The sequence below is a fragment of the Xanthomonas euroxanthea genome, from assembly GCF_900476395.1.
GTDB lineage: Bacteria > Pseudomonadota > Gammaproteobacteria > Xanthomonadales > Xanthomonadaceae > Xanthomonas > Xanthomonas euroxanthea.
The window spans coordinates 287,240-748,612 of the sequence record NZ_UIHB01000001.1 but is presented as its reverse complement, the minus strand read 5'-3'; the positions used below and the strand labels follow the sequence as shown (position 1 = coordinate 748,612).

General features: G+C 66.0%; 383 protein-coding genes, 3 tRNA genes, 2 other RNA genes and 8 pseudogenes (2 of these 396 only partly in view). 188 read left to right on the top strand and 208 right to left on the bottom strand.

The features are described 5' to 3' along the window. Together CPBF1521_RS03240 and CPBF1521_RS03235 are read right to left on the bottom strand one after the other, a co-directional pair. Positions 1-262, bottom strand: the beginning of a protein-coding gene (locus CPBF1521_RS03240) for an XVIPCD domain-containing protein (RefSeq protein ID WP_370659369.1). 635 nt of this gene lie to the left of the window's left edge; 262 of the gene's 897 nt are visible here — the first part of the coding sequence; the start codon lies at positions 260-262; its stop codon lies beyond the left edge, outside the window. A gap of 93 nt (positions 263-355) precedes the next feature. Next, positions 356-1,000: a hypothetical protein gene (locus tag CPBF1521_RS03235; protein ID WP_147295418.1), complete on the bottom strand. Its 645-nt coding sequence runs from the start codon at positions 998-1,000 to the stop codon at positions 356-358. Positions 1,001-1,391: 391 nt separating this feature from the next. On the opposite strand from CPBF1521_RS03235, the gene CPBF1521_RS03230 reads away from it, so the two are divergent. The 7 genes from CPBF1521_RS03230 to CPBF1521_RS03200 all read left to right on the top strand — a co-directional run bounded on the left by CPBF1521_RS03230 (position 1,392) and on the right by CPBF1521_RS03200 (position 8,358). Further along, complete coding sequence (locus CPBF1521_RS03230) at positions 1,392-2,978, top strand: SDR family NAD(P)-dependent oxidoreductase (RefSeq protein WP_115675934.1); 1,587 nt, start codon at positions 1,392-1,394, stop codon at positions 2,976-2,978. A gap of 192 nt (positions 2,979-3,170) precedes the next feature. After that, complete coding sequence (locus tag CPBF1521_RS03225) at positions 3,171-4,196, top strand: alpha/beta hydrolase (protein WP_115675932.1); 1,026 nt, start codon at positions 3,171-3,173, stop codon at positions 4,194-4,196. A gap of 286 nt (positions 4,197-4,482) precedes the next feature. Further along, positions 4,483-5,109 (top strand): GntR family transcriptional regulator, encoded by a 627-nt coding sequence (locus tag CPBF1521_RS03220; protein WP_181901089.1) that lies wholly within the window; start codon positions 4,483-4,485, stop codon positions 5,107-5,109. Positions 5,110-5,504: 395 nt separating this feature from the next. Beyond that, positions 5,505-5,645 (top strand): lasso peptide xanthomonin 1, encoded by a 141-nt coding sequence (locus CPBF1521_RS03215; protein ID WP_115675928.1) that lies wholly within the window; start codon positions 5,505-5,507, stop codon positions 5,643-5,645. A gap of 48 nt (positions 5,646-5,693) precedes the next feature. After that, positions 5,694-5,840 (top strand): benenodin family lasso peptide, encoded by a 147-nt coding sequence (locus CPBF1521_RS03210; RefSeq protein WP_104573314.1) that lies wholly within the window; start codon positions 5,694-5,696, stop codon positions 5,838-5,840. Positions 5,841-5,950: 110 nt separating this feature from the next. Continuing rightward, positions 5,951-6,625 carry a lasso peptide biosynthesis B2 protein gene (locus CPBF1521_RS03205; protein WP_115676501.1) on the top strand — a complete coding sequence of 225 codons (675 nt, stop codon included), beginning with the start codon at positions 5,951-5,953 and terminating at the stop codon, positions 6,623-6,625. Beyond that, positions 6,625-8,358 (top strand): lasso peptide isopeptide bond-forming cyclase, encoded by a 1,734-nt coding sequence (locus tag CPBF1521_RS03200; protein ID WP_115675926.1) that lies wholly within the window; start codon positions 6,625-6,627, stop codon positions 8,356-8,358. The genes CPBF1521_RS03205 and CPBF1521_RS03200 overlap by 1 nt, the downstream gene beginning before the upstream one ends. Before the next feature lie 70 nt (positions 8,359-8,428). Here CPBF1521_RS03200 and CPBF1521_RS03195 read toward each other — a convergent pair whose 3' ends face one another. From CPBF1521_RS03195 to CPBF1521_RS03160, 8 genes are all read right to left on the bottom strand, one after another. Next, positions 8,429-10,510, bottom strand: a complete 2,082-nt coding sequence (locus CPBF1521_RS03195) for an Atxe2 family lasso peptide isopeptidase (RefSeq protein ID WP_235858392.1) — start codon at positions 10,508-10,510, stop codon at positions 8,429-8,431. 68 nt (positions 10,511-10,578) lie between these two features. Then, entirely contained in the window at positions 10,579-13,026 is a 2,448-nt protein-coding gene (locus tag CPBF1521_RS03190; protein WP_115675923.1) for a TonB-dependent receptor plug domain-containing protein, read from the bottom strand. Positions 13,027-13,726: 700 nt separating this feature from the next. After that, positions 13,727-14,050: a DUF4880 domain-containing protein gene (locus CPBF1521_RS03185; protein ID WP_115675921.1), complete on the bottom strand. Its 324-nt coding sequence runs from the start codon at positions 14,048-14,050 to the stop codon at positions 13,727-13,729. A gap of 94 nt (positions 14,051-14,144) precedes the next feature. Beyond that, positions 14,145-14,717: an RNA polymerase sigma factor gene (locus CPBF1521_RS03180; RefSeq protein ID WP_235858391.1), complete on the bottom strand. Its 573-nt coding sequence runs from the start codon at positions 14,715-14,717 to the stop codon at positions 14,145-14,147. A 622-nt stretch (positions 14,718-15,339) separates the two neighbouring features. Then, entirely contained in the window at positions 15,340-15,867 is a 528-nt protein-coding gene (locus CPBF1521_RS03175) for a hypothetical protein (RefSeq protein ID WP_181901088.1), read from the bottom strand. A 238-nt stretch (positions 15,868-16,105) separates the two neighbouring features. Next, positions 16,106-17,812, bottom strand: coding sequence for an XVIPCD domain-containing protein (locus tag CPBF1521_RS21620; protein WP_235858390.1), 1,707 nt, complete (start codon positions 17,810-17,812; stop codon positions 16,106-16,108). A 29-nt stretch (positions 17,813-17,841) separates the two neighbouring features. Continuing rightward, positions 17,842-18,654, bottom strand: a complete 813-nt coding sequence (locus CPBF1521_RS03165) for a hypothetical protein (RefSeq protein ID WP_147295416.1) — start codon at positions 18,652-18,654, stop codon at positions 17,842-17,844. Positions 18,655-18,859: 205 nt separating this feature from the next. Beyond that, positions 18,860-19,276: a SymE family type I addiction module toxin gene (locus CPBF1521_RS03160; protein ID WP_115675911.1), complete on the bottom strand. Its 417-nt coding sequence runs from the start codon at positions 19,274-19,276 to the stop codon at positions 18,860-18,862. Between the two features lie 643 nt (positions 19,277-19,919). Between CPBF1521_RS03160 and CPBF1521_RS03145 the strand changes: the two genes are divergently transcribed. The 3 genes from CPBF1521_RS03145 (at position 19,920) to CPBF1521_RS03135 (ending at position 22,114) form a co-directional block, all read left to right on the top strand. Next, the gene (locus tag CPBF1521_RS03145; protein WP_181901087.1) at positions 19,920-20,645 is read left to right on the top strand and encodes a hypothetical protein; all 726 of its coding nucleotides are present in this window, start codon (positions 19,920-19,922) and stop codon (positions 20,643-20,645) included. A gap of 176 nt (positions 20,646-20,821) precedes the next feature. Continuing rightward, complete coding sequence (locus CPBF1521_RS03140; RefSeq protein WP_235858389.1) at positions 20,822-21,220, top strand: hypothetical protein; 399 nt, start codon at positions 20,822-20,824, stop codon at positions 21,218-21,220. 21 nt (positions 21,221-21,241) lie between these two features. Beyond that, positions 21,242-22,114, top strand: coding sequence for a hypothetical protein (locus CPBF1521_RS03135; protein ID WP_115675907.1), 873 nt, complete (start codon positions 21,242-21,244; stop codon positions 22,112-22,114). Between the two features lie 440 nt (positions 22,115-22,554). Here CPBF1521_RS03135 and CPBF1521_RS03125 read toward each other — a convergent pair whose 3' ends face one another. The 3 genes from CPBF1521_RS03125 to CPBF1521_RS03115 all read right to left on the bottom strand — a co-directional run bounded on the left by CPBF1521_RS03125 (position 22,555) and on the right by CPBF1521_RS03115 (position 23,666). Further along, entirely contained in the window at positions 22,555-22,887 is a 333-nt protein-coding gene (locus CPBF1521_RS03125; protein ID WP_147295415.1) for a hypothetical protein, read from the bottom strand. 77 nt (positions 22,888-22,964) lie between these two features. Beyond that, positions 22,965-23,177: a hypothetical protein gene (locus CPBF1521_RS03120; protein WP_181901086.1), complete on the bottom strand. Its 213-nt coding sequence runs from the start codon at positions 23,175-23,177 to the stop codon at positions 22,965-22,967. Between the two features lie 9 nt (positions 23,178-23,186). After that, the gene (locus CPBF1521_RS03115) at positions 23,187-23,666 is read right to left on the bottom strand and encodes a hypothetical protein (RefSeq protein ID WP_235858388.1); all 480 of its coding nucleotides are present in this window, start codon (positions 23,664-23,666) and stop codon (positions 23,187-23,189) included. Between the two features lie 354 nt (positions 23,667-24,020). On the opposite strand from CPBF1521_RS03115, the gene CPBF1521_RS21615 reads away from it, so the two are divergent. The 3 genes from CPBF1521_RS21615 to CPBF1521_RS03105 all read left to right on the top strand — a co-directional run bounded on the left by CPBF1521_RS21615 (position 24,021) and on the right by CPBF1521_RS03105 (position 25,649). Then, positions 24,021-24,410: a transposase gene (locus CPBF1521_RS21615; RefSeq protein WP_328589257.1), complete on the top strand. Its 390-nt coding sequence runs from the start codon at positions 24,021-24,023 to the stop codon at positions 24,408-24,410. Then, complete coding sequence (locus CPBF1521_RS21610) at positions 24,310-24,741, top strand: transposase (protein ID WP_235858386.1); 432 nt, start codon at positions 24,310-24,312, stop codon at positions 24,739-24,741. Before CPBF1521_RS21615 ends, CPBF1521_RS21610 begins: the two co-directional genes overlap by 101 nt. A gap of 287 nt (positions 24,742-25,028) precedes the next feature. Then, complete coding sequence (locus tag CPBF1521_RS03105) at positions 25,029-25,649, top strand: hypothetical protein (RefSeq protein ID WP_147295414.1); 621 nt, start codon at positions 25,029-25,031, stop codon at positions 25,647-25,649. Between the two features lie 261 nt (positions 25,650-25,910). Here CPBF1521_RS03105 and CPBF1521_RS03100 read toward each other — a convergent pair whose 3' ends face one another. Beyond that, complete coding sequence (locus CPBF1521_RS03100; RefSeq protein ID WP_115675901.1) at positions 25,911-26,204, bottom strand: transposase; 294 nt, start codon at positions 26,202-26,204, stop codon at positions 25,911-25,913. 280 nt (positions 26,205-26,484) lie between these two features. Here CPBF1521_RS03100 and CPBF1521_RS03095 point away from each other — a divergent pair, with 280 nt between their 5' ends. After that, complete coding sequence (locus tag CPBF1521_RS03095; RefSeq protein WP_115675900.1) at positions 26,485-26,826, top strand: hypothetical protein; 342 nt, start codon at positions 26,485-26,487, stop codon at positions 26,824-26,826. 662 nt (positions 26,827-27,488) lie between these two features. Here CPBF1521_RS03095 and CPBF1521_RS03090 read toward each other — a convergent pair. From CPBF1521_RS03090 to CPBF1521_RS03060, 7 genes are all read right to left on the bottom strand, one after another. Next, positions 27,489-28,988: an ATP-binding protein gene (locus CPBF1521_RS03090; protein ID WP_147295413.1), complete on the bottom strand. Its 1,500-nt coding sequence runs from the start codon at positions 28,986-28,988 to the stop codon at positions 27,489-27,491. Further along, entirely contained in the window at positions 28,985-29,560 is a 576-nt protein-coding gene (locus tag CPBF1521_RS03085; protein ID WP_147295412.1) for a hypothetical protein, read from the bottom strand. The genes CPBF1521_RS03090 and CPBF1521_RS03085 overlap by 4 nt, the downstream gene beginning before the upstream one ends. Before the next feature lie 278 nt (positions 29,561-29,838). Beyond that, positions 29,839-32,526, bottom strand: coding sequence for a pyruvate dehydrogenase (acetyl-transferring), homodimeric type (gene aceE, locus CPBF1521_RS03080; RefSeq protein ID WP_104585704.1), 2,688 nt, complete (start codon positions 32,524-32,526; stop codon positions 29,839-29,841). A gap of 524 nt (positions 32,527-33,050) precedes the next feature. Continuing rightward, a complete protein-coding gene (locus CPBF1521_RS03075) occupies positions 33,051-34,052 on the bottom strand; it encodes an arabinogalactan endo-1,4-beta-galactosidase (protein ID WP_115675898.1) in 1,002 nt (333 codons plus the stop codon). Positions 34,053-34,212: 160 nt separating this feature from the next. After that, a complete protein-coding gene (locus tag CPBF1521_RS03070) occupies positions 34,213-34,581 on the bottom strand; it encodes a hypothetical protein (RefSeq protein WP_147295411.1) in 369 nt (122 codons plus the stop codon). A gap of 497 nt (positions 34,582-35,078) precedes the next feature. Further along, positions 35,079-36,401: an XVIPCD domain-containing protein gene (locus CPBF1521_RS03065; RefSeq protein WP_115675896.1), complete on the bottom strand. Its 1,323-nt coding sequence runs from the start codon at positions 36,399-36,401 to the stop codon at positions 35,079-35,081. Beyond that, positions 36,398-36,997 carry a hypothetical protein gene (locus CPBF1521_RS03060; protein WP_181901085.1) on the bottom strand — a complete coding sequence of 200 codons (600 nt, stop codon included), beginning with the start codon at positions 36,995-36,997 and terminating at the stop codon, positions 36,398-36,400. Before CPBF1521_RS03060 ends, CPBF1521_RS03065 begins: the two co-directional genes overlap by 4 nt. A gap of 295 nt (positions 36,998-37,292) precedes the next feature. Here CPBF1521_RS03060 and CPBF1521_RS03055 point away from each other — a divergent pair, with 295 nt between their 5' ends. The 4 genes and pseudogenes from CPBF1521_RS03055 to CPBF1521_RS03040 form a co-directional block, all read left to right on the top strand. Continuing rightward, positions 37,293-39,245 (top strand): SpoIIE family protein phosphatase, encoded by a 1,953-nt coding sequence (locus CPBF1521_RS03055; RefSeq protein ID WP_208415359.1) that lies wholly within the window; start codon positions 37,293-37,295, stop codon positions 39,243-39,245. Next, a complete protein-coding gene (locus tag CPBF1521_RS03050; RefSeq protein ID WP_104585696.1) occupies positions 39,242-39,673 on the top strand; it encodes an ATP-binding protein in 432 nt (143 codons plus the stop codon). Before CPBF1521_RS03055 ends, CPBF1521_RS03050 begins: the two co-directional genes overlap by 4 nt. Then, on the top strand, positions 39,670-40,089 hold the full coding sequence (locus tag CPBF1521_RS03045) for an STAS domain-containing protein (protein ID WP_005923815.1): 420 nt from the start codon (positions 39,670-39,672) through the stop codon (positions 40,087-40,089). Before CPBF1521_RS03050 ends, CPBF1521_RS03045 begins: the two co-directional genes overlap by 4 nt. 253 nt (positions 40,090-40,342) lie before the next feature. After that, positions 40,343-40,576, top strand: a pseudogene (locus tag CPBF1521_RS03040) (HAD hydrolase-like protein); the annotation flags it as partial. Between the two features lie 173 nt (positions 40,577-40,749). Here CPBF1521_RS03040 and CPBF1521_RS03035 read toward each other — a convergent pair. From CPBF1521_RS03035 to mdcA, 9 genes are all read right to left on the bottom strand, one after another. Beyond that, positions 40,750-41,469, bottom strand: a complete 720-nt coding sequence (locus CPBF1521_RS03035; RefSeq protein ID WP_115675892.1) for a GntR family transcriptional regulator — start codon at positions 41,467-41,469, stop codon at positions 40,750-40,752. A 79-nt stretch (positions 41,470-41,548) separates the two neighbouring features. Further along, positions 41,549-42,904, bottom strand: a complete 1,356-nt coding sequence (locus CPBF1521_RS03030; protein WP_115675890.1) for an SLC13 family permease — start codon at positions 42,902-42,904, stop codon at positions 41,549-41,551. Positions 42,905-43,058: 154 nt separating this feature from the next. Beyond that, positions 43,059-43,979 (bottom strand): malonate decarboxylase subunit epsilon, encoded by a 921-nt coding sequence (mdcH, locus tag CPBF1521_RS03025; protein WP_115675888.1) that lies wholly within the window; start codon positions 43,977-43,979, stop codon positions 43,059-43,061. 178 nt (positions 43,980-44,157) lie between these two features. After that, entirely contained in the window at positions 44,158-45,030 is an 873-nt protein-coding gene (gene mdcB / locus CPBF1521_RS03020; protein ID WP_115675886.1) for a triphosphoribosyl-dephospho-CoA synthase MdcB, read from the bottom strand. A 284-nt stretch (positions 45,031-45,314) separates the two neighbouring features. After that, complete coding sequence (gene mdcG / locus CPBF1521_RS03015) at positions 45,315-45,956, bottom strand: malonate decarboxylase holo-[acyl-carrier-protein] synthase (protein WP_115675885.1); 642 nt, start codon at positions 45,954-45,956, stop codon at positions 45,315-45,317. Between the two features lie 2 nt (positions 45,957-45,958). Continuing rightward, positions 45,959-46,663 carry a biotin-independent malonate decarboxylase subunit gamma gene (gene mdcE, locus CPBF1521_RS03010; protein ID WP_115675883.1) on the bottom strand — a complete coding sequence of 235 codons (705 nt, stop codon included), beginning with the start codon at positions 46,661-46,663 and terminating at the stop codon, positions 45,959-45,961. Continuing rightward, positions 46,654-47,574 (bottom strand): biotin-independent malonate decarboxylase subunit beta, encoded by a 921-nt coding sequence (locus tag CPBF1521_RS03005; protein WP_115675882.1) that lies wholly within the window; start codon positions 47,572-47,574, stop codon positions 46,654-46,656. Before CPBF1521_RS03005 ends, mdcE begins: the two co-directional genes overlap by 10 nt. A 106-nt stretch (positions 47,575-47,680) precedes the next feature. Further along, a complete protein-coding gene (gene mdcC / locus CPBF1521_RS03000; protein WP_115675880.1) occupies positions 47,681-47,998 on the bottom strand; it encodes a malonate decarboxylase acyl carrier protein in 318 nt (105 codons plus the stop codon). A 9-nt stretch (positions 47,999-48,007) separates the two neighbouring features. Further along, positions 48,008-49,654 carry a malonate decarboxylase subunit alpha gene (gene mdcA, locus CPBF1521_RS02995; protein WP_115675878.1) on the bottom strand — a complete coding sequence of 549 codons (1,647 nt, stop codon included), beginning with the start codon at positions 49,652-49,654 and terminating at the stop codon, positions 48,008-48,010. A 192-nt stretch (positions 49,655-49,846) separates the two neighbouring features. On the opposite strand from mdcA, the gene CPBF1521_RS02990 reads away from it, so the two are divergent. Together CPBF1521_RS02990 and CPBF1521_RS02985 are read left to right on the top strand one after the other, a co-directional pair. Then, positions 49,847-50,389, top strand: coding sequence for a PadR family transcriptional regulator (locus tag CPBF1521_RS02990; RefSeq protein ID WP_115675876.1), 543 nt, complete (start codon positions 49,847-49,849; stop codon positions 50,387-50,389). A gap of 358 nt (positions 50,390-50,747) precedes the next feature. Beyond that, the gene (locus tag CPBF1521_RS02985; RefSeq protein ID WP_115675874.1) at positions 50,748-51,536 is read left to right on the top strand and encodes a siderophore-interacting protein; all 789 of its coding nucleotides are present in this window, start codon (positions 50,748-50,750) and stop codon (positions 51,534-51,536) included. Between the two features lie 403 nt (positions 51,537-51,939). Here CPBF1521_RS02985 and CPBF1521_RS02975 read toward each other — a convergent pair whose 3' ends face one another. Both CPBF1521_RS02975 and CPBF1521_RS02970 read right to left on the bottom strand, forming a co-directional pair. After that, positions 51,940-52,668, bottom strand: coding sequence for a YceI family protein (locus CPBF1521_RS02975; RefSeq protein WP_104583572.1), 729 nt, complete (start codon positions 52,666-52,668; stop codon positions 51,940-51,942). Positions 52,669-52,898: 230 nt separating this feature from the next. Continuing rightward, positions 52,899-53,489 carry a malonic semialdehyde reductase gene (locus CPBF1521_RS02970; protein WP_115675872.1) on the bottom strand — a complete coding sequence of 197 codons (591 nt, stop codon included), beginning with the start codon at positions 53,487-53,489 and terminating at the stop codon, positions 52,899-52,901. 136 nt (positions 53,490-53,625) lie between these two features. Between CPBF1521_RS02970 and CPBF1521_RS02965 the strand changes: the two genes are divergently transcribed. The 5 genes from CPBF1521_RS02965 to CPBF1521_RS02945 all read left to right on the top strand — a co-directional run bounded on the left by CPBF1521_RS02965 (position 53,626) and on the right by CPBF1521_RS02945 (position 57,073). After that, positions 53,626-54,573, top strand: a complete 948-nt coding sequence (locus CPBF1521_RS02965; RefSeq protein WP_115675870.1) for a mitochondrial fission ELM1 family protein — start codon at positions 53,626-53,628, stop codon at positions 54,571-54,573. A 49-nt stretch (positions 54,574-54,622) separates the two neighbouring features. Next, a complete protein-coding gene (locus CPBF1521_RS02960; RefSeq protein ID WP_115675868.1) occupies positions 54,623-55,486 on the top strand; it encodes a DUF2145 domain-containing protein in 864 nt (287 codons plus the stop codon). Further along, on the top strand, positions 55,483-55,986 hold the full coding sequence (locus CPBF1521_RS02955; protein ID WP_115675866.1) for a hypothetical protein: 504 nt from the start codon (positions 55,483-55,485) through the stop codon (positions 55,984-55,986). Before CPBF1521_RS02960 ends, CPBF1521_RS02955 begins: the two co-directional genes overlap by 4 nt. A 134-nt stretch (positions 55,987-56,120) precedes the next feature. Continuing rightward, positions 56,121-56,396 carry a hypothetical protein gene (locus tag CPBF1521_RS02950; protein WP_147295410.1) on the top strand — a complete coding sequence of 92 codons (276 nt, stop codon included), beginning with the start codon at positions 56,121-56,123 and terminating at the stop codon, positions 56,394-56,396. Positions 56,397-56,515: 119 nt separating this feature from the next. Continuing rightward, positions 56,516-57,073: a VUT family protein gene (locus CPBF1521_RS02945; RefSeq protein WP_115675863.1), complete on the top strand. Its 558-nt coding sequence runs from the start codon at positions 56,516-56,518 to the stop codon at positions 57,071-57,073. A 140-nt stretch (positions 57,074-57,213) separates the two neighbouring features. On the opposite strand, the gene glnE is transcribed toward CPBF1521_RS02945, so the two are convergent. From glnE to CPBF1521_RS02900, 10 genes and pseudogenes are all read right to left on the bottom strand, one after another. Beyond that, on the bottom strand, positions 57,214-60,045 hold the full coding sequence (glnE, locus tag CPBF1521_RS02940) for a bifunctional [glutamate--ammonia ligase]-adenylyl-L-tyrosine phosphorylase/[glutamate--ammonia-ligase] adenylyltransferase (protein WP_115675861.1): 2,832 nt from the start codon (positions 60,043-60,045) through the stop codon (positions 57,214-57,216). 407 nt (positions 60,046-60,452) lie between these two features. Further along, positions 60,453-60,818 carry a DUF3325 domain-containing protein gene (locus tag CPBF1521_RS02935; protein WP_115675860.1) on the bottom strand — a complete coding sequence of 122 codons (366 nt, stop codon included), beginning with the start codon at positions 60,816-60,818 and terminating at the stop codon, positions 60,453-60,455. Beyond that, positions 60,806-61,129: a hypothetical protein gene (locus CPBF1521_RS02930; RefSeq protein WP_115675858.1), complete on the bottom strand. Its 324-nt coding sequence runs from the start codon at positions 61,127-61,129 to the stop codon at positions 60,806-60,808. Before CPBF1521_RS02930 ends, CPBF1521_RS02935 begins: the two co-directional genes overlap by 13 nt. Beyond that, positions 61,126-62,724 carry a PepSY-associated TM helix domain-containing protein gene (locus CPBF1521_RS02925; RefSeq protein WP_115676496.1) on the bottom strand — a complete coding sequence of 533 codons (1,599 nt, stop codon included), beginning with the start codon at positions 62,722-62,724 and terminating at the stop codon, positions 61,126-61,128. Before CPBF1521_RS02925 ends, CPBF1521_RS02930 begins: the two co-directional genes overlap by 4 nt. 64 nt (positions 62,725-62,788) lie before the next feature. Next, a complete protein-coding gene (locus CPBF1521_RS02920; RefSeq protein WP_181901083.1) occupies positions 62,789-65,320 on the bottom strand; it encodes a TonB-dependent siderophore receptor in 2,532 nt (843 codons plus the stop codon). Between the two features lie 119 nt (positions 65,321-65,439). Next, positions 65,440-66,489 (bottom strand): FecR domain-containing protein, encoded by a 1,050-nt coding sequence (locus tag CPBF1521_RS02915; RefSeq protein ID WP_115675855.1) that lies wholly within the window; start codon positions 66,487-66,489, stop codon positions 65,440-65,442. Positions 66,490-66,498: 9 nt separating this feature from the next. Continuing rightward, the gene (locus CPBF1521_RS02910; protein ID WP_104534532.1) at positions 66,499-67,008 is read right to left on the bottom strand and encodes a sigma-70 family RNA polymerase sigma factor; all 510 of its coding nucleotides are present in this window, start codon (positions 67,006-67,008) and stop codon (positions 66,499-66,501) included. 419 nt (positions 67,009-67,427) lie between these two features. Continuing rightward, positions 67,428-69,218, bottom strand: a pseudogene (locus tag CPBF1521_RS02905) (hypothetical protein); the annotation flags it as partial. Positions 69,219-69,430: 212 nt separating this feature from the next. Further along, positions 69,431-69,842, bottom strand: a pseudogene (locus CPBF1521_RS21855) (hypothetical protein); the annotation flags it as partial. Between the two features lie 205 nt (positions 69,843-70,047). Beyond that, positions 70,048-72,225, bottom strand: coding sequence for a translocation/assembly module TamB domain-containing protein (locus tag CPBF1521_RS02900; RefSeq protein ID WP_115675851.1), 2,178 nt, complete (start codon positions 72,223-72,225; stop codon positions 70,048-70,050). A gap of 356 nt (positions 72,226-72,581) precedes the next feature. Here CPBF1521_RS02900 and CPBF1521_RS02895 point away from each other — a divergent pair, with 356 nt between their 5' ends. Then, positions 72,582-74,096 carry an acetyl-CoA hydrolase/transferase family protein gene (locus CPBF1521_RS02895; RefSeq protein WP_115675849.1) on the top strand — a complete coding sequence of 505 codons (1,515 nt, stop codon included), beginning with the start codon at positions 72,582-72,584 and terminating at the stop codon, positions 74,094-74,096. A gap of 837 nt (positions 74,097-74,933) precedes the next feature. On the opposite strand, the gene CPBF1521_RS02890 is transcribed toward CPBF1521_RS02895, so the two are convergent. The 4 genes from CPBF1521_RS02890 to CPBF1521_RS02875 all read right to left on the bottom strand — a co-directional run bounded on the left by CPBF1521_RS02890 (position 74,934) and on the right by CPBF1521_RS02875 (position 82,390). Continuing rightward, the gene (locus tag CPBF1521_RS02890) at positions 74,934-76,007 is read right to left on the bottom strand and encodes a 3-deoxy-7-phosphoheptulonate synthase (RefSeq protein ID WP_115675847.1); all 1,074 of its coding nucleotides are present in this window, start codon (positions 76,005-76,007) and stop codon (positions 74,934-74,936) included. 734 nt (positions 76,008-76,741) lie between these two features. Further along, entirely contained in the window at positions 76,742-79,633 is a 2,892-nt protein-coding gene (locus CPBF1521_RS02885; RefSeq protein ID WP_115675845.1) for a TonB-dependent receptor plug domain-containing protein, read from the bottom strand. Positions 79,634-80,314: 681 nt separating this feature from the next. Further along, a complete protein-coding gene (gene groL / locus CPBF1521_RS02880) occupies positions 80,315-81,955 on the bottom strand; it encodes a chaperonin GroEL (protein WP_011035771.1) in 1,641 nt (546 codons plus the stop codon). Between the two features lie 147 nt (positions 81,956-82,102). Continuing rightward, entirely contained in the window at positions 82,103-82,390 is a 288-nt protein-coding gene (locus CPBF1521_RS02875; RefSeq protein ID WP_003483210.1) for a co-chaperone GroES, read from the bottom strand. Between the two features lie 458 nt (positions 82,391-82,848). Here CPBF1521_RS02875 and CPBF1521_RS02870 point away from each other — a divergent pair, with 458 nt between their 5' ends. The 7 genes from CPBF1521_RS02870 (at position 82,849) to accC (ending at position 90,911) form a co-directional block, all read left to right on the top strand. Beyond that, positions 82,849-84,660 (top strand): endonuclease, encoded by a 1,812-nt coding sequence (locus tag CPBF1521_RS02870; RefSeq protein WP_115675843.1) that lies wholly within the window; start codon positions 82,849-82,851, stop codon positions 84,658-84,660. A gap of 270 nt (positions 84,661-84,930) precedes the next feature. Continuing rightward, complete coding sequence (cutA, locus tag CPBF1521_RS02865; RefSeq protein WP_104583552.1) at positions 84,931-85,263, top strand: divalent-cation tolerance protein CutA; 333 nt, start codon at positions 84,931-84,933, stop codon at positions 85,261-85,263. A gap of 5 nt (positions 85,264-85,268) precedes the next feature. Then, positions 85,269-87,602 carry a protein-disulfide reductase DsbD family protein gene (locus CPBF1521_RS02860; protein ID WP_115675839.1) on the top strand — a complete coding sequence of 778 codons (2,334 nt, stop codon included), beginning with the start codon at positions 85,269-85,271 and terminating at the stop codon, positions 87,600-87,602. A gap of 463 nt (positions 87,603-88,065) precedes the next feature. Then, complete coding sequence (aroQ, locus tag CPBF1521_RS02855; protein ID WP_104583549.1) at positions 88,066-88,512, top strand: type II 3-dehydroquinate dehydratase; 447 nt, start codon at positions 88,066-88,068, stop codon at positions 88,510-88,512. A 92-nt stretch (positions 88,513-88,604) separates the two neighbouring features. Further along, positions 88,605-89,093, top strand: coding sequence for an acetyl-CoA carboxylase biotin carboxyl carrier protein (gene accB / locus CPBF1521_RS02850; RefSeq protein WP_104649183.1), 489 nt, complete (start codon positions 88,605-88,607; stop codon positions 89,091-89,093). A 78-nt stretch (positions 89,094-89,171) separates the two neighbouring features. Then, complete coding sequence (locus tag CPBF1521_RS02845; RefSeq protein ID WP_221202722.1) at positions 89,172-89,501, top strand: four helix bundle protein; 330 nt, start codon at positions 89,172-89,174, stop codon at positions 89,499-89,501. A 42-nt stretch (positions 89,502-89,543) separates the two neighbouring features. Continuing rightward, positions 89,544-90,911, top strand: a complete 1,368-nt coding sequence (gene accC / locus CPBF1521_RS02840; protein WP_104583546.1) for an acetyl-CoA carboxylase biotin carboxylase subunit — start codon at positions 89,544-89,546, stop codon at positions 90,909-90,911. Positions 90,912-91,188: 277 nt separating this feature from the next. Here accC and CPBF1521_RS02835 read toward each other — a convergent pair whose 3' ends face one another. Both CPBF1521_RS02835 and CPBF1521_RS02830 read right to left on the bottom strand, forming a co-directional pair. Next, positions 91,189-91,551, bottom strand: coding sequence for a hypothetical protein (locus CPBF1521_RS02835; protein WP_104534522.1), 363 nt, complete (start codon positions 91,549-91,551; stop codon positions 91,189-91,191). Beyond that, the gene (locus CPBF1521_RS02830; protein WP_115675837.1) at positions 91,548-92,471 is read right to left on the bottom strand and encodes a hypothetical protein; all 924 of its coding nucleotides are present in this window, start codon (positions 92,469-92,471) and stop codon (positions 91,548-91,550) included. Before CPBF1521_RS02830 ends, CPBF1521_RS02835 begins: the two co-directional genes overlap by 4 nt. Positions 92,472-92,838: 367 nt before the next feature. Here CPBF1521_RS02830 and prmA point away from each other — a divergent pair, with 367 nt between their 5' ends. Beyond that, entirely contained in the window at positions 92,839-93,759 is a 921-nt protein-coding gene (prmA, locus tag CPBF1521_RS02825) for a 50S ribosomal protein L11 methyltransferase (protein WP_039509979.1), read from the top strand. Positions 93,760-93,771: 12 nt separating this feature from the next. On the opposite strand, the gene CPBF1521_RS02820 is transcribed toward prmA, so the two are convergent. Continuing rightward, positions 93,772-94,293: a hypothetical protein gene (locus CPBF1521_RS02820; RefSeq protein WP_115675835.1), complete on the bottom strand. Its 522-nt coding sequence runs from the start codon at positions 94,291-94,293 to the stop codon at positions 93,772-93,774. Positions 94,294-94,433: 140 nt separating this feature from the next. Between CPBF1521_RS02820 and CPBF1521_RS02815 the strand changes: the two genes are divergently transcribed. The 3 genes from CPBF1521_RS02815 to fis all read left to right on the top strand — a co-directional run bounded on the left by CPBF1521_RS02815 (position 94,434) and on the right by fis (position 96,801). Beyond that, entirely contained in the window at positions 94,434-94,811 is a 378-nt protein-coding gene (locus CPBF1521_RS02815) for a helix-turn-helix transcriptional regulator (RefSeq protein WP_104583543.1), read from the top strand. Between the two features lie 455 nt (positions 94,812-95,266). After that, complete coding sequence (locus CPBF1521_RS02810; RefSeq protein ID WP_115675830.1) at positions 95,267-96,412, top strand: DUF3426 domain-containing protein; 1,146 nt, start codon at positions 95,267-95,269, stop codon at positions 96,410-96,412. A 116-nt stretch (positions 96,413-96,528) separates the two neighbouring features. Next, the gene (gene fis, locus CPBF1521_RS02805; protein ID WP_002804983.1) at positions 96,529-96,801 is read left to right on the top strand and encodes a DNA-binding transcriptional regulator Fis; all 273 of its coding nucleotides are present in this window, start codon (positions 96,529-96,531) and stop codon (positions 96,799-96,801) included. Between the two features lie 324 nt (positions 96,802-97,125). Here fis and CPBF1521_RS02800 read toward each other — a convergent pair whose 3' ends face one another. Continuing rightward, a complete protein-coding gene (locus tag CPBF1521_RS02800) occupies positions 97,126-100,842 on the bottom strand; it encodes an Ice nucleation protein (RefSeq protein WP_115675829.1) in 3,717 nt (1,238 codons plus the stop codon). Positions 100,843-101,672: 830 nt separating this feature from the next. Next, positions 101,673-102,014, bottom strand: a complete 342-nt coding sequence (locus tag CPBF1521_RS21850) for a hypothetical protein (RefSeq protein ID WP_115675828.1) — start codon at positions 102,012-102,014, stop codon at positions 101,673-101,675. 74 nt (positions 102,015-102,088) lie between these two features. Here CPBF1521_RS21850 and purH point away from each other — a divergent pair, with 74 nt between their 5' ends. The 3 genes from purH (at position 102,089) to yccS (ending at position 107,562) form a co-directional block, all read left to right on the top strand. Beyond that, complete coding sequence (gene purH / locus CPBF1521_RS02790; protein ID WP_115675827.1) at positions 102,089-103,672, top strand: bifunctional phosphoribosylaminoimidazolecarboxamide formyltransferase/IMP cyclohydrolase; 1,584 nt, start codon at positions 102,089-102,091, stop codon at positions 103,670-103,672. Between the two features lie 138 nt (positions 103,673-103,810). Beyond that, complete coding sequence (gene purD / locus CPBF1521_RS02785) at positions 103,811-105,106, top strand: phosphoribosylamine--glycine ligase (RefSeq protein ID WP_115675826.1); 1,296 nt, start codon at positions 103,811-103,813, stop codon at positions 105,104-105,106. A 242-nt stretch (positions 105,107-105,348) separates the two neighbouring features. Then, a complete protein-coding gene (yccS, locus tag CPBF1521_RS02780) occupies positions 105,349-107,562 on the top strand; it encodes a YccS family putative transporter (protein WP_115675825.1) in 2,214 nt (737 codons plus the stop codon). Positions 107,563-107,706: 144 nt separating this feature from the next. Here the strand turns inward: yccS and CPBF1521_RS02775 are convergent, their stop codons facing one another. After that, on the bottom strand, positions 107,707-108,897 hold the full coding sequence (locus CPBF1521_RS02775; protein ID WP_115675824.1) for an MFS transporter: 1,191 nt from the start codon (positions 108,895-108,897) through the stop codon (positions 107,707-107,709). Between the two features lie 97 nt (positions 108,898-108,994). On the opposite strand from CPBF1521_RS02775, the gene CPBF1521_RS02770 reads away from it, so the two are divergent. From CPBF1521_RS02770 to CPBF1521_RS02755, 4 genes are all read left to right on the top strand, one after another. Further along, complete coding sequence (locus CPBF1521_RS02770; protein WP_115675823.1) at positions 108,995-109,903, top strand: LysR family transcriptional regulator; 909 nt, start codon at positions 108,995-108,997, stop codon at positions 109,901-109,903. Between the two features lie 61 nt (positions 109,904-109,964). After that, positions 109,965-111,887, top strand: a complete 1,923-nt coding sequence (locus CPBF1521_RS02765) for an MFS transporter (RefSeq protein WP_115675822.1) — start codon at positions 109,965-109,967, stop codon at positions 111,885-111,887. Between the two features lie 242 nt (positions 111,888-112,129). Beyond that, the gene (locus CPBF1521_RS02760; RefSeq protein WP_104583533.1) at positions 112,130-112,474 is read left to right on the top strand and encodes a CD225/dispanin family protein; all 345 of its coding nucleotides are present in this window, start codon (positions 112,130-112,132) and stop codon (positions 112,472-112,474) included. Then, a complete protein-coding gene (locus tag CPBF1521_RS02755; protein ID WP_115675821.1) occupies positions 112,474-112,884 on the top strand; it encodes a DUF2752 domain-containing protein in 411 nt (136 codons plus the stop codon). The genes CPBF1521_RS02760 and CPBF1521_RS02755 overlap by 1 nt, the downstream gene beginning before the upstream one ends. 220 nt (positions 112,885-113,104) lie before the next feature. On the opposite strand, the gene CPBF1521_RS02745 is transcribed toward CPBF1521_RS02755, so the two are convergent. From CPBF1521_RS02745 to CPBF1521_RS02720, 6 genes are all read right to left on the bottom strand, one after another. Next, positions 113,105-113,998 carry a hypothetical protein gene (locus CPBF1521_RS02745; protein WP_115675820.1) on the bottom strand — a complete coding sequence of 298 codons (894 nt, stop codon included), beginning with the start codon at positions 113,996-113,998 and terminating at the stop codon, positions 113,105-113,107. A 79-nt stretch (positions 113,999-114,077) separates the two neighbouring features. Next, positions 114,078-114,968 (bottom strand): NAD(+) diphosphatase, encoded by an 891-nt coding sequence (gene nudC / locus CPBF1521_RS02740; protein WP_115676495.1) that lies wholly within the window; start codon positions 114,966-114,968, stop codon positions 114,078-114,080. Positions 114,969-115,279: 311 nt separating this feature from the next. After that, the gene (locus tag CPBF1521_RS02735) at positions 115,280-116,542 is read right to left on the bottom strand and encodes a lipase family protein (protein ID WP_115675819.1); all 1,263 of its coding nucleotides are present in this window, start codon (positions 116,540-116,542) and stop codon (positions 115,280-115,282) included. Positions 116,543-117,190: 648 nt separating this feature from the next. Then, positions 117,191-117,577, bottom strand: a complete 387-nt coding sequence (erpA, locus tag CPBF1521_RS02730) for an iron-sulfur cluster insertion protein ErpA (protein WP_024938186.1) — start codon at positions 117,575-117,577, stop codon at positions 117,191-117,193. 83 nt (positions 117,578-117,660) lie between these two features. Next, on the bottom strand, positions 117,661-118,110 hold the full coding sequence (locus CPBF1521_RS02725; protein ID WP_104583528.1) for a bactofilin family protein: 450 nt from the start codon (positions 118,108-118,110) through the stop codon (positions 117,661-117,663). 3 nt (positions 118,111-118,113) lie between these two features. Further along, a complete protein-coding gene (locus tag CPBF1521_RS02720) occupies positions 118,114-118,851 on the bottom strand; it encodes a DUF6776 family protein (RefSeq protein WP_104583527.1) in 738 nt (245 codons plus the stop codon). A 128-nt stretch (positions 118,852-118,979) separates the two neighbouring features. Here CPBF1521_RS02720 and CPBF1521_RS02715 point away from each other — a divergent pair, with 128 nt between their 5' ends. From CPBF1521_RS02715 to CPBF1521_RS02705, 3 genes are read left to right on the top strand one after another with little or no spacing between them, the layout of a single operon-like run. Continuing rightward, entirely contained in the window at positions 118,980-119,606 is a 627-nt protein-coding gene (locus tag CPBF1521_RS02715; RefSeq protein ID WP_115675818.1) for a DUF4126 domain-containing protein, read from the top strand. Between the two features lie 38 nt (positions 119,607-119,644). After that, positions 119,645-121,597 carry an EAL domain-containing protein gene (locus tag CPBF1521_RS02710; protein ID WP_181901081.1) on the top strand — a complete coding sequence of 651 codons (1,953 nt, stop codon included), beginning with the start codon at positions 119,645-119,647 and terminating at the stop codon, positions 121,595-121,597. Between the two features lie 39 nt (positions 121,598-121,636). Next, positions 121,637-123,904, top strand: coding sequence for an ATP-binding protein (locus tag CPBF1521_RS02705; protein WP_181901131.1), 2,268 nt, complete (start codon positions 121,637-121,639; stop codon positions 123,902-123,904). A gap of 255 nt (positions 123,905-124,159) precedes the next feature. Here the strand turns inward: CPBF1521_RS02705 and bfr are convergent, their stop codons facing one another. From bfr to CPBF1521_RS02690, 3 genes are all read right to left on the bottom strand, one after another. Beyond that, positions 124,160-124,630: a bacterioferritin gene (gene bfr, locus CPBF1521_RS02700; RefSeq protein WP_005990707.1), complete on the bottom strand. Its 471-nt coding sequence runs from the start codon at positions 124,628-124,630 to the stop codon at positions 124,160-124,162. 352 nt (positions 124,631-124,982) lie between these two features. Then, entirely contained in the window at positions 124,983-125,192 is a 210-nt protein-coding gene (locus CPBF1521_RS02695; RefSeq protein WP_024938191.1) for a (2Fe-2S)-binding protein, read from the bottom strand. 80 nt (positions 125,193-125,272) lie between these two features. After that, entirely contained in the window at positions 125,273-125,890 is a 618-nt protein-coding gene (locus CPBF1521_RS02690; protein WP_024938192.1) for an RNA pyrophosphohydrolase, read from the bottom strand. Between the two features lie 118 nt (positions 125,891-126,008). Here CPBF1521_RS02690 and CPBF1521_RS02685 point away from each other — a divergent pair. Next, a tRNA-Met gene (locus tag CPBF1521_RS02685) sits at positions 126,009-126,085 on the top strand. Between the two features lie 52 nt (positions 126,086-126,137). Next, positions 126,138-126,211, top strand: a tRNA-Gln gene (locus CPBF1521_RS02680). A gap of 455 nt (positions 126,212-126,666) precedes the next feature. On the opposite strand, the gene rpsI is transcribed toward CPBF1521_RS02680, so the two are convergent. Together rpsI and rplM are read right to left on the bottom strand one after the other, a co-directional pair. Continuing rightward, positions 126,667-127,059: a 30S ribosomal protein S9 gene (gene rpsI / locus CPBF1521_RS02675; protein WP_016902423.1), complete on the bottom strand. Its 393-nt coding sequence runs from the start codon at positions 127,057-127,059 to the stop codon at positions 126,667-126,669. 2 nt (positions 127,060-127,061) lie between these two features. After that, positions 127,062-127,490 carry a 50S ribosomal protein L13 gene (rplM, locus tag CPBF1521_RS02670; RefSeq protein WP_016902424.1) on the bottom strand — a complete coding sequence of 143 codons (429 nt, stop codon included), beginning with the start codon at positions 127,488-127,490 and terminating at the stop codon, positions 127,062-127,064. A 181-nt stretch (positions 127,491-127,671) separates the two neighbouring features. Between rplM and coq7 the strand changes: the two genes are divergently transcribed. Then, complete coding sequence (coq7, locus tag CPBF1521_RS02665; protein ID WP_115675816.1) at positions 127,672-128,325, top strand: 2-polyprenyl-3-methyl-6-methoxy-1,4-benzoquinone monooxygenase; 654 nt, start codon at positions 127,672-127,674, stop codon at positions 128,323-128,325. A gap of 255 nt (positions 128,326-128,580) precedes the next feature. Here coq7 and CPBF1521_RS02660 read toward each other — a convergent pair whose 3' ends face one another. Together CPBF1521_RS02660 and speD are read right to left on the bottom strand one after the other, a co-directional pair. Continuing rightward, positions 128,581-128,895, bottom strand: coding sequence for a DMT family transporter (locus CPBF1521_RS02660; RefSeq protein WP_003483069.1), 315 nt, complete (start codon positions 128,893-128,895; stop codon positions 128,581-128,583). Between the two features lie 163 nt (positions 128,896-129,058). Further along, positions 129,059-129,853 (bottom strand): adenosylmethionine decarboxylase, encoded by a 795-nt coding sequence (gene speD / locus CPBF1521_RS02655; protein ID WP_005990692.1) that lies wholly within the window; start codon positions 129,851-129,853, stop codon positions 129,059-129,061. Between the two features lie 137 nt (positions 129,854-129,990). Here speD and crp point away from each other — a divergent pair, with 137 nt between their 5' ends. Then, entirely contained in the window at positions 129,991-130,683 is a 693-nt protein-coding gene (gene crp / locus CPBF1521_RS02650; RefSeq protein WP_024938194.1) for a cAMP-activated global transcriptional regulator CRP, read from the top strand. A 215-nt stretch (positions 130,684-130,898) separates the two neighbouring features. On the opposite strand, the gene CPBF1521_RS02645 is transcribed toward crp, so the two are convergent. From CPBF1521_RS02645 to CPBF1521_RS02620, 6 genes are all read right to left on the bottom strand, one after another. Beyond that, the gene (locus tag CPBF1521_RS02645) at positions 130,899-131,615 is read right to left on the bottom strand and encodes a haloacid dehalogenase-like hydrolase (RefSeq protein ID WP_104583522.1); all 717 of its coding nucleotides are present in this window, start codon (positions 131,613-131,615) and stop codon (positions 130,899-130,901) included. Next, positions 131,608-132,483 (bottom strand): indole-3-glycerol phosphate synthase TrpC, encoded by an 876-nt coding sequence (gene trpC / locus CPBF1521_RS02640; RefSeq protein WP_370659360.1) that lies wholly within the window; start codon positions 132,481-132,483, stop codon positions 131,608-131,610. Before trpC ends, CPBF1521_RS02645 begins: the two co-directional genes overlap by 8 nt. 53 nt (positions 132,484-132,536) lie before the next feature. Continuing rightward, positions 132,537-133,574, bottom strand: a complete 1,038-nt coding sequence (trpD, locus tag CPBF1521_RS02635; protein WP_115675815.1) for an anthranilate phosphoribosyltransferase — start codon at positions 133,572-133,574, stop codon at positions 132,537-132,539. Positions 133,575-133,690: 116 nt separating this feature from the next. Then, a complete protein-coding gene (locus CPBF1521_RS02630; protein ID WP_115675814.1) occupies positions 133,691-134,323 on the bottom strand; it encodes a flavin reductase family protein in 633 nt (210 codons plus the stop codon). 178 nt (positions 134,324-134,501) lie between these two features. Beyond that, positions 134,502-135,080, bottom strand: coding sequence for an anthranilate synthase component II (locus CPBF1521_RS02625; RefSeq protein ID WP_104583518.1), 579 nt, complete (start codon positions 135,078-135,080; stop codon positions 134,502-134,504). Positions 135,081-135,867: 787 nt separating this feature from the next. Next, positions 135,868-137,007: a lipocalin family protein gene (locus CPBF1521_RS02620; RefSeq protein ID WP_115675813.1), complete on the bottom strand. Its 1,140-nt coding sequence runs from the start codon at positions 137,005-137,007 to the stop codon at positions 135,868-135,870. 164 nt (positions 137,008-137,171) lie between these two features. Here CPBF1521_RS02620 and CPBF1521_RS02615 point away from each other — a divergent pair, with 164 nt between their 5' ends. Further along, the gene (locus CPBF1521_RS02615; protein ID WP_180708011.1) at positions 137,172-137,882 is read left to right on the top strand and encodes a TetR/AcrR family transcriptional regulator; all 711 of its coding nucleotides are present in this window, start codon (positions 137,172-137,174) and stop codon (positions 137,880-137,882) included. Positions 137,883-137,976: 94 nt separating this feature from the next. Here the strand turns inward: CPBF1521_RS02615 and CPBF1521_RS02610 are convergent, their stop codons facing one another. Together CPBF1521_RS02610 and CPBF1521_RS21750 are read right to left on the bottom strand one after the other, a co-directional pair. Then, positions 137,977-138,168, bottom strand: a complete 192-nt coding sequence (locus tag CPBF1521_RS02610; protein ID WP_181901080.1) for a hypothetical protein — start codon at positions 138,166-138,168, stop codon at positions 137,977-137,979. A 254-nt stretch (positions 138,169-138,422) separates the two neighbouring features. After that, a complete protein-coding gene (locus CPBF1521_RS21750) occupies positions 138,423-141,044 on the bottom strand; it encodes a methyl-accepting chemotaxis protein (protein WP_115675811.1) in 2,622 nt (873 codons plus the stop codon). A gap of 157 nt (positions 141,045-141,201) precedes the next feature. Here CPBF1521_RS21750 and CPBF1521_RS02600 point away from each other — a divergent pair, with 157 nt between their 5' ends. Beyond that, on the top strand, positions 141,202-142,299 hold the full coding sequence (locus tag CPBF1521_RS02600; RefSeq protein ID WP_115675810.1) for a hypothetical protein: 1,098 nt from the start codon (positions 141,202-141,204) through the stop codon (positions 142,297-142,299). Positions 142,300-142,490: 191 nt separating this feature from the next. Here CPBF1521_RS02600 and CPBF1521_RS02595 read toward each other — a convergent pair whose 3' ends face one another. After that, positions 142,491-143,117, bottom strand: coding sequence for a TetR/AcrR family transcriptional regulator (locus tag CPBF1521_RS02595; RefSeq protein WP_180708010.1), 627 nt, complete (start codon positions 143,115-143,117; stop codon positions 142,491-142,493). Positions 143,118-143,254: 137 nt separating this feature from the next. Here CPBF1521_RS02595 and CPBF1521_RS02590 point away from each other — a divergent pair, with 137 nt between their 5' ends. Together CPBF1521_RS02590 and CPBF1521_RS02585 are read left to right on the top strand one after the other, a co-directional pair. Next, complete coding sequence (locus CPBF1521_RS02590; RefSeq protein ID WP_181901079.1) at positions 143,255-144,082, top strand: universal stress protein; 828 nt, start codon at positions 143,255-143,257, stop codon at positions 144,080-144,082. 441 nt (positions 144,083-144,523) lie between these two features. After that, a complete protein-coding gene (locus CPBF1521_RS02585; protein WP_232087911.1) occupies positions 144,524-145,915 on the top strand; it encodes an NAD(P)/FAD-dependent oxidoreductase in 1,392 nt (463 codons plus the stop codon). Positions 145,916-146,068: 153 nt separating this feature from the next. Here the strand turns inward: CPBF1521_RS02585 and CPBF1521_RS02580 are convergent, their stop codons facing one another. Continuing rightward, positions 146,069-147,148: an alcohol dehydrogenase catalytic domain-containing protein gene (locus CPBF1521_RS02580; RefSeq protein WP_115675808.1), complete on the bottom strand. Its 1,080-nt coding sequence runs from the start codon at positions 147,146-147,148 to the stop codon at positions 146,069-146,071. A gap of 26 nt (positions 147,149-147,174) precedes the next feature. Beyond that, entirely contained in the window at positions 147,175-147,945 is a 771-nt protein-coding gene (locus CPBF1521_RS02575) for an SDR family NAD(P)-dependent oxidoreductase (protein ID WP_232087910.1), read from the bottom strand. Between the two features lie 731 nt (positions 147,946-148,676). Here CPBF1521_RS02575 and CPBF1521_RS02565 point away from each other — a divergent pair. Together CPBF1521_RS02565 and CPBF1521_RS02560 are read left to right on the top strand one after the other, a co-directional pair. Beyond that, positions 148,677-150,923, top strand: a complete 2,247-nt coding sequence (locus tag CPBF1521_RS02565) for a methyl-accepting chemotaxis protein (RefSeq protein ID WP_115675806.1) — start codon at positions 148,677-148,679, stop codon at positions 150,921-150,923. Between the two features lie 509 nt (positions 150,924-151,432). After that, positions 151,433-153,016, top strand: coding sequence for a thioredoxin family protein (locus tag CPBF1521_RS02560; RefSeq protein ID WP_115675805.1), 1,584 nt, complete (start codon positions 151,433-151,435; stop codon positions 153,014-153,016). A 224-nt stretch (positions 153,017-153,240) separates the two neighbouring features. On the opposite strand, the gene CPBF1521_RS02555 is transcribed toward CPBF1521_RS02560, so the two are convergent. Next, the gene (locus CPBF1521_RS02555) at positions 153,241-155,526 is read right to left on the bottom strand and encodes a glycoside hydrolase family 3 N-terminal domain-containing protein (RefSeq protein WP_115675804.1); all 2,286 of its coding nucleotides are present in this window, start codon (positions 155,524-155,526) and stop codon (positions 153,241-153,243) included. 1,255 nt (positions 155,527-156,781) lie between these two features. On the opposite strand from CPBF1521_RS02555, the gene CPBF1521_RS21445 reads away from it, so the two are divergent. Next, entirely contained in the window at positions 156,782-157,924 is a 1,143-nt protein-coding gene (locus tag CPBF1521_RS21445; RefSeq protein WP_235858385.1) for a hypothetical protein, read from the top strand. A 126-nt stretch (positions 157,925-158,050) separates the two neighbouring features. On the opposite strand, the gene CPBF1521_RS02535 is transcribed toward CPBF1521_RS21445, so the two are convergent. After that, positions 158,051-158,623, bottom strand: coding sequence for a lytic transglycosylase domain-containing protein (locus CPBF1521_RS02535; protein WP_235858384.1), 573 nt, complete (start codon positions 158,621-158,623; stop codon positions 158,051-158,053). A gap of 377 nt (positions 158,624-159,000) precedes the next feature. Between CPBF1521_RS02535 and xopA the strand changes: the two genes are divergently transcribed. Then, a complete protein-coding gene (gene xopA / locus CPBF1521_RS02530) occupies positions 159,001-159,393 on the top strand; it encodes a XopA/Hpa1 family type III secretion system protein (RefSeq protein ID WP_104583507.1) in 393 nt (130 codons plus the stop codon). A 78-nt stretch (positions 159,394-159,471) separates the two neighbouring features. Here the strand turns inward: xopA and sctC are convergent, their stop codons facing one another. The 9 genes from sctC to CPBF1521_RS02485 all read right to left on the bottom strand — a co-directional run bounded on the left by sctC (position 159,472) and on the right by CPBF1521_RS02485 (position 167,088). Beyond that, positions 159,472-161,295 (bottom strand): type III secretion system outer membrane ring subunit SctC, encoded by a 1,824-nt coding sequence (gene sctC, locus CPBF1521_RS02525; RefSeq protein WP_115675800.1) that lies wholly within the window; start codon positions 161,293-161,295, stop codon positions 159,472-159,474. 175 nt (positions 161,296-161,470) lie between these two features. Further along, entirely contained in the window at positions 161,471-162,301 is an 831-nt protein-coding gene (gene sctT, locus CPBF1521_RS02520; protein ID WP_115675799.1) for a type III secretion system export apparatus subunit SctT, read from the bottom strand. Then, positions 162,298-162,807 carry a type III secretion protein HrpB7 gene (locus tag CPBF1521_RS02515; RefSeq protein WP_115675798.1) on the bottom strand — a complete coding sequence of 170 codons (510 nt, stop codon included), beginning with the start codon at positions 162,805-162,807 and terminating at the stop codon, positions 162,298-162,300. The genes sctT and CPBF1521_RS02515 overlap by 4 nt, the downstream gene beginning before the upstream one ends. Next, positions 162,800-164,128, bottom strand: coding sequence for a type III secretion system ATPase SctN (gene sctN / locus CPBF1521_RS02510; protein WP_115675797.1), 1,329 nt, complete (start codon positions 164,126-164,128; stop codon positions 162,800-162,802). Before sctN ends, CPBF1521_RS02515 begins: the two co-directional genes overlap by 8 nt. Next, entirely contained in the window at positions 164,118-164,819 is a 702-nt protein-coding gene (gene sctL / locus CPBF1521_RS02505; protein WP_115675796.1) for a type III secretion system stator protein SctL, read from the bottom strand. Before sctL ends, sctN begins: the two co-directional genes overlap by 11 nt. Beyond that, positions 164,804-165,433 (bottom strand): type III secretion protein HrpB4, encoded by a 630-nt coding sequence (locus CPBF1521_RS02500; RefSeq protein WP_115675795.1) that lies wholly within the window; start codon positions 165,431-165,433, stop codon positions 164,804-164,806. The genes sctL and CPBF1521_RS02500 overlap by 16 nt, the downstream gene beginning before the upstream one ends. Before the next feature lie 9 nt (positions 165,434-165,442). After that, entirely contained in the window at positions 165,443-166,207 is a 765-nt protein-coding gene (sctJ, locus tag CPBF1521_RS02495; RefSeq protein ID WP_115675794.1) for a type III secretion system inner membrane ring lipoprotein SctJ, read from the bottom strand. Between the two features lies 1 nt (position 166,208). Then, entirely contained in the window at positions 166,209-166,601 is a 393-nt protein-coding gene (locus CPBF1521_RS02490; RefSeq protein WP_115675793.1) for a type III secretion protein HrpB2, read from the bottom strand. 31 nt (positions 166,602-166,632) lie between these two features. Beyond that, a complete protein-coding gene (locus CPBF1521_RS02485) occupies positions 166,633-167,088 on the bottom strand; it encodes an HrpB1 family type III secretion system apparatus protein (protein ID WP_115675792.1) in 456 nt (151 codons plus the stop codon). 212 nt (positions 167,089-167,300) lie between these two features. On the opposite strand from CPBF1521_RS02485, the gene sctU reads away from it, so the two are divergent. The 13 genes from sctU to xopZ all read left to right on the top strand — a co-directional run bounded on the left by sctU (position 167,301) and on the right by xopZ (position 181,150). Then, positions 167,301-168,374 carry a type III secretion system export apparatus subunit SctU gene (sctU, locus tag CPBF1521_RS02480; protein WP_115676491.1) on the top strand — a complete coding sequence of 358 codons (1,074 nt, stop codon included), beginning with the start codon at positions 167,301-167,303 and terminating at the stop codon, positions 168,372-168,374. Positions 168,375-168,382: 8 nt separating this feature from the next. Then, entirely contained in the window at positions 168,383-170,305 is a 1,923-nt protein-coding gene (locus CPBF1521_RS02475; protein ID WP_115675791.1) for an FHIPEP family type III secretion protein, read from the top strand. Then, a complete protein-coding gene (sctP, locus tag CPBF1521_RS02470) occupies positions 170,305-170,940 on the top strand; it encodes a type III secretion system protein SctP (RefSeq protein WP_181901077.1) in 636 nt (211 codons plus the stop codon). Before CPBF1521_RS02475 ends, sctP begins: the two co-directional genes overlap by 1 nt. A 90-nt stretch (positions 170,941-171,030) precedes the next feature. Beyond that, positions 171,031-171,984, top strand: coding sequence for a type III secretion system cytoplasmic ring protein SctQ (gene sctQ / locus CPBF1521_RS02465; protein WP_181901130.1), 954 nt, complete (start codon positions 171,031-171,033; stop codon positions 171,982-171,984). Then, positions 171,971-172,615: a type III secretion system export apparatus subunit SctR gene (sctR, locus tag CPBF1521_RS02460; RefSeq protein WP_104583496.1), complete on the top strand. Its 645-nt coding sequence runs from the start codon at positions 171,971-171,973 to the stop codon at positions 172,613-172,615. Before sctQ ends, sctR begins: the two co-directional genes overlap by 14 nt. Positions 172,616-172,619: 4 nt before the next feature. Next, a complete protein-coding gene (gene sctS / locus CPBF1521_RS02455; protein ID WP_002802878.1) occupies positions 172,620-172,880 on the top strand; it encodes a type III secretion system export apparatus subunit SctS in 261 nt (86 codons plus the stop codon). After that, positions 172,877-173,692, top strand: a complete 816-nt coding sequence (locus CPBF1521_RS02450; protein WP_115675790.1) for a 4-hydroxyphenylacetate catabolism regulator HpaA — start codon at positions 172,877-172,879, stop codon at positions 173,690-173,692. Before sctS ends, CPBF1521_RS02450 begins: the two co-directional genes overlap by 4 nt. After that, positions 173,689-174,636, top strand: coding sequence for an HrpD5 family protein (gene hrpD5 / locus CPBF1521_RS02445; protein ID WP_115675789.1), 948 nt, complete (start codon positions 173,689-173,691; stop codon positions 174,634-174,636). Before CPBF1521_RS02450 ends, hrpD5 begins: the two co-directional genes overlap by 4 nt. Before the next feature lie 10 nt (positions 174,637-174,646). Next, entirely contained in the window at positions 174,647-174,889 is a 243-nt protein-coding gene (hrpD6, locus tag CPBF1521_RS02440; protein ID WP_104583493.1) for an Hrp regulator HrpD6, read from the top strand. An 86-nt stretch (positions 174,890-174,975) separates the two neighbouring features. Continuing rightward, positions 174,976-175,248: an HrpE family protein gene (gene hrpE, locus CPBF1521_RS02435; protein WP_104583492.1), complete on the top strand. Its 273-nt coding sequence runs from the start codon at positions 174,976-174,978 to the stop codon at positions 175,246-175,248. A 55-nt stretch (positions 175,249-175,303) separates the two neighbouring features. Then, positions 175,304-175,786 carry a CesT family type III secretion system chaperone gene (locus CPBF1521_RS02430; RefSeq protein WP_115675788.1) on the top strand — a complete coding sequence of 161 codons (483 nt, stop codon included), beginning with the start codon at positions 175,304-175,306 and terminating at the stop codon, positions 175,784-175,786. Positions 175,787-175,960: 174 nt separating this feature from the next. Continuing rightward, positions 175,961-177,073 carry a pectate lyase gene (locus tag CPBF1521_RS02425; RefSeq protein ID WP_181901076.1) on the top strand — a complete coding sequence of 371 codons (1,113 nt, stop codon included), beginning with the start codon at positions 175,961-175,963 and terminating at the stop codon, positions 177,071-177,073. A gap of 114 nt (positions 177,074-177,187) precedes the next feature. After that, complete coding sequence (gene xopZ, locus CPBF1521_RS02420; protein WP_115675787.1) at positions 177,188-181,150, top strand: XopZ family type III secretion system effector; 3,963 nt, start codon at positions 177,188-177,190, stop codon at positions 181,148-181,150. Positions 181,151-181,260: 110 nt separating this feature from the next. Here the strand turns inward: xopZ and xopF1 are convergent, their stop codons facing one another. Then, the gene (xopF1, locus tag CPBF1521_RS21440; protein WP_181901075.1) at positions 181,261-183,282 is read right to left on the bottom strand and encodes a type III secretion system effector XopF1; all 2,022 of its coding nucleotides are present in this window, start codon (positions 183,280-183,282) and stop codon (positions 181,261-181,263) included. Continuing rightward, positions 183,279-183,722 carry an Hpa3 family type III secretion system protein gene (gene hap3 / locus CPBF1521_RS02410; RefSeq protein ID WP_115675786.1) on the bottom strand — a complete coding sequence of 148 codons (444 nt, stop codon included), beginning with the start codon at positions 183,720-183,722 and terminating at the stop codon, positions 183,279-183,281. The genes xopF1 and hap3 overlap by 4 nt, the downstream gene beginning before the upstream one ends. A 191-nt stretch (positions 183,723-183,913) precedes the next feature. Between hap3 and CPBF1521_RS02405 the strand changes: the two genes are divergently transcribed. Next, entirely contained in the window at positions 183,914-184,774 is an 861-nt protein-coding gene (locus CPBF1521_RS02405; protein WP_147295409.1) for a hypothetical protein, read from the top strand. Positions 184,775-185,425: 651 nt separating this feature from the next. Here CPBF1521_RS02405 and CPBF1521_RS21940 read toward each other — a convergent pair. The 9 genes and pseudogenes from CPBF1521_RS21940 to rpe form a co-directional block, all read right to left on the bottom strand. Continuing rightward, a pseudogene (locus tag CPBF1521_RS21940) lies at positions 185,426-185,755 on the bottom strand (HrpF/NolX family T3SS translocon protein); the annotation flags it as partial. Between the two features lie 27 nt (positions 185,756-185,782). After that, a pseudogene (locus CPBF1521_RS02400) lies at positions 185,783-188,293 on the bottom strand (HrpF/NolX family T3SS translocon protein); the annotation flags it as partial. Positions 188,294-188,426: 133 nt separating this feature from the next. Beyond that, entirely contained in the window at positions 188,427-188,735 is a 309-nt protein-coding gene (locus CPBF1521_RS21590; RefSeq protein WP_235858382.1) for a molybdopterin cofactor-binding domain-containing protein, read from the bottom strand. A gap of 63 nt (positions 188,736-188,798) precedes the next feature. Beyond that, a complete protein-coding gene (locus CPBF1521_RS02390) occupies positions 188,799-189,581 on the bottom strand; it encodes an SIMPL domain-containing protein (protein WP_115675784.1) in 783 nt (260 codons plus the stop codon). A gap of 30 nt (positions 189,582-189,611) precedes the next feature. After that, on the bottom strand, positions 189,612-190,676 hold the full coding sequence (locus CPBF1521_RS02385; protein ID WP_115675783.1) for a threonine aldolase family protein: 1,065 nt from the start codon (positions 190,674-190,676) through the stop codon (positions 189,612-189,614). Beyond that, on the bottom strand, positions 190,676-192,151 hold the full coding sequence (gene trpE, locus CPBF1521_RS02380) for an anthranilate synthase component I (RefSeq protein WP_115675782.1): 1,476 nt from the start codon (positions 192,149-192,151) through the stop codon (positions 190,676-190,678). Before trpE ends, CPBF1521_RS02385 begins: the two co-directional genes overlap by 1 nt. Before the next feature lie 284 nt (positions 192,152-192,435). Then, positions 192,436-193,365 carry a lipid kinase YegS gene (gene yegS, locus CPBF1521_RS02375; protein ID WP_115675781.1) on the bottom strand — a complete coding sequence of 310 codons (930 nt, stop codon included), beginning with the start codon at positions 193,363-193,365 and terminating at the stop codon, positions 192,436-192,438. A gap of 233 nt (positions 193,366-193,598) precedes the next feature. Further along, positions 193,599-194,090 (bottom strand): GNAT family N-acetyltransferase, encoded by a 492-nt coding sequence (locus CPBF1521_RS02370; RefSeq protein ID WP_115675780.1) that lies wholly within the window; start codon positions 194,088-194,090, stop codon positions 193,599-193,601. Beyond that, positions 194,087-194,758 (bottom strand): ribulose-phosphate 3-epimerase, encoded by a 672-nt coding sequence (rpe, locus tag CPBF1521_RS02365; RefSeq protein WP_115676486.1) that lies wholly within the window; start codon positions 194,756-194,758, stop codon positions 194,087-194,089. The genes CPBF1521_RS02370 and rpe overlap by 4 nt, the downstream gene beginning before the upstream one ends. 122 nt (positions 194,759-194,880) lie before the next feature. Between rpe and CPBF1521_RS02360 the strand changes: the two genes are divergently transcribed. Further along, complete coding sequence (locus tag CPBF1521_RS02360) at positions 194,881-195,720, top strand: outer membrane protein (RefSeq protein ID WP_104583586.1); 840 nt, start codon at positions 194,881-194,883, stop codon at positions 195,718-195,720. 92 nt (positions 195,721-195,812) lie between these two features. Here CPBF1521_RS02360 and CPBF1521_RS02355 read toward each other — a convergent pair whose 3' ends face one another. Beyond that, positions 195,813-196,142, bottom strand: a complete 330-nt coding sequence (locus CPBF1521_RS02355; protein WP_047126203.1) for a J domain-containing protein — start codon at positions 196,140-196,142, stop codon at positions 195,813-195,815. A 208-nt stretch (positions 196,143-196,350) separates the two neighbouring features. On the opposite strand from CPBF1521_RS02355, the gene CPBF1521_RS02350 reads away from it, so the two are divergent. From CPBF1521_RS02350 to CPBF1521_RS02320, 7 genes are all read left to right on the top strand, one after another. Continuing rightward, the gene (locus tag CPBF1521_RS02350) at positions 196,351-197,277 is read left to right on the top strand and encodes a phosphoribosylaminoimidazolesuccinocarboxamide synthase (RefSeq protein ID WP_164741009.1); all 927 of its coding nucleotides are present in this window, start codon (positions 196,351-196,353) and stop codon (positions 197,275-197,277) included. Between the two features lie 118 nt (positions 197,278-197,395). Next, positions 197,396-198,094, top strand: a complete 699-nt coding sequence (locus tag CPBF1521_RS02345; protein WP_181901129.1) for a hypothetical protein — start codon at positions 197,396-197,398, stop codon at positions 198,092-198,094. A 273-nt stretch (positions 198,095-198,367) separates the two neighbouring features. Continuing rightward, complete coding sequence (locus CPBF1521_RS02340) at positions 198,368-198,874, top strand: hypothetical protein (protein ID WP_115675778.1); 507 nt, start codon at positions 198,368-198,370, stop codon at positions 198,872-198,874. A gap of 233 nt (positions 198,875-199,107) precedes the next feature. After that, positions 199,108-199,644 (top strand): hypothetical protein, encoded by a 537-nt coding sequence (locus tag CPBF1521_RS02335; RefSeq protein ID WP_115675777.1) that lies wholly within the window; start codon positions 199,108-199,110, stop codon positions 199,642-199,644. Between the two features lie 74 nt (positions 199,645-199,718). Next, positions 199,719-201,470, top strand: a complete 1,752-nt coding sequence (locus tag CPBF1521_RS02330) for a peptidoglycan-binding protein (protein ID WP_115675776.1) — start codon at positions 199,719-199,721, stop codon at positions 201,468-201,470. Positions 201,471-201,896: 426 nt separating this feature from the next. Continuing rightward, positions 201,897-203,492, top strand: coding sequence for a M4 family metallopeptidase (locus CPBF1521_RS02325; protein ID WP_115675775.1), 1,596 nt, complete (start codon positions 201,897-201,899; stop codon positions 203,490-203,492). Between the two features lie 97 nt (positions 203,493-203,589). Then, entirely contained in the window at positions 203,590-204,075 is a 486-nt protein-coding gene (locus CPBF1521_RS02320) for an Mpo1 family 2-hydroxy fatty acid dioxygenase (RefSeq protein ID WP_104583477.1), read from the top strand. A 175-nt stretch (positions 204,076-204,250) separates the two neighbouring features. Here the strand turns inward: CPBF1521_RS02320 and CPBF1521_RS02315 are convergent, their stop codons facing one another. After that, positions 204,251-205,153, bottom strand: a complete 903-nt coding sequence (locus CPBF1521_RS02315; RefSeq protein ID WP_164738982.1) for an NAD-dependent epimerase/dehydratase family protein — start codon at positions 205,151-205,153, stop codon at positions 204,251-204,253. A 164-nt stretch (positions 205,154-205,317) separates the two neighbouring features. Here CPBF1521_RS02315 and CPBF1521_RS02310 point away from each other — a divergent pair, with 164 nt between their 5' ends. From CPBF1521_RS02310 to CPBF1521_RS02280, 7 genes are all read left to right on the top strand, one after another. After that, positions 205,318-208,146: a monovalent cation/H+ antiporter subunit A gene (locus CPBF1521_RS02310; protein ID WP_104583476.1), complete on the top strand. Its 2,829-nt coding sequence runs from the start codon at positions 205,318-205,320 to the stop codon at positions 208,144-208,146. After that, a complete protein-coding gene (locus CPBF1521_RS02305) occupies positions 208,146-208,520 on the top strand; it encodes a Na+/H+ antiporter subunit C (protein WP_016901335.1) in 375 nt (124 codons plus the stop codon). The genes CPBF1521_RS02310 and CPBF1521_RS02305 overlap by 1 nt, the downstream gene beginning before the upstream one ends. Next, on the top strand, positions 208,517-210,061 hold the full coding sequence (locus CPBF1521_RS02300) for a monovalent cation/H+ antiporter subunit D (RefSeq protein ID WP_104649140.1): 1,545 nt from the start codon (positions 208,517-208,519) through the stop codon (positions 210,059-210,061). Before CPBF1521_RS02305 ends, CPBF1521_RS02300 begins: the two co-directional genes overlap by 4 nt. Beyond that, positions 210,058-210,564 (top strand): Na+/H+ antiporter subunit E, encoded by a 507-nt coding sequence (locus tag CPBF1521_RS02295; RefSeq protein ID WP_104649139.1) that lies wholly within the window; start codon positions 210,058-210,060, stop codon positions 210,562-210,564. Before CPBF1521_RS02300 ends, CPBF1521_RS02295 begins: the two co-directional genes overlap by 4 nt. Beyond that, complete coding sequence (locus CPBF1521_RS02290; RefSeq protein ID WP_016901330.1) at positions 210,561-210,845, top strand: K+/H+ antiporter subunit F; 285 nt, start codon at positions 210,561-210,563, stop codon at positions 210,843-210,845. Before CPBF1521_RS02295 ends, CPBF1521_RS02290 begins: the two co-directional genes overlap by 4 nt. After that, complete coding sequence (locus tag CPBF1521_RS02285; RefSeq protein ID WP_115675773.1) at positions 210,842-211,267, top strand: Na+/H+ antiporter subunit G; 426 nt, start codon at positions 210,842-210,844, stop codon at positions 211,265-211,267. The genes CPBF1521_RS02290 and CPBF1521_RS02285 overlap by 4 nt, the downstream gene beginning before the upstream one ends. 247 nt (positions 211,268-211,514) lie before the next feature. Next, positions 211,515-212,066, top strand: coding sequence for a hypothetical protein (locus CPBF1521_RS02280; RefSeq protein ID WP_115675772.1), 552 nt, complete (start codon positions 211,515-211,517; stop codon positions 212,064-212,066). A 210-nt stretch (positions 212,067-212,276) separates the two neighbouring features. Here CPBF1521_RS02280 and hmgA read toward each other — a convergent pair whose 3' ends face one another. Further along, on the bottom strand, positions 212,277-213,590 hold the full coding sequence (hmgA, locus tag CPBF1521_RS02275; protein ID WP_115675771.1) for a homogentisate 1,2-dioxygenase: 1,314 nt from the start codon (positions 213,588-213,590) through the stop codon (positions 212,277-212,279). A 366-nt stretch (positions 213,591-213,956) separates the two neighbouring features. Continuing rightward, positions 213,957-215,072, bottom strand: coding sequence for a 4-hydroxyphenylpyruvate dioxygenase (gene hppD, locus CPBF1521_RS02270; RefSeq protein WP_046345445.1), 1,116 nt, complete (start codon positions 215,070-215,072; stop codon positions 213,957-213,959). A 122-nt stretch (positions 215,073-215,194) separates the two neighbouring features. Here hppD and CPBF1521_RS02265 point away from each other — a divergent pair, with 122 nt between their 5' ends. Further along, positions 215,195-215,683: a MarR family winged helix-turn-helix transcriptional regulator gene (locus tag CPBF1521_RS02265; protein WP_024938218.1), complete on the top strand. Its 489-nt coding sequence runs from the start codon at positions 215,195-215,197 to the stop codon at positions 215,681-215,683. 51 nt (positions 215,684-215,734) lie between these two features. Here the strand turns inward: CPBF1521_RS02265 and CPBF1521_RS02260 are convergent, their stop codons facing one another. The 3 genes from CPBF1521_RS02260 to CPBF1521_RS02250 form a co-directional block, all read right to left on the bottom strand. Further along, positions 215,735-216,325, bottom strand: coding sequence for a thioredoxin family protein (locus CPBF1521_RS02260; protein ID WP_054592411.1), 591 nt, complete (start codon positions 216,323-216,325; stop codon positions 215,735-215,737). Between the two features lie 11 nt (positions 216,326-216,336). Next, positions 216,337-217,854 (bottom strand): peptide MFS transporter, encoded by a 1,518-nt coding sequence (locus tag CPBF1521_RS02255; RefSeq protein ID WP_115675770.1) that lies wholly within the window; start codon positions 217,852-217,854, stop codon positions 216,337-216,339. A gap of 155 nt (positions 217,855-218,009) precedes the next feature. Continuing rightward, positions 218,010-218,912 carry a tryptophan 2,3-dioxygenase gene (locus CPBF1521_RS02250; RefSeq protein WP_102583221.1) on the bottom strand — a complete coding sequence of 301 codons (903 nt, stop codon included), beginning with the start codon at positions 218,910-218,912 and terminating at the stop codon, positions 218,010-218,012. A 382-nt stretch (positions 218,913-219,294) separates the two neighbouring features. Here CPBF1521_RS02250 and CPBF1521_RS02245 point away from each other — a divergent pair, with 382 nt between their 5' ends. From CPBF1521_RS02245 to CPBF1521_RS02215, 6 genes are all read left to right on the top strand, one after another. After that, a complete protein-coding gene (locus CPBF1521_RS02245) occupies positions 219,295-222,882 on the top strand; it encodes a lamin tail domain-containing protein (protein WP_115675769.1) in 3,588 nt (1,195 codons plus the stop codon). Between the two features lie 177 nt (positions 222,883-223,059). Continuing rightward, complete coding sequence (gene pdhA, locus CPBF1521_RS02240; protein WP_104649134.1) at positions 223,060-224,148, top strand: pyruvate dehydrogenase (acetyl-transferring) E1 component subunit alpha; 1,089 nt, start codon at positions 223,060-223,062, stop codon at positions 224,146-224,148. After that, the gene (locus CPBF1521_RS02235; protein WP_166766449.1) at positions 224,141-225,211 is read left to right on the top strand and encodes an alpha-ketoacid dehydrogenase subunit beta; all 1,071 of its coding nucleotides are present in this window, start codon (positions 224,141-224,143) and stop codon (positions 225,209-225,211) included. The genes pdhA and CPBF1521_RS02235 overlap by 8 nt, the downstream gene beginning before the upstream one ends. Before the next feature lies 1 nt (position 225,212). Further along, on the top strand, positions 225,213-225,596 hold the full coding sequence (locus tag CPBF1521_RS02230; protein ID WP_104649133.1) for an SH3 domain-containing protein: 384 nt from the start codon (positions 225,213-225,215) through the stop codon (positions 225,594-225,596). Beyond that, entirely contained in the window at positions 225,593-227,131 is a 1,539-nt protein-coding gene (locus CPBF1521_RS02225) for a dihydrolipoamide acetyltransferase family protein (protein WP_115675768.1), read from the top strand. The genes CPBF1521_RS02230 and CPBF1521_RS02225 overlap by 4 nt, the downstream gene beginning before the upstream one ends. Positions 227,132-228,127: 996 nt before the next feature. Next, positions 228,128-229,420, top strand: coding sequence for a DEAD/DEAH box helicase (locus CPBF1521_RS02215; protein ID WP_115675767.1), 1,293 nt, complete (start codon positions 228,128-228,130; stop codon positions 229,418-229,420). A gap of 60 nt (positions 229,421-229,480) precedes the next feature. Here the strand turns inward: CPBF1521_RS02215 and CPBF1521_RS02210 are convergent, their stop codons facing one another. Next, a complete protein-coding gene (locus CPBF1521_RS02210; protein ID WP_104649192.1) occupies positions 229,481-229,813 on the bottom strand; it encodes a DUF6172 family protein in 333 nt (110 codons plus the stop codon). Between the two features lie 220 nt (positions 229,814-230,033). Continuing rightward, positions 230,034-230,438: a winged helix-turn-helix transcriptional regulator gene (locus CPBF1521_RS02205; protein ID WP_104649130.1), complete on the bottom strand. Its 405-nt coding sequence runs from the start codon at positions 230,436-230,438 to the stop codon at positions 230,034-230,036. A gap of 129 nt (positions 230,439-230,567) precedes the next feature. Between CPBF1521_RS02205 and CPBF1521_RS02200 the strand changes: the two genes are divergently transcribed. Continuing rightward, positions 230,568-231,323 (top strand): SDR family oxidoreductase, encoded by a 756-nt coding sequence (locus CPBF1521_RS02200; protein WP_164739272.1) that lies wholly within the window; start codon positions 230,568-230,570, stop codon positions 231,321-231,323. 331 nt (positions 231,324-231,654) lie between these two features. On the opposite strand, the gene CPBF1521_RS02195 is transcribed toward CPBF1521_RS02200, so the two are convergent. The 4 genes from CPBF1521_RS02195 to CPBF1521_RS02180 form a co-directional block, all read right to left on the bottom strand. Continuing rightward, entirely contained in the window at positions 231,655-232,461 is an 807-nt protein-coding gene (locus tag CPBF1521_RS02195; protein WP_104586297.1) for an oxidoreductase, read from the bottom strand. 134 nt (positions 232,462-232,595) lie between these two features. Continuing rightward, positions 232,596-235,703: an efflux RND transporter permease subunit gene (locus tag CPBF1521_RS02190; protein ID WP_115675766.1), complete on the bottom strand. Its 3,108-nt coding sequence runs from the start codon at positions 235,701-235,703 to the stop codon at positions 232,596-232,598. Beyond that, on the bottom strand, positions 235,700-236,848 hold the full coding sequence (locus CPBF1521_RS02185; protein WP_115675765.1) for an efflux RND transporter periplasmic adaptor subunit: 1,149 nt from the start codon (positions 236,846-236,848) through the stop codon (positions 235,700-235,702). Before CPBF1521_RS02185 ends, CPBF1521_RS02190 begins: the two co-directional genes overlap by 4 nt. Positions 236,849-236,923: 75 nt before the next feature. Then, positions 236,924-237,541 carry a TetR/AcrR family transcriptional regulator gene (locus CPBF1521_RS02180; RefSeq protein WP_115675764.1) on the bottom strand — a complete coding sequence of 206 codons (618 nt, stop codon included), beginning with the start codon at positions 237,539-237,541 and terminating at the stop codon, positions 236,924-236,926. A gap of 88 nt (positions 237,542-237,629) precedes the next feature. Between CPBF1521_RS02180 and CPBF1521_RS02175 the strand changes: the two genes are divergently transcribed. Then, entirely contained in the window at positions 237,630-239,102 is a 1,473-nt protein-coding gene (locus CPBF1521_RS02175; RefSeq protein ID WP_115675763.1) for an efflux transporter outer membrane subunit, read from the top strand. Positions 239,103-239,241: 139 nt separating this feature from the next. On the opposite strand, the gene CPBF1521_RS02170 is transcribed toward CPBF1521_RS02175, so the two are convergent. From CPBF1521_RS02170 to CPBF1521_RS02160, 3 genes are all read right to left on the bottom strand, one after another. Continuing rightward, positions 239,242-239,673: a VirK family protein gene (locus CPBF1521_RS02170; protein ID WP_115675762.1), complete on the bottom strand. Its 432-nt coding sequence runs from the start codon at positions 239,671-239,673 to the stop codon at positions 239,242-239,244. A gap of 505 nt (positions 239,674-240,178) precedes the next feature. Beyond that, positions 240,179-241,588, bottom strand: a complete 1,410-nt coding sequence (locus tag CPBF1521_RS02165; protein WP_181901074.1) for an FAD/NAD(P)-binding protein — start codon at positions 241,586-241,588, stop codon at positions 240,179-240,181. A gap of 242 nt (positions 241,589-241,830) precedes the next feature. Then, a non-coding RNA gene (locus CPBF1521_RS02160) (sX9 sRNA) lies at positions 241,831-241,906 on the bottom strand. Positions 241,907-242,119: 213 nt separating this feature from the next. On the opposite strand from CPBF1521_RS02160, the gene CPBF1521_RS02155 reads away from it, so the two are divergent. Next, positions 242,120-242,896, top strand: coding sequence for an SDR family NAD(P)-dependent oxidoreductase (locus tag CPBF1521_RS02155; RefSeq protein WP_115675760.1), 777 nt, complete (start codon positions 242,120-242,122; stop codon positions 242,894-242,896). 298 nt (positions 242,897-243,194) lie between these two features. Here CPBF1521_RS02155 and CPBF1521_RS02150 read toward each other — a convergent pair whose 3' ends face one another. The 8 genes from CPBF1521_RS02150 to glgA form a co-directional block, all read right to left on the bottom strand. Beyond that, entirely contained in the window at positions 243,195-243,827 is a 633-nt protein-coding gene (locus CPBF1521_RS02150; RefSeq protein WP_115675759.1) for an NAD(P)H-binding protein, read from the bottom strand. A gap of 16 nt (positions 243,828-243,843) precedes the next feature. Continuing rightward, positions 243,844-246,006, bottom strand: a complete 2,163-nt coding sequence (glgX, locus tag CPBF1521_RS02145) for a glycogen debranching protein GlgX (protein WP_115675758.1) — start codon at positions 246,004-246,006, stop codon at positions 243,844-243,846. Positions 246,007-246,130: 124 nt separating this feature from the next. After that, positions 246,131-246,304, bottom strand: a complete 174-nt coding sequence (locus tag CPBF1521_RS02140; RefSeq protein ID WP_104649120.1) for a DUF2934 domain-containing protein — start codon at positions 246,302-246,304, stop codon at positions 246,131-246,133. Positions 246,305-246,317: 13 nt separating this feature from the next. Continuing rightward, the gene (gene treY / locus CPBF1521_RS02135; protein ID WP_115675757.1) at positions 246,318-248,921 is read right to left on the bottom strand and encodes a malto-oligosyltrehalose synthase; all 2,604 of its coding nucleotides are present in this window, start codon (positions 248,919-248,921) and stop codon (positions 246,318-246,320) included. Continuing rightward, entirely contained in the window at positions 248,918-250,867 is a 1,950-nt protein-coding gene (gene malQ, locus CPBF1521_RS02130) for a 4-alpha-glucanotransferase (protein WP_181901073.1), read from the bottom strand. Before malQ ends, treY begins: the two co-directional genes overlap by 4 nt. After that, a complete protein-coding gene (treZ, locus tag CPBF1521_RS02125; RefSeq protein WP_115675756.1) occupies positions 250,864-252,621 on the bottom strand; it encodes a malto-oligosyltrehalose trehalohydrolase in 1,758 nt (585 codons plus the stop codon). The genes malQ and treZ overlap by 4 nt, the downstream gene beginning before the upstream one ends. A gap of 2 nt (positions 252,622-252,623) precedes the next feature. Next, on the bottom strand, positions 252,624-254,855 hold the full coding sequence (locus CPBF1521_RS02120; RefSeq protein WP_115675755.1) for a 1,4-alpha-glucan branching enzyme: 2,232 nt from the start codon (positions 254,853-254,855) through the stop codon (positions 252,624-252,626). Continuing rightward, positions 254,852-256,435 carry a glycogen synthase GlgA gene (gene glgA / locus CPBF1521_RS02115; RefSeq protein WP_115675754.1) on the bottom strand — a complete coding sequence of 528 codons (1,584 nt, stop codon included), beginning with the start codon at positions 256,433-256,435 and terminating at the stop codon, positions 254,852-254,854. The genes CPBF1521_RS02120 and glgA overlap by 4 nt, the downstream gene beginning before the upstream one ends. 485 nt (positions 256,436-256,920) lie before the next feature. Here glgA and CPBF1521_RS02110 point away from each other — a divergent pair, with 485 nt between their 5' ends. Beyond that, the gene (locus tag CPBF1521_RS02110) at positions 256,921-258,549 is read left to right on the top strand and encodes a GGDEF domain-containing protein (protein ID WP_104585683.1); all 1,629 of its coding nucleotides are present in this window, start codon (positions 256,921-256,923) and stop codon (positions 258,547-258,549) included. Between the two features lie 247 nt (positions 258,550-258,796). Here the strand turns inward: CPBF1521_RS02110 and CPBF1521_RS02105 are convergent, their stop codons facing one another. Then, positions 258,797-259,738: a DUF808 domain-containing protein gene (locus tag CPBF1521_RS02105; RefSeq protein ID WP_115675753.1), complete on the bottom strand. Its 942-nt coding sequence runs from the start codon at positions 259,736-259,738 to the stop codon at positions 258,797-258,799. 240 nt (positions 259,739-259,978) lie between these two features. On the opposite strand from CPBF1521_RS02105, the gene CPBF1521_RS02100 reads away from it, so the two are divergent. Both CPBF1521_RS02100 and CPBF1521_RS02090 read left to right on the top strand, forming a co-directional pair. Next, positions 259,979-261,703 carry an ABC1 kinase family protein gene (locus CPBF1521_RS02100; RefSeq protein WP_104585679.1) on the top strand — a complete coding sequence of 575 codons (1,725 nt, stop codon included), beginning with the start codon at positions 259,979-259,981 and terminating at the stop codon, positions 261,701-261,703. Between the two features lie 376 nt (positions 261,704-262,079). Then, a complete protein-coding gene (locus CPBF1521_RS02090; RefSeq protein WP_115675751.1) occupies positions 262,080-264,188 on the top strand; it encodes a phosphoglycerol transferase I in 2,109 nt (702 codons plus the stop codon). Positions 264,189-264,696: 508 nt separating this feature from the next. On the opposite strand, the gene CPBF1521_RS02080 is transcribed toward CPBF1521_RS02090, so the two are convergent. Beyond that, complete coding sequence (locus CPBF1521_RS02080) at positions 264,697-267,120, bottom strand: DUF3772 domain-containing protein (RefSeq protein WP_181901128.1); 2,424 nt, start codon at positions 267,118-267,120, stop codon at positions 264,697-264,699. 352 nt (positions 267,121-267,472) lie between these two features. Here CPBF1521_RS02080 and CPBF1521_RS02075 point away from each other — a divergent pair, with 352 nt between their 5' ends. The 5 genes from CPBF1521_RS02075 to CPBF1521_RS02050 all read left to right on the top strand — a co-directional run bounded on the left by CPBF1521_RS02075 (position 267,473) and on the right by CPBF1521_RS02050 (position 271,002). Next, positions 267,473-267,814, top strand: coding sequence for an HPF/RaiA family ribosome-associated protein (locus CPBF1521_RS02075; RefSeq protein WP_104585671.1), 342 nt, complete (start codon positions 267,473-267,475; stop codon positions 267,812-267,814). Between the two features lie 372 nt (positions 267,815-268,186). Continuing rightward, positions 268,187-268,933, top strand: coding sequence for an SDR family NAD(P)-dependent oxidoreductase (locus tag CPBF1521_RS02070; RefSeq protein ID WP_115675749.1), 747 nt, complete (start codon positions 268,187-268,189; stop codon positions 268,931-268,933). Positions 268,934-269,301: 368 nt separating this feature from the next. Continuing rightward, a complete protein-coding gene (locus CPBF1521_RS02060) occupies positions 269,302-269,664 on the top strand; it encodes a hypothetical protein (protein ID WP_115675747.1) in 363 nt (120 codons plus the stop codon). A gap of 308 nt (positions 269,665-269,972) precedes the next feature. Continuing rightward, positions 269,973-270,245, top strand: a complete 273-nt coding sequence (locus tag CPBF1521_RS02055; RefSeq protein ID WP_126945059.1) for a hypothetical protein — start codon at positions 269,973-269,975, stop codon at positions 270,243-270,245. A gap of 274 nt (positions 270,246-270,519) precedes the next feature. Beyond that, entirely contained in the window at positions 270,520-271,002 is a 483-nt protein-coding gene (locus tag CPBF1521_RS02050) for a MarR family winged helix-turn-helix transcriptional regulator (RefSeq protein WP_115675745.1), read from the top strand. Positions 271,003-271,761: 759 nt separating this feature from the next. Here the strand turns inward: CPBF1521_RS02050 and CPBF1521_RS02045 are convergent. From CPBF1521_RS02045 to CPBF1521_RS02020, 6 genes and pseudogenes are all read right to left on the bottom strand, one after another. Continuing rightward, positions 271,762-271,981 (bottom strand): annotated as a pseudogene (locus CPBF1521_RS02045) (hypothetical protein); the annotation flags it as partial. Between the two features lie 40 nt (positions 271,982-272,021). Then, positions 272,022-272,229: pseudogene (locus tag CPBF1521_RS21745) on the bottom strand (hypothetical protein); the annotation flags it as partial. A gap of 85 nt (positions 272,230-272,314) precedes the next feature. Then, positions 272,315-280,714: a putative Ig domain-containing protein gene (locus tag CPBF1521_RS02035; RefSeq protein WP_115675744.1), complete on the bottom strand. Its 8,400-nt coding sequence runs from the start codon at positions 280,712-280,714 to the stop codon at positions 272,315-272,317. 12 nt (positions 280,715-280,726) lie between these two features. After that, complete coding sequence (locus tag CPBF1521_RS02030; protein ID WP_147295408.1) at positions 280,727-281,578, bottom strand: hypothetical protein; 852 nt, start codon at positions 281,576-281,578, stop codon at positions 280,727-280,729. Positions 281,579-281,736: 158 nt separating this feature from the next. Continuing rightward, a complete protein-coding gene (locus CPBF1521_RS02025) occupies positions 281,737-283,158 on the bottom strand; it encodes an HlyD family type I secretion periplasmic adaptor subunit (RefSeq protein WP_115675742.1) in 1,422 nt (473 codons plus the stop codon). After that, on the bottom strand, positions 283,155-285,320 hold the full coding sequence (locus CPBF1521_RS02020; protein ID WP_115675741.1) for a type I secretion system permease/ATPase: 2,166 nt from the start codon (positions 285,318-285,320) through the stop codon (positions 283,155-283,157). Before CPBF1521_RS02020 ends, CPBF1521_RS02025 begins: the two co-directional genes overlap by 4 nt. Positions 285,321-285,485: 165 nt before the next feature. On the opposite strand from CPBF1521_RS02020, the gene CPBF1521_RS02015 reads away from it, so the two are divergent. Then, positions 285,486-285,728 (top strand): hypothetical protein, encoded by a 243-nt coding sequence (locus tag CPBF1521_RS02015; protein WP_115675740.1) that lies wholly within the window; start codon positions 285,486-285,488, stop codon positions 285,726-285,728. Between the two features lie 383 nt (positions 285,729-286,111). Here the strand turns inward: CPBF1521_RS02015 and CPBF1521_RS02010 are convergent, their stop codons facing one another. Next, positions 286,112-287,296 (bottom strand): tyrosine-type recombinase/integrase, encoded by a 1,185-nt coding sequence (locus CPBF1521_RS02010; protein ID WP_115675739.1) that lies wholly within the window; start codon positions 287,294-287,296, stop codon positions 286,112-286,114. A gap of 162 nt (positions 287,297-287,458) precedes the next feature. Beyond that, positions 287,459-287,535 (bottom strand) — tRNA-Arg (locus CPBF1521_RS02005). Between the two features lie 229 nt (positions 287,536-287,764). Here CPBF1521_RS02005 and ubiA point away from each other — a divergent pair. After that, a complete protein-coding gene (gene ubiA, locus CPBF1521_RS02000; RefSeq protein WP_104649108.1) occupies positions 287,765-288,670 on the top strand; it encodes a 4-hydroxybenzoate octaprenyltransferase in 906 nt (301 codons plus the stop codon). 111 nt (positions 288,671-288,781) lie between these two features. Here ubiA and CPBF1521_RS01995 read toward each other — a convergent pair whose 3' ends face one another. Beyond that, positions 288,782-289,507, bottom strand: a complete 726-nt coding sequence (locus tag CPBF1521_RS01995; RefSeq protein WP_181901072.1) for a ComF family protein — start codon at positions 289,505-289,507, stop codon at positions 288,782-288,784. Positions 289,508-289,556: 49 nt separating this feature from the next. On the opposite strand from CPBF1521_RS01995, the gene bioB reads away from it, so the two are divergent. From bioB to bioC, 5 genes are all read left to right on the top strand, one after another. Then, positions 289,557-290,591 carry a biotin synthase BioB gene (gene bioB / locus CPBF1521_RS01990; RefSeq protein ID WP_115675737.1) on the top strand — a complete coding sequence of 345 codons (1,035 nt, stop codon included), beginning with the start codon at positions 289,557-289,559 and terminating at the stop codon, positions 290,589-290,591. A gap of 97 nt (positions 290,592-290,688) precedes the next feature. After that, positions 290,689-291,894: an 8-amino-7-oxononanoate synthase gene (gene bioF, locus CPBF1521_RS01985; protein ID WP_115675736.1), complete on the top strand. Its 1,206-nt coding sequence runs from the start codon at positions 290,689-290,691 to the stop codon at positions 291,892-291,894. Positions 291,895-292,169: 275 nt separating this feature from the next. After that, the gene (bioH, locus tag CPBF1521_RS01980; RefSeq protein WP_115675735.1) at positions 292,170-292,931 is read left to right on the top strand and encodes a pimeloyl-ACP methyl ester esterase BioH; all 762 of its coding nucleotides are present in this window, start codon (positions 292,170-292,172) and stop codon (positions 292,929-292,931) included. A gap of 43 nt (positions 292,932-292,974) precedes the next feature. Further along, complete coding sequence (locus tag CPBF1521_RS01975) at positions 292,975-293,757, top strand: SDR family oxidoreductase (RefSeq protein ID WP_115676484.1); 783 nt, start codon at positions 292,975-292,977, stop codon at positions 293,755-293,757. Positions 293,758-294,024: 267 nt separating this feature from the next. Beyond that, positions 294,025-294,909: a malonyl-ACP O-methyltransferase BioC gene (gene bioC, locus CPBF1521_RS01970; RefSeq protein ID WP_115675734.1), complete on the top strand. Its 885-nt coding sequence runs from the start codon at positions 294,025-294,027 to the stop codon at positions 294,907-294,909. Positions 294,910-295,079: 170 nt separating this feature from the next. On the opposite strand, the gene CPBF1521_RS01965 is transcribed toward bioC, so the two are convergent. Continuing rightward, positions 295,080-295,155, bottom strand: a non-coding RNA gene (locus tag CPBF1521_RS01965) — sX9 sRNA. Between the two features lie 95 nt (positions 295,156-295,250). Between CPBF1521_RS01965 and lpxO the strand changes: the two genes are divergently transcribed. Then, complete coding sequence (gene lpxO, locus CPBF1521_RS01960) at positions 295,251-296,156, top strand: lipid A hydroxylase LpxO (protein ID WP_016903250.1); 906 nt, start codon at positions 295,251-295,253, stop codon at positions 296,154-296,156. Positions 296,157-296,426: 270 nt separating this feature from the next. Here lpxO and CPBF1521_RS01955 read toward each other — a convergent pair whose 3' ends face one another. From CPBF1521_RS01955 to CPBF1521_RS01945, 3 genes are all read right to left on the bottom strand, one after another. Then, positions 296,427-296,846: a nuclear transport factor 2 family protein gene (locus CPBF1521_RS01955; RefSeq protein WP_115675733.1), complete on the bottom strand. Its 420-nt coding sequence runs from the start codon at positions 296,844-296,846 to the stop codon at positions 296,427-296,429. 80 nt (positions 296,847-296,926) lie between these two features. Beyond that, the gene (locus tag CPBF1521_RS01950; RefSeq protein ID WP_104649188.1) at positions 296,927-297,544 is read right to left on the bottom strand and encodes a YdcF family protein; all 618 of its coding nucleotides are present in this window, start codon (positions 297,542-297,544) and stop codon (positions 296,927-296,929) included. Beyond that, entirely contained in the window at positions 297,529-298,488 is a 960-nt protein-coding gene (locus tag CPBF1521_RS01945) for a pyridoxal-phosphate dependent enzyme (protein WP_104649102.1), read from the bottom strand. Before CPBF1521_RS01945 ends, CPBF1521_RS01950 begins: the two co-directional genes overlap by 16 nt. Positions 298,489-298,645: 157 nt before the next feature. Here CPBF1521_RS01945 and CPBF1521_RS01940 point away from each other — a divergent pair, with 157 nt between their 5' ends. From CPBF1521_RS01940 to CPBF1521_RS01930, 3 genes are all read left to right on the top strand, one after another. Then, entirely contained in the window at positions 298,646-299,125 is a 480-nt protein-coding gene (locus CPBF1521_RS01940; protein WP_047124571.1) for a hypothetical protein, read from the top strand. A 578-nt stretch (positions 299,126-299,703) separates the two neighbouring features. Further along, entirely contained in the window at positions 299,704-301,608 is a 1,905-nt protein-coding gene (gene mnmG / locus CPBF1521_RS01935) for a tRNA uridine-5-carboxymethylaminomethyl(34) synthesis enzyme MnmG (RefSeq protein WP_115675732.1), read from the top strand. A 219-nt stretch (positions 301,609-301,827) separates the two neighbouring features. Further along, on the top strand, positions 301,828-302,538 hold the full coding sequence (locus CPBF1521_RS01930) for a DUF2490 domain-containing protein (protein ID WP_115676483.1): 711 nt from the start codon (positions 301,828-301,830) through the stop codon (positions 302,536-302,538). A gap of 131 nt (positions 302,539-302,669) precedes the next feature. Here CPBF1521_RS01930 and CPBF1521_RS01925 read toward each other — a convergent pair whose 3' ends face one another. Together CPBF1521_RS01925 and CPBF1521_RS01920 are read right to left on the bottom strand one after the other, a co-directional pair. After that, positions 302,670-303,638 (bottom strand): alpha/beta hydrolase, encoded by a 969-nt coding sequence (locus tag CPBF1521_RS01925; RefSeq protein ID WP_115675731.1) that lies wholly within the window; start codon positions 303,636-303,638, stop codon positions 302,670-302,672. A 311-nt stretch (positions 303,639-303,949) separates the two neighbouring features. Next, positions 303,950-304,810 carry a PA4780 family RIO1-like protein kinase gene (locus CPBF1521_RS01920; protein ID WP_115675730.1) on the bottom strand — a complete coding sequence of 287 codons (861 nt, stop codon included), beginning with the start codon at positions 304,808-304,810 and terminating at the stop codon, positions 303,950-303,952. Positions 304,811-304,957: 147 nt separating this feature from the next. Between CPBF1521_RS01920 and CPBF1521_RS01915 the strand changes: the two genes are divergently transcribed. Continuing rightward, entirely contained in the window at positions 304,958-305,815 is an 858-nt protein-coding gene (locus CPBF1521_RS01915; protein ID WP_115675729.1) for an IclR family transcriptional regulator domain-containing protein, read from the top strand. Positions 305,816-305,831: 16 nt separating this feature from the next. On the opposite strand, the gene CPBF1521_RS01910 is transcribed toward CPBF1521_RS01915, so the two are convergent. From CPBF1521_RS01910 to CPBF1521_RS01870, 9 genes are all read right to left on the bottom strand, one after another. After that, positions 305,832-306,758 (bottom strand): alpha/beta hydrolase, encoded by a 927-nt coding sequence (locus tag CPBF1521_RS01910; RefSeq protein WP_181901071.1) that lies wholly within the window; start codon positions 306,756-306,758, stop codon positions 305,832-305,834. Between the two features lie 265 nt (positions 306,759-307,023). After that, on the bottom strand, positions 307,024-307,428 hold the full coding sequence (pcaC, locus tag CPBF1521_RS01905) for a 4-carboxymuconolactone decarboxylase (protein ID WP_104583844.1): 405 nt from the start codon (positions 307,426-307,428) through the stop codon (positions 307,024-307,026). Between the two features lie 271 nt (positions 307,429-307,699). Further along, entirely contained in the window at positions 307,700-308,488 is a 789-nt protein-coding gene (gene pcaD, locus CPBF1521_RS01900) for a 3-oxoadipate enol-lactonase (protein ID WP_115675728.1), read from the bottom strand. 10 nt (positions 308,489-308,498) lie between these two features. After that, positions 308,499-309,851, bottom strand: coding sequence for a 3-carboxy-cis,cis-muconate cycloisomerase (locus CPBF1521_RS01895; RefSeq protein WP_115675727.1), 1,353 nt, complete (start codon positions 309,849-309,851; stop codon positions 308,499-308,501). 342 nt (positions 309,852-310,193) lie between these two features. Continuing rightward, on the bottom strand, positions 310,194-310,757 hold the full coding sequence (pcaG, locus tag CPBF1521_RS01890) for a protocatechuate 3,4-dioxygenase subunit alpha (protein ID WP_115675726.1): 564 nt from the start codon (positions 310,755-310,757) through the stop codon (positions 310,194-310,196). A gap of 4 nt (positions 310,758-310,761) precedes the next feature. Then, positions 310,762-311,490, bottom strand: coding sequence for a protocatechuate 3,4-dioxygenase subunit beta (gene pcaH / locus CPBF1521_RS01885; protein WP_115675725.1), 729 nt, complete (start codon positions 311,488-311,490; stop codon positions 310,762-310,764). 80 nt (positions 311,491-311,570) lie between these two features. Next, the gene (pcaF, locus tag CPBF1521_RS01880; protein ID WP_115675724.1) at positions 311,571-312,779 is read right to left on the bottom strand and encodes a 3-oxoadipyl-CoA thiolase; all 1,209 of its coding nucleotides are present in this window, start codon (positions 312,777-312,779) and stop codon (positions 311,571-311,573) included. After that, positions 312,776-313,564: a CoA-transferase subunit beta gene (locus CPBF1521_RS01875; protein WP_115675723.1), complete on the bottom strand. Its 789-nt coding sequence runs from the start codon at positions 313,562-313,564 to the stop codon at positions 312,776-312,778. The genes pcaF and CPBF1521_RS01875 overlap by 4 nt, the downstream gene beginning before the upstream one ends. Further along, positions 313,561-314,424: a CoA transferase subunit A gene (locus tag CPBF1521_RS01870; protein WP_115675722.1), complete on the bottom strand. Its 864-nt coding sequence runs from the start codon at positions 314,422-314,424 to the stop codon at positions 313,561-313,563. The genes CPBF1521_RS01875 and CPBF1521_RS01870 overlap by 4 nt, the downstream gene beginning before the upstream one ends. 256 nt (positions 314,425-314,680) lie before the next feature. On the opposite strand from CPBF1521_RS01870, the gene CPBF1521_RS01865 reads away from it, so the two are divergent. The 7 genes from CPBF1521_RS01865 to glpK all read left to right on the top strand — a co-directional run bounded on the left by CPBF1521_RS01865 (position 314,681) and on the right by glpK (position 322,814). Beyond that, positions 314,681-315,757 (top strand): aromatic ring-hydroxylating dioxygenase subunit alpha, encoded by a 1,077-nt coding sequence (locus CPBF1521_RS01865; protein ID WP_115675721.1) that lies wholly within the window; start codon positions 314,681-314,683, stop codon positions 315,755-315,757. A gap of 22 nt (positions 315,758-315,779) precedes the next feature. Then, positions 315,780-316,583 carry a GntR family transcriptional regulator gene (locus CPBF1521_RS01860; RefSeq protein ID WP_115675720.1) on the top strand — a complete coding sequence of 268 codons (804 nt, stop codon included), beginning with the start codon at positions 315,780-315,782 and terminating at the stop codon, positions 316,581-316,583. Next, complete coding sequence (locus CPBF1521_RS01855; protein ID WP_115675719.1) at positions 316,576-317,559, top strand: PDR/VanB family oxidoreductase; 984 nt, start codon at positions 316,576-316,578, stop codon at positions 317,557-317,559. The genes CPBF1521_RS01860 and CPBF1521_RS01855 overlap by 8 nt, the downstream gene beginning before the upstream one ends. Positions 317,560-317,614: 55 nt before the next feature. Continuing rightward, a complete protein-coding gene (locus CPBF1521_RS01850; RefSeq protein WP_104650580.1) occupies positions 317,615-318,442 on the top strand; it encodes a DeoR/GlpR family DNA-binding transcription regulator in 828 nt (275 codons plus the stop codon). A gap of 223 nt (positions 318,443-318,665) precedes the next feature. Beyond that, a complete protein-coding gene (gene glpD / locus CPBF1521_RS01845; RefSeq protein WP_115676481.1) occupies positions 318,666-320,180 on the top strand; it encodes a glycerol-3-phosphate dehydrogenase in 1,515 nt (504 codons plus the stop codon). Between the two features lie 179 nt (positions 320,181-320,359). Continuing rightward, positions 320,360-321,181 (top strand): MIP/aquaporin family protein, encoded by an 822-nt coding sequence (locus tag CPBF1521_RS01840; protein ID WP_104650579.1) that lies wholly within the window; start codon positions 320,360-320,362, stop codon positions 321,179-321,181. Positions 321,182-321,314: 133 nt separating this feature from the next. Continuing rightward, entirely contained in the window at positions 321,315-322,814 is a 1,500-nt protein-coding gene (gene glpK, locus CPBF1521_RS01835) for a glycerol kinase GlpK (RefSeq protein WP_104583856.1), read from the top strand. A 135-nt stretch (positions 322,815-322,949) separates the two neighbouring features. On the opposite strand, the gene CPBF1521_RS01830 is transcribed toward glpK, so the two are convergent. Together CPBF1521_RS01830 and pobA are read right to left on the bottom strand one after the other, a co-directional pair. Then, positions 322,950-323,462, bottom strand: coding sequence for a nuclear transport factor 2 family protein (locus tag CPBF1521_RS01830; RefSeq protein ID WP_104583857.1), 513 nt, complete (start codon positions 323,460-323,462; stop codon positions 322,950-322,952). Positions 323,463-323,719: 257 nt separating this feature from the next. Then, positions 323,720-324,904, bottom strand: a complete 1,185-nt coding sequence (gene pobA / locus CPBF1521_RS01825; RefSeq protein WP_115675718.1) for a 4-hydroxybenzoate 3-monooxygenase — start codon at positions 324,902-324,904, stop codon at positions 323,720-323,722. A gap of 98 nt (positions 324,905-325,002) precedes the next feature. Here pobA and CPBF1521_RS01820 point away from each other — a divergent pair, with 98 nt between their 5' ends. Beyond that, positions 325,003-325,899: a helix-turn-helix domain-containing protein gene (locus CPBF1521_RS01820; protein ID WP_115675717.1), complete on the top strand. Its 897-nt coding sequence runs from the start codon at positions 325,003-325,005 to the stop codon at positions 325,897-325,899. A 585-nt stretch (positions 325,900-326,484) separates the two neighbouring features. Here CPBF1521_RS01820 and CPBF1521_RS01815 read toward each other — a convergent pair. The 6 genes from CPBF1521_RS01815 to CPBF1521_RS01790 form a co-directional block, all read right to left on the bottom strand. Further along, complete coding sequence (locus CPBF1521_RS01815; RefSeq protein WP_115675716.1) at positions 326,485-327,966, bottom strand: benzaldehyde dehydrogenase; 1,482 nt, start codon at positions 327,964-327,966, stop codon at positions 326,485-326,487. 28 nt (positions 327,967-327,994) lie between these two features. Beyond that, positions 327,995-328,762: a coniferyl-alcohol dehydrogenase gene (locus tag CPBF1521_RS01810; protein ID WP_115675715.1), complete on the bottom strand. Its 768-nt coding sequence runs from the start codon at positions 328,760-328,762 to the stop codon at positions 327,995-327,997. Positions 328,763-328,795: 33 nt separating this feature from the next. Further along, positions 328,796-329,824: a SphA family protein gene (locus CPBF1521_RS01805; protein WP_370659359.1), complete on the bottom strand. Its 1,029-nt coding sequence runs from the start codon at positions 329,822-329,824 to the stop codon at positions 328,796-328,798. A gap of 121 nt (positions 329,825-329,945) precedes the next feature. Continuing rightward, positions 329,946-330,422 carry a MarR family winged helix-turn-helix transcriptional regulator gene (locus CPBF1521_RS01800; RefSeq protein WP_104583863.1) on the bottom strand — a complete coding sequence of 159 codons (477 nt, stop codon included), beginning with the start codon at positions 330,420-330,422 and terminating at the stop codon, positions 329,946-329,948. 585 nt (positions 330,423-331,007) lie between these two features. Beyond that, positions 331,008-332,252, bottom strand: a complete 1,245-nt coding sequence (locus tag CPBF1521_RS01795; RefSeq protein WP_115676480.1) for an HD-GYP domain-containing protein — start codon at positions 332,250-332,252, stop codon at positions 331,008-331,010. Between the two features lie 137 nt (positions 332,253-332,389). Beyond that, on the bottom strand, positions 332,390-333,697 hold the full coding sequence (locus tag CPBF1521_RS01790) for an MFS transporter (RefSeq protein WP_115675713.1): 1,308 nt from the start codon (positions 333,695-333,697) through the stop codon (positions 332,390-332,392). Positions 333,698-334,424: 727 nt separating this feature from the next. On the opposite strand from CPBF1521_RS01790, the gene CPBF1521_RS01785 reads away from it, so the two are divergent. Then, the gene (locus CPBF1521_RS01785; RefSeq protein WP_181901126.1) at positions 334,425-334,970 is read left to right on the top strand and encodes a gamma carbonic anhydrase family protein; all 546 of its coding nucleotides are present in this window, start codon (positions 334,425-334,427) and stop codon (positions 334,968-334,970) included. Between the two features lie 256 nt (positions 334,971-335,226). Here the strand turns inward: CPBF1521_RS01785 and CPBF1521_RS01780 are convergent, their stop codons facing one another. Both CPBF1521_RS01780 and CPBF1521_RS01775 read right to left on the bottom strand, forming a co-directional pair. Further along, a complete protein-coding gene (locus CPBF1521_RS01780; protein WP_370659358.1) occupies positions 335,227-335,487 on the bottom strand; it encodes a YkgJ family cysteine cluster protein in 261 nt (86 codons plus the stop codon). 54 nt (positions 335,488-335,541) lie between these two features. Further along, positions 335,542-336,909, bottom strand: a complete 1,368-nt coding sequence (locus CPBF1521_RS01775; protein WP_115675711.1) for a glycoside hydrolase family 5 protein — start codon at positions 336,907-336,909, stop codon at positions 335,542-335,544. A gap of 408 nt (positions 336,910-337,317) precedes the next feature. Here CPBF1521_RS01775 and ilvD point away from each other — a divergent pair, with 408 nt between their 5' ends. After that, positions 337,318-339,156 (top strand): dihydroxy-acid dehydratase, encoded by a 1,839-nt coding sequence (gene ilvD / locus CPBF1521_RS01770; protein WP_104650571.1) that lies wholly within the window; start codon positions 337,318-337,320, stop codon positions 339,154-339,156. A 254-nt stretch (positions 339,157-339,410) separates the two neighbouring features. On the opposite strand, the pseudogene CPBF1521_RS01760 reads toward ilvD, so the two are convergent. After that, positions 339,411-339,708: pseudogene (locus tag CPBF1521_RS01760) on the bottom strand (phage integrase N-terminal SAM-like domain-containing protein); the annotation flags it as partial. A gap of 1,921 nt (positions 339,709-341,629) precedes the next feature. Here CPBF1521_RS01760 and CPBF1521_RS01745 point away from each other — a divergent pair. The 7 genes from CPBF1521_RS01745 (at position 341,630) to CPBF1521_RS01715 (ending at position 345,683) form a co-directional block, all read left to right on the top strand. Continuing rightward, positions 341,630-341,983: a SymE family type I addiction module toxin gene (locus CPBF1521_RS01745; protein WP_115675707.1), complete on the top strand. Its 354-nt coding sequence runs from the start codon at positions 341,630-341,632 to the stop codon at positions 341,981-341,983. Between the two features lie 18 nt (positions 341,984-342,001). Beyond that, on the top strand, positions 342,002-342,595 hold the full coding sequence (locus tag CPBF1521_RS01740) for a hypothetical protein (RefSeq protein ID WP_147295407.1): 594 nt from the start codon (positions 342,002-342,004) through the stop codon (positions 342,593-342,595). 93 nt (positions 342,596-342,688) lie between these two features. Further along, positions 342,689-343,018, top strand: coding sequence for a hypothetical protein (locus CPBF1521_RS01735; RefSeq protein WP_115675706.1), 330 nt, complete (start codon positions 342,689-342,691; stop codon positions 343,016-343,018). Positions 343,019-343,074: 56 nt separating this feature from the next. Next, positions 343,075-343,467, top strand: coding sequence for a hypothetical protein (locus tag CPBF1521_RS01730; RefSeq protein WP_147295406.1), 393 nt, complete (start codon positions 343,075-343,077; stop codon positions 343,465-343,467). 402 nt (positions 343,468-343,869) lie between these two features. After that, positions 343,870-344,661 (top strand): hypothetical protein, encoded by a 792-nt coding sequence (locus tag CPBF1521_RS01725; RefSeq protein ID WP_115675704.1) that lies wholly within the window; start codon positions 343,870-343,872, stop codon positions 344,659-344,661. A 299-nt stretch (positions 344,662-344,960) separates the two neighbouring features. Continuing rightward, positions 344,961-345,143: a hypothetical protein gene (locus CPBF1521_RS01720; RefSeq protein WP_180496860.1), complete on the top strand. Its 183-nt coding sequence runs from the start codon at positions 344,961-344,963 to the stop codon at positions 345,141-345,143. 201 nt (positions 345,144-345,344) lie between these two features. Next, positions 345,345-345,683 (top strand): YfeK family protein, encoded by a 339-nt coding sequence (locus CPBF1521_RS01715; protein WP_235858381.1) that lies wholly within the window; start codon positions 345,345-345,347, stop codon positions 345,681-345,683. 210 nt (positions 345,684-345,893) lie between these two features. On the opposite strand, the gene CPBF1521_RS01710 is transcribed toward CPBF1521_RS01715, so the two are convergent. The 3 genes from CPBF1521_RS01710 to CPBF1521_RS01700 all read right to left on the bottom strand — a co-directional run bounded on the left by CPBF1521_RS01710 (position 345,894) and on the right by CPBF1521_RS01700 (position 349,485). Further along, positions 345,894-347,993, bottom strand: coding sequence for a methyl-accepting chemotaxis protein (locus CPBF1521_RS01710; RefSeq protein WP_235858380.1), 2,100 nt, complete (start codon positions 347,991-347,993; stop codon positions 345,894-345,896). Next, complete coding sequence (locus CPBF1521_RS01705; RefSeq protein ID WP_115675703.1) at positions 347,990-348,487, bottom strand: hypothetical protein; 498 nt, start codon at positions 348,485-348,487, stop codon at positions 347,990-347,992. The genes CPBF1521_RS01710 and CPBF1521_RS01705 overlap by 4 nt, the downstream gene beginning before the upstream one ends. 563 nt (positions 348,488-349,050) lie before the next feature. Then, positions 349,051-349,485: a winged helix-turn-helix transcriptional regulator gene (locus CPBF1521_RS01700; protein WP_104583885.1), complete on the bottom strand. Its 435-nt coding sequence runs from the start codon at positions 349,483-349,485 to the stop codon at positions 349,051-349,053. A gap of 134 nt (positions 349,486-349,619) precedes the next feature. Between CPBF1521_RS01700 and CPBF1521_RS01695 the strand changes: the two genes are divergently transcribed. Together CPBF1521_RS01695 and CPBF1521_RS01690 are read left to right on the top strand one after the other, a co-directional pair. Next, positions 349,620-350,507 carry an SDR family oxidoreductase gene (locus CPBF1521_RS01695; RefSeq protein ID WP_115675702.1) on the top strand — a complete coding sequence of 296 codons (888 nt, stop codon included), beginning with the start codon at positions 349,620-349,622 and terminating at the stop codon, positions 350,505-350,507. A 533-nt stretch (positions 350,508-351,040) separates the two neighbouring features. Beyond that, positions 351,041-352,486, top strand: a complete 1,446-nt coding sequence (locus tag CPBF1521_RS01690) for an OprO/OprP family phosphate-selective porin (RefSeq protein ID WP_115675701.1) — start codon at positions 351,041-351,043, stop codon at positions 352,484-352,486. Between the two features lie 152 nt (positions 352,487-352,638). Here CPBF1521_RS01690 and CPBF1521_RS01685 read toward each other — a convergent pair whose 3' ends face one another. From CPBF1521_RS01685 to msuE, 3 genes are all read right to left on the bottom strand, one after another. Next, positions 352,639-353,670, bottom strand: a complete 1,032-nt coding sequence (locus tag CPBF1521_RS01685) for a methionine synthase (RefSeq protein WP_104583888.1) — start codon at positions 353,668-353,670, stop codon at positions 352,639-352,641. Between the two features lie 28 nt (positions 353,671-353,698). Continuing rightward, on the bottom strand, positions 353,699-354,682 hold the full coding sequence (locus tag CPBF1521_RS01680; protein ID WP_115675700.1) for a DUF1852 domain-containing protein: 984 nt from the start codon (positions 354,680-354,682) through the stop codon (positions 353,699-353,701). Between the two features lie 168 nt (positions 354,683-354,850). Continuing rightward, positions 354,851-355,444 (bottom strand): FMN reductase, encoded by a 594-nt coding sequence (gene msuE, locus CPBF1521_RS01675; protein ID WP_164739280.1) that lies wholly within the window; start codon positions 355,442-355,444, stop codon positions 354,851-354,853. Positions 355,445-355,542: 98 nt separating this feature from the next. On the opposite strand from msuE, the gene CPBF1521_RS01670 reads away from it, so the two are divergent. The 4 genes from CPBF1521_RS01670 (at position 355,543) to CPBF1521_RS01655 (ending at position 360,368) form a co-directional block, all read left to right on the top strand. Beyond that, positions 355,543-356,481, top strand: a complete 939-nt coding sequence (locus tag CPBF1521_RS01670) for a LysR family transcriptional regulator (RefSeq protein ID WP_104649551.1) — start codon at positions 355,543-355,545, stop codon at positions 356,479-356,481. After that, positions 356,481-357,146, top strand: coding sequence for an epoxyqueuosine reductase QueH (locus tag CPBF1521_RS01665; RefSeq protein WP_115675699.1), 666 nt, complete (start codon positions 356,481-356,483; stop codon positions 357,144-357,146). The genes CPBF1521_RS01670 and CPBF1521_RS01665 overlap by 1 nt, the downstream gene beginning before the upstream one ends. 113 nt (positions 357,147-357,259) lie before the next feature. Next, complete coding sequence (locus tag CPBF1521_RS01660; protein ID WP_181901069.1) at positions 357,260-358,135, top strand: methylenetetrahydrofolate reductase; 876 nt, start codon at positions 357,260-357,262, stop codon at positions 358,133-358,135. Between the two features lie 274 nt (positions 358,136-358,409). Continuing rightward, complete coding sequence (locus tag CPBF1521_RS01655; protein WP_181901068.1) at positions 358,410-360,368, top strand: choice-of-anchor X domain-containing protein; 1,959 nt, start codon at positions 358,410-358,412, stop codon at positions 360,366-360,368. Between the two features lie 301 nt (positions 360,369-360,669). Here CPBF1521_RS01655 and CPBF1521_RS01650 read toward each other — a convergent pair whose 3' ends face one another. From CPBF1521_RS01650 to CPBF1521_RS01620, 7 genes are all read right to left on the bottom strand, one after another. Beyond that, on the bottom strand, positions 360,670-361,809 hold the full coding sequence (locus CPBF1521_RS01650; protein WP_115675698.1) for an MFS transporter: 1,140 nt from the start codon (positions 361,807-361,809) through the stop codon (positions 360,670-360,672). A 133-nt stretch (positions 361,810-361,942) separates the two neighbouring features. After that, positions 361,943-362,794: a formyltetrahydrofolate deformylase gene (gene purU / locus CPBF1521_RS01645; RefSeq protein ID WP_164739953.1), complete on the bottom strand. Its 852-nt coding sequence runs from the start codon at positions 362,792-362,794 to the stop codon at positions 361,943-361,945. A gap of 68 nt (positions 362,795-362,862) precedes the next feature. Next, a complete protein-coding gene (locus tag CPBF1521_RS01640; RefSeq protein ID WP_104583895.1) occupies positions 362,863-363,255 on the bottom strand; it encodes an XVIPCD domain-containing protein in 393 nt (130 codons plus the stop codon). A 382-nt stretch (positions 363,256-363,637) separates the two neighbouring features. Beyond that, on the bottom strand, positions 363,638-364,513 hold the full coding sequence (locus CPBF1521_RS01635) for an NAD(P)-dependent oxidoreductase (protein ID WP_104583896.1): 876 nt from the start codon (positions 364,511-364,513) through the stop codon (positions 363,638-363,640). A gap of 81 nt (positions 364,514-364,594) precedes the next feature. Further along, complete coding sequence (locus tag CPBF1521_RS01630; RefSeq protein WP_181901067.1) at positions 364,595-365,713, bottom strand: NADH:flavin oxidoreductase/NADH oxidase; 1,119 nt, start codon at positions 365,711-365,713, stop codon at positions 364,595-364,597. 60 nt (positions 365,714-365,773) lie between these two features. Next, positions 365,774-366,655: an NAD-dependent protein deacetylase gene (locus CPBF1521_RS01625; RefSeq protein ID WP_115675696.1), complete on the bottom strand. Its 882-nt coding sequence runs from the start codon at positions 366,653-366,655 to the stop codon at positions 365,774-365,776. After that, a complete protein-coding gene (locus CPBF1521_RS01620) occupies positions 366,652-367,272 on the bottom strand; it encodes a TetR/AcrR family transcriptional regulator (protein ID WP_115676474.1) in 621 nt (206 codons plus the stop codon). Before CPBF1521_RS01620 ends, CPBF1521_RS01625 begins: the two co-directional genes overlap by 4 nt. Positions 367,273-367,615: 343 nt before the next feature. On the opposite strand from CPBF1521_RS01620, the gene CPBF1521_RS01615 reads away from it, so the two are divergent. Together CPBF1521_RS01615 and CPBF1521_RS01610 are read left to right on the top strand one after the other, a co-directional pair. Then, positions 367,616-370,099, top strand: a complete 2,484-nt coding sequence (locus tag CPBF1521_RS01615; protein ID WP_235858378.1) for a TonB-dependent receptor — start codon at positions 367,616-367,618, stop codon at positions 370,097-370,099. Between the two features lie 101 nt (positions 370,100-370,200). Further along, positions 370,201-371,211 (top strand): phospholipase C/P1 nuclease family protein, encoded by a 1,011-nt coding sequence (locus CPBF1521_RS01610; protein ID WP_115675695.1) that lies wholly within the window; start codon positions 370,201-370,203, stop codon positions 371,209-371,211. A 113-nt stretch (positions 371,212-371,324) separates the two neighbouring features. Here CPBF1521_RS01610 and CPBF1521_RS01605 read toward each other — a convergent pair whose 3' ends face one another. Beyond that, positions 371,325-372,260 (bottom strand): alpha/beta fold hydrolase, encoded by a 936-nt coding sequence (locus CPBF1521_RS01605; protein WP_115675694.1) that lies wholly within the window; start codon positions 372,258-372,260, stop codon positions 371,325-371,327. An 89-nt stretch (positions 372,261-372,349) separates the two neighbouring features. On the opposite strand from CPBF1521_RS01605, the gene CPBF1521_RS01600 reads away from it, so the two are divergent. Beyond that, positions 372,350-372,778, top strand: a complete 429-nt coding sequence (locus CPBF1521_RS01600) for a MerR family transcriptional regulator (RefSeq protein ID WP_115675693.1) — start codon at positions 372,350-372,352, stop codon at positions 372,776-372,778. Between the two features lie 259 nt (positions 372,779-373,037). On the opposite strand, the gene CPBF1521_RS01595 is transcribed toward CPBF1521_RS01600, so the two are convergent. Continuing rightward, positions 373,038-374,324, bottom strand: a complete 1,287-nt coding sequence (locus CPBF1521_RS01595; RefSeq protein WP_201798616.1) for an MFS transporter — start codon at positions 374,322-374,324, stop codon at positions 373,038-373,040. 96 nt (positions 374,325-374,420) lie between these two features. Between CPBF1521_RS01595 and CPBF1521_RS01590 the strand changes: the two genes are divergently transcribed. Beyond that, complete coding sequence (locus tag CPBF1521_RS01590) at positions 374,421-375,308, top strand: LysR family transcriptional regulator (RefSeq protein ID WP_115675692.1); 888 nt, start codon at positions 374,421-374,423, stop codon at positions 375,306-375,308. A 411-nt stretch (positions 375,309-375,719) separates the two neighbouring features. Further along, positions 375,720-376,388 (top strand): VOC family protein, encoded by a 669-nt coding sequence (locus tag CPBF1521_RS01585; RefSeq protein WP_104649560.1) that lies wholly within the window; start codon positions 375,720-375,722, stop codon positions 376,386-376,388. A gap of 18 nt (positions 376,389-376,406) precedes the next feature. Here CPBF1521_RS01585 and CPBF1521_RS01580 read toward each other — a convergent pair whose 3' ends face one another. After that, the gene (locus tag CPBF1521_RS01580) at positions 376,407-377,213 is read right to left on the bottom strand and encodes a TatD family hydrolase (protein WP_115675691.1); all 807 of its coding nucleotides are present in this window, start codon (positions 377,211-377,213) and stop codon (positions 376,407-376,409) included. A gap of 554 nt (positions 377,214-377,767) precedes the next feature. After that, complete coding sequence (locus tag CPBF1521_RS01575; protein ID WP_115675690.1) at positions 377,768-378,685, bottom strand: LysR family transcriptional regulator; 918 nt, start codon at positions 378,683-378,685, stop codon at positions 377,768-377,770. Positions 378,686-378,812: 127 nt separating this feature from the next. On the opposite strand from CPBF1521_RS01575, the gene CPBF1521_RS01570 reads away from it, so the two are divergent. The 7 genes from CPBF1521_RS01570 (at position 378,813) to gvpU (ending at position 388,226) form a co-directional block, all read left to right on the top strand. Further along, a complete protein-coding gene (locus tag CPBF1521_RS01570; protein ID WP_115675689.1) occupies positions 378,813-379,865 on the top strand; it encodes an aromatic ring-hydroxylating oxygenase subunit alpha in 1,053 nt (350 codons plus the stop codon). 17 nt (positions 379,866-379,882) lie between these two features. After that, on the top strand, positions 379,883-380,842 hold the full coding sequence (locus tag CPBF1521_RS01565) for a PDR/VanB family oxidoreductase (protein ID WP_115675688.1): 960 nt from the start codon (positions 379,883-379,885) through the stop codon (positions 380,840-380,842). Positions 380,843-381,405: 563 nt separating this feature from the next. Next, positions 381,406-382,977, top strand: a complete 1,572-nt coding sequence (locus CPBF1521_RS01560) for an adenosine deaminase family protein (RefSeq protein ID WP_181901065.1) — start codon at positions 381,406-381,408, stop codon at positions 382,975-382,977. Positions 382,978-383,066: 89 nt separating this feature from the next. Beyond that, on the top strand, positions 383,067-384,218 hold the full coding sequence (locus CPBF1521_RS01555) for a nucleoside hydrolase (RefSeq protein WP_115676471.1): 1,152 nt from the start codon (positions 383,067-383,069) through the stop codon (positions 384,216-384,218). A gap of 201 nt (positions 384,219-384,419) precedes the next feature. Further along, entirely contained in the window at positions 384,420-385,880 is a 1,461-nt protein-coding gene (locus CPBF1521_RS01550) for an AtzE family amidohydrolase (RefSeq protein ID WP_115675687.1), read from the top strand. Further along, the gene (ggt, locus tag CPBF1521_RS01545) at positions 385,880-387,460 is read left to right on the top strand and encodes a gamma-glutamyltransferase (protein ID WP_115675686.1); all 1,581 of its coding nucleotides are present in this window, start codon (positions 385,880-385,882) and stop codon (positions 387,458-387,460) included. Before CPBF1521_RS01550 ends, ggt begins: the two co-directional genes overlap by 1 nt. A gap of 307 nt (positions 387,461-387,767) precedes the next feature. Beyond that, positions 387,768-388,226: a gas vesicle accessory protein GvpU gene (gvpU, locus tag CPBF1521_RS01540; protein WP_104583975.1), complete on the top strand. Its 459-nt coding sequence runs from the start codon at positions 387,768-387,770 to the stop codon at positions 388,224-388,226. A 384-nt stretch (positions 388,227-388,610) separates the two neighbouring features. On the opposite strand, the gene CPBF1521_RS01535 is transcribed toward gvpU, so the two are convergent. After that, the gene (locus CPBF1521_RS01535) at positions 388,611-389,807 is read right to left on the bottom strand and encodes an MFS transporter (RefSeq protein WP_115675685.1); all 1,197 of its coding nucleotides are present in this window, start codon (positions 389,805-389,807) and stop codon (positions 388,611-388,613) included. A gap of 450 nt (positions 389,808-390,257) precedes the next feature. Further along, on the bottom strand, positions 390,258-391,151 hold the full coding sequence (locus CPBF1521_RS01530; RefSeq protein WP_115675684.1) for a LysR family transcriptional regulator: 894 nt from the start codon (positions 391,149-391,151) through the stop codon (positions 390,258-390,260). Between the two features lie 47 nt (positions 391,152-391,198). On the opposite strand from CPBF1521_RS01530, the gene CPBF1521_RS01525 reads away from it, so the two are divergent. The 10 genes from CPBF1521_RS01525 (at position 391,199) to CPBF1521_RS01480 (ending at position 399,479) form a co-directional block, all read left to right on the top strand. Next, positions 391,199-391,456, top strand: coding sequence for a hypothetical protein (locus CPBF1521_RS01525; RefSeq protein ID WP_115675683.1), 258 nt, complete (start codon positions 391,199-391,201; stop codon positions 391,454-391,456). Between the two features lie 332 nt (positions 391,457-391,788). After that, positions 391,789-393,060, top strand: a complete 1,272-nt coding sequence (locus tag CPBF1521_RS01520) for an allantoate amidohydrolase (protein ID WP_115675682.1) — start codon at positions 391,789-391,791, stop codon at positions 393,058-393,060. Beyond that, on the top strand, positions 393,050-394,306 hold the full coding sequence (locus tag CPBF1521_RS01515) for a pyridoxal-phosphate-dependent aminotransferase family protein (protein ID WP_115675681.1): 1,257 nt from the start codon (positions 393,050-393,052) through the stop codon (positions 394,304-394,306). The genes CPBF1521_RS01520 and CPBF1521_RS01515 overlap by 11 nt, the downstream gene beginning before the upstream one ends. Then, the gene (gene puuE, locus CPBF1521_RS01510; protein WP_115675680.1) at positions 394,303-395,193 is read left to right on the top strand and encodes an allantoinase PuuE; all 891 of its coding nucleotides are present in this window, start codon (positions 394,303-394,305) and stop codon (positions 395,191-395,193) included. The genes CPBF1521_RS01515 and puuE overlap by 4 nt, the downstream gene beginning before the upstream one ends. Then, a complete protein-coding gene (gene hpxZ / locus CPBF1521_RS01505) occupies positions 395,190-395,585 on the top strand; it encodes an oxalurate catabolism protein HpxZ (protein WP_115675679.1) in 396 nt (131 codons plus the stop codon). The genes puuE and hpxZ overlap by 4 nt, the downstream gene beginning before the upstream one ends. Further along, positions 395,582-396,073 (top strand): 2-oxo-4-hydroxy-4-carboxy-5-ureidoimidazoline decarboxylase, encoded by a 492-nt coding sequence (gene uraD, locus CPBF1521_RS01500; protein ID WP_115675678.1) that lies wholly within the window; start codon positions 395,582-395,584, stop codon positions 396,071-396,073. The genes hpxZ and uraD overlap by 4 nt, the downstream gene beginning before the upstream one ends. Continuing rightward, the gene (hpyO, locus tag CPBF1521_RS01495; protein WP_115675677.1) at positions 396,070-397,491 is read left to right on the top strand and encodes an FAD-dependent urate hydroxylase HpyO; all 1,422 of its coding nucleotides are present in this window, start codon (positions 396,070-396,072) and stop codon (positions 397,489-397,491) included. The genes uraD and hpyO overlap by 4 nt, the downstream gene beginning before the upstream one ends. Then, positions 397,461-397,820, top strand: a complete 360-nt coding sequence (gene uraH / locus CPBF1521_RS01490) for a hydroxyisourate hydrolase (RefSeq protein WP_115675676.1) — start codon at positions 397,461-397,463, stop codon at positions 397,818-397,820. Before hpyO ends, uraH begins: the two co-directional genes overlap by 31 nt. A gap of 104 nt (positions 397,821-397,924) precedes the next feature. Next, positions 397,925-398,398: a YehS family protein gene (locus tag CPBF1521_RS01485; RefSeq protein WP_016901421.1), complete on the top strand. Its 474-nt coding sequence runs from the start codon at positions 397,925-397,927 to the stop codon at positions 398,396-398,398. A 568-nt stretch (positions 398,399-398,966) separates the two neighbouring features. After that, complete coding sequence (locus tag CPBF1521_RS01480) at positions 398,967-399,479, top strand: hypothetical protein (protein ID WP_147295405.1); 513 nt, start codon at positions 398,967-398,969, stop codon at positions 399,477-399,479. 311 nt (positions 399,480-399,790) lie between these two features. Here the strand turns inward: CPBF1521_RS01480 and CPBF1521_RS01475 are convergent, their stop codons facing one another. Beyond that, on the bottom strand, positions 399,791-401,908 hold the full coding sequence (locus CPBF1521_RS01475) for a methyl-accepting chemotaxis protein (RefSeq protein ID WP_164740025.1): 2,118 nt from the start codon (positions 401,906-401,908) through the stop codon (positions 399,791-399,793). Positions 401,909-402,090: 182 nt separating this feature from the next. On the opposite strand from CPBF1521_RS01475, the gene hrpB reads away from it, so the two are divergent. Further along, complete coding sequence (gene hrpB, locus CPBF1521_RS01470) at positions 402,091-404,592, top strand: ATP-dependent helicase HrpB (protein ID WP_115675674.1); 2,502 nt, start codon at positions 402,091-402,093, stop codon at positions 404,590-404,592. A 300-nt stretch (positions 404,593-404,892) separates the two neighbouring features. Then, a complete protein-coding gene (locus CPBF1521_RS01465) occupies positions 404,893-405,324 on the top strand; it encodes a hypothetical protein (protein ID WP_104649576.1) in 432 nt (143 codons plus the stop codon). A 401-nt stretch (positions 405,325-405,725) separates the two neighbouring features. Here the strand turns inward: CPBF1521_RS01465 and CPBF1521_RS01460 are convergent, their stop codons facing one another. Beyond that, a complete protein-coding gene (locus tag CPBF1521_RS01460; RefSeq protein ID WP_115675673.1) occupies positions 405,726-406,298 on the bottom strand; it encodes a pseudouridine synthase in 573 nt (190 codons plus the stop codon). Between the two features lie 356 nt (positions 406,299-406,654). Continuing rightward, positions 406,655-407,509, bottom strand: a complete 855-nt coding sequence (locus CPBF1521_RS01455) for a class I SAM-dependent methyltransferase (protein WP_053046057.1) — start codon at positions 407,507-407,509, stop codon at positions 406,655-406,657. A 232-nt stretch (positions 407,510-407,741) separates the two neighbouring features. On the opposite strand from CPBF1521_RS01455, the gene CPBF1521_RS01450 reads away from it, so the two are divergent. From CPBF1521_RS01450 to CPBF1521_RS01435, 4 genes are all read left to right on the top strand, one after another. Continuing rightward, a complete protein-coding gene (locus tag CPBF1521_RS01450; RefSeq protein WP_115675672.1) occupies positions 407,742-408,713 on the top strand; it encodes an aldo/keto reductase in 972 nt (323 codons plus the stop codon). Between the two features lie 119 nt (positions 408,714-408,832). Next, positions 408,833-409,861 carry an NADP-dependent oxidoreductase gene (locus tag CPBF1521_RS01445; protein ID WP_115675671.1) on the top strand — a complete coding sequence of 343 codons (1,029 nt, stop codon included), beginning with the start codon at positions 408,833-408,835 and terminating at the stop codon, positions 409,859-409,861. Between the two features lie 69 nt (positions 409,862-409,930). Beyond that, positions 409,931-410,734, top strand: a complete 804-nt coding sequence (gene dkgB, locus CPBF1521_RS01440) for a 2,5-didehydrogluconate reductase DkgB (protein ID WP_115675670.1) — start codon at positions 409,931-409,933, stop codon at positions 410,732-410,734. Positions 410,735-410,878: 144 nt separating this feature from the next. Continuing rightward, positions 410,879-411,181, top strand: a complete 303-nt coding sequence (locus tag CPBF1521_RS01435) for a hypothetical protein (protein WP_115675669.1) — start codon at positions 410,879-410,881, stop codon at positions 411,179-411,181. Positions 411,182-411,251: 70 nt separating this feature from the next. Here CPBF1521_RS01435 and CPBF1521_RS01430 read toward each other — a convergent pair whose 3' ends face one another. Beyond that, the gene (locus CPBF1521_RS01430; RefSeq protein WP_164739289.1) at positions 411,252-411,662 is read right to left on the bottom strand and encodes a hypothetical protein; all 411 of its coding nucleotides are present in this window, start codon (positions 411,660-411,662) and stop codon (positions 411,252-411,254) included. Between the two features lie 160 nt (positions 411,663-411,822). Here CPBF1521_RS01430 and CPBF1521_RS01425 point away from each other — a divergent pair, with 160 nt between their 5' ends. Then, positions 411,823-412,689: a DUF2884 family protein gene (locus CPBF1521_RS01425; RefSeq protein ID WP_115675667.1), complete on the top strand. Its 867-nt coding sequence runs from the start codon at positions 411,823-411,825 to the stop codon at positions 412,687-412,689. A 256-nt stretch (positions 412,690-412,945) separates the two neighbouring features. On the opposite strand, the gene CPBF1521_RS01420 is transcribed toward CPBF1521_RS01425, so the two are convergent. The 6 genes from CPBF1521_RS01420 to CPBF1521_RS01395 all read right to left on the bottom strand — a co-directional run bounded on the left by CPBF1521_RS01420 (position 412,946) and on the right by CPBF1521_RS01395 (position 417,541). Next, positions 412,946-413,647, bottom strand: a complete 702-nt coding sequence (locus tag CPBF1521_RS01420) for an alpha/beta fold hydrolase (protein WP_115675666.1) — start codon at positions 413,645-413,647, stop codon at positions 412,946-412,948. A 274-nt stretch (positions 413,648-413,921) separates the two neighbouring features. Continuing rightward, positions 413,922-414,350, bottom strand: coding sequence for an organic hydroperoxide resistance protein (locus CPBF1521_RS01415; RefSeq protein WP_104583929.1), 429 nt, complete (start codon positions 414,348-414,350; stop codon positions 413,922-413,924). Positions 414,351-414,454: 104 nt separating this feature from the next. Then, positions 414,455-414,916 carry a MarR family winged helix-turn-helix transcriptional regulator gene (locus CPBF1521_RS01410; RefSeq protein ID WP_104583930.1) on the bottom strand — a complete coding sequence of 154 codons (462 nt, stop codon included), beginning with the start codon at positions 414,914-414,916 and terminating at the stop codon, positions 414,455-414,457. A gap of 106 nt (positions 414,917-415,022) precedes the next feature. Continuing rightward, entirely contained in the window at positions 415,023-415,703 is a 681-nt protein-coding gene (locus CPBF1521_RS01405) for a hypothetical protein (RefSeq protein ID WP_235858377.1), read from the bottom strand. A gap of 2 nt (positions 415,704-415,705) precedes the next feature. After that, positions 415,706-416,800: a cell division protein ZapE gene (zapE, locus tag CPBF1521_RS01400; protein WP_104649585.1), complete on the bottom strand. Its 1,095-nt coding sequence runs from the start codon at positions 416,798-416,800 to the stop codon at positions 415,706-415,708. 78 nt (positions 416,801-416,878) lie between these two features. After that, positions 416,879-417,541, bottom strand: a complete 663-nt coding sequence (locus CPBF1521_RS01395) for an alpha/beta hydrolase (protein WP_115676469.1) — start codon at positions 417,539-417,541, stop codon at positions 416,879-416,881. A 66-nt stretch (positions 417,542-417,607) separates the two neighbouring features. Between CPBF1521_RS01395 and CPBF1521_RS01390 the strand changes: the two genes are divergently transcribed. Then, positions 417,608-418,483: an EamA family transporter gene (locus tag CPBF1521_RS01390; protein ID WP_181901064.1), complete on the top strand. Its 876-nt coding sequence runs from the start codon at positions 417,608-417,610 to the stop codon at positions 418,481-418,483. Between the two features lie 67 nt (positions 418,484-418,550). Next, a complete protein-coding gene (gene xopR / locus CPBF1521_RS21740; RefSeq protein WP_328589246.1) occupies positions 418,551-419,813 on the top strand; it encodes a type III secretion system effector protein XopR in 1,263 nt (420 codons plus the stop codon). A gap of 171 nt (positions 419,814-419,984) precedes the next feature. Here the strand turns inward: xopR and CPBF1521_RS01380 are convergent, their stop codons facing one another. After that, positions 419,985-421,310, bottom strand: a complete 1,326-nt coding sequence (locus tag CPBF1521_RS01380) for a GTP-binding protein (RefSeq protein ID WP_115675663.1) — start codon at positions 421,308-421,310, stop codon at positions 419,985-419,987. Positions 421,311-421,371: 61 nt separating this feature from the next. Here CPBF1521_RS01380 and CPBF1521_RS01375 point away from each other — a divergent pair, with 61 nt between their 5' ends. Further along, the gene (locus CPBF1521_RS01375) at positions 421,372-421,758 is read left to right on the top strand and encodes a MerC family mercury resistance protein (RefSeq protein ID WP_115675662.1); all 387 of its coding nucleotides are present in this window, start codon (positions 421,372-421,374) and stop codon (positions 421,756-421,758) included. A gap of 23 nt (positions 421,759-421,781) precedes the next feature. Here CPBF1521_RS01375 and CPBF1521_RS01370 read toward each other — a convergent pair whose 3' ends face one another. Both CPBF1521_RS01370 and CPBF1521_RS01365 read right to left on the bottom strand, forming a co-directional pair. Beyond that, on the bottom strand, positions 421,782-423,500 hold the full coding sequence (locus CPBF1521_RS01370; protein WP_115675661.1) for an ExeM/NucH family extracellular endonuclease: 1,719 nt from the start codon (positions 423,498-423,500) through the stop codon (positions 421,782-421,784). 386 nt (positions 423,501-423,886) lie between these two features. Then, positions 423,887-424,405: a c-type cytochrome gene (locus CPBF1521_RS01365; protein ID WP_016902056.1), complete on the bottom strand. Its 519-nt coding sequence runs from the start codon at positions 424,403-424,405 to the stop codon at positions 423,887-423,889. Positions 424,406-424,686: 281 nt separating this feature from the next. Here CPBF1521_RS01365 and CPBF1521_RS01360 point away from each other — a divergent pair, with 281 nt between their 5' ends. The 4 genes from CPBF1521_RS01360 to CPBF1521_RS01345 are packed head-to-tail and all read left to right on the top strand — an operon-like array spanning position 424,687 to position 427,613. Continuing rightward, positions 424,687-425,331 carry a DUF4198 domain-containing protein gene (locus tag CPBF1521_RS01360; protein WP_115675660.1) on the top strand — a complete coding sequence of 215 codons (645 nt, stop codon included), beginning with the start codon at positions 424,687-424,689 and terminating at the stop codon, positions 425,329-425,331. Positions 425,332-425,356: 25 nt separating this feature from the next. Beyond that, positions 425,357-425,668 carry a DUF3649 domain-containing protein gene (locus CPBF1521_RS01355; protein WP_104649592.1) on the top strand — a complete coding sequence of 104 codons (312 nt, stop codon included), beginning with the start codon at positions 425,357-425,359 and terminating at the stop codon, positions 425,666-425,668. Continuing rightward, entirely contained in the window at positions 425,665-427,281 is a 1,617-nt protein-coding gene (locus CPBF1521_RS01350) for a PepSY-associated TM helix domain-containing protein (RefSeq protein WP_115675659.1), read from the top strand. The genes CPBF1521_RS01355 and CPBF1521_RS01350 overlap by 4 nt, the downstream gene beginning before the upstream one ends. Then, positions 427,278-427,613 (top strand): DUF3325 domain-containing protein, encoded by a 336-nt coding sequence (locus tag CPBF1521_RS01345; RefSeq protein WP_115675658.1) that lies wholly within the window; start codon positions 427,278-427,280, stop codon positions 427,611-427,613. Before CPBF1521_RS01350 ends, CPBF1521_RS01345 begins: the two co-directional genes overlap by 4 nt. A gap of 13 nt (positions 427,614-427,626) precedes the next feature. Here CPBF1521_RS01345 and CPBF1521_RS01340 read toward each other — a convergent pair whose 3' ends face one another. From CPBF1521_RS01340 to CPBF1521_RS01330, 3 genes are all read right to left on the bottom strand, one after another. Then, positions 427,627-428,154 carry an RES family NAD+ phosphorylase gene (locus tag CPBF1521_RS01340; RefSeq protein ID WP_115675657.1) on the bottom strand — a complete coding sequence of 176 codons (528 nt, stop codon included), beginning with the start codon at positions 428,152-428,154 and terminating at the stop codon, positions 427,627-427,629. Next, a complete protein-coding gene (locus CPBF1521_RS01335) occupies positions 428,151-428,525 on the bottom strand; it encodes a hypothetical protein (RefSeq protein ID WP_010370465.1) in 375 nt (124 codons plus the stop codon). Before CPBF1521_RS01335 ends, CPBF1521_RS01340 begins: the two co-directional genes overlap by 4 nt. An 86-nt stretch (positions 428,526-428,611) precedes the next feature. Beyond that, complete coding sequence (locus CPBF1521_RS01330; protein WP_104649595.1) at positions 428,612-429,232, bottom strand: TetR/AcrR family transcriptional regulator; 621 nt, start codon at positions 429,230-429,232, stop codon at positions 428,612-428,614. Positions 429,233-429,360: 128 nt separating this feature from the next. Between CPBF1521_RS01330 and CPBF1521_RS01325 the strand changes: the two genes are divergently transcribed. The 4 genes from CPBF1521_RS01325 (at position 429,361) to CPBF1521_RS01310 (ending at position 436,602) form a co-directional block, all read left to right on the top strand. After that, positions 429,361-430,524 (top strand): isovaleryl-CoA dehydrogenase, encoded by a 1,164-nt coding sequence (locus tag CPBF1521_RS01325; RefSeq protein WP_115675656.1) that lies wholly within the window; start codon positions 429,361-429,363, stop codon positions 430,522-430,524. Between the two features lie 10 nt (positions 430,525-430,534). Then, entirely contained in the window at positions 430,535-432,145 is a 1,611-nt protein-coding gene (locus tag CPBF1521_RS01320; RefSeq protein ID WP_115675655.1) for a carboxyl transferase domain-containing protein, read from the top strand. A gap of 239 nt (positions 432,146-432,384) precedes the next feature. Beyond that, positions 432,385-434,412, top strand: a complete 2,028-nt coding sequence (locus CPBF1521_RS01315) for an acetyl/propionyl/methylcrotonyl-CoA carboxylase subunit alpha (protein ID WP_115675654.1) — start codon at positions 432,385-432,387, stop codon at positions 434,410-434,412. A gap of 102 nt (positions 434,413-434,514) precedes the next feature. Then, on the top strand, positions 434,515-436,602 hold the full coding sequence (locus CPBF1521_RS01310) for a S9 family peptidase (RefSeq protein WP_115675653.1): 2,088 nt from the start codon (positions 434,515-434,517) through the stop codon (positions 436,600-436,602). Between the two features lie 160 nt (positions 436,603-436,762). Here CPBF1521_RS01310 and CPBF1521_RS01305 read toward each other — a convergent pair whose 3' ends face one another. After that, a complete protein-coding gene (locus tag CPBF1521_RS01305; protein WP_115676467.1) occupies positions 436,763-437,947 on the bottom strand; it encodes a putative peptide maturation dehydrogenase in 1,185 nt (394 codons plus the stop codon). 158 nt (positions 437,948-438,105) lie between these two features. Between CPBF1521_RS01305 and CPBF1521_RS01300 the strand changes: the two genes are divergently transcribed. Next, positions 438,106-438,411, top strand: coding sequence for an NHLP-related RiPP peptide (locus CPBF1521_RS01300; RefSeq protein ID WP_104649602.1), 306 nt, complete (start codon positions 438,106-438,108; stop codon positions 438,409-438,411). A 30-nt stretch (positions 438,412-438,441) separates the two neighbouring features. Here the strand turns inward: CPBF1521_RS01300 and CPBF1521_RS01295 are convergent, their stop codons facing one another. From CPBF1521_RS01295 to aceB, 4 genes are all read right to left on the bottom strand, one after another. After that, a complete protein-coding gene (locus tag CPBF1521_RS01295; RefSeq protein ID WP_115675652.1) occupies positions 438,442-440,955 on the bottom strand; it encodes a putative peptide modification system cyclase in 2,514 nt (837 codons plus the stop codon). A gap of 3 nt (positions 440,956-440,958) precedes the next feature. Then, a complete protein-coding gene (locus tag CPBF1521_RS01290) occupies positions 440,959-442,035 on the bottom strand; it encodes a GGDEF domain-containing protein (protein ID WP_115675651.1) in 1,077 nt (358 codons plus the stop codon). Positions 442,036-442,342: 307 nt separating this feature from the next. After that, the gene (gene aceA, locus CPBF1521_RS01285) at positions 442,343-443,638 is read right to left on the bottom strand and encodes an isocitrate lyase (protein WP_104649604.1); all 1,296 of its coding nucleotides are present in this window, start codon (positions 443,636-443,638) and stop codon (positions 442,343-442,345) included. A 174-nt stretch (positions 443,639-443,812) separates the two neighbouring features. After that, positions 443,813-445,429: a malate synthase A gene (aceB, locus tag CPBF1521_RS01280; RefSeq protein ID WP_115675650.1), complete on the bottom strand. Its 1,617-nt coding sequence runs from the start codon at positions 445,427-445,429 to the stop codon at positions 443,813-443,815. A 118-nt stretch (positions 445,430-445,547) separates the two neighbouring features. Between aceB and CPBF1521_RS01275 the strand changes: the two genes are divergently transcribed. Next, positions 445,548-446,504 (top strand): LysR family transcriptional regulator, encoded by a 957-nt coding sequence (locus CPBF1521_RS01275; protein ID WP_104583950.1) that lies wholly within the window; start codon positions 445,548-445,550, stop codon positions 446,502-446,504. A 375-nt stretch (positions 446,505-446,879) separates the two neighbouring features. Further along, a complete protein-coding gene (locus CPBF1521_RS01270) occupies positions 446,880-448,142 on the top strand; it encodes a cation:proton antiporter (protein WP_115675649.1) in 1,263 nt (420 codons plus the stop codon). A 75-nt stretch (positions 448,143-448,217) separates the two neighbouring features. Here the strand turns inward: CPBF1521_RS01270 and CPBF1521_RS01265 are convergent, their stop codons facing one another. Then, positions 448,218-448,850 carry a TetR/AcrR family transcriptional regulator gene (locus CPBF1521_RS01265; RefSeq protein ID WP_115675648.1) on the bottom strand — a complete coding sequence of 211 codons (633 nt, stop codon included), beginning with the start codon at positions 448,848-448,850 and terminating at the stop codon, positions 448,218-448,220. Positions 448,851-448,952: 102 nt separating this feature from the next. Between CPBF1521_RS01265 and CPBF1521_RS01260 the strand changes: the two genes are divergently transcribed. Continuing rightward, positions 448,953-450,008 carry an MBL fold metallo-hydrolase gene (locus CPBF1521_RS01260; RefSeq protein ID WP_115675647.1) on the top strand — a complete coding sequence of 352 codons (1,056 nt, stop codon included), beginning with the start codon at positions 448,953-448,955 and terminating at the stop codon, positions 450,006-450,008. A 328-nt stretch (positions 450,009-450,336) separates the two neighbouring features. On the opposite strand, the gene dcp is transcribed toward CPBF1521_RS01260, so the two are convergent. The 4 genes from dcp to arfB form a co-directional block, all read right to left on the bottom strand. After that, positions 450,337-452,505: a peptidyl-dipeptidase Dcp gene (gene dcp / locus CPBF1521_RS01255; protein ID WP_181901063.1), complete on the bottom strand. Its 2,169-nt coding sequence runs from the start codon at positions 452,503-452,505 to the stop codon at positions 450,337-450,339. Positions 452,506-452,611: 106 nt separating this feature from the next. After that, entirely contained in the window at positions 452,612-453,628 is a 1,017-nt protein-coding gene (locus CPBF1521_RS01250) for an isoaspartyl peptidase/L-asparaginase family protein (RefSeq protein WP_181901062.1), read from the bottom strand. A gap of 239 nt (positions 453,629-453,867) precedes the next feature. Next, on the bottom strand, positions 453,868-454,497 hold the full coding sequence (locus tag CPBF1521_RS01245) for a lysophosphatidylcholine acyltransferase (RefSeq protein ID WP_104583954.1): 630 nt from the start codon (positions 454,495-454,497) through the stop codon (positions 453,868-453,870). Between the two features lie 2 nt (positions 454,498-454,499). Next, a complete protein-coding gene (gene arfB / locus CPBF1521_RS01240) occupies positions 454,500-454,931 on the bottom strand; it encodes an alternative ribosome rescue aminoacyl-tRNA hydrolase ArfB (protein ID WP_104583955.1) in 432 nt (143 codons plus the stop codon). Between the two features lie 93 nt (positions 454,932-455,024). On the opposite strand from arfB, the gene CPBF1521_RS01235 reads away from it, so the two are divergent. After that, a complete protein-coding gene (locus tag CPBF1521_RS01235) occupies positions 455,025-455,570 on the top strand; it encodes a DUF2059 domain-containing protein (RefSeq protein ID WP_115675646.1) in 546 nt (181 codons plus the stop codon). A gap of 391 nt (positions 455,571-455,961) precedes the next feature. Here the strand turns inward: CPBF1521_RS01235 and CPBF1521_RS01230 are convergent, their stop codons facing one another. From CPBF1521_RS01230 to CPBF1521_RS01215, 4 genes are all read right to left on the bottom strand, one after another. Beyond that, positions 455,962-456,696: a pseudouridine synthase gene (locus CPBF1521_RS01230; RefSeq protein WP_115675645.1), complete on the bottom strand. Its 735-nt coding sequence runs from the start codon at positions 456,694-456,696 to the stop codon at positions 455,962-455,964. A gap of 146 nt (positions 456,697-456,842) precedes the next feature. Then, on the bottom strand, positions 456,843-457,430 hold the full coding sequence (locus CPBF1521_RS01225; RefSeq protein ID WP_115675644.1) for an O-methyltransferase: 588 nt from the start codon (positions 457,428-457,430) through the stop codon (positions 456,843-456,845). 104 nt (positions 457,431-457,534) lie between these two features. After that, positions 457,535-459,208: a ubiquinone biosynthesis regulatory protein kinase UbiB gene (ubiB, locus tag CPBF1521_RS01220; protein ID WP_104583959.1), complete on the bottom strand. Its 1,674-nt coding sequence runs from the start codon at positions 459,206-459,208 to the stop codon at positions 457,535-457,537. Then, on the bottom strand, positions 459,205-459,849 hold the full coding sequence (locus CPBF1521_RS01215) for a ubiquinone biosynthesis accessory factor UbiJ (RefSeq protein ID WP_104649612.1): 645 nt from the start codon (positions 459,847-459,849) through the stop codon (positions 459,205-459,207). The genes ubiB and CPBF1521_RS01215 overlap by 4 nt, the downstream gene beginning before the upstream one ends. A gap of 269 nt (positions 459,850-460,118) precedes the next feature. On the opposite strand from CPBF1521_RS01215, the gene ddlA reads away from it, so the two are divergent. Both ddlA and CPBF1521_RS01205 read left to right on the top strand, forming a co-directional pair. Further along, positions 460,119-461,225: a D-alanine--D-alanine ligase gene (ddlA, locus tag CPBF1521_RS01210; RefSeq protein ID WP_115675643.1), complete on the top strand. Its 1,107-nt coding sequence runs from the start codon at positions 460,119-460,121 to the stop codon at positions 461,223-461,225. Continuing rightward, positions 461,222-461,373: the 5' portion of a GNAT family N-acetyltransferase gene (locus CPBF1521_RS01205; protein WP_115675642.1), read on the top strand. The gene runs 331 nt beyond the window's last position; 152 of the gene's 483 nt are visible here — the first part of the coding sequence; the start codon lies at positions 461,222-461,224; its stop codon lies off the right edge, out of view. Before ddlA ends, CPBF1521_RS01205 begins: the two co-directional genes overlap by 4 nt.

The window sequence follows — 461,373 nt, the reverse complement described above, 5'->3', positions numbered from 1 at the left end:
CGACACACGAGTTGGAAAACGTGTCGTATCTCATGTCGAAGCCGTGCTTTGCAGGGTCGGCTGCAAACTCTCGGATTCTGTCGTACTGATCCTTGCTGATTTCCATCGTTCTTGCGTACTGAGGGTCCCTGTAATTTTCTACATCTTTTCCGGACACTTCCCCCGGGATGTCATCCGAATCACTCCGCTGCGCTCTGGGCCTTGCGCTTGGTGCAAAGCCGAAGCTTTCATGGACATCGCCGTGGGAGGTTCCCAGATACATGTGTCCGGTGAAGGATGTTCCCCCTTCTTTCAGCGGCGTACCGGGGGATGCAAGATAAATTGTGAGAAGGTAAGGGTCTTCCTTGGCCATGACTTATTTCCCTTTATTGAAGTAAGCAACAATCAGCTCAACATTTTTTTCATTCAAATCCGGCCGGTCACCGCGGAGCTCAACAACAAGGCGATATCTCCCGGGCACAGCCCTTTGCACCTGGGCCAGACTGAGCACGCCATACACCGAGCGCTGGTCGAGAAGTCCGGCATCCTTGAGCATTGCACTGTCTACGCTGGTCGATGTGGTAGCAGACACTTCACCACTTTCGGCAACGGGAAGTCGATGGCTCAAGTCCTTGCTTATACGCGTCAGTGCAATCTGCACAGGGGCTGCGCCATCCACGCGCGTCAGATGCAATCTCGCATGGAACTCTCCATGGTTGATCGAATCCTTGATCTTGTACATGGAAGTCGCATCCGCCGCCCACACGCGCAGGCCCAGCATCAAATCAGCAGATGCACCAGGGCGAGGCGGCGGAAGATCAAACTCCAGATCCGCGATCGTGCCGGCCTTGTCCAGGGCAACGGGGCGCGTTAGTGGGACCACAGTTCGCTTCGCGGCCGCTTCGCGGCTGATCGGGGGCGCCGGATTCGACTGCTCTGGAGCAGCACCGCACGCAGCCAATCCCGTCATCGCCGCGACAAGGGCTAACCGACGAAAATACTGAAGCGCAAATGCTGGCATGGCGGGTCCTTCCTGTCTGGACGTGGTGTGGGTCTCCCACAGAACCATGTTGCCGGCCCCATGTACGGCCGATTCTAAAGGGTGCCAGCGCGCTGATGAGGGAAACCAGGCACCCGCATGCGGCATCAGTACACCTGGTTGGCAGCAACAGCCGGCCCCTGCACCTTCGGGGCTATCGTAGCCACCAGTTGCGCGGGCGTCGCGGCGGCAACTCGGCCCCTACACCCCCATCGATTGGCGCCACGGCCCCACAATCGGCGAAAATGCCTGCGCTGCGGCCGATCGCTTGCCCCCAGCCGGCAGCCTGCCGCCGTTCTTGCCGGCCCCTTCCCGCCTTCTGGCAGCCGGCCGCCCCCGCCACGCCCCTGTACCGCTTCTTTCCGGATCCATCTTGAACACCAACGTCCCGCCCGTGCCCGCCGACGACCTGCCCCTGACCGACCGCCTGCGCGCGGCGCTGGACCTACTGGAGGCCATCGAGGCCGACCGCAGCGTGCTCGACACCCTGCCCGAGGCCGACCGCGTGCGCCTGCACCAGGTGGTGGCCCGGGTCTATCACCCCGAGCCCAAGGCGCGGCGGCAGCTGCTCAAGCAGCGCGAGCGCGAGCGGCACCAGGAGAAGGTGCGCAAGGCCGAGGCGCTGCTGGAGCAGCGCGGCATCCGCGCACTGCGGCGCAAACCGGTATTCAGCACGCCGAACTTCTTCCCGCCGCATGCCGCCGGCCTGCACGATGCGCACAACGGCGAAAACGCCACCGCCGCACCGGAGCCCACGCATTCGCCGGAGTTGCGCCACTGCTACGTGTGCAAGCAGAAGTTCACCCAGCTGCATCACTTCTACGACCAGATGTGCCCGACCTGCGCCGAGCTGAACTACTTCAAGCGCACCGAAACCGCCGACCTGCGCGGACGCGTGGCGCTGCTGACCGGCGGCCGGGTCAAGATCGGCTACCAGGCCGGCCTGAAACTGCTGCGCGCCGGTGCGGAACTGATCGTGACCACGCGTTTCCCGCGCGATTCGGCCGCCCGCTATGCGCAGGAGCCGGACTTCAACGAGTGGGGCCATCGCCTGCAGGTGTTCGGCCTGGATCTGCGCCACACCCCCAGCGTGGAAGCGTTCTGCAGCCAGCTGCTGGCCACCCGCGACAGGCTGGACTTCATCATCAACAATGCCTGCCAGACCGTGCGCCGCCCGCCGCAGTTCTACGCGCACATGATGGCCGGCGAAACCGCCGCGCTGCATGAGTTGCCGGACACCGTGCGCAACCTGGTCGGCCATTACGAAGGCCTGCGCACGCCCGAACCACTGCGCGATGCCTCGGCGATGGCGCTGCCGGCGGTGCATGGCCGCGGCCTGGACGGCGCCGACGGCCTCACCCGCGCCGCCGAGCTGTCGCAGGTGGCGTTGCTGGACGACGAACTGGTTGGCCAGCAGCACCTGTTCCCGGAAGGACGGCTGGACCAGGACCTGCAGCAGGTGGACCTGCGCGGGCGCAACTCCTGGCGCCTGCTGATGGACGAAGTGCCCTCGGTGGAGCTGCTGGAAACCCAACTGGTCAATGCCATCGCGCCCTTCATCATCAACGCGCGGCTGAAGCCGCTGATGCTGCGCACGCCCGAGCGCGACAAGCACATCGTCAACGTCTCGGCGATGGAAGGGCAGTTCTACCGCAACTTCAAGACCACCCGGCATCCGCATACCAACATGGCCAAGGCCGCGTTGAACATGATGACGCGCACCTCGGCGGCCGATTACCAGAACGACGGCATCCACATGAACAGCGTCGACACCGGCTGGGTCACCGACGAGGATCCGGCCGACATCGCCGCGCTCAAGGTCCAGCAGGAACGCTTTCACCCGCCGCTGGACATCGTCGACGGCGCCGCCCGCATCGTCGACCCGATCATCCACGGCGCCAACACCGGCGAGCATGTGTGGGGGCAGTTCCTCAAGGACTATGCGCCCACCGATTGGTGAGCGCTGCCTGCAGCCGGGGCTTCGCGTGATGCCGCCAGCGGCACGAAGCGCGCGCCGCTGCGATCATGCAACAGCAATCGCAACCGGCGCCCGCCGCAGATGTTGCGGCCATGTGCATAACGGCCGAGCTCCCTTTTCGCCCCATTGACTGTGCTACCGCTAGCGTCAGGGTCAACCAACCGAGACGCACACATGACAGAGCACGGCAAGCCCAACCCGATCATCGACACCCTTTCCAACGTCATCGGCGCCATCCGTGCCGACGACGACATGCACGACCTGGCCCAGGCCCACGATGCGCTCGAACCCAAGGCCATCGAAAAGCTCACGCCGGCCGAAGCCCGGCAGCAGCCAACCATCGCCGATGCGGTCAAGAAGCTGCTGCAGGACCAGGGCAAGACCGCCGATCCCGAGGTGCTGGTACCCGGCGTCAAGCGCACCTCCCACACGCTGGAAACGCCTGCCGGCAATCTTCCTGCCTTCGTCTACACCCCGCAGGGCGGCACCGCACTGCCGGTCATCGTCTATTTCCACGGTGGTGGCTGGGTGATCGCCAATGCCGAGGTCTATGACGGCGGCGCGCGCGGGCTGGCCAAGGAAACCGGCGCCATTGTGGTCTCGGTCGACTATCGCCAGGCGCCCGAACACAAGTTCCCCGCCGCCTGGGACGACGCACTCGCCGCCTACGAATGGGTGCTGGCAAACGCGGCCAGCATCGGCGGCAATCCGCAGCGCGTTGCCCTTGCAGGCGAAAGCGCCGGCGGCAACCTGGCCATCGCCACGGCAGTGGCCGCACGTGACAAGGGGCTGCAGGCACCGACGCATATCCTGGCGGTGTACCCGGTTGGCCAGACCGGCAGCCTGCACACCGAGTCCTACATCGAAAACGCCATCGCCAAGCCCTTGAACAAGGCCATGATCGAGTGGTTCGTGGGGCACCTGATCCGTAGCGACGCGGACAAGGCAGATACGCGCCTGGACCTGGTCAACGCCAACCTGCGCGGCCTGGCACCGGTGACGATCATCAACGCCACCATCGACCCGCTGCGCAGCGACGGCGCCAAGCTGGAAGACGCCCTCAAGGAGGCCAACGTGCCGGTCGAGCGTGAGGTCTACACCGGCGTGACGCACGAGTTCTTCGGTTGTGCGGCAGTCGTTGCCAAGGCAAAGGCTGCGCAGGAGTATGCGGGCAAGCGGCTGCGTGAGTCGTTTCGCTAAGCAAGCCACGGCGTGTGGCACGCCGGTCGTGCCACGCGACAGCAGGAACAGATAATGTTCAAACGAGGGCCGCCCTGGCAAACCAGGCGGCCCTCTTTTAGTGGCCTCAGTTTGGGCGTTATAAAAACTCTTACTGTCGGGGCAGCGTATTGGCTCGCAGCCTGCCTCGTACGCGGCACGATGTGACAAGCCCGGGACCAAAAGGACTACCGCAGCAACTCCTGCCGCAGCCATTGCATGTACGATCCAGCCAGGGGAGGCGTCGCGGTCAGACAAGGAGTTCGTCATGAGTGAAATCCACTCCAAACGTGCAGTTGCCTATGCGCAGGTCAGGCGCGCACTGCAGTCCGGGCGGTATCCGCCCGGTCAGCGCATCGACCCGGCAAAGCTGGCCACCGAGTTGAAGATCAGCTCCACGCCAGTTCGCTTTGCGCTGTATCGCCTGGTCGGCGAAGGCCTGCTCATCGATCACGCACGCTATGGCTTTCAGGTGCCGCTGCTCACCGAGGTCGCGTTGCGGGATCTGTACGACTGGATGGAGCGCCTGTTGCGGATGGCCTGCGATATGGGCGTTGCATTGGTGCCGCATGCCACTGGCGAGCCGGAATCCACCAGTGCAGCGACAGACGTGGTCAAGCAGACCTGGAAGCTCTTCGACGCCATCGCCCGTGCCACCGCGCACTGGTCGCTGCACCACGCGGTCAGGCAGACCAATGACAGGTTGGCCCCAGTGCGACGTGCCAAACACGGCCTGCTCGACGGGCTTGAAGAAGAACTGGCAGAGCTCACGCTGCACTGGCAGCAGCGCGACCTTGCGGCGCTGCAAACAGCGTTGCATGCCTATCACGTACGCCGCATCCAGGCCGTGCCGCGCATCGTGGCGATCATGCATGAGCGCAGCCGTCAGGTTTGACAGCGCGGCCACGCTGCTGCCAGTGCAGCGTGACCCTGCGGCGCTAAGTGCTGCGCTGCATGCCTACATGCGCGTCGCATCCAGGCCGTGCCGCGCATCGTGGCGATCATGCATGAGCGCGGCCGTCAGGTTTGACAGCGCGGCACTGACTGTCGCCAGCGCTACGCCTCGCAAGATCCACATTCTGTGCTGGCGCACCGCCGGCAGCGTGCGCCTGATGTGGCATGAATGGCGCGATGCGACACCACTGGCCAGGCTTGCACGGTCATCTTCGATGGCGGTCACACAGTGCATTTAATCATGACGGTGTTACGACTTAATCATTTGAAAATCAATACACACGTTCTCTAACGTGTCTGCGTCATGGATCCCCATGGCACAACCAGGAGACAGCGATGAACATCAATGACACCACCCACAGCGATGCATCCAGCGAGATCACGGTGCTTGGCATTGCCAGCACCGACACCAAGGGCGGCCCGCTCGCTGGCGAAGAAATCGGCGGTTTCAATGTGCCTGGCATTTCCGAAGAGTGAACCCGAGGCGTGCCTGAGCGCACGCCTCTTCCACCAGGAGTAGAGACCATGGATACCAGCAACAACGACGCGCATACCACGACGTCTGGCCAGGATCTCATCGTGCTTGGCATCGCAAGCCTGGACACACAAGGCGGGCCATTGGCAGGCGAAGAAATGGGCGGCATCACCACGCTGGGCATCAGCCAAGACTAGGCACTGCCAACGCGCGGCAGTCGCCACTCGGCCGTACATGCCGGCGGGCAACTTCCCAGGCCACGGGGCGCACTGCAACGGTGCGCCCCTTCTCTCTCAAGGACAGCGCCATGCAACGCTACACATTGCGCGACGACCTAGCGTTCTGCCGCATTGGCGAGCGCCTGGTGTTCCTGGATGTCGGTAACGACCGCTACTTCCGTCTGCCCGAGGCACTGGAGCACTCCCTGCTCACCTATCTGGCGCAAGACCCGGTGTCAGACCTGGAGATCAACGACCTTGTCGAACGGGGACTGCTGGTGGAACGGTCGCAAGCGACCGTAGGCCCGCAGCCTTCCGTCATACCTGTTGCGCGTAGCGCGATGGAAATGCCCGTGCCGGCGCGACGACCACAGCTGCTTGAAAAACTCGAAGTGCTGGCACTTGTGCTGTCCACGCGCCTGGCATTGAAGCGCAACCCGCTTGGCAGGGTCCTTGGCAGCCTCTCCGCTGGAGCACAGCGTCGGGGGATGCAGCAACGCCCGCTCGCCGAACTCGAGCAACGGCTCACCGATGCGGCATCCGTCTTCCGGCGCGCACGAGTGTGGGTGCCGGTCGAGATGCGCTGCCTGCTCGATTCAGTCGCACTGGCAAGATTCCTGCGTCGGCGCCAGCTCGACGCCCAGGTTGTCTTCGGCGTCGCACTCGATCCGTTTTCGGCCCATTGCTGGGTCCAGACAGGCGATCTCGTCCTGAACGACACGGTCGGCAACGTCCACGCGCATACCCCCATCCGGGTGGTGTGATGTACCGCTACATCGCCTTGTTCAACCATGCGCAGGCACACCGCGATGGCGACCGCGCCGCTGCCGATGCGTCGTTGCGACAGATCGGGTTACAGCTACGGCAACGCGCTGGGCACATCGACCTGTATGCATCAGACGACACGCCCGTGCTCGACCTGCCTGGTGGCGGCGCACTGATCGGCCATGTCTTTTCGCAGCGCAACAATGCCCCCTTGCTGGACGGCGCATCGCTGCATGCGTTGTCCGCAGCACAGCGGACGCGGCACCTGATCGAGACGCACTGGGGCGAGTACCTGCTGTTGCATGCACCGCACGCGGACCCGAGCGCCATCACCGTCATGCGCGAGCCTTCCGGCGGCGTGGCATGCGTTTACGCGCTACAGCATGGCTTCATCACTTCAGATATCTCGATCGCCACGCATGCGGGTGTGTACACGCGTGAGATCGACTGGGACGCCATCGCCCATCATCTGCACTACCCACACCTCAAGACCGAGCGCACAGGGCTTGTCGGCGTACGCGAATTGCTGCCGGGCAGCCAGCTATGTCTGCAGCCCAACCGCAGCAGTGTCGAACACGTCTGGAACCCCTGGGATTTCGTCGCTGCCTCTCGGCGCCGGCACGACCCACTCGACGCACAGGCGCAGGTGCGTCAGGCGGTGGCCTCCAGCGTCACCTGTTGGGCGCGGACCGATGCGTCCGTGCTGCTGGAACTCTCTGGCGGCCTGGACTCTTCCATCCTCGCCGCGTGCCTGAAAGACACCACCGCGCGCGTGGCGTGCTGCAATCTGGTCACGCCGGTGCCTGGCGCCGACGAGCGGCACTATGCCCGGCAGATGAGCGATCTGTTGGGCACTGAGCTGATCGTGCGCACGCTGGGGTTTGACGCTGCACCGGTCGATTTCGCACCGCCGGCACACGCGGTCGCGCCCAGTACCTGGTTTCTGCAGCATGCCTCCAATGCGCTGAAAGAAGCGATCGGCACGCAGCTGGCCATCACCAGTTTCTTTTCCGGCGGCGGTGGCGACACCGTGTTCTGCAACACCAGAACCGCCGCACCCGCCGCAGATGCCTTCCGTGCAGGCGGCCTGCGCGCCGGCGTCAGCGCAGTCCATGCGCTTGCCGAACTGCACCAGTGCACGCTCTGGAAAGCAGGCAGGTTGACGATCAGGAAACTCCGCGCCAAGGCCGGACCGCCGCGCACGCCGGAGCGATCGTTCCTGCCAGGCACGCAGGCTGCGGTTCCATTGCAATCGCATCCCTGGTTCGATGCCCCACCCGACAGCCTGCCCGGCGACCGCGAACGTATCTTTGATCTTGCCGGCACCCAGGTGTTCCGCGATGGACTGGCGCGCAGTGCGTCGTGGCACCTGCGCATGCCGCTGCTGTCGCAACCGGTGGTGGAAGCCTGCCTGACAGTGCCGAGCTGGATGTGGATCGCTGGCGGCCGCAATCGCGCCGTGGCACGCGATGCGTTTGCGGATGTGCTGCCTGCACAGATCCTGCACCGCCGCAGCAAAGGCACCTTCATGAACTACTCCGGCGCGGTCTATCGTCGGGGCAGGCAGCAGATCCGCGATTATCTGCTGCAGGGTCGGCTTGCAGGCCAGGGGCTGCTGGACGCCGATGCCCTGCGCCACCATTTCGACCACACAGTGGCCGACGGCGACCACAGCGTCATGCGCATCTTCGACCTGTGTGCGGTCGAGAACTGGGTCCGTCATCAGCGCTGACATTGCCTGCGCTGCATAGATGCGTGTCGCCCGCATGCCAACGTGCCACGTGTCAGCCGCACCACGCACGCTAGTTGCCACGCGCCGGCAGTGCCGCCTTGATTGCACGCCAGCGCGCGTACTGGGCGGCCTTTTCCGGTGCAGCGTCCTGGTAGTCCTGCAACCAGAAGCGGAACCAGTCGACGTTGCGCGCATACACGGCCAACTTGTGCTGCGGCTGGAACTTCTGATGCGGCTCGTTTGCAAACACGTACAACTCGGCGCGTTGCGCACGCAGTAGGGGAATCAGGTAGTCCAGCGCGTACAGATACTCCTGCTCGGAATGCTGGAACAGGATGGGCGCGCGAATCCGCTCCAGCTTGAACGCCGGCGACAGCGCCTTCCATCGCTCGGGTGTCTGCTCCGGTGCACCCAGGCCCCACATCTCGCGCAGCCCCTTGAGGAAGGGCTCGCCCTTCATGCTGCCGAACAGGTAGTACGACGGCGACACCACCGGGTTGGCCACCGAAGCGGCAGCCAGCAGGTTCGATTCGGTCGCCGTCCACAGGGTCACCGCACCGCCGAAGCTCAGCCCGCCCATGCCCACCCGCGTGCGATCGATGCCCGCCTGCGACGACAGCAAGGCCACCGCGCTTTCCACCGCCGCCAGTCCTTCGCCGTGGCGTTCCACCGCATCCAGGGTGTAGCCGGGCAATTGATTGATGCACAGCGCTGCGATGCCAACCTGCGCCAACGCGGCCAGCGGCCACTCATCGCCCACGCCACCGCGCACGAAGCCGGGGCAGCTGTAGTAGGTGACGAACAACGGCACCTGGCCGTCGCCGTGGCCGCGTGCCGCAAAGAACTGCCCGCTGTAGTGCCGTCCGCGGGTATCGGTCCACTGCAACAGGCGCGCGGGCGTCGCGTTTGCCATGTCCACCGCCAACGCCGCATTGGGGTCGAACAGGACGCCGCGCGTGCCGCCGTCCAGCACGATGCGTTCCAGACGTGGCGGGCGGTCGGCATCGGCCGTCACACAGACCAGTGCCGTGGCCGATGCGCCACAGTGTGCCGATGGATCGCGCCCACCGTTGATCAACCCGCCGCCCTGCACCACCAGCTGCACCTGCCCGCTGGCCGGATCCCAGCGGTGGATGGATTGCGCAAGCCCCAAGGCAGGATCGGTGATGGTGAACAACACCTCCGTGCTCCCGGGGCGCCACTGGACGCCACTGATCGCCTTGCCCACGCAGGCCGCCGCCGTACAGCGCACGGCCTTGCGCGCATGTGCACCGGGCAAGACTGACAGCGCCACGTCCGGCCGGGACAGCTGCCCACTGCCGTCACCCACGCGCGACAACACCGCTACCGCACCGCCTTGTGGCGCGCGCGCAGATTTCCACACATCGCCGACCAGGCCGCGCAGCGCGCTGACGTCGGGCTCTGCGTCAGGTCGCTGCGCATCGGCGAGCACCTGTGTGGCCCCAGTCGCCAGATCCAGTGCCATCCACCGCGCCGGCACCCCGGCCAACAGCCCGGTACGATCGAACCACACCGAGCCGAAGCGCTGCGTGGCCAGGCGCCCGTCGACATTGCCCGAACGGAACAGGCCCTGCCCGAGCGGCACCGTCTCGTCGATCCGGATGCCCTGCGCATACTCGTCCTGCTCTGCCGACAGCACCTGCTCGCGTGTCGCACCGATGCGGTAACGCAGAACGCGCCCGTCCGCAGCCAGCGCGAACTCCTGCACATCCGCCGCATCGTGCGTCACCGGCTCCGCGCCGGAACCGTCCGCCGCCGCGCGCCACACCGCGATGACGCCATCGATCAACGCGCGGTAGTACAGCCAACGGCCATCCGGCGACCACAGCACCTTTGCAGGCAAGGACCCGCCAGCCGAATCGCGCAACGGCACGCCGCCATCGGCAACGCGTCTGGGTGCAGCGTCCTGCAGGCCCTGCACATACCAGACGCTGTCGTAGGTGTTGCGTTGCACCGCTGCCTGCTCGGTGCGAAAGGCCACACTGCGGCCATCCGGCGACAGCGTGGGGCTGCCGATATCCACCACCTCCAGCAAGCGCTGGGGCGATACCGTTTGGGCGTTGCACACGCACGCACCTGCCGTCATCAGCACGCCTGCAAGCAGCAGGCGCCATGGTTTGTGATTCCTCACGCACACACTCCTCTCAACAACGCTCAAGAGCCATGCCTGTACCTCGGCTGCAGCAGGCAGCCGACGCATCACCAGCGCTTGGACACCGACACGCTCACGAAGCGGCCGATCGCCGAATAGTTGGTGGAGTCGTACGGGGCCACGTACAGCGGCGAGGTCACCCGGTACAACGGCGGATTGCGATCGAAGGCGTTGTCCACCGATACCCCGAACTCCAGCCCCGCCCATGCATCGCGGCGTGCGCCGGTGGCGTAGCGCAACGCCATATCGAATGTGGTGAACGATGCCGACTCCACCCCATCGGCGCGGTTGCGCACCGCGCCGCGGTAGTTGCCGAACAGCGAGGCAGTGAGCCCGCCCTGCTTCCATACCGCACCCACGCGGCTGCTCAGCCTGGGTGGGTTGAACAGCGTGCCGGCCAGATCGAACGCCGGTTGCGCGGGCAACGTCTGCTGCGTGCTGTCCAGCCAGCTCGCCGCCCCGCGCAAGGTCAGCGTGCCGCGCGCCAACGCCACCTGGTAGCTACCGCTCAGGTCCAGACCCTCGATGTCCTGCTGCGCCACGTTGGCGTATTGCGTGTAGATGATTGCCGCTACCCGGCTCGGGTCGTAGGCGACGCCGGCAAAGTTGGAGAACCGGCTGGCGAGCGCAATCACATCGGCCTGCGCCTGCGGCGTCGGCGTACGGTCCACGAAAGGCGCGTAGATCGGATTGCGCAAGGCCTGGCTGGCATTGGCGATCGGCTGAAGCACGCGGTTGCTGTAGTCCACCCCGAACCAGGTCAGCTCCGCCTCCAGGCCATCCAGCGCATCGGGGTGCCAGGCCAGCGAGACCGAACGGGTGATGGCGCGCTCCGGCTGCAGATCCTGGTTGCCGCCATCGGCCACCAGCACCGTCGTCCCGGCGGGAAAGCCCACCCCGCCGAACGCGCCCGGCTGGAACAGCCACGCCTCCTGCGCGTAGTTGCGCTCGAACAGCGTCGGCGCCTTGAACGACTTGCCCCACGAGGCCTTGAGCGTTACATCGCTGCCAGGCGCATACAGCACACCGAACTTGGGCGTTGTCACCCCGCCAAAGCTGCTGTAGTCCTCCCCGCGCACCGCCGCGGTCAGCGTCAGTCGCTGCACACCGGGCACGCCCTGCGCCGGGTCCACCACTGGCAGGCTCACCTCCGCATAGGCAAAGCGCGCGCTTTCGCTGCCGTCGATCGTCTCCTCGCCATTGACGTGGTTGACGTTGCGGAACGTATTGCTGCGATACCCCACCCCGGCGGCAAGGCGCGCATCGCCTGCAGGCAATGCGAACAGCGGCCCTTCGGCGCCCAGCTCGTAACTACGGCTGTCGTTGCAGTAGCACAGGTCGGTCACGCTCACCGCCCCGCTGGCCAGCGCCGTTTCCTGGCGGTATTGATCGTGCTTGCTGTTGCCGTCGGTGGCGCCCAGCGTCAGCGTCCAGTCGTTGGGCAACCACACCGCAAGGCTCGGCGACAGCAGCAGGCTGGTGGTGGTCGGCGTGACCCGGCTGTTGCGGCCACTGACAGCGTAAAAGTGCAGCTGGTCGCGTTCAGTGCGTAACGCATCCAGGCGCAGCTCGGCGTTGTCGCCCAGCGCCTGGTAGGCACTCAGCAGCCCGCTGCGCAGGTCGCTGCCCGGATACAGCGTGGACGGGTCCACCAGCTGTGTGGTGTAACTGCGCTGACGGCTGTAGATGGGGTCTGCCGAGACGTCCTGGTAGGTTGCAATCACGCCACCGCTGCGCCAGGTGGTGCCGGCGGTGACGCTGTATTGCCGCGAGGTGAGCCCGCCCTGCGTTGCCCGCCCGAAGCGCGTACCGACGTTCACTCCGTCGTAGTCGCGCTTGAGGATCACGTTGCCCACGCCACCCACCGCGTCCGACCCATAGATTGCCGACGCACCGTCGGCCACGATCTCCAGCCGCTCCACTGCCTCCACCGGGATCGCGCTGAGGTCCACCGCCTGGGTGAATCCGCCATAGGCAAGCCGGCGCCCATTGAGCAGGGTGAGCGTGGCATCGGCGCCCAGGCCGCGCAGGTTGAGGCTCGCGCCACCGGTCATGTTCTGGTTCGCATTGCCGGCCCCGGCCAGATTGCCGCTCAGCACGCCGGGGTTCTGCCCACCGGAGAAGTTCTGCGGCACGCTGCGGATCACCTCGCCCAGATCGCTGAAATCCTCTTCCTGGATCCGCGCAGCGCTGATCGAAATCACCGGCGACGGAACTGCACCGCCCTTGATGCGCGTGCCGGTGACTTCGATGGACTCCAACTCGGTCGCGGCGGTTTGCGCCGGCGGTGCCGCCGCAATCGCAGGCCCCGGCGAGCCGGGCCCGGGCGGCTCGCCCGCGTTCGGTGCCACGGCTGCCGGCGTTTTCTGCGCCGCTGCCTGAGCTTCCGTCGCCACCTGCGCCGTCGCCGCCTGTGCCCCCACCACATCTGCCGCCCCGCTCGCCATGGCGAACAGGGCGATGGAAATGGCGTCGCGTAACGTACGTGTCTTCATGCTGCGTCCTTTGGCTTGCCTGGGTTGGCCCGCCGACGGCGCACTCCGGTCGGCCCGGTGCGCACCGCCAGCTGAGCAAGATGGGTCCTGCACCTGACTGCTGAAACACGGTCACCGCAACGCGGCGAACAGTGATCAGAATCGCTAACTGTTTTGCTTGCGAGCAAGCATCGCGCACGCAAGTGCCTCGGCACCCATCCGGGCCCCGACACGTCAATCGCTGTGTGCGCTATTGCCCTCCCCCACCACCTGCTGCGCGTTCGACGCGCTATGTACGCATCGCCATCGCCAGTGCACGCCTTGCGACGGCTACGTTGGCAGGCGCCTCAACGCGCTGCGTGTCGGCTTCTACTGCAGGTACCGGCACGCGTTGCGCGGCAGCGTGTTGCTGCGCCCCATGGCCGTGCAGCGACAGCAGTGCCATCCCCGCCACTGCCAGCCTGCTGCGTGCATGATCAAAACCGACACCGCTCCCCGTTACTGCCCGTCGTGCGTGCATGTGCATCCTTCGCGTCCTGGGCGCGGCACCATCGCCATTGCGTCCCCCGACAACAAGTGATGTTGCGCAAGCGCAATGCCCTACCAGCAATCTGTGCAAGACGCAGGCAGCGGTGCAGCAAAGCGCACATTCAACGGTCTATGCGACACGCAGTGCAGAGTGCTGTGTGCTGTGTGCTACGTGCTGAGTGCCGAGTGCGCGCTACTGCCTCAGCAGGTGATGCACCGCATAGCCGATCGCGGCAATCAGCATCGCTGTCAGTACCAGCCAGGGCCAGCGACGACGCCGGCCAGAGGGCCGGGTCAGCAGCTCCAGGTCGTGTGCAGTGGCGGCCTGCAACTCGGGATCATCCAGCACCGCCGACGCGTGTGCGTCCACCTCGAGCAACTGCTGGTAGGCCGCATGGTGGCGCGGGTCGGCAGCCAGCCATGCCTCACGTGCGGCGCGCTCGGCCGCGTTCTCGCGCCCGTGTCGCACGAGATAGGCGGCCGCCTGCGCATGGATGCGCTCGGACTCTGCACGCATGGCTGGTGACTCCTGGCGGGCGGTCTCCCTGCGCCCTCGCGCACGATGCTACCAGCAACTTCCGGCGGCGCCAGCCAGCGGCCTCGCAGGCCGGTTACTGCGGCAACTCCCCCACGGCCGCACGACACGCCAGCAGCGCACGGCTGATGTGCTTCTCCACCATCTTGATGGAGATGCCCATCTTCGCGGCAATCTGCGGATAGGTAAGCCCGTCGAACCGACTCAGCTTGAACGCAAGCCGGCACTTCGGAGGCAGCTCGAGCAAGGTGCGCTTGAGCAGCACATCGAGCGTCTGGCGCGCCTCGGCAATCTCGTCCACGCCGGCCTCGTCGGCCCTGATCGGCGCCACCTGATCCAGCGACACGTGCTGCGCCGCCAGCCGCCGCTGACGCGAGCGCCGCAGCTCGATCACCAGATTGTGCGCAATGCGATACATCAGGAGCCGGCGGTCGCCGATGTTGGGCGCATCGCGGTACACCATCATCCGCGAGAAGGTCTCCTGCGCCAGGTCTGCAGCGGTTTCGGCATCGCGCGTACGGCGGCGCAGGTACGCCAACAGCTCAGGATGCAGTGCGGCCAGCGCCTGGTCGAACTCGGCACGCAGGCGCTCCCTTTCCCCAAGCGACGGCTGGCCGCGCGCCGCAGGCGGCCCGTCACGCGAGCTCATCGTGATCGCCGCGCCTTCGGCCGAGTGCCGCTGCCCACCAACGCCCCCACGCATCTTGCGACACAACACACCAGCGCCATGCGCGCGCAAGGGCCGTGCAAGTGGATCTGAACATGAGCAGTGCAGCCAAAAGGTGGAGAGTGGGTGGTGGGCACCGCACCCCGAACCGCAGCCCCACCTCTTCCTCTATGACGGCAAGCGATGCTAACCCCCTACGTTTTGCGCGCTAGTCAGCCTGGAGCATGACCACCACGCGCTCGACACTAGATCGCTGCACGCGCAGCGGAGCGCGGCATCGCCCGGTTGCCACGCTTTTTCCGCGCGCTCTATGCAAACAGCGAGGCGGCACGCTTTAGCAGTTGCAGATAACGGCTACGCCGCTTGCTACGAAGCGTGAACTAGACCAATGCGTGTGCTCACCTCACGAATGCGCATGCGTCTCTGCAATGTCGACCACTACTCAGCTTCTGTGTGCCGCCTTTTGAAACTCGACGGGCCCGTAAGCGCCCGGATACTTCTTCTTGATCAAGATGCGATCGGACGGCGTGACGCAGCTGTCCTCCCGTGAATTGACCACATACGCCTCATCCATCCTGCAGACAACCTGACTGCACCGGTTGAATCAAGTCTTGCTGACGGTGATGTAACTCACGTGCAGCTGGTCTCCGGTTAGACCAATGACAACTCGCGTCGTACCGACCTGCAGCAGCCTGTAAGCCCTGGAGCCGGGCGCATCTGGGTGAGGCGGATACGGGAGGGCGTCTGACCAGGCCGCATCATCGAAAAGAACGCGGGACGGCCAGACCTCTATCACCAGAGTTGTTCGTGATCGATCTTCTTGCGCACCCCGAAGCTCGATATTACGCACGGCGATGCCTGCCAACAGACCATTGCTACCGACGCGTACAGCCATCCCATCTCGTGACTGGATGGGGCCGAGTCTTGTCGTCAGTAAAGAATCAAGCGCCGCAATATCCTTGAAGTCCGTGATGACCAAGCGGTCGACGTCTTGCCTAAGTCGCCTCATTACATCAGGCGCTTCCGGCTGCGCTCTGCTTCCGGATGCTACAACAGCTTGCTGAAAGACCGGAGTGCCGGAAACAGGCGCCGCAAGAATCAGACAGGCCGCCATCGACACTAACAGGCTCACCGCGCATCCCCTACCGCATGCTGTGCCGCTCGCCGGGCCAGTCACATGCGCCGAGAAAAAGATCATGTCCCCGTCCTTCAGTCTGGATGTACCCCTACAACCGGCAACCTGATCGAAATGCATATGACCAGAACGGTGGTTAAGGCAGCGACCACTTTCGCCCTGCCAATCATGCGAGATGCCCACCACAAATCCGACTACCCGAAAGGAACATCCCAGACCACCAGACCCGTAGTCCTTACACCATCCGGTGCTGCGGAGCGATCGATTGCTCGCGCTGCTGCTCCTGCTGCTGGGAGTGCTGCTGACGCTGCGTCTCGTTCAAGGCCTGCAACTGCGCCAGAGACTGCTCGACCGGCTGTGCAATCGCGTCGTTGGTCTTCATGTGCGCCATCTTGTGGGCGGGGTCGTTCAACGCGCCTTCCACCACGAAGACGTTCTCACCCTGTCGCACGGACTTGGTGTTCTCGCTCAGCACGACATGATCGATCCGCGACAGCCCGTTTTCCTTGGCTAGATACGCGCTGCTTGCTGCAAGGCGGGCGCTGTTGTCGTCGTATTCCCTGCCGAGGCCTTGCTCCAGGCGGCGCACGGCATCTTCGGCCTGGCGATGTAAGGGATCTTGCGATGGACTGAGCGAGCCATGCGTCGGCCCTACAGGCTGCGCTTCATGCCGCTCAGGGTGCCCGACCTCACCTCGTACACGCAATGGACTTGCATGCGGATCAACATGGAGCAGGCGTTCGTGTGAGCCATCCGAGTTAACGCGATTGATATCAGTCGTTCCGTCCTGGTGCCGCTCACGGTTCAGACTACCGCGTAAAGCATCCGACCACACACCACCAATAACTGCATGGCCCTGACCGTCACGATTCCATACGACAACATCGTTGCCAGAAGAGTAAAGGCCTGCGGTTGGACCGCTCTTTCCCTCAGCTTGTGGGCGCCCCCATGCGTGACTTGCGCCTTGATCCACTGACTGGATAAAGGCTGGGGCTTCGCCGTTTTGCAAGAAGAGTGTTTTAACCACACCGTAGTGATGAGATACATCAGCAGCGCCATGGCCATTACGTGCATCAGTTGGATTGATGAGTGGATCGGCCACCACGCTACCGTACGCAGTAGAGAGTGGGCTTGCTTGGTTTGCCTCACGCAACGCGTTGAAGACAGCGGTACCCTTAAGTGCATGCTCTACACCGCTTTCGATGTAGTCCGCCTGCTCGTGACCTTTGACGATCTTGTTGGGAAGCATGCCGTCGATTCTCGTCTTTACATCGTCGACACTCTGCAACGTCCCGTCGTTGATACCCTGTAGCACGCCAGGGTAGCGACCACGTCCAGCCTGGTTTTCGAGCTTCATGATCATCGTTGCCAACTTTGCTTGATCATTCAGACCTGAATCTGCATATAGATCCGTCTTGCGTAGCTGCTGCACTGCGCTGCCCAAATCTTTTGCGCCATCGCCCGGTCGCATCAGCTGCTCGACCTGAGTTCGGTCGTGCTCATGTACAAAAGCGACTCCCGCGTCAGAAGCAAGAAATCGATCAATGTTTGATTTGACCGTCCCATCAAGTGCTCTTCCATTCTCCGCCTTGATGGCATGACCATCCCGCTGTAAGTCGTGGATGGTTTGCGTGCGCTGCTGCTCTGAAAGAGCTACGGCCGGTGTTTGTTGCCTAGCCCATCCCTGATAGGCGTCAACTAGACCAGTTGCGACATCTGGATGTTGCCCGAGATCGGTTTGCAGTGTCCCGATTGAAAATCCACTATTGCCGATAGGAGTCATCACACCATCATTGATGGACCCCGCAAATGAAAGCTGGTAGGCAACGTTTTTACCTGCCATGCTTCCCTCTGACGCGACGCCGATCGCAAAATAAGCAAGTGTTTTGAGTTCGTTGTCACTCAGCTGCGGCCGCGCTGGTTGTCCTGTTTCTTGTGGCATTTCCTTCTCCTTGGCTGACAATCAATCAACTAACGGCTGCAAAGCGCTATGTTCGTGCGGGCAGCGTGGATGACGGTCAAATACTCATCAACGACCGCTGGCGCCATCCCTTCGGAAATCTGGTCATCCGTGCGAGCAGCATCTTGCTTGTATTTGGATAAAGCCGACAGGCAACCTGGCTTGTCTTTCAACTTGTAGAGCGTGAGCGCGTAATCGTTCCGTAGTGCGCCCTCATCGGCAAAACTCATAGTCGGAACGCAGCTTTGATAAATGGGCGCAAGCACACCCTTGGCTTCGACATATTTCTTTTTATCGTAGAAGGATTTGAAGTCGTGACGCGCCTTCTCAATCGCATCGGTGGCACAGCTTGAAGACACACGCTTATAGATTCCCTCGAAGCTGCCGTTGCTTCCGCAATAGGCCTGGCACTGCTCTTTGGTTGAAGTGCTAATGGCTACACCATTCGCCTCCATCTTTAGAACAAGCGAGCATTGACTTGCCTCTGCACCTTCATAAACAACCGCGTTGCCGCTTTTATCCAACTGACCAGAAAGCGTACACCCGCTGTCGACATTCTCTGTGTCCAACGAGAACTTCGAAAGTTCTTGGCCCTTGGGTGCATCAATGATCAGGCGCCCCCACCCACCTTCGGTGACATAGGTGCCGATCCCAACCTGGGGAGGTCGCGGTGGATCGACATCTGTGATTGGAGTAGAAGCAGGTGTCGCAGCGGTGGCCGCCGCTTGCTGGCTACCAGGTTCCGGCTGTGCTTGACCGCACCCAGGCAGCAGAAGGACTCCGGCAAAGATTAGTGCATAACAACTATTCCCAATGCCTTTCATGGCCGTGTACCTTTAAATGTGTCCAGGCTGGACAAGTTACATCACGCAACCAGTTCGGGCACGTTCCGGCCAATACAGTGGCCGCGGATCTTTTCGCTTCATAGGCTAGCAACGGAATACGCTGGGGAACAAAACTCACGTAGGTGAAGGGTTTTCCCGCGCCTCTGGCCAAGTCTGGTGCCAGCTCAGGCCGTCGGCCCCCAGCCTAGCGCCGCGCCCTGCTTGTCGCTACCGGCAACTCCACCGGCGGCAACACCTCCATCAGCAGCTGCCCTTCGCTGGCGGTGATGCGCAGCTTGGTGCCGATGGCAAAACCCAGTTGTTCCAGCCATAGGCCGCTGAGGCGGACGTGGGGCACGTGCTGGTCGCCGGCGTGGTCGTGGGCGCCGGGGTAATGGGTGTAGCTGACGGTGCATTGGCGCGGGCGGCGGGCGCGGCGGGGTGCGCGTAGCGTGCCGGGGCCTTGCGGGGAGGCGTCCGGGTCGGGCGGCAGCATCGGTGGCAGCTTGGTGCGGTCGGGTTCCACAACGACCCACTGCACCCGTTTGGGCGGCGCGGGGCGCGCACGCGTGCGGGTGGGCGGTGCGCTGGCAGATGCCGTGGGTGGGCGGCGGCGTGTCATGGCGCCTCCGGGTGGTGGTTGGTGGATGCGTCAACGCGCTGCTGCAACGCCACGGCCTTGCGTGCGAACCGGCGGCGCAAGGTGTGCGGCAACACAGCGGGCTGACAACTCAGCGGATGCGCGGAATGGGCGCTCGCCTGCTCAACAGCTGCGCGTGCGGCGCGCCGGCGTAGCACCTCACGCACATACCAATGCAGGCGATGAGCGAAGGTTGGCAACAGATCAACCGGCACAGCTGCCGGCATGGATGGTGCGGTAGACATGGCAACGCCCTCCTGGAACAACCCAAGAACCGCCGCCAACGGCGACGGGATGTCGGGAGGTTCGAAACCGTACATAGTCGGCGGGCATATTCCCCTTGCGGGTGTTGTATTAGCCGCCCTCCCGACGCAGGCATTGCGTCGGCTTGTACCTGCACAGGATGCAGGCACAAAAAACCCACCGGTTTGACGGAGGTGGGTACCGCTATGTACGGAGTTTCGACGCTCCTTTGGCCTAGATTGCGAGTGCAGCGTGTGCGTGTCAATAGCAACTGAGGAGGATGTTCGACGCGTCTGTGTAGCGTGCTGGCGCACCACCGGCAGCTGAGGAATACTGACGATCACAGCCATTCGTTGGCTGCGCGATCCCCGAGGGAAGCCAGGTGAGTTCAATAGATGAAGTAGCAACGGAACAGAGCGCCGACATCGATGGAGAAGCAATCAAGCTCACAGACACGAGCTTTCCATCGCTCTCTTTAGCAATGGCCCATTACGCACAGGTGACCGAGCAGAGCCGCGCCGGCCCGATCGAGCGCTGGAGCTTGACGATTGGCCTGATCGGTGCTGGCATCGGAATCTTGTCCGGTGCTCTGTTGGACGGCAAAGCTGGCAGTTATTTAGCTGTCTTCGGACTTGTGACTGAGCTGACAGGCTTCCTGATTTCGGCAGCGCTCACCGTCAAGCGCGAATGGCCGGGGTTCCGTCGCCCCTATGCGGATCACGCAGATCTGATGGAGCGGGAGTTCCATCAGTATCAATCGATCGTCGCGGCGCTTCGCAGGTTTCCGCTGGAACAACGGCGTCGACGCGAGGCATTCATGCGTGATCGTCGCACCAACATGCACGACCGCCTGGGCCTGTTCACCGGTGGCATGGAGAAGCTTGGCTTCATGCCTGTCCTGCTTGCCCTCTACTTGCAGCTGAAAGACTGGCGTTTGGGCGACTGGACGGTACTGAGCAAGATCACCCTAATCCAGAGCGTGCTGGCCTTCACGCTACTGTTTGCCTTTGCGATGTCATGGCACCTCATTCGCCTACGGATACGCGTGCAGTCTTACGAGCAATTGTTGGCTGAGGCTAATCGTCAAGACAGCGCCCCCAACAAGTAGATGGCCGTCAAGCGCTGCAGCTCGAGCCGTGGCGTAGTAATGAGCCCAAACTGCCATGGAGACATTGCATATCTACTGGCTTATTGTTAACACCCAAGCGGGGCTGCGAGCGAGTTTTAATATCCTGACTTCTAGCTTGCCGAGGTAGCAGGTGCTAACGTACCTCGTCAGATCCCATGCTGGGCATGAACGTGGATATGAAAAGTAGACTGATGTTTGCTACGGGGCTACTCGCACTCTCAACCTTGGCTGCTTGTGCAGGAGGAAACATGCGCTCTGATTACAAGAAGAATGATGTTCAGCCGGTCAAGATCGAAAAATCAGGCGATTCACTTCAAATCACGTACCACATGCCTGCAGAAAGCCTGTTTTATTCTCCCGGTATTGATTTCGTAAATGAGGGCGGCGTATTGCGTATCGCCATCCGCAGATGTGGCATCAAAGAGAAGTGTAATGCCATGGCGAAGGCTGCCTTGCCACCCGCTGAGCCTTGGACACCGAAGGTCACCGTACCGTACAGGGGCGAGAAGGTCGTACTGGTCTACGCAGACACCGAAGAGACGTTGACTCCATAATTCCAGTCAAGGAGCGATGCAATGGGCACAGAACCGGCTAATGAGCGCGTTGTGCTTGGAATACACAGCAATGGTGGACAGGGCGGCCTGACTGACGGCCATGCCTGGATTACGGTCAAACGAGGCGATTCGCCTACGGAATACTATGGATTGTGGCCCGACAACCATCCGATGGTGAAGGATAACGGGGCTGGCACCGACATCCGTTCCGGAATGGAAAAGGGACAGCGTTCTGATGCCGACCGCTACTACGAACTCTCACCGGCTCAAACCAAAGCCCTCGATCAAGCGCTTCGCGAGAATGTCACTTGGGAACTAAATAACAACTGTTCGTCGTGGGCTAGCGAAACGGTGTCTCGCGTCACCGGAAAGCAGATTGATGCAGGTACATGGTTGCCCACCGTGGAAACGCCCAATGCGTTGATCGACACCATTCGCGAGCTGGAGTCTCGGCATCCTACGTCCCCGTCCACGCCTGAAGCGAATGAGCCTGCGCGCGAGGGACGATCAAGTAACTCCCTTGGGAAGGTCGAGCCAGCGGAAGAACGTAACAGTCTTTCGGCTAGGGCAATGACTGATCCAGAGCATGCTGGAAATCGTCTTTTCGCTGGACTACGCGAAGGATTGCCTCTGCACATCTCCGATGAACGGGTCGCCTTCGCTGCTCAGCGTGCGCACGAAGCCGGAATCAATGACATGTCGAAGGTGGGACGGGTCATTGAGCGGGAAGGCGACGTGTTCGTCGTAGGAACGACTCCTGGATTCCGCGCATCGGTACTTGCGGGCGAGCAACCTCCCACCCTCGAACATTCCAGTACAGTGCTAGCCCAACATGCTGCCGCACAGCCTTCAATGGAACCCAATGCTCAGGCCGTTAGTCCCCGAATGGTTTAGCGAATTTCTAGAACCAACCAGGTGCGTGCACGCTTGGACGACGACCCGGCGGCGGGTCCCTGGTCCGATTATCCAGCCAATCTTGGCCAGCGTGTGCACTCTGCACTGACGCCCCATACCTGTTGACTTGCTTGGCAATGGACCGATTGAGCGATTCAACGCCTACTGCGCCTTGGTCGATGAACCCCTGTCGGACGAATTGCTCGCCAGCATCCGCCTTCATCTACAGCAGCAGCGAGCTCTGGACCAGGCAGCCTTCCGCACGACTGTCGTTGCCAAAACCCGCCCATTTGCGGGTGTCAGGCCCGCTCATCGGCCACGCAAACCGAACACCGCCGACTGATAAGTTAACCTGACCCTGTTATTTCCTATTTATTTCTTGACCCCAATTGCAGCGACACCAAAGGTAAGGACTACCAGCGCAACGCCAGCTAAGATCATCAAGGACGCAGCAGCAGAAAATTTGATAACCCCCCCTTTTTCCTAAAGTTGCTCTCGAAGTACTTAAAATAGCGCATCCCCGATAGGATCAACCAAAATAAGGACATTGAAAGCAAGAAAATAGCCATCACAGCCTGAACAGATAGTGCTACAGCCAACGAAACAAAGGGCTGAAGCACAGCACCTATTTCATCGCCCATAACTTTCGCACTTGCTGCGGCCATCACGGCCGTAGTTACAAGATTTCGTCCCAACTCAAGCGTTGCTTCTACAAAACTACCTTGTTTTACAAGCTGATCATCTTTCGCAATTTCAACAGAAACCCTGCTCATCGCCACCTCCATCACTTTAAGCTAGTGCCCCATAATAATTAAAGGACTGGACATATGGACGCCATCAATCAAGTAAGTCAACCTGACCCCGTTACTCCATCGGCGTCATTGTTGTAGACCTTTCCAGGCCCTGACATCACGCCGTGCTCAATGGGCGCAAACCCGAAGCTGGTTTGTTCCTTCCCGTGCGTGACTGTGTAGTACATGTGCCCTGCCACTGATGTTCCACCGTCAAGAAGCGGTGTCCCCGGCGCGGCAACGTAGAGAGTGACAGCGTATTTATCGTCCATGAGGTGTTCCTAATTTGATTTGTGCCGGTAAGCGACCAGCAACTCGGATTCGATCGATGCCAACCGCGGCGGCTGGCCAAACACCCTAATGCTCAGCTGATACCTGCCAGGCTGAATTCCTTGCGCCCATGCGAAGGCAAGCTGCGTGTAGCGACGCTTTGGAGATTCCAGACCCACAGATTGAAGGGACGAGACATCCACCTCGTCCAGCCAAACGCCTGGAACACGCCCGTCTGCACTCACAGCGATGGTCCGAGCGGGGACGCCTGCCTGCGATTCAACACGCACCAATGGCATGTTGATTGCACCGCTTGGTTCAAGCCGTTTCAGAACAAGCTCAGCGTGCAGACCCGATCTGCGGAGCGCTTGAGCAGCTTCAAGTGACTTCAGAGCATCATCGTCACCGACGCGGATACCCAGGAACAGTGTGCCAGTCGCGCTCTTGCCAGGAGGCTGCACGTTGAATTCGACCACCATCGGACTGGTCATCGCCGCCAACTGCAGCGGTCGTACGATGGGAACCTGCCCATCCGCCGCAACGCGCGTTGGCACGTCCTGCGTTTGGGTTGTCTGTGCCTGGCAACCTGTCAGCACCAAGATGCCTAAGCAGGCCAGAACCCATAGCAGTAGTTGCCCATATCGTTGCATGTGTATCCCTTCACTTTAAGCAAGACTAGCAAGCCGCACGTCTATGGCTCTGCTTATTTATACACCGCTAACAGCGGTCAGGTTTAGTTGCTACACGGCGCTAACGGGGTGGCGCTAACGGGATCAGGTTCACTTCCTACGCAAATTTCAGGCTACGTCGTCAGCTCTCGAGAGGTTTCCTCGCTATCAGCACCAATGCCTGGCTGCGAGTCTTGTGCCATGGCCAGACTTCCACGCATCGACCTTCCCGGCATCCCGCAGCACATCGTGCAACGCGGGAACAACCGCTTGCCCTGCTTTCTGGATGATGGCGATCGATTGCGCTATCTGCACCTGATGCATGAGGCCCTGCACGCCACAGGCTGCCAGTTGCACGCTTACGTCTTGATGGACAACCATGTGCACTTGCTAGTCACGCCGTCTGCTGCGGGACGAATCGGTCAACTGATGCAGCGGCTTGGACGAAACTACGTCGCATTGTTCAATGGCCGCCACGGGCGCACTGGTACGCTATGGGAAGGGCGGTACAAAGCGTGTCTTGTGGGACAGTGCAGACTACGTCCTTCGCTGCTATCGCTACATTGAGCTCAATCCGGTGCGTGCTCGCCTGACCGACAACCCAGCGGCGTACCGCTGGTCCAGTTGCCCAGCCAACCTAGGCCAGCGCAAACACTCCGCGCTGACACCACATCCCTGCTGGCTTGCGCTTGGCAGCGACCCGATTGAGCGATCCAACGCCTGCCGTGCTCAGCTCGATGAAGCCCTCTCCGACGAACTGCTTAGCAGCATTCGTCTTCATCTACAGCAGCAAGCCCTGGGCCACGACGCCTTCCGCGCAATGGTCGAAGCCAAGACCCACCGCTTTGCGGGCGTCAGGCCCGCTCATCGGCCACGCAAACCGAACACCGCCGACTGATAATTCAACCTGACCCCCGTTATTGCAACCCCGTTATTGCACTCACCAAAGAGGCGACCAAGGAAAAGGTGCTATTGGGGAACGGATCGCTGCGTTGCTTGACGAGTCGCGCGTGCCATATGCTGCTGTGTACCGGGCAAACGAGATTTTCGCCCCACTCTTCGCAGACGAGATCAAACGATCGGATTCTTCAGGCATACTCATCGATCGCACAAACCGAACACAGCAGACTAATAAGTCAATCCAATCTGTCGGTCGAAATAAAAATCAAAATTTTGTAGGTCAAAATGACACAGCTTAGCTTTTTAAGCGATATTATAAATGCAGCAAAAAACCATCCCCTAGTCAGTGTTGGCAGCGCTGCGATCGGTGTATTTTATCTCGGCATTTGCGCAGCCCCAACATACAATAAAATCACTGGAAATCAAACCTTCACAGCCAGCGAAATAAAGGAAAATTTCATTGACAGAGAAGATGTGGCAACCAATTACATTGGCCGGAACGATTTACTTGCAAAGTATGTCTCAAAAGATAGTTTCGATGAATTAAATTTAAAAATATCTAAAATCCAAGAAGAAAACAATGAACTTCTAAAAAATCACAATATTCTCACCAGCACTCTTTCAGATGAACGCCAGCAGAGAATGTTGGCTGAGAGCAAAAGTACAGAGCGTTCTGCCGCATGCTCAAATATATGGAATCAGATCCAAGCTACAAAATTGAGTGAAGAACAAATTGCGTCACAGATAGAAGCTAACATGAGGGCATTTGCTTGGATCACCGACGCTAATGGCACTCGAATTTATCCACAACAAAAGCTTGAACGCGACGAATTGCTGAGAAGGTCTGAACAGACACAGAGCAAGTTATCCCAACTTCACGCGCAATATACCAACTGTGTTAACTAATAACCCGCTAATAAAAGCCTGACCCGCTGCTCATAGTGTCCGACCTCATATTCATGCCCTGCCCAAGTTTGCTGGGCTTACACACAGGCACCCCGCTCGGCGCGCCTTGGAGAGTCCCCGCTTGTGGTTCAGCTCGACCTCCTCCGTTCAGTCTCAAGAAAACGGAGGAAAAGTTCACTACAACCAGAAGTGAACCTGACCCCGTTTATTGGCAGAGCCAGCGCACCCGGTAACCCCGCTGGTCTCGGATCCAGGCGTACTTCACGGTAGCTCCCGCGCAAAGTACGCCGCCGCTTTTTTTAGGATCTCGTTCTCTTGGCGCAGCCGCTCGTTCTCGCGCTGCAGCTTGGCCAGTTCATCCGGGTTGGCCTTGGCCCGGCCACTGCCGCCAAAGGCGCCAGCGCCCTTCGCATCGAGATCTGTGGCCCACTTGTAGAGACGGTTGCGCGGGATGCCTAACTCCCGCGCGATCACAGCCGCTGGCCGATCTCCCGCCTTGAGCAACCGCACTGCTTCCCGCTTGAACTCCGCCGTGAACCGCTGCCGCTTCTGCATCGAACACCTCCGTGCGAGGATTGTCCTCGCTTTCAGGTGTCCGAGTTATCAGGGGTGGCTCAACCTGACCCCGTTATTCCGCCGTCCCCTTGTGCCCTGCCTTGTCGGCCGGGCCCGGCTCGGGGTTCGGGCGGTTTGACCGCCGCCGCATTGAGACTCAGCGCCTCCCTTCATTTTGTTAAAAGTGTCCGATGTGCGCGGCGAAGAAGCGATATGCTCTCTGAGCTACTGACTTGAAAGTTAGTAGCCTCATCAATTCCGCCACACATGAGGTCTTGTCATGGGAACGTTGCTGGACGCAATCAAAGAAGCTATCGAAGAGGAAGTTCGCAGCGGCGAATGGAATGGGGTCAAGATCGAAAGAGGCGAGGGCGCACTGATTGACATTGACATCACCGAGTCTGAGTTCGACCTTGATGATGTGGACTTGGGAAATGACCGCTATGTGGTGAAGGCCAAGGGTGACGGCACGATCTTCAGCATCGAGGATGAGGAGGAGCGGAAGGAGGTTGCTGACGTCCTTGTCACCGCAACTGTCGAAGTATCTATTGGACCGAAGAAGAACGGCATACGTGAGATTGAAGTTGTTGTCGAGTCTGTAAACGTTGACTTGGATAAATGACGTACCCCCCGATCGAACAAGGAAGGCCTCCTTGGCCTTCCTCTTCGCAATGCCATCCACCATATGCATGGTGCAAGGATTTATAGAGTCAGGCTTAGCTTAAAGGACCGGAGGCAATTAAACCTACTGAATCTTCCCGCAGGACGGCCACCCGAGCGGCACGTCGCTGGTCTGCCCAACAACGCCTCACCATTGCTTGGAAGCGCAAGTCACCCTCGGGCGCTTTTGCATGAGGTGGAAGCAGATTGCATGTTCGTCATGACCCATATGAAGTTCACGTATCTCTGCATGGCATGCATCGGAATACCGGGCAGTTTCAGACGCGGCTGACGCGGCATGGCCTGGTCTCCTGCTCAAGAAGAAGACCTCAGCCTGACGGCGGCGACACAGGCCCGCTATGGCATCGCCGCGCGGGCCTGTACGACCGGTTCGCTTAATTACCTCGGTTCCTTTTGCCCTAACTGCTCGTCAGCATCTGCCTTCATCTACGACAGCAGCGAGCGCTCGGCGACCACACGTTCCCCGCACTTGTCAAAGCCAAGACCCGCCGCTTTGCGGGGGCCAGGCCGCTCATCGGCCACACAAGCCAAGTACCGAAGATCGATGAGTGGGCCCGACCCGATTTTTTCGCCTTCTGCGCTTTTTTGTTCGCGGTTACGGAATTACATCCAAATTGCTTGACCCACCACATTTCTAACCCGTGTGATAGAAACCTCTCCAAAATATGGGATGGAATCCAACTCGTCATCAGTAGCCATAGCCAAATCCCCTACACTGATAAATCCGCTATCCTTGAGAGCATCAATTCGCTGCTGGCTTAATCCATAAGGGTAAAGCTTAGATTTGAGAAGGGTTTCCAACGGTTCATTTAGTATCGCCAAATCTTCCGTATCAGGTGTTGCTGGAACCTTTATATTCCCAAGAAGACTGGACCTCCCGAACTGAACCGCCTCCTCACGAGAACGCTGACACCATTTATCGAAAAGCTCTCGTGTTAATCGTGAGCCTGAGGTTTGCTCTAGTAACGAACATAAATTGAGTGCATAGCGTGCACCCCGCCCTCCTGACTTCATTGCGCGAGACGCCTCTCTCTTGGATAAAAATCCTGCGTACTCGAGTATTTGCAGAGGCTTAGCCAAGCGTTCATCTATGTCTCTATGAACAATCATGTCTCTAGGATTTGCTGTTTTTTCTCCGACCTCGGAGAACAATATCTCTGCAACATCTTGCGCAACAGAGACCATTGGCTCGTACATACCAAGCTTCGGCTTAATCTCTTGAAGTAGCGGCCAATAGTAGTTAGCAGCCAAGTCAATTAGCGTCTCATTAAGCTCAGAAAGACCTACTTTAGAGGAACCGGCGGCTCTTTCTTTTAACTTATTGCATGCAAAAACAAAACCCCGCATGTTACCAAGCACTGACTGCGCGAGAAATCCAGCAACCAACTTTTTGTCTAATCCACCGCTAAATACACCATCAAAATCGCTGGGATAGCGAGCATCCATAACACCCAAAAAAGTCTCATTGAACTCCGGGAACTCTTCGCTTCTCAGAAGATCAATGACGGTGGCATCATTATAAACGTCAAACCTGACACCGAATTTAGTAACACCTGGATAGATAGCAGCCTTGCAAGAAACGGCGCTCCCAGACAACGTTCTATATATATCAAAAAAATCTTCTAAAGATGCTTCACGACCAAGATGAGCAGCGTCATCAAAGAACAATACTAGGCGTTTGCCAAGGCGTTCAGCCAAGTTTGAAAGCTCATACTGTAAGGAACCCACATCCTTTGATGGTGAAAAGTCACCTACAACCGTACCAAGTGCATCTTTGACAGATCTGATAATTATTTCACACAATATTTTTTCGTATGCATCGCCACTACTTTTAAGAAGTGGCGCATGCCTTAAACTCATATATATACCGATGGCCGGCGCGTCAGCAGCTCCCAATGAAAGCCTCTTTGCAGCAGCAATCATGAATGCGCTTTTTCCAGAGCCCCGCCCACCTCGAAGAAGCACTGGGCCATGAGCTAGGAGTGTTCTTATGATTCTTTGATCATTTTGAGATGGAAATTTATGCAGGCTATCAAAAGCACTTGGCTCACAGTCTTCAGCCGCGAGAATTAAGCTAGCTTCTTGCAACACCTGGCCACTCATGCAATTACCTCAGTATTTTCAAAATCGCTAAACGCGCTAAGCGCCCTGTCAACATCCAATTTACCAACCGGGTGCTCCATAAAAGCCATTACTAGAGCAAGCTCTGATATCTCACGAACGCACTTATTTATACGCTCAACGATGGTAACTCGATCCAAAACGGCCAATGGGATTACCGCCTCGTAATGGACAGCTTTTGAAAGCTCAGAGTACAGCGAATTTAATGACCCCCTTTTTTCGCTACAAAATCCATTAGCGGATTTAGCTAGAATCTCGGGAATCCACCTTCCGTTGACCCCATTTTCGCAATGATCTGATAGCCTTTTCAGAGCAGGCTGCCAAAGCAAGATGTCATAGAAATCCCCAAGTGCTGCCCGCGACATCTCTTTAGGGTCCATTTTTTCTGTCCATGCGTTAGCTAGCTTGTCTGCTACCACATCCCCCTTCCAGCGCATAGCAGCTTTCCATGGCACCTGCCGATCGTAGTCGCGTGATTTCTGTATCCTCCGTATAGAAAGTAAACGAAAAGGATCTAACCGCCCAGTTAATGCAGTCAAGGAAACTTCCAGCAACGACCTAGCCAAGAAGGGACCGTAAGTTAGCATATCCATCGCCCCCCTCGAGCTCAGCCGATTTAGCTCAGTGAGAATATGGCATAAATTTCCATCTAAGAACTCAAGCGAGCCTCTGAGATCGCCCTCCGGATGCAACGTGGATACATCGCCTGAAATTAGCCAAGTCTGGTTTCTAGTTAAATCCATACCCCCCCCTTCTCGTTCTATCCTTTCTGACAATAACAAAAAAGGGCGACCTTGCGGCCGCCCTTTTGATTGACTCACCTCTGGGAAGATCAAACCCCAACCGGATTCGCCTTCTCAGGATCAATCTTGTACTGCTTGATCGCCCGGGCCACATCCTTGCCCGTCATCTTGCCATCCTTCGCCAGCGCGGCAATGGCCGCGTGCGCGATGTAGTAACGATCAACCTCAAAGAACCGGCGCAGGTTGGCACGCGTATCCGAGCGACCGAACCCATCCGTGCCGAGCACGGTGTAGGTCATCGGGACGAAGGCGCGGATCTGGTCGGCAAAGGCGCGCACGTAGTCGGTGGCGGCGATGGCCGGGCCCTGGCGGCCTTCCAGCAGCTGGGTGACGTAGGGCTTGCGCTGTTCGGCCTCCGGGTGCAGGCGGTTCCAGCGTTCCACGGCGTAGCCGTCGCGGCGCACTTCGTTGAGGCTGGGGCAGGACCAGATGTCGGCGGTGACGCCGAAGTCCTTGTCCAGCAGCTCGGCCGCGGCAATGGCTTCGCGCAGGATGGTGCCGCTGCCCAGCAGCTGCACGCGCAGCTCGCCCTTCTTGGGCTTGCCGGCGTCCTTGAGCAGGTACATGCCCTTGATGATGCCCTCGGCTGCGCCGTCCGGCATGCCGGGGTGGGCGTAGTTCTCGTTCATCAGGGTGATGTAGTAGTACTCGTCGATCTGGTCTTCCATCATCGCCTTCATGCCGTGCTGCATGATGACGGTGACTTCGAACCCGAAGGTCGGGTCGTAGCTACGCACGTTCGGGATGGAGCCGGCGATGACCTGGCTGAAGCCGTCTTCGTGCTGCAGGCCTTCGCCATTGAGCGTGGTGCGGCCGGCGGTGCCGCCGAGCAGGAAGCCACGCGTGCGCATGTCCGCTGCCTGCCAGGCGATGTCGCCCACGCGCTGGAAGCCGAACATGGAGTAGTAGATGTAGAACGGCAGCATCGGCACGTCGGACACCGAGTAGCTGGTGCCGGCGGCCATCCAGGAGGCAATCGCGCCCGGCTCGCTGATGCCCTGCTGCAGCACCTGGCCGGTCTGGTCTTCGCGGTAGTACATCAGCTGGTCGGCATCGACCGGCTTGTACTTCTGGCCGAACGGGGCATAGATGCCGATCTGGCGGAACATGCCTTCCATACCGAAGGTGCGCGCCTCATCGGCCACGATCGGCACGATGCGCGGGCCCAGTTCCTTGTCGCGCAGGGCGATGTTGAGGCTCTGCACGAAGGACATGGTGGTGGAATAGCTGCGCTCGCCGCTATCCTTGAGCAGGCGCTCGAACTTGTCGAGCGTGGGCGCGACGAACGACTTGCTGGCCTTGGGACGGCGCGAGGGCAGGAAGCCGCCCAGCACGTTGCGGCGTTCTTTCAGGTACTGCACTTCCGGGGAATCTTCTCCGGGGTGGTAGAACGGCACCTGGCCGTCTTCCAGCTGGGCGTCGGTCACCGGGATGTTGAAGCGGTCGCGGAAGTGCTTGACCGCCGCGTCGTCCAGCTTCTTGGTCTGGTGGGTGGGATTGAGCGCCTCACCGGCCGACCCCATGCCGTAGCCCTTGACCGTCTTGGCCAGGATCACGGTGGGCATGCCGGTGGTGTTCACGGCCTGGTGGTAGGCGGCGTACACCTTGTGCGGGTCGTGGCCACCACGGTTCAGGCGCCAGATGTCGTCGTCGGACAGGCCGGCGACCATGGCCGCGGTCTCCGGGTACTTGCCGAAGAAGTTGGCGCGCGTGTAGGCGCCACCGAAGGCCTTGCAGTTCTGGTATTCGCCGTCGACGGTTTCCATCATCAGCTTGCGCAGCACACCGTCGGTGTCCTTGGCCAGCAGCGCGTCCCAGTAGCCGCCCCAGAGCAGCTTGATGACGTTCCAGCCGCCGCCACGGAACACGCCTTCCAGCTCCTGGATGATCTTGCCGTTGCCGCGCACCGGGCCGTCCAGGCGCTGCAGGTTGCAGTTGACCACGAAGATCAGGTTGTCCAGGCCTTCGCGGCCGGCCAGCGCGATGGCGCCGAGGGTTTCCGGCTCGTCGCTCTCGCCGTCGCCGATGAAGCACCATACCTTGCGGTCGGACTTCTCGATCAGGCCGCGGTTTTCCAGGTAGCGCATGAACTGCGCCTGGTAGATGGCGGCCAGCGGGCCCAGGCCCATCGACACGGTGGGGGTCTGCCAGAACTCGGGCATCAGCCACGGGTGCGGGTAGGAGGAGATGCCCTGGCCGTCCACTTCCATGCGGAAGTTGTCCAGCTGGGCTTCGCTGATGCGGCCTTCCAGGAAGGCGCGGGCGTAGATGCCCGGGGCGCTGTGGCCCTGGATGAACAGCAGATCGCCCGGGTGCTGGTCACTGGGCGCGCGCCAGAAGTGGTTGAAGCCCACGTCGTACAGCGTGGCGCTGGAGGCGAACGAGGCGATGTGGCCGCCCAGGTCGCCCGGCTTGCGGTTGGCCCGCACGACGGTGGCCATGGCGTTCCAGCGGATGATCGAGCGGATCTTCCACTCCAGCGCGGAGTCGCCGGGGTTCTTGGCCTCGTTGGCCGGTGCGATGGTGTTGACGTACTCGGTGGTGGGCGAGAACGGCAGGTAAGCGCCGGCGCGGCGGGTCTGTTCGACCATGCCTTCCAGCAGCTGATGGGCGCGCTCCGGGCCTTCGACGTCGATGACGGCCTTGATCGATTCGAGCCACTCCTGCGTCTCAAGCGGGTTCGGATCGTTGTGCAGCACTTCGTTCAACCAGTTCATTAGCGCTCCCGGGGGGACACACCCCGCGGGTGTGTCGACATCGTGAATTCGTGAACCCCCAAGTGTACCGCACGCACCTGTTGCCATTCCTCGCTACGGGGGCGTATGGAATGGGACGGTGTCGTGCGTGGGTGAGGTATCGATGCCGGCGGGGGCGAGGATCCGGCGCAGCGGGCGCTGCCGGTGTACGACCAAAGGATAAGGGCCAGCGGCCGGCGGTGGCCGCCGGGCCCGGCGCGGAACGGACCAACGTAGGAGCGCACCTGGGCGCGACGGGGCTTTCCCGGTAACGCCCGTCGCGCCCGGGTGCGCTCCTACGAGGGGCGTGAGGTCTGTGGGTACAGCCGGCGGTCTCTGGCAGAACATCCGGCCATCCGCGCTGGCGAGCAGGTGCCGTCGAGGTAGCGATTGCGCGGCCAGTTGGCGTTTCTGCACGCCCAACCGTAGGAGCGCACCTGGGCGCGACGGGCTTTCCCGGTAACGCCCGTCGCGCCCAGGTGCGCTCCTACGAGTTGGCGGGTTGGTTAGAACGCTTGTAGCGCTTCGGTCAGCTGGCCGTTGGTGTTGACTGCGCCCATGGTGTAGCCCTGCCAGCCGGGGTAGGCGTTGGGCTCCCAATAGAACACGCCGAGCACGCGCGAGCCGATGGCATTGCTGCGGCTGAGCAGGTTGGTGAGCATGGCGCGGGTGGTGGCGGCCTGCTGCCAGTCCATGCCGACCTCGGCCACGATCACGTCGCTGCCGTAGCGGGAGATCATGTCGCGCATGTTGGTGTCCAGGCGGGTGTTGTAGTCCTGCCAGCTGCCCACCGGCGGGTAATGCGACATGCCGATGACATCCCACTTGCCGCCGGCCGAGCGCAGGTTGTCGAAGAACCAGCGGAAGTTGGCGTTGTCGTAGCCGTTGGCCAGGTGCACGATGACCTTGGCGTTGGGGTACACCGCCTTGGTGGCGTTGTAGCCGCTATTGATGAACTGGCCCAGCGTGGCGAAGTTGGGCGTCTTGCCCTCGTTCCACAGCATGCCGCTGTTGATCTCGTTGCCCACCTGCACCCAGCTGACGGTGATGCCGTTGTCCTTGAGGTATTTGAGGATGCCCTGGGTGTGGCTGTAGACATCGGTATTGAGCTGGGCGACGGAGTGGCCCGCCCAGGCCGCCGGCTTGGTCTGCTTGCCCGGGTCGGCCCAGCTGTCGCTGTAGTGGAAGTCGATCATGATGCGCATGCCCTGCGCGGCGGCGCGCTTGGCCTTGTCCAGGGTGTCACGGCCATCGTTCCAGCCGCCGGACGGGTTGACCCACACGCGCAGGCGGATGGCGTTGCCGCCCACATCCTTGAACAGCTTGATGAAGTCGGTGGTGTTGCCGGCCGCATCGCGAAACACCTGCGGCGGGTTGGCCGCAGCCTGCTGGTTGAGCCAGCTGACATCGGCGCCCTTGGCGATGCCCTGCGCGCCTGCGCTGGCGCTGAGGCCACCCAGCAGCAGCACCAGCAGCAAACGGTGGTATCCCTTGCGAAAAACGTGCATGAACCCTCTCCCTTGATCGATGGATGTCGCGCCACGTGGCGCCCTGCCCCCCCCCTGGATCTCACTGCGCGTGGCGCGGCGATGCGGGCCGTGCCGCGATGCCACGCACGCTGCAAGAAGGTGGCGATTCCAGCACGGCAGCGCAGTGCGGTCGCGCTCGCTATAGCTGCTGCGTGATTGCGGCATATCTCGCGCCGGCCGACGCCTTGCGCCAGCGCACTGGCGGTATTTTCACCAGTGCGTTGTTGTGCGGCTGCAACAGAGAAACGGCGCGGTAGTGCGCGATGCGCCTGCTACATGCGAACCGTTGCCACAGCGAAGACGCGTGGCCGGCTGGCCGCGACAGCACGTGGATATGGGCCCATGGCGTCGGGCCCGACATGCCACGGCGATGCGCGGCGGGCGTCCTGGCACTGGGCGCACTGCTGGAAAGACACCCACCACCGCATGCGCGCTGCCCACAGCGCACAGCGACCGCGATCGACGCGGTGGTGTTGTCGGCATTGGCATCGGCATCGCTATCGGCCAACAGTCGACACGGGACCGCAGCAACACCGACTCGACCAAGGCTGCGGCGCTGCACGGCACGCTGGGCTGGCTCGGCTCGGCTCGGCTCGGCGGCATCAGCCTGACGCAGGAAGACCCCCTCCTTCCTGATGCCCTGCCCGCTCGGCGCATTCGACAGGCTGGCCTTCTAGGATCATCAACGATGGAACTAAAAAACGCCGGGCAAGCCGGCGTTTCCTGTGCAACGTTCGATGGCGGCAGTTGGCCGTTTGGAGCGGCGCCACGTCAGGCGTGCTGGTCAGGCGCATGCACCGCATTGAGCATGCACCGCATCGAGAGTGGGTAACGGAACTTCGCAAACTCACATCGACTGAGTGCGGACGGCGCGCCCAGAACCGGCGCATGCGATTTGGCACGAGGCGCTTCCGGGCACCGGCCGCAGCGGCCGCAGCGGCCGCGCCTGCCTGGCGGCTGCGCAGTGGTTGTCAGCCGCTCCAAGCCACGCATGCCTGCGCGCACTCAGCCCAGCGCGCGTGCGCCCTGCTGTTGTTGCTGGGCCTGGGTTTGCTGCTGCTCCAGCGCCACCGACTGGCGGGCGGCGCTGTCGGCCACACGCTGGCTGCTCTGTTCCAGCGGGGTGTTCATCGCGGTCATGGTCTCCACGCTGACCCGCAGCTGCGCGGGGTCGTCCACGCGGCCCTGCACGGCGAAGGTGCGGGCGGCATCGGGGCTCATCATCACCGCGTCGATGCGCTGGCCGCCGGCGGCGTGCATTTCCGAGGCGAGCGAGCCGGACAACTGGGCACTCTGGTGGTCGGGTGTGCGCCCTGCACGTGCATCCTGTGCGTGCACGCCGCGCTGCGCGTCCTGGAACAAGGCATTGCCTACATGCCCCGGCTGATCGATGCGCAGCGAGGTGTGCTCGTTGCCATGTTCGCGCGCGTCGCGCTTGGCCGGCTCGCCCGGGGCGAGCGGGCCGCGGATGGCGTCGATGGCGTCCTGGCCGAGTCCGCGACCGCTGCGGCTGATGACGGTGATGCCGGCGCGGATCTGATCCAGATCGGTGCGGTACTCGTTGATCATGCGCTTGTTCGTTTCCGCAAGCGTGCGCGCACTTGGATCGCTGAGGACGGAACCTTCCTTCAAGAAATTGTCGAGTTTGTGCGCGCCTAACGAGGTTCCTGCAGCGAGCACCGGAGAATCCGGAATCAGAAAGTTCGCTCTGCTATTGCTGTAACCGGCGTGACCGAGCGTACTGATCTCATCCGGCTTTGCGTAGATGCGCACCTGGCCGAAATGCGGCGACGCTGCACTCACCGGGTCGGATGCCATCACATGGTTCACCATGTTGTTACCACCCTCCGGGATCCGATAGGACAGGCTGGCCGCACCATACGAATTGAAGGTCTCGCCCTTGAGGTCGTAGTGGTGTGCAGAGATCTGCGCGAGCGCACCACCGAGCGAATGACCCGTCATCGTCACTTCCGGTTGGTGCCCGGTCCGGTTGCCGTAGTCCTTTGCGTAGTCGAGTGCATGCTTGGTCAGCGCCAGCGCATCGTCGGCTTGCGGGTTGTGACGGCTGCGCACCATTGATGCATCGGTCAGGATGTCATCGATCTTGCCTTCGGTGCCGCGATGCGCGACAACGATCTCACCAGTGCTTTCACGGCGATAGATCGTGCCCTGATAGCCGGTGGCCTTGTTGTCGACATGCTCCAGGATGGCGTACTTCTCGTTTCCGACCGGAACCAATTCCTCATGACCCGGCGCACGCCGTCCAACCGCGTGATTCTTATACGTATCCTCGGACAAGTCGGCGTAGTGCTGCGATGGGACGGTCATGGCGCAACTTCCTTGGCAGCCAATGTGATGGTGAAGAGATTGTCGCGGATCTCGGGCTTGAACTTCTCCGGGCTCAGCTCACCGGTATCCGGGAAGCTCTTGGACTCCGAGCGCGGATACCCTTCCTTCCAGTAGTACTTCGTCTGCGGCTGCTGTGCAGTCACCGTCTTGCCTTCGATAAACGACAGGAAGCGGGTCTCTTCCTCTGCACCGGTGGCCTTCAGCAGCACGCTGGCGCCGCTGAATTCCCAGTGGCAGACGCCGCGACCGTAATAATCCTCGTCCTGCATCAGATCCAGATAGACGGTGCCGCGGTACTCGGTGTCGGAGATCTTCTTGAGCGCGAAGTCTTCCTGGCTGGTGATGCGCCCGGCGGTGCCGGTTTCGGGCTGGATCTTGCCGCATTCGGCTTCGTTGCTGACGTCGTACTGCGCCGCGCCCTGCACCAGGCCGAAGGCGCCGGGCGCCTTGTCCAGGGTCAGGGTGACCTCATACGCCTTGCGCGGGCTGGGATTCAACTTGGCAAGGCCGCGACCGCCCGCCTCCACGTCGGCTTCTGCGGCGGCCTCGGTTGCGGGGGATTGGGTCTGGGTCATGCTGGTCTCCGGGGCGTTACAGGCCGTAAGCAAAAGGGCCAGCAGGCTCGGGGTCAGAATCTGGCGCAAGGCCGGCCTCCATGGCGATAGGGGGAGTCAATCTAGTTCGCTGACCCGCCGGGGTCAATTTACGGCAGCTGAGGATGAGGCCCCCGTGAGCCAGTTGCCGGGCGGCGGAAAACTGCCATGATCGGGGCCATCCGCCGCCAGGAAGCGCGTCATCGCCACCGGTCCCACATCGCCAGCCGACGGCGTGGCCGTCACCCCGCGGGTGCACTGGCGGCACAGCCTGCGCATGCGGGTGTTGCTGGCCGCCACCGCGGTGCTGGTGGTGTTGCTGGCGGTGCTGGGCACGGTGTTCTACCTGGGCGCGCGCGCCGAGCTGGTGGAGGCGGCGCGCACCGAGGTGGATGGCCTGACCGAGCAGACCGCGCGCAGCCTGGCGGCGATGCTGGATTCGGTGCAGGTGAGCGGCCGCACGCTGGCCGCCAGCAGCAGTGCGGTGGGGCTGCAGCCGTTCAATCTGCGTGCCCTGCTGCTGGCCACGCTCAGCGGCGACCCGGATATCGGCGCGGCGCGCCTGATCATCGAGCCGCGCACGCAGAAGGCCCGCGACACCGGGTTTGTCTGGTACGTGCATCGCGACGGCACGCGCGTACTGGAAAAATCGGTGCAGGAGCTGGGATACGACTACCGCGCGATGCCGTGGTACCTGCGCACCCAGCGCGAAGGGCGTGCGTGGTGGTCCGAGCCGTATCTCAACCCCAATGGCGGCAGCGCGCTGTACACCAGCTACAACCTGCCGTTGCGCCGCCCGGGCGATGCGGTGGATGCCGCGCCGGTGGGCATGGTCAGCGTGGACCTGCCGCTACAGCACCTGCGCGAGATCATCGACCAGCTGCCGCGCGACATCAGCATCCAGCCGATGCTGCTCTCGCCCGAAGGCATGCTGGTGTTCAGCCCCGACCCGGCGCTCAACCTGCGCTACACGCTGGAGCGGTACGTGGCGCATGCGCGGCCGGACCTGCTGCCGCTGCAGCGCGCGGTGGCGGCCGGCCAGCCGATCTCGTTCGCGCACACCGCTCCCGACGGCGAGCGCTTTCTGACCCATAGCGCGGCGGTGGGGCGCAGCGGCTGGACCTTTGTGCTGTCTGCCTCGGAAGGCTATGTGCTGGCGGGGCTGAACTGGCTGGCCGCGTGGGTGGCGCTGGCGGCAGTGCTGGGCGCGGTGGTGTGGTGGTGGCTGATGGGGCGGATCACCCGCAAGCTGACGCGGCCGATCGAGGAATTGACCGACACCGCCGAGCACTTTCGCCGCGGCGAATTCGACTACCCGCTGCCGCACATCGAACGCCGCGACGAGGTGGGCGTGATGGCGCGTGCGTTCGACAGCGCGCGCGATGCGATCCGCGACCACATCGCGCAGATCGGCGAGATGACCGCCGCGCGCGAGCGCATGCACAGCGAGCTGCAGATCGCGCGCGAGATCCAGCAGGCGATGCTCCCCTCCGGGCGCACCTTCGACCGCGCCAATTCGCACCTGGAAACCTGCGCCTGGCTGGAGCCGGCCAAGGCGGTGGGTGGCGACTTCTATCACTTCGTGGAGACCGAGCCGGGGCTGCTGTGGTTCGTGGTGGGCGATGTGTCCGACAAGGGCGTGCCGGCGGCCCTGTTCATGGCGCGCGCGGTGAGCGTGCTGGAAATCGCCGCGCGCCGGCATACGCGCCCGGACAGCATCCTGATCGCCGCCTCCACGCGGCTGGCCGACAACAACGACACCTGCATGTTCGCCACGGTGCTGTGCGGGGTGATCAACGTGGTCAGCGGCGACTACTGGCTGGCCAGCGCCGGCCACGAGCCGCCGGTGCTGATCGACATCGACGGCACCGCGCGGCCGTTGCCGCTGGAGACCGGCGCACCGCTGGGGATCGAGCCGCAGGTCGCCTACCCGGTGCTGCAGGGCCGCATGAGCGCCGGGCAGACGCTGCTGGGATACACCGACGGGGTGACCGAGGCGATGGACGAGCGTGGCGCCAGCTACGGGCTGGAGCGCCTGCTCGGCGCACTGCGGCCACGCCGCAGCGCGGCGGCGCAATGCAAGGCGGTGATCGCCAACATCGCCCACTTCACCGGCCAGGCCGACCCGTACGACGACATCACCCTGCTGGCGATCCGGCTGCGCCAGGAGCATGCTGGACGGGTCGCAGACGCTGGCCGGGACGCACCCGGAAAGGCAACGACCCGATGAAGCTCGATCTGGCCATCGCGCCCTCGCTGGCCCAGCTGGCCGGCGCCAACGACGCGCTGGAACACTCGCTCACGCTGGAAGGCCTGCATGCCGAGCGCATCGGCCAGGTGCGGCTGATCGTGGAAGAGCTCGGCTGCAATGCGCTCACCCACGGCCAGTGCGCCGAACAGCCGCTGCGCCTGCAACTGCAGCTGGACCCGCAGGCGCTGGTGCTGGAGATGCACGACCCCGGCAGCGCGTTCGACCCCAGCGCCGCAGCGACACCGGACCTGACTGCCGAGCTCGACGATCGCGAGATCGGCGGGCTGGGGCTGTTTCTGGTGCATCAGTTCGCCGATCACATCGACTACCGCCGCGATGGTGCATACAACGTGGTGCGCGTCACCCTGCTCCATCCGTACGCCCCTGTCCCCGAGGCACTGTCATGACCACGCTCGCCATCCAGATCGACCCGCCGCAGGACACCCGTCAACGCGTCATCCTGACCGGGCGCCTGGACACCCACACCTACCAGGACCTGGACGCGGCGCTGTCGCCGCTGCTGGGCACGCTGATCACCACGCTGGTGCTGGACCTGACCGCGCTGGAATACATCTCCAGCGCCGGCATCCGCTGCATCTTCAAGGCGCGCAAGGCGCTGGCCACGCGCCAGGGCAAGGTGCTGGTGACCAACCCGCAGCCGCAGATCCGCAAGGTCTTCGACATGGTCAAGGCAGTGCCGCTGAGCGATGTGTTCGCCTCCACCGAAGAACTGGATGCCTACCTGGCGGCGATGCAGCGCAAGGTCATCGAACAGCATGCGCAAGGCGATACGCCGATCGTGCCGCATTTTGCCGAGGCATGAGGGTCCCTGACGACGAGTAGCCAACGGGCGTGGGGTGGATGCGCGTGCACCTGGTAGAAGTGCACGTGTGGTACGTGCCGATTCCCGGCATCGGACGCGCGCCACCTGGCGATGATTGCAGTGGGTGTGCCGATCGCCTTGCGGTGTCGCCTCGCCTGCGCGCACACATGTGGGTGTGCCTGCGCGCGGCATGTGCACGGCATGTGCACGGCAGTGGTTAGGCTATGCCGCCCTGATCCCTGCGTTGCAATGCGCGCATCTGCTGGGCAAACAGCGCGCCTTGCGCCGCGTGCTGCGCGCGACCGGGCATACCGCAGCGCAGGCGGTCTACGTGGGCGACCAGGTCGCCGACTGGGAAGCGGCGCAGACGGTGGGCTTGCCGTTTGCCGCGGTGGCCTGGGGCTATGCGCATCCGGAGGTATTTGCGGGATTGGCGGGGACGCAGCTGATCGAACGCGTGGACGCGTTGCTCGGGTTGGCGGAGTAGGCCGTTTTTTTCCGGCTGGGATTGGGGATTGGGGATTGGGGATTCGCCAGAGCGAGAAGCTTGCCGGTGCTGCGTGCGCGTGCCCTCATCCGCCCTTCGGGCACCTTCTCCCGGAGGGAGAAGGGAAGCGTATGGCGTGCACTGAATGGTCGCCGGGAGCCACGCGCCGACGTCTAGACCCCGCCCACGCGCGGTAATGGCGCAGGCACATTCAACATGCCCCCGGCCGCCACATACGCCGCCAGGGCCTGGCCCTGGCTCAGCAGATGCCCGTGCATCGTGCGCTCGGCGCCTTCGGCGTCGCGGCGGCGTACGCATGCCATCAGCTCGCGGTGCTCGGCCAGCGACTGCGCCATGCGCCCGGGCGTCAACAACTGCCGGCCGCGGTGCATCTTGAGGATGCGGTGCAGATCGTGGGTGACGCGGATCAACCACGGGTTGCCGGCGTATTGCTGCACGGTTTCGTGGATCAGGTAATTGTTGCGGTAGTACTCGGCCAGGTCGCCAGCGGTGGCGGCGGCTTCCATCGCCGCGTGCAGCTCATCCAGGCGCTGCACGCCGGCCGCGTCGATGCGCTTGACCGCATCGTGCGCGCAGCGGCCTTCCAGCATGGCCATCACCGGGAACAACTGGTTGAGGTCTTCCAGCGTCAGCCGCGTTACCCGGCTGCCACGGCCGGCGTCCAGTTGCACCAGGCCTTCAGCAGCGAGCAGCTTGAGGCTTTCGCGCAGCGGGGTGCGGCTGATGCCGAGCTCCTCGGCCAGCGCCGGTTCGTCGATCCATTCGCCCGGCGGCAGTGCGTAGTCGTAGATCTTCTGGCGCAGGCGCTCGGCCACTTCCTCGTACAGCGGTACGCGCTTCTTGGCGTTGCGCGAATCAGGGGCGAGGGTCATGGCAGGCGTGTCATCGATGCGGGCGTGGGGGCGCCCATTCTACGGGGGCGCCCCGATACCCTGCCGAACGCGGGCCGGATCACAGCCAGCCCGGCACCACGAACAGCAGCCAGGCCACCAACGGCCCCAGCAGCACCACCAGCCCGCTGTAGACCAGAAAGCGACGGAACAGCGCGTCGCGCTCTTCCTTGGCGGCCGAGGCCACCACCAGCGCACCGTTGGTGGAGAACGGGCTGACATCGACGATGGTGGACGACACCGCCAGCGCGCAGATCACCCCTGCAGCGCCGAGCTGGCCCTGCATCAGGAACGGCACCGCCAGCGGAATGGTGGCGCCCAGCACCGCCGCCGACGAGGCGAACGCGGACACGATGCCGCCGACATAGCAGACCAGCAGCGCGCCCAGCAACGGCATGCCGATATGCGACACGCCGGTGCCGATGTAGTCCACCGCGCCGGCCTTTTCCAGCACCGCCACGTAGGTCACCACGCCGCTGATCAACAGCACCGTGGACCAGCTGATGCCGTCCACCGCGCCCTTCTGCGCGCTGGGCGAGATCAGCGCCAGCGCCACCGCCACGGTGATCGAGACCAGCCCGACATTGAGGTTGTAGACCAGCGCGGCGACGCCCAGGCCGAGCAGGCCGACCAGCGTGATCACCCGATCGCGCGTGATGGCCACCGCCTCCAGCGCCAGCGGATTGGTCGACAAGGTGCCGCCACCGGCCGCCACCAGGGAGCCATGCCCTTCGATCGCGAACGGGCGCTTGGAGGCCTGGTCGTCGGCCACCGCTACATACTGCGCATCGGCCAGCGACACCTCCTGCCGCCGCACCAGCTTGAGCCCACCGAAGGCGCAGAAGCAGATGATCGCCATCATCAGGTTGAAGCCCAGGCTGGTGAGGAACACCGCCATCTCGGTGACGTCCAGCCCGGCCTTTTCCACCACCTTGTTGGTGATGCCGCCATACACGCTGATCGGCGAAAACCCGCCGCCCTGCGCGCCATGGATCACCAGCAGGCCCATCATCAGGGGATTGATGCGGTATTGCTTGGCAAAGCGCAGCGCCACCGGGCCGATGATGGCCACCGCCGCCGGCCCCAGCGCGCCGAACGCGGTGAGCAGGCCGGTGATGACGAACATCACCCAGGGAATGGCCACGATGCGCCCGCGTACCGCGCGCACCGCCCAGTGCACCAGCAGATCGATGGTGCCGTTCTTCTGTGCGATGGCGAACAGATAGGTGATGCCGACCAGGGTGAGGAACAGGTCGCCGGGAAAGCCGGCCAGCACCTCCTTGCCGTCCAGCCCCACCCAGACGCCGCCGATGATGAAGGCCAGCGCGAAGGCCACCGCACCCATGTTGATGGGCAATGCGGTGGCGACGATGAACATGATCACCAAGCCAAGAATCGTTGCAATTTGCGGGGTCATGCGCCCTCCCAGACACCTGATACGCGTACAGCACGGATGGCCACCCGCCACCCAAGGGTCACACCTCGTCAGACGCAGGGCGGCTGACAGAAATAAGGGGCAGCTGCCGGGCGGTTGCCTGCGCCACGCCCACATCGCCGCTCCTGGCGTTACTTCATGCCGCGCGCTCGCACGCGGCGTGGACCCACTCAACCACGCCCTGCGTGCTGTGGAAGTCCTCCACCGATCGCGCTTCGCAGCCCGGCACGATGTCGCGTGCCATGCGCGCCAATGCGCTGCCTGGCCCCAGTTCGAGAAACACGCGCGCGCCGCGTTCGGCGGCCTGCACCAGCACGTCGTACCAGCGCACCGTCTGCGCGATCTGTGCGGCCAGCGTGTCCACCACCAGGGCCTGCGTGGTGACGGCACGTGCATCGATGCCGGCCAGCACGCGCAGCCTGGGCGCGTGCACGGCCGCGTTGTTCAATTCAACCGCGAAGGCATCGGCCGCCGCACGCAGCCAGGGCGTATGTGCCGGCACGCTCACCGGCAACTGCGTGACGCGTGCGCCCTGCGCCTGCACTGCATCGCCCAGTGCCTGCAGCGCAGCGTGCGGGCCACCGAGCACGGCATGGTCGTCGCCGTTGACGATGGCGATGGCCGCGCCATGCGTCTGGCACAGCGCTTCGAGCACACGCAGCGGCAGGCCGGCCACCGCCATCAATCCGGCGTGGTCCGGGCTGGCCGCGTCCATCAGGCGTGCGCGGGTGGCGGCCAGCTGCAGGCAGGTGTCGATCTCCATGCTGCCGGCTACCGCATGCGCGGCCAGCTCGCCGACGCTGTAGCCGAGCACCAGCACCGGCGTGGGCAGCTGCGCACGCAGCAGCTGCCAGTGCGCCAGGGTGCCGGCGCAGACCAGCGGCTGCGCAATGGCATTGGTGTAGCGGGCGTTGTCTGCGGCAAGCGTGTGTGCCGAGGCGCCGAGCACCTTGCGCGCGGCAGCGAGCACGCTGGCCGCGGCCGGCGCATCGGCAACACGCGCGAACATTGCCGCATGCTGCCCACCCTGGCCGGGACAGAGCACGGCCAGGCTCATGCGGTGGCCTGCTGGCAGGTAACGCCGTGCGCCGTGCGAGTGGAGTCCTGATCCGCCCTGCAGGCCACGTCTCCAGGGACAGCGAGAAGGATGCCGTGTCCTGCTGCACTGAAACGGGCAGCGCGACTGCACGCGCGTGCGCGCACTGCCTTCGCGGCTGCCAGTGGCCAGTGTGTGCTCATGCGCTCTCCTGACACTGCAGGAACCAGGCACAAGCCAGCAGGTCGGCGCTGCCGCCCGGGCTCAGACGCCGCGCGACGAACTGCCTGCCAATGGCGTTCAAGCGCGCGCGCCACTGCGGTTGTGCGATGCCGCCTTCGGCGAGAAATCCACGCGCCTGCGTCTTTGCGTAAGCCAGCCCTTCCTGCCCGCCGCGATGCAACAGGTTGAGGTCATCGACCTCGGCAACCAGGTGCATCAAGGTCTGCGCCAGTGCCGCCTCGCGCGTGGCGCCGTTGTGCATTGCGCTGCGCAGAGACGGCAACGCGATCTCGCGCAGCAAGGGATAACCGTCCGCGGCCTGCTCGCGCACGCCGCCGATCCGAAACCGTGCACGCGCACGCTGGCCATTGCTGCGTGGATCCAGCGGCGCGGCGCGCAAGACCTCGCGCCACGCCTGCACCGCGTTGCAGACTGCTTCACCGGTAGGGGCATGCCCATGCACGGCACGCAAGCGCGCCGCCTGTGCAGTGAGCACGCCGAGGCTGAAGATCGCACCGCGGTGGGTATTGATGCCACCGGTGGCGCGCAGCATCGCCGCTTCGGCCGCGATGCCGAGCTGGCGCACATGCTCGAACGGCGCGTTATCGATGCCCGCCTGTGCAATCGCGACGAAATAGCCGCGCAGGGCAAACAGGCTGCGCAGGAATGTCGTGGCATCCATATCGGCATGGCTGCCGCTGTCGAACGGCGTGACCAGGCCGGGCTTGGGCGCGCAGCCAAGTTCCGCGTGCAGGGCGGCGACCGCGAGCCGCCCCAGACGGTGCGCCAGCGCGCTGGCGGTGCCGGCTTCGGCATGCCATGTGGCTTGTAGCGCGACGTTGTCTTGCACATCGCCATGCGTGCGTGCAGCACGCGACGGCGCGTAAACGAGATCCGAACCATCGCCTGGTGGAGCAAGGCGCAGTCTTGGCTGCTGGGATGCTTCTGGCGGTACTGCCTGTGCCAGTGCCGAGGGGATGTCCGCAGCAACCAAGCGCGTCGATGGGCTGTCTGCATCAGGCCGGGACGGCGCGATGCCCGTTTCTTTTGATGTTGTCGCTCGCGGCTGCCGCTCGGCCGCAGTGCACTGCATCCCCGCGGGCCTGGCATCAGCAACGCGTTCGACCAATGCACTCATGCCGCGCTCCACACCGGAAACAGCGCGCTGCGCGGCAGCAGGCGGCAGCCATTGGTGGACTTCACCAACACCTGCTGCGCGCTGCCGGCGTACTCGCGCCAGTTCACCGCGGTGTCGTCGGGCAGCAACAGCTCGCCGTCTGCGCGCAATCCGTGGGGGTGTTCCCAGCGCTGCAGCAGCGTCACCACTGCCTGCGCCTGTTCGGGCGTGGCGATGGACCACAACAGATCCAGGTCCGATTGCGCATGCACATACGCAAGCCCGGTCAGGGCCTGCCATGCGAAGCTGCCAAAGACGCGCGGCTGCAGGGCGCTGGCATTGGCCTGCGCTCGCAAGGCCTGCAGTGCAGGCTGCAGCGTGGCGGGTGCGGCTGCGATCACCGCGTCCAGCGCCAGCGGCGCAGTGCTGCGCACGATAGCGTCCAGGCCGGCACTCAACGCCAGCCGCTGTTTGCCTTCGTTTGGCGGCAATGGCACGCCGAGCGGCACGCGGCCGGGCGCCTGGCTGCCATCGCCACGCGCCACCACCGCCGGCCACCCCGCGGCGAACCACTGCTGCAGCCGTGGCTGCGCACCTGGCGTCAGCGCTTGCCAGCGCGCGTCCGGATGCAGCCACACCAGTGCGTGGCGGGCGGGCATGCTCAGGCCTCGCCTGCGGCCACGGCGGCGGCGACATCGCGCGCCAGGGTGCGCCCGCCACGTTGCGCGCCAAGTGCCCGGCGTTGATCGTCATTGCCGGGCGCAGCCAGGGCGTCGAGCAGCGCCTGCGCCAGGTCGCCGTCCCAGAGCGACTCCACCGCGCCCATGCGCACGTAGTTCTCCACGCCCGGCGCGAACACCGGCGAGCTCTTGCTCAGCGCCTGCAAGGTGTCCACGCTCTGCTTGGTCACGCGCGCCATCGCGCGCAGATCCATCACCCGGATCTGCGCGTCCGGCAACGCGTGGATATGGTCGGCCATCAGGCCGAACGACAGGAAGCCGCCGCTGACCGATTCGCCATACACCAGTGTGACCAGCCGCGCGCCGCGCTTGCGCGCCAGATCCAGCGTGCGTGCCAGATGCGCGAAGTAGCCGTTGATGCCGAGCAGTTCGTCGCGGCGTGCAAGCCGTTGCCCGGCGGTGTCGGCCAGCATCACGATCGGCCGCTGCGGATGTGCGCGCGTGCTCGCCAGCACGGTCGCCGCCAATGCCAGCGCATGGTCCACGCCGACTTCCAGCTTGTTGGCGGTGCCGATCACCGTGACGGCGCCCGCGGCCGTGGTGGCGCTGCCGGTGAGCACATCGTCGTTGCAAGCGATGGCGTGGCCGAGCGGAAACAGCTGGTCCAGCAGTTGGCTCAGTTCCATGGCGTGCTCCGGTCGGCGGTGGCGGCAAGGAAGGCGTCGGTGTCCAGCAGCGGCAGCCGCTGCGCATCGACGATGCCCTGGCGTTGCCAGATCTCCAGCCCATCGCGGCAATCGCCATAGGCGTCAATGCGCTTGGACAATTGTTGATGCGCCACTTCCAATGCCTGCAATGCGGCCTCGCCCGCCGGCTCGGACAGGGTGTCCAGCGTCTGCGCGGCGGCATCGGCGAATGCAGCGATGCGGTCGGCCACCAGCGTCTGTGCCTCGCCCAGCAGATAGCGGTGCTTGCCGCCGGTGACGCGCCACACCAGGGCGCGGTCGCGGGCGTCGAACTCTTCCACGCCGCGTACGGTTTCGATCACGTCCGGGCCGGACAACGACAGGCGACCTTCTTCGGACATGATCACCGCGCTGCAGCAGCGCGCCACGATGCCCATGCCGCCGAAGGCGCCGTTGCCGCTGCCGATCAAGGCCAGCACCGGCACGCCGGCGGCGCGTGTGTCCAAGGTGGCACGCATGATTTCGGAGATCGCGACCAGGCCGGCATTGGCCTCGTGCAGACGCACGCCGCCGGTGTCGAGCAGCAGCAGCACTGCGTCCGGCTGGGTGGCGGTGGCGCGTTCGAGCAGGCCGGTGAGCTTGGCACCGTGTACTTCGCCGACGCCGCCGCCCATGAAGGCGCCTTGCTGCGCGGCGATCAGCACGGTGCGCTCACGCAGCGTGCCTTCGCCGACGACGATGCCGTCATCGAAGGCGCCGGGCGTGTCCAGTTGGGCCAAATGCGGGCTGATCAGGCGGCGACGTGGGCCGACGAATTCGCGAAAGCTGCCGGCATCCAGCACGCCGTCGATGCGCTCGCGCGCGTCGGCCTCGTAATAGCTGCGCTCGGCCACGGGAATGGTGGTGCTCATACAAGTCTCCCGACGACATGCGTAGGAGCGCACCTGGGCGCTACCGGGGCGTGACCGTGAAAGCCCGTCGCGCCCGGGTGCGCTCCTACGGGGTGAGAGGGGTAGCTCATGCGGCGGCTCCCTGCAGGACGTCCACCGCCTGCTCCAGGCGCAGGCTCACCACCGCCGGCGTGGCGCCGACATCGTTGATGCTGATGCGCACATCGCGCAGCGGATGGCGCGCGGCAAAATCATCCAGCACGGCCTGCCAGATCGCGCCGAAACCGCGCGCGGCGGTGAGGATCTCGATCTCCATCGCGCCGTCCAGCGGCACGCGCTCGACCAGCACTTCCAGGTTGCCGGAGGCGACCACGCCGACCAGCGCATGGTCCAGCCCGGCGCGCGCGCCGTGCTGGCCATCGAAGCGATACCGCAGGGTTTCCATGCCGTGCCCCTACCAGTTGCGAAAACGTTTCGGCGGGTCGTACAACCCACCGGACCAGCGCACCAGGTCCTTGACCGTGCGCGCGGCGAGCAGGTCGCGCGTGGCATCGCGCGGCCGGATGCCCAGATCTTCGGGCCGCCTGATGACACCGCGATCGCGCAGGTTCTCGACCGCGCGTTTGTCGCGGCCCAGGCCGACGGCGGTATACCCGGACACGCCACGGATGGCCTGTTCGCGTTCTTCGGCGCTGCGGCACAGCAACAGGTTGGCGATGCCTTCTTCGGTGAGCACATGGCTGACGTCGTCGCCGTAGATCATCACCGGCGGCAGCGGCATGTTGGCGCGCTCGGCCAGCTCCCAGGCATCGAGCCTGTCGACGAAGGCCGGCGCCATGTGTTCGCGGAAGGTTTCCACCATCTGCACCACCAGCTTGCGTCCGCGCGGCATCTCGCCGGGGCGCGCCGCCTCGCGCCCGGCCTTGAGCCAGGCGTCGCTGGCGTGCCGGCGGCCGCGCGCATCCGACCCCATGTTGGGCGCGCCGCCGAAGCCGGCGATGCGGTCGCGCGTGGCGGTGGAGCTGTTGCCCTGCAGATCGATCTGCAGGGTGGAGCCGATGAACATGTCGCAGGCGTACAACCCGGCGGTCTGCGACAAGGCCCGATTGGAGCGCATGCTGCCGTCGGCACCGGTAAAGAAGATGTCCGGGCGCGCGGCGATGTAGGCCTCCATGCCCAGTTCCGAGCCGAACGAATGCACCGAGTGCACGAAGCCCGATTCGATCGCAGGAATCAGCGCAGGATGCGGGTTGAGCGCCCAGTGCCGGCAGATCTTGCCCTTGAGCCCCAGCGACTCGGCGTAGGTAGGCAGCAGCAATTCGATCGCTGCGGTGTCGAAACCGATGCCGTGATTGAGCCGGTCCACGCCGTATTCGGCGTAGATGCCCTTGATCGCCATCATCGCCATCAGCACCTGGATCTCGGAGATCTGCGCCGGGTCGCGGGTGAACAGCGGTTCGATGTAGTTGGGCTTGGGCGCCTGGGTAACGAAGTCCACCCAGTCGGCCGGGATGTCCACGCGCGGCAGGGTATCGACGATCTCGTTGACCTGCGCGATGACGATGCCGCCCTTGAACGCCGTGGCCTCCACGATCACCGGGGTGTCCTCGGTGTTGGGGCCGGTGTAGAGATTGCCGTGGCGGTCGGCGGCCTGCGCGGTGACCAGCGCGATGCGCGGGGGCAGGTCGATGAAATAGCGGCCGAACAATTCCAGGTAGGTGTGGATGGCACCGATCTCGATGCGGCCCTCGCCGACCAGCCCGGCCAGGCGCGCGGCTTGCGGGCCGGAGAACGAGAAATCCAGCCGCTTGGCGATGCCGCGCTCGAACACGTCCAGATGCGCCGGCAGCGACAACACCGATTGCACCATGTGCAGGTCATGCACGCGCGCGGGATCTACCTCGGTCAGGCAGCGCGCCAGGAAGTCGGCCTGCTTCTGGTTGTTGCCTTCCAGGCAGACGCGGTCGCCCGGCTCGATCACCGCCTCCAGCAGCGCCACCACGTCGTCGGCAGCCACCACGCGCCCCTGTGGCGCCAGCGCGGCGGCCCGCTGCAGGCGCTGGCGCCGGCTTTCGGCCTGGGTGTCCCACTGTCGACTCATGCGTCTGCCTCACCGGGCCAGGCCCGTAATGTCGAAGTAATTACATCGTAATTATGGAGGCCAGTTGTGTCTAGCCGCGTTGCAGCATGAGCCGCGGGGATAGCCATGTCGGTCAGCCGGGCGACAGGCCGTGCTTGCAGGCCGCCATACTTCGATATATCTTTTCAGCATGCTTCGATATATCGAATGACAATGCGCTCCCACCGCGACGACCTGCCGAGCGAGCTCGATCCATCCGTGGCGCCCAGTGCCACGCACCGTGGTGGCGCCGGGCGCGCGCGGCCGCTGGAACATGGCGACCTGCGCCTGCTGCTGCTGGCGCTGATCGAGCAACAGCCACGCCATGGCTACGAGTTGATGCGGCAGATCACCGCACTGTTCAAAGGCCTCTACACGCCCAGCGCAGGCGCCATCTATCCGGCACTGGCGCAGCTCGAAGCCGATGGCTGGGTGCAGACCGCGCTGGACGAGGGCCGCAAGCGCTACCAGGTCACCGCCTCCGGCCGTACGCATGCGGCGCAGCACCGCGATGCACTCGATGCCGCATTGGCCCGCACCCATCGCCGCGCGCGCGAGCTGATCAAGGCACAGACACCGGCGCCGATTCGCGAAGCCATCCACCGCATCAAGCACGGCCTGTTTGCGCGGCATGGGCAATGGACGGATGCAGAAACCACACGCATTGCCGCGCTACTCAACGCCGCCGCTGACGGCATGGAGCGCGACGACGGCTGAGTGCGTCCATCGCTGTGGTCCGAAGCCAACCGATGCCGGTTTGAATGCGCCTTGCGGCAGTGACGCGTCATCGCGGTGGTTGCGTTGCGCGGCGTCAGTGGCATGCATGAATTGCTGTACCTGCGCTGCTCCGTGATTTGATCAGCGTGTCGCTGCAAGACATCGACCTCGCTTGTTTGGCAGATGCACGCGGCTTCGCCCGTACCCGCATCCGCCCCTGCGGGGCACCTTCTTCCGAAGGGAGAAGGGTGAGCAACAACCGCTGTTCTTTTTCAGCTCGCTGGCTAGATCGTCACATCACCGTATGCAGTCACTCCCCCGCCGCGCAGCTGCGCGCCACCTCCAGGAATCGCACCACATGGCCATCCACACCCACACCCAACTCCGCCGCGACCCGCGCCTGCGCTCCGTGCAGGTGCTGCGTTGCGAATCGCTGACGCCGCAGATGCGCCGCATCGTGTTCGGCGGCAGCGAGCTTGCCGGCTTTCAGAGCGAGGCACCGGACGACCACGTCAAGCTGTTCTTCCCCAATGCCGATGGCGCCTTCGTGCTGCCGACGATGACACCGGACGGCCCACGCTATGCCGAAGGCGCCCTGCCCTCGCCCGGCCGCGATTACACGCCGCGCTATTTCGACCCGCAGAGTGGCGAGCTGAGCATCGACTTCGTGCTGCACGGCGACGGCGTGGCCTCCAGCTGGGCGGCGCAGGCACAGCCCGGCGACACGCTGACGATCGGCGGCCCGCGCGGCTCGTTCCTGGTTGCCGACGACTACGACCACTACGTGCTGATCGGCGATGAAACCGCCTTGCCGGCAATCGGCCGCTGGCTGGAAGCCATGCCCGCCGACATGCATGCAGAGGTCTTTATCGAAATTGCCGATGCGGCCGAGCGCCAGGAGCTGCTCAGCGCCGCCGAGGTGGACGTGTACTGGCTGGAACGCAACGGCTTCGATGCCGCCAGCAGCACGTTGCTGGAAGACAGCCTGCGCGATTACGAGCCGCACGACGGCGACACGTTCTACTGGATCGGTACCGAATCCATGCGCGCGCGTGCGATGCGCAAGTTTCTGGAAGAGCACATGGGCGTGGACAAGGACTCGGTGCGCGCGAAGGGCTACTGGAAGGCTGAATCAGCTCCGCACTAACGGACAGAATGGCGGCGCTGGGTACAGGGTTGCACGCAAACGGCAGTTGATCTGTCGGTTTTCCGCAGGGCCCTTGGCCGCCCACCATCGCGGGGCACGCCGCAAGTACGTCCGTGTAGGCTCTTACGCGGCATCCATGCCGCGTAAGGCCCCGCGACGGTAGACGGCCAAGGGCCAGTCGAATTGATCGGTCTGCATGGCTTTCAATCAAACGAGCCGCAAACCATCTGCTGCAGTGTCCTCGCCGCTCGCGGACGCGATCGCAACGCAAAAAAAACGGCGCCTCCCACCGAAGTGGAGAGGCGCCGCTTTCTTCAGTGAACAGCATCAAGCCAATCCGCGGGCTCTTGCGTTCCGCACATCGGTGCGATCGCTCGCACCGATGCATCCACTGCGCTGCGACTTACTTGGCAGCAGCAGCGTCACCGGCCTTGGCCTGCAGGGCTTCGGTGGTGATGCGGATCTTCACTTCGTCGCTGACGTTCGGGGCGTACTGGCCCACGCCGAAGTCGGTGCGCTTGATGGTGGTGGTGGCGTCGAAACCGGCCGCCGGCACCTTCTTCATCGGGTGCTCGCCGGCACCGTTGAGGGTGACGTCCAGCACGACCGGCTTGGTCTGATCCTTGATGGTCAGATCGCCAGTGACGGTCAGCTTGTTGGGGCCGGCCGCTTCGACCTTGGTGCTCTTGAAGGTGGCGGTCGGGAACTTGGCCGCGTCGAAGAAGTCACCGCTCTTCAGGTGCTCGTCGAACTTGGCGGTGAAGCTGTTCAGACCCGACAGCGGCAGGGTGACCTGCACGGTGGACTTGGTCACGTCGGCCGCGTCGTACACCAGGGTGCCGTCGACATTGCCGAAGTGGGCGGTCGGGTTGGAGAAGCCGAAGTGGCTCCACTGCGCCAGCACGTCGGTGTGGCTCGGGTCCAGAGTGTAGGTGCCCGAGGCCACTTCCACGGCCGGCGCGGTCGAGGCGGCCGGTTCGGCGGCGGCAGGTGCCGTTGCAGCGGCATCGGCCGGGGCGGTGGCGGCCGGGGTTTCGGCAGCAGGCGCGGCGGCGTTGTCGGCCGGCTTGGAGCAGGCGGCGATGGCCAGGGTCAGGGCGAGCGGCAGCAGCAGTTTGTGGGTGGTCTTCATTGAAACTCCTTGAGGATGAGGGACCGCATTGGATCAACGCGGATGGAACGGACGCAGACGGACGAGGACTGCAGGAAAGCGGAAAACATGCGCCTGTGGCGATGGCACAGGGCGCACGCTCGTCGGGTGGTGCGGGGGGCGCTCCGAAGCCGGAGTGTACGTCGCTCCCCGCCTGGCGGCGCGGCGGCTGCGCCCGCCTGACGGTGTGCGCAGCCGGTGTCTCGCCGCCGTTATTCGATGCGTGCGGCTTCTTCGAAGCTCAGGCGCGGCAGCCGCGGGAACAGCCCGGCCGGATCGCCGTAGCCAAGATTGATCAGAAAGTTGGACTTGATCGGCGTGCCGGCAAAGAACGCCGCATCCACCTTGGCGTTGTCGAAGCCGGACATCGGGCCGGCATCCAGACCCAGCGCACGTGCGGCCAGGATCAGGTAGGCGCCCTGCAGCGAGCTGTTACGGAACGCGCCGGTTGCGCGCATCTCGCGCGAGCCTTCGAACCAGCTCTTGGCGTCGGCATGCGGGAACAGGTACGGCAGCTTTTCGTGGAACTCCTCGTCGGAGCCGACGATCACCGTGACCGGCGCGGCCAGCGTCTTGGCGGCATTGGCCTCGGACAGCGCCGGCTTGAGCTTCTGCTTGCCCTCGGGCGTGGTCACGAACACGAAACGCGCCGGCGACCCGTTGGCCGCGGTCGGGCCCCACTTCAGCAGATCGTAAAGCTCGCGCAGCTGCGCTTCGCTGACCGGCTTGTCGAGAAAGGCGTTTTGCGTGCGGGCGGTACGAAACAGCTGATCCAGCGCGGCAGCGTCGAGCAAGTCGGACATGGAGACTCCGGGAAGCAAGGGAATGGGCGACAGTAGGGTGCAGCACCGGCGCCAGCGTGAAGACCCGCAGTGTAGAGTGGCGCGATTGCTGCAACACACGCTCAATCTGAAACAAATCTATGTCGGATCTGAAACGATGGCGCTGACCTGGGCCGTGAGCGACGGCCGCGCCGGCAATGCACGCCAGGCCGAGGCCTTGGCACAGGCGCTGCACTCCACACCGGTCACCGCACTGCATCTGCAGGCCCGCGCGCCGTGGCGTTGGGCCGCACCGCGCCTGTTGCCGGGGGCGCAGGCCGCATTTGGCGCGGAATTCGCGCGGCAATTGCAACAGCCGCCGACGCTGGCGATCGGCTGCGGGCGCCAGGCCGCCCTGGCCACCCGGCTGCTGCGCGCGCGCGGCAGCCAGGCAGTGCAGATCCTGGACCCGCGGCTGGACCCGCGCCACTGGGATCTGCTGATCGTGCCCGAGCACGACGCGCTGCGTGGCGCGAACGTGATCACATTACTCGGCAGCTTGAACCCGGTGGACGATGCCTGGCTGGCCGCCGGGCGCGCCGCCTTCGCCCCGCTCGGCGCGCTGCCCGGCCCACGCGTGGCGCTGTTGATCGGCGGCCCGACCGCGCAGGTGCCCTGGACCACCCAGGCGCTTGCGGCACTGTGCATGCAGCTCCGCGCGCAGGTGCTTGCGGCCGGCGGCAGCCTGCTGGTCACCACCTCCCGGCGCACCCCGCCCGAGGCGATCGCGACGCTGCGCAATGCGCGTGCAGGCCTGCCAGGCCTGCTGTGGTGCGACGAGCGCGATGGGCCCAACCCGTACGCCGGCCTGCTGGGCTGGGCCGATGCGATCGTGGCCAGCGCCGACTCGGTCAACCTGCTCTCCGAAGCCTGCGCCACGCCGGTGCCGGTAGTAGCGGCGTTTGCCGAACAGGCGCAGGGACGGGTGGCGACGTATTGGCGGGCACTGCAAGCGCATGGCCGTCTAGCCGATGCACGGGATGTCTTCGCAGCCCCGTCGCAGCTGCAACCACTGCGCGAAACCCAGCGCATCGCCGCACTGGTGCGCGAGCGCCTGCACGTATGATGGTGCCGCCGTGGATGCCACGGGGCAGCCACACGGACGATCAATCCCCATGCAATGCGAACACACACGGCGCAGCTGGCCTGCAACAACGGCGTTGCTCATCGCCCTGACCTGCGCACTGCCTGCCATTGCCGCGCCGGTGTGCACGCCGCACTATCCGACACCCGCCACGCTGGCGGCGATGTTCGACATGGCCAGGTCCACCCAGCAGGCGCTGGACGCAGTGGACGGTGCGCAGGTGGTGCTGCTGGCACGCGGCGGCCAGGATCTGAGCCGCTATGGCTTGAAACACAGCCACCTGGCCTTCGCGCTGCGCGAGGACGACGGCACCTGGCGGGTCAAGCACCTGCTCAATCACTGCAAGTCGGACACCTCGGCGCTGTATCACGAAGGTCTGAGCAACTTCATCGGCGAAACTGCCCTCACTGCCGATCTGCGCGTCGGCGTGCCGGCACCGGCGCTGCAGCAGCAACTGCGCACGTTGCTGCAGGATCCGGCCACGCTGGCACATGCGCTGCACGAGGCGCGCTACAGCATGATCGCCTACCCGTTCTCCACCGATTATCAGAATTCCAACCAGTGGGTGCTCGAAGTGCTGGCGGCGGCATTGGCGGCGACCCACGCAGCAGATACGGCAGCTGCGCCGGTGAGCGATCGTCGCAGCGCACAGGCCTGGCTCAAGCGCAACGGTTACCAACCCACCCGCCTGCATCTGGATCTGAGCAAGCGCATCGGCGCCCGTTTCTTCGTCGCCAATGCCGCAGTGACCGACCATCCCGCCAGCGAGCGCATCTCCGGCAATTATTCGGTGATCACGGTCGAGTCGGTGTTCGATTTCCTGCAGCAGCAACAGATGCTGCTGCAGGATGATTCCATCCCCCACAGCGTCGCCACGCACGGAGCATCTCCATGAACATCTCTCTTCGATCTGCCGGTCTCGGGCTGCTGCTCGCCATCGCGTTCGGCCAGCCGCTGCCGGCCACTGCAGGCTTGACCACGATCACCCGCGGCGATGCCTCGGCGATGTCAGCGATCCTGGTGATCTCCGCGCCGTACTTCGTGTCGTTGGCGCTGGGCCACAGTGCGGTGGCAGGTTCGGAAGCCCTCGGCGACGCATCGCACAAGGCCTCCGCAGGGCCATTGCCGCCGATGCGGGTCAAGTCGGTCGAGAAAGCCACCGACGGCGGCTGCGAAGTGCAGTTGCAGGATCCGGCAAACGCCGACAACACCGCCTTGCTGCGCTGGCCGGCACGCCAGGACGACCCGACTGCGGGCTTTCGTGTTGGCGAGACGGTGACCTTCCAGCCGAGCCCGGCCGGTGCCGGCTGGACGGTGCAGTCGCCCCAGGGCCAGGCGCTGGCGTTCGTGCCGACCGCAGAATCCGCTGCGCAGAACAGCAGCAAGATTTGGTGACGCCGGCAAGCTCCTGACCGACGCACCAGGTCGGGATGGGGCTGTGCTGACACACTGTTTGCGGGCACGGCGGGACGCGCGGGACGCGCAGAGGCATTTTCCGCAGCCTGTCGAACTGCCTGCGCGACGGTTTGTTGATCGTCACCGACGCGCACAGCCGCGTGCAGTTGCAGAGCCTTTGCGCACCGATGCCTGGCACGCACGCAATTGCCCGCGTGCTCCTGGTCGCGCCGCCCGTGGCAACGGTGTACATGCGGGTTGGCGATGTCTTCGGAGGCATGTGCGTGCTGCACGCCGGCATGCGCTCAAACGGCAGCGCAGCAGCACGCTGGATCGATAAGGCACCGCGGCCACGCGAACACAAGCAATCCGCACGGCGTCACTCCACCATGCCTGTCGCCATCCGTTGACCAAGACACTGTTTCCACCGGCAACGCGCCGCCGTGTTGGCCATGCGTGGCCGATGCACACTGGCCCGCATGCGCCAACGCGCGGATAATCCGCGCTGCCCTGTCACTGCCGCACCGTCATGTCCAGCCGCTCGCCGACGCCGTTCACCCCGCTCACTGCGCGCGCAATGGCATGGGCGGTCTCGGCCATGGGCGCGGTGGTGCTGTTGTCCAACATCCTGGTGCAATATCCAATCAACGACTGGCTGACCTGGGGCGCGTTCTCGTATCCGCTGGCGTTCCTGGTGAGCAACCTGATCAATCGCCGCTTCGGCCCACGCGCGGCGCGCAAGGTCGCCTGGTGCGGCTTTGCGCTCGCGGTGGCGTTGTCGCTGTGGCTGGCCACCCCGCGCATCGCAGCGGCCTCCTGCACCGCCTTCATCGCCGCGCAGTTGCTGGATATCAGCGTGTTCGACCGGCTGCGCAGTGGCAATTGGTGGCGCGCGCCGATCGTGGCCACCACCTGCAGTGCCACGCTGGATACGGCGATCTTCTGGAGCATCGCCTTTGCCGGTGTCGGCCTGCCGTGGATCAGCTGGGCGGCCGGCGATCTGGCGGTGAAGCTGGGCATGGGCGTGTTCCTGCTCGGCCCGTTCCGTGCGCTGCTGTGGCGCAGTGCGCCGCGGCCGCAGGGCTGACCGCAGCCCCTACGTACGGGCAATCAGGCAAACAACAGACGCGGTGGTTGGATGCGATTCCAACCCACTGCGCTTTGCAACCCGGTCTGCATACCACTCGCCTCATAGCGCAAGCAACGCAACGCCCGGATACCGGCCGATCAAGGCGATGGCGCTGCCACATCCCTGCCGACCGGAAACGCCAGTCCTTGTGCGTGCGCGGTGGTGAAGATGCTGTGCCGTGCCTGCTGGATGGCCGGGGTCGGTGCGATCAGCCGCGGCCGGCGATCCAGCGTGCAACTCAGGCCCGCTTCCACCAGCGTGGCATGGGCCTGGTGCAGCGCTGCTGCGCTCTCGGTCGGCAGCCACTGCACCTGCACCAGCGCATCGATCAAGGCGGGCGTGGCGCAGGCCAACAGCAACGTGGGATGGTGTGCGGCCTGGCCGAGCACACCGGCCTGCAGGACGAATTCCAGATCGACCAGGCCGCCGGCGCCCTGCTTGAGATCCAGCCGCCCCGCATCGCTGCGATCCAGCTCGCTGCGCATGCGCGCGCGCATCTTGCGCACGTCCTCGTGCAGCGCTGCGGTGTCGCGCACGCGTGTCAGCGTGTCGCCACGCACCTGCGCGAACGCTTCGCAGAGCGCCGCATCGCCGGCCACCGCACGCGCGCGCACCAGCGCCTGATGTTCCCAGGTCCAGGCGCGCTCGCGCTGGTAGTCGCGGTAACTGGCCAGCGATGACACCAACGCGCCCTTGCCGCCGTCCGGGCGCAGCCGCACGTCGATCTCGTAGAGACGGCCGGCGCCGGTTTCGGCAGCCAGCAAGGTCATCACCTTCTGCGCCAGCCGCGCAAACCAGCGCCCGGCGTCCAACGGTCGCTTGCCATCGGATGCCTCCACCTGCCGCGGGTGGTCGTAGAGAAACACCAGATCCAGGTCCGAGCCGAAGCCCAGCTCCAGGCCACCCAGGCTGCCGTAGCCGATGATGGCGAACGCCCCGCCCGGCACCTGCCCGTGCGCGGCGATCAGTTCGCGGCGCGCCAGCTGCAGCACCGTCTGCACCACTGCTTCGGCCAGCCAGGCCAGCTGCTGGGTGCTGTCCACGGCCTGCTGGCGGCCATCGAGCGTGGCCAATGCAATGCGGAAGCTCAACGCAAGGCGGCGCTCGTTGAGTTCGCGCAGCGCCGCTTCGGTGTCCTCGATCTGCAAGGTGTCCAGGCACGCAGCCTGCAACGCATCGCGGTCGGGCAACGGGCCGCTGATGCGGGTGTCGAGCAGTTCGTCCAGCAACAGCGGATGCGCAGCAAGACGTTCGGCCAGCAGGGCACTGCGCGAGAGCACATCGACCAGGCGTGCAAGTGCGCTGGGCTGTTCGTCCAGCAGGGCCAGGTAGCTGGTGCGGCGCAAGGTGGATTGCAACAGGCCGAGCATGCGGCGCACGGCGGCATCGGGCTGGCTGGCGCGGGTGGCCGCATGCAGCAGCGCCGGCATGACACGGTCCAGGCGCGCGCTTGCGGTATCGGAGAGCGCACGCACGCCGGAGGACTGCGCAAAATCGGCCAGCACCTGATGCGCGCCGCCTGGGTCGTGCAAGCCGAGGCCGGCCAACGGCGCGGCATCGCCTTCGGGCAAGGCGCGCCAGTAATCGGCCAGCGCATCGGGTGCGCTGGTGCGGACACGTGGTGCCAGCAGCTCGGCAAATTCGGCGGCAACGCGCGCGCGCTGCGGCGTGATTGCCTGCAACAAGGCCGGCCAATCCGCGTGGCCCAGGCCCAGCGCGATGCGTTCGCGATCCAGCGGCGCCTGCGGCAAGGCATGCGTCTGTGCGTCGCGCAACATCTGCAGACGATTCTCCAGCCGGCGCAGGAAGCGATACGCCTCGGTCAATGCGCGCCCGTTGTCCGCATCGATCTGCCCTGCGTCCACCAACGCCTGCAAGGCCGGCAGCAGGCGACGCTCGCGCAGGCTCGGTTCGCGTCCGCCGCGAATCAGCTGCAGCGATTGCGCCAGGAACTCGATCTCGCGAATGCCGCCCGGCCCGCGCTTGATGTCGTCCAGGCGATCGTGCCGGGCGACTTCGGCAGTGATCGCCGCCTTCATCTCGCGCAAGCCGTCCAGCGCGGTGAAGTCCAGGTAACGCCGGTAGACGAAGGGGCGTAGCGTCTCCAGCCAGGCTTCGCCGGCATCGATATCGCCGGCCACCGCGCGGGCCTTGAGCCAGGCATAGCGCTCCCAGTCGCGCCCTTCGCGCTGGAAGTACTGGTCCATGCCGGTGAACGACAAGGCCACCCGCCCGGCCGTGCCGAACGGACGCAGGCGCAGGTCCACACGATGGCTGAATCCATCGGCGGTGGTTTCGTCGAGCAGCTTGGCCAGCTGCTGACCCAGGCGCGCAAAGTATTCTTCCGCTGCCAGCGGACGGGCACCATCGGATTGGCCGCCCTGCGGATACGCGTAGACCAGATCCACATCCGAGGAAAAATTCAGCTCGCCCCCACCAAGCTTGCCCAGCCCGAACACCACCAGCCGCTGCACACTGCCGTCTTCGGCAATCACCTGGCCGTGGCGGTCGCGGAATTGCTGCTCCAAAGCCTGCAGCCCACATTGCAGGCAGGTTTCGGCCAGGCGGGTGGCACCGGCCAGGGTGGCGTCGACGCTATCGAGACCGAGCACATCGCGCCAGACCAGGCGCGTGGATTCGGCGCTGCGATAACGCCGCAGCTGCGCTGGCCAGGTCTGGGGCTGTGCGGGGTCCAGCACCGGCAGCGGCAACGGCGGTGGATCCGGCTGCGCTAGGTGCTGCAGCAACGCCGGCTGGCGCGCCAGGGTATCGAGCGCAAACTCGCTGGCGAGCGCAACCTGTGCGAGCTGCCGATCGACGTCATCGCCCGGCCAGGGCTGGTCGGCCGGCACGGCATGACGAACACGCGCCACGGCCCGCTCGATCAGGGCGGTGAGCGCAGGAGACACGGACATGATGGGCGGCGACATGCGCCGATTCTGGCATCCCTGCGCGGTGACGGCATATGTCTACGGTTGATCCAGCGGTGTCGAGGGTCAGCAATGCAACTACCGGGTCTACCGCCGCGTTGCGTGTAGTCCCATCAGCACGCGGCCATGTCGGCGGGCGTGATGTCCTCACTGGTTGCGGGCTCCTTGGCGGCTTGTTCGACGTCTCGATTTTTTTGGGCGTTGTGTCTGAAGGGGACTCAGCAGTGCGGATAGATCAGTTGCAGAGCGATTGATCTGTGACTTGGCTGCAGGGCCCTTGCCCGCCCACCATCGCAGGACACGCCGCAAGTACGTCCTTGTAGGCTCTTACGCGGCATCCATGCCGCGTAAGGTCCCGCGACGGTGGGCGGACAAGGACCAGTCAAACTGGTCGGTATGTGTGGCCTTCAAACAACAGCAAACCACAGCACGTGCCAACCCACCACCCCGCATGCGACGCAGCCCAGCAGCACTGCCAGCCACGCACTCCAGCGCGGCGCGTACGCCAGGCCCAGCGCTACCCACAGCGCGGCCACGCTGACAAACCCCAGCCACAACAAGGTGCCCACCGCTCCGCCCCAAGCGAGCACGCACAGCACCAGCGCGGCGATCAACAGACAGACAGCCATCGCACGCAGCAACCAACGCTGCATGACCGGCGCAGTGCGGCGGCCGGTGAGCTGCTCGTAATGGCGATGCATCGCCACGGCCAGGGCCATCATTGCGGCATGGCAGAGCGCGGTGCCCAGCAGCGCGGTGATCAGCCCATCCATGGCGGATGTCCCAGCAACCAGCTCGCACCGCCCAGCGCAGCGATACCCACGCCCAGCCAGCCCCACATGCGCAATGCACTGCGCGCACGAAACATCCACAGCACGACGACCGTGTAGATGGCGAAACTCAGCAAGGTCGTGCTCAGCACCGAGACCGCAGGCGACACGCCGGCAAACCGCGACAGCAGCTGCGCCAGCACGCTGCAGCCGGTGGAGGTCAGCGCATAGCCGCCGACGCTGGCAGCGAGTACGCGACCGGCAACCGACCAGCGGTAGCAAGTCACCGACGCGGCGCTCGAAGAACGCTTCACAACACATCCATCACAGCAGCGGCGCCGCGCCTGGCGCGTGTCGGCAGCGGTCGCACGGCGCTGCGGTGCACCCGATACGCCGCATAGGCGAAAGCAACACCGAAGGCGAGCGAGACCAACTCGACCCCGGCGCGCTGCAGGTCGTCGGCAGCCAGATACACACCCAGGTGCTGTCCGGTGGTGACCGCATTGAGCAGCGGCAAGCCCAGGCACAGCAACGCGGTCATCGCCAGTTGTTCCACCCAGGCACGGGCGGGCCGGCGCAGCAGCGCATGCAGCAGCGTGGCCGCCCACGCCCACAGGAATGCGTGGATTTCGATCTGGCTGCGCGCGGCCTGCGCAGCCGGCACCAGGCGGTTGGCATAGAAATACGCAATGCTGGCCAACGCGGTTCCCGCGAGCGCGGCGACATTGAGCGCTTCCACCACACGATAGATGCCGGCCGTGGCCGCGCCGAACTCCTGCTCGCTACGCCGACGCCGCTTGATCGAAAACAGCACCGTGCCGGTGGCCATCATCAAGGTGCCGGCCAGGCCGCAGATGAAGTACAGCCACTTGCTGGTCCAGCCGCCGAACCCGGCCACGTGCAGGGTCTTGATGACCTCTTCCACGTCCTGTGCGTGCATGTCCGTCCGTGCGGCATCCGCATGCTGCTCCAGCACCACGCCGCTGTTCGCATCGAACACCACGCTGTTGGCAGGATTGAGCAGGCGCCGCGAGCGGCCGGTATCGGCCACGCGCGCGATCACACGCAGCCTGCCGTCAGGGCGATCGGGCCGCTCGATCACCAGTGTCTGCGCAGGCGCACCATTGCGCACCGCTGCACGCTGCACCAGTTCCGGCAGATAGGCGGGCACGCTGTTGGCCGCGATTTCACCTGCGCCGGCCGCAGGCGCTGCCGGCGTCAGCGCATCGGCATACCGCGTGTACGCGGCCTCGTCGCTGCCATACAGCGCCTGCAATGGCCCGGGCATGTAGCTGGTGGCGAAATACGCCAGGCCGGTGTAGACGATCATCAGCAGGAACGGCAGCGTCAGCACCGCCGTGGCGTTGTGCGCGTCCAGCCACGAGCGCTGGCCCTTGCCCGGGCGGAAGGTGAAGACATCCAGAAAGATCCGCTTGTGCACGATCACCCCGGACACCAGCGCGATCAGCCCGCACATGGACACCCAACCCACCAGCCAATAGCCGGGAATGCCGCCGTGCAAGGTGTAGTGGAAGCTCATGAAATGCCGGCCGCCTTCGGTCTGCCGGCCCCATGGCGATGGCAGCAGCTCGCCGCTGCCGGGATCCAGCGCTGCCTGGCCCTGGCCATCGGATGTCCGCCAGACCAGCGTGAGCGCCTCGCCCGGATGCGTGGGCAGGCCGATCCGCCACAGGCGCGCCTGCGGCGCAAGCTGGCGCAGTTGCGCCAGTGCACGCGGCACCAGCGCGTCTTCCGACAGGACCGTGTGCATGCGCGCGCTCGGCAGGGCCGGTGTGGCCTGCATCCAGCTGGTGATCGGATCGCGAAACACGCTGAGCGTGCCGGTCAGGAAGATCGCGCACAGCAGCCAGCCGCAGCTCAGGCCGCACCAGGTGTGCAGCCAGGCCATGCTTTGACGAAAGCCATCTTTCATCCGGCACGCACCCGGTACCACCGCAGCACGCGTGCACGCATCACAGCGCGCCGCGCAGGGTCACCATCACATTGCGCGGTTCGCCGTAATAGCGCCCGTTAACGAAGCTCGACAAGGTGGTGTAGTAGTGCTTGTCGAACACGTTGTTGAGATTGACCGCCACCGACCACTGCCGGTTGAACTGATACCGCGCCAATGCGTTCCAGACCGCGCGCCCCTGGATCGGCGCGGTGGCGGTGCCGATCTGCCGGTACGCCGCGCTCTGCGCGCTGACACCGCCGCCGACGGTGACATCCTGCAGCACGCCCGGCAGCCGGTACGTGGTCCATACCCGCAGCAAGTGCTTGGGCGTGTAGCTGTTGAAGGTCTGGCCCTGGCTGCTGACATCCTGCAGGTAGGTGGTGCGGTTGAAGGTGTAGCCGGCGAACACGTTCCAGTCGTGCAGCACCTCGCCGCTGACTTCGGCATCGAAGCCACGGCTGCGCGCCTTGCCGCTGTCGATGTAGCAGAAATCGTTGTTGCGGCAGGTGGGGCTGGTGCTCAGGTCGGCCTGGGCGCGGTTTTTCTGCTCGATCTGGAACAGCGCAAACGCGCTATTGATGCGCCCGTCCAGCCACTCGCCCTTGAGGCCCAGCTCGTAGTTGGCCCCGGTCATCGGCTTGAGCATCTCGCCGGCTTCGGTCTGCGCGTTCTGCGGCTGGAAGATGTCCGCGTAACTGGCATAGGCCGACCAGTTCGGACTCAAGGCGTACAACAGGCCGGCGTACGGAGTGACCTGCCCGGTCTCGCGGGTGTGCTCGATCGATTGCGATGGCGACAGCCCGGTGGTGGTGGTGTTCCAGCGGGTGTCGTGCCAGCTCACGCGGGTGCCGACGATGGCCCTCAACGGATCGGTCAGCTGCCAGCGCAATGCGCCATACATGCCGAATTCGCGCGAGGTGCCATGCCGGGCCTCGCGCGCATTGGCGAAGATTTCTTCGTCGCTGATCGCCCGCACATTGCGCTGCAGAGCGAACACATTGAAGGTCTGGAAGTTGTTCTTGTTGCCGTAAACGGTATCGACCGTGTTCTCGGCAAAGTTACTGCCCAGTACCACCTCATGCCTGCGCCCGAGTGCATTGAAATGCCCGATCACATTGGCGTCGAAGCCGAACGCATCCGCATCGGAAATGGTGCGCGCCGCCAACAAGGCGCCGGTGCCGTTGGCCGGATTGATCGCGCGGCTGGAGCTGGCGTATTTCAGATCGTGCAGCTCGCGCACCTGCACCGCACTGAGCTTGAACACCCAATCGGCCGTGAAGCGATGGTCCAGGTCCAGATACAGCCCGCGATTGGACGAGGACTGCCGGTTCCATGCCGCACCCAGATTGGTCTGGCGCGGCAGGCCGATATCGCGGCCATCGCTGAAACTGGGCAGACCACCGAAGAACGGCCGGCCTTCCACCTGTTCGTAGCTCACGCCCAGGCTGAGCTGGGTCTGCGGCGAAAACGCGTAGTCGAGCGTGCCGTAATAGGTAGGCGTGCGGCGCGTGACCCCATCGACGAATGAGCGCTGGTCCTGGTAATCGATCACCCCGCGCGCGCGCAAGGCGCCATCGGCGCTCAGGTTGGCGCTGGCATCGATCAGCGCGCCGTAGCGATCCCAGCTGCCGCCCTGCACCATCACGCTCACGCCCGGCACATCCAGCGGGCGCTTGCGCACCAGGTTCACCGCGCCACCGGGATTACCCGCGCCCTGCAGCAGGCCGGCGGCACCGCGCAGCACTTCGGCGCGATCGTAGATGCCCATGTTGGCGCTGTAGTTGCTCGCCCGGCCGTACATGCCGCGATTGAGCGGCACGCCGTCGTATTGCACCGTGGTGATGTCGAAGCCACGCGAATAAATGTACTTGCCGCCCTGCGGGCTCTGCACGATGGTGATGCCGGTGGTGCTGGCCAGCGCGTCGTAGACCGAGGTGATGTTCTGCTCGTCCATCAACTGGCGGGTGACCACGCTGATCGACTGCGGAATGTCCTTGAGCGACTGCTCGCCGCGGCCGATGCTGACCGCCCGCGCGGTATAGCTGCCGGTGCCGCTGGTGGTCGCACTGCGGTTGGCCTGCGCGGTCACCTTGACGGTGGGCAGCAGCCACGCATCCACCTCGCTCCTGGTCGCGCTGGGCTGCGGCGCGGCGCGCAGCACGTAGCCGCCGGTCTGCAACGGCACGGCCTGCAGGCCGCTGCCTGCCAGCAGCGCAGCCAGGGCGGCCGGTGCGGTATAGCGGCCCTCCAGCCCGGCAGTGGTCTTGCCGTCGGTCTGCGTGGCAGTGAAGCTCAGCAACAGGTTGGCCGAACCGGCCAGTTCACGCAGTGCAGGTGCCAACGGGCCGGCGGGGATGCGATAGGCCTGGCGGGCATCCTGTGCGGCAGGCGCGGTCTGGGCGATTGCCTCGGGCATGCCCGCACACAAAGCCAGGCTGCACAGCGCAAGCGCCACGGCCGTGCCGAGTGGGCGCTGCACGGCCTGCACCACGGCGTTGCGCTGAGACGAGGAAGAAGAAAGTTGGCCGCGGCGGCGGGCAGTGATCGACATGCTGTTCCCACAAAGGTTTGGTGTCGCACTGACACCGTCATTGGGGAGGTGCCACAACGGCGGCGATCGGGCAGCCCGGATGCATCTTATTTTTTGGCGACGTGCCGGCTGGCGGCGCCTCAGCCCTGCCCGGCCGCCTGCACCGTCACCCAGTAACGGCTGCGCCGGCTCACCCGCACCGGCAGCACGCTGGGCAGCATCGCCAGGATGCGGTCGGTGTCGTCCAGCGGGAACACGCCGGAGACGCGCAGGCCGCCTACCAGCGGGTCGCAGCGCAACAGCCCGGAGCGATAACGGCCCAGTTCGGCGACAAACGCATCCAGGCGCCACTCGTCGGCAATCAGCTGCCCGCGCACCCAGGCGGAGTCCTGTACATCGGCCGGCGCGATGGCGCCGAGCGTGTCGGCGGTAAAACGGCACTGTTCCCCCGCCTGCACGCGCCCGACGGCCTGCGCGGCCCCACGCGGACGCACCTCCACCGCGCTTTCCAGCACGCTCAGCCGGGTGTCGTGCTCGTCCTGGCGCACGCAAAAGCGCGTGCCCAATGCGCGGATATCGCCCTGCGCGGTGCGCACCAGCAACGGCCGCGCATCGTGGCCCGCGCCCAGCGCCTGCGCGGTGGTCACCATGATCTCGCCGGCCAGCAACTGCAGCAGCCGTTGCTGCGCGTCGAACCGCACATCGATGGCGCTGCGGGTGTTGAGGGTGATGCGGCTGCCATCCTGCAACTGCACCTCGCGGCGCTGCCCCGTCGCAGTGGCGTAATCGGCGGTGGCGCGCTGCCAGCGTTCGGTGCGCGAGGCCAGCACGCCGGTGGCTCCGGCCACCCCACCCCACAGCAGCAGATTCAGCGCCTTGCGCCGGCCCGGCGATGCCTGGCCGTTGCTGCCGGCATACGGCGACAGGCTGCGATAGGCCGCCTGCGGGGTCAGCGTCTTCAGCCGCCCGGTCACCGCCTCGATATGCGCCCACGCCCGCGCATGGTCCGGATGCGCATCGCGCCATTGTTGCCAGCGCTGCAGCTGCGCCTGGCTCGCGGTGCCGGACATCAGCACCGTCAGCCACTCGGCAGCCTGATCGGCGACCTGCGCACTGATCGGTTGCCCGCCGGCCAGCGGTGCTCGCTGGGCATCGGCGGCGCGCGCGCGGCGTGAGGCGGCATCAGCCATCCGTGCGGCTCACGCCGACAGGGCGAACAGGCAATGCCGGTTGGCACGCGTGAGATATTGCTTGACCGAGCTGCTGGACACGCCCAGCCGCTGCGCGATCTGCGCGTAGCTCAGCTCCTGCAGATGCGCCAGCAGAAAGGCTTCCTTCACCTTGGGCGGCAGCCCATCCAGCGCCTGGTCCACCTGCTGCACCGCTTCCAGCGCCAGCAATTGCAGCTCCGGCGACGGCGCCAGTTCTTCCGGCAGCGCAGCCAGCAGTTCCAGGTAACTGGTTTCCAGCAACTTGCGCCGCTGCCGGTGCGCCATCAAGCGGCGCGCGATGGTGGCCAGGAACGGGCGCGGTTCGCGGATCTGGTCGGCCGCCCCTGCGCTGATCACGCTGATGAAGGTGTCCTGCGCCAGGTCGGCAGCCACGAACGCATCGCCCAGCTTGCGGCGCAGCCAGCCCTGCAGCCAGCCGTGGTGGTCGGTGTACAGGCGCTCCACCTGTTGATGAAGCGCGCCTTGCGTGACCGACACGATGACCTCCTGAACGGCTGGTCCGGACGGCAAGGCGCCCGGCGACAAATGAGAATTGATCTCATTCTAGCGGAAGCCGGCCGAGCCTGCAGCCGCAGCCACCGGTTGATCCGTCACGCGGGTTGGGCGACGTGTGGGCAATTGGCGCCCCTGCCTGAGCCGGCAGTGGCCTGGCCAGCCCTTCGACAGCTGGGCGTCTGGCAGGCGTGCGGCGGTGCGGTGGCTTGACTCGCCAGGCGTCGGGCAATAAAAAAGCCCGCTTGCAGCGAACTGCCAGCGGGCTTTGCTCCCTCCCCCACGTCGGGATGCAGGATCATAGTGCGCGCCCCGAACGCCACTTGCACGCTGCACTGCAAAACAACACCAGGCAGTACAGAACTGGCGCTTTCTTCTTCACGTCGCGTTGGCGCGCGGCAGCCTCAACGCAGCAGATCGGGCTGGGCCTGATACCACTCCGGCGCACGCAGCAGATGCCATTGCGGGGTCTGGCCGCGCAGCCCCACCGCTGCGCTCAACATGCCCCAGCGCGCGAGCAGGCTGCCGCTGCGCTGGCTGCCCTGCAAGCGCAGGCGTGCATCCACCTGGAAGCGTTCGTTGCGTGCCTGCAGCCGGTCGACGATGACGGTGTCGCCCTGCCAATGCACACGCCCGGTCACCTGCGCCTGGCCTGCATCCACCAGCCGCAGCATCCAGTTCGGAATCGAACGATCGCGCGCGTATAGCGACATCAGGAATGCCAGGTCACGCACCTGGATGCGCACGCGTCCATCCACACCGACCGGCTGGCGCCATTGCATGCGGGTGTCTTCCAGCACGATGCGCGCCCACCAGCCATCGCGGCGCTGGCCATCGGGCCCGGTGAATCCGACATTGCGCAGCTGGATGGCGCTGGCATCGAGGCGGAAGTTTTCTGCACGCAGATCGCCGCGCTGCAGGCGCAAGTCCGCATCCACGTCGCCACGTAGTGCCAGGCCGGCAAACTGCAGCCGCGCCGCACGTGCGCCGATCCGCAGGCCACCCTTGCCGATGCGGCCGCCGGGTTCGATCTGCAGATCGCCGCTCAATACACCGTTGCCACCATCGAAGCGCAACTGCTGCTGCGGCAGATAGCGGTTGTAGGCCCGCAGATCCGGCACGCGCGCATTGGCGAACCGCAGGTGCGCGCGCGTGGCGTCGCGCAACGTGGCCAGGTTGCGCGCGTCGGCGCGCGTCTGCAGCTCCAGATGCAGGTCGCGGCCCTGCACGAATGGACGCGTGGGCGCCTCGTCGTGCGCAATCGAGAACTGCTGCATCTGCAAGGCAAGTGCCGGCAGCAGCTGTCCGCGCGCATCGGCGCTCACACGCAGATCGGCACTGGCCTGGCCATCGATCGCATGCCCCATCACGCCGACATGCGCCTGCACGTGCGGCACCTGCAGGCGGCTGCCGGCGCCGAGCTGGCCGCGATCGATGCGCAGATCCGCATCCACCAGGCCCTCGCCTTCCAGCGTCAGCCAGTCCACATCGGGAAACAGCGCCGGAATCCAGCTCAGCGAAGACAGTTGCCAATGCAGGCGCGCATGCCCGGAGGTGCGCGGCAGCAGGCTGCGCATCGATTGCAACGGCAGTTGCCGGCCTTGCACGCGCAGATCCGCATCCAGGGTCAGCCCGGCATCGGCCGGCTCGGGCATGCTGACTTGCAGACGCATGTCCTGATCCACCTGCAGTTGCGCTGCAAGCTCGCCCAGCAGGGCAGCCGGCGTGCGCGTGCCATCGTGCAGCGGTGCGCGCCATTGCAGCTGGCTGCCGGGCTGCAGGCTGCCACGCGTCCAGCGCAACTGCCCATCCGCACGCCCCTTGCCGGCACGTGTGGCGAGCGTATGGCGTCCTTGCGCATTGCGTGTGACATCCAGTGCTGCGGTGTCGCCATGCACGGTCAGCTGCGCATCGGCAAGCTGCAGCATCGCCAGCCCGCGCGCCTGCTCCGGCGCATGCCGCGCGATGCTGGCGTCGATGCGCAGCTGCCCGTTGCGCAGCACCTCGCTACCACCCCAGCGCATCCGTGCATTGTCGAAGCGTGCCCGCGAGGGAAACAGTTCCATCGGCCCGCCGCGCAATTGCTTGAACAGGCCCAGCTCCAACTGACCATCGCCTTCGATCTGCAGCTGCCGCAGCGTCACTGCCTGCACCTGGTCGGCGACGATGCGGTCGAACTGCAGGGTCCAGGCCGGAGCGGTGGATGCGGGATGTGCGGGTGCGCCAGCGGTCTTGGCCCCCCCGGCGGATTGCGGCACACCGGTGGATGCGCCGGTCGTGCGTGCGGGCGGCGGCGTGCTCGCCGCGACGTCTGGGGTGCGTGTGGGTGGCTTGTCCTGCGCGGTCGTTGGCGTCGTCGTACTGGCTGCGTCAGCCGATGGCGCGGCAGCCACCTGCGTGTTCGGCGCTGTCGCCGGTGCTGGCATCGCCACGGTACCGGCTGTGGGTACAGCCGCCTGCATGCCGCCGCGCACCCCGTGCGCATGCACCTCCGGCACCAGCAACTGCCGGTGCAGCAACGGCAGCAGCTGTACCTGCCCGCTCATGCGCTGCGCGCTGACGTTCCAGCGGGTACGTGCCGAGCGGCCTTGCAACTCCACCCTCCACAGCGTCAGCCGGCCTGGCCACCAGGTCACTGCCGGGCCCCAGTGCATGGTGAACCTGTCCGGCTTGCGATTGAGCGCGGCCGGCCCGAGTGGCGTGTTGAGCAACAGGTTGCCGAGCAGCAGATAGCTTGCGTACACCACCAGTAACGCCAGCAACGGCCAACGCACCAGGCGGGGCAATCTTTGCCAGCGGGCGCGAACAGGCATCGTCATGACGGCAGGCTCCTGAAGACCGCGCACGCGGCATGACGCAGTGTGCCAAGGAAACCGTGAGCGCGGTGCGCAGCGGCGATTGCGGCGGGGCACCGGCAGGTCGCCCGGTGTGCAGTCGATGTCCTGCACGCGCGGCAATGCGCGCACTACCTCTTCGAAGACGGCAAAGCTGGCCGCGTTAACCAAGCCTCAAACAAGGAACCGCTTACTTCGCCTTCGACACCGCCGGCAGCAATCCCGGCTGCGCGTCGTACCATTCGCGTGCACCGGCCAGGTGCCACTGGCGTTGCTTGCCATCGAGTTCGATCCCGGCGCCCAGCACGCCCCAGCGCAGATACAGGTCGCCGCGCCGCTGCTCGTCGTTCAAGGCCAGCCGCGCACGCAGCGACAGGCGTGCATTCTCCGCATGCAGGTCGTCGACCAGCAGTTGCTGCTTGCGCCAACGCACCCTGCCGGTGGCGTCGAGTTCGCCCGAATCCAGCAAGCCCAATACCCAACGCGGGTAGTCGGCGCGTTGCGCAAACACCGACAGCAGCGGCGCGATATCGCGTATGCGGATCGCCGCGTCGGCATCCACCTGGAACGGCGCGCTGGCCTGGATGGTGCCGGCACCGACCTGCATCTGCCCCCACCAGTTGGCATCGGCGCTGTCCTCGCCCACCCGCATATTGCGCAGGCGCACGCGCGTGCCGCTGAGGTCGAAGAACTTGTTCTTGAAATCGGCGCGCTGCAACTGCGCCTGCAATTCGGCATCGCCGCGCATCTGCACGCCGGCCAGCGCCAGATGCGCGCCCTGCCCGCGCAGGTTGGCGTGGCCGCTGCCCACATCGCCGGCGGCATTGAGCGCCACATCGCCGGTCAGGCTGCCGCTGCCGCCGAGCAGGCGCACGTTGTTACCCGGCAGGTAACGGTTGTAGACGGTGAGATCGGGCACGCGGGCATCGCTGAAACGCAGCTGCGCCTTGAGCGTGTCGCGCAGGCGCGCCAGTTCGGCGTCGCCATGCATGGCCAGCTGCAGATCGCGGCCGTCCAGCAGGATCTGTTTGGGTGCAGCGCGCGGCGCGGCCTTGAAGATGGGGATGCTCACGTCCAGATGCGCCTGCGGCGTGGCGGCATCGTCGATGCGTCCATGCGCCTTGGCGACACCGGCCAGCCGCGTATCGAACACCTGCGCCACTGCCTCCACCCGCGGAATCTCCAGGCTGCTGCCGCTGGCGAGCCGGCCTTGCGCCAGGCGCAGATCGGCCTCGACCAGGCCACCGCCTGCGAGCTGGAACCACGGCTTGCGCACGAACAGCTCGGCAATCCAGTTCAGCGATTCGAACTGCCAGCGCCCACGCACCTGCCCGGACAGGCGCGGCAGCACCTGCGCAGGATCCTGGAAGGGGATGCTGCGTCCGGCAACGCGCAGATCGGCCTGCAGCTCGCTGCCCGTCTTTGCGTCGCGTGGCAGCCGTGCCTGCACGCGGATGTCGCGCGCCACGTCCAGCTGCAGCGCCAGCATGCCGCGGTCGGTCGCCCCGACGCCGGCCATCAACGGCAGGCGCCAGACCGCATGGCTGCCTTCCTGCAGCGTGCCGCGGTCCAGCGTGATGTCGGCCTCCACCCGCGCCGCCGACGGCCCGCTTCGGATGTCCACATGCGGCGCACCGGTGTCGATCTTCAACGCCACCGTAGCGGCCTTCAGCTGCAGCCGCGCGTGGGTGATGCCGAGCTTGCGCAGGCCCGGCGCTTCATCGCGGTAGTGGCGCGGAAACTGGAATTGCGCATCCAGCTGCGCGCCATTGAACACCTGCACCCCGTCATAGCTGACCACCGCATCGCTGAAGCCTGCCTGCGAGGGAAACAGCTCCGACGGGCCACCCTTGAGCTGCTTGAGGAAGCCGACGCTGCCATGGCCCTGCCCGGCGATCAGCAGCTTGCCCAGGCGCGCGCTGCGGATGCTGTTGCTGGTGATCGCATCGAAGCGCAGCGTCCAGCCCTGGTCGCCGCGTGGCGGTGGCGGAATCGGGGTGTCGGAGGTTTCCACCTCCGCGCTCAGGCCGGTGGCGTGCAACCACGGCAGGCGTACCTCGCGTCGCAACAGTGCCAGCAAGGCCACGCGTGCATTGGCGCGATCGGCATGAAACACGTACACGGTACGGTTAGCCTGCCCGCGCATGCGCACGTTCCAGGCCATCACCTGCCCCGGAAACACCGTCAATGCCGGGCCGGTCTGCATGGTGAATTTATGCGGCTGCCGATTGGTGACGGCATCGAACAACGGCGTGTTGAGAAACAGGTTGCCGGCCAGCAGATACAGCGCATACAGCGCCACCAGCACGACCACTGCGATGCGCCATGGCCGGGGCCAGCGCTGGAAGCGGTCGCGAAGAGAGGGCATGGGCGCAGGCACAAGTCGAGTCTGCCGCCACTATCACGGTTGCGCTGGCGGCGAGGCGTGAACGTGGCCGGTGGCCCGTTACCGCACACCCTGCACGCCAGCTGGAGCTGCATGGCGGCCGGCTGTAGCGCGGGTGGTGCGCGAGACGGCCGGCCAGCGACGCCAACGCCACATATGGCAGTGTCCCAGATGCGCAACGGGAGTGGATGAAGCCTCGCCCGTGCCGTGCTCCTGCCACGCAACAGGTCGCTTCGCACGCGGCCGACGCGGCCCGCGAGGCGCATTGCACCATGGTCGCAGCGCGGCCGACGCACGCAGCGGCGATAATGGGACGTCTCCTGCCTGCTGTGCCGCCCATGTCCGACGAACGCATCCTGTACGCGCCGCTGCGCGAGCGCCTGGTTTCTGCCGAGGCCGCTGCCGCATTGATCCAGCCCGGCGAGACCGTGGCGATGAGCGGCTTCACCGGCTCCGGTTACCCCAAGGCGGTGCCGATGGCGCTGGCGCAGCGCATCGAAGCGGCGCATCTGCAGGGCCAGCCGTTCCAGATCAAGTTGATGACCGGCGCGTCCACCGCGCCGGAACTGGACGGCGCACTGGCCAAGGCCGACGGCATCGCCATGCGCATGCCGTTCCAGTCCGACCCGGACGCGCGCCAACGCATCAACGCCGGCACGCTGGACTATATCGACATCCATCTCAGCCACGTCGCCCAGCATGTCTGGTTCGGTTTCTACGGGCAGATCGACACCGCCGTGGTAGAAGTCTCGGCGATCCGCGCCGACGGCAGCCTGGTGCCGTCCACCTCGATCGGCAACAACAAGACCTGGCTGGACCTGGCCAGCAAGGTGATCATCGAGGTCAACGACTGGCAGCCGGCCGGCCTGGATGGCATGCACGATGTCTACTACGGCACCGCGCTGCCGCCGCAGCGCAAGCCGATTCCGCTGATCCACGGCGACGACCGCATCGGCGAGCCCAGCCTGCGCTGCGATCCGGACAAGATCGTGGCAGTGGTGCGCACGCATGGCCCGGACCGCAACAGCCCGTTCGCCGCTGCCGACGACAGCAGCGAACGCATCGCCGAACACTTGATCGCGTTCCTGCGCCATGAAGTAAGCAAGGGCCGGCTACCGGCCAGCCTGCTGCCGCTGCAATCGGGCGTGGGCAATATTCCCAATGCGGTGCTGGCCGGGCTTGCACGCAGCGGCTTCCGCGATCTGGAGGCCTTCACCGAGGTGATCCAGGACGGCATGCTCGCGCTGCTGCGCGATGGCGTGCTGCGCTACGCCTCGTGTACCGGTTTTGCGCTCAGCCCGGAGGGCAACGAGGAATTCAAGCGCAATATCGATTTCTACCGGCAGCGCATCATCATGCGCACGCAGGAGATTTCCAATCACCCGGAACTGGTGCGCCGGCTCGGCTGCATCGGCATGAACGGCATGATCGAGGCCGACCTGTACGGCAACGTCAATTCCACCCACGTGATGGGCAGCCGCATCATGAACGGCATCGGCGGCTCCGGCGACTTCGCGCGCAACGGCTTCCTGTCGATCTTCCTGAGTCCCAGCATCGCCAAGGCTGGCAGCATCTCGTCGATCGTGCCGATGGTCAGCCATGTCGACCACACCGAACACGACGTCTCGGTGATCGTCACCGAACAAGGCCTGGCCGATCTGCGCGGCCTCACGCCCAAGCAACGCGCACGCCAGTTGCTCGATCACTGCGTGCACCCGCGCTACCGCGATGCATTGGAAGAGTATGTGGCGCGCGCCAATCGCGACAGCTATGGCAAGCACACCCCGCATCTGCTGACCGAGGCGCTGTCGTGGCATCAGCGCTGGTTGGAGACCGGGGATATGTTGGGGTGAGTGGGGAATCGGGAATCGGGAATCGGCGGTTGTAGCCCAGCGTGGCGGCGCGATAGGTGTAGTGGAAGAACGTCGACGCCCGATGGTGCTTTGCCTTGGGCAACTTGCAACGCTGCTGCCATGGGAGGGAAGTCATGGTGCAGTTGTCATGCTGGCGTTTGACGCTGGCCGAACTGCATTGCCGGTGCCGACCTGCGTGACATCGCCACGTCATGCAGGTGGCGGATAACGTTCCTGCCCGCTCGCATTCGGCGGCAGGACGGCTCTCTCCCCCTCCTGCCGCTGGGCGCGACGGGTCATTACCGGGTGGTGCCAAATCCGCCAGGCGGCTCCTTGCAGCGGCCCGGCGTTCGTGTTCTGGAGCGGCCATCAACACGACTGTGTGCATCGCCAGGCTGCTCGACCGGCGTGTTGACCGCTTGCCGCCCAAGCGCGCGCTGTTTGGGATGTGCGGCGTGCTGGACGCTTTGCACTTGGGTATGCGAAGCACCGGATGGAATCTGCGGCGCGTCAAGGTGCTGCGCGTTGAGATACTGCAGTCCGGATGAGATGGGCTTTGTATTTATGCCCTTGCGCGCCGGCGAGTGCGCCGCATCGTTTGTGGGCATGCAGTCTCAGATCGCTGTCATCCGCCGTACGCGCATCCCCCCGCTCCGCGACCCGGCCCGTGCTGGCAGCGCGCGCGTGCCAAGACACGCGCGCCAGTGACGCGCACGCTGTACCTTGGCGCGCCGCAGGGAGCAGGGCTTATCCCTTCTCCCTGCCGGAGAAGGTGGCGCGCAGCGCCGGATGAGGGTGCGGGCGAAGCCGCGTCCCCTCACCCGGCTGCCCCGACGATCACGCCGCTTCGGCAACCCGCCTGGCACGCCGCGCACGCACGGCCGTCGCCAGGCGCTCCAGCACCTGCACCGAGGCGTCCCAGCCCAGGCAGCCGTCGGTGATGCTCTGGCCGTAGGTCAGCTCGCAGCCGCGCACCAGCTCCTGGCGTCCGCCGACCAGGTGGCTCTCCACCATGACGCCGACGATGCGCGTCTCGCCGCCTTCCAGCTGCGTGGCGATGTCGTCGATGACCTTGGGCTGGTTCTCGGGGTTCTTGCCGCTGTTGGCATGGCTGGCATCGATCATCAGGCGCGCCGGCAACCCGGATTTGTTGAGCACCTGGCTGGCCGCTTCCACATTGGCCGCATCGAAGTTGGGCTGCTTGCCGCCGCGCAGGATCACATGGCAATCCGGATTGCCTGCGGTTGCGGCCACCGCGGTGTGGCCGTCCTTGGTCACGGCCAGGAAATGATGCGGGTGCGAGGCCGCGCCCACCGCATCCACCGCGATCTTGACGTCGCCACCGGTGCCGTTCTTGAAGCCCACCGGGCACGACAGGCCCGAGGCCATTTCGCGGTGCACCTGGCTTTCGGTGGTGCGCGCGCCGATCGCGCCCCAGGCCACCAGGTCGGCGATGTACTGCGGCGAGATGATGTCGAGAAATTCCACGCCGGCCGGCAGACCGAGGTTGTTGATGTCGCGCAGCAGACCGCGCGCCACCCGCAGGCCCTTGTTGATCTGAAAGCTGCCATCCAGATCCGGGTCGTTAATCAGGCCCTTCCAGCCGATGGTGGTGCGCGGCTTTTCGAAGTACACCCGCATCACGATCTCCAGCGCATCACCGAATTGCTCGCGCAGCGGGCGCAGGCGGTGCGCATAGTCCATCGCCGCGACCGGATCGTGGATCGAGCAGGGCCCGATCACCACCGCCAGGCGGTCGTCGTGGCCATGCAGGATGGCGTGCAGCGCGGCGCGCGAGTTGGTCACGGTCTCGGAAGCGCGCTCGTCGCAGGGCAGCAGCGACAGCAGCTGCGAAGGCGGGGCAAGGGCTTCGATCTTGCGGATACGCAGGTCATCGGTCACAGGCGGCATAACAGTGTCTCGGTGGGCGGTGTTGCATCAGGGGGCCAGGCGCGGCGGCAACAAAAAAAGCCGCCAGTGTGCGCTGGCGGCTTTTCGGGAATGCTGCTGAAGATTTCTTCAGGGTGAGCGCAATCCGTCCTCCGCCAGCGGCATCGGAAAACCGTAGTACCAAAAGTAAAACTGGCTGCGGGGTGCGTTCATTGAGTGCATTGATACCACGCACGTTTCGGCCATGCCACTGTTTCATCGGCAACGGAACATTGCAGCGCGCAGCCGGCGCCAGCCGGGTCGATGGCCTGACCCGCACTTCATCGTGTCGAAACCCCTGCAATTGCAGCGTCTCAAACGCAACCTGCGCAGGGATGCAACGCCGATACGCCGCGGGCATAAGCACGGCCGATCATGACGATGCGAACAATCGATCACCAACTCCGCGGACTTCGGGACTGGGCGCGGTACACCCGACCAGCCCTCTCTCCCCTACATGGCTTCAACCAGCGCCGGCTTCGATGTTGGGTCACTGCGCTGCGCACTTGGACAACGCACCCAGCGACAAGTAGCGGTGACTCCCGCGCTGCCAAGATCCAGTCAGGCCCTGCAGCAGAAACGTTTCGTGTCGACCATCGTCGGTGACCACGCAACCCCACCTGCTGCAGGGTGGATGACAAACGGCGCGCCCGTTTTTTCCTGCACCACACGCCACGGCGCTATGCCGTGACGTGTGGTGCGGCCGCCACGCTCAATCAGAAGGTGAACACATATTCCGCCGCCACTTCGCGGCCGATCGGATTGAACAGCGTGGTGTTGTAGAAGCCGTAGCCGTAGAAGCGCTCCTTGTTCTCGTAGCCCACTTCGTTGAACACGTTGTTGACGTAGAAGTTGACCTTGGCGTGGTCGGTGATCTTGTAGCCGGTGCTGAGGTTCCAGTAGATCGCCGGGCCCACGCGGCCGAAATAACGCTTGCTGCTCTCGCCCAGATGCACGTTGGCGGTGTCGGTGACCACGCATTCGTCGGCGGCACTGGGTTGGTAGCCATCGTCGAAACGCGCGCAGGTGCCCCAGTTGACGGCGCGCATGGAGCCGAGCCTGCGGAAGTACACCGTCCAGTCCCAGGCGCCGCCGTTATCCCAGTGCACGCTGCCACGTACACGGCTGCGCACGCGTTCGTCGCGGCGGTTTTCATCGCTGTCGGTGCGGTAGATCTGCTCGCGGTAGGCCAGCAGGTTGTTGTAGTCCAGCGACAGCTGGAAGTTGCCCCAGCCCGCGGTGGCAAGCCGGTATTTCAGCGAGGCGTCGATGCCGGAGGTTTCCATCTGCGCCAGGTTGATCGGGCCGCGCTCGATGCTGGCGATGGTGCCGTCGGCGTTGCGCGTCACCCGCGAGGTGATGGTGTCGCAATAGCCGGCACCGCCGGGATTGTTCCAGGCGCCGCCGCTGATGGTGGTGCCGGTGCGGCAGCCGGCTTCGGCCGACAGGATCTCGTCGCGGTCCAGATCCTTGATCATTTCCTCCAGCTCGATGCGGTAGTAATCCACGCTCAGCGACAGGCCCTGCACGATGTCCCACACCACCCCGCCGGTGAACGAGCGGCCGGTTTCCGAACGCAGATCCGGGGTGCCGCGACGGTTCACATCCACGGTGTAGTAGATGTTGCTGTTCTCGTCGTTGCAGCCGCCGGTCTGATACGCGCCAGAGGCGATGCAGCGGTACTGGTCGATCACGGTCTGGTTGGTGGAGCTGGGTTCGCCGAGCACGTAGTGCATGTCAGGCGCGCGGAAGCTGGTGGCCAGCGTGCTGCGCAACAACAGGCTCTCGACCGGGCGCCATTCCAGACCCGCGCTCCAGGTGGTGTCGCTCTGGGTGCCGACATCGGTCGCAATCGCAGCCGAGGAACGGTAATTGCCATAGCGATCGTAGCGACCGGCGATGTTGGCGCTCAACGTCGACAGCAGCGGGATCTGGAATTCCAGCCCGGCCGAACTGCGCAGGCGTTCGCCACCACCACTGTCCACCACGTCCACCGGATAGCATTCGTTGGCGCAAGGGTCGGGCGACAGCTGGTAGCCCTGCTTGGCGACTTCGGCCACGGTGGCGAAGCGGATCGGCCCGGCCCAGCCCTGCACCAGATCGCCGCTGAGGCTGAAACTGGCCTGGTTCACCCACGAATAGGCCGAGTTATGCGATTTGGCGACCAGGTCGTCGTACTCGCTCGAGGACAGCGGCGCATACAGGCGCGCCTGGTTGATCGCATGGATCGGCGTGCCATCGACAGCGGTGCCGATGGGGCTGCCGAGGAAATACGCGGTGGCGCGCGCGGTACCCACGGTGCGCACGTATTCGTCCACCGTGTAGCGCGAGCGGCCCACGCTCAGTTCCCAGTCGAAGCGGTCCGCCCACGCCCCGCGCAAGCCGGCACTCAGGTCCCAGGACTGCTCCTTGTTGTAGTTGGCCAGCCGGTCCCAGCCGCCGGCTTCGCGCCGGGTGAGCTGACGGATCAGGTTCAACGAGCGCCCGGTGTCGGCGTCCTGGAACGGGCCCAGATACGCGTACGGCGGGTCGTAGGTCCAGCGGCCGATGCTGCGGTTGGCCGACAGCGTGGCCCAGGCTTCGGTGTGCTCGCCGAATTTCCAGGTGCCGTAGAGATAGGCCGAATAATCCTCGCTGCCGGTGACCAGCCCCCAGTCGCCGTAGTCGCGCGCCACGCCGCAGTAATCGCCGGCATTGGTGACCACCCCGGTGTTCTGGTCGTAGCTCAGCCGTTGCCCGTCGATGAACTCGCCGCCGAAGCGCGCGCAGGTGCCGGCAGGTGGCGCCAGGCGTTCGCTGGTGTTGGCATCGACCAGGCTCAGGCCGGTGAACGGATTGAAGCCGTAGCGGCGGTTCTGGCCGGTCCAGTTGGAATAGGACATGTCGTCGGAGTCGTCCATCTGCGGGCGATCGCGCCCGTTCAGCGGGTCGCGGCGGGTGGCCTGCAGCGCGTAGGTCAGGCTCCAGTTCTCGCCGGTGCGCCCGCCCGCCCATGACACGTCGAAACTGTCACGGCCGCCTTCGGTCGCAGTGCCGCCGCGCAGGCGCACCTGGTCGCCCTGGTAGTCGCGCTTGAGGATCACGTTGACCACGCCGGCCACCGCGTCCGAGCCGTAGATCGCCGAGGCGCCGCCGGTCAGGATGTCGATGCGCTCCACCGCCGCGGAGGGGATGTTGCTGTAGTTGGAAAAGTTGCTTTCGCCGCCGTACGGCAGCGGGTAATCGGCCACGCGGTGGCCGTTGACCAGCAGCAGCGTGCGGCCTGGCCCCAGGTCGCGCAGGTTGATCGGCGAGGCATTGGGCGTGTGCGAGCCCCATTGCGTATCGGCCTCCACCGAGCCCTGCTGGTTCATGCTGTTGAGCACGTCGTAGACGGTGGCAAAGCCCTCCTGCTGGATCTGCTGCGCGGAGATGGTGACCACCGGCTGCGCGCCTTCGACCTGCGCGCGCTTGATGCGCGAGCCGGTGACGCTGACCGCGTCCAGCGTGGAGGTGGCACGCGGTTGATCCGGCTCGGCCTGCTGGGCAGTAGCCGACGGTGCGACGGCGGCGGTCAGGGCAAGGGACAAGGAAATCGACAAGGCAAGGCGATGACTGCGGCAGTTCATAAGATCCCCGGGAGAGGCCGGCATGACCGGCGTGGCATTCCACTGCAACGACGCCTGCGAGCGATGCACCGCATCGCCGCCCCCTGTCCGATGGCCCCCCGACCGTTCGGCGCAAGCGCCTGCCCAGCGACGCTAGGGTTGCGATGACATCGGTGTCAACACCTTGTCATGCAAGTGTGATTGACGTCGCGATCTGCGCGGTTTTGCGATGGTGCACACGGTTGGGGCCGCGAGCCGGTTGCGCGAGCCGGTGGTGCATCGGCGCGGCGTAGGAGCGCACCCGGGCGCGATTGGGGCGTTACCGGTGAAGCCTCGTCGCGCCCAGGTGCGCTCCTACGGGTCATGGGGTCATGGGGTCATGGGGTCATGGGGTCACGGGGTCACGGGGTCACGGGGTCACGGGGTCACGGGGTCACGGGGTCACGGGGTCACGGGGTCACGGGGTCATGGGGTCATGGGGTCATGGGGTCATGGGGTCATGGGGTCATGGGGTCATGGGGTCGTGGGGTCGTGGGGTCATGGGGTCATGGGGTCGTGGGGTCGTGGGGTCGTGGCTCATGGGGTTGCGTGGACCAGGCACGACCAATCGACGATCGCCTCTTGCGGCATCCACGACCGGACACAAAAAAACCCCGCCTTTCGGCGGGGTCCTTTTTTGCTGCAACAACCGATAGGGCTGGATCAGAAATCCATGCCGCCCATGCCGCCCATGCCACCGCCGGCCGGCATCGCCGGCTCGTCCTTCTTCGGTGCATCGGCCACCATGGCTTCGGTGGTGATCATCAGGCCGGCGATCGAGGCTGCGTTCTGCAGCGCCGAACGGGTGACCTTGGTCGGATCCAGGATGCCGAACTCGACCATGTCGCCGAACTCGCCGTTGGCGGCGTTGTAACCGTAGTTGCCGGTGCCTTCCTTGACCTTGTTCAGGATCACGGACGGCTCTTCGCCGGCATTGGCCACGATCTCGCGCAGCGGGGCTTCCATCGCGCGCAGGGCGATCTGGATGCCGTGGGTCTGGTCTTCGTTGGCACCGGTCAGGTTACCGACGGCCACCAGCGCACGCACCAGGGCCACACCGCCGCCCGGGACCACGCCTTCTTCGACGGCTGCACGGGTGGCGTGCAGGGCATCTTCGACGCGGGCCTTCTTTTCCTTCATTTCGATTTCGGTCGAGGCGCCGACCTTGATCACTGCAACGCCACCGGCCAGCTTGGCCACGCGCTCCTGCAGCTTCTCGCGGTCGTAATCGGACGAGGTGTCCTCGATCTGGGTCTTGATCTGGCCAACGCGGGCTTCGATCGTGGCCGAGTCGCCGGCGCCGTCGATGATGGTGGTGTTCTCCTTGGAGACCTGCACCTTCTTCGCACGGCCGAGATCCTTGATCGTGGCCTTCTCCAGCGCCAGGCCCACTTCCTCGGAGATCACGGTGCCGCCGGTCAGCACGGCCATGTCTTCCAGCATCGCCTTGCGACGGTCGCCGAAGCCCGGTGCCTTGACGGCCACGACCTTGACGATGCCACGGATGGTGTTGACCACCAGGGTCGCCAGCGCTTCGCCTTCGACTTCTTCAGCGACGATCAGCAGCGGCTTGCCGGCCTTGGCCACGCCTTCCAGCACGGGCAGCAGGTCACGCACGTTGGAGATCTTCTTGTCGTGCAGCAGGATGAACGGGTCGTCCAGGTCGGCCGACTGGCTCTGCTGGTTGTTGATGAAGTACGGGGACAGGTAGCCGCGATCGAACTGCATGCCCTCGACCACGTCCAGCTCGTTTTCCAGGCCCGAGCCTTCTTCAACGGTGATCACGCCTTCCTTGCCGACCTTCTGCATCGCTTCGGCAATGATGTTGCCGATCGACTCGTCCGAGTTGGCCGAGATGGTGCCGACCTGGGCAATCGCCTTGTCGTCGGTGGTGGGCTTGGAGATGTTCTTCAGCTCGATGACGGCGGCCTTGACGGCCTGGTCGATACCGCGCTTGAGGTCCATCGGGTTCATGCCGGCGGCCACGGCCTTGGCGCCTTCGCGGATCAGGGCCTGGGCCAGCACGGTGGCGGTGGTGGTGCCGTCGCCGGCGTTGTCGTTGGTCTTGGAAGCGACTTCCTTGACCATCTGCGCGCCCATGTTCTCGAACTTGTCAGCCAGTTCGATTTCCTTGGCGACGGACACGCCGTCCTTGGTGATGGTCGGCGCGCCGAAGCTCTTCTCGAGCACGACGTTGCGGCCCTTCGGACCCAGGGTGGCCTTGACGGCATTGGCAAGCACGTTGACGCCACGGACCATGCGGGTACGTGCGTCTTCACCGAAACGAATGTCTTTAGCAGCCATTGGTATGTAACTCCGGAAATGGGGAATTGGGAATGGGGAATCGGTAGATCAACAGCGTGAATCGGGCCTGGGTGGGATGGCGAAGGGCGCTAGCGGCTTTGCCTATTCCCGATTCCCAACTCCCGATTCCCGGCGCATAGCGCCTGATCAGCCGATGACCGCCAGGATGTCGTCTTCGCGCAGCACCTTGTACTCGACGCCTTCGGACTTGTAGCTGCTGCCGGCGTACTGGCCGTAGATGACCTTGTCGCCGACCTTGACCACCGGCGCGCGCAGGCTGCCGTTGTCCAGGGGCTTGCCGGCGCCGATGGCGACGACTTCACCCTTGGTGGACTTTTCCTTGGCGGAGTCCGGGATCACGATGCCGCCGGCGGAAACTTCGTCGGCTTCGATCGGCTTGACTACAACGCGGTCGTGAAGCGGCTTGATGCTCATAGAGAAAGACCCTCTTAAGTGATTGATTGGTCTGGAAATTATCGGCGATGTTAGCACTCGCATGTGACGACTGCCAGCACAGCGCGCGGAAAAAACCCGACAGAGCGGGTGCGGGCCAGAGATTGTGCTGTGTGGGCAGCTTTCAAGGGCTGGGGGCAAAAATTTTTTTCGCCGGGCAGTCCCGGTCCACAGGTGGCAGGGCCGCTGGAGGGAGCCGGCGGGCAGTTCACCAGGTGGCTGCGACCGGGCGGGTTTGCAACCGGACTGCGCAACCGGCTGCGGCGCCTGGCGGCGCCTGGCGGCACTGGGCACTGGGCACTAAGGCACTAGGCACTAGGCGGTGGGCGGGTTAGCCGAGTCACCGGGCCAACCGCACTAAAAATGGAACCAGGTTCCACCGATTGTCATGCGCACGACTTACAGTCGGCAACGCATTCCCCGATCACAAGGAGCTGTCGATGAGGTTGCCGTCCCGTGCCCGTGTTTCCCCCTTGCGCTGGTCCCTGCGCTGCGCGCTTCCCCTGGCCTGTGCCTTCGCGCTGACCGCCCCTGCCGCCCACGCGGCGGTGTTCATCAACGAACTGCATTACGACGACGCGGGCGCCTCCGGCGACAGCGGCGAAGGCGTGGAGGTGGTGGCCACCGCCGGCGAATCGCTGAGCGGCTACCGCATCTATCTGTACAACGGCAGCACGCCGGGTGCGGCCACGGTCTACGCCAACACCGCGGTGCCGGCCGGCAGCCTGGTCAGCTGCGGCAGCCAGGTGCGCGTGGCCACGGTCGGCTACGCCAGCAACGGCGTGCAGAACGGGCCCAACGACGGGGTGGCGCTGGTCGATCCCAACGGGCAGCTGGTGCAGTTCCTCAGCTACGAAGGCGCCATCACCGGCAGTGGCGGCCCCGCCGCCGGCGTGACCAGCCAGACCCTGCCGGTCAGCGAGAGCAACAGCAGCGCGGTCGGCAGCTCGCTGCAACTGACCGGCACCGGCAGCAGCGCGGCCAACTTCAGCTGGGCCGGCTCGTCGGCGCAGACCTTCGGCGCGTGCAACCGCGGCCAGAGCTTCAACGGCAGCGGCGGTGGCGGCGAGACCGGCGGCGCACCGACGATCACCAGCACCACCCCGACCCAGGGCGCGACCGGCTTCCCCGCCGCGGGCGACCTGAGCGTGGGCTTCAGCGAGGCGGTGACGCTGGGCAGCGGCGCCTTCGCGCTCAGCTGCGCCAGTTCCGGCACGGTGGCGCTGAGCTACCCGACCAGCGGCACCCGCTTCAGCCTGTCCACCAACACCGCGCTGGTGGGTGGCGAGCGCTGCACCCTGGCGATCACCGCCAGCGGCATCCGCGATGCCAGCGGGCTGAGCCCGGCCGCCAACCAGTCCATCGCCTTCACCGTGGCCACCGCCAGCGGCGGCGGTACCGGCTATTACGCGCGGGTCAACACCGCCAATGCCAGCCAGTTGCGCTGCTCGCTGCACACCGTGATCAAGGGCCACACGGTCTATCCGTACAGCGGCTCGGGCACCAGCACCTGGACCATCCTGGAAATGGCCGACGAGGATCCCAACAACAGCGGCCGGATCCTGGACGCCTACCGCAACCGCAGCTACGCCAAGGGCAGCGACCGTGCCGGCACCGGCAGCGGGCTGACCTACAACCGCGAGCACACCTGGCCCAACTCGCTGGGCTTTGGCAGTGCCAGCGGCGACAAGGGCCTGCCGTATGCGCCCTACACCGACACCCACATGCTGTATCTGACCGACACCGCCTTCAACGCCGACCGCGGCAACAAGCCCTACGCGGCCTGCACCGGCAGCTGCGGTGAGCGGGTCACCGAGGTCAACGACGGCAGTGGCGGCGGCAGCGGGCGCTATCCGGGCAATTCCAACTGGGTGCGCACCCCCGACGGTAACGGCGGCACCTTCGAGGTGTGGGGCAAGCGCAAGGGCGACATGGCGCGTGCGGTGATGTACATGGCGATCCGCTATGAAGGTGGCACCGACGCGGCCACCGGGCAGTCCGAGCCGGACCTGGAGCTCACCGACGACCGCAGCAAGATCGTGCAGACCTCGGCCTCGCCGGCCTACATGGGCCTGCTGTCCACGCTGCTGGCCTGGCACCAGGCCGACCCGCCGGACGATGCCGAGCGCGCCCGCAACCAGGTGATCTTCAGCTTCCAGGGCAACCGCAATCCGTTCGTGGACCACCCCGAATGGGCGACGTCGAGCCTGTTCACCTCGGCCAAGCCGGCCAGCTGCCAGCTGGCCGAGTGATCCAGCCCGGCCCGGCGCGCAAGGCGTCGGGCCGGGCGTCGGCCTGCGGCGGCAATCCACACCATCGCCCACGCGGCGAACGCGCGCGGCCGCCGGCCCGCGAGTCCGACGTTGTGCCCTTCATCCGGCACATCGCCATCGCGTCCCTGCATGCGCGAGCCGCCGGCGCGCGGGCACCGCCGCCCGGCCGCGAGGCCTGGCGAAGTTGACGCCCTGTTCCGGAATCTGCGGTCGATCCCCTGCAGACAGGGGATTACACTGCGCGGTCACATGAGCGCCGCTTCCCTCCATCTATTGTTCAGCACCTGCCCGGACGCCGACAGCGCCGAGCGCATTGCGCGCGCGCTGCTGGACGAACGCCTGGCCGCCTGCGTCACCCAGTTGCCCGGCGTGCAGTCGCTGTATCGCTGGAACGGGGCGATCGAGCGCAGCCAGGAAGTGCAGCTGTTGATCAAGACCTGGGAAGACCGCGTGCCGGACGCCATCGCGCGGCTGCGGGCGCTGCATCCGTATGAACTGCCGGAGGCGATCGCGGTCCAAGCCAGCGCCGGGCTGCCGGCGTATCTCGATTGGGTCCGGGCCGAAACCCGCAAGGAATCCTGACGTCCATGAAGTCTCTGTCCCGCTGGATCGCCCGCTGCGCACTGCTGGCCGTACCGTTGCTCGCCGCACCGCTGGCGCTGGTGGCGCCCCTGCCCGCGCAGGCCGCGGTCAGCGAGGCCGACCTGCTGCCGGTGGACCAGGCCTTCACGCTTAGCGCCACCGCCGACAGCCGCGACAGCATCGCGCTGCGCTGGAAGATCGCGCCGGGCTACTACCTGTATCGCCACCGCATCAGCGTCAAATCCGGGCAAGGCTTTGCCGCCGGCGAGCTGGCGCTGCCGGAAGGCCAGAGCAAGCACGACGAGTTCTTCGGCCAGGTGCAGACCTACCGCAAGCAACTGCAGGCCAGGCTGGCCGGCAAGGCCGATGCCGGGCTGCGGACCGCGGTGCTGCAGGTGCAATACCAGGGCTGCGCCGATGCCGGCGTGTGCTACCCGCCGCAACGTCGCGAACTGCGCGTGAGCTTGCCCGAGGCCGCGACGGCCTCGGCGCCCGCCGCCACCGCCACCACCCAGCGCGAGAACCTGGGCGCACTGGTGCCGCGCGCACCGGCGGGCCCGCGCCTGTTCGGCAGCACCGGCCAGGCCGCCGGCGTGGATGCCCTGCCATTGCCGGCCGAGCAGGCCTTCCGCTTCGAGGCGATCGTTGGCGACGGCAACAGCCTGCTGCTGCGCTTCACCCCGGCGCCCGGCTACTACATCTATCGTGACCGCACCTCGCTGGCGCTGGAAGGCGCCGGCGGCGTGCGTCCCGGGCTGCCGCGCTGGCCGCAGGGCAGCGCGCACCGCGACGAGCATTTCGGCGACGTGGTGGTGTATTTCGACCAGGCCGAAGTCACCTTGCCGTTGCTGCGCGAGCACGCCGACCCGGTCAGGACGACGCTGGTGGCGACCTTCCAGGGCTGCCAGACCGACGGCATCTGCTACCCGCCGATGACCCGCCGCGTGGCGCTGGAGCTGCCCACCGGCACCGTGTCGCCGCAGAACCAGGCGCAGGCGGCACCGCTGATGATTTCGCCGCTGCCCGCCGGGCAACTGCCTGCCGAGCCGGCGCCGGCACCGACGCCCGCGGCGACTGCGGCACCGGCCGCAGATGCCTCGGCCGACAATCCGCAACGCACCCAGCCGCCGCATACCGACAAGGGCCTGCTGGCGATGCTGGTGCTGGCCCTGCTCGGCGGGCTGGTGCTGAACCTGATGCCCTGCGTGCTGCCGATCCTGTCGCTGAAGGTGCTGGGCCTGGCCCACAGCGGCGAGAGCCGCAGCCACGCGCGCAGCCATGCGATCTGGTACTCGCTGGGCGTGCTGGTGTCGTTCGCGGCGATCGGCGCGCTGGTGATCGGCCTGCGTGCGGCCGGGCAGGCGGCCGGCTGGGGCTTCCAGCTGCAGCAGCCGTGGTTCGTCGCGGCGCTGGCGTATCTGATGTTTGCGGTGGGCCTGAGCCTGTCGGGCGTGTTCACGCTGGGCGGCAACCTGGGCGGCATCGGCCAGTCGCTGGCGTCGCGCAATGGTCCGCTGGGCGACTTCTTCACCGGCGTGCTGGCCTGCGTGGTGGCCAGCCCGTGCATCGCCCCGTTCATGGGCACCGCACTGGCATATGCGTTCACCGCCCCGGCGCTGCTGGCGATGCTGGTGTTCCTGGCGCTGGGCCTGGGCCTGGCGCTGCCGTTCCTGCTGATCGGCTTCATCCCCTCGCTGGCGCGGCGCCTGCCCACGCCCGGCGCGTGGATGGAGACCCTCAAGCAGGTGCTGGCGTTCCCGATGTATCTCACTGCGATCTGGCTGCTGTGGGTGCTGGGCAAGCAGCGCGGCGTGGACGCGCTGGCGCTGATGCTGGTCGGTGCCACCCTGCTGGCGCTGGGCCTGTTCTGCTTCGAGCGCAGCCGCTGGAAAAGCCACCGCATCGGCATGGGCCTGGCGGCGGTGATGCTGGTGCTGGCGATCGTGCCGGTGGTCGGGGTCACCCGCCTGCGCCTGCCGGCGGCCACCGCCGCCGAGGGTGTGGTGGCGTACTCACCGCAGCTGCTGGACCGCCTGCGCGCCGACAACCGCGTGGTGTTCGTCAACATGACCGCGGACTGGTGCGTGACCTGCAAGGCCAACGAAAAGAACGTGCTGAGCAGCGCCGACTTCCGCGACGCGCTGCGCCGCGTCGACGCGGTCTACATGAAAGGCGACTGGACCAACGTCGATCCCAGGATCAGCGCCTTCCTGGACCAGCATCAGGCCGTCGGCGTGCCGCTGTACGTGGTCTATGGCCCCGGTGCCCCGCCGGCGGTGCTACCGACCGTGCTGACCAGTGCCATCACCGAGGATGCGTTGCTGCGCGCGGCGCGCTGAACCGGCCGGCCTGCCACGTCGGCCGTCGCCCCGGCGAGCATCGCGGCCTGATCCGGCAACGGCGCGGGCTGATGACATGGCAGCGCCAGCGCTGACACCGCTGGATATCGGTATTCAAGGGCAGGACGTCGCTGCCGGCCATGTTGATCGGCAGCGTGGCGAACACCAGGCGTGGATCGACATAACGCCCTCATCGTTGCGCCGGCAATCAGCCCCACTGCCGCGCGAGCGGACACGGCAAACGCCCCGGCGGCAATTCAGCGCGTGGTCGGCCTGCGATCGACCGACCGGCCGCGCCAGGGGCCGGCCGCGAAACGGCGGCCCCGCAAGGCTCCACGCAACAGCACGACTGCCCGCCACGCCCAAATTTAAAACAATCGTTTAAAACAAGCCTAACTTCGCCTATCTGGACAGCATCGGCCACATCGCGCAGACTTCCGGCCTTTCCGCTTTCCCGGATGTCATGGCCCACCTGCTGCTGTTGCATGGCCCCAACCTCAACCTGCTCGGTACCCGCGAGCCGGATGTCTACGGGCGCACCACGCTGGCGCAGATCGATGCGGCCCTGGTGGACCGCGCGCAGGCGGCCGGGCATACGCTGGCCTGCCTGCAGTCCAATGCCGAGCACGTGCTGGTGGAGCGTATCCACGCCGCGCGCGAGGACGGCACCGTCTACATCCTGATCAACCCGGCCGCCTTCACCCACACCTCGGTGGCGCTGCGCGACGCGCTGCTGGGCGTGGGGTTGCCGTTCGTGGAAATCCATCTGTCCAATCCGCATGCGCGCGAGCCGTTTCGCCACCACAGCCATCTCAGCGACAAGGCCGATGGCGTGATCTGCGGCTTTGGCGCCGACAGCTACCGGCTGGCGCTGGAAGCGGTGATCGCGCGGCTGGAGCGCGACGCATGACACCCGTATCGCCGGCGCCTGCGCCGACCGCCTGAACCCCATTCCGCCGGCAACCGCCGGCAACCTCCACCGATTCACCTCATGAGGCCCGTATGGATCTCCGCAAAATCAAGAAACTGATCGACCTGCTCGAAGAATCCAATCTCGCCGAAATCGAGATCAAGGAAGGCGAGGAAAGCGTGCGTCTGGCGCGCGTACCCAAGGGCACGACCGTGATGAGCGCGCCGGTGCAGCAGTACGCACCCGCCCCGCTCGCGCAGGCCCCGGCAGCGGCGCCCAGCATGCCGATGCAGTCGCCCACCGAGGCCTCCACCGGCGGCGCCAAGCAGGCTGCCGCCTTGCCGGACGGCCACGTGCTACGCGCACCGATGGTCGGCACGTTCTACACCTCGCCCTCGCCGGACAAGCCGGCCTTCGTCACCGTCGGCCAGCAGGTCAAGGCCGGCGAAACGCTGGCGATCATCGAGGCGATGAAGATGTTCAACCCGATCGAAGCCGACGTCTCCGGCACCATCGTGGCCATCCTCGGCGAAACCGGCCAGCCAGTGGAATTCGATCAGCCGCTGTTTGTGATTGGCTGAAGCGCCGGGGAATCGGGAGTGGAGAATCGGGAATCGGCAAAGCGGCCTCATGAACGCCTGGAGGCGTGGCGCGATTCCATGGAGCTTGTGGAAATGATCTATCGGTTCACCGAACTCTTTCCCGAGCAGGAACGCTACGGCCTGACGGCGCAATTGCGCCGTGCAGCCGTCAGCGTCCCGTCGAACATCGCCGAAGGTGCGGCGCGGCGCTCAACTCCCGATTACGCGCGGTTTCTCTCGATTGCGCGCGGATCGCTCTCCGAACTGGATACACAGGTCCAGATCGCCGTCCGACTGGGCTATAGCAACACCGAAGACGAAGACATCGTCAGCCAGCAGGTCGACCAGGTCTTCGCCAAGCTCACCGCATTGATGAATGCCTTACGCAGACGTGGAGCCGCACCATGATGCCCGCATCTACCCATTCCCCATTCCCGACTCCCTATTCCCATGCTCGATAAAGTCGTCATCGCCAACCGAGGTGAAATCGCGCTGCGCATCCTGCGCGCGTGCCACACGCTCGGCATCCGCACGGTCGCGGTGCATTCCACGGTCGACCGCAACCTCAAGCACGTGGCCATGGCCGACGAGTCGGTGTGTATCGGCCCGGCCGCCTCCAGCGACAGTTACCTCAACATCCCGGCGTTGATCGCCGCGGCCGAGGTGACCGATGCGCAGGCCATCCATCCCGGCTACGGCTTTTTGTCGGAAAACGCCGACTTTGCCGAGCGCGTGGAAGAATCCGGCTTCATCTTCATCGGTCCCAGGGCCGACACCATCCGCCTGATGGGCGACAAGGTCGAGGCGATCCGCGCGATGAAGGCCGCCGGCGTGCCGTGCGTGCCCGGTTCGGGCGGCCCGCTGGGCGATGACATCGTCGCCAACACCAAGGTGGCGCGCGAGATCGGCTACCCGGTGATCATCAAGGCCGCCGGCGGCGGCGGTGGACGCGGCATGCGCGTGGTGCATTCGGAGGCGGCGCTGAAGGCCGCCATCGAAACCACCAAGTCCGAAGCCAAGGCCGCTTTCAGCAACGACCAGGTCTACATGGAGAAGTTCCTGGAGAATCCGCGCCACGTGGAGATCCAGGTGCTGGCCGACGGCCAGGGCGGTGCGATCCATCTGGGCGAACGCGATTGCTCGATGCAGCGCCGCCACCAGAAGGTGGTGGAAGAAGCGCCGGCGCCGGGCATCACCGAAGAGCTGCGCAACGAGATCGGCAAGGTCTGCGTGGATGCCTGCATCCGCATCGGCTACCGCGGCGCCGGCACCTTCGAGTTCCTGTTCGAAAACGGGCGCTTCTACTTCATCGAAATGAACACGCGCATCCAGGTGGAGCATCCGGTCACCGAGCGCATCACCGGCATCGACCTGGTCTGCGAGCAGCTACGCATCGCCGCCGGCCGCAAGCTGACCATCAAGCAGAGCGACATCGTGCTGCGCGGGCATGCGATCGAGTGCCGCATCAACGCCGAGGACCCGGAAACCTTCATGCCCAATCCGGGCCTGATCACCGCCTTCCATCCGCCCGGCGGCCCCGGCGTGCGGGTGGATACGCACATCTATGCCGGCTACAAGGTGCCGCCGAACTACGACTCGATGATCGGCAAGCTGATCGTGCACGGCCCCGATCGCGAGACCGCGATCGCGCGCATGCGCGTGGCGCTGAGCGAGATGGTGGTGGACGGCATCAAGACCAACATCCCGCTGCAGCAGCGCATCATGCGCGACAAGGGCTTCCAGGCCGGTGGGCAGAACATCCACTACCTGGAAAAGCGCCTGGCCGAGCGCAAGAACAAGTCGATCGCGCTGACCTGATCGCAGCAGGCAGAACACAAAAAAGCCCGGGAAACCGGGCTTTTTTGCATTGTTCCCCGGTGCATCGCGCCGGCAGTGCCTCACGCAGGCCAGGCACGCGGCCAGCCGACCCATGCGTAGGAGCGCACCCGGGCGCGACCGCGCCTTATCGGTGGAACCTCGTCGCGCCCAGGTGCGCTCCTACAGGATCCGGGGTGCGACCGGATCCGCTGCGCAGATCTTGTCGTCCGCGCGGATGCGCATCGCACCCGCATCGGAGCGCGATGCGCTGCATCGCTCAGCGCCGCGGCGCAGGCTGCTGGCTGCCCGGCACCGGCACGATGCCGCTGGAGGAGGCCGGGTCGACCACGGTCATGGTTTCGGTGGAACCATCGGGCCATACCACCTGGAACGTGGAGCCGGCCGGCAAGGTCGAAAACGGCATCGCGCTGCTGGCGCGGTACACCGCGGCCACCTGGCTGGCGCCATGCCGTCGCTGCTGCTCGTCGGCGGTGACCGTGGTGGACTTGACCGACAGCGGCTGGTAGCGGTGATCGGCGGTGTCGATCATCACGATGCCCACGGCCGCGGCCGAATACGCCACGAACAACGCGACCCAGAACCAGAACTTGGCGCCGTGCGCCAGGCGACGGTAATTCATGACTGCGCTCCCGGCTCGGAGACCAAGGCATCGACCATCTCATCCACTCTGTCTGCTCCCTGCCGCGGCACCGCGGCATCGAATACGAACGACACGAAATCCTGTGCGCTGTCGCGCGAGCAGATGCCCGCGTTGGCGCAATAACTGGTGACCAGGGTGCTGTCTGCGCTGCAGTCCAGCCCCAGCCGGCACGCGGCCACCTGCCAGGCCAGCTCGGCGAACTGATCGCCGGCCACATAGCCGGCCAGGCTGTCATCGCCACTGGCGCGCGCGCCCATCGCCGGCGCCAGCGCCAGGTAGGCCTCCGGATCACGCGAGGCCAGCACGCGCTGCACCAGCGCGCGCCTGTAGCTGGGCGCGCGCTGCAGCGGCTCGCCCAGCGCCAGCAATGCCGCCTCGGCCGCCAGGTTGCCCGCACGCGCGGCTGCCTGGCGTTGCTGCGCCACCAGCCGTGGGCTCAGGCCATCGCTGGGCGCAAAGCCGGCGCAGCGTTGCGCCACGCGCGTGCGCGCGGCGTGCATCGCCACCACCCCCGGCGTGTGTTGGGCGGCGATCCATGCGCTGTCGGCGGCATAGCCGGCCGGGCTGGACGCATACGGCGCGCAGTAATCGTAGACACGGCTCAGGCGCCACCCCGCCTGCGCATCACCGGCGCGCACCTGCTGCTGCAATTGCTGTGCATAGCGGTACAGGTCCGGCTGCGCGTCCACCGCATCGCGGTAGGGCAGCTGCAGGGCAGTGCCGCGTTCGGCAGGCGCGTGCGCCGTCGATACAAGCGCGCCTGCGCGGGCAGTGACTGCCGCCGCTGACGGCGCCGCAGCTGGCAGATCGTCCGGTTGCGCGCGCACATGCCACCACGCCGCCGCGAGCGCGACGGGAGCCAGCAACAGCCACAGATGGCGGGAACGAGCAAACGGCATGGACGGCGGCGACCCTGCTGCGGAAAGCCCCGCAGCGACGGCGCGGAGTCTAGCACCCGCATTCGCACGCGCTAGCGCGCAAGCGGACGCTGCCGGTGCAGACAGCGGAAGGTGGACTGCATGAGGAGGGGGATCTGCGCGCGTGTGGTGTGAGTGGCGCACGGCAGGCGTTTGGTTGCCGCCACGTCCACGTCAAGCGCCAGCAGTTGCCGGCGGCACCGCACTGCAGCCGCAGATTGCACCGCTCAGGCGACGGAATCCGCCGTATCACGCACGCGATGCGTCTGCTTATTCAGCCCCCGTCGCGCAGGAGTCCACCTGCATGAATGGTCTACGATGCACGCTTTCGAATTGCCCGACCGCCACGATGCCGTTTCTTGAACTGACCCTGCCCTGCTCCGATGCCACCCAGCCCCGTTACCAGAATGCGCTGGACGATATCGGCGCGCTGGCGGTGACGCTGCTCGACGCCAATGCCGACACCAGCAACGAGCGCGCCATTCTCGAACCCGGCGTTGGCGAAACGCCGCTGTGGAACACGATGGTGCTGAATGCGCTGTTCGACGGCGACAGCGATGCGCTGGTGCTGCTCGCCGCGCTGGAGGCGTTCGATCCCGGGCTGGACTGGAGCCAGGTCGCGTTCCGCACGGTCGACGACAGCGACTGGGAACGCGCCTGGATGGATCAGTTCAAGCCGATGCAGTTCGGCGCGCGCACCTTCATCGTGCCGTGGAATCACGCGCTGCCCGAGGCCGCGCAAGCGCCCGACGCGGCGGTGATCCGCCTGGATCCGGGCCTGGCGTTCGGCTCGGGCACGCATCAGACCACCGCGCTGTGCCTGCGCTGGCTGGACAGCCTGGCCGGCAGTGGCGAGCTGCAGGGCCGCAGCGTGCTGGATTTCGGCTGCGGCTCGGGCATTCTCGCCGTCGCCGCGCTGAAGCTGGGCGCCGCCAGCGCGGTGGGCGTGGACAACGACCCGCAGGCGTTGCTGGCCACCGCCGATAATGCCGAGCGCAACGCCCTGCAGGCGCAGCTGGCGGTGTACCTGCCGCAGGACGAGCCGGTGCAGACCTATCCGGTGGTGGTTGCCAACATCCTGGCGTCGGCACTGGATGCGCTGGCCGACACCTTGTCCGCACGCGTGGCGCCGGGCGGGCGGATCGCCTTGTCGGGCATCCTGCACGGCCAGGAAGAGGAGCTGCTGCAACGCTACGCGCCCTGGTTCGAGCAACTGCGCTGCGAACGCGACGAAGACTGGATGCGCATCGACGGCGTGCGCCGCCACTGACGCCGCCTCGCGTCAGCGCGGCGGCCGGCCGGCGCGGATCTGCGCGGTGGTCACTGCATCGGCCACGCTGATGGCGCGCAGCCGGGTCACCGGCTGCCAGCCGGCGCGCTGCAGCGCCGCGCTGCGCCACGGCCCGGCCTGCCTAGCCACACGGACACGCAAGCCCAGCTCGGCCAGCAGCACCGCCGCCCAGGCCGGGAGCGACCACGCCTGCAGGCCCAGGCTCGCCACGCCGCCGGCCAGCGCCAGCAAGCCCATCCCCGTCGCCAGCAGCCGCCAGTGCCGCTGGCGCAGCGCCCACCACCGTGGCGCCAGCCCGGCCGACCACTGCGTGCCGTCGGCGACGGCGGTCCACGCGTCATGGCGCCGCCAGACCTGGTAGCACGGTGCACCACGAAAGTGGTTGATCGCCGGATCCAGTGGCGAGTGTGCCGGCCATGCGGCAGTTGGCGGAGCGGCTGGCGGCCTGGCTGGCGGCGTTGCCGGCGTGCTGGGGCGGGCGGTGTCGGGAGCGGCTGGCTCGACCATGGACATCCTCCTTGAGTTCGCTGTGATCCCGTCATCATTGACGTGCCGACAGTATCGCAAACATATCGACATATGAAAGTTATACGAACTATCCCTGTTTGCTGCTAGGGCTATATCTCCCGGCCCGTTCCCACTCACGGTGCCGTGTGAGCAAGTTGTACGAACGCGTCCGCGAAGCCCGCGCGCTGACCAAGCTGACCCAGGAAGCCCTGGCCGGCGAACTGGGCGTGACCCGCAGCGCAGTGGCGCAGTGGGAGATGGCCGAAGGCACCGCGCCCTCGGTGGAAAACCTGATCGGCCTGGCCAGGCGCAGCGGCATGGCCTTCGAATACCTGGCCACCGGCCGCGGCGAGCGGACCTTCGGCCCGCCGGTGCCGGCGATCGCCGAAGAGCCGGCGCAGTACCGCCACCTGGACGACCAGCAACGCGTGCTGCTGAACCGCTTCGACACGCTGGCCCCGCGCCAGCGCAGCGGCCTGCTCGATCTGCTGCTGGCCGAGGGCAAGACGCGGCGCAGGCGTTGAGTCGGGAATCGGGAATCGGGAATCGGGAATCGGGAATCGGGGGCAGGCTGCTCGGGCGTCATTCGGAAGGCAAGCTCGGAGTTGGCAGCTAGCCCAATCGGATGCGGATGATGTGGCGCCGGGACTTCCGCTTGTGGGCTGGAACACGGCCTTTGGCCGCAACTGCGCGGGCGCGCTCTGAGTTGGCAGCTAACCCAAGCGGATTCGGATGACGTGGCGCCGGCAATTCGGTTTGCATATTGGCTGGAATGCGGACGTTGCTGGAATGCGGCCCTTGGCCGGGACAGGGCGCTGACAGTGGCACGACGGTCGGCCAGCCGGTGAATGCATGCCCGCAGTCGATAGAAAGCGGTATCGGCGCCTGTGGTGCGTGTCGCACGCACGCATGACGCACCCGGGTTCGCCCGCTGGCGTGCGCGTGGTTGAATAGAGCCCTTCCCGCTGCACGCCTGCCGATGTCCGAGACTCCGCCACCGCGCCGCCCCCTGGCCACGTTCCTGCGTGCGACGCCGGCGGCTCCATCGCTGCTGCCGACCCCGGTGGTGCCTGCTGCCGAACCGCCGCTGCCCGCGCCGCCGGTGCCGGCCAGCGAACTGGCGCCGGCGCCGTCAACCGAGCCGGTGGCCGCACCGGCGGCACCGGGCGTGTCGCCGCCCTTCGAGCCGCTGGTGACCGCGCCGCGCAGCGAGCCTGCGCCGGTGGACATCCCCCTGCCAGGCAGCGATGCCGGCCAGGCCGCAGCGGATGCCACCGCGCCGGACCGGCCTGCCTGGACCACGGCAACTGCGCGCCCGCTGCCCGGCGATCCTGCCGAAGGCTCAGCGGCCGGCCCCAGCGACACCCGCACCGCGATCGCCGGCACTCCCGCTGCACAGCAGACCTCCGCACATCCGGATGGCGTGGCGGCCGGCGGCATTGCCGGCGCAGACCAGCAGCGCGCGCACTCCGCTGCGTCCGGCTCTGCATCCGTGCCGGACGCCACGCCAGCGTCCGGCAGCGATCCTGACACGGACGCCGAGCCAAGCGGCAGCGACGCAGACGCTGCCAAGGCAGCGGCACCCGCCCAGTTCCAGCCGCTGCCGGCCCAGGCCGCGCCTGCATTCGCACGCCGCGGGCTGAGCCGGCCACGGCTGCGCGCCAGCGGCCGCCAGTGGGCGTTGCTGCTCGGGCTGGTCGGCCTGCTGGCCTTGCAGATCGTCATCGCCGACCGCGCGCAGCTGGCCGCCGATGCGCGCTGGCGCCCGCTGGTCAGCGCCGCCTGCACGGTGGCGCGCTGCACCCTGCCGGCCTGGCGCGAGCCGGCCGCACTGACCTTGCTCAATCGCGAGGTGCGCCCGCTGCCCGGGGTGCCGGGCGTGCTGCAGATCCAGGCCAGCTTCCGCAACGAGGCACGCTGGGCGCAGGCCTGGCCGTGGCTGCAGCTGTCGTTGTCCGACGCCGACGGGCGGGTGATCGGCACGCGTGTGCTGGCGCCGCAGGAGTATCTGGGTCAACCGCCAGCCGCGCAGGACACGCTTGCGCCGGGCCAGGCGGTGCAGGTGGCGTTTGCCGTACGCGAACCGGCCGCGAGCACCGCCGCCTTCAGTTTCGACTTCCGCTGAGCGGACGCGACCTGCACCGATGGCCACACGGGCGTGGCGAGCGGTGAGGTCACGCGCTAGACTCACTCCCCCTCGCCGGCCACGCGTCCCGGCTTCGTGACACTGGGAACCCTCCTTTGAACGCAGCCCCCTCTCGCCCTGACACCAGTCGTGGCGCCCCGAAGTCGCCGCTGCGCGAACACGTGGCCCAGTCCGTCCGCCGTTATCTGCGCGACCTGGACGGCAGCGACGCCGACGATGTGTACGAAATCGTGCTGCGCGAGATGGAGATCCCGTTGTTCGTGGAAGTGCTCAACCATTGCGAAGGCAACCAGAGCCGCGCGGCGGCGATGCTGGGCATTCACCGTGCCACGCTGCGCAAGAAGCTCAAAGAGTACGGGTTGACGTAGGACGGGAATCGGGAATTGGGAGTGGGGAATCGTTAGAGCGTTGGGGTGTGCTGCGGGCTGGCAGTGCGCTGCGCTGGCACGCTTGGTGATGACGCGGCCGATGGACGATCTCGTTGCGTGTTGTGGAATGCGCAGCGTGTTGATGTCGGGTCGGGCTGCCCAAAGTGTTCGCTCTTGATCCCACGCCTTGGCGCAGGACTTCCGTCGCGCCCAGCGTGCCGCGCATGGCGCGCCTTCTTCATCTGATTGGGCCAACCGCCGCGTCTTCGGCGGTTGGCCGCAGTGCTGGATCGGCAACGCCGATCGCCCGGACGAGGGGATTGCTCAGTTCGGCAAGTGCGTCACCGCTGCATGGTCGCCTGCGGACGCCGGCCCGCTGCCCTGTTCCAGCACGATGGTGGCGATGGTGTCGAACGGATCGTCGAACTTCTCGACCACGTTCTTGTCTTCGTCCACCTGGTAGGCGGTGTCGGCCTCGACGCCCTCTTCTCCGGTCTTGGCGATGATGTTGGTATAGCGCTTGCCGTCCCAGCAGCGGAAGATCAGCACCGAGTCTTCGCCACCTGTCAGGGTGGAGCCCAGGCTGCCGATCAATCTGCTGTTGGCGCCGGCCGTCAGGATGCTGTTCTTTCCCGCGGTCAACTTGCTGCGGTCGCCCGCCATCAGCGTGCAGTCGTCGCCTGCGGTGAGCCTGCTGCGGTCCCCGGCGGTGAGGAAGCTGTTGCTGCCGGCCAGCAACTTGCTGCGGTCGCCGGCGATCTGGGTGCTGTCGGCGCCAGCGATCAGCTTGCTGCGGTCGCCCGCCGTCTGCACGCTGCCCATGCCGGCGATCAGCGTGCTGCGCGAACCGGCCGTCTGCGAGCTCAGCTTGCCGGCGATCAGCATGCTGCGATGGCCGGCAATCTGGGTGCTTTCGTGCCCTGCGATCAACGAGCTGCCATAGCTGGCGATCTGGTTGCTGCCGTAGCCGGCCGTCAGATAGCTGCGCACGCCGCTGGTCAAGCTGCTGCCATAGCCGGCAATCAGCGAACTGTCCTGCCCTGCGGTCTCGGTGCTGCCGTAGCCTGCAGTCAGGGAGCTGTTGTCCTGCGCGATCAACGTGCTGCCGTAGCCGGCGGTCAGCGTGCTGTCGCCACCGGCGGTCTGGCTGCTGCCGTAGCCGGCGATCAAGGTGCTGGAAAAGCCGGCGATTTCGGTACTGCCGTAGCCGGCAGTGAGCGAGCTGTTTTCCAGCGCGGTCAGCGTGCTGCCGTAACCGGCGGTCAGGGTGCTTTCGTAACCGGCGGTCTGGGTGCTGCCGTAGCCCGCGATCAGGGTACTTTCGTAACCTGCCGTGGAATTGCTGCCGTAACCGGCGGTCAGGATGCTGCCATGCCCCGCCGTTTGCGTGCTGCCGTAGCCGGTGGTGAGCCAGCTGATTTCCTGCGCGGTCTGGGTGCTGCCGTAGCCGGCGGTCAAGGTACTTTCGTAACCGGCCGTCTGGGTGCTGCCATAGCCGGCAATCAACGAGCTCTGGAAGCTGGCGGTGGACGTGCTTCCGTAACCGGTGATCAACCAGCTGCTGCTCTGCGCGGTCTGGGTACTGCCGTAACCGGCCGTCAGGAAGCTGTCGTAACCGGCGGTCTGGGTACTGCCATAGCCGGCGATCAGCGAGCTGTCCGGGCCGGCCATGGAGGAACTGCCGTAGCCGGCAATCAGCGAACTGCTTTCCTGCGCGGTCTGGGTACTGCCATAGCCAGTGGTGAGAATGCTCTTGTAGCCGGCGGTCTGCGTACTGCCATAGCCGGCAATCAGCGTACTGTCATGCCCTGCGGTCGATGTGCTGCCGTAACCGGTCGTGAGCGAGCTGCGCTCCTGCGCGGTCTGCGTGCTGCCGTAGCCGGCAGTGAGGATGCTCTTGAAACCGGCGGTCTGCGTGCTGCCGTAGCCGGCAATCAACGAACTGTCCGAGCCGGCGGTGGAAGAACTGCCATAGCCGGCAGTGAGCATGCTGCCCTCTTGCGCGGTCTGGGTGCTGCCATAGCCGGTGGTCAGGATGCTTTTGAAGCCGGCGGTCTGCGTGCTGCCATAGCCGGCGATCAGTGAACTGTCCGAACCGGCAGTGGAAGTGCTCCCGTAACCGGCGGTGAGGTCACTGCCCTTGCGTGCGGTTTGCGTACTGCCATAGCCGGCAGTGAGCGAGCTGTCGCCACCGGAGGTCTGCGTGCTGCCATAACCGGCGATCAGCGTGCTGTCGGCACCGGCAGTGGAGGTGCTGCCATAGCCGGTGGTCAGGTCGCTGCCTTTGCGTGCGGTCTGCGTGCTGCCATAGCCGGCAGTGAGTGAACTGTCGCCGCCTGACGTCTGCGTGCTGCCGTACCCGGCAATCAAGGTGCTGTCGGCACCGGCGGTGGAGGTGCTGCCGTAGCCGGTGGTGAGGTCGCTGCCNTTGCGTGCGGTCTGCGTGCTGCCATAGCCGGCAGTGAGTGAACTGTCGCCGCCGGACGTTTGCGTGCTGCCATAGCCTGCAATCAGCGTGCTGTCGGCACCGGCGGTGGAGGTGCTGCCGTATCCGGTGGTCAGGTCGCTGCCGCTGCGTGCGGTCTGCGTACTGCCGTAGCCGGCAGTGAGCGAACTTTCCCCACCTGACGTTTGCGTGCTGCCATACCCGGCGATCAAGGTGCTGTCCGCGCCCGCGGTGGAAGTACTGCCGTAACCGGTGGTCAGGTCGCTGCCCTTGCGCGCGGTCTGCGTGCTGCCATAGCCGGCAGTGAGCGAACTGTCCCCGCCCGAGGTCTGGGTGCTGCCATAGCCTGCGATCAAGGTGCTGTCTGCACCGGCGGTTGCGGTGCTGCCATAGCCGGCAGTCAGGTCGCTGCCCTTGCGCGCGGTCTGGGTACTTCCGTAGCCCGCGGTCAGCGAGCTGTCGTTGCCGGAGGTCTGTGTACTGCCATAACCGGCAATCAGGGAGCTGTCGGCACCTGCGGTACCGGTGCTGCCATAGCCGGCGGTGAGGTCACTGCCGTCCTGCGCGGTCTGCGTGCTGCCGTAGCCGGCCGTCAGCGAGCTTTCCCCGCCGGAGGTCTGGGTGCTGCCGTAGCCGGCGATCAGCGAGCTGTCGGTGCCCGCCGTGCTGGTGCTGCCGTAGCCTGCAGTGAGGTCGCTGCCGTTCTGCGCGGTCTGGGTGCTGCCGTAACCGGCCGTCAACGAGCTGTCGCCGCCGGAGGTTTGCGTACTGCCATAGCCTGCGATCAGCGAGCTGTCTGCCCCCGCGGTTTCCGTGCTGCCGTAACCGGCGGTCAGGTCGCTGCCATGCCGCGCGGTCTGGGTGCTGCCATAGCCGGCCGTCAGCGTGCTGCCCCCGCCTGCGGTCTGGGAACTGCCGTAGCCGGCAACGATGGTGCTGTCGGATCCGGCCACGCCGGTGCTGCCGTAGCCTGCGATCAACTCGCTGCCGTCACCGGCAGTCTCGGTACTTCCATAGCCGGCGATCAGCTGGCTCTGATCGGCGCCCGTGAGCGTGCTGCCATAGGTGGCGATTTCGCGGGTGCGCAAGATCGCATTCGAAGGCTGTGCGGCCTGTGGATCGATGCCGCTGGCCGCCACTGGATGTGGCGCGGTGGAAGGCGCACCGCTGTCGACGGCCGGCGCAGTGAACTGCGCCTGCGCTGCCTTGGGAATGAAGTCCGCGGCAACGACTGCAGGCGGCTCCGGCTGGGGCGGGGTGTGCTGCGCAATGCCCGCGGCAATGCACTGCATCGCGCCGGCACGGTTGCCGGCGTAGACCACCTCGGCGCGGGGAAACTTGATCATTCCCTCCTCGCCCAACCAGATGATGTCGGCGGTATCCACCATGCAGACCACCCAATGCGCATCGGCATGCATGTTCAGATGCGCATTGGTGCCCTGCCCCCACAACAGGCCGGTCAAGCCGTTTTCCTGCTTGATGGTGGGTTGCCAATGCCGGCATTCGACACTGCCGGACTGCGGCCAGATCAGTCCGCAATGATCGGACATGTTGTTCGTGCAGGTGCGTAAGGCCAGGACTTTTTCGCGATTCATAGGCTTGCTCTCATAAGGATGTTCCGGGCAGCTGCGCAAACCGGCGTGCATGCCCTGGCCAATCGAGGGATGCGGGTCATCCCGCCGTCATGGCGAGACGGATCCGCCCATTGGCAAGGGCAGTCGCGGTACTGCGGCGGTTGGTCATCGACGAGCGCCACCAGGCGCACGCGCGCTGCGGTGTCTTGCTTGAATCGCAGGGTCATGGACGGCCGTGACGGCAAGACGCAGCGGGGAGTGACGGCAAGGCTGGCTCCTGCGCGACAGCCGTTGCAGCAATTAGCGACGGGACGCCTCGCCGAGAGCGTCGTTGCTGGTGAACCGGTTGAGCGAATCGGTCAGCGAGCACAGATCGTCGGTCAGCCCGGCGTGGCCACTGTCGCCGCAGCGGAAGACAGGTGCGCATTCCCGAAGAACAGCTGGGTGCGCCACGCACAGGGACCGGTTTTTTTGATCAATCTGCGACCGGCTCCGGATTGTGTTCGTCAGTGCACAAGCCGAATCAAGGAACGTGTCGCGCACTCACCGCATCGCGTCGCGAACGCATGCCGGCATCAGATGAAGCGCCATCGCCCGCGAAAACAGCCCCCCGCGTCGCGTGGCAATGCCAAGCGAAGCTGCAACTGAGATGCAGTGTATTCAAGGTGCGTGATCCATTCGCGCCTGCAGGCGATGCACGGTTGGCAGTTTCATCGTGGCGATGACTGCCCGCAGCGGTGACTGGCGTCAGGCAACACGCGCAGCAATGCGCGCAGCAGACACTGTTGCAACCGTCTGCCTGGCCGATGCAACGTTCGCGCAGCGTCGAACGTATCGCCCGTTGCGACGCATCACCTGATGATCGAAGCCTGGCACGCCTGTGGCCGGAGCGCGTCGTCTGCGTCATCGGGTGCCCGGCATCGCTGCAAGCCGGGCACCGAGGTGCGCCACGCACTCGCGCCCCGCTGTCGCAGATCACAGGGAACGCCACCTTTGGCAGCGACGCAGACCGAGGCCAGCTGGTCGCGCACGCCGCCATGGCCCGCGCGACCGACCAGCGCGGCCACCAGCAACGACGCTGCAGCCGCAGCGGGCATCACCTGGCTGGCGCCGATGCCGCCGCGAGACAGCGTGCCCGGCATCGGCCGCAGCAGCGCCCGGAAGTGTCCTGCCCGCGCATGGATCGACGCCATCACGGGCAGTCGAGCCCATTCGAGCGCCGGTGCGGCCTACAATATCGGCTGCCCCGCCTTGATAGCCCCCACCAATGGCCTCTGATTTCCTGCCCGTGCGCCGGGCCCTGCTCTCCGTTTCCGACAAGACCGGCCTGGTCGATCTGGCCCGCGCGCTGGCAGCGCGCAACGTCGCGCTGCTGTCCACCGGCGGCACCGCCAAGGCGCTGCGCGAGGCGGGCCTGCCGGTCACCGACGTCGCCGAGCTGACCGGGTTTCCGGAGATGATGGACGGCCGCGTCAAGACCCTGCACCCGCTGGTGCACGGCGGCCTGCTCGGCCGCGCCGGCGTCGATGAAGCAGTGATGGCCGAACACGGCATCGTGCCGATCGACCTGCTGGTGCTGAACCTGTATCCGTTCGAATCGGTGACCGCCAAGGCCGACTGCACGCTGGCCGATGCGGTGGAGAACATCGACATCGGCGGCCCGGCGATGCTGCGCTCGGCGGCGAAGAACTTCGCCCGCGTGGCGGTGGCCACCGACCCGGCGCAGTACGCCGAGCTGCTGGCCGAACTCGATGCCAACGACGGCCAGCTGTCGGCGGCCAAGCGCTTTGCGCTGTCGGTGGCCGCGTTCAACCGCGTGGCGCAGTACGACGCGGCGATCAGCAACTACCTGTCGGCCGTGGCCGACAGCGCCGAAGCGGTGCCCACGCGCAGCCCGTTCCCGGCGCAGATCAATTCCAACTTCGTCAAGGTGATGGACCTGCGCTACGGCGAGAACCCGCACCAGGCCGGCGCGTTTTACCGCGACCTGTATCCGGTGCCGGGCACGCTGGCCACCTTCCAGCAGTTGCAGGGCAAGGAGCTGAGCTACAACAACCTGGCCGATGCGGATGCGGCATGGGAATGCGTGCGCCAGTTCGATGCGCCCGCCTGCGTGATCGTCAAGCATGCCAACCCCTGCGGCGTGGCGGTGGGCGCGGCCTGCGGCGATGCCTACGAGCTGGCCTACGCCACCGACCCGACCAGCGCCTTCGGCGGCATCCTGGCCTTCAACAAGACCCTCGATGCGGCAACGGCGAAAGCCATCCTGGACCGCCAGTTCGTCGAAGTGCTGATCGCCCCGGACTACGAGCCCGGCGCGCTCGACTACGCGACCAAGAAGGCCAACGTGCGCGTGCTCAAGATCCCGCACGGCAACGGCCTCAACAACTACGACACCAAGCGGATCGGCTCGGGCCTGCTGATGCAGTCGTCCGACAACCGCGGCATGTCGCTGGGCGAGCTGAGCGTGGTCACCCAGCGCGCGCCCAGCGAGGCCGAGCTGGGCGATCTGCTGTTCGCCTGGCGCGTGGCCAAGTACGTCAAATCCAACGCGATCGTCTACGCCAAGGACAGCCGCACGATTGGTGTCGGCGCCGGGCAGATGAGCCGCGTGGTCAGCGCCAAGATCGCCGCGCTCAAGGCCGAGGAGGCCAAGCTCACGGTGGCCGGCTCGGTAATGGCGTCGGACGCGTTCTTCCCGTTCCGCGACGGCATCGATGCCGCCGCCGCTGCCGGCATCCAGGCAGTGATCCAGCCTGGCGGCTCGATGCGCGACGGCGAAGTGATCGCCGCCGCCGACGAACACGGCATCGCGATGGTGTTCACCGGCGTGCGGCATTTCAGGCACTGACGTGCCGGGAATGGGGAGTTGGGAATCGGGAATCGGCAGAGCGGTTCCCTAGATACCACTCCACACCGTACGGCCCGCAGAACCAGAGACTTTGCTTTTCCCATTCCCCATTCCCCATTCCCCATTCCCGGCACTCACATGAAAATCCTCGTCATCGGCTCCGGCGGCCGTGAACATGCCCTGGCCTGGAAGATCGCGCAGTCCGCACGCGTGAGCGAAGTGCTGGTGGCACCCGGCAATGCCGGCACCGCGACCGAAACCAAATGCCGCAATGTGGCAATCAAGGTCGATGATCTGGATGGCCTGCTCGCCCTGGCGCAGCGCGAAACCGTGGCGCTGACCGTGGTCGGCCCGGAAGTGCCGCTGGTGCTGGGCGTGGTCGACCGCTTTCACGCCGCCGGCCTGCGCATCTTCGGGCCCACTGCCAAGGCCGCGCAGCTGGAAGGCAGCAAGGCGTTCGCGAAAGATTTTCTCGCCCGTCATGGCATTCCTACCGCGTATTACGCCGTGCACACCGAGGTGGACGCAGCGCTGGCCTATGTGCGCGAGAAAGGCGCGCCGATCGTGGTCAAGGCCGATGGCCTGGCCGCCGGCAAGGGCGTGATCGTGGCGATGACGCTGGGCGAGGCCGAAGACGCGGTGCGCGACATGCTCTCGGGCAATGCGTTCGGCGATGCCGGCGCGCGCGTGGTGGTCGAGGAATTCCTCGATGGCGAAGAAGCCAGCTTCATCTCCATGGTCGACGGCACCCACGCCTTGCCGATGGCCACCAGCCAGGACCACAAGCGCGTCGGCGACGGCGACACCGGCCCCAATACCGGCGGCATGGGCGCGTATTCGCCGGCCCCGGTGGTCACGCCCGAGGTGCACGCGCGGGTGATGCGCGAGGTGGTCGAGCCGACCGTGCAGGGCATGATCGCCGACGGCGTGCCGTTCACCGGCTTCCTGTACGCCGGGCTGATGATCGATGCGCAGGGCGCGCCCAAGGTGATCGAGTTCAACGTGCGCTTCGGCGACCCGGAGACCCAGCCGGTGATGCTGCGCCTGCAATCGGACCTGGTGGACCTGCTCGACGCCGCCATCGACGGCAAGCTCGACCAGGCGCAGGCGCACTGGGACCCGCGTCCATCGCTGGGCGTGGTCATCGCGGCCAAGCCCTACCCGGAGGCGCCGGTCACCGGCGAGGTCATCACCGGCCTGGACGCCGTGCCCGCCACCGCCAAGGTGTTCCATGCCGGCACTGCACTAAATGCCAACGGTGAGGTCGTCAGCGCCGGTGGCCGCGTGCTGTGCGTTGCCGCGCTGGGCCACACGGTGCGCGATGCGCAGCGCAACGCCTATGCCGGCCTGCAGCCGATCCACTGGGCCAGCGCCTTCCAGCGCAGCGACATCGGCTGGCGTGCGATCGCCCGCGAGCGCGACGCACAGGGCTGAGCACTCGCAACCACACGTTGCAAGGTCGTCAAGCGCGATACATGCCCGTGCAGTTGGCCGGAGGCGCAGCTCACGCGGCTGCGCGCAGGCACGTGCAGCTGGGCTGCGGCGCAGGCACCGTCGTCGCGCAATCGGCTCCAATCCGCACAAACGCTGCCCTACTGACAAAGAATTAGCCGCCCTCCACCCCGGCGGCGCGTGCCTGCGGCAATAATGCCCGGGCACCTTGCCTTGCAGAGACCGTGGCCACTCCCTCCTTCGAAACCCGCCTGAGCCGCCTGTGGGCCCATGAAAAGGCCAGCTATGGCCTGCGCGTGTTCATCGCGCTGGCAGTGGCGATGGGCGTGTGCTGGCACTGGCAGCAGCTCACCGCGGTGCCGGCGCTGTTCCTGGGCGCCATCGCCAGCGCCATCGCCGAGACCGACGACAACTGGCTGGGCCGCATCAAGTCGGTGCTGCTGTCGCTACTGTGTTTCGCCGCCGCCGCCGCGTCGGTGGTGCTGCTGTTTCCGTATCCGCTGGCGTTCGTGACCGGCATGGCGGTGGCGACCTTCTCGCTGACCTTGCTCGGCGCGCTGGGCGAGCGCTACGCCTCGATCGCGCAGGCCACCGTGGCCTTGTCGATCTACGCCATGATCGGCATGGACCAGCACGGCAGCCACGATCCGTTGATCGCCTGGCACGGCGCGGCGCTGCTGCTGATCGGCGCCACCTGGTACGGCGTGCTGTCGATCCTGTGGACGCTGCTGTTTGCCAACCGCCCGGTGCGCGAGCGGCTGTCGCGGCTGTTCTTCGAGCTGGGCCGTTATCTCAGGCTCAAGGCCGACCTGTTCGAACCGGTGCGGCAGAGCGACCTGCATGCACGCCGGCTGGCGCTGGCCGAGCAGAACGCCAAGGTGGTCGGCGCGCTCAACGCCGCCAAGACCGCGATCATGAGCCGCTTCGGCCGCTCGGGGCGGCCGGGCGTGCAATCGGGCCTGTATTTCCGCCTGTACTACATGGCGCAGGAATTTCACGAGCGCGCCAGTTCCTCGCACTATCCCTACGAAGCGCTGACCGACGCGTTCTTCCACAGCGACGTGCTGTACCGCTGCCAGCGCCTGCTCGCGCTGCAGGGCAAGGCCTGCGCGGCCCTGGGCGAGGCGATCCTCCTGCGCCAGCCGTTCGACTACGGCGACAGCAGTCGCCTGGCCACCGAAGACCTGCGCCAGTCGCTGGACTACCTGCACGCGCGTGCCGACCCCGCCCTCGCACGTCTGCTCGGCGCGCTGGAATTGCTGGTGACCAACCTGCAGAGCATCGAACGCAAGCTGTCGGAAGCGGCGCAATCCGACTCCACCAGCGACAACCTCGACACCCGCCTGCGCGATTCCTCGCCGCATACCTTGCGCGAAATGGGCGCGCGCCTGATGCAGCAACTCACGCCCGGCTCGGTGCTGTTCCGCCACGGCCTGCGCATGGCCATCGCGCTGGTGGTCGGCTACGCCATCATGCAGTCCATCCATGCCGACAACGGCTACTGGATCCTGCTCACCACCGCCTTCGTGTGCCGGCCCAATTACGGCGCCACCCGCCTGCGGCTGGTGCAGCGCATCGCCGGCACCCTGATCGGCCTGGTCGCCACCTGGGCGTTGATGCAGCTGTTTCCCGGCACCGAAGTGCAGCTGCTGCTGGCACTGGCCGCCGCACTGGTCTTCTTCATCACCCGCACCGATCGCTACATGCTGGCCACCGCCGGCATCACCGTGATGGCGCTGTTCTGCTTCAACCTGCTCGGCGATGGCTTCGTGCTGATCTGGCCGCGCCTGATCGACACGCTGATCGGTTGCGCGATCGCCGCGGCCGCCTCGTTCCTGATCCTGCCGGACTGGCAGGGCCGCCGCCTCAACCAGGTGATGGCCACGGTGCTGGCCAGCTGCGCGCGCTACTTGGCCCAGGTGCTGGAGCAATACGCCAGCGGCATGCGCGACGACCTGCCCTACCGCATCGCCCGGCGCGACATGCACAACGCCGATGCCGCGTTGTCGGTGGCCTTGTCCAACATGCTGCGCGAACCGGGCCGCTATCGGCGCAACCTGGACGCCGGCTTCCGCTTCCTGGCGCTGTCCAACACCCTGCTCGGCTATCTGTCCGCGCTTGGCGCGCATCGCGCCGCGCTCGATGGCGAACACGATCCCGCCATCGCGCAGGCCGGCGACTACCTGCAGCGCGCGCTGGGTGAAATCGCCACCGCCCTGCGCGAACGCCAGCCGCTGCCGGTGCACGACGAAAGCCAGGAAATCGCCACCGCCGAAGCGCTGGAACAGCACGCCGTGCAATTGCCGCCCAAGCAGCGCCTGGTGCGCGACCAGCTGGCACTGACGCTGCGGCTGTTGCCCAAGCTGCGTGCCGCGGCCCTGGCGGTCACCACCGCGCCGGCAGAGGGCGCACCGCGCCTGGCGAGCAGCAAGGCCTAGTGCGTCGTCGGCGGTGCGCGTGCACGGTGCGCATGCGCGCCGCCCAGCCACTGCCGCATCGATGTGAGCGGCGATGCCGACGCACCGCGATGCGCGCGCAGGCCACTTGATCCGGTGGCCGCGGCGCCGTTCCGGCAGCCGCACCTACTTCCACTGCTTGCGCGTCACGCTCAGCCCCACCCAGCCCAGCGCTGCCACCGCCAGTACCGCCCCACCGATCACCACACCGTTCCAGCCGGCCTGCGCATAGGCCGCCGTGCCCAGCGTGGAACCCACCGCACCGCCGATGAAGTAGCAGGTGATGTAGGCCGAGGTGATGCGATTGCGTGCGTTCGGATTGCGCTGGTAGATCACGCTTTGGTTGGCGATATGCACGCCTTGCACCGCGATATCCAGCAGCAGCACGCCGACGATCAGCAGCGCGATCGACTGCGGCGCAAACGCCAGCAATCCCCATGACAGCAGCAGCATCACCAGCCCGCCCCAGCTGACACGGTCGCCATGGCCGTGATCGGACCAGTGACCGGAACGGTTGGCCGCCAGCGCGCCGGCCGCACCGATCAGGCCGAACAGCCCGATCACCGCCGTGCCATAGCCATAGGCGGGCCCGGACAACAGGAACGCCAGCGTGGTCCAGAACATGCTGAAGCCGGCAAAGATCAACCCGCCCAGCACCGCGCGCGCGCGCAGCACCGCATCGTCGCGCAGCAGCGTCAGCACCGAGCCCACCAGCTGCGGATACGACAGCTGCGCATTGCCCGGGTGCCGCGGCAGCCCGCGCCACAGCAGCCAGGCGGTGACCAGCAACAGGCCGGAGGCGATCCAGTACACCGTATGCCAGCCACCAACACCGGCCAGCACCCCGGCCGCGGTGCGCGCCAGCAGGATGCCCAGCAACAGGCCGCTCATCACCGTGCCGATCACCCGCCCGCGCTCGTGCGGGGCGGCCAGGGTCGCGGCGAATGGCACCAGGATCTGCGCCGCCACCGAACTGGCACCGGTGACGATCGTGCCGGCCAGCAACATGCCGAAGCTGTGAGAGACGGCGCTCACCAGCAGGCCCAGCGCACTGAGCACGAACAGGCCGACGATCAGCCCGCGCCGCTCCAGCCGGTCGCCCAGCGGCACCAGCAACAGCAGCCCCGCCGCGTAGGCCAGCTGCGCGGCAGTCACCACCGCGCCGGCACTGCGCACCTGGATCCCGAACGCCTGCGCCAGCGTCTCCAGCAAGGGCTGCGCGTAGTAATTGCTCGCCACCGCCAGCCCGGTGGCGGCGGCCATCAGCAACACCAGCCGGCGCGGCAATGGCGGGTGGGCAATCGGTTCGACGGTCATGGCAGGTGCCTGCTGAAGGAGTGGGCGCAGTGTGCGCAGCGATGCGGCATCTTTCCAATGTATTGTTTTCACTGTGTCCATCGCGTTTTGAGATCGCATGCTGACCCTGCGCCAACTGGAGTTCGCCGTGGCCGTGGCCGAGGAAGGCGGCTTCACCGCCGCCGCGCGCCGTTGCAACACCGTGCAATCGGCGCTCAGCCACCAGGTCGCCAAGATCGAGCAGACCCTTGGCGCACGCCTGTTCGAGCGCGGCACCCGTCAGGTGCGGCCCACCGCCGCCGGCGAGGTATTCCTGCACAACGCCCGCGCCACCTTGCGCGCGGCCGAGCGCCTGCACGAGGAAATGGCCCAGGCCCTGGGCACGGTGCGTGGCCAGCTCACGCTGGGGCAGATTTCCTCGCTCACCACCGTGCAGCTGCCGGCGCTGCTGCGCGCGTTTCGCAACGCGCATGCGCGGGTGGACGTGCACCTGCGCACCGCCATGAGCGAGGCCCTGCTGCACGACCTGGGCGAAGGCCGGCTGGACGTGGCGCTGGTCGGTGTCGGCCCGCAGGTCGCGGTGCCCGACCAGCGGCTGCTGCTGCACGAGGAGGCCCTGGCCCTGATCGTGGCGCCCGGCCATCGCTTTGCCACGCGCAAGCGGGTGGTGCTGGCCGAGCTGGACGACGAACCGATGGCCGGGCTGATCGCCGGCGCTGGCGTGCGCGGCATCGTCGATGCGGCCTTCGCGCAGGCCGGCCTGCGGCAACGCCAGCAATACGAGGTCACCCACGCCGATCTGATGCGCGAACTGGTCGCCGCCGACCTGGGCGTGGGTATCGTGCCGCAGACCATGGCCGCGGCCATGCGCGGGGTGGTGACGGTCGCACTGAAGGAGCGCTTCGGCTTTTCGACCTATGCGGTGTGGCGGCCCGACCCCACCCCGGCCGCACGCGCCTTCGTGGCGCTGCTGCGCGCCCAGGCCGCGCGGCGCGCGCCATCGGCACGCACGCCGCGCCGCGCGTAGCGGCATGCACCAGCCCGCCGTGGAAGCCTGCTAGGCTGCGCGCGTTCGCAAAGGAAACTGCATGTCCGGTCACAGTCAGTTCGCCCTGCTCAGGCAGCGCCGCTTCTTGCCGTTCTTCGCCGTGCAGGCGTTGGGCGCCTTCAACGACAACGTCTATCGGCAGGCCATCATCGGCCTGTTGTTCTACCTGGGCATCGATGCGGCGCAGCGCACGCTGTACACCAATCTGGCGCCGGCACTGTTCATCCTGCCGTACTTCCTGTTCTCCGCGCTGGCCGGGCAGATCGCCGAAAAGCTTGAGAAGCAGAAGCTCATCGTGATCACCACCACGATGGAGATCGCGATCATGTCGCTGGCGGCGGTGGGCTTTCTCACCGAGAACATGGTGATCCTGCTGATTGCGCTGTTCTGCACCGGCCTGCAGTCCACGCTGTTCGGGCCGGTGAAGTATTCCATCCTGCCTTCGGTGCTCAAGCCCGAGGAACTCACCGGCGGCAACGGCCTGGTCGAGATGGGCACCTCGATCTCGATCCTGTGCGGCATGATCTTCGGCGGGCTGATCTTCCAGATCGCCGGCAGCCACGGCCCGGAGGCCGCAGCCACCGCGGTGATTGCCATTGCCGTCACCGGCAACCTGGTCGCGCGGCTGGTGCCCAAGGTCGATGCCGGCGCGCCAGAGCTAAAGATCAACTGGAACCCGATCCCCGAATCGCGCGCCATCATGCGCCTGACCCGGCGCACGCCGGCGGTACGCAACGCCGTGCTCGGGGTGTCGTGGTTCTGGTTCGTCGGCACCGTGCTGACCGCGCAGCTGCCCACCTACGCGCAGGTCAATCTTGGCGGGCAGCAGGATCTGTACGTGTTCGCGCTGGCGCTGTTTTCGATCGGCACCGGTGTCGGTTCGCTGCTGTGCGAGCGGCTGTCCGGGCGCACCGTCGAAATCGGCCTGGTACCGCTGGGCGCGTTCGGCATCAGCGCCTTCCTGCTGGACCTGTATTTCGCACGCCCCGGCGCTGCGCCCGCCACCGATCTGTCGATCGGCCAGTTCGTGCAGCAGGCCGGCAGCGTGCGCCTGATCGTGGATCTGGTCGGCATCGGCCTGTTCACCGGTCTGTTCGTGGTGCCGTTGTTCGCGTTGATCCAGAGCCGCACGCCCAAGGCCGAACTCTCGCGCGTGATCGCCGGGCTCAACATCCAGAATTCGCTGTTCATCGTCACCGCCGCCATCATCGGCATCGCGCTGCAGTTGCCGCAGCTGGTGCTGTTGGGCGTGCGCATTCCGCTGCCGGGCCTGAGCATTCCGCAGGTGTTCCTGGCGTTGGCGCTGGCCAATACGCTGGTGGCGCTGTGGATCTTCACCCTGGTGCCCGAGTTCCTGATGCGCTTTCTCAGCTGGGTGCTGGTGAGCGTGCTGTACCGGCTGCGCGCGCGCGAGATCGACCGCCATGTGCCCGAGGAAGGCGCCGCGCTGCTGGTGTGCAACCACGTCAGCTACATGGACGCGCTGATCCTGTCGGCGGTGATCCCGCGCCCGGTGCGCTTTGTCATGTACTACAAGATCTTCCGCATCCCGGTGATGCGCTGGATATTCCGCACCGCCAAGGCGATCCCGATCGCCGGCGCGCGTGAAGATCCCGCGCTGATGCAGCAGGCCTTCGACCGTATCGACGCGGCGCTGGCCGACGGCGAACTGGTGTGCATCTTCCCCGAAGGCGCCTTGACCCGGGATGGCGAGATCGCAGCGTTCAAATCGGGCGTGGAAAAGATCCTGCAGCGCCGCCAGGTGCCGGTGATTCCGATGGCGCTGCGTGGCATGTGGTCGAGCATGTGGAGCCGCCGCGACACCCGCCTGGGCCGCATGCGCGTGCCGCGCCGGATCCGCGCGCATATCGAAGTGGCCGCCGGCCCAGCGGTTCCCGGCGACGCGGCGACCGCCGCGCTGCTCGAGCAGCAGGTCCGTGCACTGCGCCAGGATCAGCCATGAGTGCGGCCGGCACGGGCTTTGCGTCCGTCGCGCGCCGCGAGTAGCCTGTGCGCCATTACACGTATTGCCGCCGCGCTCGCCTAGCGGGCGCGACAAGAAGGACCGGGGGGAAGTCGCCGTACGCCACATCACCGTGTCAGACGCGTTCGCCGTGACCGGTGGACGCTGCCTGCGCGGCCAATCGCTGCCTTCCCCACGCGCTGCAACATCTCGCTGTTGTTTACCACCCAAGGAGCTTCACCATGAGTGCCATCCCACCGCCGATCCATCCCTCGTCCAGCGCCGCACCCGGCCCGGTCCCCAATCACCTGATCTGGGCGATCGTCTCCACCGTGCTCGGTTTCTGCCTGTGCTGCCCGGCCCTGATCACCGGCATCGTGGCGATCGTGTTCTCCAGCAAGGTCAACGGCCTGCTCAACCAGGGCGACATCGACGGCGCACGGCGTGCCTCCAACACCGCCAAGACCTGGTGCATCGTGACCAGCGTGCTGGCCGTGATCGGCCTGCTGATCAACATCGGCGTGGTCGCCACCGGCGGCATGCAGGGCTACATGGACTACATGCAGCAGTTACAGCACATGCAGTAATGGAATTGCGTCCACGCCATTGGCTTGGACTCGGGGCGGCCACCAGCGTGGCCGCTCTCGGCGTGTCGTTGCTGTATCGCTTCGATCCGAACGCGAGCAACAGCCCGTTCCCGCCCTGCGTGTTCCGTGCCGTGACCGGCTGCTATTGCCCCGGTTGCGGCATGACCCGCGCGCTGTATGCGCTGGTGCACTTCGATCTGCCCGGCGCCTTCGCCATGAACCCGGCCGCCGTGCTCGGCCTGTGCACCCTGCCCGGCCTGGTCGCCTGGAAGGCCGGCTGGCGCGCGCGCTGGTTCGCACCCGTGGTGGCCGTCATGTCCGAGCCGAAGTTCTGGTTATGGGCATTGCCGATGTATTGGATTGCCAGAAACTTGCCGTGGTACCCGTTTACCTTGCTGGCGCCGGGTTAGACCGCAAGGATCAAATCTGTGAACTTAGAGCAAGAATCCGAGCACGCCACTGAGCTACTAGTCGGAAAGATTGTTAAGTCTGTTAGACGTCACCGACCTGGCGAAGTCGTCATCCAGTTCGAAGATGGAAGCCGGCTCTTCGTGGACGTCAATGGCGATGCTCTTGAGCTTTCTATCACCGATTGCACAGGTGATTAACTGCCTCTAATCGGGCCTGGTGTTAACGCACCCACCCGGCGATCACCAGCAACGCCAGCACCACCATCCACAGCAGCAGCACGCGCCAGACCAGGCTCATCGCATCGCGCACTTCCGGCAGGCGGCGCCACACCGGCACCAGCCCTGCATCGGTGTAGTCGTGCGCTTCCTCGCGCAATTCGGCGCTGACGCTGGCACGCGCCACCGCACCGAGAAAATGCGGCTCCAGGGACCAGCGGTTGCCATGTGCCTGCCGCCAGGCGCGAAACACCGTGTCGAAATTGCCCACCAGCGCCATCGACACCGTGATCAGCTGCGCCACCGGCCATTCCAGCGCGGCCAGCAGCCAGCGCGCGCCGGCCAGGTTGCGCGGCGGCAGCAGCACCGACAGCGGGCTTTCCACCGCCAGTGCCGTGAGCCGGTACAGCACCGCACCGAACGGCCCCAGCAGCAAGAACCACCACAGCACCGCGAACCAGCGCCGCAGCCCGTTGACCACCACCGCTTCCACCAGCGACGGCGCATCTTCGTGCACGCTGCCGCCGGCGGCCTGCAGGTGCGAGATGGCCTCACGCCGCAACGCCGGCGCGTCGGCATCGATCACCGCTTCCACATCGCGGTCCAGATCGCGCGGCCCCCAGGTCCAGGCCAGCACCGCCACGCCGAACAGCAATGCCCAGAACCCGCGCCACACATCGTCCAGCAGCCATTGCAGCAGCACCACCACCAGCAGGGCCGGCAACAGTGCCAGCAGCACGCCATAACGCCCCTGCCACGCACCGCGCCCGGCCGCATGGCTGTCCAGCCGGCGTAGCCACTGGCCGAACCATTCGAAACGCCGCAGCCGCGCCACCTGGGCGGGCGCCAGGTGGCCCAGCGCAAGTGCGACGACGACAGCAACCAGGGTGGTGAACATGGGTGGGCCTCCTCAGCCGAGTCTAGCCGAGCCGCTGCACGCGCACCCGATCTGCGTGCGCTGCGCCGCTCGCCCCGGCTCAGCCATGGACGCGATGCCAATGCTCGATCAGCGCGCGCGCGATGGAAATACGCGGCGGCAACCCGATCTCGCCGTCGCCGGCCAGTGCCGCGGTGACCTCGGCATGGCTGACCCAGCGCGCGTCTTCCAGCTCGCCGGTGACCTGCGGCACTTCGCTTGCCGCAGCGCGCGCGCTGAAGCCCAGCATCAACGCGCCCGGGAACGGCCACGGCTGCGCGCCCAGGTAGCGGCAGTCCTGCACCTGCACACGGGTTTCCTCGAACACCTCGCGCGCCACGGTCTGCTCCAGCGACTCGCCGGGTTCGACAAAGCCGGCAATCACCGAGTAGCGCCCCTGCGCCCAACTCGCCTGCCGCCCCAGCAGCAAGCGCGCGCCATCGCTGACCGCCACGATGATGGCCGGATCCACGCGCGGGTAATGCTCGGTCTGGCATTGCGTGCAATGGGCGATGAAGCCGGCCCGCCGGAACGCGATCGCCCCGCCGCAGACACCGCAAAAGCGCGTGCGCGACTGCCAGTGCAGCATCGCGCGTGCGTAGGCGAACGCGGTGGAGACGTCTGCCGGCCAGTCGGCGGCGGCCTGGCGCAGGTCGATGCGCTGCGGCGCTTCCACACCCGGCACATCGGACGGCAGGCAGAACCAGCCGACCCCATCGCGCAGCCCCAGAAAGATCGCTCCGTCCGGCGCTTCGCCAAGCGCAGCACCGTCCATCAGCAGCGGCTGGCCATCGGCATCGGCCAGCGCGGTGCCCTTGGCATCGAGCAGCAGCACGCGGCCTTGCGGCCACAGACGCGCCAGCGCAGCAGCATCGTCACGCAGCAGATCGCCGCGATCCAGTGGCGCGTGGGTGAAGGCAAAACCGGAGGAGGAAAAGGAAGGCTCTGACATCGGCGCAAGCCTGCCGATAATCGGCATCGCCTGCAACCGGCGCGCCACGGATGCAGGCCCGGCCGGCGGCGCGCGTTCAGACGTTGCCATGGGCCCGCGCTCGCCGGCGGTGCTGACTGCGTCACATTGCGCGCTGCGCCGCACGGCAGGCCACGCGCGATCGGCACGGCGTTGCGGCAACCAGGTCGAATCCGGGCATGCTCAGCCTTGTCGCCTGCAACAGCGACAAGGCCTCGATCGGATCGTGACGCGTCCAGGCGGACCCGGTACGCGACGATCATCGGCGCTGGCGGCGCCCCGCCATCCAGGCCTCAGCGCTGCTTGTCCAGCAGCTGATGCCGTACGGCGACGATGCACGGCTCATTGGTGGTCAGATGCACGAAAGCCGAGTTGTCGTTGGGGTCGCCACTGCCGATGTCCACCAGCGCTGCCTGGGTGCTGCCGCGACGCTTGAAACCGGCAATGGCGGTCACCGCATTCTTCAGCGGGATGGTCGCGTCGTTGGACGAACCGCACAGCAGCGTCGGCGTCTGCGGCGCCCAGTCCAGCACGTCGTTGCGTGCCAGATCCTTGCGGAACGGATTGTCCGGGTTGCTGGCGAAGTCACGGTAGAAGCCGGGCTGGAAATACACCTTGAGCTGATCGATCCCGGGCAGCGTATCGCCCAGCACCAGATCGGTCAGGCCCAGCTTGCCGGGGAACAGCCCCTCGACCCTGGCCGCCCACGGATCCTGAAACACCTGCCCGGCCGCCAGATAGAGATTGCGATACGTGTGCTGCATCGCGACGATCGCGTAGCTGCCCAGAATGATGCCGAAGCTGCTTTCACCGACGGCGTTGCTCCCGCTCCAGCTGTCCACGAAGGTCTGCTCCAGCGCGTAGGGCCCGGAGATCGGCGCGCTGGCCACCAGATGGAACTCGCTGGACAGATGCGCCTCGATTTCCCGCTGGGTTGCCAGTGCGGCATGGCCGCCTTGCGAATACCCCGACAGCATCACCTTGCCGGACAACGGCGTCTTCAGCCGCTGCAACACGCTGCGTGCCGCGCGTAGCGCATCGATCGTCGCACTGGCCTCGGATGCGCTATGCAGGTAGGGATGGAAACCGTAGCTGGATTTGCCCAGCCCCAGGTAATCGCTGCTGACCACCACATAGCCCTGGCTGGCCAAACGGGTGACCAGCGGGTCGTTCCCCTTGGCATCACGGATGTCCTTGGCCTGTTCCTCGTTGCGGAGCGTCGCGGTCGACCGCCCCCAGCCCAGCAACGGATACGGACCGGTGCAACGCTCGCCACCCGGAATCAGCACCACGCCCGACGCCGTGGCCGGCTCGCCATCGACGCCGACGGTGGCATAGGTGAACTCGGCCACGCGCACGTTGCATCTGGGCTGTTCGGTCGCCGGCTCGGCGGTGAGCAATGCGGCAATCGCATCGCGGGTGTAGCTGGTTAGGAAATTGCTGCTGAGCAAGCTGCCGCGCGCGGGTGACGCCTGCGCACCGGGTGCAAGCACTGCGCTGGCGATGCCAAGCATGGCCAGCAGGCCAAACGCCGATCGGGTTCTGATCTGCAACATGGTGAGACGTTCTCTCATGGATGGATGCAAGGGGCGGGGAGCTGGCGCGACAAAGGAGCGGGATCAGCTGCCCGATCCACGTACGCACGCGTGGCGATGCGCTTACTGCGCCATGGTGTGGAAGTGGCATCGCGCGCGGCACGCTCGCTCAGCGCAGTGGCGAGGCCTGCGTGTGTCAGGCAAGACAAGACGCGATGCATGAATGAAGCGAGCATGTCCGGGCACCGGCGCTGAGCGTGCGTGCAGTATGTCCATCGCCGCACGCGCTGCAGCTCACGCGCACGAAGCTTGCGCGCGCACGGCGAAACCCCGCAGCACGCAAATGTTTACAGCGCGTTAGACATGCACATCGATAGCGCTTGGCGCCATGCCACCCCGTGGCATTCGTCCCGGTGGCGATCGTTTGAGCGGTACGTGGCGCACATCGCCCGGCGTTTTTTTGACTGCGCCCGGCGAACGGTATCGGTATCGGTGTTGGTGTCGCGCGACATGCATCGCGTCCAAGAGATCCGCAATGCACAAGCGACGTACCGCATGCGGCCCTGTCGCCGCACTTATGCCGCTACCGCACTCACCACGTCGCGCTGAACATGGAAACGCTGCACACAGCAGATCGCCCGCGCCTCAAACACCGGCAACCGCGCCGATTCAGACGCTGAAGCTGCTGCCGCACCCGCAGGTGGTCTTGGCATTCGGATTGCGAATCACGAACTGCGCCCCGGTCAGGCTTTCGGTGTAGTCCACTTCCGCGCCCATCAGGTATTGCAGGCTCAGCGGGTCGACCAGCAGCGTCACCCCGTCGGTGGCCACGGCCAGGTCGTCCTCGGCGCGGTTCTCGTCGAACTCGAAGCCGTACTGGAAGCCGGAACAGCCACCCCCCTGGATATAGACGCGCAACGCCAGCTCGGCGTTGCCTTCTTCCTGGATCAGCTCGCGCACCTTGCTGGCGGCGGCCACGGAAAAGTTCAGCGGCCGGTCGATGGACTGGTAGTCCGGGGCCGGGGCGGCGGTGGGAAGCGAAACGAGCGTGCTCATGGCGTCAGCATGGGGGCCAGGCGGCCCCACTTCAAGCGCTGCCTGCCAAACCCGACACCCCGCTTCAGCCGCAGGCCACGCACTCAGGCCTCGGCTGTCTCGGCCTGCAAGGCCTTGGCGGGCTCGGCGCGGCCGGCGTCCGGCGCCGGCAACGCGGCGGTCGCGCCGGCGGTGGCGGCATGGATCAGGCGCCCGGTGAGCTGCGCACCGGCGCTCATCTCCACCACCTGGTAATGCACATTGCCCTGCACCCGCGCGTTGGCGGCCAGTTCGACCCGCTCGGCCGCATGCACATCGCCGGTCAGCTGGCCGTTGATGATCACCACCGGCGCGCGCACCTCGCCCTCGATGCTGCCCTGCTCGGCCACCGTCAAGATGGCGCCGGCGCCGTCTTCGGCGATCACCTTGCCCAGGATGCGGCCTTCCACATACAGCCCGCCGCTGAACACCAGGTCGCCGCGGATGACCACCTGCGGCCCGATCAAGGTATCGACCACGGTCTGCGCACCACGGTTGGATTTGTTTCCGAACATGAGCTACTCCCCCGCGCCACTCCCGGCGACTTTCCAGTCGAATGTCTGATTGACCGGCGCCCCGTCGCCGCTCAGGGTGATTTTGACACGTTGCGGAGTGAAATCCTTCGGCAGGATCACGCTGCCGTCCAATTGCTGGAAATAGCGGAACGAGTAGGCCTGCCCGGCTGCATCCGGCTTCTGGTGCAGCTCGTTCCAGTTCACCGTGACCAGCTTGCCGGCGCGCACGCCTTCCACCGTAAAGCGCAGCTGGCCCTGGCTGATTGCGCCGCGGTTGAGGTTCTGGGTCAGCACCACGCTGTAGTTCCAGGTGCCGCCGGCCTCTGCGCTGAATTGCACCGAGTGTGCGTTGAGCCCCTTGCGTTGCGCGGTGGAGCCCACCAGGCGCTCGTAGAACGCCACATCCGCACGCAGTGCGGCGATCTGCTCGTCACGCTCGGCCAGCGAGGCCTGCACTTCGGTGTTGGCGGCGCGACTGATCTTGTCGGACATCTCCAGATTGACCTGGCGCTGCTGCAACTGCGCAATCTGCCGACGCTGCTGGGCCTGACTGCGTTGCGCCTGCTGCAACGCCGCCTCGGCCTCGACCAGGCGCGGCGCGGCGGTACGGCTGGCCATCCACCATGCCCCGCCCAGCGATGCCAGCCACACCAGCGCGATCACCAGCCACCGCCAGCGGCCGCCGGAACGGCCACCGCCGGAGTCACGTTGGACGATCTGAACGCGTGCGGCTGGTCGCATGGGCATCGGGTCCGGACGGGCCGGCGCAGTCATGGGCGGCGTAGTGTGCCAGAGCGTCGGCAACCATCGCGCTGGCGCTGGACCGGCGGTTATCCGATAGTTCCGTATTGTTCGCAGGAAGCAACGCCATGAGCGAAGCCCATCTGTTCGTGATCGGCATCCTGCTGGCCTGGCTGGCCGGCATCCGTGTCTATCTCACCGTCTTCGGTGTCGGCCTGGCCGGCCTGCTCGGCTGGATCGAGTTGCCGCCGGCCCTGCATCCGGCGCAGTCGTGGTGGGTGCTCGGCACCTCCGGTGCACTGGCAGTGGCCGAGTTCTTCGCCGACAAGATCCCCGGCGTGGATTCGGGCTGGGACCTGCTGCAGACGCTGGCACGGGTGCCCGCCGGCGCCTTCCTGGCAGCGGCCACGCTGTCGCCGGACGGTGACCTGAGCACCGGCGTGCTGGCCGCAGGCGCCGGCGTGGCGCTGACCAGCCACACCCTCAAGGCCGGCACCCGCGCCTTGCTCAACACCTCGCCCGAACCGGCCAGCAACTGGGTCGCCTCGCTGGCCGAGGACACCATCGCCACCACTGCCCTGGCGCTGGCACTGGCGCACCCATGGCTGGCACTCAGTGTTGCGGTGGGCTCCAGCGTGCTCGCTACGCTGGTGGTCTGGTGGGTGTGGCGATTGCTGTGGCGGGGCATGCGGCGGCTGATTGCGCCGATGCGCCCTGCCACCACGCCGGCTGCACGTCGCTCCCCGCTATCGTGAAGTTCATCGCATAATCATCGCGACTGCAGGGAGTATTGATGGCCGCCCGAGATCCGGTTCCTTTCACCCGTGACGACACCGCCACGCGTAATCGTCCACTGCGCGCCGAGACACCGCCGGCCGACTACTGGCGCCGCTGGGCCGACGAGGCCGCGGCGGCATCCAACCCGGCAGAGCCGGTGAGTGCCGCCATCATTCCCGCGCCCGCTGCCGCACCCGCATCGATCCTGCCGATGGCACCAGCCCAGGCCGTCGCGCCAGGCGGCAGTGCGCACGCGACGGCTGCAGCGTCGACGCTGGCGACTGTCTCGGCGTCGCGCGAGGGCGACGACACCATGGCCGCCGATGCGCCGTACCGCGTGCTGATCGTCGAGGACGACCGCTCGCAGGCGCTGTTCGCGCAGAGCGTGCTGCACGGTGCCGGCATGCATGCGCAGGTGGAAATGACCGCCGCCAGCGTGCCGCAGGCGATCCAGGACTACCACCCGGATCTGATTTTGATGGATCTGCACATGCCCGAGCTGGACGGCATCCGCCTGACCACCCTGATCCGCCAGCAGCCCGGCCAGCAGCTGCTGCCGATCGTCTTCCTCACTGGCGACCCGGATCCGGAGCGTCAGTTCGAAGTGCTCGACAGCGGGGCCGACGACTTCCTGACCAAGCCGATCCGCCCGCGTCACCTGATCGCCGCGGTGTCCAACCGCATCCGCCGCGCACGCCAGCAGGCGCTGCAGCAGGCCGGTGAACAGGTCAGCGTGCGCAGCAATCCGGAGACCGGCCTGCCGACACGCGCCCATGTGATGGAACTGCTCGCCGATGCGCTGGCGCGCAAGCAGACCGGCGGATTGTTCTTCATTGAAATCGCCAGCGCGCTCGGCTTGCGCGAGCGCTATGGCTATGCCGCCTATGAGCGCCTGATGACCCAGGCCGGGCATCGCCTGGCCAGTGCCGCGCAGCCGTATCCGCTGGCGCGCCTGAACGACAACAGCTTCCTGCTGCTGGGCGTGGACATGCCCGAATCCAGCCTGGAACAGCAGGCGCTGGAAATCCGCCAGCGGCTGTCGGCCCATGCCTTCCCGGTGCGCGAGGAAGAATCGGTGCACGTGCGCTGCGCCATCGGCGTGGCACCGTTGGGCCTGGGCTTCGACGATACCGGCAGCGCACTGGAAGCGGTCGAGCGCACCGCGCTGCAGGCACGCCTGCGCAGCGACGGCGTGCAGGCCTACCTGGCCCCCAGCCAGGCCGAACAGCAGGAGCAGCTGCGCCTGGTCGAAGGCCAGCTCGAACTGGCGTATCAACCGATCGTGGCGGTGGCCGGTGGCGACACGGCGCAATACCAGGTGCTGCTGCGGCTGCGCCAGGCCGACGGCACGCTGCTGTCGGCCGGCCAGGTGATTCCCGCCGCCGAAGCGGCCGGACGCATCGCCGATCTCGACCAGCAGGTCATGGACCACGCGCTCGGCCTGCTGCATCTGTACCAGCACGCCCACCCGCCGCTGCGGTTGTTCGTGTCGCAGTCGCCGCGCACGCTGGCGCGCGATGCCTTCGCCGACTGGTTGCTCAAGGCGCTGGTCGAGCGCGGCGTGGCCGGGCAATCGCTGATCGTCGACCTGCGCCTGGACGATGCCTTGATCCACGCAGTCACCGTGCAGCAGTTCTGCGCCAGATTGATGCAGGCGGGCGTGCAGTTCTGCCTGAGCCAGTTCGAGCCCGGCGACGAAGCCAACGCGCTGCTGAGCCAGCTGCCGCTGAGCTTCGTGCGCATGGCCAACCGCTTCGCCGATGCCCATGGCAATGCGGCAGTCCGCGATGAACTGCGCGGCGTGATCGATATCGCCCATCAGCGTGGCTTGCTGATCATCGGCCAACGCATCGAGGACCCGCAGTCGGCCGCGGCGATGTGGATGAGTGGCGTGGACTTCATCCAGGGCAACCTGGTGCAGACGGTCGGCAAGGAACTGGACTTCGACTTCACGAACGCGGTGCTCTGAGTGACAGCGCGGGCAGGAGGCCTCCGCGCCTGGAGCGGCCTGGCCGTGTTGGCTGCGCTGGTCGCAGCGCTGGGTGCAGGCCTGCAGTGGTCGGCCATCGACGGGCCGTGGCGCACGGTGACGGCCGCCTCTGCAGCGCTGGCAGTGGTGTTCGGCCTGTGTGCCGCAGCTGCCGGCTACCGCAGCGCGCGCGCCCAGCACGCCCTGACGCAACGCCTGGAAGAGGCCGACGTCGCCCGTGAGCGCCTGCAGCAGGAGCTGCAGCGCCACGGCGAGCTTGAACAGGAACTGCTGCGCGCCAAGCAGGCCGCCGAGGCCGCCACGCTGGCCAAGGGCGAATTCCTGGCCACCATGAGCCACGAGATCCGCACCCCGCTCAACGGCATCATCCCGATGCTGGAGCTCATTTCCAGCGGCCAGCTCAGCCTGGACCAGCGCGACATGCTGCAGACCGCCACCGGCAGCTCGCTGCAGTTGCTGCGCATCGTCGACGACATCCTCGACTACTCCAAACTCGAAGCCAACAAGCTCGAACTGGAGATCACCACCTTCAACCTGCGCGAGTTGCTCGACGGCGTCGTGCAGCTGTTGCAGCGTACCGCCGAAGGCAAGCAGCTGCGCCTGGCGCTGGATATCGAGCCATCGGTGCGCCTGCTGGTGCGCGGCGACCCGATCCGCCTGCGCCAGGTGCTGGGCAACCTGATCGGCAATGCGATCAAGTTCACCGAGCGCGGCAGCGTCGACATCCAGTTGCGCCGCCTGGGCGAAACCCGCGCCCAGCACCTGCTGCGCTTCCAGGTGCGCGATACCGGCATCGGCATCGCCCCGGATCAGCAGGCGCGCCTGTTCCGCTCCTTCGCCCAGGCCGACGCCTCCACCACGCGCCTGTATGGCGGCACCGGCCTGGGACTGGCGATCTGCAAACGCATCATCGACCTGATGGGCGGCCGCATCGGCGTGGAGTCCGAGCCCGGGCGCGGCGCAACGTTCTGGTTCGAGATTCCGCTGCTCAAGGTCATCGGCGACCTGCAGCAGAACAGCGGCGCCGATGCCGCCCGGGTGATGGTGATCAGCTCGGACACACGCCTGTCGCAACGTCTCAAGCGCCTGCTCGACGGCTGGGGGGTGTCGCATGTGCTGATGGAGACCACCCAGGAAGCGCTGGAACGGGTGCGTCGCCACAGCGACGGCGAAGGCTTCCGCTGCGTCATTGCCGACCACGACACGCTGCGCTACAGCGCGCGCGCCGTGCATCGCGCACTTGCGCGCCCGGACGACCTCGGTGGCGCGCGCCTGATCTGGTTGTATGGCGACGAGCCGGTGCCTGCCGAGCTGCAGGACCATGCCACCCTGGTGCCGCGCCAGAGCCCGGACGAGACCCTGCGCTCGCTGGTGCTGCCGCCCGATCCAACGCCGGCCCCCGCCACCACGCTGGCCGCGGCGATGATTCCCGAGCCGATGGCACCGGCGCTGGCCAATACGCGCGAAGTGCGCATCCTGCTGGTGGAAGACAACCCGGTGAACCTGCTGGTCGCGCAGAAGCTGCTGGCCGTGCTCGGCTTCGACGCCGACACCGCCACCGATGGCGACGCCGCGCTGAGCAGCATGGAGTCCACCCGCTACGACATGGTCTTCATGGATTGCCAGATGCCGGTGCTGGACGGCTATGCCGCCACCCGCCGCTGGCGCGCGATGGAGACCGAGAGCGGCGGCCGTCCGGTCCCGATCGTGGCGATGACCGCCAACGCCATGGCCGGCGATCGCGAGCGCTGCCTGGCTGCCGGCATGGACGACTACCTGTCCAAACCGGTGGCCCGCGAGCAGCTCGACGCCTGCCTGCAACGCTGGCTGCCGCGTCAACCGCTGCCAGCCGGCACGCCCCATGGCAGCCAGGCCGCAGCCGCCCCCGAAAGCGCCAGCAGCGCCGCGCAGGCGCGCGCCTTGCCGATCCTGGACAACAGCGTGATCGATGAGCTGTACGAGGTGGCGGGCGCGGACACCATCACCATCCTGCAGCTGTTCCTGGAAGATGCGCCGGGCATGATCGAACGCCTGGAAACCGCGGCCACCAACCGCGACAGCATGCAGCTGCGCGATCTGGCGCATACGCTCAAATCCTCCAGCGCCAACGTCGGCGCCCAGGCGCTGGCCAATGCCGCGCGCCGGATCGAACTGGCCGCGCGTACCGGCACCATTGAGCGCCCCTCGGTGATGGTGGCCCTGGTCATCGCCGAATACGCACGCGCCCGCCTGGCATTGCTCGGCCAGGTCGCCCGCCTGCAGACCAAGGCCCGCGCCGCCAACTGAGGGCGGCCAACAAACCGTGGCAGCGGCTGTCAGTCGGGTGCCAAGGACGCGCTCGCAGCAAGAGCGTGCGCGTGGTACATGCAGTTTCCGGGCAGCGACAGCCACGCCGACCGCTCATGACCTCATGCGCGCCGGCATTGTTCTCGCGATGGAAGAGGCCGAAGGCCCGGCGGCAGAAAGAGCCAGGATGCAGTGAGCCGAAGCCACTCATCAACGCGCCGCCTGCCGGCAGCGCTGCAGCCCGGTCAGCGGCCCTCAGTCGTCCAGCTTGGTCAGCAGGTAGTTCGGCTCGCCGATGCGCGCCACCAGATCCAGCTGGGTTTCCAGCCAGTCGATGTGCTCTTCTTCCGACTCCAGGATGTCCACCAGCAGCTGGCGGCTCACGTAGTCGTTGACGGTCTCCGCATAGGCCACGGCCTCGCGCAGCACGGCAACCGCCTCACGCTCCAGCGCCAGATCGCAGCGGAACATCTCGGTGGGGTTCTCGCCGATGCGCAGCTTGCCCAGCGCCTGGAAATTGGGAAGTCCTTCGAGAAACAGGATGCGGTCGGACAGCTTGTCCGCATGCTTCATCTCGTCGATGGATTCCTTGTACTCATGCTCGGCCAGTTCCTTCAGGCCCCAGTTCTTCAGCATCTTGGCGTGCAGGAAGTACTGGTTGATCGCAGTGAGTTCGTTGTAGAGCACCTTGTTGAGGTACTCGATGACCTTGGTATCGCCCTTCATGCGACGTCTCCGAGACAGTGAGCCGGCCGCACTGTAGCGCGTTGCCGCGGCGCATGAAGGAACGCGAATCGTGATCAGTTGCGGGACGCTTGCCCGCTTCCGGCTGGATCGTCGTACGGTCTATGTGGGAGCGGAGCTCCCGTCGATCTGCGTCGAGCAGTCACTGCGGACTGTGGAGGGAACCAGCGGTGAACTGACCGATGACCGCAACGGTTCCGGAGCGAGCGCATGGCCGGAGGCCAGCAAGGCGACCTGTCGACGCCAGGGGCGCGGGTGGCACCAGGAAGGCGTCAATGCGCCCACCAGCCCCGTCAACCTGTCATCGACGACGCGCGGACGCGCCGGAGAATGCTCAGGCAGCGCTGGCAAGCCCCAGCATGGGCAAGGGCAGCGCGCGGCTCGCATGGGCCTGGCTCAACACATCGCCCGCCATCTCCAGGCACGACCCACAGTTTGAACCACAGCCGGTGCGCATGGTCAGCTCGGCCAGGCTGGCACAGCCATTCTCGGCCGCTTCGCGGATCTGGTGGTCGGTGACCCCATTACAGATGCAGACGTACACGGTATCGGTCGGGTGCTGGCGATCCGGAGAGGACCGGCACTGATTCCACCGCAAACGAGAATAGGTGTCAATTCCAAACGTTAATCATTATTAATCCGGACCGCACGAGGCCCGCCCCGCTTGCGTGGACGCTTGCGCGGGCTGTCGTGCCCGGCCGCGCTGCTGCCCGGCAACCAGGCCTCCAGCGCACGCTCGGGCATCACCCCGACCGCCGCCGAGCCGGCGATGGTCTGCGCCAGTGGAGCCAGATGACGCAGCGCGCGCGCATAGACCCCGCGCTTGAACATCACCACATGCTCGACCGGATACCAGAAATCCACCCAGCGCCAGTGATCGAACTCGGGCGTGTCGGTGTGGTCGAGCTTGAGATGGGATTCGTGGCCGGTGAACTGCAGCAGGAACCACACCTGCTTCTGGCCGATGCAGACCTGGCGCTCATTGCGCCGTACTGCCCGGCTCGGCAGGCGATAGCGCAGCCACCCAGGGGTGGCACCGAGCAATTCGACATGCTCGGGCAACAACCCGGTTTCTTCGCGCAACTCGCGGTACATGGCTTCCACGGGTGTCTCGTCGGTATTCATGCCACCTTGCGGGAACTGCCAGCCGTCCCTGCGCACACGTCGTGCCCAGAACACCTGACCATCCTCTCGCATCAGCACGATGCCGACGTTTGGCCGGAAACCGTCCGGATCGATCACGATGCGGACTCCTGAAAATCTACTGTCACCGACTCTGCCACGGCGACGGCCGGCTCACAAGCTGAAAACGAAATGCTTGACAACACGCGAGCGCTTGGTAAGAATTGCCGGCTCCCTAGGCTATGTAGCTCAGCCGGTTAGAGCACAGCACTCATAATGCTGGGGTCGGTGGTTCGAGTCCACCCATAGCCACCAAGGTGTTCATGCGCTCACAGGCATGCAATAATCTTGGCCCAACACGTTTTATTGCCCCGTCGCCAAGCGGTAAGGCACCTGACTCTGACTCAGGCATCGGTGGTTCGAATCCATCCGGGGCAGCCAAACACAGAAGGTCCGATCTGACGATCGGGCCTTTTTTGTTGCCCGATGATCCGACCCGGCAGCCACCGGGAATGGTCCGCACCAACCACTGCCGCACCAAGGGCGCACAGGGATCGGCCGCAGGTGCCCCACCCTGCCGGAATGGGCGTGCTGCGTCGGCCAGGCAGACAGGCAGACAGGCGCCACTGCCGGAACCTGGCCACCCCGCATGGCATCACCCCGGGCGGCCGTGCACAGACGCAGCGGCCGCCGCCAGGTTGTTGGCACGAAAAGAGGGCCATGCCGCCCCTGCGAAGCTGCCAGACCCGCCCCCGGAAAGACCTGCCCTGCGACCCAGCACGCCCAGGCCACTAGCGCAGAGTCACGATGCGCACCCCCGAAACGACAAAAGCCCGGCATGGCCGGGCTTTTGTCGTGGGCGCCCCGGCGAACCGGGACGCAGCAAACGCGATGGATCAGCGCTTGGAGAACTGGGTTGCGCGACGGGCCTTGTGCAGACCGACCTTCTTACGCTCGACTTCGCGGGCGTCACGGGTCATGAAGCCAGCCTTGCGCAGCTCGGACTTCAGGGTTTCGTCGTACTCGACCAGTGCACGGGCGATGCCCAGACGGATCGCACCGGCCTGACCGGTGGTGCCGCCGCCGGAGGCGGTGACCAGGATGTCGAAGCTTTCGGTGTTCTTGGTGAGTTCCAGCGGCTGACGCACGATCATGCGTGCAGTCTCACGGCCAAAGAACTCGTCCAGCGGACGGTCGTTGACGGTGATGTTGCCGGTACCCTTGCGCAGGAACACGCGAGCGGTGGAGGACTTGCGGCGGCCAGTGCCGTAGTTTTGCGTGATAGCCATGATTAGATATCCAGAACTTGCGGCTGCTGGGCGGCGTGCGGATGCTCGGCACCCGAATAGACCTTGAGCTTGCGGTACATGGTGCGGCCCAGGGGGCCCTTCGGCAGCATGCCCTTGACGGCGATTTCGATCACGCGCTCCGGGTGGCGCTCCAGCGCCTGCTCCAGGCTCTCGGTCTTCAGGTTACCGATGTAGCCGGTGAAGCGGTGATACTTCTTGTCTTTCAGCTTGTTGCCCGTGACCACGATCTTCTCGGCATTGATCACCACGAGGTAATCGCCGGTATCGACGTGCGGGGTATAAACCGGCTTGTGCTTGCCGCGCAGGCGGCGGGCCAGTTCGGTGGACAGACGGCCGAGCGTCTTGCCGGCGGCGTCAACGAGATACCAGTCGCGCTGGACGGTCTCGGACTTGGCGGTGAACGTAGTCATGAGAAAACTCTTGAGTGGTCGGGCGGATTGCAGCGGCAATGGCCGCTGGAACTTTGCCACGCGTTGTGAAGGCGAAACAGAAGAGGCGGGATTGTACGGGACGATACAAGGCCACGCAAGTCGCCGGCTGGCTGGAGCTCAGGCGGTTGGCAGCGGCTCGGTCGGGGGCCAGAATCGACGCATGACCCAGACCTCCTCTTTCCGACTGCATGGCCCGCTCGACCGGCTGCTGGTCGAAGCCCAGCGCGCGCTGGACACGGTATTCGGCAATCCGCCCGCCGAGCGGCCCAACCCGGCCGCCGACACCCCTGACGTGGCGCTGGAACCGGACCAGCGTCGCCACGCCGCCGGCTTGATGCGGATCAACCACGTCGGCGAGGTCTGCGCGCAAGGCCTGTATTTCGGCCAGGCCGCCGTCGCCCGCGACGCCCACACCCAGCAGCACCTGCTGGAGGCGGCGCAGGAAGAAACCGACCATCTGGCCTGGTGTGCCGACCGCCTGCACGAGCTGGACAGCCGCCCCAGCCTGTTCAACCCGCTCTGGTACGCCGGCAGCTACGCGCTCGGCGCCCTGGCCGGCTTGCGCGGCGACGACTGGAGCCTGGGCTTCGTGGTCGAGACCGAGCGCCAGGTCGAAGCCCATCTGGACGAACACCTGGAAACCCTGCCGGAGGTCGACCAGCGCAGCCGCGCGATCCTGCGCGTGATGAAGATCGACGAGGCACGCCACGCCGACCAGGCCGAACAGGCCGGCGCCCGCCCCCTCCCGCCACCGATCCCCAGCGCCATGGCCCTGGCCTCCAGACTCATGAAAGCCGTGGCGTACCGGCTGTAGCCGGCGGGATTAGGGATTGGGGATTGGCGGCTGGTGGCGCCCAGCAGACCAACTGGAGCAGAGCCCCCTTTGTTAAGGGGGCGCGCCGAAGGCGCGGGGATAGGATGCTACGGAGTGGGGCCCGAGGTTTGCGTAGCAAACCTTGGGGGCAGGCCCACGCAGTGGGACTGACTACGCGTGGGGCCCGAGGTTTGCGTAGCAAACCTTGGGGGGGCAGACCCACGCAGTGGGACTGACCACCGGGGCTGACCACGCCTACCCCACCAACTTCAATCCGATCACCCCGGCCACGATCAGGCCGATGCAGGCCAGACGCGACCATGAGGCGCTGTCGCCGAACAGCGCGATGCCGGCGATGGTCACGCCCAGCGCGCCGATCCCGGTCCAGATCGCATAACCGGTGCCTACCGGGATGGTCTTCAGCGCCTGGGTCAGAAACCACAGGCTGATGCCTGCCAGACCGATGGTCAGCACCGTCGGCCACAAGCGCGTGAAGCCGTCGCTGTACTTCAGGCCCATGGCAAAGCCGATTTCGAACAGGCCGGCCAGCAGCAGGTAGATCCAGGGCATCGCAGTACTCCTCAGTTGAAAAACGCACAAAAAAAAAGCGACCCAGTGTTTGCACACTGGGCCGCCGTCGGCTGTGGAACGCGAGGTCATCGCGTGGCGGGCCGTCCCGCCTTGGTTCTTTCGCGCGCCTGCAGGCAGCCGCGCACCAGCTCGCTCGCTGCGCTTACTCGCTCAGGTTGCGCCCGTGGAACAGTTCTTCGATCTCGCGCTTGAGCAGCGTTTCGATCTTCATGCGCTCCTTGAACGAGAGGTTCTTGGCGCGTTCCTCGAACAGGTACTGGTCCAGGTCGAAGTCCTTCAGGTGCATCTTGGTGTGGAAGATGTTTTCCTGATAGACGTTCACGTCGAACATCTCGTAGCGCGACTTCACGTTCTTGGCAAGGAAGTGCTGGATCGAGTTGATCTTGTGATCGATGTAATGCTTCTTGCCCTTCACATCGCGGGTGAAGCCACGGACGCGGTAGTCCATGATCACGATGTCCGATTCCAGACTCTCGATCAGGTAGTTCAGCGCCTTCAGCGGCGAGATCACGCCACAGGTGGCCACGTCGATATCGGCACGGAACGTGGCGATACCCTCCTGCGGATGCGTCTCGGGGTATGTATGGACAGTGATATGACTCTTGTCCATATGAGCGACCACCGCATCGGAGATCAGCTCCTTGCCGGCCTGCTTCTTGTCGATGACGGGCTCTTCCGAGATCAGGATCGTGACCGATGCGCCCTGCGGATCGTAGTCCTGACGTGCGATATTGAGGATGTTGGCGCCAATGATCTCGGCAACATCGGTCAGGATCTGCGTCAGACGATCGGCGTCGTACTGCTCATCGATATATTCGATGTAGCGCTGACGCTCCTCTTCGGTACGCGCATAACAGACGTCGTAGATGTTGAAGCTCAACGCCTTGGTGAGGTTGTTGAACCCCTGTAGCCTCAGGCGAGGCAACGGCTTGACCACGTCGGTCTGTCCTTATGGAAGGCGGGAAAGGAAACAATTATGAGCCAAAGATCCCAGCAACGAAATGCCGACGTTAAGAATGGTTTACCTTGCATGACTCATGCCGTTAAGCTTCAGGAATTACACGCGGAACTACCATGAGCCCAGGAAACACGACGGTTGTGACTACGACGGTACGTAACGCTACCCCTTCTCTGGCGCTGGACGCGGGCACGATCGAGCGTTTCCTGGCGCACAGCCATCGCAGACGCTATCCGACCCGGACCGATGTGTTCCGGCCAGGAGACCCGGCTGGCACGCTCTACTATGTGATCAGTGGCTCGGTAAGCATCATTGCCGAGGAAGATGACGATCGTGAGTTGGTGCTGGGCTACTTCGGTAGCGGCGAGTTCGTCGGCGAGATGGGGTTGTTCATCGAATCCGATACCCGCGAGGTGATCTTGCGCACCCGCACCCAGTGCGAGCTGGCCGAGATCAGCTACGAGCGGCTGCAGCAGCTGTTCCAGACCAGTCTGTCGCCGGATGCGCCGCGCATCCTGTATGCGATTGGCGTCCAGCTGTCCAAGCGGTTGCTCGACACCACAAGGAAAGCCAGCCGCCTGGCGTTCCTGGACGTGACCGACCGCATCGTGCGCACCCTGCACGACCTGTCCAAGGAGCCGGAAGCGATGAGTCATCCGCAGGGCACCCAGCTGCGCGTGTCGCGGCAGGAACTGGCACGGCTGGTGGGCTGTTCGCGTGAAATGGCCGGGCGCGTGCTCAAGAAACTGCAGGCCGACGGCCTGTTGCATGCACGCGGCAAGACCGTCGTGCTCTACGGCACCCGCTAAGCGGTAGCGGTTGGTGCAGCCCTGCACCAACCGCAGCTCGAACCGCATGTCGCACGGCATGCGGGCTGATGTGGCCGGGTGCGCTCGGTCACCGACTGCCGGCCGTGTGCCGTGCATCGCCGACTGCTTGCCCGCCGACTCGATGGGCAAGGCCTGACCTCGTCGCAGCCGTGACCTGGCCGGAGCCGCTTACGGTACGCTTTCGGCACCAGGCGCTACAGCGCCTTGCCACCGCGATCGCGACATCCCCAGTTGAGGATCGGCGTGCCCGCCGGCAGCACCTGCCGGAACAGCGCTTCGCGATTGGCCTTCGGATTGACTACCACCGGCGCGCGCGCCGCCTTCAGCAGCGGCAGATCCGCGGTGCTGTCCGAGTAGGCAATGGCGATGTCGGCGTAGCCGCGCTCGCGCAGCATGCGCATCTTCTCTTCATTGTGGCAGTGGCGTCGCGCGGTGACCGCGCCCAGGCGTGGACCGACCAGGCTGCCGATCACCGGCACGTCCTGATGCGCGACAAAGCCAAGAATCGCGCGGGCAAGTTCCGGCGGCGCGCCGGTGGCCACCACCACACGGTCGCCGGCGGCGCGGTGGTCGGTGAACACCTTCAAGGCGTGCGGCAACAAGCGCTGCCGGATCTGCGCTTCATGCTTGAGCACGTACGCATCGATGAAGCGATTGAACTCGCGCGCGCGGTGCAGGCCGAAGGTGGCGATCCACACATAACCGGACACGCCGCGGCGGCGGGTCGGCAGCATCGCCACCATCGGGCCGAGGATCGGCGAGGCCAACAGCGCCACCAGCAGACGCAACGGGTTGCGCTTGATCAGCCAGGCGAACAGGTGGCTGCCGGAGTCACCGTCATACAGCGTGTGGTCGAAATCGAAGACCACCAGCGGTGCGTCGTCGCGCGGTACGGGATACGCCTCAGTCATGCGCGAAGAATAGCTGACGCAGCGACTCGCCGGGTTCGGGCGCGCGCATGAAGGTCTCGCCGACCAGAAACGCGTTCACGCCGTGGCCGCGCATCAACTGCACATCGGCCGGCGTCACGATGCCGCTTTCGGTCACCAGGATGCGGTCACGCGGCACGGCGGCGCGCATGTCCAGGGTGGTCTGCAGCGTCACTTCGAAGGTGCGCAGATTGCGGTTGTTGATGCCCACCAGCGGCACCGGCACCTGCACCGCGCGCTCGAGCTCGTCGATGTCATGCACTTCCACCAGCACGTCCAGGCCCAGCTGCATGGCCAGGCCGGAGAGCTCGGCCAGCTGCGCGTCCTCCAGTGCCGAGACGATCAGCAGGATGCAATCGGCGCCGAGCACGCGCGCTTCGTAGACCTGGTAGGGGTCGACGGTGAAATCCTTGCGCAGCACCGGCAGCGTGCAGGCCTCGCGCGCCTGGCGCAGATAGGCATCGGCGCCCTGGAAGAAGTCCACATCGGTCAGCACCGACAGGCAGCTGGCGCCGCCAAATTCGTAGCTCACCGCAATGTCGGCCGGGTGGAAGTCGGGGCGGATCACGCCCTTGGAGGGGCTGGCCTTCTTCACTTCGGCGATCACTGCCGGCTCGCCGGCGGCGATGCTGGCCTGCATGGCGGCGGCAAACCCACGCGTGAGCGGCAGGTCGGCGCTGCGCGCGATCAGCTCGGCCAGCGGCACGCGCGCACTGCGCTCGGCGATTTCTTCGGCCTTGCGGGCAAGGATGGTGTTGAGGATGTCGCTCATCGTATCGGGTCCTGGCGGGCGGGCATTATCGGTCAAGACGGCCGCAACTGGCCGCGGCCACGCGCCGGCGCGCAGCATGCCAGCGGTGGCATGAGGGTGCCGACGCGTGCCTGCCGGTGCAGTGGCGGGGGTCAGCGCTGCGCGGCAGTCTGCCGGGTGAAGGCAACATAGGCATCCAGTCTTGCACGCGCCGAGCCATCGGCCAGGACCGCACGCGCACGCACGACGCCGTCGGCGATGCTGTCGGACACCCCTGCCACGTAAAGGGCCGCACCGGCATTGAGGGCGACGATGTCCAGCGCCGGGCCGGGCACGTTGTCCAGCACCTGCAGCAGCATCGTGCGCGACTGCGCGGCATCGGCCACCTTGAGGTTGCGGCTGGCCGACATGGCGATGCCGAAATCCTCCGGATGCACCTCGTACTCGCGCACCTGGCCATCGCGCAGCTCGCCGACCAGGGTGCCGGCACCGAGCGAGAGTTCGTCCATGCCATCGCGTCCCCACACCACCAGCGCGCGCTCGGCACCGAGTTCCTGCAGTACGCGCGCCTGGATGCCGACCAGATCCGGATGGAACACGCCCATCAGGATGTTCGGCGAGCCGGCCGGGTTGGTCAGCGGGCCGAGGATGTTGAAGATGGTGCGCACGCCCATTTCGCGGCGCACCGGCGCCACCACCTTCATGGCCGGATGATGCACCGGCGCATACATGAAGCCGATACCGGTCTGCGCCAGCGAGGCGGCGACCTGCTCGGGCTGCAACTCGATCGCCGCGCCCAGTGCCTCCAGCGCGTCGGCACTGCCGGACTTGGACGAGACGCTGCGGTTGCCGTGCTTGGCGACCTTGGCGCCGCCGGCGGCCGCCACGAACATCGCGCAGGTGGAGATGTTGAAGGTATGCGAACCATCGCCACCGGTGCCGACGATGTCGACCATGTGCCGGCGGTCGCCCACTTCCACGCGGCGCGAGAACTCGCGCATCACCGTGGCTGCGCCGGCGATCTCGCCGATGGTTTCCTTCTTGACCCGCAAACCGGTGAGGATGGCCGCGACCATCATGTCCGAGACCTCGCCACGCATGATCTGGCGCATCAGCTCGACCATTTCGTCGTGGAAGATTTCGCGGTGTTCGATGGTGCGCTGCAGGGCTTCTTGCGGGGTGATGGGCATGGACAAGGACCGTGGCAAAACGTGGGAAAGATATGCGGCAGTGAGCGTGATCGATCAATCCTGGCGATGCAGTCGCGCCTGGCGGCAACGCCACGCAGCACTGCGATGCGCAGCGCTCATTGGCCCGGACGCCGCATGCGGAAGCGCGCCTGCGCCTGCACTTCGAAATAATCGGCGGCGCCGCCCGCACGCAGAATCGTCTGTACGGCAGCAGGATCGTAGATACCGTCCTGCAGCGCCGCGTGCGCCAGATGCACACCGACCACCTCGCCCAGGACCAGCCAGGTTTCGATGGCCTGCCCGCTTGCGCTCTGCAGCGGCAGCAGCTGGCTGAGCCGGCATTCGAAACTGACCGGGCTGGCCGCCACGCGCGGGGCAGCGATCAGCCGCGACGGCGCCATTTCCAGGTCGGCCAATGCGAACTCGTCGACCTCCGCCGGCACTATCGCGGCGCTGGCATTCATCGCCTCGGCCAAGGGGCGCGTGGCCAGGTTCCAGGTGAATTCGCCGGTGGCTTCGATGTTGCGCAGGCTGTCCTTGCGGCCGATGCTGGCAAAGCCGACGATCGGCGGCACGTAGTTGAACGCGTTGAAGAAGCTGTAAGGCGCCAGGTTGGCGATGCCCCCGGCGCTGCGCGAGCCGATCCAGCCGATCGGTCGCGGACCGACGATGGCATTGAACGGATCGTGCGGCAGCCCGTGGCCCTGGCCTGGTTCGTAGAAGTGGAAACTGTCGCTGGCGGTGCTCATCGGGATCCGGATGCAGGTGTGGACGAAGCGAGGCGGGAAACCCGCTGCACGCTGGCGGCGCGCAGCCGATTGCGGGCAGTGCGCGCATGGGTCGCCGATGCATCGATGGTGCCGAAGACTGCATCACGACTGACGCAGGTTGCAGCGGCCCTTGCGACGCACGCGGTACGCATTGCGATCAACGCTGCAGGAAGTTCTTCAGCAGGGCGTGACCATGCTGGGTCAGGATCGACTCGGGATGGAACTGCACGCCTTCGACCGGGAACTGGCGATGACGCAGGCCCATGATCTCTTCGATCGAGCCATCCGGATGCTCGGTCCAGGCAGTGACTTCCAGCGCGTCGGGCAAGGTGGCCTTGTCCACCACCAGCGAGTGGTAGCGGGTGGCCTCGTAGCTGTCCGGCAGGCCGGCGAACACGCCCTTGCCCTGGTGGCGGATCGGCGAGGTCTTGCCATGCATGATGTTGTCGGCGCGGATCACATCGCCGCCGTAGACCTGACCGATGCTTTGATGCCCAAGACACACGCCCAGGATCGGCGTGGTCTGACCCAGCTGTTCGATCAGCTGCAGCGAGATGCCGGCCTCGTTCGGGGTGCACGGGCCGGGCGAGATCACGATGCGCTCGGGCCTGAGCGCGGCGATCTGATCCACGCTCATCGCGTCGTTGCGCACCACCGTGACCTCGGCGCCCAGCGCCTGCAGGTACTGCACGAGGTTGTAGGTGAAGCTGTCGTAGTTATCGAGCATCAGCAACATAGTTGGCCTATCTATCTGTTTTTAAAAGGGCCATGTGCCCGATGAGACTGCTGATACCCGCTCCGATACCCGCTTGTTTGGTTGATGCACCAGGTGCCGGGGTCGACAGGGACCACGCATGGCATATCTTCGCACGGGCTTGCCCTCGGCTTCCCGAACGGATCATTCCGCACATCGGCCTGGGGCTGGCGAGTCCGGTGCACGGTGGCCCGGTGGCGACCCGGCGCTGGAACGACGTCGCCGTCAACAAGGGCGGTGCCAGGCAAGGTTGGACGCGGCAGATTCCCTATCGGCTGATGATCCGCTCTGCAGACCATTGGACCCCCGCCTGCGTCCCGGTCGATATCCGTCCACCAGCCTGCCGCCGTTCGCCAGGGCGCACAAAAAGCATGGAAGCGATCTTGAGGGTTGCGCAGCTTAAAGATGAGCCTCGGCAGGCCCGGAGCGCGCAGCAGATGCCGATGCGCCCAGGCTCGGGCAGGCTGGCGAAATGCCGGGTGTGCAGCTGCTCCGCTGCGCACCAGATGCTGCGCAGCATGCTGAACATGGGCCACCGGCCCGGCCCCAGCAGATCGCTCACGCTTCTCGCCGATGCGTGCGAATCCAATTGGTGCGCAGTGACCCCAGCCGTGTCGATGTATGCGGGGGCCATGGTGCGTATCCAGGTCCAGTGGCCGCCGATGGATGCGGATGACCTGCACAGCCCGAGAGCACCGGGCCGGCGCGGGCGCGTCCGTCGCTACCTAGCGCCATGCAGTAATTCCGCCATGGCGCTGGGCATCTGCGGTCAGGCCAAAGGCTCGAACGTTGGCCCCTGGCTGCTCTCGCTCGCGGTCAGGATGGTGCGACAGAACGAATTGACGGTCAGGTGTTCCTTCAGTTGCACCGAACGCCCGTCCGGTAGCCGGATCTGGCCGGTCATCGTCGACAGCAGATAACAATAGATGCGCGTGCCGCTGGCAACCGGCCAGTGGCTATATGCGCGGCCATGCGCGGCGATGTGCACGTCGACCACCGTGTCACCGTTGGTCATCTTCAGCCGCCATTTGACGGGCAGGTTGATGCCGGTGCGCGGGTCCTCCCACTTTTCCAGAACCTCGAACTCGATGTCTCCGTCACCGCTGGCGGCGTTGATGTTGACCTGCTTGTTGTCACCGTACTTGACGAAGCCCAGCTGCATTCCGTCCCGGGGCTGGAAGAAGTTGATCTTGACGTCATCCTGGATTGTGTACAGCCACCACATCCAGTTGGGCGCAGGTAGGTTCTTGATCGGATCGTTCGACTGACCGGTGATGATGTGCTCACGCACGCCATAGCCGTCGCTGAGTTCGAGCTGGTACGCCGGGGTTTTGATGGTGCCCTCCACACCAACGAACACGTCGTAACCCGCGCGGTCGTTCTCGCTCGCCTTATCGAAGGGGCCCCAGTTCCAGAGCGGTGCGCCCTTCTGTGCATAGCGTAGGTCGAACTGCGCATCGCCTGCGTGGCCCTCCAGCCGCCATTGAGGCGGCTGGGCGACAAAGCGCAGGCCATCGAAATCCCAGGTCACCGCATCTTCGCTCCTGGTCACCTTGAACTTGTCTCCCTTGAGCCGTTCGCTTGGCGTCCAGCCCACGCGCACGAAATCGTTGTCGGACATCGACCCACGCTGGGACTTGGGGACCACGATCAACTGGATTTCACGCTCGGCAGAGGCGCCTTCACCCCATAGGCCCTTGCCGTTGCCGAACAGCGCATAGCCAGCGGCCCAGAGCAGTACGTCGTACTCGCCGGCCTCGGCGACCACTCCCAGTGCAGTCTCTTCCCAGATGTCCGTTTGGCTGGACGGAAGCGCCAGCGCCTCGAAGTGGGTCGCCTCATCTGCGAGCGTGACCGGCGCCTCCGAGTGCTTGATCGCGTTGTATTTGGCGCTGTAGTCGTCGTTCATGAATAGCGTTCTCCATGTTCCAGTGGATGGCGGATTGCCCAGGCGCGTGGCGAAGGCCTGCAGCCGAGCCGCAATGCCTGCCTCAAAAAACTATACCACGCAGTTTCGTTTTTTCAGCTGGCGCGAAACCGGCACAATGGGAAGCCCTTTCGTTCAGTCCGTCCATGTCCAATTCCCATCTCCGCCCCGACAAGCTCATCCCACCGCGCGCCAGTCAAGGTGGCCGCCCCACACGCGACGTGGCGGCCAAGATGAACGGACACATTCTGGAGGTCGCACTGGCACAGTTAGTCGAGCATGGAGAGGAGCACGTGACCATGGATGGCATAGCGCTTGCTGCCCAGGCCTCCAAACGGACGCTGTACGCCCGCTTCGGATCGCGCGACGCTCTCGTGGTAGCGGCGATCGAGCACGGTGCGGCACGCTTGCTGCAGCCGATTGCCTTGTCGGTTCCAGATGGACTGTTGAAGGACCGGCTGCTGTATGTGGCGCAGCGCATGCTTGATGCCTCACTCAGCGCCGAGGTCGTGGCCATGGAAGCGCTGGTGGCAAGAATTTCCGAGCGCAGACCAGGGCTCCATTCGCAACTTGCTGCCTGGCTTCATCGCACCCCGGCGTTGCTGATCCAGTCGCTGCTGGAGCAGGCGGCCTCCAAGGGCCAGCCCATCACCCCGCTTGCTGCGGAGATGGCGCCGTTCATCTACGACGCGCTGGTTGCTCACCCGAGACGCCTGGTCCTGATTGGGACGCTACCCAGCGCAAGGCCTGCTGCCATTCGCAAATACCTGGGAAAGGTGCTCGACATCATCCTGCATGGCGTCTTGGAAAGGCCTTCGCAACCAGATACCCGCGCCGTACGCGCAAGCGATGCGTGAGCAACCGGCAGCGCCGCAGGTCGTTTCTTCAACGGGGTTGACGATTCGGCGAAAACACAACTTTGCAGTCGGGAGCAAGCCGCCGCATCCCGACTCACTCGCTTGCGGGATGCCCCAACGCTTCCAGCGTATGACGAAGGTTGTCCAAGCCCGCTTCGTCCAGCTGGCAAGCGGCTCTGATCTGGCCGTTAACGGCGCGGACCTTGGTTCCGATGGCATGGCTCGCATCAGTCAAGTCGACAAACACGCGGCGCTCGTCGGTCACATCGCGCGTGCGGGTCACCATGTCCGCAGCTTGTTATGCAATCCGAATGTAACGCCCACGTTCCAGGCAGGCATTGACTGCCAGCAGGTCAGCTGCCCGGCAGGTACCTGGGTGTGGCGACGGCGCAAGCGCACAAGGCCCGGACGATGCCGGGCCTTGTGCGACGTATCAACGAACACTGGACGATCGGCTGCCGCGTACTGGCTGCGATGTTCTGGCGGCCGCCACTGCTGCAGCGCCTGAACACCTTCCAGGCGGTGTCCAGACCACCGACACTAGAATTGTTGCCACCTACCGTCACTGGTCGACGTGCTCTTCACCAGCCGAGGCTTTGCTGCACCGACCTTCCCGCTCTTATTCGCAAGGTGCTGGGCCACCGGAGCGGGCGTACGTTGCCGGGCAGCTATGACGGTGCTCCCTTCAATCTTGAACACGGCAACCGCATCGGTGAGCTGCACCGCCTGATCTTCGAGCGAGCGTGCAGCCGCCGTGGCTTCTTCCACCAGCGCTGCGTTTTGCTGAGTCGCCTCATCCATCTGGGTGACGGTCTGGTTGACCTGTTCGATGCCGGCCGATTGTTCCTGCGAGGCGGCGGAAATCTCGCCCATGATGTCGGTCACGCGCTGTACGCTCGCAACCACTTCACTCATGGTCTTGCCGGCGTTGTGCACCAGAATGGAGCCTTCGCCGACGCGCTGCACCGAGTCGTCGATGAGATGCTTGATCTCCCTGGCCGCGCCGGAGGAGCGCTGTGCGAGGGTACGCACCTCGGAGGCGACAACCGCAAAGCCACGGCCTTGTTCGCCCGCGCGTGCCGCCTCCACTGCAGCATTCAATGCCAGGATGTTGGTCTGGAATGCTATTCCGTCAATGACGGAGATGATGTCGGCAATCTTTCTGGAAGAAGCCTCGATACCGCTCATCGTCTCGACCACCTGGTTCACGACCTGCCCACCCTGGGCAGCGACGCTGGCGGCGCCGATGGCGAGCTGGTTCGCCTGGCGCGCGCCCTCGGCATTCTGCCTGACGGTGGACGTCAGCTCCTCCATCGATGCAGCTGTCTCTTCAAGGTTGGCGGCCTGCTGCTCGGTTCGTTGCGACAGATCCTGATTGCCCGCAGCGATTTCGCTGGCGGCGCCCTTGATGGAAACCGCCGAGGTCTGGATGCTGCTCACAATCATCGCCAACTGGCTGGCAGTGGCATTGGCATCGTCGCGCATTTGAGCAAAGACGCCGCGGAAGTCGCCGGTCATCCGCGCGGTAAGGTCGCCGGCGGCAATCGACTGCAGCAGGCGGGAGAGTTCCGCAAGGTTGATATCGGTGGTCTGCATCAGATTGTTCAGCCCCTCCACCATGCCGCGGAAATCGTGATCGAACGCAGCGGCATCGCCTCGCGTCGAGAAGTCTCCGGACTCGGCAGCCTGCGCCAACGCGAGAATCTGGCGGTTGATCGCCTGGAGATTGCGCTTGGTCGCTGCCATCGCGTCGCTCAGCGCCGCCTTCTCACCCGGCAGTTGCGGCATATCCGCCTGCATGTCCCCTACGGCGTAACGGGACATGACCGTGACGAGTTGCCGCTGGACCTGTACATGCGCATCCACCAGGTCGTTGGTGCCAGCCACCATACGGCCGTACTCGCCTGGAAAGCGCTCTGCATTCATGCGGTAGCTCATCTCTCCGGCATCATGCCGCGTCGCCATGTCGTCCTGGGCCTCGATGACCGCGCGTAGCTGCGCCTGCATCGTGCCCATCGACAGCAACAGCTGGCCCATCTCATCCTGACGGCGGGGTGCGATCCGGCTATTGAGTTCGCCGGACGATACTGCGGCAGATACACGCACCGCCTCGGCCAGGGGCGCCAACACCTGGCGGCGCAACAAGACGTAGAGTGCGGTGCTGAGCAAGGCAGCCGAGAGCAGGCCCACGACGATGATCACCCAAAGCAAGGAGCGGGCCTGCGCCATGACGTGGTGCTTGGGAACCATGATGCCGAGCGCAAAGACCTCTGGCGCATCCCCCAGACGCAACGGCACGAACACCCGCAGCCAATCAGCTCCAGCCAGCTGTGTCTCGTCACTACTCACTTTCCCCGAGCGCACCTGAGCGAGCATGGCTTGCGTATGAGCATCGGTCATCTTCTTGCCGACCTGCTTTGTGTCGGCGCTCGCCATCACCGCGCCAGTCGGCGACAGCAGGATCGCCTGCCCGACGTTCAGCGGGCGAAGCCTCGCAACCCGTTTCTGCAACGCATCCAGGGAGATGGTGATGTTGACCGTGCCGAGGAAATGGCCATCCTCCATGATCGGCGTGCTCAAGGTGGTCATGAGCGTGTCCACGCCGGCCACCGGATAGTAATACGGCTCAAGTACCACCGGCGCATGGCTCTTGCGGGCGGCCAGGTACCAGTCCCCTTCTCCCGGCTTGTCATAGCTATGCAAGGCCTCCCGCACCAACGCGTCCTTCTGGTACGACCAATACACCATGAAGCGTCCGGTCGCGTCATGAAATGGCGCGTTGATATTGGCAGAGTCGCGGCCATCGAACGCCTCGGGCTCCCAGAGCGTGCTGATGCCCAGCCAGTTCTTTTGCAGTCGCAATTGCTCGCGCAACACCGACGCGGCCGACGCGCGGCTCACGCCATCGGCCCTGCGCTCGATGCGGAACGTATTGGCCAGGGTCGCGCCCGTGTTGAAGGCGGACCCAACGTCCGATGAGATTTCGCTGGCCTCATGACGCGCCACCTCGCGCAGCATCTCCCGGGATGACCCGAGTAACGCCTCGCTACTGCGCCAATAGCTGATAGCGGCCGTCAAGCCGAAGCACAGCAATGCCAAGATCCCCGTTCCAATCATCAAGCGACTGGCCACACTGTTGCGACGAATCAACCGCCTGCTCATCGATGCTCCCGAAATGAAGTTGGCGCGCCGCGCTCGGGCACCTCTGCTCCGCTGGATATCGACATGCAACACCCGAACTTGAGCGCCACGCGGTCCTCAGGCCGCAGAGCTTACGGCCGATATAGGACTGCCCAACAATGTCCGCCACACACACCCGATGAAACGACTATCCAAGCTATTGCTATTGCTTGCGCCTATCGCAGCATCCAGCAATGCGGCCGCCCAGGATGCACCGGCTAACGAAACCTATGCCAAGCTCGGGGGCGCTGTGCGCTTCAACTACGGGTGGCTGGACTACGCGCCGTCCCAACCGCTGGACCTTGAATTGCTCAGGGTGGATCTGAACGCAGGCACCGGACCGGTCTTCGTGTCGATCCAGCATCGCTGGTACGACGGGTTCGATGCCGTGCACCACGCATTTGTCGGCTGGAACGTGAGCGACCGTATCACCGTCAAGGCGGGAATCCAGCAGGTGCCATTCGGCTTGCTACCGACCGCCTCGAACAGCTTCTGGTTCGGATCGGGTTATTACCTCGGCATTGAGGATGACTACGATCCGGGTGTTGTTGTGACACGGACAGACGAAAGCAATACGCTGCACATCGGATGGTTCCTGGGCGATGAATATGGAGACGGCGCCCGTTACGATCGCTACTCGTTCGACGTCGCTGATACAGATGCGCATCCATATCGCGAACGCCATCGCATCAATCTGCGCTATGAACATCGCTATGCGATGACCCATGGAACCGCAGCCCTCGGTGTATCGGCGTTCTACGGCCACATCCTGAACAACACGGACCGCAATCGTCACGGATATGGAAGTGCAGCAGTCCATGCGCAATGGACCGCCGGCCGCTGGACTACCCAGCTGCAGTGGGCGCGTTACCGCTATGACGTGCCTGGAGACCGGATCGCGATGTCGGCCTTCCTGTTCCCGTTCGAGATCGCCTCCGAGGCGGACGTGCCCACCGCGAACATTGCCTATTCCTTCGGCAAGACAGGGTGGCTCGAAGACGTCACTTGCTACAACAATCTCAGCAAGACGATGCCCTACAGCGGTGGACCTGGCGTGCGCTCGTCCGTGCAGAACGTCACCGGCTGCAGTGTAAAGAAGGGAGCGATGCTGACCTATCTGGACTGGATTGCGGGCAAGAACATGTGGTTTGCAGGTGGAAACGGCATAGGGATCGATGATGGCGAGCGGTCGCGCTGGCACTCGCGCTTCAACCTCAATATCGGCTTCTATTTCTGACGGCGCATTCGCGGCCCCTCGACCTGCCTGCATACGCCTCCCGTGGCGCCTTTGCCGTTGCATGGCAAAGCAACAGGCCGAGGCGTTGACGATGCAGAGACGACATGGAAGGGCATGACACCAGGCCGTTGGCGTAGCGCTACAGCGCGCCAGAGCGCCGCCCACATCTGATCCGCTGGACTCACTCGCCCCTACGGCGGGGCATGCGCAGGCTCCAGCAGTGCGTTGATAAGCTGCTTCACGAATTTGGCAATCGCCTGCCTATCGGCCTGCTGACCGGTTGCCGCACGCACCATGAAGCCATTGAAGGCTGCCGTGATCATCATCATCGCAGTCGTCAGCTGCGTACGATCCATTCCCGGCGGAAGGCCGCATCGTTCCGCCGCATCGATGAATTGCTTCAGGACGATGGCGTCGGACTGGGCGAGGATGCGATGGATAGCCGTGTTGCGCGCTCCTTCGGCTGCAAGTTCGAGACGCAGCTGCACGTGCTCCGGCTCAAGCACCTTGGCCAGGGATGCATCGACCAGGCGCGTGAGTCGCTCTGCGACCGACCCGCCCAGGGGGTCGAGCTCCACCTCGCGGGCCAGTTGTGCCATGTCGTGCTCCTCTCGCCTGGCGATGGCTTCGACGATGGAGTCCTTGTTGGCGAAGTAGTGGTAGATGTGCCCGGGGCTCATGCCGGCTTCGCTGCAGATCCGCGCAATGCTGGTGCCATGAAAGCCATGCCGACGAAAGCAGATGGCGGCGGCATCAAGCACCTGCTGGCGACGCATCTCTCCCTTTTGAGCATCCAGGGGGTCGGAGACAACTGACATCATCGGGGGGACTCTCACAGCTTGGCGAGACTATGTCGCTGACTCGATTGTAGTACGATGCAAAGAATAGAATGATCGTTCTAAATGCACAGACGTGGTCTGCCACGGCGCACGTACAAAGGGTCTGCTTGTCTACCTTGAAGAACATCGCGGTGCTGTTCGATGCCAGCGTGCAGGGGCTGCACGTGCTGGAGACCGCTGCGCGGATGGCAGGTCGGCAGGCAAGCCACCTGATCGGGATAACCGCGATGGATCGGGCTCCACGCCCCGTGCACGATCGCCACGCGATCAACGGTGCGGTGGCCGAGGTGCTGGCTCACAGCCAAGCGACCATTGCCTCACGTCTGCTTGCCTTGGGCCAGCGCCTGAGCAGCGCCGTGCAGCGGCATGCCAACAGTGGCGAGCTTCGCATCATCTCCTTCGCCGAGTCGAGCAGCGAATCCTCCCTGCATGCCCTGGGCTGCGATCTTCTGATCTTGTCCAGCCCTGCGCTTTCGGGCAGCCCGCGGAGCTGGGCGACACAGTCGATCCTTTTTGAGTCAGGGCTGTCGCTGCTGGTGGTCCCATGGACATGGGCGGATAAGCCCGTCGCGACAAGTATCCTTGTCGTATGGAACGGCAGTCGGCAATCAGGACGTGCGATTACCAATGCACTGCCTCTGCTTGCGGCCGCAGACGTGGTCAAGATTGTCGTGGTCGACCCGGAGAAGGCGTCCGAACGCCACGGTCATCCGCCCGGCGTGGATATGGTCGCGTTTCTGGCAGAGCATCGGGTTGCCGTCGACGTCGCCGCCATCTCCTCCGGTGGCAGGTCCGTTGCTGAAACCATTCAGGCCTATGCAGCCTCGATCGACGCCGACATGCTGGTGATCGGCGCCCACACCCACATCGCCGAGGGTCCGGCCGAGGAAGTGACGAAGACTCTGCTCTCGGCTGTTGCCCTGCCGATGTTCGTGTCGCCCTAGGACCGGCACGTGACCCGGACTCGCTATCTCATGCGTACCCGTCCTGCTCCATGACACCGCGCGTGCGACGGCACCAATTTCCTGCGCTGGGCCAAGCCATTGGCCACGGCCGAACGTTGCTTCCCAGACAGCCGGCCCATCCAGTACCACCCGTAAGCGACATCTGCCCGACGGCCTGGACAAACGGTCGCACGCAGCACCGCAGCGGTTCGGTGGGTGGCTCAACGGTTCCATGCCGAAGGCGCCCTGAGGATGTGCGCGAGCATGACCGCTCGGCACGCCAGTGCTGCAGCCGTATCAGCAACGCACCTCTCCGGATCTGCGTTGGTGGTGTCGAGAGTTACACCCGGCCGCCTGGCTCGAGACGCCTGGGCCTGCCTGTGCCGGTCCGCGCCGCCGCTCCGCACGTGTGGTGAATTCCACCAACCAAAGGACAATGCATTGACTCAGAGCAACCCACTGGAGCAGGCCCCCGGTCCGGACAATCCGGCGATGAAAGCACCAGCGCCTGGCGCTCCGGGCAGGTCAACGCCTGTGCAGGGCAGAGCGCATCTGGTCGTTGTCGGCGGCGGCGTGGCCGGGCTGGAGGTGGCCACGCGGCTGGCCAGGAAGTGGCAACGAAAGAACAATGCTCCTCGCATTACGCTGGTGGATCACGACAGTGCACATGTCTGGAAACCCATGCTGCACACGATTGCCGCGGGCACCCGCGATATCTCGCAGCAGCAAACCCCCTACGTGGCACAGGCGCATAACGCGGGGTTTGTCTACCAGCCAGGTGCGTTGCGCGGATTGGACCGTGCGGCTCGCACGATTTCCATTGCGCCGGTGTTGGCCTCCGACGGCCGGGAGCTGATTCCGGCGCGCACGCTTGCCTACGATCGACTGGTGCTGGCGGTGGGAAGCCGTGCCAATGACTTCGGAACGCCCGGCGTCGCCGAGCATTGCTTCATGATCGACTCGCGTCCTCAGGCCGTGCACTTCAATGCCGAGGTCCGCGTCCGCCTCTTTCAGGCACTCGCATCCAGGCACGATGTCACCATCGCGATCGTGGGAGGTGGCGCGACCGGCGTAGAACTCGCTGCCGAGCTGGTTCAACTCGTGCAGACCTCGGTGGCATATGGCGCAGACGAGCTCGAAAGTCGCGTCAGCGTATTGCTGATCCAAAGCGGCGAACGGCTATTGCCTGCGCTGCCGGCAGATGTGGCAGCTGCCGTGCAACAACGCCTGGAGTCGCTGGGAGTGACCGTCAAGCTGCATGCCACCGTGACCTCGGTCGATGCAGCGGGCTTGATGCTGGACGATGGAAGCCACATCCCTGCCTCCCCGGTGGTCTGGGCTGCCGGCGTGATGGCGCCGGCGTTCCTGAAGCAACTGGACGGCCTCGAGACGACGCGGTCCAATCAGTTGGTCGTGAACGCTGGCCTGCAGACGACGCGTGACCCGGCCATCTTTGCGCTGGGCGATTGTTCCAGCCTGCTCATGGAAGGTGCCGAGCGCCCCTTGCCACCGACTGCTCAGGTGGCTCACCAGCAGGCCGACCACTTCGTCCGCCACATCGACGCCATCATGACGCAGGGCGCGGCCCTGCCGGCCTTTCGTTATCGGGACATGGGTTCGCTGGTGTCGTTGGGCGACTACGATGCCTACGGTTCGTTGGGAAAGGCCGGGCTCTTCAAGGGAGTCACGATTCGTGGCCGCATCGCCCAGCTTGGCCACGTACTGCTCTACCGGGAGCATCAATCGCGGCTGCACGGGTTCTGGAAAGGAAGCCTGATGTGGTTCGTGGACGTGCTCAACTCCCGTCTGCACCCGAGAATTCGGCTCGACTGATGCGCGCTGGCCCGGGCGGCATTCCGGCATTGATCGGTCTGCCGCCTGGACTTCATCCACGAGGTGCGCAACGTCGGTTGTGCCGACAGAGAAGTCACCCCGGCAATCCACATGAGGTAGCCATCTCCTGCCATACCTGGGGCGATGGCGACTTCAACCTTGCGCGTTGGCCAACCTTTCCGCGCCGCCGTCGTTCATGACCAGCACCGCGCGACCGCGTACCCTGCCCGCCTCCAGTTCGTCGAGCGCATCGAGCGCCCGCGCGAAATCGTAGCGTTGGATCACCGGGCTGATGCGCCCGGATCGGGCCAGGTCGACGATCTGGTGCAGGTCGTCATAGGTGCCGCTGTAGGGCCTGACCAGCGACGCGCCCCAAGGGAGGATCGTCGAGGTCTGCGCGGTTTCGAACGGCAGAACCCCGCAGCCGAGTCCCGGCACACGTATGGCGCCATACCGGGCGATGACACCACTTGCCAGGCGCAAGGTTGCGTCGTTGCCCACGAAATCCAGTACGACGTCGGCACCGTAGCCGGAAGTGAAGGCGAGGATCTGCTCGGCGACGTCTTCTGCGTCTGACTTCAACGCAAGGTCGACATGGTCGCGTACGGCGTCCAGTGCGCCCGCATTTACATCGAGCGCAACGATCCGCGTGGCCGTCAGGGCACGCAGCATCTGGATGGCCAGGTGGCCAAGGCCACCCAGACCGATGACCACCGCCGTCGAACCTGGACGCAGCTGCTCTTCGACGGCCCGGATGGAGTGATAGGGAACAAGCGCCGCATCTGGAAGGATCGCCGCGACTGCCGGGTCTATGCCGTCTGCGCGCACCAGCGCGGACGCGGGCACGGCGACGTAGTCCGCCATGCCGCCCGCAACCGTGACACCGGGCGTGGGCGGCGATTGCAGCCTTCCACCCGTCTGGCGACACGCGTTCTGCCGTCCCGCGACGCATTCGCGACAGGCGCCGCATGACCAGCAGGGATAGACGATGACATCCTCCCCGGCTTGCCAACCGTGTACTCCCGCACCCAACCGCTCGATACGGCCGGCGATCTCGTGGCCCAGCACAAGGCCTGGCGGATAGGCGTCGCTCTGCTCATGCCGGATGCTGACGTCGGTATGACAAACCCCGGCCGCAGTGACGCGCAGCAGTACCTCGTGCGAGCGGGGTTCGGGGACGGGAAGCTCGGCGATGACGAGTTTGGTCGGCTGGACAAGCTGGACGGCTTTCATGGGGGTCTTCTCTTGCAGAGGCAGGGTTATTGCGCTGTATATCCGCCGTCCACGGCCAGGACGGCGCCGGTAACGAACGAAGCGAGATCGGACAACAGGAAAGCCGCCGCATTGGCGATCTCTTCGGGCGTTCCCAGGCGACCGATCGGATGGAGCGAGACGATCCTGTCGAAGTCCTCCTGGCTCACGACGCTGCGCACGAGCGGCGTGTCGATATAGCCTGGCGCGATCGCATTCACGCGAACGCCGCGATCCGAATAATCCATCGCTGCGGATCTCGTCGCGCCGACGATGGCGTGCTTGGAGGCGATGTAGGCCGCGTTGTTGCGTTGACCGACGAGCCCCAGGGCAGAGGCCATGTTGACGATGGCACCGCCGCCGGACGCGATCATCGCCGGAATCTGGTACTTCATGCAGCCGAACATGGCGTCGAGATTGACGGCCTGTACCCGGCGCCACACCTCTGGGTCGTACTCAACCACGCCCTTTGAATCGCCGCCGATCCCGGCATTGTTCACGGCCAGGTCGAGCCGGCCGAACGTGGTAACGGTCCAGGTGACCATCTGCTCGATGGCGTTGAAGTCACCAAGATCGATCTGGTAGGCACGGGTGTCTGCACCGATCTCGGCGGCGATGGCTTCGGCCGCGTCATGGTTGAAGTCCGCCACCACAACCGCTGCGCCCAGGGACGCGAGCCTGCGGACGGTCGCCGCGCCTATCCCCGAGGCGCCACCGGTGATGAGTGCGACCTTGCCTGCGAAATCCAGGTCCATGTTGCTGCTTCCGCGCTTGTCCATCCTGCTCTCCATGACGGTCGCGCCACAGACGCGCGACGCATTGGGTGACGGGTAGGAGGAGGAGGATAGGATTTAATTGACGCGTCAACAATAGCGGCGACAGGGTTGGCTCACCGTTTCGGCCTCTCGTTACAGATGAGGTTAAGGTGGCGCGGAAAACAGGCCACACCCGGACGCTGCCTCGACCAACTTGCCGCCGCCGGGCCGAGGGCCGAACCGGGCTGCATCCAGGCCGCACGCCGTGGCTCGGGATGCCCTTCATGGGCATGCATCCATCGTCCCAGCGCATCCACCCTGCGATCCAGCGCCGGAGTTGCATCGGCTCTGTGCTGAGCGCTGCCCGCGTCGCAAGCAGCTCCTCGTCGTGCTGGCCCAGCAGCAGTGCAGCCAGCTCCCTGGCGTCGGCCTCGAACGTATTGGCATTGCTGCCTGGTTGGGCAGGCGCTCGGCCTGGCGGCTGTGGGCTGTATGGCGACCCTGCTCGACCAGCGCGCGCGCCTTCTCGTTGGCATCCAGCAATAGCCGGCGGGCGGTAGCGATCACCCGGGCATCGCCTGCTGCGGCGTTGGTTGCATCAAGGATGTGTGATGGCTGCCGCTAAGGAAGGGCAGGGCAAGCAATCTCTACCGCTCTGATCAACCCCGCTGCCGAGGCGTCGCGTCAGGCCGCCTTGCCGTGCCTTGCTCCCCAATTGGCTCTTCCGCCCCCTCAGCTGCATCACCAGGCCCGTCATGCTAACCACGATCAAGAGCAAATTTTTATTGGCATTGTTGGGAACGCTGATCCCGAGCATCCTGCTCTGCCTGTTCCTACTGAACAGCCTGCACACCTCCAAGAACAATGTCGGCACGCTCTACAACCGGGACTTCATCGGCTCTGCACTTGCCAGCAGCATCGACGGCCAGCTGACGCGCGTCGACATCAACATCTTGCGCATGATTGCCATCGGCACGCCGGAGCTGATTACGCAGTGGAAACAGGAAAACGAGAAGCGATTCACCCAGGCGGCCGCCAGCATCGTGGAACTGGAGCAGATGCTGCACAACGAAAAGCAGCACGCGGCCCAGTTGCAGAAGATCAAGACGAGCTACGCGGCCATGCAGGCCGGCATGCAGCGCCAGATCGAGTTGATCGAGGCAGGAGATATCGCGGGCGGCGCGGAAGTCAACCGCACCCAGGTCAAGGACAACGCGAACGCCACGTTCGCCGGGCTGGCCACCTTGCGCGATGAGCTGGCCAGCTCCGCCAAGCTGCGTTACCAGCAGCAGCAAGCCACCAACACGCGCGCGATGACCCTGTCGGCGATCGCCCTGGGCCTGATTGCACTGGCCGGCGTCAGCCTCGCACTGATCCTGGGCAACGCGATCTCCGCCTCGATTCGGCGGGCGGTGGCCGCCGTTGAGCAGCTGTCGCGCGGCGTGCTGGATGTCGATATCAAGGTCAGCGGCAAGGACGAAACCGTACAACTTGCCAGCGCGGTCTACCGCATCCGCGATCGTCTGCAGGGAGTCATCGCGGCGCAGCTGGAAATGGCGCGTCGACACGACGCTGGCGAAATGAGCTACCGCATGGACGAGGGCGCATTTCCCGGAGAGTATGGCCACATGGTGCGCGATGCCAACGCGCTGGTGAGTTCGCACATCGCGGTGACGATGCGCCTGACCCAGATCATCGGGCGCTACGCCATTGGTGATCTCTCCGACGAGATGGACCGCCTGCCGGGCGAAAAGGCTGTGCTTACCCGGACCATGGACGAGGTCAGGGCCAATCTGACCGCGATGAATGACCAGATCAAGCAGCTCGCGCAGGCCGCTGCCAGTGGCGATTTCACCGCGCGCGGCGACGCCGACCGTTTCCAGTACGATTTCCACGTGATGGTCGACAGCCTGAACCAGCTGATGGCCACCGCCGATGGCAACCTGCAGTCGCTGTCGTCGCTGCTGCAATCCATCGCCGCCGGCGACCTGACCGCGCGCATGCGCGGCGACTTCAATGGCGTGTTCGCGCAGATGCGCGACGATGCCAACACCACCGCCGCGCAGCTTGCAGACATCGTCGGACGCATCCAGCACTCGGCGATCTCCATCAACTCGGCCGCCAGCGAGATCGCCGCCGGCAACCAGGACCTGTCGCAGCGCACCGAACAGCAGGCCGCCAACCTGGAAGAAACCGCCGCCTCGATGGAAGAGCTGACCTCCACGGTCAGGCAGAATGCCGAGCACGCGCGTCAGGCCAATCAACTGGCGATCGGCGCGGCAAGCGTGGCATCGCAGGGCGGGGAGATCGTCAGCAAGGTCGTCGGCACCATGGCCGGCATCGAAGCCTCGTCCAGGAAGATCGCCGACATCATTTCGGTCATCGACGGCATCTCGTTCCAGACCAATATCCTGGCGCTCAATGCCGCCGTGGAAGCGGCGCGTGCCGGCGAACAGGGCCGTGGCTTCGCGGTGGTCGCCTCGGAAGTGCGCACCCTGGCCCAGCGCTCCACCGCGGCGGCCAAGGAGATCAAGGGATTGATCGACGACTCGGTGCAGCGCGTTGCCGAAGGCTCGACGCTGGTGCATACCGCAGGCTCCACGATGGCCGAGATCGTGGCCAGCGTGCAGCGCGTGACCGACATCATGGGCGAGATCTCGGCCGCCTCGCAGGAACAGTCCGCAGGCATCGAGCAGGTCAACCTCACCGTGACCCAGATGGACGAAACCACCCAGCAGAACGCGGCACTGGTGGAAGAAGCCACCGCCGCGGCGCGTTCGATGGAAGAACAGGCCGGGCAACTCACGCAGGCGGTCGCGGTGTTCAAGATAGAAGAGGCCAAGGTCCGCACCGCGCACGCCCCGGCGCGGGCAACAGCAGTCCGTAACGTCGCCCAGGAGAAAAACCCGGCACCTGGCAAGACGCCGACACGCCCGGCGGTTGCGCCACAAAAGCCGACTGCTCCCACCGCCATGGACGCAGCCAACTGGCGGGAATTTTAGGCCTCAGGCAACCGGAGGCCCGGCGATCCGGGCTCTCTTGCGAGTGAGGCTGCTGGCTGAAGCAACAAGCGCTGCCGCCGGGCCGGCGATGCCATGCGCATCGCTGACGCGTTGACCGTCCATGACTGGATGGTGTCACCCAGATCGCGGCTATCCGGAGACGGTCAACACACCTGCAGCACCGGGCCTATCGATGGATCCCCGGCCCTCCACGCAGGCGATGCCGAGCACTGGGATGCACCGGCAACTGCCGGCGAACGAGCGCGCAATGCTGGGCGATCGCTTCCATTCCTATTTCCGTTGAGCGGACCTTCGCGCACGACGGGCGCCATGCACCGTGCGTCGTCGAGACTTTGACTCGCATCGCTGCGCTGGCGCCAACGCCACTTCGCATCCAGTGACGCTGCCGGATTGCCGGCGGCGCTAAATAGGGCGTGACGTCATCGAGCGCAGGCGCAATGCCGCGCGCTCAGTCATTCGATCCTCCCCGCTCTCACTGGTGATTTCTCATGCTGCTGTCATTCCAGCGCCCTTGGCCCTTATCGATCGCGCTGTTGGCGGTGCTGGCAAGCCTGACCGGCTGCGGCAAGCCGGACACACCAGCACCGCCGGCGCAGACCCGGACCGCTGCCCCAGCTGCCGCCAGCGCCGGCATCGCCTGGCGCGAAGGGGACGTCGAGGGTGCCTTTGCCGAGGCCAGGCAGAGCGGCAAGCCACTGATGCTTTATTGGGGCGCCATCTGGTGCCCACCGTGCAACCGGCTGCAGGCCACCTTGTTCAAGGATCCTGCCTTCATCGCATTGACGCACAAATTCGTGGTGGTGCATCTGAACGCGGACCTTGCAGATGCCCAGAAGTGGGGCGATCACTTTAGCGTCAAGGCATATCCAACCATCATCGTGCTGCGCCCGGATCGCAGCCAGATCACGCGCCTGGCCGGTTATAGCGACAATGCCCGCCTGACCGACGCGCTGCGGGTGGCTGCCACACGGACCACGACCTCGGAGCAGCTGCTCGAGCGGGCATTGCAGACGCCGAAGGAACTGAGCGCCGACGACTGGACCCTGCTGGCCGGCTACGAGTGGTGGGGCATGGCGCGCGAGCCGGCAAGAACGCACAGTGCAAGCGAGGTGCTTGAGCATTTGGCCGCCTCCGCGCCGCAGCCCGCATTGCAGCGCAGGTTCGCGCTGCTGGCGCTGTCCATTGCACCAACGCCGCCGGTGACCAGCCCGGCGCATCTGGCGTTGTTGAAGACGGTGCTGGCCGACCCGGCGGAAGTGCGCGCCAATCGCAGTGAGCTGAGCCGCTTTGCGCCGCGCCTGGTGGTGGCATCCACCAACGACCCTGGCGAGCGCGCCGCCCTCTCCCTGGCGCTGAATCAGGCGCTGGACACGGTCTACGCCGACGCCACGCTTCCGATCGCGGACAGGATGATCACGGCCTCCACACAGGTCGATCTCGCTCGCCTGGCACAAGGTCAAACATCCGACAGCGCGCCAACGAAGCCGCAACCACCGCTACCGGCAGCGGTGCTCGACACCGTTCGCCAGCGCGTGCAATGGGCTGTGCAGGCGGCAAAGACCGACGAAGAACGTGAGTCCGTCATCGCCGGAGCCGCGGAGCTGCTGGACGCAACAGGCGACAACGCCGGTGCAGAACAACTGCTGCTGGGCGAACTGACGCGTAGCAAGACGCCTTATCACTACATGCAGTTCCTGGCCTATCTCGCCGAGGAACGCAACGATCCGAAGACGGCGGTGACGTGGTTGAAAAAGTCCTACGAAGGATCTCAGGGCCCTGCAACGCGTGTGGAGTCGGCGTTGCGGTATGCCGATGGAGTGCTCCGGCTCACCCCGCAGGACACCGCTGCCGTCGAATCCGCCGGCGCGCAGGTGATCGCCGAAGTGGCAGGCCAGCCGGATCGCTACGGTCGGCGTAACCGGCAGGGCATCCAGGCGCTGGGCAGCGCGCTCAAGACCTGGAGCAGGCAGCATCGCCAGCAAGGCGACGCGGTGCTGGCGCGCCTGCAGCAGAAGATGCAGGCCAGCTGCGACGGCAAGACCACCAGCACCTGCAGCAGCTGGCTGAGCTGAGCGGGGACGCACCGGCAGGCAGCTGCAGGGCGGCGATGGCGCTGTCTCCGGTGCCTGCGGCCGCCCTCACCGCCCGCGCACCCGATTCCGGCGCCATCATTCGGTAGGGATCCTCCTGCGCCAACCATGGAACGTGGCCCGGCGACATCATGCTCCGGCAGATATCCCCGGCCGCGCTCCTCGACCACGTCTGCCCGGGTGCGCAGGCAACACCGCACGCCGGTTCACTCCACCAATTCGAAGCTCGCCGTCACGCCTGCAGCTTCAGCCGATGGCGCAACCCACACATCGAACACCCCCGGCTCCACCGTCGGTTTCAACGCCTGGCCGATGAACAACAGGTCCGCACGCCGCAGCACGAACTCCACCGGCGCACTGCCGCCTGCAGGCACCGTGAGCTTGCGGAAATCCTTCAGCTCGCGCACCGGCCGGGTGACGCTGGCGCTGCGGTCGCGGACATACAGTTGCACCACTTCGTCCGCATCGCGCGTGCCGTGGTTGTAGATGCGTGCGCTGATGCGCAGGCTGCCGTCGGCTGGCAGGCGCGCATCGCTCAAGCTCAGCTCGGCATAGGCGATGCGCCCATAGGTGAGCCCGTGGCCAAACGGAAACAGCGCCGCATTGGGCGCCGTCCGGTAATGCGTGGTGTAAGGCTCCAGGTCGTCCGGCTGCGGAGTGGGACGGCCGGTGGGTGGGTGGGCATAGGTGTACGGCACCTGCCCGAGCGCATGCGGGAAACTCACCGGCAAACGGCCGGACGGTGCCTGTGCACCAAACAGGATGTCGGCCACTGCAACGCCGGCGGCAGAGCCCAGAAACCAGGTCACCAGGATCGCCGCGCAGCCAAGCACCGGCCCCTCCAGCGCAAGCGCGCGACCGGTGCTCAGCAGGACCACGACAGGCGTGCCGGTGGCGACGACTGCCGCCAGCAACTGTCGCTGCGGCTCGGGGATGCAGATCTCACTGCGCGATTGCGCTTCGCCCGAGTAGCTCAACGGTTCGCCGATCGCCAGCAGCGCGACATCGGCACCGCTGGCGGCCGCCACCGCGGCCTGCACGCCGCCCGGCAGTGCCTGGTCAAAGTCGCAGCCGTCCACCACCTGCAGTAACTGCGGATCCTGCAACGCATTCGCCAGTGCGGCGGCCAGCGTGTTGCGCCTGTCCTCCTCGTCGAACAGGCTCCATGGCCCGGCGTGGTTGATCCAGTCGCGCGCCATCGGCCCGATCAAGGCAATGCGCTGCCCGCTGCGGCGCAATGGCAGCAGCTCGCCATCGTTCTTGAGCAATACCACCGATTTGCAGGCGGCTTCGCGGGCCAGTGCCAAGGTGTCGGTGGTGCGCTGCGATGACTGCGCCCGTGCGGGCCGGATGCGCCGGAACGGGTCGTCGAACAGCCCCAGCGCCGCCTTGAATTCCAGCACGCGTCTTACCGACGCATCCAGCCGTGCCATCGGCACATCACCTGCGGCAACCAGGGCCGGCAGGTGCTGCAGATACAGGCCGCTTTCCATGCTGATATCCACCCCGGCCAGGAAGGCCAGCCTTGCCGCGTCACGCCCATCGACCGCAACGCCGTGCGCAATCAGTTCCTGGTCGGCCTGGAAGTCGGACACCACCAGGCCGGGATAGCCCCATTCCTGGCGCAACGTCGTATCCAGCAGCCACGCATTGGCCGTGGCGGGAATGCCCGACAGTTCGTTGAAGGCGGCCATGGTCGTGACCGCGCCGGCGGCAAACGCTGCCTGGAACGGCGGGAAATACACCTCGCGCAGGGTCCGTTCGGACACATCCACGCGGTTATAATCCAGCCCACCCTCGGCCGCACCATAGGCGGCGAAGTGTTTGGGGCAGGCAGCCATCGCCTCGGGATGGGCCAGCCCCGCATCGCCCTGAAAGCCACGTACCCGTGCCTGCGCAAACAGCCGTGCCAGCAGCACGTCTTCGCCGGCGCCTTCCACGCCACGGCCCCAACGTGCATCGCGGGCGATATCCACCATGGGCGCGAAGGTCCAGTCCAGACCGACCGCACTGGCCTCCCTCGCCGCGGCACGCGCAGTGCGCTGTGCCAGCGCCGGCTCGAAGCTGGCTGCTTCGGCCAACGGCACCGGGAACACGGTGGTGTAGCCGTGGATCACATCGGCGGCGAACAACAGCGGAATCCGCAACCGGCTCTGCAGCGCGGCCTGCTGAAGTTGCTGATGCCAGCGTACGTTGGAACCGTTGAACACTCCGGTCAGCCGTCCGGCGCGGGCGGCAGCCAGTTGCGCGCTCCCATCGGCAGTGCGCGTGAGTGGATTGGCGACGATCGCCTTGCCATCCTGCTGCGCCGAACTGAACAGGCTGAGCTGGCCCGCTTTTTCCTCCACGCTCATGCGTGCGATCAATGCATCGATGAAGCCGGGCGGCCGTGCCGGACCGGCCGGCAATGCCCAGCCGGCGGGAATGCGCGCGAGCAAGGCAAGTGTGCCCGCGCCACGCAGCAGCTGGCGTCGAGTGGTGCATACGGACATAAGGATGGAGCTCGGCGGCGTCAGCCAACGCTACAGGAGCGGCAAGCCCGGGCGCAGATCCCACGTTCGCATTTGCGGCGCGTCCTTCGGGATATCTCCATCCTGCTGATTTGAATAACCAACTGGAGAACATGCAGGAGCAACCCCATCAGTCGCCGCACTCCTGCAGTGAGCATTCAAGATATCTGCCGCACTACCGAGCCATCCGCACCGATGGGTATGGGCGCGAAGGCCCATCATTGGCGCCCTGCCAACATGCGTGACACTGCAGCAGCGGCGATCCAAATCACGCTGGCCTTTTTTTTGGAGAATTCAATTCGACGGTGGTCGTCGCTGCGAGCACAACGGTGTGCTCGGGTAGGCGAAGGCACGGCCAATGGCAGACACATTTCATCGGCACAAGGAATGCTTTATTCCGTTGCGGAATGATCATTTCGCAGTTGAAGCGTCCCCGATCTTCGGTGTGATGTCATTTTCGAATCACTGACGACGATGACGCATGCCACACACGGTGGCCGTGGATGCCGGGGCGCGTCCAAGCACTGCGACTGCACGCTGGAAAGTTCGCACTGTCGTTGACCGGATCGTTGATGACGGCACGTGCGCCAGACCGTGTCTGCGTGCCGCGTCGGCCGGGCGACGCCTCGATCGACGCGTCGCCGGCCACCGGCGCCGCCTGCGCTGCAACCGAGGCTGGCACCGCCATGCGTCCGTCGAATGATGTGCTGGCTGTCAACGCCGCACGTCGGCAGCCCAGCAAGCCCGGCGGCAGCGCGCCGCCCTTCCCCCCCCACAGCGAGGACATGCCGTGATGAAGATCCCCTCAGCCAGTGCTTCCCAGCCATCGCAATCGACGCATAAAGACGTTGTGATTGACATGCCGCCGCTGCAACAGCGCAACCAGACGCCAGCAACGACGGCAGACCCTGCACTGGCGGGCCTGCCTCGCAGGCCGTCTGGACGACGCAGCAACTCGCAACGCAGCACCGGATCTGGCAGCGCTGCGGACGGAGCCCAGCACACCGGCAAGAGCCCGCTGCTGCATGCCGCTAGCGCGTCGATACTGCATGGCGAAGAAAGCACCAGCGAGCACTTCTTCGACGCCGACGACTCCTTTGCACCACCAGACCCGTCTTCCATCCCCCACCAACAGGCTGCACCACACGATCCGCCGGAGCACACATCAGCAGCCACCGCCGCAACGACACGTAGCGAGCGCCTGGGTGCGCTGGCTGCATCGATCGGGACCGGTGCAGTGCGTGGCGCAAGCACCGTCCTTGGACCGACCGCCACCGCGGTGGCGGCGGCAGCGCGCGGCATACTCCCGATCAAATTCGACGGACAGTACCTGGGTGCTGCGCTGGGGCATCTGGTGCACCAGGCCAGCTCCGTGGGACCGACCACATTTGCGCGTGAGTTGCTGGGCGAGGGATTGTTTGCCGCTCTTCGCCAGCTTCCACCCGAGGCGGTGGTCGCCATGCAGGCCGTCGCCGGCACGCTGCAGATGGCGCTGCATACGCTGCGGAGCAACCGCGAGAAACGCAATCCTGACGCGGCTGCGCGAGGCTTCCACAATCTCAGTCTCGAACAGTGGGATGCCTTATCCAGCGACGAACAGGAGAACAAGAGAACCGAGCAGCAACATTACTCGGATCTGGTCACCCGGCTCGCGCTGGGCGGCATCCTGAGCAACATCGCCGTGGGTGCGGCCGGCAAGGCATCCGGCCAACCGGAGATGGCGGCCAGGCTGCTGGCCAGCGACCTGAAGATCGCCGCGTATGCCGCAGCCCGCGACACCATCCAGGCCACCTTCAAGATGGTGGGAATGCAGCACCCGGCCCGCTCCAATGGTGGCATCAGCGATCCGCACATCACCAGCGCCGGCAGGTTCTACGGCATGGCCAACGTGCTGGCCAACCTGGCATCGAACGAGCTGGCGTCGCCGGACTTTGCAGCGGCCCGGCAACGCTGGGCCGGCCTGAACTCGCCTTTCACCCAAGGCGAGGCGACCAGCATCATCTTGCGTCAATCGGCGATGACGGCGGCCTTGAATGTCGGCCTGGAAACGGCGGACTGGATCAATGTCACCCAGCACGAAGCCGACCAGGCCGGGACGAAGCAGATCTGGGAGCCCGAATGGAAAGGCAAGCGCGAGGATTACGAGCGGGTCATGGATCACTCGGTCGCACGCACGGCCGCCATCAATTCCAATATCGCGCTTGGTACCGCCATCAACATGATCGGCGCCTGGGTCGGGCTGTCGCCCGCACGCAGCGGGCTGCTCTCCAATACGGTGTCCGGCGTGGCAGCCGGCATGCAGTACAAGACCATCGGCGCTACCTGGCAGGCCGATGGGGCCGTTCGCGCAGCCGAGGCGATTCGCTCGCAGGCCGGGTAAGCACGGCGATCAAACCACCGCGCTCGCCATCCGGCGGGCGTGGTGTGTATGCCCACGGCACTTCCTTTTGGGCACGCGATGCGGGCAGACCAGCAACGCAGTGCGCCACCGCCGCGTGCAATAGCGTTACTCGGCAACCACCCCGCGCCTGGTCAGAATCGCGTGAATGGCATGCGCATACTTGTCGCGCTCGGCGGGCGTTTCGGAATGATAGGCGCCGACGGCAGCCCAGGTATTTCCATATTTATTGGTCATCTCTCGCAGCCGCCAGGCCGCCACATACACGCTGACGCACGGCTGCATCAACGCATCCCTGGAGATGCCGTAGCTGGAAAGACGTCGCAGGTGGATCGAATTGATCTGCATTTTTCCATAATCAATGGTGCCGTTGTTGTTGCGGTGGATCGCGTCGGCACGGCCCCGGGATTCCTGCCACGCAATGGCGCGTAATACCCAGGGATTGACGTGTTGATAACCGGCGGCTTCTTCAAAACAGTCTGCGTGTGCGAGCGGCGCGGCACACAGCAACGCCGCCGCAAGCCACGCGCGTCGCCGAGGCGCGACAGCATGGCTGGCCTGGAGCGCGCACCATCGCTCGTCTGCGGGCATGTTGCTGGAGAGCGTGGCCCAATGCTGTGGATGCCACGTCCCCGTGCCGTGCGCAGACGCACACGTGGTCGGCGTATCGGTCTCTGTCATCTCTGTCACCTGATCGTCGTTGATTCCAGCAACGCGGCGGAGTGGACACGCATCCCCGGTTGATCCAACGTCCCCCGCTCGATCGCGCCACCATAACGGTGCTGTGCATACGTCGGCACATGCTGGACGAAGCGTCTATGACATAAGCGAAAGCACCGCGTGCAGCGTTGCAACGCAGCTGTTTTCCAGTGCTTTCCCGAGATTTCGCCATCCTCACGTTCGCAAGCAAAAGCGCACTTTCGCGTCCTGGCAGATGCATCGCGCTTGCCTCTTCTACCTTGCCGACGGGGCAACACAGCGTCCCTGTTGCGAGCTTGCCGTTGCAGCTTTCCGGCAACCGCGATGTACCCAGTCAACCACATGAGACGGGAACCACCATGGACTCATCTATCGGAACCAACTTTTCGAATTTCAGCAACGTGCAGACGATGGGCGTCGGGCCCCAGCAAACGCAGAACTCAGGTCAGCGCGCGTCCTCGGCTGGCTCCGAGCAGCAGCTGGATCAATTGCTCGCCATGTTCATCATGATGATGCTTCAACAGAGCCAGGGCAGCGATGCCAATCAGGAATGCGGAAACGACCAGCCGCAGGACGGTCAGCAGGGCCTGAGTCCGTTGACGCAGATGCTGATGCAGATCGTGATGCAGCTGATGCAGAACCAGGGCGGCGCCGGCATGGGCGGTGGCGGTTCGCTAGGCAGCAGCCTGGGCGGCAACAGTCTGGGTGGCGGTTTCAATGCCAACCTGTCGAGCATTACCGGCCAGGCCTGATGGGCAATGCGTGCAGGCTGCCGGTCCACGCGGCAGCCTGCACGTTTCAACAGCATCGGCAGCCCCTCGAGGCGCTGCTCAGGGCGAGACGATATGCGGGGTCAGCAGGAACAAGCGCTGCAGCCGCGACCCGCTCTGCTGGCGATGCTTGAACAGGTTGCCGACCAGTGGAATCTTGGACAACCCGGGCACCTTGTTCAGATCGGTCTGGTCGCTATCGGAAGCATAACCGGCGATCAGCAGGCTCTGCCCCTCGTTGACGAATGCCTGCGTGGTGATCTCGCTGGAGGTGATGACGGGGATGCCATCGACGGTGTTGGCGCCCAGCTGCCCGTCTTCGATGCGCACATCCAGGCGCATCTGTCCGTTGGCCGAGCCCGGCACCACACTTGGCAGAACGCGTAGCGACACACCGGCGGACAGGTTGTAGAGGTCCGCGGATGCGTAGCCGCTGACACGCACGAATGCCTGCTGCTTGTGATCCATCACCGCTTCCACGTTGTCCAGCGTCGCCACCTGCGGGGTGGAGACGATCTTGGCCTTGTTGGTCTGCTCCAGCGCCGACACACGCGTCATCAGGTAACGTCCCGCATCTCCCAGGACCGCCGTCAAGGTGCCGCCCAACGGAGCGCTGGCACCTGCCGCCGCTGCACCGCTCAGGGTGCCATCGTAGCCAAGCTGGCCGCCACGCCCGTCGCCGGTCTGCACGTCGACACGCCGGCTGTGAAAACGCCAGTCCACGCCCAGATCCTGCATGGCGCCATCGCGGATCTCGATGATGGTGGCATCGATCTGCAGCAGCTTGGGGCGGTTGTCGAGCTGCTGGATCAACGTGCCATAGGCCGCCATCCGCTCGGGGCGGTCGCGAATCAGAATGGCGTTGGTGCGCGGGTCGGCCTCGATCACCGGCGCGTCGGAGGCCAGCTCGCCGCCGCTGCCTGCATCCACCGCCAGCGGCGTGTCGCGCCGGGCCTGGCTCATCTCCGGCCAGACGCTGGCCGGCGCACTGGTGCCAGTGCCCGGCAACGGCGGGCTGACCGGCACCCGATCGGACGGCGAGCCACCGCCGAACCACGACGCAGGCAAACCGAGAATGCCGTTGTTACCACTGCCGCCGCCGTTCTGGCCCTGAGCACTGTTGCCGAACGTATTGGACGAGCCGCCGCCGATCGGTTGCACCCGCCCGAAATTGGCGCCCGGCCCGGGCAGCGCCGCGGTAGGAGCGCCACGCACGCCGTACATGCTGCGCAACAGGCTGGCCATGCCCGGCACCTGGACGTCCTGCCCACCGATGCGGGTGCTGTGATCGGCGGCCTGCGCATAATGCAGCTGGAACACCTGCACCTCCGTGGCGTCGCGTTGGCGTGCGCCCTGCTCGACCTGTCTGGCGATCGCGGCGACGGTATCCACATACCCCGGCGGGCCGGACACCACCGCCACGTGCGCCGCCTCGTCGTAACGGACCGGAAAGCGCGGATCGTCCAGGCGCATGCGCGCAAGCGCATCGCGCAAGGCAGTCGTCGACGCAGCGCCCAGATTCAAGGTTGCATTCTTGGTTTCATTGGCGCCCCAGATCCTGAGCACCGCACCGTCGTAATACCAGACGAAGCCGAATGTCGCAGACAAATCGTCGAGGAATTTCTGCGGGCTGGCCTCGAACTTGCCACTGAGCGTGCCGGTCACTTCCGGTGAAATCCAGGTGGTGATGGATTGGCTGGCGGACAGGTCGCGCAGCACTTCCTTGAGATCCTTGTGGTCGGCGACGTATTTGAAGCTGCGCGAATGCCACGGCACCTGCGCGGCATCGGCACGCGGCGGCAGCAGCGGCAGCAGGCTGAGCAACAACGCGGCGGCCAATGGCGCACGTCGATTGCGGTGAACTGGAGGACAGGCATATGCCATGGCGTTCCCTCTGCGAGGCAAGTGAAAGAAGTCGATGGGGTGGCGCCCGGCAGGCAGGCGTCGGCCGGGATTGCGTGCCGCGTGCAGCCGGGCTGCAGACACGGCGTCGGGCAGTGCATCGGTGGCGCGTGCGGTCAGTGTAGGCAGCGCACGGCAGTGGATGTCTCAACAATGATCAATTCGCGGCGCCCCCTTTGCCGCCGATGTTGGCGGCATCGTGCAACTGCTGCTGGAAATGGAGGAAGCCGAGTGCGTCACCGGATTGCGTAATGAACACGCTGGTCAGCAATGCGAGCAGCAGCAATGCCAGTACCCCACGGATCGGCTGGCTCAGGTTCGATGGTTCCAGCTTGTCGGCGGCGCGGGCCACAAAGCCGATGGCCAGATCCACCAGCACCAGCACCAACATCACCGGCGCAGACAGCTTGACCATTGCGGTCATCATGTCGTCGGTCTGCTGGATGACGAAGGACTCGGCGACCGCTCCCATGTCCGGCGTGAGCTGGCTCAGCGGCCACCAACGGAACGATTCGAACAGCGCACCGAGCAGCATCAGCATGCCGCCCAGCGCGTAGAAGGACACGATCGCCAGCTGCATCAACACCGTGGACACCGGCGTACTCTGCTCGCCGCTCAGCGGGTTGGTCATCTGGACGTTGTTGTAGCCGGACACATCGTCGATGAGCAGGCCCACGCTCTCGGCAACCCAGAACACCGTGGATGCGGCAAACCCGATCAGCAGGCCGATGAAGGCTTCCTTGAATACCAGGCCCACCAGGCCGGTCGCTTCGATCCTGGCCAGCGCATCGGCCGGCTGTCCGTAGGCGATGAAGGAACTGAGCACATAGATCACGCCGTTGCGCGCCATCCCCGGAAGGCTGTCCTGCGCCGTGGCCGGCAGCACGAAGAACATCACGAACACGCGCACTCCGCACAACGCCAGCAGGGTCAGCAGCGACACGCCCTGGGATGACAGCGCCAGCAGCGCGTTGGCGGTGTCGTTCATTGCCCCACTCCGCGCGCGGCACGATGCCGGCGCAGCCCGACCAACGCCTCGATCGCGTCTTCCTCCTCGGCCGCTTCGCGTTGGGCTTGCCAGGCACGCTGCGCGCTGGCGGCGTTTTCCGCATACATCTGCGCCTGCGCCTGCAGCTTGCTCACGGCCTGTTGCACCGCTGCGGCCTCGTCGCGTGCGTTCTGTAACGCCTGCGTCGCTGCGACCAGCGCCTGCTCTGCGGCGCGGCAGCGCTCTTCCAGCACGGCGCGGAAGCGCTGGTGCTGCAGGATCGTCTCGATGCCGATCGGCTCACCCGCGCCGGCCCTGTCGGCCAGCGTGGCATCGAATGCGGCCAGACGCGCGGTGCAGGCGCTGGCCTCCTGACTGCAACTGGCGCATTCGCGGTCGCACTGCGCCAGCGCGCGCCTGCAGTCGCCCAGACGGTCCTGCATCCGTTCATGACGGCGCGTCTTCAGCTGCTGCAACGTGGTCCAGATGCTGGCTCGCTCACGCATCGTCGATCACGCCGGCAAGCTGCTCCAGGGTGGTGTCGTAGTCGCTGAGCTGGTCGGTGGGCTGGCTGAGGAAGTCGCGAATGGCATCGATCCTGGCGATCGCCTCGTCGGCGACCGCATCGCTGCCCTGGCGGTATTCGCCGACCTGCAACAAGGTTTCCACTTCGTTGTACTTGGCCAGCAGACGCCGCAGCTGTCCTGCGTACTGGCGTTGCTCGGCAGACACGATCTGGCTCATCACCCGGCTCAGGCTTCCCAGCACATCGATGGCCGGGTACTGGTTCTTGGCGGCGATCTCACGCGACAGAATCAGATGGCCATCCAGGATGCCGCGCACTTCTTCGGCGATCGGATCGCTGCCGGTATCGTCCTCGGCCAGCACGGTGTAAAACGCGGTGATCGAGCCGGTCTCGCCCATGCCGGCACGTTCGAGCAGGCGGGGCAGCTCGGCGAACACCGATGGCGGAAATCCACGACGCGTGGGCGGCTCGCCGGCGGCCAGACCGATCTCGCGTTGCGCGCGGGCAAAGCGCGTCAGCGAGTCCATCATCAGCAGAACGCGCATGCCCTGATCGCGAAAATATTCGGCGATGGCGGTGCCGACATAGGCGGCCTTGGCGCGCTCGATGGAGGAACGATCGGAGGTGGCGCACACCACCACGCTGCGCGCCAGACCGTCCTGGCCAAGAATCATCTCGATGAACTCACGCACTTCGCGTCCGCGTTCGCCGATCAGCACGATCACATTGACATCGCACTGCGTGCCGCGCGCGAACATGCCCATCAAGGTGCTCTTGCCGACGCCTGCCGCGGCGAAAATGCCCATGCGCTGGCCTTCGCCCAGCGTCATCAGGCCATCGACGATGCGCACACCGGTCGGCATCGGTTGTTCGATCAGGCGCCGGCGCATCGGATCCGGCGCCTGCGCCTGGATCCGGACCCAGCCGTCGCCGGCGAGCGGCCCCTGGCCGTCCGCCGGCTCGCCCAGGCCATCGAGCACGCGTCCCAGCAACGCCGACCCGACCGGCACCGCCAATGGGTGGCCCGATCCGATCACGCGTGTCTCGCGCGACAAGCCCACCAGTTCGCCAAACGGCGCCAGCAAGGCAAGATTGCGGCTGAAGCCCACCACCTCGGCACGCTGCAGCAGCCTGCCGTCGCGCTGGCGCAACTCGCACACCTCGCCCAGGCTGACCTGCACCCCGGCGACCTTGAGCATGGTGCCGATCACCTCGACCACCTTGCCGTAGCGACGACCGAAGGCCAGCGCAGCCAGTTCGCGCTCGAGCGTTTCCTCCAGCAGCGGCATCTCAACCGTCATCTTGCACCGCCTGCGGCGCGGCCAGGACGCGGCGGATCACCCGCTGGATGCTGCGGAGCTGATCGTGCAGATCGGCCTCGAACACGCCGGTATCCCATTCGCACACACAGGCGCCCAGGGCCAGACCCGCATCACCGCACAGTTCCACCGGCATGGGCCAGCCTGCGGCCGCCGCGGCCGCATCGAAGGCGCGCCGCGCGTCGTCCAGCGCATCCGGATGCACGCTCACCCTTAAGGCCCTGGCCTCGTCCAGGGCGCCGTCCAGCGCCTGGGCGGCGCGTGCGTACAGCGCAGCGGGATCGTGACCGTGCAGGACCTGTGCGCAGGCATGCGCGACGATCCCGGCCAGACGCTCGCGTGCGCGCCGTGCGGCGTCCTCGGCCGCGAAGGCATGCCGCACGCCGCGCTCGTTCCACGTGTCGAGCTGACGGCGCAGGCCGGCGGCATAGCCCAACCGTGCGCTGCGCTCGGCCTTGTCCCGGGCATCGTTGAGGATCGCCTCGGCCTGCTGCCGGGCGTCGTCGATCAGCGCCTGCGCACGCGTCTGGGCGTCCGCCAGCGTCTGCGCGCAACGCGCGTGCACCTGTGCAGCCGCGGCGTCCAGTTCCAGCACACGGGCCAATGCCTCACGGGGGATGACGTCGCCGTCCAGGCCGACCGCCTCCGGCGTGGACCTCAGCCACAGGCGCATGGCAGCTCCGGCAACAAGGTGGGAAGCGCCTGCAGGAATGCATCGCTCGCGCCATCTGCAGCGATGGGCGCCACCTGGGCAGCGCCTAGCGGCAAGGACAGCGCGATCACGTTGGCGATGCACGGGTCGGGCCAGGCCCCATCGGCCGCCAACCGACGCCAGCCATCGCCGACCCATGCCGCCTGGTCGGCATCGCGCGGCAACAGTGGCGCTGTCATGCCGGTGACCGCGCGATGGCGCACATGCTCAAGTACCGCCGGCCCCACCCGCTGCTCGAACCAGCTCAGGCGCTCGCGCTCGATGCAGCGGCGCAGCGCCAGTGCGCGCGAAAACAACGCGCGGCTCATCAATACCTTGGCGAGCAGGTCGGGCGCCAGCACCACCAGCTGGTTGGCCGGCGAATCCAGCGCAGAGACCTGCATGCACAAGCATCCCGACCAGGCCTGGATCACGCGCACACGGCGCTGCGCAGGCGCGCGTTCCCAGCCCGACGCAGCGACCGGACCCAGCCAGTGCGCCACCCGCTCTGCCTCCAGCGATTGCGCCAGGGCGGACACCACCGCCGTCCATCGTTGAAGCCACCGTGCCGCGTTGTCGATGCGTGCCTTGTCCATCGGCCGGCCTCACCCAGCAGGTTTTCTGGACAACGCGCGCAGGCGCTGCCAGCCGCCCCAGCGGCGTGCATCGGCGCTCGGCCACCAATACAGCGCTGCTGCACCGACCGCCACGCACAGCGCCAGCGCGCATCCGGCCAGCCATGGCCACGCCCAGGCACGTGGAGGCGCCGATGCGGAGAGCTGCGCATCGCTTTCCGCCCCGCCTGGCACCAGCGTGACGCTGACGTTCTCGTAGGTCAGTCCTTCCACGCTGTGCATCACCAGCGTCTTGATGCTGGGCACCAGGCTGGTCAGATCGCTACCGACGCGAAACTTGATGAACACCGCGGCGCTGGAGGGTTTGACCGAGGTGGACAGCGGGTCGTTGTTGGGAAGCACGATCTCCACATCGGCCGCGATCACGCCATCGATATTCGACAGGGTCTGCGACAGCTGCTGCGACACGCCGTAGATGAAGCGCACGCGTTCTTCGGTGGGTGTGGAGATCAGGCCGTCCTTCTTGAACATCTCGCCGAGATTGGCGTGCCGCGCGTGCGGCATGCCATGCGCGCGCAGCACCTGCAACGCGTACGCCACCTGGTCATGCGGCGCGTTGATCGCCCAGGTCTTGCCGTCGTCGGGCGTGCGCTTTTCCGCATCCACATCGGCGGTCAGCAGCACGGCGAGCATCTCGTTGGCGTCGTTCTCGGTCAGCCCGGAATACAGCTGCTGGTCGCAGCCAGACAGCAGCAGTGCCAGCAGCAACACCACCAGATATCTGAGCGTTCGCATGCTATTGGTTCTTGAACAAAGTCTGCACGGCGTTCTTGCCCGACTGCGCCACCCCGACGCTGACATTGAGGTTGAAGCCGACCATGGTCAGCTCGTGCATCAGCTTCATTTGTTGCGAGGCCATTTCCTGCAGGCCCATGGTCGGCGCCCGCATGCTGAAGGCATCGATATGCTCGGCGATGGTGCGCACGCCATCGTTCTGCACGTCGACCATCCGGCTCACCATGCTGGGCTCTCCCACGCGCTGCATGGCAGGCGGCAGCGGGCTGGAGGATTGCATCAGCGCCTGGAAGCGGTTGACGAGCGCCTGGTTCGGCGCTGCCGTCGGCGATATCGCGGGCGTGGACAGGCCGGAACTGGCAGTGATCGGGGCAACAGGAGGAATGAGCGTCATGGCATGTTCCGCAGGCTGGGTAACGTCCGGGTCAGGCGCGCAGATACTGCGCGTTGGGAACTTCCATCGGCGCGGCGGATTCGGTCGCCGATTCCGCCTGCATGGGTGCCGGCGTGTAGCGTCCTGACAGCGCCTTGACCAGGCCAACTGCGTCGGCATCGGTGTCCTCTTCGATCAGGCTGTCTGCAATGCCATGCCACGAAGCGTCGCCCACCGCAAACAGGCAGCACGCGTACAAGGCCTTGCACAGTGGCTTGGAGCCGGCATCGGCCTCCAGCTCACGCAACAGGCGCGCACCCTCCAGATAACTGCCGCGCTTGATCGCGATCCAGGCATCGAAGGTATCCAGCGCCTTCAGCTCCGGCCGCAGCACCCGCACGGCGGCCAGTACCGCTGCGGCCTCTTCGAGTTTCTCGTGCGTCAGCCCCACCGTGATCAGTTCGATCAGCCCACTCACGACCGAACCGGGACATTCCATCTTTTCCATACCGCACCTCGTCATTCAATGGCTGTGGACAGCATGCGTGCGTAACGTACGCGTCGGCGCCAACCAAGGCTCTTCAGAAGCGAACATCGGAATACCATCGCGAACAAACACATCGTGCTTCGTCCACCCACGCACACGTTCGCCCTGGAAGCGGATCGCCTGGCGATGGCTCAACCAGAATCGGCGTGCAGCAACCGCGGCCGGAGATCGCCATGTCGGATGAGAAGACCGAGAAGCCGACAGAAAAAAAACTGCAGGATGCGCGCAGGGATGGGGAAGTGCCGGTCAGCCCGGACGTCACTGCCGCCGCCGTGCTGCTGGCCGCGTTGTTGGTGATGAAACTGGCGGGCAGTTATTTCGTCGAACACCTGCGCGCCTTGATGTCGATCGGCTTCGATTTCAGCGCCAATACACGCGATGCCACCGCCTTGCACCGCGCACTCGGTCGCATCGGCGTCCAGGGCGTGTGGCTGACGCTGCCCTTCGTGGTCGCATGCCTGGCCGCAGGATTGATCGGCAGCTTTCTGCAGACCGGGCTCAATGCCTCGCTCAAACCGGTCACGCCCAAGTTCGATTCGCTCAATCCCGTGAACGGGGTCAAAAAACTCTTTTCGTTGCGAAGTCTCATCAACCTGCTGAAATTGGGCATCAAGGCCGCGGTGATCGGCGTGGTGCTGTGGTACGGCCTGCGCGCACTGATGCCGACGATCATCGGGCTCGCCTACCAGCCAACGGCCGACATCGCCCAGATCGGCTGGCGTGCGCTGGGCATCCTGTGCGCCCTGGCGGTGCTGGTATTCGTGCTGGTCGGCGCGGCGGACTGGAGCGTGCAGCACTGGCTGTTCATTCGCGACAAACGCATGAGCAAGGACGAGCAGAAACGCGAACACAAGGATAGCGAAGGCGATCCGGAATTGAAGGGAAAGCGCAAGGAATTCGCCAAGGAACTGGTCTTCGGCGACCCGCGCGAGCGCCTCGCCAAGGCCAAGGTGATGGTGGTCAACCCGACCCATTACGCCGTCGCGCTGGCCTACGAACCGGACGGCTTCGGTCTGCCGCAAGTGGTGGCCAAGGGAGTGGACGACGGTGCGCTGGAACTACGTGCCTACGCGCACAACCAGGGCATTCCGATCGTGGCGAACCCGCCATTGGCGCGTGCGCTGCATCAGGTCGAACTGGGCGAGGCGGTTCCCGAATCGCTGTTCGAAACGGTGGCGGTGGTGCTGCGCTGGGTCGACGAGCTGGGCCGCGACAACGATGACGGCAGCGGTCCGCTGCCCTGCTAGGAGATCGCATGCGCCTGACACGGTATTTCGCATACACCGGTGAAGTGGCGATCGCCGCCTTGGTGGTGGCGGTCATCGGCTTGATGATCCTGCCGCTGCCCACCCCGCTCATCGACACGCTGCTGGGCATCAACATCACCCTGAGCGTGGTGTTGCTGATGGTCACGATGTACGTGCCCGACTCGATCTCGCTGTCGTCGTTTCCCTCGTTGCTGCTGTTCACCACGCTGCTGCGGCTGTCGTTGAACATCGCGTCGACAAAATCGATCCTGCTGCATGCCGAGGCCGGCCACATCATCGAGAGCTTTGGCGAGCTGGTGGTCGGCGGCAACCTGGTGGTGGGCCTGGTGGTGTTCCTGATCATCACCACGGTGCAGTTCATCGTGATCGCCAAGGGTTCCGAGCGCGTGGCGGAAGTCGGTGCGCGCTTCACCCTGGACGCGATGCCCGGCAAGCAGATGAGCATCGATGCCGACCTGCGCGGCGGCAACCTGAGCGCAGACGAAGCACGCAGCAAACGCGCGCGGCTGGCGATCGAGAGTCAGCTGCACGGTGGCATGGATGGCGCCATGAAATTCGTCAAGGGCGACGCCATCGCCGGCCTGGTGATCACCATGGTGAACATCCTGGCCGGCATCGTGGTGGGCGTGACCTATCACGGCATGAGCGCAGGCGAGGCGGCCAACCGCTTTGCGATCCTGTCGGTGGGCGATGCGATGGTCTCGCAGATCGCCTCGCTGCTGATCTCGGTGGCAGCCGGCGTCATGATCACCCGCGTCGCCAACGAGAACGAGGCCAAGACCAGCTCGCTCGGGCTCGAGATCGGCCGCCAGCTCACCGGCAATGCGCGCGCCTTGATGGCGGCGAGCGTGCTGCTGGCCTGCTTTGCGTTCGTTCCGGGATTTCCTGCGGTGCTGTTCCTGCTGCTGGCGGCGGCAGTGGGCGCAGGCGGCTATACGATCTGGCGCAAGCAACGCGATGTCAGCGGCAGCGATCAGCCCACGCTGCCATCCACCAGCCGCAAGGGCGCCAAGGGCGATGCACCGCACATCCGCAAGAGCGCGCCGGATTTCGCCTCGCCCCTGTCGATGCGGCTGTCGCCGCAACTGGCTGCGCGGCTCGACCCGGCACTGCTGGACCAGGCGATCGAGTGCGAACGCCGGCAGTTGGTGGAACTGCTGGGCCTGCCGTTTCCGGGCATTGCGATCTGGCAAAGCGACGCCCTGCAGGACCTGCAGTACGAAGTACTGATCCACGACGTCCCGGAAACCCGCAGTGCCTTGAGCGATACCGCAGACCTGCAGAAGGCGCTGGCCCAACAGGCGATCGCACCGCTGCGTGCACGCGCGCATCTGTTCGTCGGCATCCAGGAAACACAGTGGATGCTGGAACAGGTAAGCGCGGACTATCCCGGGCTGGTTGCAGAGGTCAACAAGGCCATGCCCGCCCAGCGCATCGCCGATGTGTTGCGGCGGCTGCTGGAAGAACGCATCCCGGTGCGCAACATCAAGAGCATCCTGGAGAGCCTGGTGGTGTGGGGACCGAAGGAAAAGGACCTGCTGATGCTGACCGAGTATGTGCGCTGCGATCTCGGCCGCTATCTTGCGCACACTGCGACCGCAGGCACCGGGCAGCTGCCTGCGGTGATGCTCGACCACGCGGTGGAACAGTTGATCCGGCAGTCGATTCGCGCCACGCCGGCAGGCAATTTCCTGGCCCTGCCACCGGAGCAGGCCAACCAGCTGGTCGAGCAGGTGGAGCGCATCGTCGCAGATCAGGCACAGCATCCACTGGCGGTGGTCGCATCGATGGACGTGCGGCGTTATGTGCGCCGCATGATCGAGGCGCGCCTGAACTGGCTGGAGGTCTATTCGTTCCAGGAACTGGGCGCAGAGGTGCAGCTGCAGCCGATCGGCAGAGTGGTGGCCTGATGCGCAAGCCACCGGTCCGCCACGTGCGCATCCTGCCGATCGCCGGTGCACCGTTGCCGCCGCACGCAGCGCCCACACCGGCGCGTGCGACGCAGCGTGTCAGCTTCATGCAACTGCGCCGACGCCTGAGCAGCGTGCTGCGCGGATTGCCGGACATGGTGGTGCCGGAGAATGGCGACGACGCTCCGCCGCTGCCAGGCGATGCGGATGCTGCCAGCGACGGTCACGACGCTGCGCCGCTGCCAGGCGCGCCCCCCTGCCTGGATGACGGCAATCGTGGACAGATCGCGCGAGGCGACGACAGCGACGCCTTGGGTCGGCAGATCGCCGCCGAGTGGATCCGCACCCAACGCGCGCAGATGGCCATCCACCACATCGCGCTGCGGGTGGCCGAATTCTGCAATGCCACGCCGGTGCGCGGCGCAGGGATCTGGGAGGCGTGGCTGGAGATCAACCACGACATCCTGCCGCAGACCACGCTGTTCTTGCGGCTTTCGCCAGACCAGCTATCGCTTCGCTTCGACAGCGGCTCGCCCGAGACGCGCGAGGTACTTTGCAATGGAAGAAAGCGTCTGGATACCGCATTGAAGGCCGCGCTCAGCGACACGCTGCAGATCAGCATCGAGGTCGTCTAGCGCCGCACATGCAGAACAGCCATATCGAGGGACCCCGCTTTGTCAACCGAGCCGAGCCCGACGCCAACGGCACGCGACTTGTCGCAAGCGCTGACCCACGTGCCTGCTGCGCGCGCGCAGCTCGGCAGAATCCTGTGCGACCCGCGTACCACGCGCCGCTGCGGCTTTACCGCGCAACGCCGCGGCATCCGGGCCGCGGAAGCGGCGCGCCTGCAGCTGCAGTTCGATAGCGGCACCCTGGAGTTGCGGATCGCCGCACGCGACGGCCTGGCGCTGCTGTTGAACGAAGCCGATGCCGCCCTGCGCACCGCGATCGCCGGTGTGCTGTTGAGCGATGCGCTGCGCGCCTTCGCACCGCTTGGACTGGGCGCTGCCGAGGTCGCCGCCTTCGAGCGCTGCGCGGACGCGGCCAATTGCCTCGACATTGGCATCGCCCTCGGCGACATCGACGCGATCGCGGAGACCGCCAGCCCATTGCTGCTTGCCGCGCTGCACAGCGCGACCGCTGCGCTGGCGACACCATCGCCACTGCCGGCCTGGCTGAGCGCACTGCGGCTGAGCACGCGCCTGCGCATTGGCCAGCGCACGGCAGCGGCGACGCTGCTGCAGTCGCTACGACCGGGCGATGTGCTGCTGCACGCGCTTGGCCCGGCCCCGGTGCGTAGCGGCGAGTTGCTCTGGGGCATCCCCGGAGGTGCGGTGTTGCGCGCACCGGTACACCTGAACCCGCAACAGATGATTCTGGAGACCGCCCCCGCCATGCAGCACGATACGCCCGAGTCCGATCCCTCGCAGTCCACCGCCGATGTGGCGGCACTGGAGCTGCCTGTCCAACTGGAAGTGGACCAACTTGCGCTCTCGCTGTCAGTGCTGTCGGGCCTGCAGCCCGGCCAGATCCTTGAACTGTCGGTGCCGGTGGACCAGGCCGACATCCGTCTTGTCGTCTATGGCCAGACCATCGGCATCGGCAGGCTGCTGGCGGTGGGCGAACATCTCGGCGTGCAGATCCTCAGCATGTCGGAGACTCCACATGCAGATGCCTGATGTCGGCTCGCTGCTGCTGGTGGTCATCATGCTGGGCTTGCTGCCCTTCGCAGCGATGGTGGTCACCTCCTACACCAAGATCGTGGTCGTGCTCGGCTTGCTGCGCAATGCCATCGGTGTGCAGCAGGTGCCGCCCAACATGGTGCTCAACGGCGTCGCCTTGCTGGTGTCGTGCTTTGTGATGGCGCCGGTGGGCATGGAGGCGTTCAAGGCCGCGCAGAACTACAGTCCCGGTGCCGACAACAGCCGCGTGGTGGTGCTGCTCGACGCCTGCCGCGAACCGTTTCGGCAGTTCCTGCTCAAGCACACGCGCGAGCGCGAAAAGGCTTTTTTCATGCGCTCGGCGCAGCAGATTTGGCCCAAGGACAAGGCCGACACGCTCAAGCCGGACGATCTGCTCGTGCTGGCGCCGGCGTTCACGCTCAGCGAACTGACCGAGGCGTTCCGCATCGGATTTCTGCTGTATCTGGTCTTCATCGTGATCGATCTGGTGGTGGCCAATGCGTTGATGGCAATGGGTCTTTCGCAGGTGACGCCGACCAATGTGGCCATTCCGTTCAAATTGCTGCTGTTCGTGGCGCTGGATGGCTGGTCCATGCTGATCCACGGACTGGTCTTGAGTTATCGGTGACGCCATGGACCATGACGATCTGGTGCGGTTCACCTCCGAAGCCTTGTTGCTGTGCCTCAAGGTGTCGTTGCCCGTGGTCGGCGTCGCCGCGCTTGCCGGCTTGCTGATTGCCTTCATCCAGGCAGTGATGTCGTTGCAGGATGCGTCGATTTCGTTTGCGCTCAAGCTGGTGGTGGTGGTGGCTGCCATTGCGGTCACCGCGCCCTGGGGCGCCTCGGCGATCATGCAGTTCGGCCAGGCGCTGATGCAGGCGGCCTTTCCATGATCCGGCGCATTTCCCCAGGCGCTGTGCCGCCGTCGCTGCCGGCCACGCCCGGCGCCTCGCATCACCATGCCGATGCGCCGGGAGCTGGCGCGCAGCCGCTGGCGGACACGCCCCATCATGCCCCCCGCCTGCGCCCCGCTCCGCCACGCAGGCGGCGGCGCGGCATGCGGTCGCTGGATGGCATGGACGACGAACTCGACGCCACCGACCAGGAAGATGCCGAAGCGGCGCGCGTGTCGGCGCTACGCGGCCGCGTCAGCATCGCAGTCGCTCAGCCCCAGGAGCAGGGACAACGTCAGGACGATCAGCATGGCGCCGGTGGTCGCGCACATGCCGGCGATCCGCACGCAGTGACGTGGCCAAGCGCCTCGCCGGTACACTGGGACGAGGATGTGCGTGCGGGTGTCCAGGCCGTCATCGATCGCTATGCGGCAACGCGCGCCGCCGACCAGACGGTCAGACGGCACGCCCTCACCGCCGCGTTCGTGGAGTTGCGTGACATCGGCATTGCCCATCCGGTCGCCGCATCGCTGACCACCATGGTCTGGATGTTGATGCGCGAGCACCTGCAATCGGCCCAGGCGAGCACCTTGTCCGAAAGCGTCGACACCCTGCGCAAACGCCTGGCGGAGATGGTACGCGCGCAACCGGAGCCCACACCGGCGCTGCGCAGCTACAACCTGCTGCTGCCGCTGATGCTGATCAGCGCGGGAAAGCCGCGCAGACCCGCTGATTGTGCGCGTGGCGTCACACGTTTGAACACGCTACTGATGGAACACCAAGACGGGGCCGCTCAGGGGATTCGTGCATGATCATGCAACTTCGCATACTGACGGGAATACACGCCGGCGCGCGATTAGATTTGCAGCCAGGCAGCTACACGTTAGGCGCCGATCCCCAGGCCGAGATCCGGATCGAAGACTGGCCTGATGGCCCGCTCATCATCGAGGTGGATGCAGATGGTCAAGCTCGTTATCGCAGCGACGCGTTGCCAACGACACCGTTTGTTGCGCTGCATCCAGTGCGTTTTGGTCCGTTGGTGCTTTGCGTCGGCGGGGCTGCTGCCGATTGGCCGGACGATGTGGCGCTGCTGGAGCGGTTGCTGTCTCCAGCCGCGACGCCGGCAACACCCCCACCACGCAAGTCCAGGCGCACTGCGCTGCGCGCAGTGGTGGGCGCCATGCTAGCGCTGGCCGCCGCAGCGCTGCTGCCCTCCCTGCTACCGGCATTTCTCTCCGATGCCGCTCCCGCGCGCAGCCAGGACAACCAGCTCAACCAGGTCCGGTCCGTACTGAAACGGCTGGGCTTGCGCGAAGCGCGCGTGGAACAGGTCGGTACGCGCGTGCGCGTCGAGGGTTTGGTGGCGAGCAGCGCGGATGCGGCACGCCTGCGCGTACAACTGCACCGGTACCAACATGCGGTCACGGTCGATGTGCTGGTGGTGGATGAGGTGCTGGCAACCCTGCGCGATACTTTGGCCGACCGCGATCTGAACGTTCGCTACGACGGTCAAGGCGTGTTCTCCATCGCCGGCAGCAGCGACAACGCGGAGCGTGCAATCCGAAGGATTGCCGATCTACGCAGCGATCTGGGCCCGGAGGTCCGCAAGCTGCATGTGGACATCACCCAGCAGGACCCGTCGGTAAAACCGCCCGCCAATTACGACGCCGCGCTGCTCGCCGACGGGTTGCATTACGTCGAGACCCCGGACGGCACCAAGCACCTGACTTCCCTGCCGCAGCACGCGGCGCCATGAGAACCGCACCATGTTCGATGCCATGACCCACACGGTCACCCAGGATATGAGCAAGATCTTGCAGACCAAGGCGGAGGATCTCTCCGGTGAGCGACTGCGCAACATCGATGCAGCGCTGCACACGACAGCGCAACAACTCCGTGTGCACTGGTCTGCAGCGAGCGATCAGGCTGCGCGCAACAATTTCACCGTCTTGCACGACGGCATCAACGCCGCACGCGACATCGTCGCGCACATTGCCAGCATGCCTTGATCATCGAGTTCCTTGGCCACGTTGGTCAAGCAAAACGCGCCGACAGGCGCTCCACGTTACTTCACCTTTAGCTGAGGAGTATTTCTATGTCGGATTTACAATCGATTGGGCCGCGATTGGGCCAGGGCGGGGATCTGTTTAAATCGGACTTTTCAAGCAGATACGACAATCATATGAGCAGCCAGACTTCAGACAATCAGATGGATAGTCTGATGGGTGGCATTGGCCATTCAGCCTCCGCACAGGAGCGCATGAACAACTACCTGACCGAGAAGAAGAACGAACTTGACTTCAACGTAGCGCTCAACAAATTCATCGGCAAGGCTGGCGACAACGCGAAGCAGCTGGTTGGCCAGTAATGGGCCCTGACATGACGCAGGGCCGATGCATGGCCCTGCGCATGTCGTACGACAGATGAGCAGCACCCGATTCGAAGCGATCGTCCAGCAGATGTGCGAAGCACTGGACCTGCCGGATGTGCAGACGGTGCTCAGCAAACGCGTGCTGTGGGTGGACGGGTTTGAAGTCTATCTGCACATGCCTGCAGCCCAGACCGACGATGAAGCACAGCAAGCGCCGGAAGAAGAAGCGCTGTATCTACGCATCTGCTACGGCCTTGCTCCTGCGGGACGCACCTTGACGGTCTTCCGGCTATTGCTGGAAGCCAACCTCTCGGTGTACGCGCAGGACCAGGCGCAACTGGGATTGAACGATGCCGGCGTGATCGTGCTGATCGTGCGCGTTCCGCTGGACGACGACGTCGACGGCGCATGGATCTGCGATCTGCTCGCCCACTACGCCGAGCATGGCCGTTACTGGAACAAGAATATCTTCATTGCACACGACGAAATGTTTGAAGGAATCGCGACGGGGAATTATCTGTGGCTACGCGCCTGAGGTGCTCGGCCTTGCATGCAAGCTAATGCCTGCAGCGAGGCAGGCACGACTCAGCAGCACGCTGATCGGAGCCTTGCGCATCCGCTGCGCTGGGTCACATCGCCACGCTGTCGCGCCGTCATTCCCCCTCGCAGGATTTCTTACGCCATTCATCACTCGCAAGGACACTCGCCAATGAATCTCGCCATCCCCTCACACACCACTGCGAGCTTGCAGCCGTCCTCGTTCTCCCTGTCGCAGCAACAAGCCCTTACCGCGGTGATCATGAGCATGCTGGCGTACTGCATGCAACGCGTGCTCAGCGACATGCTGCAGTCACAGGATCAGCCATCCAGTGACGGTCAGTCACCGGCCACCCCCAATCCGACGCCCTCGATGCCGCCATCGAACCCGCCGAGTTCCACCAACCCCGGCGGACAACACGGCAGCGGGACTGGCAATGGCAGCGGCGGCAATGGCAGCAACACCAACAAGGGCAACGGAAGCACCAGCGGAACAGGAGCCGGCAACGGCACATCCCACAGCAGCCCGGGTCAACCGGCAACGCCGCCTGGCACCGGCCAGCCGGTAACGCCCAGCGCCAACGGCACGCAAGCACCCCTGCCTCCCGGCAAGGTCGTCACCGCACCGCCCGGCGTACAGAACAAGCCCATCGTGGTGCATAAGGGCGAGGTGTTCGACGGCAAGAATCAGACCTATATCGGCGGCCCCTGCCTGGGCAAAGGCGATCAGGACGAGCACCAGCAACCGTTGTTCGTCGTCGAGGACGGCGGCTGCCTCTGCAACGTCAACATGACGGGCGGCGGCGACGGGGTGCATTTCATGGGCAGCGGCAAGATGGTCAACTGCGTCAACGAAGATGTCAGCGAGGATGCGGTCACCATCGACGGCCAGGGCAACCGCGAGCATGATGCGGGAATTGCAGGTTGTAGCGCTGAGGTCAGCGGCCGGCCGAAGGTCGAGATCATCAATTGCACGTTCAAAAATGCCGCGGACAAGGTCGTGCAGGACAACGGTGCTGCCGACGTGGTGATGTCGGGTGACACCGTCGAGGGTGCCAGCAAGGTCTTCCGCACCAATGGTGGGCATGCCGATATCAATACGAGCCTTCAGGTGGAAAACTGCGAGTTCAGTCAGGTCAAGGAAGCAGTGTTCCGCACCGACGCGCCAGGCGCGACGGTGGCGTTGGCAAACCTGAAGACCGATGCGCCCGACGAGGTGATTGCTCCCAACGCGTCCCAGGCCATCGGCGCGACACGCATCGGCCATAAGGCCTACAGCGGCTGATCACACCCTGCACCGTTGCTGTGCGTCGAGCGCGCCCGGCAGATGCACTGCGTTGACGCATCTGCCGGGTATCGGCGCCCGGTGGTGTCGAGGTCCACATGCGAGGTGTCGAGCGTGACCCGTATCCGCCCTTCCACCCTGACATTCGGGCTGCCTGGCAACAGCCATGGCGCGGCGCATGCGGGTACGCCGTCGCCGCACAAGCAGGCCCATCACCGACTGCATCAACTGGATGGGCCGGCGGCCGAGTCCGAAGCACGCGCTGCAGAGCTGGATGTGGCCGCACGGGTGTATCGCTACACCGCACCTGCTGCCGACACCGGACGGGGCGCGCCTGCGCCACGCGAGACAGGCAGGCTGCGGAGCGTGCGGAAGTCGTTGCAGAAGCTCGCCCGGCTCGCCGGCACGGCGGTGGGCATCGCCCGGCAGGCCACTCCCGACCATACGCGCCTGCTGCGCTACCAAGGCACATCTGCGCAGCCTGCACCGCCCACTCGGGCAGAGCCGGGCCACTGGCACACACTCGCTCCTTTGCAGACAGCGACATTCGCCGCCTCGCAACGGCTAAGCGACGCCCGGGTCGCCGTGCGCAAGGCCGCCGCGCTTGAGCGCCTGGTGGTGCTGCATATCGATCGCCTGGAGCAGGACACAAGCCTGCAGGCCAGACGCGCACCGCGCCTGGCCGACCGTGCCAACGCCACCCGCAAACGCCAACAGGTGCTGGCCACCTGGAATACGCTGCTCCGCAAGCACATCGCCAGCTGCAGCGAGCGCCTGGCGCGTACCGAGCAACAGCTGCAGCAGCAACTGGACCAGCTCACCGCCGTGCACGCGCCCGCTGCAAACGAGCGCCGACCGCGCTTGCGTGACCTGCTCAAGCACGAAGCCAAGCTGGAGCGCATCCGCCAGCAGCACCAGCACGCGCAGCACCTGTCCGCCCTGCGCGAGAAACAGCAGGCCTTGCTGCAGCGCCTGGAAGCACGCGCCGCCAACCTCGACACCACACTGGCACAGGCGCTGCAGTCAGCACTCATCGTGGCCGGCGACCTGTTCGAGACCGCTGCGCGCGCCGACGCGTTGCGTGCACTGCTGCCGGCGCTGGCGGATCTCACGCAATCGCTCGAGGAGGAGGTTGACCGCGCGGCGGCAGACGATCTGCGCGCCAGCCAGGCGCTGCGGGCCGCATCGGACGCACTGATTGCCGCGCAGATCGCGCAGACCGCATCCAGCACAACCGATGCCGCCGCGGCCACCGCATTGCGCAACCGCTTGTCGTCCTGGGCGAGCGGGCTGTCCACCACGCGTTTTGCAGACCAGGCCGTGCCTGCAGCGGGGATCGTGGCCATCGCGCTCGGCGCGCTGCGCTCGGCAGTGGCCAGTGTGCTCGGCGACAACCGCGCTGACGCCGCGGCGCTGCTGTTGGCCACCTTCGACCGTGTCCACGACAGCACCTGGAGCGCGCTGATCCCCGCCGATCCGGAACGGCCAGGAGACCCGCCTGGCACGACGATGGGCGAGCACTCCGCCATTGCCCGCGCAGCGATCGAGGCGGCGACAACGCATTGGCTGGAGACCCTGGGACGTGTGCCACGCGGCCGTCAGGTACTGGGCCAGTTGATCCAGGCACGCCACGAGCGTGCCGCCGACCCCGGCCGCCAGGACATCGCGCGCATTGCGTTGCGGGCCGATGCGCTGCTGCGCGCCGCACCTGTGGACGATACCGCCACGCGGTGCTGGCTGAGCGGTGCGCGGCGCGCCGCCGGTGTCGCCCTGCACGCGGCCGACCCGGCAGATGCGTTGCGCACCTGCAGCAGCGACGAACGCGCGGCCTACCATGCGCTGCGCAACGGCTACGAGTCGCGTGCTCCCGATTCGGCGTATGCGCGCGCAAACGCCCACCTGCAGGCGTTCGGCGAGGCGGTGCGTACTGCCACCTCGCCGCACCCTGCCGGCGCACACGCGAGCGCTCCCAATCCACTGCATGCCTTGTCGGAGGGGCTTGAGGCCGCATCGGCCACCGCACTGCCGACACCGCGTCGACGCGCCAACCTGGCCCTGGAGCACGCCGCGGCTGCCTTGGCCTGCTACCTGGGCGCACTGCATGCGGCCCGACCGCAGGGCAGTGTTCCATCGCAGGCCGAGCTGCACTGGCAGGCGGCGGCCGAGCTGCTGCAATGGGTCGATGAGGACGTGGACCGCAGTTGCGTGGTCTTCGATGCCGCCACCCTTGCACGCATCGCCGAACGTGCCGCAGCGCTGCACAACCACCATCAGGCGCAGGCATCCCGAGCCCCGGGCGGTGCAGCGGTGCAGGCAGCGCCACCGGAAGGATTGCGGCGTGCCTGGGAGCAGGTGCGGAGCGGTCGCTGCACCGCGCCAGCCGCGTTCGATCTGTTGCGCACCTGCCTGTCTACGGTGCGGGCGGAGCACGCAGAGCAAGCGGCGGAGCCGCAAGCAGGCGATCCCTCGCCACAGGCCACGTTGTGGCTCGCACATGCGCAGGACTGCCTGGCGCATTTCGACGCCGCCGTCGACAAGACCTTGCAGTTGATGAAGCAGACCGGTGCCGGCGCCCTGGCTCACCCCGAGGCATTGCTGGACCTGCTGCGCGACATGCTCTCGCACCTGGAATGGCGCGACCGCTGGCGGATGACCTGCCAACAGACCTGGGGCGCCAATCTCGCACCGCTTTCGGCGGCAGCTGCGATTGCAGGGTCTGCGTTCGGCCTGGGTACACGACTGATCGCCAGCATGCAGTGCAATCGCGATGCCTCGCTGGAGTTCTACATGGGACGTACCGGCCTGTACCTGCAGATCAGCCGCCAATCCGCGACGCAGCGCCAGCTCGGTGCGGGTCTGACTGTCGGCTATGGCATCGATGTGGAAAGCGACTACGCGGCAGCCGGGGTGTCGGCCGCCGTGGACTGGCGCTATCGGCGCGAGGCCGGCGTGGAAGACGGCCTGCAGCTCCGTATCCCCCGGCTGGGCAAGGGACGCGAGCCGGAGCTGCTGCAGGCATTTTTGCGCATGCTGGAGCATCTGGTACGCCGCGCAACGCCCGATCCTACCGCACAGCCCCCCGACGCGGACTGGATGCAGGCATTGCTGGCCGAGCATCCGGACGCCAGCGTCGGGCTGATCGACCAGGCCGCACGCGTCAGCCAGGGCACCGAATGCAGCGCCAGCGTCAGCGCCGGCCTGCGTGCAGGCGATGCGCACGGCCGCCGCGCGGGCGGTGCGCTGGGGCTCGGCGTCAAGTCGCGCCAGGACCTCGGCTGGACATCGACGACCGTGGCCGGCTACATGACCACGCACTACTGCGACGCCACCGCCGCACGCCGGGTGGAAGCGGCCGCACGCCTGACGGCCGGCGTGCAACTGGCGCTTGCCCAGCATCGACACGGAGGCGCATCGGCAACGCCTGCGGCCAGCACCACGCTCTCGGCACTCGATGCCGGCTATGTCGCCGAAGTGAACGCGGACGTGGCCACCGCGTTCTGCACGCTGTTCCAGTTCGGTGGTGAAATCGATGCGGTCCGCAGCGACCGCGCAACCGACTTCGCGCAATTCGCCGCGTTCGAGCGCCTGGTCCGCACCCAGTGGGAGCGCTGGGCCGACTACGGCCTGGTCAAGCTGGGCACCGATGTCGACCAGACCCTGCAGCCGGTGCTGGCAGAGCTGCAACTGGAGCATTTCATGCAGCAGGCCAGGCGCTTTGCCGATGGCAACGCGCTGGCTGCGCTGTTCGCCGACGAGGCGTTACGCAGCGAAGCTGCACCGCTGCTGGACGTGCACCGCGCACTTGCACTGGTGGCGCAGGATGCAGGTGACGACACGGCTGCACTCGCCGAGCGCACCGCCTTCGACGCGTTGCTGCAGCAGCCCGCCGTGTGGGAGCCGACGTTGCTGCTGGTCCGCGAGAAGACAAAACTGACCGAAGAACGTGGCGTGGACTTCATCGTCAAGCGCCAGCGCAACCGCATCGCCGAGGCCATGCGCACGGTCGGTCAATGGCCAGCGTACGAAGCGGTGCCGCGCGCCGTATCGCCCCGCTCCACCACCACTACTCGCACGTAAGCCGCGCACCGGGCTGGCCCCGGGACCGCCAACAAACGACAGACGCAACGGCGGTTGCGTCTGTCGTGGCGGCGTGCGCGACGCAGTGGATCAGCTGCAGGATCGACCGCTCACGGCCTGCCGTTTTCCCACTGGCGAAGTTCCTCGCTTTCGTGCAGTGCCTGCCTGAGCTTCTGTAGCTCGGTCTTGAGTGTCTTGGTCAGGTCGTTGCGTGGCACGCCGCTGAACATCGCCGCCTGCCCGGCGTGCAGGCGGTCGAGCACAGTGTCGATGGTCGCCATCGAGACCGATTGCGTGCCGACCTCCGTGCGCAATTCCTCCAGGGCTTCACGCAATCTCTCCGCCAGCGGCCCAGTTGCAGGCGCAAGCGGCTGCCCCTCCTCCAGGGCGCGCGCAATCTCTGCCGATGTCGGCGCCGACAACAGCGCGATCGCCGCCTCGACGGGTTCGGCCAGCGCCTGAAGCGTGCCTGCGATGGTGCGTTGATGACCGGCGGCGCTGGCGGCGCGTTCCTGGTCCAGGCGCGTGGCCTGGGTGGTGTTGGCGCCGTTCTTGGCCTTGAGCGCATTCCAGATCGTATCGTTGAACAGGGTCTGCGCTGCCTGTTGCACGACCGTGGCGGTGGAATTGGCGGCTTCGCCCGCAACGCTGCCGTTTGCGTTACCGCCACGCAAGGGCGCAGCGATGAGGCGGCCGGCCCCGAGCGAGGCGAAATTGGCCAGCACGTTGCTGAGCATGTGACGGCCCAGCACATCGCGTACCGCAGTGGTGATCGCGTTGGTGGTGCTCAAGGCCTGCCTGGCCAACGCCAGGCCTTCCATCCCGGTTTCCAGCAGGTAGTTGGGGAAATGCACGGCGTCGGACCATTGCGCGGGCCGACGGGTCTTGTCCGGCAATGCCAGCGCAAACAGATTCAGCCGCTGCTGTCCGCCAAGCAGGTCGGGCACGCGCATCTGGCCGGTACGCGCAACCGCCTTGCCGGTTTCGAGCATCGCCTTCTGCACCACCCCTGCCCCGCCAATGGCGAGCGCGCTCAAGCCCAGTTGGCCGGCCGGCGTGCGCGTGCCCGGGTCGGCGGAGGTCCGCCGCGCCGCGTTGAATCCCGCGTTGATCGTCGGCTTGAGCAGCAAGGTGTCAAGGGACTTGTCGTCCAGGGTCGATTGCCACTGGGTGATTCCCTGGCGGAGGTCGTAGGTCTGCGCCTTGAGCTCGGGAAGCGTTTCGGTGTTGCCTTCGCCGGGACGCGTGAAGCGTTTGCCCTCGGCAGTGATTTCCAGCAGGGCCGGCGGCGGATCGGGCACCAGGATCTTGGGGTCGATGGCTTGGAACCGCGGCAGGTTGGCAACACGCGCGCGCCGGTCCATCGCCGGGATCAGCAACGTATCGCTGGTATAGGACATCAGGCCCGCCACTGTGCCGGACAGCGTCGTCGTACTCAGCGTCTCCGATCCGGGCGCACGCGCGCCATCGTAGGCTGCACCGGCGGCGAGACCGAACGGGGTCCGCATCGAGCCGATGACGAAGGCCCTGAGGCACTCGTAAGCGATCGGCCACGCTGCTTTTGCGCCTGCCGTCTTCATATCGCCGACGATCTGGTATCCGGCATCCGGCCCGAACGCGGCGATGCGTTCGTCCACGCGCGCGTCCGCCCATTCCAGATACGCGGCCTGCAGTGCCTCCTGCTCCTCCGAGGGCGCTGCAAAGCGCAGAGTGCCCAGGCGAGTCCGTAGCTGCGCCTTCAACTCAGCGGCCGCCGCCGCGCTGCGCTGCGCATAGCTCGCTGCAACGGCAGGCGCATGCGGCTCATCGACGACCGAGGACGCGGGGCTTACATACGGAGTGTAAAACGCTGCGTCCGTCGACTCGGAAGAATGCGATGACTGCGAGGACTCCGAGCGATGTGATGCACCATGCGAGGACTCGGCATGACTTGCGTCGGTGGTCACGCGACGTGCAACCGGTGCGCGGCGACCGCGCAATACCGGGCCCGAAGAGGGCAGGCCGGCGAGCGGCCCGGTTGGCACTCGCGCCTGTGGCAGGGCGACGGCCTCCTCGGCATGCGTCGGGCGTGTGGGTGCAGGAGCCGTTGCGCGGCCGCTGGAAGAGGTCCCGATGTTGCTGGAGAGCTTCATGAGGCCACCTCGGCCGTGCTGCCGGCCTGCGTCACCAGCGCGTCCAGCACCACACGTGCGGCCACCTGCCCGCGCTCCAGCGCAGTGGCCACGGCATCGGGCGTGCGTTCGACCAACAGCGGGCAGACACAGAGCAGGCCAAGGTCCGAGAGCGTGAGCCGCCAGCCGTATTGGGTCAGCAATTGTTCCTGCAGCGCCAGCAGCGTCACCACCTCCTCGCCGCCGAGCTCGCGTGCGGCCAATGGCAGGATCACTTCCGGAAACGCCGTCATCCCGCCCTGCTGCATCTGCGCGTGGACACGGCACAGCATGCCCGCAGGACCAAGGATGGTTTCGCCTTGGCCAAGTCGCTGCGCAAGCTCCTCAGGCAACCCAAGACGGACTCCCAGGCTGGTGAAGAATGTGTCGTTCGCTGTGTGGAGATTTCCCAATTCCGACATTGTCCGAAATCCTCGAGAAAGTATGCGATGGGTACCGATACACCATTCCGGTAGGAGAAAGTCTCCATTACCGGATGCATAGCCGGGTAACCCCCTGCGAAAGACTCTTGCCGCGCGCGAAGATGTCCTGCTGAAAAATGTGCAACCGAGACCTGGATCATGTGCCTTGCACTCTGGAGCACGACAGGATCATGTTGCACAACCCGGATGCGGAATTAACGCCATTGCACCCCGGACATTCGATTCGCATCGCTATGCCCGACTTCGCGATGCAGGTCGCAAAAAATGGCCAGCGTGCTGCATTGTTGCGGCCCATAGCGGCCACCCCCAAGCACCAGACGTGGATTCGCTATCGCGCGTTGCGTTTCACCCTATTTCATCAATACAAGCGAGTGGTATTCATGAAGGTTTCTTCCGCACCCCAGGCAGCACATTCCTACACTAACCCCGTAGTGAATTCACCGAGCGCCGAAAGGCAAAGCAGGCCGACCACAAAAAGCGATGGGCCGCTTGCACAGCTCCAGGGACGTTCCGCTCCGAAAAGATATCGCACCGCCCCCAAGCCTGCTCAGTCGAACGCACAGGCTCAGCAGATGCGGCCACTTGGCATGCCGCCATTCCATGCAGGCACCAGTAACGATTGCGGTCTTCATACGATTGCGGCACTGACCGGGCTCGCCGAGGCGGATGTTGTCAACGGGCTTGGCCTGACACCAGACAACATTCAATACATCAGCCAGCATGGCATGACGCCAGACCAGTTTACCTGGGCGATTAGTAAATTCGAAAATGGCAGTGTCAAACACCAGCGCGGATCGCCGCAAGACCTTGCAAGTGCACTTCATCAGCTTCCAAACTACGAAAAGATTGCGATCGGCATGGAGCGTCATTCAGGCATCGGACACCTCGTTGCTGCGATGCGCCAAGGTGAAAAACTGGTCATCTGGGATCGCCAGGTCAGCCATGTAACAGAAGTGCGAACGAGAGAGGAGTTATTGCATTATTTCAATAGCAATAATGTATCAAGTGTTCAAACGTGGTCCCGTCAGTGATCCCCGGTAGCCCGCAGCTATCCGCAGGAAACTGAAAAAAACCTCTGCAACATCCTTCTGCAATTGCTGCAGGGCTGCAGCCCAAGCGCTCAGCCCTGCAGTGGTCCGGCCGTTCACCTTTCCCGGGCAGGCCAGGATAATGCGCTTCGGGCAGGCGATAGCAGAGAGAGTCGCCCAGTGCGCTGACCTCTCACGTTTCGATGCAGCGTCATTGCTACGCTCGCCACTTCCACAGCTCTCGCGAACACCCCCGGTCCGGGGGCCGGTGCAGGAATGCTTGCCGGTCGCAGATAACAGCCGGCAATGGACATTCGCGTTCAAAGTAGCAAGATGGTGGCCGCCAACCTTTGTCAGGCGGCTGTGGGTAATCCTTGCGCTGCGCGCTGCCGGTCGATAAGGCTGCGTTCGTTCGGCACTCGGGAGGTGCAAGACGACCCAATGCAGCGTCCAGCTGGGCTGGCAATCTCGCTTATACGGATACGCTCACTCGCAGTGGTGAACAGCTATGTGCGGCAAAATTTATTGCAGCCACCGTCTATCGAACCGCGAGAGTGCGCGCCTGAAATCAGTTAATCGGCACGCCAATGCATCAGGCGATCGTGATGATCGCCCTGCACTGCTCTCACAGCAAACGCCTAACGAAGGCGAGCATTACCTGCGCCGCCCACCCCTCAAACTCCTGAGATTCTCCTTCGTATCCGCCTCGAAGTTGTCTGCAATGGGCTTGGGAATACTCTGTTTACCCAGTGGCACCCCGCCCGCGTCTTCCAGATTCTGGCGGATCTCGCCTTTCTTCTTCTCCTTGTCCAATCGCATCTCTTCGTAATGCAAACCTGCCAACACAGGCACTTTGAGCATCTCAGTCGATTTGCTGATGCTGCTACCTACTAAATAACCTTTAACCGCATCAGTTGGCTGTTGCCGCTCGGCTGCCCCCTTGCCTCCTCCTTTGGCTGCGCCCTCGGCTGTCCCCTTGGCCGCGCCTTCGCCTGCGCCCTTGGTTGCACCCTCGGTCGCCCCCTTGCTCGCCCCCTTGGCTGCACCCTCGCCTGCCCCCTTGCTCGCTCCCTTGGCTGCGCCCTCGCTTGCCGCCTTGGCGGCGCCCTCGGCGACCCCTTTGGCGGCCCCCTTGGCTGCGAGCCTGGCCGTGGGTCCGCCGACAGCGCCAACCACCGCCCCAGCCATGTTGATGCCGGCGAGTTTCCACGCGAGCGACATGTCGCCGCCTTGCAGTGCAGTGTCGAGGACCTGTGCCGCCTGCGCTTCGCTCTCCAGTGCCAGCGCTGCTGCATCGGCAAACTCGCCGATGACGGGGATGCCGTTCAGTGCACTCAGTCCGACCGAGGCCCAGTCCAGGATCTTGCTGTCCCACTTCAGGAACTCATGCAATCCCTTGCCGACGGTACCGATGTCCTTTTTCTTCTTCTTGATCTCGGGTTGATCGGCCTTGCCCATCAACATGTCCGCGACGGCCTTCTGCTGGTCGGGTGATGTGGCTGCGTGCGTGGGCGATTTCTCCGCGGTCTTGTTGGCCGCCGTCATATGTTCGTAGAACTGCTGAAAGTCCTTCTTGCTGATCTTGCCCGAGTCGACGACATGGCCACCGCCGAAGAAGCTGTGGGGCTTCTTGTAACCGGTGATCGAGTTGTTCAACACGCCGAACAGCAGCGGGTCGCCCAACAGCTGTTTGGCGGCGTCGCGAACTGCGGGGTCGGCCTTGTCGTCTTTGGCGATCGTGTCGAGCTTGTCGCGCGTCACCTCCTTGCCGTCGCCGAAAAACGCGTCCTGGTGGCTGTTGATGGTGTCCAGCGTTTTCAGTTCGGGCGCGGTCAGGTGCATCTGCGATGCGGATTTCTGCAGGAAATCCGGGGTACTCATCGAACCCGAGTCTCCCGCCAGCGCCTTCCACTGATCGGGGTGCTCACGAAAATACTGCGCGGCAGCGATGACCTGCGGTGGGCGCTTCTGGGTCTTGTCGTCGCCTTCGACCAGGTGCTTGAACGCGTCCTGGTTCAGATCCTTCGGCAGATAGTCCGAATAACGATAGAACTCGCGCATCGCGTCGCTCTCGGTCATGACCGTCGGCTCGGTCTTGTCCGGGCTGTCCGACGCCACATAGTTTTGCGTGTAGCCCTTGGCTTGCTTGGTGGCGTACTCCGCTACCTGCGCGTGGCCGGCCGAGAACTTGCCGAGATCGCCGGCCTTGATCTTGCCGCCGCATTTGCCATCGCCCTGCGAGCCGATAGCGAAGAACAGACGCGGGTCCTTTTGCAGTTCCGTCAATGCCTTCTTCAGATCCGGCGGTGTCGCCGGGTCGTTGATCTTCGCATCGAGATCGGCCCACGCGAGCGGCAGCTTGTCCTTGTGGCGATCGAGCGTGGTGACGATCTCCAACTCGTTCTGGGTGAGCGTCCCGCCATCCCACGTGACCGAAGAGCCGTCCACCGGCGGCGGCAGGTCGCGCCCTTTCATCTTTTCGGGATTGTAGGTCGCGTTCTTCCCACCCATGGCAGTGACTTGCGGATGGCGATCGGCAAAGTCGTAGAGGTTGGCCGCAATCAGCTTGCCATTGCACTTGCCCTGGTCGTCGTGGTGGTGCTTGCCGTGTCCTTGGGATGCCATTGCGAAGAACAGGCCGGGATCCTGCTGCAGGCCTTGCAGGGCTTTTTTCAGGTCAGGTGGCGTGGCCGGATCGTTGATCTTTTCATCGAGCTTGTCGAACTCGATCGGCGTCATGTCGCGATGCTGATTGAGCGTGGAGACGATCTCCAGCTGGGATTGCGTGAGCGTGCCGCCGTCCCAGGTGACCGTGGAGCCCTCCGCTGCTGGCGGCGGCGTGTCTCCCTTGATATTTTTGGGATTGAACTCGGCATTCTTCCCGCCCAGATCGGTCACCTGTTGATGGTGGTCTGCAAAATCCCACAAATCGGCGGCCTTGATCTTGCCGCCGCATTTGCCATCGCCCTGCGAGCCGATGGCAAAGAACAGACGCGGGTCTTTCTGCAGGCCTTGCAGCGCGCTCTTCAGATCGGGGGGTGTGGATGGATCGTTGATCCTGTCGTCGAGTTTTGCGAACTCAAGCGGCATCTTGTCCTTGTGCTGATTGAGTGTCGAAACAATCTGAAGCTCCGATGCGGTGAGCGTGCCGCCGTCCCAGGTCACCGACGATCCATCCACCGCAGGCGGCAGCTTGGATCCCTTGATGTCCTTGGCATCGAAGGGGGTCGCTAGCGTCGGCCAGGAGGTGCGTTTGTCGATCGGCTGGCTGGCCTGCATGTCGTCAGCCGAAGACGTGGACAACCCAGCAATGCCGCTGCCTGATCCATCGTTTGGCGCATTGCCATAGATGGCGGCAAGCAGCTGGTAGATCTGTTGCAGGAACAGGTTATCCATCGCCAGCAACAGATCGGAGTCGTTCATGGCCGAATCGGATCCGGTCGCCTCCGGAGACGAGGCGTCATCCGTGAGAGGGAGAAACAGACCGGCGGCACTCCCGGTCGATAGCGTGTTGAGCGACATGTGCGGCCTCGCAGTGACAGAGCAGTGACAGAGCAGCTGCATATGAGTACATGCTCATACTGTCACACGGGCATGTCTCATGCGGCGAGCACAAATGTTGCCACCGCCGGTACGGGGCGCATGCACCGATGAACTATTTTGGCGAAAAAAGCGCAAGAAACCGCGCGCAGACGACGAGCCTGCAAACCGGCGTAGAGGTAAGACACCCCCGCACCACGATGGTGTAGCTGCCTGCGCCGATATCGGTCATGTCGGTCTCGATGGTCACCGTGCCGGTGCGATCCGGCCGCGCACGCGCACCTGCCTTGGACATCGGCGCGCCGCGCACGGCAGCGGCCATGCCCATCCCGATCAGCCATTGCCCGTCGCGCACGCTTGCGTGCGCCGCCTGTTTTAACAGCGCGCGCGCCTCGTCATGCTCGGCGCGTGCAGTGGCCGGCAATATCTCCGGATACTTGCCCGTGGCATGGACGTTTTCCTTGCAGACGACCCGGATGGCAGCGGCTCACTGCGCGATCAGGAACACCGCATAGATGTTTTCGGTGTAGGTAATGGTGCCGGTCAGCAGGCTTTCGCCGATGCCCTGGGCTCCGGCGCTTGGCGCAGGCGGCGGCGGTGGGGCCGGTGGCGAAGGTGGCGACACCACCGAGCCTGGCTTTGGCGCTGCGGGGGCCGACCAGGTGCCTGCCTCGACACCATAGGCAAAATTGGGGGCGACATCGGAGATGCTGTAGATCCCGCCGAGCCGCACGCCGTAAGCAGCGGCCAGTCCTTGGGCCGATTCGCGCGACCGCGTGGCGGCTTCGCGCTTGAGGTCTGCACGCAAGGCAGCGGCATCGGCGTAGGCGGTCTGCATCGACAGCACCTGGACATGCTCATTGGCCTCCAAGCCGCCGAGAAAGGCACGCACATCCTTCAAGGACGTAAAGGTGCCGCGGATCTTGCGCTCCACGCGGGTGCCTTCGAAGACCGATTTACCCGCCTCGTAACGCGATTGCGGCGCAATCGACAACGCAGAGGCATACAGCGAGTCCTTGAGCACGCGGTTGCGCTGCAACCCATCCAGGACCACACGGGCGCGCTCTTCGACGAACGTGCGTGCCAGGTCAGGCTGCAGATTGGTGTTGCTGACCTTCAGATCGACGATGAACCGGTCCGGGTCCACGGTCCGATAGGCCTGCCCCTTCACCAGCAAGTGCGGCTGCGAGGGCAGCGTATTGATCTGCGCTGCGCCCACGGCAGGTAGCATGAGGGCGGTGGCGAGCATCCAAGCGGCGAATCTGTTCATTGTCGTCTTCCTTGATGGCGGGTGATGCCCCTACAGCGTGGGGTCCTGCAGAAGCGCCGCCACGTCCGCACACAGCCGATCGACCGCCGCCGGCGTGGTGGCCCATGAGGTCACGAAGCGAATGACCAGGCGGCCATCGCTGCGGGTTTCCCAGCGTTCGAAATCGTAGCGCCGGGCGAGCTGTTCGGCCTGCGCTGCGCTGACGACGATGAACTGCTGGTTGGTCGGCGAGTCGCTGGTGAACTGCACGCCAGCGGCCAGCAAGCCGGCGCGCAAGCGCTGCGCCATGGCATTGGCATGCGCGGCCAGCGCGAGGAACAGGCCGTCTTCGAACAAGGTGGCGAACTGCGACCCCAGCAGCATGCCCTTGGCCAGCAGCGCGCCACGTTGTTTGATCAGATAGCGGAAGTCCGCCTGCAATGCCGGAGTGACGATGACCAGCGCTTCGCCGAGCAAGGCGCCGTTCTTGGTGCCGCCGATGTAGAACGCATCGGTCAGCGCGGCAATCGTCGGCAGGTCCAGATCGTTGCCAGCGGCAGTCAGTGCGGCGCCCAGGCGTGCGCCATCCAGGTACAGCAGCAGGTCGTGTGCGCGGCAGAAACGCGACAGCGCCTGGAGTTCGGCACGCGTGTAGATGGTGCCGCTCTCGGTGCTGTTGGAAATGTAGACCAGGCGTGGTTGCACCATGTGCTCGTTGCCGTGCACATCCAGCAACGGCTGGATCAGCGCCGGCGTCAGCTTGTCGTGCAACGCGGGCACGGCCAGCACCTTGTGGCCGGTGGCTTCGATGGCGCCGGTTTCGTGCGTGGCGATGTGCCCGGCCTCCACCGCGATCACCGCCTGGTGCGGGCGCAGGAACGCCGCGATCGCGGTCAGGTTGGTCTGGGTGCCGCCGACCAGCAGATGCACGTCGGCCTGTGGCTGCGCGACTGCATTGCGAATCAATGCAGCCGCACGCGCGGTGTGGCGATCGGTACCATAGCCGGCGTTCTGTTCGGCGCTGGCCTGTGCCAGGGCCTGCAGCAGGCGCGGATGCGCGCCCTCGCTGTAGTCGTTGCGGAAGCTGATGCGCATCGCGTTGCCCTGCCCGTCCATCACAACCCCTTGGCCGCCTGCGCGACCGCACGGAACAGCGCACGCCCCTTGTTCATGGTCTCCTGCCATTCCAGGTCCGGGTCGGAGTCGTAGACCACGCCGCCGCCGGCCTGCACGTACAGATACCCGTCCTGGATCACGGCGGTGCGGATCGCAATGGCGGTGTCGGCATCGCCATGCCAGCCGATATAGCCGACTGCGCCGGAATAGACGTTGCGCTTGACCGGCTCCAGCTCGCGGATGATCTCCAGCGCGCGGATCTTCGGCGCGCCGCTGACGGTACCGGCCGGAAAGGTGGCGCGCAGCACGTCGCTGTAATTCAGGCCGGCCTTGAGCGTGCCGGTGACCTCGCTGACGATATGCATCACGTGGCTATAGCGCTCGATCACGAACTGCTCGCCCACCTTGACCGTGCCCGGTTCGGCCACGCGGCCGACATCGTTACGACCCAGGTCGATCAGCATCACGTGCTCGGCGCGCTCTTTCGGGTCGGCCAGCAATTCTTCTTCCAGCGCCTTGTCCAGCTCCGGTGTTGCGCCGCGTGGGCGGGTACCGGCGATCGGACGCACGGTGACCACGCCATCGCGCAGGCGCGCCAGGATTTCCGGGGAGGAGCCGACCACCTGGGTACCGCCGACATCGAGAAAATACATGTACGGCGATGGATTGAGCGCACGCAGCGCGCGATACACATCCACCGGACGCGCGCGGAACGGCACGCGCAGCCGTTGCGACGGCACCACCTGGAAGATGTCGCCGGCACGCACGTATTCCTGCGCCTTGCGCACCACCGCGTGGTAGTCCTCGCGGGTAAACGAGGAGCGGAAATCCGACTCGTCGATCGCATCGGAAATCTGCGCCTGCGGATACCCCGCGCCGCCCTGACGCAGGCGGTGCGCCAGTTCGTCCAGGCGTCGGTTGGCGCGCACATAGGCCTGCGGCTGGCGCGGGTCGGCGTGCACGATCAGGTACAGCCGGCCCTTGAGATTGTCGAACACCGCCAGCTCTTCGGACAGCATCAGCAGGATGTCCGGCGTGCCCAGCTCATCGGGTTTGTCGCCGGTGCCCAGGCGCGGCTCGATGTACTGGATGCACTCGAAACCGAACCAGCCGACCAGGCCACCGGTGAAACCGGGCAGGCCGTCGAGCTGCGGCACCGAGTGCTCGGCGCGCAAGGCGTCGACTTCGGCCAGCGGGTCGGCGACCTCGCGGGTTTCCAGCACTTCGCCGTGCTCGCTGATCTCCAGCGTGTGCCCGCGGAAGCTGTACACGCGCCGCGCCGGCAGGCCGATGATGGAATAGCGCCCGAAGCGTTCGCCACCTTCGACCGATTCGAACAGATAGGTGTAGGCGCCGTCGGCGAGCTTCAGATAGACCGACAGCGGCGTGTCCAGGTCGGACAGCACTTGCCGGACAACGGGGATACGGGTGTGACCTTCAGCGGCCTGGCGCTGGAACTGCTCTGCAGTGATCAAGACGACTTTCCTTCCGGGACTCTGTGGCGGGGCGGACGACGGCAACGGGCCACCATCGCCACCAGCGGCGAGCGGAAGAGAAGGAGCGTGGAGTCGTCAGGCGGGACACGCCGCTACTGTAGCGCAACTGCCGCGCAAGGGCAGCAGGCGCGAGACCAAAGCCGCGCAAATCGCGAAGCTGCGTCAGTCCGGCCTGGGTGTCTTACAGCCCATGACACCAACACGCCGCTCTATCGCTCCATCGCTCTTCCGATTCCCCAATCCCGATTCCCGATTCCCAGCGCTCAAACGCTCCGCAACGGGCACTCCACCGGCAAATGCATCCGCAACCGCGCCGGCACGCATTCGATGCGGAAATGCAGCGAGGTCTCCGGCTCGCCATCCAGGTTCAAGGTCAGCGGCTGGTGCGAGACGATCTCCAGCCACGGCAGCCGCGCGCGCACGGCCACACGCTCCAGCGCGGCCTGTTTGCCGCCGGTGACCAGGGTACCGAGGGTGGCGGCCACTTCGCCGTTGAGCGCAGGCACGATGGTGACGTCGAGCAGGCCATCGTCGATCAGGGCCTCCGGGCACAGCGCCTGGCCGCCGCCGGCCTGGCGTCCGTTGCCCAGGCCAAGTGCAATGAACTCGCCTTCCCAACTGAAGTCCGGGCCGCTGAAGCGGGCGCTGATCGGGTCGATCCGGCCCAGCCGCGACATGCCGGTGATCAGATACGCCAGGCCACCGAGCATCTTCTTCAGGCCTTCGTCGGTTTCGACGGTGACCTGGGTGCCGAACCCGCCGCTGGCGACGTTGGCGCACCAGTGCGGGCCGTGCTCGGCGTCGATGCGCAGCAGGTCGATCGGCTCGGCCGCACGCTCGGCGATCAACGTCAACGCGGCGAGCGGCTCGATCGGCAGATTGGCGGCAGTGGCGAAGTCGTTGGCGGTCCCCAGCGGCACCAGGCCCAGCGACGGCAGCGTGGCGGCGTCGGCCGTGTGATGCGCCAGCGCGGCGGCCACTTCGCTCAAGGTACCGTCGCCCCCGGCCGCGATCACGGTGTGGGCGCCGTCGGCAACCGCTTCGCCGACATAGCGCTCGGCATCGCCGTCTTCCCAGGTGACCCGCACCTCGAGCTGGATGCCGCGCTTGCGCAGCGTTCCCACCGCCTCACGCAGGTCCAGGTTGTCGGTGGACTTGCCGTTGAGGATCAGACGCCAGTGGGACGCGGCCATGCACGCTGCCAATGCTGTGAGGGTGGTGGCCGCAGGCTAGCAGCGGCCCGCTGCGTGCCTCGTGAATACGCAGCCTCGCCCGGCTGTCATCGGCATGTCACCGATGACCCGGAGAGTGGAAGGCCATAGCAGGGACGACGGGCGGAGGCAGGATCAGCCTCCAATTTTTCTGAAGGCCGCTCCGGTGGGGGCGGCCTTCTTCTTGCGTGCCACGGCGGCGCGGCAGGCCGCGCTCAGGTACCGGCGGCGAAGGCGGCCAGGCGCTCGCCGTCGAGCCGGTAGACGGTCCAGCCGTCCATCGGGCGCGCACCGGCCGCCTGGTAGAAGTCGATGGCCGGCTGATTCCAGTCCAGCACCGACCATTCGAAACGCCCGCAGCCACGCTGCACGGCCAACCGGGCCAGATGCCGCAACAAGGCCAGGCCGGCGCCCTGCCCGCGCGCCTGCGGACGCACGAACAGGTCTTCCAGATACAGACCGTTGCGGCCGAGCCAGGTCGAGTAGTTGAAGAAATACACCGCAAATCCCAGCGCCTGGCCATCCTGCTCGCAGATCAGTGCATGCGCGGTGGCACCGTCGTCGAACAGGCTGGCGCGCAGGTCCTCCGGGCTGGCCTTGACCGCATCGGGCTCGCGCTCGTACACCGCCAGTGCGGTGATCAGCTCGTGCAGCAGCTGCGCATCGTTCGGCGTGGCAGCGCGGATCTGCAGCGTGGGCGCGCTCATCGCACCGCGTCCACCGCTGCGCGCATCTGCGCGATCACCTGCGCATAGTCGGGCGCGTTGAAGATGGCCGAGCCGGCGACGAAGGTGTCGGCACCGGCCGCAGCGATCGCGCCGATGTTGTCGGCCTTGACCCCGCCGTCGATCTCCAGCCGGACCGGCTTGCCCAGCGCGTCGATCCTCTTGCGGATGGCGCGCAATTTATCCAGCGCCGAGGGAATGAAGGCCTGCCCGCCGAAGCCGGGGTTGACCGACATCACCAGCACCAGATCCAGCTCGGGCAGCACCCAGTCCAGGATGTCCACCGGGGTGGCCGGGTTGAGCACCAGGCCGGCCTGGCAGCCGTGCGACTTGATCAGCTGGATCGTGCGGTGCACATGGCGGCTGGCTTCGGGATGGAAGCTGATGGTGGTGGCGCCGGCCTCGGCGAAGTCCGGCACGATGCGGTCCACCGGCTCGACCATCAGGTGCACGTCGATCGGCGCGACGATGCCGTGCTTGCGCAGCGCCTGGCACACCATCGGGCCGATGGTGAGGTTGGGCACGTAGTGGTTGTCCATCACGTCGAAGTGCACCCAATCGGCGCCGGCCTTCAGGACGTTGTTCACTTCCTCGCCCAGGCGGGCGAAATCGGCGGACAGGATGGACGGGGCAATCGCCGTCGGTTGCATGGGCAGCTCGTCAAGGAACGGGACACGCATTGTCGCAGGCACGCAACGCCGGTGCATCCGCGCCGGTCCCGCCTGCGTATGCACCTGACCGGCGCACCGCGCCCTTTCGCCAAGGACACCGCATGAAGACCACCCCGCTCGCCTCCGCTGCGCTCGTTTTGATGGCCCTGGCCCCGTCTGCCTGGGCACAGACCGGCCCGGCCGACTGGTCAGGTTTCTCGATCGGCGCCAATGTCGGCGGTGCCGACGTCAGTGGCGTTTCCGGCGGCCGCTTCGGCTTCGACACCAACCTGGACGGCCGCGATGGCGACCAGGTCAGCACCCCGACCGGCGCCGATGCCTTCTCGCCCGGATTCTGCGGCGGCGCGGCCGCCGGGCGCACCCCGGCCAGCGGCTGCAGCAAGGACAAGGGCGGCGCCGAATACGGCGCGCGGCTGGGCTACGACTGGCAGGCCGGCAACTGGGTCTACGGCGTGGTCGCCGAATACACCCGCAACGACCTGCGCGACAGCGTCAGCGCCTTCAGCACCACCCCGGCGTTCTACACCTTCACCCGCCAGCTCAACCGCACCGCCGCCCTGCGCGGCCGTATCGGCTATGCCTTCGGCGCACAGGGTGACTATCTGGCCTATGTCACCGCCGGCGTGGCACGCGGCGAGTTCGACCACAGCTTCTCCAGCAGCAACACCGCCAACAGCTTCACCAGCAGCGGCGGCGACAGCGCCGACGGCTACCAGGCCGGCCTGGGCCTGCAGCGCCGCTTGAGCGACAACGTCTCGGTGGGCGTGGAGTACCTGTTCACCCGCCTGCAGGACGAAGACACCCGCGTGCGTGTCGGCCCGGGCACCGCGCCGGCCACCAACCCGTTCCTGCGCGTCAACCCGGCCGGTACCGATCTGCGCCGCACCGATACGGACTTCTCGTCGAATGCGGTGCGCCTGACGGCGACCTATCGCTTCTGAGTTCTGGAGCTTGCGTGACCACGCCCGACCTGCAAGGGGTCGGGCGTGTTTGATGGTGCCGCCAATGCCGATGCCGGAACGCGGCGGCTGGATCAGCGTTTGCGAAGACGCTGGATCCGGTCGTAGGCCGCATTGATCTGGCTGGCTTTCCGCTCGGCCTGGCGACGTGCTTCCGGCTCGGCGTTGGCCACCTTGTCCGGGTGGTAGCGCGACATCAGCCGGCGATAGGCCAGGTCGATCTCGGCAGTGGTGGCGTCCGGCTCCAGTCCCAGCGCTTCGTACGGGTTTTCGGCGCGGCGCTTGAACCAGCCGGCGTCCACCGCATGCCCGATGGCCAGGCCGATCATCAGCCCGACCACCGGCGCGCCACGGAACAGCAGGGCGCCGGCCAGTGCGCCGAGCAGTTTTCCATACCAGGACATGGGCGATCGGGGGGCGGGAAGGCGGGCTGGCGATCTTACCCGAACGCCCGCCCGGCCTGGCTGACGCGGCCTGCACGCCGGCCCGCAGGCGGGCTCCAATAAATACAGCGGCGCGCACCGAAGCGCCGTACACTACGCGGCCCGCTGCCCACCCGCGGGCCCGCCGGGTCCCGGGGACAGCGTCATTGCGACGTCCTTAGGAGTGCCTGTGTCGACCACGCTGTTGCAATCCGATCTGCCCGGCCTGCCGTTGCGTCACCGTGGCAAGGTCCGCGATGTCTTCGACATTCCCCGCGAGCGCCTGCCCGCCGATGCGCCCCCGGGCGATTATCTGTTGATGGTGGCGACCGACCGCCTGTCCGCGTTCGACGTGGTGCTGCCCGACCCGATCCCCGGCAAGGGCGAGATGCTGTGCCAGGTGTCCAACTTCTGGTTCCACAAGACCGAGCACCTGATGCCCAACCACCTGGTCGACATCACCGTGGAGCAGGTGCTGCCCGAAGGTGTCGACCCGGCGCTGTATGCCAGGCGCGCGGTCGTCACGCGCAAGCTCAAGCCGGTGCCGGTGGAAGCGATCGCACGCGGCTATCTGATCGGCAGCGGCTGGAAGGATTACCAGCGCACCGGCAAGATCAGCGGCATCGAACTGCCCGACGGCCTGCGCCAGGCCGAGAAACTGCCCGAGCCGATCTTTACCCCGTCGACCAAGGCCGCGGTCGGCGACCATGACGAAAACATCGACTTCGACGCGATGGTCATGACCGTCGGCGCCGAGCTCGCCGAACGCGTCCGCGATGCCACCTTGCGCATCTACCGTTTCGCCGCCGATTTCGCCGCCGAACGCGGCATCCTGCTGGCCGATACCAAGTTCGAATTCGGCACCGATGCCGATGGCCGCCTGTACATCATGGACGAGATGCTGACCCCGGACTCGTCGCGTTACTGGCCCGCCGACCAGTACGAACTCGGCACCAGCCCGCCCAGCTACGACAAGCAGTTCGTGCGCGATTACCTGGAAACCCTGGACTGGGGCAAGACCGCCCCCGGCCCCAGCCTGCCGGCAGACGTGATCGAACGCACACGCGCAAAATATGCCGAGGCATTGCAGCGGTTGGCGGGTATTTCGGTTGATTGATCTTCAAGGCCCCGCACTCGGGGCTTTGACGCTGCGCCAAAGCAGCACTGGCGGCCGGCGCTCGTCATCGAGCGCCGAAGCACGCACCTGACGCCATCCATTGTCCAAGGAAGTCGCAATGGCTCTCTCCTGTTTTTCCTTGCGCAGATTGCCGGTGTTACGCAACGCCCTACTGCCGGCGCTGCTTGCAGTAAGCGCGTGCAGCGCCGGCGAATCGGCAGCGCCTGCCGCGCCGCCAGTCACGTCCGCGGCATCGGCGTCTGCAGCAGCACATGCCACCTCTCCTGGTGGCGCTTCCGGCAATGACCGGCTCGCGACGTTACTGCAGGCGAGCGGCGTGCAGTGCGCCGATGCGCACATGGCAAAAGGCTGTACGGCCGGAAATGTCGATGCCGGCGATTTCTATGACGTAGAGCTCTCACCTGCATGTGGCAATACGGGCTTCTTTGCCGGCGTGGCGCAAGCAAACGGGGTGGATGTGCTCGACGCGGTGCCAACCACTGGAAGTAATGCGATCGCAAGAGCCAGGCTGGCGCAGGGCCAGCTCGTCTGCATCCAGGCGATCGGCCGCGCTGGACAGACCCCGCTGTATTACTACGTCATCGCGATCCCTGCAGACACTGTCGCCCAATGCAAGAACAACCCCGCATGCGGAACATACGGCGACAGGCCGATCCAACGCTCGAGCGCCGCCGCTGGTGACAGCTGCCACGCCGCCGCACCGGGCCAGTACGTCGGCGAGTGCGCGCAGGGATGGGTGGGTGCGGATGCACTCGATGTGTTTTCAAACGGGATAGAGTCACCCGCGCCGGCCTGATAAATCTGCAGGTAACCCATAATCAAATCATCATGATTTTTGCGAAGGCGGGATTTGCGTTAGCCTGGCGCGTGTGGCGGCAGCACCGGCAATGGAACGACCCGAGCGCCGGGGCACGGATCGTCGGGCGGGTGGCTCTCCTGGGGTGTTGGCCTGCCGCCTGCCGGCCGGTTTGGGTCACCCTCGGTACCGCAAGCCTTCACACATTTGCAGGTAGCGCGCGGATAGCATCCCGCCCGCGCACCCGTTGCCCACCATGATCAGGAGGATCCCTTGGCCCTTTTCCGAACGTCCCTGCACGCGCTCGCACTGAGCCTGGCGCTGGTCGCCTGCAAACCGCAAGCAGAGCCAGCCGGCGCTGCGATGCCTGCTGCGGCTGCCGCACCTGCCGCCTCGCCACCTGCTGCCGCTGCAGCAACGCCTGCCCAGGCGGCAACCTGCCCCAGCACCGACTTCGCTACGTTTCTGAAAAGCTTCAGTGCGGACATTGCGGTACAGGAAAAGGCCACGGCCGATCCGCTGACGATGATTCAACTCGACCCGGACGCACAGCCCGAGCCGGCGCCGGTCACCCGCACGGTTGCGCTGGCCGATGTTGAATGGCCCGTCATCCCGAACCTGGAGGCGGCCCGCAACGGCGGCCGCGAAGTCACGATTTCCGAAGAAGCCGATGGCCGCCAGGTGCTGGTCCGCACACCGGACACCGGCGATCAGCAGGTCTACCACTTCGCCCAGCGCCCTTGCTGGATGCTGGTCAAGGTGGACGACCAATCCCTGTAATCTGCGCGCCAGCGGCCGCGCCGTTCATCGCATACCTGCCATCGCTCCAGGAGATAACCTTGCGCCCTTTCCGATTGATCGGCCCTGCATTGGCAGTTGTCCTTGCGGCCTGTAACGGCCCCCAGGCTGGCGGTGCAACCGAGCAGCCGACGGCTGCTGCCGATACCGCGGCGACGCAGTCGTCCGCACCTGCCGCAACACCCCCCGCATCACCGACACAAGGGACTGTACCTATGGGCACGATAGACTCCTTCATTCCGGCAGGATCGAAGGCTCTGGAGACCATCCGCGGCGATCTGACTGGCGCGGGGCGCTCCGATGCACTGGTGGTGATTTCCCCGCCAGCCACTGGTGCAGAAAAGCTCGGTGAGGGGCAGCCGCGTACGGTCCTGTTGCTGACACAGACTGCCGACGGCGCGCTGAAAAAGGCTGCCGAAAACAGCAAGATCGTCCCATGCGCCCGGTGTGGCGGCCTGGCAGGCGACCCCTATGCGTTTTCGCGCATCCAGCCAGGGCAATTCACCATTTCCATTTCCGGCGGATCGCGTGAGCGCTGGGCAGACGACTTTACATTCAAGTACTCGACAGACAAGCAGAGCTGGTTGCTGGACAAGGTGGTGCGTGACCTGTCCGATACCGAGACCGAGCAGCACAACACCCTGGAATTGACCACCAAGGATTTCGGCACGGTGGCATTCGCGGAATTTGATCCCTCCACATTGAAGAAAGCTGCGGCATTGGACGACGCCGCAGCCGAGAAGGCGAATTAAACGGAAGTAATGGTTTGCACGGACAAGGAAGGAGTCCGTTATTTCATGTTGCTGAGAAATGAGGAGTTACACCCATGGCAACCGATCGCGAAACAGGGCTGCTCCAATCAGCCTATGCAGCAGGCATTACCCAGCCGAAGGAGCTGGCAAACTTCATGGCCCAGGTGGGTCATGAGTCGATGGGCCTCAACCGCCTGGAAGAAGGGTTCCGCTATACGCATGGATCCTCGCAGGTGAGTTCGAAGGTGCGATCCGCACTGCGTGAGGGGCCCGAGGCCCTGGAGCAGGCGCGTCTGGATGCCCTGCGCGGGCAACCGGAAAAACTGGCCGAATTGATGTATGGCGGGCGCATGGGCAATAACGAGCCCGGCGATGGCTACCTGTACCGTGGCCGCGGTTACATGCAGCTCACCGGCAAGGATCAATATCGTGCGGCCGGCGAAGCGTTGAACCTGGACCTGGTGGCGCACCCCGATCTGGCGGCACAACCTGACAACGCATCCCGCATCGCGACCTGGTACTGGCAGAACAACGTGCCACAGGCCGCCAGGCAGGACGCGCATGCGGCAGGCGTTGCGATCAACGGCGGCGATCCGCCGAATGGGTTGGCCGACCGCGAGAACCGGTTTGCCCGCTGGCAGCGCGATATCACTCCAGAGCTGATGAACAACCTGGCACACGGCCAGCTCGGACAGCCGGTGCAGCCCGCTGCGCCAGCACCTGCGCAGCCGCAGCATGGCGGTTCCAGCACGTTTCAGCACACGATGGAACGGATGCTCCCGCCGCAGAACGGGACGGCGCCGCACATCACTGGCCATTACGGCGAGCATCGCAGTGCCCGCGATCACGGCGGTACCGACTTCAACTACCAGGGTGGCCAGACAGGCCGCAACCTGCAGCACCCGACGGTGCATTCGCCGGTCTCCGGAACCGTGACGTTTGCGGGCGGCAACTACGGCACTGTCAAGATTCGCGATGCACAGGGTAACTCGCACGAGATCCTGCACCTGGACGCACTCAAGGTGAAAGAAGGTCAGGCGCTGTCCGCGGGCGATGCCGTCGGCACGATGGGTGGACGCGGCCCGAACGGCAACAGCCAGTACGCACAGCATGTGCATTACCAACTGCGCGATGCCAGCGGCAAGTTGACCAGCCCGGAGACGTTCTGGAATCAGGGTCATCAGCAGGAGTCGGGCGCGCGCCACTCCCAGCCAGCGACACCGGCGGGCAATGGCACGCTGCGGCATGGCGAGCAGGGCGGCGATGTCGGCAAGCTGCAGCAGGACCTCAACCGGCTCGGCGTGCGCGATGCGCAGGGCAACCGGCTTGCCGAGGATGGTCGCTTTGGCGACAACACGCGGGAGGCGGTGATTGCGTTCCAGAAGCAGCACGGACTGCAACCCGATGGCGTGGTGGGGCGCAACACGCAGGCCGCGTTATCCGCACAACCGGCACAGGCACAGGCAGCACAGACGCCTGTCGCTGCGCCCAAGGGCCCGTCGCTCGACGATGCATCGCACCCGGACCATGCCTTGCACACCGCGATCCGCAGCAGGCTGCCCAGCATGATCTCCAACGAGACGGCGGCCCACGTCACGCTGCAGGCCAAGCAGAACGGGATCGATTCGGCAGACAAGCTGCAGAACGTCACCGTGCAGGATGGCAAGGCGTTCGTCATGGGCACCACGCCGGGCTTCCGTGCGGCGGTGGATCTGAACCAGCCTGCCCCCACGCTGGAGCAGACCAGTGCGCAATTGCTGGCTGGCCAGGCTTCGCAGCAGCGCGCTCAGGACGAGCAGCAGAGGGTCGCGATCGGCGGCCGCTGAGGCCTCAACGGTGCAGCAAGAAAAAACCGGCCAGGTCTCTGGCCGGTTTTTTTGTGCGTGTCCTGCTCTCGCATTGCCGCCGAGAGCGATGCGGCAACCGTGCCTCGGCACACACGCATCAGCGCCTTGCCTTCGCCGTTGGCCGATTGCCTGCCACCGGAGATCGATACACCTTCCAGACGTCGGGTTAGACATGGCCTGCAGCGCTGACGACGTCCCACACGCAGCGCCACGTCGGGCGCTCTGCGATGCCCTCCACATCACAAAGCGGCGCGGCGCACAGAACGCAACACAGCTGTAACTTTTCCTACTGCGCTGTCATGGACTGTGCAAGTTTATCTGCAGGCACCTGTTGCCAGTCGCGATCGGCCGTGATGCGTGTCGCCGCCGATCTTTGCATTGCACGTTTTCGGGGAGAGAGTCGTCATGCAAGTTCATGTCCTGGGCGCGGCGATCTGCTGCGCGCTATCGTTGTCCACTGTCGCCACTGCCGCGGATCTTTCTGCGGATGCCGCGGTGTCGCGCGCGCAATCCTTGTTGGGCAATCACGCTGCGGCGCTGGCCAACCGTGCAACGGCCGATGCGTTTGTCGCGCGCGACAGCATCGTCGATGCCGACGGCAGCGAGCATGTGCGTTTCGATCGTACCTACCAGGGCCTGCCGGTCATCGGCGGCGATGTGGTGGTGCATTCGCGGCGCGGAGTGATGCGTCAGTTGAGCCAGAGCATGGACACCAGCGTGCGCCCGAGCATCGTGCCGGGCATCGATGCGGACACGGCTATGCGTGCGGCCGGTGCGCAGTTCGATCTGGCTCCCGATGCGGCGCCGCGCGCAAGCCTGGCCTTGTATGCGCGCCAGGGGGCACCGCGTCTGGTTTATGAAGTGATCTACAGCAGCATCAAGCCCGACCAGACGCCGACCGAAATGCATTACATCGTCGATGCAGTCAGTCAACGCATTCTCGAGTCCTGGGACACGGTGCATACCGCGTGCGCGGGCGGCACCAGTACGGCCGGCACCGGGCGTTCGCTGTACGCAGGCAGCGTGGCATTGGCAACGACGCGTTGCAGCAGCGGGTATGAGTTGACCGATCTGAGCCGCGGCAGCGGCGCCACCTACAACATGCGCAACAGCACCTCCGGCAACGGCACGCTGGTCACCGATGCCGACAACACCTGGGGCAGCGGCGCCAATAGCGATACGGTGACCGCGGCGGTGGATGCGCATTACGGCGTCGCATTGACCTGGGACTATTTCCGCACCGCCCATGCGCGCAACGGCATCGCCAACGATGGAGCCGGTGCACGCAGCCGGGTGCATTACGGCAGCCGCTACAACAACGCGTTCTGGCAGGACAGCTGCTTCTGCATGACCTTCGGCGATGGCGACGGCAGCACGTTCACGCCGTTGGTGTCGGTGGATGTGGCCGGCCACGAGATGACCCACGGCGTGACCAGCCGCACCGCGCGACTGGTGTATTCGGGCGAGTCGGGCGGCTTGAACGAAGCCACCTCCGACATCATGGGCGCGATGGTGGAGTATTCCGCCAACAACAGCGCGCAGCCGGGCAATTACCTGATCGGCGAGAAGATCATCCCGGGCAACAGCAGCGGGACGCTGGCCCTGCGCTACATGTTCAAGCCCAGCCTGGATGGCGATTCGCCCGATTGCTACAGCAGCAGCCTGGGCTCGCTCAACGTGCATTACAGCTCGGGCGTGGCCAACCATTTCTACTATCTGCTGGCCGAAGGCGCGGTGGTGCCGAGCGGCTTCGGGTCGGGCACCAGCTGGAACGTGACGCCGGCCGGGTTGGTCTGCAACGGCAACACGGCATTGACGGCGATCGGCCGGGCGGCGGCCAGCCGCATCTGGTACCGCGCATTGACGGTGTACATGACCTCCTCGACCAACTATGCGGCCGCACGCCGGGCGACGTTGAGCGCGGCCACCGATCTGTACGGCAGCAGCTCCACGCAGTACCGCGCGGTTGCCGCAGCGTGGAGCGCCGTGTCGGTCAACTGATGGATGCCGCCCTGCCACGCGCGCTGCGCGTGGCAGGGCGCGCGGCTGCCACAGTGCCATCCGCGCGCGTATGCTTGGGTCATTCCTGGGAGGGAACATGACCGAACGCACCAAGACCGCGCGACCGATCGACCGCTATTTCGCCAGTTATTCCGACGACCATCGCAACGCGACCAATCAGCAGATCCACGTGCTGGCGGTGCCGGCGATCCTGTGGTCGGTGGTGGGCCTGCTGTGGTGCATCCCGGTCGGCGGCACCTGGTTCAGCAGCGGCGTATGGGCGGCGTTGTCGATGTTCGCGGCCTGGTCGTACTACAACCGCTTATCGCGTCCGCTCGGGCTGGGCATGCTGGGGATCTTCTTTTTCTTCGGCTGCCTGTGCCGGTTGATCGAAGGCAGGCTCGGGCTCAGCGGCCTGTTCACCACGGCGCTGGCGGTGTTCGTGCTGGCCTGGATCGCGCAGTTCGTCGGCCACCGGATCGAAGGCCGCAAGCCGAGCTTTCTGACCGACCTGACCTATCTGCTGATCGGGCCGATCTGGGTGCTGGCCAAGCTGTATCGTCAGTTGGGTTGGCGGTACTGAGCACGGCCGACAACCCCAGCGCACCGCCCGGTGCCGGCGTGGTCCTGCGTTGAAGCGGCGTATGCGACTGCGCGCTGCCGCGGCTGACGCTGATGACGCGCTATTGCTGCACCCCAGGCGTGGTCGACTGCGCGCCACGCAGCGCTGCATGGCACACACGTGCACCTGCGGGGTATCACTCGCCGATGCCGAGCTCTTCGGGCAGCGGACGAAAGGCGCGCGGCGCGTAGCCGAAGTCGCGACGCGCCGGCTCCAGGTCAAACACCAGGTCATCGCGCATGCGCTGCAATGCGGCCGCATTGATGCCACGCAGGCGCCCCAGCCGCTGCGCGGCAGTGAGGGCAAGGCCGAACAGGCCGGGCGGCACCTGATACAGCCGCGCCGGTCGCGGCAGCGCCGCCAGCACGCGCTCCACCATCTGCGTATAGGCCAGCACTTCGCCGCCGCCGACGGCATAGCTGCGCTGCTGTGTCGCCGGCTGGGTGAGCACCGCCAGCGCGGCGCTGGCCAGATCGTCCACATGCACCGGCTGGCGCAGCCCGGTCGCGTTGGCCGGCAGCACGAAGGCGCCGGTGCGCTGCGCCAGCCCGGCGATCTGGGTGAGCGTGCGGTCGCGCCCGGCCCCATAGACCAGCGTCGGGCGCAGCACCGTCGCCGTGGCACCACGCGCCTGGGCTGCGGAGAACAGGGCCTGTTCGGCATGTGCCAGGCGCTGTGCGACATCGCGCTCGGCCGCGTCGATCGAATGTTCCTTGACCTCCAGGCTGGTGGAACCGAACGCCACAATGCGCGGAGCGCGCACCGGATTTTCGGCATACCAGCGCGCGAAATGGTCCAGCGGGCCGCAGCTGAAGATCACCTCGAAGGCCTCGCCTGCGGCAGCCGGCGTGGCCAGGTCGCCCTGCCGCCAGATCAGCCCGGAGCGCGCCGCGCGCGGCTGGCGCGACCATGCCGTCACCTGCCAGCCGCGGCCGAGCAGCCGCGTCAGCAGGCGTTCGCCGATCTGACCGCTGCCGCCGAACACCAGGGCGCGCGGCGCAGAAACGGCAGGGGACGGAGCGGGATCGGCAGCGGTCACGGGGCTCGGATGCGGTCTGGGTGATCCCAGCATAGCGAGTGACACGCAGCGGCGCGATGCTGCTGCGTTGGATTTGCGCATGCGCGTAGCCACGGCGTTGACGCGGGCGTCAGTCAACGGTTTGTTAAGCTCTCTGGCCTGCTCGCGAATCTTGTGTTCCCTGCATGCCTTTTCCGCTGGAAATCCTGCTCGCGCTGCCATTTGTGATGGCGGCCGCCACTGCGCTGCTCTGGCGCGTCTCCCGTTCGATCACTGCGTGGTTGGCTGCGGCCGCGCCGTTGGGCGGGCTGCTCATCCTGGCAACGCTCACACCGGCCGTGCTGCGCGGCGAGGTGGTCGGCAGCCAGCACGCGTGGTTGCCGCAGATCGGCCTGATGTTCTCGCTGCGGCTCGATGGCCTGGCGTGGATGTTCGCGTTGCTGGTGCTGGGCATCGGCGCGCTGGTGGTGCTGTATGCGCATTACTACCTGAGTGCACGCGACAGCGCATCGCGCTTCTTTGCCTATCTGATGCTGTTCATGGGCGCGATGCTCGGCATGGTGTTGTCGGGCAACCTGCTGTTGCTGATGGTGTTCTGGGAGCTCACCAGCATCAGCTCGTTCCTGTTGATCGGCTTCTGGTCGCACCGCAAGGACGCGCGCGAAGGTGCGCGCATGGCCTTCGTGCTGACGGCCGGTGGCGGCCTGGCGCTGCTCGGCGGCATCCTGATGATCGGCGGCATCGTCGGCAGCTTTGAGCTGGATGCGGTACTGGCGGCCGGCGATCTCATTCGCGCCAGCCCGCTGTATCCGTATGCGTTGGGATTGGTGCTGCTGGGCATCTTCACCAAGAGCGCGCAGTTCCCGTTCCACTTCTGGCTGCCGCACGCGATGGCCGCGCCTACGCCGGTGTCGGCGTATCTGCATTCGGCCACGATGGTGAAGGCCGGCGTGTTCCTGCTGGCGCGCCTGCATCCTGCCCTGGCCGGCACCGATCTGTTCTTCTATACGGTCACCAGCATCGGTGCGATCACGCTGCTGCTTGGCGCCTGGCACGCGATCTTCCAGCACGACCTCAAGGGCGTGCTGGCGTACTCGACCATTTCGCATCTGGGCCTGATCACGATGCTGTTCGGCCTGTCCACGCCGATGGCGGTGGTGGCCGGCGTGTTCCACATCCTCAACCACGCGGTGTTCAAGGCCTCGCTGTTCATGGCCGCCGGCATCATCGACCACGAGACCGGCACGCGCGACATGCGCAAGCTGGGCAATCTGCGCCGCCTGATGCCGGTCACCAGCGCGCTGGCGATTACCGCCTCGCTGGCGATGGCCGGCGTTCCGCTGCTCAACGGCTTCCTGTCCAAGGAAATGTTCTTTGCCGTGGCGCTGGAAACCGACGCGCCGCAGACCATGCGGGTATTGGCCAGCATCGCCGCCCTGCTGGCCGGCCTGCTCGGCGTGGCCTACAGCCTGCGCTTCGTGCACGACACCTTCTTCGGCCAGGGCCCACGCGATCTGGACACCACCCCGCACGAGCCGCCGCGCTGGATGCGGATACCGGTGGACGTGCTGGTGCTGATCTGCGTGGCCGTGGGCATCGTGCCGGCCTGGACCATTGCGCCGGTGCTGCGCGCCGGTGCCAGCGCCATCCTTGGCGAGCGCCTGCCCGACTACAGCCTGGCGCTGTGGCACGGCTGGAACTGGCCGCTGGCGATGAGCATCGCCGGCATGGTGGGCGGCACCCTGTTGTACATGGCGCTGCGCCGCACGCTGGACATGTACGCGATCCAGAACCGCTCGCCGGGCAAGGCGCTGTTCAACTGGAACCTGCGCGCCCTGTTCGCCGGTACCGTGCGCATGACCGATGCGGTCACCAACGGCAATCTGCAGCGCATGCTGATGCTGCTGGTGCTGAGCGCGGTCGTGGTGGCGCTGGTGCCGTTCCTGCAGGGCGGCGCCTTGCCGGCCTGGCCGGCGCCCACCCCGCTGCCGCTGCTGGGCTGGACGATCTGGCTGCTGATGATCGCCTGCGCCCTGGGCAGCCTGTTCCTGTACAAGCAGCGCCTGCTCGCCGTGCTGGTGCTGGGTGGCACCGGCCTGGCCGTCAGCATGACCTTCGTGTTCCTGTCAGCACCGGACCTTGCGTTGACCCAGCTGCTGGTGGAGATGGTGACGCTGGTGCTGATGCTGCTGGCGATGAATTACCTGCCCGAGCGCTCGGTGCCCGAACCTGCGCGCCTGCGCAAACTCCGCGATGCCGGCATCGCCGTGGTCGGGGGCGCCGGGCTGGCTGCGTTGGCCTACACCTTGATGACCCAGCCCAGCCACACGGTCGCCGGCGAGCTGCTGCAGCGTGCGCTGCCGGAAGCCTACGGGCGCAACGTGGTCAACGTGATCCTGGTGGATTTCCGCGGCTTCGATACCTTCGGCGAGATCACCGTGTTCGCGATCGCCGGGCTGGTGGTGCACGCGCTGCTGCGGCGCTCGCGCATGGCGCCGGAGCGCACCATGCCCGGCCCGCCGATCAAGTTGCCGGTGCCGGCCGACCTGGCGCAGATCATGTTTCCGCTGACGCTGACGGTGTCGTTGTTCCTGTTCCTGCGCGGCCATAACGCGCCCGGTGGCGGTTTTATCGCCGGGCTGGTGCTGGCGGTGCCGTTGCTGATGCAGTACGTGATCCAGGGCACCGCATCGGTGGAATCGCGCTTCGGCTTCGACTACATCCGCCTGATCGGCATCGGCCTGCTGTGCGCGCTGGTCAGTGGCGCCGGTGCACTGGTCTTCGGCATGCCGTTCCTGAGCAGCGGGCATCTGGAGATTCCGTTGCCGCTGCTGGGCGATCTGGAACTGGCCAGTGCGCTGGGCTTCGATATCGGCGTGTATCTGGTGGTGTTCGGCGCGGCGATGTTGATGCTGTCGATGATGGGCACGATCAAACCCTCGCGTACGCGCAGCTCGCAGCGCGGCGAGATCGACCCCACCCAGCGTTCGACACGCACCGCGGAGCAGCATTGATGGAACTGGCAGTGGCAAGCGCGATCGGCGTCCTGACCGCATTGGCGATCTACCTGTTGCTGCGCGCGCGCAGCTTCGACGTGATCCTGGGCATGACCTTCCTGTCGTATGCAACCAACCTGCTGATCTTCGCCGGTGGGCGGCTGCGTAGCGGCCAGGCGCCGGTGCTGCGCGAGGGCGTGCCGGCCGACCTGATGCACTACACCGATCCGTTGCCGCAGGCGCTGGTGCTGACTGCGATCGTGATCGCCTTCGCGATGACCGCCGTGAGCCTGGTGCTGGCGATCCGCAGCCGCAGCGACAACGGCAGCGACCATGTGGATGCGCATGAAGACGCCACCACCGGCGTGGACACGCGCGAGGCACGGCGATGAATCATCTGCTGATCCTGCCGATCCTGATCCCGATGCTGGGCGCATCGGCGTCGCTGTTCGTCGAACATCGCCGCTATGGGCCGCGCGTGCAACGCACGGTGGCGTGGACGAGCATGGTGTTGCTGGCCGTGTCGGTGATCGCCCTGTTCGCGCGCGCCGCCGACGGCCAGGTGCTGGTGTACCTGCTCGGCGACTGGCCGGCGCGCATCGGCATCGTGCTGATGGGCGACCGCCTGTCGGCGTGGATGCTGTTAACCACCTTGATCCTGGGCGCGGCTTGCCTGCTGCATGCCTGCGCGGGCTGGGACCGGCGCGCGCCGCATTTCCATGCCTTGTTCCAGTTCCAGTTGATGGGCTTGAACGGTGCGTTCCTGACCGGCGACATCTTCAACCTATTCGTGTTCTTCGAAGTGATGCTGATCGCCTCCTACGGCCTGTTGCTCAGCGGCGGGCGCGGGCTGCAGATGCGTGTGGGCCTGCATTACGTGGTGTTCAACGTGTGTGCGTCGACCCTGTTCCTGATCGCGCTGGGCCTGCTGTTCGGCGTGTTCGGCACCTTGAACATGGCCGAGCTGTCGCAGCGCATCGCCACGTTGCCGGCGCAGGACGTGCCGCTGGCCAAGGCCAGCCTGGGCCTGTTGCTGCTGGTGTTCTGCAGCAAGGCCGCGTTGCTGCCGCTGTACCTGTGGTTGCCGGAGACCTATTCGCGCGCGCCGGCGGCGGTGGCGGCGTTGTTTGCGATCATGACCAAGGTCGGGCTGTACGCGACGCTGCGCGTGTCGGCGCTGTGGTTCGGCGCCGGTGCCGGCGCGCTGCAGGGCTTCGGTCGCCACGCATTGCTGTGGCTGGGCATCGCCACGCTGTTGATGGCCGCCTTCGGGGTGATGGCCGCATCGCGGCTGCGGGTGATGGTGTCGTATCTGGTGGTGTTCTCGGCGGCGACGTTGTTCATCGCCTTCTCGCTGGACGATGCCGGCGCATTGGGTGCGGGGCTGTACTACCTGCCGCACAGCAGCTTCGTGGCCGCGGCACTGTTCATGGTGTCGGACCTGATCCGGCGTCGCCGCGGCAGCGCCAGCGACCGCAAGGAAGTGGTCGCGCCGCTGCCGCGGCGCGGGATGCCCGGTGCGATGTTCATGGTCGCTGCGGTGGCGGTTGCCGGGCTGCCGCCGTTGTCCGGCTTCCTGGCCAAGGCCGCGTTGCTGCAGCACGTGCCCGCCGGCCTGGTCGGGCCGGTGTGGGTAGCCATCCTCGGCAGCAGCCTGCTGGTGGTGATCGGCCTGACGCGTGCCGGCGTGCGCCTGTTCTGGCGCGTGCCCGAAGCGGTGCAGGATGTCCCCGCGCTGCAACCGCAACGCCGTGCGCGCATGCGCCCGGTGGAGACCGCCGCCACGCTGCTGTTGCTGGGCGGGCTGGTGGCGATGACGGCCGGTGCCGGCCCGTTGATGCGTTACACCGACGCGGCCGGCGTGCAGCTGCGCGATCCCGGCGCCTACGTGGAACAGGTGCGCGCCACCACGCCGCAACGGAGGCAGCCATGAGCACGCGCATGCCGCTGCGCAGCCGGCTGCTGCCCTCGCCCTCGCTGAGCGTGACGGTCTTCATTTTCTGGCTGTTGCTCAGCGACAGCTTCGGGCCGCAGCAATGGGTGCTGGGCCTGCTGCTGGGCTGGGTGGTGCCGATCTTTGCGGCGCGCCTGGACCGCGAGTTCGCCCGCATCGGGTCGCTGCGCTCGGTGCCGCGCATGTTGCTGGTGGCCGCCGGCGACATCGTGCGCTCCAACCTCAAGGTGGCCGGCCAGGTGCTCGGCCCGGAGTCGCGCATCCACCCCGGTTTCATCTGGGTGCCGCTGGACATCGCCAACATCCACGGCATCGCCGCGCTGACCAGCATGATCACCCTCACCCCCGGCACGGTGTCGGCGGCGCTCTCGGATGACCGCAAGTATCTGCTGGTGCACGTGCTGCACCTGGACGACCCGGACGCCCTGATCGCCGAGATCAAGAGCCGCTACGAGAAGCCCCTGATGGAGATCTTTCCATGACCGGCCACATGTTCATCGAATCGACCATCGTCATCTGCATGCATGCGGTGGGCCTGGCCATGCTGATGGCGCTGTGGCGCCTGCTGCGCGGGCCGAGCGTGCCCGATCGCATCCTGGCACTGGACACCCTGTCCATCACCGCCATCGCCGAGCTGATGCTGCTGGGCATGTACCTGGATTCGCCGATCTACTTCGAGGCCGCGCTGGTGATCGCGATGCTGGGCTTCGGCAGCACCGTGGTGCTGAGCAAGTTCGTGCTGCGTCGGGACATCGTCGAATGATCGCGCTGACCGAATATCTGCTCAGCGCGCTGTTGCTGGTCGGCACATTCTTCATCCTGATCGGCGCGTTCGGCCTGGTGAAGCTGTCGGACTTCTTCAAGCGCCTGCATGCGCCGACCAAGGCCAGCACGCTGGGGGTGGGCTGCGTGCTGCTGGCATCGGTGGGCTATCACCTGTTCCTCGGCGTGGACCCGCAACCGCGCGAACTGCTGATCACCGTGTTCCTCTTCATCACCGCACCGATCAGTGCCCATCTGATGGCCAAGGCCGCGTTGTCGCTGATGATGGAAGACCGCCCGGAAGTGCCCAACCACGGCGACATGAAAAAGGAAGGCCTGCCCACGCCGCAGACCCAAGGCGATGTCGGCGAGAACGCCGACACCGCCAGCCAGCACGCCGGGCCGGACAAGCATCCACACTGAGGCTTCCTGCTGCCGCGTCGGCCGCCACCGCCGTGCTGGCCCGGCGCGGTTGCAGCCGGTCAGCGACAGCAGTGTGCCCATCAAACCGGGCAATCCGGTGGTCATGCATGGCGTCCCTACGGGTCCGCCATAGCCCAACGGCGCACATCGCGGCGGCGTGCAGAACGCCAGCGCGCGCTGCAGCGTGCCGATGTCATCGGCGCTTCATTGGCTGCGGGCAAGCTGGGCGCCTCGCAGGACCGCCGCCATGACCCCACGCAAGACCGAGCTCGCCCTCACCGCGCTGCAATCGCACCGCAGTCCCCTCACCTTGCTGCAGCGACGCGCGCTGATCCTGGCAGACGGGCAGCGCGATCTGGCAACCCTGGCAGCACTGCTGGGCGGCGACGGCGCCGCGTTGGTGCAAGGGCTCTGCGCGATGGGCTATCTGGCCTTCGGCACGCCTGCAGGCAACGCGACAACGCCACTCGCGCCCCCGGCCGCTGCGCTCGCTCCCGTCGTTGCGGGCGATTGCGTGCCGCCGCCAGCTGCGCCACCGAGCGAGGAGGACCTGCAACGCCAGCGTCGCCGCGCGGCCACCAACGCGCGGCTGTACCTGCTCGACATCCTGCAGCTGCAACGCAACACGGTGGCCGTGGTGCTGCACCGGCAGCTGCACGCCGCACGTACCGAAGACACCATCGCCGCCACCATCGCCGAGGCGCTGCGCGCGTTGCCGCAGATCACCTCGGCAAGCTATGCCGAGCGCGTACGTGCACGGATCGGCGAGCTGCTGCCGGATGCGTTGCAGGCTGCCTGACCGGCAACTGAAACCGACATGGCGTGGATGGCGTGATCGGCCAGCGGCACCGGATGCCTTGCAGTTGGCGTGATCCGACAATCGCAGCCAGTACCGTGCAGGCTGCTCGAGCACGCGCCTGCGACCGCTGCGTTGCAGACGGCACGTTTCCGACAACCATGCCTCTGCCGTGCCGTACTGCCGGCTCAGCCCCCCGGCTGGTGGCCTGAGCTACGGTGCATCACCTGACCTGGGCACCTGGAACGCTGCGCGCAAGCCGGACCAGCACTGCTGGTAGTCGCCCTGCCGATGCGCAGCCTGCAATGCCTGCTGCGTGGGGCGCAGCACCGCGCGCGTTTCGAACATGAAGGCCATGGTGTCGGCGATCACGTCCGGGCGCGTCAGGTCGGCATGCGAGGCCTTGTCGAAGGTCGCCGCATCCGGGCCATGCCCGCTCATGCAGTTGTGCAGCGAGGCACCACCGGGCGCGAAGCCGTCGGCCTTGGCGTCGTAGACGCCGTGCACCAGCCCCATGAACTCGCTGGCCACATTGCGATGGAACCACGGCGGGCGGAAGGTGTGCTGCGCCACCAGCCAGCGCGGCGGGAAGATCGCAAAATCCATGTTCGCCGTGCCATGCGTGTCGCTGGGCGAGGTCAGCACGGTGAAGATGCTCGGATCCGGATGATCGAAGCTGATCGAGCCGATGGTGTTGAAGCGGCGCAGATCGTAGCGATACGGCGCGTAGTTGCCATGCCAGGCCACCACGTCCAGCGGTGAGTGGCCGATGTCCGCACGCCACAGATGGCCCTGGAATTTGGCCACCAGCTCGAACGCACCTTCGCGCTGTTCGTAGGCCGCATGCGGCGTTTCGAAGTCGCGCGCATTGGCCAGCCCGTTGGAGCCGATCGGCCCCAGGTCGGGCAGCCGCAGCAATGCGCCGAAGTTTTCGCAGACATAGCCGCGCGCCTCGCCATCGGGCAGCTCGACGCGGAAACGCACACCGCGCGGTATCACCCCGATCTGCTCCGGCTCCAGCTCCAGCACACCGAGCTCGCTATGGATGCGCAGGCGGCCCAGTTGCGGCACCAGCAACAGCTCGCCATCGGCATCGTAAAAGAAGCGATCGTGCATCGATGCGTTGGCCGCATACAGATGCACGGCGACACCGGACATCGCCTCCGGCCCGCCATTGCCGGCCATGGTGTAGAGACCGTCGACGAAATCGGTTGGCGTGGACGGCAGCGGCAATGGGCTCCAGCGCAGTTGATCCGGCGGCACCGGGCCGCGCCCGAAATCGTTGTGGAGCTGCGACTGTTCGACCAGGGAAAAACTGCCATGCACGGCAGCCGGGCGGATGCGGTACAGCCAGCTGCGCCGGTTCTCGCTGCGTGGCGCGGTGAACGCGGTGCCGGACAACTGTTCGGCATACAACCCGTGCGCCACACGCTGCGGCGAGTTCTGCCCCACCGGCAAGGTACCGGCCACCGCCTCGGTCGCAAACGCGTTGCCGAAACCGGTCATGTAGTGCTGGTTGTTATGCATGGCATGCGTCCGGATCTTGGCCCTCCCTTCCCGGATGCAGAAGGTTGGGATTGAGTTGAATCAGGCCGCTTTCCTACCGTAGAAGAGCTAAGCCTGGTGGATTAAGCCCCTCTCCTCGCGGGGAGAGGGGCTTTAACGACGTGCGTCTTCGTTGCTTTGTGTTGTCGGAAAACACCTTGCCTGAGCGCGCTTGATTGCGACCACTTGCCGCCCGCTTCGTTGGATCCGTACCGGAGCCACATCCGACGTGACGGGCAGGCAGGCTGGACATCGCAGCACTTTGCACCACTCAAACCCGCACCGACCCAGTTAACCGCACCAACCACAAATCCCGAATCCCGAACAGCGAATCCCCAATCCCCGCCCTCAAAGCACCCCACGCTTCATCTGGTCGCGCTCGATGCTCTCGAACAGCGCCTGGAAATTGCCTTCGCCGAAACCCTCGTTGCCCTTGCGCTGGATGATCTCGAAGAAGATCGGGCCGATGCAGTTCTGGGTGAAAATCTGCAGCAGCTTGCGCTGCTTGGTGTCCACGTCGGCATCGATCAGGATCTTGTTGCGGCGCAGGCGTTCGACATCCTCGCCGTGGTCGGGGATGCGCAGGTCCACCACGTCGAAATAGGTGTCGGGCGTGTCCAGGAATGTCACGCCGGCCTCGCGCATCTTTTCCACCGAGCTGTAGATGTCGTCGGTGAAGCAGGCGATGTGCTGGATGCCTTCGCCGTGGTAGGCGTCCAGATACTCGTTGATCTGGCTCTTGGGGTCGGAGGACTCGTTGAGCGGAATGCGCACGATGCCGTCCGGGGCGGTCATCGCCTTGGACACCAGGCCGGTCTTGGCGCCCTTGATGTCGAAGTAGCGGATCTCGCGGAAGTTGAACAGGCGCTCGTAATAGTCCGACCAACGCTGCATGTTGCCGAAGTACAGGTTGTGGGTCAGGTGGTCGATGAAGGTCAGCCCGAAGCCGGCCGGGTGCTGGTCGGCGCCTTCGATCGGCTCGTAGTCGGCGTCGTAGATGCTGCCCGCATCGCCGTAGCGGTCGACCAGATACAGCATGCAGTCGCCAATGCCCTTGACCACCGGGGCCGGCACGGCGCGGGTGTCGGCCTTGTCCTGCACCGCTTCGCCGCCGTTGCCCAGCACGGTCTGCAACACGGTCTCGGCCGGGGTGCGGAAGCGGATCGCAAAGCCGCAGGCGCTCGGGCCGTGCGCGGCGGCGAAATCGGCGGCAAACGAATCGGGCTCTTCGTTGAGCAGGAAGTTGACCCCGCCCTGGCGATAGACGGTAATGGCACGGCTGCGGTGGCGCAGCACCGCGCTGAAGCCCATCTTGCGGAAATAGTCATGCAGCTGCGCCGCCTGGTCGGCGGGCGCGGCGAATTCGACGAATTCGAACCCGTCGATCCCCATCGGATTGTCGAAGGTGGTGACCTGCATGCCCAGGTTCGGGCGGGTTGCGGTACTGCTCGGTTGTGCGCTCATCGTCGTTTCTCCACGCTAGGCCGTCCGCAGGGCTATGCGGGGTGGCAGAAGACCCGCGAGAATGCGCAGGCCACCCAAGGTTTGTAGTTGCAAATGAAACCAAAATCAAGACACAGCGCAACATGAGCGATCTCGACGCCCCCACCCCGCCGCCACATCCTGTGCTGCTCAACCTCGAGCAGTTCCTGCCGTATCGCCTGAGCGTGCTGTCCAACCGCATCAGCAGCAACATCGCCAAGGTCTACGGCGATCGTTACGGCATGGCCATCCCCGAGTGGCGGGTGATCACCATCCTGGCGCTGTATCCGGGTTCCTCGGCCAGCGAGGTCTCCGACCGCACCGCGATGGATAAAGTTGCAGTCAGCCGCGCCGTGGCGCGCCTGCTGGAGCGCGGCTTCATCCGCCGCGAAACCCATGGCGACGACCGCCGCCGCTCGATGCTGGCACTGTCGCCGGCCGGCCGCCAGGTCTACGAGACCGTCGCCCCGCTGGTCAACGAGATGGAACAGCGGCTGATGTCGGTGTTCAGTGCCGAGGAGCAGCAGATCCTGGAAAAGCTGATCGACCGGCTGGCCAAGGACGGGCTGCCGCGCATGGCCGGCAAGGACTGATAAAAAAACCCCCGCAGTGCGGGGGTTTTTGCATGCCACGGCAACGACGGATCAGGCCTGCGGCGGCGCCCACTGCTTGAGGAAGTCGAACAGTTTCCTGCGGTCGAAGCGCTCGCCCTTGCGCAGGTCCGGGCCGGTCTGGGTGGTCAGCAGCTTGCCGTCGTTGTCCAGCACCAGCAGCGACGGATAGTCGTTGAGCTGGGCGAACTGCGACAGGAAGGCGGCATTCTCGTTGGCCGCATCGCGATTGACCTTGACCACCACAAAGTGCGCATCGCGGAAGCTGCGCAGCTCCGCATCGCCGCCCATCAGTTCGTCCAGCGCCTTGCACGGCTCGCAGGCCGCATTGCCGACATTGAGCACAATGCGCTTGCCGCCGCGCTTGGCCTCGACCTTGGCGGTCTCCAGATCGGCGGCCGGATCGCGCGAGGGGTCGTACTGCGCATTGAGTGCCGCCGCCGCGGCGATGTCCGCCGCAGTCGGCGTATTGCCCGAGGACACCGGCTGGCTTGGATCGGCGCTGGGCGGCTTCTGCATCGAGGTATCCAGCGGCCGTGGCGCCTCCTGTTGCTCGGTGGGCTGCCCGCAGGCGCTCAACAGACCTGCCAGCAGCAGGCCACAGACAGTGGGTTTGATCGGCATTGCTGTTCTCCTCACTTCACACCATGCATCAGTTTGTTGATCAACGGCGCGATCAGGAACAACACCGCGCCAGCGCCCAAGAGCGCCCAAAATCCGAAGGTATACCCGCTCAGGGCCGAAGACACGCTCATCCCTTCGCTTCCGCTGACATGCCCGGCAAAAATGCCCGACAGGTTGTTGCCGATGCCGGTGGACAGGAACCAGCCGCCCATCCCGAAACCGACCAGGCGCACTGGCGCCAGCTTGGTCACCATCGACAGGCCGATCGGCGACAGGCACAGCTCGCCCACCGACTGGATCACGTACACCATGAACAAGGTCCAGAACGGCACCTTGCCAGCATCGTTGACCAGGCTCGACAGTGCAAACATCAGCAGCAGGAACGCCAGGCCGTTGAACAGCAGGCCCAGGCCGAACTTGCGCGGAATCGATGGGTTGAAGCGGCCGGCCTTGACCCAGATCCAGGCGATGACCGGCGCCAGCGTGATGATCGCAATCGAGTTCACCGACTGGAACCAGGCGGTCGGGAAGGTCCAGTCGCCGAAACCGCGGTCGACGATGTTGTCGGCCAGGAAGGTGAACGAGCTGCCGGCCTGTTCGAAGAACATCCAGAACAGCACGTTGAAGGCGAAGATGATCAGCATTGCGATCACCTTGTCGCGCTGCACCTTGCCTTCGCGGATGCCTTCGACCAGCAGCATCACCGACAGGCCGACGAACAGCACCGTCAGCACGATCTGCAGCACGTCCGCGCCGACAGCGAGCAGGAAGTACACCACCGGGATCGCCAGCACGCAGCCGACCAGCACCATCAGCACGCGGCCGATGCCTTGCGCGTTCGGCGCCGGTGCGCCGATGCCCTTGAGCTGCGCGCGGCCGATCCAGAACCACACCAGGCTGATCAGCATGCCCGCGCCGGAGGCCATGAACACCATCTTGTAGGACGGCATGGCCTGGGTGCCGAACACCTTTTCGGCCAGCAACTGGGTCAGCACCGGCGAGATCATCGCGCCGAGGTTGATGCCCATGTAGAAGATGGTGAAGCCGCTGTCGCGGCGCGGATCGGCCACCGAATACAGCTTGCCGACCATGGTGGAGATGTTCGGCTTGAACAGTCCGTTGCCCACCACCACGGTGGCCAGGCCGATCTCGAACATGGTGTGGTCGGGAACGGCGATCAGGAACAGGCCGGTGGCCATGACGGCCGCACCGACCAGGATCGAGCGTTGGTAGCCGAGCACGCGGTCGGCCACGTAGCCGCCGAAGATCGCTGCCGCATACACCAGCGCCAGATAGGCGCCATAGGTGCGTCCGGCCGGCGCCTGGCCGGTGGCATCGCCGTTGAAGAACTGCGCCACGATGTACAGCACCAGCGCCCAACGAATGCCGTAGAACGCAAAGCGTTCCCAGAATTCGGTCATGAACAGCATCCACAGCGGCCGGGGATGACCGAGCAGCGTAGGGAACTCGGGCGGTGCCGGCGGCGGCGGAGTGGCGGCGGAAGTCGGCGCGGTAGCGTCAACGCTCATGGAATGTCCCTTGCGTATTCAGTAATGGCTGGGTGCCCGGAGCGTACCCCGGGAGACGCGCGAGGATCACTTAGACGTCATGTACGCGTCAAATTCGCAGGACTCGCCGGCCTGATGGCGGCCGCTCTGCGGGGATGACGACCGTATCGACCCGCTCAGCCCTTCTCAGACTCACCGCGCGCCCCACCCGCCGGCTCACGACCTTCCACGCCCACCGAGGTGCGCACGTCGAACAGCTCCGGGAAGAACGTCAGCGCCAGCGCCTGCTGCAGAAAGCCCACGCCGCTGGACCCGCCGGTGCCGCGCTTGAAGCCGATCACCCGCATCACCGTGCGCATATGGCGGAAGCGCCAGAGCTGGAACTGGGTTTCCACATCGACCAGGTCCTCGCATAGCGAATACTCGCGCCAGTAGCGGTCGGTGTTTTCGTAGATGCGCTCGAACACCGGGCGCAGGCTGTCGTCGGCCACATGCGCGCAGGTCCAGTCGCGGGCCTGGTATTGCGGCGGAATCGCATGCCCGAAGCGCGCCAGGTAGCGCAGGAATTCCTCGTACAGGCTGGGCGCTTCCAGCACCTCGCGCAGCCGCGCCTGCCCCTGCGGGTCGTACGCGAACACCTGCAGCATCTGCGGGTTCTTGTTGCCGAGCAGGAACTCGATATAGCGGTATTGCAGCGACTGGAAGCCGGACGAGGGGCCCAGCACATCGCGGAATCCCATGTACTCGCTCGGCGTCAGCGTTTCCAGCACCGACCACTGTTCGGTGAGCTGGCGCAGTACCTGCTTGCTGCGCGCCAGCACCTTGCGGCACTGCCAGACCTGGTCGTTCTGCAGGTGCACCATCGCTGCGCGCAGCTCGTGCGCCAGCAGCTTCAGCCACAGCTCGGAGGTCTGGTGCTGGATGATGAACAGCATCTCGTCGTGGTGCGCCGGCTCGGACAGGGGCTGCTGCGCCGACAGCAACTGGTCCAGCCGCAGATAGCCGCCGTAGGTCAGCCGCCCCTCCAGATCGGTATGGATGCCGGGTTCCAGGTCACGCAGGTTCTTGTCGACGGGCATGGCAGTGCAGATGGATCGGGCCGGTCAGGGTAGCTCAGTGGCGGGGATTGGGGATTGGGGATTGGGGATTGGGGGAATCGGGAGGCAGGAGTTGCAGCGCGCGGCCTTGATGCATGTCGCGGCAGCGCGCTGCCGTAGAAGCGTCCGGTTTGCCGGGGTGGCCTGCTTGCTTGGCAGCCTGACGATGCCGTGGCGTACGCGACCGGTACTTCACACCTGAAAAATGCTGCAGCGGCTGCGCGCGCGCAGCCGCTGCGCCGGTGTCACCGTATCGTCAACCAAGGTCTGCAAATTCATGCAGAATCGAACGGCGCTGCCGGCCAGGGACGTGGCCGGACCAGGGGAGCGCTTCACGTCTCATGGATCAGGGGACTCTCATCTCATGCATGTGTTGCAGCGTCGTGCAGCCTTACTTCTCTGTGCGCTGGCGGTTGCCGGCCACGCCAATGCCCAGGTCGTCATCAGCCAGGTCTACGGCGGTGGCGGCAACAGCGGTGCCACGTTCCGCAGCGACTTCGTCGAGCTGCACAACATCGGCAGCACCACGGTCAGCCTGGACGGCTGGTCGGTGCAATACGCCTCGGCTGCCGGCAGCAGCTGGCAGGTCACGCCGTTGGCAGGCAGCGTTCCGGCCGGCGGCTATTACCTGGTCAAGCAGGCCGACGGCAGCGGCGGCAGCGTCGCGCTGCCCACGCCCGATGCCACCGGCACCATCGCCATGGGCGGCGGCGCCGGCAAGGTGGCGCTGAGCAACAGCGCGTCCGCGTTGAGCGGCGCCTGCCCCACCGGCAATGCCGATCTGGTCGGCTATGGCAGCACCGCCAGCTGCGCCGAAGGCAATGCGCCCACGCCGGCGCCCAGCAATACGCTGGCAGTGCTGCGCGGCGGCGATGGCTGCACCGACACCGACAACAACGCGGCCGATTTCGCCACCGGCGCGCCGGCGCCGCGCAACGCCGCCAGCCCCGCACGGCTGTGCAGCGGCGGCGGCCAGCCGATCGCCACGCTGGCCGACGTCAGCCAGGCCGAAGGCAACAGCGGCAGCCGCAGTTTCGTGTTCACGCTGAGCCTGAGCCAGCCGGCCGGCGCAGGCGGGGTGAGCTTCACCGCGGCCACCACCGATGGCACGGCCACAGCCGGCAGCGACTATGTCGCCCTGCCCGCCTCCAGCGTCCGCATCGCCGCCGGCGAGCGCAGCGCCAGCATCACCGTGGAGGTGCTGGGCGACACCACGCCCGAGCCCGACGAGACCTTCGCGCTGCAGATCAGCGGCCTCACCGGCGCGTTGCCGGCCACGCTGAGTGCAAACGGCACCATCCTCAACGACGACTTCAGCCTGCTGCCGATCCACGCCATCCAGGGCAAGGGCGCACGCTCGCCGCTGGAAGGCCAGGTGGTCGCCACCTCGGGCATCGTCACTGCCCGTCGCAGCGCCGGCTTCTTCCTGCAGGCACCGGATGCCGAAACCGATGGCGATCCGGCCACCTCCGAAGGCGTCTACGTCTACACCGGCAGCGCACCGCCGGATGCCGCCGCCATCGGCAACCGGGTACGCGTGCAGGGCACGGTGCTCGAGTACGTGCCCACCGCCGACCCGACCCAGCCGCCGCTGACCGAGATCGGCGGCAGCCTGACCGTGCTGTCCGATTCCACCGGCAACCCGTTGCCGATGCCGGTGGCGTTGAGCGCGAACTTCCCCAACCCGAACGGCGCCTTTGATCAGCTCGAAGCGCTGGAGGGCATGCGCGTCACCGCCGCCAGCCTCACCGTCAATGCGCCCACCGGCGGCAGCGTCAACGAGACCAACGCCACTGCCACCAGCAATGGCGTGTTCCATGCAGTGGTGACCGGCCTGCCGCGCGCCTTTCGCGAGCCCGGCGTGCAGTTGCCCGACCCGCTGCCGGCCGGCTCGCCTGCCGGCGTGCCGCGCTGGAACACCAACCCGGAAGTGATCGCCGTCGGCAGTGCCGGCGTGGGCGCCGAACGGCTGGATCTGGCCTCCGGCTGTGTGGTGCTGGATGTCACCGGCCCGCTGGATTACAGCTTCCGCCGCTACACGCTGTATCCGGAACGCACCCCGCAGGTGAACTGCAACGGTGCCGACCAACCGCGCCCCGCACCGATGCCGCAGGCCGACGACGTGGCCGTGGCGACCTACAACATGGAGCGCTTCTTCGACGACCAGAACGACCCGGCGACCGGCGAGCCGGTGCTCACTCCGGTTGCGTTCCAGGCCCGCCTCAACAAGGCCTCGCTGGCGATCCGCAACTACCTGCACACGCCCGACATCCTGGGCACGGTGGAAGTGGAAAGCCTCGGTGTGCTGCAGACGTTGGCTGCGCGCATCAACGCCGATGCCATCGCTTCCGGCCAGCCCGATCCGCAGTACGTGGCCTACCTGCAGGAAGGCAATGACGTCGGCGGTATCGACGTGGGCTTCCTGGTCAAGACCGCTGCGGTCTCGGCCGGCGTACCGCGCGTGGAAGTGGTGTCCATCGCCCAGGAAGGCAAGACCACCACCTGGACCGAACCGGGCGGCGCGGTGAGCCTGCTCAACGATCGCCCGCCGCTGGTGCTCAGCGCCAAGGTGCACCAGGCCGATGGCCGCGTGCTGCCGCTGACCGCCATCGTGGTGCATCAGCGCTCGCTCAACGGCGCCGAGACCGACGATGCGGCCGGCACCCGCATCCGCGCCAAGCGCCAGGCCCAGGCCGAGTACCTGGCGCGCCTGCTGCAGACGCGCCAGCAGCTCGACCCGGCCGAGCAGGTGCTGGTGATGGGCGACTTCAACGCCTTCGAGTTCAACGACGGCTACGTGGATGCGATGGGTACCGTCACCGGCAGGCCGGCGCCGGATGCGCAGACCGTGGTGGGCGGCGATGGCGTGGACCTGGTCAACCCGGACTACACCGACCTGACCTGGTTCAACACGCCCGACCAGAGCTACTCGTACGCCTTCGACGGCAACGTGCAGTCGCTGGACCACATCCTGGCCAACGAGGCGCTGATGCGCGCACCCGACATCGCCTCGCTGTCGGTGGGCCATGCGCGCATCAATGCCGACTTCCCCGGCACCGCGCGCAACGATGCCAATACGCCCACGCGCTTGTCCGACCACGACCCCACCGTGGTGCTGTTGCGCATGACCAAGCAGGTGAACGCGGACGTGCAGGTGGCTGTCACCGCCGCGCGTGACCAGGTGGTCGAAGGCGAGCACATCGACTACACCGTGGATGTCGAAAACCGAGGGCCGGATCGCGCGCCGTTCACTGCGCTGGCGTTGGTGTTCGACCTGCCGGCACGGGCGCGCCTCACTGCCCCGCCGGGCTGGATCTGCCAGAACCAGACCAATGCCACGCAGACCACGTTTACCTGCAATATCCCACTGCTTGCGGCGGGATCTGCGCAGAGTTTTGCAGTGCAACTGGATGCCGGCCCGGACTTGGCCGGACGCACCCTGACCCTGGCCGCCTCGGTCGCCTCGCAGTCGCCCGACCCGCAGCCGGACAACAACACCGACACCGCTGCCGTTGTGGTGCAGGCACGGCCGCAGCCGCGCAGCGACCTGGCGGTGCGGTTCGACGGCCCGGCCAGCCTGCCGACAACAGCGTTCAGCGCCAGCTACCGCGTGCTGCTGGACAACGTCGGTGCCGCGCCGGCGCAGCGTCCCGGCTTGGTGATCGAAGGCAATACGGTGTCTGCGCTGTCGCAGCTGGTGCCGCCGCAGGGCTGGCGCTGCGACAAACAGGTGCAATCGCTGCGCAGTGCCCGCTTCGTGTGCAGCAGCGCGGCGGTCGTGCTGCCGGGCGCGCAGCTGGCCTTCCAGTTGACCGTGGCAGCCAAGCCGATCCCTGCCGACGGCGCCATCCGCGTGCAGGCCAGCGCCACATCGACCTCGCCCGATGCCAACCCGGCCGACAATACGGCGCTGATCGTCACCCCGATCGGTGGAGGCGCAGACCGCCGCTGATCGCAGTGCACCACGTCGCAATTCTGTACTGCGACAAAGGGCGCGGCCTGGTCCGCGCCCTTTTTTTTGTGCAAGCCAGCATCATTGTGTGCTGCGGTGCAGGACAGCTTTTTGCTGTGTGGTCCTTAACATCGCAACTCATATCATTTGAAACTTCTTGGTGAAGGTGTCGCCGCAATGAGCGTAGCCGCGCAGTTCGAGATCGAATATCTGCAATACATGGACGCGGACGGCCAGATCGTCCGCGACGACCTGCCGGCCGACGCCGCCAACCCGCAACAGCTGCTCGCCCTGTTCAAGCGCATGCTGTTCGTGCGCACCTTCGACAGCAAGTCGGTCGCGCTGCAGCGCACCGGCAAGTTGGGCACCTATGCGGCCTGCCTCGGTCACGAAGCCACCCATGTGGGCATCGGCGCGGCGATGCGCAGTGGCGATGTGTTCGCGCCCAGCTATCGCGAGTACGGCACCATGTTCGAACGCGGCGTGCGCCCGCGCGATGTGCTGCTGTACTGGGGCGGCGACGAACGCGGCAGCGACTATCCGCGCGATGCCGATGCGGCGATCGACTTCCCGATCTGCGTGCCGATCTCCACCCAGTGCCTGCATGCGGCCGGTTCGGCGCTGTCGTTCAAGCTGCGGGGCAAGCCGCAGGTCGCGGTGGCCTGCTGTGGCGATGGCGGCAGCTCCAAGACCGACTTCTATGCCGCGCTCAATTCGGCCGGCGCCTACAAACTGCCGCTGATCCTGTGCGTGATCAACAACGGCTGGGCGATCTCGGTGCCGCGCTCGGCGCAGACCGGTGCGCAGACGCTGGCGCAGAAGGGCCTGGCCGGCGGCCTGCATTGCCTGCAGGTGGATGGCAACGACCTGATCGCGGTGCTCGAAGCGATGCGCCAGGCGCGCGCGCGCGCATTGGCCGGCGACGGCGGCACGGTGATCGAGTTCCTGACCTATCGCCTGTCCGATCACACCACCGCCGACGACGCGCGGCGCTACCGCGGCGAAGAAGAGGTCAAGCAAGGCTGGGCGCGCGAGCCGCTGCTGCGCCTGCGCCGCTATCTCACCGCGCAAGGCCTGTGGGACGAGGCGCAGGAAACCGCATGGAAGGCCGAATGTGGTGCGCGCGTGGACGCAGAGGTCAATGCCTATCTCAACACCCCGGTGCAGCCGGTCGAAGCGATGTTCGATTACCTCTACGGCGACCCGCCGGCCGAGTTGCTGGCCCAGCGCGCCGAGGTGATGGCGCAGGAGGCCCGTCATGGATGAGCTCAACCAGTCACACCTGGCTGCGACACAGCAGGCCAGTGCCCCTTACAACGCCGCAGCCACGCGCGGAGAGAGTGCCATGAGTTCGCCCATCACCCTGATCGAAGCCATCACCCAGGCGCTGGCCTGGGAGCTGGAACACGACCCTGCGGTGCTGGTGCTGGGCGAGGATGTCGGCGTCAACGGCGGCGTGTTCCGCGCCACTGCGGGCCTGCAGCAGCGCTTCGGCAGCGAGCGGGTGCTGGACACGCCGCTGGACGAAACCACCATCGCCGGCCTGAGCGTCGGCCTGGCCGCGCAGGGCATGAAGCCGGTGGCCGAAGCGCAGTTCGACGGCTTCGTGTATCCCATGGTCGATCACCTGATCTGCCATGCCGCACGCCTGCGCAACCGCACCCGCGGGCGCCTGCATTGCCCGATGGTGCTGCGGGTGCCGTGGGGCGGCGGCATCCGCGCGCCGGAACATCACAGCGAAGCCAACGAGGCCATCTTCACCAACGTGCCCGGCCTGCGCGTGGTGTTGCCGTCCTCGCCGCAGCGCGCCTACGGCCTGTTGCTGGCCGCGATCCGCGACCCGGATCCGGTGATCTACATGGAGCCCAAGCGCATCTACCGCCAGTACAAAGAAGTGGTCGCCAACGATGGCGAAGCGCTGCCGCTGGATGTGTGCTTCGTGCTGCGCGACGGTACCGACGTCACCCTGGTCACCTGGGGCGCGCAGGTCAAGGAAGCGCTGGAAGCGGCCGACAAACTCGCTGGCGAAGGCATCAGCGCCGAAGTCATCGACGTGGCCACGCTGCGCCCGCTGGACTTCGACACCATCGCCGAATCGGTGGCCAAGACAGGCCGCTGCGTGATCGTGCAGGAAGCCCCGCGCACCGCCGGCTTCGGTGCGGAGATCGCCGCGCAGCTGGCGGAAAAATCGATGTACGACCTGCTCGCACCGGTCGAACGCGTCACCGGCTACGACACGCATATCCCGCTGTTCCGGCTGGAAATGAAGTACCTGCCGAGCGTGGAGCGCATCGTCACCGCTGCCCGTCGCGCGGTGGCTGCCGGCTGACATGCGCGCCCGTCTGCTCTGCGATTACCGCGCCGCGTACGCCAACCCGATCCGCTTCCACGCTGGCCAGCACGTGACCATCGGCGTGCGCGACGAGGAATGGCCGGCCTTCGCCTGGGTCAACACCGGCGACGGTCATGCCGGCTGGGCCCCGGTGGCTTGGCTGCGCCCCCTGGGCGACGGCCAGGCCGAAGCCCTGCGCGACTACGATGCACGCGAACTCGACGCCCAACAGGGCGAGGACGTGTTGCTGCATTACGAACATGGCGGTTGGTGGTGGTCCGAGCGTGCCGATGGCATGCAGGGCTGGCTGCCGGCTGCCGACCTCGAACTCCTCGACGACACCACGCCGCCACTGCCTGCGGCGCAAGAGAACCTGCCATGAGCGAAGCCAAGAATTTCCACCTGCCCGACCTGGGCGAAGGCCTGCCCGATGCCACCATCGTCGAATGGTTCGTCAAGGAAGGCGACAACGTGCGCCTGGACGATCCGCTGGTCTCGATGGAGACCGCCAAGGCGGTGGTCGAGGTGCCCTCGCCGTTCTCCGGCACCGTGACCAAGCTCGCCGGTGCCGCTGGCGACGTGATCGTAACCGGCGCGATGCTGGCGCAGTTCGCGCTGGACGCCTCGCAGCCGCAGCGCGCCGACGGCCAGGACACCGGCCACTCGCATGGCCCTGCACCCACGCACACGCCCAGCACCGGCGACAGCGCGGCCGGCCCGACCACGCGCGTGGTCGCCTCCGACAACGGCGGCGAGATCGCCGACGCCGACGCCAGTGGCCAGAGCGAGCGCGACGACGCCGGCACGGTGGTCGGTGCGATGCAGAGCTCCAACGCGGTGCAGAGCGAACAGGCGATTGCCGTCGGCGGCGTGCGCGCGATGCCGGCGGTGCGTGCGCTGGCGCGCAAGCTGCGGGTGGACCTGGCACAGGTGCGCGCCACCGGCCCGGACTGCACGGTGACGATGGCGGATGTGAAGCAGGCCGCAGCCGCGGGCACCGCACGGCTTTCAGCTGGCGCGCAGGGCGTGTCGACCTCTCCGGCCAGTGGCCGAGGGACCGCCGCTGGCGGCGGAGCGACCGCAGGCAACAACGCGCACCAGTCAGACGGTAGCGTGCATCCTTCGGACAACAACGCGAACCATTCGGACGGCGGCGCGCGTTCCCTTCTCCCGCCTGCGGGAGAAGGTGCCCGCAGGGCGGATGAGGGCACCACCGCCCGCTCGTCGCTGTCGGCCAGCGGCAAGCCGATGCGTACCCAATCGCCCGGCACCAGCGTCAAGGGCCAACCCGAACAGCTCAAGGGCGTGCGTCGCAACATGGCGCGGGTCATGGCCGATGCGCACAGCAAGGTGGTACCGACCACGCTCAACGACGATGCCGACATCCACGCCTGGCAGCCCGGCAACGACGTCACCGTGCGCCTGGTGCGCGGCCTCGTGCGTGCCTGCCAGGCGGTGCCGGCGCTCAATGCCTGGTTCGACGGCGAGGCACTCAGCCGCACCCTGCACCCCCAGGTCGATATCGGCATTGCGGTGGATACCGAAGAAGGCCTGTTCGTGCCCGCGCTGCGCAATGCCGACATGCTGGACGCACACGGCATCCGCGAGAGCGTCAACCGGCTGCGCCAGCAGGTGGAAACCCGCAGCATCGCCGCATCGGAACTCAGCGGCTACACCATCTCGCTGTCCAACTTCGGCATGTTCGCCGGCCGCTACGCCACTCCGGTGGTGGTGCCACCATGCGTGGCCATCGTCGCCGCCGGGCGCGCGCGCTACCAGCTCACCCCGGTGATGGGCGGCGTGGAAACCCACAAGGTGATGCCGCTGTCGCTGACCTTCGACCACCGCGCCGCCACCGGCGGCGAAGCTGCGCGTTTCCTGCGTGCGCTGCTGGACGATCTGGCGCTGGCCAACTAACCCGCGGACAGCAAGACGGCCGGCGCCCACCGCCAGGTGGGCCCGGCAGGTCTTGCGGATCTCATTCGCACGCGACCGGGTCGGCGCTTGCAGTGCACGCGCTGCTTGGGGACCGTTGGCGGCAGGCCACCATGTCGCCATCCATGGACGAAGTCGCGACGTGTCACACGATCGGTTGAGGGCGCCGCGCAGTCGACCCACCGTTTTTTTTCAAGCATCTGACCGCGGCGGAATGACGCCTTGGTCGAAGTAGTGGTCGCTTTGCGTCGTGCCCCGATGAGGCTTGAACACTGCGGATGGATCAGGTGCAGAGCAGCCGATCTGCGGGATTTCTGCAGGGCCCTCGCCTGCCCACCATCGCAGGACACGCCGTGAATCCATCCATGGAGGCTCTTACGCGGCATCCATGCCGCGTAAGGTCCCGCGACGGTGAGCAGGCAAGGACCTGTCGAGAGGGTCGGTGTGTCTAGTTGCAAGCAGCATGATGCGCACAACGTGCGCTGGTCGGATCACCAGGCGTTCGCTCAACTCCCACCATTGCGCCGTCGCAAGCCGAGCGGCAGACAAGCCTCCTACACGCAACCTGCAAACGTCTCGTCTGCCACGCAAGCCGAGCATGCTTTCAGGAAAGCTGCCGACCAACTGTCTGGTGCGGTGCCCTCGCCGATTGCGGGACCGTGTGGCGGCATGGATGCCGCCACCGAGCCCCCAGGGACGGGTTCGCGGCGTGTCCCGCAAGCGGTGAGGGCACCGCGCCCTCGACTCACCAAGCTTTTGACTCAAGCATCCGATCGCGACTGAACAAAACCACTGTTCCAGGTTTCGACTGCTTTATGCGGTGTGCCGCGATGGACGTGGACGGTGGAAAAATGAGCTGCAGAACAGCGGACTGCGGCCTGGCTGCAGGGCCCCTGCCCACCCACCGACGCAGTGCCCGCGGCGGCCCCGCATGGGTCTCACCGACCATTGCAGTGCAAATGCCTGGATAATCAGTCCATGTCATTTGCCCATCTTTCGCTGTCGCCGCAGCTGCAGCCATTCTTCGACACCGCGCTGGCACGCGCCGGCCACCACACGCCCACGCCGATCCAGCAGCAGGCGATTGCGCCGATGCTGCAGGGCCGCGATCTGATTGCGATGGCGCAGACCGGTTCGGGCAAGACATTGGCCTATGCGCTGCCGCTGCTGCAGCAACGCTGCCTGGCGCCGGATGTTGCCCCGCGCGTGCTCGGCGCGCTGGTGCTGGTGCCCACGCGCGAACTCGCCGCGCAGGTCGAAGACACCTTGCGCCAACTGGCCGCGCATCTGCCGCGGCGGCTCAAGATCGTTGCGGCCACCGGCGGCAGTTCGATCAATCCGCAGTTGCTTGCCCTGCGCGGTGGTGCCGATATCGTGGTCGCCACGCCCGGCCGGTTGCTGGACCTGGTGGATCACAACGCGCTGCGCCTGGGCGAGATTGCCACGCTCGTGCTGGACGAAGCCGACCGCCTGCTCGAACTGGGCTTCGGCGCCGAGCTCGATCGCATCCTGGCCCTGCTGCCGGCGCAACGGCAGAGCGTGCTGTTCTCGGCCACGTTTCCGCCCGCCATCGCCTCGCTGGCCAAGCGTCGCCTGCGCGACCCGCTACGCATCACCGTCGATGCCACCCCGGAAGCTGCGCCTGCGATCGAACAACGCGCGATCGCCGTCGACGCCGGCCAGCGCACGCAGCTGTTGCGCCACCTGCTGCAGGAACACGGCTGGTCGCATGTGCTGGTATTCGTCGCCAGCCGGCACACCGCCGAGAAAGTTGCCGAAAAACTCACCAAGACCGGCATCAATGCGCAACCGCTGCATGGCGAACTGAGCCAGGGCCGCCGCGAGCGTACGTTGCATGCCTTCAAACAGCGCGAGCTGCAGGTACTGGTGGCCACCGATCTGGCCGGGCGCGGCATCGATATCGATGCGCTGCCGGCAGTGGTCAATTACGACCTGCCGCGCTCGACGGTGGACTACACCCACCGCATCGGCCGCACCGCGCGCGCAGGCGCCAGCGGCCTTGCGATCAGCTTCATCACCGCAGAGAGCCAGCCGCAATGGCGCCTGATCGAAAAACGCCAGGGCCTGCGCGTGCCCACCAGCGTGGTTGCCGGTTTCGAGCCGACCCTGGCGGCAACTGCGCCTGCGACGCAGACGCCAAATGTCGGCACGCGCGCTCCGGACGACAACGGCGGCATCAAGGGCAGGCGGCCGAGCAAGAAGGACAAGCAACGCGCAGCGGCCGCGACGCAGGCTGGCAAGCCCGACTGACAGCGGGGCGTGCCACCTGACGCGCCGTCGTCACGCGAAGGTGGACGGTGCGACGATGCCTCAGTCCTGCTCGAAATCCAGCTCGCCGCCCGGCGCGTTGTCGCCATCCGCACGCGGGGTACGCTTGCCGGGCTTGCGCAGGATTTCCACGAAGAACTGTTCGCCACCTTCGCTGGTGAGCGCATTGATCGAGCGGATCAGCTCGGCCGGCGGCAGCGGCGCGGCACTGGCCTCGTCCGCCCCGAAGCGCATGTCGAAGTCCCAGTAATCCGCGCCTTCGGGCAAATCCTTGCGGCGCTCGCGGCGGATGTACTTGCGGATATCGTGCTTGCTGGACTCCAGCAGACGATCGCGGTTCTTGCCTTCGAGGTTGAGCTGATAGGTCTTGCGCATGGCGACATCGGTTGGGAACTGGCCGCCTATTGTGAGGCCATGCGGCCAGTCTGGGTGAATCGCCGGCCATTGGCGTGGACCGAGCAGGCACCTGCGTGTGCATGCGCTCGATTGCGTGGTCGCGTTCGTGCCGGGGGGCACGCCGATGCCAGGCAGCACCATGTGCAAGCTTCTGCCACCTCAACTCGTCACCGCGCACACGTGCATCAGCCGCAGTCCCTCACCCCACCGTTGCCGTTGCCGGCGCCAGCGCTTGCGTGCCCGCGACGAACGCCTGCTCGGCCGCAATCACCTCATCGGCGTGGTCCTGGCACCAGTGCAGCAGCGCCATCATCGGCGCTTCCAGGGTGTCGCCCAAGGGCGTGCGCCGGTATTGCACGGCCACCGGAGACGAGGAAATCACTTCCCTGCTGATCAAGCCGATCCGCTCCAGCCGCCGCAGCGCTTCGGTCAGCGACTTGTGCGTCACCCCGTCCAGTTGCCGCTTGATCTGATTGAAGCGCGTCGGCCCGTTGCACAGCACCGTCATGATCATGATCGACCACTTGTTGGCGATCGGCTCCAGCACGGTGCGGATATCCGAGATGCGATAGAGGTCGCAGGGCGCAGCGGTTTCCTCGGCCATATCTAGTTACCTCAAAGTGCGTAATTGAAACTAAGTATAGGATGGATATCATCTCGCCGGTACTGAAAACCGACTGGACGCGGTATCGCCGCGTCCAATCCCGTATCGACAACCAGCGAGAGACTGTCCATGTCAACGAATGAGCTCCACGGCAAAGTGGCCCTGATTACCGGCGCCTCCAGCGGCATCGGTAGCGCAACGGCCAAGAAACTCGCAGCGGCAGGAATGAAGGTGGGCCTTGCGGCGCGTCGCATCGACCGGCTGCAGGCATTGAAGGCAGACATCGAGCAGGCGGGCGGCCAGGCCGTCGTGCTGGAAATGGACGTCGCCAGCAAGGACTCGGTCGCTGCCGGCGTCGCAGCACTGATCGCCGCTTATGGCGCCATCGATGTGCTGGTCAACAACGCCGGCATCATGCCGCTGTCCAGCATCGATGACTTCCATACCGACGAATGGGAACAGATGATCGATGTCAACGTGAAAGGCGTGCTCAACGTGGCCGCAGCGGTGCTGCCGCAGATGATCAAGCAGCATTCCGGCCATGTCTTCAATACTTCCTCGATCGCCGGGCGCAAGGTCTTTGGCCAGGGATTTGCGGTGTACTCGGCGAGCAAGTTTGCGGTGACCGCGTTCACCGAAGGCCTGCGCATGGAAGTCGGCAAGAAGCACAACATCCGCGTCACCAGCATTCAGCCGGGCATCGTTGCAACCGAGCTTCCGGCACAGACCACCAGCGCGGAATATCAGGCAATGATGGCCGGTTATGCCGGCACGGTGCGGATGCTGGATCCGATGGATATTGCCGACACCATCCTGTTCGCAGCGCAGGCACCGGCGAACGTCAATATTGCCGAAGTGTATGTGTTACCCACCGACCAGGTGTAACGGATGCTCGACCACTCCATGCAGCCGGCTCCCCGGCGGCATGGGGCACGCGACGCTTCGGAGCAGCTAGCAAAACCCCTGTGCGCACCGCCACCCGGGCGTGGCCGGTGCTCGAAATCGGTGCGTTGGTTATCGCTCGGCACGCGGTTGACCTAGCCGCCGCTGCCAAGCGGTGAGGGGTCGCCTCACATGGGTGGGGCGACTCACGCAAGGCCGGCGATGGATAGGCAGTGCGTGGCGACTGCAGGCACCCCCCGCATCTGCCCGGCGACGCGCAGTGTTTGTCGATGCGCAAGGTGTCACGCATCCACCCGCAGGCGCGCTGCGTGCGTCAGCTCAGCCCAAGCTGCTTGCGCAAACTGCCATCCACCGCACTGGCGGGCATGAACCGGCGCAATTTGCTCAGCAGCGATGCCTGGCCGGGCGGGGTGCGACGCATGCGCCACTTGCCCAGTGCGGCCTCCACCACGGTGGTGGCCACGTCCTGCGGTCCCGGCGCATTGTCGATGTAGCCGGTGACCGCACGGCCGACCATGTCACGTTCGCGGTCGTACTCGGCGATGGTGCTCTGCGCCACCGGCGAATTGCTGCCCAGGCTGGTCTTGGTGTACGCCGGTTCTACCAGCGTCACCCGGATGCCGAACTGGCGCAGCTCGTGGTCCAGCGTTTCCGACAGCCCTTCCACCGCGTGCTTGGAGGCGGCATACACCCCCATGTACGGTGCCGGCAGGAAACCCAGCACCGAGCTGACATTGACGATGCGCCCCCGGCGCTTGTCACGCATGTGCGGTGCAACTGCCTGGACCGTGCGCAAAATGCCCAGCACGTTGGTATCGAACAGCACAGCAGCTTCTTCGGGGCTGGTTTCCTCCACTGCGCCGATGAGGCTGCTGCCTGCGTTGTTGACCAGCACATCGATGCGGCCGCTGCGGCCGACGATACCGTCGACGGCGCGCCGCACCGAGGCAGCGTCGCGGATATCCATCTCGACCAATTCCACATTGGCCAGCGGCGCGGCGCCGGAAAGCGCGCGCACGCTGCCGTAGACGGTGCAGCCGCGCTGGGCGAAGCGCTCTGCGGCAACGCGGCCGATGCCGGAGGACACACCGGTGATCAGCACAACGGACTGCTGTTGCATGGTAATTCCTTTATCTATGAGGGAAGAGCGCCGGCCAGGTGCGCAGCCGTTGGCGGCGCGCGGATCGAACGCGAGGATGACAAGCGCCCTATAGCCAAAGGCGACGGCAGCATGGCCGCCGTCGCCCATGGCACTCAGGCGTGCTGCGCAACCGCCGCGGTGCTGCTGCTGCCGTTGCCGTTGCCGGTATCGGGGCGGATCTTGAACCAGATCGAATACATCGCCGGCAGGAACACCAGCGTCAGGATCGTGCCGGCCAGGGTGCCGCCGATCAGCGTGTAGGCCAGCGTGCCCCAGAACACCGAGTGCGTGAGCGGGATGAACGCCAGGATCGCCGCCAGCGCGGTCAGGATCACCGGCCGGGCGCGCTGCACGGTGGCTTCCACCAGGGCTTGGAAGGGGTCCAGACCCTCGGCCTCGTTGTGGTGGATCTGCCCGATCAGGATCAGCGTATTGCGCATCAGGATGCCCGACAACGCGATCAGGCCCACCAGCGCATTGATGCCGAAGGGTTGCTGGAACAGGATCAAGGTCGGCACCACACCGATCAGGCCCAGCGGGCTGGTCAGGAACACCATCACCATCGCCGAGATCGAGCGTACCTGCAGGATGATGATCAGCAAGGTGGCCGCCAGCATGATCGGGAACAGCGGCAGCATCGCGGTGGTCGCCTTGCCGGATTCCTCGATGGAACCCGCCTCCTTGATCTGATACCCGCTGGGCAGTTTTTCGATGATCGGCTGCAATTGCTTGGTGATCACGGCCGAGACATCCGGCGGCTGCAGCTGGTCGTCGACATCGCCGCCCACGGTGATCGTCGGCACGCGATCGCGGCGCCGCATGATCGGCTCTTCCATCCGCACATCCACCTTGCCCACCTGCGCCAACGGCACGCGCTGGCCATTGGCGCCGGCCAGGGTGAAGTCGGCGATGCGCGCCGGATCGAAGCGCGTGTCGCCGGCCGAACGCGCCATCACCTGCACGCTGCGGATATCTTCGCGCACCAGCGTGACCGGCACGCCACTGAGCAGGAACTGCAGCTGCTGGGCCACGGCGGTCGAGGTCAGCCCCACTGCCTGCAGGCGGTCCTGGTCCAGGATGAAATGCAGCGTGGGGGTGCGCGTGCCCCAGTCGGTGTTGACGGTGCGCAGCATCGGGCTGTCCTGCATCACCTGCCTGACCTGCGCGGCGATGCCACGCAACACCTGCGGGTCCGGCCCGCTGACCCGGTACGCCACCGGGAACTGCGAGTACGGGCCGAAGGTGAGCTGGGTGACACGCACGCGTGCTTCGGATGCGAGGCCTTCGGAAATGGCCTTGCGCAAACGCAGCTTCAATGCATCGCGTTGGTGCTGGTCATCGGTGCGGATCACGATCTTGGCAAACGAGGGGTCCGGCAACTCCGGGCCCATGGCCAGGAAGAAGCGCGGCGCGCCCTGCCCGATGTAGGCGGTGATGATCTTGGCTTCGTCCTGCCTGGCGAGCCAGGCTTCGACCTTGGCGGTGGCCGCGCTGGTCTGGTTGATCGAGGTTCCGTACGGCATCTGCACTTCGACCAGGACTTCGGGGCGATCGGAGATCGGGAAGAACTGCTTCTTGACGATGCCCATGCCAACGATCGCGAGCACGAACAGCCCCACCACCGAGCCGGCCACCAGCCATTTGCGCGCGATGACGCGCCCCAGCGCAGCGCGGAAGCGGTTGTAGCGCGGCGTGTCGTACATCGCGGCGTGGCCGCCTTCGATCTTCTTCAGATCCGGCAGCAGCTTGACCCCCAGGTAGGGCGTGAACACCACCGCCACCACCCACGACACGATCAACGCAATGCCCACGATCCAGAACATGTTGCTGGTGTATTCGCCAGCGGTGGAGGCGGCAAAGCCGTTCGGCATGAAGCCGACGGCGGTCACCAGCGTGCCGGACAGCATCGGCGCGGCGGTATGGCTCCACGCATAGGCCGATGCGGCGACGCGGCTGTAGCCTTCCTCCATCTTCACCACCATCATCTCGATGGCGATGATGGCATCGTCCACCAACAGGCCCAGCGCCAGGATCAACGACCCCAGCGTGATGCGGTCGAAGTTCTTGCCGGTGGCCAGCATCACCACGAACACCGCCGCCAGCGTCAACGGCACCGCCGCCGCCACCACGATCCCCACGCGCCAGCCCATGCTGACGAAGCACACCAGCATCACCACCAGCAATGCGACGAAGAACTTGGTCATGAACTCGCCGACCGATGCGTCGATGTTGACCGCCTGGTCGGTGACCTTGCTCAAGGTCATGCCCAGCGGCAGCTCGGCATTGATCGCGCTGACTTCGCTGTCCAGCGACTTGCCCAGATCCAGCCCGTTCCAGCCATCGCGCATGATGATGCCCAGCAACAACGCCGGCTCGCCGCCGCTGCGGATCATGAAGGTGGACGGATCCTCGTAGCCGCGCTTGACCGTGGCGATATCCGACAGCTTCAGGGTGCGGCCCTGCACCACCAGCGGGGTGTCGCGAATCTTCTGCAGGCTGTCGAGCGCACCATCCAGGCGGATGAACACCTGCGGCCCGCGCGTTTCCACCGAACCAGCCGCATTCAAGGCGTTCTGCGCATTGAGCGCGGCAAACACATCCTGCGGGCTGATGCCCAACGTGGCCAGGCGCTCGTGCGAGAACTCGACAAAGATGCGCTCGGGCTGTTCGCCGATGATGTTGACCTTCTTGACGCCCGGCACGTGCAACATGCGTTGGCGCAGGGTCTCGGCATCGCGCGCAAGCAGGCGTTGCGGCTCGCCCTTGGCCTTGAGGGCGAACAGTGCAAAGGTGACGTCCGCATATTCGTCGTTGACCATCGGCCCGATCACGCCGGCCGGCAGGTTGCCGACTTCGTCGCCCACCTTCTTGCGTGCCTGGTAGAACTGCTCCTGCACCTGGCTGGGCGGCGTGCTGTCCAGCAAGGTCAAGGTGGTGAACGCAAGGCCGGGGCGCGTATAGGTTTCGCTGCGGTCGTACCAGCGCAGTTCCTGCAGGCGCTTTTCGAGTTTCTCGGCCACCTGGTCCTGCATTTCCTGCGGCGTGGCACCCGGCCAGGCAGTCACGATGGTCATCACCTTGACGGTGAAGGCCGGGTCTTCGGCGCGGCCCAGCTTGAGAAATGCGACCAGGCCGGCCAACGAAATCAGGAAGATCAAAAACAGCGTGATCGAGCGCTCGCGTACCGCCAGTGCCGAGAGATTGAATCGGCCCTCGCTCACGGCTGCGCTCCTGCCGTGGACGCGGTTTTGGCGCCGGTCGCGCTGCCATTGGCAGGCGCGATCGTGTTGGCGACCCGCACCCGCTCGCCGTCGCGCAACAGGTGCGCGCCCAGCGCGACGATGCGCTCGCCACGCCCCAGCTTGCCGGCGACATTGGCATGGTCATCGTCCAGGCCCAGCACCGTCACCGGCCGCCAGCTCACCCGGGTCGGGTTGCCGGCGATGACCCACACGCCTGGCCCCTTGCCGGCATCGAACACCGCGGCCAGCGGGACCTGCAGGCCGGCCTGGGTGCCGGTGGCGGTGCCGGCAGGCACGCGGACGCTGACGGTGGTGCCCAGCGGTGCCTGCGCCAGCGCGCCGTTGAGCACGTACCGCGCCTCGAAGGTGCGGGTGAGCCGGTCTGCGCTCTCGGAGAGCTGGCGCAAGGTGGCCGGCACGCTGACCGCGGCGTTGCCGAACAAGGTGGCCTGGGCCACCGAGCCAACCTGCGGGCGCAGGGTTTCCGGCAACTGGATCACCGCCTCGCGCGGCCCGGCATGCGCCAGGCGCACCACCGGCTGCCCGGCAGCAACCACCTGGCCCGGCTCGACCAGGGTCTCCATCACCACCCCGTCGGCATCGGCCAGCAGGTCGGTATAGCGATTGGCATTGCGCGCGACAGCGGCCTGGGCCTGGGCGGCGCTCAGCTGCGCCTTGGCCGCATCGGCGGCCGCCTTGATCTCGTCGTAGGCCGAGGCAGAGATGGCGCCGGTGCCGCGCAGGTCGCGATAACGGGCTTCATCTTCGGCGGTCTGCAGGGCACGGGCGCGGGCAGCGGCCACCGCATCCTGCTGCGCACGCGCGGCCAGTTGCAGGTCCACCGGGTCGATGCGCATCAGCGGCTGCCCACGCTTGACGCGCTGGCCGGCATCGACCAGCCGCTCGGATACCTTGCCGGCGACGCGGAAGCCCAGGTCGCTCTGCACCCGCGCGGCGACGGTGCCGGAGAAACTGCGCGCGCCTGCGTCGGCGTACGCGACAGTGGCCACCCGGACCAGCGGCGCGGCGGTCCGCGGGTCAGCAGGAGCATTGCCTCCGCAGGCGCTCAGCGCCAGCAGCAGAACACACAGAAGGGCGAAGGGAATCGGGAGGCGCGGCAGCATGGTCGTCTCAAAGCGAGCTGTTGATGGCTCGCATCTTGAGACTTGTGACCAAATCAGTCAATAGTCACAAACGAACTATGGCGCCAGACTGCGCAGTACCAGACTCGACAACAGCGCCGGGACCTCTTCGGCGTACTCCAGGCTGTGCTGCAGTAGCAGCGGATTGATGTATGGCCGCATCATCAGGTAGATCGCCCGGCTCGCCTCGTCCAGCGGCGTCTTTCGCTCGAAGTCACCACTCAGACGCCCCTCCACCAGGATCTCCTGCAGCAGCGCCTGCAGCTGCGCTTCGTAGACGAGGACCGTGGGCCACCGCTCGATCGAGGCAGACGTGGCAATCTCGTACAGCTTCGGTCCGCGTGCGTGCAGGCGCAGGCTTTCGTTGACTACCACCTTGAAAAGACTGCGTAATTTCTCCTGCGGCGTCGTTGCCTGGGCAACGGCCGCGGCCGTCTCGAGCTTGATTTCCTGCAGGCACTGGCCACAGATGACTTCGCCGATGGCCTGCTTTGAGGCGAAGAACTTGTAGATGTAGGCCTTGGAGAATCCAATCTCCTTTGCCAGATCGGACACGGCGGTCTTTTCGTAGCCATAGCGACTGAAGTGGTCGGCTGCTGCGGCCACGATCTGGTCGCGCACGTCGTGATCGACCGGGCCCCGGCCCGCAACTGGGTAACTGGATGCTTTGTTCATTTGGACAGCTTAGCGCTGTCGTCCCCGACTTACAAAAGTGACCATTTCGTATTACAGTCACTCACCGTTTCGCCATTTTGGTCTCCTCATGCCACTCCGCACCCTTGCAGCGCTTATTGCCGCCAGCCTCGCCGCAGGTTGTGCGGTCGGCCCCGACTACGCCCGCCCGGACGCGCCCGTGCCGGATCGCTACCTTGGCCAGGCCGCCGTGGCTGAACGCCAGGCCACCGTGCAGGCCGACCTGGCCACCTGGTGGACCGGCTTCAACGACCCGGACCTGAGCCGCTACGTCACCCAGGCGCTGGCGCAGAACCTGGACCTGGCCCAGGCCACCGCACGCGTCACCCAGGCCCGCGCCGGGCTGACTGCCGCCACCGCCGCGCTGCTGCCTTCGGGCAACATCAGCGGCAACGCGGCCCGCGCCTACCAGTCGCTGGAAACGCCGCTTGGCCAGGTGCTCAGCAGCACGCCCAACTTCGACCGCTATGCCAGCACCTACGAAGCCAACCTGGGCGCGAGCTGGGAACTGGATCTGTTCGGCGGCCTGCGTCGCGGCCGCCAGGCCGCCCTGGCCGACTACCAGGCCAGCGAAGCCGGTGCCGCCGCCACCCGCCTGGCGGTGGCGGCGCAGACCGCCGATATCTACATCAGCATCCGCGGCCTGCAGGCCCGGCTGGAGGTGGCCCAGCGCCAGGTCGCCACCCAGCAGGGGCTGGTGTCGATGGTGACGCTGCTGCATGGCAAGGGACTGGCGCCCGAGCTGCAACTCCACCAGGCGCAAGGCGCGCTTGCGCAGGCGCAGGCGTCGGTGCCCGGCATCGAAAGTGGCCTGGTCGCGGCGATGAACGCCCTGGACGTGATGTTGGGTGTGCCGCCCGGCACGCACCGCGCGGAACTGGCCGCCACCAAGCCGATTCCGCTTGCACCGCAGATCGCCGCCACAGGCACGCCCGGCGACCTGCTGCGCCGCCGCCCCGATCTGATCGCCGCCGAACGCAGGCTGGCAGCGTCGAACGCGCGCATCGGCGTGGCGATGAGCGAGTACTACCCCAAGTTCTCGCTCAGCGGCCTGCTCGGCAGCGCCACGGCCATCTCCGGCGGCAACCTGTTCACCGGCGATGCCGCGCAGTCGTCCGGTGTGCTGGGGCTGCGCTGGCGGCTGTTCGACTTCGGCCGCATCAATGCGCAGATCGCCCAGGCCAAGGGTCAGGAAGCCGAGCAACTGGCGGCGTATCGCCTGGCGGTCCTGCGCGCCACCGAGGACGTCGAAAATGCATTCATCGCGCTGGTCAAGCGCGAGCAGCAGGCCGCGGTGCTGTCGCAGGGAGTGGAGGCGCTCGGCAAGGCGCGTGGCGCCTCGGCCCTGGCCTATAAGAAAGGCGCGGTCAGCCTGATCGAAGTGCTGAATGCCGACGACACGCTGCTGCGCGCGTCCGATGCGCAGGTGCAGGCGCGCACGGATGCAGCGCGCAGCGCAGTGGCCACCTTCAGGGCGCTGGGCGGAGGCTGGCAATCCAGCGCCGCCGAGGCGGTGGCAGTACAGCAGTCGTCACCGCGGTGACGTGACCCAGGCAAGACCCGAGCATGCAATCGCCAGCCGCGGCGATTGCATGGCATCGGCACGCGGCCCGACCGCTGCAGGCAGCAGGGCAACGCGATGGCGCTGCACTGCAGCCTGCAGCCGTCACGGTGCAGCGCGCTCAATCGGCGTGGAAGCGGATGCCTTGATTGATCGTGCATTGATACGCCAGCACCGGCCCACGTTGCTGCAGGCCCGGCAGGTCGTACATGTAGGTGGTGAAACGCACACTGCCATCCGGGCGCAGTTGGTAGCGCATGAACTGCTGGATCGGCTTGCCGTCGTTGGCCACGGTGAAGTGCGAACCGGAGAACGCGGCGGTGCCGTCTTCGGTGATGCGGTACGCCTCGATATGGCGGCCGCCACGGGTCTGCGTGACGGGCGTGCCTTCTTCGGGTGTGCAGCGGCCAAGGTCGGTGGTCAGGCTGACGTCGTAGCCGGATTCCAGGGCTGCGAGCACTTCAGCACGGGTATTGAGCGATTCGCTGGCCCAGGCGGGCAGCGCACAGGCGCACAGCGTGGCGAGCAAGGTGGCGGGAGCAAGACGGGGCATGGCGAACTCCAGGCGGACGGGGGAATCAAACGCCCTGGACGGTCATCGGCCCAGGGCGATCACCATGACCTAGTCCTGTCTGCACCGCTGCGCTGCGCTACGCATCACGCGGCATGATTGCGCTGTTTGGCGAAGCCCGCACGCAATTGCCGGATGCGGGCTATGCCCGTGCGCGCAGAGGCTGCTTGCAGCGTGATCGGGCGTCTTCCGCGCCAGAAAAAATGACAGGGGAAAGACGGCACACGGCAGACGGTATGCGCATCACGCAAGTGTCCGATGCACGCGTAACGCGCTGCGCGGGGTGCCGGTCACGCCCCAGTCGCGGCCAGGTCCGCTCCTACGGCTGGCGCGTCGACCGGAATGACCTTTTTCAGAGAATCCTCTAACCACACGAGGCTGCGCGGGCGCGCCACCTTCTCCCGATGCGAGAAGGGCTAGAACCCGCGATCGTCGAAGCTTCAACGCCCGGCCGTCCGTAAAAACGTCGGAATGAACGCACATCTCGCTACAAACGCCCATTGACCTCGCGCGGCACCTGTTCCGGCTCTGGCTGTAACGCCGGCATCGCCCCCAGCAACAGACGTTCTGCCAGGGCGCGCGTGGCCACGCGCAACTCCGGCACGGCAGTGATTTCCCAGTAGCGCCCACGCAGCAGCGGGCCCACGCAATACAGCCCCGGCACGATCTGCCCGGCACCGTCGCGCACGCGCAGTTGCGCATCAGTGTCCACGCCCAGGCCCAGCGGGTCGGCACGCAGCAGCCCGGCTTCGCGCATGCCGGCGATCAGCGGGTCACTGGTGCGGTCGATATCGGTATCCAACCCTGTGGCGCGGATCACCGCATCGTAATGAGCGGTCTGCGCGTCGGCCGATCCACGCGGGCGGATCACCGCCTCCACACCATCGGGCACCCAACGCGCACGCAGCAGCCGCGCTGCAACGATCTGCAGCTGCCCCGATTCCTGCAATTGCGCCAGCTGTTCCGCCGCGCCCGGCGCAACCCGATGCCGCGCCACTTCCCAATACGGGCGCAGATGGCGCAGGAAGCGCGCACGCTGCGACAATTCCAGCCGCTGCCACAGCGGTTGCAGATGCGGGCGCAAGGCATCCACCACGCGTCGCCAGTCGTCGACCACGGCGCTCAGCTGGCGCACGCCGCGCAGCAGGCCGCGCAGGTCGGCATCCTTGAGTGCGCGCTGCAGATGCGGCGGCAACTCCAGCGCCGCGCCCGGCTGGCGCAGATGCGCCTGCGGCGCCAGGCCGCGCCGCGAAATCGCCAGCAGGCGACCGCGATGCCCGCGCGTGTGCAGGGTCAATGCCACGTCCACCATGGTCAGCCCGGTGCCGACGATCAGCACGTCGTCGTCCGGCGCCAGGCGCGCCAGGGCATCGCCCTGCCACGGCCAGCCGATATAGCGCGGATGCACGCTCAGCCGAGGGCCGATGCCGGCCAGCGCCTGCGGCTGTAATGCGCCCACCGCCAGCACCACCCGGTCGCTGTGGAAGGCGTCACCATTGGCCAGGAATACGCGGAAGCCCTGGCGTGCACGCTCCACTGCTACCGCTTCCTGCGACAGCCGCACGATCGACGCCTGCGCGCCACTGACCGCGGTATCCAGCTCGCTGCGCAGATAATCGCCATAGGCAAGCCGCGGCAGGAATTCCAGCCGCCCGCTATCGCCCAGGTGCAAGGTGTCGGCGAAGGCGCCTGGCGCCTGCGCATCAATTCCCAGGTCCTTGGCGCGCACGTTGAGCAGGTGCTCCGGCCGTGCGGCGCCATAGGCGATGCCGCTGCCGAAGGTGTCGGCCACGCCGACCAGGGTGATGCGCACCTGCGCATCGGCCGTCTGCGCCAGTGCACGGACCAGCGCGGTGCCGCAAAAGCCGGCACCGATGACGGTGATATGGGTTTCCATGTGCAACTCCCACTGAATGACCCGCACGTTTTGCCCGCAGCGCGATGCAAGCGTGTAAACAAATGGTTAGTAGCGAACAACCGAAAACGCATGAGCTGATCATGCTTGGTGATGAGGCTTGCGTCGCAAGCCGCGCGCACACCGTGTGGCACGCAGATGACAGCGCACGCGACCGCAGACAGGTGCCGGTGCATGGCTTCCAAGCTGGCGCATAGCGCAGTGCTGCGCACCACCATTAGGGTGACTGACAAAACGTAGCGAGCAATCGCTCGGGACGTGTGGACGGGCGCTCAGAACCTGAGTGTACGCGTGGCACATGGCAATTCCGGGCACCGGCCGCGCGCGCCTGGGGATGAGCGCAGTAGATCGCCAGCCCGCTACGCGCGCTGGCCGGCGCCTCGTTGGCAGAAGCGGTGGAAGAGTGGAACGGACAGCAGACATTGCGATGATGCATTCAACACTGCAACGGCACCGGGCACCGCGTCATGACCGAGCTGCTCGATAATGTCGGTTTCCGAACGAGTGTCCGCCATGTCCATTTCCGCAGCACCCACGCAAATCTCGCCGCGCGATCAACGCGTGCTGATCGCAGGCGGCAGCCGTGGCATCGGCCTGGCCATTGCCGACGCGTTCGTGCGCAACGGCGCGCAAGTCTCGCTGTGCGCACGCAATGCCGATGGCCTGGCACAGGCCGCACAGGTGTTGGCACCACATGGCAGGCCGGTCCATACCTTCGCCTGCGACCTGTCGGATGCTGCGCAGATCGAGGCCTACGTGCAGGCCGCAGCACAGGCGCTGGATGGCCTGGATGTGGTGATCAACAACGCCTCCGGCTATGGACACGGCAACGACGATGCCAGCTGGCAGGCCGGCCTAGAGATCGACCTGATGGCCGCAGTGCGCTGCAATCGCGCCGCGCTGCCGTACCTGCGCAACAGCAACGCGGCAGTGATCCTCAACATCAGCTCGATCAATGCGCAGCGCCCCACGCCACGCGCAATCGCCTATTCCACCGCCAAGGCGGCCCTGAATTACTACACCACCACGCTGGCCGCCGAACTGGCGCGCGAGCGCATCCGCGTCAACGCGATCGCACCTGGTTCGATCGAGTTTCCCGACGGGCTATGGGCCCGGCGCCGCGATGAAGAACCGGAGCTATATGCACGCATCCGCGACAGCATCCCATTCGGCGGATTCGGGCAGGTGCAGCACATCGCCGATGCGGCGTTGTTTCTCGCCTCGCCGCAGGCACGCTGGATCACCGGGCAGGTGCTTGCGGTGGATGGCGGGCAGTCGTTGGGGGTGTAACGGCGTGCGTGTGCTAGCGAAGCCCCCCCTCCTGTTGCACATGCATCTGTACGAGCGTGCCTGCGCGCGACGGAGCTTTATCGGCAACGCCTCATCGCGCGCCAGCGCGCTCCTACGAGACAGGCGACAACCAGCCCTCCATTTCGCTGCACGTGCAGTTGTAGGAGCGTGCCTGCGCGCGACGGAGCTTTATCGGTAACGCCTCATCGCGCGCCAGCGCGCTCCTGCGAGGCAGCCGACCCGACGCTCCATCTGACTTGCCTCGCGACGCGGCCGCGAGGCGGGAACGACGGCGACCTTAGTCAGCCAGCTCCGCCGCCTCGACACTGTGCTCCCCACGCGCCGGTGCCAGCGCGGCGCCCACCATGGCGGCGGCGATGCGTTCGGCCGGGTTGAGGCGGAAGCGGCGTGGCAGCAGCGGACCGAGCGCGCCCAGCACGAGGCTGCCGATGTGTTCGCCGGTGCGCCGCTGCTCGCGTTCGCCGCCGATCAGCCCGGGGCGCACGAAGGTGAGCGAGGGGAAGCCGACCGCGCGCAGGTCGCGTTCCAGTTCGCCCTTGACGCGGTTGTAGAAGATGCGCGAGTGCGCATCGGCACCGGCGGCCGAATTCAGCACGAATACCGAGGTGCCCTGCGCGCAGGCCGCGCGTGCCAGCGCCATCGGATAATCGTGGTCGATGCGGTAAAACGCCTCGCGCGAGCCGGCCTGTTTCATCGTGCTGCCCAGGGCGCAGATGGCCGCTTCCATGCGCGGTGCGGTCCAGTGGTCCAGGCGATCGAAATCGATCACCTGGTTGCGCAGCTTGGGGTGGATCTGGGACAACGGCCGGCGCGTGATCGCCACCACGCCGGTACAACGCGCATCGGCCAGGAGTTGTTGCAGGACATGTCTACCGACCAGACCGGTGGCCCCTGCCAGCAACACATCCATCAGATCACCCCCGCCATCAGCGCGCGCCCTCGGAGACGATGCGCGCGCTGCTGGCGATGCGATCGCGCTCCACTGCGAGCAAAGTCAGCGAGTGCGCCGGGGCCTTCCATTCGCTGCCGCCGGCCACCACGCGGCCGCCGTGGCGCGCGGTGTCGACCAGCACGCGCCAGTGCTCGTCATGCATCGCCGGCAGCGTGAACGACACGCTGGTGGAGGCGGCATTGATCAGCATCAGCAAGGTCACGTTGGCGGCGATCTCGCGCAGGCCGGTGGTCGGCGAGCGGCCATCCAGCCGCAGCATCAGCGCGCGCGCTTCCGGGTCGTGCCAGCTGGCTTCGTCCATCTCGTGGCCGTCCGGTGCCAGCCAGGTGAGATCCTTCAAGCCCAGCGCTTCGTCGAACTTGCCGTCGAAGAAGCGGGCGCGATGCAGCAGCGGATAACGCTGGCGGATCCGGATCAACCGCCGCACGAATGCAGCCTGATCGGCAGCAGCGGCCTTGGTGGCAGCAGTCCAGTCGATCCAGGTCAGCTCGTTGTCCTGGCAATACGCGTTGTTGTTGCCGTTCTGGCTATGGCCGAACTCATCGCCGGCCAGCAGCATGGGCGTGCCTTGCGAAAGCAGCAACGTGGCCAGCAGGTTGCGCATCTGCTGACGGCGCAGCTGCTTGATGGCCGGGTCGTTGGTGTCGCCCTCGACACCGTAGTTGGCCGAGATATTGTGGTCGCTGCCGTCCCTGCCCTCTTCGCCGTTGGCGAAGTTGTGCTTGCCTTCGTAGCTGACCAGATCGCGCAGGGTGAAGCCATCGTGCGCGGTGACGAAATTGACCGATGCGGTGGGGCGACGCCCACTGTGGTTGAACAGGTCCGCCGAACCGGTCAGGCGCGTGGCCAGTTCGGCCAGCTGGCCGCCGTCGCCACGCCAGAACGCGCGCACGTTGTCGCGGAACTTGTCGTTCCACTCCACCCAGCCCGGCGGGAAATTGCCCACCTGGTAACCGCCTGGACCGATATCCCAGGGTTCGGCGATCAGCTTGGTCTGGCTCAGCACCGGATCCTGGCGCACCGCATCGAGAAAGCTGCCCGATGGATCGAAGCCGTAGCGCTCGCGCCCGAGGATGGTGGCCAGGTCGAAGCGGAAACCATCGACGTGCATTTCCTGCACCCAGTAACGCAGCGAGTCCATCACCATGCGCAGCGCGCCGACATTGGTCAGGTCGAAGGTGTTCCCGGTGCCGGTGTCGTTGATGTAGAAGCGGCGATCGTCGGCCAGGCGGTAGTAGCTGGCGTTGTCGATGCCCTTGAACGACAGCGTCGGCCCCAGCTCGTTGCCTTCGGCGGTGTGGTTGTAGACCACGTCCAGCAGCACTTCCAGCCCGGCGTGATGCAGCCGCGCCACCATCTGCTTGAACTCGGCCACGGTGCGCGTGGACATGTAGCGCGCCTGTGGGGCGAAGAACCCCAGGGTGTTGTAGCCCCAGTAGTTGCGCAGGCCTTTTTCCAGCAGGTATTGATCGTCGACGAAGGCGTGCACGGGCAGCAGTTCCACTGCGGTGACGCCGAGTGAGCTGATGTGGTCGATCAGCTCGTCGGTCTTCAGCGCCGAGAAGGTACCGCGATTTTCCGGCGGCACCGACGGGTGCAGCATGCTCAGCCCACGCACGTGCGCCTCGTAGATCACCGTGCGGTTCCACGGCGTCTGCGGCGGGCGGTCCTGGCCCCAGGTGAAGGCCGGGTCGATCACCGCGGATTTGGGCATGAACGCGGCACTGTCGCGGCGATCGAAGCTCAGATCCTTGTCGCGGTGGCCAATGGTGTAGCCGAACAGGTGCGGCGCCCATTTGAGCTCGCCGACGATCTGCTTGGCATACGGGTCCAGCAGCAGCTTGTTGTGGTTGAAGCGATGCCCGGCATCGGGCGCATAGGGTCCATGCACGCGATAGCCGTACAGCTGGCCGGGGCGTGCGTCGGGCAGATAGCCGTGCCAGACCTCGTCGGTATATTCGGGCAGCGCCAGGCGCTCCTGCTCGCGGCCACGCTCGTCGAACAGGCACAGCTCCACCCGGGTGGCGTTGCGCGAATACAGCGCGAAATTGACTCCCAGGCCATCCCAGGTGGCGCCGAGCGGGTTGGGACGGCCTTCGCGGATGCGCGAGCGCTGAGTGAACTTGCGGGTGGCCATCGGTAACTCCTGAGAACGGTGAACTCAAAACGCTGAGCGAATGCGGCTGCCTGCGTGCCTGTGCACGCTCACCCTGACATGGCGCAGCCTGCAGGGTGAACCATGCAAGGTGACAGAGTGACCGTTACTGGCGTGCACTCGCCGGCGGGCCGGCCTGCTCGGCGGCGCGCTCTTCGGCATCCACCAGGCGCTCGGCCATGGCCCAGTGCCGATCTGCGTGGCCGTCCGGGCGGCCTTCAGCCTCCCAGATCTCCTGTGCCAACTGGCGAAGCCGCGCCTGCCGTTCCGTGTCGTTCATTGCGTACGTTCTCTTAGGGGGTCAACAACACTGCCACTGGCGCACGTGCAAACAGCGTGGATATCGCCACGCGGCCGCCTTGCGGCTGCACCGTGCTGCCATCGAGCACATTACGGTAACTGGCCTGCGGCAATGCCAACGCCGCCTGACCCCAGCTGGCCGGCGGCACCAGCAGCGGCAGATCGCCATCGCCCGCGTTGCCGGCCCCCAGCCGCGTGACTGCCACCACCAGCGACTGCCCGCGGTACTGGCGGCGGAACGCCAGCACCTGCGCATCGCCGCTGACGGTCACGGTCAGTGGCTGATAGTCGCCCTTGGCGAACAGCGCCGGATGTTCGGCCCGCAACTGCAGCAGCAGTGCGGTCAGACGTGCCTTGACCGCACCATCGCGCCAGCTGCGCAGCAGCGTGTTCCAGTCGCGTGCCTTCGCCAGCCACTGCTGGCGCTGCGCGTAGTCCACCGGGCGGCGGTTGTCCGGGTCCACCAGCGACAGATCCCAGCCTTCGGTGCCCTGGTACAGGTCGGGAACGCCCGGCACGGTCAGGCGCAACGTGGTCTGCACCAGCGCGTTGCGCGCACCGGCCGCGGCGATGTGGTTGCTGGCGCGCAGCAGCGCCCGCCGCAGCGGCAACCCGGCGCGGCTGCACAGCACCTGCTCCACGGTGGCCTGCACGGCCTGTTCGTAGGCCGGCGAGCCGTCGGTCCAGCTGGTATGCAGCTTGGCCTCGCGCACGGCCTTGAGCAGCCACTGCGCAATGCGCTCGGCATACTCGGCCAGCGGCTCGGTCTGGTCGGCACCCAGGCCGATCGGCCAGGCGGCCACCAGGGTCTGCCAGAGCATCTGCTGGTCGCCGCCGGCCAGTGCCGGTGCCTCCAGCGTCTCGGCCAAGGCATCGAACCGGGTGCTCTGCTCGATCCACCAGCGCGGTTGCTCGGACAGCACGGCCAGCCGCATGCGCAGGTCTTCGCCGCGCTTGTGGTCGTGCGTGGCGGTGGCCAGCAACGCCCGCGGGAAGTGCTTGGCGCGTTCGAGATTCTGCGCGTGGAAGTCGGCGGGGTCGTTGGCGAAGTGGGTCGGATGGCTGCCGACCTCGTTGCGCGACAACAGCACGCCGTGCCGGTAGAACGCGGTGTCTTCCACCGACTTGGCATTGAGCGGTGCGGACAACTGCTCCACGCGACGACGCAGGATGCGCCGCAGGGCGACCTGCGCGCGGTCGGCGCCGGCATCGTCGAGCAGCCAGCGTTCGATCGCATCGACGGCCGCAACGATGGACTCCGGCATGCCCTCGCGCGCACGCGCGGCGGTGGCGCGCAGGCGCTCGGCTTCGCTGCCGGTCACGCCCTTGGCACCGGCGTAGGTGCGGTACACCGGGAACCAGCGCAGCAACACGCACAGCCCGCGCGCCAGCATCTGCGGGCTGAACTCGCGCGTGGGCGGGTCCAGCCGCGCCAATGCCGACAACGCACCGACGGCGCGATTGAATTCGGTCTGCAGCGGGCCACGCAGGATCTCGTCGCGGGCGGCGCGTTCTTCCTGTGCGAAGTCGCCACTGCGCCCGCTCACCTTCTGCCAGGCACGCGCCAGCGGCTTGAAGCCGGCCGCGTCATGCAGCACGCCGCCGACCTGGTCCATGAAGTCGTAGCCGGTGGTGCCATCGCAGGGCCAGTCGGCCGGCAGGTGCTCGCCGGGCGCCAGGATCTTTTCCAGATACAGGCCCAGCGTGCCGGGCTTGAGGCCACGCGTGCGGCCGGCCGCATCCAGCCGGCTGCGCAGCTTGCGCACATAGCCGGTGGGATCGGTCAGCCCGTCCACATGGTCGATGCGCAGGCCGTCCAGATGGCCCTCGGCCACCAGCCGCAGCGGCAGCGCATGCACCGCGTCGAACACCGCCGGCAGCTCCACCCGCAACGCCACCAGCGAGGTGATGTCGAAGAAGCGACGGTAGTTGAGCATGTCGTTGCCCACGCGCCACCAGTTCAGGCGGTACGGCTGGCGCTCGATCAGCTTGTGCAGACGGCCATCGCCGCGCTTGGCGCCGTCGTTGTAGTCACGCAGCCATTGCGCACGCGCGGCCTTTTCCGGCACCTCCAGCGTCTGCGGACGGATCGGGTACCGCTGGTCGTAGTGCGCCAGTGCCGCGCTGCCGTCGTCCTCGACCACCAGGGTGATCAGGCCTTCGGCCAGTGCGGTGGCATACGGGCGGTCCAGCACTGCCAGCCACAACTTGCCGTCGCGCCCGGGCGCGCGCCAGTCGATGTCGAACCAGTCGGCATGCTTGGCACTGCGGCCGTTGCGCAGCACATCCCACCACCACGCGTTGTCCGCATGCGTGGCCATGTGGTTGGGCACGATGTCGGCGATCAGGCCCATGCCGTGCTCGCGCGCGGCCTGCGACAGGGCGATGAGCGCGTCTTCGCCGCCGAGCTCGGGATTGACCACGGTCGGGTCGATATTGTCGTAGCCGTGGGTCGAGCCGGGCACAGCGGTGCCGATCGGCGACAGGTACAGATGGCTGATGCCCAGCCCGGCGTAGTACGGCACCTGGGCGAGCGCATCGTGCAGGGTGAAGCCGACATGCAGCTGCAGGCGGGCGGTGGCGCGAAGCTCGATCATGGATGCGGTTCCGAAACGGCCGCGACGCGACGCGCCTCGGCAAAGCCCTGCAGCGCCGTACTCAGGCGCGCATGCGGCAAGGGATCGGGCAGGCGTCGACGCCAGTTGGGATGGACCTCGACGGTACCCGGCAGATTGGGTTGTTCTTCCAGCGCCAGCGCATCTTCCACCGGCAGCAGGGCCAGTGGCGACACGCTGGTGGCGGTGAAGCGCAGCGCGCCCAGCAGCGGGTCGTCCGCAGCGCTGAGGCCGGTGTGTTCGACCGCCGAATCCAGGCGTGCCACATCCTGGATGCGGGCCGCGGCATCGTCCTTGGCCTGCGCGGGCTGGATCAGGTCCAGCCTGCGCCGCCAGTCGATATCACGGCCTTCGCGCCAGCCGGTCAGCGTCGGCAGATCGTGCGTGGTGGTGGTGGCCAATGCGTCCGGCCGCCACAACGCCGGCGAGACGAAGGCGCCGTCGTCGTCGCGGGTGAACATCAACACATCGATGCCCATCACTCCGCGCCGCGACAGTTCCTCGCGGATGCCGGGCGGCACCACGCCGAGGTCTTCGCCGATCACGATCGCCCGGTGCCGCCACGATTCCAGCGCGAGCAGATTGAGCAGGTCGTGCAGCGGATAGGCCAGATACGCGCCTTCGTTGGAGCTGGCCCCTTCGGGCACCACCCACAGCCGCATCAAGCCCAGAATATGGTCGATACGGATGCCGCCGCGATCGCGCAGCACCGCGCGCAGCAGCGCGATGTACGGCGCATAGCCGCTACGCCGCAATGCGGTGGGCGAATACGCACCGATGCCCCAGTGCTGGCCGTCGGCATTGAAGGCGTCCGGCGGCGCGCCCAGCACCAGGCCACGCAGCACGGTGTCTGCAGCCGCTGCGGCTTCGGCGCCATTGGGATCGAAGCCGACCGCCAGATCGGCGATCAACCCGATCTTCATGCCGCGCTCGTGCGCCTCGCGCTGCGCGTCGGACCAGCTGCGTGCCGCCAGCCACTGCGTAAATACGTGCAGCTGCGGATCGTTATCACCGAAATCCTGCGCGGCAAACCGCGCAAAGCCTTCCAGCGCCGCGCCGCCCTCGCTGCGGAAGGCGAGCAGATCGGGGTGATCGGCGGGCACGCGGGTGTACAGATGACGCAGCAACTGCCACTTGGCCTGCGCGGAGGCCGGCCAGTCGATCAGGGCGCTGTGGTGCAGCGTATCGAAGCGCTCGCGCAGGCCGGGCACCTCGTTGATGGCCTCCAGCGCGCGCTCGCCCAGCACGCGCACCGGCGCGGCATGCAGCGGATCCAGGAAGCGCCGGTCGCTGGGCGAATACGGGCTGTAGCCACCGGTGACCGGGCGCGCGGCATGCACCGGGCTCAGCGCCAGCGCATCGGCACCGGCCAGTGCGGCATGCCGCACCCATTCCACCGTGCCCGCAGCATCGCCAATGCCGGCATCGTCGATGCTGCGCGCCGAATACACCTGCAACGCCATGCCCCAGGCACGCGGTGCCGGCAGGCCACAGGCATCGGCCACGCTGAAACAGCGTTGCGGGGCAACCGCGACCTGCTGGGTCAGGTTGCCGATCTGCAGCGTCCAGTAACCGAAACGCTGCGGCGCACGCACCTGGCCCTGCGCATCGGCACGCGCCGGCTCGCTGGCGCCGCTGTCGTCCACCCAAAGGCCGCTGGCGTTGGCGGCAACCGACACCGGCAACAGCTCGGCCACCTGCACGGTCAGCAGCGGCGCCGGCTCGGTGGCTTGCGCCTTGCAGCGACGCAGGCTGTCTTCGCGCTGCGCAGCGGTGCCGGCAGGCAGCTCCAGCGCGGTGAGCACCGCATGCAGCGATGGCTCGGCCACCTGCCGTGGCTGGTCGCTGGCATCCACCCAGTCCACCATCACCCCGGCCGCGCCGGCCAGCGCATGCAGATCGCTTCTGCTCAGATCGCGCGTACTCATGCGCGCGCCTCATGCCAGGCGATGAAGCCATCGACCGGCAACTGCTGCGCGTCGGCGGCGACGTTTTCGGCATGCGCCACGCGTCCGCGCAGCGGCGGCATCGGCACCGCCGCGGCGCCCAGGTTGAAGGCGACATGCCACAGCCCGTCGGGTAATTCCCAGCTGGCGGTCACTGCACCGTCGGCCAGCACCTCGGCGCCCACCGCGCGCGCCTGTGCCAGCCCCGGGACCAGCCACTGGCGGCGTACGCCCAGCAGCGCGGTGAACCAGGCTGTCCACTGCACGCCGTCGCCGCGGGCGGCGTCTTCGATCGGCGCGCGCGAGGCGGCAAAGGTGTCGTGGCTGTTCGGATCGGGAATGGTGGCGCGCTGCGCTTCGTCGGCGAATGCGGCGAAGTGCGCAAATTCGCGGCGCCGCCCTTCGCGCACCGCATCGTCCAGCGGCGGGCCGAAGTCGGTGAAGAACAGAAATGGCTGTTCGGCGCCCCACGGCTCGCCCATGAAGAACAGCGGAATCATCGGCGTCAGCGTCGTCAGCGCCAGCGCAGCGCGCAGGCGCTGCGGCGACACCAGCACGCTCAGCCGCTCGCCGCGCGCCCGGTTGCCGATCTGGTCATGGTTCTGCGCGAAGACCACGAACTTGTGCGGCGGCAGCGCCCCGCTCGGCTCGCCGCGCACATGCCCACGCGGGTCCGGCTCGCCCTGGTAGGCGAAGCCTTCGCCGAGCACGCGCGCCAGGTGCTCGGCGGGCTTGTCGGCGAAGGCTGCGTAATAGCCTTCGGCTTCGCCGGTCAGCAGTACATGCAGGGCGTTGTGGAAATCGTCGTCCCATTGCGCGGTGTAGCCGCGTTGCAGCTGCGAGGCCTGGTTGGCCTCGTTTTCCAGCACCAGGTGCACGTGGCGGCCGGCAGGCAGGCTGGCCTGCACGGTCTGCCGCAGGGTATCCAGGAACGCGTTCGGCGTGATCGCATGCACCGCGTCCAGGCGCAGGCCGTCAAAGCCGTATTCGTGCAGCCACATCAGCGCATTGTCGAGAAAGTAACGCTGCACCTGCGGCTTGCGGAAATCGATCGCCGCGCCCCACGGAGTGGGCTTGTCCTCGTTGAAGAACGGGGCGGCATAGCTGTGCAGATAATTGCCGTCCGGGCCGAAGTGGTTGTAGACCACATCCAGCAACACCATCAGGCCGTGTCCGTGCGCGGCGTCGATCAGCGCCTTCAACTGGTCCGGCGTGCCATAGGCTTCCACCGGCGCGTACGGCAACACGCCGTCGTAGCCCCAGTTGTGCGCGCCCGGGAATGCGCTCAGCGGCATCAGCTCGATCGCGGTGATGCCCATCGCCGCCAGCTGCGGCAATTGCGCCTGCACACCGGCATAGCCGCCGCAGGTGCCGACATGCAGTTCGTAGATCACCGCCTCGTCCCACGGCCGTCCCTGCCACTGGGTGTTCTGCCAGGCGTAGCCGTCGGTTGGCTGCACGGCGCTGGGGCCATGCACGCCCTCGGGCTGCCAGCGCGAGGCCGGATCCGGCACCGGTTCGCCACCATCGACGCTGTAGCGATAGCGCGCATCCGCCGCGCAGTCGATCGCCGCACTGAAGAAGCCGTCCTGCGCGGCCTGCAACGCGACGCGCGCGCCGTCGTCGAAGACCACCTCCACGCTCCTGGCATCCGGTGCCCAGAGCGTGAAGCGCACCTGTCCCTCACCCGCTGGCCATGCGCCCCATGCCGGCGTGGTGTCATTGCGCTCGTTCATTGCTATTTCTCCGCTTGCAGATAGATCGTGGCCAGCGGCGGTAGGGTCAGGCGCAGGCGTTGTGCGTGCCCGTGCATGCCCATCGGCTCGGTCGCCAGGCGACCGCTGTTGCCGAGGTTGCTGCCACCGTAATGGGCGCTGTCGGTGTTGAGGATTTCGCGCCAGCCGCCGGCACGCGGCACGCCGACGCAATAGTCGTGGTGCGGTTGCGGAGTGAGGTTGCTCACCGCCAGCAAGGGTGCGCCGCCCTCGGGATCATGGCGGATGAACGCCAGCACGCTGTTGCGCGCGTCGTCGGCCACGCTCCAGTCGAAGCCGTCGGCACGATGCGTGCCACGATACAGCGCCGGCACCCGTCGCAATGCGGCATTGAGATCGCCGACCAGTTGCTGCACGCCGCGATGCGCGGCCCCGTCGAGCAGATGCCAGTCCAGCGACTGATCGTGATTCCAGTCGTTCCACTGGCCGAATTCGGCGCCCATGAACAGCAGTTTGTCGCCCGGATGCGCCCACATCAGCGCCAGATACGCGCGCAGGTTGGCAAAGCGCCGCCAGTCGTCACCGGGCATCTGCCCGAGCAGGCCACCGGTGCCGTGCACCACTTCGTCGTGCGAGATCGGCAGCACGAAACGCTCGGAGAACGCGTACACCAGACCGAAGGTGAGCTGGCTATGGTGCTGCGCGCGCTCGGCCGGATCGCGCTGCATATAGTGCAGCGTGTCGTGCATCCAGCCCATGTTCCATTTGTGGGTGAAGCCCAGGCCACCCTCGCTGATCGGCGCGGTCACGCCTGGCCAGGCGGTGGACTCTTCGGCGATGGTCAGTACACCGGGAAAGCGCGTGGCAATCTCGCTGTTGAGCTGGCGCAGGAAGGCCACGGCTTCCAGATTCTCACGGCCGCCATGCGCGTTGGGCACCCACTCGCCTTCGGCACGGCCATAGTCGCGATACAGCATCGAGGCCACTGCATCCACGCGCAGGCCGTCCAGATGGTAGTGGTCGATCCACTCCAGCGCGCTGCCCAGCAGGTAGGCAGTCACTTCGGGCCGGCCGTAGTTGTAGATCAGCGTATTCCAGTCGCGATGCACGCCCTCGCGCGGGTCGGCATGCTCGTACACCGCCGCGCCGTCGAACTGCGCCAGGCCGTGGGCGTCATCGGGAAAGTGCGCGCTGACCCAGTCCAGGATCACGCCGATGCCGGCGCGATGACAGGCGTCGACGAACTGGGCAAAGCCGTCCGGGCTGCCGTGGCGCGCCGTCGGCGCATACAGCCCCAGCGGTTGGTAGCCCCAGGAGCCGCCGAATGGATGTTCGGTGATCGGCAGCAACTCGATATGGGTGAAGCCGAGCTGCTGCACATAGGGAATCAGCTGTGCGGCCAGCCCTGGCCAGTCCAGCGGCTGGTTGTGCCCATCGCGTCGCCAGGACGCGGCGTGCACTTCATAGATGGACAGCGGCGCCGGCGCGGCACGGGCATCGCGCGCGGCCATCCAGGCCGCGTCGGTCCAGCCGAACGCTGCCGCGCCCGGCACCACCGAGGCGGTGGCCGGCGGCAATTCGCTCTGGCGCGCCACCGGGTCGGCCTTGAGCAAGACGCGCCCATCGGCAGCGGTGATGGCGTACTTGTAACGCGTGCCGGCTTCCACGCGCGGCAGGAACAGCTCCCAGAATCCGCCGATGCGCTGGCGCATCGGATGCCGGCGTACGTCCCAGCCGTTGAAATCGCCCACCACCGCCACGCGCTGCGCATGCGGCGCCCACACCGCAAAGCGCACCCCCGGCACATCGTCGCAGCGCAGGTGCCGGGCACCCAGGGCGCAACGCAATGCCTGGCCGTCGCCGGCAGCGATCTGCAGCAGGATGGATTCGTCCAGCGTGGCAGCAAACGCGTAAGGGTCTTCGATCTCCTGCACCACGTCCGGCCACACGATGCGCAGCCGATACGGTCCTTCGACCGCCAGCACGCCCTCGAACATGCCATCGACCGGCCCGGCCTGCATGCGTGCCAGCAGCTTGCCGCGCGGATCGATCAGGCCCATGGCCTCGGCACCGGGCGCCAACACGCGCACCAGACGGTGGCCGTCGGCCTGGACATGCGGGCCCAGGACCGCGAATGCATCAGCAGGCAGGCTATCGGCCAGCGCCTGCACGCTCTGCGCTGAATCCGAGATCCCGTCCATGGTCACCGCCGTCGTTTCCGTCTCCTGCCCCTGCACGCCCAGCCGTTCGCTCATGACACCGTCGCAAGCGCGGGAGCGGTTGCGGCGGTGCGTTCGTACAGCGAGAGGTACTTCTTGCCCGCCACATCCCAGCCACTGGGACGCAACATCGCCGCGCGGCGCATCGCCGACAGCAGGCTGGGCAGGCGGAAGGTACGGAATGCGCGCTCCAGGCAACGGCGCAAGGCCTCGGCGCTGGCGTGCTGGAACAGGAAACCGGTGACGCCGTCATCCACCGTGTCGATCAGGCCGCCGGTGGCGTGCGCGATCGGCAGGCAGCCAAAGCGCTGCGCGTACATCTGGCTCAGGCCGCACGGCTCGAAGCGCGACGGCATCAGCAGGAAGTCGGCACCGGCAAACATGCGCCGCGCCAGGCCTTCCTCGAACCCGATGAAGGCACCCACCTGGCCGGGATAGCGCCGGGTCAGCTCGGCGACCTGCTGCTCGATCTCCGGCTCGCCGCCGCCGATCACCGCGATCTGGCCGCCGGCGGCCACGATCTGCGGGGCGACTTCGCAGATCAGGTCCAGGCCCTTCTGGTGCACCAGCCGCGACACCACCGCAAACAGCGGGCCGGTGCTCTCGCGCAGCCCGAAGGCCTTGCGCACCTGCGCGGCGTTGGCCTGCCGGCCCTGCCACTGATTCACGCTGAAATGCGTGTCCAGATATTCGTCGGTGCGCGGGTCCCAGCTGGCGTCGATGCCGTTGACGATGCCGGTCAGCGCGCCCTTGGCGGCGCGACCGGCCAGCAGGCGGTCCAGGCCACAGCCCTGCGCCGGGCCGGTGATCTGCTGGGCATAGCTGACGCTGACCGTGTTGACGTGGTCGGCATGCACGATGCCGCCACGCAGGAACGACATCTGCCCGTAGAACTCCAGCTCGGCCACGCGCTCGGCGGGGATGCCCAGCGCAGCGGCCATCGAATACGGCACCAGGCCCTGGTAGGCCAGGTTATGGATGGTCAACAGGCACGGCGTGGTGCCGCCGGACCAGCGCACATAGGCGGCAGCCAGCGCACACGGCCAGTCGTTGAGGTGCAGCAGGCGCGGCTTCCAGCCCAGCCCGGCGTGGCCGGCGGCGATCTGCGCGGCGGCATGCGACAAGGTGGCAAAGCGGATCGCGTTGTCTTCGAACTCCGACCCGCTGGTGCTCACATAAGGCGACCCGTCGCGCTCGAACAATTCCTTGGACAGCAGGATGTAGATCGGCAGGCCGTCCGATTGCACGATGCGGCCGATGTCGCAGGCCGGCAGTGCCGCATGCGCCAGTACCCGGCCGACGATCTCCACCTTGCCCGCACGCGCCAGCACTGCGCGGTAGCCGGGGATCAGTACCCGCACGTCGTAGCGATGGCGCAGCGCGCGCGGCAGCGCCGCCGCCACATCGCCCAGGCCGCCAGCCTTGATGAAGTCCGCCATCTCCGACACCACGAACAAGGCGCCGCGGGTATCGGCCGGCGACACCGGCAGACGTTCGTGATGGCGAACGAAGCGCCCGCGTGCATCACGCGGCCGCCCGCTCTTCTTCAAAGTGGGGAGCAACGTACTGCGCTCAAAGCGTGCGGTAGTGGCGTGAAGCGGCATCATGGCAACCATCTAAACGTCCGTCGTAAAGTGGGTGGAGACGGAAAACAGCGAAGCGACAACCATCATCTGCCGATTCAGCCAGACGACCTGCTACGAATGAGGAGCGGGGCCAACGCGCGTACTCCACGTCGTCCTTGAGATGAATCTACACCCCGTGCAAATAAAATATGCGTGAATACGTGCTGACTTTTCTGCGACACCGACATTCCCTTGCGCATGGTCGCGTGTGCGTCCCGGCATAAGCGGCGCCTCGCCGTGTGATGACATCCCCGCCGTGGTGCGTGGTTGTTGAAACGCACCGGAAGCAGGCGCTGGCAGCGGCGCCCGCCAGTACCCGCCTGACTTGTTCAGCCACAGGTCGGCATCGCCTTTCGACCATCGCCGGACATCGTGCGCGCAGGCTGGAACTGCGCAGACCTGTCCGGACCGCTTAAGCAAGACGCTTGCACGCCGATAACCAGCGGTAGCATCACGACTTTCCGAGACCCCGGCGCATGGCAGACCAGCCTGAACTTCCAAGCCGCCCACGTGGCGGGCTGCGCCGCCTGTTGCCCTGGGGTGGCGCGGACAGCGCACGCCCGGCCGCCGCCCTGCCCAGCGTGATCGGCGGCGGGCACGGCGGGCACGGCCTGGCCGCGCATCAGCTGGTGCCGGCCAAGAACAAGTCCGGCGCGCACGACCCGGCTGCCGCCACCGCCCTGCTGATGCGCCTGTTCTCGCATGCCGCGCACCCGGAGGCCTTGCTGCTAGCCTTTGCCGAGGGCATCACCAGCCTGCATGGCGAACTCGGCGACATGGGCGTGCGCCTGAGCGCGGCCTATGCGGCCGGCGACTGGCCCGGCTACGGCCGCGCCTTGCGGCAATTGATCGACAAGTACATCCGCACCATCGATACCGGCGACTCGCTGGCCGAAGGGCGCACCGAAGCCGAGCAGCTGCGCGACCTGCTGCGTCACGCACTGGGCAATGCCTTGGCCACGCTGCTGCAACGCAGCCCGGAGCTGGCCGAAGAAGCACAGACCCTGGCATCGGCGCTGCGCCATTGGCGCCCCGGCCATGAACTGATCACCCTGGACCAACGCTTGCGCGAACTGAGTCATCAGATCGGCCTGCGTGCCGAAGATGCCAGCGAACAGCAGAACCTGTTGCTGGGCCTGTTCGACCTGTTGCTGGAGAACGTGGGCGAACTGCTCGACGATCGCAGCTGGCTGCAGGGGCAGATCTCGGTGGTGCGGCAGCTGATCTCCGGGCCGCTGGATGTCGGCTCGATCGAGCAGGCACGCGGCACCCTGCGCGAGGTCATCTACAAGCAGGGCCTGCTCAAGCAAGGCATTGCCGACTCCAAGACCGCCATGCGCGAGATGATGGTGTCCTTCGTCGACCGGCTCGATGGCATGGCCACCAGCACCGGCGAGTACCACGATCGCGTTGCCGGCTATTCGCAGGCGATCGGCGACGCTCGCAGCATTCCCGACCTCAATCGCCTGCTGCAGGACGTGTTGCAGGACACCGCCGGCGTGCAGGCGCAGGCGCTGGCCGCGCGCGACGAGCTGCTCGCCGCACGTCGCCAGGTCGAAGACGCCGAGCAGCGCATCGCCCTGCTGGAACAGGAACTCAAGGACGTGGCCGGCCTGGTGCGCGAAGACCAGCTGACCGGGGCGCTGAACCGCCGCGGCTTCGAAGAGCTGTTCCAGCGCGAAGCCGCCCGTACCCAGCGCGGCGGCCAACCCTTGTGCGTGGCGATGCTGGACCTGGACGACTTCCGCCGCCTCAACGAGACCCACGGCCATGCCGGCGGCGACGCCGCGCTACGCCATACGGTGGACGTGGCCAAGTCGGTGCTGCGCACCACCGATGCCATCGCCCGCTTCGGCGGCGAGGAGTTCGTGTTGCTGTTGCCGGACTCCACCATCTTCGAAGCCAGTGCGGCGGTGATCCGCCTGCAGCGCGCGCTGGCGCAACGCTCGCTGTTGCACGACGACGTGCGCCTGTTCGTCAGCTTCAGCGGCGGCGTGGCGCTGCGCCATCTCGACGAAACCCAGGACGATGTCATCCGCCGTGCCGACCGCGCCATGTACGAGGCCAAGTCGGCCGGCAAGAATCGCGTGGTCAGCGCCGACTGAGCGCAACCGTCGGCGGAACGCAGGGGGCATCTGCCCTGCCTGGAGCGGTGAAGACCGCCGCCCGGTGCGCTCCTCGGCACAGGGTGGCGTGGCCGTGCAGGGCGGCGCCGTTGGCGCGGCGGCCCGAGCAGAGCCGTGTCGACAGCGATTTCCGCCGGCTATGGCGTGCCGGCTGATCCAACACGCGGGGCGATCACGTCGCGCCGGTGCGGGCGCCCATCCCGCGCCCGGCCCGCCGCCGCGCGGATCAGTGCGCCGCCGGCTTGCCGCGCAGCTTCTGGAACAGTATCACCGCGCCCAGCACGACCGCACCGGCAACCACGCCCACCAGCATGTTGCCCAACGCATCGACCAGCCAGCCCATGCCACCGGCAGACGTGGTCAGGTCCTGCACGGTGTGGTGCAGCGCCGGGATGTTGTGCACCAGGATGCCGCCGCCGACCAGGAACATCGCCAGCGTGCCGGCCACCGACAGGAACTTCATCAGCCACGGAGCGGCCACCAGGATGCCGCGCCCCAGCGAAGCCAGGGCTGCGCCCTTGTTGGTCAGGTACAGGCCCAGGTCGTCCAGCTTGACGATGGCCGCGACCAGGCCGTACACGCCGATGGTCATCGCCAGCGCGATCGCCACCAGCACTGCAACCTGCTGGCCGAACGACACCCCCGCCACCACGCCCAGCGACAGCACGATGATCTCCGCCGACAGGATGAAGTCGGTGCGGATCGCGCCCTTGACCTTGTCCTTTTCCAGCGCTACCACGTCCACGCTCTCGTCGGCCAGCGCGCGGGTGCGTTCGGCATGCCGCTGCGCTTCGTCTTCCTCGTTGTGCAGGAACTTGTGGGCCAGCTTCTCTACGCCCTCGAAGCACAGGTAGGCACCGCCGATCATCATCAGCGGCATCACCAGCGGCACGTTGTAACCGCGCCCGCGCAGCCAGGCCTCCAGGGCGCTGATCGCCAGCGCCGCCGGCACCAGGATCATCTTGTTCATCAGCGACCCCTTGGCCACTGCCCACACCACCGGCAGCTCGCGGTCGGCAGTGACGCCGGTGACCTGTTGCGCATTGAGCGCCAGGTCGTCGCCAAGCACGCCGGCGGTCTTCTTGGCCGCGACCTTGGTCAGGATGGAAACGTCGTCCAGCAATGTGGCGATGTCGTCGAGCAGGGTGAACAGGCTGGCACCGGCCATGCGGGGGTCCTTCGTGGGTGGCGGTGGATTCTCGCCGATCCTGCGCCGGTATGGGGTGATGGCAGGCCGTTGCCGGCTGTTGGCGACCGTTGCCGCGCGATGCCGCCGCCCGCCAGCCGGACGATCCGGCCGTGCCCGCCGGCCCTGGGCCGCGCACGGCAGCGCCTTGGCCACGTGGCTGGATTCACCGCCTGACGACCCGCCGCTGGCCACACTCGCCCCCTTGCACGACCGCCGGAGATGGCCTTGAGTCCGAACGACCCGTACCGCACACCGGCCCAGGCCGCGATCCCCGCCGACACCGGCGTGGTGGGCGGCATGAGCCGTCGCACGCAGATCCTGCGCCTGTTGCTGCGGTATCGCGGGTCGGGCGTATTCGCGGGCATGAACCTGGATCCGGCCGCGATCAACGAGTACGAAGTGCCCGCCGAAGGCACGCCCGACCAGTTCGTCTCCGACCTGGAGGCGCTCGGCCCCACCTTCGTCAAGCTTGGCCAGATGCTGTCCACGCGGCCGGACATCGTGCCGCCGGAGTTCGCCACGGCGCTGGAGCGCATGCAGGAGAACACCAGCTCGGTGCCGGTGGAGCGCATCCGCCAGATCATCGAGGAAGAACTCGGCGTGTCGGTCAACAAGGCGTTCTCGTTCTTCGACCCGGTGCCGCTGGGCTGCGCCTCGCTGGCGCAGGTGCACCGCGCCGCCCTGCGCGACGGCACCCCGGTGGCGATCAAGGTGCAAAAGCCCGAAGTCGCCGCCCAGGTCCGTTCGGACCTGGACGTGCTCAAGAGCTTTGCCACCGCCGCCGACCGCCTGACCGGCATCGGCCGGCGCGTGCGCTTTGCCGACTGGCTGGGCGAGTTCGGCAAGACCCTGCGCGCCGAGCTCAATTACGAAGACGAGGCCGAGACGCTGGCGCGCTTCGGCAAGCATCTGAAGCCATTTCCGCTGTTGTGGATTCCGCAACCGGTATGGGACCTGAGCAGCCGCAAGGTGCTGACCATGCAGCTGGCCGAAGGCGTGCGGGTGGACAAGATCTCCGGCCTGCGCCGCACCGAACAGCCGATGGACAACCTGGCCGCGGAGCTGGTCAAGGGCTACCTGGACCAGATGTTCGTGCATGGCGAGATCCATGCCGACCCGCATCCGGGCAACCTGCGCGTGCTGCAGGACGGGCGCCTGGCCATCTTCGACCTGGGAATGGTCGCGCATGTTCCCCCGCGCCTGCGCGAGCGCTTGCTCAAGCTGCTGTTCGCCGCCGTCGACGGCCGTGGCGAAGAAGTCGCCGAAGAGACCATTGCGCTCAGCACGCGCCTGGAGGATTACGACGAGGACCGCTACCAGCGCGAAACCGGGCAGATGATCGCCCGTTATGCCGCCCACGACACCACCTCCGAAGGCCGCGTGGTGCTGGATCTGGTGCGCATTGCCACCTCCAACGGCTTGCGCACGCCACCGGAGCTGAGCCTGCTCGGCAAGACCTTGTTGAACCTGGAAGGCGTGTGCCGCGCGCTGTCGCCGCACCTGGACACGCGCCGCATCGTCGAACGTCATCTGCAGCATGTGATGCGCGCGCGGCTGAAAAAGTCCCTGTCCGCCGCCAACCTGGCCAGCGAGGCGATGGAACTGCAGCACCTGGTGCGCGAAGGACCGCGCCGCATGTCCGAGATCCTGTCGCTGGCGGCGGAAAACCGCCTGCAGATGCGCGTCACCGGGCTGGAAGAATCGCATCTGATGGAAAGCCTGCAGAAGATCGCCAACCGCGTGGCGGCCGGCATCGTGACCGCGGCATTGATCATGGCCTCGGCACAGATGATGCGCATCGAAACCGGCTTGAAGCTGTGGGGCTACCCGGCCATCGCAATGGTGCTGTTCCTGCTCGGCGTGGTGCTGGGCCTGGGCATCGTGCTCAGCGCGCTGCTGTTCGACCGCCGTGTGCGTGCGCGCGAAGAACGCGGGCATCGATAGCACTCCAACAGACCCCACCTCCGCGTAGGAGCGCACCCGGGCGCGACACCGCTTGCCAAGACAGCCGCGTCAAACCGTCAAACCGTCAAAGCAGATCGGGTGGTGCGGGGTGATAGCGACGTCGCCCATCTGCGAGAAGCGCGCCAAATGCGCAATGCAGATGCCGCCGATTTCTGGCGAACGCCACCGCGCACAGGGGAGCGTCAACGCGTGCGATCCGCCACGCTGCGGCGATGGCCTAACGCGAACAAACATTTCAGTCAGCTTCGGCGCGGCATAGTCCGTCATCCGGGTGTCACATTGGGTGTGGCGCACAGGACATGGCGAGCAAGGCGTCCGGTACGCGCTCGCATCATTCCCCCACGGACGCTGCCGCATGCATTGGATGTTGTTGTTTTCGCTGTTGCTCCTGCTTTGGCTCTTGGTCGCCTCGCCGCGTCTGGCGTGGTTGAAGGCCGGTCTGTTGTCGTTGCTGCTGCTGTTGCTCAGTGCCTGGGGCCTGGTGGATCGACTCAGCGGCGATGGCATCAACGCCGCCACGCTGTATCACCTGCGCGCGGACATGGACGGTGCCGGCGTCAGCGATTTTTCCGCCTATATCGCCGTGTTTATCGGCATGGTGCTGCTGTCGCTCAGCCCGCTGGTGTTGCTGAAGGTGCGGCGTTTCCGTCGCCCGCGCGGAGGCAACGCGGTGTTTGGCGCCTTCGTGATGATGTTGCTGGTCAGCATCGCGGTCAGCCCCTTGTACCGCGACGGCAAGCGCCTGTACTACCAGTTGCGCCCCGTGGATTACGCCACCGTGGTGCCGGAATACCTGGTGCCGCAGCAGCCCTTGCAGAAGCGCAAGAACATCGTGTGGATCTACGGCGAGAGCCTGGAACGCACCTACTTCGATGAAAAGGTGTTTCCTGGCCTGATGCCGAACCTGCGCGCCCTGGCCAGCGAGGCAGTGGACGTACGCAACCTCACCTCCACCGAAGGCAGCGGCTGGACTATCGCCGGCATGGTCGCTTCGATGTGCGGCGTGCCGCTGACCACCGCGCCCGGCGATGAAAACAGCATGGGCCGCATGGGCTTGTTCCTGCCCGAAGCACGCTGCCTGGGCGACTATCTCAAGGATCAGGGCTACCGCAATCACTATGTCGGCGGCGCCGATGCCAGCTTTGCCGGCAAGGGCAGCTTTCTGTCCAGCCATGGTTTCGATGTGGTGCACGACGTCAGCTACTTCCGCGACAAGGGCGTGGCTCCCAAGCACTTTTCCGCCTGGGGCGTGCACGACGATGTGCTGCTGGACGATGCCTGGGACAGCTTCCAGACGCTGTCGCGCGCCGGCCAGCCGTTCATGCTCACCACGCTGACCATGGACACCCACCACCCTGCCGGCCATCTGCCGCTGGCCTGCAAGGGCCAGCACTACGACAGCGCACTGGGCGACATCGGGCTGCTGCATGCGATCAAGTGCAGCGACCGGCTGATCGGCGAGCTGGTCACGCGCATTCGCAACAGCCGCTACGGCAAGAACACAATCATCGTGATTGCTTCCGATCACCTGGCGATGCCCAACGATCTCAGCGACGTGCTCGCCAAGCAGAAGCGCGAAAACCTGCTGCTGTTCCTCGGCAAGGACATCGCTCCGCAACAAGTGGTCACGCGCGCGGGCAGCACGCTGGATTCGGGTGCAACGCTGTTGCAGCTGCTGGAACCGGGCATGCGCACGCTGGGCTTTGGCCGCTCGCTGCTGTCCAGCGACGCGCCTCCCAGCGCCAGCGTGGCGGCCAGCCGCGACAGCGGCAAGGACTACCCGCGCTATCTCGCCTACGCGCGCACGCTGTGGACCGGGCGCAGCACACGCATGCTGCGCATCAACGGCAATGGCGATGTGGTGGTGGGCGTGCAACAGGTGCGCCCGCCGGTGCTGCTGGAATACGACGACGACACCAATCTCAAAACCGTCTATCTGGAAAACACCTCGCGCCAGTTCGATCGCACCCACACCGAGGGCACGCTGGCGTATGTGGATCGCTGCACGGCGTTCGAGGACGGTTCGGCCGATGGCGATTGGTGCGCATTGGTGGTCGACCGCCACCAGAGCATGAAGCTGTATCGCGATCCGGACCTGACCCGCGGCATCGCCGTGGACGCGCCGCTGGAGGCCAGCCAGCAAGGCCCGCGCCCCCGCGTGCGCCAACCGATCATGCTCACCCAGACTGCCCGCAAGACCGAGGCCGGTCGTTACATGCTGGAGCTGTACGCCAAGCGCCGGCCGACGCGGGCCTTCTGGGTGGAGGCCGTCTCGTCAGAGCGCAAGGTGGTGCTGGCCCAGCAGTGGGTGGTGCCCGATGCGGCCGGTCGCATCCGCATGCCGGTGGGCCTGGAACATGCGGTGGACGATCTGGAGATCCGTGCCTGGCTGGACTACACCGAAGATGTCAGCGTGGACGATCTGGCCCTGGTGAAACAGAGCCAGGTCGCGGATCGCTCCTGAGCCGGGCCATCGTCTCGGTCTCGGTCGAGGGATGTGGATGAGGTAAAGGCAAAGGCAAGGCCGAAGCCGAAGCATGCGATGTGCGGCCTGGCTGCAGGGCCCTTGCCCGCCCACCATCGCGGGACACGCCGCAAGTACGTCCATGTAGGCTCCGGCGCGGCATCCATGCCGCTCAGGGTCCCGCGACGGTGAGCGGGCAAGGACCTATCGAGTCGGTCGGTGTGCACGGTAAGAGCGGTGCTGGATGCGTCGTACGCTCATGACGTATCGGCTCCATGTCTGATGCACACCGCACGACAGGCAGCTTTTCAAATGAGCGACGACCGACTGTCTGGTGCGGTGTCCTTGCCGGTTGCGGGACCGTGTGGCGGCATGGATGCCGCCACCGAGCCCCCAGGGATGGGTTCACGGCATGTCCCGCAAGCGGTGAGGGCGCCGCGCCCTCGACCCTGCGAATTTTAGCTGCACCGCCAGCGCAGCACACGCCGCGCATCGTGCACGGGCCGGCTCAGTCTTCCGATGCCGGCGTGCCATCGCCCGGATCGCGCGCCACCGCAGCACCTGCACGGCTGAAGCGGATTTCCTGCGGCGACTGCAGCGCAATCCCCGCCGTTTCCATCCGCTGCAGCAACGCAAAGAACAGCTCGCTGCGCACCCCATACGAATCGCGCGGGCTGCGCACGTAGGCGAACGAATTGAAGTTGACGTGCCCGCCGGCCAGCGAATCGATGAACACCGAGGGTGCCGGGTCGGCCAGCACCTTGGTGTGCTCGGCGAACAGGTCCAGCAGCATGTTGCGCACCTTTGCCACGTCGGTTTCCAGCGGCACCGAAAACTGCAGTTGCACCCGGCCCATCGGGTTGGACAGCGTCATGTTGCGCACGCTCTTGGTGATCAATTCCGAGTTGGGCACGATCAGGGTGGAGCGGTCGCCGACCTGGATCTCGGTCGCACGCACGCTGATCTTGCGTACATCGCCCTCCTGATCGCCGATGCGTACCCAATCGCCGATCTTCACCGGCCGCTCGGCCAGCAGGATCAGACCCGACACGAAGTTCTGCGTGATCGCCTGCAGACCGAAACCGATGCCCACCGACAACGCACTCAACACCAGCGCAAGCCGCTTCAGATCCAGGCCCAATGCGGTCAGGCCCCACACCACCACGATCAGCCAGCCCAGATAACGCGCCACGGTGCTGATGGAATTACGCGCACCGTCATCGAGCTCGGTCTTGGGCAGATAGGTGTTGAGCAACCACTGCTGCACCACGTGCACCAGCCCCATGCCGAGCAGGAACACGCACAGCGCCCTGAACACGTCGCCCGGGGTGATCACCAGCTCCTTGCCGATGGTGATGCCGTGGGCGATGTTCTCCGCCCAGTCGGTGACCACGCTGATATTGGCGCCATACGGCGTCAGCAGCACCGCGATGCCCAGCAGCACCAGCAACACCCGTGTCGCGGCAGAGATCAGCAGCCCGAGCTGCACCAGGCGTCCGCTGCCGATGCTGAGCGCATGCGACAACGCCCGGCTGAAACGGCCGTCCGGCTTGAACAGCCAGGTCATCAGATCGTCGGTAAAGACCACCAGCAGGCCGAGCAGACTGCACACCAGGGTGATCCAGATGATCTGCCGCTCCACGAACAAGGCCAGATTGAGATAGCCGAACAGGGCTGCGATCAACGCGAAGATCACCGCCAGATGACCCAGCAGGCGGATCAGCACGATGAAGCCGCCACCGCGCGTGACCACCGGCGGCGGCGCATCGCTGTCCGGATCGGCCACGCCGGCATTTGCCGCGTGCGCGCGCAAGGACAGAGTCAACCCGGCCAGCGCCGACAGGATCAACCCCGCATACAGCAGCGCCGCCACCGCATCGGTGGCGGCGGTCAACGCCGGACTGCTGCCGGCCACCTCGTTGATCTTGATCGCCATGCCGCTGAACCAGATCACTGCTGCGGTGGCCAGGCAATGCACGCGCAGGCGGTCGACGGTGGCATCGTCCAGCGGGAACAGGCGCCAGCTGGGCTGGTGTTTCATCAACAGGCTGGCACTGAGCGAACCGACGAAGGCAGCCACCACGCTGATGGCGACAAACCCGGTCAGCAGCTGGTCCAGGTCATCGGGCAGCTCGCCGAGCGCGCGGATACCTTCGACCAGCACGAATGCCGCAATCCCCAGACTCAACGTGCCGACCAGCAGAAACCACAGGGCCAGCCCCGAGCGCCGCAGGCGTCCGCCGGGCGCACGCGAGGCCGCATAGCGACGCCCCAGGTGGCGCAGGAAGATGCGCAGCGGCAGTGCCAGCAACAACGCGACCACGGCAGCGGTGATCAGTCCGCCCATGCCATTGGCTGCCACACCTGCCTGCACCAGCTGCACCGTCTTGTCGGACAAGGCCTGCAGGCGGGCACGATCGTCCGGCCACTGCTGCCCGATCTGATGCCATAACGTCGGCGACAACGGCGAGGCCACCCGTGTGGAGAGCTGCACGCTGAAGCGTTGTACGCGCTCGCGTTCGAGCCGGTCGGCCAGGTCCTTGGCGTTGGAGGCCAGCAGCGTGGCCCGGATGAACTCGGCATTGAGCTGATCGCGCTCCTTGGTCAGCGCCTTGCGCTGTTTGACCAGGTCGGCCGGTTCGTTTTGCGCCGCGACACCAAGCCCCTCCAAGCGCCCGTTGAGCTCCTTGAGCGGTTGCTCCAGCGTGCGCACCAGATCCTGCGCCTGCCGCTGCGCGCCGGCGACGTCCTCGGTCAGCTTGCCCAGCTGCTCGGTATCGGCCTTCTCCATGCCCGCGTCGGCCTGGGTCAGCACCTTCTGCATGCTGTCGAGCTGCGTCTGCGCGGTCTCCAGCAGGGTGTCGTCGTCCTGCGCGATGGCGGCACCCACGCACACCATCCACAACGCGACCAGCAACAGCACACGCTGCAACACGCCGCGACGGGCACCCAGGGCAACTCGGAATTCGGACACAGGCAGACATCGGACAGGCGCACACCAGCGCGGTGCCGGCATCTTAATCCACTGCCCGCAGCCGGGCAGTTCGCCGCTGCCGTGAGGGTTCAGCCTGGCAGAGCTCGCCAGGCGTGACGGGTGCTGCGCGATTGGAGGCGCGTTGGCGATCGCGGTTACGGCGCCGGCCGCCGCAGCGGGTGCACCGCCGGGCCATCCCAACCTGTGCATGAACGCGGTGCAGCTTGTCACCTTGCGGCAACGGTGCGCTGTCGCAGAATCGAGTCACCGCTACGGCAGACGCAGCGGATGACCGCGAAGGAGACACTCTATGCAGATTCAGATCCAGACCGACAAGCACGTGCCGCATGACCCCTCTGTCGTGCAGCATGTCGAGAAGACCTGCTCCGCCCAGCTGGCGCATTTCGCCAGCGACATCACCCGCGTCGACGTGCATTTGCGCGATGAAAACGGCCAACGCGGAGGCGCAGCGGATCGAACCTGCAGCATCGAGGCGCACGTCGCCGGCCTGCCGCCGATCGCGGCCACCAATAGTGCCGAAACCACGGCCTCGGCCGTCACCGGCGCCGCGCGTAAGCTGCGCACCGCCATCGAACACGCACGTGGCAAGCAGCACGCCAAGGCCACCACACCGCCGCCGGACGTGCTCTGATCCGAGCCTGCGCAGGGCGGCGCTCCTCGCCCCCTGCCAAGCGGCGCATCGCTGGCATCACAGTGCAACGCCGCGTCGATACTCAGGCCGGCCTGCAACCCTGATCAGAAACGCCATCGGCCCGCTGCAGTGTCACTGCAGCGGGCCGATGGCGTTTTGCTTTTGCGTTGGAGCTGCTCGCCGCGCTGAGCCTGGACATGGTCGTGTTGCGACGTGGCTGTCGAAAGTGCCGCGGCCCATGCAGCGCGAAACGCTCGAGGGCCACCTGATCGTCCTCTTCGCCTCGACAGTAATTAATTGACCCGTCATCTATATTTCCACACACTAGTTCGACTAGCGGCCGCGAGGCCACTCAATCGCAGGAGAAGAATGATGGGCAGACTGCAAGGCAAAGTCGCAATCGTCACCGGTGCCGCACAGGGCATGGGCGCGTCGCATGTGCGCAATTTCGTTGAAGAGGGTGCGCACGTTGTTTTCACTGACATCAATGCCGAGGGAGGGCATGCACTGGCCTCCGAGCTGGACAAGCGTGTTCGCTTCGTCCAGCAGGACGTCACGAGCTGGGACGCATGGCAGAACGTGGTGGCCGAAGCGGAAGCGGCATTCGGCAACGTCACGATTCTGGTCAACAATGCAGGGATCCTGGGCCCCATTGCCAAGACTGCGGACATCTCCGAAGAAGATTTCCTCAAGGTCTGTGCGATCAACCAGAATGCCGTTTACCTTGGCATGAAGGCGGTCATCCCCTCCATGCTGAAGGCGAAGGTGGGATCGATCGTCAATATTTCCTCGATCGCCGGAATGGCAGCCAATTACGGATTCCCGAGCCTGGCCTATGTCGGCAGCAAGTTCGCCGTGCGCGGAATGAGCAAGGCGACGGCAATCGAATATGGCGCAGACAACATCCGTGTGAACTCGGTCCACCCGGGCTTCATCCAGACCCCGATGATGGTGGAAGGGACGGACGAAAACGGCGGTGATGCCGTTGCCCAGATCCCACTAGGGCGCATCGCCAAGGCCAGCGAGGTCAGCAACCTGGTTCTGTTCCTGGCGTCCGACGAATCGTCCTACATCACCGGGCATGAGCATGTCGTCGATGGTGGATTGCTCGCCCAGTAAGCTTGCCCGTGTCAGACGCGTGGGGACTTCGCTGCCACGCCTGGTTCAACCGGCATCGTTCCCGGGCCCTGGCCTGCGGGATGACGTTGCCAAGGAGCGTGTGAGCAGCGAAGTGCACCGGCACATCAGGGGCGGCGACGTGGTGGCAGTGATGGAACGCTTGCGCCACCACCGTGACTGCCGCGCCGCCTCCGGTACGGCGTGGTAGCTGCACGGGTTTTGTTGGGCGGCGTCCAGCAATCGCGCGTCGAGATGCAAAATTTCAGAGCAATCCACCGTCAATTTGGCGTTGGACTATACTCATGCGGCACGGTCCAGGCCGGTTCGACAGGCAGTTGGTTCGCATTCGATGACAGGTGAAAAATCGCATGAAGAAAACGCTGATGTTCATGACATTTGCCACCTGCATCGGTGTCTTCGCAGGAATGAGTTCCGTCAACGTCGCACGTGCACAGCAGCGGGCCAGCCACGCCCCTGATCCGCTGCACGCCAAGGTGTTGGCACGTTACGAGGCGATTAACGTTAGCCTGGCCGAGGCGCGCAAGGCAGGCAAGCTGTCCAATGCCCAGGCTGCGGAGATCGAGAAGAAGCTCAGCTGGGTCCGCACCGATTCCGCAACGAGAGCGAAGCAGCAGGGATTCGTCAGCGCGGGTGAGAGCGCCAGCTACAACAGGACCCTGGACGAGGCCGAGCAGACAATTCGCCTTGGCACGAGTGGCAGCAAGGATTAGGTCCGCGGCGTCCTCCAGCATCCGGGCACCAGGGCAGTCAGTCGCCAGCAAGTGACGAAAGTACAGACGCTTGGACTGATCAGGTGGGTATGGGCCGGTGCGCGGAATCGGCACGCGTCAGTCGTGCACGCCGGTTTCCGTGTACCGTCCGCATCCACCCTGACGAGCGCTTGTTACCTCTTGTCAGTCGCTCCTGGCGATAGGACTCGCACGCACATTTCATACTGACCTGCTTACAGTCTGCTTCCGTGACGGGGCCGCACTGGCCTTCCATCTATCCCGACGTCAGCGTCCGAATTGGAGTGGTCATGAAGCTAGGTCTCCTGTCAGCGCTTGCGCTTTCACTTACTGCGTGCACGGGCGCCCCCGTCGCCAAGGAACACAAGATCGACGATGGCGCCCTGCCCAGCGCAGAGGTCAAGGCATTCGAGCGTGCCCAGGCGCGTTATCACTACAAGGACGCGCGTTTTGAATGGGATGCCAGCAACTGCGCGGTGTATGAAGGGACTGCCCCGGACGGCAAGCGTCAACAGCAGCCGTTGACCAAGGAAGACGGCTCCCGTTTTTGTAGCGCCCCCTGACAGCCGAATGCTTCCCGCCTCTCCGAGCGCCGCCGGTGACGCATCCAGCTCCACGGTCCTGCGCCTGCGCTTGTCCATCCTGCTCTTCACGACGGTCGCAGCACGGACGCACGACGAATCGATTGAACGGCGAGACGCGGATGGGATTTAATTGATGCATCGACAACGGACCAGCGCTTCAATGCCTCGGCGCAGATCAAGCTAAGGTATCGGGGAAAACAGGCGAAACCCGGACGCGTCGTCCCGGCCGCATCAGCAATGGGACTCACGGGATATGTCATTTCACGAAGGCGAAGATTGGCGAACGACGCTGACCTGGACCGTGCTGCCTGCCGGGCGCGCCTGGCAACGCGCAGCAGGAATCGCCCTGGCGCAACTGGGCGTTTCCCTGTCCATCGCGGCGGTTCTTCTTGTGATCGCCCGGCTGGGCGATGGTATCCGCCAGAAAGACGTGGCCGAGGAATCGGCGCTGGATCCGGCCGCCATTGCGCGATCGGTCACCCAACTCGAACGGGACGGTTTGCTGAAGCGGCGCAGGGACCTGTCCGATGGCCGCGCCAAAACCCTGCACCTGACCGAACGGGGTCGTGCGGTGTCGCTCAAACTGGGCGAGGCGCTGGACGGCCTGCGGAAAGAGTTGATCGCCGGCATGGACGATACCGAAGGGCGCATTGCGGTGCGCGTACTCCGTAACCTGGAGAGCCAATGCCTGGCATTCTCCGCTGGAGACCTTCATGCCGGAACGTCCGAGGCCTGACCGACCGCATGACATGTGGGTAAGGAGCGGGCTTTTGCGGGAGGCAGCCAGGTGCTTGCCAAGGAAGCGTCCCGAGGCAGCAGCTGATCAAGCGCTGCAGCGGTGCCTTACCGATGCGCCCGATGCACCGCTGCCCGAAGGTGTCGACCAGCGGTGATACGACTGGAGAAAGCGCCCCCGGCTCTCGTGAGCCCGCCAACCCGCGTTTGCTCGGTCGAATCCACCAGCTGCACCCGGACCGCCCGGGTACGCACTTAGCGCGAATGCACGACTATCTGATCCTTCGCCATGAAGATGGCCATTGTTCTTGCATTGAAATCATTTCAATGGGCCTTCCCGGATTTCGGCGGACCAGCAACGATAAACCCCCGATTTCTCGAGGGTTTATTGGCATCCCGGGACAAGCCTGGAACGCGAATTGGTGCGCCCGGAGGGATTCCAATATCTCGTATAAAATATTGATTTATAAATAATTATTTTGCAGGAATTTTATTCAATGCCCCCGATAATGCCCCCCGAAGACATTGGATCTCTTAGAAATGGTGCTGGACAACTAGAGACAGATAAACCGCAGCCAAACAAGCTTGATCAAGCAGTGATGATTTATGCATCGTCCATCCGCGACGTTCACTGAAAAGATAGACCTACACTCCCGGATGGCGTCAGTCCCAAGGAGTGACCACGTTGGATGCCACGCCGACGAGCTAGACCGGTATGGCAGCCCTGTTGCGCGGGACGGTGTCGTCGCCTCAGGCGCGATCGAGGAAGCAGCCGACGGCGATCCTTGGCATCCGCGCTGGCGGCTGAGTGCTGGAGCACCGGGAGCTGCCCGGCAACCACATCACGCAGCCGTTGGTTGCGCTGCTGCATAGATGCAACCAGCGTCGTTAGAACTTTGACCGTCTCCTACAATGAGGCCTTTCGATGCGTTCAACGTCTCCATGATGTCCGCCATCGCGGCAGCATCTTGCCTGTCCATGAGGTCTAATAAGCTCAGCCGATCACGGAAGCGATTTGGACTAACCGCCGCCGTCTCCACCTCCGCCGCCATCCCCCTGGAGGACCGTTCTGCATTGGCCCCTTGGCGAACTCCGGCACCGTCATTAGCATCACGGGCCCGCGGCTGGTATTGATCTCCGTTGAGACATCCATCTCCATCTCCATCTCCATCGCCTGGCGTGTGGCGACGTGCTCCTGGGCCTCCTGCTGGACCTGCGCTTCCAGAAACCATGCATCACTTCTTCGGCGTAACTGTGGGAGGCAGCACGCATGCGCGTGTTGCCTCCCAAACGCCATCGAAGACCCAGCCAATTTACTGAATCTGATAACGACTACTAGCATTTTGCGCCAACCAAGATCTTGCTCCGCCCAGAATGCCAGCCTCCACATCAAGCGCCAGGCCGACGTCGAGATTCGCGGCGCCAGTTTGAAACACACCCATTGCATCGACCAACTGATTGACTTCGGCCAATACTGCACGCTGCATCGGACGTCGGAACGCAGTGGTGGCAAGCGAATCCTCAGTCTGGTCAATGGCCACCATCTCGGTCGACACAGAAGCCATCAAACGATCACTGCCTGAGATGCGGCTAGCCGATGCCGTCGTATTGCCGATTTGCATCGGTGTCAGCAATGTTTCGAACTCCGACGCTGAAATGCCGTGCCCACCATCCTCGGGCTGGATCATCCACAAAGCGTTGTCGCTGCCCAGAAAGTGCTTGAGCACACTCACCTGCTGATTGGCGTCGCCGTCCACTCGCACGATCAGGTCGTCGCCGTTGCGGTGGAAGCTCAGACGCGTCCGCTCGATACCAGCCATGAAGATGGAATCGCTGCCGCCACCGACACTCACGTTGTCCACGCCATTGCCCTCACGATAGGTGTAGACATCGTCACCCGTACCACCGAACAGCGGGTCGTTGCCGTCCTCGCCAACGAGACTGTCGTTGCCCGCGCCACCGTAGAGCATGTCGTTGCCCGATCCGCCGAAAGAACTGCTGCCACCCCACAGAAAATCATCGCCATCACCGCCTTCGATGCGGTCGTCACCGAGCATGCCAAATAGGGTGTCGTTGCCAGCCAAGCCGCGGAGCAGTTCCTTGCTTGCATTGCCGCTCAGCTGATCGTTCGCGGCGGTACCGCTCAGCACGCGCGCATAGTCGGCCGGATTGGCCTCGCCGTCGCTGCTGGACACACGGGCATTGATCGCTGCGGTGTCCAGCTGGGCGCCACTACCGGGCTGTAGGACATCCAACGCGAAATCGCCGCCAAGGAAGTGCTTGGTCACACGCACACTGCTATTAGCACCGCTGGCCAATGCAATCACCAGGTCATCCCCATCGCGGGTGAATCGTAGGTTGCTGACCGGTTGTCCATCCTGGAATTGCAGACGGTCGATACCGCCTCCGGTATTGTCAATCACATCGCGGCCGCTGCCGAATACATAGGTATCGTCGTTGGCGCCGCCCAGCATGAGGTCATCGCCATCCTCACCGCGCAGTGTGTCGTTGCCAGCGCCACCCTCCAACGTGTCATCACCGCTGCCGGTGCCATTGCCGCTGCCACCGGACAAGGTGTCGTTGCCGGCGCCACCTCGCAAGGTATCGTTGCCGCCCATGCCCAACAAGGTGTCGTTACCGCCCAGTCCGTCGATCAGATCCCTACCGGTCCCGCCAGTCAGTTGCTCTCCGGAGGCGGTGCCATTGATGGTCCGGTCGGGACTGCTGCTGTTGATCAGCTGTGCGATCTGCGTTGCGGTATAGCGTGCGTTACTAGCCTGCACGACATCCATGCCCGCATCCCCGCCCAGAAAGTGGCCGCTAACCCGCGCCGCAGCGATCGTTGCACCATCAATATGCACCAGAAGGTCGTTGCCATCGCGCTTGAACGACAGCCGGCTGCTGGCCACGCCATTCACCAGCAAGGTGTCGTTCCCGCCACCGGTGTTGTTGATGATGTCGCTGCCAGAGCTGCCATCGATGACATAGGTGTCGTCGCCGGCACCACCAATCAGCCGGTCATTGCCGGCGCCACCGGTCAGCTGATCGTTACCACCGCGTCCGTTCAACGTGTCGTTACCGGCAAGGCCAAGCAGGATATTGGCCGCTTCGCTGCCTTCGATGAGGTTGTCCAGCGCATTGCCGGTTGCTTGCCCACTGCCGGTCAGGCGAAGATTCTCGACGTTGCCTGCCAACTGCACCTGCGAGCCAGCGGAGCGCACGACAGTATCGATGCCCGCATTGTTGGACTCGGTGACCCGGTCCGAGTCGGTATCGACGTAATAGGTATCGTCACCGCCGTAACCTTCCATGATGTCGTTTCCTTGACCACCATCGAGCACGTTGTTGTCGCTATTACCGTAGAGCCGGTTAGCCGATGCATTGCCGATCAGCGACAGGTTTCCTTGTCCATCCAGATAGCCGTTTTCGACATTGGCTGAGAGCGTGGTAGACACCGTGGTGTAGACCGTATCAGTGCCCTGGGCTGACAACTCCACCACCGTATCGCCGGCGTCGTCGAGATAATAGCTATCGTTGCCCGCGCCGCCACGCATGTCGTCGGCACCGCTGCCGCCATCCAACGTATTGTTCTGGCTGTTGCCAATCAGGGTCTGATGGCCGTCGCGTCCGTAGGCCGCCTGGGCACTGCTGCCCTCGACCAATACAACGCGCTCGATGTTCTCGTCTGCGGTATAGACAGAGAGGCTGCTCTCGACGGTATCGGTGCCTTCTCCCTCCAGTTCGACGATGGTGGTCATGTCCTGACTGTCCAAGACATAGGTGTCGTCGCCCGCCCCACCCCGCAGCACATCGTCGCCGCCATTGCCGGCGAGGCGATCGTTGCCATCAAGCCCCAGCAGTTCTTCACGCTGCCAGGTACCGACAAGAATGTCGTCACCTGCGGTTCCCTCGATCACCGCGACAGTGCGCAACTCCAGGTACATCGCGGTTGAGGCGCCGTGTTGATCGGTCGCGATCAGATTGAAGCCGAACCACTCCAAACCCAAGGGCGGCGTGCCGCTGATGGTGCCGGTGGCGGAATCGATCTGCAGCCATTCTGGCCCATCCACCGCATAGGTGAGCGTGTCGTCTGCATCATCGACGAAGCTGCCGGCAGGAAGCGCCAAGCTGAAAGCCTGGCCTGTGCGAGGGCTGGCATCGTACTGGAACCAATTGGCCACCGGCGGATCGTTGGTGATCTGCAGTTGCGCAAGATCGCCACGGCGAATAGTGCCGTCGGCGAACACGAACTCGTCGATGGTCCGCACCAGCACCAGCTCGCCGGGATTGTTCCAGTCTTCGCGCCAGTAACCTTCGATGATCAAGCGATCGTCGGCAGCGGTGCCAAGCTGGACGATCAGATCGAACCCGTCACGGGTCCAGGTCGCCTGTTCGGCGATGATGCCCTCACCGAAGATTACCCGATCGGTATCGCGACTTCCGTTGACGGAAATGATGCGGTCGGTACCGTCGCCGGCTTCATAAAAGAAGTTGTCGCTTCCTGCGCGCGTGCCGTAGGTCCTGCCGTCGCCGTTGAACCCGACCGTGCCGTACAGCACGTCGTTGCCGCGGCCACCGTAGATGTCGGCGCCGTACAGTGCCGCATGGATGGTGTCGTCACCCTCCTCGCCATACAGCGTGTCGGCCTCGTTGCTGCTGATGGCAAGATTGAACTCTGCCAGGAAGTGGTTTCCGCGAATGGTATCGTTGCCGGCTCCACCACGGATCTCGTTGGCATACATGTTGCCGGTGAGCACATTGTCGCCAAGGTCGCCCTGCAGATTGGCGCGCAGCCCGATGATGCCGTTAGGACCTTGAGTACCAATGTTGTAGAGACGCAGATTCTCTACGTTCGCATAGTCGGCTACCGAAACCCACATCGCCTGCGAGGTCAGTTCATCCCAGCCGGCGATGATCACCGTATCGTTGCCGCCGCCGGCTTGTTCGATCACTTGGTCCTTCCGGGTGATCAAGTAGGTATCGTTGCCATCCAATCCAGCCAGCTGGTTCACCGCATCGACTAGATGGCCTTCGATGATGTTGTTGTCGCTGTTGCCGGTACCGCGGACGGCGTTTCCGGTCAGGCGCAGATTCTCAAGCTCCTGGCGGCCCTCGATCGAGTAGTCGACGCTTGCCTGCACGGTGTCGCTGCTATCCGAGAATCCGTTCTCAACGATCACATCGTCTAGGCCGTCGACGATATAGGTGTCGCGCGTAGCGCCACCGATTAGTGTGTCCTTTCCTCCGGCACCGTCGAGAATGTATTCCTGCGTGTCTGACGTGCTGTTCATCACTATCTGGATGACATTGTCCAGCGCATTGCCGGTAATGCGGTTGGGCGCACCCGGCCACCAATAGTTGGAGGGCGTGATCACGGCGTTCTCGATGTTCGCACCCAGGATCACGTCGTGGTAATTAGAGTAGATCGTGTCGATGCCACCGTTTTCCAGCTCCTCGATCTCGCTGGAGTTGACGGTTGTCCTCCAAGTGGACGAGTAGAACGTATGGTTGTAGTAGTACCTGTCGTCGCCACTGCCACCAACGAAGCGGTCGATTGAACTGTCCACGCTGACATAGATCCGGTCATTGCCCGCGCCTCCCCGTACGATGTCAGCGCCCGCACCGTCGTACAACGTGTCGTTGTCTTCACCACCATCCAGGATGTCGTCGCCGTCCCCGCCCTGCAGCGTGTCGCTGCCACCCATGCCGGACAGGGTGTCGTTGCCGGCACCGCCATCCATGGAGTCCGGTGCGAAGGTGCCGGTTTGCACGTCGTCGCCACTGGTGCCGCTCCACCAACGCGCCTCGAAGTCGGCGGCGGTGAACTCCACGCCATCGGCGAAAACAATGCGGTGATTATTGTTGGAAAGGAAGCCCTCCAGCATCAATGCGTTGGAAACATTGGCGTTGGACCAACCGCCGCTGGCGATCATGACGCCCAGCGTGGTTCCGCTAATCTGGAAGTTGGTGATCGCGTCGGAGTTTACCCCGATCATGCGGATCACGTCGCGCCCTGCATCGGCGGCATCGAGCCGGCCGATCACGTCGTAACCGGACCCCAATGCCACGTCATAGGTATCGTCACCGCTTCCACCGTCGACCAAATCGTCGTCCGCCATGCCATCGGCTACCAGATGGATGGTGTCGTTGCCATCGCCGCCCAGCAGCACGTCGCCGCCGCGTCCATCGGTCAGCGTGTCATCGCCGGCCCCGCCTTCGATGAGGTCGTTGCCGTCGCCTCCGTCGATCGTGTCGTTGCCGTGCAGGCCATATAGGCGTTCGTTGTCCTTGGTGCCAGTCAATGAGTCCGCGTCGGTACCGCCGCGGATCGGTGTTCCATACATGATCCCGGTATCGAGCTGTGAACGCGTCAGTATCTGGAAGTCGTCAGTCTGGATCCGCACCGCCGTGGCGGCTGCGAAGTAGCCGACGACGCGAACGCTTTCGCCGCTCTCCAGCGAGACGACTAGATCCTGTCCCTCGCGTACATACAGCAGCTCGTCTGCGGTGATGCCATCGAGAAAGTACAGCAGATCGGTGCTGCCCTGCTTCACTAGCACGGTATCGGTGCCGAATCCTCGGCGGAAACGATACTGGTTCTGGCCGTCGCCGCCATCGAGGGTATCGTTGCCAGCATCGCCGAGCAGGATATCGTTGCCCTCGTCGCCTGAGAGGACATCGTCCCCCTCGCTCCCCTCCAGATAATCATTGCCGGCTCCGCCGTGAACAAGGTCATTGCCCTGCGCAGCGGTGACATTGTCATTGCCGTCCTCGGCGTGGATGACGTCGTTACCTGCTCCACCGTAGACACTGTCGTCGCCGATGCCGGCCTGGATCAGATCGTCGCCGTCGTCACCATCGATGGTGTCGTTGCCAGCCCCGCCGTAGATCGTATCGTTGCCAGCCTCGCCGTCGAGAATATCGTTGGAGTCGCCACCATCCAGAAGGTCGTCGCCGTCGCCGCCATTCAGAGTATCCGCGCCGACGCCACCACTGAGCTTGTCGCTGTCGCTGCCGCCATTCAAGAAGTCGTTGCCATCTCCACCGTCGAGTATGTCACTGCCGGCTTCGCCGAACAGGCGGTCATTTCCGGTACCACCAGTGAGCCTGTCGTCGCCTTCGCCACCTTGCAACTCGTCGTATCCCGCGCCGCCGAGCAGAACGTCGTTGCCCTGCTGTCCCAGCAGGAGATCGTCACCGGATCCGCCATCGAGCCGGTCATCGTCATCGCCACCAGCCATCTGGTCCGCCCCGTCGCCGCCAAACAGCACATCCTTGCCGGCCTGCCCGTGCAGTACATCGTCACCGACGCCGCCATCGAGCAGATCGTCGCCATCTCCGCCCTGCAGTTCGTCGTTGCCGCTCTCTCCGAGCAGGCGATCCTGACCCGTTCCGCCTGCTAGCAAATCGTCGTCGGCCCCACCAGAAAGAATGTCATCGCCATCCTGCCCAACCAGCTGATCGTTGCCCGCGCCTCCGCGCAAAATGTCGTCGCCACCTGCGAGTTGGTCGGACTGCCCGTCACCCCAGAGCAGGTCATTGCCGGCGCCGCCGTCAATCACGTCAGCGCCAGCCTCTCCATATATTTCATCCGTACCTTCGCCACCGTCCAGACGGTCGTTACCGGTGCCGCCAGATAGCAGATCATTACCATCGCCGCCAAAGACCACATCCTGCCCTGCGCCGCCGGAGATCACGTCGTTGCCGGTGCCGCCATCGAGCAGATCGCTGCCGGCACCGCCGATCAGCACGTCGTCTCCCTCCTCGCCGTAGAGCGAAACGCCGATGGTATGAGTGTCACCGACGCCTCCCCCGAACGCGAACACGCCGTTTGTACCGGTAACACCATCGGGTTCAGCAGCGCTGAAGTACTGCAGGGAATAGCGAGATGTGTCGATCCGTTGGAAACGATAAGTCCAGCCAGCGACTCCTGACCTACCGCTGAAGTCGAAAGCACCTCCAAGTGTGAAAGTGGCGTAGCCCACCAATCCCCCAGTCTCATCAGTCGTCATCTGCTTGGCGCCCTGCCAGCTGAAGTACGACTCGATGTCGCGCCAGACGGTGCTTTCGTCCATCGGCAGCTCTGGCGACACCCGGAAGTTGAAGCCGAATGCATGCCTAGCGCTCAGGACGTCATCGCCCTTTCCGCCATAAGCGGTCGCCTCGTCGCCAAAACCGGAAACGAAATCATTACCGCCGCCTGCAAGGATCAGGTCACTGCCGCCATTGGCATTGATGATGTCGCTGCCCTCTCCACCCTCCAGCAGATCGGCGCCATCGCTGTAGGTTCCCAGGATCATGTCCCGCCCGGCACCTCCGGCAAGATGGACCGGCGTGCTCGGAAGGGCGTCGATGTAGGGATTCAGATAGTCGGATTGATCCGTGCCAACGGTTGGATCGCTTGGCGGTTGGTACCCAGGAAGCACGATACCGAACGTGCCGGGCGTCCAGTTTTCGACAATCGTGGTACCGCCCGAGGTTCCTAGACGGATCACTAGTTGCTTGCCGTCGCCCGCCGAGGCCACGGTGACGCGGATATACCCGTCCGCAGCTTCCCAAGTGTTCTCTGAGGTTGCCACCAACCCGGCGGCCCAGCCGCTGTTGCCTTCGATCTCCAGCACGCCGATGCCGTCGGCGTCGGTGATGCGGTCGATATCGCCTGGCGCGCCCGCATACAGCACATAGGTGTCCGTACCTGCGCCGCCGCGCAGGCGGTCGCTACCGATGCCACCATCAAGGATGTCGTTGCCGTCCTCGCCGAATATCGTGTCGTTGCCGACGCCGCCACGCAGCACATCGTTACCGATTCCCCCGGCCAGGATATCGTCGCCCGCGCGGCCCTCCAATGTATCGCTCCCATCCATGCCGTACAGCAGGTCGCCGATGTCGGTACCGGCCAGCATGTCGTCCTGGACGCTGCCATAGACCGCGGCGCCCTTGTCGGGGCCGGTGAAGATGCGCAAGGGGGCGCTCAGCGCCGCCATGAACTCGCGCACCTGATCCTGGTTGATCTCGCCGTCAGTGCTGTCCAGCCCCATGGCGACAAGGAACTCGGCCAGCGCAGCAGACGGATTAAGTAACGACAGCGGGTTGTCTTCCAGACTCTCGGTACCGACGCGCGCCAACCAGGCGGAGAAGATGTCCGGGTTATAGCCCAGCCGATCGAACCAGGAGGCAGCCTTGCCGCTGCCGTCGCTGTTCTGCCAGACAGTCAGGGCCAGCCGGATTCCGGATGCGCTGTCGAAGGGCCAACGCCCATTGCTTTCAAGCAAAACATCCCACAGTTCGTTTCGCTGGTCTTCGTCCAGCAGTTCGAATGGGGTATTCATGGTCCAGGAGTCGGTGGGGAGGCCTAGGCTGGTGAAGACGCGATTATGAAAAGTCCATGCTTCGTCCGCGGTAATTTCTCGCTCCACAATCCCATTTTCATTCTGTGCGATCGTGAATAATTGTGTCAGGAACGCCCCAGCCATCTGCTTTCTTACTTCTTGAATTCCAGCAGAGTCGACAGATGTCCCTGCAGCCTTGGCAGTCTCCTCCAAAAATTCAAGCGCTGATAGGCCCGAAAACATGTTGCCCCGTGCTACGCCGCTAGCCAGCCTGGAATAACGATGACCGAATTTCGCAATATAGGCATATATGTCATCAATACGCCCTGCGTCTAATAGTGCACGGGCCTGATCGAGATCTTCCATATTCATCACATCAACCATGATTAATTTCCTTTACTTCCTGTTTGAAGGGCATTGGGCGCGCGCTTTCTGTAGATAGGAATGGACCGCGGAGGTTATTTGCGGCCATTCCGGCAAGAGATTAGCGCGATAAGAAACTCTAAATTTCACTTGCGGGAAACTTGGCTCAATGATCAACTGATCACATAAAGGCGTCCAGCGTGGCGGGTCATATTTTGCACCATGAGTGCAGTCGATTAATATATTTGAATCATGCCCCTTCTCAATTTGATCGGAGTACACGATTGAATTAACTTCGTGAGGCAAGGGGGTGCTCAGATGTGCGAATTTCAGACCTGCATCCGCGGAGTAACCATAAGTGAGTGGAAGTCCATCCGGATAGCTGGAGGCGATCCGCTTTCGATAGAGTAAGAAATCCCTCGTTCCGGAAAGCGTCACCTTCTCGGTAGGAGTGAGGCGAGTCATGCCAATTTCGATCCATTGGGAGTCGCCGACCGATTGCCGGTGATGAACTTGGTAGTCCTCGGCATTATTCTCATTAAGTGGCTCCATGCCCGGCCAGCGCAAACGGATGACCAGACTGCGCAATGGACGTTCACATTTGCCTTTCAGTTCCTTCGTACCCGGCTCAGATTCGTAGAAGAGCAGATCCCGTGCTGGCACATGAATGACGTTGGGGCCGATAGTGCCGACCAGATCCGGCCGATTGGCTTTATCCGACGGACTGGTCCTGGAGCAGGCGGCCGCGAGCACCGACAGTACCAATAGGACACACCCACGCATAACAGCCCCTATCTGGACGTGCGTGTATGCAGCACGACGCTCCGGACACGTTTGCAGTGCTTGCGCTTGTATCAGACAGTGCGCGCTTATCGTTTCAGACATGGTCAAGCTGCTCCTGGTTTTTCTGCTGTTACAGACATTGGGCAACCTCTTTTTGTAAGCAGGTGTAGACGGTAGAAATTTTTAAGGCCGTTCCGCAAAAATATTTCCACGAAAAAAATCCCGAGTATAACTACGCCGGTGCCGCCCCCACATTGGCGTTATCTCTCTCTCAAAGATTCCGAGCCATGCATTCGCAGGGGACTCAACAAGTAATCAATTACCCGACGCTTTCCAGTTTTAACCTCAGCACTCAAGCTCATCCCGGCACTCATCCGCACCTTGACCCCATCGATCGCCAGCGTGCTGCCGTTCAATTTGATGCGTGCAGGAAACACCAGGCCCAGCTTTTCGTCGTGCGCGGCATCATGCGAGACGCTGGCGACCGTGCCGGTCAGGTAGCCGTAGCGGGTATAGGGGAAACTGTCGACCTTGACGGTGACCGGTTGGCCGGGACGCATGAAGCCGATGTCCTTGTTCAGGACGGTGACCTCTACTTCCAAGGCTTCTTCGGCAGGCACGACGACCAGTAACGGCTGTGCGGGCGTCACCACACCGCCCACGGTGTGCACGGCCAGCTGCTGGATAGTGCCGTCCACGGGCGCGTGCAGGGCCATCAGCTTGTCGCGCTGGCCGGTCTTGGCAACGTCCTGGGTCAGTTGGCCGGCTTGTTCGCTAGCTTGGCGCAGCGCGTCCAGCGCTTGCTGGCGTGTGTCGGTAACCAGCACGCGCAATTCCTCTTGCGCTGCGCTGATGGCCGAGCGTATTTCCTGCAGGCGATTACGCTGGGTGGCGAGCTGGCTTTCTGCGGCGATGCGTTCCTGTTCGCGTAACAGATAGTCGTGGCGGCCGACGTACTTGCCTTCGACAAGGCGGGCGTAGTCTTCCGCGCGCACCTTGGAAATGCGTGCGGATTCGGCCAGCGGTGCGATGGCGTCCTGGGTGGTCTGCAGTTCGGCCTGACGTTGGGCGATGCTGGCTTGGAGGTTATGCAGGCGGGCCTGGAAGGCATCGAATTGGCTACTGACCAGTTGCTGCTCGTTGGCGACGCGCTCTGCGGGTAGATCCGGTGCCGCGCCCAGCTGCGGTGGCTGCCCGGTGGCGATGGCGGTTGCCAGGGCGGCCTGACGCAGCGCGGCGAGCCGTGCATTGATCAGGGCATCGCCGGCCTGGGCAAATTCGGCACCGGTGGCGGTGGCATCGAGTTCGACCAGCAACTGGCCCTTCTTCACCGCTTGTCCGTCGCGCACCAGGATCCTGCGCACGACTGCCGTCTCTGCGGTCTGCACCACCTTGGTTCGCGAATCGACCACGGTCTTGCCGGGTGCCACCGCGACGATGTCGAGCTTGCCCAGGCATGCCCACAGCAGCGCCACACAGAAGAAGCCGATGATGATGCGCATCGTCCAACGTGCGGTGGGCGAGACCGGCGTTTCGGTCAGCTCAAGATGTGCGGGCAGGAATGCACGCTCATCGGCGCTGCGCTCGGGCGGGTCGAGCTGGCGGCGCACCGCCCAGGCCGATTTGAATATCTTGAGGTAGCGGAGGAAGAAATCGCGCCATCCCTGGAGCAGGTGCTTCATGGTGTCCCCTGTTGCAGTCTGTATAGATGCGCGTACTGGCCTTCCGGACGGTCGACCAGCTCGGCATGCGAGCCGCTCTCGACAATGCGCCCCTTCTCCACCACGACGATGCGGTTGGCCTGCCGTACGGTAGACAGGCGATGGGCGATGATCAGCACGGTGCGGCCCTTGCAGATCGTGCGCATGTTGCTCATCACCGCGTGTTCGGACTCGTAGTCCAGCGCACTGGTGGCTTCGTCGAGAATCAGGATGCGTGGGTCGCCGATCAGTGCGCGTGCGATCGCGATACGCTGGCGCTGCCCACCGGAAAGACCGGTGCCATGCTCGCCGACCTTGGTGTCGTAGCCCTCAGGCAATTCAAGGATGAAGTCGTGCGCGCCGGCCAGCTTGGCGGCGTTGATCACTCGCTCCAGCGGCATGCCGGGATCGGTCAAGGCGATGTTCTCGCGCACGCTGCGGTTGAACAGGAAGTTTTCCTGCAACACCACGCCCAGCTGCCGGCGGAGCCATGCAGGATCTGCCAGCGCCAGATCCTGCCCATCGATCAATACCCGCCCGCGCTCAGGCGTGTAGAGCCGCTGCACCAGCTTGGTCAAGGTGCTCTTGCCGGAGCCGGAACGGCCGACGATGCCGATGATCTCGCCCGGGCGGATATCCAGCTCGATCCCGTTGAGCACCTCGGGTGCATCCGGCCGATAGCGGAACGTGACCCGCTCGAATGTCACCTGCCCACGAATCGCCGGCAATGCCAGGCGGCTGCCCGGCACCTCGGTGCGGGTATTGAGGATGTCGCCCAGCCGCTCGACCGAGATACCGACCTGCTGGAAGTCTTGCCATAACTGGGCCAGCCGGATGATCGGTGCGGTGACCTGGCCCGACAGCATATTGAAGGCGATCAACTGGCCGATCGACAGCTTGCCTTCCATCACCAACTTGGCGCCCCAGAACAGCACTGCCACAGCGGTGAGCTTCTGCACCAGTTGCACACCTTGCTGTCCCAGGGTGGCGATGCGGGTGACGTTGAAACCGGCGCTGACATAGCCGGCCAGCTGGTTGTCCCAGGTACGGGTCACGCGCGGATCCACAGCCATCGCCTTGACCGTGCCGATACCGCTGACCGTCTCCACCAAGAACGATTGGTTGTCGGCGCCACGCGCAAACTTGTCGTTCAAGCGCTTGCGCAGCACCGGGGTGATCAGTCCAGAGATCGTGGCGTACAGCGGCAAGGACAGCACCACGATCAAGGTCAGCCAGCCGCTGTACCAGAACATCACCGATAGAAATACCACCGTAAAGAACAGGTCCAGTACCGAGGTGAGCGCCTGCCCGGTCAGGAAGTTGCGGATGTTCTCCAGCTCGCGGACACGCGCGATGGTGTCCCCGACCCGCCGCGACTCGAAGTACGCCAACGGCAGCGACAGCACATGCCGGAACAGCCGCGCACCCAACTCCACGTCGATCTTGCTGGTGGTGTGTGCGAAAACATAGGTGCGCAGGCCCGATAGCAGCACATCGAACACCGCCATCGAGACCAGCCCGATCGCGATGACATCCAGGGTGGTCAGGCCGTTATGCACCAGCACCTTGTCCATCACCACCTGATAGAACAGTGGCGTGATCAGCGCGAACAGCTGGATGAAGAACGAGACGATAAAAACCTCGATCATCAACTTGCGGTACTTGACCACTGCCGGAATGAACCAGCTGAAGTCGAACTTGGCCAGGTCGCCGAGTACCGAAGCCCGGGACGCGACCTGCAACAACCGCCCCCGGTAACGCGCTTCGAATTCGGCGGGCGAGATGGAGCGCGGCCGTTTTTCGACCAGATCGTGGATCAGGACCTGGTCCGCGCCAACCTTGGCAACGATAAAGGCGTCGCCATCCGGCACCAGGGCCAAGGCCGGTAACGCGGCCATGCCGATCCGTACGGCCGGCTGGGAAACGACTTTGGCTTTAAGACCCAATTGCTTGGCAGCCAGCAGCAACGTGGTTTCGTCGAACGGCTCGCTGCCTCGGCCAAACCCATGAGACAACTGCACCGCGTCGGCGGCAACGCCATGAAATTGCGCCAGCAGGACCAACCCCTGCAGTCCCAGATCCGGTCGGTCTTGCACCGACGAGCCGCCCTCGACTAACGAGAGCGACGCACTTCCCCCTGACATAAAGCGATCCTTGCTAAGAGCCGGCGGGCTCAAGTGACGGCATAGCATCCGAGGACGTTAAGAAGCTGTCAACCACCCTGTTCCCTGCTTCGCGCATAGATCCTCAATCGGTGCGGCAGCCTGCATATCAACACCTGATACGGAGGCTCTTGCATCGACGAAGTTATGACCGCTGTGTCTGGCGGCCTTTTCATCTGGAAGCTCGTCCTGCCCAACCGTGCACTCGCCCGCCTCACTGCAGTGGAAATCAACCCGGAAGGCCCAGCAATTCGCCTGAGCTACCCGGGCCTTGGCATGCACGCCGACTACATGAATCCCGAGCAGCGGCCGATCGTAGCGTACGCCCACGAACCCGAGAGCTTCAATATCCGCTTTGAGGGTGGTCAGTTCCTTACCCGAAACTGTTGAACACCGATGCTTGGGTGGCCTCCAGTAACGCAATGCCGGTATTACGACCCAAGGTCAACTGAGAAATCCTGATTATGCTAAAGGTGTAATTGCGCCTCTGGCATCACTACTGTGACTCTTAGTAAGCGCGAAGCACGCAATACATCCGCCGCCGGCTCATCGACTGGACTGGACCTAGCCTCGCCGCTCCAGGGCAACCGGCGAGATCAGCAACAAGCGATCGATTACCTTCATAGGTCTTGCCTGCAAATTCGTCCTTGGACGTCCAGTGTGCCATCTCGATGTAGCGTCGGTTACGGTGACAAGACGGCTCGACACGCGCGGGCAGATCTGACACGCGCTTTCTGCTAGAAACGGCTGACGCCGCCCAAATCTGAACTTGCCTACCGCTGTATCCGTAGACCGTCTAAATAGTCGGCCCACGCTTGCATCAACTTTCGGCGCTCGGTGAGATGAGCTGTGCGGTTGTATGCCCTGCCGTTTGGGTCACGCACAGCATGCGCGAGCTGGTGTTCGATGTAATCAGGGCGGAAGCCAAGCACCTCATCCAGAATCGTGCGAGCCATCGCACGAAACCCGTGACCGGTCATCGTCTTGGAGTCGAACCCCATCCGCCTCAGGGCAGCATTTATAGTGCTATCGCTCATCGGCCTTCCCTTCCCATGGAGACTAGGGAACACGAACTCATTGCTTTTGGTGATGGGCTGAAGCTCACGAAGGACATCAACTGCTTGGGAGGCCAGCGGCACAATGTGGGGAACACCTGTCTTAGTGGCAACGTAACGCCACTCGCCAGCTTCAAGATCGACGTCTGCCCACTTGGCTGTCCGCAGCTCGCCTGGCCGCGCGAAGACTAAGGGCGCCAGCTTTAGGGCAGCGCGCACAACGGGACTTCCTTCGTACCCCCACAAGGCCCTCAGCAGCGGCGCCACCGCAGCAGGCTCCGTCAGGCTGGCGAAATTCTGCACCTTTGGGGTCTCTAGCGCCCCAAAAAGATCGGCAGCCGGGTCGCGCTCAGCCTTGCCTACGGTAATGGCATATCGAAACACCATACTGGCAATACCTCGAGCTCGATGAGCTGTCTCAATGGCCCCGCGCGTTTCTATCTTGCGCAGGACAGCTAGAAGTTCCGGCGCAGTTATCTCAGCGATAGGCCTATCGCCCAGATAGGGGTTGAGGTCCTTCTCGACGATCCTGCCATTGCGTTTCATCGTCAGGACGGAATTCTTCTTGCCATGCAGGGCCAGGAGTTCTGCCACGACAGCTGCAAAGCTCAGCTGAGAACGATCCACCCGAACCAGCCTGTCGACCCTTCTCTTCTCACCTGGGTCGATGCCTGACCGAAGGACTTTGCGTGCTTCCAGATGCTGCGCTCGCGCCTCTGCCAAGCTGACCTCTGGATACATCCCCAATGCCAAGCGCTTCTCCTTGCCGCCGTATCGATACTTCCATCGCCAGAGTTTGGCACCAGTCGGCGAGATCTCGACATACAGGCCACCGCCATCAAACAGTCTTACGGGCTTGCTGGAGGGCTTCGCGCTACGTACTGAAGCATCACTCAGGGGCATGGGGGCATCCGTATTCGCACTGGGGGCTGGTGCCCCCATCTATGCCCCCGATCAGCCTGGATTTCAATGGATCAGGGTGGACCCAACAGGACGTGCGGGCAACAAAAACCCCTGATTTCTCAGGGGTTTTGGACTTTCTTGGATGTCCCTGGATGGTTCATCTGGTGCGCCCGGAGGGATTCGAACCCCCGACCAATGGCTTCGGAAGCCACTACTCTATCCGGCTGAGCTACGAGCGCCTGATCGGGCATTATGCCAGAACCGCCGCCGCGCGCGTGACCCCGCAGCGCAGGCCTGCCGAACGACCGGGCACCATTGCGTTGCCGACCTGGGCTCGCCCGGATGCTGCGCCCACTCCTGCCCGGCCTGGCGCGGCACCGGGCAGCCGCCTGGGAGCCCGGACGATGCACTGCGCGATCACCGGCCAGCGCATGACCGCGGCCAGGCCGCACTGCTACCCTTTGCAGCATGAGCAAGCATGGTGTTGAACAGCTGCCGACAGCGCCCGCGCTGACCTGGCCGCAGCGACTGGGGCAGTACTGGAAGCTGGTCCGCGGCGATCGCCCGATCGGCAGCCTGTTGTTGCTGTGGCCCACCTGGTGGGCATTGTGGCTGGCTGCCGATGGCCTGCCGCCGCTGTGGACGCTGTTCGTGTTCACCGCCGGGGTCTGGTTGACCCGCTCGGCAGGCTGCGTGATCAACGACTACGCCGACCGCTGGCTGGACCCGCATGTAGAGCGCACCAAGTCGCGTCCGCTGGCCACCGGTGCGGTGTCCGGGCGCGAGGCGCTGTGGGTGTTCGTGGTGCTGATGCTGGTGGCGTTCGCGCTGGTGCTCACGCTCAACTGGCTGACCGTGGCGCTGAGCGTGCCGGGCGTGTTCCTGGCCGCCAGCTACCCCTATCTCAAACGCCATACCCACCTGCCCCAGGTCTATCTGGGCATGGCCTTCGGCTGGGGCATCCCGATGGCGTTCGCCGCGGTGCAGGGCAGCGTGCCATGGCTGGCCTGGCTGCTGTACGCGGCCAACATCCTGTGGGCGACGGCCTATGACACCTGGTACGCCATGGTCGACCGCGAGGATGACATCCGCATGGGCAGCAAGTCCACCGCCATCCTGTTCGGCAGGTTCGACCTGCTCGCGCAGGGCCTGCTGTATGCGTCGATGTTTGCGGCACTGGCACTGGTCGGCCTGCGTGCCGGTCTCGGCATCGCGTACCTGGCAGGGCTGGGCGTGGCCGCGCTGCTGGTGGCCTACGAATTCCGGCTTGCCCGCCACCGCGAACGCGGCCCCTGCTTCCGTGCCTTCCTGCACAACAACTGGGTGGGCCTGGCGATCTTCGTCGGCATCGCCGCCGCCCTGGCAATGCGCTGACCCGCAGACGGGCAAACCACCTCGGCTTAAGCCCCTCTCCCAGCGGAGAGGGTCGGGGTGAGGGTACGGGCGAAGCCCATGGTGCAGCTCACAACCCGCGGCCCACCAGCCTCACGGCACCCGCGCACACACCCACGCATCCACCCGCTGCACGCCGGCCCGACGCAAGGCCTGCGCCGCCGCATGCAGCGTCGCACCGGTGGTCATCACGTCATCCACCAATGCCACATGCGCCGGCAACGCGCCACGCGCCACGAAGGCGCCGCGCAGGTTGCGCTGGCGCTCGGCCGCATCCAGCTCCGACTGCGGCGCGGTCGCGCGGACCCGGCGCAGCAAGGGCAGGCAGGGCAACCGCAGCGCGCGCCCGAGCGGTCTGGCCAGCTCCAGCGCCTGGTCGTAACCGCGCTGGCGCAGGCGCTGCCGATGCAGACTCACCGGCACCAGTGCCTGCGGACGCGGCAGGCCCGCACACGCCTTGACCATCAACTCGCTGAGCAGACGCCCGGCGGCCAGATCCTGACGAAACTTGAAACGTCGCAGCAGGCCATCCACCGGCCAGCGATAGGTGAAGCACGCATGCACGTGCTGCAGCGGCGGCCGATGCTGCAGGCATTGCCCGCACAGCAGCGCTTCATCGGAGGCGGACAACGGCGTTGCGCAGCACAGGCAGGCGCGCCCGTGATCGGGCAAGGCTGCGCGGCACCACGGGCAGAGATCGCCGTCGGCAGTGCCGGCCTCGGCGCATACCAGGCACACGTTCGGCAGCAGCAGCCGCAACACCCGTCGCGGCCAGCTGTAAACCGAATGCACCTCATCGAAGTTGACAGCCTCTCGCATGCTCACCAGACTGCCTGGCTTCCAAGCCGCTGACTGTCAGGAAACCCCGATGTCTGTTGTCGTACGCCATGACTGGGATCGCAATGAGCTGCAGGCGCTGTTCGATCTGCCGTTTCCGGAGCTGCTGCACCGCGCCGCCAGCGTGCATCGCGAACACTTCGATCCGGCGGAAGTGCAGGTCTCCACGCTGCTGTCAGTCAAGACCGGCGGCTGCCCGGAAGACTGCGCGTACTGCCCGCAGGCGCAGCGCTACGACACCGGCGTGACCGCGCAGAAGCTCATGGAGACCGAAGAGGTCGTCGCCAAGGCGCGGCAAGCCAAGGCCGCCGGCGCCTCGCGCTTCTGCATGGGCGCGGCCTGGCGCTCGCCCAAGGAGCGCGACATCCCCAAGGTCGCGGCGATGATCCGCGAGGTCAAGGCGATGGGGCTGGAGACCTGTGCCACGCTCGGCATGCTCGACGCCGGCCAGGCGCGCGCGCTCAAGGACGCCGGGCTGGACTACTACAACCACAATCTGGACACCGCGCCGGATTACTACGACTCGATCATCCACACCCGCCAGTATCAGGATCGCCTGAACACGCTGGAGCATGTGCGCGACGTCGGCCTGAAGACCTGCTGCGGCGGTATCGTCGGCATGGGCGAAACCCGCGAGCACCGCATCGGCCTGCTGCTGGCGCTGGCCACGCTGCCGGCGCACCCGGACTCGGTGCCGATCAACCAGCTGGTGCAGGTTGCCGGCACGCCGTTGCACGGCACCCAGCAGCTGGATCCGTTCGAATTCGTGCGCATGATCGCCGTGGCCCGCATCACGATGCCGCATTCGATGGTGCGCCTGTCCGCCGGCCGCGAAGCAATGAGCGACGAGCTGCAGGCGCTGTGCTTCCTGGCCGGTGCCAACTCGATCTTCTACGGCGAAAAACTGCTGACCACCGGCAACCCGGACACCGAACGCGACCAGGCCCTGTTCCAGCGCCTGGGCCTGCGCCCGATGCAGATCACCGTCGACACCGCCGACCATGACCACCCGGGCACCGTGCATGCGGAGATCACCCGTAGCACGGCCTGCGAGCACGCTGCCTGACCGCGAAGCGAGCACCCGGCACCGATCGTCGGTGCCGGCTGGGCGCGCCGTGCGCGGCAGGCTACGCTAGCGCACCTTTCTGCCGCTGAACGCCCCCATGGCTCGCCCCGATCTGCACGAACGGATTTCGTCGCTGCGCACCTTGCGTGTGGCCCAGGAACGGGTGCGGGTACGGCGGCTGGTGGGCCGGCGCGATGGCGTGCGGCTGGAGATCGATGGCCGCTGGCTGACCGGCTTCTGCTCCAACGATTATCTGGGCCTGTCGCAACAGTTCGAAGTGGTCGCTGCGTTGCAGGACGCCGCCGCGCGCGATGGCGCCGGCGCCACCGCCTCGCACCTGATCTGCGGCCACCACACCGCGCACGAAGCGCTGGAGCGCGAGATCGCGCAGTGGCTGGGTTATCCGTCGGCCCTGCTGTTCGGCAGCGGCTTTGTCGCCAATCTGGCGGTGCAGCAGGCCCTGCTCAGCGAGGACGACGATGTCTGCGTGCAGGACCGGCTCAACCACGCCAGCCTGCTCGATGCCACGCGCCTGGCCGGCTGCCGGCTGCGCCGCTATCCGCACCTGGATGTGGAAGGCGCGATGCGTCAGCTCAAGGGCGCGCCCGAGGGCGCGGCGATGCTGGCCAGCGATGGCGTCTTCAGCATGGATGGCGATGTGGCCCCGCTGCGCGCGTTGAGCCTGGTGGCGCGCATGCAGCAGGCGCTGTTCTATGTCGACGACGCACACGGCGTGGGCGTGCTCGGCCCGCAGGGGCGCGGCTGCGTGGCCGATGCCGGACTGGGCGTGGCCGAGGTGCCGCTGCAGTTGGTGACCCTGGGCAAGGCGCTCGGTGGCTATGGCGCGGTCGTTGTCGGCGATGAAGCGCTGGTACGCCATCTGGCCGAAACCGCGCGCCCCTACATCTACACCACCGCGTTGCCGCCGGCGCAGGTCGCTGCAACCCTGGCGGCGGTGCGCCTGGCGCGTCGCGACGATTGGCGACGCGCCAAGCTGGTCGAGTCGATCGGCAGTTTCCGCGATGGCGCACGCCGGCACGGCTTCGAACTGATGGCCTCGGATACGCCGATCCAGCCCTTGCTGTGCGGCGAAGAAGCCACGGTGATGGCGATGTCCGCCGCGCTGGAACAGGCCGGCTTCCTGGTTGGCGCGATTCGTCCGCCCACCGTGCCCGAAGGCAAGGCGCGTCTGCGTGTGACCCTGTCCGCGCTGCATACGCCGCAGCAGGTGCAGGCCTTGATCGAGGCCATCGTGCAGGCGCGCGATGTGGTCAGTCGGCAGCCACTGCGTGCGTCGGCCTGAAGGCGACGATCAAGACGCTTGCCCAGCAGCCGGGCAGCGCCGCCGGTGCCCGGGATGGCACGGATCGCTCGACTGAGACCGCAGCGCTGCGCGCACAATCCACACCCAGCTGACACCTGATGGATCATTGGCGTTGCCACTGCCGCGATCAGGGTCATGTGCGCACGCAACGGAGCTGCTTCGGATCCCGGAGTCAACGCGCCACGTACAAGCGCCATGCGCCGACTCGGCACGGATCTGCGCGCACCGATTGTCCAATCGGCGACAATCCCCGCATGCATATCGATGTCATCGGCCACGGGCCTGCGCTGGTTCTTCTGCATGGTTGGGCGTTGCACGGCGGCGTGTTCGCGCCGCTGGTGGAACGCCTGGCCGCGCACCATCAACTGCATCTGGTGGACCTGCCCGGGCACGGTTTCAGCCGCGAGGACAGCACACCGCTGGCGCTGCCGGACGTGGTCGCCGGCATCGCCGCGGCCACCCCGCCGGCGGTGTGGGTCGGCTGGTCGCTGGGCGGGCTGTTCGCACTGCATGCCGCAGCCACCCAGCCCAAGGTGCGCGGGCTGGCGATGATCGCGGCCACGCCGCGTTTTGTGCGTGGCCCCGAGTGGCCCGACGCGGTCGAGCGCGAGGTATTCGTGCAATTCGGCCAGGACCTGGCGCGCGATTATCGCGGCACGCTGGAGCGCTTTCTGGCGCTGGACACGCTGGGCTCGGCGCATGCCCGCGCCGAGTTGCGCAGCCTGCGCGAGACGCTGGTGGCGCGCGGCGAACCAGCCGCCGCAGCGTTGCAGCAAGGTCTTGGCCTGCTGGAGCGCACCGACCTGCGCCGCGCGCTGCCGCAGCTGACACGCCCCAGCCTGTGGATTGCCGGCCAGCGCGACCGGCTGGTGCCGGCGGCCGGCATGCAGGCCTCCGCGGCGCTGGCTCCGCACGCGCAGGCATTGACCATTGCCGGTGGCGGCCACGCACCGTTTCTTGGCCACGCCGACCAGGTCGCCGAGGCGCTGCAACGCTTCGTTGCGTCCGTGCCGTGAACCGATCGTCGATCATGCGCCATCGCTGATCGAGGACACACGCATGGATCTGGGAATCGCCGGGCGCTGGGCATTGGTGTGCGCCGCCAGCAAGGGCCTGGGATTGGGCTGCGCAAGCGCGCTGGCCAGCGAAGGCGTCAACGTGGTGATCGTCGCGCGCGGCCGCGATGCCCTGGAGCAGTCCGCCGATGCGCTGCGCGCACTGCCGGGCGCCGGCGAAGTGCGCAGCGTGGCGGCCGATATCGCCACCCCGCAGGGACGCAGCGATGCCCTCGCCGCCTGCCCGCAGGTGGATATCCTCATCAACAACGCCGGTGGCCCGCCGCCCGGCGATTTTCGCCAGTGGGAACGCGACGACTGGCTGCGCGCACTGGATGCCAACATGCTGGCGCCGATCGAGTTGATCCGCGCCAGCGTCGATGCGATGCGCGCACGGCGCTTCGGCCGCATCGTCAACATCACCTCCAGTGCGGTGAAGGCGCCGATCGACATCCTGGGCCTGTCCAATGGCGCGCGTGCCGGCCTCACCGGCTTCGTCGCCGGGCTGGCGCGCAGCACGGTCGCCGACAACGTCACCATCAACAATCTATTGCCCGGCCAGTTCGCCACCGACCGCCTGCGCGGCAACTTCGCGGCAATCGCCCGACAGCAAGGCCTCGGCGCCGAAGAGGTCGCCGAGCGCAAGCGTGCAGGCATTCCGGCCGCACGCTTCGGCGAGCCGGACGAATTCGGCGCGGCCTGCGCGTTCCTGTGCAGCGCGCAGGCCGGCTACATCACCGGGCAGAACCTGCTGATCGACGGCGGCAGCTATCCCGGCACGTTCTAGGACGCGCCGGCCATGCCGATGGGTGTGGCCAATGCGGTGGCCGACGCGCTCGAGGCGGACGTTGCGGGCCGATGGTTGCGGCAACTGCGGCGGACGTTCCGGTTGCTTCAACGACGCGCTCGTCGAGATACCCTGCCGGTCCATTGCGGTCGCCATGCTGTCGCTGGCGGACCGACCGCTTGCACTGCTCCGGGCCGATCGCCAGTCCGCACCCGCACCACACATCGATTCCCTCCGCCCCGGCCACAGGCGACAATAGCGCCGCTCATGAACAGTACTTTCGACCCCCGCCACGTCCGGCGCGCCTTTGCGCGTGCCGCCAGCAGCTATGCCGCCGCCGCCGCGCTACAGCGCGAAGCCGAAGCGCGCCTGCTCGAATCGCTCGACTACCTGGGCGACCAGGTGCCCAAGGTGGTGCTGGATATCGGCGCCGGCCCCGGCCATGCCAGCGCCGCGATCAAGAAGCGCTGGCCCAAGGCGCAGGTGATCGCGCTGGACCAGGCCATGCCGATGCTGCGCCAGGCGCGCAAGGCGGCGGGCTGGTGGAAGCCGTTCGCGCAGGTCTGCGCCGATGCGCGCGCCTTGCCGGTGGCCGACGGCAGCGTGGATGTGATCTTCAGCAACCTGTGCCTGCAGTGGGTGGAAGACCTGCCGGCAGTATTCGCCGGTTTCCGCCGCGCGCTGCGGCCGGGCGGCCTGTTGCTGTGCTCCACCTTCGGCCCGGAGACACTGATCGAATTGCGCGAGGCCTTCGCCCAGGCCGACCCGGCCCCGCATGTCAGCCGCTTCCCGCCGATCGCCCAGTTCGGCGATGCCTTGCTGATGTCCGGCTTCCGCGACCCGGTGCTGGACCGCGACCTGTTCACGCTGACCTACAGCGACCTGCCCGCGCTGATGCGCGAACTGCGCGCGATGGGTGCCACCAACGCGCTCAGCAATCGCCGCGCCACCCTGACCGGGCGCGGCCGCTTTGCCGCCGCCAGCGCCGCCTACGAGCCGCTGCGGCGGCCGGACGGCACCTTGCCCAGCTCCTGGGAAGTGATCTATGCCCATGCCTGGGCACCGGCACCGGGCGCGCCCATCCGCGAACAGGGGCATGACGTCGCCAGCGTGCCGGTGGCCTCGATTCCGATCCGCCGCCGCATCGACTAGCGACGGTGCAGATCGCCGGCAGCACCGCAGCCGCTGCCGGCGAGACACACAGTTTTGCGACCACACCAATGCCGACCTGTCAGGCTCGGTCCCGACACCCGGTAGAATTCAGCAGTCAACGGCCGCAGGTTCCTGTTGCGGCTCACCTTGTTCAATGCCTCAACCAGCGTGGCTCGCACTACGTCGCAAGCGATCGCCAGGTGGCTGCAGACGGCGCGCAGGGACCGCCGTGTACGCGTGATACATGCAGGTTCCGAGCACCGCCAGCGCCCGCCCGGCCGTTTGTCGTTTTGATCGCCGCGCTGATGGTTGCGGCCCCCGCCCCCCAATTGGTCTTCCCAATGTTGAAGTGGCTCATCATCGCGCTGTTCATCGCATCGGCGCTGTACATCCATTACCGCGGTCGCGTGCGGCACCGGCTCAGCCGGCAGCTGCTGGACCATTCCACCTTCATGGCGCCGATCAACACGCTGATGTATCTGTGTTCGCGGGTGCCGACCACACCGTTCATCGATCCCGGCAAGGAATTCCCGGAACTGGCGCCGCTGCGCGCCAACTGGCCCCTGATCCGCGATGAAGCGGTGGCGCTGCAGCAGATGCAGAAGATCCGCGCCGCCGACGGCTACACCGACATCGGCTTCAACTCGTTCTTCCGCCGCGGCTGGAAGCGCTTCTATCTGAAGTGGTACGGCACCGCGCACCCGTCGGCGTCCGAGCTGTGCCCGCAGACCACCGCGCTGCTGAAGTCCATCCCCACGGTCAAGGCCGCGATGTTCGCCGAGTTGCCGCCGGGCAGCGAACTGCGCCCGCACCGCGACCCGTTCGCCGGGTCCATGCGCCTGCACCTGGGTTTGGCCACGCCCAACGACGACCGCTGCTTCATCGACGTCGACGGGCAGCGCCACAGCTGGCGCGATGGCGAATGGACGATGTTCGACGAGACCTACATCCACTACGCGCGCAACGACACCGACCAGGACCGCATCATCCTGTTCTGCGACATCGAGCGCCCGATGCGCTGGCGCTGGGCCGCGGCGGTGAACCGCTTCGTCGGCCGCAGCCTGCTCTCGGCCGGTGCCTCGCCCAACCAGGAAGGCGACAAGACCGGCGGCATCAACCGCGTGTTCCGCTACTTCTATGCCGCGCGGCTGAAGGCCAAGGCGCTGAAGGAGCGCAACAACCCGCTGTACCAGACGCTCAAGTGGGGCATCTTCATCCTGGTGGTGGTCGGGATCGTGCTGCTGTAACCCGGACCACCGCGCAGGAGCGCGCTTGCGCGCGATGGGGCGTTACCGGTAACACCCATCGCGCCCGGGTGCGCTCCTGCGCAGGTCTGGCTGCCCATGCCGATCGGTCCAGGCAAGGTATGCACCGCGTCATGCCGCAACGCCGGAGTCATGCCACAACACCGAACCCACCACGTAGGAGCGCACCCAGGCGCGATGAGGCGTTACCGCAATGCCTGGTCGCGCCCGGGTGCGCTCCTACGCAGGGCTGGCCCGCGCCGATCGATGCACTCAGCGCGCCACCTGCGCGATCCATTCCTGCAGGTTGTAGTAGTTGGTGACACGGGTGATCCTGCCGTCGTGCACAGTGAAGAATGCACCGCCCGGCAGCACGTAGGTCTGCCCGTTGGCCTCCGGCAGGCCTTCGTCGGTGGTGTGGTAGACCCCGTGCACCACGTACTCGGCACCGACCCGCGTGCCGTCCTCGTTGGCGGTGACCACGACATCGCGCAGCTGCTCGCGGTAGCTGTCGTTCATGCGTTGCAGGAAGGCGGCAAATGCCGCCCGGCCGATCTCGCGCGGGCCCTGATTGAGGTCGTGCGCGACATCGTCGGCCAGGAACGCCAGCATGGCATCCCAATCGCCGCGGTTGAATGCGTCGTAATAGGCCTGGACCAGGCCGATGGCGTGTTGCCGATTGCGCTCGCTCATGCTCGCACCTGCCGCTGGGAAAGCCGCATCATAGAGCGCGTGCTGCGCTTGGACACGCCTGCCATGCAGCACACCCGGCCTCAGGCGCCCTGCACCACCAGATCGCGGTGGAAGTAATAGACCTCCTGCAGCAGGAAGCGCCAGCTGGTGTGGAAGCTGCGAAAGCGCGTGCTGGGCGTGGAGGAGGCCAGCGCGTCCACCCCCAGCTCCTGGCTCAGCCGCAGCGCGCGCGCCATGTGCAAGGGGTCACTGACGATGATCGCCCGGTGCATGCCGTGCCGGTCCATCAGCGCGCGCGCCTGTTGCAGATTCTGCCGGGTGGTGCGCGAGACCGTCTCGATCACGATCGCTTCCGGCGGGACGCCGTGGCGTAGCGCATAGCGCCGCGCCACCTGCGATTCGGCAAAGCGCGCGCCGTTGCCGAAGCCGCCGGTGAACAGCAGCCGCGGCGCGTAGCCCTGCGTGTACAGGTCCAGCGCATGCCGGATGCGCTCCTCGAACACCGGCGAGGGGCGCGCGTCGTAGGCGGCCGCACCCAGCACGATGATCACGTCGGCCGGCGCGGCCTGGTCGCGATCGCCGACCCAGACGATCCAGCCGGCCACGCCCACCAGCCAGATCAGCGCCAGCATGCACAGGCGCCAGCACCAGCCCCACAGACCGATCCCGCGCGAGCGCCTGCTCACGCCGCGGCCCAGGGCAGCGCGTCCAGGTCGACATTGCCGCCGGACAGGATCAGCCCGACCCGCCGCCCGGCGAAGCGTGCCGGGTCGGCCAGCACCGCCGCCAGCGCAATCGCCGAGGACGGCTCCACGACCTGTTTGAGGACCTGCCAGATCAACCGCATCGCCTGCACCACCGCCGCATCGTCCACGGTGATCACCTGAGCGCCGGCGGCCTGCAACAGCGCGAAATTCGGCGCGCCCAGGGTGCCGCGCAGGCCGTCGCAGAGCGTGTCGGGCACGAAGTCGACCAGGCGCTCGCCAGCCGCCAGCGAGCGCGCGGTATCGGCCGCCCCGCTCGGCTCGGCCAGCACCAGCTTGCAGCCCGGCGCCGCTTGCAGCGCCAGCGCAGTGCCTGCCGCCAGCCCGCCGCCTCCGACCGGTGCCACCAGCACGTCCAGCCCGCCGCTCTGCCGCAGCAGCTCCAGCGCGGCGGTGCCCTGCCCGGCGATCACGGCCGGGTCGGTATACGGATGCACCAGCGTCGCGCCGCTGCCGGCCTGGACCTCGGCACACATCTGCTCGCGCGCCGCGATGGTGGGCGCGCAACGCCACAGCGTGGCGCCGTGACGGGAAATATTGGCCAGCTTGGCGGCCACCGCGCCTTCGGGCACCACCACATGGCAGCCGATCCCGCGCGTGCGCGCGGCAAGCGCCAGTGCGGCGCCGTGATTGCCGGACGAATGGGTGACCACACCGCGTGCGGCAAGCCCGGCCGGCAATGACCACACCGCGTTGCAGGCACCACGGAACTTGAATGCGCCGCTGCGCTGCAGGTGTTCGGCCTTGAAGAACAGCTGCGCGCCGCAGAGGGCGTCCAGGCTGTGCGCGGTCAGCAGCGGTGTCGGCGCGCACTGCGGCGCGATGCGCGCAGCGGCTTGCAGGACGTCGGAATGGGCAGGAGGGACCGTCTCGATCATGCCTGCAAGATTAACGTATCGTCCCCGCCTTCACGGCTGCAGGCGCACTGCCCGCGCATGCTGGATCGATGAAGAAGCGCCACATTGCGGCACAGTTAAGGACCGATTCAAAGCATCGGCTCGAAAGTGACACCATGGTTGCAGGAGGGCACCATCGATGAAATTCCGTCTGATCTTCGCCGCCGGGCTGTTGGCCCTGGGCGGCTGCGCAACGTACGACTACACCGGCGCTGGGTCGGGCGGCTATTACCGCGGCGCGCCCGCGGTGCAGTACCGCTACCCGCCGGGGTACTCACCGTATTCCTACGGCAGCCCGTACGGCTACCCCTATGGTGCCGGGTCGATCGGGCTGTACGACTACCCGGTGTATCCGGTCTACCGCGGCGGTGGCGGCTATTACTACCGCCAGAACGATCGACGCCCGCAGTACCGGCCGCCGCGTCCGAATGGCTCGTTCTACGGCCCGCGTCCGAACGGCCCCCGCCCCAACGGGCCGCGCCCGCAGCAACCCAACCGCCCCCCGGCGACCGGTGCGCCGCCGTCGCGGCCGCCGCCACGCATCGGTGCACCACCGCGGGTGATCCGTGAGATTCAACGGCAGACCGCACCCCGCAACACACGCCAGCAGATTCCCTGAGTGGCTGACTGCGACGTGGCCCACAAATGATGATGTTGGGGGCTTGCGTTCAGCCGGCACTTGGTCGCAAGCTAGGTGCTCTGTGTGACCCGCCACGTCATTTTTTGACCTGACTCGCTTCACTGACCGACTTATGTCGATGTCCGACAGGGAAATCTGGATCCCCCCTGTTCCGGCCCTGTCGGATATCGGCGCCTCCAATGCATAAAGCCCCGGCATGCCGGGGCTTTATGTTTTTGTCTTCCGCTCTGCCGTACCTGTGGGCATCCCAACCCGGAAGGCGGGCTTGCGGCCGGCATGGATTCCGGAAAAAAAATAAGGGTCGGCAGTCCCCCGACTACCGACCCTTACGCGACCCCGTCGCACGCGTGGCTGGCCCCTGTTCCAATTCCAGCCTTGCGCCCATGTCGCAATGCCACGACGGGTGCAGTAGGGATATCCGCACGGAACATGCCAACTTGAGGGTCAGCATTCGATAATGTGATGTAAGTCACACTTTTACTGGTTTCGTGACCTCAACCGCCCTTCAGCCGATACTTTCGCGGCCGCCAACCTTCTTCTGCTCCTGGTCCACGCTCATGTCCGACTCCTTCTATCGCTACGACGTCATCGTGATCGGCGGCGGCCATGCCGGCACCGAGGCGGCGCTGGCGTCCGCGCGCGCCGGTGCCCGCACCTTGCTACTGACCCACAACATCGAGACGGTGGGCGCGATGAGCTGCAACCCGGCCATCGGCGGGATCGGCAAGGGCCATCTGGTCAAGGAGATCGACGCGCTGGGCGGGGCGATGGCACGCGCGGCGGATCAGGCCGGCATCCAGTGGCGCACCCTCAATGCCTCCAAGGGGCCGGCGGTGCGCGCCACCCGCTGCCAGGCCGACCGCAACCTCTACCGCAATGCGATCCGCCGCATCGTCGAGACGCAGCCCAACCTGACCGTGTTCCAGGCGGCGGTGGACGATCTGATCATCCACCACGGCGCTGCCGAAGCCGACAGCGTGCGCGGCGTGGTCACCCAGACCGGGCTGCGTTTCGAAGCGCCGGCGGTGGTGCTGACCGCCGGCACCTTCCTGGCCGGCAAGATCCATGTCGGCGAAACCCAGTACGCGGCCGGGCGCATGGGCGACCCGCCGGCCACCACGCTGGCCGCGCGTCTGCGCGAGCGGCCGTTTGCGATCGACCGGCTCAAGACCGGCACCCCGCCGCGCATCGACGGGCGCACGCTCGACTACGGCGTGATGGCCGAACAACCCGGCGACGATCCCCTGCCGGTGATGTCGTTCATGGGCCAGCTCGGCGATCACCCGCGCCAGGTCAGCTGCTGGATCACCCAGACCACCGAGCAGACCCACGACATCATCCGCAGCGCGCTGCATCGCTCGCCGCTGTATTCGGGGCAGATCGAAGGCATCGGCCCGCGTTACTGCCCGTCGATCGAAGACAAGGTGGTGCGCTTTGCCGAGAAGACCAGCCACCAGATCTTCGTCGAGCCCGAAGGCCTGGACGTGGCCGAGATCTATCCCAACGGCATCTCCACCTCGCTGCCGTTCGACGTGCAGCTGGCGCTGGTGCGCTCGATCCACGGGTTTGCGCAGGCGCACATCACCCGCCCCGGCTATGCGATCGAATACGACTTCTTCGACCCGCGCGGGCTCAAGGCCTCGCTGGAAACCAAGGCAGTGGGCGGGTTGTTCTTCGCCGGCCAGATCAACGGCACCACCGGCTACGAGGAGGCCGCCGCCCAGGGCCTGCTCGCCGGCCTCAATGCCGCGCGCCATGTACAGGGATTACCGGCGTGGTCGCCGCGCCGCGACGAGGCCTACCTGGGTGTGCTGGTGGACGATCTGATCACCCATGGCACCACCGAGCCGTATCGCATGTTCACCAGCCGCGCCGAATACCGGCTGCAGCTGCGCGAGGACAATGCCGATGCGCGCCTGACCGGCGTCGGCCGTGCCATGGGCCTGGTCGACGATGCGCGCTGGGCGCGGTTTGCGGCCAAGCAGGAGGCGGTGCAGCGCGAAAGCGCGCGCCTGTCGCTGCTGTGGGCGACCCCGGGCAATGCGCTGGGCCGCGAAGTGGCCCAGACCCTGGGCGTGGCAGTGAGCCGCGAAACCAACGTGCTGGACCTGATCAAGCGCCCCGAACTCAACTACGCCACGCTGATGCGCGTGCCGACCCTGGGGCCGGGCGTGGACGATGCGCAGGTGGCCGAGCAGGTGGAGATCAGCGTCAAGTACGCCGGCTACCTGGATCGCCAACGCGACGACATCGCGCGCCAGCAACGCCACGAAACCACGCCGATTCCGGAAGGATTCGATTATGCCGGCGTGCGTGGGTTGTCGATCGAAGTACAGCAGAAACTCGAACGCGTGCGCCCGCAGAACATCGGCCAGGCGCAACGCATTCCCGGCATGACGCCGGCGGCCATCTCGCTGCTGCTGGTGCATCTGGAACGGGCGCGCCGCAGCCAGGTGGCGTGAGTGCGCGCCGATGCACTGACACGTTGATGTCGGCGGCTTGATCGACCCCATCGCTTTACACGCCGAAAATGCGTGGATGCTTGTCAACCGATGTCATGGCGCGACTCCATGTCGCCGCATGCGAAGCAATGCGCCGGTATCGCACGGGCGATGCCGGGAAGCTTGATGGAGGTCGCGACCGAGTTGGTATGCTCCGGCACCACTGACGACATCCTGACCATGAACCCACTGCGCGCGCTGCTGTCGGCAACCTACCGAATCGCCTGCCCCGCCCTGCTGCTGATGCTGGGCGGCACCTCGCAAGCGGCCGCGCAGACCGAGGAAGACGGGCGTTACTGGCTGAGCGTGTATGCCCAGGGCAAGCTGCCGGTCGAGAACCTGTACTGGAGCATGGATGTGCATCCGCGCTGGCGCGAAGAGGGCGAGCAGTTCGACCAGTTGATCCTGCGTCCCGCGGTGTTTTACCGGTTCACTCCCAAGGCCAGTGTCTGGATGGGTTACGACACCATCATCAGCCACCCGGCCGGGCAATCCTCCAACCGCGAAAACCGCTGGTGGGGCCAGTTTCAATATCAGTTCGATCCGATTGCCGACATCACCATCACCAGCCGCACCCGCCTGGAGCAGCGTCACCGCGAAGGATTCAGCGAGGAAGGGTATCGGGTGCGCCAGATGATCAGAGCGGTCCGGCCCAGTGCGTTGTCTGCACAACTGTCGTGGGTGGCGTTCAACGAACTGTTCGTCAATCTCGATCAGACCGAATGGGGTGCGCGACGCGGCCTGGACCAGAACCGCGTCTTCGTCGGCATCAACTGGAAGTTCAACGACGTTGCCAATGTCGATGTCGGCTATCTGAACCAGTTCGTCAATACCAGCACGGTGGACCGCGAAAACCACGTGCTGATGACCACCTTCCGCTTCAATTTCTGAAGCGTGATGGGCGGCCGCAAGGCTTGCGCGGCCACCGGCTCGGCCGGGGCTTCCCGACGCCGGTGACCTGCATGCGCGAGTGGCTGCAGTGCCGCGGCAGCGCGCGCATGCACGCCTGCCGCACGCATGCCTTACGCCGCCCTGCGCTCGACGGCAGGCAGCAAGCGCTGGCGCAGTAGCAGTGCCGCCATCTCCAGCGTTTCGTCGGCGGCGCGCAGGACCCCACCCATGTTGATGAAACCGTGGATCATTCCGGGAAAGCTGTGCAGGGTGACTTCCACGCCGGCCGCGCGTAGACGTTCGGCATAGCCGCGTCCTTCGTCGTAGAGCATGTCGCGGTCGCCCACGATGACCAGTGCGGGCGCAACGCCGGCCACCTCCGGCACCAGCATCGGCGAGACGCGCCAGTCCTGTGCAATGGCAGGATCGGGCAACAGATGCCGGTTGAAGAAGCGCACCGCCTCGGTGGTCAGTGGCGGCAGGCCGGCGTTGTGCGATCGCGACGGATACTGCCCGTTGTCCTCGCGCGCATCGGTGAGCGGATATACCAGCACCTGGCAGCGCAACGCGATCCCGGCGTCGCGTGCGGCCAGCGCCGCGACCGCGGCCATGGCCCCGCCGATACTGTCGCCAGCCACTGCCAGGCGCTGTGCATCGGCACCGACCGCATCGGGTTGGGCAACCAGCCAGTGCAGGGTCGCCAGCACGTCCTCCACGCCCGCCGGCGCGGGATGTTCCGGCGCCAGGCGATAGTCGACCGCCAGCAGCTGGCAGCCGGCACGCGCCGCCAGTTGCCGGCAGACATCGTCATGGGAGTCCAGGTCGCCCACCACACCGCCGCCGCCGTGCACGAACAGGCAGGTCGGTGCAGGGCCGCCGGCTAGCCCTGGCGGGCGATACAGGCGCAGGCGCACCGGGCCGGCCGCGGTATCGGCCTGCAGATCGCGCACCTCGGCCATCTCCACGCGTGGAAAACCCATCTGCGCGCCGAGTGCACGCATCATTGCGCGGGCACCCTCGATTGGCAGGGTTTCCATCGGTGGTTGAGCGGCGTGTTGAAGCTGGGCAAACAGGCGCGCGACATCGGGATCAAACGACATGACGGACTCTCCAGGAGACGATGGCTGAGCCTGCCAGATACTTATGATCAATCACCATCGACCGTCATCAATCATTTCAATGGCGTTGCCGACTATGCGCCGCAGCGCCGCAAAATCCGGTGCTGCCGACGCATGCAGCCGCAGTGGCGGTGTCCAGCAAATGGTCGCCGCGATCGGGCGTCGCCGGTTTTTTGCTGCACTGCAACGCATCTACGCGCCTGCACCGGCGCGCACCTGTGCGATCTCCTGCGCGCTGCATGCCGGCAGCGCTGTCGCTGTCGCGCCGACGCGCGCGCCAGGGCAGCGGCAGTCTAGTCGTCGTCCTCGGCAGCGGCCTCGCGGCCCTGCTGACGGATGAGGTTTTCCTGGCGCGCGTCTTCGATCGAGGCGCGGATGGCACGCACGTCGGCCCGGCGGGTGTCGAACTTGAAGCGTCCGGTCAGCACGCTGTCCGGGCGCAACTCACCCTTTTCGAACAGCGCCCACATCTCTTCGCCGTAATGGGTTTCCAGCAGTTCCGGTGCAAACCGTCCCAGGCAATCGCGCAGGTTGTGCACATCGCGCAGCAGCATGTCGCGGGCGGCGTTGTTGCCGGCAGCGCTGACCACCTGCGGGAAGTCGATCAACACCGGGCCCTCGGGCGAGACCAGCACGTTGTATTCGGACAGATCGCCGTGCACCAGGCCCAGCGACAGCATCTTGACCACGTCGCCGATCAGGCTGGCATGGAAGCTGCGCGCCTGTTCCGGTTCCAGGTCCACCTCGCCCAGCCGCGGTGCGCTGTGGCCGGCCTCGTCGGTGACCAGGTCCATCAGCAGCACGCCATGGAAATAGCCGCGCGGCCTGGGCACGTGCACGCTGGCATCCATCAGCTGATAGAGCACCTCGGCTTCGGTGTTCTTCCACGCGGTCTCGGCTTCGCGCCGGCCGAACTTGGTGGCCTTGCCCATCGCGCGCGCCTGGCGGCTGCCACGCACCTTGCGGCCTTCCTGGTACTGCACGCGCGCCTGGAAGCTGCGTTGCGCCATGTCCTTGTAGACCTTGGCGCACAGGATGTCGGCGCCTGTGCTGACCACGTAGACGGATGCTTCCTTGCCGCTCTTCAGTGGTCGCAACACTTCGTCGATGATGCCGTCGTCGATCAGCGGTTGCAGGCCCTTGGGGGTTTTCATGGACTAAGGGGACCGATCCGAAACAAACCAGCAACGATTATGCGGCAACCAGGGTGAAGCGCTTACATGTCCGGGCACAAGCTGCGACCGGGCGCATGCATCGGCGTGAGCGCTTACCATGCATGGACCCCTCCAACCCGCGATCCGATGCCCGAGCCCGCCTCCAGCCGACGCAAACGCCCCACCGCCGTGGCCACCGGCGGTAGCGAACGCGGCCTGCCACACGAGTTGATGCAGCAGATCGCCGCGGCCCAGGGCGACCCGGACTTCATGACCTCGCTGGGCCGCGGGCTGGTGGTGCTGAGCGTGTTCGCCCAGCACGCGCGCGAGGTGACGATGTCGCAGATCAGCCTGGAGACCGGCATCTCGCGTGCGGCGGTGCGGCGGGTACTGCATACCCTGGCCAGGCTGGGCTATGTCGGCGAGCAGGGCCGCGGCTACGTGCTGCTGCCGCGTGTGCTGGGGATCGGCGGCGCCTATGCGGCGTCTTCGTCGATGACGGCGGCGGCGCAGCCGGTGCTGGACGGGCTGCGCGACCAGTTGCACGAATCCTGCTCGCTGGGCGTGCTGGACGGCGACGACCTGCTGTACGTGGCGCGCGCAGAAACGGTGCGCATCATGTCGATTGGGCTGCGCCCGGGCACGCGCCTGCCGGCCTATTGCACCTCGATGGGCCGCGTCCTGTTGGCCGCCCTGCCCGGCGACACCTTGCAGGCGTACCTGGAGCGCACCACGCTGCGCCCGCGCACCGACCGCACCGTGACCCAGGCATCGGCATTGCTGGAGGTGCTGGCACGTACGCGCCGCGAAGGCATGTGCCTGACCGACCAGGAACTGGAAATCGGCCTGCGCTCGATCGCGGTACCGGTGCGCAACCTGCGTGGCGAGGTGATCGCCGCGCTCAACATCGGCGCCCAGGCCGGGCGCGTGAGCCTGCAGACGATGCAGACGCTGCTGGAGCCGTTGAAGCAGGCGGCGCAGCGGCTGGGCGCGCTGTTGAGCTAGCGGGCTGCCGGCGCGCTCAGCGCGGCCGGCGCAGGAAGCTCACCACCGCATCCACCCAGGCGGCATGGGTGTCCTCGACATGTGCCACGTGATCGGCGTGCGGCAGCGTGACCCAGCTGCGGTCTTGGCTGCGCAGACGTGCGTATAGATGCGCGTTGTCCGCCTGGGTCGCGATGGGATCGTCGACGCCACGCAGCAGCAGGACCGGCAGCGTGGTCACCTGCTCCGGCTGGAAGGCGAACTGCTCCATGGCGCGCCAGTCGGTGCGCACCGGGTCGGCCGACACCGCCTGCGCTACATAGGCCGCACGCACGCCGGGCGGGGCGGCGTTGGCGGTGATGAAATCCTCGCCGGCCGCCGCGGCCGTGGTGCGCGCACGCACTGGCTGCGCAGGCGCCGGGGTGGCGTCGGGGGCTGCGTCGACATCGTCCGGGAAGCCGTACAGCACCAACGCCGACACTGCCTGCGGGTGTTGCTGGCCGATCAGCAGCGCCACCCGCGCGCCATTGGAATAACCGAGCAACGCCGGCGCCGGCAGCTGCGGGTGCTGACGGGCCACCCAGGCCAGCACCGCACTGACATCGGCCACCGCGCGCGCGGGCGTGTTCCAGCCGCTGGGATCGCGCGCACTGCCGCCATAGCCGCGCAGGTCCACCGCGTAGGCGGCATAGCCGGCCTGCGCCAATGCCGCCAGCACCGAGCGCGCATCGCGCGGTTCGTCGGGAACCTGCAGGTCGAAATTGGGCAACGCACTCCAGGTGCGCCCATGCACCAGCAGGATCGTGCCGCGCGGCTGCGCCGGGACGCGCGACCACACCGCCAGCGTCTGGCCATCGTCGGCGCGCACCTGCGCCAGGCGGGTCCCGGGCCCGGGATGCGGTCGTGCCTGCAGCCCGGAGGCGGCGAGCAGCAGCAAGAGCAGGCAAACGGTACGCAGCAGCATCGGCAACCTCGTGGGGAATGTCCTGTGCGACCGGAAGCGGTTGTCGGTCGCCGCATGTCCATCATCCCGTCGTCGATGGGCGATGTCATCACCGGCCGTTGTGCTCACGGCGCCGCCAGCACGCAACCAGATGCATTGCGTCTGCATTCTTGCCGCACCTGCGCTGCTGGCCTAGCAGCGGCACGCCATCCGAACCGATCGCGGTGCATCGCCGCCTGGCGCGCCAGCGACGCGTGCCTGCTGCACTCGCGCGTCGCCGTGGTTGTCAGCCTTCGCTTGCCGGCCCTGCGTCGCCCGCCTGCTCCTCGAGGATGGGCTTGGCCAGCGCAAAGGCATGGTTGGCGGCCGGCACGCCGCAATAGACCGCGGCCTGCAGCAACACTTCCTTGATCTGCTCGGGGGTGACGCCGTTGTTGCGCGCGGCGCGCACGTGCAGCTTGAATTCCTCGTCGTGGCCCAGCGCGACCATCATCGCCAGGGTCAGCAGCGAACGGGTGTGTGCGGGCAGGCCATCGCGGGTCCAGATGGTGCCCCAGGCATAGCGGGTGATCAGCGCCTGGAACTCGTCGGTGAACGCGGTGCGTGCGGCCAGCGAGCGCTCGACATGCGCATCGCCCAGGACGCGTCGGCGCTCGCGCAGACCTGCCTGGTAACGCTCGTCTTCGTGCATCGGAGTTCTCCTGCGTGGGAATGGGGAATGGGGAATGGGGAATGGGGAATCGGGAATCGGGAATCGGGACGTTGCACATCACCTGCGGCCGCAGGGTAGGCGCTGACGTGTCAGGTGCATGGGTCGCCGTCGACGTTGCCGACCTGGTGCGGCATGCATGGGTCAGCTGGGCACAGATGCAAGCTACGACCGGGAATGCCGAGCGTCGCACCTGCCGGATCGAGGTGCCGGCTTCGCGCGTGGGGCAACTGCCTGGCTGGCCGTGCGAGGGTCACACGTGGTCGGCCTGCAGAAAGCCCAGCACGCTGTCGTTGAAGGCGGCCGGCGATTCGAGGTTGCAGATATGCCGGCCGGGCACCTGCGCGTAGTGGCCGCGTGGGGCGGCATAGGCGATCTCGCGCAGATCGGCCGGCGGACAGACCGGATCGTCGTCGCCGGCCAGTGCGAGCAGTGGCAGTTCCAGGGTGTCGAGCGCGCCGCGGAAGTCGGCGTCGGCCACCGCCTGGCAGCAGGCGATGTAGCCCTGCGGCGAGGTCGACACGAAGGCGGCCACGATCATGTCCAGGCGCTGCGCATGGCGGTTGGCAAATGGCGGTGTGAACCAGCGCTGCAAGGTGGCATCGACCAGCCCCGGCAGGCCTTCGCTGCGCACCTGTTCGATCCGCGCGTTCCAGCTCTGGCTGCTGCCGATCTTCTGCGCGGTGGCGCACACCACCAGCCGGCGCAGGCGCTGCGGCGCATGCAGGCCCAGCCATTGCCCGGTGAGTCCGCCGATCGACAGGCCGCAGAAGTCGCTCTGCGCGATCTGCAACGCATCCCACAACGCCAGCACGTCCTGGCCCAGGTCGGCAACGCGGTACGGGCCGGGCGGCGTGTCCGAATCGCCATGGCCGCGGCGGTCATAGCGCAGGATGCGGTAATACGGCGCAAACGCGGCGATCTGCGCGTCCCACATGTGCAGGTCGGTGCCCAGGGAATTGCAGAAGGTCAGCCAGGGGCGGCCTTCGGTGCCGTCGAGACGGTAATGCAGGCGATGCGTGGGCAACTGGAGATAAGCCATCGGAGCACCGTCAGCGGGATGAGGAACCGGCCAGCACGCGATCGATCCAGACCGAGGACATGCCGCGCCAGCTGTCCACATCGAACACCGCCTGCAGTTGCGCCTGCGTGAGCACCGCGCCCACCTGCGCGTCGTCACCGAGCACCTCGCGCAGATGGCGCTGCTGCGCCTGTGCACGCGCCACCGCGCGCTCGACCAGCGCATGCGCCTGCGCCTTGCCGAGCCTTGGTGCCAGCGCGAACACCGCCGCCTCGGCATACAGCGCGCCGCCATGGCTGTGCAGGTGCGCGCGCATGGCGGCGCGATCCAGTTGCAGGTCGGCCAGGCAGGCCTGCATCTGCGCCAGGCTGCCGGCGGTCAGGCACACGATCTGCGGCAAGGTCTCCCATTCGGCATGCCATTGCCCGGCGGCGCGTTCGTGCGGCTGCGCCATCGCGCTGAACAGGGTCGCGACCAGGCCGGGCACGCGCGTGGCGGCGGCAACCGCGGCGACGCTGGAGACCGGGTTGCGCTTGTGCGGCATCGCCGAGGAGCCACCCTTGCCAGCCGCGGCCGGCTCGAACACTTCGCCGACTTCCGACTGCATCAGCAGCACCACGTCGCCACCGATCTTGCCCAGGGTGCCGGCCAGCAGGCCGAACGCACAGCCAACCTCGACCAGGCGATCGCGGGCGGTATGCCACGGCAACGCGGGCAGCGGCAGCGCCAGCGTGGTTGCCAGCGCCTGGGCGACAGCGAGACCGCGCTCCTGCAACGACGCCAGCGTGCCGGCCGCACCGCCGAACTGCAGCACCAGGCCATCACGTTGCAGGACCTGCAGGCGGTGGTGCGCGCGCTGCAGCGCATCCAGCCAGCCGGCGACCTTGAGCCCGAGGGTGACCGGCACCGCCTGCTGCAATAAGGTACGACCAGGCAGGCCGGTGTTGCGTTCGCGTTCGGCCAGCGTAGCCAGCTCGGCGCACAGGCCTTGCAGGCGCGGCAGCAGCAGGTCGAGCGCGGCACGCAGCTGCAGCACGGTGCCGGTGTCGATGACGTCCTGGCTGGTGGCGCCCCAGTGCACCCAGCGCGCGGCCTGCGCATCGTGGGCGGCCAAGCGCGCGGTCAGCGCCTTGACCAGCGGAATGGCGGGGTTGCCGGCAAGTCCGGTGGCCTGGGCCAGCGCGGCCAGATCGTAATGCTGCACGTCGCAGGCGGCCGCAATGGCCTGGGCGGCCTCGGCGGGAATCACGTCGCATTGCGCCTGCGCGCGGGCGAGCGCGGATTCGAATTGCAGCATCGCCTGCACGCGCGCCGCATCGTCGAACAATGCGTCGCAGGCAGGTTCGCCAAACAGGGATCCCAGCAGGGAAGACGTCGCAGTCATGCATGGCCTCTGGTGGCGTGCCGGCAGCATGGCACCGATGCGCGGGAGTGCCAACTGGCGTGCGCGGTGGGGCGTGGTGCAAACGCAGGTGTGCGTGGCGTGCACACGTATTTGTCTGGCATGGTCATGCGCGCGGCCTGCGTGTTTCGCCAATGCAACTGACCCTGCGGATCACGGCGCCGCGCGCCGGTCACGTGCCGATCGCGACGGGTCGTCGACGGCATCGCGTATTGCCACGTGGTTGCTTGCCGCGCTGCATCTGCGTGCAGCGTCTGCACGCGGATGCAGGCGTCGTGCTCATGCGGACACATCGCAGCAGCCAACAGCGCGCCGACGATGCGATCAATAGTGGAAGAACACGGTTTCTGCATCACCCTGCATATGAATGTCCCACACGTAGTCGCTGCCGCCACGCGACTGGGCCAGCAGCGTACCGCGACGTTCTGCCGGCACCAGGGCCAGGATGGGATCGCTGCCCAGCTGCGGGTCGTCGGCGAAGTACAGCCGCGTCGACACGCCGCGCAACAGGCCGCGCATGAACACCAGCACGGTCAGATGCGCGGCCTGCGGCACGCCGCCGGGGCCAGCGACCCGGCCCGGCTTGATGGTGCTGAAGGAAAAACGCCCCTGCGCGTCGGTCGGCACGCGGCCCCAGCCATCGAAGCCGGGATCGTGCGCCTCGCAGCGTGCGTCGGCGGCATGCGCATAGATGCCGGCCGCGTCGGCTTGCCACAGTTCCAGCACCGCATCGGCCACCGGGCTGCCGGCGCCGTCGAAGACGCAACCGCTGACCCGCACCTGCGTGCCTGCGGCCTGCGCAGGCGCGAGCTGCGCGCGATACAGCGGCTCCAGCCCGAGCCGGTAGTACGGGCCAACAGTTTGCGACGGGGTGGTGTGCAGGCTCATCGATTCACTCCCAGACCGTCTGCTTGCGGCCGCGCAACACGATGTCGAAGCGGTAGGCCAGCGCGTATTCGCTCACCGCGTTTTCCCAGTCGAAGCGGGACACCATGCGTTCGCGCGCCAGCGCATCGTCCACGCAGTTGTAGATCGGGTCGTGTGCCAGCAGCGGGTCGCCGGGGAAATACATCTGGGTGATCAGCCGCTGCCCGATGCCATCGCCATGCAGCGAAAAATGGATATGCGCCGGCCGCCAGGCGTTGTAGTGATTGCGCCACGGATACGCGCCCGGCTTGATGGTCTTGAATGCATAGCGGCCGTGGTCGTCGGTGAGCACCTGGCCGGTACCGCGGAAGTTGGGGTCCAGCGGTGCGTCGTGCCGATCGCCGGCATGTTGATAGCGGCCAGCGGCATTGCATTGCCACACCTCCACCACGCTGTTGCGCACCGGCTTGCCGTTTTCGTCGAGCACGCGGCCGGACACGATGATGCGCTCGCCCAGCGGCTCGCCCGCAAAGCCGGCAGTGAGGTCGGCCGCATGCGCGCCCAGGGTGAGCCGATTCAACTGCGGCCCGGTGACTTCCGACAGCGTGGCCGGGATCTCGATTGGCGCGCGCGTGGGCCCGCGCAATGCGGTGGATGCGTAGGGTGGATGCAGGTAGGCCGGCTGCGTGCCGATCCGCGGCCGGCGATAGCCGAGCAGCGGATCGATCGACGTGTCAGAGCTGGGGTCGCGCATGCGGGATCTCCATCGGTTGCGCTACGGCAGGATCAAAACGTGGGTGTGCGGTCTTGGCGGCGGCGGTTGCAATCGGCGCACTACACGCGCTCGATTGCCAGCGCCACGCCCTGGCCCACCCCGATGCACATGCTGGCCAGCCCGAGCCGCCCGTCGACCGCTTCCAGTTGTCGCAACAATGTCAGTGCCAGCCGCGCGCCGCTCATGCCCAGGGGATGGCCCAGCGCGATGGCGCCGCCATTGGCGTTGACGTGCGCGGCATCGTCGGCCAGGCCGAACGCGCGCGTGCAGGCCAGCACCTGCGCGGCGAAGGCTTCGTTGAGTTCGATCGCATCGAACTGCGCAATGCCCAGGCCCAGGCGTGCCAGCAGGCGCTGCGTGGCCGGCACCGGGCCGATCCCCATGTAGGCCGGCTCCACACCCGCCGAGGCGAAGCCGAGCACGCGTGCGCGCGGGGTCAGCCCATGCGCGCGCACGGCCTGCTCGGATGCCAGCAACATGGCGGCAGCGCCATCGTTGAGACCGGACGCATTGCCGGCCGTCACCGTGCCGGGCTGGCGGAACACCGGCTTGAGCTTGGCCAGCATCTCGGCGGTGGTGTTCGGGCGTGGATGCTCGTCGCGATCGACAGCGGTCGCCTCGCCCCCTTTGCGTGCGGTCACGGACACCGGGGTGATCTCCCCCTCGAAAAATCCCGCTGCCTGTGCGGCGGCGGCGCGTTGCTGGCTACGCAGCGCGAACGCATCCTGGTCTTCGCGCGCGATGGCGTGGCGCTGGGCGACGTTTTCGGCGGTTTCGCCCATCAGCTCCACGCCATAGGCACCCTGCAGACGCGGATTGACGAACCGCCAGCCCATCGTGGTGTCTTCCAGCTGTTGCGTGCGCGCGAACGCGCTCTCGGCCTTGCCCATGACCCAGGGCGCGCGCGTCATCGATTCGACCCCGCCGGCGATCGCCAGCCCCAGTTCGCCGGCACGGATGCCGCGCGCCACGGTGCCGACCGCGTCCAGCCCGGAACCGCACAGGCGATTGAGCGTGCTGCCCGGCACCGAGCTGGGCAAGCCCGCCAGCAGCAGGCTCATACGCGCGACATTGCGATTGTCTTCGCCCGCCTGGTTGGCGCAGCCCAGATACACGTCGTCGATCAGCGCCGGCTCCAGCTGCGGATTGCGTGCCATCAACGCGGCGATCGGGACCGCGCCCAGGTCGTCGGCGCGCACCCCTGCCAGGGCGCCGCCGTAGCGGCCGATCGGCGTGCGGATGCCATCGATCAGATAGACCGCGCTCACGCCTCGGCTCCGGCTGCCTGTTTGCCGTGCGCCGCGTCGGTGCGTGCCTGCAGCGCGCGCAGTGCCTGCAATTCTGCGGCACTGGGCGGCGTGGTCTGCGCCAGAGCGTCGGCAAAGCGGATCGGCCAGCCGGTGGCCGCGCGCACCTGTTCGCGGGTGCTGCCGGGATGCAGCGCGGTGACGGTGAGTTCGCGGGTCACGGGGTCGGGCTCCATCACGCACAGGTCGGTGACGACCACGCTGGGGCCGGCGCCGGGCAGGCCGGCACGCTGCCGCGCATCGCCACCGTCCAGATGCCCGACCGTGGTGACGAAGTCCAGCGCGGGCACGAAGCTGCGTGTGGATTGGCGCATGATGATGAACACCTGCTTGGCGCTGGCCGCGATCTCCGGTGCCCCGCCTGCGCCGGGCAGCCGCGTCCTGGGCGCCGCGTACGGGCCGATCACAGTGGTGTTGAGGTTGGCATGGCGATCGATCTGCGCCGCGCCCAGGAAGCCCACGTCCACGCGGCCACCCTGCAGCCAGTAGCGGAAGATCTCCGGCGTGGAGACCACGGTGTCGGCGGTGTCGGCCAGTTCGCCGTCGCCGATCGACAACGGCAGCACATCCGGGCGCGCGCCGATCGGGCCGGATTCGTAGATCAGGGTGACATCCGGCGCATGCGTCAGCCGCGCCAGGTTGGCGGCCGTGGACGGCAGGCCGATGCCGACAAAGCACACCGCGCCATCGGGCAGGCGCCGCGCCGCCGCCACGGTCATCATCTCGTTGGTGCTGTAGTCGCTCATGCGGCCACCTGCAGCAGCGAGTGCGCGTACACGCGCTGGAACGCTGCGAAATCGTCGGTGTCGAGAATGTGCGTCTGGATCCAGGCCTGGAAGCGTGCGCGGTCGCGCGCGATGGCATCCCAGGCCAGATAGAAGCGGTTGTCGCGGGCGTAATAGCCATGCGCGTACGAGGGCGCGGCGCCACCGGGCACGTGGCAGACCGCATCGACCACCCAGCGCGGCAGGATGCAGGCGTTGGGCGGCGCCTCCAGCGTGTCGACGATTTCTTCCACCGTCACGATCACCTTGCGCGCGGCCAGCGCGGCCTCTTTCTGCACACCCAGGATGCCCCACAGCAGCACATTGCCGCGGCGGTCGGCCTGCTGCGCATGGATCACGGTGACATCGGGGTTGACCGCCGGCGTGGTGGCCAGCGTCTCACCCGTGTAGGGGCATTGCAGGAAGCGGATGCTGTCGTTGACGCGCGGCAGGTCCGAGCCGACGTACCCGCGCAGCACCGCGAACGGCAGGCCCGAGGCACCGGCCACGTAGGCATTGGCCATGTCGGCATGGCTGTGTTCGCGGATCTGCAGCGGCTGCGGCCAGCCGCGTTCGACCGCATCGCGCAACCGGTGCAGCGAGCCGACGCCGGGATTGCCACCCCAGGAAAACCGCAATGCCGATGCGCAGCCGGCGCCGATCAGCTGGTCGTAGATCAGGTCCGGGGTCATGCGCACCAGGCGCAGGTCGCGCTTGCGCTGGCGGATCACCTCATGGCCGGCCGCATGCGGGATCAGGTGGGTGAAGCCTTCCATCGCCACGCAGTCGCCATCGGCGATCAGCTGGGACACTGCTTCTGAAATGGGGACGATCTGGGCCATTGCCTGGGTCCTGCGCAGCGAGCGTGTGGTCACGTTAGGCGCAGCTGTACGGCCCGGTCAATGCGATTATCGGTGCATCAATTCGATAATCGCACAATTTCGCTGCGCGACTGAAGCTCCAACATTGTCTCCGGTGTATACATAACTTCGCTTGCAAGCAGACGCCAGCGCTGGCATGGGTGTCAACTGGTTGCCAGCCGGCGCCCCACTGCCGATCCGCACCCCAGGTTGTATACAAACCCCAGGAGTCACGGTCATGTCCCAGTCCAAGCAGCTGTTTCCCCTCAACGCGTGGTATGCCGTCGCCTGGGACCACGAGATCAAGCACGCGCTGACCCCGCGCAAGGTCTGCAACCTGGATGTGGTGGTCTACCGCAGCACCGCAGGGACGGTGATCGCGCTCGAAGATGCGTGCTGGCATCGCCTGGTGCCGCTGTCGATGGGCAAGCTGCGCGGCGACGATGTGGTGTGCGGGTATCACGGGCTGGTCTACAACAGCCAGGGCCGCTGCGTGCACATGCCCTCGCAGGAGACCATCAATCCCTCTGCGTGCGTACGCAGTTTTCCGGTGGCCGAGAAGCATCGCTATGTGTGGATCTGGCCGGGCGACCCGGCGCAGGCCGACACCCGCCTGATTCCCGACCTGCACTGGGCGCACGACCCCGCCTGGGCCGGCGATGGCCGCACCATCTACGCCAAGTGCGACTACCGGCTGGTGCTGGACAACCTGATGGACCTGACCCACGAGACCTTCGTGCATGGCTCCAGCATCGGCCAGGACGAGATCGCCGAAGCGCCGTTCGAGGTGATGCATGGCGACCGCTCGGTGGTGGTGTCGCGCTGGATGCGCAATATCGACGCGCCACCGTTCTGGGCCAGCCAGATCGCGCGCCATCTGGATTACCGCGGCAAGGTCGACCGCTGGCAGATCATCCGCTTCGAAGCGCCCGGCACCATCGCCATCGATGTCGGCGTGGCCATCGCCGGCACCGGCGCGCCGGAGGGCGACCGCAGCCAGGGCGTCAACGGCTACGTGCTCAATACCATCACGCCCGAAACCGACACCACCTGCCACTACTTCTGGGCGTTCATGCGCAACTACGCGCTGCACGATCAATCCCTGACCACGCTCACCCGTGCAGGCGTCACCGGCGTGTTCGGCGAGGACGAGGCGGTGCTGGAGGCGCAGCAACGCGCCATCGACGCGCATCCGGATCACACCTTCTACAACCTCAACGTCGATGCCGGCGGGATGTGGGCACGCCGCGTGATCGACCGGCTGATCGCCCAGGAACAGCGCGCGCAGGAACTGTCGCTGCGCATGGTGGGCTGAGGCAGCGCGCCGGGAGCTCCGTATGTCGCCCACCACGCCGTTTCGCAGCAGTGCCGCGCAGACCACGCGTGCGCTGCTGTCGCTACGCGAACTGATCCTCGACGGCACCCTGCCCGCCGGAACGCGCCTGTCCGAGCTGGCGGTGGTGCAGCGGCTGGGCATGTCGCGCACCCCGGTACGCGCGGCATTGCAGCGGCTGTGCGAGGAAGGCCTGGCCAGCCCACTGCCGGGCGGCGGCTATGCGGTGCAGGCCTTCAGCGAACGCGACGTGCACGATGCGATCGAACTGCGCGGCACGCTCGAAGGCCTGGCCGCGCGCATCGCGGCCGAACGCGGCGCATCGGCCGCGGCACTGGCCCAGGCACGCCAGTTGCTGGACACGCTCGACGGCATCGTCGGCCCGCCGCTGCAGGCCATCGACTTCAGCGCGTACGTGCAGGCCAATGCGCAGTTCCACGCGCTGCTGGTGGCCATGGCCGGCAGCGATGTGCTGGGCCGCGAACTCACCCGCGTGCTGCAGCTGCCGTTCGCCTCGCCCAACAGCCTGGTCATGGCGCAGACCACCAGCACCGAGGCGCGGCTGATCCTGACCCTGGCGCAGGACCAGCACCGCGAAATCATCGCCGCCATCGAGGACCGCCAGGGCGCGCGTGCCGAAGCGCTGATGCGCGAACACGCACGGCTGGCCCATCGCAATCTGCGCCACGTGCTGCAGACCCCGGCGGCGATCACCCGGGTGCGCGGTGGTGCATTGATCGGCCGCGCCCATCCCGCCACCGCTGGCAGCAGCCAGCCCGCCCTTCTGCCTGGAGTTCCCCATGCGTAAAGACACCCAGTGGCACCGCGCCCATGTCGTCAGCATCGCCGATGCCTGCGAGGGCGTGCGCGAGATCGTGCTCGACCCGGGCACCGCGGCACGCGGCTTCGAGGTCGGCAGCCATCTGGATTTTCGCCTGCAGCTGTATGGCCGCGCCGACGTGCGCTCGTACTCGCTGGTGGGCGAGCCGCGTGCCGACGGCTACTACCAGATCGCGGTACGGCAGATGCCCGACAGCCGTGGCGGCTCGCGGCACATGTGGACGCTGCAGCCCGGCGATGTGGTGGAGATCTCCCCGCCCAGCAACAACTTCGCGCTGGATGAAGGCGGCGAGGAGATCCTGCTGATCGCCGGCGGGATCGGCATCACCCCGATCATCGGCATGGCGCAGCGGCTGGCGCGCCGCCACCGCGCGTTCCGCCTGCTCTATGTCGGACGTACGCGCCGTGCAATGGCCTATGTCGACGAACTGGAAGCGCTGCTCGGCGAGCGCCTGCAACTGCACTGCGACGACGATGCCGGCCGGCCGGAGCTTGCTGCCGAGCTGGCGCGGCTGTCGCCCATTGCCGAGGTGTACGTGTGCGGCCCGCTCGGCATGCTCGAAGCGGTGCGCCAGCACTGGCACGCGGCCGGGCGTTCGCGCGCGCGGCTGCATTTCGAAACCTTCGGCAACAGCGGGCGGGTGCCGGCGCAGGCCTTCGTGGTCAAGCTGCCCGGGCTCGCGCTGGAAGTGCCGGTGGCCGAGAACGAATCGATGCTGGATGCACTGGCCGACGCCGGGGTGGAGCTGATCGCCGAATGCCGGCGTGGCGAATGCGGGCTGTGCGCGGTCGAGGTGCTGGACAGCGCGGCCGATATCGATCACCGCGATGTGTTCTTCAGCGACGAACAGCGCCGCGAGAACCGCAAGCTGTGCGCCTGCGTCTCGCGCGCGGTGGGCGGCAGCATCACCATCGATACCGGCTACCGGGGCGAGCTGGGCTGAGCGCGGCCATCGACACGCCGGCGCTCACGCGGCGCGTGTTTGCATCCTCACGCGCATGCGCGATCATCTGCGCATGGAGTCGACTCACTACAGGACGGTCCCGGCGCCGGCACTCAACCCGCGCCAGGAACAATTGGTGGCATTGGTGCGGCAGCAGGGCTTTGCCGAGGTGGAAGGGCTGGCAACGCGCTTCGAGGTGACGCCGCAGACCATCCGGCGCGACCTGACCCTGCTGTGCGATGCCGGCGTGCTGCGCCGCTATCACGGTGGCGTCAGCATGCCCTCGAGCGTGGAGAACCTGGCCTACACCGCGCGCAAGGCGCTGCAGGCGCGCGAGAAACAGCACATCGCCGCGCAGGTCGCCCGCTTCATCCCCGACGATGCCTCGCTGTTCATCAACCTGGGCACCACCAACGAAGAGGTCGCGCGCGCCTTGCTGCAGCACCGGGGCCTGCGCGTGATCACCAACAACCTCAATGTGGCGGTGATGCTCAGCGCCAATCCCAGCTTCGAGGTGATCGTGGCCGGCGGCGTGGTGCGCGGGCGCGACCAGGGCGTGACCGGCGAGGCGACGGTGGAGCTGATCCGGCAGTTCAAGGTGGACTTCGGGGTGATCGGCATTTCCGGCATCGACCTGGATGGCACCTTGCTGGACTTCGACTACCAGGAAGTACGCGTGGCCCAGGCCATCATCGAACACTCGCGGCAGGTGTTGCTGGCCGCCGACCACAGCAAGTTCGGCCGCAACGCCATGGTGCGACTGGGCGCAATCGCCCAGGTGCACGACTGGTTCACCGACCGGCCGCCGCCGCAGGAGCTGGCCGCCGTGCTGGCCGAGGCCGGTACCCGCGTGCATCTGGCCGCACCCGGCAACGCCGGCTGAGCCGATTGTTCGTTTGTGTGCGTTTGCGGAATGCACACCCCGATTGAATCGCCCGATCGATCCACCCTGACGATCGGATTTGAGTTCCCGATAGGCTCAAACATTGCAAAGTTGCCCGCAGCCCGGGCGTCGCAGCTCTTCACGTTCCAAAAAGGTTTGATGTTCGAATATGTTCGAACATGACAACTTGGGTTCGCTCCTGCGCGCCCGGACGGAGACACCGATGGGCGAGACATACGATCTTCTGGTGATAGGCGGCGGCATCAACGGGGTCGGCATCGCCCGCGATGCGGCCGGGCGTGGCCTGTCGGTGTGCCTGTGCGAGCAGGACGACCTGGCCGCGCATACCAGCAGCGCCAGCACCAAGCTCATTCACGGCGGCCTGCGCTACCTGGAGCAGTACGAGTTCGCACTGGTCGGCAAGGCGCTGGCCGAGCGCGAAGTGCTGCTGCGGCTGGCCCCGCACATCATCTGGCCGCTGCGCTTCCTGCTGCCGCATCAACCGCATCTGCGCCCGGCCTGGATGATTCGCGCCGGCCTGTTCCTGTACGACCATCTCGGCGGCAGCAAGCGCAGCCTGCCGCGCTCGCGCCGGCTGTCGCTGCGCACGCACCCGGTCGGCCAGCCGCTGCAGGAATCGCTGCGCACCGGCTTTGTCTATTCCGATGCCTGGGTGCAGGACGCGCGGCTGGTGGTGCTCAACGCGATGGACGCCGCCAGGCGCGGTGCCCAGATCCGCACGCGCACGCGCTGTGTCGGTGCCTGGCGCGATGCGGGCTTCTGGTACGCCGAACTGGAAGACCGCGACGGCCGCCGCCGCACCGTGCAGGCGCGCGCGCTCGCCAATGCGGCCGGGCCGTGGGCGGTGTCGTTCCTGGACAAGGTCGCCGCGGTGCCGCACAAGCACGCACTGCGCCTGGTCAAGGGCAGCCATATCGTGGTGCCAAAACTGTTCGACCACGACCATGCGTACATCTTTCAGCAACCGGATCGGCGCATCGTGTTCGCCATTCCGTACGAGCACGACTTCACCCTGATCGGCACCACCGACGTGGATTACCAGGCCGACCCCGCCGCACCCAGCATCGATGCGGCCGAGGTGCAGTACCTGTGCGAGGCGGTGAACCTGTATTTCCAGCAGCAGATCACCCCTGCCGACGTGGCGTGGAGCTATAGCGGCGTGCGCCCGCTGCTCGACGATGCGGAGGACAACGCCGCCGAAGTCACCCGCGATTACCAGCTGGAAGTGCTCACCGACGGCGCACCATTGCTCAACGTCTTCGGCGGCAAGCTGACCACCTATCGCAAGCTGGCCGAAGAAGCGGTCGACCGCCTGACCCAGGCACTGGGTGCCCGCAAGCCGGCATGGACCGCGCGCGGCGATGCGTTGCCCGGCGGCGAACAGCGCGATATCGCCAGCCTGCTCGAACGCGTGCGCACGGCACGCCCGTGGCTGCCGGCACCCACCGCGCAGCGGCTGGTGCGCAACTACGGCACCTGCGCGGAGCAGCTGCTGGGCGATGCGCAGGATATCGCGGCATTGGGCACGCACTTCGGTGCCGATTTGTACCAGGCCGAGGTGGACTACCTGTGCGCCCACGAGTGGGCCGTGACCGCCGACGACATCCTGTGGCGCCGCAGCAAACTCGGTCTGCGCATCGACGCGGCCGGGCGCGCGCGCCTGGAAGCGTACCTGCAGACGCAATCGGTCCGGCAAGCGGACGTCGTGCCGGCCTGATCGAACCGCGTTGCCGGCGAGGACGGGTCGTTCGGCAACGTATCCTGGCGCATTCGCCGGCATCATCCTGAGTCACGTGGAGGGCACCCCCAGATGAGCATTACCCAGCACCCCTGCGCGCCGATGCGCGCATCGCACCATCCTGCCTGCGTCGTCGCCCTCGGCATGGGGTCGCGCGCATGAGCCGCCAACTGGTGGGTGAGTTGATTTCCGAAGCGGTGGCGATGTTCATCATCATCGCGCTCGGCGATTCGGTCGCGGCCATGTACGTCCTCTACGATCCCAGCCCGTACCAGAACGCCTATTGGGGCGTCTGCATCGCCTGGGGCCTGGCGGTGACGCTGGCGATCTATGTCACCGGCTCGGTGTCCGGCACGCATGCCAATCCGGCAGTGACGCTGGCGCTGGCATTGTTCCGCGGGTTCTCCTGGAAGAAGGTGCTGCCGTACTGGGGCGCGCAGGTGATCGGTGCGTTCCTGGGCGCGGCCATCGTCTACCAGTTGTATGGCCCGGTGATCGACCACTACAACCAGGTGCAGCAGCTCACCCGCGAAGCCGGTGGCGCCGCCGGGGTGTTCTTCACCGCCCCCGGCCTTGCGGTCACGCCGATGCATGCGCTGGTCGACCAGATCATCATCACCGCGTTCCTGATCTTCGGCATCTTCGCCATCACCGAGCAGTTCAACGAAGCTGCGCCGACCGCCAATTCCGGCGCGCTGATGATCGGCCTGCTGGTGGCCACGCTGGGCGCATCGATGGGCTATCTGGAAGCCTGGGCGATGAATCCGGCGCGCGACTTCGGCCCGCGCCTGTTCGCCTACCTTGCCGGTTGGGGCGAAGCCGCCTTGCCGGCCAAGGACAACTACTGGTGGATCCCCATCGTCGGCCCGTTGATCGGCGGGCCGATCGGCGCGCTTGCCTACCAGTGGCTGATCCTGCCGTTCCTGCCGGCACGCGTGCGCCACCTGCAAGGCGGCAAAGCGCCGCTCGATCCGCGCTGACTGCGCTGCTGCACGACTGACAGCACAGCGTCGCTATCGAGCAGGCCCCGGTTTCATTGGCCTCTCGAACAGCGGCGTGCATTGCCCACTTTCTCGCCGTGCGCCAGCGCCGGCATTGTTCGAGGAATCTCCGATGGAAAAGCAATACGTCCTTGCGATCGATCAAGGCACCACCAGCTCGCGCGCGATGCTGTTCGATCGCAACGGCAAGGTGGCCGGCGTGGCGCAGCGCGAATTCGGCCAGATCTTTCCGCAGCCGGGCTGGGTGGAGCACAACCCGCGCGAGATCATGACCAGCGTCTACACCACGATCACCGAGCTGCTCAACAATGCGCAGATCGATGCGCGCTCGATCGCCGGCATCGGCATCACCAACCAGCGCGAGACCGCGGTGGTGTGGGACAAGGCCACCGGCCAGCCGATCTACAACGCCATCGTCTGGCAATCGCGGCAGACCAAGGACATCTGTACGCAACTCAAGGAGGCCGGGCACGAGCAGATGGTGCGCGACAAGACCGGCCTGCTGATCGATGCGTATTTTTCCGGCACCAAGGTCAAATGGATCCTGGATCACGTCGACGGCGCCCGCGAACGCGCGCGCAACGGCGAACTGGCCTTCGGCACCATCGACAGCTGGCTGATCTGGAATCTCACCGGCGGCAAGGTGCACGTCACCGACTATACCAATGCATCGCGCACCTTGATGTACAACATCCACACGCTGGAATGGGATGCCGAGCTGCTGGCCATGCTCGACGTGCCGAAGGAGATGCTGCCGGAGGTGCGCTCGTCCAGCGAAATCTACGGCATGACCCAGACCCAGTATTTCTATGGCGAGCAGGTGCCGATCGCGGGCATCGCCGGCGACCAGCAGGCGGCGTTGTTCGGCCAGGCCTGCTTCGAACCGGGCATGGCCAAGAACACCTACGGCACCGGTTGCTTTGCGCTGATGAATACCGGCGACAAGGCGGTCGCGTCCAAGGCCGGCCTGTTGACCACGATTGCCTGGGGCATCGACGGCAAGGTCGAATATGCGCTGGAAGGCTCGATCTTCGTCGCAGGATCGGTGGTGCAATGGCTGCGCGACGGCCTGCGCATGCTCGGCAAGGCCAGCGACTCGCAGGCCTATGCCGAACGCGCCGGCGACAACGACGGGGTCTATCTGGTGCCGGCCTTCGTCGGCCTGGGCGCGCCGTACTGGCGCAGCGATATCCGCGGCGCGGTGTTCGGGCTGACCCGCGGCACCACCAAGGAACATTTCGTGCGCGCGGCGGTGGAATCGATGGCGTACCAGACCCGCGACGTGTTGACCGCGATGCAGGCCGATTCGGGCATCGAACTGAAGGAACTGCGCGCCGACGGCGGCGCGATCGCCAACGATTTCATGGCGCAGTTCCAGAGCGACATGCTCAACGTGCCGGTGCTGCGCCCGGAAGTGGCCGAAACCACTGCGCTCGGTGCGGCCTATCTGGCCGGCTTGGCAACCGGGTTCTGGAGCAGCCGCGAAGAGATCGCCAAGCAGTGGGCGGTGGATCGCCGCTTCGAGCCGACCATGGCCGAGGACAAGCGCGAACAACTGTATGCCGGCTGGCAGCAGGCGGTGGAAGCGACGATGGGCTTCCGCATCAGCTGACCGCTGCCATCAAGACGACGACGCCCGCCATCAGGCGGGCGTTGTCATTTTCGTCAACCACGTGCATGGTTGTTACGCCCTGCACGGATCACACATTGCAGAGCTGCACGCTGCAGCCCTGCAACGCAGCAGCGATTACTGCCCGCCGGTATTGGCGCGGCCGGCGATGGTGTCCGGATCCCAGTGCTCCTTGATCAGGCCCTTTTCGATGCGGAACATGTCGAACCAGGTGGTGGTGTAGGTCTTGCTCGGATCGCGCGGATCCGGCAGCGTGCGCACCGACACCAGCGTGACCAGGTCACGGTCGGCGGTGATGGCCACCAGCGGCAGCTGCACGCGTTCCTGCACCGGTGTCGGCGGCACGAACGCGGTCAGGAACGCGATGAAGGCATCGCGGCCATTCGCCACGTTCGGGTTGTGCTGGATGTAGTTCTTGTCCATGTATTTCGGCGCTTCCTGCACCTGCCCGGCCTCGAACACGATGCGCCAGAAGTCGTAAACCAGCCGCTTGTTGACAGTCTCGGGCCAGGTGGAGCCGAGCAGCATCTTCTGGTGGTTGGGATTTTCGGTCACCGCGGTCTGCGCGAACGCAGCCACCGGCGCTACCAGCATGACCAGTAGCAAGGCGCGGGAGAACAGCTTATTCATGGAAGACTCCTTATGTGGAGACGGGCGCTACGCTGGCTGGAACACCAGCACGGTGCGCCGCTGATTGGGGGAATGACGCGCCTTGGCAGACAGAGTTTCTACGCGTCGCCGCCAGCCTAACGGCCGCGTCTGCTCGCCCGCTAGCCGCCCTGGAGTGCACCAGGGCACTTCCGACATTGGTGGTAATCCATAGGTAACCACTGCGGCCGAATTCTCAGGCGCACACGGAGAATCTCCGGCAGCGGTCATGGCCACACTTACTCCGGCAGTTCCACCAGTGGCAGGCCGGCGTAGTTTTCAGCCACCGTCGCGCGCCCTGCCTCGCTGCCCAGCAGATACTCCAGCTCCGCGGCATGAATGCGTGCGGTGAACGCGTCCTGGTCGGCGAAGGTATGCAGCAAGGTGGTCATCCACCATGAAAACCGTTCGGCCTTCCAGACGCGTTGCAGCGCCAGCGCCGAGTACTGTTGCAGCACCTCGGCGTCGCCACGCGCGTTCCAGCGCTCGAACAATTGCGCAAGCAGGCCGACATCGGCCAGCGCCAGATTCAAGCCCTTGGCGCCGGTGGGCGGCACGATATGCGCCGCGTCGCCGGCCAGGAACAGGCGCCCGTACTGCATCGGCTCGGCGACGAAGCTACGCAACGGCGCAATGCTCTTCTCGATCGATGGCCCGGTGATCAGTTGCGCAGCCAGCGTCTCGGGCAACCGCGCACGCAATGCATCCCAGAACGCCTGGTCGCTCCATGCCTCTACCCGCGCATCGGCCGGTACCTGTACGTAGTAGCGCGAACGCGTCGGCGAGCGCATTGAACACAACGCGAAGCCGCGCGGGTGCTGCGCGTAGACCAACTCGTCGTGGACCGGCGGGGTGTCGGCAAGCACGCCAAGCCACCCGAACGGATACACCCGCTCGAACAGGCGCAGTCGCTCGGGCGGAATGCTGGCGCGGCTGACGCCATGGAAGCCGTCGCAGCCGACGATGTAGTCGCAGTCGATGCGCTGGCGCCGGCCCTCATGGGTGAACTCCACCGCGGGTGCGTCGCCATCCACCCCGCACAACGTCACGTCCTGCGCGCTGTAATACGTCGGCGCAGCGCTGCGTGCACGTGCCTGCATCAGATCGGCAGTGACCTCGGTCTGGCCGTAGACGGTGACGCTACGTCCGCAACCGCGCAGCAGGTCGATCCGCTCCCGGCGGCCATCCAGCGACAGTTCGAAGCCGTGATGCGGCAGGCCCTCGCGCTGCACGCGTTCGCCAACGCCTGCCCGCTGCAACAGCGCCACACTGCCCTGTTCCAGCACGCCGGCACGAATCCGTCCCAGCACGTGGTCCGGCGTCTGCCGCTCGATCACCACGGTGTCGATGCCGGCCCGCAGCAACAGCTCGCCCAGCAACAGGCCGGACGGGCCGGCGCCGATGATCGCGATTTGGGTGCGCATGCAATGCTCCTGCCCCAGCTGACGGATGCAGGCCAGTGTGGGTAGCCAAGCGCGTGCAGTGAAGGGATGATTGCGCGCAGTGCTTGGACTTTTCGACGATGCCCAGACGCGCGCACGCCATTGCTGCAGCCACCGCGGTGCCCGCCTTCGGCCTGTATGGCGAGCAGCACGCCGACACGCCCGAGTTGCTGCACTGGGAGTCGATTGCCGCACGCAGCCGGCTACATGACTGGCACATCACTCCGCACCGGCACGAGGACCTGGCACAGTTGCTGTACGTGCAACGCGGGCCGGCAACGCTGCAGCTGGATGGCCGCAGCCAGCACGTGCGTGGTGCGCGCGTGATCTGGCTGCCGCCACTGTGCGTGCATGGCTTTGGGTTCGATCCGCGGGTGCGCGGCCACATCATCACCTTGTGCATGCCGCTGGTGCGCGGCGCCTTGAGTGCTGCACCACTGTTGCAGACTGCCCTGACCATCCCGCAGGTCCTGCACGCACAACGCGCACGCGGGCTGCTCGACGTGCTGTTCGCCAGCATTGCCGACGACCATGCCTGCCGACGCGTCGGCCATGAGGCCGCATTGCATGCCGCCGCAGCGCAGTTGTTGATCTGGACCGCCCGCACGGCGCTGGAACACGCGCAGGATGCCGCTGCGGTGAGTCCGTATGCCGACCCGGCACTACGCCATCTCCGCGGCTATCAGGCCTTGATCGACGAGCATTACCGTGCGCATTGGCCGATCTCCCGCTATGCCGAGCAATTGGGCCTGACGCCGGGCCATCTCAATGCGTTGTGCCAGCGACTGGCCGGCGCCTCGGCACTGCAATTACTGCAGCGCCGCATCATGCTCGAAGCCCGCCGCAGCCTGCGCTACACCAGCCTGAGCGTGCAGCAGATCGCCGCCGACCTTGGATTTTTCGACGCTGCGTACTTCAGCCGCTATTTCGTACGTCACGCCGGCTGTTCGCCGACGCGCTTTCGCGCTGGCGATTAAGAGCGGCCGATCCGTGGGCTGGTTGCAGGGTTTTCAACAAAGCGACCAGCAGACTGTCCGGTGCGGTGTCCTCGCCGGTTGCGGGACCATGTGGCGGCATGGATGCCGCCACCGAGCCTCCAGGGAAGGATTCACGGCGTGTCCCGCGAGCGGTTAGGGCAACGCGCACTCGATGCTGTCAGTTTGCTGCAGGGCCCTTGCCCGCCCACCATCGCGGGACACGCCGCAAGTACGTCCATGTAGGCTCCGGCGCGGCATCCATGCCGCTCAGGGTCCCGCGACGGCGAGCGGGCAAGGACCCAGGCGAGATGGTCGGTGTGCAAGGCTAAGAGCCGTGCTGGATGCGCCTTGTTCGACCATGGAGCATCGGCTCCATGTCTGGTGCACACCGCACGAGAGACAGCTTTTCAGATGAGTGCCGGCCAACTGTCTGGGGCGGTGTCCTTGCCGGTTGCGGGACCGTGTGGCGGCATGGATGCCGCCACCGAGCCCCCAAGGACGGGTTCACGGCGTGTCCCGCGAGCGGTGAGGGCACCGCGCCCTCGACGCTGCGAGTTTTGCTGAATGGCCCTTGCCCCATGCCGGTCAGAACGGGTATTGCGGCACTTCGTTCTTGATCGTCAGCCACTGCCAGTGGGTGTACTGCTCCCAGTCGGCCGGCCCGCCGACACTGGTGCCGTTGCCGGAGGCACCGGTACCGCCGAAGGGGTTGATGACTTCGTCGGACACGGTCTGGTCGTTGATGTGCAACAGGCCGGTATGGAGCTTGTCGCCCAGGTTCATCGCGCGCGACACCGATGCCGACAGGATGCCGGCGGCCAGGCCGTACTCGCCATGGTTGGCCAGTTCCGCGGCTTCTTCGTCGGTGTCGAACACGGTGATGTTGATCACCGGCCCGAAGACTTCCTCGTCGAATGCACGCATGCCCGGACGCACATTGGACAGCACCGTCGGCGCATAGAACAGGCCTTCGTTGCTGGCACCGGCTTCCACCACCGCACCGGCGGCGACGCTGTCGTCCACGATATCGATCACACGCTGCAGCTGGCGCTGGTCGATGATCGGACCCAGTGCCACGGTGCCGCTGACCGGATCGCCGACAGGCAGATGCCTGGCCTTTTCAGCCAGCCGCTGGGTCAGCGCATCGGCAATACTGCGCTGGACCAGCACGCGGCCGGTGGCCATGCAGATCTGCCCTTGATGCATGTAGGCGCCGAACGCCACGGCAGAGGCCGCCCTGTCCAGATCGGCGTCGTCGAGCACGATCACCGCGTTGTTGCCGCCCAGCTCCAGCGACACTTTCTTCAGGTGCCGGCCCGCGATCTCGCCGATGCGTCGCCCGGCAGCGGTGGAGCCGGTAAAGGCAATCATCGGGACATCCGGCGATTCGACCAGCGCCTGGCCGATGGCGGCATCGCCGTGCAGCACGTGCAACAAGCCCTTCGGCAGGCCCGCTTCCTCCAGCACCTGCGCGATGACCACGCCGCCGGTGTACGGCGTGCGCGGGTCAGGCTTGAGCACCACCGCATTGCCCATCGCCAGCGCCGGAGCCACCGACCGCAGCGACAGGATCAACGGAAAATTGAACGGGGAAATCACCGCGATCACGCCCAGCGGCAGATGCCGGGCCAGGCTGAGCTGGCCGGCGCCGGTGGGCAGCACCTGGCCGACGGCCTGCAGCGGCAGCGCCGCCGCCTGCTGATAGAACACCACCGACTCGTTCACTTCGCGCTGGGCCTTGGGCAGGATGCCGCCGGTTTCGCGCGCGATCAGCAGCGCCGCTTCCGCACTGCGCGCTTCCATCAGCTGCGCGGCACGGTGAAACACGGCAGCGCGCTCACGCGGCGTCGTGGCTGCCCAGGCACGTTGCGCTTTTTTCGCCAGCGCCACGGCAGCGGCGACATCGGCCAGATCGGCCTTGCCCACTTCGTGCAGCAGCTTGCCGGTGGCCGGTTCGATGATCTGCGCGGTGCCGCCGTTGCCGGGCACCCAGTCGCCATTGAAGATACAGCCATGCCACGCCGGGACGGACGACGCGGCAATCGCGGTGTTGGGGAGAGCGTTCATGGTCTAGCCTCCTGCTGAGGGGGTGGTGTTACAGGGTGGTGGACGCCAGCCCGCCATCGACCGGCAAGGTGATGCCGTTGATCCAGCGCGCAGCATCGGAGGCGAGAAACACGATGGCCTCTGCCACCTCGTCGGCGTACGCCGGACGCGTCATGCGCTTGGCGTCTTCCTTGACGCGCTCCTCGCCGAGCATGGTGACGAAATCGCCGAGGATCGGCGTAAACACCGGTCCGGGCGCGACGTTGTTGACGCGCACGCCATGCTCGGCGAACCAGGGCCGCGACTGCAGCAGGGTCCATACGATCAGCGCTTCCTTGAAATACTGGTAGCAGGTGTCGTGGCTCACCGGATGCGCCTGCAACCACGCAGTGCCGGACGTAAAGCTGTCGGTGGCGGCCAGCTGCTTGTGCAGCTCCAGGCGTTGCGGCCATTCGGCGCCCAGGATGGAGGCCACGTTGATGATGGAACCGCCAGCCGTCATGCGCGGCAGCAGCGCCTGGCTCAAATGGCGCAGACCCAGGTAGTTGACCCGCGCCACGACCTCCAGCGGTGCGGTGCCGGGCACGCCGGCCACGTTGGCCAGCGCGTCGATGCGCTCCGGCAAGGCCTGCACCAGCGCATCGATGGATGCCGGATCGCCAAGATCGGCCTGGTGGAACCCGTGCAGCGACATCTGCACCGGCATGCGATCGACGCCGATCACCCTGGCACCATGGAAACGGGCCAGGCGTGCGACTTCGGCACCGATGCCCGATGCCACGCCGGTGACCACGATCGTCTTGTTCTGCAAATTCATTGCCACTCTCCGAAGAGGCCGGCCGTACCGGCGCTAGAACACATGGACGTACTGCAGGTTGACGTTGTTGCCGGAGGCGGCGTTCTTGACCTCCACCGGCAGATACACATTGGCAAACAGCATGTTGTTGGCATCCATCCGCCATACACCGCCGGGGCCGGCATAGAACACGCGTTGGCGGGTGTCGGCCACGCGCTGCCCGTTGGTGCGGTTGTCGCGGAACTGGGTGAGGTAATAGGCATTCACGCCAAGGCGGAGGTCGGGCACCACTTCCCAGGACGTGGCGAAGTTGATCCAGCCCGCATCGCCGGCCTGGCCGTTGCGGAACGCAAAACCCGGCGGCAGGTTCGGACGCCGCTCGCTGCGGAAGTTGTAGATGTAGTTGATGCGTGCGCTGACTTCCCAGTTGGGCGTCGGGAACACGGTGAACGCGTATTGCGGCACCAGCGACCAGTAGCCGGCACCCTGATTGAGGTCGCGGTCGCGGTCGAACTTGCCGGTCGGCGCGATCGCATTGATTTCGAAACGCTGCGAAAACACCGGCCTGCCATTGCGGATCACCGGCAGCATCTGCAGATAGGGGCCAAAGGTCAGGTCACCCACACCGGCGCCGTTGTCGCGCAAGCTGGCAATGCTGTTGCGCCCGAACGAGGCATCCAGGTTGATCAGCGGAAGCAGCGTGTTGATGCCAACCGCGCCGCCAAAGAGCTTGTACGGCGTGACATAGGCGACCTGGGTCAGCAGCAGGGTCGAATCGATGCGTGGGCGATCGAACACCGGCACGTCGTTGCCGCGGGAATCCTTGACCGCATCCAGTGAGCTCTGACGCAGATAGGTGATCACCGCCCAGCCGGGCGTGGTGCGGGTGAAGCCGTCCAGGTAGCTGGTACCGCCGGTATTGATGCCGTTGGTCAGCGTCGTACTCTGCGGCAGGTTCTGCGCCCCGGCGGTGCCGGCAGCGAGCAGCGCCACCATGGCAAGCGCTGCGCGGCGCAGCCCCGATGCGCGGGAAGACAACCCAGACAGGACCGATCGATAGTTCACTGCAAACATCTCCAGCATGGGGAGGGACAGCGGACACTGCGGCGGAACAACGGTCAGGCAGGCGCGATCGACACGCCGGCGACGGCGCGTGCAAAGCTCAGGTGGAACGCGGGCCGTGCGCCTGCACGGCAGCTGCGGATCAGGCGGTGTCCAGACGGTCCAGCCGGTCGAGTGCGCGCAGCAACGGTGCCTCGCTGCTGCCAAGCACCACGCTGAGTTGCTGTTCCATCCGCAGCACTTCGGCCTCGGCGGCGCTCAGCAGGGTCACGCCGGCGGTGGTCAGCGACAGGTGCTGCATGCGTCGGTCCTGGCGTCCCCGCACCTGCCGCAGCAGGCGGCGCTTGACCAGGCGTGCCACCACGATCGCCAGGTTGGGCGCCGACACGTGCAGCACATCGCCGATCTGGCGTTGGTTGATGCCCGGGTTGCCGTCCACCAGCATCAGCAGCGAGAAGTCCACCGGCTTGAGATCGAACGCTGCCACGCAGTCCTGAAACATCCGCCGCACCAGCAACTCGGTGCGGGTGATGCGGTAGCCCAGCAGCCGCAGCAGGCGCGCCTGATCCACCGTGGTGACGGCATCCGGCGGCAGGGCGGCATTGGCAGTGACGGACATGACGGTTCTCGCAGCGAAGACGACGGGCGGACCGGTGCGCGCAACGCACACCGCCCGCAACGCCGGTCCGCGGCGTGAGCTGCATTGTAGACGCGCTCAGGCATGCCGAGGGGGGCTTGGCCACGTCGTGCAGGCGAGCCACAGCATGCAGGTGCCAGTCCAGCGCCAGCACAGGGCGGCCGTCTGCGGCGGCAGGCAGGTGTGGGAAGCGACGGTCATCCAGGCACGGCTGAGACATGGGTTCCAGGTCGGCAAGTGATTGCGTTCCGGAATAGTTATGGATCATAACTACATTGCCAAGCTGCAGCGCAGCATGGTCGCGCTCGCAGGCTGACCAATGCGCCTGGTGGTGGTGCGGCAACCGGCTTGCGGCCGGCGCGCCGGGCACGGGTGCGTGCGGTCCACCGGGCCTGGCAGCGGTGGCGGCAAGCACGAGGACAACGCTGCGGTTGTCACCACGCGACGCTTGCGCATCCAGCCCAATCACCCAGCGGGATTCCTCAACTGCCGTGGCGCTCGCTCGATGCATCTGCGTGCCAGGTAGGCCAACTGCTAACTGGCGGCCTACGGGTTACGAATTACCGATTACGGCAACCATAGCTTCTCGAGATCGCGGAAGCCCCAGTCGGTGGGGCTTTCCATCTGTGCGATGCGGTCCTGGCAATCCGGCCGCGACAGATCGATGTCCTGCACCAGCACATGGCTGCGCAACTTGGCCGAATAGAACACGCGGACCTTGGGCTTGAGCAGCGCATCGGCGGTCTGCTCGATCACCACCGCCAGTTTCTGCGACTCCAGCCGCACCAGCGAGCCGACCGGATAAATCCCCAGCCGGCGCACGAAGGCCTGGAACACCACCGGGTCGAAATGCCCCTGCCACGACGCCATGCGCTTGAGCGATTCGGCCGGATCCCAGCCGCGCTTGTAGGGGCGGTCGGAGCTGATGGCGTCGTACACATCGCACACCGCGCCCATCCGCGACATCAGTGAGATGTCCTCGCCCACCAGGCGGTTCGGGTAGCCGCTGCCGTCCATTTTCTCGTGATGGTGCAGCGCGATCTCCAGCACCACCGCGTTCTGCACGCCGCCGGCCACCAGCAGGCGATGACCATCCAGCGGATGCTGGCGCATGACCTCCATTTCGTCGTCGGTGAGCTTGCCCGGCTTGTTGAGGATGTCCAGCGGCGTCACCGCCTTGCCCATGTCGTGCAGCAGGCCGCCCATGGCCGCCTCGACGACCTGCCCTTCGGGCAAGCCGAGCTGGCGCGCCAGCCCGCTCATCAGGCCGGCCACCGCCATCGAATGCAGATAGGTGTAGTCGTCGGCGGTCTTGAGCCTTGCCACGCTGATCAGGGCCTGCGGATGCCGCAGGACCGACTCGTTGATGGCTTCCACCAGCGGCATCGCCGCCTCGGTGTCGACGGTGCGTCCAAGCCGCACGTCGCGGAACATCGCTTCGACCGTGTCGCGCCCGTCTTCGAAGATCTTGCGTGCGCGCACCACTTCGGACTCGATGCCGACCTGCGCGGTGACGCTATTGGTGCGCGCGGTGCGCGTGGCGGTGGGCGGCTCGGGCGTCGGTGGTGGTGATGGTGACGGTACCGCCAGCTCGGGCTCCGGGTCCGGTGCGTCCGGCGCCGCCGTTTCCAGGTCCAGGCCACGCGCGGTGTCGATCACCAGTTGCTCGATCCGGCTGCCATGGATCTTCTCCACGTCATCCGAATCGACCAGGAACGAGGTCTTCCAGAACGGATGGTGCACCCACGCGCCCAGCAGCTTGTAGACATACATGCCGGGGCGGAGTTGATCGGAGTCGATGGTTCTGAGCATGCCGGCGCTGATCTGCAAATGGTCCGCGGAAGAGCCCGCCACAACGATGGAGGGTCTGTCGGGGTATCGGCAGTGCGCAGCATTTCTTTGGCCCGGTCGACCTCGCTCGGCTGCGCGACAACCGCCAGCCGGGCACTTCAGCGCGCCGGCAGGCGCATGCCCAGCACGGCGACGGCCGCAAGCAGCAGCGGCACGCTGCAGGCCAGGTACAGGGCCGCCGGCGACCAGCCCGCGTCCACCAGCACGCCCACGCACAGCGGCGAGGCGATCGCGCCGAAGCGGCCCACCCCGATCGCCCAGCCCATGCCGGTGGAACGCACCGCCGCCGTGAAGACCACCGGCGCCACCGCATACAGCCCGGCGATGGCAGCAAACAGCGCCGCGCCGCTCAGCACCGCGATGACGAACGCCCAACTCAGCACGGTGCTGTAGAGGCCAAAGGCCAGCAGCGCCAGCGCCGAGATCCCCAGCGCGCCGGCGGTCAGCCGCGACAGGCGCGCGCGTGCCGCCAATGCGCTGAAGACCGCCCCGCCGGCAATGCCGCCCAGATTCAACAAGACACCACCGGTCACGCCCTGCGCCGCCGACAAGCCGGCCACGACCAGCAGCTTCGGGGTCCAGCTGAGTACGAAATAGAACGCGAACATCAGCAGAAAGAACGCCAGCGCGATCAACAGCGACTGCCGCCGCAATGCCGGTACGAACAGAGCCGCATAGCCCTGCGCCCGATTGGGAATCTGCGGCGGTGACGGCAGTACCGCATGCGGCAGCATGCCCATGCGTGCGAGCACCGCGTTGAAGCGTGCAGCTGCATCGGGCGGGCGCCGCGCGATCAAAAAATCCAGCGACTCGGGCAAAAACGCCAGCACCAAGGGCACGCACAGCAGCGACCCGAGCGCACCGAACACAAACACCGAATGCCAGGACCACTGCTGCAACAGCAACGCCGCGATTGCGCCGCCCAGCGTTGCGCCGATCGGGTAACCGGTGGCCTGCAGCGCCAATGCCGTGCTGCGCCACCGGGCGGTGGAATACTCGGCAGCGATGACCGCAACGCAGGCCAGCATGCCGCCGATGCCGATGCCGGTGAACGCACGCAACGCGCCGAGTTGCCACACGCCGGTGGCCAGCGCCGAGGCGCCCATGCCCACGGTCAGTATCGCCAGGCAGGCCAGGATCGTCGCGCGCCGCCCGATGCGATCGGCCAGCGGCGCCAGCAGCAACGAACCCGCCGCCATGCCAACCAATCCGGCACTGAATAAGGCCCCGAGCAGCTTGCCCGACAACTGCCATTGCGCCGACACATGCGGGGCGGTGAAGGCCATCGCCATCACATCGAAACCATCGAGCATGGTCAGCAACACGCACACCGCCACCGCCCTCCACTGGAACGGCGTCATGCGTTCCAGTACGAAGGGTGCAGGTGTCACGGCGCTCTGGGTCATCGGGTGATCCTGGTGTAGGAATGGCAGGTGCGTTGGCAGCTGCATGCGTGGCCATGCGAGCGTGCAGGGGCAGCACGACGAAGATGCGGGCAAGCCTCGAAGCAGCAGCGGCACTCGACAATGCATCGGCACTGCAACGCAGCACGAGCGCCGCGTTGCAAAACGCCATCGGCACGCTAGGCCGATCGCAGGGGACGTTCAATACAACCGCACGCACTGGTGTGCGCTTATCGAACATGCTGGCAGAGCGCTTCGCCTGGCTCGCCATGCATTCGTTGAGGTGTCTGCATGGCGGCACCCGGGGTATGCGGATTGCTTGCACGGACACGATCGACCTCGCGCCTACTGCTGCAGCGCGTGACCTGGCGTGCGATCGGACCGGGTAACCGCCACGTTCGTCTGGTCCGGAGTGCGAAGCGCATTGCACTCGTCGCGCAGGCATGGCATACGAGATTTCGCGGTAGCGAACTTGAACGACGCTAGATGCGCATGACTGCAAACCTCCACACGCAGTGCAACTCGATCCCTTCGAAGCTGCAGCAAACATTCAGGCGTAGCCCCACCGGTTCTGGCGTCGGTCGTTTCAACACGCCGCGCCGCTGCGTCATCCACGGCCACAGCCAGACAGGTCATCTGCCACGCCAGCGCTTGCCGCATGCGACAGTCGCCCCGCTATCATGCCGGCAGTGCCCGCACCGGGCGGCACGCCGACATGCTGGAGATCATCGTGACCCCGATTCGCTCGTTCCTGGACCACACCCCGCAACTGGGCGCACGCGTCTATGTCGACCCTGCCTGCACCATCATCGGCAAGGTGAGCCTGGGCGATGACGTATCGGTGTGGCCAGGCACGGTGATTCGCGGCGACGTCAATCACGTGCAGATCGGCGCGCGTACCAACGTGCAGGACGGCACCATCATCCACGTCAGTCACCATAGCCCGTTCAACAAGGCCGGCTACCCGACGCTGATCGGCGCCGACGTCACGGTTGGCCACGGCACAATCCTGCATGCCTGCACCATCGAAGACCTGTGCCTGATCGGCATGGGCGCCTGCGTGCTGGACGGCGCCACCGTCAAGCGCTACGGCTTTATCGGTGCCGGCGCGGTGGTCGGCCCGGGCAAGATCGTCGGCGAAGGCGAATTGTGGCTGGGCAATCCCGCGCGCCTGGCCCGCACCCTCAGCGACAAGGAAATCGAAAGCCTGCATTACTCCGCGCAGCATTACGTGCGGCTCAAGGATCAGTATCTGGGCGGCGCCAGCGCGGGCTGAATCCGGGTCCCCGCCCTGCGGCTGCAGGCCAGCATCGGCCCTCTGCGACACGGGTACACCGCCTTCGAGCTGGATGCACCTGCCGCAGACGCCCGTGGCCTGATGCTGGCAGGCCGACGCGCAGAGAGATGACGGCAGCAGCGCGCCGCACGCCGCGCATCCCTGGCCGCCCGGGATGCAGCGCAGCCGCAGCCAGCCGCGGGTTGCATGGCGGCGGGGTTGCATGGCAGCAAGGACGCCGGTGACCTGGCGCCGCTTACGGCCGCGTGGCCTGCTCCAGTGCCGTCAACGTGGCCAGCGCCTGGGCGCGCGAAGCGCCGCACATGTCCTCGGATGGACGCAAGCTGGCGCACACCACCGGCCGCGTCGGCAAGCCGAACAGGCGACACCGGCCCTGGCCATCGAGCTGCACGCAGGGCACGCCCGCCGGCTTGCCCTGCGGCATGCCGGGGATCGCCGAACTGATCGACGGGGCAATACAACAGGCCGCGCAGCCGGCGCGGCACGGGAAGTCCATGCGCATGCCATCAGTGTAAACCGCCGCGTCCTCCGGGCCGCGGCGGCGCCGGGGTTAGAGAGGTGGCGGCACGTAGCCGGACAGGCGCACGTCGAAGAAGGCCTGCACCGCAGCGAGATTGCTCTTGGCCTGGATGTCCGCGCCCACGTCGCGGCTCATGCCCAGCACATCGTCATCCGGCCAGCCGGGGCCGAAGCACCACTGCGTGCTGGGGATATTGTTGGCCTGCAGATGCGCCAGCATGCGCGTGGTGGCGACCTCCGCGCTGTGGTTGTCGGCCGGATAGCCATGCTCACCCAGATAGCCGCGTTTGCCGGCATGCTGCAGGGCTTCGATGAAGGGCGCCACCATCTCGATGCCGGTGTCCGGCTTGACCACCTCGTTGCGCCCGCCGGGCCCGACCCAGTTGCCGCCGCCAGCTCCGTCGCTATCCAGGTAGTTGTGCGCTTCGTAGACGATGCGGTTGTAGGGATCGGGGATGTCGAACAGGCCCATCGAGTCCTGCTGCCAGAGCCGGGCACTGGCATAGCCGTTGCCGCACACGAACACGAAGTGGTCGCGGTCGCGATCGATGATGGTCTTGCAGCACGCGGTGGCGGTGTTCTGCCAGTGCGCCGCCATCGACAACACGCTGCCATCGGCGTTGCGCTCCTTCCCCTGATATGGCTCGTTCATCACGCCCCAGCCGAACACCGCCGGGTGTTGCCTGAAGCGGTTGACGATGCGTGCCCACAGGTCGGGCAGGCCGGCCTCGTTGTAGAGCGTGCACCCCGGCGTGCCGATCACGCGGTATTCGTAGAGCTTGAGCAACTGGTCGCGGCGATCGAAATAGCCCTGGTAGCCGAAGCTGCGCAGCGGATAGGTGTCGGCCCAGACCTCGGTTGCGGCCGGGTTGTCGACGCGGTTGCCGCGTGCATCGACAAGCGTGCCGCTGGCGTCGCGCCGGTAGCCGGACTTGGCGGCCACCCGCTGCGGCAGGCGCATGTAGTCATGCAGCTCCACGATGGCGCGCTTGCCGCGTACGGCGATGTGGTCCAGTGCGTCCTGGACCTGGCGGCAGTAGGTCTCGTTCAAGGCCACGCCCTGCCCACGCGTGAAGCGCGCGGCGGTGGTCGGCAGCCGGAACAGCGGGCAGGCCCCGGCGGCAGCCACGTGCTGCGCGGTGATGGCGCGGTAGTGCGTGCCGATCTCGGCATTCTCCACATAGCTGTTGGAGGCCAGGCCCGACAGGTTCAGGCCCGCGAACGGCAGGGTGGCGCTCTGCGCGGCCGCGCGGCCGCCCCACCCGAGGCCCGCCAGCGCCGCCGCGCCGGCTGCACCCTGCAGCACGCGACGGCGGGTGATGCCGGCCGTTGCCGCCGGCGTCTGGTCGATGGGATGCGACGTTGCCGCCGTGCGGCGTGAATGAGGATGGTCGGACATGGGCGCCTCCTGCGGTGCCGTTGGTGGAGATCCTTGGCGGTGCTGCTCCCCCATTGGCCGCACCGGTCTAGGGACAATCCTGCCGATGTCCCGGCGGCGCGATCTGCGCTCCGGTTCGCACTCCGGGCACTGCATGCGCGCCCGCATACGTTTACATCGCATTACATGCCGGGCCGACGACGTGATGCAGCGGGAGCCGGGGCGCGTGTTCACGTGCAGTGCCGGCCGGCGCTGCTGCATTCCGCGTGCGCTGCGCACGATGCCCTCGCCCGCCCGCCAGCACGGCGTGCATGCGCCCGCGTGCTACCGTGCCAGATCACCGGAACGCGCCGCGACCGTTGCAGCAGCAACAGTTGCGACGCGGTCTAATTGCCAGCCACCGCTCGCCAATCAGCCGTCGACTTCGCCATGCCCGAGTACCGCTCCAAGACCTCCACCCACGGCCGCAACATGGCCGGCGCCCGCGCACTGTGGCGCGCCACCGGCATGCGCGATGGCGACTTCCACAAGCCCATCATCGCCATCGCCAACTCGTTCACCCAGTTCGTGCCCGGGCACGTGCACCTGAAGGATCTCGGCCAGCTGGTCGCGCGCGAGATCGAACGCGTCGGCGGCGTGGCCAAGGAGTTCGACACCATCGCCGTGGACGACGGCATCGCCATGGGCCACGACGGCATGCTGTATTCGCTGCCCAGCCGCGAGATCATCGCCGACTCGGTCGAGTACATGGTCAACGCGCATTGCGCCGACGCGCTGGTGTGCATTTCCAATTGCGACAAGATCACCCCCGGCATGTTGATGGCCGCGCTGCGGCTCAACATCCCCACCGTGTTCGTCTCCGGCGGCCCGATGGAAGCCGGCAAGACCAAGCTGGCCGAACACAAGCTCGACCTGATCGACGCGATGGTGATCGCCGCCGACGACAGCGCCTCCGACGAAAAGGTGGCCGAGTTCGAGCGCAGCGCCTGCCCCACCTGCGGCTCGTGCTCGGGCATGTTCACCGCCAACTCGATGAACTGCCTGACCGAAGCGCTGGGCCTGTCGCTGCCGGGCAACGGCACCGTGGTGGCTACGCACGCCGACCGCGAGCAGCTGTTCCTGCGCGCCGGGCGCGTGGCGGTGGAGCTGTGCCATCGCTGGTATGGCGGCGAAGACCCCACCGCCCTGCCACGCGGCATCGCCACCTTCGAGGCCTTCGAAAACGCGATGACCCTGGACATCGCCATGGGCGGCTCCACCAACACCATCCTGCATCTGCTCGCCGCCGCGCAGGAAGGCGAGGTGGCATTCGGCATGCGCGACATCGACCGCCTGTCCAAACGCGTGCCGCAGCTGTGCAAGGTGGCGCCGAATACGCCCAAGTACCACATCGAGGACGTGCATCGCGCCGGCGGCATCATGGCCATCCTCGGCGAGCTGGCACGCGGCGGTTTGCTGCACACCAACGCGGCCACGGTGCACGCACGCACGCTGGCCGATGCCATCGCGCAATGGGACGTCACCCAGACCGACGCAGAGGCCGTGCACACGTTCTACAAGGCCGGCCCGGCCGGCATCCCCACGCAGATTGCCTTCAGCCAGGCCACCCGCTGGGACAGCCTGGATACCGATCGCAGTGAAGGCTGCATCCGCGATGTCGCACACGCCTTCTCGCAGGAAGGCGGCCTGGCCGTGCTGTACGGCAATATCGCCCGCGACGGCTGCGTGGTGAAGACCGCAGGCGTGGACGAATCCATCCACGTGTTCGAAGGCAATGTGCGTGTCTTTGAGAGCCAGGATTCGGCGGTCAAGGGCATCCTCGCCGACGAAGTGAAGGCCGGCGACATCGTGGTGATCCGCTACGAAGGCCCCAAGGGCGGCCCCGGCATGCAGGAAATGCTCTACCCCACCAGCTATCTCAAATCCAAGGGCCTGGGCAAGCAATGCGCCCTGCTCACCGACGGCCGCTTCTCCGGCGGCACCTCGGGCCTGTCGATCGGCCACGCCTCGCCGGAAGCCGCCGCAGGCGGCGCGATCGGCCTGGTGCGCGACGGCGACAAGATCCTGATCGATATCCCGAATCGTTCGATCAACCTACTGATCTCCGACGAGGAACTTGCCCTGCGTCGCGCCGAGCAGGATGCCAAGGGCTGGAAGCCGGTCGAGGTACGTCCACGCAAGGTCACCACGGCACTGAAGGCGTATGCGTTGCTGGCGACCAGTGCGGACAAGGGTGCGGTGCGGGACAAGGCGCTGCTGGACGGCTGAGGCATTGCCATGAAGACTGCGGATTCTCAGCGGTCTTCATGGCAACCCGACATCGGACTGTGGAAGGCCTTTCAGTCCCGACGCCTGACTGCAAACGCCACAACGGGTTGACTTCGCTTGCCCGCAGCGTCATCCACCGCCGATGCGCAGCCCATCCATCGGCCTGCGCACCGCCGACGCCCCGCGCCTCAGCGCATGCGTGTAGACCGGCGTGATCGCTACATCCTTGTGGCCCAACAGCTCCTGCATGGTGCGCGCGCCAACTCCTCGGCCGAGAGCACCACCGGAATGGGCCGCGCCCGCTTGGCGCGCTGCAGTTTCTCCATCCAGGGCAACTCCGCGCCCAAAAAATCGCGATACAGAAACAGCAGCGCCGCCAGCACCTGATGTTGCGTGCCGGCTGACACCTGGCCCTGCGTTGCCAGTTCGGTGAGAAACGCCTCGACCTCTACCCGTCGCATCTGTATTGGATGCCGTTGGCCGTTGGCCAGAATGAAGCGTCGGATCCAGCCCACAGACGCCTGCTCGCAGGCTGTAGTGACGAAGCCGCAGCCGAGCACGGACCTGATCCTAGGAGTGATAGCTTTTACCTCGTTCTTTCTTCCGGATAGAGATCTCCAATCTATTGTCCGCAACATCGGCGGCGTGGTGCTGCTTTGCGGCGCTATCGTCTATATGATCGGTCGGTTCGTGCAGGCCAAAGGTGCACGGGCGCAAGCCTAATAATCCATTCAAGCCGTCGCCGCTTCGCGGCGCTGCTTAACTCAGGCGTTCGCCGCTATCAGGAGTCATCGCAAGATGGAAAGGACACAAGCCGATGCAATCGCGAAGGCTATTTTGGGGCCGGATCTACGTATTCAGGAGCAGATTCGCCAAAAGCGTATAGCGGAGACCGCTTATCTCGCGCGCAAGCGCAAAGTAGCATGGTTTGCTCTAGTGGGCTCGGGCATCGGTGCTGGCGCTGCATACCTCATCGGCGTGCAGTTTCCAATCGGAGTGGTTTGGGGCGGGCTTGCGAGTTCCGTAGTTGGTTGGCTGGTTACGCGCAGGTCCGCGGCCTAACAAGTCATTCAAGCCGTACCCGCTTCGCGGGTCGGCTTAACTCAGGTGTTAGGCAGCAGAGCAGACATGATCGCAACTCTATTCATCGCACTTCTCGCTGCTAGCTCGTCGACTGTGCCTGTCACTGAGCAACCCGCGCTTCAATGCAACATTGGACCGGCCTTAAAGCAGTTCGGAGGCAATGAGTGGCTGATATATGGCTGCGCTGACGGGCGTTCCGTAGTGGTCGCTGCCCGCGCGCCCAATCCCGCTGCTCCGTTTGTCTTTATCCTCATGCCGGACGGTAACGGTGGCATTGAGTTGCGCGGCGAAGGTAATGGGACCGAGTCCGCCACCAAACCCGCGTATGACAGGCTCAGCAAGATGCCCAGCTCGGGCCTGGCCGCGCTTTTTCAGGAGGCTAGTCGTGCCAATGGGCGGTAAGCTGCCGCCTAGTACTTCACTCAAGCCGAACCCGCTTCGCGAGTCGGCTTGATTCCGGTGTTGGAACTCAGGAGGAGAGTGCTGTGAACTGGAAGCGCGTCGTTGGCTGGTCTGCTCTACTCATGATTTTGACCAGTGGTGTCGGTGTTCTTAGCGGAGTCTGGGTGGCTCATTCGCAGATCGAGCCGGCGACGATTGACCAACTAGTAGAGAGAGCCCGCCTTTTCAGGCGTGTTGCAACTGGGCTTATTGCAGTCGTCTGCTACTGGCGCCTTGCCACTGGTGCCCCGACTCGTAGGGCGTGGCATGTAGTTTCTGCATTCTTGCTAGTACAGCTGACTGACATGGCTCTATCTTTGGCACTGGGTGCGCATGTCGGTGAGATACTCGAGCCGTGGGGTATCTTGCGTTCTATGTTGTACGCACTAGCAGGCTACGTTCTAGCAATGCTGAGCCACAGCAACTCACCCAAGCCGAAACCGCTACGTGAGTCGGCTTAACTCAGGCGTTAGACCTAGCTGAAGATTTTATGGTGTTCAAAGGCTTGCTCAGCGTTATGGCTGTCTTGTGCGCCTTTCTCGGATACCGCGTTCTTCGCCTGGAGTCTGAGGTGCATCAGCCCGCTAAAAATTGAGAATAAGGGGTCAGGCTTATTTTCCAGATGCCTCATCGGTATGGGCAACGGCTTCGTTGGACGCTGATCGGCTCCCTGCTTGTCGAGGCAGTTGACATCCCAACAAACACGCAGCAATCTCTAACTCAAGGAGCGTAGAAACTCCCCTAACAGCGGTACCCACCTCCGTCAAACCGGTGGGTTTTTTGTGCCTGCAGTTTCTTGTGGGTGCAACCGACGCGATGCCTGCGTCGGGAGGGCGGCTAATACAACACCCTTTGGGGAAATACGCCCGCCGACTGTTAGCGGTTTCTAACCTCCCGACATCCCGTCGCCATCCGGCGACGGGGCCTGTTCGTCAAGGAGGGCTTTGCCATGCGTCGATCCACGTCCCGTCCCAAGCCAGCGCGCAAGCGCGCCACGGTGCCACCGCCCACCGAGATCGTCTGGCGCTCGCTCGACCCAACGATCACGCCGCGGCCCTACCTCGACCGCCCCGCCATCCCCGAGCCCCGCCCCGATCCCAGCAAACCGCGCCGCCCGGGCCACCCGCGTGCCCCGCAACGCTGCACCGTCGGCTACGGCTACTACCCCGACAGCCACCAACGCATCCCCACGCTGCGCCTACGCGGCCGCTGGCTGGAACAACTGGGCTTCACCATCGGCAGCAAGCTCGACATCCGCATGCGCAACGGTGAGCTGGTCGTGACCGTGGCACCCAAGGACTAAGCGGGTGAACCATGCAGCATGCACGCCCACGCCCGCATCGAGCGCAATGCATTTTATTACCACGCCCGGCGTGCTCGCCGCTCCTCGTGCAGGACAAAGATGGAGCACCAAGCCGTCGTCCTGCATCTCACGTTGGATCAACTTGACTATGGCATGGCACACGGTCACGGCCAGCCGCACTGGCATAACGAGCGTTTGCCGCAAAGGCTTGCAGCGATTGACGGCCATGGACGACTCGGCGAGGATCTTTTTTTACGCCACACGGGCAGCCCCAGTAATGGTCAGGCAACTTTGGAGGTTTGGATGGAGTTGATGCTTCTATTGGGTGCGGTACTTGCTCTTGGCAATATCGTCGCATCGGTTGCAGTGCTTCGCGTTTCGACGCTGTCGCCATCACAACGCGCATTGCAAGTTGCTGTCATCTGGCTTGTTCCAGTCATCGGCGCCGTCGTTTGTGCGGCATTTGCTTCTTCTCAGGCAGCTGGCTCCACATCGTCCGATACAAGTGACCCGTTCTATCTGTCATCCGATGGTGGCGCATCGGGTGGTCAGGACATTGGTTTTTCCGGTTGCGATGCGGGGGACTCTGGCTGCGCCGGGAGCAGTGACTAGTGGCGACGCCTGGCAATTCATTCAAGCCGGATCCACCTCGCGGGCTGGCTTAATCCAGTTATTAGACCGCTAGAGATATTTCGAGAGAGACAGATGATTCTTTGGGGATGGGGCGAGCGAGTGCTGACCTTCGACCTGGCAGAACATGAGTACTGCCAGAGGTGCGAGCAGAAGCAAGACTTCACACTGCGTCTCAAGTACAAGTACGGACACTTCTATCATCTCTTCGGGTGGGTCATCTCCAAGCAGTACCAGCTCATTTGTCCTGTTTGCTCCCACGGCTGGATAGTTAGCGCTTCGGCGGCAGAAGCGCAGATCGGGTGCAACCCAGTGCCGTTCCATCAAAGATCAGGATGGATCGTCATGCTTGTGCTTGCAGCAATCATTTGGTTTGCAGCCGTGACGTATCGGCATGCGGCCTGACAATTCACTAAGCCGGAACCACGTCGCGGGTCGGCTTGACCTGGCGATTAGGCCCTATGAGAAAGATCATTGCAGCCCTTGCTTTTCTCCTCTTCGCATCAGGCGTAGCCTGCTCGGCATCCGCTCCAAAAATTGACGTCTCTGGTCTCTCCGAAGCTTCCATGAGCTTCGATCAGGATGGGGTTGGACCATTCCTGCACGAGTTGTCTGGCTCTGTCAGCACCAATCTAGACGCCGACGCACTCAAAGAATCAATCGATGCGTTGCCGGTTGAGACAATGGGCAGTTGGGAGTTCTCGGCCACCTTAAATGGTAAACGCGAGCGCTTGGTGGTGGTTGCGTTCAAGGATGATGTGGACGCCCCTGACCTTGCGTTCTACACCTCACCGGAGCTAGCTGCCAAGGTTCAGCAACAACTTGAATCATTTGCGCAGGCTCAGGGGTGGTAAGCCCCAACACCTCATTTAGGCGTAAGGCCGCTCTGCACATGTGCACACATCCGAAATCAACAAAGACGCCGGTTGGATATCGGGCGCTTCGGCTATTGGCTGCGCTACTGGTGGTCTTCGGTGCTTCCGTTACGCTCATCTGGTGGCATCACACCAAAACTCCTTCGCCCTGCGCCACTTTTGCGTTCACCGCAAGAGACCCGGTCGCGTGTCATTCTGGCCTTTGGCTGTTCGGCATGTCCTGGGCGGGGCTTGCCGCTTTTCTGCTTACGCTCTTCGGCGTCTGCTTGCTCTTCTCATGGGCATGGTCCTTGGCTCGCCGCAGGCGAAGCTAAAGCCTTAAAATCTGTCCAGTCGCCCAGCGATCCGATCTCCTACTCACGCCTTACCGCCAAGGAAAGCATGTTCTCCATCTTCAAGAAGAAAGCTGCTCCATTACTGATCGTTCGAGCCAATGGACAGGAGTTGTGTCGCGTTGACCAGAACGATGTTCCGTGCGAGATCAAGCCTTCTTCGTGGTTGAGGGCCGATAGCATCCTGGAGTTTGCCGACTCGGCAGGAGAGGTGCACCGGCATGAACTTGGTGCTGCGACTGGGTGGTTCCACTTCTCGGTTCGCGTACATCCCAACCTCGGGTGCCAGGCGGACTGCGTCATTTCGCAGACCGAGCAGCTCGATCCGGACGCATTTGCGACCGGCAAGGCATCCGGGATCAGGTTTCAGCCGTTCTTCCTGCCGGGTGCCAGCGTCAACAGTTCCGCCCTTGCAGGCAAGGGACTGTTTGCCAGGGGGCTGCACTTCAACGGCTTGGTCACAAATAGCAACGTGGTGCTTTCCTGCGAATGCGACCATTGCAAGCGTTCGTTCCTGATCCGCTCCTACCACGCCGGCTTTAGCAACGCGGGATACTTCTACTCGGGGTCTGGCAACTACACCATTACGGTCGATAGCCATCTGCCTGGCAGCCCTGCAGCGCTGTCCGATCCGGATGCCGAAGCGCTTGCTGCGCTGGAAGATGCACTGCCGTCGGCGCCGGATGGGTCCCGCTATGCCTACCTCAATCCCTTCCGCTGCCCGCATTGCTCCGAGCCTTACATCGATTTTGAGGCGAACCCGGGTTTGCGGGCGGGCGAGTATTACGGGAATTACTTCGAGGGTTCGACGCTGTTGCGATACGCGCCGGCGGATGTCTAGCATCCTCCTGATGGCTCCATTGTTGCGTTGCCGCTGGTCTGGCCTTGCTCGCTAGATAACGCTTCCCTAACGGTTCTGAACCCGCTTGAGCGGGCGTCTAATGACGCGTCGCTTGCTGTAAAACATCGGCCTTTTGGATGTCGTGACGTCACGCTGCCGCTGACACAGCGCGCAGGCTCCTGTGTTGCAACGCGAGTCCAAGGCATTAAAATCAAGGCCGTGGTGTGTGTCAGTGACCGCCTGCGCAGTGCAGGGCCATCGCCAGGCGGATCGGTTCAACCATCAACGAAGGAATGCTCATGTTGAAACCAGCAGATACCAAGCTCTATTCCAAATTGGTCGGCGCCAGCATTGCCATCGGCGCAGGCCTTGGGGCGGCCCTCGGGGGAGCAATGGGCAACTTGGCTCAAGGCATCGGCCTGGGTCTCTCGCTTGGCTCCGTGTTCGGCATTGCCTTGGCGCGCCGGCGTGGGGCCATCTGACGCCTGCATGAGGTGACAGGCGCATGTCGCTAGGCCGACGGCGCTGTGCCGCTGGGGCCGAGGTTGATACCGTCTGGTAACCGCTGTGAAATGCGGCCTTGGCAGCGCATCCGCAGCTGTTTCGGTACCGCCCCTCGATGCCGGTCGGCAGGCACTTTCATGCGCTACCATTCGTCGATGAATATTAGATCGTGTCTTGCAGTGTTCCTGCTCGGTGTCTGTGCATCGGTTTCAGCCCAAGGGATTTCGCCCGCCACCACGCGCGAGGTCGGTCAGCTTTTCAGGGTCCTTGAACAATCCAACTGCGAGTTTTCGCGCAATGGGTCGTGGTACGCGGCGCCGAAAGCCAGCGAACATTTGCAGCGCAAGTACGAGTATCTGCAGAAAAAAGGACTGGTGACGTCCACCGAGTCCTTTATCGAACTTGCCGCCACCAAGAGCAGCATGTCGGGCAAGCCGTATCAGGTGCGTTGTGGCAATGCTGCGCCTGTATCGAGCCAATCCTGGTTCACCGGCAAGCTGCGCGAGCTACGCAAGTAGTCGGCAGGCGTCAGCATCAGGCCCTACGCTGCCATCTGCCTTGCAGCGCCGCCTGATGTAGGCGCTGGCAACGCCGCTGGACAGCTTCTGTGGACCGGCAGGCCGAAAGCGATGGTTGCACTATCGGCCCTGGAAAACCCGGCGTCAGCTCCGGCGATCAGGCAAGGTGGCGCGTGGTGCTATCGCGCGCCAGAGATAATCTGATGTAGATCAGGCAACGCGCAGCCGCTGCACTTCACCAACGCTGCCATCGCGCTCATCGGCTACAAACGCACTCACTGCATCCTGCAGCTGCGCGGCATGGTCGCCCATGGCGCGTGCGGCGGCGCTGGCGTCCTGCATGCGAGTGACGCCGTCGCGCATGTCCGTATCCACACCGGCGAGGGTGTGATGCACCTGCGCGATGCTGCCCGCCTCTTGTTGTGAGGCGGTGGCGATCCTGCTGAGCGTGCTGCTGACCTGGCCGATGGTGGCGACGATATGCTGCATGCCTTCGCCTGCGTGGCGCACCTGCTGCACGCCGGCCTGCATATGCGTGACCGATTCGCCGATCAGGGTCTTGATCTGGCTGGCGGCGGTGGACGAGCGCAATGCCAGCGCGCGCACCTCGCCGGCGACCACGGCAAAGCCGCGGCCTTCCTCGCCGGCGCGTGCGGCTTCGACCGCGGCATTGAGGGCCAGGATATTGGTCTGGAAGGCGATGGCGTCGATGACCGAGACGATGTCCTGGATGCGGCGCGAGGCCTGTTCCATCTGCTGCATGGTGCCCATCGCCTGGTGCATGGTGTCGCCGCCGCTGCGCGCGGCCTCGGATGCGGCGGCAGTGAGCTTGTCGGCGTCGGCCGCCTGCGCGGTGTGCTGCTGCATGGTGCCGAGCACGGCCTGCATCTGGGTGGCGGTACGGCCCAGGGTGGCCGACTGCCGCTGCACCTGCTGCTCCAGCGCATCGTTGCGGGTGAGGATCTGGCCGGCAGCGTCATTGATGGCGGTACTGGAGCTGCGGATCTGCGCAATGATGCGCGCCAGCTCGTCGGCGGTGGCATTGGCGTCGCGCTTCATCTGCTCGAACACGCCTTCGCAGTGACGATCGATGCGCTGCGACAAATCACCACGCGACATCGCCGCCAGCATGCGGCGCATGTCCCGCAGGCTGTCGTCGGTGATGGCGAGGAACTGGTTGACGCCCTCGGCCAGCTGGCCGAGCGTGCCGCCGCTGGCGTGCCCCTGCAGACGGGCGCCGAGCTCGCCACGCGTCGCCTGTGCAATGACGGTGGCCAGCTGTTCTTCCAATGCCAGGTCCTGCGTGCGGTCCTGCCACTCCACCACCACGCCCAGCGAGGCGCCGTCGTGATCGCGGACGGGAGTGATGTTTTCCTGCAGCTGCAGCGCCGCCAGCGCGCGCGTCCTGCTGGTGCCGGCGTCATGCCCGGCCTGCACCGCATCGGCCAGTGCGCTGTGCAGCACCTGTGGGTCGACCTGCGTGCTCAGTTGCTGGAACGACTGGTTGCGATAGATGGCAGCGCCCTGCCCGTCGACGATGGCCACCGCCATTGCCGATGCATCCAGCGCCAGGCGGATACGGCGATTTTCCAGCAGCAGCTGCTGCTGTTGGGCGATGCGCTCTTCCACCTGCACGCTCATGCGCACCAGCGCCTGCGCCAGCGAGCCGCTGCGGAAGGGCTGCTGCAGGATGGCCGGCGGCAAGGTCGCGCCGGTGGCCAGGGTGTCGGCCAGTTCGACCAGTGCCTCGGCCTCGTGGTCGAGGGCGTCGACCTGGCGGCGCAGTTGAATCGCCATCACGCAGACGAAGGCAGTTTCTACGATCACATAACCGGCGTGCAGCACCACGATGCCAAACCCGCTGCCGACAGTGAACGCCTGCACCGGCATGCCACGCGACTGCAGCCAGTAGAACGCCAGGTGATGCACGGCGATGGCGCCTGCGGCGACCACCACCGGCAGCCAGTCGCGGTAGTACAGCAGCAGCGCCAGGATCACGAATACACCGAAGTGCATTTCCACCAGGCCATGCGCCTGCTGGATGGTGGCCGCGACCAGGGCCATCAGCACCAGCGCATTGGTGATGCGGGTCAGGCGCGTACCGGGGTTGGCCTGCACTTGCCAGGCCATCAGCAACAGGCTGGGCAGCGTGACGGCGACAAACGTGGTCCATTGGCCCTGGTACCAGGCCAGGCCCAGCGAGCCGATGCCCTGCAGCACGGCCAGCCACAGAAACAAGCGGTCGGCCTTGATCGCCAGGCGAGTGGCGTAGGTGGAGGTCGGCGGTGCCGATGCGGACAGTTCCATCATGACAGCGACTCCACGGCACAAGGACAAGGGGACACCAGCGCGGCACCGGGGGTGCGCGCCAGGACATCGGGTAACCAGCGCGACCACTCCGCCGCGCCGGCCGTGCCGCACACGGCGCCACCGTCTGCAGGGCCGGCATAGCGCGGTTGGCCGTCGGCGCCGAGCAGCCACACGGCATAGCCGCTGCCACGCAACGCAGGGGTGTCGAGCATGCGCACCTGCCCGCCACGCGCGCGCACCGCGCTGCTGAGCACGGCCCAGGCGCGATCGGCGGCCAGATCGCTACACGCACAGGCGCCTGCGACGCCGATCAGCATCGGCGTCTGCTGCGCGGCCGGAAGGCTGGCCTGGACCTGCGTCCACGCACTTGCCACGTCGTTGGCGTGCGCAGGTGGCGTGGTCCAGGCCACGGCGATCCAGCCGCACCATAGCGCGAGCAGGGCAGCGCCCAGGGTGCGTCGCGTTGAGGCGGACAAGGTGCCGAAGACAGGCATGGCGCGGCGGATTCACGAGATCAGGTGAGCCCTTATCGGATACCGGTGCATGCGCTTGAGCAGGCGTGCGATTGAAATTTGCGATGGCGGTGATAGCGCGCGGCCGGCCCATGATGCCGCAAGGGTTTGCGGGCTGCGGCCCTGATGGTGGCGCCATCGGGCGTTTATCCGGCGCGGGATTTTGTGAGCACCATTTCACAGTTGCCATTGGTGCACCGGCGTGCCGGCGGTGCCGCAGAGACGGCGGCGGCAACGTGCGCAGCGGCCAGCGCGGCAGCTCGCTGTTGGCGTAAGGCGGCCGTGATGCCCTCACCCCTGGTGTGGATCACGCGCCGGACTGCGCCTGTCGACAGCAGCGGCGCACGACACGCCCTCGCCGGGGCTGACCCGCGCTTGAGGGGACGGGAGACCGATGCGCCACCAATGCACGGCAGCCCTTGGCAAACGTGGCATCGGCCCACTGCTGCATCCCTGTTCCGCACACCGACGATCAACCAGCGCGCCGACTGGCCCACCTGGCAGTCAGCGCCACCAGCTTCCTCTTCATTACGGCAGGCGGATGCCTATGCCATCGCTTCGTCGGCATCCAGCGCAACCGCCGCCTGCTGGGCACGATCGAAGCGTTCGCGTGCGGAGCGGATGGCGGCATGGTTTTCGCCTGCCCAGTTGAGCAGCTGCGAGATCGGGTCGAGCAGCGCCACGCCGAGCTTGGACAAGGCATATTCCACGCTGGGCGGCTTGGTTGCGTAGACCTTGCGGGTGATCATGCCGTTGCGCTCGAGGTTGCGCAGGGTCTGGGTCAGCATCCGCTTGGAGATGTCCGGCACGGCGCGCTGGATGGCGCTGAAGCGGGAGGGACCGGGGATCAGCGTCAGCAGGATCAACATGGTCCATTTGTCGCCAATCTGATCGAGCACGTCGCGCACCGGGCACTTGGTCGCATCGAACGGCATGCCTTGCAGGGACGGCGGCGGCGGAAACAGAGCAATCGCGTTCACTGGGATATCTCACGGTAACCAGGGGGTGGAAAACTGCCTCCTTGCGGAGGTTTGAACGGCACTGACAATAGGTGCGCGGACCAAGAGTCTAGATAGTAGACCACACCTCTTATCAATACCTACTGGAGTTCACCATGGCACACACCTCCCCCCTGATCCTCGTCACCGGCGCCAGCGGGCAGCTGGGCGCATTGGTGGTCGAAGCACTGCTGGCGCGTGTCCCGGCCGCACGGATCGTAGCAACGGCCCGCGATACAGCGTCACTCGCGCAGTTCGCAAAACGCGACATCAACGTGCGTCGCGCCGACTATACGGACCCGCAGAGCCTGGACCAGGCCTTCGCGGGCGTGGGCCGGGTGCTGCTGGTGTCGTCCAACGCGGTGGGCGAGCGCGTGCCGCAGCACCGCAACGTGATCGCGGCGGCCAAGCGCGCCGGCGTGGACCTGCTGGCCTACACCAGCGTGCTGCACGCCGATACCAGCACGCTGTCGCTGGCACCCGAGCATGTCACCACCGAAGCGCTGCTGCGCGACAGCGGCGTGCCGCATGTGCTGCTGCGCAATGGCTGGTACACCGAGAACTACACCGGTTCGATCGCGGCCGAAGTGGCGCATGGCGCGGTGATCGGCAGCGCCGGCGAGGGCCGGATCAGCGCGGCCACGCGCGCCGACTATGCCGAGGCCGCCGCAGCGGTGCTGGCCGCCGACACCCCGCAGGCCGGCAAGGTCTACGAGCTGGCCGGCGATACCGCCTTCACGATGGCCGAGTACGCCGCCGAGGTGGCGCGGCAGTCCGGCAAGCCGGTGGCCTACCACGACCTGCCCGAAGCCGACTACGCGGCGGCGTTGGTGCAGATCGGCCTGCCGGCCGCCTTCGCGCAGGTGCTGGCGCAGTGCTCGGCGTCCTCGCGTGGCGGCAGCCTGTTCGACGACAGCCACACGCTGAGCCAGCTGATCGGCCGCCCGACCACGTCGCTGCCCGATGCGGTGGCGGCGGCACTGCAGGCGGCGCCGGCCGGCTGAGGCGAGCCCTGGCATCGCGCTGCTCGACACCCTGCAGCAGCACCGGCCCGGCAACCTGCCAGGCATTGAGTGATCCGGCGAAGGCGGGCGACGACACGCCTTCGCCCTGTTCTGATTCACCGCCCCTCGCCCGCTCGCGCCAGAGGCAACCGCCGCGCCGTGGCCCTGTACGGCGTGCGGCTACGGCCTTGCGTGGGCACCCGCATCTTGCTTCACCGTCTCCGCGTGGCCCTGCGTGGCCTGATGCCAGCATGGCACCACAGGCGCCCGGCGCCCGACCTGCGCGCCGATGGGCCCGCCTTCGGTGCGTCGCACAACTGACACGCGCCGGACACGCAGCTGACACAGCGTTGCGCCGTGCAGGCTGCCGATGTCACCAAACTGACATCAAATCTAAATATAACTGCACGCATTGCCGCACCGTCAGGACGACCGGTCGCCCTGGTGGCGTGCCGGTGCCGTGTTCGCCGCCCCGCCGGGCAGCGCCGGCCTGATGCTGCCGCCGACCCGTTTCCCTTGCACGAGCCGGACCCATGAAAAAACGCAATCTCGCCACCGTCCTGTGCGCCCTCAGCGCGACCGCCAGTGGCAGCACGCTGGCTGCCGAGCTGGAGCTGTACGTGGACCGCAAGACCAAGCAGATCTTCGCCGAGCCGGCCCCGGGCCGCGACAAGCTGGGCAAGTTCGTGCAGGTGGACGAGAACGGCAAGCTGCCGGCGTCGGCGATGCCGGCCGCCCCGGCATTGCCGCCCGCCCCCGCAGCGCCGGTGCCAGCCGATACGCCCATCGCCCAGGCCGCACCTGCGCCCGTGCCCGCACCAGCGCCGGCCAAGGCCAGCGAAGCCGGCAAGAAGTGGTACGACAAGCTGAGCCTGCGCGGCTACACGCAGATCCGCTACAACCAGGGCATTGGCGGCGACGCGCAGGATCTGCGCGCACCCGGCGACCGCTTCATCGGCAACGACCAGAGCCTGGGCATCCGCCGCGCGCGCCTGGTGCTAAGCGGCGATCTCAACGAGCACGTGTCGCTGTACTTCCAGCCGGATTTTGCGAGCACGCCGACCGGGTCGACCACCTCCAACTTCGCGCAGCTGCGCGATGCGTATGCCGACATCTACTTCGACAAGAAGCGCGAGTACCGCGTGCGCGTGGGCCAGTCGAAGATGCCGTACGGCTGGGAGAACCTGCAGTCCAGCCAGAACCGTCTCACGCTGGACCGCGCAGACGCACTCAACTCCGGCCTGCGCGACGAACGCGATATCGGTGCGGTGTTCTACTACAGCCCTACCGTGGCCAAGGGCCGCTTCCAGGACCTGGTCAAGTCAGGCTTGAAGGGCTCGGGCGACTACGGCGTGATCGGTGCCGGCGTGTACAACGGCCAGGGCGCCAACCGCGCCGAGCGCAACGACAGCATGCATGCGGTGGTGCACGCCACCTACCCGTTCAAGTTCGCCAACGGCCAGTACCTGGAAGTGGGTGCCGACGCCTACAGCGGCCGCTTCGTTCCGACCGCGGCGGCGGTCAACATCGGTGGCCGCAGCTTCACCCCGGCCATCACCGACCCGAACGGCTACACCGACCAGCGCGTGGCCGCGCACATCATCTACTACCCACAGCCGTTCGGCCTGCAGGCCGAGTGGACGGTGGGCCGTGGCCCGGAGCTGGATGTGGAACAGCGGCGCATCCGCACCCGCTCGCTGAGCGGCGGCTATGTGCAGGCGATGTACAAGCACGATGGCAGCTACGGCACCTTGCTGCCGTACCTGAAGTGGCAGACCTACCGCGGCGGCTCCAAGTTCGATACCAATGCGCCGCGCATGCGCCTGGACGAAGTGGAAGCCGGCGTCGAGTGGCAGCCGATGGATGCGCTGGAACTGGTGTTCGCCTATTCCAAGATGAAGCGCACCGACGTCACCACCGCGCCGTATCCGGTGGTGGAAGGCGACCTGCTGCGGCTGCAGCTGCAGGTCAATTACTGACCCCTGCCCGCCGATGGAAAACGAACAAGCCCCCGCATGCGGGGGCTTGTTCGTTGTTGCTTCACCGGTCGTGGCTAGCCGTTACGCTGGCAGGATGGTACTCGCCTCGACCCTGGTGCCTTGACCGCCGATCCAGTGCCGGCACCGGCGTGCTAGCGGGCTGCCAGCTCTCCACGAATGATCTCTGCGCCCGCACTGAGCGCCTTGAGCTTGCCCCTTGCGACGTCCCGGGCAAGCGGCGCCATCCCGCAGTTGGTGGACGGGTAGAGTTTGTCGGCATCGACAAAGCGAAGCGCCTTGCGCAGCGTCTCGGCCACCTCCTGCGGTGTTTCGACGGTATTGCTCGCCACGTCGATGGCCCCGACCATCACCTTCTTGCCGCGCACCAGTTCGATCAAATCGATCGGCACGTGCGAGTTGTGGCACTCCAGCGAGATGATGTCGATCGACGATGTCTGCAGCTTGGGAAACGACTCTTCGTACTGACGCCACTCCGAGCCCAGGGTCTGTTTCCAGTCGGTATTGGCCTTGATGCCGTAGCCATAGCAGATATGGACGGCGGTCTCGCACTTGAGCCCTTCGACCGCGCGTTCGAGGGTGGCCACCCCCCAGTCGTTGACCTCGTCGAAGAAGACATTGAAGGCCGGCTCGTCGAACTGGATGATATCCACGCCGGCCGCTTCGAGCTCCCTGGCTTCCTCATTGAGGATCTTGGCAAATTCCCATGCCAGCTTTTCGCGGCTTTTGTAGTGCGCATCAAACAGGGTGTCGATCATCGTCATTGGACCGGGCAGCGCCCACTTGATCGGCTGCCGGGTCTGCTGGCGCAGGAACCTGGCATCGTCCACGAAGACGGGCTTGGGGCGGCTGACCGCGCCAACCACGGTCGGCACGCTGGCGTCGTAGCGATTGCGAATCCTGACGGTTTCGCGCTTTTCGAAATCGACGCCGCTGAGGTGTTCGATGAAGGTGGTGACGAAATGCTGGCGGGTCTGCTCGCCATCACTGACGATATCGATGCCGGCATGCTGCTGTTCCTGCAGCGACAGGCGCAATGCGTCCTGCTTGCCTTCGATCAGTTCGGCGTCCTGCAGCTTCCAGGGAGACCAGAGTTTTTCCGGCTGCGCGAGCCAGGAAGGCTTGGGCAGGCTACCGGCGGTAGACGTGGGGAGCAGCTTTTTCATGATGAGTGGTGTCTTGCGTTCCTGTTGATTAGACAGCGTGGCTGGAGGCCCACTGCGCGAGCATCGTCCCGTAGGGCCTGATGAAGTGCTCCTCGGTGAATTTCCCCTGCGTCACCGCGAGCTGGCTGCGCTCCTCGCGGTCGTAGACGATCTGGGTAGCGGAATAATCCTGGTGCTTCAGGCTCGGCTGGTAGATGGCCCCTGCCGCGGAATTGGCGTTGTAGATCTCTGGCCGGTAGATCTTCTGGAACGTTTCCATGGTGCTGATGGTGCCGATCAGCTCGAGGTTGGTGTAGTCGTTGAGCAGGTCGCCGACAAAGTAAAAAGCCAGCGGGGCAACGCTGTTCGGCGGCATGAAATAGCGCACCTGCAGGCCCATCTTGGCGAAATACCGATCGGTCAAGGAGAAGTCGTCCTGCCGGTATTCGATGCCCAGGATGGGGTGCCGGTTTCCGGTTCGGTGATAGAGCCTGCTGGTGGAGACGCTGATGCAGATGACCGGCGGTTTGGTGAAGCGCGCCGTGTAGGCGTCCGAGTCCACGAAGTGCTTGAACAGCGTTCCGTGCAGGCTGCCGAAATCGTCCGGGATGCTGAAGCCGGACGCATCCTGATTGTGCGCTGGCAGCAGCACGCTGAAATCGTAGTCGCGCACGTAGGAGGAAAAATTGTTCCCTGCAATGCCCTCGATGCGCGCACCGGTGGTCTTGTCGAGGATGCTGGGCTTCAGGATCTCGATCAGCGGAAAGGCATCGCTGTGTTCGCGCGCATCGATGTGCATCTGGACCGAGATGATGTCCAGCTCGACAGCGTAGCGGTCGCGCCCGGGGTTATCCCAATGCGCCAGGTCGTTGCAGCGGTTGTCGATCATCGCAAGCGTGTTGCGCAGGTTCTCCTGCCGACGCTGCCCTCTGGCCAGGTTGGCAAAGTTGGTCGTGTTGCGCGTATTGGCCGCGGGACGGTAGTCCTCGTCAAACCGGACGCTGTTGATGCTGAAGGTGAATTCTTGAGTCATTGCAAGCTGACGCCTTGTTTCCGAGTTGAATACGAGCGCAGGTCTCGGCGCAGGTATGGATACCCGCCGGGTGGATGCCGCCACTCCGGACCGGCCGGCAATCACCCACGGATCCTGTGGCCGGCGACGGGTGTGGTGGCCCGCCGAGCAGCCGTGGGCTGGATGGCCTCAGGCCGCAGCCACGTCTTCTGCAGCGATGGCACGTGCCTGCCGCGTCAATGCGATCAGCGGCAGTGCACGCTGCACCGCCAGCCTGGCCCGCTCGGCCAGGGCCTCGTTGTGCACGCGGTAGTCCAGGAAATCGCGGTCGGTGGCGTAGACGCCCAGTGGCAACGTGCGTGCCTGGAAGAAGCTGAAAAGCGGCCGCAACTGGTGGTCGATCACCAACGCATGGCGCTCGCTGCCACCGGTTGCCGCCAGCAGCACCGGCGTGTCGATCAAGGCATCCTGGTGGATGAAGTCGAAGAAGTGCTTGAACAGCCCGGTGAAGGAGCCGCGATAGACCGGCGTGGTCACCACCACGACGTCGGCCTGCTCCACCGCCGACAGTGCCTGCTCCACCGTTGCCGGCAGCTGCGAGCGCCACACCGCACCGGCAAACTGCGGTGCCAACGCCCCGAGTTCCACCAGCTGTTGCTCGCACGGCACGGCCTCGGCGATCAGGCCCAGCAGGTGCTCGGCCAGGGCCACGGCCTTGGAGGGGCGCTGCAGCCCGCCGGAGACCGCGACGACGCGGAGGGGATGTGGCACGTTGACAGTCATGCGGGGTTGACCTGAAACGACGAACCCCGATGCTAGGGCTCGCATTCAATGAAGTAAAATGGTGTTATTTCAACAATCCATGAATTCGGATCATCTGAATGCTTGAGCGCATCCATCTCACCATCGTCCAGCAGGTCGAGCAGCAGGGCTCGCTGACCGCCGCCGCAGGCGTGCTGAACCTGACCCAGTCGGCGCTGAGCCACAGCATGAAGAAGCTGGAGCAGCAGCTGGGCACCGACGTGTGGCTGCGCGAAGGCCGCACCCTGCGCCTGACCCAGGCGGGCCAGTACCTGCTGGCAGTGGCCAACCGGGTGCTGCCGCAACTGGACCTGGCCGAAGAGCGCCTGGGCCAGTTCGCGCAGGGCGAACGCGGCGCGCTGCGCATCGGCATGGAATGCCATCCCTGCTACCAGTGGCTGCTCAAGCTGGTGGCGCCCTACCTGGCCACCTGGCCGGACGTGGATGTGGACGTCAAGCAGAAGTTCCAGTTCGGCGGCATCGGCGCGCTGTTCGGCTACGAGATCGACCTGCTGGTCACGCCCGACCCGCTGTACAAGCCCGGGCTGCGGTTCGAGCCGGTGTTCGACTACGAGCAGGTGCTGGTCGTGGCCAAGGGCCACGCGCTGGCGTCGGCGGCCTACGTCAAGCCCCAGCAGCTGACCCGGGAGGTGCTGATCAGCTATCCGGTGGACCTGGAGCGCCTGGACATCTACAGCCAGTTCCTGCTGCCGGCCGGGGTCACGCCCCGGCGCCACAAGGCCATCGAGACCACCGACATCATGATGCAGATGGTCGCCAGTGGCCGCGGCGTGGCCGCGATGCCACGCTGGCTGGTGGAGGAATATGCGTCCAGGATGGACGTGGTGCCGGTGCGGCTGGGCGCGCGCGGCATCCCCAAGCAGATCTTCCTGGGCGCACGCGAGGCGGATATCGCCGTCGACTACCTGCGTGCCTTCATCGAACTGGCGCGCCAGCCCGCCAATGGCACCGCCAACACCACCGCCGACACAACGACCACTCCGCCGGGAGCCCACTGATGGACAGCATCGCCACGCGCACGCCACTTCCACTGCCTGCCGGCCACGACAAGGTCTTGCTGCATTCCTGCTGCGCGCCATGCTCGGGTGAGGTGATGGAGGCCATGCTGGCGTCCGGCGTCGACTACACCATCTTCTTCTACAACCCCAACATTCATCCGCGCAAGGAATACGAGCTGCGCAAGGACGAGAACATCCGCTTTGCGCAGCAGTGCGGCGTGCCCTTCGTCGATGCCGACTACGATCGGGACAACTGGTTCGAGCGGGCCCGCGGGATGGAGAACGAACCCGAACGCGGCATCCGGTGCACGATGTGCTTCGACATGCGGTTCGAACGCACCGCGCTGTATGCGCACGAACATGGCTTTCCGGTGATCACCAGCTCGCTGGGCATCTCGCGCTGGAAGAACATGCAGCAGATCAACGACTGCGGCGTTCGCGCTGCGGCCAGGTATCCCGGCCTGATGTACTGGGAGTACAACTGGCGCAAGGGCGGCGGTTCCTCGCGCATGGTCGAGATCAGCAAGCGCGAGAACTTCTACCAGCAGGAATACTGCGGCTGCGTCTACTCGCTGCGTGACACCAACCGGCACCGCGCCGAAAGCGGTCGCCATCGCATACAACTGGGCGTGAAATTCTATGGCGATGGGGAACAGGACGATTGAGCGCCGGCCGGGCCATGACGCCGACGGAATTCAACGTTCTCCCTGGCCCCTGCCCGCTCGATCAGGGCTGACGCAGCGGCGCAGCCAATCACCACGACAGGACGGCAACACCCTTGATCGACCCGGACACGCCCAGCCTCGCCAGCACCATCACCGATGCCTATTCCCTGGAGGTCAGCGCAACCGACATTGCCGGGCTGAGCGCAGCGGCGCCCGCGATCATGCGTGGCGCGACCATTGCCATCCCCTACCTGCCCAACCAGGACGACGCCGCGCGGCTGGCCGCGGCATGCATGTTGCGCAAGCTCGGCTTTGCGCCCATGCCGCACCTGTCCGCGCGCCGCATCGGCTCGCGCGACGCACTGCACGCCTTCGTCAGGCGCGCCGTCGATGAGGCTGGCGTCGAGCGTTGCCTGGTGATCGCGGGCGATCCACCGTCGCCGATCGGTCCGTTTCCGGACAGCGTGTCGCTGATCGACACCGGGGTCTTCGAGCGCTGCGGCATCCGGACCATCGCCGTGGCAGGGCATCCGGAAGGACATCCGGGCATGCCTGCAAGCGAGCGCTGGGATGTGCTGGAACGCAAGTGTCGCAGCATCGCCGAGCGCGGCATGGCACCGCTGATCGTCACCCAGTTCGCCTTCGATGCCGACCTCGTGCTGACGTGGTTGCATGCGCTGCGCGCGCGTGGCATCGCACACCCCGTGCGGGTGGGCGTGCCTGGTCCCGCCGGCGTGGCGGTGCTTGCACGCTATGCCGCACGCTGTGGTGTCGGCGCCTGCACCGCGATGCTGTCCAAGTACGGCATCTCGCTGGGCAAGCTGTTGGGCACCGCCGGGCCGGATCGGTTTGTCGATCGCCTGGCCACCGGCCTCACCGGAGCGCATGGAGAGGTCAGCCTGCACTTCTTCCCGTTCGGCGGCATCGCGCAGACGGTCGCGTGGGTGGAGCAGTACCGCGCCCGCAACGCGCCGCACCGCGCCGACTGACGCCTGCCGGGCACGCCGCGCGTCATCGGCCGCAGACCTCGAATGGGCGAGCACGAACGTGCGGGTGGGCGAGCTGTCCACGACCTGGATCACAGTCTGGAATCTTTCATTTCTGTCGCTGTGCTTGCGGCGCGCCGGGTGCTGCAGCGCACAGCGGACCTGTCACACGGGCGCGGTATAACCATCGGCGAATCGCGGCGAGGGGGCGCTGCATCCGGTGTCGTTGCACTGCGCGACGGCATCGCTTCTGCAACGTTCAAGGAGAGATGTCGCCATGCCGAAGCCGTCGCTGTTGTCCTTGCTGTGCACCCTGTCGCTGGTTTCCCTGCCGCTTGCCGCGGCCGAGCTGCAGCCCAAACAACTGGCTGGCCCACCGGAGGAGTTCGGGCAGATGCGCGCACCCGACCCGGCCGAGTCGGCGATTCTGTCCAAGAGCGCCTTGCTGCCGGTGGAACTGACGCCGGCCGGCAACTCCGCACGCTGGCAAGGCACGCTGCCGGTGGAAAACGGCCATCTGCGTTTCATGGTGCTGGCCGGTGACCAGCCGTGGGAGGCGGCGGTGACTGCACCACGCATTGCCGGCGCGCGCGCGGCCGCCGTTGCTCCGCAACTGCAGGCGCAGCGCACGCTGCTGGGCACCGCAGAAAGCGGCACCAGCGGCATGCGCTACGCGGTGGAATCGGCGCAGAACGGAGCGTGGTCGCTGACCCTGCAATCGGCAGCGCCGGTGGCGCAACGCGGCTATGTGCTGATGGAAGGCGATGCACGCACGCAGCTGGCCTCGTACCCGCGCCATCGCCGGCAGCAGGTCGGCCAGACGCTGACGCTCAACGCACTGCTCAGCGGCAACGATGCGCGCGGTGCCACCCTGCTTGCCGCACAGGCCGGGCAGATCGACACAGCGAGCCTGCGCGTGATCGATCCGCAAGGAGGCATCCGCACGGTGCCGATGGCAGACGACGGGCAACACGACGATGGTGCTGCCGGCGACGGCGTGTATGGCGGCACGTTCCAACCGACAGCCGAAGGCACCTGGATTGCGCAGGTGATGGTGCGCGGTCACGACCAGGCCGGGCAGCCATTCGTGCGGACCAGCGAGCACGTGTTGCCGGTGCTGGACACCTCGCTGCGCCTGCTCGGCAATGCCCTGAGCGCACGTGCGGCCGACGGCACACGGCTCAACATTGCCTTGCCCATCGCCGCACGCGGCAAGGCCCCGTCGCATTACCGCGTGTTCGGCCAGGTCTGGGGCACCGATGCCAAGGGCAGGCAGGTGCCGGTGGCATGGATCGGCGGCATGCTGACGCCGCAGCAAGGCCAGCTGCCGTTGAGCCTGGACGAACGCTGGGTCGCGCGTGCGGGCGCGCGTGCGCCGTTTACGCTGCGCGGGCTGCGCATCGAAGACCCGGACCATTACATCCCGCTGGTACAGGCCGACACGCTGCCGTTGCAGCTGCCTGCGTTGCGCCGCGCCAGCATCGCGCGCTCTGCCGCCGCGATCGACGAAAGCATGCGCATGGGGCCACGTCCGACGACGCTGGCCCGTGCCACTGCGATGGCGCAACCGCAGGCCGCGGGGTCGCAACTGGTGCTGGTGCACGGCTATTGCTCCAACGGCGTGTGGCCGCAGGCGCAGTTCACCAATGCGTCCTCGTTCCTCGATGCCAAACAGAACCGCAGCAACGACCAGTTCGCACAGCGCTTGGCGCAGTTCGCCAGTCAGTGGTCCTCGTTCGCGACGGTGGCGCACAGCCAGGGCGGCATGGCCGCGCTGCATCTGTACACCTACTACTGGAGCGGGCTGGATAACGCCACAGGTGGGCGGGTGATGCAGTCGGTCGGCACGCCGTACCAGGGCACCAATCTGTCCGGCATTCTGGCGGCGGTGGGCTCGTGGTTCGGCGTGGGTTGCGGCACCAATACCGACATGACTTACGACGGCGCCAAAGCCTGGTTGGCCGGTATTCCGGCCGATGCGCGCGCCAAGGTCAACTACTACACGACCTCGTTCGCCAAGACCAACTGGTACACCAACGACTACTGCAACGCGGCCTCGGACCTGGTACTGAACGACCCGGAAGATGGCACCGTGGAGCAGGTCAACGCGCAGCTGCCGGGCGGCGTCAATCGCGGCCACACCACTGGGCAATGCCACACCACAGGCATGCGCGACCCGGCGCAGTACCTGGATGCCAGCCGCAATGCAGTGATGAACGCCAACGCCGCGAAGTGATGCGGCATCCATTGCAGGGTCCGTGGCCGCCCACCACGCACGCCGTACATGCGTGCGTGGTGGTTCCGATGCGGCCTGCCGCCTCGGCTCCCACGAAGGTAGGCGGACAAGCCCGCGCTGCGACGAGGTCCGCGTGATGCGGGCAGCGCACACCGCGCTGCCCGCCATCCACCGCCTGCACGGGCTGCACGGTCCCGACGACGACATTGACGAGCCTGCACCCCGCCCTTCGTAGAAGCGTGCCTGCGCGCGACACGCATTGCCGAAGAGTCACCGACTGCAGGTCGGTGACCCAGCACACTCACACCCTCAACCAACGCGTCGACACCGCCACGCCCACCATCAACACCGCGACACCGAGCAGGGCGCCGACCAGGCCGATGCCATGCGCGGCAAAACCGATCAGCGCCGGCCCGGCCAGGATGCCGGCGTAGCCCAGGGTGGTGACCGCGGTGATGGCGATGCTCTCCGGCATGCGCGTCTGGTTGCCGGCCAGCGAGAACAGGGCCGGCACGATATTGGCGCAGCCCAGGCCGACCAGCACGTAACCGGCCAGCGAGGCCTGCCACGGGCTCACCAGCGTGAGCACCAGGAAGCCGGCGCTGGCCAGCAGCGCGCCCACCACGATCGAGCGGATGCGCCCCAGGCGCTCCACCACCGCATCGCCGAGCAGGCGCGTCACCGTCATGGTCAATGCAAACGCCACATAGCCCACGCCGGCGGTGCTCGGGGCAACCTGGTGCACATCGGCCAGGAACACCGAGCTCCAGTCCAGGATGGTGCCTTCGGCCAGAAACACCACAAACGCCAGGATGCCGATGAACAACACGATGCCCCTGGGCAGGGCCAGCAACGGCCCCTGCTGCGCCACGCGCTCGGTCCGCCAATGGCGCACCGACAGCACGCCGACCACGAGCATGGCGATCACCCCGGCGAGCGCTGCGCTCAGCGGGGAAACCCGTGCCGACAGCAGCAAGGTCATCGCGCCGGCACCGACGAAACCGCCGATGCTGAAGAACGCATGGAATCCGGACATCATCGCGCGCCGGGCATCGCGCTCGACCACCACCGCCTGCATGTTCATCGCGCAATCCATCGCGCCCACGCCGGCCCCGAACGCGAACAGCACCGCGCCCAGCATCCACGGATTGGCGACAACGGCCAGCAGCGGCAGACTGATGCAGATCAGCGCCGCCGTCACCGCCATGACCGCACGGAAGCCGAAGCGGGCCGACAAGGCACCGGCCAGCGGCATCGCCAGAAACGAGCCTGCCCCCAGGCACAACAGGATCAGGCCGAGCGCGCCATCGTCCACGCCGGTCCTGGCTTTGGCAAACGGCACCAGCACCGCCCAGATCGCGGCAGCAAAGCCGGGAATGAAGAACGCCGCGCGGGTGGCGTGCTGTTGCGCGCGAGCGCTGGAGCCGGGGACAAGCGACATGCAGGCAATTCCAGAAGGGAGCGGCGAACCGAGTGCGACGGTGGCGCCAGGCCGGCGCGTTCGCGGGCCGGGTGTGGCCTGCGCACTGCTCCACTGCGCGTGCTGCGACCGTCCGTGGGGATATGCGAGGGTGCTAGCGAAACACCACCGTGCGATGGCCATTGAGCACGATGCGGTGTTCGACATGGCGACGCACCGCACGCGCAAGCACCAGCGATTCGGTGTCGCTCCCCAGCCGCACCAGGTCGCGCGGCGTCATCGCGTGATCCACGCGCGCCACGTCCTGTTCGATGATCGGGCCTTCGTCCAGGTCTTCGGTGACGTAGTGCGCGGTGGCACCGATGATCTTGACCCCGCGTGCGTGCGCCTGGTGATACGGCTGCGCGCCCTTGAAGCTGGGCAGGAAGCTGTGATGGATATTGATCGCGCGCCCCGCCAATGCGCGGCACAACGCCGGCGACAGGATTTGCATGTAGCGCGCCAGCACCACCAGATCGATCTGCAGCGCTTCGATGAGGGCAAGCAGCTGCGCTTCCTGCGCAGCGCGCGTGTCGGCGCTCACCGGCAGATGGTGGAAGGCGATGCCGTAGGAGGCGGCCAGCGGCGCGAAATCGGCGTGGTTGGACACCACGGCGGCGATATCCACCGGCAATTGCCGGCTGTGCATGCGGAACAGCAGATCGTTGAGGCAATGCCCCTGCTTGCTCACCAGCACCAGCAGCCGCGCGCGACGGCGCGCATCGTGCAGCTGCCAGTCCATCTGGAATTCCTCGGCAAGCTGCGCAAAGCGGCGTTCCAGCCCGGCAATCTCGGTGCCCGGCGGCTTGTCGAAGTGCACGCGCAGGAAGAAACGGCCACTCTCGTCGTCGCCGAACTGCTGTGCGTCGAGGATGTTGCAGGCCAGGTCGAACAGCAGGCCGGTCACGCGATAGACGATGCCGGTGCGGTCGGGGCAGGACAGGGTGAGGATGTAGTCGGAGCGCATCGGCGCAATGATAGCCAATGCACCCGGCTGCGGGCGCAGTGCTTGCGCCCGTAACTTTCCCGTGCGGCTCAGCGCGGCGGCAGGCGCAGCATCAGTCGGCGGTTGATGTCATCCAGTTGCGCCATCGATGCCTCCACCGAGGTCTCCATCGCTTCCTGGGTGGTGATGTGCGCACGCAGATGCGCGGGGTCGGCCAGTTCGCCACGCACCAGGAACACATTCTCGCCCACCTCGCCGACGTGCCGGCTGAGCACCACGTAATCCACCTGGTCGAAGCCATGCTGCTTGGCCAGCGGCAGCAGGCGCGCGGCCATGCGCACACTGGCCTCGTCGGTGGGTTTGTCCAACTCGGCATCGAGCACGGCCACCGCTTCGCGGATCTGCGCAAACAGATAGTGGTCCGGATGCTCGGGATGGTCCGGGCCCACCGGGCCCTGGTCGACGACCGGTGCGGCGGTCATCGTCTACCACCGGCGCAGCGCAGTGCGCGCGGTGTGCGCCCGGTCGAACCGAGCGTGATATGCAGGTGTCGCATCGCATCCTCCCTGGAGCGGCGGCTGTCACGAGCCGGCATTTTAGAAGGTCTGCTGCATGTTTAGGTGAGTGAGAGATGGGCTGTGCTGCTTTGAAGCGAAGCGGCCTGAGCGTGTGCAGCAGATGTCGCTGACAGCATGCGACATCTGCTGCATGGGCTTCGCCCCGTACCCTCACCTTGACCCCCGCTCCGCGCCCCCTGCCCGCGCCGGAGCGCGGGCGCTTCAAGGCACGCACGCCAGTGACGCGCAAGCGGTGCCTTCCCGCCTCGCCGAGAGCGGGGCTAGCTCCGCCTTGCGGATGCGGCGATCAGGCCTGCCCTGCCCGCCGCGCCGATACCTCTGCCAGCACGGCCCAGTCGGCGTTGCCGTCGCCATGGGCGATCGCCTCGTCCAGGCCGGCGCGCAGCAACTCGCCCAGCGGCATCGGCACCTGCTTGTCGGCGCCGGCCTGGATCGCCAGGTCCACGTCCTTGCGCCCCAGGGTGGCGGTGAAGCCGGCCGGCAGATAGGCGCGCTGCATGATCAGGCGGCCATAGCCCTGGTACGCGGGTGCGGCGAACAGGGTGCTGGTGAGCATGCCCAGGAACTGGGTGGCGTCCACGCCGTGGCCGCGTGCCAGCGCGCTGGCTTCGGCCATGGCGCCGATCGCGCTGGCCAGGCAGAAGTTGGCCGCTAGCTTGACCGCATTGGCCTGCTCGGGGGTGCGGCCGATCTCCCAGGTGCGTTGACCGAGCACGTCGAACATCGGCTGCACGCGCGCCAACGCTGCCTCGTCGCCGGCGGCCAGGATGTTGAGCTTGCCGGCTTCGGCCACATCGACGCGGCCAAGCACCGGTGCGGCCACGTAGGCCACGCCGCGCTCGGCATGCAGGGCGGTCAACTCGTGCGCCAATGCCACCGAGATGGTGGCCATGTTGACGTGCACACTGCCCGCCGGCAGCGCGTCCAGCACACCATGCTCCAGCAGGGTCGCGCGCACCGCGTTGTCGTCGGCCAGCATCGAAAACAGCAGCGGGCCATGCGCGGCGTCGCGCGGTGCATCCACCACCGTGGCGCCGGCCTCGCGCAGCGATTGCGCGCGCCCGGGCGAACGGTTCCACACACTCAGTTCGAACCCGCCGCGCAGCAGGTTGTGCGCCATCGGCAGGCCCATCGTGCCCAAGCCCAGAAATCCTATCGGCATCTGTTTTCCTTATTCGATCTTGCGTCAAGAGCGGCAATCCAGACACCGCACGCTCTGCTTCTTTACCACTCCCCGCGTTAATCAGCTGGCGAACACGCCACGCGCCTCACGCGGCTCGCAGCGCAGGTATTGCGGCGCGGGTGTGACCGAGGCGCCAAGTGCAGCGGCCGCATGCCACGGCCAGCGCGGGTCGTACAGGATGCCGCGCGCCAGCGCGATCGCATCGGCCTGGCCGTCCTGCAGGATCGCCTCGGCCTGCGCCGGCTCGGTGATCAGGCCCACGCCGATCACCGGCGTGTCGACCTGCGCCTTGATCTGTTGCGCAAACGGAATCTGGTAGCCCGCCTGCACCGGAATCTGCTGGCGCGGATCCAGCCCGCCGCTGGAGACATGGATGTAGTGCGCACCGCGCGCATCCAGCGCCTTGGACAAGGCGATGCTCTGCTCGACATCCCAGCCGCCCTCCACCCAATCGGTGGCCGAGATGCGCACGCCGATGGCGATCTTGTCCGACACCGCCGCGCGCACCGCATCGAAGATGCGCAGCGTCAGCCGCATGCGGTTTTCCAGCGAACCGCCATACGCATCGCTGCGCTGGTTACTCAGCGGCGACAGGAACTGATGCATCAGATACCCGTGCGCGGCATGCAGTTCGATCAGCGCCAGGCCCAGCCGTTCGGCGCGCTGCGCCGCATCGACAAAGGCCTGCACCACCGCATCGATGCCGGCATCGTCCAATGCCTGCGGCAGCGGCTGACCGTCACCGAACGCCAGCGCCGATGCGGACACGGTCTGCCAGCCATGCGCGTGATCCGGCGCGATCGCCGCGCCGCCGTTCCACGGCAGATCGGTGGAGGCCTTGCGCCCGGCGTGTGCCAGTTGGATGCCGATCGGCATCGGCGACCAGCGCCGCACCGATTGCAGTACCTCATCCAGTGCCTGCTCGGTGGCATCGTCGTACAGGCCAAGGTCCGCATAGGAGATGCGCCCCTGCGGCTGCACCGCGGCCGCTTCCAGGATCAGCAGGCCGGCACCGGATTGCGACAAGGTGCCCAGATGGATGCGGTGCCAGTCGCTGGCGCGGCCGTCCTGCGCGGAGTACTGGCACATCGGGGCGATGACGATCCGGTTGGCGAGCGCAAGCGGACCGAAGCGAATGGGAGAGAACAGCTGGCTCAAGAGGGCATCCACAGATGACACGGGGGTGCCCATTGCACTGCGCCGCGCGCGTGGGCACAACCGCTGCGATGGATCACTGCGTCATGCCGAGCGCGCACTGGCGTCATCGACGCTGCGTGCAAGCAACGGATCGAACGGCGCGTGCAGGAATGCCAACGCCTGCGCGCACGACTGTTCGACCTTCAGGCTGAGCAGCTCGTCCGCGCGGGTGCGCCCGAAGTTGAGCGCGGCGATCGGCAGGCCGTTGCGTGCAGCGGTCTGCACGAAACGAAAACCCGAATACACCATCAGCGACGAGCCCACCACCAGCACCGCATCGGCCGCCTGCAGATGCGCAAATGCACGCTCCACACGCTCGCGCGGCACGTTCTCGCCAAAGAACACCACATCCGGCTTCAGCACACCGCCGCACACCGGGCACGGCGGCACCGCAAAATGGTCGAAGGCCACATCGTCCAGGTCCGCATCGCCATCGGGCGCCTGCGCCGCGTCCAGGTCGGCCCAGCCTGGGTTGGCCCGTTCGAGCAGCAGCTGGAAATCGGTACGTGGCATGCGCCGCTCGCAGCCCACGCAGCGCACCACATCGAGCCGGCCATGCAGGTCGATCACCGCCTGGCTGCCGGCCGCCTGGTGCAGGCGGTCGACGTTTTGCGTCAGCAGCACTTCCAGCTGGCCGCGCGCTTCCAGTGCGGCCAGTGCGTGATGGGTGGCGTTGGGCCGCGCCAGGCCGAAGCGCGGCCAGCCGACCAGGCTGCGCGCCCAGTAGCGCTGCCGCGTGGACAGCTCGCCCATGAAGGCCTGGAACGTCACCGGTTGCGGGCGCTTCCAGCCGCCTTGCAGATCACGGTAATCGGGGATGCCCGAATCGGTGCTGCACCCGGCGCCGGTGAGCACGAACAGGCGCCGGTGGCGTTCGATGAAGTCCTGCAGCGGGTTGCCGTCCTGCACAGGTGACGCCGTCATCGTGCAACTCCGGTGGCCATGAGGTAACTGTGCAGCAACACCACCAGTTGCGCCTGCAGCGGCGCAATCCGCACAGCCGGCGCGCCATCCTCGAGCAAGCTCTTCAACGGCCCGGTGATGGCCGCCATGCCGATCTCGGCCACCGCCTGGCAATCGTCGAAGCGCACATCCGAGGCGGTGGCGAGCGCGGCGGCGAACGCCTGCTGCGAGCGCCGGCGCGCCTGCGCGCCCAGGATGGCGCCACCATGCAGCTCGGCAATGGCGTACAGCGCACGCGACACCTCCACATGCTGCAGCTTGGCCTGCACGAAGGCGCGCACCAGCGCCTGGCACTGCTGCGCAAGCGTGCGCCCGTGCTGTTGCGCGCAGGCCAGCTCCACTGCATCGATCACCGTCTGCAGATGCCACTGCAGCAGCGCGATCAACATCGCCTGACGATTCGGGTAGTACTGGTACACGCTGCCGACCGACACGCCGGCGCGCTCGGCTACCCGCGTGGTGGTGCAGCCCTGCAGGCCGTCGGCCACCAACACCTGGATGCTGGCCTGGCGAATGACCTCCACGGTGGCGCGCGAACGCGCTTGCTGCGGGGCTTTACGCGGTGCGGGCAGGGGCAGGGAGGTGCTCACGAATGCGAATGTCCACACGGATGGATGGCACATAGTCTGGGGGCCTTCTGCCTGATTCCAAGGAAGCGCCTCGTCCAGCTCCGCCCCGGTGGCGTTGATCGCCGACGCCGGCCGCGCTCGATGCCTTTACCCTCTGCCACGTACGGTTGAAACCGCTTAAAAGCGGGCGCAACGTCACAAATCGTGGTGCCGGATCACGCAGTTAGCGTGATCCGGTGCACACGCAACGCTGCGGAAACATGGCACAGCGACAGTGTGCAGCTCCCCCGCTGCCCCCATCCCTGCCATGCCCTATACCCACACCCGGACGCGCTCCGGAGTGCGTCGTGCCGTGTCGCGTCGTCCGCTCGTCGTCGCGCTGGCACTGACCCTGGCCACCCCCGCGCTCGCGCAGGAAGCCGCGCCCGCCACGCCTGCCACCCGCAAGGGCGAGGACGGCATCTTCTCGCTGGACCGGATGATCGTCACCGGCGCCGGCCAGGCCCAGAACCAGTTCGACGCCTCGTATGCGATCACCGCGCTGACCGCCGAGCAGATCGACAAGCTGGCCCCGCTCAACCTCGCCAGCCTGATCGGCTCGATGCCGGGCATCTATGCCGAATCCACCGGCGGCGAAGTGCAGAACGTCTACCGCATCCGCGGCATTCCCGACGAGGGCTCGTTTGCGGTGATCCAGGAAGACGGCATCAGCCCCTACCCGGACAACAACGGCTACTTCTACAAGACCGAAGGCCTGGTGCGCCCGGACCTGATGGTCGAATCGGTGGAGACCGTGCGCGGCGGGCCCTCGCCGATCTTCGCCTCCAATGCCGCGGCCATCGTCAACTTCGTCACCCGCCAGGGCGGCGACACGCCCGAAGGCGCAGTGCGCACCACTGTCGGCGACACCGGGCTGTACCGGCTCGACGGCTATTGGTCGGGCAAGCTGGCCGACGGCTGGTATCTGGCTGCCGGCGGCTTCGTGCGCCGCAACGACGGCTACCGCGACGTGGACTTTCCGGCCGACGAGGGCGGGCAGTTCCGCATGAACCTCACGCACACGCTGGACCACGGCAAGATCACCTTCACTGCCAAGCATCTGGACGACAAGAATGCGTTCTACATGCCGATCCCGCTGTACGACCCGCGCGACACCACGCGTTCGCTGGACCCGTTGATCGACCGCTTCACCGGCACCTTGAGCACTGCGCAACTGAAGCGCGCCAGCATCGTGTCCAGCGATGCCGACGGCGCGCCGCAGCGCGAATTGCGCGACCTGTCCGATGGCCGCCACATGAAATTCAACCATCTGGGCGCGAACCTGGACCTGGCCTTCGACAATGGCTGGAGCCTGTCCAACAAGGCCATCGTCAATCGCCTGGACATGACCTTCGACGCGCTGTATTCCAGCAATGCGCCGCAGGACGCCAGCGCGTATGCCAACAGCCGCCGCGCTGCCGCCAGCGCCGCGTTTCCCGGCCTGACATCGCTGGGCTACGTCTACACCGATGATGGCAGCCGCTTCGATCCGGCCAGCACCGACGGCCTGGTGATCCAGGGCCAGTACCGCGCCATGAACGTGCGTGCCGATTCGTTTGCCGACGACCTGCGCCTGCATCGCCGCTTCGACTGGGGCGGCGACACCCACGACATCACGTTGGGCGTGTACGGCGCCTACTACGCGCGTTCCTACAATTCGCGTTACCAGAGCTATCTGTTGGAGATGCGGCAGAACCCGCGCACCATCGACCTGCTCGGCTACGACGCGGCCGGCAACGTGGTCGGCGGCGTGACCAAGGACGGCGTGGTGATCTATGGCGCCGACCGCACTCAAGGCAAGGCCTACACCAGCATGCTGGCGCCCTACATCGCCGACACCTGGCAGGTGACCGACAAGCTGCGCCTGGAAGGCGGCGTGCGTCACGAGCGCTACCGCTACCGCGCCTGGAGCATGTTGCGCAGCACCGGCAACCTGGGCATGGCCGACACCCTGGCCGACGATGCCGCGCGCCTGTTCACCGGGGCCCGCGCGCACACCGCGCTGGACGTGGGCGTGACCAACTGGACCGCGGGTTTCAACTACGACATCAACCCGACGGTCGGCATCTATGGCCGCGCCTCGCGTGCGCACCGCGCGCCCAGCGAGGGCGCCAACGAAGGCAATGTCAACATCCCCACCGCCGACCAGTTCGAGCTCGGCACCAAGCTCAACTTCGACACCCTGGACGTGTTCGCCACCGCCTTCTACACCAAGTACGACCCATACAACATCGGCACCAGCGCGGTGAACCCGCAGACCGGCGCGGCCGAATCCAAGGACTACCGCGGCAGCGTCACCAACCCCGGCATCGAACTGGCAGCGGTGTGGACGCCGGCGCAGTGGCTGCGTTTGGATGCCAACCTGACCTACAACGACACCAAGGTGTCCGACCTGACCGAAGTGGTGGCCAATGGCGCAGTGGCCGTGGTCAACGTGGACGGCAACATGCCCAACCGCCAGCCAAAGCTGTACGGCAATGCGGGCCCGACGCTGTACTTCACCACCGGTGCGTTCGACTGGGAAACCTCGTTGCGCTATGCCTACGTCGGCAAGCGCTACGCCGACCTGGAGAACACCACCGAGCTGGCCGCCTACGACACCCTGGCGGCCAACATCCTGGTGCGCAACGGGCCGTGGGATGTGCAGCTGTCGGTCGACAACCTGACCAACACCTTTGCGCTGACCGAAGGCAACCCGCGCACCGACACCATCTCCGGCCAGGGCACGCGCGAACCGATCTACGGCCGCCCGATCTACGAGCGCAACTCGCGGCTGGTGGTGACTTACCACTTCTGAGTGCACCGACGTCCGGGGTGTCGCAGCCTCGCTACCAGCGCTCCACTTCCCGATCCATCGCCTGCAGCGTGGCGTACGCGCTGCAGGCCACAAGGACTGCCATGACACCTTCCCCTCTTGCCTGTGCGCTGCTGTTTGCGGCAGCGACCTGTTCCGGCAATGCCGCCGCCTGGGGCCACCGTGCACACGCGGCCATCGACAGCGCCGCCGTGCAGGCACTGCCCGACGACGGCCCGGTCTTCCTCAAACAATATGTGCAGGTGATTGCCGACGGCGCCACGCTGCCGGACGGCTGGCGCAGCGAGAGCGAGCCATTTCTCAAGATCGAAGAAGACCCCAACCACGGCTGGTTCCGCGAGCAGTTCGCCTTCATGCAACACCCGCCGCGCTCGCGTTACGCCTTCGTGCTGGCGCTGTATGACGAACAGCGGCGCATCGCCAGCAGCGACCCGCAACGGGCGCAGCGCATGAACGTACGCTGGGCCGGCACCTTGCCGTACGCGGCCACCGAAGGCTACCAACGCATCGTGGCGACCATGCGGCAACTCCGCGCGCTGCGTGCCAAGGGCCAGGACTCCCGCGAACTCGAACGCACCTGCGCGTTCTATGTCAGCTGGTTCGCGCACTACATCGGCGATGGCGCGCAGCCGCAGCACGACAGCATCCACCACGACGGCTGGCAGGGGCCGAACCCGAACGGCTACAGCACCGACCCGAAGGTGCACGGCAAGTTCGAGAGCGATTACGTGGACAAGATTGCGCTGACCCCGCAGGACCTGCTGCGCCGCATGCCGGCCCTGGCGCATCAGCAGGGCGATGTGTTCGAGCAGATCCTGGACTTTCTCGACGTGGGCACCGCCCGTGTCGAGCAGGTCTATCGCCTGGAAAAGGCCGGCGCGTTCGACGATGCCTCCAGCAGCGACGGCCGCGCGATGGTCTATCGCACTGCCGGCGATGGCGCGGCGATGCTGCGCGACCTGCTGGTGCGCGCCTGGCGCGAAAGCGCGCTGCAACCAGAAACATCCACGCTGCCGCGCAGCATGGACCCGAGCCATCCGCAGTACGACCCGGCCACCGGATCTGCACCTGCCGGCAGGTCGCCCACGCTGTAACCGCCGATGGCGACATGGGTATGCCGCCATCGGCGTGCCGACCTGCGCGGCGGCAACGGGCGCCGCGCAGGCAGCACAGCGCACCATACGGATCGCGCGTGCGTCACGCCGCGTCAGTGGGCGTTGGCGGCCTGTTCGACAAAGCGCAGCAGATCCTGATTGAAGCGCGGGCTGTCTTCCAGAAACGGGGCGTGCCCGGCGTCGGGATACAGCACGGTCTGCGCACGCGGCTGCAGCTGCCGCGCACGCGCCAGTGTCGGCGCGGTGGCCACCAGTGCATCGCCTGCGCCGTATAGCAGCAACACCGGCAGCTGCGTGCGTTGCAGGCCGGCAACGTCGATCGACATGCCCTGCACGGCACGCTGCATGTCCCACGAGGCCAGTGCCGCGTTGGCCAGCAAGGTCTCGAACACCGGCGCGGGCGGCTGGGTGGCAAAGCACAACCGCAGGAACTCCTGCACCGCCTGCAGATGCGTGCGCAGGTCGTCGGAGACCAGATCACGATAGACCGCCGGATGCGCGCCCAGCAGCTGCGCGCGCAGTTCGATCACGCCGTCGACATACACCACGCCGCCAAGACCTGCGTCGCCGTGGCGGGTGAGGTAGTTGGTGATCACCGCACCGCCCAGCGACCAACCGACCAGCACCGCATCGCGCGCGTTGGCGGTCTTCAACACGGCAGCCAGGTCGTCGGCCCAGAGCGCGCCATCCTGATACGCGGACGCTGCCGCCGGTTTGCCGGACAGCCCATGCCCGCGCAGGTCGTAGGTGATCAACCGATAGCCTTGCAGGCGCGGATCGGCCAGCTGCGCGTCCCAGTCGATGCGGCTACCGAGCAGGCCGTGCACAAACACGATTGCCGGGCCATCGACGGCGCCATGCTCCTGCACCGCTAGGGCCACGCCGTCGGGTGCGGTGACGGTGTAGCTGCGGGACGCAGGGATGGCCGCCGGGCCCGCCGCAGCCAAGGTCGAAGAGAGCAGCAGCAGGCAAGCCAGCACGTGGCGCATCGGCAACAGGCCAATGACAGGAAGCAAGCGAACAGGCATCGGGGTGAGCTCCAGACAATGGGAGCCAGCATCCTCGAGCCTCACACCAATGTGAGGGTCAAGCCTTGCGTGCGACGTATGCTGGGCGCATGGCTACCTCGTCCGAACCATCGCTGAGCATTGGCGCACTGGCGCTGCAGACCGGCGCCAGCGTGCGCTCGCTTCGTCACTACGACGCGCATGGACTGCTGACGTCCTCGCGCAGCGCCAATGGCTACCGGGTGTTCCCCGGGTCCTGCGTTGCACAGGTGCGGCAGATCCAGCGGCTGATCGCCACCGGCTTCAGCCTGGACGACATTCGCGGCTTTCCTGATTGCATGCGCCTGGTGGAAGGCGCGCAGATGTGCCCGGAAACCGCGCAGGCGCATCGGGCACGCCTGCAGCTGATCGAGCGCCAGCTGGCCGACCTGGAGCGGCGACGTGCGCGCCTGCTGGAAACCCTTGCACAAGGGGCGGCGCAGACCACGTATGCACCCTCTCCTGCAACACAGCGCAAAGGCCGCAAGCCCGCTCCCTAGCCGCGCATCGACGCGTGCGCGGCAGTTTTTTTCACAGACGCGGCCGCCCACACCAAGGCATCACAGCTCGCGCCCGGATGCGGCTCGCACCACAAGCGCTGCCACCGGCAACCGCGCGCGCAAGCTTTTACGAATCACGAATCACGAATCCCGAATCCACCAAGCCAACCACCCGCATGCCGGGCACGCCCATGCTACGCGCAGCTGGCGTCCATATCGGCCTCGGTGGTTCCCGGATGCTCGCGCCGGGCGCTCCGCATCACTCGCCGCGTGCGGGATGCGGCGCAAAGCGCCCGTACGGCCGCGCGTCGTCGGCGCGCTGGCGCAGCACGTAGGCCGCCGCGAAGGCGAGCGCCAGCAAGGTCAGGCACATGCCGACCAGGGCGCCCCAGCCACCGTGCTGCCAGAACCAGCCGCCGAGCGCGCCGATCACGCTGGAGCCGGCGTAGTACGCCAGCAGATACAGCGATGCGGCATGGCTGCGGTGCGCACCGCCGAGCCGGCTCACCCACGCGCTGGCGGCCGAATGCGCAATGAAGAAGCCGATCGTCAGCAGCACGATGCCGGCCACCACCAGCGCCAGCACATGCGCCAGGGTCAGTGCCACGCCGAGCACGCACAGCACGATACCGGTGCTGACCACCGGGCCGCGCCCGAAGCGATCCGACGCCGCGCCGGCCACCGACGAACTGACGATACCGAACACATAGGCGCTGAAGATCATGCCGATCTGGCTCTGGCTCAGGCCGAATTCCGGCCCGCCCAACCGGAAGCCGGCGTAGTTGTAGAGGCACACGAACACCCCCATCAGCAGGAACGGCAGCGCGAACAGGAACGGCAGGTTGCGGTCGCGCAGATGCCCGGCCCAGGCGCGCAGATGGAAGCGCAGATTGATGCCGTGCCGGCGCACGAAGTTGCGCGACGGCGGCAGCAACCAGAAGAATGCCAACGCACACAGCAGGTCGAACACGCTCAACATCGCCAGTGCAGTGCGCCAGTCGTAGTGATCGGTCAGCACGCTCATCACGATGCGTCCGCTCATGCCGCCAAAGGCATTGCCGGCCACATACAGACCGGTGGCCGCGCCCATCTTGTTGGCCGGCAGCTCTTCGCCCAGGTACACCATCGCCACCGCCGGCACCCCGCCCAGCGCGATACCGGACAAGGTGCGCACCAGCACGAGCGCGCCCCAGTGCGGCAGAAACGCGGCGAGCAGGTTGAGCAGCGCGGCCAGCGCGATCGACACGAACATCAGCCCGCGCCGGCCCAGGTTCTCTGACACCGCGCCGGCGCAGAAGATCGCCAGGGCCAGCGCGCCGGTGGCCAGCGACAACGGCAGCGAGGCGGTGGCCGCGTCCACGCCGAAGGCGCGCGCAAACTCGGGCAGCACCGGCTGCACGCTGTACAGCAGCGAGAAGGTGGCAAAGCCGGCCAGGAACAAGGCCAGCCGGATGCGGCCGCTGGCGGGCGCGTCGGCGGCGGGTGCGTCGGCAAGGCCGGCGTGCGTGCCCGGCGAGCTGCCGGCGCGGCGATCAGGAGAGGACACGGGCGCAGCATCGAGACAGGGACGGCGAGTATTCGCCCGCTACGACCCCCTGTCCAATATATGATGCTGGCAGTTGCCATATGCAGGACAGATAGCATGGAACTTCGCCACTTGCGCTATTTCCTGGCCGTCGCCGAAGAGGGCAACTTCACCCGGGCCGCAGCGCGGGTGGGGATCGGCCAGCCGCCGTTGAGCCAGCAGATCCAGGCGCTGGAACGCGATCTGGGCACGCCGCTGTTCCGGCGCACCCACAGCGGCGCCGAGCTGACCCCGGCCGGCGAGGCCTTCCTGGTCGAGGTGCGCCGCGTGCTCGCCGACGTGGAGCGCGCCGCAGAAACCGCGCGGCGGGTGGCGCGTGGCGAATCCGGCCGGCTGCGCCTGGGCTTCACCGCCTCGGCCGCGTTCAATCCGGTGGTGCCGCATCTGATCCGCGACTTTCGCCGGCAATGGCCGCGGGTGGAGCTGTTGCTGGAAGAAACCAATACCGCCGGGCTGCTGGTGGCCCTGGCCGAAGGCCGCCTGGACGCGGCCTTCGTGCGCTACGGCCTGAGCACGCCGCCCGACCTGCAACTGCTGCGCTTTGCCGACGAGCCGATGAAGATCGCCGTGCCCACCGCGCATCGGCTGGCCGCCCGCAACAGCGCGCCGTTGGCGGCGCTGGCGGGCGAGCCGTTCATCCTGTTCCCGCGCAGCTTCGGTTCCAGCCTGTACGACGAGATCCTCGCCGCCTGCCGGCAATCCGGCGTGACCTTGCGCATCACCCAGGAAGCGCCGCAGATGTCGTCCATCGTCAATCTGGTCGCCGCCGAACTGGGCGTGTCGGTGGTGCCCGCCTCCACCGCCCAGCTGCAACTGCCCGGCGTGCGCTATCTGGAGATCGAAGGCCAGATGCCGCTGGCCAGGCTCGCGCTGGCGGTGTCGCCGGGCGCCCTGGACACCGCGCCGCTGGTCCGGCATCTGTGGGCGCTGGCGGAAGTGCTTTAAGCGAGGTTGCGTTGCGCCAATAACAGCGAACGCACCGCGGCTGTTGTAGGAGCGCACCTAGGCGCGATGTGGCTGTCCCGGAAACGCCCTCGCGCACGAGTGCGCTCCTACACGCAGGCAGGCTTACGTTGCTGGGTCGCGTTCCTCACCACCGGCTCTAGCGCTGGCTTTTTTGAGCCGACATCTGACTAACACACCCTGTCAGCCACACAAGCGACCGCTGATCTTGTAGAAGTGCGCATGCGCACGATGCGGCTGGCCTGCAGACATCATCGCGACTGAAGCCTCTGCCATAGACATCACGCGCCTCGCTATCGCTGGCAGATGCTCTACAGAATTCGAACACATGGCTTGACCTCAACCGCGATTGAGGTCGTTCAATGCCCGCTTCTTCCACCACCTGCGCCTGCCATGCATCTTCGTCACCTGTTGCTGCCCTGCCTCGACCCCGACCTCAGCCTGCGCTTCTATCGCGACGTGCTGCAGCTGCCGCAACACGGCAACAGCGTTCGCATCGGCTGGAGCACGCTGGAATGTGTGCAGGCGCAGCAGCCGGTGGGCAGTGTGCATCTGGCGTTCAACGTGGCGCCCTCGCGCTTCGACGCCGCTGCGCAGTGGATCGGCGCGCGCAGCAACCTGCTTGCCGATCCACACGGCCGCCGGGAGTTTCGACTGGATGGCGTATGGCAATCGCACTCGGTGTATTTCGCCGGCCCCGATGGCGCGGTGCTGGAGTTGATCGCGCGCCAGGCCGTGCAGGACGTGGTCACCGGCGACGGCGCGTTCCACGGCGAAGAACTGCTGTGCCTGAGCGAGATCGGGCTGCCCAGCAACGATGTCGCGGTGGTGACCAGCAGCGTCGCCCATCACTTCGGCGTGCGGCCATTTGCGCCGGCGGTCGAGGGCTTTGCCGCGCTGGGCGACGATGATGGCTTGTTGATCGTGGTCGATCAGGCACGCCGCTGGTTTCCGCAGCAACGGCAGCTACCGTGGGCCAGCGGTGTGCGGGTCAGCGTGGATGCACCGCAACCGGGGCTGCGCCTGCGCGATGCGCAGGGCTGGGAGTTGCTGGCGGCGTGATTGCCCACGCCGCGCACGTCATGCCGCGGCTGCAGGCGCGGGCAGACGGAAGAATGCCCGCGCGGCGGCCGTGCTGTTGGCCGCGGTCAGCGCCACGTCCTCGCCACGATCGCGCGCGAGTTCTTCGACGATATGCGACAGGAACCTTGGCTCGTTGCGGCGGTCCTTGGGCATCGGCTTGAGCGTGCGCGGCAGCAGGTAGGGCGCATCGGTCTCGATCATCAACCGGTTGGCCGGGATATTGCGCACCAGCTCGCGCAGATGCGCACCGCGCCGCTCGTCGCACAGCCAGCCGGTGATGCCGATGTAGTAATCGCGGTCCAGGTAGTCGAACAGTTCTTCGCGGGTGCCGGTGAAGCAATGCACCACGGCCGGGCCCAGGCGGCCATCGAAGCTGCGCATGATCGACAGGAAATCGTCGTGCGCCTCGCGCTGGTGCAGGAACAGCGGCTTGCCGTTGTCGGCGGCCAATTGCAGCTGGCGCTCGAAGGCCTTGTGCTGCGCCGGGCGCGGGGCGAAATCGCGGAAATAATCCAGCCCGCATTCGCCCACCGCCACCACCTGCGGATGCGCCTGCAGCGTGCGCATTTCGGCCTCGCATTCGGCGGTGAATTCCACTGCGTGGTGCGGGTGCACACCGGCGGTGGCGTAGAGGAATCCGGGGTGCTGCTGGGCCAGCTGCAAGGCCAGCGGCGAATGTTCCCGGCTGGCGCCAGTGATCACCAGCTGCGCAACGCCTGCCTCGCGTGCGCGTTGCAGCACTGCGTCGCGGTCGCGGTCGAAGGAGTCGTGGGTGAGGTTGGCGCCGATATCGATCAACTGCATGCTGCGGTGTCGCCTGAAAGAGCAGATGTGATTGTACTGGGTGGACGTTGCCCTCATCCGCCCTGCGGGCACCTTCTCCCGCAAGCGGGAGAAGGGAGACGCACTGCGTCAGCTGCGTGTTATCGGCGGTGCCTGCATGCGAGTGGCACCTCATCCGCCCTGCGGACACCTTCCCCCGCAGGCGGGAGAAGGGAAACACACGGCGTCAGCTGCGTGTATCGGCGGTGCCTGCATGCGAGTGGCAGTACCGGTATGCCCTCATCCGCCCTGCGGGCACCTTCTCCCGCAGGCGGGAGAAGGGAGACACACGGCGCGAGCTGCGTGTATCGGCGGTGCCTGCATGCGAATGGCAGTACCGGTATGCCCTCATCCGCCCTGCGGGCACCTTCTCCCGCAAGCGGGAGAAGGGAAACGCGCTGCGCGAGCTGCGTGTATCGGCGTACCTGCATGCGAGTGGCAGTACCTGCATGCCATCGGCCTGCACGAACGCACGGCCTTTCCCCTCTCCCGCCTGCGGGAGAGGGGCAGGGGTGAGGGCCGCTTGCGCAGCACACTCACCCCACCACCGGCACCACCATCGCATCGATCTTCGCCGCCAGCGCCTGGATCGCCAGCTGCGCCGAGCGCGAGAGTTGCCGCTGCGGGGCCACGCACAGCGCCAGCGTCATCGGCTTGGTCAGGTGGCGGCGGAACGGCACGAACGCCAGCCGGCCGTCGGCCACATCCGGTGCGGCATCCAGCCACGACATCAGGCCCACGCCGGCACCGGCGCGCACCAGCCCGCGCAAGGTGCGCACGTCGTTGCAGTGGGTCAGCCGCTTCACGTCGATGTGCTGGCGCTGGTACAGCACCTTGGCATGCTCGCCGACGATCAACGGCGCGGCCGGCAGCAGCAGGCGGTGTTCCAGCGTCTCGCTCAGCTGCAGCTCGGTGCGGGTGCTGAGCGGGTGGCCGACCGGCATCGCGATGCCCAGCGGGATGTCGGCAAAGGCGCGCACTTCCAGGTCCACACTGCTCACCGGGTCCAGCAGCAGGCCGATGTCCACATCGGCCGAGGTCACCATTTCCATCACCCGCTGGTTGCGCGCGGTGGACAGGTTGAAGGTGATGCCGGGGTACTCCTGCACCAGCGCCGCCACCGCCTCCGGCACCACGCCCTCGCTGAGCGCGTCGATCATGGCGATCTCCACATGCCCGCGGCGCAGCCCCTTGAGCTCGTCGAAGCGCTCCAGGGTGCGGGCGTAGGCCTTCTCCCAGCCGCGCACGTCCACCAGCAGCAGCTCGCCGGCGGCGGTCAGCCGCAGCCGCCCGGGCAGGCGCTCGAACAGCTGCGCGCCCAGCTCTTCCTCGGCCTTGAGGATCTGCCGGTCGATCGCCGAGGCCGACACGTGCAGCACCTCCGAGGCCTTGCGGATGCTGCCGCAGCGGGCCACCTCGATGAAGTAACGGGTGAAGCGGGAAAAGGTCAGCATGCGGCGGGGCCCGGTTGGTGTTGCATTTTTTGCAATGGCTTGGCTGAAAATCGATGTTTGATAACACACCCCCGGCTTCCTAGAGTCAATCCGGCACCGCTCCCGCCCTCCGCCAGAGACTGGACCCATGGATGTCGCCGTCCCCGCCCTGCCGCTGCACTGCACCTTCGCCGCCGCCGATTGGCAACGCCTGGCCCAGCACTGGCACGCGGTGGCGCTGAGCAGCGAGGTGGGCGAGGCGCCATTCAAGGCCACCCTGCTGGACGAGCCGCTGGTGCTGTACCGGCTGGGCGAGGAGCTGGTGGCCGCGCGCGATGTCTGCCCGCACCGCGGCGTGCCGCTAAGCATGGGCACCGCCGATGGCGGCGGCGTGGTCTGCGCCTATCACGGGCTGCGCTTCGGCGCGGGCGGGCGCTGCAACCACATCCCGGCCAGCCCCAATCAGAACATCCCGGCCAAGATGCGCCTGCACACCTATGCGGTGGCCGAGCGCTATGGCTTGATCTGGGTCTGCCTGGCCAAACCGGCCGGCGTCAGCGAGGCCGAGGTGCAGATCCCGCCAATGCCGGGCTGGGACGAGGAGGGTTTCCAGCAGATCGTCTGCCCGGCGTTCGATATCGGCGGCAGTGCCGCGCGCCAGCTGGAAGGCTTCATCGACGTGGCGCATTTCGCCTTCGTGCACACCGCCACCTTTGCCCAGCCGGACAAGCGCGAGGTGCCGGCCTACACCACCACCGAAACGCCGACCGGCTTCAATGCCGACTATCTGAGCTCGGTGGCCAATTATTCGGTGGACATGCCGCTGCCGGACGTGGACCCCGACTTCCAGTGGCTACGCCATTTCGAGGTGCACCTGCCGTTCACCGCCACCCTCACCATCCACTTCCCGGTGCCGGGCAAGCGGCTGGTGATCATGAACGCGGCCAGCCCGGTGTCCAAGCACAAGACGCGCCTGCTGGTGCCGATTGCGCGCAACTTCGACACCCATCTGCCGGTGGAGGACGTGCACGCCTTCAACCTGCGCGTGTTCGAGGAAGACCGCGCCATGGTCGAGGCGCAGCGCCCCGAATACCTGCCGCTGGACCCGCTGCTGGAAGTGCATATCCCGGCCGACCGCAGTTCCATCGCCTATCGCCGTGGCCTGCGCAGCCAGGGCTATAGCGACTTTTTCCTGCGCTGAAAGCCGAGGAGCACGCCATGCAGTTGCACGAGGTGCGCGTTGCCGAGGTCGTCGACCAGGGCCATCGCCAACGCGCAATCCGGCTGGAGCCGGTCGGCGCGCAATTGCCGGCCTTCGAGGCCGGCGCGCATGTGGATTTGCATCTGCCCGACGGCATGATCCGCCAGTATTCGATCGCCAGCGCGCCGCATGTGCGCGACCACTATCTGCTGTGCGTGAAGCTGGCCGACGCTTCGCGCGGTGGCTCGCGGCATCTGTGCGAGCAGCTGAGCACCGGCGACCGCCTGCGCATCTCCACACCGCGCAACCTGTTTCCCCTGCATCCGGGAGAGCGCCACGTCCTGCTGGCCGCCGGCATCGGCATTACCCCGCTGCTGTCGATGGCCGAAGCGCTGGAAGCGCGTGGCGAGCCCTTCGTGCTGCATTACTACGCGCGCCGGCACGCCGACGTGGCGTTCGGGCAGCGGCTGCAGCAGGGCTTCACGCACGGCCAGGTGCAGGTGCATCTGAGCGACGGCGGCGAAAGCCCGCGCGTGCATGTGCCCGACGAACTGGCACAGGCACGTGCGCGCGACCAGCTGTACCTGTGCGGGCCGGCCGCCTTCATGGACCATTTCACGGCGCTCGCCAAGGCGCACGGCTGGACGTCCGAGCAACTGCACCGCGAACACTTCGCCGCCGCCGCACCCGGCCTGGCCCACGATGCCGACAGCGCCTTCGAAGTGGAGCTGGCCGCCAGCGGCCGCGTGGTGCAGGTGCCGGCCGAGTGCAGCATCGCCAGCGCGCTGCTGGATGCCGGCATCGAGGTACCGCTGTCCTGCGAGCAAGGCATGTGCGGCGCCTGCCTGACCGGCGTGATTGCCGGAACGCCCGACCACCGCGACAGTGTGCTCAGCGACAGCGAGCACGCACAGAACCGGCAGATCACGCTGTGCTGTTCGCGTAGCCGCACGCCGCGGCTGGTGCTGGATCTTTGAAGGTGCCTGTCTGTCGTGACTGCCTCAGCAGTGACATTGCCACCACGGCTGTGCACGCGTGACGACTGCACTGACCGATGCAGCCGGCGACCACGGCGCATGACAACCCGCGATGCCGATGGGCCCGACACGCTGCCCAGCGTCGCGAGGGCACTGTGTCCGTCCGGGACAGCAATGCAGTGCGCACCGCGCAGGCTCCCGCGCGTATCGTATGCCCGACGTCGGAGAGCGCTCCATCCACGCAACGCGATTGTTTGCAATCGCCGCTGTGCGTGTCACGCCAACTATGCGGACGCGCAGCATGCAATGCAGCGCGTCCGCAAGCCGCAGCGCTGGAAGCCAGGCTCCGCATCTGGCGGGCGACATGCGCAGCTACTCACGCGTTACGTCATGCAACGCGTAGGTGTCTTGCAGCCTCACCCGTGCAACGTGCGCCCGGCGTGATCTCTCGTGCCAACCTAAACCACCTCAACCGCTGGCCGTCCACCGCGCTGCAAGGCATGCTTTGCGTCTACCGGCGGCGTGATTGCGCCATTGTTTTTTCTTTCCGAGTTCTCCAACGCATGTCCATCGTTCATCGCAGCCTGCTTTTGGCGTTATGCGTCCTGTTGCCCACCGCTGCGCAGGCACGCAACCAAGCCTTGCCTGCACAGCAACGCGAGCAGCAGGTGGCGCAGCTGTTGCGCACCGCCGCCGATCACCCTGCACAACTGCGTGCCTGGCTGCAGGCGATGCCCAAGGGCGGCGACCTGCACAATCATCTGTCCGGCTCGGTGCATGCCGAGGACTACCTGCAGTGGGCCAGCGACGATGGCGCCTGCGTGCAACTGGACGAGCTGAGCCTGCGCGCGCCGCCGTGCGCCAAGGGCCAGGAGCCCGCACGCGACCTGGCCACGCGCAATGCCGCGCTGTATGGCCAGCTGGTGGATGCCCTGTCGATGCGCAAGTTCCTGCCCAGCCCGTCGCAGCCCACCGGACACGACCAGTTCTTCAGCACCTTCGGCAAGTTCGACGCGGTGGTGCGCATGCGCGTTGCCGACACCGTGGCCGCGGTGCTGGAACAGGCCGCGCGCGACCGCGTGCCGTATGTGGAAATCATCGCCAACCCGCCACAGATGGACCAGGCGGCAACACAGATGCAGTCCCTGCCCTGGCAGGGCGACGACGACGCGGCCAACCTGCGCGCCCTGCAGGATGCCTTGCCGCCCCTGGTGCAGGCCGCACAAGCCGCGCTTGCCGACACCGACGCGCAGGTGCGCCGTGTGCTGCACTGCGACCAGCCCACTGCGCGTCCCGGCTGCCAGGTGACGTACCGCTACGTGCCTTATGTGCTGCGCGTGTTGCCGCAGCCGATGGTGTTCGGGCAGATGGCGCTGGCGCACGCGCTGATCGCCGCCGGCGGCAGCCGCGCGGTGGCGCTGAACATCGTCGCGCCCGAAGACAACCCGGTGGCGCTGGCCGATTACACCCGCCACATGGCGATGTTCCGCTTCTTCGCCGCGCGCTATCCCGACGTGCCGCTGTCCCTGCATGCCGGCGAGCTGGCACTGGGCCTAGTGCCGCCGGCGCAACTGCGCTCGCACATCCGCCAGGCGGTGGATGTCGGTGCACGCCGCATCGGGCACGGCGTGGACCTGCCCTACGAAGACGACGTCGATGGACTGCTGCAGCGCATGCGCGACCAACAGGTTGCGGTAGAGATCAACCTCACCAGCAACGATGTGATCCTTGGCGTCAAAGGCGCCGCGCATCCGCTGGCGATGTATCTGCGCGCCGGTGTGCCGGTGGTGCTGTCCACCGACGATGCCGGCGTCTCCCGCGCGGACATGACCCATGAGTATCAACGCGCGATGCAGGAACAAGGCATCGATTACCCCACGCTCAAGCAGCTGGCCCGCAACGGCCTGACCTACAGCTTCCTGCCGGGCGCCAGCCTGTGGGATGCCGACGGTAACGCTGCGCAGGCCTGCGCCACCGCGTTGCAGCGCGACACCGATGATACTGCCTGTCGAGCATTCCGCCAGGGCAGCGAGAAGGCTCGGCTGCAATGGCAGCTGGAAACCGACCTGGCCCAGTACGAACGCACGCTGTTGCATGTAGGAGCGCGCCCGAGCGCGAACGGGCTTTCCCGGTAACGCCACATCGCGCGCAGGCACGCTCCTGCCAACGCGCCTTCCGATCCATCGCCGCTGCAATGCATCCCACCTTCCACGACAAAAACGCAATGACTCACCCGCACACCCCCTCCTCCAAACGCCGCGTCATTCTCGAAGACGACATCGATGGCTTCACGCCTGCGCAGCTGCTGCTGTTGCAGTCGCCCGAGGTCGAGGTGCTGGGCATCAGCGCGGTCAGCGGCAACATCTGGCGCGACGAGGTGCTGGCGCATACCTGCCGCCTGCTGGAACTGGCCGGTCATGCCGACATCCCCGTGCTGCCCGGCCCGGTGCATCCGCTGCTCAACAGCGAGCTGGCCACCGAGCGCTGGGAAGCGCTCTACGGCAAGCTGGTCTGGAAAGGGGCATGGACCAGGCACTGGGTGGACGGCGACACCGTGCAGAGCGCGCCGCGCTATCACGCCCACGACGTGGTGCCGGAGCTGGCACTGGGCAATCCCAGCGTGGTGCGCGCGCGTGAGGAGCCAGCCGCGTTGTTCATGCTGCGCATGGTGCGCCAGTATCCGGGCGAGGTGAGCATCATTGCCACCGGCCCGTTGACCAACCTGGCACTCGCGCAATCGCTGGATCCGGCCTTCGCCACGCTGGCGCGCGAGCTGGTCTACATGGGCGGCAGCCTCAACCCGCGGCAGCAACGCAACAGCATCAGCGCGCAGCAGTTCGCACGCGAGTTCGTCAACTCGCCACGCCGCGAATTCAATATCCGCTGGGATCCGGAAGCGGCCAGCATCGTCATGCGCGCCCCCTGGCGCAAGATCACCATGGTGCCGGTGGACCCATCGACCGCAACCGAACTCACGCCCGACCTGCTTGCGCGCATGAGCGCTGCCGATACCAGCATCGGCCACGCATTGCGGCGCCGCGAACCGGGCTTTCCGATGTGGGACGAGCTGGCCACCGCGGTATGGCTGCGCCCGGAGCTGGCGACACGGACCGAAACGCTCTATGTCGATACCAACACCGCCTTCGATGCAGGCTACGGCGACATCCTGTCGTGGGCACCTGGGTATCAACCGGGGCTGGGCGAGCAGGCGCAGACGGTGGTGCACGCGGTGGATGTACCGGCGTTCGAGCAATTGCTGGTCGACCACCTCACTGCGCCGCAACCACCGGCAGTCGGCTTGCCGCTCCCCAGTCTCCCCTCGGGAGAAGATGCCCGAGGCGCGGATGAGGCTGCGCCCCCGAGCCGTGGCGATTGACTGGCAATGCTGAAACGCCGCGCCTGTCATCCACCTTGGTCGTGGCAGCAACCGCAGCTCACTTGACGCATCTGTGCATCCTGCACCATCCGCCGCAGCCCACCGGCCGGTTCAGCAGCGGCGCATTCGCACCACCTGCAGGCCGCGACATCGACTCCCGACTCCCAAATCCCGACTCCCAGCCCTCGACCAGGTGACCCCATGCAACTTCCAGCGCAGTGGCAGGCCGGCATCGATCGCAATACCGAGGTGCTGCGTGGCCACGCGCAGCTGCTCGCCAGCTTCAACGCCCCGCGCCCCGCCGCGCCGGACACCGCCACTGCGCGCGGGTTGATCGCCTCCATCGTCGGCACCACCCGCAGCCAGCCCACGCTGGCCGCACGCCATGCCACCCAGACGCTGGCGCGCATCAACCAGGCCAACGACAGCCTGCGCGCGATCACCCGCCTGCTGCCCGCACGCGCCGCCGCCGATGCCGCGCGCGTGCAGGCCGCGCTGGCCGGTGGCAGCGACGGCGGTGCGCTGGCCGGCGTGCCGTTCGTGGTCAAGGATCTGTTCGACGTCGCCGGCCAGGTCACTACCGCTGGTGCCGCCGTGCGTGCGCAGTGCGTGCCCGCCAGCCGCGATGCGGCCGTGGTGCAACGGCTGAGCGATGCCGGCGCGGTGCTGGTCGGCACCGCCAACATGGACGAGTTCGCCTACGGCTTTGCCACCGTCAACGCGCACTACGGCACCACCGCCAACCCGCACGATCACCGTCATCTGGCCGGTGGCTCGTCGGGCGGCTCGGCCGCCGCGGTGGCCGCCGGGCTGGTGCCATTCGCGCTGGGCTCGGACACCAACGGCTCCATCCGCGTGCCTGCCGCGCTGTGCGGTGTGTACGGCCTGCGTCCCACGCACGGCGCGCTGCCGCTGGAGGGCGTGTTCGGCTTCGTCGATGCGCTGGATGTGGTGGGCCCGTTCGCCACCTCCATCGCCGACCTGCGCCGCGTCTACGAAGTGATGCTGGGGCAGCCACTGGCCCACTGCACTGCCGGCAACTTGCGCATCGCCCGCCTGGGCGGCTGGTTCCAGCGCAACCTGGATCCCGCGCTGGACGCCGGCCTGGGCGGATTGCTCACCGCCTGCAATAGCACCGCCCTGATCGAACTCCCCGACGCAGAGCGCGCCCGCGCCGCCGCGTTCGTGCTCACCGCCGCCGAGGGGGGCCACCGCCATCGCGCCGGCCTGGGCACGCACGCCGAGCAATTCGACCCGGCCACCCGCGACCGCCTGCTCGCCGGCCTGCAACTGCCCGCCAGCGCGGTGGCCGATGCGCACCGCTTCGCGCAGTGGTTTGGCGCGGCCATGCAGCGCCTCTGGGACACGGTGGATGTATTGATCGCGCCGGCCACACCCTGCGTGGCACCGCGCATCGACCAGGACAGCATCCAGATCGACGGCCTGCCGGTGTCCGCACGCGCCAACCTGGGCATCTTCACCCAGCCGCTCGGCCTGGCCGCGTGCCCGGTGCTGGCCGCGCCGTTGCCGCGCCCCGATCGCCTGCCGCTGGGCGTGCAGCTGATTGCCGCACCCGGCCGCGAAGACCGCCTGTTCGCGCTCGCCGCGCACCTCGAACGCGACGGCCTGCTCGCCTTCAGCCCGCCAGCGGAGACACGCTGATGCTGCATACCTTGCGCGCACGCCGCGGCATGGTCGTGGCCCCGCATCACCTTGCCGCGCAGGCCGGGCGCGATGTGCTGCGCGACGGCGGCAACGCCATCGAAGCCGCCGTCGCCACCGCCGCCTGCCTGGCCGTGGTCTACCCGCACATGACCGGCATCGGTGGCGACGGCTTCTGGCTGATCCACGACCCCGACGGCCGCGTGCACGCCATCGACGCCTGCGGCCGTGCTGCACAGGCTGCGACCCTGGACTTCTATCGCGGCCACGCCAGCATTCCGTGGCGCGGCCCGGGCGCGGCCAATACCGTCGCCGGCACCGTCTCCGGCTGGGCGCTGGCCCTGCAACAGGCAGGCGGCGGCCTGTCGCTGCAGCGCCTGTTGCAGGACGCCATCCACCACGCCAGTGCCGGCGTGCCGGTCACGCTGGGCGGTGCGCAGATCGCCGCCAGTAGAAGCGCCGAGCTGCGCGTGCAACCCGGTGCCTACGCCAGCATCTTCGAACCGCACGGCGCGCCGCTGCACGAAGGCGCACTGCTGTATCAGACGCAGCTCGCACACACCCTGCAGCGGCTGGCCGACCAGGGCCTGGACAGTTTCTATCGCGGCGCACTGGCCGAGGACATCGCCGCCGACCTGCAGGCGCTCGGCAGCCCGCTGCGCGCGCACGATCTCGCAAGTCATCGCGCCGAGCCCAGCGTACCGCTCTCGGTCGCCATCCACGGCGCACGCCTCTACAACCACGCGCCGCCCACGCAAGGCCTCGCTTCGCTGCTGATCCTTGCCTTGTTCGATCGCCTGCAGGCCGAACACGCCGACAGCTATGCGCACCTGCACGGCCTGATCGAAGCCACCAAACAGGCCTTCCTGATTCGCGACGCGCACCTCGGCGACCCCGCCTGGATGACGCTGGACGCACAGGCGCTGCTCGATGACAGCGCCGCGCTCGATGCGCTCGCCGCACGCATCGACATGCGCAGCGCACTGCCCTGGCCGCAGCCCTCGCAGGCCGGCGACACCGTCTGGTTCGGCGCCATCGACGCGCACGGCCGCGCGGTCAGCTGCATCCAGTCCACCTATTTCGAATTCGGCTCCGGCCTGGTGCTGCCGCGCACCGGCATCACCTGGCAGAACCGTGGCTGCAGCTTCCGCCTCGCCGCCGACGGCTGGAACGCGCTCGCCCCGGGCCGCAAACCCTTCCACACCCTCAACCCTGCCCTGGCCACCTTCGACGACGGCCGCGTCATGGCCTACGGCACCATGGGCGGCGAAGGCCAGCCACAAACCCAGGCCGCGATCTTCTCCCGCTACGCGCGCTTCGGCATGCCGCTGCAACAGGCCATCACCGCACCACGCTGGCTGCTCGGCCGCACCTGGGGCGAAGACAGCACGTCACTGAAGCTGGAAGACCGCTTTGATCCGGCACTGGTACAGGCACTGCGCGATGCCGGGCATGCGGTGGAGCTGTTGCCCGCCTACACCTCGGTGATGGGACACGCCGGCGCACTGGTGCGCGAAGTGGACGGCGTGCTCAGCGGGGCAAGCGATCCGCGCTCCGATGGTGCGGCGGCCGGGTGGTGATAGTCGGGGCTTGTGGGCGTCCTGCATCTGCCTCGGTGAGGGGTGGACGTTGCCGGCAGCCAGCTGCGCCATCGCGCCGGAGCGGCGGCTTGCACGCTGGCAGAGACGAGCGCTAGCGATCAGGACTCCAGCCAGGGCGGAACATGGCATAGACTCCGGGCATGCTCTCCAAGGCGATGATGGCGGACCCAGCCGCGCCGATCGCTGCACAGGACGCGCTTGCTTTTTTGGGCATGCGGGGCGATGAAGAGGGATGTCGCCGCGCTTATTCGACACACGCATCAACCCTTCCACCAAGGAGAGCCACATGACAGAGCAAGACGACAATCAACCGAACCTGGAGGACGTCAAGCTGGCGTTCGACGGCCAGAGCGTGGATTGGTATCTGCAGAAGCTGGTTGCCACCGTCAACACCTCGAACGTGCAGTTCGGCATCACGCTGTTTGTCGAAGGCATCATCGTGTCGGGCCAGCTGGTCAGCGGGAAGCAGTACTTCGAGGCGTTTGCGCAGGAATTCTCTGCCGCCTATCCCGGCGATGCCGAGGAAAAAGAGGATATCCGCCGTGCGTTTGCCAGCCACGCCAGCATCTACGACACCGAAGAAGATGCCGAGCAGAGCAGCACGCCGCCGCAGTTCCTCCACCTGATCGACTCGCGGTGCTTCTCGCCCGGCGGCCAGCCCCTGCCCAGCAACCGTGGGGTGCTCTGGCGCGGCAAGCTCAATGCCGTGTCCGGCTTCACGCTGGGATCGCTGTCGGCGGATTGAGCCTGGCAAGCTCCACGTTGGTGTGAGGTGCCTGTCATCTCACAGTGGACTGTTGGAAATAACGCCAGGAGCACGCTCACGGCTGCACAGCTGCCAAGCGTGCTTGCGCTTGCTGACAACGGTGCGCTCGCCAACGCCTTCCGTTGGCTCTCGGCATCAGACCGGCGCTGCTCGAATGGCAGCAGCGCCGCGCAGCAATGCCGACGCAGACAGCTTGAGCATGGGCCGCGGGCTGTGGCCGATGGCAAACGTCACCGCCGCGCAAGGCACGCGCGCTCGTGGGCTTCGTGATGCGCTTCAGAAAATCCGCTACCGCCCTCGCGTCGTTGCGTGGCACGAACTGGCCTCCACGCACTGCGCGCTGCATCGCGCAATCGCCGGCACTCACGGCTGCAAACGATCGCCCCGCCCCGCAACCAGTGACGAGGCCAGCAGCAACACGCTGGCACCGACGAAGGTGGCGCCGATCGACACATGATCCAGCAGCACGCCGCCTGCGGCGCCGCCCAGTAGGATCGAGAGCTGGATTGCGGCCACCATCAGGCCACCACCGCTTTCCGGTGCGTCCTTGACGCAGCGGCTCAGCCAGGTGGACCAGGCCACCGGCATCGCCGAATTGAGCGTGCCCCAGGCAATCATCGCCACGGCCACGGCCCACACCAGATGGCCGGCCAGCAACATGCTGATGGTCGCCACACCCAATGCAACCGGCAGCACGCTGAGCAGGGTGAACAAGCGCTTGGGCACCAGCGCGGTGGCGGCATAGGTCCCGACGAATCCGGCCAGGCCCAGGCCGAGCAGCAGCAACGACAGCTGCGACACATCGACCTGCGCAACGGTTTCCAGAAACGGGCGGAAGTAGGTGAACGCAGAAAACGCGCCGGCAAACCCGAGCATTATCGCCAGCATGGCGCGCGCCACATACCCACGCTTCAACAAGGTGACGATGCCACCCAGCGAGGTGGCGCCCTGCGCGGGCATCGACGGCAGGCTGCGCCATTGCCAGAGAATGGTCAGCGCCACCAGTGGCAACATGCCCCAGAACACCCCGCGCCAGCCGATGGTGGCGCCCAGATAGCTGCCCAGGGGCGCGGCGAATGCGGCAGCGACCGCGTTACCGATGAATATGATGCCCAAGGCCTTGGGCACCGCATGCTCGGGCATGATGCGCATCACCGTGGCAGTGGACAACGCCCAGAACCCGCCGATGGTGATGCCGAGCAGCGCACGCGCCACCATCAACATGCCAAAGCTGTGCGCGTTGGCGATCAACAGCAGCGACACCAACATCACCCCGGTCAGGGCGAGCAACACATGGCGCCGGTTGAAGCGCGACGACAACGGTGCGACCAGCAGGCTGGCGGCCACCGCGAACAGGCCGGAGATCGAAATCGCCTGGCCGGCCATGCCGGCGCTGGCATGCAGATCGGCAGCGATTGGCGTGAGCAGGCTGACCGGCATGAACTCGGAAGCGATCAGCAGCGCAACGCAGAGCGACATCGAGCCGACCGCGCTCCAGGAACGGCGTGTTGCGACAGGTGCGGCGCGCGAAGATGGATCGGTGAGCAAACTGGCTTGCATAGTGGGCCCTTGTGCGAAGTAGGATGCGAAACGAACGCCACGCCGCAAACGCGCTGACGCGGCGCTCGATGGCGAACGTGGTGCCCGGAAGGAATGCGCTGCAGGCAGCGATGCACTGCATCGACCTGCCACCGCAGCGACGCACGACGGGCGCGATGCAGCAACGGATGCTGCGGCTCGTGCGTGCGTGTGTCTGGAGGTGCCGCAGCTTACGCAGGCAGTAGGCGGCGATAAAGCTGTTGGATCAGCACAGCCCTATGAAGCCGGCTCATCAACCGCGCATCCGTAGGTGATCGTGCAACGTGATGCGCCACCTTCGTTCGACACCGACTTCGGTTTGCGCGAGCGCAGCCCAGGCATGCGCCCATGCTGCGATCGCACCGGAACGATCGGCCGCTGCCAGCTGTGCAGGCTGCGCGCATCGGCGCTGCCGGCAACGCGGCAGATCCATCAGCCTTTGTAGCGCAAGGCGTCGACCACCAGGTTGAAGGCGGAGGAGGAATGTCGGCGGCTGGGGTAGAACGCGTGCAAGCCCGGCCAGGTCGGCGACCAGTCCTTCATCACCCAGCGCAGCCGCCCGGCCTTGATGTGCGGGCGCGCCAGATCCTCCTGCACGAGCGCGATACCGAAGCCGTCCACCGCCGCGTCCAGTGCTTCGTAAGTGCCGTTGAAGGTCAGCTGGCCGTCCACGCGCACGATGACTTCGCGGCCGTCCTTTTCCAGCTCCCAGGCATAGATGCCGCCGGCGGTTTTCATGCGCAGGTTGATGCAGCTGTGCGCGGTGAGGTCCTGCGGCGTCCTGGGAACGGGGCGGCGCGCAAGATAGGACGGCGCGGCGACGATGGCCATGCGCATGTCCGGCGCGATGCGCGCGGCGATCATGTCCTTCTCGACCTGATCGCCCAGCCGCACACCCAGGTCGTAACGGTCGGCGACGATGTCGGTCAAGCCGTTGTCGACCACGATTTCGACCTTGATTTCGGGGTAGTCGCGCAGCAGCCCGGACAGCTTGGGCCACAGGATCGCGCGCGCGGCGTAGTCGGTGGCGGTGATGCGCACGGTGCCTGCGGGGGTGTCACGCATGTCGCCGAGCGCAGCCAGCGCCTCCTCGATTTCCGCAAAGCGCGGCGCCACCGTCTGGATCAGCCGCTCGCCGGCTTCGGTCGGCGCCACGCTGCGGGTGGTACGGGTCAGCAGGCGCACACCCAGCGTCGCTTCCAGCCCGCGGATGGTGTGACTCAGCGCCGACTGCGAAACCCCCAGCTTGGCGGCAGCACGGGTGAAGCTGCCCTCGCGAACGATGGCGATCAGCGCCAACAGGTCCTTGAAGTTGTCGCGCGCCATTGGTGAATCTCTTTCATGGAATACGGGAAACTGTAGCAGCTGGTGCCATGGAGACCGCGTGGACTGCGCTTCTCCCGCTGGTGGCGCTGATGCAGCGCCTGCACGCGACGAGCGTGCTTGCAGTGGTGCGACCGCGCCAGCGATTTCTCGACCAGGTCGCCGGTCAGGAACTCCAGCCCGATGCAGTCGGCTGCCCAGCGCGGACAGGGGCGCTGCGCAAAGGTTCGGGTGAGGGGCAAATGGCAAAGCAGGCGATGTTCACTTCTGAAGCCGCGTGGCGGCGCGTTTGTCATTGCGAGGGCTGACAGCCCTGTGCGGCGCCCCCTCGTCCGCCCTGCGGGCTCCTTCTCCCGGCGGAAGAAGGGAGACAACGCAGTACCAGCTGCCTGTCGCATTTTTTGCAACGCGCACCCCTAAAAAAACCGCTTTGGGGTGACAGGGCCGGTTCGTATAGTCGAATCGACAGGCGCCGCCTGCCACGCGCGCCTGTCGCCACGATGTCACCGGGCAATCGCCGGGCAATGGACCGCCCAGCGTGCTCACCCTTTCACGCCGCCTGCGGAGGCCTCATGCACCAGTTCCTGTCGCATCGCGGTCCTGGCAGCGCCGGCAGAACACCACATTCGCACGGCACCCCATGCTGAGCGCGCAACGCACCTCATCCGCCCCCTGCTCGGGCGCACGCGCGGTTGCCCGCTGCGATGCCCTGGGACTGGCGCCCTACAGCGACACACCCGCCGGGCTGTTCCGCGCCTGGCTCAGCCCGGCGCATCGCGCCGCCGTTGCACAGGTGGGCCAGTGGATGCACCAGGCCGGCATGCAGGTGCGGCTGGATGCAGCGGCCAATCTGGTCGGGCGCTACGAAGGCGCACGCGCCGACGCACCGGCGCTGCTGATCGGCAGCCATCTGGATAGCGTCCGCGATGCCGGGCGTTACGACGGCCCGCTCGGCATCCTGCTCGGCATCGAATGCGTCGCCACGCTGCATGCGCAGGGGCGGCGCCTGCCGTTCGCGATCGAGGTGATCGCCTTCGGCGACGAAGAAGGGTCGCGCTTTCCTGCCTCGATGTTCTGCAGCCGTGCAGTTGCCGGCACGCTCGACCCCGCCACGTTGGCGGTCACCGATGCGGCCGGCATCGACGTGGCCAAAGCGCTGGCGGAGTGGGACCTGGATATCGCCCAGATCCAGCAGGCCGCACGCGCGCCCGGGAGCGTGCTGGCCTATCTGGAAACCCATATCGAACAAGGCCCGGTGCTGGAAGCGGCAGGCCTGCCGGTCGGCATCGTCACCGCGATCGCGGCGCAGCGGCGCTTTGCGCTGCGCTTCGACGGCCGCGCCGGCCACGCCGGCACCACCACCATGGCCCTGCGTCGCGATGCATTGAGCGCCGCTGCCGAGGCCCTGCTGGCGATCGAAGGGATTGCACGCACCGGCAGCGACGATCTGGTCGCCACGGTCGGCAAGCTCAACGTCGCACCCGGCGCCACCAATGTGGTGCCGGGCCGGGTGGACTGCACGCTGGACGTGCGCGCCGGCGACGACGCAACGCGCGATGCGGCGGTGCAGGAGATCGAACGCGCACTGGCCCGTATCAGCAAAACCCGCAACATCGCCATCGCCATCGACCCGTTGCAGACCTTGGCCGCCAGCCCCTGCGCACCGACGCTGATGACCCGTCTGCAACACGCAGTCGCTGCACAGGGCATCGCGCCACGCCAGCTGGTGTCCGGCGCCGGCCACGATGCGATGGTGATGGCCGCGCTCTGCCCCACCGCGATGCTGTTCGTGCGCTGCGCCGGCGGCATCAGCCATCATCCGGACGAACACGTGGCCCCGGCCGATGCCGAGCTCGCACTGGCGGTCATGCGCCACTTCATCGAACACCTGGGAGATCCCCTTGTCACCTGATCTGCGTCACCTACCTACCTTCGGCGAGCTCGATCCCCCGCAACGGCTGTTGATGGGCCCGGGCCCGGTCAATGCGCATCCGCGTGTGCTGCGCGCGATGGCGGCCGACCTGCTCGGCCAGTTCGACCCGGAAATGACCACCTACATGAACGAGGTGATGGCGCTGTACCGGCCGCTGTTCGGCACCGAGAATCGCTGGACGTTTCTGGTCGATGGCACCGCGCGCGCCGGTATCGAAGCGGCGCTGGTGTCGCTGGTCAGCCCGGGCGACCGCGTGCTGGTGATCAACTTCGGCCGCTTCGGCCTGCTGCTCACCGAAATCCTCGGCCGGCTCGGTGCCGACGTGCACACCGTGGATGCGCCCTGGGGCGAAGTGGTGCCGCTTGCTGCAATCGCCGAGGCGATCGAGCGCGTGGCCCCCAAGCTGGTCGCCACCGTGCATGGCGACACCTCCACCACCATGGCCCAGCCGCTGGATGGGGTGGGCGCGCTGTGCCGCGCGGCCGGCGCGCTGAGTTACGTGGATGCCACTGCCACCATCGGCGGCATGGAGATCGCCAGCGATCGCTGGGACGTGGACGTGGTCACCGGCGGCCTGCAGAAATGCCTGGGCGGGCCGTCCGGCTCGGCACCGATCACCGTCTCCAACGCGGCGGCCGAGGCCATCTTCGCGCGCCGCCATGTCGAACGCGGCATCGTGCGCGCCGACATCGTCGACGGCAGCGGGCCGCGCATCGCCTCCAATTATTTCGATCTGGCGATGATCATGGATTACTGGTCCGACAAGCGCCTCAATCACCACACCGAAGCCACCACCATGTTGTACGGCGCCCGCGAATGTGCGCGCGTGGCGCTGCAGGAAGGCCTGGATGCCCGCTTCGCCCGCCACGCCGCCGCCGGGCGTGCGGTGAGCGCGGGCATCCGCGCGTTGGGGCTGGAGGTGTTCGGCGACGATGCGCACCGCATGAGCAATGTCACCGGCGTGGTGATTCCACCCGGCATCGACAGCGATGCGGTGCGCCGACGCATGCGCGAGGATTTCGAGATCGAGATCGGCACCGCGTTCGGCCCGCTGCAGGGCAGGATCTGGCGCATCGGCGCAATGGGCTACAACGCGATGAAGCACAAGGTGCTGATCACCCTGGCCGCGCTGGAAGCGGTGCTGCGCGCCGAAGGCTACGCCTGCACACCGGGGCTGGCGGTGGACGCCGCCCTGGCGGCCTGGCACGCGGAGCCGCATGCATGAACACCGCGCGCGACCTGGTCGGCTATGGCGCCACCCCACCTGCGGTGCAGTGGCCCGGGGGCGCACGCATCGCGGTGCAGTTCGTCATCAACTACGAAGAGGGCGCGGAAAACTGCGTGCTCAACGGCGATGCCGGCTCGGAAGCCTTCCTGTCGGAAATGGTCGGCGCCCAGTCGCAGCCCGGCGCGCGCGCCATGGCGATGGAAAGCCTGTATGAATACGGCAGCCGCGCCGGCTTCTGGCGGCTGCATCGGCTGTTCACCACGCGCAATGTGCCGGTAACCGTGTTCGGCGTGGCGCAGGCCTTGGCCTCCAATCCCGAGGCGGTGGCCGCGATGCAGGCGGCCGACTGGGAAATCGCCAGCCACGGCCTGCGCTGGATCGACTACCAGCGGGTGGACGAGGCCACCGAGCGCGCGCATATCGCGCAGGCCATCGCCGTGCACACCCGTGTCACCGGCAGCCGCCCACTGGGCTGGTACCAGGGCCGCACCAGCCCCAACACCGCGCGCCTGGTCGCCGAAGAAGGCGGCTTTGTCTACGACGCTGACAGCTATGCCGACGATGTGCCGTATTACGACACGCGCCACGGCCGCGCGCAGTTGATCGTGCCGTACACACTGGACGCCAACGACATGAAGTTCGTCGCCTACAACGGCTTTGCCGATGGCGAGCCATTCTTTCGTTACCTGCGCGATGGCTTCGAGCAACTGCGCAGCGAGGGCGGCCGCATGCTGTCGGTCGGCCTGCACGGGCGCATCGTCGGCAAGCCGGCGCGTGCCGCGGCCCTGGCACGGTTTATCGATCACGTGCTGGCCAGCGGTGATGCCTGGATTGCGCGCCGCATCGATATCGCGCGGCATTGGCTGCAGGTCCATCCGGCATGAGCATCGACACCACCGACATCGACCTGCCCGAGGTAATCGCGCAAGTGACCGCGGCCTTCCACGCGTACGAACAGGCCCTGATGGACGACGACATCGCCGCAATGGACGCGCTGTTCCACCCCGCACCCAGCACGGTGCGCTACGGCGTGGGCGAAGTGCTGTACGGCATCGAGGCGATCCGTGCCTTCCGCATCGGCCGCGGTGGCTCGCCGCAACGACAGCTCGTGCATGTGGAAGTGCATGGCTTCGGTCGCGACTTCGCCACCACACATGCGGAATTCGTTCGTGCCGGCAGCAGCGCGCGCGGCCGCCAGAGCCAGAGCTGGGTACGTTTTTCCGACGGCTGGAAGGTGGTGGCCGCGCATGTCTCGCTGCAGGGGACGCATGCATGAGCGTGATCGACGACAACATGCTGGACGATGCCGCCTTCGTGGCACGCTACCGCGAGCTGTTCGAGCATTCGCCGTGGGTGGTCGAACGCGCCGCACGGCGGCGCCCGTTCGCCGATGTGTACCGCGGGCTGATGCAGGTGGTGTTCGACGCGTCGCAGGAGGACCAGGTTGCGTTGATCCGCGCCCATCCGGAGCTGGCCGGCAAGGCGGCGATCGACCGCACGCTCACCGCCGCGTCGGCGGCCGAGCAGGCCGCGGCCGGATTGGACAGGCTCAGCGACGCCGAGTTCAAGCGCTTCCACGCGCTCAATCAGGCCTATCGCCACCGATTCGGATTTCCGTTCGTGATCTGCGTGCGGCTGCACGACAAGGCCGGCATCCTGGCCGCACTGGAACGCCGGCTGGATGCATCGCGCAGCGAAGAACTGTCCACCGCCCTCGCCGAGATCGGCAAGATCGTTCACCTGCGCCTGGAGGCACTGCCATGAGCCTGGCCCAACTCGAACGCGAGCTCCACCACGATCTGCAACGCCTGGCCCACGGCGGCGATGCATGGACGCAGCCGCGCGTGCATCCGGCCGGGCACGTGTATGACGTGGTCATCGTCGGCGCCGGCCAGAGCGGCCTGGGCGCGGCATTCGCACTGCAACGCGAGCGCGTGCACAACGTGCTGGTCATCGATGAAAACGCCGCGGGGCAGGAAGGTCCGTGGGTGACCTATGCGCGCATGCAGACCCTACGCACGCCCAAGCAGATCACCTCGATCGACCTGGGCGTGCCTTCGTTGACCTTCCGCGCCTGGTGGGAAGCCCAGCACGGCAGCGCCGGCTGGGACGCGCTGGACAAGATTCCACGCGGCAGCTGGATGGACTATCTGCGCTGGTACCGCGCGGTGCTGCGCCTGCCGGTGCGCAATGCCACCCAGCTGGCGCGCGTGGAGCCGGACGTGGCGCCGGGCATCCACCGCCTGCATCTGGCCATGGGCGCGCCGCTGCTCACGCGCAAGCTGGTCCTGGCCACCGGCATCCAGGGCGGCGGCCAATGGATGGTGCCGGACTGGATCAGCCGCGCCCTGCCCGCGCAGCGCTACGCGCACACCTCCGGCCACATCGACTTCGCCGCGCTGGCCGGCAAGCGCGTGGGCATCCTGGGCGGCGGCGCCTCGGCATTCGACAATGCCTGTTTCGCGCTGGAGCAAGGCGTCGCCAGTGCGGAGGTGTTCGTGCGCCGCAGTGCATTGCCGCGCATCAATCCGTTCCGCCACATGGAACAGGCCGGCATCATTCCGCGCTTTCTCACGCTGCCGGATGCGGACAAGTACCGGATGATGGCCAGCTTCTTCGCACACAACCAGCCGCCGACCAACGACACCTTCCAACGCGCCTGCGCGCATGCCGGCTTTGCGCTGCACCTGGGCGCGCCGTGGCTGGAGGTGGCCGAGCGCGATGGCGAAGTAGTGGTCCGTACGCCGCAGGGCGAGCATCGCTTCGACTTCCTCGCCGTTGCCACCGGCCTGGTCACCGACCCGCAGCTGCGCCCGGAACTGGCCGCGCTGTCCGGGCGCATCGCCTGCTGGGCCGACCGCTACCAGCCGCCGCCGGGCCAGGCCAATCCGGTATTGGATGCACATCCCTACCTGGGGCCGGGCTTCGAACTGCTCCCGCGCACGCCCGAGGATGCCGCGCTGCTGCACGGGGTGTTCGCCTTCAACTATTCGGCGCTGATCAACCACGGCCCGTCGGCGGCGGCGCTGTCCGGGCTCAAGGTCGCGCTGCCGCGGCTGGCCCGCGCGGTGGCCGATCAGCTGTTCCTGGACGACCGCCAGGCCATCGTCGACAGCTACCTGGCTTACGACCAGCCCGAGTTCATCGGCCAATGGCCGCAACCGACCCAGGCGGTGGCATGAGCACGCTCTCCACCCACGTGCTGGATACGGCCACGGGCCGCCCCGCCGCCGGTATCGCCTTGCGCCTGTTCGCCGGCGCCGGCCTGCACTTTGCCGGGGTCACCAACCAGGACGGGCGTTGCCCCGAACTGGCCGCGCTCACGCTGCAACCCGGCCGCTACCGGCTGGAGTTCGAGGTGGCCGGCTATTGGCGTGCCACCGGCACCGCACTGCCGGACCCGCCATTCCTGGAGCAGATCCCGATCGCGTTCGGCATCGCCGACGACGGCCATTACCACGTGCCGCTGCTGCTTTCGCCGTACGGGTATTCCACCTACCGCGGCAGCTGAGCGGCAGCCGCTTCGGCAACGGACCGGCGGAGCATACGCCGCGTTGCGCATCGGCCCCGTAGAATGGCGCCTTTCCGGCGACAGGCCGGGGCCCCGGAATTGTCATGATCCACAACGATGTACTGCGCAGCATCCGCTACATGCTCGACCTCAGCGACGACAAGGTAGTGGAGATCACCCACCTGGCCGACCCGGAGTTCGCGCTCGACAAGCCGCAGGTACAGGCCTGGCTGAAGAAGGAGGACGAGCCCGGCTTCGAGCCCTGCACCGACGCGATGCTGGCGCGCTTCCTCGACGGCCTGGTGCTGCGTTTCCGTGGCCGCGACGAAAGCCAGCCGGTACGTCCGCTGGAAACCCGTGTCGGCAACAACCTGGTGCTGAAGAAACTGCGCGTGGCCTTCGAGCTGAAAGACGTGGACATGCACGCCATCTTCGCCAGCGCCGGCTTCCCGCTGTCCAAGCCGGAACTGTCCGCGCTATTCCGCCAGCCCGGCCACAAGAATTTTCGCCCCTGCGGCGACCAGCTGCTGCGCGCCTTCCTCAAGGGCCTGACCGCCCGGATGCGCGAAGCGGGGTGATGTCTGGGTGGTGAGATTTGCCTGGCCTTTTGCCGTGTGTGTCACCAGCAACGCGTGGCAAGCACAACTTGACGTCCTTCAACAACCGTCGAGTGCGCAACAGCCGACCCTGCTCCCGTCTGTTACCCCCGCTGTCATCGCACGTGCTTGGACAGCGCGGATAGATCCGTTGCAAAGCGGCTGATCTGCGGCTTGGCTGCAGGGCCCTTGCCTGCCCACCATCGCGGGACACGCCGCAAGTACGTCCGTGTAGGCTCTGGCGCGGCATCCATGCCGCTCAAGGTCCCGCGACGGTGGGCAGGCAAGGACCAAGCGAGATTGCAGGCAAAGTGCGCCTGCTCGCCGCGGCGCGTAACGCAAATCCAATGGCGCTGTCGATACGCTCGCGTTCAGCGCACACGGACGTGATCGGATGGAACCTGCAACACAGCACCGTCCACGCGATCGGCAAGGCGAACCCGCCCTTGCTATCTTGTTGGTGCTCGCACTGCATGGTGTATTCGCGCTTTGGCTAAGCCGCATACCGCCGGTCGCTGTAACCGATCGCCAGCGCAGCAGCTCACCGCGCATGACGCTGGTGTTTTTACCGCGCCCGCTGCAAGCAGCCGGTCCACAGGCATCACCGCCCGGCATGATCACTCGGTCGCCATCGTCGCGACGCGTGGTAAATACAGCGAGCGCTGCGATGCCTCGCAGCACGCAAACACTGCCACAGGTGGACATGCGTCGATCAGCACGCTCATCAGACAGCCCCATCGCTACATCTGGTAATACTTCGCAGTCGTTGAATCTTTCACTACCGGCCACCGTCGTCGATACGGCAACGCCCACACGCAATTTCATGCAACGCGCCGCGCCGGTGGACTATCAGGCCACCCGCTTTGCTGGTGACTGGACGCCGGACGGCGGCGAGATTCAGCAGACCTGGGCCTTTCGTTCCAAGCTCGCCGGTGCCGCGCTGTCGCTGACCGGCGCGCTGGAACGACCCTGCAACCAACGCGAGCGCGATCAGCGATTGCGCAGATGCTTCGGAAAGCAGTACCAGGGCGATATGGATCCGCCAATCACGCGAGCGAAGTGACAGGACTGCAGAGTCTTCCCTAACCCAGGTCCTTCCACGCCGTTGATCAGTGAGACCGGAAACGGCATCACTACCGTCTCCGGGCCATCAAAAGGCCACGCGGACCTTGTTAGATTAGGCGAAACCGCTGACTTGCAAGGTCCAGGCATGATTATGTCGCACCTCAACAAGCCCTCATCAAAAACAGATACGCGCTTTTTTTATCATTCCGTACAAGCCTACGCACTGACGACTGCTGCTCTACGCACTTCGGCGCGAAGGGGCCCGATCAGGAGCTCCCTCGCACCGACGGCAACCACGACATTCGTCGGTCACGCCGCAGCCGCCAGGCGCGGCCGGCGTGCATCCAGACGGAACACCGCTACCGCTTCGCTCAGTTCCACCGCCTGCTCTTGCATTGCACGTGCCGCGGCGGAGGCCTCTTCCACCAGTGCGGCATTGCGCTGGGTGGTTTCGTCCATGTCGTTGACCGTGCGGGCGACCTGCTCGATGCCGGACGACTGCTCGCGCGATGCCGCGGAAATTTCCGCGATCAAGGTGGTGACCTGCTGCACCGACTGCACGATCTGCTGCATCGTCTGCCCGGCCTGATCCACGCGCGCGCTGCCACGCTCCACGCTGTCCACCGAGGCATCGATCAGGTGCTTGATCTCCTTGGCCGCGCCGGCCGAACGCTGCGCCAGCGCGCGCACTTCCGAGGCGACCACGGCAAAGCCTCGTCCCTGTTCGCCCGCCCGTGCGGCTTCCACCGCCGCGTTCAAGGCCAGGATGTTGGTCTGGAACGCGATGCCGTCGATAACGCTGATGATCTCGGCGATCTTCTTCGACGAGACCTCGATCTCGCCCATGGTGTCGACCACGCTGGCTACCATCTCGCCGCCGCGGCCGGCGATCTCCGCGGCCGCCTGCGCGCCGCGGCTGGCCTGCTGCGCGGTGTCGGCGTTCTGGCGCACGGTGGAGGTGAGCTCTTCCATCGAGGCGGCGGTTTCTTCCAGGTTGGCGGCCTGCTGTTCGGTGCGCTGCGCCAGGTCGTTGTTGCCGGCAGCAATCTCCGCCGAGGCGGTGCGGATGGTCTGCGCGGCCAGGGTGATGTCGCCGACGATATCGGTCAGGCGCTGCACGGTGGCGTTGGCATCGTCGCGCATGCGCGCGAACACGCCTTGCTGGTTGCCGTGCATGCGCGCGGTCAGGTCGCCATCGGCAATCGCCTTGAGCAGCTGCGACAGCTCGGCCAGGTTCTGGTCCACGTTCTGCATCAGGCCGTTGACGCCGCTGACCATGGCGCGGAATTCGAACTGGTAGGCCTCGGCGTTGCCACGCGTGGCGAAGTCGCCGGCCGCAGCCGCGTCGACCAGGCCACGGATTTCGCCGTTGATCGCCGCCAGGTTGCGCTTGGTGGTGTCCATCGCCTCGGTGATCTGCGCCTTCTCGCCCGGCAGGCGCGGCATGTCCACCGACATGTCGCCCACGGCGTAATGCTGCATCACCTGCAGCATGTTGCCGATCAGACCGACCTGTGCGCCGATCAGGCCATTGGTGTCGTCGACCATGCGGCCGTACGCGCCCGGGAAGGCCTGCGCGTCCATGCGGTAACTCATCTGCCCGGCTTCGTGGCGCTGCGCCATGTCGGCCTGCGCGGTGGAGACATCGCTGAGCGTGTTGACCACCTGGCCCATGGCCTGGCCGAGCAGACCGATTTCATCGCGATTGCTGACCGCTGCACGCGCCGACAGATCGCCGGCTGCCACCTGGCGCGCCGCGCGTGCGACGTGTTCGATCGGGCGCACGATCGAGCGACGGATCCACCAGCCCAGCACCGCCACCAGGCACAACGCCGCCACGATGGTGGCCACCGCCGACAGCACCAGCTTGTGCTGCGCCGATTGCGAACCGGCCAGCACCGCGGCATCGGCCAGGGTCTTGCTGCGCGTCACCAGCGCTTCCAGCGTCTGGCTGGGCGCGCGGTCCTGGCCCTTGACCAGCTGGTCGCCGACCTGGGTGTCGTAACCGGCTTCGGCAAACCTGCCCAGCGCTGCTTCGTAGTGGCGCTGCAGGCCCAGATGCGCCTTGGCAAAGTCCTGCGCCAGCGTCCGCACCTGCGGGTCCCGGGTTGCCTTGGCCAGCGCCTCGGTGCCTGCCTGCACCTTCCTGCCCTGCTCGCGGAAGGCGCCCAGGTGCTTGTCCAGCTGCGCCGGGTCGCGCCCGCGGATCAGGACGTTCTTCCACTCCTGCACCTGCAGGCGGAAGTCGCGGGTGATCTCCTCGCTGCTGGAGGCCTGCGCCACCTCCGGCGGTACCTTGCCCGACAGGCTCAGCCACGCCGTGCCCAAACCACCGAGGGCACACAGCAGGATGACCGACAGACCCAGCGCGAGCGCGCCGAGCAGCTTGCTTTGCAGGCTGACGAATTTCGGTGTGGCAACAGACATGGGGCATCCAGAGTGGGAATTGCACCGGTTATCGACAGGTGTATTACCGATCTGAAGCAGTGCCCGGCGCCAGAATCTGCCTTGAATGCCCAAAGAGGTGAGCACTTCCGGATTCCCCGACAGGCTTCACCCGTCCGCCCGACCATCGCGCCATCGGTGGCGGCCCCGTATCCTTCCCGCGCATGACCGAGCCTGCTTTTCCGATCTCCCCCCTGCTGCCGCAGCTGTGCGACAGCCTGGCCACCCATCCGCGGCTGGTGCTGGAAGCCCCTCCCGGCGCCGGCAAGACCACCCAGGTGCCGCTGGCCTTGCTGGACGCGCCATGGCTGGCCGGTCGCAAGATCGTGATGCTCGAACCGCGCCGCGTGGCCGCCCGCAGCGCCGCCGTGTTCATGGCGCGCCAGCTGGGCGAGCCGGTCGGCGAGACCGTGGGCTACCGCATCCGCTTCGAGAACAAGACCTCCGCGCGCACCCGCATCGAGGTCGTCACCGAGGGCATCCTGACCCGCATGATCCAGGACGACCCGATGCTGGAGCACGTCGGCGCGCTGCTGTTCGACGAATTCCACGAACGCCATCTGGCCGGCGACCTCGGCCTGGCGCTGGCGCTGGACGTGCAGGCGCAGGTGCGCGAAGACCTGCGCATCGTGGCGATGTCGGCCACGCTCGATGGCGAACGCCTGGCCGGCTTTCTCGACGCGCCGCGCCTGAGCAGCGCCGGGCGCAGCTTCCCGGTGGAGGTCGCGCACTTCCCCGCGCGCCGCGACGAAGCGCTGGAGCCGCAGACCCGACGCGCGGTGGAACACGCCCTGGCCGCCCATCCGGGCGATGTGCTGGTGTTCCTGCCCGGCCAACGCGAGATCGCACGCGTGCACGGCGCCCTGCAGGACGTGCTGGACCCGGCGGTGCAGGTGCTGCCGCTGCATGGCGAGCTGTCGGTCGAGGCGCAAAGCCAGGTGCTGCAGCCGGACCCGTCGGGGCGCCGCCGCGTGGTGCTGGCGACCAATGTGGCCGAGTCCTCGGTGACCCTGCCCGGCGTGCGCGTGGTCATCGACAGCGGGCTGGCGCGCGAGCCGCACTACGACCCCAACAGCGGTTTCTCGCGGCTGGACATCACCACCATTGCGCAGGCCTCGGCCGACCAGCGCGCCGGCCGCGCCGGCCGCGTGGCCAGCGGCTGGGCGTACCGGCTGTGGCCGCAATCGCAACGGCTGGAGCCGCAGCGGCGCGCGGAGATCACCCAGGTGGAACTGGCCGGCCTGGCGCTGGAACTGGCCGCCTGGGGCAGCGCCGCGCTGCGTTTCGTCGATGCACCGCCGGCCGGCGCGCTGGCCGCCGCGCACGAGTTGCTGCAGCGGCTGGGCGCACTCACCGGCAGCGGCGGCATCACCGCGCTGGGCCGGCGCATGCTCGCGCTGGGCACCCATCCGCGCCTGGCCGCGATGCTGGTGCAGGCCGGCGATGCGACCCGCATGGCGCTGGCCTGCGACCTGGCCGCCTTGCTGGAAGCACGCGACCCGCTGCATCAGGGCGGCGATGGGCTGGCCGCGCGCTGGCGCGCACTGGCTGCCTTCCGGCAGGGCCGCAGCGCGCACGATGCCAACCGCGGCGGCCTGGCCGCGATCGACAGCGCCGCCAGGCAATGGCGACGCCGGCTGCGCTGCGACAGCGCCCCGCCTGCCAGCGTGGAGGCGCATGCACTGGGCGACCTGCTCTCGCACGCCTTCCCCGACCGCATTGCCGCGCGCCACCCCAACGACCCGCTGCGCTACCTGCTCGCCAACGGCCGCAGCGCGCGCCTGTTCGACCACAGCGACCTGCGCGGCGAGCCGTGGCTGGTCGCCAGCGAACTGCGTTACGAAGCCAAGGACGCGCTGCTGCTACGCGCCGCGCCGGTGGATGAAGGCTACCTGCGCCGCAGCGTGCCAGAGCGCTTCGTGCAGCAGGACCTGGTGCAATGGGATGCGGACAAGCGCGCCCTGGTCGCGCGCCGGCAATCCAGCTTCGACCGCATCGTGCTCGACAGCCGCCCGGCCGGCCGCGTCGATCCGGCGCAAGCCGCCGGCGCCCTGACCGAGGCTGTGCGTCAGCTGGGCCTGGATGCCTTGCCCTGGACCGACGGCCTGCGCCAATGGCGTGCCCGCCTGCAGTCGTTGCGTGCCTGGATGCCCGAGCTGGCGCTGCCCGATCTGTCCGATACGGCGCTGCTGGACACGCTGGACACCTGGCTGCGCCCGGCCTTCGCCGGCAAGACCCGCCTGGATGCGCTGGACGACGCCACGCTGGGCGAAGCACTCAAGGCCGCCCTGCCGTGGGACCGCCGCCAGTTGATCGACCGCCACGCGCCCACCCGCATCAGCGTGCCCTCGGGCATGGAGCGGCAGATCGTCTACGCCCTCGACCACGCCGGGCAGCCGTTGCCGCCGGTGCTGGCGGTCAAGTTGCAGGAACTGTTCGGCCTGGCCGAAACCCCGCGCATTGCCGACGGCCGCATCCCGCTGACCCTGCATCTGCTCTCGCCCGGCGGGCGCCCGTTGCAGGTCACCCAGGATCTGAAGAGCTTCTGGGTCACGACCTATCCGGATGTCAGGAAGGAGATGAAGGGGCGGTATCCCAGACATCCGTGGCCCGACGATCCTTGGACTGCGACTGCAACCCATAGAGCAAAACCACGTGGCACTTGAGGCCCCTCTCCCCGCGGGAGAGGGACTGGGGTGAGGGTACGAGCGAAGCCACCTGCGGTGGAACAACGCGAGGGCTTCGCCCGTACCCGCATCCGCCCTTCGGGCACCTTCTCCCGGTGGGAGAAGGGAAGCGACGCGCATGCGCATCGCTCTGTTATTTACCGCTACTCAGACGCCCGCGCCAATGCGCCCCACCGCATTACTTAACCGCAAGCCAAACAAGCTCCACCACCGCTAACACGGTCTATACGCATCAGCCCACACACTGCGGCCCACGTACTCAGAAAGGAAACGCCTCCAATGAGCAAGCTGACTGTGATCACCGAACGCGCCCTGGAGCGTGCCCTGGAACTGGCTGGCAATGCTGGCGACCACTTGCGTCACGCCGCATCCAATGCTGGTGATCAGGCCCGTCATGCAGGCAGCAGCCTGCGTCATTTCGGCCCGGGCGCCAGCGAATGGTTGAAGACCGGCGCAGCACTGGGTGCCGTGCGGACCGGCGGCAAGGTCGTTGGCAAAGTGGTCAAGCGCAACCCGGCCGTCACCGTGGCTGCTGCCGTCGCCGGCCTGGGCCTGATCGGTTATGCCGTGTATCGAAAGCGCCAGCGTGACCAGCAGCTCCCCGGCGGCAACGTGCACCGCCTGGATCGCGAAAACGCCAGCAATGCCAGCGCACGTCGTGCGGCCTACCAGCGCCGCGGCGCAGTGACGCCGAGTGACGGCATCGAATAAGCCGTCCTTCCAGGCACAAACAAAAACGCCACGGCCCTGCGCCGTGGCGTTTTTGTTTGTGGATGACATCGGCACGACCACCTCGCTAAGTCATCGACACCCACTCGCGCGGTCGAGGAATGCGGCACACCATGTGCGGGTCCAGACCATCACCGACCACGTGGGTCGCATTGCCTGTCCACACCCGCGCCCCTCTCACCAAGCATGCCCTGAAGCACTGCAGATCGAGGCATCGTTGGAATGGATCGGCCATCCAGACACACGCAACCGTTGCATCCTTCCTGCGTTGCCAATCCAGCGGGTAATGCTGCATGGGCGGTGCAGTAAAGCGACCGGTGTACTGAATGCATCAACTCAGCGTCGCGTGCGGTGAAGCTACCGCGGTACCGGATGCATCAGGCTCAGCGTCGCGTCCTGCCCGGCCGCGCGGGATGCGGCTGTTCGACGCGCCATTGGCCGGGCGCAAGCGCATCCAGTCTCCAGTCGCCGATCGCCACGCGGATCAGACGCAGGGTCGGAAGGCCGACCGAGGCGGTCATGCGCCGCACCTGGCGATTGCGGCCTTCGGTGATCTGCAGTTCCAGCCAGGCATCGGGCACGGTCTTGCGGGCCCGCACCGGCGGATCGCGGGGCCACAGGTCCGGTGCCGGGTCGAGCCTGCGCACCTTGGCCGGACGGGTCGGGCCGTCGTTGAGCAGCACGCCATCGCGCAAGGCCTGCAGGTGCGCAGGCGCCGGGTCGCCTTCCACCTGCACCCAATAGGTCTTGGGTTGCTTGTGGCGCGGGTCGGTCAGGCGATGCGCCAATGCGCCATCGTCGGTCAGCAACAACAAGCCTTCGCTGTCGTGGTCCAGACGGCCCGCCGCGTACACATCGCCCGGCAGGCCGAATTCGGCCAGCGTGCGTTTGGGCGGCTGCGAGCGGTCGCTGAATTGCGACAGCACGCCATAGGGTTTGTTCAACAACACCAACATGCCAGTCCTGTTGCGCAAGAGCGTTGCATGCCACGCGCGTGGCGCGTGGGTCGTGCACCGGATTGAAGAAATCGCGCCGCGCGCGACGCCGAGGCGCTGCACCTGCCTGCAACGGCGATGAACGCTGACGCAGCAAGCATCGCGACGCGGGCGCTGCTGCAGCATTGGCCTGCTGCGGGCGACCACCGCAGCGTCGGCCTGGCTGGCCGTCACGGCGCTGGCCGCGCTATCTGTATGGCTGTGCGCCTGGTAGCGCCGTCATCGCATGGCGCACGTCATTCCAGCAGCGACGCACCACGACGGACCGCCAGAGACCTGCACGCCGACGCGCAATGCGTCGGCATGCAGGCAAAGCCTCACTGCTTGACGAACTTCAGGGTCATGCGGTCGCTCTCGCCGATCGCCTTGTACTTGGCATCGTCGGCCTTGTCGTGGCTGTTGCTCGGCGGCAAGGTCCACACGCCACCGGGATAGTCCTTGGTGTCGCGCGGATTGGCATTGACCTCGCTCTTGCCGGCCAGCTTGAACCCGGCCGCTTCGGCCATCGCAATCAACTGCGCCTGGCCGACATAGCCGCTCTTGTCGTCGGCCGGCACGTCGGCCTTGGCTCGGTGCTCGACCACGCCAAGCACACCGCCGGGCTTGAGCACCTTGTAGAAGCCGGCAAACATCGCCTCGGCATTGCCGGCCATGCGCCAGTTGTGCACGTTGCGGAAGGTCAGCACCAGATCGGCCGAGTTATCCACGCCGAACGAGGGCGTCTTGGGCACATAGGAGACGAACGACGGCTTGCCGTACACCTGCGGCTTGGCGGCAAACTTCTTCTCCAGCTCGTCGCGCCCGCGCTGTGCCGAATCGCGGCCACGGCCTTCCGGCACCGCCGCCGGGTCGACCACTGCCGCCACGTACTTGCCCTTGTCGCGCAGGTACGGCGCCAGGATTTCCGAGTACCAGCCGCCGCCCGGCGTGATTTCGATGACGGTCTGGGTCGGCTTGATGCCGAAGAACGCCAGCGTCTGGCCCGGATGACGATAGACATCGCGCTGCACGTAGACACGATCGCGCCAGTTGCCGTCGATGGCTTTCTGCAGCGCCGCGTCGGGCGCCGGCAGGCTGGCGCTATCGGCCGGTTTCATTGCCATTGCCAGTGGCGCGCTCATCGCCACTGCCATCCCCACCACACATGCACACACCAGCTTGTTGCGGATCATCGCAGCGCCCTTTACGGGAAAAAGTAGCGCGAGCCTAGCATGCGGCCGGAAGCCTGCCATGTGCATGGATCAAGGCGCCGCATGACGCGCCGCACCAGGCGCGGCGTGCCACATGTTCAAACGACGTGAGTCGATGAGGGCGATCTGCGGAACGCAGAATCCACGCAGGTGTCACACGCAACATCGACACGCATGACTATGCTGTCGGCAGTTCGAATCAGGAGCATCCGTGATGACCCATTCCCGCGCGTTAGGCCGCTCCGGCCTGCAGGTTCAACCGATCGTGTTCGGTGGCAATGTGTTTGGCTGGAGCGCCGACGAGGCGACCTCGTTTGCGTTGCTCGATGCCTTCGTCGATGCCGGTTTCAATCTGGTCGACACCGCCGATGCGTACTCCGGCTGGGTGCCGGGCAACCGCGGTGGCGAGTCGGAAACCATCATCGGGCGCTGGCTCGCACGCAGCGGCAAACGCGACAAGGTATTGATCGCCACCAAGGTGGCCAAGTGGAGCGAGCATCCGGGCCTGTCGCCGGAGAATATCGCAGCTGCCGTGGACGATTCGCTGCGTCGTCTGCAGACCGATGTGATCGATCTGTACCAGGCGCACGAAGACGACGCATCGATTCCGCTGGAAGCCACGCTGGCCGCGTTCGGCCGCTTGATCGAACAGGGCAAGGTGCGCGCAATCGGTGCGTCCAACTACAGCGCCGCCCGCCTGCGCGACGCCCTGGATGTTTCCGAGCAGTACAAGCTGCCGCGTTACGAAAGCCTGCAACCGGAATACAACCTCTACGACCGCGCCGGCTATGAAGCCGAGCTGGAGCCGCTGGTGCGCGAGCGCGAGCTCGGGGTGATCAGCTACTACTCGCTGGCCAGCGGCTTTCTGACCGGCAAATACCGCAGCGCCGACGACGCCGGCAAGAGCAGCGCGCGTGGCGCCTCGGTGGTCAAGCAATACGTCAATCCGCGCGGCCTGCGCATCCTGCAGGCGCTGGACGATCTGGCGGCCACCCACACTGCGACGCCGGCCCAGATCGCACTGGCCTGGCTGATCGCGCGTCCGGGCCTGACCGCACCGATCGTCAGTGCCACCAGCGTGACCCAGTTGCACGATGTGCTGGCCGCTGCACAGGTATCCCTGAGCGCCGATCAGATTGCACAGCTCGATGCCGCAAGCGCCCCCGATCCGGCCGACGCGGCCTGACGCATCGGTTTGCAGCACGCGCGCATCGCAGCGACGGACACAGGTCTTCCCGCGTGCAGCCGCCAGCGCGGCTGTGCCTTCCGGCCGCGTACGCGCGGCCCTTTCCGCAAGGAATCCCCATGACATCGATCACCAACCGCCGCATCGTGCTGGCCTCACGCCCGCACGGCGAGCCGAGCGCCGACAATTTCCGCATTGAAGAGGTTGCCCTGCCGCCCACCGGGCACGAACAGATCCTGGTGCGCAACCGCTTCCTGTCGCTGGACCCGTACATGCGCGGACGCATGGACGACGGCCCGTCCTACGCCGCACCGGTGGAGATCGACGCGGTGATGGAAGGCGGCACCGTCGGCGAAGTGCTCGAATCGCACCATGCCGGCTATCAGCCCGGCGACCTGCTGGTGCTGCCCGGCGGTTGGCAGAGCCATAGCCTGCTCACACCCACAACGCCATTGCGCAAGCTACCCAAGGACGATGGCCTGCCGCTCAGCACCGCGCTCGGTGTGTACGGCATGCCTGGCTTCACCGCCTACGCCGGCCTGCACGAAATCGGCAAGCCGCAGGCCGGCGAAACCCTGGTGGTGGCGGCGGCCAGCGGGCCGGTCGGCGCCACCGTGGCCCAGCTGGCGCGCCTGCAGGGCCTGCGCGTGGTGGCCATCGCCGGTGGCGAGGAAAAGGTGCGGTATCTGCGCGAGGTGCTGCGTGTGGATGTGGCACTGGACCATCGCGCCGACGACTTTGCCGAGCAGCTGCGCGCGGCCACCCCGAACGGGATCGACGTCTACTTCGAGAATGTCGGCGGCAAGGTCTTCGACGCGGTACTGCCGCAATTGAACGACTTCGCGCGCATCCCGGTCTGCGGCGTGATCGCCACCTACAACAGCCGCGGCCAAGCCTCACCGGGGCCGGATCGCCTGCCGGAGTTCATGGGGCAGGTGCTGCGCAAGCGGCTGACCGTGCGCGGCTTCATCCAGCACGATTTCATCCGCCTGATGCCCGCCTTCCTGCGCGAGATGGGCCAGTGGCTGCGCGAGGGCCAGATCCAGTACCGCGAACACGTCCTGCACGGCCTGGACAGCGCCCCGCAGGGCCTGATCAGCCTGCTGCGCGGCGAGAACTTCGGCAAGGCCGTCGTTGCCCTCGACTAGCTCGACTCGCAGCGCCGGATACGTTCCCCGCTTTTACGATTCCCCATTCCCGATTACCAAAGGAACACAATGACAGTCCCCGCATTCGGCCTCGGCACCTTTCGCCTCAAGGACCAGGTCGTCATCGACTCGGTGCGCAACGCACTGGCGTTGGGCTACCGCGCCATCGATACCGCGCAGATCTACGACAACGAAGAGCAGCTTGGCCAGGCCATCGCCGCCTCCGGGCTGCCGCGCGACCAGCTGTACCTGACCACCAAGATCTGGGTCGACAAGTTCGAACGCAGCGCCTTGCTGCCCAGCCTGCAGGACAGCCTGCGCAAACTGGGCACCGACCATGTCGATCTGACCCTGATCCACTGGCCTTCGCCGAAGGATCAGGTGCCGATGCGCGAGTATCTGGAAGCCTTGAACGAGGCTCGGCAGCAGGGCCTGACCCGTGCGATCGGTGTGTCTAACTTCACCATCGCGCTGATCAGGCAGGCCATCGAGATCCTGGGCGCCGATGCCATCGCCACCAATCAGATCGAAGTGCATCCCTACCTGCAGAACCGCACCCTGATCGCGTTCTTGCGCGAGCAGGGCATCCATGTCACCTCGTACATGACGCTGGCCGTGGGCGAGGTGCTGAAGGATCCGGTGATCCAGGCAATCGCTGCGCGCCACGACGCCACTGCGGCGCAGGTCACGCTGGCCTGGGCCTTGCAGCAGGGGTATTCGGTGATTCCGTCCTCGACCAAGCGCGACAATCTCGAAAGCAATCTCAAGGCGCAAACGCTGCGGTTGAGCGAGCAGGACATGACCGAGATCGCCGCCCTGGACCGCGGCCAGCGCCTGGCCAATCCGAAGGCGATCGCACCCGACTGGGATTGAGGTCCCGGCTGCCACGGATCGGCGCTGTCCGGTCCGTGGCACCGCCACCGCGGCGACCGCTCGTCGTCGCGTGCTGGTTGCACACGGCAGGCGCTGCTACGGTGCCAGGCACAGGGGGGTAGCCTCGGCAACGGAGTCCTACCCATGCACAGCGCGTCCGTCTTGACCCGCCGCACCGTCAATCTCGATACAGAGATCGCCTACTGGCGCAATGTCCACGCCGAAGGCCATCTGGGTGGCTACGCCTTTGCCGATTACGCCCGGTTACTGACGCTCGGCTACGAGATCTATCTGGCCTATCCGCGCGCGACAGAAGCACAGCTGTACCGCGTGCTGCAGGACGGCTATTACCACTATCGACCGATGCTGTCGGTGCCCTGGGACCAGGCGCGCTGGATCGTGCGGCATGCCTGGCGCCATCTGGAAGAAGCCGCCGTCCGGCATTGAAGCGAGCGTCCTGACGTAACGCGACCACTGCGGCCACTGCGCAGCCCGTGCGGCCGCGCAGCGCCTCAGCTCACTGCCCCAGCGCCATCGCCTGGCGATCGATGCGGTGCTTGTCGGCCAGTGCCTGCATGCCCTGCAGCGTGGCGGCGATCAGGCTGGCATAACGCAGGCGCCACAGCGTGGCGCGGGCATTGTCGTCGTGGGTATTGCCCAGGCCATCGAGCACCTGCGGCAGACGGCGGTCGGCCAGTGCGGAGGCGGCCAGGTACGGCTTTTCCGGTGCAATCACGTCCACCGGCGCGCGCCAGTCGTTGGCAACCTGCTGGGAAATGCCGGCCAGGTGCGAGAGCTGGTGCATGCCGATCAGCGTCTCGTGCAGCATCTCGCGGCACGCCCACTGCCAGAGCGCCACCTTCTCCGATGGGTCCTTGGCAATCTCGGTGAGTGCCAGATCAACCTTGTCGATGCGTGAGTCGCGCATTGCTGAGCTCCGATGCTGCTGTGCAACATAATTCACACCATACACCGTGAGTATCAAGTGAGCCAAACGTTTGAAAGATGTGGGCGCGCCGATGCTCGACCCCGCTCACGCGGTGCGCCATCGGCCCTGGCCGCCGCCGCGGCACCCTGACTTCCTGCCCATGGCAAGGCGCGCAGCCGCACGCCATGCTGCCGCATCCCCGCTCCCAGGCATCGTCATGCGCTTGCCCACCGTCCTGGCCCCGCTCCTGCTGCTGGCGGCCTGTAGCGCACAGGCCACAGCCGCCAAGCCGCAGGTGTCCGCCGAGCAGTGCGATATCAGGACCTCCTACGACGTGCTGGCCGACAGCGGCGGCATCTGGCTGCGTCGCAAGCAAGGCATACCGCGCGAGATTTTCTTCCACGGTGGCGAGCTCAACATCGATCGCCAACCCCAACCCGTCAGCGCTGCCGATGCGCAACGCCTGCGCGACCTCGAGCAAGGTGCCCGCGCACTGATGCCGGCGGTAACCGCCATTGCCCGCTCGGTGGTCGACATCAGCTTCGACGCACTGGCCGGGGTAGTGCAGATGCTCACCGACAGTACGCGCCAGGAGCGCAAGGTCGAGCGCCTGCGCGGCACCGCGCTTGCGCAGGTCGATGCCACGCTGGGGCGTGGGCGCTGGGAACAGGCACTGTTCGACGAACGGTTCGAAGCCAGTGTCGAACGCGCTGCCGACGACCTGGCCGGCAGCCTGACCCGCAGCGTCATGTGGACGGTGATGACCGGACGCACTGCGCAGCTGGAGCAGCGCGGCGAACAACTGGACGCACGCATGGAGCAGCAGATGCAGGCACGCAGTCAGGCGCTGGAAGCGCAGGCACGGACGCTGTGCACGCAGGCGCAGGCACTGTATGGGCTGCAGCAGGCGCTGGAATATCGCTTCCAGGGCGAGCGGCTGCAGATGCTAGAACTCGACACGCACCGGCAGAACGACCAATCCGATGTACCGGCGTCCAACAGCGTCGTGGTGACGGCGGCGCACTGACAGCGGCGATGCAGTGCAGGCGGCATGGGCGTACCTGCAAATCGGTTCTTGCAGCACACTGGCTCGTATCGGCTGTCCGGTTGCGGTGAGTGCGCACGACATGGTGCATGCATGCATCACGTGTCAGCCAACGGCGCGTTGATGGTCTTGCCAGAACTGCTGGTCTGAAGCTGGCTCAGTCCGCGCTGGTTGATACCCTCTGCCGCAGGGCGGACGCACGGCCACAGGCGTGGTTGCGTCAGCTCGGCTACCGCAGTCAGGTGAGCAACCAGTGGCGCAGCGCATCCGATACCGCCTGCGGCTGCTCCAGTGGCGACAGATGCCCGCAGGCAGGCACCGTTACCAGCCGCGCGTGTGCTGCCAGTGAGGCCATTTCCTCGTGCAATGCAGGCGGAGTGATCGCATCGTCCTGACCGCACAGCACCAGCAGCGGGCCGGCATAGGCGCGCAGCAGTGCGCGGCCGTCCTCCCGCTCCAGCCGGTTCTGCCGCAGGAATACCTCCACGCCCAGACGCTGGGTCATGCCACGCACCCGTTCCAGCAAGGCCTCGTCGTGCCAGCGCGAGGGGTGCACATAGTGCCGCAGCAGCCGTTCGCCGAATCCGTGGAAGGCACTGGCGCCACGCACGCTCGCTTCCTGCGCGCGCCGTTGTGCCGCGCGCTCGGGCGAATCGGCACGTGCAGAGGTATCCAGCAACGCCAGCCGCTCGACGCGCTCAGGGGCGATACGCAGGATGTCCTGCGCGACATAGCCACCCAGCGAAAACCCCGCCAATGCAAAGCGCGGCGGCATCTGCGCCAGCAGCTGCGTTGCCAGCGCGCGCATGCTCTCGCCCTGGGTGAGGTCGCCGACCACGCAGTCGGCAACGTCGGCCAGTGCCACGCGCTGGGCGTGCCACAACTGCGCATCGTTGAGCAGACCGGGAAGCAGTAACAAGGTGGAACGCGTTGCGCTCATGCGCAGCAGCGTCCGATCGAGGGCGCAGAAACAGGCACTGTCATCGCAACAGTGTGCCGCGCAGCGATGCCCATCGCCAGCCTGCAAACGTCCCCGGACGCGCGTCGCATCGCCTGCTATGGCGTCTCGTCCCGCGGGCGTGCCAGGTTGCGCTGTCGCCGGTCGCCGGTGGTTCTGCGCAGCTGCGCTGCGCTGCTGCAACAAAACGGCCCGACGCATGCGCCGGGCCGTTTCTGGCGCCACCCCATGGCGCGGGTGGCGATGCTGGCGTGGATCAGGCCAGGGTCAGGGTGACGTCGATGTTGCCGCGGGTCGCGTTGGAGTACGGGCAGACCTGGTGGGCCTTGTCGACCAGCGCCTGCAGTTCGGCCTGATCCATGCCCGGCACTGCGATGCGCAGTTCCACGGCAATGCCGAAGCCGCCCGGAATCTGGCCGATGCCGACGCTGCTGTCGATGCTCACTTCGCCCGGCAGCTTGAGCTTGTCCTGGGCCGCGACAGCCTTCATCGCGCCGATGAAGCAGGCAGCGTAGCCGGCAGCGAACAGCTGCTCCGGGTTGGTGCCATCGCCGCCGGCACCGCCCAGCTCGCGCGGGGTGGACAGCTTGGCGTCCAGGGCCTTGTCGGAAGACACGGCGCGGCCTTCGCGGCCACCGGTGGCAGTGGCGTGGGCGGTGTAGAGGACTTTTTCAAGTACAGCCATGGTGGTTCTCCAGGTGAGCGCTGTCAGCGCGTGATGTGAATGAATAGTTGGCGATTGAATCGTGTGCGACATGTTGCATGGTACGTAGGCACTGCTGGCTCGCCTTACCCCGCGCCGAGGTTGGAGCGTAATGTCTCCAGCTGCTGCTTGAGGTGACGCAATTCCTCCAGGGAACACGCCGAGGCACAGAAGACCTGCTCGGGTACTGCGCCGGCCTTGGCGCGCAGCGCGCGGCCGCTATCGGTCAGCGCGATGATCACCTGACGCTCGTCGCTGGCAGCGCGCGTGCGGGTGACCAGTCCGGCGGCCTGCAGCCGCTTGAGCAGCGGGGTCAGCGTGGCCGAGTCCAGGAACAGGCGCTCGCCGATCTCCGACACGCTGCGGCCGTCGGTTTCCCACAGCACCAGCAGCACCAGATATTGCGGATAGGTCAGGTCCAGCGTCTTGAGCAGCCCACGGTAGAGCTTGTGCATCGCCAGGTTGGCCGAATACAGCGCAAAGCACAGCTGGTTGTCGAGCTGTAGCAGCGCGTCGGTCCGGGCGGTGGGGGCTGTGGCGGTGTCCATGGCTGCAATCTACATCGCACGCTATTTAATAGCAAGCGATTTCCGGTGTTTCGTTCCTGCGGGCAAGCGGCTGCGCCACCGCCACGCCACCGCCCTGAGCCACGGCTCAGGTGAACTGGATGAAGAAATGCCCCGCCGCCGCGCCGTCGCCCAGCTTCCTGGCACGCTGGTCTGCAAACAGATAACCGGTGCCATCACCGAACAGGCCGGCGTAGCCGGGATCGACGCGGCGTAATTGCGACTCTACAAACTGGGCAAGGAAGTAGTAGCGCGGGCTCGTATGGATGGGATCGTGCACCCAGCACGGTCGCCCAAGTTGCTTGCTCATGCCTGCGCCGTTGTCGTCATCTTCCAGTTCTTCGGCCATGTCGTCGTCATTGAATGGCTGCAGACCGATCCAATGACGCCCGAGCAACAATGCACCGTCACCGACGCACACTTCCTGCGCGGCACGTCGATGCAGCAGCACCTTGCTGTGGCCCAGTGCGAGCTTGTCGCATTCACCTTGCTGATTGACGGTGAGCCTGCGGAGCGACGATCGGCTGTAACCGCCGCCAGATCGTTCGATCGAGGCGAAGACGGTCAGCGCCATCTCCTCGGGCAGATACGGCGTGGGCAGGAACGACCCGGTAAGCATGACGATGGGCAGCATCGGCTGTCCGGTCGCTGGATCCGTTGGCCATTGCGCGGCATCGTGCAACCAGGCACCGCCGCCGAACTGGCCCAGGCCGCGGTCTTCGTCGGCAACGACGATCTTGTGGAGTCCGGGGCCGGGGCGCGCCTGCATGTCTATGCGCGATGCGCGGTGGCCAGATAGTCGGCGCTCTGCATCTCGATCAGGCGCGAGGCGGTGCGCTCGAATGCGCCGGCCAGGCGCTGGCCGCTGTATAACGCGGGCGGGGCGTCCTGCGCGGTGCAGACCAGGTTGACATGGCGGTCGTACAACTCGTCGATCAGATTGACGAAGCGGCGCGCGGCGTCCTCGTTCATGCGGTCGAAGTGCGGGATGCCGCCCAGCAACACGGTGGTGAACTCACGCGCGATCTCGATATAGTCGCCCGGGCCGCGCGGGCCCTCGCACAGCGCGGCAAAATCGAACCAGGCGATGCTCTTGCCGCGCGCACGCACGGCAATCTTGCGTGCCTCGATTTCGATGTTGCCGCTGCGCGCCTCGGAATTTCCGCTCAGTTCGCCCCAGCGCTGCAGCAGCCACGCGTCGGCCTGCGCATCCAGCGGCGCGCGATACACCGGCGAGCGCGTCAGCGCGCGCATGCGGTAATCTTCGGTGCCTTCGGCATAGAGTTCCACGCAGAACTTCTGCAGCAGGCCGATCGCCGGCATGAAGCTGTCGCGTTGCAGGCCGTTGGCGTAGAGGTTTTCCGGCGCGGTGTTGGAGGTGGTCACCAGGGTCACGCCTTCGGCGAACAGGCGTTCCAGCAGGCGCGCCAGCAGCATTGCATCGCCGATGTCGGTGACGAAGAATTCGTCCAGCACCAGCACGCGCAGATTCTCCCGCCACTGCTGCGCGATCTTGGCCAGCGGATCGCTCTGCCCGGCGTGCTCGCGCAATTGCTCGTGCACCCCGCGCATGAAGCGATGGAAATGCGTGCGGTATTTCTGCTTGATCGGCAGGCCGTCGTAGAACAGGTCGACCAGAAAGGTCTTGCCGCGCCCCACCCCACCCCAGAAATACAGGCCGCGCACCGGCTCGGGCTTCTTCCAGAACGCCGACAGCCGGTCCAGCCAGCCGTCCTGCGCGCTGTCCACCAGTGCCTCGTGGATGCGGTCCAGTTCCGCCAGGGCCGCCTGCTGCGCGGGGTCGGCGCGCCAGTCGCCGCGTTGTACGCCGGCGGCGTAGCGCTGCGACGGGGTCATCTCACTCATCGTGTTCTCCGCGGGCCGGCTGCTGCCTTGCCCGCTCAACGGCGCATCGCCGGGCGATACGCATGGGCCCTGCCGCAGTCAGACGGCGGCCGGCAACCAGCGCCGGACACCATGCTGGATCGCACCGCGCAGGTCGATCAACTTGCGGTGGAAAAAATGGCTGGTGTCGGGCATGCGGACCAGTTCGGGCCGCTGCTCCAGGGTTTCCAACCAGTCGTACACCGCCTGCGGGTCGACGATTTCGTCGGCATCGCCCTGGATCACCAGCCAGTGCGCCGGCGGCTGCACGTCGCTGAAATCCCAGCGCCCGGCCGGCGGCGCGATCGAGATCAGCACCTGCGGCTCGAGCGAGCCGGCAGCACGCAACGACACATAGGCACCGAAGCTGAAACCGGCCAGCCACAGCGTGTCGCCCGGGCGCTGGCTGCGCACCCACGCGGCGACCGCGCGCAGGTCGTCCTGCTCGCCATCGCCATGATCGAACGCACCGGCCGAATTGCCGACACTGCGGAAATTGAAGCGCACCACGGTGATCCCCAGCTCGCGCAGCGCGCGCGCCGCCATGGTGACGACCTTGTTGTGCATGCTGCCGCCCTCGGTGGAGAGCGGGTGGCAGACGATGGCGGTGACCGGTTGCACGGCGGCATCCGGCTCGGGCAGATCGACCGCGACATCCAGCGGGCCGACCGGCCCATCCAGCGTCAACGCAGCCGATTCGGTGGGGAATAAGGGATTGGACATACCGTCATAATAGCCGCCCCGCCGGCCGCGTTCATCGCCCTGCCTGCACACTTCGTTGCGTTGCCCATGCATTTTCTGTTGTTTGCCGTCGTTTGCAGTGTCCTGGTGTCGGTGGTCCTCAAGCTGCTGCCGCGCTATCGCCTGGACGCTGCGCAGGCGATCACCTGGAACTACGCCACTGCCGCGCTGCTGGCGTGGCTGACCCTGCATCCGGCACTGGACACGCTGCGCGCGCCGACCACGCCCTGGCTGGCACTGTTCGCATTGGCGGTGGCGCTGCCTGCGATCTTCATGCTGCTGGCACGTGCGGTCGCCACCGCCGGCATCGTACGCACCGACATTGCACAACGGCTCTCGCTCCTGCTCTCGCTGGCGGCGGCCTTCACGCTCTTCGGTGAACCGGTCAATGCCTGGAAGCTGGCCGGACTGGGGCTGGGCCTGCTGGCCATCGTCTGCATCCTGCAACGGCCACGTCACCACACCGCTGCGGATGCAACGCCGACCTCCGTCGGCTGGCCATGGCTGGCAGGCGTGTGGATGGGCTTTGCCCTAATCGACCTGCTGCTCAAGCACATTGCACAGGCCGGCACGCCGTCGTTGACGTCATTGACGCTGTGCTTTGCCCTGGCATGGGTACTGATGCTTGGCTTGCAAGGCATCCGCCGGGGCGGTGTCGCAGGTCTGAGCTTGCGCAACCTGCTCGCCGGCGTACTCCTCGGCGCGCTCAACTTCGGCAACATCCTGTGTTACGTGCGCGCCCATCAGCTGCTGCCGCATAGCCCGGCCACCGTCTTCGCCAGCATGAACCTGGGCGTGGTCGTCCTGGGAGCGCTCGTCGGCAAACTGGGGTTTGGCGAGCACATCGGCCGCCGTGGATGGGTGGGGCTGTTGCTGGCGGCACCGGCAATTGCGGCGATCGCCTGGGGGATGCGGTTGGGCTGACGAAGGCATTCGGCCGGCGCGACTCCGGTTCGCAACTCGCCTCGAGGGCGCGGCAGCGCTGGCTATCATGCGTGCAGATGACCCACGGGAGTGTGTGATGCGCCTGAGTCACTTATTCGGCAACCGTCCTCGTGTCGCGCCGGACCCGCACAGCGCCAACTCGACCGAAACGACGCCGTTGATTGCAGGCGCCTCACCCCAGCACCCGCTGTCTCGAGCCCCCAAGTCCGCCGCAGCACAGGGCGCACCGAACTCGCATCGCGGCATGCTCGCCTCCGCGCGTAGATCGCTGGCATCGTTGCGCAAGCAGCTGCCGTTGACGTGCATGGGCTCCCCGACGCTTGAATCAGTGGAGAGCCCACCTGCACGCACGCCACCGGTGACGCCCGATCGCACGCAGCAGATGCACGGGAAGCAAACCCGCGTCGATGAGCGTCGGCAGCCACCCATGCCCCATAGAACGGATCATCAGCGGGTGCAGTGGCCGCGACCGCAGCAGGCGCCGCCCACCAGGCCGTCCGTTTCGATTCCGTCTAAGCCATCGCGTGCGCAGCAGCTGCACGGGCAGCAACGTCCCATCGATCCGAGAATGCAGGCGCCTGTCCCCGAAAGAATGCGCCGTGACGAGGGGCCACTGCCGCAGCACGGCATGCCGGTGCCGGATTCGGTGCCGATCACGCCCAAGCCCTCGCGATCGTCGGTGTCCTCTCCACGCCCCCAGCCCGGAAGGCCCCCCTCCTTGCGCAGCCTGGATCGGGAATTGGCCGAGATAACCAAGCGGTGCAGCGACATTCAAAAACAGCTGTTCATCGAGGACCGCGAGGCCACTCCGGAGGAGCAACAACTGCTCGAGACGCGTGCGGTCCTGATCGCCCGGCGCAATGAGGTCCGCGACAGTCAGCTCGATGCACTCTTGGTCGCGCTTGCACCGATGGAAGACATCCGTGCACCACGGACCACGGCCAGCGGCCTGGCCATGGTCCAGATGGACGTCATGCAGCACAATCGCCGCGAAGTCCTCAAGGCACGGCGCAAATCCGTCGACAGAACTGCCCTGGCCAAAAATTACGCGCGCGCGGAACGACGCCTGGAGTCCCTGAAGAAAGGCGACGCACCCGACGACCAGATACGGCGCCTGCAACGCATGATGCAGGGCTACCGAAACATGCTCGCGTTGGAACAGATCGTCAAAAACACCGACGACCAGTTGGAAAGGCTGGGAGCGCCACGCCTGATGGCCGGCATCCCCACCACCGCCGAAGAGCGCCGGCAGTCCGTCAGGAAAGAAAGGGATGCCCATCAGGAGGCCATCGACAACGGCTACTCCTGAGGGTCCGGACAGCGCTGCTTGCACGTGCGCGCTGCCCGGCTGCCGCCTGTGAGGCATGCGACGCGTCGCCACGTAGCGGCGCATCTGCACGCCACACCGGAGATGCAAGCCCGCAGCCGTTCGCATCCAGACAACGAACGACGGATGTCGACAGCGTAATCCAGCCCGCCATCAACGCTCCCAGTGCGGAAACGGATCGTCCAGCAGCTGCCACTGCGCCGGGCCCTGGCGCAGTTCGTAGTCGCTGAGCAGGCAGGCATCCAGCGCAGCGCGCGTGCGTGGCGCATCCATGTCCACGCCGATCACCGCCAGCTCCTGGCGGCGGTCGCCCCACAACGGGTGCCACAACCGCTGCATCGCGGCGTATTCGCCGGCATCGCCTACTTCGTGCAGGCGCGGCAATGGCGCGGTCCAGCATTGCGTCTGCTGACGCTGCCAGCCGATATCGGTATACGGCAGTGGCGTGATGCTGGTCTGCAGCGGCTCGCCGATGGCGTGCGCATCCACCCGGTGGCGTGCGGCAAACCAGAAGCCGGCTGCATTGGTCTGGGTCGCGCCGCCGACGCTGGACAATTCGCCGACCCAATCCATGCGGCTGGCCAGCCAGAAAAAGCCCTTGCTGCGAATCACCTGCGGCAGCCCGCGCTGCACCATGCGCGCAAAGCGCTGCGGATGGAACGGCCGGCGTGCGCGATAGACGAAACTGCTGATGCCGTATTCCTCGGTCTCCGGCGTGTGCTGGCCGCGCAGCTCATGCATCCAGCCCGGTGCCAGCTGCGCACGGGTGAAATCGAAGCGGCCGGTATCGAGCAACTGTTCCAGCGGTACCTGACCCTGCACGGCGTCCACGATCGCCGCCTCGCGATTGAGTGCACGCAACACCGCGCGCAGGCGTTGCAACTGCCGTGCGTCGATCTGGTCGCACTTGCTGATCACCAGCACGTCGGCGAACTCCACCTGTTCGCCCAGCAACTGCACCAGCCCGCGGGTATCGTCCGGGCCGGCCTGCTGGCCGAGCTCGGCCAGCGTGGCGGCCGAGCCGAAATCCTGCAGGAAGCGGCTGCCGTCCACCACCGTCACCATGGTGTCGAGCCGGGCGATGTCGGCCAGGCTGAAGCCCTCGGCATCACGCACCGCAAAGGTGGCCGCCACCGGCATCGGTTCGGCAATGCCGGTCGATTCGATCAGCAGATAGTCGTAACGCTTCTGCTCGGCCAGCCGCCGCACTTCCTGCAGCAGATCATCGCGCAACGTGCAGCAGATGCAGCCATTGCTGAATTCCACCAGCGTCTCTTCGGTGCGTCGCAAGGCCGCACCGCCATCACGCACCAGTTGCGCGTCGATGTTGATCTCGCTCATGTCGTTGACGATCACCGCCACGCGCAGGCCGGCGCGGTTGTGGAGGAGGCGATTGAGCAAGGTGGTCTTGCCTGCGCCGAGAAAGCCTGACAGCACGGTGACGGGGAGGCGTGGATCGCGCTTGGGGGACAGGGACATCCTGAGAGCCTGGCTGGAGTGAAGTGTTACTATATAACACTTGCTCGACAGGACCCGCTCCATGCGCGTTACCGCTTCTGTGCTGGACAACTCGGCCATCGCTCTTTCCAGTCTGTGCCTGCTGCACTGCCTGGCCTTGCCACTGCTGGCCGCCGCGCTTCCGCTGCTGGGTGCGTGGAGCCGGGCCGAATGGGTGCATGTGGTGTTCGCCGCGGCAGCCGTGCCGCTGAGCGGCTATGCGCTATGGAGCAGCCATCGCCGGCATGCACTGCCCGCGCCGGTGTGGGCACTGGCGGTCTTCGGGCTGGCCGGTCTGGTCCTGGGCGCAAGCGGCGTGGCCGGCGCGGCGCTGGAAACCCCGGTCACGGTGACCGGCAGTCTGCTGCTGGCCAGCACGCACCTGGTCAATCTGCGGCTACGTCGCCGGCATGGAAAGTGCGCGCGCTAGGAGCACGGCCACCACCGGCGCTGCTACAGCGAAAAGCCCAGCAACACCGGGTCGTGGTCGGAACTGCGCCACGGGCCGGGCAGGTTGCGCTTGGCGTAGCCGGCGTCGTCGCTGGCATCGGCGTTGATATGCCATTCCACCGCGCCGCGCAGCTGCTTGGCCATCGCCGGGCTCAACAACGCATGATCCAGCCGTCCGCTCATGCCGTCGTAGACATAGCTGTAGGGCTGCTTCACGCCGGCCACCGCGAAGGCGTCCTGCCAGCCGCTGGCGCGCAGGCTGCGCATCGGGGTTTCCATGGCGTAGGCGTTGAAGTCACCCAGCAGCACGGCGAGTTTGGTCTGCGCGCCGGTGGGGTCGGTCTGCAGCCACTGGTGCAGGCGCTTGGCCGACTCGGTACGGGTGGCGTTCCAGCAGGCCTGGCCATCGCGCTGGTCGGCATCGGCGCCGCTGGCGCTACCGCAGCCCTTGGACTTGAAGTGGTTGGCGACCACCACGAAGGTTGCCCCGCGGGTGCTGCGGAAGGCTTGCGCCAGCGGCACCCGGCTATGGCTGTCGAACGGGCCGCCGGTCAGCGTGGCCGGCTTGCCGACCGGGGTGACCTGGGAACTGCGATACACGATGCCGACCCGGATGTCGTCATCGCCCGGGCCGCTGCCGGTGTCCACGAACTGCCAGTCCTTGTCGGTGCCGGCCGCGTTGAGCGCGGCGACCAGTTGCGCCACCGCCGCATCGGCGCCATTGCCGTCGTTTTCCAGCTCCATCAACGCGGCCACATCGGCGCGCAAGGGCACGATGGTGGACACCAGCTTGGTCAGCTGGGCCTGGAACTGCTCATGCGTGCGCGCACCGCGCTTGGTCGGGAAGCCGCCGCCGCGGCCATTGCCGTTGAAGAAGTTCTCCAGATTGAACGAGGCGATCCGTAGATCGCCACCCACCTGCGGCGCCACAGCAGCCGGCATGGCAGGCAGCGTCAACGGGGTCAGCACCTGGATGCGGTAGTTGCCGTCATAGCGCTGGTCGACGATGCCATCGACCGACTTGAGCAGGCTGCCGGTGCGCAGCGCCGGATCGGCCGGCAGATAGGCCACCGTCTTGGGGCTGCGGCCATTGCGTGCATCGTCCAGCACCACCCGGCGACGGGCGTTGTCGGCCTCCACCTGCGCAAAGGCCGGGGTGCCGGCGGCGGCCACTTCGCTGGGCTGCCACAGGCGCCCGCCGAAGGCGGCGACCAGCTCGCCGTCGGCGTCCAGGCGATCGCTGCCGTTGAGCGTCAGCGCGGCGATGCGCACGTGCTCGCCTTCCAGCGCTTCCCAGCTGGCCGGCGGCCCGCTGAGCATGCGCACCGGTACCGGCTGGCCGCTGGCGAGCCGCTCGATGCTGCTGGCATCCAGCGTGGTCAGACTCGCCTCGCCACCTGCCGACACCTCGCGCACCGTACCGACGATGCGCACGCGGTCGCCCACCGCCACCTCGGCATTGCCGGCACCGGTGACGAACAGGCCATGCGAGCGCCGCGGCTCGAAGCCGGGCTGCTGCACGAACAGCCCGCCCAGGCCAACGCGCGTATCGGCGGTGACGATGCCCTCCACGTCGACCACACGGCCGTCGTGGGGGCTACGGGTGTCTTCGCCCTGGACGTCGGCGATGGACAGACGTTGCGGCGCGCCCTCGGCGGCACTGCCCAGCAGTGGCGCCAACAGACCGATCACACCGAGCACAACCAGCGAGCAACGCGACATCGACACACTCCGGAAAGACCTGGACCACCTGCAGGCGCCGCCTTGAAGGCGGCGCGTGAGAACCGTGACAGGCTAGCAAAACGTTGCAAGTGGCGACCAGCTGCTGCGTGGATGACGTGGCCGGTGCACAGCTGCCGGCAATTGCGGCATTCCCCTAAAGCAACGGCGCTGAGGCGGTCGCGCAAGGCTGGCGTGGTCGTGCGAGCACGTCGCGCAGCGAGCGCAAACGCGCGCGCAATGCCTGCCGCCTATAAAAAAAGCGTGCTCCCGTACGCGCAGGCCTCGCGGTTGCCAGTCGACGCACCCGCGCACGGCATGCGGCCACCTGGCCACACACCGACTGCCTGTGTCAGCCACGTGTTCCAGGCGCTTGCTGCTTTAGAGGCTTACTTCAAATTGCTCAGCATCCAGTCGACCGTGGCCCGCACCTGCTCTTCGGTCAGTGCCGGGTTGCCACCCTTGGGCGGCATGATGCCGCCGTCCGGGCCGGTGTAACCCTCGATCGCGTGCTTGTACAAGGTGTCCTTGCCCTGGGCGATGCGCGCGTCCCAATGCGCGTGGTCCAGCGTCGGCGCCTTGCCCACGCCGGTGGTGTGGCAGGCGGTGCACAGGTTGTCGAAGATGGTCTTGCCGTCGGTGCTGCCGCCGTAGGCAGACTGCGAGGCGGCCTTGGCCAGCGCTGCGGCCTGGGCTGCGGCCTGTGCGGACGCACCGGTGGTGCCGGCATAGACCGCGCCGGCCGGGGCGATGCGTTGCTGCACGCGTTTGGCCGCGGTGGGCGAGACTTCGTCGGGAATGGCGCGTTGCAAATAGGCTGCCAGGGCAATCAGGCCCAGGGTGATCACCACCAGTAGTCCGATCACCATCGAGAATTTCTTCAGGAACTCGAGGTCGTAATTCCGCACGCGCTCACCCCTGGCTGTTGGTCGAAGACCTCTGCTAGCGCCGGAGTATAGAGCACAGTTCGCGCCCGTCTGGCCACTGTGCATGACAGTTATTCCTGCGGTGTGCGCTGCGCCCTGCCGCGCTGTCGCTCTTGCCCGCGCGCCCGTCTGTAGCTGCGGATGAATTGCCGCAATGCCGCATGACACGTTGGTCTCGCCCAGGGGAATTGCGTATCATTCCCATCAATCCACGGTGACGCGGTTCTCGCCTCGCCCGGTCCCGCCTACGAGGAGTCGCCGCGATGAAGTCCTTCCTGCTGTCCTGCCTGGCCTTGGCCAGCATCAGCCTGTCTGCCCAAGCCCACGAGATCTGGATCGAGCGCGACGGCAGCGGCCCGGTGCGCATCTACTTCGGCGAACCGGCGCAGGACACCCTCGACCATGGCGAAGACGAGATCAAGCGCGTGGTCAAGCCGACCGTGTTCGGCACGGCCGGCAAGGCCGGCGCCCTGCAGCGCGGCAACGCGTTCCTCACCGCGCCGCTGTCCGGCAGCGGCGATGCGTGGCTGAGCGACGACAGCGTGTTCGAGCCGTGGAAGGGCGAAGCCGGCAGCTTCGAGACGGTGAGCTACTACGCACGCGCCGGGCGCGCCACGCCGTCGGCCAAGCTCGATTTCGAGCTGGTGCCCACCGCTGCCAACAGCAATACGCTGACCGTGCTCTATCGCAACAAGCCGCTGCCCAAGGTCGAGGTGACGGTGATCGACCCGCAGAAGTGGCAGAAGACGCTGACCTCCGATGCCAACGGCCAGGTGACCCTGCCCAAGCTGCGCGCCGGCCGGCACATCCTGGTCGCCACCAACAAGGAGCCGGTGAAGCGTGAGATCGCCGGCAAGCAGGTGGCGATGATCCACCACATCAGCACGTTGACCTTCCTGGCCGAGTAAGCCGGCCACACGCGCCGCCGATCCGATGGCTACCGCACCGTCCCTGCCGCTTCCCTGGTTCAGGCGCCCCTGGCTGGGCGTGCTTGCGCGCACGCTGGCGGCGATGTTTGGCGGCTATGCGCTCGCCAGCGCCACCAATCTGCTGCTGGCGCTGGTGTTGCCGCTGCCACGCAGCGAAGCGGTGCTGACCAGCATGCTGGTCGGCATCGTAGTGTGTGCCTGCGCGCCGCTATGGGCCTTCGCCACCGCCAGCGTGTGGCGCGCCTGGGCCGGCATCGCCGTGCCGGCGGCGCTGATGTTCGCACTGGCCGCATGGCTGCAACGGGGCGTGGCATGAAGCAGGGATTCCGCCAGTCGATGGCGTGGCTGCACACCTGGACCGGGCTGCTGGTCGGCTGGGTGTTGCTGTTGATCTTCATGGGCGGCACGGCGAGTTATTACCGCGACGAAATCAGCCGCTGGATGCGTCCGGAACTGCCCACCACCACGGTGAGCAGCGCGACCGCGCTGCGCAGTGCCGAGCAGTATCTGCAGACGCATGCCGCCGATGCGCAGAGCTGGAACATCACCTTGCCGGACGCGCGCAATCCGGTGGTCAGCATGTACTGGCAAAACCCCGCGCCAACCGATGGCAAACCGGCCAGTCGCCGCGAGATGTATGGCAACGCCATCATCGACCCGGCCACCGGCAAGGAGATCGCCGCGCGCGACACCCTGGGCGGCGAATTCTTCTACCGGCTGCATTTCGATCTGCATTATCTGCCGGTGATGTGGTCGCGCTATATCGTGGGTTTCTGCGCGATGTTCATGCTGGTGGCGATCATCAGCGGCGTGATCACGCACAAGAAGATCTTCAAGGATTTCTTCACCTTCCGCCCGGGCAAGGGCCTGCGCTCGTGGCTGGATTTCCACAACGTCAGCGCCGTGACCGCATTGCCGTACCACGCGATGATCACCTACACCGGCATCGTGACCTTGATGTTCATGTACCTGCCGTGGGGCATCAAGGCGCAGTACCCGGACAACGAAATGCGGTTCTACGAAGAATCCGCCAACCGGGTCGCCGATACGCGACAAGCGTCTGGTACCCCGGCGCACATGCTGCCGCTGGAGCAATTCGTGGCGCGTGCGCGCAGCCACTGGCGCGGTGGTGAGGTCGGCAACGTGGCGGTGTCGCTGCCCAACGATGCGCACGCAGCGGTCGGCGTCACCCAGGTGTCCGATCGTCTGTCCACCAATGCGCCATCGATCCTGTTCGATGCGGTCAGCGGCCAGCGCCTGCAGCACAGCGGGCCACCGGGTGGCGCCAGCCAGACGCGCGGGGTGATGGTGGGCCTGCATATCGCCCACTTCGCCGGGCCGTGGATGCGCGCGCTGTTCTTCGGCTCCGGCTTGCTCGGTTGCCTGATGGTAGCCAGCGGCGTGGTGATGTGGGCGGTGAAGGAACGCCCCAAACACCTGAAGGCCGGGCGCATCGGTTTCGGGCTGCGGCTGGTGGATGCGCTCAACATCGGCACGGTCGCCGGCTTGCCGATCGCCTTCGCCAGTTTCTTCTGGGCCAACCGGGTGTTGCCGGTGAGCCTGGAGGCGCGCGCGGCAATGGAGGCCAACCTGTTCTTTGCCGCATGGGCCGCTGCATTGCTGGCGGCGTTCGTGTGGCCACGGCGCGCGATGTGGAGCTGGCAGCTGTATCTGGGCGCGGCCTTGTTCGCCTTGGTGCCGGTGGTCAATGCGATCACCACCGATGTGCATCTGGGCGTGACGCTGCCGGCCGGGCAATGGATGTTGGCCGGGGTCGATCTGGTCTGCCTGTTCCTTGGCATGTCGCTGGGCGTGGCGGGCTGGCGCCTGCAGCAGTGGAAGGCACCGCAAGCCGCATCGGCGCGACGCGCGCGCGCCACTACCGCCGCGCCTGCGCAGGGCAGCGTGCCGCTGCAGGAAAGCGCATGAGCGTGTGGCTGCTGCTGGCGCTGAATTTTTCCGGATTCGCCGCGCTGTGCCTGGCGATGGACAAGCATCAGCAGGAAGTCACGGGTCGCACGCTGGGCGCGGCGCGCTCGCGGCAACTGCGCGTGCTGGGCTGGCTGCTGGTGCTGCTCACCTTCGGCCTGGCGGTACACGCACAAGGCTGGGGCGTCGGCCCGGTGCTGTGGCTGGGCACATTGACCGGCGCTGCCGCGTTGCTGTCGCTGTGGTTGCTGCCGTATCGGCGTAGATTGATCCTGCCCACGGCAGTGGCCGCGCCGCTGCTGGCGGGTGCGCTGCAGCTGTTGGTGGGGTGAAGGACGTCCGTCGCTACGCCACGATCGGCGGATCGCCCCAGCTGCGCCCATCGCGCGGCAGGCGACCGTCGTCGAGCACGCGCAACACGTGTTCGGGCTGCAGCATGTCCATGAACAGCACCACGTTGATGCCCTCCGGCAGCGCCATGCTGGGAAAGATCACGCCAGGAATCTGCGCCTCGCGCAGCAGGTCGCCGAGCACCCAGCTGACCGGTTCGATCTTGTTGACCAGCGCCTTGCGCCAGTCCTCGGTCCAGTCGGCCCAGAGCGGATCCCAGCTCGCATCGAGCAGGCGCAGATCGGCCAGCGCCGGCAGGTCGGCGGCATAACTGACCAAGGTCAATGGCGGCAGGAACAGCGCCGCTTGCGCGTATTCGGCGGCGGCGGTCTCCAGTTGCAGCGATAAATACAGGGCCGGCTGTCCAAAGCGATTGAAGCGCCCGCCCGAGCGTGCCGCACCGGCGCCGCTCAACGGTTCGGCAGCCCAGCGCGGCGTGAAGGCGCGATACAGCGTGCAGTGCGCCGGAGCGCTCAGCTTCAACCGGCGGCCCCCGCGGCAACGGTGCGCAGATAGGTCAGCGCATCATCGGTGCGGCCCTGTTTGACCACTTCCAGCAGGGTGGCGAACTCGAACGCCGGAATCGGGGTGTTCTTGAGATGGAACACCACCTGGCGTTCGTCCGGCTGGACTTGCGTCATCGCCACCAGCAGGCGCGACAGGTTGCGCAGCAGGTCCTGTACGCGCGGGCTTTCCGGATGCACGCGCAGGCTGTTGCGATGCACACCGGCCAGCTCGGCCAGTTCCTGCTGCGACAGATCCAGCAGGCCGGCCATGGCCGAGGGCGACAGGATGGTGCGATCCGGCACGCGCAGGCGTTCGGTCAGGGCCAGGGGATTGAGAACGGCGACCATTGCAGGACTCCGGCAGGGCGAGTGCACAGTATATGCACAGTTATCTGCCTCGGCACAGCCCAGCAGCACGCCCGGTCAGTGCACTGTCAGACCGCCGGCTGCCGCGCCCCCACCGCGCGCAGACAGAACCCGCAGATCGCCTCGACCAGCTGCTCGCCCTGCTGCGGATCGCTGCGGCTGGGGGCGATCGGTCCCACCAGGGCCTCGGTGAAGGCGCCGACGATGCACGCCGCCGCCGCGTCCAGCGACTGCTGCGGGAACTCGCCGGCCGCCACGCCTTCGGCGAGAAGCTGGCGGAACACCTCTCCGAACAGGCGTCGGCCACGGATGCGCTCGGCATCCACCTCGCTTTCCACCGGCTCGGCAATGAAGGCGTACGCCAACGCGGGACCGGCCAGGGCCCGCCGCACGAACGTGGCGATCGCAGTGCGCAGGCGCTCGGCAGCACTGGCCTGGGTGGTGGCGATGGCGCGCAGGATGGCCATCTCGCGCTGCACCGCCTCGTTGAGAACTTCCACGAAAAGCTCGGCTTTGGATGGGAAGTGACGATAGATCTGCCCGGTGGACACGCCGGCGGCAGCTGCGACGGCGGTTACCGGCGCGTTGCGGTAGCCGCCTTCGGCGATCAGGGCACGGGCCGCGTGCAGGATGCGTTCGCGGTTGCCGGCCAGGCGTTCTTCCATCAGGGCGGAGCGTCGATAAGCCATGGTCTGATTCTTGGTTCAATAGTTGAATTTTAGTTCACTTTTTCACTGCGGACCGCTAGGCTGCGCACAAGCGCCGTGCGGCCTGCCCGCTCCCACCCGGCACACCCCGATCCCTGCGGAGTCGCTCCATGCACGTGCCGTCCCTGAATTTTGCGCTTGGCGAAGACATCGATCTGCTGCGCGAAAGCGTGGCGGCCTTTGCCAGCCACCATATTGCCCCGCTCGCGGCCACGGCCGATCAGGACAATGTCTTTCCCGCCCAGCTGTGGCGCCTGTTCGGCGAACAAGGCCTGCTCGGGCTGACCGTGGAGGAAGAGTACGGCGGCAGCGGCATGGGCTACCTGGCGCATGTGGTGGCGATGGAGGAAATCTCGCGGGCCGGCGGGGCCATCGGCCTGTCGTACGGCGCGCATTCCAACCTGTGCCTCAACCAGCTGCGCAAGAACGCAACGCCCGAGCAGAAACAGCGCTACCTGCCCAGGCTGTGCACCGGCGAGCACGTCGGGGCACTGGCGATGAGCGAGGCCGGCGCCGGCTCGGATGTGGTGTCGATGAAGCTGCGCGCCGATGCGCGCGGCGACCGCTATGTGCTCAACGGCAGCAAGATGTGGATCACCAACGGCCCGGACGCCGATGTGCTGGTGGTGTACGCCAAGACCGACCCGGAGGCCGGCGCACGCGGCATCACCGCCTTCATCGTCGAAAAAGGGATGAAGGGATTCTCCACCGCGCAGAAACTCGACAAGCTGGGCATGCGCGGCTCCAACACCTGCGAGCTGGTGTTCAGCGATTGCGAAGTGCCGGCCGAGAACGTGCTGGGCGCGCTCAACGGTGGCGTGCGTGTGCTGATGTCGGGCCTGGATTTCGAACGTGTGGTGCTGGCCGGCGGCCCGTTGGGCCTGATGGCCGCCGCGATGGATGTGGTGCTGCCGTACGTGCACGAGCGCAAGCAGTTCGGCGCGCCGATCGGCACCTTCCAGTTGATGCAGGCGAAGCTGGCCGACATGTACGTCGGGCTCAACGCCTGCCGCGCCTATGTGTATGCAGTGGCGCGTGCCTGCGACGCGGGGCTGACCACGCGCCAGGATGCGGCCGGTGCGATTCTCTACGCGGCCGAAAAAGCCACCTGGCTCACCGGCCAGGCGATCCAGGTGCTGGGCGGCAACGGCTACATCAACGACTACCCCACCGGGCGCCTGTGGCGCGATGCCAAGCTGTACGAAATCGGTGCGGGCACCTCGGAGATCCGACGCATGCTGATCGGCCGTGAGCTGTTCGAACGCACCGCCTGACGGAGCCACCATGAGCGTGATCACCAGCCAGCTGCAGGCCAGCGGCGAAAGCTTCCAACATAACGCTGCGGCCATGCGCACGGTGATCGAGGATCTGCGCCGCACGCTGGCGCAGACCGCGCTGGGCGGCAGCGATGCCGCGCGTGCCAAGCACACCGCACGCGGCAAGTTGCTGGTGCGCGAGCGCATCGATGCCTTGCTGGATCCGGGCAGCGCCTTGCTGGAAATCGCGCCCCTCGCGGCGCACGGCATGTACGACGATCAGGTGCCATGCGCCGGTGTGGTGGCCGGCATCGGACGGGTGTCCGGGGTGGAATGCGTGATCGTGGCCAACGATGCCACCGTCAAGGGCGGTACCTATTACCCGATGACGGTGAAGAAGCATCTGCGTGCGCAGGAAATCGCCCAGCAGAACCGCTTGCCGTGCATCTACCTGGTCGATTCCGGCGGCGCGTTCCTGCCGTTGCAGGATGAAGTGTTTCCCGACCGCGACCACTTCGGGCGCATCTTCTACAACCAGGCCAACCTTTCGGCCAACGGCATTCCGCAGGTCGCCTGCGTGATGGGCTCGTGCACCGCTGGCGGTGCGTACGTGCCGGCGATGAGCGATGAAACGGTGATCGTGCGCGAGCAAGGCACCATCTTCCTCGGCGGTCCGCCACTGGTCAAAGCGGCCACCGGCGAAGAAGTCAGTGCCGAAGAACTCGGCGGTGCGGATGTGCATACGCGCATCTCGGGCGTGGCCGATCACTTCGCCGACAACGACCTGCAGGCCCTGGCACGCGTGCGCGCCATCATCGCCCGGCTCAACTGGCGCAAGCCGGCGGCATCGCTGGCCCTGCAGGCACCGCTGCCGCCGCGCTATGCGGCCGACGAGCTGTATGGCGTGATTCCCGCCGATACGCGCAAGCCCTTCGATGTGCGCGAAGTGATCGCCCGCATCGTCGACGACTCGCAGCTGGACGAATTCAAGCCGCGTTATGGCAGCACCCTGGTCACCGGCTTTGCGCATCTGCATGGCTACCCGGTCGGCATCATCGCCAACAACGGCATCCTGTTTTCCGAGTCCGCGCTCAAGGGCGCGCACTTCATCGAGCTGTGCACGCAGCGCGGCATTCCGCTGGTGTTCCTGCAGAACATCACCGGCTTCATGGTCGGGCGCAAATACGAACATGGCGGCATCGCCAAGGACGGCGCCAAGCTGGTGATGGCGGTGGCCTGTGCCAAGGTGCCCAAGTTCACCGTGGTGATCGGCGGCTCGTTCGGCGCCGGCAATTACGGCATGTGCGGCCGTGCGTACTCGCCGAACTTCCTGTGGATGTGGCCGAATGCGCGCATCGGTGTGATGGGCGGGGAACAGGCCGCCAGCGTATTGGCCACCGTGCGCCGCGACGGCATCGAAGCCAAGGGTGGCGCCTGGTCGGGCGAGGAAGAGGATGCGTTCAAGGCACCGATCCGTGCCCAGTTCGAGCAGCAGGGCCACCCGTATTACGCCAGCGCGCGCCTGTGGGACGACGGCATCATCGATCCGGCCGACACCCGTCGCGTGCTGGGGCTGGGGCTGTCGGCCGCATTGAATGCGCCGATCGAGCCGACACGCTTCGGCGTGTTCCGGATGTGAGGCGGTGATGCCCGCTTGCATGTGCGGCTCTTCATTGCCAGGCACTGCGCGTGCACCTGCACGCAGGGTGCCGCGTGTTGCCTGGAGCAGTGCATGAGTGCGCGCACGTTACCTGCTCCAAGCAGTGAGTTGCGTTCGCGCAGTGCGGCGTCGGCCATCGCACTGTGTCCCGCGTACTCCGTGCAGCCGTTTTTCCATCGCAGTGCCCGCCGCCCTGGCGGGGTGCAGAGACCCTTGCCATGACCCAGCGCGATTCCACCGCCGCAGCAAGACAGCCGTATTTCGACAAGGTCCTGATCGCCAATCGCGGCGAGATCGCCTGCCGCGTCATCGCCACCTGCCGCAAGCTCGGCATCGCAACGGTGGCGGTGTACTCGGATGCCGACCGTGATGCGCGGCATGTGCGGCTGGCCGATGAAGCAATCCATATCGGTGCCGCACCGGCGCAGCAGAGTTATCTGCGTGGCGATGCGATCCTGGATGCGGCACGCAGGAGCGGCGCGCAGGCAATCCATCCCGGCTATGGATTTCTGTCGGAAAACGCAGCATTTGCCGATGCCTGTGCGCAGGCCGGCGTCGTGTTTATCGGCCCGCCGGCGGCAGCCATCCGCGCGATGGGCGACAAGAGCGCGGCCAAGGCGCTGATGCAGCGCGCCGGCGTGCCGCTGACGCCGGGCTACCACGGCCACGAACAGGCGCCGGCCTTCCTGCGTGCACAGGCCGACGCGATCGGCTATCCGGTGTTGATCAAGGCCAGCGCCGGCGGCGGCGGCAAGGGCATGCGCCGGGTGGATGCGAGCGCGGCATTCGAAGAAGCATTGGCCAGTTGCCAGCGCGAGGCGCAGTCGGCATTCGGCAATGCGCAGGTGCTGGTGGAAAAGTACGTCGAGCGGCCGCGCCATATCGAGATTCAGGTCTTTGGCGATACCCGGGGCGAGGTCGTCTATCTGTTCGAACGCGATTGCTCGGTGCAGCGCCGGCACCAGAAAGTGCTGGAAGAAGCGCCCGCCCCCGGCATGAGCGAACAACGTCGCGCCGCCATGGGCAAGGCGGCCGTGGATGCCGCACGCGCGGTGGGTTATGTCGGCGCCGGCACGGTGGAGTTCATTGCCGGCCCGGATGGCGATTTCTATTTCATGGAAATGAACACCCGGCTGCAGGTCGAGCACCCGGTGACCGAGTTGATCACCGGCACCGATCTGGTCGAGTGGCAATTGCGTGTTGCCGCGGGCGAACCGCTGCCGCTGCGTCAGCAGGAACTGCGCATCCATGGACATGCACTGGAAGCGCGCCTGTATGCCGAAGATGCCGACCGCGGCTTCCTGCCTTCCACCGGCACGCTGCACCAGTTGCAGTTTCCCGCAGCAAGCGCGCATGTACGTATCGATGCCGGCGTGGAGCAAGGCGACAGCATCAGCCCGTACTACGACCCGATGATTGCCAAGCTGATCGTGTGGGATGTGGATCGCCCCGCCGCACTGGCACGCATGCGCCAGGCGCTGGCGCAGTTCCATGCGGTGGGTGTCACCACCAACAGCGCGTTCCTTGCGCGCCTGATCGACACGGCGTCGTTTGCGTCGGCCGATCTGGATACCGCACTGATCGAACGCGAGCAGGCAGTGCTGTTTCCCGATGCGGTGAGTCCGGCCACTGCCTGGTGGTGCCTGGCAGCGGCGTTGATCGCCGAAGCGTTGCCGAAGGCCGCCGCCGATCCCGCCGACCCGTTTTCGCCCTGGCAGCACACCGATGGTTGGCGCATCGGCGCGCATGCGGCGCACACCATGACGCTGGAAGCGGCAGGCGAGCGCCGCCAGTTCGGCGTGCGCCCGCTTGGCGATGGCTGGCAGGTGACGTGCGCGGGCCACACCCACACGCTGCGCTACCACGTACAGGACGGGGCACTGCGCGTGGAAATGGATGGCCGGCAATGGCGCATGCAGGCCCTGCGCGACGTCAATGCACTGACATTGCGCGATGCCACGCAGCGGGCGAGCTTCCGCCACCATGACGCGCTGCTCGAGGCCGATCAGCCCGCGCACGACGCCGGCGGCCTGACCGCACCGATGCCGGGCCGCATCGTGTCACTGGTCGCCCCCGCAGGGCAGCCGGTCACCCGCGGGCAGGCCCTGGTGGTGCTCGAAGCGATGAAGATGGAGCACACCCTGCACGCGCCCAGCGACGGCACGGTGGCGGCGTATCTGGTGGCAGAAGGCGAACTGGTCGCCGAGGGTGTCGCGTTGGTGGAATTCGTGTCCGCGTCTGCGTAGCGGCGCCTCGCAGCGTGACCAACGGCACGTCCACAGGGACGGACCTTGGCTCTAGCGTGAGGAAAGCGGCTGGAATGGCCGCGCTCACGACCGGAGACCTCCATGCAACGCCTGCTTCTTGTTTCCAGCATGCTGCTGGCGCTGTCTGCCTGCAGCGATAAGACCGCGCCCGTCACCGACAAGGCCGCCACGCCGGCCCCGGCTGCTGCGGCGGCACCCGCGGCACCGCCCGAACTGATCACCCGCGATGCGCTGTTCGGCAACCCGGAGCGGGCGAACGTGAGCATCAGCCCGGACGGCAAGTACCTCAGCTGGATCGCGCCGCTGGACGGCGTACTCAATGTCTGGGTCGCCCCGGTGGATGCGCCGGACCAGGCGCGTGCGATCACCAAGGACACCGCGCGCGGCATCCGCAATTATTTCTGGACCTATCAACCCAACACGCTGCTGTACCTACGCGACAACGGCGGCGATGAAGACTTCCATCTGTTCTCGGTGAATCTGAGCGATGGCAGCAACAGAGACCTCACCCCGTTCAAGAAGACCAACGCCGAGGTGTACCGCGTCAGCGCGCAGCATCCCGACTCGATCATGGTCGGCATGAACGACCGCGACCCCAAATGGCATGACCTGTATCGGGTGGACCTGGCTTCGGGCAAGCGCAGCTTGGTGCAGCAGAACACCGACAGCCTGGATTCCTACCTGCTCGATGGCAACTACCAGCTGCGCTATGCCACGCGTGCCACCGACGATGCGGGCAGGGAGCTGCTGGTGCCGGACGGCAGGCGCTGGAAGAGCGTGGACCGCATCCCGTTCGAGGATGTCACCAACACCTCGCCCGACGGCCTCACCGACGACGGCAAGACGCTGTACATGCAGGATTCGCGCAATCGCGACACCGCAGCGCTGTATGCCATCGACACTGCCAGCAACGCCCGCACGCTGCTGTTCGAAAACCCGCGCACCGATGTCGGCGCCACCTTGAACGACCCCAGGACCGGCGTGGTGCAGGCCGTGTCCACCGACTACCTGCGCGAGGAGTGGACGGCGCTGGACAACGGCATTGCTGCCGACCTAAACAAGCTCAAGTCGCTCGGCAGCGGCGATGCCAGCGTTGCCGCACGCACGCTCGACGATCGCATCTGGATCGTGGGGTATTCGGCGGCGGAAACACCGCTGACCTACTACCGCTACGACCGTGCAGACGGCGGCAAGCTGACCAAGTTGTTCTCCGCCCGCCCCGCGCTCGACGGCAAGCCGCTGGTGCCGATGTGGCCGCAGGAACTGACCGCCCGCGACGGCCTCAAACTGGTCAGCTATCTCACCCTGCCCGCCGAGGCCGATGCCAATCACGACGGCAAGGCCGACAAGCCGGTACCGCTGGTGCTGTTCGTGCATGGCGGCCCGTGGTTGCGCGACAGCTACGGCTACGGGCCGTATGAGCAATGGCTGGCCAATCGCGGCTATGCGGTGCTGGCGGTGAACTTCCGCGGTTCCACCGGCTTCGGCAAGGCCTTCACCAACGCCGGCAACGGCGAGTGGGCCGCCAAGATGCACGACGACCTGCTCGACGCGGTGCAATGGGCGGTCAAGCAAGGAGTGACCAGGCCCGAGGACGTGGCGATCATGGGCGGCAGCTACGGCGGCTACGCCACGCTGGTCGGCCTGACCTTTACCCCAGACGCGTTCAAGTGCGGCGTGGACATCGTCGGCCCGGCCAACCTCAACACCCTACTCGGCACCGTGCCGCCATACTGGGCCAGCTTCTACAAGCAGCTGACCAAACGCATGGGCGACCCGGCCACCGACGCCGGCAAGCAGTGGCTGACCGAACGCTCACCGCTCACCCATGTCGACAAGATCAGCAAGCCGCTGCTGATCGGCCAGGGCGCCAACGACCCACGCGTCAAACAGGCCGAGAGCGACCAGATCGTCAACGCGATGAAGGCCAAGAACATTCCGGTCACCTACGTGCTGTTCCCGGACGAAGGCCACGGCTTCCGGCGCCCGGAAAACAGCAAGGCCTTCAACGCGGTGACCGAGGGGTTCCTGGGCCAGTGCCTGGGCGGCCGCGTGCAACCGATCGGCGACGACCTGGCCGGCTCCAGCATCACCGTGCCGGAAGGCGCCGACAAGGTGAACGGCCTGAGCGAAGCATTGAAGACGCATACGCAGGCGATTCGGCGGTAGGTCTGCGGACGTAGTGCCACCCACCAAGGATGCGTTGGCGTCGCATTGGCATCTGCAGGTATTGTCGGGGGACCGGCGGCTTGGTCGCCGGTCATTGACTCAAAAGCCTTTCAAGCACCAGGAGATGGCTAATTCAACAGCGCGAATCTCCTGCGCTGAGCTATCGCTGATCGAATTGATTGGAATCGCTTATTCCACTCCAGATCGCACCAGCTGGGTCCAGCTCTGTTGTGACCATGGTTTGGGCGCGCCAACCAAAGCCACAGACAGCTAGAACACCTTGCGATATTGGGTCCAGCCCCAGAGCGCGCTCAAGATGTTTTTCGTTGACGGCGCCGGTGATGAACGCACCTAGGCCAATATCCGTAGCCGCGAGGTAGAGCGTCTGCGAGAGGTGACCAGCTTCCAATGCGACCACCCGATACCCTTTGGCATGTTGCCGGTATTTCCAGAAGGTTCTATCGAAACGCGGAACCAGCGCAATCAGAACGTGCGCATCCGCAAACCAGTGCTGTTGCCCGACAGCCTGCATGACGAAATCATCGGAGCATTCAACTCCTGCGACAAGCTCGAGTGCATGAACATCTGCACGATAGTGATAAACGCCTGGTGCCAAGCCGTCCACGCACCTGACCAAAATGTAAGCCTCGATCGGATGCAAGCCACCGCCAGACGGGACGTTTTTCTTCAAGAAGACCAGATCGTCGCCGACTTGCACCTGACCCTGTGCGGCAAAGACCCGCTGCAGCATGTGGGAAAACATCTGGAGAGGCACGGCTTTGCGCTGATCAAAATTACGACAGGTGACCCGACGCCCCAGCAGATCGTCGAAATCGTTCCGGGGCATCAATGGCAAGCCGATCAATGCTTGGTCATCAACGGTTCGCTGAACCTCCGCAGGCGCGGGGCCGAGGACACGACGCATTTCCACAGCCGTTTCGGTTCCAGAGTCCCGTGTGTTCTTGACCGCATCCACGCCGTCCCAACGCGTAAAAGCGTGCAATACGGCTGCAAGCGGATGCCAGTGCGATGCTCTGAAGCGTTCATCGTTCTTGGCAAAGAACGTGTCTGGTGCTCGCTCATCCAGCACCAGACCTTCGCCGATCAATTCCTCCAGTGTTTCATGGTCAAGATGCGATCGGTCCGTCCAACGCGAGGGGCTGAGTTCGCCCAATAACCGGCGCTGGCCTTCCGTCACTGCCACTGGCTCATCGAGATGGGGGGCTAGCGCAAACCACTCCATGACATGCTGCAGCCCATTGCCTCCCTGCAGAAGACTCTCCAACGTATAAAACACGGTTTCCCGTGGCTCCAGCATGACAACTGCACAACGTCTGACCCGCATCGGCTTCTCCAGCGACATGAAATGCACCTTACGCAGGTGTACCTGCGGTAGCTATAGCGTCTAACAGCCACCTAAACTTGAGTCCGTTGCACGTTAGCCCTCAAGCCAACAACGTTGAAGCCGCTATGTGATACTTCACCCACCTGAAAAATTAAAAGATGCCGACGCTGAAGCTTGATCCTGCAGTTGCAAGCAAATTGATCGACCTGCTGTCCACGGATGACACCTTCCGCGCCTTATTCGTCTCCGACACGGTGGTAGCGTTACAACTGGTCGGGCACGTCGCCGCACCTGAAGACAACCTTGAGGCCTTTGTGCGCGATTGCACAAGCACCATCCAGCTTGCCGACAAGGAGGTGATCGCAAGCGCCCGTGAGCAAATCAACACCATGCTTACGTCAGGAACCTCACATATCGTTCCTCAACTGGATGCCGGCTATGACGGCGATCGAACTCTCAAGTAATTCGACGGCTTTGCGGCACAGGTAGCAGGGTCAGCCCTGCGCCTCCGCGATCCAGGAGGCTTCCGCAGCTTTCAGGTCCACTACATTGAGCGATTGCAAGCAATATCCACATTCGATTTCCGCGTAGGCCAGTCCCCGGCGCTGCTGCATCCAGTCGTTTTGAATGCGCGCATCTTCATTACGCTGCGCTAGGCGTGCCGCACGCATTGCGGTTGCCCGTGTCTGGAAGCGCGATACCGAATCCAGATAGGGCGTAAGCAATTGAAATGCATCGTCCGGCTTCCGGTTTGCCAGCAGAATCTCGGCATCCACCACTGCGCCCAGTTCGACAATCAAGCGGTTTGCATAGGCCAGCGGCGCTGCTTTGACCTGTTGCCGAACCTTCGCCGCACTTGCTAGGTCTCCCGCGCGCGCCATTACTAGCGCTGCAGCTAGGGCAGTGGACAGATTGTCTATGGTATCGATTGGCACATCTTTGCTTACGTCGTGCAGCGCAAGCCGTGCACCTTCTCTGGCTACCTCTACAGCTTTTAGGCGCTGCCCCGACGCCAGCAATGCAGTCGCCAGGGGCACGTAGTAATTGATGCGGTCGGTCCCTTGCCTTGTCAGGCCTGCGTCTACTCCGGCTTGTGCGTGCGCAATTGCGCCACTCAGGTCACCTTCGTCCAGAGCGATAGTCGCTCGAGTGATGCCGGCATGAAAATTGGTCGTCTCAACTTTTTTAAGCGCGATGCGCGCATTGGAAAAATCACGCTTGGCTGCGGCTACGGCGGCCTGGCGGAGCAACGCGCCATTCCACCCAGCGTTCACTGCTTGCGCCACGGCCCGATCGGCTTGATCGTATTGCCCCAGAGCAAGCAGGATGCGTCCATACATATCGAGGGATATGCTGGAGAGGTCGTACTTGCTCTGTGTGGACATCCGCGCATGAGGCAATGCCTCGGTAAATCGGTTTGCAACGAATAGATCCATCGCTGCATTGGCTTGAGCTGGCGCGTAGTCCGGATACAGCTCTGCCATCTGAACCCAGGAATCGGCTGCCTGCGCCGGGTCAAGAAGCTGTACTCCCCAGCTCTTAACGTAAAGAGCTTCACGCGGTGGAAGCCTGGATTTGAATTTTTCAGCAACCCTCAGTGTTTCAGTCGCCTGCCTGTAGTCGACATTGGCAAAGTGAGCACGCACTTGTCCCAGCCAAGCCAATGCAAAGTGAGGGTCTATCTCTACTGCTTTCTGAAAGAAATCCAATGCAGCGGCGTATTTCCCTTCCGAGTAACGCTTTTGCCCAAGCGCATACGCGCGCAGCGCGTCCAGACTGGAGGTTGTTACATCCGGCAAAGCGGGGCTATTGTTACGAATGCTCTCACGGTTTTCGCCGAGCTGATTCCTTAATTCGCCGGTAACCTTGTCAACTGCAGCAAGAATAGAAGGATTGGAACCAAAAGCAGTGCTTACTGCGACTGTTTGCTGTGTCTTCGGGTCAACGACTTCCACAACAAAACGGGTGCGTCCACCAACGTAGCCAACCGAAGGAAGCAGCACCGCACGTGCGCCACTGCGAAGTGCAACGTCTGAGGCGTTCTTGCGATCCAAAGGCTCCTTGTAAGGATCCTTGCGCATCAGCGCCAGCAGTTTCAGCGTTCTATCCTCACTAAGCACATTGACGTAGCGTGATTGTTCCAGACTGATCCGAAACGCCTGATCCAGCGAGCTCTCCAGCATGACGTCGCCGGTAAGGTTGCGCACCGCTCCCACAACCACCCAATCCCGCTCAGCGAACGCAATCGCAGGCTGCGGCCGCGCAAATAGCCAGACAGCAAGACTAATTCCGAGGACCACTCCTAACTCTGCGATTAGTGCCGCCGGCCGCCGCCACAGCGGAACATCGCGCCAGGCCTTTGCCGAATTCTTCGGCGTGCGCAATGGCGTCAGGCCGACTTCGCCGACTTCATAAATCTCCATTGGCGTGGGGACGCCCTTGAAGCGCCAGCGGCCGTGGGATTTCCACAGGATGCGTTCGCCGCGGTCGCCCAGTTCGCGTGCGGCGCGGTGGGTCAATGACTCGGCCACCGCCGACAACAGGATCTGCCCGGGCCGCGCCATCGACATCAGGCGTGCGGCGGTGGGCTTGGCCAGGCCTTCGACTTCCAGCGGTTTGGCACCGATGCTCACCGCTTCGTCGCTGTTGCGCCAGGTCAGCACTTCGCCGACGTGCAGGCCCTGGCGGGCGCACAGCGTCAGCGCGCGGGCATCGCCCATCGCCTTGAGGCCGCGCGCGTAGTCCAGCGCAAAGCCCAGGCCGTCGATGGGGCGATCAAACAGCAACAGCAATCCGTCCGAACGGTCGATCAGGCGGCCACGCCACTGCTGCTGCAGCTTGACCACCAGCCGGTCATGCTCGCGAAACAGCGCGGCGGCGGCGTTGTCACCGATGCGCTCGACCAGCGCTGTCGAATCGCACAGGTCGGTCAACAACAAGGTACGCAAGCGCGGTGCCTGGATCGCTTCCGACGACGCATCCTTGCGTGCGTGGGCGCGGGCGCTCATTGCTCAGCGATTGTCCGACGTGGTGGCGTTGCCGGATGGCAGCGTGAGTCCCGACGCCAGCGTTTCATGCATGCACAGCACGTTGCCGCCCTGTCGCTTGGCCTCGTACAACGCGCTGTCGGCCAGCGTGTACCAATCGTTCCATGCCGCGTCGGGGTCGATCATGCACAGGCCCAGGCTGACCGAGCAGCCCTGCTCGCTCTGGCCATTGCACAGGCGCGCTTCCACCGCGCGCACGATGCATTCGCCGATGTGGTGCAGCAGTTCCTGGGTGCCTTGCGCGACCAGCACACAGAATTCATCGCCGCCGAGCCGGCAGGCGAGGTCGCCGTCGGCGATCACCGAACGCAGCGCATGGGCGACGTTCTGCAGCACGCGGTCGCCGGCCAGGTGGCCGAACTCGTCGTTGATGCGCTTGAAACGGTCGCAATCGATCAGGATCAGGCCCACGCCGGGCACGTTGCCGGCGCGTCGGCATTCCTGCAGATGCAGGGCGAGCCCGCGGCGGTTGTGCAGGCCGGTGAGTTCGTCGGTGCGGCTGAGTTCTTCGGTGTGGTTGAGCTGGTGCGAGGTGACGTAGAGATTGTCCAGCGCCGCTTCCAGATCGTGGTTGCGGCGGCGCAGCTGGCGGATCAACAACTGCTCGTTGTTGACCACGCGCACGATGGAGCGGCGCAGAAAATGCGCCACCATCGATGGGTCGTGGTCGACCAGGCGCTGGAAGTCCTCGTGCGCCAGCTCGATCAGGCGGGTGTCGGTGGATGCCGTGGCGCCGGCACTGCGCGCATGGTCGCCGATCAGCAGGCCAAGTTCGCCGAAGAATTCGCCCGGGCCCAGGTGCTTGAGCATCAGGTCTTCGCCGAAATCCAGATCGATCTGGCCGCTGACCACGATGAACATCTGCGTGCCCACCGCCCCGCGCTCGAACAGCGCCTGGCCGGCCGCCAACTCGCGGGCACGCCCGAAGCGGGCGAAAAACGCCAGCTCCTGGGCAGTCATCAGCGCATGCAGCCCGTCCGACAGCGTCTTTGCAACGCTCCCCGTCGGCTCTACTGCGCCGGCAGTGTTATGGCACGTCATCCAAATCCCTTAGACCGACCTGCAGCGCCGGCCTGCCCTGGCATCGTACAGCAGCGTTTTGTTCAGTACCAGGTCACACTCGTTCTCACAGCACTCGAGACGAAATGACGGGTATCGGCAATAAAAATGGGCTCGGTTCTCCGAGCCCATCCCCCTCCCGGCAGCGGCCTGCCGGCATCTGCCACAGACCACGAGCGATGCGGGCGCCGTTTCGCGGCGCTGTTACGGGCCTGCCGGTGGGCATCGACCGCACGCTCCGAACCACCCCACGGCCGCCGGGTGGCCGCCCCGTCGCCCATGCGCTGCCTTAGGCCGCCTTTTCGCCGTGAAACTGCTCTTCCTCGGTCGAGCCACGCAGCGCGGTGGTGGACGACTGACCCTGCTGGATCGCCTGCGTCACCGCGTCGAAGTAGCCGGTGCCCACCTCGCGCTGATGCTTGACCGCGGTAAAGCCCATCTCGGCCGCCGCGAACTCGGCCTGCTGCAACTCGACGAAGGCGCTCATCTGCCGGCGGGCATAGCCGTGCGCCAGGTTGAACATGCCGTAGTTCAGGGCGTGGAAACCGGCCAGGGTGATGAACTGGAATTTATAGCCATAGCCCGCCAGCTCGGTCTGGAACCTGGCGATGGTGGCGTCGTCCAGGTTCTTCTTCCAGTTGAAGCTCGGCGAGCAGTTGTAGGCCAGCAATTTGCCGGGGAACCTCGCATGGATGGCTTGCGCGAAGGCGCGGGCAAATTCCAGGTCCGGTTTGCCGGTTTCGCACCAGATCAGGTCCGCGTACGGCGCATAGGCCAGCCCGCGGCTGATCGCCTGATCCAGCCCGTTGCGGGTCTTGAAGAAGCCTTCGACGGTGCGCTGGCCGGTGGTGAAGGGCTGGTCGTTGGCATCCACGTCGCTGGTGATCAGATCGGCGGCTTCGGCATCGGTGCGTGCAATCAGCAGCGTGGGCACGCCCAGCACATCGGCCGCCAGACGCGCGGCATTCAACTTTTCGATCGCCTCGCGGGTGGGCACCAGCACCTTGCCGCCCATGTGGCCGCACTTCTTCACCGATGCCAGTTGATCTTCGAAGTGCACGCCGGCCGCGCCGGCTTCGATCATCGCCTTCATCAGCTCGAAGGCGTTGAGCACGCCGCCGAAGCCGGCTTCGGCATCGGCCACGATTGGCTGCAGGAAGTCGATGTCATCGTTGCCCTCGGCGTGATGCAGTTGATCGGCCCGCAACAAGGTGTTGTTGATGCGCTTGACCACCGCCGGCACCGAGTCGGCCGGATACAGCGACTGGTCCGGGTACATCTGCCCGGCCAGGTTCGCATCGGCGGCGACCTGCCAGCCGGACAGGTAGATCGCCTTCAAGCCGGCCTTGACTTGCTGCATCGCCTGGTTGCCGGTCAATGCACCCAATGCATTGACGAACGGCGTGGCGTGCAACGCGTTCCACAACTTGTCCGCGCCCAGCCGTGCCAGCGAATGCTCGACATGCACGGTGCCGCGCAAGCGCACCACATCGGCGGCGGTGTAGTTGCGGGTGATGCCGGCCCAGCGCGGGTTGCTGGCCCAGTCGTGCTGGATCTGTTCGGCGGTCTGCAGTGTGCTGCTCATGGTGCGTTCTCCTGGCAGGAATACGACGGATGCAACGAGGAAGGACGGTGCGTCACGGCGCGTGACGCATGGCAAGGCCGTCGTTGCGCATGGGCGCAACGGGCGGTGTGGTGCATTACGTGGACGGATTGCAGCGACAGCGCGCGGACGCCGGCGTGTCGCTGCCGCGTTGGCTCACTCGATCAGGCGGTATGCCGGCACGGTGAGGAAATCGGCCAGCGCATCGGCACGGCTGAGTGTGTCCAGCAATGCAATGGCGTCGTCGATGCGTGCGGCGCCCGGCAGTGCATCGGTCGCGCCCAGGCGCGCCGGCAGCGCACGCAACGTGGCCTGCAACAAGGGCTGATCGATGGCAGTGCCGTCGTCCAGATGCTGGCCGTGATGCAACCACTGCCACAGCTGCGCGCGGCTGATCTCGGCAGTGGCGGCGTCTTCCATCAGGTTGTGGATCGGCACGCATCCATTGCCGTCCAGCCATGCGGCCAGATAACGCACGCAGACTTCGACATTGCCTTCGAAACCGGCGCGGGTGATGGTGCCCGGCGAGGGTGCGATCAGCATGTCGCGCGTCACCTGCACGTCGTTGCGCAGGACATGCTGCTGATGCGCGGTGGGCATGTGCTCGTCGAAGATCTTCATCGCCACCGGAATCAACGCCGGATGCGCCACCCAGGTGCCATCGTGGCCGGCGCTGACCTCGCGCAGCTTGTCGGCACGCACCCGTGCCATCGCCTGCTCATTGGCGGCCTCGTCGTGATTGATCGGAATCTGCGCGGCCATGCCGCCCATCGCATGTGCGCCGCGGCGATGGCAGGTCTTGATCAGCAGTTCCGAATACGCCTTCAGGAACGGCTGGGTCATGGTGACCTGGCCACGTTCGGGCAGCACGCGGTCGCGATGCGCGCGGAAGGTTTTCAGGTACGAAAAGATGTAGTCCCAGCGCCCGCAGTTGAGCCCGACGATGCGCTCGCGCAGCGCGTGCAGGATCTCGTCCATCTCGAACACCGCCGGCAGCGTCTCGATCAGCACGGTCACCTTGATCTGGCCATGCGGCAGGCCGAGCATGGCTTCGATATGCGCCAGCGCGGTCTCCCACAGCGCGGCCTCTTCCATGCTCTGCAGCTTGGGCAGATACAGATACGGGCCGCGATCCCTGGCCAGCAGCGCGCGGCCGTTATGGAAGGCGAACACCGCCGCGTCGAACAGCCCCCCGGCCAGCGGTTGGCCATCGATGAGCACATGCTTCTCATCCAGATGCCAGCCACGCGGACGCACGATCAGCACTGCGCGCTTGGCTTCCGGGCGCAGCGCGTAATGCTTGCCGTTGGGCGCATCGAAGCTGAGATCGCCACGCACCGCAGCGGCCAGCGTGCGCTGGCCGGCCAGCAGGTTGCGCCAGGTCGGCGCGGTGGAATCCTCGAAGTCGGCCATGAACACCTTGGCGCCGGAATTGAGCGCGTTGATGACCATCTTCGGATCGGTTGGGCCGGTGATTTCCACCCGGCGGTCCTGCAGCGCCGCCGGTAGCGCGGCCACGCGCCAGTCGCCATCGCGGATGGCGCGGGTGTCGGGGCGGAAGTCCGGCAACTGGCCGGCATCGAACTCGGCCTGGCGGACGCGCCGCTGTGCCAGGCGCTGCTGGCGGCCGGGCTCGATGGCCCGGTGCAGCGACACCAGCAGGGCCAGCGCAGCGGCCGGCAGGAGGTCGGCCTGGCCTGCGACCTGCGTGGTCAGCGACAGACCGGGCGTGGCGCGTTCGGTGGGACGTGGAGCGAAAGCGGTGGCAGACATGTCGGGAGTCCTTGTGCATCCGGACCTGCACCGTGCGCCGCATGCAACTATTTGACAAAGCAGTTTTATCAATGCTGTAAATAAGGCAGGCTTATACAGCGTCATTGCAGGCATCCAGATGGCGCCAACTCCGCGATTTTCCTACAAATCCGACCGGCTCAAGCCGCTGCGTGCGTTCTGCCAGACAGTGCGCCTTGGCTCTGTCTCACGGGCGGCTGAGGCGCTTTATGTGAGCCAGCCGGCAGTGACCTTGCAGCTGCAGGCGTTGGAACGTGACCTGGGGGTGGCCCTGTTCGAGCGCTCGGGGCGACGCATGGCACCCAGCCGCGAGGGCCAGCTGCTCTATGACATGGCGCTGCCGCTGGTGGAGAGCCTGGACGGGCTGGAGGCCAGCTTCCGCGAAAAGGTGCGTGGCCTGGATGCCGGCGAGCTCAATATCGCCGCCAACAGTTCCACCATCCTGTACCTGCTGCCGCGCATCGTGGCGAAGTTCCGCGCGCGCCACCCGGACGTGCGCCTGACCCTGCACAACGCCATCAGCGCCGACGGCACCGACCTGCTGCGCGAAGATGCAGTGGACCTGGCGATCGGCTCGATGCTGGACGTGCCGGCCGACCTCAATTACGCGCCGGTGTATCGCTTCGAACAATTGCTGATCACCCCGCACGACCACCCGTTGGCCGGCACGTCCACGGTCACGCTGCAGGACCTGTCGCCGTATCCGCTGATCCTGCCGCCACGCCGGCAGGTGACCTATCGGCTGGTCGACCTGGTCTTCCAGCAGGCGCGCGTGCCCTACACCGTGGCACTGGAAGTGGGCGGCTGGGAGGTGATCAAGCAATACGTGGCGATGGGCATGGGCATCTCCATCGTCACCGCAATCTGCGTCACCGAGGCCGACCGCGACACACTCGCCACCCGCTCGCTGAAGGATTACTTCCCCACCCGCAGTTATGGCGTGGTGGTGCGCAAGGGCAAGTATCTGTCGCCGCAGGCACGTGCCTTTATCGAGCTGATCCAGCCGGATCTGTTTCCCCCGCGCGGGTATGACGAAAGTGGTGACTCGGAGCGGTGAGTCTTGTGACTGCTGCAGGCGTGGGTTCGCATGGCGCCTGAGCTTGCTCGCCATGCGCTGCGTCTGAGGTCACCATGCGCTCTTCATCGGCGATGCCGTGTGCGGTATGCGGTACGCCATTGAAGGCGTTGCTTGATCAAGCCATGCGCGCGCAGCACTGACGGTTGATTCCAGCGTGCAGCGCGAACCACTCCGGATTGCGCCGCATCGATGTCGGCTCGATCTACTGCACGATGGTTGTCGTCATAGACTAGGCCGATGCTGTGGGTATCACTGCAGGTCATCAACGGCTGGTCAATCCGGGGACTCACTGACCAGATGCGTATCCGTCCCGCACCGCGGGGCGAGCCGACTCAACCAACCAAGGCTGACGCCATGAATCCGACCACGTTGTTGCTGGTGCAGTTGGCGCTGATCCTGGGCGCGGCACGTGCGTGCGGCGCGCTGCTGCAGCGCGTCGGGCAGCCGCCGGTGATCGGCGAAATGGCCGCCGGCCTGCTGCTGGGGCCGATCGCATTCGGCGCGTGGCTGCCGGAATTGCATGGCATGTTGTTCGCCGCCAGCAGTCTGCCGCCGCTGTCGGGCCTGGCCAACATCGGCGTGGTGCTTTTCATGTTCGTCGTCGGCGTGGAGCTGCGCGCGCCGGAAGGCACCACCGCGCAGGTGCGTGCGTCGGTGCTGGTGGGGCTGTCCGGCATCGTGCTGCCGTTGCTGCTGGGGCTGGCCGCCGCACCGTGGTTGTTTGCGCGCTTTGCATCGCAGGGCATCGGCTTCTGGCCCTTCGCCTTGTTCATTGCCGCGGCGATGTCGGTGACCGCGTTTCCGGTGCTGGCGCGCATCCTCAAGGATCGCAACATGACCCGCACAGCCGCAGGCCGGTTGGCGCTGGGCGCAGCGGTGATCGACGATGCCACGGTGTGGATGTTCCTGGCAATCGTGCTCACCCTGACCGGCGGCAACAACCATGGCGGCGTTGCGTTTACTGCGACAGCTGCGGTGGTGCTGATTGCGGTGGTGTTCGGCGTGCTGAAGCCGCTGTATGCGCGCGTGCTCAAGCCGCGCGCACGCGATGGAGGCTATGCGCCAACCGCGCTGGTGTGGGTGCTGATCGGTCTGCTGGCCTGCGCCGCGGTGGCCGAATGGATCGGCCTGCATGCGATCTTCGGCGCATTCTTGTTCGGCGTCTGCGTGCCGCGCGACGACCGCCTGCTGGAACACCTGGCCGGGCGCATCGAACCCCTGGCGATCACCTTGCTGATGCCGGTGCTGTTTGCGGTCGCCGGCCAGGCCGCCAGCCCCGGTGTGTTCGTCGGCGCAGGTGTGGCCGGCTTTGCGTTGGTGGTCGGCGTGGCAGTGACCGGCAAGCTGGCCGGCTGCACCCTGGGCGCGCGCCTGAGCGGCCACGACTGGCGCGACAGCCTGAGCGTGGGTTCGCTGATGAACGCACGCGGGCTGATGGAACTGGTGGTGATCAAGATCGGCCTGGACAGCGGCGTGATCGGGCCGGACCTGTTCACGCTGCTGTTCGGCATGACGCTGGTGACCACGGTGATGGCCTCGCCGATGGTGGCCTGGTGCCAACGCGGCCGGCAGGCCGCCACTGCTACCGTGCTGGGTGCGAGCCAGTCGCCGCAGTGACGAGGCAGCGCTGAAACACGGCGCGGCGTCGTTGCGCGACATGGCGCGTCACGTCTGCCCGCGCATCGCAGGCCATCACGCGCGCCCGTACAGACCCAGGAACATCGCCACCGCCGATTCGGCCACCTGCGTGCGTTGCTGCGGCGACAGTGGCGGCTGGCCCATGGCGATCTGCGGCCAGAACGCGAAGCCCTTGATCAATGCCTGCAGTTGCTGCGCGCCGACCTCCGGCTCCACGCCTGCCAACCGGCCATCGGCCAGTGCGGCGCGCACCCAGGTGGTGGTGCCTTCCTCCTTGCTGCCCAATTGCGCGATCAGTTCGCGCGCGCGCTCGGGCGAATGGATGCCTTCGGCAATGGCGACGCGCGACAGGTCGATGAATGCCGGGTCGTCGAGCAGGTGCAGTTTCTGCTGCAGCAGCTGGATCAGCTGCGCACGCAACGGCTGGTCGGGCCGGTAGACCAGAGTCACTGCATCGGCGCTGCGCTGCCACAGCCCGCGCAGGATCTCGCCAAACAACGCGTCCTTGCTGGGGAAGTGGTTATAGACGGTGCGCTTGGATACGCCCGCGGTGGCCGCCACGCGGTCCATGCTGGTGGCCTCGAAGCCATGCTGGCGGAACTCGGCAATGGCCGCCTCGACGATGGCGAGGCGCTTGCGGTCGGTCAGCCGTTGCGGCGCAGTCGGGGGGGAAGATGCAGTCGACATCGGGTCATTTTACACCGGACAGTTTACTTTCAGCCCGATGAAACTACACTGTTCAGTGTAACTTTCCCCTGCTGTCACCCCCCTGCCCGGTCGGACTCCCCAATGGCTTCCTCGCGCCCTTCCCGCTATGCCGCTTCGCCACAGTTTCGCGATGGCCGGTTCCGCAATGCAGTGCCGCTGCCGACCACCGTGCTCAGCCTGCGCGAGCAGATCGGCCTGATGTGGAGGTTCTTCTTCGACAAGCCCAGCACCACGGTGCCGTCCACGCCGCTGCCGGTGCAGCCGCTGACCCGCGCGCAGCTGCTGGCCGCGCCCGACCGCAGCCTGTATCGCCTGGGCCATTCCACCGTGCTGATGAAGCTGGCCGGCGGCTTGTGGCTGACCGACCCGGTGTTCTCCAAGCGCGCCTCGCCGGTGCCCTTCGCCGGGCCAAAGCGCTTTCATGCGCCGCCGATCGCGCTGGACGCGCTGCCGCCGCTGGCCGGGGTGATCCTGTCGCACAACCATTACGATCATCTGGATCGCACCAGCATCCGTGCACTGGCCGACCGCGTCGGCGTGTTCGTCGCGCCCTTGGGCGTGGGCGATCTGCTGGTGCGCTGGGGCGTGGACCCGGCCAAGGTGCGCCAGCTGGACTGGTGGGAGGCGATCACCATCGATGGCCTGCAGCTCACCGCCACCCCATCGCAGCATTTTTCCGGGCGCGGCCTGTTCGACAGTGGGCGTTCGCTGTGGTGCTCCTGGGTGATCCAGGACCGCGAGCTGCGCCTGTTCTTCAGCGGAGACGGCGGCTACGGCCCGCATTTCAAGACCATCGGCCAACAGCTCGGGCCGTTCGACGTGGCGCTGATCGAAAACGGCGCCTACGACCAGCAATGGCCGCACGTGCACATGCAACCGGAGCAGAGCCTGCAGGCCTATCTGGACGTCGGCGGGCAGACCCTGCTGCCGATCCACAACGGCACCTTCGACCTGGCGATGCACGCGTGGCAGGAGCCACTGGACCGGATCGTGGCACTGGCCGACGGCGCCGGCGTTGCGCTGGCGACGCCGCGCATGGGCGAGCGGGTGGACCTGGAAGCGCCCGCCAATCGCCTGCGCTGGTGGCGACAGGATGCTGCGACGCAAGCCTCGGACGGCCTGGTGGCAACGCGCTAGCTGAGCGCATCGCAGCGTTGGCGTTGGCGCATGAGCGGGCGGCGTTCACGCATTGCCCTGCGCCATCGCGGCGGCATGCATGCTTGCTGCCTACAAAACTCTGCGCTGCTTCGTCAGCGCAGGGCGCTAATGCCGCCGATTCGGATCATGTGCAAGCGCGCACCACGCATCACAGGCGCTGCCACTCCAGATGGGGCAATCGCACCCCCGTCACCTGATGCACCAGCCGCAAACAAGAGCGGGATGGCGCGTGGCCATCCCGTTGCGATTGCTGACTGCAGCAACTACACACGCATGCGCCAACGACGCATGCACATCACTCGGTCACTCACTCGGTCAGACCGCGATTTTCCAGCAGCGCCTTGACGCTGGGGTCCTTGCCGCGGAAATCGCGATACAACGTGGCCAGGTCGACCGTGTTGCCGCGCGAAAGGATCTTGCCGCGGAAGATGTCGCCATTCTTGCGGTTCAAGCCGCCGTGTTCCTTGAACCATTCGAACGCGTCGTCGTCGAGCACTTCCGACCAGAAATACGCGTAGTACCCGGCCGAATAACCGCCGCCCCAGATGTGGTCGAAATAGCTGCTGCGGTAGCGCGGCGGCACTTCGGCCAGGTCCACCTTGAAGCGCTTCAACGCATCGGCTTCGAATTTGCTCACGTCCTGCAGCGGCGCGTCGGCCGGCTGGGTGTGCCAGGCCAGGTCGAGCAACGCGGCCGACAGGTACTCGGTGGTGGCGTAGCCGCTGTTGAAGGTCTTGGCCTTCTTGATCTTCTCCACCAGCTCGGCCGGCATCGCCGCGCCGGTCTGGTAGTGCTTGGCGTAGTTGGCGAAGACCTTGGGATCGGAGGCCCAGTGCTCGTTGAACTGCGAGGGAAACTCGACGAAGTCGCGCGAGGTGCTGGTGCCGGCGATCGAGGGATACTTCACCTTGGAGAACATGCCGTGCAGCGCGTGGCCGAACTCATGGAACAGCGTGGTGACGTCATCGAAGCTCAGCAGCGCCGGCTGGCCGGCGGCCGGCTTGGTGAAGTTGCAGACGTTGTAGACCACCGGCTTGGCACCGGTGAGGCCGTCCTGCTCGACGAACACATCCATCCAGGCGCCGCCGGACTTGCTGTCGCGCTTGAAGTAGTCGGTGTAGAACAGCGCCATCGAGGTGCCGTCCGCATCGAACACTTCATACACCTTCATGTCGGCGTGATAGGTCGGGATGTCGGTGCGCTGCTTGAAGGTGATGCCGTACAGCTGCGTGGCTGCGTAGAAGACGCCGTTCTGCAGCACGTTGTCCAGCTCGAAATACGGCTTGATCTGCGCCTCGTCCAGGTCGTACTTGGCCTTGCGCACCTGCTCGGCATAGAAATCCCAATCGGAGGCGGCGAGTTTGAAACCACCCTTCTGCGCGTCGATCACCTTCTGCATTTCGGCCACTTCGCGGCGTGCCTTGGCGGTGGCGGCCGGCACGGTGTCGGTCAGCAGCTTGAGCGCGGCGTCCGGGGTCTTGGCCATCTGGTCGCCCAGGCTGTAGGCGGCGTAGTTGTCGAAGCCGAGCAGCTTGGTCTTTTGCGCGCGCAGCTGCGCCAGGCGCTGGATGGTCTGGCGGGTGTCATTGGCATCGCCCTTTTCCGCGCGCGTTTCCGAGGCCTTGAGCACCTCGGCGCGCAGCTGGCGGTCCTTCAGCGAGGCCAGCACCGGCTGCTGGGTGGTGTTCTGCAGGGTCAGCAGGTACTTGCCATCGAGCTTGCGCGCCTTGGCCGCATCGGCGGCGGCGGCGATATCGCCCTCGCTCAGGCCATCGAGCCTGGCCTTGTCGTCCACCACCACCGCGCCGGCGGCCGAGGCGGCGACCAGACGGGTGTGGAACTGGGTGGAGAGCGTGGTCTCCTCGATATTGAGCTTGCGCAGGCTGGCCTTGTCGGCCTCCGACAGCTGCGCGCCGGCGCGCACCAGCTCTTCGTAGTCGCGTTCGACCAGGCGCTTCTGCTCCGGCTCCAGGCTCAGCGTGTCGCGCTGGTCGTAAATGGTCTTGACCCGCGCAAAGAGCTTCGGGTCGAGATTGATCTCGTCCTGGTGCGCGGCCAGCTTGGGCGCGATCTCTTCCTGGATCTTCTGGCGTGCGTCGCTGGTATCGGCCTGCACCAGGCCGAAGAAGATGCGCGACACGCGCGTGAGCGTTTCGCCGCTGCGCTCCATCGCTTCGATGGTATTGGCGAAGCTGGGCGGCTCGGGGTTGTCGGCGATCTTGCGGATGTCGGCCAGGTGCAGGCGCATGCCTTCCTCGAAGGCCGGCAGGTAATCGGCGTCCTTGATCTTGTCGAACGGCGGCGCCTGGAACGGCAGCGTGCTGGCGGTCAGCAGCGGGTTCGGCGCGGCATCCGCGGCCGGGGTGGTGGCGGTCTTCTCGGGCACGGTGGTGGACTCCTTACCGGACGGCTCTTTTCCGGAACAAGCGGCCAGTGCCAGGGTGATGGCAGCGGCCAGAACGACGGTACGCGACATGGCGTGTGATTCCTGAGTGGGTAGTGCAGCCGGCCACGCTAGCGGGTTTGCGCAGCGTCGGCATGTGCCGTTGGATTGGATGGAGGGGCGCGGTCGAGGATGCGCGCTACAGCGTCTCGTCCTTGAAGATGGCCACGTGCGGGGTGCCGTCGGCGCCGATCCAGCCGCGGTACATGCCCTCGGTATTGAACGGGAATGCGGCGTTGCCCTGTGCGTCCAGCGCGATGGCGCCGCCGTCGCCGCCGGCCTTGGGGATCTGCTGATCGATCACCGCCTCGGCGGCCTGTTGCAAGGACTGCCCGGCGTACTTCATGCGCGCGCAGATGTCGTAGGCGGCCACCGCACGGATGTAGAACTCGCCCCAGCCGGTGCCGGACACCGCGCACTGGCCGTTGGCGTAGGTGCCGGCACCGATGATCGGCGCATCGCCGACGCGGCCGTAGCGCTTGTTGGTCATGCCGCCGGTGGACGTACCGGCGGCCAGATGGCCGTCGCGATCCAGCGCCAGCGCGCCCACGGTGCCGAAGTGCTTGGCGGTTTCCAGGTCCAGTTCGGCCTGGGCCTGGCGGTCGCCGGCTTCGGCCTTGAGCGCTTTTTGCAGCTGCTGCCAGCGCTTGTCGGTGCGGAAGTAGCGTGGGTCGACCAGGGTGACACCCTGCTCGCGCGCGAATTGTTCGGCGCCGTCACCGACCAGCATCACGTGCCTGGAATGGTCCATGACGCTGCGCGCCAGCTGGATCGGGTTCCTGACCGTGTGCACGCCGGCAATCGCGCCGGCCTTGCCGGTGGCGCCGTCCATGATCGCGGCATCCAGTTCGTTCTTGCCGTCATGGGTGAACACCGCACCGCGCCCGGCGTTGAACTGCGGCGCATCCTCCAGCACGGTGATGGTGGCCGCCACCGCATCCACCGCACTGCCGCCACCTTGCAGAACCGCGTGCCCGGCACGCAGCGCGCGTTGCATCGCCTCGCGCGCCTGCGCCTGTTCCTCGCTGGAAAGACTGGATTTCTCCACGCCCGCACCGCCATGGATCACCAGCATCGGCGTGGCCGCCGATACCGGGCCGGCGGCGAGCAGGAGAGAGATAGACAGACACAGTGCACGTGCGGACAGGCCAATCATGGTGTTCCCTCGATGGAGGTCGCAACGTGCCTGGCGCCGACGCCAGGCATGGATGCAGGCGACCGGGAGCGACAAAAACCCCGGCGCGGTGGCAAACGGACCGCGGCCCTGGCGATCGGTCATCGGCACTCGGGATCGGCACGCAAGGTCGCGCCTGCCAGCACCTGCGCGCGCACAGCCCGCCCTTCGGCAGCGGTGCGTGAGGTGCATGAGCGCCTTGCCGCCCGCGGGGGGCACGCTCACAACGTATCGCGATGCTTGCCGCGCCACGGCCGGTACCAGGCGCGGATGGCGGCGATGTCGGCGGCCATATCGGTGCCGGTCCAGAACGGCTCGCCGATGCCCACGGTCTTGCTGGGGTAGTCGAAATACACCGGCAGGATCGGCACCTTGGAATCGGAGGCGATCTTCCAGAAGCCGGCCTTCCAGTGCTCCACCCGCTTGCGGGTGCCCTCGGGGGTGATCACGTACCACATCTGTTCGGAATTGCGGATCAGCCGCACCGCCTGGCCGATGGTGCCCTGGGGCGAGCTGCGGTCCAGCGGGATGCCGCCGAGCTTGCGCAGCAGCGGGCCCAGCGGCCACCAGAACAGCTGCGCCTTGCCCAGCACGCGCACATCGAAGCCCAGCGCGAACTTGGCCGCAAAGCCCAGGAAGCCGTCCCAGTTGGACGAGTGCGGGGCGACGATCATCACCAGCTTGGGTTCGTCGGGCAGTCGCCCGAGCAGGCGCCAGCCGGTCAGGCGCAGCGCCGTGCGCCCCAGCCAGCGGCCGAAGCGGCCGTGGGCGCGGGGCATTCTGGGTGGAGAGGGCTGCAGCAGGATGTTGGCCTGTGTTACCGGTGGCAACGACGGGTCGGTGTGACTCACGCTTACTCCCAGTGGGACGCAGAGCGTCCACGCTTGATATGGCTGCGCTCACGCTTGGCATCCAGCCGCCGCAGCTTGGCACCATGACTCGGTTTGGTGGCGACCCGGCGCTTGGGCACCGACAGGCACGCACTGATGATCTCGGCCAGCCGCTCGCGCGCATCCTCGCGGTTGCGGTCCTGGGTGCGGAAGCGCTGCGCGTCGATCACCAGCACGCCCTCGGCGGTCATGCGCCGGTCGCGCCGCGACAGCAGCCGCGCGCGCAACGGTTCGGGCAGCGACGGCGAGCCGGCCACGTCGAAGCGCAGTTCCACCGCAGTGGAAACCTTGTTGACGTTCTGCCCGCCTGCGCCGCTGGCGCGCACGAAGCGCTCGACGATCTCGCTGGGCGGGATCGTCAGGCTGGGGGTGATCTGGATCGGGTCGCTGGCCATTCAACCCGATTGTATCGGCACCGGCATGGACGCGCGCGCGAACGCCGGCTTCCCGTATGCTGCGGCCGGTTCCCCAGCCTGCAGGATGCTCCGATGACCCCACCCCGTTACGTCGCCACCGCCCGCGCCCTGGCGCGCCGCCTGATCGTGCTGGCCGCGCTGGCACTGGCCGCGCCCGCCGCCTTCGCGCAGGCGCCCAGCGATGCCGATATCAACCGCCTGCTGGCCGCCTCGCGCGCGCAGACCATGCTGGACACGATGCTGCCGCAGATCGAAGCGATGCAGCAGCAACAATTCGCCCAGCTCACCGCCCAGCGCCAGCTCGACGCCGCCCAGCAGGCCCAGCTGCAGCGCATCCAGGAGCGTACCCGCCAGACCGTGCGCAAGGCGCTGTCGTGGTCGGAGCTGCGCCCGATGTATGTGGACATCTACAAGCGCTCGTTCTCGCGCGAGGACGTGCTGGCCATGGCCGAGTTCTACGAGAGTTCGGCCGGCCAGAGCCTGCTGGACAAGACCCCGGCGCTGACCCAGAACCTGATGGGCGCGATCCAGCAGAAGATGCTGCCGCTGTTTGCCGATTTGCAGAAGGATCTGGAGAAGATCGTCAACGAGCCGGCGGCGGCACCGCAGAAGCCCTGACGGGCGGGGATTCGGGAATCGGGATTGGGGAATCGCAACGGCGTGCTTGCTGCGGCGGTTGCTGATCCGGGGTGAGTGCGTTGCCGGTTATCGCAATGGTTCAACTTTTCCGCTGACCGAAGCAGCAGCTCTCCCGTAGGGAGAGCTGCTGTCCTGAAAGCGCAGGGGCGAGCCTGCCCCCCCATCCGCCCTTCGGGCACCTTCCCCCGCAAGCGAGGGAAGGAAGCAACTTGGAAGGCGAGCGGGGAAGGCGGGAACGCGGGAAGGCGGGCAGTGGGCGTCGTGCTTGAGCCCCTCCCGCCTGCGGGAGAGGGGTTGGGGTGCGGGGACGCTTGCGCAGCTTTCTTGCATGCCGAATGGACGTCTCGATCTCTGGACCAGGCACGCCCCATCACGCCGCCGGCATGACTCCCAACCCCGGCATCTCCCACCCGAACAACGCGCAGGCCTTGGCGAATTCAACATCCAGCGGCGCAGTGACGCTGATGCGCCGTCCATCGGCCGGATGCGGGAATCCCAGGCGCTCGGCGTGCAGCAGCATGCGGTGGATGCCAAGCATGCGGAAGCTGCGGTTGTGCCGGCCATCGCCGTGGCTGGTGTCGCCGATCATGTGGTGCGACAGGTGTTTCATGTGCCGGCGGATCTGCCGGAACCGCCCGGTCTGCGGCTGGCAGCGCAGCAACGCGTAGCGTGAGGTGGCAAAGCCGGTGGACGGGATCTCCAGCTCGCCGGTGGCCAGGCGCTGGAAGTGGGTCACCGCCGGCTTCTTGACCGGCTTGCCGGGGCCGCCGTCCAGGTCGTGGTCGACGCTGAAGCGCTCCTCGGCCGGCCAGCCGCGGCACACCGTCAGGTAGTCCTTCTCCACTTCGCCGGCCATCAAGGCCTTGCCCAGCGCACTGGCGGCCTCGCGATCGAACGCCAGCAGCAGGCAGCCGCTGGTGGCGCGGTCGAGCCGGTGCACCAGGAAGATCGGCCGGCCCAGCTGTTCGCGCAGGCGGTCGGCCAGGAAGTCGTCCTCCCCGCGCGCCAGCTTGCTGTCGTGGACCATCAGCCCGGCGGGTTTGTCGACGACGGCCAGGAGCTCGTCCTGGAAGAGAATCTGCAAGTGCTTGGGGGATGTGCTCACCGGCGGATTATCCGCGCCGTGGGCAGCGCATGCCACTGCGCCGGCACGCCATGACGCCGTTGACCGCACCCGGCGCCGTCAGAGCAGGTGGCGCACGCCAGCCGTGCGGCTTGGGACGTGAGGTCTGGCGGGTGGGCAGTGCATGCTCAGGCCCCGCCGCACACCGCCAGCAACTCGCCCTTGCCCACCGGCACCACGCTGCAGGTAACTGCCGGATCGTCAGCCAGCAGCGCGGTGAACGGCGCCAGTTCGTCGGCATGCGAGAGCGCATTGTCGACCACCAGCAGGCCACCGCTGCGCAGCACGCGGCGCAGTGCCGGCCACCAGTGCACATACGCATCGCGCGCCGAATCCAGGAACACCAGATCGAGACTGGCGCTGGCCGCCTGGGCCAGCCACGCGCCGCCATCGCCGTGCACCAGCTCCACCGATGCCGCCAGGCCGCTGCGCGCCAGCGTGGCCCGCGCCAGGGCCACCTTGTCGGCCGCATGTTCCACCGTGGTGACATGCCCGCCGATCGCCGCGGCCGCTTCGGCCAGCCATAGCGTCGAATACCCGTTGGAGGTGCCGATCTCCAGAACGCGCCGCGCAGCGGTGGCACGCACCAGCACCGCCAGCAACTGCCCGGTGTCGGGCGTGATGTTGAGCATGCGCCGGTCGCGCGCCAGCTGCTGCGCATCGTTGTCGCTGCCGAACCGTGCCAATTCGTCTTTCAACGCCTGCAGATCGATCATCACCACCTCGCCGGGAACGGCTTCGTCATCGTGCTGCTGCAGGCACCACCGCTACCCAGCCGGATGCAGCAGGCCACCTGCGGCAGTGCTTCAGCATTAGTGCTTCAGCGCCGTAGCCAGGCGACCAGCAGGGCCACCGAGCCGGCCGCGCCGCTGATCCAGCTCCACACCGGCACCGTGCCCAGGTACCAGCCATTCGGGTGCAGGCCATACAGCACGGCGGCCACCACCAGCAGGCCGCTGCCGGTGATGGCGGTGACCACGCGCGTCTGCAGCTTGCGCAGGCTCAGGTCCAGCGCGCGCAGCTCGGCCGAACGGATGTCGAGCTGATGGCGGCCCTCGACCTGCTGCTTCAACCAGCTGTGCACCAGGCGCGGCATGTCCGGCGCATGCGTCATGATTTCCGGCAGCCGCTTGCGCAGCTCGCCGAGCACGCGGCGCGGGCTGTAACGCTCGCGCAGGATGCGTTCGAGCACCGGCCGTGCCACGGCCCAGATATCCAGCCTGGGGTCGAGCTGGCGGCCGACGCCTTCGATGTTGAGCAAGGTTTTCTGCAACAGGATCAGCTGCGGCTGCAGCGTCAGTTCGTAGCGCTGCGCGACGCGGAACAGCTTGATCAGCACTTCGGCCAGCGAAATCTCCGACAGCGGCCGGGTGAAGTACGGCTCGCACACCGAGCGCGCGGCCGCTTCCAGTTCGTCGATGCGCACGTTGTCGGGCATCCAGCCCGCTTCCACGTGCAGCTCGGCCATGCGGCGGTAATCCTTGTGGAAGATCGCCATGAAGTTCTCGGCCAGGTAGTACTGATCCTCCTGCGAGAGCTGGCCCATGATGCCGAAATCCAGCGCGATGAAGCGCGGATTGAGCCGGCGCTCCGGATCCGAATCGACCCAGATGTTGCCGGCATGCGCATCGGCATGGAAGAAGTTGTCGCGGAACACCTGCGTATAGAACACCCGCACGCCCTTGGCCGCCAGCGCCTTGCGATCAATACCGGCCGCATCGAGCCTGGCGATGTCGTCGGACGGAATGCCGTACACGCGCTCCAGCGTGAGCGCACGCTCGGCGGTGTGCGACCAGATCACCTCGGGCACGTACAGATCGTCCGAGCCTTCCCAGAACCGGCGCAGCACGCTGGCGTTGGCGCCTTCCCGCTGCAGGTCCAGTTCGGCCGACAAGGTGCCTTCGATCTCGGCCACCACCTCGCGCGGCCGGATCTTGTCCGCACGCGGGTGGGTGCGCTCGACCAGCGTGGCCAGCGACTGCAGCAAGGCGATATCGGCATCGATCTGGCGCTCAATGTCCGGGCGCAACACCTTGACCACCACCTCGCGGCGCACGCCGTTGGCATCCGGCGGCAAGGTGGCCGCATGCACCTGCGCGATCGAGGCCGAGGCCAGCGGTACGGTATCGAACGCGGCAAACGCCACGCTCACCGGCAGGCCCAGCGCGCGCTCGACGATCAGCCGCGCCGCTTCGCCATCGAAGGGCTTGACACGGTCCTGCAGCAGGGTCAATTCATCGGCCACGTCGGCCGGAATCAGGTCGCGCCGGGTCGACAGGATCTGCCCGAACTTGACGAAGATCGGCCCCAGTTCCTGCAACGCCAGCCGCAGCCGCGCACCGCGCGATTGCGCGGCGATCTCGGCACTGGCGCGTGGCACGAACGGCTTGGCCAGGCGCAGCCAGCGCTCGGCCGGGGTGTCCTGCAGCAGGTCGTCCAGGCGATAGCGCAGGATCACCCGGCCGATGCGGCTGGCCCGCAGCAGCGCCTTCATGCCGCACCTCCGGCCGCGCGCAGGCGCGCCACGCGTGCGGCCAGCCGTTCGACGTCGTCGCGCAGTTCGTCGACATCGTCGTGGAAGGCCTCCAGTTCGGCGCGCGGCACCACATCGCGCGATTCCTCGGTCACGAATTCAGCCGCGCTCTGCGCCAGATCCACCGCGCTGCGGCGGGCCTGCTGCAGCGCTGCGCGCACCGCATTGGCGATCTGCACGCCGAGGATCTGCCCGAACACCGCCACGAACGGCAACTGCCAATCCGGATCGAAACGGCCGGCCAGTTGCTGCAGCTGGCGCGCCAGTTCGGCATCGCCGGAGACCTTGAGCCGCCCGGCCGGTGCGCCGCTGCGGCGCGCATTGGCCAGGAACGGCAATTGGCCGAGCAAGCCGGCCAGGCTGCTGCGCACGGCCAGATCCGGCTCCTGCGCCTGGTCCACCGGGCCGACCAGCAAGCGGCGCTCGTGCACGCGGATCTGCAGGGCCAGCGCAGGCGCCTCCAGCGTCAGTGCGATGCGTTGGCCTTCCAGCGGCAGCAAGGCGTCGCGGGTATCGGGGTCCAGTGCCAGCGCGCGGTTGAGCGCGGCTTGCAGGGCCTGGCCGGCGAGCGGCTTGAGTGAGTTGAACAGGGATCCGGGCATGGGCGCATTCTACCGTCCCTGCATGTCGCTACTGCTTGATGGTGTGTGGCAGGTGCAGGCCGGAGACCAGGATGACGCGCATCGCAGGGCGCCTCGGCAGCCAGGCCGCAGCAATCGCAGCCGCATCCCCACCACAGACAGACCCGGCCGTTGACCGTGCACCTGCCCTGGATCGCCACACCGCATACGGCGGCGATGCAGGACTTCCGTCGGCGCGCCTACCGCGGGCATGCTGGCGACCTCATCACGCCAGGTGGCAGGAGCAGGCAATGCGCAAGATCCGGGTCGGTCTCATCTTCGGCGGCAAGTCGGCCGAGCACGAAGTCTCGCTGCAGTCAGCGCGCAACATCCTCGATGCGCTGGACCCGCAGCGCTTCGAGCCGGTGCTGATCGGCATCGACAAGCAGGGCCAGTGGCACGTCAACGACCCCGACAGTTTCCTGCTCAATCCCGACGACCCGGCGCGCATCGCCCTGCATCGCAGCGGTCGCGGCGTGGCTTTGCTGCCGGGCGCGCAGCAACAGCAATTGCGTCCGACCCAGCCGGAGCAGGCGCTGGCGCAAATCGATGTGGTCTTCCCGATCGTGCATGGCACGCTCGGCGAAGACGGCTCGTTGCAAGGGCTGCTGCGCATGGCCAACCTGCCCTTCGTCGGCTCCGGCGTGCTCGGCTCGGCGCTGGCGATGGACAAGGACCTGGCCAAGCGCGTGCTCCGCGATGCCGGGCTTGAGGTGGCGCCGTTCGCCTGCTTCAACCGCCATACCGCCGCAGGTGCCGACGTGGATGCGTTGATCGCGCAGTTGGGTTTGCCGCTGTTCGTCAAGCCGGCCAACCAGGGTTCGTCGGTTGGCGTCAGCCAGGTGCGCAGTGCCGATGCGTTTGCCGACGCGCTCGCATTGGCGCTGGCATACGATCACAAGGTATTGGTGGAAGCGGCGATCGCAGGGCGCGAGATCGAATGCGCCGTACTGGGCAACGCCAGCCCGCAAGCCAGCGTCTGCGGCGAAGTGGTGGTGCACGACGCGTTTTATCCCTACGAGACCAAGTACATCAGCGAACACGGTGCCGACATCGTGATCCCGGCCGACATCGACGCGCCGACGCAGCAACGCATCCAACAGATTGCGCTGCGGGCCTACCAGGCGCTGGACTGCGCCGGCATGGCGCGTGTGGACGTGTTCCTGTGCGCCGATGGCCGCATCGTGCTCAACGAGGTCAACACATTGCCGGGCTTCACGCGAATCAGCATGTATCCCAAGCTCTGGCAGGCAAGCGGGCTGGACTATCGCAGCTTGATCACGCAGTTGATCGAGCTGGCGCTGCAGCGGCATGCAGACGATCAGGTGCTGCGCAGTGCGGTCGGCCCAGGCGCATGAGCCAGGCCCATGTGCGTGCGGTGCAACGCGACGACCACCGCGCACTGCTCGCGCTCAACAATGCGCATGCCACCGAATTGTCGCTGCTGGATGCCGATGGACTGGCCGACTTGCTGCAACTGGCCTGGCACGCACGCATCGTCGCGCC

Coding starts and splice junctions, on each gene's coding strand:
- CPBF1521_RS02425 (WP_181901076.1), top strand. CDS start 175,961: ATGAATCTCGCCATCCCCTCACACACCACTGCGAGCTTGCAGCCGTCC.
- CPBF1521_RS01625 (WP_115675696.1), bottom strand. CDS start 366,655: ATGACGGCGTCACCTGTGCAGGACGGCAACCCGCTGCAGGACTTCATC.
- CPBF1521_RS02715 (WP_115675818.1), top strand. CDS start 118,980: ATGAGCGAAGCCCATCTGTTCGTGATCGGCATCCTGCTGGCCTGGCTG.
- glpK (WP_104583856.1), top strand. CDS start 321,315: ATGGAAAAGCAATACGTCCTTGCGATCGATCAAGGCACCACCAGCTCG.
- CPBF1521_RS02225 (WP_115675768.1), top strand. CDS start 225,593: ATGAGCGAAGCCAAGAATTTCCACCTGCCCGACCTGGGCGAAGGCCTG.
- CPBF1521_RS01455 (WP_053046057.1), bottom strand. CDS start 407,509: ATGATCCGCAACAAGCTGGTGTGTGCATGTGTGGTGGGGATGGCAGTG.
- CPBF1521_RS02110 (WP_104585683.1), top strand. CDS start 256,921: ATGGCAGACCAGCCTGAACTTCCAAGCCGCCCACGTGGCGGGCTGCGC.
- CPBF1521_RS01395 (WP_115676469.1), bottom strand. CDS start 417,541: ATGTCCAATCCCTTATTCCCCACCGAATCGGCTGCGTTGACGCTGGAT.
- CPBF1521_RS02885 (WP_115675845.1), bottom strand. CDS start 79,633: ATGAACTGCCGCAGTCATCGCCTTGCCTTGTCGATTTCCTTGTCCCTT.
- CPBF1521_RS01795 (WP_115676480.1), bottom strand. CDS start 332,252: ATGCTCAGAACCATCGACTCCGATCAACTCCGCCCCGGCATGTATGTC.
- CPBF1521_RS02105 (WP_115675753.1), bottom strand. CDS start 259,738: ATGGCCGGTGCCAGCCTGTTCACCCTGCTCGACGACATCGCCACATTG.
- accC (WP_104583546.1), top strand. CDS start 89,544: ATGCTCGATAAAGTCGTCATCGCCAACCGAGGTGAAATCGCGCTGCGC.
- accB (WP_104649183.1), top strand. CDS start 88,605: ATGGATCTCCGCAAAATCAAGAAACTGATCGACCTGCTCGAAGAATCC.
- CPBF1521_RS02565 (WP_115675806.1), top strand. CDS start 148,677: ATGCTAACCACGATCAAGAGCAAATTTTTATTGGCATTGTTGGGAACG.
- CPBF1521_RS03125 (WP_147295415.1), bottom strand. CDS start 22,887: ATGAGCAGGGTTTCTGTTGAAATTGCGAAAGATGATCAGCTTGTAAAA.
- CPBF1521_RS01425 (WP_115675667.1), top strand. CDS start 411,823: ATGGCAAGGCGCGCAGCCGCACGCCATGCTGCCGCATCCCCGCTCCCA.
- aroQ (WP_104583549.1), top strand. CDS start 88,066: ATGGCCCACCTGCTGCTGTTGCATGGCCCCAACCTCAACCTGCTCGGT.
- CPBF1521_RS02055 (WP_126945059.1), top strand. CDS start 269,973: ATGAAGCTAGGTCTCCTGTCAGCGCTTGCGCTTTCACTTACTGCGTGC.
- hpyO (WP_115675677.1), top strand. CDS start 396,070: ATGAGCCTGGCCCAACTCGAACGCGAGCTCCACCACGATCTGCAACGC.
- CPBF1521_RS01325 (WP_115675656.1), top strand. CDS start 429,361: ATGCACGTGCCGTCCCTGAATTTTGCGCTTGGCGAAGACATCGATCTG.
- CPBF1521_RS02300 (WP_104649140.1), top strand. CDS start 208,517: ATGAATCATCTGCTGATCCTGCCGATCCTGATCCCGATGCTGGGCGCA.
- CPBF1521_RS02990 (WP_115675876.1), top strand. CDS start 49,847: ATGCGCTCCCACCGCGACGACCTGCCGAGCGAGCTCGATCCATCCGTG.
- CPBF1521_RS02310 (WP_104583476.1), top strand. CDS start 205,318: ATGCCTTTTCCGCTGGAAATCCTGCTCGCGCTGCCATTTGTGATGGCG.
- CPBF1521_RS01530 (WP_115675684.1), bottom strand. CDS start 391,151: ATGGCGCGCGACAACTTCAAGGACCTGTTGGCGCTGATCGCCATCGTT.
- CPBF1521_RS01895 (WP_115675727.1), bottom strand. CDS start 309,851: ATGACTGCGACGTCTTCCCTGCTGGGATCCCTGTTTGGCGAACCTGCC.
- puuE (WP_115675680.1), top strand. CDS start 394,303: ATGAACACCGCGCGCGACCTGGTCGGCTATGGCGCCACCCCACCTGCG.
- CPBF1521_RS02345 (WP_181901129.1), top strand. CDS start 197,396: ATGGCTCTCTCCTGTTTTTCCTTGCGCAGATTGCCGGTGTTACGCAAC.
- CPBF1521_RS03095 (WP_115675900.1), top strand. CDS start 26,485: ATGGGAACGTTGCTGGACGCAATCAAAGAAGCTATCGAAGAGGAAGTT.
- CPBF1521_RS01665 (WP_115675699.1), top strand. CDS start 356,481: ATGGACAGCATCGCCACGCGCACGCCACTTCCACTGCCTGCCGGCCAC.
- aceB (WP_115675650.1), bottom strand. CDS start 445,429: ATGTCTGCCACCGCTTTCGCTCCACGTCCCACCGAACGCGCCACGCCC.
- mnmG (WP_115675732.1), top strand. CDS start 299,704: ATGTCCGACTCCTTCTATCGCTACGACGTCATCGTGATCGGCGGCGGC.
- hrpD5 (WP_115675789.1), top strand. CDS start 173,689: ATGATCATGCAACTTCGCATACTGACGGGAATACACGCCGGCGCGCGA.
- CPBF1521_RS03190 (WP_115675923.1), bottom strand. CDS start 13,026: ATGAAGACACGTACGTTACGCGACGCCATTTCCATCGCCCTGTTCGCC.
- CPBF1521_RS02500 (WP_115675795.1), bottom strand. CDS start 165,433: ATGGACAAGGCACGCATCGACAACGCGGCACGGTGGCTTCAACGATGG.
- CPBF1521_RS01740 (WP_147295407.1), top strand. CDS start 342,002: ATGCACGCCCACGCCCGCATCGAGCGCAATGCATTTTATTACCACGCC.
- pcaH (WP_115675725.1), bottom strand. CDS start 311,490: ATGCGCGACCCCAGCTCTGACACGTCGATCGATCCGCTGCTCGGCTAT.
- CPBF1521_RS01460 (WP_115675673.1), bottom strand. CDS start 406,298: ATGTTGGTGTTGTTGAACAAACCCTATGGCGTGCTGTCGCAATTCAGC.
- CPBF1521_RS01335 (WP_010370465.1), bottom strand. CDS start 428,525: ATGGTCGCCGTTCTCAATCCCCTGGCCCTGACCGAACGCCTGCGCGTG.
- CPBF1521_RS01655 (WP_181901068.1), top strand. CDS start 358,410: ATGCCGAAGCCGTCGCTGTTGTCCTTGCTGTGCACCCTGTCGCTGGTT.
- CPBF1521_RS02860 (WP_115675839.1), top strand. CDS start 85,269: ATGAAGTCTCTGTCCCGCTGGATCGCCCGCTGCGCACTGCTGGCCGTA.
- CPBF1521_RS01435 (WP_115675669.1), top strand. CDS start 410,879: ATGCACAGCGCGTCCGTCTTGACCCGCCGCACCGTCAATCTCGATACA.
- uraD (WP_115675678.1), top strand. CDS start 395,582: ATGAGCGTGATCGACGACAACATGCTGGACGATGCCGCCTTCGTGGCA.
- CPBF1521_RS02710 (WP_181901081.1), top strand. CDS start 119,645: ATGGCCGCCCGAGATCCGGTTCCTTTCACCCGTGACGACACCGCCACG.
- CPBF1521_RS03005 (WP_115675882.1), bottom strand. CDS start 47,574: ATGAGCACCACCATTCCCGTGGCCGAGCGCAGCTATTACGAGGCCGAC.
- trpC (WP_370659360.1), bottom strand. CDS start 132,483: ATGCTGCGCGCCGGCGCGTGGCCGCGGCCAGTTGCGGCCGTCTTGACC.
- CPBF1521_RS01420 (WP_115675666.1), bottom strand. CDS start 413,647: ATGAGCGCAACGCGTTCCACCTTGTTACTGCTTCCCGGTCTGCTCAAC.
- CPBF1521_RS01830 (WP_104583857.1), bottom strand. CDS start 323,462: ATGAATAAGCTGTTCTCCCGCGCCTTGCTACTGGTCATGCTGGTAGCG.
- CPBF1521_RS02255 (WP_115675770.1), bottom strand. CDS start 217,854: ATGAGCGTTGACGCTACCGCGCCGACTTCCGCCGCCACTCCGCCGCCG.
- CPBF1521_RS03135 (WP_115675907.1), top strand. CDS start 21,242: ATGGGCACAGAACCGGCTAATGAGCGCGTTGTGCTTGGAATACACAGC.
- pdhA (WP_104649134.1), top strand. CDS start 223,060: ATGAGCGTAGCCGCGCAGTTCGAGATCGAATATCTGCAATACATGGAC.
- sctN (WP_115675797.1), bottom strand. CDS start 164,128: ATGACGGTTGAGATGCCGCTGCTGGAGGAAACGCTCGAGCGCGAACTG.
- CPBF1521_RS01860 (WP_115675720.1), top strand. CDS start 315,780: ATGTCGCCCACCACGCCGTTTCGCAGCAGTGCCGCGCAGACCACGCGT.
- mdcA (WP_115675878.1), bottom strand. CDS start 49,654: ATGAGTCGACAGTGGGACACCCAGGCCGAAAGCCGGCGCCAGCGCCTG.
- CPBF1521_RS02090 (WP_115675751.1), top strand. CDS start 262,080: ATGCATTGGATGTTGTTGTTTTCGCTGTTGCTCCTGCTTTGGCTCTTG.
- sctR (WP_104583496.1), top strand. CDS start 171,971: ATGCAGATGCCTGATGTCGGCTCGCTGCTGCTGGTGGTCATCATGCTG.
- CPBF1521_RS02615 (WP_180708011.1), top strand. CDS start 137,172: ATGTCCAATTCCCATCTCCGCCCCGACAAGCTCATCCCACCGCGCGCC.
- CPBF1521_RS02955 (WP_115675866.1), top strand. CDS start 55,483: ATGAACATCTCTCTTCGATCTGCCGGTCTCGGGCTGCTGCTCGCCATC.
- CPBF1521_RS02900 (WP_115675851.1), bottom strand. CDS start 72,225: ATGCCCTCTCTTCGCGACCGCTTCCAGCGCTGGCCCCGGCCATGGCGC.
- CPBF1521_RS01855 (WP_115675719.1), top strand. CDS start 316,576: ATGCGTAAAGACACCCAGTGGCACCGCGCCCATGTCGTCAGCATCGCC.
- CPBF1521_RS02025 (WP_115675742.1), bottom strand. CDS start 283,158: ATGAAGCACCTGCTCCAGGGATGGCGCGATTTCTTCCTCCGCTACCTC.
- CPBF1521_RS02845 (WP_221202722.1), top strand. CDS start 89,172: ATGGAGCTTGTGGAAATGATCTATCGGTTCACCGAACTCTTTCCCGAG.
- CPBF1521_RS01725 (WP_115675704.1), top strand. CDS start 343,870: ATGTTCTCCATCTTCAAGAAGAAAGCTGCTCCATTACTGATCGTTCGA.
- CPBF1521_RS01225 (WP_115675644.1), bottom strand. CDS start 457,430: ATGATCGATCTGCAGGCGTTGAAAGACGAATTGGCACGGTTCGGCAGC.
- CPBF1521_RS02975 (WP_104583572.1), bottom strand. CDS start 52,668: ATGAAGACCACCCACAAACTGCTGCTGCCGCTCGCCCTGACCCTGGCC.
- CPBF1521_RS02935 (WP_115675860.1), bottom strand. CDS start 60,818: ATGGATGGGCTGATCACCGCGCTGCTGGGCACCGCGCTCTGCCATGCC.
- CPBF1521_RS01745 (WP_115675707.1), top strand. CDS start 341,630: ATGCGTCGATCCACGTCCCGTCCCAAGCCAGCGCGCAAGCGCGCCACG.
- CPBF1521_RS01375 (WP_115675662.1), top strand. CDS start 421,372: ATGCGCGTTACCGCTTCTGTGCTGGACAACTCGGCCATCGCTCTTTCC.
- CPBF1521_RS01235 (WP_115675646.1), top strand. CDS start 455,025: ATGACCCCACCCCGTTACGTCGCCACCGCCCGCGCCCTGGCGCGCCGC.
- glgX (WP_115675758.1), bottom strand. CDS start 246,006: ATGGCCACCCGCAAGTTCACTCAGCGCTCGCGCATCCGCGAAGGCCGT.
- CPBF1521_RS02170 (WP_115675762.1), bottom strand. CDS start 239,673: ATGCCCCGTCTTGCTCCCGCCACCTTGCTCGCCACGCTGTGCGCCTGT.
- CPBF1521_RS02290 (WP_016901330.1), top strand. CDS start 210,561: ATGACCGGCCACATGTTCATCGAATCGACCATCGTCATCTGCATGCAT.
- CPBF1521_RS02165 (WP_181901074.1), bottom strand. CDS start 241,588: ATGGAAACCCATATCACCGTCATCGGTGCCGGCTTTTGCGGCACCGCG.
- CPBF1521_RS01475 (WP_164740025.1), bottom strand. CDS start 401,908: ATGTCTGTTGCCACACCGAAATTCGTCAGCCTGCAAAGCAAGCTGCTC.
- CPBF1521_RS02385 (WP_115675783.1), bottom strand. CDS start 190,676: ATGGACGGGCAGGGCAACGCGATGCGCATCAGCTTCCGCAACGACTAC.
- CPBF1521_RS02925 (WP_115676496.1), bottom strand. CDS start 62,724: ATGGCCTGGCTGCACACCTGGTGCGGCCTGAGCTGCGGCTGGCTGCTG.
- arfB (WP_104583955.1), bottom strand. CDS start 454,931: ATGGCCAGCGACCCGATCCAGATCACCCCCAGCCTGACGATCCCGCCC.
- CPBF1521_RS01575 (WP_115675690.1), bottom strand. CDS start 378,685: ATGCTGACCTTTTCCCGCTTCACCCGTTACTTCATCGAGGTGGCCCGC.
- CPBF1521_RS01710 (WP_235858380.1), bottom strand. CDS start 347,993: ATGATGGAACTGTCCGCATCGGCACCGCCGACCTCCACCTACGCCACT.
- zapE (WP_104649585.1), bottom strand. CDS start 416,800: ATGAGTGAGATGACCCCGTCGCAGCGCTACGCCGCCGGCGTACAACGC.
- CPBF1521_RS01805 (WP_370659359.1), bottom strand. CDS start 329,824: ATGCTGGAGATGTTTGCAGTGAACTATCGATCGGTCCTGTCTGGGTTG.
- sctU (WP_115676491.1), top strand. CDS start 167,301: ATGTCGGATGAGAAGACCGAGAAGCCGACAGAAAAAAAACTGCAGGAT.
- CPBF1521_RS02265 (WP_024938218.1), top strand. CDS start 215,195: ATGAGCGATCTCGACGCCCCCACCCCGCCGCCACATCCTGTGCTGCTC.
- CPBF1521_RS02320 (WP_104583477.1), top strand. CDS start 203,590: ATGACCGAACGCACCAAGACCGCGCGACCGATCGACCGCTATTTCGCC.
- CPBF1521_RS01780 (WP_370659358.1), bottom strand. CDS start 335,487: ATGGACTTCCCGTGCCGCGCCGGCTGCGCGGCCTGTTGTATTGCCCCG.
- nudC (WP_115676495.1), bottom strand. CDS start 114,968: ATGTCAGAGCCTTCCTTTTCCTCCTCCGGTTTTGCCTTCACCCACGCG.
- CPBF1521_RS02870 (WP_115675843.1), top strand. CDS start 82,849: ATGAGGTTGCCGTCCCGTGCCCGTGTTTCCCCCTTGCGCTGGTCCCTG.
- CPBF1521_RS02535 (WP_235858384.1), bottom strand. CDS start 158,623: ATGACAGAGACCGATACGCCGACCACGTGTGCGTCTGCGCACGGCACG.
- CPBF1521_RS01815 (WP_115675716.1), bottom strand. CDS start 327,966: ATGAACGCTCTCCCCAACACCGCGATTGCCGCGTCGTCCGTCCCGGCG.
- ggt (WP_115675686.1), top strand. CDS start 385,880: ATGCTGCATACCTTGCGCGCACGCCGCGGCATGGTCGTGGCCCCGCAT.
- CPBF1521_RS02050 (WP_115675745.1), top strand. CDS start 270,520: ATGTCATTTCACGAAGGCGAAGATTGGCGAACGACGCTGACCTGGACC.
- erpA (WP_024938186.1), bottom strand. CDS start 117,577: ATGAGCACGCTCGTTTCGCTTCCCACCGCCGCCCCGGCCCCGGACTAC.
- CPBF1521_RS02100 (WP_104585679.1), top strand. CDS start 259,979: ATGGCCTTGAGTCCGAACGACCCGTACCGCACACCGGCCCAGGCCGCG.
- CPBF1521_RS02555 (WP_115675804.1), bottom strand. CDS start 155,526: ATGTCCGTATGCACCACTCGACGCCAGCTGCTGCGTGGCGCGGGCACA.
- rpe (WP_115676486.1), bottom strand. CDS start 194,758: ATGCAACCGACGGCGATTGCCCCGTCCATCCTGTCCGCCGATTTCGCC.
- CPBF1521_RS02475 (WP_115675791.1), top strand. CDS start 168,383: ATGCGCCTGACACGGTATTTCGCATACACCGGTGAAGTGGCGATCGCC.
- ilvD (WP_104650571.1), top strand. CDS start 337,318: ATGCCCGAGTACCGCTCCAAGACCTCCACCCACGGCCGCAACATGGCC.
- CPBF1521_RS02485 (WP_115675792.1), bottom strand. CDS start 167,088: ATGGAAAAGATGGAATGTCCCGGTTCGGTCGTGAGTGGGCTGATCGAA.
- crp (WP_024938194.1), top strand. CDS start 129,991: ATGAGCCCAGGAAACACGACGGTTGTGACTACGACGGTACGTAACGCT.
- CPBF1521_RS01775 (WP_115675711.1), bottom strand. CDS start 336,909: ATGTCCGACCATCCTCATTCACGCCGCACGGCGGCAACGTCGCATCCC.
- msuE (WP_164739280.1), bottom strand. CDS start 355,444: ATGACTGTCAACGTGCCACATCCCCTCCGCGTCGTCGCGGTCTCCGGC.
- CPBF1521_RS02070 (WP_115675749.1), top strand. CDS start 268,187: ATGGGCAGACTGCAAGGCAAAGTCGCAATCGTCACCGGTGCCGCACAG.
- CPBF1521_RS01300 (WP_104649602.1), top strand. CDS start 438,106: ATGCCGACGCTGAAGCTTGATCCTGCAGTTGCAAGCAAATTGATCGAC.
- CPBF1521_RS01350 (WP_115675659.1), top strand. CDS start 425,665: ATGAAGCAGGGATTCCGCCAGTCGATGGCGTGGCTGCACACCTGGACC.
- aceA (WP_104649604.1), bottom strand. CDS start 443,638: ATGAGCAGCACACTGCAGACCGCCGAACAGATCCAGCACGACTGGGCC.
- CPBF1521_RS03075 (WP_115675898.1), bottom strand. CDS start 34,052: ATGCACGTTTTTCGCAAGGGATACCACCGTTTGCTGCTGGTGCTGCTG.
- CPBF1521_RS02600 (WP_115675810.1), top strand. CDS start 141,202: ATGAAACGACTATCCAAGCTATTGCTATTGCTTGCGCCTATCGCAGCA.
- CPBF1521_RS02915 (WP_115675855.1), bottom strand. CDS start 66,489: ATGGCTGATGCCGCCTCACGCCGCGCGCGCGCCGCCGATGCCCAGCGA.
- coq7 (WP_115675816.1), top strand. CDS start 127,672: ATGACCCAGACCTCCTCTTTCCGACTGCATGGCCCGCTCGACCGGCTG.
- CPBF1521_RS02210 (WP_104649192.1), bottom strand. CDS start 229,813: ATGCGCAAGACCTATCAGCTCAACCTCGAAGGCAAGAACCGCGATCGT.
- CPBF1521_RS02985 (WP_115675874.1), top strand. CDS start 50,748: ATGGCCATCCACACCCACACCCAACTCCGCCGCGACCCGCGCCTGCGC.
- CPBF1521_RS01995 (WP_181901072.1), bottom strand. CDS start 289,507: ATGCGAGAGGCTGTCAACTTCGATGAGGTGCATTCGGTTTACAGCTGG.
- CPBF1521_RS01320 (WP_115675655.1), top strand. CDS start 430,535: ATGAGCGTGATCACCAGCCAGCTGCAGGCCAGCGGCGAAAGCTTCCAA.
- CPBF1521_RS02645 (WP_104583522.1), bottom strand. CDS start 131,615: ATGACTGAGGCGTATCCCGTACCGCGCGACGACGCACCGCTGGTGGTC.
- pcaD (WP_115675728.1), bottom strand. CDS start 308,488: ATGGCTTATCTCCAGTTGCCCACGCATCGCCTGCATTACCGTCTCGAC.
- CPBF1521_RS02330 (WP_115675776.1), top strand. CDS start 199,719: ATGGCAACCGATCGCGAAACAGGGCTGCTCCAATCAGCCTATGCAGCA.
- CPBF1521_RS02580 (WP_115675808.1), bottom strand. CDS start 147,148: ATGAAAGCCGTCCAGCTTGTCCAGCCGACCAAACTCGTCATCGCCGAG.
- CPBF1521_RS02560 (WP_115675805.1), top strand. CDS start 151,433: ATGCTGCTGTCATTCCAGCGCCCTTGGCCCTTATCGATCGCGCTGTTG.
- CPBF1521_RS03185 (WP_115675921.1), bottom strand. CDS start 14,050: ATGCGTGCAGAGTCCGAGCGCATCCATGCGCAGGCGGCCGCCTATCTC.
- CPBF1521_RS03140 (WP_235858389.1), top strand. CDS start 20,822: ATGCTGGGCATGAACGTGGATATGAAAAGTAGACTGATGTTTGCTACG.
- CPBF1521_RS02295 (WP_104649139.1), top strand. CDS start 210,058: ATGAGCACGCGCATGCCGCTGCGCAGCCGGCTGCTGCCCTCGCCCTCG.
- CPBF1521_RS02195 (WP_104586297.1), bottom strand. CDS start 232,461: ATGCAACAGCAGTCCGTTGTGCTGATCACCGGTGTGTCCTCCGGCATC.
- CPBF1521_RS03050 (WP_104585696.1), top strand. CDS start 39,242: ATGAAGCTCGATCTGGCCATCGCGCCCTCGCTGGCCCAGCTGGCCGGC.
- CPBF1521_RS01730 (WP_147295406.1), top strand. CDS start 343,075: ATGAGAAAGATCATTGCAGCCCTTGCTTTTCTCCTCTTCGCATCAGGC.
- CPBF1521_RS03030 (WP_115675890.1), bottom strand. CDS start 42,904: ATGACCCCGCAAATTGCAACGATTCTTGGCTTGGTGATCATGTTCATC.
- CPBF1521_RS02030 (WP_147295408.1), bottom strand. CDS start 281,578: ATGTCTGAAACGATAAGCGCGCACTGTCTGATACAAGCGCAAGCACTG.
- CPBF1521_RS03120 (WP_181901086.1), bottom strand. CDS start 23,177: ATGGACGATAAATACGCTGTCACTCTCTACGTTGCCGCGCCGGGGACA.
- CPBF1521_RS01695 (WP_115675702.1), top strand. CDS start 349,620: ATGGCACACACCTCCCCCCTGATCCTCGTCACCGGCGCCAGCGGGCAG.
- CPBF1521_RS21610 (WP_235858386.1), top strand. CDS start 24,310: ATGGCCGCCACGGGCGCACTGGTACGCTATGGGAAGGGCGGTACAAAG.
- CPBF1521_RS02895 (WP_115675849.1), top strand. CDS start 72,582: ATGTCCGACGAACGCATCCTGTACGCGCCGCTGCGCGAGCGCCTGGTT.
- CPBF1521_RS02015 (WP_115675740.1), top strand. CDS start 285,486: ATGACCGCTGTGTCTGGCGGCCTTTTCATCTGGAAGCTCGTCCTGCCC.
- aceE (WP_104585704.1), bottom strand. CDS start 32,526: ATGAACTGGTTGAACGAAGTGCTGCACAACGATCCGAACCCGCTTGAG.
- CPBF1521_RS01290 (WP_115675651.1), bottom strand. CDS start 442,035: ATGACGTGCCATAACACTGCCGGCGCAGTAGAGCCGACGGGGAGCGTT.
- CPBF1521_RS01330 (WP_104649595.1), bottom strand. CDS start 429,232: ATGGCTTATCGACGCTCCGCCCTGATGGAAGAACGCCTGGCCGGCAAC.
- hrpD6 (WP_104583493.1), top strand. CDS start 174,647: ATGTTCGATGCCATGACCCACACGGTCACCCAGGATATGAGCAAGATC.
- CPBF1521_RS01640 (WP_104583895.1), bottom strand. CDS start 363,255: ATGACCGCCGCACCGGTCGTCGACCAGGGCCCGGTGGGCCCGGACCAT.
- CPBF1521_RS02370 (WP_115675780.1), bottom strand. CDS start 194,090: ATGAGCGCGCCCACGCTGCAGATCCGCGCTGCCACGCCGAACGATGCG.
- CPBF1521_RS01635 (WP_104583896.1), bottom strand. CDS start 364,513: ATGCCGATAGGATTTCTGGGCTTGGGCACGATGGGCCTGCCGATGGCG.
- CPBF1521_RS02820 (WP_115675835.1), bottom strand. CDS start 94,293: ATGTCCATGGTCGAGCCAGCCGCTCCCGACACCGCCCGCCCCAGCACG.
- CPBF1521_RS02260 (WP_054592411.1), bottom strand. CDS start 216,325: ATGCCGATCAAACCCACTGTCTGTGGCCTGCTGCTGGCAGGTCTGTTG.
- CPBF1521_RS01930 (WP_115676483.1), top strand. CDS start 301,828: ATGAACCCACTGCGCGCGCTGCTGTCGGCAACCTACCGAATCGCCTGC.
- CPBF1521_RS02280 (WP_115675772.1), top strand. CDS start 211,515: ATGACCCCACGCAAGACCGAGCTCGCCCTCACCGCGCTGCAATCGCAC.
- bioB (WP_115675737.1), top strand. CDS start 289,557: ATGTCTGTTGTCGTACGCCATGACTGGGATCGCAATGAGCTGCAGGCG.
- CPBF1521_RS02765 (WP_115675822.1), top strand. CDS start 109,965: ATGTCCGGTCACAGTCAGTTCGCCCTGCTCAGGCAGCGCCGCTTCTTG.
- xopR (WP_328589246.1), top strand. CDS start 418,551: ATGCGTGCAGATGACCCACGGGAGTGTGTGATGCGCCTGAGTCACTTA.
- CPBF1521_RS01415 (WP_104583929.1), bottom strand. CDS start 414,350: ATGGCTGTACTTGAAAAAGTCCTCTACACCGCCCACGCCACTGCCACC.
- CPBF1521_RS02020 (WP_115675741.1), bottom strand. CDS start 285,320: ATGTCAGGGGGAAGTGCGTCGCTCTCGTTAGTCGAGGGCGGCTCGTCG.
- CPBF1521_RS02720 (WP_104583527.1), bottom strand. CDS start 118,851: ATGCGACCAGCCGCACGCGTTCAGATCGTCCAACGTGACTCCGGCGGT.
- CPBF1521_RS01465 (WP_104649576.1), top strand. CDS start 404,893: ATGAGCAAGCTGACTGTGATCACCGAACGCGCCCTGGAGCGTGCCCTG.
- CPBF1521_RS01310 (WP_115675653.1), top strand. CDS start 434,515: ATGCAACGCCTGCTTCTTGTTTCCAGCATGCTGCTGGCGCTGTCTGCC.
- CPBF1521_RS03035 (WP_115675892.1), bottom strand. CDS start 41,469: ATGACCCTCGCCCCTGATTCGCGCAACGCCAAGAAGCGCGTACCGCTG.
- CPBF1521_RS01650 (WP_115675698.1), bottom strand. CDS start 361,809: ATGTCGCTTGTCCCCGGCTCCAGCGCTCGCGCGCAACAGCACGCCACC.
- CPBF1521_RS02335 (WP_115675777.1), top strand. CDS start 199,108: ATGGGCACGATAGACTCCTTCATTCCGGCAGGATCGAAGGCTCTGGAG.
- CPBF1521_RS01610 (WP_115675695.1), top strand. CDS start 370,201: ATGACACCTTCCCCTCTTGCCTGTGCGCTGCTGTTTGCGGCAGCGACC.
- CPBF1521_RS02230 (WP_104649133.1), top strand. CDS start 225,213: ATGCGCGCCCGTCTGCTCTGCGATTACCGCGCCGCGTACGCCAACCCG.
- CPBF1521_RS02235 (WP_166766449.1), top strand. CDS start 224,141: ATGGATGAGCTCAACCAGTCACACCTGGCTGCGACACAGCAGGCCAGT.
- glpD (WP_115676481.1), top strand. CDS start 318,666: ATGGGCGAGACATACGATCTTCTGGTGATAGGCGGCGGCATCAACGGG.
- ubiB (WP_104583959.1), bottom strand. CDS start 459,208: ATGAAGGCGCTGCTGCGGGCCAGCCGCATCGGCCGGGTGATCCTGCGC.
- CPBF1521_RS02285 (WP_115675773.1), top strand. CDS start 210,842: ATGATCGCGCTGACCGAATATCTGCTCAGCGCGCTGTTGCTGGTCGGC.
- gvpU (WP_104583975.1), top strand. CDS start 387,768: ATGACAGAGCAAGACGACAATCAACCGAACCTGGAGGACGTCAAGCTG.
- CPBF1521_RS01870 (WP_115675722.1), bottom strand. CDS start 314,424: ATGGCCCAGATCGTCCCCATTTCAGAAGCAGTGTCCCAGCTGATCGCC.
- CPBF1521_RS01940 (WP_047124571.1), top strand. CDS start 298,646: ATGAAATTCCGTCTGATCTTCGCCGCCGGGCTGTTGGCCCTGGGCGGC.
- CPBF1521_RS01800 (WP_104583863.1), bottom strand. CDS start 330,422: ATGTCCGTCACTGCCAATGCCGCCCTGCCGCCGGATGCCGTCACCACG.
- CPBF1521_RS01345 (WP_115675658.1), top strand. CDS start 427,278: ATGAGCGTGTGGCTGCTGCTGGCGCTGAATTTTTCCGGATTCGCCGCG.
- CPBF1521_RS21850 (WP_115675828.1), bottom strand. CDS start 102,014: ATGGCGTCGATCCATGCGCGGGCAGGACACTTCCGGGCGCTGCTGCGG.
- CPBF1521_RS21620 (WP_235858390.1), bottom strand. CDS start 17,812: ATGCCACAAGAAACAGGACAACCAGCGCGGCCGCAGCTGAGTGACAAC.
- CPBF1521_RS02205 (WP_104649130.1), bottom strand. CDS start 230,438: ATGGCCGAGGAAACCGCTGCGCCCTGCGACCTCTATCGCATCTCGGAT.
- CPBF1521_RS02890 (WP_115675847.1), bottom strand. CDS start 76,007: ATGCCGCCTGTGACCGATGACCTGCGTATCCGCAAGATCGAAGCCCTT.
- CPBF1521_RS02155 (WP_115675760.1), top strand. CDS start 242,120: ATGTCCATTTCCGCAGCACCCACGCAAATCTCGCCGCGCGATCAACGC.
- glgA (WP_115675754.1), bottom strand. CDS start 256,435: ATGGTTGCCATGATGCCGCTTCACGCCACTACCGCACGCTTTGAGCGC.
- CPBF1521_RS03205 (WP_115676501.1), top strand. CDS start 5,951: ATGCAACGCTACACATTGCGCGACGACCTAGCGTTCTGCCGCATTGGC.
- CPBF1521_RS01485 (WP_016901421.1), top strand. CDS start 397,925: ATGATCCACAACGATGTACTGCGCAGCATCCGCTACATGCTCGACCTC.
- hrpE (WP_104583492.1), top strand. CDS start 174,976: ATGTCGGATTTACAATCGATTGGGCCGCGATTGGGCCAGGGCGGGGAT.
- uraH (WP_115675676.1), top strand. CDS start 397,461: ATGGCCGCAACCGACCCAGGCGGTGGCATGAGCACGCTCTCCACCCAC.
- CPBF1521_RS21615 (WP_328589257.1), top strand. CDS start 24,021: ATGCCTGGCTGCGAGTCTTGTGCCATGGCCAGACTTCCACGCATCGAC.
- CPBF1521_RS03220 (WP_181901089.1), top strand. CDS start 4,483: ATGAGTGAAATCCACTCCAAACGTGCAGTTGCCTATGCGCAGGTCAGG.
- CPBF1521_RS01600 (WP_115675693.1), top strand. CDS start 372,350: ATGGCTACCTCGTCCGAACCATCGCTGAGCATTGGCGCACTGGCGCTG.
- CPBF1521_RS01305 (WP_115676467.1), bottom strand. CDS start 437,947: ATGCGGGTCAGACGTTGTGCAGTTGTCATGCTGGAGCCACGGGAAACC.
- CPBF1521_RS01370 (WP_115675661.1), bottom strand. CDS start 423,500: ATGTCGCGTTGCTCGCTGGTTGTGCTCGGTGTGATCGGTCTGTTGGCG.
- CPBF1521_RS01810 (WP_115675715.1), bottom strand. CDS start 328,762: ATGAATTTGCAGAACAAGACGATCGTGGTCACCGGCGTGGCATCGGGC.
- CPBF1521_RS02760 (WP_104583533.1), top strand. CDS start 112,130: ATGAGTGCCATCCCACCGCCGATCCATCCCTCGTCCAGCGCCGCACCC.
- treZ (WP_115675756.1), bottom strand. CDS start 252,621: ATGAACGAGCGCAATGACACCACGCCGGCATGGGGCGCATGGCCAGCG.
- sctC (WP_115675800.1), bottom strand. CDS start 161,295: ATGGCATATGCCTGTCCTCCAGTTCACCGCAATCGACGTGCGCCATTG.
- CPBF1521_RS02175 (WP_115675763.1), top strand. CDS start 237,630: ATGCCACTCCGCACCCTTGCAGCGCTTATTGCCGCCAGCCTCGCCGCA.
- CPBF1521_RS02630 (WP_115675814.1), bottom strand. CDS start 134,323: ATGAGCACCGCCAGCGACAGTTTCCACTTCTACGAACCAGGCCAGGGC.
- CPBF1521_RS01605 (WP_115675694.1), bottom strand. CDS start 372,260: ATGCCTGTTCGCTTGCTTCCTGTCATTGGCCTGTTGCCGATGCGCCAC.
- pcaC (WP_104583844.1), bottom strand. CDS start 307,428: ATGCACGAAGACGAGCGTTACCAGGCAGGTCTGCGCGAGCGCCGACGC.
- CPBF1521_RS01360 (WP_115675660.1), top strand. CDS start 424,687: ATGAAGTCCTTCCTGCTGTCCTGCCTGGCCTTGGCCAGCATCAGCCTG.
- CPBF1521_RS01450 (WP_115675672.1), top strand. CDS start 407,742: ATGACCCATTCCCGCGCGTTAGGCCGCTCCGGCCTGCAGGTTCAACCG.
- CPBF1521_RS01560 (WP_181901065.1), top strand. CDS start 381,406: ATGTCCATCGTTCATCGCAGCCTGCTTTTGGCGTTATGCGTCCTGTTG.
- rpsI (WP_016902423.1), bottom strand. CDS start 127,059: ATGGCTATCACGCAAAACTACGGCACTGGCCGCCGCAAGTCCTCCACC.
- CPBF1521_RS02150 (WP_115675759.1), bottom strand. CDS start 243,827: ATGGATGTGTTGCTGGCAGGGGCCACCGGTCTGGTCGGTAGACATGTC.
- CPBF1521_RS01580 (WP_115675691.1), bottom strand. CDS start 377,213: ATGCAGTTGATCGATATCGGCGCCAACCTCACCCACGACTCCTTCGAC.
- CPBF1521_RS02060 (WP_115675747.1), top strand. CDS start 269,302: ATGAAGAAAACGCTGATGTTCATGACATTTGCCACCTGCATCGGTGTC.
- CPBF1521_RS01910 (WP_181901071.1), bottom strand. CDS start 306,758: ATGCTGCTGCGTACCGTTTGCCTGCTCTTGCTGCTGCTCGCCGCCTCC.
- CPBF1521_RS02515 (WP_115675798.1), bottom strand. CDS start 162,807: ATGCGTGAGCGAGCCAGCATCTGGACCACGTTGCAGCAGCTGAAGACG.
- bioC (WP_115675734.1), top strand. CDS start 294,025: ATGAACAGTACTTTCGACCCCCGCCACGTCCGGCGCGCCTTTGCGCGT.
- CPBF1521_RS02920 (WP_181901083.1), bottom strand. CDS start 65,320: ATGTCGATCACTGCCCGCCGCCGCGGCCAACTTTCTTCTTCCTCGTCT.
- CPBF1521_RS02575 (WP_232087910.1), bottom strand. CDS start 147,945: ATGGACAAGCGCGGAAGCAGCAACATGGACCTGGATTTCGCAGGCAAG.
- CPBF1521_RS02830 (WP_115675837.1), bottom strand. CDS start 92,471: ATGCCGTTTGCTCGTTCCCGCCATCTGTGGCTGTTGCTGGCTCCCGTC.
- CPBF1521_RS01380 (WP_115675663.1), bottom strand. CDS start 421,310: ATGTCCCTGTCCCCCAAGCGCGATCCACGCCTCCCCGTCACCGTGCTG.
- CPBF1521_RS03065 (WP_115675896.1), bottom strand. CDS start 36,401: ATGACCGTCCCATCGCAGCACTACGCCGACTTGTCCGAGGATACGTAT.
- CPBF1521_RS02355 (WP_047126203.1), bottom strand. CDS start 196,142: ATGTCCTGGTATGGAAAACTGCTCGGCGCACTGGCCGGCGCCCTGCTG.
- mdcC (WP_115675880.1), bottom strand. CDS start 47,998: ATGGAAACCCTGCGGTATCGCTTCGATGGCCAGCACGGCGCGCGCGCC.
- CPBF1521_RS02390 (WP_115675784.1), bottom strand. CDS start 189,581: ATGAACAGATTCGCCGCTTGGATGCTCGCCACCGCCCTCATGCTACCT.
- mdcH (WP_115675888.1), bottom strand. CDS start 43,979: ATGAGCCTGGCCGTGCTCTGTCCCGGCCAGGGTGGGCAGCATGCGGCA.
- sctP (WP_181901077.1), top strand. CDS start 170,305: ATGCGCAAGCCACCGGTCCGCCACGTGCGCATCCTGCCGATCGCCGGT.
- CPBF1521_RS02875 (WP_003483210.1), bottom strand. CDS start 82,390: ATGAGCATCAAGCCGCTTCACGACCGCGTTGTAGTCAAGCCGATCGAA.
- CPBF1521_RS03060 (WP_181901085.1), bottom strand. CDS start 36,997: ATGACCCAGACCCAATCCCCCGCAACCGAGGCCGCCGCAGAAGCCGAC.
- CPBF1521_RS02405 (WP_147295409.1), top strand. CDS start 183,914: ATGTTGCACAACCCGGATGCGGAATTAACGCCATTGCACCCCGGACAT.
- CPBF1521_RS03090 (WP_147295413.1), bottom strand. CDS start 28,988: ATGAGTGGCCAGGTGTTGCAAGAAGCTAGCTTAATTCTCGCGGCTGAA.
- purH (WP_115675827.1), top strand. CDS start 102,089: ATGGCCTCTGATTTCCTGCCCGTGCGCCGGGCCCTGCTCTCCGTTTCC.
- CPBF1521_RS02660 (WP_003483069.1), bottom strand. CDS start 128,895: ATGCCCTGGATCTACCTGCTGCTGGCCGGCCTGTTCGAAATCGGCTTT.
- CPBF1521_RS03200 (WP_115675926.1), top strand. CDS start 6,625: ATGTACCGCTACATCGCCTTGTTCAACCATGCGCAGGCACACCGCGAT.
- CPBF1521_RS02775 (WP_115675824.1), bottom strand. CDS start 108,897: ATGACCGTCGAACCGATTGCCCACCCGCCATTGCCGCGCCGGCTGGTG.
- CPBF1521_RS02360 (WP_104583586.1), top strand. CDS start 194,881: ATGAAGACCACCCCGCTCGCCTCCGCTGCGCTCGTTTTGATGGCCCTG.
- CPBF1521_RS02595 (WP_180708010.1), bottom strand. CDS start 143,117: ATGTCAGTTGTCTCCGACCCCCTGGATGCTCAAAAGGGAGAGATGCGT.
- CPBF1521_RS01265 (WP_115675648.1), bottom strand. CDS start 448,850: ATGTCGACTGCATCTTCCCCCCCGACTGCGCCGCAACGGCTGACCGAC.
- hpxZ (WP_115675679.1), top strand. CDS start 395,190: ATGAGCATCGACACCACCGACATCGACCTGCCCGAGGTAATCGCGCAA.
- CPBF1521_RS02120 (WP_115675755.1), bottom strand. CDS start 254,855: ATGAGCGAACGGCTGGGCGTGCAGGGGCAGGAGACGGAAACGACGGCG.
- CPBF1521_RS02245 (WP_115675769.1), top strand. CDS start 219,295: ATGCATGTGTTGCAGCGTCGTGCAGCCTTACTTCTCTGTGCGCTGGCG.
- CPBF1521_RS01670 (WP_104649551.1), top strand. CDS start 355,543: ATGCTTGAGCGCATCCATCTCACCATCGTCCAGCAGGTCGAGCAGCAG.
- CPBF1521_RS02250 (WP_102583221.1), bottom strand. CDS start 218,912: ATGCCCGTCGACAAGAACCTGCGTGACCTGGAACCCGGCATCCATACC.
- malQ (WP_181901073.1), bottom strand. CDS start 250,867: ATGAGTACGCGCGATCTGAGCAGAAGCGATCTGCATGCGCTGGCCGGC.
- mdcE (WP_115675883.1), bottom strand. CDS start 46,663: ATGGAACTGAGCCAACTGCTGGACCAGCTGTTTCCGCTCGGCCACGCC.
- CPBF1521_RS01720 (WP_180496860.1), top strand. CDS start 344,961: ATGTTGAAACCAGCAGATACCAAGCTCTATTCCAAATTGGTCGGCGCC.
- CPBF1521_RS03100 (WP_115675901.1), bottom strand. CDS start 26,204: ATGCAGAAGCGGCAGCGGTTCACGGCGGAGTTCAAGCGGGAAGCAGTG.
- dkgB (WP_115675670.1), top strand. CDS start 409,931: ATGACAGTCCCCGCATTCGGCCTCGGCACCTTTCGCCTCAAGGACCAG.
- CPBF1521_RS01260 (WP_115675647.1), top strand. CDS start 448,953: ATGGCTTCCTCGCGCCCTTCCCGCTATGCCGCTTCGCCACAGTTTCGC.
- pobA (WP_115675718.1), bottom strand. CDS start 324,904: ATGCGCACCCAAATCGCGATCATCGGCGCCGGCCCGTCCGGCCTGTTG.
- ubiA (WP_104649108.1), top strand. CDS start 287,765: ATGAGCAAGCATGGTGTTGAACAGCTGCCGACAGCGCCCGCGCTGACC.
- CPBF1521_RS03115 (WP_235858388.1), bottom strand. CDS start 23,666: ATGACCAGTCCGATGGTGGTCGAATTCAACGTGCAGCCTCCTGGCAAG.
- mdcG (WP_115675885.1), bottom strand. CDS start 45,956: ATGCCCGCCCGCCACGCACTGGTGTGGCTGCATCCGGACGCGCGCTGG.
- xopF1 (WP_181901075.1), bottom strand. CDS start 183,282: ATGAAGCTCTCCAGCAACATCGGGACCTCTTCCAGCGGCCGCGCAACG.
- CPBF1521_RS02215 (WP_115675767.1), top strand. CDS start 228,128: ATGTCATTTGCCCATCTTTCGCTGTCGCCGCAGCTGCAGCCATTCTTC.
- CPBF1521_RS01875 (WP_115675723.1), bottom strand. CDS start 313,564: ATGAGCGACTACAGCACCAACGAGATGATGACCGTGGCGGCGGCGCGG.
- CPBF1521_RS01550 (WP_115675687.1), top strand. CDS start 384,420: ATGCAACTTCCAGCGCAGTGGCAGGCCGGCATCGATCGCAATACCGAG.
- cutA (WP_104583552.1), top strand. CDS start 84,931: ATGAGCGCCGCTTCCCTCCATCTATTGTTCAGCACCTGCCCGGACGCC.
- CPBF1521_RS02430 (WP_115675788.1), top strand. CDS start 175,304: ATGAGCAGCACCCGATTCGAAGCGATCGTCCAGCAGATGTGCGAAGCA.
- CPBF1521_RS01570 (WP_115675689.1), top strand. CDS start 378,813: ATGGATGTCGCCGTCCCCGCCCTGCCGCTGCACTGCACCTTCGCCGCC.
- CPBF1521_RS01685 (WP_104583888.1), bottom strand. CDS start 353,670: ATGAAAAAGCTGCTCCCCACGTCTACCGCCGGTAGCCTGCCCAAGCCT.
- CPBF1521_RS01430 (WP_164739289.1), bottom strand. CDS start 411,662: ATGCGCGACTCACGCATCGACAAGGTTGATCTGGCACTCACCGAGATT.
- CPBF1521_RS02305 (WP_016901335.1), top strand. CDS start 208,146: ATGGAACTGGCAGTGGCAAGCGCGATCGGCGTCCTGACCGCATTGGCG.
- CPBF1521_RS02945 (WP_115675863.1), top strand. CDS start 56,516: ATGTCCAGCCGCTCGCCGACGCCGTTCACCCCGCTCACTGCGCGCGCA.
- CPBF1521_RS01865 (WP_115675721.1), top strand. CDS start 314,681: ATGTCCCAGTCCAAGCAGCTGTTTCCCCTCAACGCGTGGTATGCCGTC.
- bfr (WP_005990707.1), bottom strand. CDS start 124,630: ATGAAGGGCGATACCAAGGTCATCGAGTACCTCAACAAGGTGCTCTAC.
- CPBF1521_RS01555 (WP_115676471.1), top strand. CDS start 383,067: ATGACTCACCCGCACACCCCCTCCTCCAAACGCCGCGTCATTCTCGAA.
- CPBF1521_RS01690 (WP_115675701.1), top strand. CDS start 351,041: ATGAAAAAACGCAATCTCGCCACCGTCCTGTGCGCCCTCAGCGCGACC.
- CPBF1521_RS02770 (WP_115675823.1), top strand. CDS start 108,995: ATGCTGACCCTGCGCCAACTGGAGTTCGCCGTGGCCGTGGCCGAGGAA.
- CPBF1521_RS01955 (WP_115675733.1), bottom strand. CDS start 296,846: ATGAGCGAGCGCAATCGGCAACACGCCATCGGCCTGGTCCAGGCCTAT.
- CPBF1521_RS02140 (WP_104649120.1), bottom strand. CDS start 246,304: ATGAACGACACGGAACGGCAGGCGCGGCTTCGCCAGTTGGCACAGGAG.
- CPBF1521_RS02965 (WP_115675870.1), top strand. CDS start 53,626: ATGGCGCTGACCTGGGCCGTGAGCGACGGCCGCGCCGGCAATGCACGC.
- CPBF1521_RS02625 (WP_104583518.1), bottom strand. CDS start 135,080: ATGTTGCTGATGCTCGATAACTACGACAGCTTCACCTACAACCTCGTG.
- xopA (WP_104583507.1), top strand. CDS start 159,001: ATGGACTCATCTATCGGAACCAACTTTTCGAATTTCAGCAACGTGCAG.
- CPBF1521_RS03055 (WP_208415359.1), top strand. CDS start 37,293: ATGCGGGTGTTGCTGGCCGCCACCGCGGTGCTGGTGGTGTTGCTGGCG.
- hmgA (WP_115675771.1), bottom strand. CDS start 213,590: ATGCATAACAACCAGCACTACATGACCGGTTTCGGCAACGCGTTTGCG.
- hap3 (WP_115675786.1), bottom strand. CDS start 183,722: ATGTCGGAATTGGGAAATCTCCACACAGCGAACGACACATTCTTCACC.
- CPBF1521_RS01975 (WP_115676484.1), top strand. CDS start 292,975: ATGGATCTGGGAATCGCCGGGCGCTGGGCATTGGTGTGCGCCGCCAGC.
- CPBF1521_RS01680 (WP_115675700.1), bottom strand. CDS start 354,682: ATGACTCAAGAATTCACCTTCAGCATCAACAGCGTCCGGTTTGACGAG.
- CPBF1521_RS02490 (WP_115675793.1), bottom strand. CDS start 166,601: ATGACGCTCATTCCTCCTGTTGCCCCGATCACTGCCAGTTCCGGCCTG.
- CPBF1521_RS01390 (WP_181901064.1), top strand. CDS start 417,608: ATGCATTTTCTGTTGTTTGCCGTCGTTTGCAGTGTCCTGGTGTCGGTG.
- sctS (WP_002802878.1), top strand. CDS start 172,620: ATGGACCATGACGATCTGGTGCGGTTCACCTCCGAAGCCTTGTTGCTG.
- bioF (WP_115675736.1), top strand. CDS start 290,689: ATGGCTCGCCCCGATCTGCACGAACGGATTTCGTCGCTGCGCACCTTG.
- CPBF1521_RS02075 (WP_104585671.1), top strand. CDS start 267,473: ATGCAGATTCAGATCCAGACCGACAAGCACGTGCCGCATGACCCCTCT.
- CPBF1521_RS01295 (WP_115675652.1), bottom strand. CDS start 440,955: ATGAGCGCCCGCGCCCACGCACGCAAGGATGCGTCGTCGGAAGCGATC.
- CPBF1521_RS01270 (WP_115675649.1), top strand. CDS start 446,880: ATGAATCCGACCACGTTGTTGCTGGTGCAGTTGGCGCTGATCCTGGGC.
- pcaG (WP_115675726.1), bottom strand. CDS start 310,757: ATGAGCCTGCACACCACCCCGTCGCAAACTGTTGGCCCGTACTACCGG.
- hppD (WP_046345445.1), bottom strand. CDS start 215,072: ATGAGCGCACAACCGAGCAGTACCGCAACCCGCCCGAACCTGGGCATG.
- groL (WP_011035771.1), bottom strand. CDS start 81,955: ATGGCTGCTAAAGACATTCGTTTCGGTGAAGACGCACGTACCCGCATG.
- CPBF1521_RS02180 (WP_115675764.1), bottom strand. CDS start 237,541: ATGAACAAAGCATCCAGTTACCCAGTTGCGGGCCGGGGCCCGGTCGAT.
- CPBF1521_RS01410 (WP_104583930.1), bottom strand. CDS start 414,916: ATGGACACCGCCACAGCCCCCACCGCCCGGACCGACGCGCTGCTACAG.
- CPBF1521_RS01705 (WP_115675703.1), bottom strand. CDS start 348,487: ATGCCTGTCTTCGGCACCTTGTCCGCCTCAACGCGACGCACCCTGGGC.
- CPBF1521_RS01590 (WP_115675692.1), top strand. CDS start 374,421: ATGGAACTTCGCCACTTGCGCTATTTCCTGGCCGTCGCCGAAGAGGGC.
- ddlA (WP_115675643.1), top strand. CDS start 460,119: ATGCGCAAGATCCGGGTCGGTCTCATCTTCGGCGGCAAGTCGGCCGAG.
- CPBF1521_RS02735 (WP_115675819.1), bottom strand. CDS start 116,542: ATGTTGCAGATCAGAACCCGATCGGCGTTTGGCCTGCTGGCCATGCTT.
- CPBF1521_RS03210 (WP_104573314.1), top strand. CDS start 5,694: ATGGATACCAGCAACAACGACGCGCATACCACGACGTCTGGCCAGGAT.
- CPBF1521_RS01355 (WP_104649592.1), top strand. CDS start 425,357: ATGGCTACCGCACCGTCCCTGCCGCTTCCCTGGTTCAGGCGCCCCTGG.
- CPBF1521_RS21750 (WP_115675811.1), bottom strand. CDS start 141,044: ATGAGCAGGCGGTTGATTCGTCGCAACAGTGTGGCCAGTCGCTTGATG.
- CPBF1521_RS01840 (WP_104650579.1), top strand. CDS start 320,360: ATGAGCCGCCAACTGGTGGGTGAGTTGATTTCCGAAGCGGTGGCGATG.
- CPBF1521_RS02755 (WP_115675821.1), top strand. CDS start 112,474: ATGGAATTGCGTCCACGCCATTGGCTTGGACTCGGGGCGGCCACCAGC.
- CPBF1521_RS02745 (WP_115675820.1), bottom strand. CDS start 113,998: ATGTTCACCACCCTGGTTGCTGTCGTCGTCGCACTTGCGCTGGGCCAC.
- bioH (WP_115675735.1), top strand. CDS start 292,170: ATGCATATCGATGTCATCGGCCACGGGCCTGCGCTGGTTCTTCTGCAT.
- CPBF1521_RS01315 (WP_115675654.1), top strand. CDS start 432,385: ATGACCCAGCGCGATTCCACCGCCGCAGCAAGACAGCCGTATTTCGAC.
- CPBF1521_RS02185 (WP_115675765.1), bottom strand. CDS start 236,848: ATGCTGCCGCGCCTCCCGATTCCCTTCGCCCTTCTGTGTGTTCTGCTG.
- rplM (WP_016902424.1), bottom strand. CDS start 127,490: ATGACTACGTTCACCGCCAAGTCCGAGACCGTCCAGCGCGACTGGTAT.
- CPBF1521_RS01520 (WP_115675682.1), top strand. CDS start 391,789: ATGCTGAGCGCGCAACGCACCTCATCCGCCCCCTGCTCGGGCGCACGC.
- CPBF1521_RS01915 (WP_115675729.1), top strand. CDS start 304,958: ATGCCCGAGCCCGCCTCCAGCCGACGCAAACGCCCCACCGCCGTGGCC.
- lpxO (WP_016903250.1), top strand. CDS start 295,251: ATGTTGAAGTGGCTCATCATCGCGCTGTTCATCGCATCGGCGCTGTAC.
- CPBF1521_RS01565 (WP_115675688.1), top strand. CDS start 379,883: ATGCAGTTGCACGAGGTGCGCGTTGCCGAGGTCGTCGACCAGGGCCAT.
- CPBF1521_RS03105 (WP_147295414.1), top strand. CDS start 25,029: ATGACACAGCTTAGCTTTTTAAGCGATATTATAAATGCAGCAAAAAAC.
- CPBF1521_RS03215 (WP_115675928.1), top strand. CDS start 5,505: ATGAACATCAATGACACCACCCACAGCGATGCATCCAGCGAGATCACG.
- trpD (WP_115675815.1), bottom strand. CDS start 133,574: ATGCCCATCACCCCGCAAGAAGCCCTGCAGCGCACCATCGAACACCGC.
- CPBF1521_RS02620 (WP_115675813.1), bottom strand. CDS start 137,007: ATGAACGACGACTACAGCGCCAAATACAACGCGATCAAGCACTCGGAG.
- CPBF1521_RS01585 (WP_104649560.1), top strand. CDS start 375,720: ATGCATCTTCGTCACCTGTTGCTGCCCTGCCTCGACCCCGACCTCAGC.
- CPBF1521_RS01250 (WP_181901062.1), bottom strand. CDS start 453,628: ATGATTGGCCTGTCCGCACGTGCACTGTGTCTGTCTATCTCTCTCCTG.
- CPBF1521_RS03045 (WP_005923815.1), top strand. CDS start 39,670: ATGACCACGCTCGCCATCCAGATCGACCCGCCGCAGGACACCCGTCAA.
- sctL (WP_115675796.1), bottom strand. CDS start 164,819: ATGCGCCTGTGGCTGAGGTCCACGCCGGAGGCGGTCGGCCTGGACGGC.
- dcp (WP_181901063.1), bottom strand. CDS start 452,505: ATGTCGCGTACCGTCGTTCTGGCCGCTGCCATCACCCTGGCACTGGCC.
- CPBF1521_RS01445 (WP_115675671.1), top strand. CDS start 408,833: ATGACATCGATCACCAACCGCCGCATCGTGCTGGCCTCACGCCCGCAC.
- CPBF1521_RS02970 (WP_115675872.1), bottom strand. CDS start 53,489: ATGTCCGACTTGCTCGACGCTGCCGCGCTGGATCAGCTGTTTCGTACC.
- CPBF1521_RS01405 (WP_235858377.1), bottom strand. CDS start 415,703: ATGCAGGCGCGCCCCGGCCCCGGACTCCACAAGATCGTCGTTGCCGAC.
- CPBF1521_RS01820 (WP_115675717.1), top strand. CDS start 325,003: ATGCCCAGACGCGCGCACGCCATTGCTGCAGCCACCGCGGTGCCCGCC.
- CPBF1521_RS03165 (WP_147295416.1), bottom strand. CDS start 18,654: ATGAAAGGCATTGGGAATAGTTGTTATGCACTAATCTTTGCCGGAGTC.
- purD (WP_115675826.1), top strand. CDS start 103,811: ATGAAAATCCTCGTCATCGGCTCCGGCGGCCGTGAACATGCCCTGGCC.
- sctT (WP_115675799.1), bottom strand. CDS start 162,301: ATGAACGACACCGCCAACGCGCTGCTGGCGCTGTCATCCCAGGGCGTG.
- glnE (WP_115675861.1), bottom strand. CDS start 60,045: ATGTCGCCGCCCATCATGTCCGTGTCTCCTGCGCTCACCGCCCTGATC.
- CPBF1521_RS01525 (WP_115675683.1), top strand. CDS start 391,199: ATGGAGACCGCGTGGACTGCGCTTCTCCCGCTGGTGGCGCTGATGCAG.
- CPBF1521_RS01925 (WP_115675731.1), bottom strand. CDS start 303,638: ATGTCGTTTGATCCCGATGTCGCGCGCCTGTTTGCCCAGCTTCAACAC.
- sctJ (WP_115675794.1), bottom strand. CDS start 166,207: ATGCGAACGCTCAGATATCTGGTGGTGTTGCTGCTGGCACTGCTGCTG.
- CPBF1521_RS03160 (WP_115675911.1), bottom strand. CDS start 19,276: ATGACACGCCGCCGCCCACCCACGGCATCTGCCAGCGCACCGCCCACC.
- CPBF1521_RS02835 (WP_104534522.1), bottom strand. CDS start 91,551: ATGAATTACCGTCGCCTGGCGCACGGCGCCAAGTTCTGGTTCTGGGTC.
- CPBF1521_RS02725 (WP_104583528.1), bottom strand. CDS start 118,110: ATGTTCGGAAACAAATCCAACCGTGGTGCGCAGACCGTGGTCGATACC.
- yegS (WP_115675781.1), bottom strand. CDS start 193,365: ATGGCCGCGTCCCACTGGCGTCTGATCCTCAACGGCAAGTCCACCGAC.
- purU (WP_164739953.1), bottom strand. CDS start 362,794: ATGCGCTCCGACTACATCCTCACCCTGTCCTGCCCCGACCGCACCGGC.
- CPBF1521_RS01215 (WP_104649612.1), bottom strand. CDS start 459,849: ATGCCCGGATCCCTGTTCAACTCACTCAAGCCGCTCGCCGGCCAGGCC.
- CPBF1521_RS02960 (WP_115675868.1), top strand. CDS start 54,623: ATGCAATGCGAACACACACGGCGCAGCTGGCCTGCAACAACGGCGTTG.
- CPBF1521_RS01735 (WP_115675706.1), top strand. CDS start 342,689: ATGATTCTTTGGGGATGGGGCGAGCGAGTGCTGACCTTCGACCTGGCA.
- CPBF1521_RS03235 (WP_147295418.1), bottom strand. CDS start 1,000: ATGCCAGCATTTGCGCTTCAGTATTTTCGTCGGTTAGCCCTTGTCGCG.
- CPBF1521_RS01480 (WP_147295405.1), top strand. CDS start 398,967: ATGACGCTGGTGTTTTTACCGCGCCCGCTGCAAGCAGCCGGTCCACAG.
- CPBF1521_RS01790 (WP_115675713.1), bottom strand. CDS start 333,697: ATGACCCAGAGCGCCGTGACACCTGCACCCTTCGTACTGGAACGCATG.
- CPBF1521_RS01275 (WP_104583950.1), top strand. CDS start 445,548: ATGGCGCCAACTCCGCGATTTTCCTACAAATCCGACCGGCTCAAGCCG.
- CPBF1521_RS01920 (WP_115675730.1), bottom strand. CDS start 304,810: ATGAAAACCCCCAAGGGCCTGCAACCGCTGATCGACGACGGCATCATC.
- CPBF1521_RS01850 (WP_104650580.1), top strand. CDS start 317,615: ATGCGCGATCATCTGCGCATGGAGTCGACTCACTACAGGACGGTCCCG.
- CPBF1521_RS02325 (WP_115675775.1), top strand. CDS start 201,897: ATGCAAGTTCATGTCCTGGGCGCGGCGATCTGCTGCGCGCTATCGTTG.
- CPBF1521_RS03225 (WP_115675932.1), top strand. CDS start 3,171: ATGACAGAGCACGGCAAGCCCAACCCGATCATCGACACCCTTTCCAAC.
- CPBF1521_RS02610 (WP_181901080.1), bottom strand. CDS start 138,168: ATGGTGACCCGCACGCGCGATGTGACCGACGAGCGCCGCGTGTTTGTC.
- CPBF1521_RS02035 (WP_115675744.1), bottom strand. CDS start 280,714: ATGGTTGATGTGATGAATATGGAAGATCTCGATCAGGCCCGTGCACTA.
- hrpB (WP_115675674.1), top strand. CDS start 402,091: ATGACCGAGCCTGCTTTTCCGATCTCCCCCCTGCTGCCGCAGCTGTGC.
- CPBF1521_RS02010 (WP_115675739.1), bottom strand. CDS start 287,296: ATGCCCCTGAGTGATGCTTCAGTACGTAGCGCGAAGCCCTCCAGCAAG.
- CPBF1521_RS02200 (WP_164739272.1), top strand. CDS start 230,568: ATGTCAACGAATGAGCTCCACGGCAAAGTGGCCCTGATTACCGGCGCC.
- prmA (WP_039509979.1), top strand. CDS start 92,839: ATGCCGTTTCTTGAACTGACCCTGCCCTGCTCCGATGCCACCCAGCCC.
- CPBF1521_RS02810 (WP_115675830.1), top strand. CDS start 95,267: ATGTCCGAGACTCCGCCACCGCGCCGCCCCCTGGCCACGTTCCTGCGT.
- CPBF1521_RS01535 (WP_115675685.1), bottom strand. CDS start 389,807: ATGCAAGCCAGTTTGCTCACCGATCCATCTTCGCGCGCCGCACCTGTC.
- CPBF1521_RS01945 (WP_104649102.1), bottom strand. CDS start 298,488: ATGATCGAGACGGTCCCTCCTGCCCATTCCGACGTCCTGCAAGCCGCT.
- CPBF1521_RS03180 (WP_235858391.1), bottom strand. CDS start 14,717: ATGAGCTCGCGTGACGGGCCGCCTGCGGCGCGCGGCCAGCCGTCGCTT.
- treY (WP_115675757.1), bottom strand. CDS start 248,921: ATGATCGAGCTTCGCGCCACCGCCCGCCTGCAGCTGCATGTCGGCTTC.
- CPBF1521_RS02450 (WP_115675790.1), top strand. CDS start 172,877: ATGATCCGGCGCATTTCCCCAGGCGCTGTGCCGCCGTCGCTGCCGGCC.